We start from the raw sequence: 450,572 nt of genomic DNA on the forward strand, positions 1-450,572 counted from the left end.
GGCATGGACTTGGCCTCCCACGCTGCCAAATCCGTGCACTATGATGTGTCGGCTATGTCCCCGAACACCCGTCGGTCATGTCCCCGGGCTGAACATCGAGCCGGGCGATGACAGCGGAGGTGAGGAGGGGCCAAGCATGATCGACCACATCTCCGTCGGCGTCACCGATCTCGATCGCTCCGCAAAATTCTACGAAGCAACGCTTGCCGCGCTCGGCCTCACGCGCCTCGTCGCGCGGCCGCGGACGATCGGCTTCGGCAAGGCCTATCCCGAGTTCTGGATAAATCTGCGCGAGGGTATGCCGCACGTGGCAGCGGAGAGCGGCGTGCACATCTGCCTGCGGGCGAAGACGACGGCCGAGGTCGATGCGTTTCACGCCGCAGCACTGTCCGCCGGCGGCGCGTCCGACGGCGCGCCGGGTATCCGTCCGCATGACCGCGTGCGCTACTACGCGGCCTTCGTAACCGACCCCGACGGCAACCGGATCGAGGCGGTGACGTTTCCGGCGGAGTAAGGCGCTAGAGCTTGCGCGCCACTTCCGGGGCGAGCTGCGTTTCAGATTCGGCGATCTGTGCCGCTGCCGCCTTCAGCTTTGGCAGAATATCCTCGACGCGATCGGCCTTGAGGATGTCGACCGAAAGGCCGGCGCGGATGAACTCGGTCTGGCGCATGTGCGACAGCAGCGAAAACAGCGGCTCCCAGAAATTGTCGATGTTGGCCAGCAGCACCGGCTTGGCGTGACGGCCGAGCTGTTTCCAGGTCAACTGCTCCACCAGCTCTTCGAGCGTGCCAACGCCGCCCGGCAGCGCCACGAAGGCGTCGGAGCGCTCGAACATCAGCCGCTTGCGCTCGTGCATGTCGGGGGTGACGATCATCTCCTGCACGCGGGTCAGCGCGTTCTCGCGCTTCCGGAGGAATTCAGGAATGATGCCGGTGACGGTGCCGCCGTGATCGAGCACGGAGGTCGCGACCGAGCCCATCAGGCCGAGCGAGCCGCCGCCATAGACCAGGCGGACGTTGTTCTCGGCGAGAGCCTTGCCGAACGCCTTGGCGCCTTCGGTGAAGCTGGGATTGGTTCCTGGGCCGGAGCCGCAATAGACGCAGACAGTTTTGATCGTGCTCATTGGTGCCATGATGCATTGCAGCGCAGGGGCGTCAAGCCCAATCGGTGATTCGGATCACCCGGAAATCTACCGGTAAATGGCGACAAACAATCAAAGATTCGCCATCTGGCGGGGTGCGCTGGCATCGGGAAGGCTCTATATGACGGGCGAAACCGCAAATCGTAACGCTGCCCGCACCCGGCGGGCTTTCAGGCTTCTTGATGGACCAACCTCAATCGTTCGACGGCGCAGACGTTCCCGATCCTCCCGCAGGGGGATCGCTGGAGCGAGCCACGCTGATGGGCACGCTGGCGCATCTGTGGCCCTATATCTGGCCGGGCGACCGTTTCGACCTGAAGATGCGGGTGGTCTGGTCGATGGTGCTGCTGCTCGCCGCCAAGCTGATCACGCTGACCGTGCCGTTCAGCTTCAAATGGGCGACGGATGCGCTGACCGGCGCCAACACCGCGCCGGTGCAGCCCGACAACTGGCATCTCTGGGTGATCGCCTCGCCATTGCTGCTGACCGCAAGCTATGGCGTGACGCGCATCCTGATGGCGGTGCTGACGCAATGGCGCGACGGCATCTTTGCCCGCGTCGCCATGCATGCGGTGCGCAAGCTCGCCACCATCACCTTCATCCACATGCACGAGCTGTCGCTGCGCTTTCACCTCGAGCGCAAGACCGGCGGCCTGACGCGCGTGCTCGAGCGCGGCCGCGAGGGTATCGAGGTCATCGTGCGCATGGTGATCCTCCAGCTGATCCCGACCATCGTCGAGGTCACGCTGCTGCTGGCGGTGCTGCTGTGGCAGTTCGACTGGCGCTACGTGGTCGCGACGCTGATCACGGTCGCGGTCTACATGTACTACACCTACATCGCGACCGAGTGGCGGATCGGCATCCGCCGCAAGATGAACGATTCCGACACCGAGGCGAACACCAAGGCGATCGACTCGCTGCTCAACTACGAGACCGTGAAATATTTCAGCGCGGAGACGCGCGAGGCGCAGCGTTACGACAAGTCGGTCGCGCGCTACGAGGAGTCGAGCGTTCAGGCCTATACCTCGCTCGCGGTGCTCAACACCGGCCAGGCCGTGATCTTCACGCTCGGGCTGACCGCGACCATGCTGATGTGCGCGATCGGCGTGCGCAACGGCACCAACACGGTCGGCGATTTCGTGCTGGTCAATGCCATGATGATCCAGCTCTACCAGCCGCTGAATTTCATGGGCATGGTCTATCGCGAGATCAAGCAGGCGATCATCGACATCGAGAAGATGTTTGGCGTGATCGGCCGCGAGGCCGAGATCAAGGACATGCCCGATGCGCAGCCGCTGGTGGTCTCGGCCGGCAATCTGCGTTTCGAGGACGTGCGCTTTGCCTATGAGCCGACGCGGCCGATCCTCAAGGGCATCAGCTTCGAGGTGCCGGCCGGCAAGACGGTCGCGATCGTCGGCCCGTCGGGGGCGGGCAAGTCGACCATCTCGCGTCTGTTGTTCCGCCTCTACGACATCTCCGGCGGCAAGATCCTGATCGACGGCCAGGACATCCGCGAGGTCACGCAGGCCAGTTTGCGCGCCTCGATCGGCATGGTGCCGCAGGATACGGTGCTGTTCAACGATACCATCCGCTACAACATCCGCTACGGCCGCTGGGATGCCGATGATGCCGAGGTCGAAGAGGCGGCGCGGCTGGCGCAGATCGATCATTTCATCCGCATGGCGCCGATGGGCTACGAGACCCAGGTCGGCGAGCGCGGCCTGAAGCTCTCGGGCGGCGAGAAGCAGCGCGTCGCCATCGCGCGCACCGTGCTCAAGGCGCCGCCGATCCTGGTGCTGGACGAGGCGACCTCGGCGCTCGACACCCACACCGAACACGAGATCCAGGGCGCGCTCGACCGCGTGTCGAAGAACCGCACCTCGCTGGTGATCGCGCACCGGCTGTCCACCATCGTCGGCGCCGACGAGATCATCGTGCTGGACCAGGGCCGGATCGCCGAGCGGGGCACCCACGCCAAGCTGCTCGTGCAGGGCGGCCTTTACGCCAGCATGTGGAACAGGCAGCGCGAAGCCGAGGCGGCACGGGAGAAACTGGCCAAGATGGCCGACAGCAGCGAGGCGCCCAACCGGGAGCCGCCGCCGGTCGACGACGCCCTCGCGACATCAGCGGCCGCGGAGTGACCTTGTCTCCGGTCCCAACTCTGGCCTAAACAACTCCACCGCGCGGGGGCGACCCGGCGCCATCAACTCCCAGGCGGCAGATAGCGATGTCCATCCTCGATTCGATCCAGCGTCAGATCCCGCCGATCCACAAGGAGGGCTATCCCTTCATTGGCGGCTTTGCGCTGGCAAGCCTGATCCTGTTCTGGTTGTGGTCGCCGCTCGGGTGGATCGGCACGATCCTGACCGTGTGGTGCGCGCTGTTTTTCCGCGACCCCGTGCGCGTGACGCCGGTGCGCGAGGGGCTCGTGGTGTCGCCGGCCGACGGCCGCGTCTCGATGATCACCATGGCGCTGCCGCCAGCCGAGCTCGGGCTCGGCGACCGGCCGCTGCCGCGGATCTCGGTGTTCATGAGCGTGTTCAACTGCCACGTGAACCGCAGCCCGATCGCGGGCAGGGTGGACCGCATCGCCTACCGGCCGGGCCTGTTCATCAACGCCGAGCTCGACAAGGCGAGCGAGGACAATGAGCGCAACTCGCTCGTGATCACGACGCCGACGGCGCGGATCGGCGTGATCCAGATCGCGGGGCTCGTCGCCAAGCGCATCGTCTGCTTCGTCAGGGAAGGGCAGGCGATCGGGGCGGGCGAGCGGTTTGGCCTGATCCGCTTCGGCTCGCGCCTCGACGTCTACCTGCCCCTGGGTACCAAGGCGCTGGTGTCGGAAGGGCAGACGGCGATCGCCGGGGAGACGATTTTGGCCGATCTTGCCGGGGACGACCCAAGCCGCGCCTACCGCGCCAATTAACCAATAGTCGGTCCAAAGGGGCCTTCCGCCGCAATGGCGGAGGGGAACAGGGCTTGCTATATCTCGCATTGAGATAAGGACGAGCCATGACGCCCTACGACTTCAAGGATCCTGACGTCCGCCGCCGGCGGTTCCGCCCGATTCCGGTGCGGATGCTTGTGCCCAACGTCATCACGCTGCTGGCGATCTGCGCCGGCCTGACCTCGATCCGGCTGTCGATCGAGGGGCGGATGACGCTCGCGGTCTACGCCATCGTGTTCGCGGCCGCGCTCGACGGCATCGATGGTCGCGTCGCGCGCATGATCAAGGGCCAGTCCAAGTTCGGCGCCGAGCTCGACAGCCTCGCCGACTTCGTCAATTTCGGCGTCGCGCCCGGCCTGATGCTGTACTTCTGGCAGTTGCATGAGCTCGGCAATGCCGGCTGGATCGCCGCCATGGTGTTCGCGATCTCCGGAGGCTTGAGGCTCGCGCGCTTCAACGCCACCATGGACGATCCGAACAAGCCGGCCTTCGCCGCCAATTTCTTCACCGGCGTGCCGGCGCCGGCCGGCGCGATCACCGTGCTGCTGCCGATCTACGTCGCGTTTCTCGATCTCGGCCGGCTGCCCGCGGCGGTGACGGCGGCCTATACGCTCTTGATCGCCTTCCTGATGGTGTCGCGCCTGCCGGTATTCTCCGGCAAGACCAAGCGCATGCGCGTGCCGCCCGAGCTGGTGCTGCCGGCGTTCGTCGCGGTGATCGTCTTCATCGCTATCCTGATCGCCTATCCCTGGCACGTGCTGTCGATCGGCACGGTGCTGTATCTGCTCGGTTTGCCGCTCGGCTACAAATCCTATCGCGACCAGGCGCGCGCGATGGCGGCCACCGCGCCGTCCGGAGGCGAGGTCCCGTCGCCGCCTTCGGCGCCGACGCTGGCCAATTTGTCGGAGCCGCCGCTCGATGACGACCGGCCCGGACGGCTGCACTAAAGCGCGATGAGATTTGGCTGAATCGTCATCACGCTTTAGGTCGTTGTTTGAGCATGATCTTTTCGGAAAACCGCTGCGCACTTTTCCGGATCATGCACTGAGCGGTTTTCGCGGATATCTGCCATGAAGGCGGCCGAGTTGGGTTGAAGCCCGATCTCGGCTATATCGCCCTGTGCCGGCGGCACCGCGCCAACAGCGGCCGCCAATCTGGGAGAGAACGCCGTGACTGATACCGCGACCGGGCCGCTGCCCGCTGCCGTCCTCGAAGCGCTGGGCCGCTATGACACGCCGACGATCTGCAATGCCATGGAGATCGTGGCGCCCGAGCGCCGGTTGATCGGCTACACCACCAAGCAACTGGTCTGCCCATTTCCCGACCTGCCGCCGATCGTCGGCTATGCCCGCACGGTTGCGATCCGCTCGGTGCTGAAGTCCTCGCTGCCGGCCGAAGAGCAGTCCAAGCGCCGCATCGAATATTACGAATATGTCGGCACCGGCCACGGTCCGCGTATCTCGGTGATCCAGGACATCGACGGTCCCGACGTCGGCTACGGCGCGTTCTGGGGCGAGGTGCAGAGCAACGTGCACAAGGCGCTCGGTTGCCTCGGTGTCATCACCGACGGCTCGATCCGCGACATCCCGCAATGGGCCCCTGGCTTCCAGGCGCTGGCCGGCTCGATCGGCCCGTCGCATGCCTGGGTGCATGCGGAAAGTTTTGGTGGCGAGGTGCGCGTCGCCGGCATGACCGTGAAATCCGACGACCTGATCCACGCCGACCAGCACGGCGCGATCGTGATCCCGCTCGACATCGCCGCAAAGCTTCCCGAGGCTGCCGAACTCTGTGGCCGCCGCGAGACGCCGATCCTGGAGATCGCGCGCAGCCCCGACTTCTCGCTGGAGAAGCTGAAGGCCGCGCTGATGCGCTCGGCGGAGATTCACTAAGGGGCGACCGAACGACTTAGGGCCGCGTTGCCGGCCGTGGGCCGCCCTGTTCCGTCAGAAACAGGGCGGCCTGATCCGGCTCGCCGAAGACTGCGGCGGCGCATCCGATCAGGGTGAAGCCGCCGGCGAGATCCCAGAGGGTGATGTCGTCGGCACCATCAGGGACGTGAATCAAACGCGCTGCGATCACGGCAAAGCCCGCCTCGACAAACAGCAAGACGCTGAACGCCGGCAGGACGAGCCCTGGCTCGAGCAGGTGGAGCGCCAGCACCGCCGGCAGCGCGGTGAGAAGACCGAACAGCGTCAACATGGCAAAATGGCTCCTGCGATGGAGCATGCCGCCCGGCGACAGAATACTGCATGATCTCTCGTCGCGGATGTGGCGCAGGGCCGCAGTCGGAGGACGCACAATGAAGATGACTGGCAAAACCGTCCTGATCACCGGTTCGACGGACGGCGTCGGCCGCTACGTCGCGCGCCGGCTGTCCGAAGCAGGTGCGAGGGTCCTGATCCACGGCCGCGATGCCGTGCGCGCGAAGGCGCTGATCGACCAGATCGTGCAGGCCGGCCACGCCGCGCCGACATTCTACCAGGCCGACTTGTCGTCGATGTCAGGCACGCGAGAGCTCGCCGCGGCCGTTATCCGCGATCACCAGCGTCTCGATGTGTTCGTCAGCAACGCCGGCATCGGCTCGCAGAACGACGGACCGCAACGGCAGGAGAGTCCCGACGGCTGCGAACTGCGCTTTGCGGTGAATTACCTCTCGGGCTTCCTGCTTGCGCATCTGCTGCTGCCGCTGTTGACGTCCGCGGCACCTTCGCGCGTCGTCAATGTTGCCTCCCTCGGTCAGCATCCGATCGATTTCGGCGACGTCATGATCGGCAGGGGCTACAGCGGTTCACGCGCCTACGCCCAGAGCAAGCTCGCGCAGATCATGTTCACCATCGATTTCGCGGAGGAATTGAAGCGCACGGGCATCACCGTCAACGCGCTGCATCCGGCGACCTACATGAACACCACGATGGTGCGTGCCGGCGGCATCACGCCGATCTCGACGGTGGAGCAGGGCGGTGCGGCGATCCTGCACCTTGTCGAAGGCGACGACGTCGCCGGCAAGAGCGGACTGTTCTTCAACGGCATGAACGAGACCCGCGCCAATCCGCAGGCCTACGATGCCGGCGCGCGCAGGCGCCTGCGCGCACTCAGCCTCGAGCTGACCGGGCTTTCGTCCTGAGCTGCCGTCCTGGCGCCCCGCAATCATGGTTAGCGAAGTGTTGAGATTCCCGTCGGTCGCGGGCAAAGCCGGCGCCCTGTCAGCGCGCTGCGTCGGTCTGGCGCCCCGGCTCAACTTAACCTTTACGCGGCTTTAAGGGGGGCACTCTAGGGTTTCCGATGCGGTTCGGGGTTGGGCCGCGCCAGCGGCCAGGACGGCCGTTGTTGCGTTCGCGTTGGAGTGTCCCATGGATATCATGACGAGCGTCGGGCTCATTGCGGGCATCATCGTCATTACGGCGATGATCTTCATGGGCGGCGACCTCCACATGTTCATCTCCGAACATGCCATGATCATCATCTTCGGCGGCTCGGTCTCGGCCACCATGATCCGCTTTCCGCTCAGCGCGCTCCTGCACGGCCTTCCGCTCGGCGCCAAGTTCGCTTTCACCATGAGCCGCCTGTCGGCGCACGACCTCGTCGACGAGCTCGCCCGCATCGCCGAGATCGCCCGCAAGCAGGGCCCGGTCGGCCTCGAAAAGGTCGAGACCGACGAGCCGTTCCTGGCCAAGGGCATCCGCTACGTCGCCGACGGCTACGACCTCGACTTCATCCGCGACAATCTCGAGCGCGACCGCGACAACTTCCTCATGCACCTCGACGAAGGCAGCAAGATCTACCGCGCCATCGGCGACTGCGCTCCGGCCTTCGGCATGATCGGCACCCTGATCGGCATGGTGCAGATGTTCGCCAACATGACCGATCCCTCCAAGCTCGGCCCGTTCATGGCGACCGCGCTGCTCGCAACCCTCTATGGTGCGCTCGTCGCGAACCTGTTCTGTCTGCCGATCGCCGACAAGCTGCACGGCAAGCTGCTCGACGAGGAAACCAACCGCACGCTGATCATCGACGGCATCCTGATGATCCGTGACTCCAAGAGCCCGACGCTCGTGCGCGAAATGCTGCTGGCTTATTTGCCGGAGAAGCATCGTCACGCCGAGGGCGAGCCGGTGCCGGCGTAAAGCCGCCGCCCGGGATCTCGAGAGATGGCCAAGAAGAAGCGCGGCGATGCTCACGGTGGCGGTCACGGCTGGTTCGTGACCTTCGCCGACCTGATGGGCCTGATGATGAGCTTCTTCGTGATGCTCGTGGCGTTCTCGACCCAGGACGCCAACAAGCTGAAGATCGTCGCCGGCTCCATGCGCGACGCATTCGGCGTGCAGAGCGAAGCGCGCTACGCCGGCATCGTCGAGTCCGACGGCCTGCCGACCCGCCCGCGGCTGAAGAACGTCGACCACATCCAGCCCGAGGACGCGTCCAACACGCCGACGCCGGATCAGGAGGACCGCGACCGCACGTCGGGCGCGAAGATCAAGGTCGACCGCAACTTTGCGCTCGCCGCCGCCTCGCTGCGCCAGGCGCTGCAGGACATGCCGGAACTGACCGAGATGTCCAAGCACATCATGTTCGAGGAGACCAAGCAGGGCCTCAACCTGGAGATCGTCGACCAGGATGGCCGCTCGATGTTCGCCGACGGCTCCAAGGTGCCGTATGACCGCACCCGCCGCCTGATCGAGAAGCTCGCGATCCCGCTGAAGGCAACGCCGCTCCGTGTCTCCATCGCTGGCCACACCGCGGCCGGATTCGTGCCGACCCGCAGCGACTATGGCGCCTTCGACCTGTCGGCCGATCGCGCCAATTCCGTGCGTCAGATCCTCGAACGCGAGGGCCTGCCGCCGTCTCACATCTTCGCCGTCGCCGGCAAGGCGGACACCCAGCCGCTGTTTCCGGACGATCCCTCGCTCGCGGCCAACCGGCGGGTGACGATCACACTGATGCGCGAGGATCCGCCGCTGCCGCCGAATCTGAAGCCGTAGAGCGTTTCGCGCGAAGCGGCCGCCGGTTTCGCGTGAAGAAAACGCGTCAAACCCGGAATCTCGAGGCCCGTTCCGCCTCCCGCGGAGCGGAAGGCTGTGGGCACTTGCGCTACCATCTTACCTGAGGCATGTCGTCGCGCTAACAACGATCGTTGCTGCGCCGTCACAGCATCCGCCCCGGCGGCTGCTATGGTGGTGTGCCGATTGACAGGCGCGCCGGAACGGTCAAAAGGCGCCGGATCAATTCTCGGGAAGAAGCGTTTCTCATCTCACATGACGGCGAGCATCACATCGACCGACGCTCAGGACGGGCCGGTCACCTCGGGTTTCTGGGGCCTGACGCTCGGAAGCATCGGTGTTGTCTTCGGCGATATCGGCACCTCGCCGCTGTACGCATTCCACGAGGCGGTCAGGGGCGCGGCCCATGGCGAGCCGGTCTCGCGGGTCATGGTGCTCGGCGTGCTCTCGCTGATTCTCTGGGCGCTCTTTATCGTCGTCACCGCCAAATACGTCCTGCTCCTGCTGCGCGCCGACAATAACGGGGAGGGCGGCACGCTCTCGCTGATGGCACTCGGCCAGCGCGCGCTCGGGCGGCGAAGCTGGTTTCTGATGGCGCTCGGCGTGGTCGGCGCCTCCATGTTCATCGGCGATTCCATGATCACGCCGGCAATCTCGGTGCTGTCGGCGGTCGAGGGTCTGAAGCTCGTGACCCCCGCCTTCGACCACTATGTCGTACCGCTCACCGTCATCATCCTGGTGTTGCTGTTCGCGGTCCAGAGCAAGGGGACGGCGCTGGTGGCCTCGGCCTTCGGGCCGGTGATGGTGATCTGGTTCACCGTTCTTGCGGTGATGGGCGCCGTGCACATCGCCGATGATCCGTCGGTGCTGGCGGCAATCAATCCCTATTACGCGCTGCAATTCCTGCTGTCGCACGGCACGATCGGTCTGGTCACGCTGGGCGCCGTGTTCCTGGCGGTGACGGGCGGCGAGGCGCTCTACGCCGATCTCGGCCATTTCGGCCGCAAGCCGATCCAGTCGGCCTGGATGTTCTTCGTGCTGCCCGCGCTCCTGATCAACTATTTCGGGCAGGGCGCGCTGGTGCTGTCCGATCCCAGCGCGATCGAGCATTCGTTCTATCGCATGGTGCCCGAGAGTCTGGTGCTGCCGCTGGTTGGACTTGCGACCGCGGCGACCGTGATCGCGAGCCAGGCCGTGATCACCGGCGCCTATTCGCTGGTCTATCAGGCGGTGCAGCTTGGCCTCCTGCCGCGCTTCGAGGTGCGCTACACCTCCGAGACCCATGCCGGGCAGATCTATCTGCCGCGTGTGAACCGGCTGCTGCTGATCGGCGTGATGCTGCTGGTGCTGTTGTTCCACACCCCCAGCAATCTGGCTTCGGCCTACGGCATCGCGGTCTCCACCACCATGGTCGCCGACGGCGTCATGGGCTTCGTCGTGATCTGGAAACTGTGGAACTGGCGCGCTGCGACGGCTGCGGCGGTGATCGTGCCCTTCGTCGTCGTCGACATCAGCTTCTTCAGCGCCAATCTGCTCAAGCTGCTCGAGGGCGCCTGGGTGCCGCTGCTGTTCGGCGCGGTCATGGCCGGGACGATCTGGACCTGGCGCAAGGGGACCGGCATCCTGCTCCAGAAGACGCGCCGGATCGAGGTGCCGCTCGACGACCTGATCCGCAGCCTCGAAAAACGCCCGCCGCACATCGTCAAGGGCACCGCGGTGTTCCTCACCAGCGATCCCGCCTTCGTGCCGACCTCGCTGCTGCACAATCTCAAGCACAACAAGGTGCTGCATGAGCACAACGTGGTCCTGACCATCGAGACCGCGCACACGCCGCGGGTCGAGCTGTCCGAGCGGTTCCGCATGGAGAAGATCAGCGACAAGTTCTCCAAGGTCAGGCTGCGCTTCGGCTACATGGAGCAGCCGAACGTGCCGAAAGCGCTGGCGATCGCCCGCAAGCAGGGCTGGCAGTTCGACATCATGTCGACCTCGTTCTTCGTGTCGCGAAGGTCGCTCAAGGCCTCGGCCCAGTCGGGCATGCCGCTGTGGCAGGATCACCTCTTCATCGCGCTGAGCCGGTCCGCCAACGACGCCACTGACTATTTCCAGATTCCGACCGGGCGGGTGGTTGAAGTCGGCACCCAAGTCACCATCTGAACGCAATTGGCCTACTCATGCAAATTTCGCATGGCAAGGGCCCAAAATCGGGCTAGGCTATGCCGGCAGCGCAGGACTATAAGCCGCGCGCTCTTCCGCCGTTGTGCAGTGAAGCATTCTAGAGGCCACTGGGCTCTCCCATGACAAGTGACGTAGCGATTTCCGCCCCGGAAACGGCGGCGGCCAATGGGCATGGCGAAGCCCACACCACCGCCCGTTTCGGTGCGCTGACGCTCGGCAGCATCGGCGTCGTCTACGGTGATATCGGCACCAGCCCGCTCTACGCGTTCCGCGAGGCGGTGATGGCGGCCTCGGGCGCGGAGGGGGTGCCGACGCCGGCGGCCGTGCTCGGCGTGCTCTCGCTGATCCTGTGGGCGCTCATCGTCGTGGTGACGCTCAAATACGTCGTGATCCTGCTCCGTGCCGACAACAATGGCGAGGGCGGCACGCTGGCGCTGATGGCGCTGGCCCAGCGCGCGGTCGGCACCGGCGGGGCGACCATCGTCCTGCTCGGCATCATTTCCGGCGCCCTGTTCTACGGCGACGCCGTGATCACGCCGGCGCTTTCGGTGCTGTCGGCCATCGAAGGCATGAAGGACGTCACCCTGCACTTCGAGCCCTACATCGTTCCGTTGACCGTGATCATCCTGGTCGGCCTGTTCGCCGTGCAGTCGCGTGGCACCGCCCGCGTCGCCGCGTTCTTTGGTCCCGTGATGTGCGTCTGGTTCGCGGTGATCGCGATCGCGGCAATCCACCCGATCATCGAGCAGCCGCAGGTGCTGTTCGCGTTGAACCCGCTCTACGCCGTGTCCTTCATGTTCCATCACGGCATCATTGGTTTCGTGACGCTGGGCGCCGTGTTCCTGGCGGTCACCGGTGCCGAGGCGCTCTATGCTGACCTCGGCCATTTCGGCAAGCGGCCGATCCAGACCGCCTGGCTGTTCATCGTGCTGCCGTCGCTGGCGCTGAACTATCTGGGGCAGGGCGCTCTCGTCCTCGGCGATCCCGGCGCGATTGTGAGCCCGTTCTTTCAGCTGTTCCCGCAAGGCTTTTTCCGCGGTTGCATGGTCGTTCTCGCCACCGCCGCGACGGTGATCGCGAGCCAGGCCGTCATCACCGGTGCCTATTCGCTGACGCGCCAGGCGATTCAGCTCGGGCTGCTGCCGCGCTTCGAAATTCGCCATACCTCTGAAGCCCATTCGGGCCAGATCTTCATCCCGCGCATCAACCAGCTTCTGCTGGTCGCGGTGGTGCTGCTGGTGCTGCTGTTCCGTTCCTCCAGCGCGCTGGCATCGGCCTATGGCATCTCGGTCACCGGGACCATGGTGGTCACGGCGATGATGGGTTTCGTCGTGATCTGGAAGGTCTGGAAGTGGTCGCCGTTCGCTGCCGCCGCCCTGATCGTGCCGTTCCTGTTCCTCGACCTGACCTTCCTCGCCGCCAACCTGCTCAAGGTGTTCGAGGGCGGCTGGGTGCCGCTGGCGCTCGGCGCGCTCATGATCATCCTGATGTACACGTGGCGGCGCGGCAGCCGGCTGCTGTTCGAGAAGTCGCGCAAGCTCGAATTCCCGCTCGCCGACCTCGTGGCGATGCTGGAGAAGCGGCCGCCGCAGCGCGTGCCCGGCACCGCGGTGTTCCTGACCTCCGACCCGCTCAGCGCCCCGACCGCGCTGATGCATAGTCTGAAACACTACAAAGTACTTCACGAGAAGAATGTCATTCTCACCATCGAGACCGCGCAGACCCCGCGGATCGATCCGGCCGAGCGCGTGAGACTGGAGCAGATCTCACCGACCTTCTCCAAGGTGACGCTGAAGTTCGGCTTCATGGAATCGCCCAATGTGCCGAAGGCGCTGGCGATCGCCCGCAAGCTCGGCTGGCAGTTCGACATCATGTCGACCTCGTTCTTCCTGTCGCGCAGGGCGCTCAAGCCCGCCGCCCATTCCGGCATGCCGCGCTGGCAGGACCGGCTGTTCATCTCGCTCAGCCGCTCCGCCAACGACGCCACCGACTATTTCCAGATCCCCTCCGGCCGCGTGGTCGAGGTCGGTACCCAGGTCACGATCTAGAGCCACCGCCGTCGTCGCCCGGCTTGACCGGGCGACCCAGTATTCCAGAAACGGCACGGCTAGAACCGAGAAGCCGCGGCGTACTGGCTTCCCCGCTTGCCGCCTACGCTAAAGCTGCGGCGGCCCTGGACCTCAGCCCCGGCGAAGCCTTGGCGTAGCCCGGGTCGCGGGGAATGACACCGAGCGCGTGGTGGGATGCGAAGCAGGAGTTTCAGGCATCCTGAAAGCCGCACTTCAAGTCGCTGCGATTTAGCTTTAACTTGCGGGATGCAGCTCAAGCCTTTGTAGCGCTTGATTTTCGCCTGCCGAGAGGCGAGGTTGCCGCCCGCCGGGATCGCCCCGGCAGGCGGCTCGTGACGTTGGAGGATGATGTGGCAAACCAGGTACAGGATCTGACCCCGGACGAGGTCTCCAAGGGTGTCGCGGAAGGGCGCTATCTCCTTGTCGACGTGCGCGAGCCGAACGAGGTCGAGGCCGAGGCCTATCCCTACGGCGTCGTCGTGCCGCTCTCGACCTTCGATCCCAAGGCGATCCCCGATCCCCAGGGCAAGGAGGTCGTGTTCGCCTGCCGCTCGGGCAAGCGCTCGGTGACGGCCTCGCTCGCGGCGCAGGCGGCGGGTCTGCCTTACGACAAGCATCTGGCCGGCGGCATGCTGGGGTGGAAGGCAGCGGGTCTTCCCAGCAAGGTCGGTGGCTGACCTCGCGATGACGACCAAGAGCTCCTCGCTGAACAAGGTCTTTGCCGACCTTCCCGTCACCATCTTCGAGGCGATGTCGCAGGCCGCGCGCGACAACAACGCCATCAATCTCGGCCAGGGCTTTCCCGACGATCCCGGGCCTGAGGACATCCGCCGCGCCGCGGCCGATGCCTCGCTGAACGGCTACAACCAGTACCCCTCGATGATGGGCCTGCCGGAGCTGCGCCAGGCGATCGCGACTCATTACGGGCACTGGCACGGCCTCAAGCTCGATCCGATGAGCGAGGTGATGGTGACCTCCGGCGGCACCGAGGCGCTGACCTCGGCGATCCTCGCGGTGGTCCAGCCCGGCGACGAGGTGGTCTGCTTCCAGCCGGTCTATGATTCCTACCTGCCGATCATCCGCCAGGCCGGCGGCATTCCGCGCCTCGTCCGCCTCGAGCCGCCGCACTGGCGGCTGAATGAGGACATGCTGAAAAGCGTCTTCAATTCAAAGACCAAGGCGGTGCTCTTCAACAATCCCCTGAATCCGTCCGCAGTGGTCTATCCGCGCGAGGACCTCGAGCTGCTCGCCCGCTACTGCCAGGAGTTCGACGTCATCGCGATCTGCGACGAGGTCTGGGAGCACGTCACCTTCGACGAGCACAAGCACGTCCCGCTGATCACCATCCCCGGCATGCGCGATCGCACCATCAAGGTCGGCTCGGCCGGAAAGATATTCTCGCTGACCGGCTGGAAGATCGGCTTCGTCTGCGCCGCGCCGCCGCTGCTGCGGGTGGCCGCCAAGGTGCACCAGTTCCTGACCTTCACCACCGCACCGAACCTCCAGGCCGCCGTCGCCTATGGGCTCGGCAAGTCCGACGACTACTTCCTGTCGATGCGCAAGGACCTGACGCGAAGCAGGGACCGCCTGACCAGGGGACTGGAGAGCCTCGGCTTCCCCGTGCTGAAGTCGCAGGGCACCTACTTCCTCACCGTCGACCTGTCGCCGCTCGGGCTCAACGAGAGCGATACCGAGTTCTGCTGGCGGATCGTGAAGGATTACAAGGTCGCGGCGATCCCGGTGTCGGCCTTCTACGAGCAGGACGCGGTGACCTCCGTGGTCCGCTTCTGCTTTGCCAAGAAGGACGCGACGCTCGACACCGCGCTGGAGCGGTTGTCGGACGCGGTGCGCGGACGCAAGAGGTAGGAAAGATGACGAACGTCGGCCGCTCCTGGCGTTGCCTTGGTTTTGCAATCGCCGCAGCGCTGACGTTGCTTTCCGCCCCCGCAGGGGCCGAGGAGCGGGTCGTCAACTTCTACAACTGGTCGAACTACATGGCGCCTGACGTCCTTGATGCCTTCACCAAGGAGACCGGCATCAAGGTGGTCTACGACACGTTCGACGCCAACGAGACGCTGGAGACGCGCCTGATGGCCGGCAAGTCCGGCTACGACGTCGTGGTGCCCACGGCCTATTTCCTCCAGCGCCAGATCAAGGCCAACATCTTCCAGAAGCTCGACAAGTCGAAGCTGCCGAACCTCTCAAATGCCTGGCCGGTGGTGACCGAGCGCCTTGGCATTTACGACCCCGGCAATGTCTACGCCGCCAACTACATGTGGGGCACGACGGGCATCGGCTACAACGTCGCCAAGGTGAAGCAGATCCTGGGAGCCGACGCGAAGATCGACAGCTGGGACATCGTCTTCAAGCCGGAGAATTTGGCGAAGTTCAAAGACTGCGGCGTCCACATGCTCGACTCCGCCGACGACATTTTTCCGGCGGCGCTGAACTATCTCGGGCTCGATCCGAACTCGACCAAGCAGGCCGACCTCGAGAAGGCCGCCGACGTCGTCGCGAAGGTCCGCCCGTCCGTGCGCAAGTTTCATTCGTCCGAATATCTCAGCGCGCTCGCCACCGGCGAGATCTGCTTCGTGGTCGGCTGGTCCGGCGACATCATGCAGGCGCGCGCCCGCGCAGCGGAGGCCAAGAAAGAGAACAGCAGCGGCATAGAGATCGGCTACGCCATCCCGAAGGAGGGCGCGCAGATGTTCTTCGACAATCTCGCGATCCCCGCCGATGCCAAGAACGTCAAGGAAGCCTACGAGCTGATCAACTATCTCTACCGTCCGGACGTCGCCGCGAAGAACTCGGACTTCCTGTCCTACGCCAATGGCAACCTCGCCAGCCAGAAGCTGGTCGACCCGAAGATTCTGAACGACAAGAACATCTATCCGGACGAGGCGACGCTCGCAAAACTGTTCGTCATCACGGCGCGTGAGCCGGCGACGCAGCGGGTGATCAATCGGCTGTGGACGAAGGTGAAGACGGGGCGGTAGTCGCTCTGGGAACCGCCCGGAAGCCAAAATCTGCAAAACAACCCCATGCACAGTAGAAGCGTCACCTGCGGGTCGCCGGCGGTGGCGGTGCTTAAGTCGCGATGACGCCTGGCTTCATCGACGCGCGGACGCAATGACCTGAAGCAGCGCGCGCGGTGCCGATCTCCGGCCGGTCTTCTCAGATTGCGCATACAACCTTACGTCGTTGCGATGGTATCCGGATGTGTCCTTGGGGTGACAGCGTCCGGCGCGGTTCCGGTGTATGGAACCGGAATATATTCGTTCATAGGAATTGCCCCAATGAAGAAAATTGTTCTGGCTGCGGCCGGCTCGTTGCTGTTCGTCACCGCTGCGTCGGCGGCTGACATGGCCCCGCGTTACACCAAGGCTCCTGTCGTGGCGCCGGTCTACAATTGGGGCGGTCTCTATCTCGGTATCAACGGTGGCGGCGGTTCTGCGCACACCTGCTGGGACATCTTCAACGATTCCGGCTTCCCGATCGTGCCGTCAGTTCCCGAGGGGTGCCACAACGCGACAGGCGCCACCGTCGGTGGACAGATCGGCTATCGCTGGCAGGCGACCAACTGGGTGTTCGGCCTAGAGGCGCAGGGCAACTGGGCCGATTTTAGGGGTAGCAATGCGAGTCAGTATGCCGTCTTTGGTACCACCTCTCTCCTCAACGACGTCACCAAGGTCGACGCCTTCGGCCTGTTCACGGGGCAGGTCGGATACGCCTTCAACAATGTGCTGCTCTATGCCAAGGGCGGTGCGGCCGTCGTTCACGACAAATACTCGCTCACGGTGACGCCGGCCGGCGCGGCCGCTCTCGCGCCGTTCTTCGCCGTCGTCGCCGGCCAGACCGGTGCCGTCGGCTCCGAGACGCGTTGGGGAGGGACCGTCGGTGCGGGAATCGAGTTCGGCTTCGCGCCGGGCTGGTCCGTCGCCGTCGAATACGATCATCTGTTCATGGGCAGCCGGGACGTGACCACGAACACCATTGCGCCCTTCGCCGCGCCGCCAAGCACCCACCGCATCAGCCAGGACATCGACATCGGCACGGTGCGCGTGAACTACACCTTCGGCGGACCGGTGGTCGCGAAGTACTGAACGGTTCGAGAGCTTGAACGCGAAGGCCCCGGTCATGCGCCGGGGCCTTTTTGTTTGGGACGAAGTCTTTCGGTAGAGAGAAGGCCGGACCCTCACCCTGAGGAGCGCGCTCTTCGCGCGCGTCTCGAAGGGCGAGGCCACCGGCCGGGCCTGCATCCTTCGAGACGCGCGTTTCGCGCTCCTCAGGATGAGGAATAAGTAGCCGCGTTAGCCGTTTGACGGCTCGCTACCGCCACCTTCTATGCAGCCACAGCCACTGCTCGGGATGCTCGCGCACCCAGCTTTCCACCACGCTCGTGATCGCCTGCGTCGTGCCCTGGATGTCGATCTTGCCGTCGGCGTCGCGCACCGGCTTGATCTCCTCGGTCAGCTCGCCGCGGAAACGGTTGCCGGGCAGGCGGATGATACGGACGCCGTGGATCGGGCATTCGACCTGGCGCAGCAGGCGCGCCAGCATCGGATTGGCGCGGGTCTTGCGGCCGAAGAAGGTGACCTCGACGCCGCCGGTCAGGTACTGGTCGATCAGCATGGCGACGTGCTTGCCGTCCTTCAGCGCCTGCGCGAGCCGCAGCGGCGCATCGCGCCCCGCGGGGATCAGCGTGCCCATGTTGACCTGGCGCATCTCCTGGATGATGCGGTCGGCAGAGGCGATGTTCGGCCGGCGATAGAGGATCGCAGTGTCCAGCCCATGCGCGACGGCGGCGAGCGCCGGCAGTTCCCAGTTGGCGAGATGGGCTGCAAAGATCAGCGCCGGCTTGCCGTCGTCGCGGATCTGGTCGAACAGCTCGATGCTGCGCTGGGGCAGTTCGATCCGGCTCTTTTCCGGATGATCGCGGTCGTAATCCCAGACTTGGTCCATATGGGCGAATTCGGCACCGACGCGGCCGAGATTGTCCCACACGCCCATCAGGATGGTTTCGATTTCTTCCGGCGACTTCTCCGGAAATGCCGCGGTGAGGTTGGCGCGGCCGATGCGGTGCTCGCGCAGGCGCGGGCCGATCGTCTTCACCACGCGGGAGAAGAAGTCCGAGGTCTTGGCCGGATCGAAATAGCGCGTGGTGCGCAGCATGCCGACGGTGGTGGCCCCGATCAGGCTTCCGCCGAGCGACTTGGCAGCCTCCCGCGCGCGGGCCTTGATGCTCGCAGGTAACAGCGCCATGCGTCCGGTCAGGCCGGTTCGCGGGTCAGGATCAGCGAGGCGTTCTGGCCGCCGAAGCCGAACGAGTTCGACATGACCGCGGTGACGCGGGCATCGCGCGCCTTGTTGCCGACGACGTCGAACAGGATCGTGGGATCCGGATTGTCGTAGTTGATCGTCGGCGGAATGCGCTGATGCTCGAGGGTGAGCAGCGAGAAGATCGCTTCGACCGCGCCCGCGGCCGAGATGGTGTGGCCGACCATCGACTTGTTGGAGGTCACCGGGATCTTCTGCGCGAGATCGCCGAACACGGCCGATGTCGTGTTGAACTCCATCTTGTCGTTCTCGGGCGTCGCGGTGCCGTGCGCGTTGATGTGGTCGATCTGGTCCGGCGTCATGCCGGCATCGGCCAGCGTCTTGTTCATGCAGCCGATGATCGGCTTGCCATCAGGCGAAGAGCGGGTGCGGTGGAAGGAATCGGTGAGCTCGCCGCAGCCGGCGATCACGCCGAGGATTTTTGCGCCGCGCGCGGTCGCTGCTTCGTAGCTTTCCAGCACGAGGGCGCCGGCGCCTTCGGCCATGACAAAACCGTCGCGGTTCTTGGAGAAGGGGCGGGAGGCCGCCTGCGGCGGATCGTTCTGGGTCGACAGCGCCGAGAGCAGCGAGAACCGCACGAGAGCTTCGGGGTTCACGGTGCCGTCGGTTGCCACGCACAGCGCGGCATCGGTCTCGCCGCGGCGGATCGCCTCGACGCCGAGCTGGATCGAGGTCGCGCCCGAGGCGCAGGCCGTCGACAGCGAGATCGGCGAGCCCTTGGTGCCGAAGGTCTCGGCGAGATAAGCTGCTACCGAGCCGAACATGAAGCGGTGGTGATAGGCGCTGTACTTGCCGCCGCCGGAGATGCGCAGCAGATCGTCATAGGTGATATCCTGCGCGCCGACGGCACGGCCGAGCTCACGGCGCTGCGGCCACTCGACTTCGACCGGTGCAACCGCAAGGAAGAGCGGACCGGGGAAATCGGCCTTGGCGCCGATGCCGGCCTGCGCGAGCGCTTCCTGCGTGACGAGCTCAGCCATCCGCTCGGACAGGCCGGTGGAGGAGAACGGATCGACGCTGACGAAATCGACCGTGCCGGCCATCGTCGTCCTCAGGCCGTCGACCGGAAAGCGCGTGATGGTGCGGATGCCGGATTCGCCGGCCACGAGCTTCGCCCAATTGTCGGCCTTGCCGTTGCCGAGCGAGGTCATGATGCCCATGCCGGTGACGACGACGACGGGACGCCCGAGTTTGTCGCGTGGTGCAGTCATGTCGATCCCCCGATTGAGCTAGAGCATCCGCCAAAGCGCGACGCGCTTCAGCTTACGGCCTCGACCAGAGCCATGCCCTCGCCGCGCCAGTGTCCGGCCCCCACCACCACAATCTGGGTGGGCGCGCCCTGCATTTCAATCTCGGTCCCGGTGGAATCGTTCGGCGGGAACAGCGCACCGCGCGAGATCGACAGCGCCGCGAGCGCGATGCCAAGCGGGAATTGCGTTTCCATGGCGTGGCCGAACATCGTGCCGGTCGAACGCACCGGGAAGTCAGCATGGCCCTTCAGGAAGCCGCGCTCCTCTGACGTCGCGGGCTCCGCGCCGGTCGCGCCCGATATGATCGCGCCCTTGCCCTCGCGCCTGGGCAGCTTTTCCCAAAGCTTCTCCAGCGTCGCGGCCGTGTCGCCGGGTTGCTTGCGCCGGGCGAGGTCGGCAACGACGCTCGACAGCTTTGCGAACGGCTTTGCGCCGCGCGCTTCCGCGTGCGCCTTCGATTCCAGCACCAGGAACGCGCCGGCAGATCCCAACGCGAAACCGGGGTGATCCTTGCGCGCCCACACCGGAGCAAACTTGTCTTTCAGGTTGAAGTCGCCGAATTCGTAGAGGACCATCAGGTCTTTGCGCTCGCCATTGTGGGAGCCGCCGATCAGCGCGATGTCGCTCTCGCCCGAGGCGATGCGCGCGAGCGCAATGCGCGCCGCATCGGCACCCGCGACCTCTTCGCCCATGAAAGTGCGCGAGGTGCCGCCGAGACCGTGCACGATGGCGATGTTGCCGGCGAGCAGGTTCGAGAGCTGGGCCAGGAACAGCGTCGGCCTGAGATCGCTCATCAGCCGTTCGTTGAGGAAGCCGGGCGCATTGGCGCCCTTGACCTCGGCCGTGAGCACGCCGGAGTCGACATTGAGGTCGCGCTCGCCGCCGCCGGCGGCCACCACCATGTCGATCTTCGACAGGATGTCCTTGTTGCCCTTGATCCCGGCGGAATCGAGCGCAAGGCCCGCGGCATAGGTGCCGATGCGCTGCCAGGCTTCCATCTGGCGCTGGTCGCCCTTCTTCGGGATCTGGCTGTCGAAGGTCACAGGCATCAGGGGATGCACGATGCAGGGCGCAAAGCCCTTCTCGTCGACATTGATGCGCTTGTCCTGAAGCGCGGCCCAGTTGGCGTCCAGGCCTTCGCCGAGCGAGGTGGCGAGGCCAATGCCGGTGATCCAGACTTCCGTCTGGCCGGGCTTCAAAGCAGTGTCAGTCATGGCGATCCGGCCTGTTGCGGGAAGCCGACGCGTTTGGCGACCGCGTCCATGAAGCCGCGCATATCCGCATTGGGGAAGGGGATCTGCGTGAAGGTGAGCGTCGAATTCGCGCGCAGCTTACCGCCGACCTTGATCTTGGCCTCGGTCACCGCATAGCCCGAGCCCTGATGCGACAGGGTCGCCTCGATGGTCATGAGATCGCCGGGGAAGACCGAGCCGCGGACCTTGGCCTCCTTGACGGCGGCCAGGATCGGCATGCGCTCGAACTTGAGCACGCCGAGCTGAAGCCAGCCCGAGGCCTGGGCCATCGATTCGATCAGGAGCACGCCGGGCATCAGGGGATAGCCTGGGAAGTGCCCCTCGAAGATTGTGCTCTCCTTGGGGACCAGGGCTTCGACGACAATCGTCTTCGCGTCGACGTTGAGGTCGACGACGCGATCGATCATGTGGAAGTATTCGAGTTGCATGACCGCGCGCTTAGGCGCTCGCGCCCTTGGCCGCAACCAGTTCGTCGATGCGGGCGCACAGATTTTTCAGCACGAAATACTGCTCGGTGGTCGCCTTGCCGTCGTTGACCTCCTGGGTCCATTTTTCCAGCGGCAGCTTGATGCCGAACTGCTTGTCGATCGCGAACGCGATGTCCAGGAAATCGAGGCTGTCGATGCCGAGGTCATCGATGGCGTGGCTATCCGGCGTGATCGTGTCGCGCGGGATGTCGCAGGTTTCAGCGATGATCGTAGCGACCTGATCGAATGTGGAGGACATCACTAAGCCTTTGATATATTGCTGATATTTGTCTGAGGTTCCAGAGTGGAACGGTGGGTGGGCATCGCGCCCCGATGACGCCCTCAACCCCCCCTCTGGCCGGGTCGAAAGCCCGTATATCGGAGCGCCGCCCTGAGTTCAATGGAGCCGGGCGGCCCCGGCGACAGGGCTGGGGATGCCGTCGGCGGCCTTTTCACCCGGGGGGTGCCTAGATATGGGGCGTCGTGATCTTGGCGCAGTCGCGGCGGCCCATCAGCACGCAATCCTGGGTGCGGCGCAGGTCGGCAATGCTCACCGCGAGCCAGATCCCGATTGCGGTCAGCGCGATGGTGAAGGCGAGCGCCGCGATATTGGCGAGCATGCGGTGGCGGAAATTGTCCGGTTCCGGGCGGGGCTTCTCGTAGCGCGACAGGTCGAGCGGCTCGGGCGCGACGCGCAGCGGCTGCACGGTACCGCTGCCCCGTTGGACCGGTGGGGGAGACGCGTTGCGCGGCCTGAACTGGAGCACCCGGTGCTCGTCATCCGAGCTGATGGGCCGCTGTGTTTTCATGGTGCGGGGATCACTCCGAAGCAGCGGTTTTTAGATAGCATACGCCGTGAATGCCTTGCAGAAAATCTTCTCAACGCGCACGTGCATTGCGCTTTCGCACTATCTTGCATGGCATATTTCCGGAACGGCGCGCGAGCGAACGCGGCGCCGGCTGTCAGGTCGGTGACAGGAAGCGGAGGTTGCGTTGCAACAACACCGCCGAAGCACGCATCGCCGGCTCTCGTGAACATCTGCTTGTGATCTCCGCGGCCGGATCGAACGCATTTTGCCACCGCGGGGCCCGTGGCATAATCAAGGGAACCGGACCACCGGTTGCAACCATGTGAGGGGCCTTCATCATGACCACCACCAACGCGCGCGAACCGAGAGTGCATCCGGTGCCGATCCTGTCGCTCCGGCCGACGCAGATGACGGTCGGCATGCGCGAGGTCAAGGAGAAGCGCAAGCGCTGGCGCGAGCACGGCAAGAAGAAGCAGGCCGACCTGCTCGGCAATCACATGATCCCCGTCGTCTACGGACCGGACCAGCGCTACTACGTGATCGACCATCATCATCTCGGCCGCGCATTGCACGACGAGGGCGTCAAGGAAGTGCTGGTGACCGTGGTCGGCGACCTCAGAATGGTCGAGCGCGAGGCTTTCTGGGGCGTGATGGACAACAAGCGCTGGGTCTATCCTTACGATTCCAAGGGCGAGCGGCGGCCGTTCCGCGATCTGCCGAAATCGGTCGTCGATCTCAAGGACGATCCGTTCCGGAGCCTTGCCGGCGAGCTCCGCCGCATGGGCGGCTTCGCCAAGGACACCACGCCGTTCTCGGAATTCCTGTGGGCCGACTTTCTGCGCCGGAAACTGACGCGCAAGGCAGTCGATGCCAATTTCGACAAGGCGCTCGAGAAGGCCCTGTCCGCGGCCAAGAGCAAGGACGCTATCTATCTGCCCGGCTGGTGCGGGCCGGCGGATGACGATTAGGCGCAACCGCTCGCATCAGTCGCGCTGAAAGATCTTGGCGCCGGGGTAGACGCGCCGGGCGTAGCTCACGACCAGCGCGCGGTCCTGGGTTGCCAGGAAGGGCGTTCGGATCTGGCACGAGCCGACGACGAGGTGCCACAGACCATTGAGCTTCCGGATAACGACGTTCATTTGAGCAATCCTCGATGACTCCGCATTGCTGCGAATACTGCTTATCGCGGCAGTCTTGCGATTCATGATCGTAGCCGCCGGCGCGAAATTCCCGGCACCGCTCGCGACCGTCGCAAGACAACGACGATGATTATTAGTTGGTTACGGCGCGGCGGCCCGAGAAGCCGGATCTCATCACAGCCGCTTGAGCGAAGTCATTTTCCGCAGGGATGAAACCGTCCTGAAACAGAGCCACCCCATCTCTGTGGGGTAGTCGAGCTCACACAGGAGGCCGAGATGCGCCGTCTGGTTTTCGTAATCGCCTTGCTCGCAGTCGCCACAGCAGGAATCTCGGCATCGTTTGCCGCAGTTCGCCACGCCAAGACGCTGACATTCTCCGAGCGCTTTGCTCCGGCGCTCGAGTTGATGGCGCAGCGCTAGCGGTGTAGCGCCTCGCAGTCGCCGCTACGCAACGGTGGGACGATCACTTCTGGTCCTGCGGGCCGGGTGAGGACAGAAGGCGTTCGATCTCCGCGGCTGCCTCGCCGTCGCGCGCCTTCTGCAACAGTGTGTGGCGTTCGGTGCCGGCGGGCAGCTTCTTGGCCGCGGCGCGGGCGTCCTGCGTGAACCTGTTCAGGCGCTCCTGGAGTGACAGGGCCGGTCGCGTGCGGTTGCGTTTCTTGGTCATGGCTGGACCTTTGCGGCGCGAAGCCAACCATGGGGAGGCGAGTGGCGTCCTTAACTTTTGTTGGAACCGGGGGCGTGGATCGCGGGTTTTTCATTGCAGCGGCGCCTCTGCGCCAGGGATTGCAGTACAGGTCCCATCTCATACCAACCGGAGCTAGCTCGCGTGCCCAGCGATACGATCCGTGCTGCGCTTGTCAGGCGTTTGCGTACATCTTCCGGCATCTCGGACGACGACGTGAAGGAGATCGAGGCGCTCCCGATTGCGGTTCGTCAATATTCGGCGGAGGCGCCCGTGGTGCGCGACGGCGAGCGCGCAACCGATTGCTGCCTGATCGCAGATGGCTTCTGTGCGCGTTCCAAGACGATAGCAAGCGGCAAGCGTCAGATCCTCTCCATCCACATCCCCGGCGAGATCCCCGACCTGATGAGCCTGTTTCTGCACGTGATGGATCACGACCTGTCGACGCTGACGCCGTGCACGCTCGGCTTCATCAGTCACGAAACGCTGCGAAAATTGCACCAGCGCAGTCCAAGCGTCGCCGAGATGTTCTGGCGAGACACCCTGATCGACGCCGCCATGTTCCGCGAATGGATCGTCAATGTCGGCCAGCGTCCCGCGCCCGCAAGGCTTGCCCATGTCATGATCGAGCTGCGCGAACGCCTCCGGGTCATCGAGCGTCTTGACGGCAACAGCTTCGAGATGCCGCTGACCCAGGAGCAGATCGGCGAAGCTCTGGGAATCACCGGGGTGCACGCCAACCGCGTGATCAAGCAGTTGCGGCAGGAGGGCATCGTCGAGCTGCACCGCGGCCGCGTCACGGTGCTGGACGAGTGGAAATTTCTGGAACTTGCCGATTTCGACGGCCGTTACCTGCATCAGTCGCCAATGCTTTGAGGCGCGCAGGCGACTTGACCTACCGCAAATTCGTATCGGTGCAGGGCGCTATGGTCCGTCGGCATGATTGCCGAACCGGTGTTGCCTGAATGTCGAGGGCGCAGGTGGCTCCGAGTCATGCTGACCCGGAGGCATCACCGTGAGCGCAATTTTTCGCATTCTCTTCATCGTTGCCGGTGCCATCACTGCGCTGTTCGTCGCGCGCGATGCCCTGAATTTCACGATCATCCAGACCTTCGTTGCCGTTCTGCTCGTCACCGCCATCGTCGGTGTCGGAAGCTTCTGGAGCCAGCGACGGAAAACGTGACGGATGTGAGAGCCGCGTGCTGGCGCAGCCGGCTAGGTCCGCGGCGGCGCGTCCGGAGACGTCTCCGCGGTGTGCGTATCCTCCTTCCCGCCGAGCACGCGGTGCAACCGTCGCTCGATGTGGCGGCCCACCGTCAGCAGCACGAAGGCGAGCGCCAGCGCGACGGTGACGATCTTCCATTGTCCGGCGCCGCAGACGATGCCGATGCAGGCCGCGAGAAAGGTGCAGGCGGCGCTGGTCAGTCCGCGGACGCGAAATCCCATGCTTTGATGCACGATGACGCCGGCACCGAGAAAGCCGATGCCGGTGAGGATGCCCTGGATGACGCGGCTGGTGGCATCGGCGACCTTGGTTGGCTCGGCGAGCTGCAGGGCGAGCAGAACCACGGTCGCCGTGGAGAGCCCGACGATGCCGAGCGTCTTCAGCCCGATCGGCTTGCCGTGCAGGTCGCGGTCGAGGCCGATCGCGCCGGCGGCGACGGTCGCGGCACCGAGACGAGCAAGGATTTCGGACCAGTCGAGCTCCGTCATTTTTTCGGCAAGCGCCCCATCAGGTAAAACTCCTCGTTCGGCCTCATGCCGGTGAAGTTTGCCAGCCGATTGGACAGCGCGAAGAAGGCGGAGATTGCGGCGATGTCCCAGATGTCGTCGTCGCTGAAGCCGTGCGGTGCAAGCGCCGCGAAGTCCTCCTCGGAGACGCGCTGTGCGTCGGCCGAGACCTTCATCGCGAAATCGAGCATCGCCTTTTGCCGCGGCGTGATGTCGGCCTTGCGGTAGTTCACAGCGACCTGGTCGGCGATCAGCGGGTTCTTGGCGCGAATGCGCAGGATCGCGCCGTGCGCGATCACGCAATACTGGCACTGGTTGGCCGCCGAGGTCGCGACCACGATCATCTCGCGCTCGGCCTTGGTGAGGCCGCCGTCCTTCTCCATCAGCGCGTCGTGATAGGCGAAGAACGCGCGGAACTCGTCGGGCCGGTAGGCCAGCGTCAGGAACACGTTCGGCACGAAGCCGCTCTTCTCCTGTACGGCGAGCAGGCGCGTGCGGATGTCGTCGGGGAGCGTGTCGTGGGCGGGTGCGGGGAAGCGATTTGAGGGAGGAGGGGACATGACGATGTTCCGGAGCTCTCGGGGAAACGCGGAACATAGTCGATCGCAGTCCTTCGCGCAAAGCGCTTGCGCGGACTACTTCCTAGCTAGCGCAGACAGAGTCGAGGCTCTCAAAGAGTCTTCAAATATTCGAGGAGTGCCTTCTTTTCGTCGTCGCTCAAGCGGGTGCCATAGTCATGCCCGCATCGGCTGTTTCCTGAATTGAGGTCATTGCAATCGGTGACCGGACGATTTGGCCCCTCTTGTGTGACGTCAAGACCAACATTCTTGATGTCGTATCTCGCGCCAACTTTGAATTGTGACATACGCTTCGCAGGCGGTACGAGCAATTCCGCCAATGTCGGCACCGAGCCGTTGTGCAAGTAAGGCGCCGCGGCCCAAATTCCCTCCAGCACGCGAGCTTCATACTTGCCTCTTTTGAGGGTGCGCTTGAAAAACGTCCAAGGCTCGATCGTCAGGCTTTCCGGCGGTCCCGATGGTTGCGCGCTGGGCGGTTCGGCGGAGGCCCGTGCCGGAGCCGGTGACGCTGGCAGCGGAGACTTGGACGCGGTGCGTGCCACTTGCCCGTTGCGAGGCAAGGAGGAGCCAAAGCCGTCACCGGCACCGAGCTCGCTCCCCAGAGACAGCTTATAGTTCAGAATCGTACCGGCGACTGCGCTGAACATCATGTGGACGGCGTAATCCTCTTCCTCGAGATCCCTGGCGACCCCCGGGGTGCCTGCTCCCTTCAGCGCGCCGGTCTTCACTCTCCAACCGAGCTCATCGAATTGACGAGTGTCGGTGCCGACGTTCTTGAGCGGCGTCTCCCACGTCGTAGCAAACAAGTCACGCAGGGCGTGTATCTCCTTCTTCTCGTGACACCCGTCACTGCAGTGTCTTTGGTAGAGTTTTTGACCTTCGTCAGCCAGTTTCTTGTCGAAAGGCCATTCCCGTGGCCATTTTGGCGGACCCATCTTCAAGACCAGTTTCTCGAGTCTTTCCAGCCCATCGAAGTTGATGGAGTTGGCGTAGTCGAAGAATAAGCCGAGCGAACGCTTTTTTGGTTCGAAGTTGGCGAACGCCAGAGCCTGCCCGGTGTTCCGGGCAAGTGCAAAAACGCGGTTTCCATTCGACACAAAACCGGCCCAGTCGGTTTGGTTCTGCATCGGTGTATTCCACAGGAAAGGATACCGCACCGGAGCGTCGGCAATCCTCATGTTTTCCTTGATCAAAAAATCAGGCGGCGGCCCAACGTCGGTGCCGGATATGCGGTTGAAGATGATCCCGATCGCGTCCAGACGTCCGGGGCCCCAACCAACTGGCGGCAATGTACCGGTCACGAATGCATGAACGCGCCGGTGCCATGCATCAACCCTCTGACGTAGTGCGGCAACATCGGCAGCAGAAGGTGTCGCAGGTTGGGAGACGGCCGCAGCAAATGCAGCGAATGCCGTGTCGCTGGCGGTTACGTCTCCTACCGCCTTGTCCAGGTCGCTCAGGAACTCCTGGAAATCCATAAAGGCCGGACCGCCATCGATGCGGTACGTCTTGCCCTCCACTTCAACCTGCCGCGTGTGACACGCGGAGCATGTTATCCCGACCATCGGGGAGTCTGCGGGACCTGTGGTGTGGAGGCCGACGGGGAGGTTGGCATTATTGCCCGGATTCGGGAGAAAGCCGTATCGGGTCAGACCATCCGAGAGGAACGGTTGTCCGTCCTTCGTTTTCAATGCGCGTAGCCAGGTGAGTTTGATTAAGCGGGAGCCTTGGTCGCGCGTGTAGTAGTCAGCCCTGTCTTCCGCTGTCCATGTCGGGCCTTGGTCGACATATATTGGATCGCCGAGAGCGGTCTCAATTCCCGAATTTGCGGCGACGACCAGCGCAAAGCGAATGAGGAAAGCGACACGACCCATCGCATGACCCTCCGTGAACTACAATTGAACCACCTGTTTTCTCAAAATCAGAATCTGTGGAGATATGCGCAGCTCGGCGAGACGCAGCTCGCCCGGTAGCGACGAGAGCTGTCAGAAATAGCCGCCGGATGCTCGAGATTGTACTTCTTGGCAAAGTCCCGTCAAGGTCGTTGCTCCGGGTCGAAGCTCCGGATTGCATGCCACGCCCGTTGAGCGCGGCGAGCCCGCGAAACGGGCCCGGTGAACTGGTGTGTCTCGACACGAGCGGCCTTGCTAAACCGCGAGCCGGGATCCGTCCCAGGCAACAATGCCAAACTGATCGCAAATCGCGTGCATCTCGGCGAGATCCTCAGCGACGCGGGCGGTGCCAGGCTTCGCCTCGGCGAGCAGTCGCACCCTCAAACCAAGACATTCGACAATCAGCCATGGGTTCCTGATGGTCCTGGCGATGGAAAGAGCGTCATCCAAGGCGCTCAGGCCACGTTCGGATTTCCCGTCCCGAACGAGAGCCTCAGCGTAACCCGCATAGAGAAGGCAGAGCTCGATCTGGCCTGTCCGCAGATGCGTGCCGCTCTCCATACAAGCGTCTATCAGGTCGACGGCCTGATGTGCCTGGCCTGTTCGTGCCAGAGCGGTCGCCATTGCTCCGGTCAGGTTCGCCTTGCTGGCATCGTAGCCGTTACGTTCGACGATCTCCCTTGCAATCGACAAGCATTCCACAGCCTGGTCATTTCGATGGAGCATGAGGAGATTTCGTCCCATCGTAATGCGGGCGAGCACTTGCCCATATGAATCCTGTTCGCGAACTGCGATCTCCAATGCACGCAATGCGAATCCGAGCGCCTCCGCATATTGACCTGTTGCATTCATGAACCAGCTCCTGAATGCCAAAACCGTGCATTTTGGACCGGCCGGTGTCCCGAGACGGGCAGTCTCGAGTTCTCCTGTGAGCATTTCATTCAGTTCGTCCATCGCCGCAATCGCGCGATGGACGTGGCCCATGCTGTGCAACACATTTGCCATGATGGTCTGATTTGAAAATATGAGTGCGGTCGATTTCAGCGCTCGAGCCGTTCTCAATCCCTCGCTCGTTATTTGCAGCCCTTCTTCATACCGGCCCTCAAACCAGTAGACCATCCCGAGTTGCGACTGGACGCTGCACACGTGAGCAATCCTGCCTTGGCGCCGCGCCAGCTCCAACGTTCGTGGCAAATGCATATTTACTTTTTTGAATTCGCCGAGTTGCAGCATCGAAGCGAAGCTCATTCGACCGAAGTCGACATATTTTTCTTCGGCGGCTTCCCCAAGACGCTCGATGAGCTTGATCGCCCGGTCGTATATCAAACTGAGCGATGAGGCTGCGGCGTTCCGGCGCGCTTCGACGGCGGCGTCCCAGAGATAGCCAAGTGCAGCATCAGCATCTCCGGATTCCTCTGCATGAAAGGCCAACTGTTCGTAACGACCATCCAGATTCGGGTAGCGCCGAATGATCGCCTGGACAGCGGCCTGGTGGATTTCCAGGCGCCGGCCACGCGGTATCGTGTTTGCACAGGCCTCGGCGATGATCTGATGCCGGAAACGCACGGAGTTACCCGCAAGCGGATGAACAAAAGCAAATCGGGCAAGCTCGAACAACGCAGTCAGCAGCTCGCCTACGTCCACGCCGAGCACCGTCGTAGCCAATTGGATTTCGACCTCCTCTCCCAGCAGGCTGAGCGTCTGCACGAATGCCTTCAACTTCGGAGAAAGTCGTTGCAGCCGCGCATGAATCACGGACTCGACGCTCTGAGGCAGCGAATGTTCGCTCGTTGCGTTCGTCGCGTCCGCCGAACGCAAGAACTCTTCCAATACGAAGGGGACGCCGTCGGCGCGATCGATGGCTCTCGCAAACACGGTCGGGGATCGAGTTTTCGGCCACAATTGGCGTCCCAAAGCCTCCATGCAGGCCCGCGACAGCGGTTGTAGATGAATGAGCGAGTCCGCAATCTCCATGGACTGGTCTGATGATTCCGGACGTCCGGTCAGCAATATGCAAAGCGGCTTTGGGGTACTTGCGCGCGCGAGCAATTTCAGGAAATGGCGGCTTTCCGGATCGATCCACTGGAGGTCTTCGATCAGCAAGAGAGTTGGTCTATCAAGCGCCGATGCGAGGAAGGCATTGACAAGTGCACGTGCAATTTGCGTTTGCGTATTGTCGGTCAATCGTTGGCGAGAGGACGCTTTTCCGGCGATGAATAGGGCTTCGAGCTTTCTGCGATCGGCTGCCTCGACGTGCAGTTTCGCGAGAGCCTCACGAATATGTGCATCCGAAGATGAGCTGTTTGCAGCGAGCATGTCGCCCACCAAGGTGCGGGCGGCGGCGAATGCGGTGGCACGTTTCTGTACGCCGCCATAAAAGACGCAGCATCTCACGTCGGATGTCAGTGCCTCGGTCATTACGGCTGTCGCAAGGCGGCTCTTGCCGATACCTGGTTCGCCCAGCAGGGTGACGGAGCAGCTTTTGCCGCCCGGGCGCGGGAGGAGCTCCCGAAGCGCCGCAAGTTCGTCGACCCGATTCACGATCGGATTTTGATAGCGGCTGGCGATTTCGTTGTGATCGACATCGTCCGGCCGGGCATTCAGCGTGTAGGCCTCGATGACCCGATCGGAGATTCCCGAAGTCGTCCTGTGTGCCGTAAGGCCGAGTGGCGATCGGCACAGCTTTGCGGTTTCGGCGCTAACCCTGATCTCGCCTGCCGCTGCTTCCTGCTGCAGCTTGGCAGCAACGTGCACGGTCGCTCCGGCAACGTCGAAGCGGGCGATGGCATTTTTGCCGCCTATGCGTAAGCCGACCAGGCCGGAGTGAAGTCCGACGCGAAAATTGACCGGATCTCCCCTGGGGCCGGTCGACTGGCTATGACTCTGAATGTCCCAGGCTGCGATGCACGCACGATCCGCATGATCCTCATATGCGGTTGGCCAGCCGAATATGGCAATGCCACCGTCTCCCGCATAGTGGACAATCTGTCCCCCGAGACGCTCCACGGAGCTGCGGATGTGATCCAGCCACTGGTCCAAAAACGTTTGAGCTTCATCGGGGTCGCAAGCCGCGATGTGGCGAGTTGAACCCACCATGTCGACGGCGAGCACCGTTATGATGTTACGATCCGCAATATTGGCACCGCCCACGGACATCCTCGCGCCCCGCGTGCTCAAACCGGCTCCAAAAGGCAAGGGTAGCACGAAGGACAAGCCTTGGGCTATCCGCGAGACGCGGCCTCGAGCCGCGATATCCGGGCATTCCCCGTCTTTCACGACTGTCCGCTGTTCGGGAAATTCCAGAGGCGATCGTGATTGAATCGAGGGGCCGCGGCGTACTGGATGCCCCGGTCAAGCCGGGGCATGACAGCGGAATTTGCCGAAGCGGTGTCCGTTCCTTACCGCAGTGGCTTCTTCAGCAGCGAGAAGCGATCCGGGTCCAGCCCCATCGAGGGCTGCAGCATCGGCGCTTCGGCGGTCGCGAGCGTCTTCGCGGGCGGCTGCGAAAACACCGGGTCGTTCGGCACGTCGCGCTGCGAGGTAGCGCCGCGCCAGCGCTCGAGCACAGCGCCGACGAAATGCATGTCGTGACCCGAGGTGACGGACGGCACGCTTGAGATGGTGGCTTCGCCGCGCGGCAATTGGTGCGGCGGCACCTCCTTGAAGCGCAGGCGGGTCGGCAGCGCGACGCCTTCGCCGAACGCCAGCACCTCGCGGGTGCCGAGCGATGGCACGAAGGACAGCAGGTTCGCGGCGGCATCCGACACCGCGGCGCGCAGCAGCGCCTGGTCGCGCTCGTTGGCCAGACGCATCGTGAATAGCGTGTTGCACTGGGAGATGATGGTGGCGTCGAGCTCGGCCGGACGTTGGGTGATGAGGCCGAGATAGACGCCGTATTTGCGGCCTTCCTTGGCGATGCGCGACACCGCCTTGCGGGTCGGCCCGAATCCGACATTGCGGTCGGCGGAGGCGTAGCGGTGCGCCTCTTCGCAGACGAACAGCATCGGCGACACGCCGTCGCTCCACAGGCCGAAGTCGAAGGCCATGCGGCACAGCACCGAGACGACGGAATCGATGACCTCGGCCGGGAAGCCGGCGAGCTGCATCACCGTCATCGGCTTGCCGTTGGCGGGCAGGCGGAACAGATGGCTGATCACCTCGGCCATGGTGTCGCCGCCGACATTGGCGTTGTCGAACATGAAGGCGTAGCGCGGGTCGTTGCGGACGGCCTCGATGCGCGAGATCAGCTTGTGATAGATGATGCGCGAGGAGCGGTTTTCCAGCTTGCCCATGCGCTCGTCGATCAGCGAGATCAAATCGACCAGGCGGTATGGTACCGGCGTGTCGACGGTGAAGCCGACCTGCTTGGGATCGATGCGCTTCAGGCCGAGCCGATCGGTGTTCTGATACTGGGTGTAGATGCCCTTGGCGATCGGGATCACCTCGGCGAGGACGTCAAGCTCCTCGGGCACGCCGGCGCGGCCGCCGAACAGCACGTCGACGATTTCTTCGAAGTTGAACAGCCAGAACGGCAGCTTCAGGTTCCGCGGGTTGAGCACCAGCGCGCGGTCGCCGAAGCAGCGGCCATATTCGTTGTGCACGTCGAGCAGGAAGATGCGCAGGTTCGGGCGTGATTTCAGGATCTCGTTGAGCAGCAGCGACACGCCGGTGGATTTGCCGACGCCGGTCGATCCCAGCACCGCGAAATGCTTGGAGAGCATTTCCTCGACGTCGACATAGGCGACGACGGAGCGGTCCTGCTGGAGGAAGCCGACATTGATCTGGTCCGATCCGGTCGGCGCGTAGATCGTGCGCAGCTCCTGGCTCGTGATCAGGTCGACGGAATCGCCGATGGTCGGATAGTTGGTGACGCCGCGCTGGAACTTGGCCTTGTCGGCGGCATTGTGGATTTCGCCGAGCAGGTCGACCGACGCGATGGCGATGTAGTCGGAGCTCGAGAGGTTCTCGCAGGACACCTCGGTGATCATGGCGACGATCACCGAGCTGGCGCAGCGGATGCTGACGAAACGGCCGACGGTGGCCCGAATTTCTGAGACCGGCATCTGGCTTGCCGCCAGCAGCCCGACCCGGGCGAGCGACCCGCGTACTGAAATCACGCGTCCGAAGGATGTCACGATGAATGAACCTGGCATGAGCAAGGGGTTTAACCCTGACTATGCGTGCCGCGGCTGGACAAACGGTTAAACGGCAGGCGCGGGGGCTTTGTTAAATCTGCGACAATTCGGTTGAGAGATTTGCTCCTAATGCATACTTGCGGGCGGAATCGGTAGGGGAATGCCGCTTTTCTAGGCCGATAGGCCCGACAGCGCTTAAGGAAGATTTTACCATTCGGCCAGTCGGTCCGCCGTTCGGGGGATGGAGGTCATCCCGGCTGGCGCGTCACTCGATCCGGGCGGCCATGTTTTGATTTGTTGACGTGACCTAATCATTTGTACATTAGTACAAATGAACCTGCGGCCTGGATGCCGCCCCCCGTACGCTCGAGCGCGTTTGCAGCCTTGCGTCCGGTTGCGCGATCCGGTCCGGCGGATCGCAGCCACGCCTGGAGGAAAGTATGCAGCCCGAACCAATCCTCGATCTTGCTCATCTCGGCCACATGGAGCTGCTGACGCCGAAGCCCGACGAGAGCCTGAAATTCTTCGTCGACGTCATGGGCATGACCGTGAGCGGGCAGAAGGGCGAGTCGGTTTACCTGCGCGGCTGGGACGATTACGAGCGCTATTCGCTCAAGCTCACGGCGTCGAAGACATCAGGCATGGAGCATATGGCGCTGCGCGCGCGCAGCCAGCAGGCGCTGGAGCGCCGCGTCGCCGCGCTGAAAGGCTCCGGCTTCGACATCGGCTGGATCGACGGCGACATGGGGCAGGGGCCGACCTTCCGCTGCCGCGATCCTGATGGCCACATCGTCGAGCTCTATTACGAGACCGAATGGTACCAGGCGCCGCCCGAGCTGAAGCCGGCGCTGAAGAACCAGGCGCAGCGTTTTCCGGCGCGCGGCGTCAATGTCCGCCGGCTCGACCATCTCAATTGCCTTGCCGTCGACATCAAGGCCAACCGCGAGTTCTTCGAAAACTATCTCGGCTGTCGCCTAACCGAGCAGATCGTGCTCGACGACGGGCGGGAAGCGGCGATGTGGCTGACGATGTCGAACAAGAGCTACGACTTCGCCTATTCGCTCGACCATTCCGGCACGCCTGGTCGCTTTCACCATGTCACCTACGCGCTCGACAGCCGCGAGGAGATTTTGCGCGCCGCCGATATCTTCCTGGAGAACGGCGTGCACATCGAGACCGGCCCGCACAAGCACGCGATCCAGCAGACCTTCTTCCTCTATGTCTACGAGCCCGGCGGCAACCGCGTCGAGGTCGCCAATGCCGGCGCGCGCCTCATCCTCGCGCCCGACTGGAAGCCGATCGTGTGGACGGAAGAAGAGCGCAAGAAGGGCCAGGCGTGGGGATTAAAGACGATCGAGTCGTTCCACACCCACGGCACGCCGCCGGTGGACGCGAAGAAGCACGGCTAGAGTTGTACCTCTGACGTTTCACTCGGCGTCATTCCGGGGCGCCGCGAAGCGACGAGCTATGATGCGCAATTGCGCATCTGAGAATCCATAACCCCGGCTGGTGATTATGGATTCCGGGCTCCCTCGCTGCGCTCGGGCCCCGGAATGACGGAACGTCTAGTGCACCGACGATCGCACCCGCGCGATCGTCTCGCGGACGCCGGTCCAGGCCGGCTTGTCCGGCGCGAACTGCTTGCGCAGGAAGCTGACGAGTTCTTCGACTTGCGCGTCGCTCATGCTGTTCTTGAACGCCGGCATGTAGCCGAGATCGCTCGACACCGGCTCGGCGATGCCGTGCAGGACGACCTGCACGAGATTGTCCGATGTGGCGCTGTGCAGATTGCTGTTGAGCGCCAGCGAGGGCCGAGTTCCGAACAGCGGCAGGCCGCCGACCTCGTGGCAGACGGCGCAGGCGCCCTGATAGAGCCGCGCGCCGGTGGAAGGCGCCACCGTGACCTGCGTTGTGCTCTCAAGCTTTGCGGCAAGTGCATCCTGGCCCTGCGTATCGATCGCGGTGTCGTTGAACGAGTTGAGATAGACCGCCATCGCGCGGATGTCGGGGTCGGGCAGGGCTTTGAGGTCCTTGACGATCGGCGCCATCGGGCCAGCCGCGATGCCGTGATAGCGCGAATGGCCGGTGCGCAAATAGGCGAACAGCTCGTCCTCGCTCCATGGGATCGGTGCGCGTGAGAGCGAGGTCAGCGCCGGCGCTTCCCAGCCCTCGGCAAAGCCGCCGGCGAGATAGGCTTCGCGTTGCTCCGCGCCGAGCGCGTTGCGCGGCGAATGGCAGGCGCTGCAATGGCCAAGGCTCTCGACGAGATAGGCGCCGCGGTTCCACTGCTCGGATTTGGCGGGATCGGGCTTGAATTCTTGCGTGTGGTGAAACAGCGCATTCCAGCCCGCAAGCAGCGGGCGGAGGTTGAACGGGAAGGCGAGCGCATTCGCCGGCGCCGTGGCGCGAACCGAAGGCTGGGTCATCAGGTAGGCGTAGAGGGCCTGCATATCGGCGTCGCTGGTCTTGGCGAAATGGGTGTAGGGGAAGGCGGGGTAGAGCTGCCGTCCGTCGCGGTGCAGCCCGTCGCGCATCGCACGCTCGAAGGCGGGATAGGACCAGGCGCCGATGCCGGTCTCGGCGTCGGGCGTGATGTTGGTTGAGTAGATCGTGCCGAACGGCGTCTGAAGTGCGCGGCCGCCGGCGTTGGGCACGCCATTGAGGCTGGTGTGGCACTCCGCGCAATTGCCGAGTGCTGCAAGCTGCTCTCCGCGCGCGATCGTCGCCGCGGAATAGACCGAGGCATCAGGCCGCGCGATCGGCGCGATGGCGCGTCCGGGCAAGAGGGCCGCGCCGACGCCGATCGCCGCGGTGCAGACCGCCGCAATCGTTGCGAAAATGCCGACGCGCTTGGCGAACGGATTCTGCCAGATGCGGGACGGCTGCGGCGCAGCGGGCGCGGGCAACGCCTGCGGTATGGCTGCCGCGTCGCCGTGCAATCCCTTCAGGATGCGTTCCGGCGTGAACGGCGGCTCGCGAAAGCGCACACCGGTGGCATCAAAGATCGCGTTGGCGATCGCGGCTGCGCTCGGCACCGAGGCGGACTCGCCGACGCCGAGCGGCGGCTGGTCCTGACGCGGCAACATCAGCACGTCGATCTTGGGCACGTCGGGGAAGGGGATGATCGGATAGGCGCCCCATTCGCGCGCCGTCACCGCGCCGCGCTCGAACGAGACCTCCTCCATGAGCGCGCGGCTGGTGGACTGGATGACGTTGCCGTGGATCTGGTGGCGCACGCCGTCCGGATTGATCATCAGGCCAGAGTCCTGCCCGGCGACCACGCGCGTGACGCTGACATCGCCCGTCGCTTTGTTCACGGCAACGTCGGCAACCCAGGCCGACCACGCCGCGCCATAGCCCGGAAACTTGCTGTGGACATAGAGCGCATAGGCAAAGCCGCGCCCGTGCACGATCTCGCCGTCTTTCTCCTCGCGCACGGGGCGTGGCGTCCAGCCCGCGCGCTCGGCCACCGCGTTGACGAGATCGATGGCGCGCTGGTCCTTCAGGTAGCGCAGGCGGTATTCGATCGGATCGACACCGGCCTCGGTCGCGGCCTCGTCGATATAGGATTCATGCGCGAACGTGTTCGGCAGGGCCGAGACACCGCGAAACCAGGACGCGCGCACGATCGGCGCCATGTCGTGGGCGACGACGCGCACGTGGTCGTAGTCGTAGGGCGGAATCGCGGTGCGGTCGCCCATCTGGAGCACATCGGCCACCGGCGAGATTCGCCCCGTCAACAGCAGCGCCAATGTCGGCGCAGCGTTAGAAGGGTAGCGCGTGGCGAGGTCGTAGCCGGCGACGCCGCCGTCCGCGTCGAGCCCGCCATTGACGTCGATGAGCTGCGCGGTGCCTTTGGGCTCCCAGGCGTGCTCCTGCTCGCGCGTCAGCTGCACGCGTACGGGGCGGCCGACGGCGCGCGACAGCAGCAGCGCGTCCGCGGTGACGTCATCGGCGCAGTTGCGGCCGTAGCAGCCGGCGGCCTCCAGGCGGATCACCTCGATCTCACTCTCGGGACGCTCGAGCAGGAGCGCAAGGTCGCTGCGCAGCACATGCGGGTTCTGCGTGCCCGACCAGACGCGGATGTTGCCGTCCTGGACATCGGCGACTGCGCAGGACGGCCCGATCGAGGCGTGCATCTGGTACGGCCACACATAAGTGCGCTGCATCGGCTTGGCCGCGCCTGATATCGCCTTATCGACGTCGCCCTTGTCGATCAGCGTGCGCGGCGTCGATGGATTGGCGCGCAGCGCGGTCTCGACGTCGGCGAGATCGGTCAGATGAGGCGTCGACTTCCAGCGCACCGCCAGCTGCTCCGCCGCGCGGATCGCGTTCTCCTCGCGCTCGGCGACCACGCCGACGAAATCGCCGATACGCACGACGGCAATGATGCCGGGAATGTCGCGTACCGAGGACTCATCCACCGCGATCAGGCTGGTGCCGACGAACGGGCCGGCATCGACGCCGGCATAGGGCGGGCGCACCACGCGGCCGTGCAGCATGCCGGGCACCCTAATGTCGTGCACGAAAGTCAGCTCGCCGGTCGCCTTGGCCGGCAGGTCGACGCGCGGCGTCGACTGGCCGACGATGGCGTAGTCGCCAACGGGCTTGAGCGCGACGTCGTCGGCAAGCTCGAGGCGAATGGTCTCGCCGCCGATCAGTTCGCCATAGCTGACGCTGCGGTTGCGCCCGCGCACGAGGCCGTCTTCGATCTTGAGGTCGCTGGCCGGCAGCTCCAGCCGCTCGGCTGCGCGCGCGATCAGAAAGTGCCGCGCCTGGGCGGCGGCCTTGCGCAGGGGGACGGCGGTGATCTGGATGGTTTCGCTGGCGATCGTCGCGCCCTGGTTCGGCACCACGGCGGTGTCGCCGAGCACCACGACGACGCGCGCAAAGGACACATCCAGCTCTTCGGCGACGATCTGGCCGAGTGCGGTGCGGATCCCGGTGCCGAGATCGACATGGCCGTTATAGGCCGTGACCGATCCATCCGCGGTGATGCGGACGAAGGTCTCGGACGTGACTTCGTCCACGGTACGGACGACAACGAGCGAACCGGATTGCCGCTCAGCTCCGTTCGAAAGAGGGGAGGCCATCAATCAACGGCCTCAGTGATCTGGCCGGATGCGCGCATCACCGCGCGCAGGATCTCGACATGCGTGCCGCAGCGGCAGAGATTGTAGCGCAGCGCCGCGAGCGCCTCCTGCTCGGTCGGCTGCGGGTTGATCGCGAGCAACGCCTTGGTGGTCATGATCATGCCGTTGAGGCAATAGCCGCATTGCGCGGCCTGCTCGTCGATGAAGGCCTGCTGCACCACGTCCGGCTTGTCGCGCGTGCCGAGCCCTTCGAGCGTCAGGATGTCGCGGCCTGCGCAGCCGCTCACGGGAATCACGCAGGAGCGCGCGGCCTGCCCGTCGATCAGGACAGTGCAGGTGCCGCATTCGCCCAAGCCGCAGCCATATTTCGGACCGTTGAGCGCGAGATCGTTGCGCAGCACATAGAGCAGCGGCGTCTGCGGCGCTGCCGTGATCTCGTGGATCCTGCCATTCACGGTGAGGCGGATCGGTGTCTGCGTCATCCTCGTTCCCAAGCCCGTGGCCATGTGCTCGTCAAAACCTACGTCGCGACGATACCGTTTGTACACAAACGTGCAAGCCGCGCATGCCGCACTGCAGCGCGACTGCCTTCTTTGTGGACAGAGCGGATAGGCAAATGGGGTTTTATGCGGCAGCCGCATCTTTTGCGCCGCACCGCCGCTTGACAGCCTTCGGGAGGGCGCGCAACATCGTTCGTATACGAATGATAACCGCAGTCGGCTGGCTTTGGACATGGTGACTGAAACGACGAGCGCCGCCATCGACAAGATCCGTTGCGATGCCTGTCCGGTGATGTGCTACATCAAGCCGGGCGCGGCGGGCGCCTGCGACCGCTATGCCAATCACGACGGCAAGCTCGTCCGCGTCGACCCGCACGTGATCCTGGAACGCACCGTCTCGCATGGCGGCAAGCTCGTTCCGTTCAGCCGCACCGAAGACTGGGACGGCAAGATCGTCCACGAGCCCTCTACCTTTGTCACCGCGATCGGTGCGGGCACGACCTATCCCGACTACAAGCCTGCGCCGTTCATCGTCTCGTCCGAGATCGATGGCGTCGACATGGTGACTGTCGTCACCGAGGGCATCTTCTCCTATTGCGGCATCAAGGTGAAGATCGACACCGACCGCTATCTCGGCCCGGAAACCGCGACCGTTCGCGCGCAGGGCGAGGCGGTCGGCCACGTCACGACAAGCGAATACGGTTCGCAGATGCTGTCGCTCGGCGGCGTGCATCATCTCACCGGAGGCTCCAAGAAAGAGGGCCGCGTCACCTGTGACACGCTGATGGATCTCGCCAATTGCAAGGCGGTCGAGCTGACCATCGACGGCGGCGCCAGCGTGGTGGTGCAGGCCGGCCAGCCGCCGATCGTCAACGGCATGAAGGAAGAGCGCATGCGTGTCGGCTGCGGCTCGGCGACGATCGGCATGTTCGCCAAGCAATGGCACGGCAAGGTCGACGAGGTCGTAGTCGTCGACGACCACATCACCGGCGTGCTCTCGGAGCACCAGGCCGGCAAGCTGCTCGACATCGCCGACACCGGCATCAAGATGAAGGGCCGCCGCTCGACGCCGGGCCGCTATTTCCAGGTCGCCGATCCCGGCACGGGCTGGGGCGGCACCAACATCTCCGATCCGCTCGCGATTCTCGGACCGTTCGATGCCAAGGAAGCCAAGCCTGGTCTCTCCATGCTGATGGTCTCCACGACCGGCGAGCACTCGTCTTACTATGTGCTCGACGAAGCCCTGAAGCCGGTCGAGACCGAGATGCCTGATGACCTGAAGTTCTCGGTCGAGCGCATCCAGGAGAATTGCGAGCCGGCGCTGTGCACGGTGTTGTTCATGGCGGGTGCCGGCGGCTCCTTGCGCGCGGGCGTCACCGACAATCCGGTCCGGCTGACGCGTTCGGTGAAGGACGCGCTGACGCGTGTCACCAGCGGCGGCGCGCCGGTTTATGTCTGGCCGGGCGGCGGCATCACCTACATGGTCGATGTGACGCAGATGCCCTCAGGCGCGTTCGGTTATGTTCCGACGCCGGCGCTGGTCGCGCCGATCGAGTTCACGATGAAGCTGACCGACTACGCCGCGCTCGGCGGGCACATGGATCATGTGAAGCCGCTGTCCGAGGTGCAGAACGGTGACGACGTCCGCCAATTGCCATGGCAGAACCCGATTCCGGGGCGCTGGGCATGACCAGGCTCCCGCAAATCGCATTGCTGTCTGGTGGCCGGCGGCTGCATTTGCAGGATGGACCGATTGATCTGATCGTGGAGGCGAGGGGGCGCGCGGACGCAGTGCGTGCGGCCTATGAGGCGGCGGCGCGGCGTTTCACCGGACTGCTCGACGAACTCTGCGCCGAACTTCCGGAACTGCGGACGGCCGCTGAGAAGCAGGCTTCGCTGAAGGGCGTGGTGGCGCGTCGGATGCACGCTGCTGTCGCACCCTATGCTTCCGATTGCTTCATTACGCCGATGGCCGCGGTTGCCGGCAGCGTGGCGGAGGAGATTCTTGGCGCCGTCCTGGGCGCTGCGGCGCTCGATCAGGCCTATGTCAACAATGGCGGCGATATCGCGCTGCATCTCGGCGAGGGCGAGCATTTTTCGGTCGGCTTGATGGATCGGCCTGATCGTGACGGCGTGCTGCTCAAGATGAGGGTCTACTCAGGTGATCCCGTGCGCGGCATCGCGACCAGCGGGCGTCACGGCCGCAGCTTTTCGCTCGGCATTGCCGACGCGGTCACGGTGCTGGCTGCCACCGCATCGCAGGCCGATGCGGCCGCGACGGTCATCGCCAATGCCGTCGATCTGCCCGGGCATCCCGGCATCATCAGAAAGCCTGCGAACGAGCTTCAGCCCGACAGCGATCTCGGCGCGCGTCTCGTCACCCGCGATGTCGGTGAATTGTCGCAGAACGAGGTCGCGGCCGCACTGGAATCTGGCGCGGAATGTGCACGGCAATTGTTCGATCGCGGATTGATCGAGGGTGCCGTGTTGCAGCTTTGTGGTGATATGCTTGTCATCGGAACCAGGGATATGGAAGAGCAACGAACGCGCCCGCGCATGCTGGAGAACGCGGTCTATGCCTGAACAGGGAAGCGAAACATGAGCGCGATCATCCGCAAGATCGTCACCGTCGTCGAAGAGACGCAGATGGAAATGGGTCGCCAGGTCTCGCCGCCGACGCGGCGCGCCGCGGCGATTGCCGTGATCGAGAACCCCTTTGCCGGCAAATATGTCGAGGATCTGTCGCCGCTGATCGCCATCGGCGAGGAGCTCGGCGATCTCCTGGCGAAGCGCGCGGTGGCGGCGCTGGGCATCGATGGCGCGAAGGCGCAGAGCTACGGAAAGGCCGCGGCGGTCGGCGAGAACGGCGAGCTGGAGCATGCGGCGGCTATCCTGCATCCGAAGATGGGCGCTCCGGTGCGCAAGGTTCTGAGCAAGGGCGCGGCGCTGATCCCGTCGTCGAAGAAGCGCAGCGGCCCCGGCACGACGCTGGACATTCCGCTTGGTCACAAGGACGCCGCCTTCGTGCGCAGCCATTTCGACGGCATGGAGGTGCAGATCAACGACGCGCCGCGCGCCAACGAGATCATGGTCGCGATCGCCGTCACCGATAGCGGCCGTCCCTTGCCGCGCGTCGGCGGGCTGACGGTTGCGGAAGTGAAGGGTGAAGACGGTTTGAAATAGAGTTTGAACCGGGGAGGCGGGCATGGCTTCTCCGACAAGATCACGCTGAAGACGTAGAGAGTTCAAAACTGGAGGTTGGGATGCGAGCGAGAAACACTTTTGTGGGCGCGGCCTTCGCGCTGCTGGCGGGCGGCATGGCTCATTCGGCCGTGGCGCAGGAGATCAAGATCGGCGAGATCAACAGCTACTCGCTGTTGCCGGCGTTCACCGAGCCCTATCGTAAGGGCTGGCAGCTCGCAGTCGAACAGGTCAACGCGGCCGGCGGCATCAACGGCAAGAAGCTCGTCGTCGTCTCCAAGGACGACGGCGGCAAGCCGGGCGATGCGCAGACCGCTGCCAACGAGCTCGTCTCCAGCGAGGGTGTTGCGATGTTGACGGGTACGTTCCTGTCGAACATCGGCCTCGCCGTCAGCGACTTCGCCAACCAGAAGAAGGTGTTCTTCCTCGCGGCCGAGCCGCTGACCGATGCCATCACCTGGTCCAAGGGCAACAAGTACACCTTCCGTCTGCGTCCCTCCAACTACATGCAGGCGGCGATGCTGGTGGAAGCAGCCAGCAAGCTGCCGGCCAAGCGCTGGGCGACCATCGCGCCGAACTATGAATACGGCCAGTCCGCGGTCGCGGTGTTCAAGAAGCTGATGTCGGAGAAGCGTCCTGATATCCAGTGGGTCGACGAGCAGTGGCCGCCGCAGGGCAAGATCGACGCGGGTCCGGTGGTGCAGGCGGTTGCCGCAGCCAATCCCGAAGCGATCCTCAACGTCACCTTCGGCGCTGACCTCGTGAAGCTCGTGCGTGAAGGCAACACCCGGGGCCTGTTCAAGGGGCGCGAGGTCGTCTCGTTCCTGACCGGCGAGCCCGAATATCTCGATCCGCTCAAGGACGAGACCCCGGAGGGCTGGATCGTCACCGGCTATCCCTGGTACTCGATCAAGACGCCCGAGCATGACGCGTTCCTGAAGGCCTACCAGGCCAAGTACAACGACTATCCGCGCCTGGGCTCGATCGTCGGTTACCAGACCATCAAGGCGGCCGCTGCGATCCTGGCGAAGGCCGGCTCGACCGATCCGGAGAAACTGATCGCCGCGGCGGAAGGGCTGTCGATGCCGTCGCCGTTCGGCGAGATCACCTTCCGCAAGATCGACCACCAGTCGACGCTCGGTGCCTATGTCGGCAAGACCGCGCTGAAGGACGGCAAGGGCGTGATGGTGGATTCTTCTTACAAGAAGGGCTCGGACTATCTGCCGAGCGACGCCGAAGTCGATAAGCTGCGTCCGAAGGATTGATGTGAAGAGGAACCGGGGCCTCGTGGTTCGAGACGCGCGGCGTTGCCGCGCTCCTCACCATGAGGGTCCCGGACCTCATCCTGAGGAGGCGCGTAGCGCCGTCTCGAAGGATGAAGCCCCATACTGAGACTTATTCTTAACCCGGACCGCCGATGGCCTTTTATGTCGTACAGTTTCTGACCGGTCTCGCCAGCGCAGCGTCGCTGTTTCTGGTGGCCTCGGGCCTGTCGATCATCTTTGGCGTGACGCGGATCGTGAATTTCGCGCATGGCGCCTTCTACATGATCGGCGCCTACATCGCCTTCACGCTCACCGAGCGGCTTTCGGGTGCGTTCGGCTTCTGGGGCGCGATCGTCATCGCCGCGTTTGCCGTGGCCTTGATCGGCGTCATCGTCGAGATGGTGCTGCTGCGCCGCATCTATCACGCGCCCGAGCTGTTCCAGCTGCTTGCGACCTTCGGTCTGACCTTGATGGTCGAGGATCTCGTCGTGCTGATCTGGGGCCCCGACGATCTCGTCGGCCGCCGCGCGCCGGGCTTCAAGGGCGCCATCGATTTCTTCGGCCAGAACATCCCGAGCTACGATTTGTTCCTGATCGTGCTCAGCCCGGTCGTACTCGGCATTCTCTGGCTGCTGTTCCAGCGCACGCGCTGGGGCGTGCTGGTGCGCGCGGCGACGCAGGACCGCGACATGGTCGCAGCGCTTGGCGTCAACCAGAAATGGCTGTTCACATCCGTGTTTGCGGTCGGCGTCTTCCTCGCCGCACTCGGCGGCGCGCTCCAGATCCCGCGCGATGCCGTGCATCACGCCATGGATTTGCGGATCATCGTCGAGGTCTTCGTCGTCGTCGTGATCGGTGGCCTCGGCAGCATCGTCGGCGCCTTCGTTGCGGCGGTGCTGGTCTCCGAGCTCAACGCCTTCGGCATCCTGATCTTCCCGAAGATCTCCATCATCCTGGTCTTCCTGGTGATGGCGGTGGTGCTGATCGTCCGGCCCTGGGGTCTCTTCGGCAAGCCCGAGGCGCCCGCGCGCAAGACACCAGGCCTCACTGTTAATCCCTGGCGGCCGCTGACGTCGAACGAGCGGCTCGCGGCGCTTGCCGCGCTCGTCATCGCGGCGACGTTGCCGCTGTTCGCCGGCAATTATGTTCTCACAGTCGGTTCGGAGATTGCGATCTTCGTGATCTTCGCCGTCAGCCTGCATTTCCTGATGTCGGTCGGTGGGCTCGCGTCCTTCGGGCATGCCGCTTATTTCGGTCTCGGCGCCTACGGCGTCGCCTTCCTCGCCAAGATGGCCGGGCTGCCGATGGTCGTGTGCCTGCTGCTCGGGCCGCTGCTGGGCTGCATGGGCGCTGCCGTGTTCGGTTTCTTCGCGGTGCAGCTTTCCGGCGTCTATTTCGCGATGCTGACGCTTGCGTTTGCGCAGATCGTCTGGTCGATCGCGTTCCAGTGGGTGAGTGTCACGGGCGGCGACAACGGCATACTCGGCGTCTGGCCGTCAAGCTGGGCGGCGAGCCCGGGGCATTTCTATTGGTTGGCGCTCGGCGTTGCGGCACTCGTGACGGTCGCGCTTCGGGCCATGGTATTCTCGCCGTTCGGCTACGCACTCAGGGCCACGCGCGACTCGCCTCTGCGCAGCGAGGCGGTCGGCATCAATGCCAAGCGCATCCAGTGGACGGCGTTCGTGATCGCAGGCACGACCGCCGGCATCGGCGGCGCGCTGTTCGCCTACCTCAAGGGTAGCGTCTTCCCCGACAATCTCGGCATCTCGCTGTCGGTCGACGCTCTCGTGATGGTGCTGCTCGGCGGCGTCGAGACGGTATCGGGCGCGGTGATCGGCGCCATCGTCTACAAGGCGCTCAACATCTGGCTGGTCAGCCAGACCGACCTGTCAAAGCTCGTGCTCGGCGGCTTCATCGTGCTGATCGTCGTCGTCTTCCCGAAGGGCATCGTCGGCATGCTGGAGATGCTGGCGCAGCGGCGCAGGAAGACATCGCCGCCGGGATCTCCCTTGCTTGCCAAGCCGATCGAGTCCGTCGAATGAGCGTCGCACCCCCACTTCTCGCGGTTGAAGGCCTGTCCAAATCCTATGGCGGCATCCACGCCGTGCGTGGCGTCTCGTTCTCGCTGCGATCAGGCGAAATTCTGGCGCTGATCGGCCCGAACGGCGCGGGCAAGAGCACCTGCTTCGACATGCTCAACGGCCAGAACAAGCCTGATACCGGCCATGTCCGTCTGCTCGGCGAGGAGACCACCGGCAAGAAGCCGCGCGAGATCTGGCGGCTCGGTGTCGGGCGCACCTTCCAGATCACCGCGACCTTCGCGACAATGACCGTGCGCGAGAACGTGCAGGTCGCGCTGATCTCGCACGGCAAGCAGCTGTTCAATCTCTTCGGCTCGGCGCCGAACTTCGACCGTGGCGAGGCCGGGCGGCTGCTTGAGCTCGTGGGCATGGGCGGCTACGCCGATCGACCCTGCGGCGAGCTCGCCTATGGCGACCTCAAGCGGCTCGAGCTTGCGGTGGCGCTTGCCAACGATCCCAAGCTGCTGCTGATGGACGAGCCGACCGCCGGCATGGCGCCGCGTGAGCGCGTCGATCTGATGCGGCTGACGGCGCAGATCGCGCGGGAAAAATCGATCGGCGTGCTCTTCACCGAGCACGACATGGACGTGGTGTTCGAACATGCCGACCGCATTATCGTACTCAACCGCGGCACGCTGATCGCCGAGGGATCGCCGGCCGAGGTGCGCGGCAATCCGCAGGTGCAGGCCGTCTATCTCGGCGAGGGCCTGCTTTACGATGCCGGGCATGGAGCCTCCGCATGAAGCTCACGGTGCAAGACCTCAACAGCCATTACGGCCCGGCGCATATCCTGTTCGACATCGGCTTCGAGGTTGGCGAGGGCGAGGTGGTGGCGCTGCTCGGGCGCAACGGCGCCGGCAAGTCGACGACGTTCCGTTCCATCGTCGGCCTCGTCGCGCAGCGAACCGGCCGTATCATGTTCGAGGGCAAGGATGTCTCGGTGCGCCCGACGCATGAAATCGTGCGCGACGGGCTCGGCTATGTGCCGGAGGAGCGGCGCATCTTCACCGATCTGACGGTGGAAGAGAATCTCGAAGTCGGCCGTCAGCCGAAGCGACCGAATGCCCCGCACTGGACCCGCGAAAAACTGTTCGCGCTGTTTCCAAATCTGGGTGAGATGAAGAACCGACCGGGCGGCCGCATGAGCGGCGGCGAGCAGCAGATGCTCACCATCGCGCGCACGCTGATGGGCAATCCGTCGCTGGTGCTGCTGGACGAACCCTCGGAGGGCCTGTCGCCGAAGATCGTGGAGCAGATGGTCGACGCCATCCTGACCATGAAGAAGGAGGGCGTCAGCATCGTCGTGTCCGAGCAGAATTTGCACTTTGCGCGGCTGATCTCCGACCGCGCCTATATCATCGAGCGTGGTCGCATCTGCTTCGGCGGCACCATGGCCGAGCTCGACGCGCGTCCGGATGTCCGCGACGCGCATCTGTCGTTGTGAGGGGCGGGGCGCGGATGGCGAGAAGCGTTGCGGCGAAGAAAAGCGTCAAACCGGCAAAATTGTCTTACGTGCTCGACGAGCAGGTCGGCTTCATCCTGCGTCAGGTCTGGCAGCGCCACAGCTCGATCTTCTCGCGCGACATCGGCACCAATCTCACGCCGACGCAATGGGCGGCATTGTCGAAGCTGGCCGAGACCGGGCCATGCTCGCAGAACCAGCTCGGGCGGCTGACGGCGATGGATGTCGCGACCATCAAGGGCGTGATCGACCGCCTGACCGCACGAGGCCTGACCGAGACCAGCCAGGATCCCGAGGACGGACGGCGGCTTCTGGTCAGCCTGACGCGCGCCGGTCAGCAGCTTGCGGAGAAGGTCGCGCCGAGTGCGCTCGCGATAACCAGGGAAACGCTGGCGCCGCTCGACGCCAGGGAGCGCGAGATGCTGATGGCGCTGTTGAACAAGCTGCGGTGAGCAAGGTGCCGTAGGTTGGGCAAAGGCGCAAAGCGCCGTGCCCACCTTCTCTGCGGCTTGGCGAAGAACGGTGGGCACGCTTACGCTTTGCCACCCGACGGCAGTTGAACAAGCTGCGGGGACTGGCGACTAACCTCGATGAAGGGTTTGTCGAGGTCTTCCGATATGAGAGCGGCTACGCGGTTTGCGATTTTGGGTCTTGGTGCGGCGCTGGCGGGCGAATGCGCTCCTGCCTTTGCCGCGCAGCCCTACGAGGGCTTCTGGGCGTCGACCAAGAAGGATTGCCGCGATCAGGACAGCGCCAACCGGATGAGCATCGAAGGCGGCAACCGCCTCTATTGGTACGAGACGCGCTGCCGCGCCAGCGAGATCACCGCAGACGGCAAGCAAAGCTGGAAGATGCGGCTTGCCTGCGAAGGCGAGGGCGAAAAGTTTCGCTCCGATCCCCGGGTTTCGGTTGCGGCGGATGGCCGGCTGGTGATCGAGAATGGCCCGGTCGGCCAGGCCAAGCGCCAGACCTACGTGCGCTGTGAGATCGCAAAGAAGCGCTGATCCCTTACGTCTTCCCCGGCCATTTGGCGCGGTAGCGGATTTCGCTGCCATCGGCGAGCCGCCGCCACGTGCCGAACTCCGGCGTATGCGGCGCCCGGGCCGTCAAGTCGATCGGATAGATCCGGCTCGGCTGGCCCTGGATGTTGATGGTGAGCTGCCGGTGCGAGGTTCTAAAGGCAAGCTCGACTTCGCCTGCGATGACAGGCTGCTCACCATCACGATAGAAGGCCGCGGGGGTCACTTCGCCCGGCATGGTGTTGAGGTCGGTCTGCAATTCGATTGCGATGCCCTGCGGTGACGTCGGCACCGTTACGCCGGCTGGAAAACGCACCTCGAACACGAGCAGGGGATTGCTGGCGTTCGGATTGAGCCAGGGCGTGGCGGTCGCATACGCGTAGACGGCGTAAGTGACACCGGCGGCTAGGCAGAGCAAGACGACGACGCCGAGTGACTTCAGGCTGTTGCGTGCGAGGCCGCCGCTATTGTCGTCCTTGCGTGTCGCCAGCTTGGTGGCGAGCACCAGGCCGATGACTGCGCCGATGGGGGCGATGACGAACAGGGCGACCAGCCCCGTCGTGATGGGGTCTGCACGATTGCCGAAGCCGGTCAGCTCGAGCAGCCCGATCGTGGCGATGAAGCCTGCCGCCGCACCGGCGATGCCGGCGGCAATCCGCAGCGAACTTTTCATTTCTCCCTCGATGGTCCAGCAATGAACTGCCGCCGCCGAGGGCTGCCTGCGTTAGACGCGGCAGGCAGCAGACTTGTTCAATGCTTTCGAGGCGCGACGCGAAGCGGCTAGCTGCTCCGGCTGCGTCACTTCGCCACCACTTCCGGCACCCGGCCGGCCGGCGGCGTGTTGCGGCTGCGCTGGGTGCGCACGATGCCGTCGATGATGGTCATGCCGATGCCGGGGAGGTCGCCGAGCTGCACGCTCTCCAGGATGGTCTTGCCGGGCGAGTGCTGCGCCTTGTCCATGATGACGAAATCGGCGGAGCGGCCGACCTCGATCAGGCCGCAATCGAGCTGACGCATTCGCGCGGTGTTGCCGGTGGCAAGACAGAAGGCGAGTTCGGCCGGCAAATCGCCGAGCGAGGACAGCATCGAGACCATCCGCAAGATGCCGAGCGGCTGTACGCCGGAGCCGGCCGGCGCGTCGGTGCCGAGGATCACCCTGTGCAGATCGTTCATCTCGCGCGCGATGCGCAGCGTGAACAGGGCCGAGCGCTCATTGCCGTTGTGAACGATCTCGAGGCCGCGCTTGCAGCCCTCGCAGATGCAGCGGATCTGGTCGTCGGGAAGCGCGGTGTGGCCGCCATTGATGTGGCCGACCACGTCGGTGTCGGCCTCCAGCACCACGTCCTTGTCGATCAGGCCGGAGCCGGGGATCGAAGGGCCGCCGGTGTGGATCGTGCTCTGGATGCCGTATTTGCGGGCCCAGCCGACCATCTTGCGCGCCGTCGGGCCGTCCTTGACGCCGCCGAGGCCGACCTCGCCGAGCAGCTTGACACCGGCCGCGGCCAGCTCCTTGAAATCCTCCTCGACCATCTCGCATTCGATCACCGGTGCGCCGGCGTGAACCTTCACGCCGCCCGGGCGCAGATTCCAGAATGCGCGCTGGGCGAAGATCGCCATCGCCTTCAGCCCGACGACGTCGCGCGGGCGGCCGGGCATGTGCACCTCGCCGGCGGAGATCATGGTGGTGACGCCGCCATGCAAATTGCTGTCGATCCAGCCGATCTGGTTCTGGCGCGGCGTCCAGTCGCCCGCCACAGGGTGGACATGGCTGTCGATCAGGCCGGGCGCGACCGTGGTGCCGTTGGCCTCGACGATCGTGGTCGCACCTTCGGTGTTGAGGTCCTTGAAGCGGCCGATCGCAGTGATCTTGCCGTTCTCGGCGACGATGGTGTCGCCGTCCAGGATCGGCTTTTCCAGGGCGCCGGACAGGATCAGGCCGATATTCCGGATCACGAGCTTCGAGGGTCCGGTGGCCTGGGGGGCGTCATGCGCCATGGAAGGGGCTCCTTGTTCCTAACTGCAACGCTCGCGATCTTGGGCAGCCTTGACCCCGGGAGCAAGCAGGATTATTCATTAGTACACGAATGATCGTGTACAAACGACGCATAGCTGCCCGCCTCGGAACCGCATTGGAAGCGACAGGGAAGGTGAGATGAGCAATTTCAATCAGGAAAGCGTTTTGAGCGTCCACCACTGGACCGACACGCTGTTCTCTTTCAAGACCACCCGCAGCCCGACCTTCCGTTTCCGCAACGGCGAATTCACCATGATCGGGCTCAAGGTCGGCGAGAAGCCGCTGCTGCGGGCCTACAGCGTCGCCAGCGCCAATTACGAGGACACGCTGGAGTTCTTCTCGATCAAGGTGCCGGACGGTCCGCTGACCTCGCGCCTCCAGCATCTGAAGGAAGGCGACGAGATCATCGTCAGCCGCAAGGCCACCGGCACGCTGGTGATCGACAATCTCGAAGAGGGCCGCAACCTCTACCTGATCGGCACCGGCACGGGCCTCGCGCCGTTCCTGAGCGTGATCAAGGACCCCGAGACCTATGAGCGGTTCGAGAAGGTCGTGCTGCTGCACGGTTGCCGGCATGTGAAGGAGCTCGCCTATGGCGAGATGATCACCGAGACGCTGCCGAAGGACGAATTGATCGGCGAGTATATCCGCGATCAGCTGATCTACTATCCGACCGTGACCCGCGATCCCTTCCGCAACCGCGGCCGCATCACCGACCTCATCACGTCCGGCAAGCTGTTCGCCGATATCGGCCTGCCGCCGCTGGAAGCCGCCCATGACCGGGTCATGATCTGCGGCAGCCCGGCCTTGGTCGCTGATACCCGCGTGCTGCTGGGCGAGCGCGGCCTCATTGAGGGCAATCACGGCGAGCCGGCCCAATTCGTGGTCGAAAAGGCCTTCGCCGAGCGCTGATCGCGGATTTTTCGCGCAATAAGACCGTATTTTCGCCGTTCGGCGGGCGTTGCGGCGCCGATTCCGCGCGCGATACACTGTGGGAACGAATCAGCGGAGTTCCCACATGGTTGCGGACAGCGACAGCAACATCGCCTGGCACCGGGTTCAGTTGAAGAAGAACCGCACCGAGTTGAAGGCGCTCGAGACCGCGCGCTTCACGATGGGCGAGATCGCGTCTTCGAAGCGGGACGGGCAGACCCAGAAGGCGATCGCGGAACTCAAGCGCAAGATCGCGCAGTCCGAGCGCGTGATCGCCGATCACGACAAGCGCACGCGCCGCCCCCTCGGCACCGATCTGCAAAGCCTCGCCAACGGTAGCTGGAGCCATTGGGACGCCTACACCAATCAGCAGCGCAAGACCGGTCAGCGCTCGCCGGGGCGCGGATAGGCTCTCTTCTTTTCGCGCGGTTCCGGCCCTTGCGCGGCGCCTCGTACACACCATCTGGTTGAGGCGCCACCAACCAATACGGTGATCCCATGACACCGCGCCTCGATTTCACCAGCGAGGCCTTCTTCCGCGATCCGCCCAAGGCGATCGCGGCGCTGCGCGCGTCTGGCCCCGTGATCGCGACGCGATTTCCTCTGGTCGGCGATGTCTGGGTCACCACGACCCATGACGCCACCGCGCAGGTCCTCAAGGACGGCACCACCTTCACGCTGCGCAAGGGGGACGGCAAAGTCGCCGGCCTGCGCTGGTGGATGCCAAAACTCGTTACCACCATCGCCAACAACATGCTGACGATGGACGAGCCTGATCACACGAGGCTGCGCAGCATCGTGGACGAGGCTTTTCGCCGCCGCGCGATCGTGGCGATGGAGCCACGCATTCGCGCCATCGCCGACGGCCTGGCGAACGACCTGTTTGCTGATGGCAGCCCCGCCGACCTCGTTCAGCGTTACGCCCGCATCCTGCCGGTGTCGGTGATCTGCGAATTGCTGGGCCTGCCTGCGGCCGATCGCCCGCGATTCATCGCCTGGGCCAACAAGATGTCGTCGCTGACGAATGTCGTCAGCTTCTTCCGCCTGCTGCTCGCGTTTCGCAAGATGCGCGCCTATCTCGAACAGCAGTTGCAGGTCGCACGCGTGCGGGGCGGCGAGGGCCTGATTGCCGAGCTGGTTCAGGTCGAGCGTGAGGGCGGCCAGATCACGCCGGACGAAATGGTGTCGATGGTGTTCCTGCTGCTCGCGGCAGGATCGGAGACCACGACGCATCTGATCAGCGGCTCGGTCTACGAGCTCCTCAGAAATCCGGGCTTGCGCGATTGGCTGGAGCAAGACCGAAGCCGTGTCGGGCTCGCTGTCGAGGAGTTTTTGCGCTTCGTGTCACCGGTGCAGTTTTCCAAGCCGCGCTATGTGCGGCGGGATATCGAGCTTGCGGGCGTGCCGCTGAAAAAGGGCGATCGCGTCATGGTCATGCTCGCCGCGGCGAACATGGATCCGGCGGTGCATGACCAGCCCGAGCGGCCCGACCTCGCGCGCAAGCCGAACCGCCACATCTCGTTCGGAACGGGAATTCACTTCTGTCTCGGCCATCAGCTCGCACGGATCGAGGCGGCCTGTGCGCTGGAGGCGCTGTTTGCGCGATGGCCGAAGCTCGGTCTCGCCGTCGATCCCGCGCAAATCCACTGGCGCAAGCGGCCGGGCATGCGTGCCATCGCGGAGTTGCCGGTCGTTGCGGTGGACAGTCAGCCCGTCGATTTCCGTGATGCCACGACATCGCGCTCCCAGCCGAACACGGATCGGCCGTCGAGATCGGGCGAGGCTTCACGCTCTCCGGCGATGTAGGCCTCGACCGACGGACCGCTGGCAGTCCGCTCCAGCCGCCGCGCCTGGTCGTCGAGCCGCCTGATCGCCTGCATCTCCTCTTCGCGTCCGAGCTTGGCGTTCTGGATCGCGCCCTTCAGCACGCGGATGGTCTCGTCATAGACCTTGATCGGGACGGGGTAGGGATGCCGGTCCTTGCCGCCATGGGCGAGCGAGAAGCGCGCGGGATCGTTGAAGCGATAGGGTGCGCCATGCACGACCTCGGCGACCATCGCCAGCGAGCGCACGGTGCGCGCGCCGACGCCGGGCGTCAGCAGCAATTCCGGAAAATCGACCGGGCCGCGTTCGGCCGCGGCGGCCAGCGTGCCGTGCAGGCGGCGTGCGAACACGTCCTTGGGCCGGACATCATGATGCGCAGGCATGATCAGATGCGGCAGCATCGCCTGCGCCGGCGCGGGCGCAGTTCCAACGAGGCGTTCGAATTCAGTGAGGATGCGATCGGGGCCGAGACTGCTCAACAGTTCGAGCTGCGCGGCGCGCGAGACATCGGCGCGGTGATCGGTGAGATTGACGATCTCGCCCTGCTGCGGGCCGTCGATCGCGCTGTGCGGCGTGTCGACAAAACTCTTCAGCGCCTCGGAATGCCAGTGATAGCGGCGGGCCTGCCGCTTGTCGCCGTTCATACCCTGTTGCACCACCGTCCATTTGGCGTCGGCAGTGACGAAGAAGCCGTGCAGATAAAGGTCAAACCCGTCCTGGACCGCGGCGCTGTCGACCTTTGCGACCAGGCGACTGGCCCGCGTGAGGCTCGCGCCGTCGAAGCCGACGCGATCGCCGAGCTGCAACAGCTCGTCAGGCGTCTTGCGCGAATGCTGGCCGCGTCCGCCGCAGACATAGATGCCGAGCTCATCCTGGAGCGGGCCGAGCCCGCGCTTCAGCGCGCCGATCACGGAGGTCGTGATGCCGGAGGAGTGCCAGTCCATCCCCATCACGGCACCGAATGACTGGAACCAGAACGGATGCGACAGCCGCTGCAGGAAGGCGTCGCGGCCATAATGATGCACGATCGCCTGCGTGACGATTGCGCCCAGCGACGACATGCGGCTCGCAAGCCATGGCGGAACCCGCCCGGTGTGGAGAGGAAGATCGGCGCTGCCGGTTCGGCGAGTCATGATCGACGCAAGTTAGCGCAGTTCGGCGACGGTTGCATCGAGGGAATACTGTATTGGGCAGGGCGGGAGGACACCCCAGTCCGCGAGCTACTCGCGCGTCGCCTTGGACGCGCCGCGCAGGCCAGCCTGCTGCTGGATCGTGTCCAGCGCGCCGGACGACTGCTCGTCCGTCACGAAGCGGTTGAGCAGGGGAAGGGCATCCTCGCGCCCCTTGGGGATCGCGATGGCCATATGCTCGGCGCCCCAATTGCCGTCGAGGATTTTCGCGCCCGGCATCTGGTCGGACATCTCGAACAGCGTCGGTTTGTTGGTGGCGTAGAGGTCGATCTCGCCGCGGCCGAACATGGCGATCGCGACCTTGACGCTTTCGGCCGGGACGATGGTCGCGCTCCTGAACTTCGTCGGCAATGTCCGTTCCGAGGTCGACCCTTTGGTGACGCCGATCTTCACACCCGGTCTGTCGATGTCCTCGATCCTGCCGATCTGCGAGTTCGCCGGGACGAGATAGCCGAGCTCGATCGCCAGCACGGGCTGGCTGAAGCTGACCTCGTTGGCGCGGGCCGGCGTGGCGTTGGTCACGGTGAAATCGACCTGGCCGTCGTGGATCGCGGTGACGATGTCGGCGACGCGCTGAAACCTGACATAGTCGATGCCAACGCCGAGCCGTTTGGCCAGCTCGCCGCCGAGATCGTAGGCGAGGCCATGCGGCTTGCCGGCCGCATCCGTCACCATCGAGGTCGGGCTGCCTGGATAGATGCCGACACGCAACGTGCCGCTCGGCGCCGGCAGCCTGGCTTCGCCATCGGCGCGCGCGGGCGCGCCGAGCAGGCCGGTCATTGCAAATGCGAGCAGGGCGGTGCGCGCAAATCGCCGGGAAGAGGTCCTCATGTGGCGAGCCTCACTGCGCACGGATGTCGGCGGCCTTCAGCACCGGCTCCCATTTGGTCGCCTCGGCGTGCATGTAGGCGTCAAAGTCCTTGGCAGAGGAGCCGACCGGCGCCGCGCCGATCTTGCCCAGCGTCGACAGCACGTTCGCGTCCTGCAGCGCCGCCTTCAGATCGGTCTCGAGCTTCGCCACGATCTCCGGCGGCATCTTGGCCGGACCGAGCACGCCCCACCAGACCGAGACGTCGTAGCCGGGAACGCCTGATTCTGCGACGGTCGGCACATTCGGCAGCGCCTTGGAGCGTTCGGCCGAGGTCACCGCGAGCGCGCGCACCGGGCCGCCTTCGAGCTGGCCGATCGCTTCCGCCAGCGGATTGATGCTGAGGGGGATTTCGCCAGCGATCACGGCGGTCAGCGCCGGTGCGCCGCCTTTGTAGGGGATCGCGACGATCTTGCTGCCGGACATGTATTTGAGCAGCTCGCCGGCGAGATGCGCGGAGGTGCCGTTGCCGGACATGCCGTAGGAGAGCTTGTCGGGCTCCTTCTTTGCTGCGGCGAGGAGATCGCCGAGCGTCTTGTAAGGGCTGTCCTTCGCGACCACGATCGCGAGCGGCGAGGAGGCGACTTCGGTGATCGCGGTGAAGTCCCTGAACGTGTCGTAGGGCACGCTCGGATAGATGAACTGGTTGAGCGGATGGCCGCTCGCGACCAGGATCAGCGTGTAGCCGTCCGGCGCTGCCTGCGTCAGCGCCTGCGAGGCAACGATGCCGCCGGCGCCGGGGCGGTTGTCGATCACCGGCTGCTGGCCCCAGGTCTTCGCCAGCGCCTGGCCGAGCGTACGCGCGAGCACGTCGACGGCGCCGCCTGCCGCATAGGGCACAAGGATATGGACCGGCTTGCTCGGGTAATTGTCGGCAGCCTGCGCGGTGCCGCCCAGCAGCAAGCCGGCACCCAGCATCAAACCGCCGATTGTCTTGTTCAAACCCAGCATTTTCCAGCACTCCTTGCGGGCTTTCGCATCCTGCCTCGGTGTTCCGAGCCGTCCGGACGCCGCCCATGGTTCTTGTTGACGAGACCTGATCTTTTGTACGATAGTACAAATCACATGGTACGCAAGCCCACCAGCAAGGAAACGGCCCGCAAGCCGAACATGCGCGAGGCGATCCTCGCCGCGGCCGAGGAGCTGTTCGCCACCAACGGCTTCAATGCCGTCTCGGTGCGCGACATCGCGCAGGCCGCCGGCGCCAATCCCGGCAGCGTCACCTATCATTTCAAGACCAAGGACGGCCTGCTGCTGGAGATCTACCAGCGCCATTGCGGGCCGATGAATTTGCGCCGTTCCGAGCTGCTCGCCGCCGCCAAACGCGTGCGCGATCTCCAGGACCGGCTGGAGGCGATCGTGCGCGCCTATGTGGTGCCGGCCTTCACCTCGGGCAGCGATCTCGCCGGGGGCGGGGCGCGCTTCACGCGGCTGCGCGCCGTGATGTCCGCCGAAGGCAACGAGGTCGTGCGAAAAATCATCGCGCAGACCTTTGACGACACCAGCCATGCCTTCATCGACGCAGTCCACGAGAGCCTGCCGCATATTCCGCGCACCGACATCGTCTGGCGCAGCCACTTCCTGCTCGGCGCACTCTATTACTCGCTGGTGACGCCGGATCGCGTCTCGCGCCTGTCGCGCGGCGAGGCCGACGGCAGCGATGCCGCCAGCGCCATCGAGCAGTTGGTGCAGGCCACCGTCGCCGCCTTCCAGGCGCCGGCGCTCGATCAGGCCGCGCCGGTACGGCGGCGGCCGGTCGTCAGCAGCAAGGCTTGAAAGAAGCGATCTCGCTCGGCGGTTCACCTGATGACAACGATTTACACGCCGACCATTCCGCCGCCAGATCCGAACACGCGCACGCCGAAGTTCAAGCTGCCAAAGCTGTCCTGCGACGCGCATTGCCACATCTTCGGGCCCGGCGCGAAATACCCTTACGCGCCTGACCGTTCCTACACGCCGCCGGATGCGCCGCTGGAGGATTTTCGCGCGCTGGATGTCAAGCTCGGCGTCGAGCGGGCCGTCATCGTCAATGCCAGCGTGCACGGGACCGACAATACGGTCGCGCTCGATGCGATCGCACAGAGCAATGGCGCCTATCGCGCGGTTGCCAATATCGACGACACCATCACCGAGCGTGGGCTCCAGGTGCTGCACGAGGGCGGTTTCCGCGGCTGCCGCTTCAATTTCGTGCGCCATCTCGGCGGCGTCCCCGACAAGAGCGTGTTCAACCGCGTCATCGCGATGGTCGCGCCGCTCGGCTGGCACATCGATCTGCATTTCGACGCGATCGACCTGCCCGAATATGCCGACATGCTGGCAAAGCTGCCGCTGAGCTACACCATCGACCACATGGGGCGGGTGAAGGCGTCCGAGGGGCTCGACCAGCTGCCGTTCAAGATCCTGATCGAGCTGATGCAGCGCGACGAGAAGTGCTGGGTCAAGATCTGCGGCTCGGAGCGGGTGTCCTCGGCCGGGCCACCGTTCACGGACGCGGTGCCGTTCGCGCGAAAGATCGTCGAGACCGCGCCCGACCGTGTCATCTGGGGCACCGACTGGCCGCATCCCAACGTCAAGGTGATGCCGAATGACGGCGACCTGGTCGACCTGATCCCGCTGTTCGCGCCGGAGACGGAATTCCAGCAGAAGATCCTCGTCGATAATCCCGCGCGTCTGTTTGGGTTCGACACATGACGGTGCTCGCGATCGATACGTTGCTTATCAAGGAAAGAGGGGAGTTCGTCCCATGAAAACAGGTCTCGTGATCACCGCCCATCCCGGCGATTTCGTCTGGCGCGCCGGCGGCGCCATCGCACTGCATGCGAAGAAGGGTTATCGCATGAAGATCGTCTGCATGTCCTTTGGCGAGCGCGGCGAGAGCCAGTTCGCCTGGAAGGAAAAAGGCGCGACGCTGGAGTCGGTCAAGGCCGGCCGCAAGGACGAGGCGGAGCGGGCGGCGAAGCTACTCGGCGCCGAGATCGAGTTCTTCGACTGCGGCGACTATCCACTGAAGCTCACCGAGGCGCATTTCGACCGCATGGTCGACATCTACCGCGAGCTCAATCCGAGCTTCGTGCTGACGCACGCGCTGGAAGATCCCTATAATTTCGACCACCCGAACGCGGCGCATTTCGCGCAGGAGACCCGCGTGGTCGCGCAGGCGATGGGCCACAAGCCCGGCGCGCAGTACAAATATTCGGCGCCCCCGGTGTTCCTGTTCGAGCCGCACCAGCCCGAGCAGTGCAACTACAAGCCGGACCTGCTCCTCAAGATCGACGAGGTCTGGAAGGAGAAGTACGAGGCGTTCCAGATCCTCGCCGCGCAAAAACATCTCTGGGGTTACTACGAGCGCGTCGCGCTCAACCGTGGCATCCAGGGCAGCCGCAACACCGGCGTGCCCATGACCTATGGCGAGGCCTATCAGCGCCTGTTCCCGACGGTTGCGGAGGAGCTGGCATGAAGCCCGTCGTCGTTCGCAACATAGAGCGAGCCGATCCCGCCGGAATGGCGGAATACGGCGTATCGACCGTGCACGAGGCGTATGGCCGCATTGGGCTGATGAAGCCTTACTTGCGGCCCGTTTGGGCCGGCGCGTCGATCGCCGGCCCCGCCGTCACCGTGCTGGCACAACCCGGCGACAACTGGATGATCCATGTCGCGGTCGAGCAGTGCAAGAAGGGCGACATCCTCGTCGTCGGCTGCACCACTGATAACACCGACGGCATGTTCGGCGAGCTGCTCGCGACCTCGCTGCAGGCGCGCGGCGTGCAGGGGCTGATCATCGACGCCGGCTGCCGCGACGTCAAAGCGCTGCACGGGATGAAGTTTCCGGTGTGGTCGCGCGCCGTCTCGGCCAAGGGCACGGTCAAGGCGACGCTCGGCTCGGTCAACATTCCTGTGGTGTGCGCTGGGGTCAACGTCGATCCCGGCGACATCATCGTGGCCGATGACGACGGCGTCGTCGTGGTGCCCAAGCGCTATGCCGCTGAAGTCGCCGAAAAGGCGAAGAAGCGCAACGCGGACGAGGGCGGCAAGCGCAAGCGGCTGGCCTCGGGCGAATTGGGCCTCGACATGTACAACATGCGCGAGGCGCTGGCGAAGGTCGGACTCGTCTATGTCGACAATCCCGAGGACGTCTGAGCGGGACCAGAGAAGCGGAGCGGGCGGATGGATCGTCTCAAGTTGAAGGCCGTGCTCGGCAGTCACCCCCATGTCCAGGCGGTGAAGAGCGGCGAGCTCCGCTCCGACCTCTTCGACCTCGATTTCATCGCGTACACGCCGACCAACACGGCGTTCAAGCCGATGGTGCGCGAGCAGGCTTTCGACGTCTGCGAGATGGCCATCGTCACCTATCTGATGGCGAAGGCGCATGGCAAGCCGCTGGTGCTGCTGCCGGCGACCATGCTCGGCCGCTTCCAGCATTCCTACGCGCTCTATAACCCTGCAAGGGGAGTGCTCGGGCCATCCGATCTCGAAGGCAAGCGCGTCGGCATCCGCTCGTTCACGACCACGACCGGCGCCTGGATCAGGGGCATCCTCGCCAATGATTGCGGCGTCAATCTCGACAAGATCAACTGGGTCACCTTCGAGGATCCGCACGTTGCCGAATATGTCGACACCACCGAGCGCGCGCCGAAGGACAAGAGGGTCCTGCAGATGCTGCTCGACGGCGAGCTCGATGCCGTCCTCGGCGAGACCTCTGATCATCCCACGTTGAAGCCGCTATTCCCCGATCCGGCCGCGGAAGCGGCCAAATGGTACACTCGTCGTGGTGTCGTCCCTGTCAATCATCTCGTGGTCGTTACCGAGAAACTCGCAAAATCGCGCCCCGACGTAGTCACAGGCATTTATGATCTGCTTAAGCGGAACAAGGCGCAGGTGGGACCTGCGGCGACGCCCGACCTCGTTCCGTTCGGGATCGAGGCGAACAGAAAACCGTTGGAGCTGATCGTCGACTACGCATTCCAGCAGGCGCTGATCCCGCGCCGTTATGCGGTCGAGGAGCTGTTCGACGAGACGACACGAGGATTGAATTGATGGCAGGTGATCCCAGGCGCTGGCAGATCGGGTTCGTCGGCTACGGCGAGGTCGGCAGGATCCTGGCTGAGGATTTGCGGCAACAGGACATCAAGGTAGCCGCTTACGACATCAAGCTCGGAGGCGAGCACGGCGCGCCGCTGAAGGAGCATGCGGCGAAGTTCGGCGTGACGCTGGCGGTGTCTCACGCCGAGCTGACCGCGAAATCCGATTTCATCATCTCCGCGGTCACGGCGAGCCAGGCCGTGCCCGTTGCAAAAGCCTGCGCTGGCGCAATCAACCAGGGCACCTGGTTCCTCGATTTCAATTCGGCCTCGCCGGGTGCCAAGCAGCGCGCCGCCGCTCTGATCGACGGCGCTGACGGACGCTATGTCGAGGGGGCCGTGATGACCTCGGTGCCGCCTTATCGCATCAAGGTGCCGCTGCTGCTCGGGGGCCCCGGCGCTAGGGAGCTGGAGCCGCTGCTGAACGCGATTGGCTTTGCGGCCAAGGTTGCGAGCGACAAGCTCGGCGTGTCCTCGGCGGTGAAGATGTGCCGCAGCATCATGATCAAGGGCCTGGAGGCCATGGTCATCGAGAGCTTTACCACCGCGCGCGCCTATGGCGTCGAGGATGCGGTGCTGGCCTCGCTCGCGGAGACGTTTCCGGCGATCGACTGGGAGAAGCAGGGCGCCTATTGCTTCCAGCGCGTGATCGAGCACGGCCGTCGCCGCGCCGAGGAGGTGCGGGAGGTCGCCGAGACCGTGCGCGAGGCGGGGCTGACACCGTGGTCGGCGCAGGGCACCGCCGAGCGGCAGGCGTGGGTCGCCGATCTCGCTGATGACGGCCTGTTCGGCATCAAGGGGACGAAGGAATTTGCCCGCAGCGCCGATTGGCGCACCGAGGCGGATCGCATTCTGGCGAAGATCAAGCGCTGAGATCCAGCGCGCATTCAGCTCAAGACTCTGCTGCCGCCGCGTAGTCCGAGAGTTCGTCGCGCGCGAGCTCGATCAGGCTGATCAGGCTCGTGGCTTCGCGGACGACTTCCGTGGTGCGCTCGGTGCGGAACTCGGTGAGAATCGTGCGAATGCATTTGTCGGCGGTATCGAGCGTCAACAGCGCGCGGGCCATGTCGTCCTGCGTGTGGATTGCCGATATGTCGATGCCCGACAGGACTTCGCCGATGCCGGTCAGTCGCTTGATGGCCATCTCGGCGGGCGTGTTGGCCCGAATGGAATGGTAATCGATGCTGCTGAATGCGCTGAACATTCGATACTTCCCCGGAGAACGCAGATGTCAGTGCGGGTCTTAGTATGATCTCCTTGGCCCGTCGTGCAATGCGCGTATTTACGGTCAGGGATTCTACCGGATTGGGGAGTGAGGAAAGCTAGCGGTATAATCGAACGGAAAAGATCCGATCATTAGCCGCGCTTCCCGACAATCTTACCGTCGCATGCGACGAGCTTGCCTTCCTTGTACACGGTGCGCCCTTGCGGCACTCCGACAACGGCTTCAGGAATATGCTCGGCATTCAGTGTCACGAAATCGGCCTTGGCGCCGACGCGCAGGCCATAGCCTTCGAGCCGCAGCGCCTTTGCGCCGGATACGGTGACGACATCGAACGCGACGCGCAGTTCTTCGTCGATATTGAAGCCCGAGCGATAGCCGAGCGTCGTGGCCCGGCGCAGCATGTCGCCGTCGCCATAGGGCCACCAGGAATCGCGGATGTTGTCGTTGCCGCTGAAGACGGTGACGCCGGCATTGCGCAGGGCCAGGATCGGCGGGAAGGGCCGGGCGCCCGGCGCATTGGTCATGATCGCGACGCCCGAGCGGGCGAGGGTGTCGGCGATCTTCTTGAGCTGATCCATGGGGATGTCGCCGAGCCCGTAAGCATGGCTGACGGCAACGCGTCCCTCCATACCGAGCGCGCGGGTGCGCGCTGCGATTTGCTCGATTTCGAACGCGCCCAGCGTGCCCATGTCATGCAGATGGATGTCGACGTCGACGCCGTGCTTGCCGGCCACGCCGAACACGACGTCGAGATGCTTCTCGATGTCGCGATCGAAGCTCGCGGGATCGAGCCCGCCGACGAGATCGGCGCCGAGCCCGATGGCCTCGTCCAGCAATTGCGGCGTGCCCGGGCTCATCAGGATGCCGCTCTGGGGGAAGGCGACGAGCTGGATGTCGATCAGGCCCCTGTATTCCTCGCGCACGCGCAAAATCGTCTCGAGCGATTTCAGGCCGACCGAGCCGTCGACCATGACGTGGCTGCGCATCTGCGTGGTGCCGTGGCCGATGCAGAGGTCGAGCTGGTTGCGTGCGCGCACATCCATCGGCGCTGATACGGCCATGTTCTGGGCCTGGAAGGCGACGCGCTCATGCACGTCGAACCCGTTGGTGCATGGCTTGTGCGGACGCCAGGCGTCGCCATAGAAGCTGGTGTCGAGATGGATGTGGCCTTCGACGAAGCCGGGAACGACGAGGACGTTGCCGAGGTCGATGGTCTCGTTTGCGGCGGGACGCTCATCGACGGACGTGATCGCGGCGATGCGGCCGTCGGCGACGGCGATGTGATGGCGGGCTCCGCCGTCGAAGCGCGCGTTCAGGAAGATCGTGTCGAAGGCCATCCGGTTGCTCCGTTGGTCGATTGCGATGATCATCGCGCAAGCTGCGGGTCGGGCGCAAGGCGCGGAAGGCCGGTCAGCCAGGCCTGAACAAGGTGGGCCGCTGCCGCTCGAACGTCTGGCGGCCGCTCTTGAAGCCCATCACGATATCCGGCAGCTCGGCGATGGCGAAGCGGCTGTCCTGGGTATCGAGCACGACGAGATCGGCGGGGTTGCCGACCTTGATGCCGTAATCACTGAGGTTCATCAGCCGCGCCGGCAGTTCGGTCACGAGATCGAGGCAGGTATCGAAGTCGCTGACCGAAGCGTGCGCGACGTTGGCATAGAAGTTTGCCATCCGCAGCAGCGACGCGTCGCCGAACGGCGTGAACGGGTTGAGCACGTTGTTGGTGGCGACCGAGCACAGCACGCCGTCGCCGGCGAGCTTGTGCGCAAGCGTCAGCCCGCGCGGCACGTTGTGGGTGGCTTCGCGGCCCATCAGATAGAGATCGGTTGCGGGCAGCACGGTGACGGCAACGCCTGATGTCGCCAGTTGCGCGGTGGCCGCCTTCATCCGCTCGGGCGGCAGCGCCGAGAGTTTGGTGGCATGACCGATCGCCACGCGTCCCCCGTAGTTGCGCCGCTCGGTTTGCCGGCAGACCTCGTCGAGGTGCCACCAGGAGGGATCGAGGTCGAAATCGAGATGGAGGTCGACGTCGACGTCGAATTCCTGCGCGAGATCGAAGATGCGCTCGAGGTGCGCGTTCGGGTCGGTGTCCATGTAGGGACAACCGCCGATTGCTTCGCCGCCGTCGCGCAGCGCCTGCACCAGCAGCTCTTCGCTGCCGGGGTCGTTGGTCAGGCCTTCCTGCGGGAAGACACAGAGCGACAGGTCGATGGCCCAGGCATAGTCGCGCTTCAGCGCCTTGACCGCCTCGAAGCCGCGCAAGGCAATGCGCGGGTCGATCTCGACATGGGTCCGCATGCGTGTCGTGCCGTGCACGATGGCGCGTTCGAGCACTTTTGCGCCGCGCGCGTAGACGTCCTCGACCGTGAAGTCCTTCTTCATCCCGGCCACGGCGCGGATCGCGTCCGAGACGCTGCCGTGATTGTGCCCGCAGCGGCCGAGCAGGCAGGCCTTGTCGAGATGGATGTGGGTGTCGACGAAGCCGGGCAGGGCGAGGCGCCCGCCGACATCGACCTCGACGGCCTCGCAGGCAAGCTGCGGCTCGATCGCGGCGATGCGGCCGCCCTTCACGCCGATATCGACGGGTGCGGCGGATGATCGCAACAGCGTGTTGCGGAAGATCAGGTCGAAGGCGGGTTGGGCGGTCATGGCTTCGGATTCAGCTGTGGTAGCCTAGCGGAAGCTGGGGAAGCGGGCAGCTCCAGATTGTGTGCAGTTATGCCACCAAATTGTTCAAAAAATGTGCATGCACTTTTGGGTGTGAATTGTAGAATGCCGGCACCTCGGAGAGCCCACCATGTCTGTCCCCGCAAAAGCCGAACGCCCGATGACCGACGCCGAGATCGTGGAGGCCTATCTCACGGCCTCGATGATACCCGATCCCGATGCGGCTGCGGCCTATATGAAGCCGGGTACGGTGATCACGTTTACCGGCGGGCGCGAGTTCGATCATCCGCGCGGCCCGACCGGCTTCAACGCTAAGCGCTATCGCTGGGTCAAGAAGAAGATGGACCGGTTCGACGTCTGTCCGGGCGCGGACGAGACCGTCGTCTACAGCGTTGGCACGCTCTATGGCGAGTGGATGGACGGCACGCCGTTCGAGGGCAATCGCTATGTCGATCGCTTTGTCGTGCGGGGCGGACAGATCGTGAAGATGGACGTCTGGAACGACAGCGCCGAGCGGATTTTGGTCCAGCGCGGGATTGAGGCCTAACCCCTGCGGGCCACTTTCGGCAGCTTGACGACTCGGTCGCTCGTCACTTCATCCGCATAAGGCGCGAGAATATCGAGCAGGTCGCGGCCACGTTGCGGGGTGGGGGCCACCAATGCACGATTGGCCACGGAATCCAGATGATGGTGCATCAATTGCATCACCTTGGCTTCGTCGCCCTTGGCGAGCGATGCAATGATGGCGCGGTGCTCGTTGATCGCGCATTCGGTTGAGTGCGGTCGGCTGTAGAGCGACAGAGTCAGGCAGCAGCGATAGGCGACCTCGCTGACATAGCGCACCAGGATCGGGCTGTTCGTCATGTGCGCGAGCAGGATGTGGAATTCGGTGGCGAGCCGGATCGAAACCGCGTCTGTGCCGCCGCGCGCGCGATCCTCGGCGTCAACATGGGCATTCAGCTCGGCGATCTGGCTCTTGCTCAGCTTGCCCGCGAGCTGGCGGACGACGAGGCCCTCGAGCTGGATGCGGATGTCGAAGGCGTCGCGCGCCTCCTGCCAGCTCGGTGTTGCCACCACCGCGATCCGGTTGCGGCGGAGCTCGACGAGACCTTCGGCAGCAAGCTGTCCCAGCGCATGGCGAGCAATGGTACGGCTGACGCCGAAACGTTCGCCCAGCGCATCCTCGGGCAGCTTTGCACCGGGTTCCAGCGCCTGCTCGATGATCGCGCGCCTGAGCGCGCGGCAGATCACGCTGACCTTGTCCGATGATTCAGAGGTCTTGCTGGTGGTGCGCGCCGCCATCGGCGAATCCTTGCGGGGTGGGTCGAAGACCCTTTAGCACAACCCCGCGCCAATCCAGCGCTCCAATTGCATGCAGTTTGGCGTCCGGATTGCCTAAATCGAATCCGGTCGTTTGGTGCGTCGTTTGGCCAAATCATTGATTTTGCGGGGCCGATCGATTGGCACCCAGCTTGCATGCACTTTGGCTGTGATGCGCATGCAACCCAACGCCCAATTTGACGGCCAGCCTGTTCCCGAAGGCTCCGGCCCTGTTGCCATCGAGCTGTCCGAGGCCTCCGTGACCTTCGGGCGCGGCGACCGCGCCGTGCCCGCTCTGTCGAAGACGACGTTGCGGATCGCCGACGGCGAGTTTGTCGCACTGGTCGGCCCGTCCGGATGCGGCAAATCGACCATTTTGCGTCTCGTCAGCGGCCTGGTGCAGCCGACCAGCGGCGTCGTCATCGTCGGCGGCCGCGAGGTCGCGGCGCGGGCGCTGCGGGTCGGCATGGCCTTTCAGAACCCGACCATGCTGCCGTGGATGACGATCGAGCGGAACATCATGTTGCCGCTGAAGATCGTCGAGCCGTTCCGCTCGAACTTCCGCAAGCTGCGTAAGACCGAGTTTCGCGACAAGGCCAATGCGCTGCTGGAGCAGGTCGGCCTTAGGGGATTTGGCAGTCGCTATCCCTGGCAGCTATCCGGCGGCATGCTCCAGCGCGCCAATCTCTGCCGCGCGCTGATCCACGAGCCGCGCATGTTGCTGCTTGATGAGCCGTTCGGCGCGCTCGACCAGTTCACCCGCGAGGAGCTGTGGGCGATCCTCCAGAACCTCTGGATGACGCACAAGCCGACGGTGCTGCTGGTGACGCACGATTTGCGCGAGGCCGGTTTCCTCGCCAGCCGCATCTGCGTGATGAGCGCGCGTCCCGGCCGCATCCTCGATGACAGCCGTGTGGAGTTCGCGCGGCCGCGCACCGTCGCCATGACCTTCGAGCCGGATTTCGTCGCGCTGAACCAGAAGCTGCGCGCCTTTATCGAGGATGCGCGCAGTGCGGCCCAACAGGGGACAGGCTGATGTTCGGGATCGATATCAGGCAGAAGGCGTGGTCGGCCGGACTGATCGTGTTGTTCTTCGTCGCCTGGGAGCTGTTCTGCCTGATGACGGGCATGTCCGACCTGGTGCTGCCACGGCCGTCGCAGGTTTTTGTCACGCTGTTCCAGCGCTTTCCGGTGCTGTGGCCGCACATCGTGCAGACGCTCGCGACCACCATGTTCGGCTTCGTCCTCGGCGTTGCGCTGGGTGTCGCCCTCGGCGCCATCATCGGCGTCTCCAAGACGGCCTATGACACCTGCTATCCGCTGCTGATCGGCTTCTCCTCGATCCCCAAGGTCGCGGTGGTGCCGATCTTCGTGCTGTGGTTCGGCTCCGGCACGGTGCCGGCGGTGTTGACCGCGCTGTCGATCTGCTTCTTCCCGATTGTCGTCAATATCGCCACGGGCCTTGCGACTACCGAGCCCGAGCTCGAAGACGTATTGAAGGCGCTCGGCGCCAGCAAGTTCGACATCCTCTGGAATGTCGGTCTGCCCAGGACCATGCCGTTCTTCTTCGCCTCGCTGAAGGTCGCGATCTCCTACGCCTTCGTCGGCGCCGTGCTGTCGGAGACGGTCGCCTCCAACCGCGGCATCGGCAACGTCATGATGACCGCGTCCTCCAATTTCAACGTGCCGCTGGTGTTCGCCGGCCTGTTCGTGCTCGCCGGCCTCGGCGTCGCGCTCTACGCGGTGTTCTCGCTGATCGAAGGGCGTGTCACCGGCTGGGCCACGCGCAAGAACGACGTGATCGCCACCTGAATTTCTGAACCGTCACGCAACGAAGCTTGAGGAGGTCTCGATGTTGAGAAAAGTAACAGTCGCGCTGCTGGGATTGGCTCTGTCCACGGGCGCTGCCACGGCCGACGACACCACGATCAAGTTCACGCTGGGCTGGAAGACGCAGGGCAGCGATGCCGCATTCTTCTACGCCAAGGACAACGGCTATTTCAAAGAGGAAGGCCTCAACGTCGTCATCGACCAGGGCGAAGGCTCCGGCGCCACCGTCACGCGCGTGATGTCGGGGGCCTATGACGCCGGCTTCGGAGACGTCAATGCCATCATCCAGAACGCCTCGACCAAGCCGCAGGAGGCGCCCGTCATGGTCTACATGATGTGGAACCAGCCGCCCTTCGCGATCGTCGCTAAGAAGACCAGCGGCATCAACACCATCAAGGATTTTGAGGGCCACACGCTGGGCGGCGCGCAGGGCACGCCGACGACGCGCCTGTTGCCGGTGTTCACCCGCAAGAACGGGCTCGACGGCGAGAAGATCAAGATCTCCAACATGGCCCCGAACCTCCAGGAGCCGATGCTGATCAAGGGCGATATCGACGCGGCGCTCGTGTTCAACATCACCAGCTATTTCAACCTCATGCTCAACCGCCAGGACCCGGACAAGGATTTCAAATGGTTCTCGTTCGGTGAGTACGGCCTCGACCTCTACTCCAACGGCGTGATGGTCTCGAAGAAGCTGATCGCGTCGAACCCGAAGGCCGTGGCCGGCCTCGTCCGCGCCATCAACAAGGGCGCGATTGCAGTGGCCAAGGACCAGAACGCCGGCATGAAGGCTGCGCTGAACTACGACAATCTGATCGACGTCGCCGTCGAGAAGCGCCGGCTGCAATATTCCTTCGACAAGCTGATCGTCTCGCCCGAGATGAAGGAGATCGGCATCGGCGACATCAAGGACGACCGCATGACGCGCGCCATCGGCATCGTGGTCGAGGGTTATCAGCTCGCCCGCGCGCCGACGCCCGCAGAGGTGTTCTCGCGCGAGTTCCTGCCGCCGCGTGCGGAGCGGGAGCTGGTGTATACTGCCAACTGATCTTCTCAGATCTTTGGAGAGACCGTCATGGCTACGGAGATTGCGGCAACCAGCCTGTTCCGTGGCCCTGATCTCGGTGTGACCGACAATGTCGTGCTGCGGCACGATAACGGTATCATCACCGACATTCTTGAAGGAGCAGGGCCTGCTGGCGGGCCTCGCTCCTTGGTCATTCCTGCCTTCGTCAACGCCCATGATCATGCGCGCGCGACAGCGTCGTCCTTCGGGGCGGTCGGCATGCCCCTCGAAAGCTGGATCCTGCGCACCGCGCTCGGTTCGCCCATCGACCCCTATCTGACCGCGGCCTCCGCGCTGGCACGTTCCGCCAGGGCTGGATGCGCGGCGATGATGGTGCACTACACCCGCCCAAGCGGGACGGTGCCGTTGCTCGATGAAGCCAAGGCGATTGCGAGGGCGGCATCCGATGTTGGCATCCGCGTGGCATTTGCCCTCGCGGTGCGGGACCAGAATCCGATCGTTTATGGCAATGCCGAGCCGATTCTCTCCGGCCTCCCCAGTGACGACCGCAAGACGATCGAAGACCTCTTCGTCCGCGCGCCGATGTCGCCCAAGGCGTATATCGAGTTGACCGATGCGATTGCCGCCGCCATCTCCGGCCCGATGGTCGATGTGCAGCTTGGACCCGCCGGCGTGCAATGGTGCTCAAAGCCGCTGCTGGAGGCGGTGGCGGAGAACTCGGCGCAGACGGGCCGCCGCATTCACATGCATCTGCTGGAGACCGTCTATCAGCGCGCCTGGGCCGACAAAAACTTTCCGGACATGGTGCGTTGGCTGCGCGATATCGGCTTCCTCTCGGAGCGGCTGACGCTGGCGCACTGCATCCACGCCCGTCCCGATGAGCTGGAGATGATCGCGGCCTCCGGCGCGCGCATCGTCACCAATTTCAGCTCGAACATGCATCTGCGCTCGGGGCTCGCCCCGATCGCCGCCGCACACAAATGTGGCTGCGCCATCGCGGTCGGCGTCGACGGGTTGGCGCTGGACGAGGACGACGACATCCTGCGCGAGATGCGGCTGGTGCAGATGGCCCATGGCGGCCTCGGCTTCAAGGCGACATGGACGCCGGCCGAGATGTTCGCGCTTGCTGTCCGCAACGGGCGTCGTGCCACCGGCGCGCCCGCGAGCGGGGAGCTCGTCGCAGGCAATCCCGCCGATTTCGTCGTGATCGACCTCGACCGGCTGGATCGAGATCAGATCATGCCCATCGACCCCATGGCGCTTCTGTTCGCGCGGGGCAATGCGTCGCTGGTGCAGGAGGTCGTCGTCGCCGGCAAGACAATCGCGAAGGACGGGGCCTGTATGGGCGTTGACCTGCCGGCCATCGAGCAGGAGTTGCGGGCGATGTACCGCGTCAATGTCGGCAAGCTCGGAAGTTTTCAGCGCATGTGGCCGTCCCTATCGGAGCGCGTCTCCGGTTGGTTCGAGCAGCAGCTCACTTGCGAGTAGGAGGCGACCAGGGAAACGCCCGCCTGACGATCGGGCGAGCGCTTCCAATGGCACGAATGCCGTCGTTACTGCAATGCCTTGAGCTTGGTGTTCTTGCCGTCGACCACCTCGAAAACGACATAGCGAGGCTGCATCTGGCCGTTCGGCAGGAATTGGACGTCGCCGAACACGGTGCCCTTGACGGGCTTGCCGCGGATCGCCTCTGCCACGGTCTTGCGATCGAGCGACTTGGTCTGTTCGACCGCCTGCGCCCACACCTGCACGGCGGCGGCGCCGAGCGCGGCGCTCTTGTCCGGATCAACGCCGTAGGCCTTCTTGTAGGCCGCGACGAACGCTACGCTCTCCGGCTGCGTCGTGAACGGCGGCAGATCGGGGAAAAAGATGTCGGCCGATATCACGCCGTTGTTGGCGTCGCCGGCGACCTTGTACACGGTGCTCAGCATGATGCCGACGGCGCCGACGAAGGTGGATTTTATGCCGGCCTGGCGATACTGGTCGACCAGCGCGGGAAGGCCTGAGGAATTCGACGAACTAGTGACGATGACGGCGTCTGGATTGGCGCCCTTGATATTGGTCAGCTGGACGCGGAAGTCGGTGTCCTTGAACGCGAACTTTTCGGTCATGATGACTTCGCCCGAAAAGTTCATCTTCTTGAACTCGGCCTCGACGGCGGTCTGAAAGCCGTTGCCATAGACGTCGTTCTGGGTGAGGAACGCGATTTTCTTCGCCTTCATCGTCTGGGCGACGTATTTTGCGATGACTTCCGCGTCGAAGCCGTTCGAGCTGTTGATGCGCATCGCATAAGGGTTCGTCTCGCCGCTGAGGATCAGATCCGACTTCGAGACCGCGGTGAAGTCGAGAATGTTGCCGCGGGCAAGAATCGGCTGCATCGCCAATGTGACCGGTGAGTTCCAGCCTTCGATGACGATGTCCGCCTTCTCGGCAACCATCTCGTTGGCGCGGCTGACGCCGACCGCGGGCGTGCTCTCGTCGTCCTTGGAGATCACCGTCAGCTTGCGGCCGAGCAGGCCGCCCTTGTCGTTGATCTGTTGGACCATCAGCTTGACGGCGTTGGTCACGGTCTGGCCATCAGGGCCGGCGCCGCCGCTGAGCGGAAAGATGGTGCCGACCTTGATGTCCTGCGCCACGGCTGGCACAGATGCGAGACCCAACAATAGCGCGAGAGCCAGTTTCGTCTTGTGCATGCGCTTCCTCCCAATGCGTTCTACGTCTTCTTGGTGATACGGCGGTAGAGGCCCACGAGCCCGGCGGGCCAGAAGATCAGGACGAGCGCCAGCACCGATCCCAACACGATCTTGTTCCAGTCGCCGCCGAGCGACAGCAAGTTCTGCTGGGCAATCAGGAGGGCGGTGCCGATCAAGGGGCCGAGCAGGATACGGCGCCCGACCAGCACGATCGCGGTGAGCATCATGACGAGGAAGTAGGACTCGAACATGTCGGGGCCGACATAGGCGCGCTGATAAGCGTAAAGCCAGCCGGCAAGCCCGGTGATCGGTGCCGAGATCACGAACACGGCGAGCCTGATCCGGCGCGGATCGACGCCGAGGCTTGCGGCCAGCGCGGGGTTCATCTGCACCATCAGCGCGGTGGTGCCCAGCCGCGAGCGGCGGAAGCGCGCGATGAAGGCGAGGGTGAGCAGCAGCAGCGCGAAGGCGATCGGCCAGAGATCTTCCTGCATCGCGCCGGAGAAGTTGGTCACGAGCAATGGGAGTTTCAGCGGCGGAATGCCGACGATGCCGTCGGACCCACCGACGGCGTCCCAGTTGAACGCGATCTCGTAGGCGACCACGGCGGCCGCATAGGTCACGAGGGAGAACACGAACTCGCGGGTCCGCAAGGTGACGGCGCCGAGGAAGGCCGCGGCCGCGAGGCACAGCGCGATCGTCGCGGCCGCCGTCGCCCAGCCGTTCAGGCCGTATTTGACCGAGAGGTTCGCGGCCGCATAGCCGCCGATGGCCCAGAACACGGTGTGGCCGAGGCTGACCTCGCCGAGATAGGACAGCACGATGTCGGCGCCGTAGCACATCACCGCGAAGATCGCGATCGTGGTCAGCGTGGAATAGGCGACCGAGGTGCCGCCGAGCAGGCGCGGCAGGAAGAAGCCGATCACGACGATGGCCGCGACTGCCGTGAGGCGCAGGAACGGGATCGAGGCGGGCTGCGGGGATTCGATCGCGGTCATTTGGTTGCAAGCCCCGCGGGACGGATCACGAGCAGCGCCAGCAACAGCGCAAAGGCCGCTGCCGTCGTGTAAGCCGGCGCGACAAATGCGCCGAAGAAGGCGGTGAATAGGCCGAGCCCGAGGCCGGCGGCGAGCGCACCACCGATCGAGCCGATGCCGCCGAGGACCACGACGACGAAGGTCATGATGACCTCGTTGAAACCCATGCTGGTCAGGATCGGCGAGCGGGGCGCCACCAGCGCCGCCCCCAGCGCGACCGCGGAGCATTCGAACACGAAGACGCCGAGATAGACGAACTTTGCGTTGATCCCAAACAGCTCTGCGAGCTTCGGGTCCTCGGCGACGGCGCGGATGACCGAGCCGAAGCGGGTTCGCTGGGTGAACAGCCAGACTGCGCCATAAAGAAGAAGGGTTACGATCAGCACCAGCACGTCCTGCCAGGTGAACCAGAGCGGACCGATGTCGATCTTGGCGCGCGCCAATGTTCCGGGCAGCGTCTGCGGATTGCCGCCGAAGATCAGCGCACTGCCGCCCTGCAGGACGTAGCCGAGGCCGAGCGTCACGATCATCAGGCTGGTGAGGTTCTGCGTCATGACCAGGCGCATCATCGCGCTCTGCATCAGGAGGCCGATGACGCCGAGCACGATGACTGCCACCAGAATGGCGAGCGGGTAGGGCAGGCCCAGTTTGGTGATGGCGTACCAAGTGACGAAGGCGCCGAGCATGTAGAGCTGGCCATGGGCGAAATTCACCAGTCGTGCGACGCCGAGCAAAATGGTCCAGCCCAGCGCGATGCAGGCATAACCGGAGCCAAGCACGATGCCGTTGATGACCTGCTGCGCGATATTCATGCCGGCGTTCCATCGGCGATGGTGCCGAGATAGGCCTCGATGATGCGATGGTCCGCGGCCATGACGTCGGCAGGACCTTCGCCGACGATCTTGCCGCGTTCGAGCAGGTAGAGGTGGTCGACCACCTTCAGCGCCGCCTTGACGTTCTGCTCGACCAGCAGCACCGGCAGGCCGCGATCGACCAGCAGGCGGATGCGGGAGAGCAGGTCGGTGATCAGCCGGGGCGCGAGGCCCGCGGAAGGCTCGTCCAGCATCAGCACGCGCGGGCCGGCGAGCAAGGCGCGCCCGACCGCGAGCATCTGCCGCTCGCCGCCGGAGAGCGCTGCGCCCTTGTGCGAGCGCCGCTCGGCGAGGCGCGGGAAGAACTCGAAAACCTCGGGGATGGTGAAGAGATGCCGGCCGGTCGTGTCCGCGGGCGGCCGCACCAGTGCCAGGTTCTCGTCGACGGTCAGCTCCCCAAAGATGTTCTTGCCTTCCGGCACCAGCGTAAGGCCGCGCGCCACCCGCTCGTGCGCGGCGAGTTTCTCGATGCTGCGTCCTTCGAGCTGGACGCTGCCGGTGACCACGGCGCGGCCACGGGACCAGCCGGCGAGCGCATTGACCAGCGTGGTCTTGCCGGCGCCGTTGGCGCCGACGAGGCCGACCATTCGCCCCGCGGGCACGCCGATATTGACGCCTGACACCGCGACATTGCCTGCGTAGCGGACCGAGAGACCGTCGCTCTGGAGTACGCCGTTCATTCGTCGCGTCCCAGATAGGCTTCGCGCACGCGGGGATCGCGCTGGATGTCAACAGGCGTTCCCGTCGCCAGCATCGCACCCTGGTCGATCATGACGATGCGATCGGCAATCGACATGATGAGGTCCATGTGGTGCTCGATGACGACGAGGGCGAGGTTACGCTTGCTCAGGCCAATCAGGACGTCGGCGAGCTTCTTCATGTCGCCGCCGCTGAGGCCGGCCGCGGGTTCATCGAGCAGGAGCACCTTTGCGCCGGTGCCATAGGCGAGTGCGACCGAGAGCAGGCGCTGCACGCCGTAGGGAATGTCGCCGGGAAGCTGGTCGTGGTACTGCCGGGCGATGCCGAAGAAGTCGAGCAGTTGTGCGGCCGCCAGTTCGGCTGCGCGGCGCGTCGTGGCCTCGCGCCAGGGCGCGAACAGGGATGTGGCGAGATCGGTCGAGAAATCGCGGAAGATGGCCGAGACCGCGTTCTGCAGGACGGGCAGCTCGCCGAAGAACGAGTTCTGTTGAAAGGTGCGGCGCAGGCCGCGGCCGGCGAGGTCGAACGTCCGGAGCGCCGAGACGTCGGCCTTGTCGAGGAATGTGCGGCCGCGATGGGTGACGGCATTGGTGACGGCGGCAAAGCAGCTGCTTTTTCCCGCGCCGTTCGGGCCGATGATGCCGAGGATCTCGTCGTTATGGACTGACCAGCTCACGTCGCGCAAGGCGACGAGCGCGCCATACTGCACGGTCAGCCCTTCGACGCGCAGCACCTCGCTCGCGCCGCGACGCGTTTCCCCGGAACTTGCCACCCGGCCGTCCATCCCTTGTTGTCCCGGCCGCGCTTACGGCAACCGGCCCTTTTTGGCGAGGCCGCGCACGGCAATCGATGCGGAATCAAATCGCAGGAGAGAGGCAGCCTCGCGAGAGGCAAGGTATTGCGCGCCAACTCTGAAAACTTGTGCTGACTGGTTGTCAGACCAGAGACGCCTGCGCTGCGGCGCGCTCAACCCTGACGGCGCGGCACGGTATTTTCTCCCGCAGTGGTACATACAAAACCGCAATAGCTGATAGACGGAACCTCGTCTGGCGATCATCCGGGCTGTGGGCTATGAACCCTGGAGTTGCGCCGCGGCGCAGCCCATGACCCCCTTGAGGAGCCCTGCGATGCGTCTTCCCACAATTATCCTGGCCGTCACATGTCTTGCGGGCGCAGCTTCAGCCGAGGACCTGTCGGGCACGCTCCAGAAGGTCAAGGAGACCAAGAAGATCACGCTGGGCTATCAGGAGGCCTCGGTTCCGTTCAGCTATCTCGACGGCAACCAGAAGCCGATCGGCTTTGCGATGGATATCTGCCTCAAGATCGTGGATGCCGTGAAGAAGCAGCTCGGCATGCCCGACATCGCCGTCGACACCCTCGCCGTGACGTCGTCGAACCGGATTCCGCTGATGGTCAACGGCACCCTCGATCTGCACTGCTCGGCGACGACAAACAACGCCGACCGCCAGAAGCAGATCGCCTTCACCAACACGCATTTCCTCAGCGCGACGCGGTTTGCGGCCAAGAAGGCCGCGAAGATCAACACCATCGACGATCTCAAGGGCAAGGCCGTCACGGCGGTGGCAGGCTCGGTCAACCTGAATCAGCTCGCCAAGGTCAACACCGAGCGAAATCTCGGCATCAGAATAATGCCGGCCGTGGATCAGGCCGAAGCGTTCCTGCTGCTGGAAACCGACCGCGCTCAGGCCTACGCGCTCGACGACGTCCAGCTTGCGGTCGCGATTGCGCGCTCGAAGGAGCCGGCGCTGTTCATGATTAGCGAGGAGACGTTCTCGAAGGCCGAGCCGTTCGGGATCATGCTCCGGCGGGAGGATGCGCCGTTCAAGGCGCTGGCCGATCGTGCGACCGCGGAGCTTTACGCGAGCCCGGAGATCGAGGTGCTCTACAGGAAGTGGTTGGAATCGCCGACGCCGCCGAACGGCCTCAACTACAATGTCCCGATGTCGGCGGCCCTGCGCAACGCCTTCAAGAAGCCGAGCTCGAGCTTCGATCCCGACGTCTACGTGGTGAACTGAGGCGAGGGCGCTAGCGCGCCCGCGGCGTGTCCAGCAGCTGGCCAGCCAGCGCCGCGCCGATCGCCGCGATGGCGGCCATAGCAAGCGCCCACGGAACGAACAGCCGATGACCGATCAGCGCGCCGCTCAGGAGCGGCGCGCTGATATTCGCGCCCGACATCAGCGACTGGTTCAGGCCCATAATCATGCCCTGACGATTGATCGCGGTCGAGCGCGACAGCTCGGCCGTCAGCGTGCTGCGCGCGAACATGGTGCCGACGATGATCAGTGTCAGGTTGATCGCGAGCAGGCCGACATTGTCGCGGGCCGCAAGTCCGGCAAATCCGAGACCCATGCAAGCGAACGCGGCCATCACGATGCTGCGGTCTGACGCGATGATGCTCACACGCGTGATGAGCAGTCCCTGAACCACCATGTTGATGAAGCCGGCATAGGCGAACATCCAGCCGAGCTCGCGCGCGCCGAAGGGATGTCCGTCCCAGGAGAACCGCGCCGACAGGAACAGGCCGATCTGCGACAGGAACATCGAGTTGACGAAGAAGAACACGATGAGCAGGCCGAGCAGCCGCCAGGCATAGCGCATGCCGAGCAGGCTGCGGGACAACGTCGGCTCGGGCACGCGATGCTGGTAGAGCGGCTCGGAAGCCGGGTGATCAGGCGGGAGCAGGGCGATCGTCGCAACGATGCTGATCAGCGAGAGTGCGGCCGCGGCCCACACCGGCGCGGTCTGGCCGTAATGCACGAGGAAGCTCGAGAGAGCAGGGCCGAGCAGCAGCCCGGTTCCGATCGCACCGCTGGTCATGCCGAGGGCCTGCTTGCGCGTTGCCGGCGCGCTGTGCTCGGCGGCATAGGCGTGAGCGACCGAGATGTTGCCTGATGTCAGGCCGTCGATGATGCGTGCCAGGAACACCAACGTCAGGTTGCCCGCCAATGCGAGCAGGATGAAGCCGATGAAAGTCCCGATCTGGCTGACGACCAGAACCTTCCGCCGGCCGTACCGATCGGAGAGCATGCCGACCACAGGGCCGGCAATGAGCTGACAGACGGCATAGGCCGAGATCAGCGCGCCGAGCAGGAACGGCGTCGCGCCGAGCCGCTGCGAGTAGAACGGCAGCAACGGCAGGATGATTCCCATGCCCGTGGCGTCCACAGCGACGACCACGAAGGTCGGGACCAGCGTCAGCGTGCTCTCGCCCGCCATCGTCTCCCTTGCCCCGCTCGCGGAACCCGGTCCCATCCAGCGCTGTCCTCGTTCGCATTTGCGTGATCGATTGCGATACGCCGGATTATATAGTTGCAGGCTAATAGTTCGCGTCCTATCTAATTTGCATGGCTCCCTCGCAGGCTCATATCCACGGCGAGATCGGCCGGCTCATCGCGCGACTGGCCCGCATCTGGCGCCGCGAGTCGGATCAGGCGCTGTCCGATCATGGCCTGTCCTATGCGACCGCGATTCCGCTGCTGGTGCTGTCGCGGCAGGGCGAGAACGTGCGACAGGGCGTGCTCGCCGACGAGCTCGGCATCGAGGGGCCGTCGCTGGTCCGGTTGATCGATCTGCTCGAGGCCGAGGGGCTGGTTGAACGTCGCGAGGATCCGAGCGACCGCCGTGCCAAAACGCTCCATCTGACCAAGGCGGGCGAGGTCAAGGTCGAGGAGACCAACCGGGTGCTGCGCCGGGTGCGGGCAAGCCTGCTCAAGGATATCGGCGCGGACGAACTTGCGATAACCTTCGAAACTCTTCAGCGCATCGAACAGCGGGCCAGTCGCCTGCAGGACACCAAGACCGGTCCAGAGACGAAATAGCATGCGTGCGCAAGAGCCGTTCCTGGTCCGCCACGCGGACGTCATTTTTGCGTTGAAGACGTTTGCCGCGTCGATGCTGGCGCTCGTCATCGCCTTCGCCATGGACCTGCCGCGGCCCTATTGGGCGATGGCGACGGTCTACATCACCTCGCAGCCGCTGGCGGGCGCGACCAGCTCAAAAGCGTTCTTCCGCGTCATGGGCACGCTGGTCGGCGCCGCCATGACGGTGGCGCTGGTGCCGAACCTGATCGATGCGCCGGAATTGCTTTGCCTCGCGATCGCGCTCTGGGTCGGGCTCTGCCTCTATCTGTCGCTGCTCGATGGCACGCCGCGCAGCTACGTCTTCATGCTGGCGGGATACACGGTCGCGTTGATCGGGTTTCCCTCGGTCTCCGAGCCCGGCGCCATCTTCGATACCGCCATTGCGCGGGTGGAGGAGATTTCCCTCGGCATCATCTGCGCGAGCCTCGTCTCCACCATCGTCTTTCCCCGCAGCGTCGCGCCAGCCGTTGCCAATCGCGTCGACGCCTGGCTGTCGGATGCGCAGCGCCTGAGCCAGGCGGTGCTGCTTCGTCAGGGAACGAGTGAGACGCGCCGCGGCAGGCGACTCAAGCTTGCGACCGACATCGTCGAGATCGACACGCTTTCCACTCATCTCGCGTATGACCGGCTGACCGATCGCAATGCGGTGACTGGCCTCGGTGAGATCCGGCTGCGCATGCTGATGCTGTTGCCGGTGATCGCCTCGCTGGAGGATCGGCTGGCAGCGCTGGGGGAGGAGGCGATGCGCCGGCAGCCCGAGCTGAAGCGGCTGCTGGAGGATCTTGCGCAATGGATTGCGAGCGATGTCGGCGCGCGGCAACCGGCCGAGCCGATCCGCGCCATGATTGCAGAGCGACAGGCGGTGCTCGATGACAGCGCCTCATGGGAGCGGATCATCACCACGAGCCTGCTGTTGCGGCTGCGCGAGCTGGTCGACCTCTCGCGCGACTGCCGCGCGCTCAGCGAGGCCATCGCCGAGAGCCGCAATGTTTCGACGCTCGATCTGGCCTTCCGTTCGGAGGCCGGTGCCGCGCCGGTGCGCCATCGCGACCGCGGCCTTGCCTTGTGGTCGGCGGCCGGCGCGGCCACGGCCATCCTGATCTGCTGCGCGTTCTGGATCGGGACCGGCTGGCCGGACGGCGCCTCGGCGCCGATGATGGCGGCGGTCGCGTGCTCCTTCTTTGCCGCGCAGGACGAGCCCGCACGTTTCATCCGCAGTTTCGGCCTGTGGTCGCTGGTCGCCATCGTGGTCGTCGCGATCTATCTGTTCGCGCTGGTGCCCGCGATCTCTCATATCGAGGTCCTGATCGTCGCGCTGGCGCCGACCTTCCTGCTTTACGGCTTCCTGATCGGACGGCCGGCAACGGCGGGAACAGGCATGGCGCTCGCGGCCAACACCGCAACGCTGTTGGCGCTGCAATCGACCTACAGCGCGGATTTCGCATCCTATGCCAATTCCGCGGTCGCCTTCTTCGTCGGCGTCGTCATCGCCGAGCTCGTGACGCGGATCGCGCGCGGGGTCGGCGCCGAGTGGATCGCCAATCGCCTGGTGCTATCGAGCTGGAAGACGCTCGCGGTCGCTGCCGAGCGCCGTGGCAAGCATGATCGGGCAGAGTTTGCGGGCCTCATGCTGCACCGTCTGGGCCTTCTGGTGCAGCGGATCGCCTTCCTCTCCGAGAGCGATCGCCACGATGCCGACAGCCTCGTGCAGCTTCGAATCGGGATCAATATCATCGACCTGCGCCGCGCCCGCTATGGGCTTGCCGCAACCACCATTGCCGTCATCGACGACATGCTTGATCAGCTCGCGATCGCTTGCCGCAGCCATGCCGGTGGGAGAATGCCGACCGAGCTGTTGACCAGCGTCGATCGGGCGCTGGCCAAGGCGGTGACGGATTCCAATGACCGCGCGCGCGAAGACGCCCTGATCGGCCTCGTCGGCATCCGCCGCGGCCTGTTCCCGGACGCACCGGCCTACCGGCCGCGTACAGGCGCGAGTGTTGCAGCATGAGATACGTGATCGACATCTATGGCGTGCTCGTGCCGGCGCTGCTGCTGTGGATCATCGTCGCCTATGTCCTGAGCGCGATCCTGCGCCGGCTCATGCAGCGCTTCGACCTCTACCGACTGGTCTGGCACCGTGCGCTGTTCGATTTCGCGATTTTCGTCTGTCTTCTCGGCGGCGTCGTCTATCTCTCGGAGTTTTTGCCATGAAGGGGAATTTCGCCTGGTTTGGCCGCCTTGCGCTGACCGTTCTCGCCGTCGTCGCCGCGCTCGCGGTCGGCCGTGAGCTTTGGGTCTATTACATGGAGCAGCCCTGGACCCGCGACGGCCGCGTCCGTGCCGACGTGGTGCAGGTCGCGCCTGACGTATCCGGGTTCGTCACGGAGGTGCTGGTCAAGGACAACCAGAAAGTCCATCGCGGCGATGTGCTGTTCCGGATTGATCGCGAACGTTTCGCGCTGGCCTTGCGGCAAGCCGATGCGTCGGTGGCGGGTCATCAGGCCACGCTCGACCAGGCCAATTCCGATTTGAAGCGCTACAGCGCGCTGACCACCGATGCGGTATCGCAGCAGAAGCAGGAGCAGGTGTTGGCCACCCAGCTCCAGGCCAAGGCGGCGTTCGATCAGGCTGTGGCCGACCGCGCGGTCGCCCAGCTCAACCTCGATCGCAGCGAGGTCCACGCCTCCGTGAACGGTGTCATCACCAACATGGATCTGCGTCCCGGCGCTTACGTCACGGCCGGCAAGGGCGTGATGGCGCTGGTCGACACGGATACGTTGCACGTGGAGGGTTATTTCGAAGAGACAAAGCTCGCGCGCATCCGCACCGGCGACAAGGTGCGGGTCCGCCTGATGGGCGAAACGGTCACGCTGTCGGGCCATGTCGAGAGCATCGCCGCCGGCATCGAGGACCGCGACCGCGCTGAGGGCGCGAACCTGCTTGCCAATGTCAACCCGACCTTCAGCTGGGTGCGGCTCGCCCAGCGCGTCCCGGTGCGCATCGCGCTGGACAATGTCCCCGACACTATCTCGCTCGTCGCCGGCCGCTCCGCGACGGTAGAGGTATTGGACTAACGCAACGAGCCCATGGATCGCGCCTGGCTTGGGGAAAACCGCCAACAGGCGTTTCAATGCGAAATCGCAGGGCTAATCCTGACGCGCTTGTGTGAGTCGGGGGACCGTATGGGCGTTTGGTTTTTAGTCCTGGCAGCTTGCGTCGTCGGCGCGTTGCTCCTTTTGGCATTCTGCCGATAGAGCCGACAGCGGACGCAAATGTTGCTGCGAAGCATCAGCCAGCCGTTGAATAGCGGTTCCAGACCGATGGTTTTTGACTGTGCATCGATGACCGCGTTCACTTCCGGGATCGGAGGCGGACATGAGCTGGTTGTTTGTGTTTCTCATTGCCGCGAGCGCAGTCGTTCTGATCGCCCATGCGATTGACGCGATGCGTTCTTGATACTGCCTGCGACTCGGTTTCGTCGGTAGCTAGGTAAGCGACGAAATTGTTCCGAGGCGGGCGAGTGTCAATTTGAGGAACCTGGTCCTGCAGGCCAAGGTTGTCACAGCAGGAGGAATACGATCATGCTTGCGTTCTATCTGCCGATCATCATTTTCGGAGCGATGCTCGAAGCGATTTCGAAGCAAAATGTGTCTGCACCCATCCAGGAGCCACCAAGCAGCGATTAGACTCCGATGCTCAGGCGTTCGGCTCGTGACTGACGAACCAGCGTCTGCTCAGGCATTCGAGTATTTCTTCAGCTCGAATCGCGCGATCTGGTTCCTGTGGACTTCATCCGGCCCATCGGCAAGCCGCAGCAGGCGCGCGGTCGCGTAGGCCTGGGTCAAGCCAAAATCGTTCGAGGTGCCGCCGCCGCCGTGCGCCTGGATGGCCCAGTCGATAATCTGGCAGGCCATGTTGGGGACGGCGACCTTGATCATCGCGATCTCGGCCTTCGCGACCTTGTTGCCGACCGTGTCCATCGCATAGGCGGCGTTGAGCGTTAGCAGCCGGGCCTGCTCGATCATGATGCGGGCTTCCGCGATTCGCTCCTGTGTCACGGTCTGCTCCGAGACCGGCTTGCCGAAGGCGACGCGGCTGCGCACGCGGCGGCACATCTTTTCCAGTGTGCGCTCGGCCAGTCCAATCAGCCGCATGCAGTGATGGATGCGGCCGGGGCCGAGGCGGCCTTGTGCGATCTCGAAGCCGCGGCCTTCGCCGAGCAGCATGTTCTCCTTGGGCACACGCACATTGGTGAAGACGACCTCGGAAGCGCGGTCGGGCACGCCGTAGAAGCCGAACACGGGCAGCGGACGCTTGACCTCGATGCCCGGCGTGTCCATCGGCACCAGGATCATGGATTGCTGCTTGTGGCGGTCGGGATTGTCCGGATCGGTCTTGCCCATGAAGATGCAGATCTTGCAGCGCGGATCGGTCGCGTTGGTCGTGTACCATTTCCGCCCGTTGATGACGTAATGGTCGCCGTCGCGCACGATCGAGCTTTCGATGTTCGTCGCATCGGATGATGCGACCGCGGGCTCGGTCATGGCGAAGCAGGAGCGGATTTCGCCGGCGAGCAGCGGCTTCAACCAGCGCTCCTTGTCCTTCTCCGTGCCATAGCGCTCCAGCACCTCCATGTTGCCGGTGTCGGGCGCCGAGCAGTTGAACACTTCGGGTGCCAGATGCGTGCGCCCCATCACCTCGCAGAGCGGGGCATATTCGAGATTGGTGAGACCCGCGCCGTGGCCGGACTCCGGCAGGAACAAATTCCAGAGACCTTCGGCGCGCGCCAGCGGCTTCAGCTCCTCGACGACGGGATAGACCTTCCACGGTCCGAGCTCTTCCGCTTCGCGATAGAAGCGCTCCTCGTTCGGATAGATGTGCCGGTCCATGAAACTTTCGAGCTTGCGCTTGAGCTCGACGACTTTGGGCGACATCGGGTAGAGCATCTGGACCTCCTGTAGATCAAGCAGCGCCTGCACGCGGGGCCGGCTTGCATCAGAATCGAGTCGGCGATAGCGCCGCTTGCCTCATCGCATTTTCATCGGCGCGGCTCTGCGCAAATCGCGTCAGAGCTCAGCTGTTGCGTAGCGATATTAACGCCCATTCATGCGTTGTCTTGCGTTTGTGCACCGAATGAGAAGCGCGTGGGAAACAATCAGCAACTGTGACTTTGACGGGACTGGCAATCCGAAAGGTCGTGCCTAAGATCGGCCTCAATCAAAAGTGGGGGCAGCAGTCATGACAACACAAGGGGACTACGGAAGCACATCCTTACGGATCGCGCGCCCCTAGTTCGCCAGTCGATAGGACGCGGAGCGCATTGTCCTAGACTGCGCGCGGGTTCTTCCAACAACCGATAGTTCGTCCCGTCGATCCGCAAGCTGCGCGGTCGCCGGTTTCGTTCGTTCAAAAGCAAGCAAGGGCTTGATCCAAACGTTGCATCTCAAGACACAATCGAAAATAGATAACTATAAGAAACACACTCTTGAATTCGAAAAAGGAAATGGACATCGACATGCACACGCAATCAGAACGCTCCGTCACTCACCGCATCAGACTCGCCGCCGCCGTTGCAGCGGTGAGCGCGATTATCACTTCACCTGCTTTCGCCGGCGGTCCGCTGCCTGCACCCGTCGTCTCCTGGTCTGGATTCTACGCCGGTGTCCATGGCGGCTGGGGATGGGGGAAGTCGGAGTTTCGCGATCCCCTCAACAGCCCCGCCAACAATCCGTTCTTTGCCTACTACAACGGACCGCTCGCGGGCGGGCAGCTCGGCTACAATTGGCAGCTGGGCAACTATGTCCTTGGTGCCGAGGTCGACGGCTCCTGGTCCTTCGTGAAGGGCAACACCAGCACCTCGCCCCTTCTCACGTCGAGCACCACCAACGGGGTCGGCTACACCGCCCTCGCGACAGCGACGGGCCGTGTCGGCTGCGCATCGGGCCAATGGCTCGCCTATGCCAAGGGCGGTGCCGCCTATGCCCGCATGGAGCTTTCGTCGCGGTTCACCCCGGAGATCACCAACTACAACCGCGAGCTGTTCGGTGCCGTCGGCGGCGTCGGCCTGGAAGTGGCCTTCCTGCGCAACGTCTCCGCCAAGGTCGAATACAACGCGATCTTTCTCCCCACCGAAACGCTGCATTGGGTGAGCCAGGACACGACCTCCGAGATCAAGCATTTCGTCCAGGTGGTGAAGGCCGGCATCAACGTCCGTTTCAACGGCGACGGCGGCCTCCCGCGTTAATTCCCCGGCACATCGAAACAACATTCAACAGAAATCCTCGGAGACAACATCATGTCCACCATGTCCAAGATCGCCGCAGTCGTCACCGCCGGCCTCGGCGCCATGATCGCCGCACCAAGCCACGCCGCCGCTCCAGTCGAGTACGTCAAGGTCTGCTCCTTGTACGGCGCCGGCTTCTTCTACATTCCGGGCACCGACACCTGCACCAACGCCAACCAGATCGCGACGAACCAGTTCGATCTCGCGCGTGCGCAGACCCGCGCTTCGACCGGCACCGCGATGGCCGCGTCGCTCGTCGCGCCGTGGCTTCCGCCCGGCACCAATTACGCGGTCTCGACCCACTGGGCGACCTATGACGGCCAGCACGCCGCGGGCTTCTCGGGCCTGGTGCGGGTCTCCGGCAATTTCGTGTTCTCGGGCGGGTTCTCGCTGGGCCTCGACAAGGGAAGCCTCACGTCCAACACCAACCGGACGCAGACGGAATTCGGCACGGCGATCCCGGCGCAATCGTGGAGTGACGTCCGTGGCCTCGGCCGCGCGGGCTTCATGTACGCCTGGTGAAGCACGCGACGCTCGCTCCGAAAATTCATTCTGACATTTTGAAAGATCATCTCATGACAATCTCTCTCTCGCGATCGGCGCGCCGCTTCCTCTCCTGCGTTGCTGCCGCTACGCCGCTTCTCGCGGCCATGCCGCTCACTGCCACATCCGCGAACGCCGCCGACATGACCGTGAAGGCTCCGGTCGTGGCTCCGGTGCCGCTCTGGAACGGCTTCTACATTGGTGCTCATGGCGGTTATGGCATGGGCAGCAGCCGGCTCGTCGACCCGAGCTTCGCATTCGCGCAAGATCGCTTCACGATGGACACAAAGGGCGCGCTCGCAGGTGCGCAGGTTGGCGCCAACTGGCAGTTCGACAACATCGTGGTCGGTGCCGAGCTCGATCTTTCCTGGGCGTCGATCAAGGGCAATCGTCCGTTCGATCCCGCGAACCCCATCTTGTCCGGGCTTTCAGTGTCGTACCAGGCACTGGCGACGGGTACCGGTCGCATCGGCTACGCGTTTGATAATGTGCTGGCTTACGCCAAAGGCGGCGTTGCATGGGCCAACGTCGCCTACCAGGCCTATGTAGGCACATTTGCTCCGCTCGACGTGAACCACCAGCGGACCGGTTTGACCGGCGGCGTTGGCCTTGAATACGCGCTGACGAGCAATCTCTCGGCGCGACTGGAGTACGACTATCTGTACTTCGGTCCGGCCGCGATCGCGCTGAACACACGGATCAGTACCCAAAACGTCGACCATGACCTGCACCTCGTGAAGCTCGGCGTGAACTACCGCTTCAACGGCGATGCCATCGTTGCTCGTTACTGAGCCGCGTCAACGTCACTGATTGGAGACAAACATGTGGAAGCAAATCAACGCGGCACGAGACGTCTTCCGACGTCACCTGCGCGCTATCCTTGCGACTGCCGCTCTGGTTCTGGCGATCCCGACGCCCGGTCATGCTGCGGTCGAGTACGAAAAGATCTGCTCGGTCTACGGTGCCAACTTCTTCTACATACCGGGTACTGACACCTGCGTGAACGCGGGGCAGACGGTGCAGAGCCAGTTCGATCTTGCACGCCAGATTACCCGTGCAGCGACGGGAACGGCCATGGCGACCTCGCTCGTCAATCCGTTCCTGCCCGACGGGACCAACTATGCGATCTCGACGCACTGGGCCGTCTTCGACGGGCAGCATGCCGCCGGTGTGGTCGGAATGATCAGGATCCAGGGAAACCTGTCACTGACCATGGGCATCGCGTTCGGTCTCGATCGCGGCAGCTTGACGTCCACGTCCAACCGGACCGCGACGGAGTTTGGCGTGGCGCTTCCGGCGCAGTCGTGGAGCGACGTGCGCGCCCTTGGACGGGTGGGGCTCCAGTATTCCTGGTAGCCGGCGCCGAACACGAAGGCGCCGCCCGGACGATCTTCACGACGTCCGGGCGGCGCAAATGCTGGGAGCGCAGGGAAGGGCGGCTAGCCGATTTCGAGATAATCCGGGCCGGGCAATGTCGGGAAGGGCGGGGTCGGCAGCGTCTGGTACCAGAACGCGACCGAGGCGATGTCGTCCTGCAATGGAAGATACTTCGCCTCCTTGACGCCCGGCAGCCAGCCCAGCGCCTGGATCGTCACGCGCAGATCGGAGCGGAAGCGCACGGGATCGGGGATGTGCCAGCGGTACAGGCCGAAGCGTTGCTGCGACTTGTAGACACCATCGGGGCGGATCACCTGCGGCAGGCCGGCATAGGGCGTGGTGAATTCCTGGTAGCGGGATTGTTGCGCCGGACCCTGGCCGGAATGCGCGACATAGGGATCGAAATTATAGGCGCCGCAAAAATAGTCCTCGGTGCCGGTGCCGCAGATGGTCGGGAATGCACCGTCGCCGTCGATGAAGAACTTGATCTCGCCTTCGCCCCACCAGCCGTTGTTGTTGACGCCCCACGCCATATAGGTGCCGACATAATGGCCCGCACCGCTGACGCCATCGAGGATGGTGTAGACCTCCTTGTACGGCAGCGGGTTGGTACGCCGGAATTGCGCATGGAAATAGGCGCAGTCCTCGGGCACCTCAGTGAGCGCATAGTTGATCTGGTAGTAGACGGTGAGCTGCTCCTCGCTGCGGTTCTCCAGCGTGAAGCGCGCGCGCTTGCGGAACGGCATTTCCCAGTAACAGTTGAAGGCGCGACCGGGATTGACGCAGACCGCGAGCGAGGACACCTGCGCGAATTCCTCCCATCCGCAGGCGAAGAAATCGCCGACCGGGCATTCCACGCTTGGCTGTGCCTGGTCGTCCCAGTAAACGCGCAGGATCGAGTGACGAAGGCGCCCGCGCGCCAGCGTCATCCAGATCTGCTGGATCGCGCCCTGGCCCTGAATGTCGCCGAGCGTAAAGGTAGCGCCGGGCTCGATGACGACATAGGGCGAGATCTTCCAGCCCTGGCCGAGATCGCGAGCCTGGCGTGCGGCGGGTCCGTCGACCGACATGCCGCCCTTGCCCTTCTCGCCGGTGAAATTCTCGGGGCTGATCGAGCGCGTCTGCGCATTCGACAGGCGCGACAGATTGCCGAGATGCAGGCCCAATCCGGAAAACGCCATGCTGTCCTCGATCCCTGGAGTTAGCGACACCTCGATATATCGCCGTCGAATCTACCAAAAGATGAAGACCGCGCACGCAGGCTGCGCGTACTTCAGGCGACGCGGTACTCCTTGAACTTCTCGCGCAGCGCGGATTTGAGCACCTTGCCGGTGCCGGTCATCGGAAACTCGTCCAGGAATTCGACGGCGTCGGGCATCCACCAGCTCGCGATCTTCGGGCGCATGTGGTCGAGCAGGGCCTTGCCGTCGACGGTCGCGCCCTTCTTGCGGACGACGAGGAGCAGCGGACGCTCCTGCCATTTCTCGTGGTTGATCGCGACCACCGCGGCCTGAAGCACATCGGGGTGGGACAAGGCGACGTCCTCGAGCTGGATCGAGGAGATCCATTCGCCACCGGACTTGATCACGTCCTTGGAGCGATCGGTCAGCGTGACGTGGCCCTGTGGATCGATTACGGCCATGTCACCGGTGATCAGCCAGCCGTCGCGGTCGAGACCCTCGTCCAGCTTCATGTAGCCGGAGGCAACCCAGGGGCCACGGGCGCGCAAGTGGCCGACGGTCTTGCCGTCGCGCGGCAGCTCGTTGCCGCCGTCGTCGACGATGCGCAAGGATGTGCCGAAGCAGGCGCGGCCCGACACCTGGCGCCGGTCGAATTTCTCCTTGTCGCCGAGATGCTCGGAGCCGGGCCGCAAGCCCGGCATCGAGCAGCCCAGGGCCTCGGTCATGCCCCAGGCCTGGATGTAGTCGATGTCATAGTCGCGCTTGAGCTTCTCGACCATCGCGCGCGGCGGCGCCGAGCCGGACGACAGCGTCGCGCGCAGGGTCGAGAATTTATTGCCGGTGCGACCCAGCCAATCGAGCAGGATCAGCCAAAAGCTCGGCACGCCAGCGGAGAGCGTCACCTTCTCGCCTTCGAGCAGCTCATAGAGCTTGTTGGGCTCATAGTTGCGGCCGGGCAGCACCAGCTTTGATCCCGTGTAAGGTGCGGTGAACGGCATGTTCCAGCCGTTGCCGTGGAAGAGCGGCGCCATCGGCATCATCACCTCGCGCACGCCCTCGGCATGGCCGGGCAGGAAGTCGAAATTGCAGCAGGTCATGGTTTGCAGGATGGCGGCGCGGTGCGAGTAGATCACGCCCTTCGGATTGCCGGTCGTGCCCGACGTGTAGCAGATGGTGGAGGCGGATTTCTCGTCGAACTCCGGCCAGACGAAACCGGCGTCGTTCTCGCTGGCGAGGAGATCCTCATAGCAATGCACGTTCGCAAGCTTCGTCTCCGGCATCCGCTCGCGCGAGGACATCACGACGAAGGCCTCGATCGTCTTCAACTGCGGCGCGATCGCCTCGACCAGCGGGAGCGTGGCGCGGTCGATGAACAGCAGCCGGTCTTCGGCGTGGTTGATGATGTAGACGAGCTGCTCGGGAAACAGCCGCGGATTGATGGTGTGCAGCACATAGCCCATGCCCGGCGCGGCATAGAACATCTCGAAGTGGCGGTGCGTATTCCAGGCCAGGGTGCCGACGCGGTCGCCTTGCTTCATGCCGAGCCGCTTCAGAGCCAGCGCCATGCGCTTGATGCGCGGATGGGCGTCGGCGTAGGTGTAGCGATGGATGTCGCCCTCGATCTCGCGCGCGACGATCTCGGCTTCGCCGTGATAGTCCGCGGCATACTGGATCAGGCCGCTGATCAGGAGCGGCATATCCATCATCAATCCCTGCATGGTCTCCTCCGCAGCCACGTCGTTGCGTGGCATATGTTGTGATTTGCGCGTGAGGTTAGCGGAACGTCACGGGACGTTCACGCAAAAAGCGAGGGACGCGATTGCATGCGTCACTTTTTCGGGGCTAACTGATCCGAAGCAGCGTCCGCCGTGGAGGAAATCGATGTCAGCGGAAAGACACAAGACCGGTGCAGCCGGCGAATCTACGGTCGATATTTCCGCACTCCGTGCGCGCTATCGCGACGAGCGCGACCGCCGCCTGCGCGCGGAGGGCAAGGCGCAATATGTCGAGGTCGCGGGCGATTTCGGCCGCTATCTCGACGATCCCTGGGCCGATCCCGGATTTGCGCGCGCAGCTGTCAGCGAACAGACCGAAGTTCTCATCGTCGGCGGCGGCTTCGGCGGTCTGCTCTGCGGCGCGCGCCTGCGCGAGGCCGGCATCGAGGATTTTCGTATCGTGGAAAAGGCCGCCGATTTCGGCGGCACCTGGTACTGGAATCGTTATCCCGGTGCGGCCTGCGATACCGAGAGCTACATCTATCTGCCGCTGCTGGAAGAGACCGGCTACATGCCGGTGCGTAAATATGCGCGCGCGCCCGAGATCTACGAACACTCCCGCCGCATCGGCCGTCACTTCGGCCTCTACGAGCGCGCGTTGTTTCAGACAATCATCTCGCGGATGGAATGGCAGGAGCAGGAGGGACGCTGGCTGGTCGAGACCGATCGTGGCGATCGCATCCGCGCACGCTTCGTCATCCTGGCCGGGGGCCCGCTGAGCCGTCCGAAGCTGCCGGGTATTCCCGGCATCGAGACCTTTAGGGGACACAGCTTCCACACCAGCCGCTGGGATTATGGCTACACCGGCGGCACGGCCGAAGGCGGTCTCACCGGTCTGGCCGACAAGCGCGTCGGCATCATCGGGACCGGCGCGACCGCTGTGCAATGCGTGCCGCATCTCGGCCGCTCGGCGAAAGAGCTCTACGTCTTCCAGCGCACGCCATCGGCGATCGGCGTGCGCGACGACCGTCCGACGGACGCAAGCTGGGCGCAGAGCCTCGAGCCCGGCTGGCAGCGCGAGCGCATGGACAATTTCACCGCGGTCATCTCCGGCGAGCCGTTCGAACGGGACCTGGTGCAGGACGGCTGGACCGGCCTGCTCGGCGAGATCCTGCTTGCGCCGCGCCGCCAGCCGCAGCCGGTGACCTCGCTCGAAGAGGCGCTGAAGGTCATCGAGCAGGCCGACTACCGCAAGATGGAAGAGATCCGCGCGCGCGTCGATACCGTGGTGAAGGACGAAGCAGCTGCGGCGGCGCTCAAACCCTGGTACAAGGCGTTCTGCAAACGCCCATGCTTCCACGACGAATATCTCGACACCTTCAATCGTCCCAACGTGCATCTGGTCGACACCAAAGGGCAGGGCGTCGAGCGGATCACCGAGAACGCCGTCGTGGTTGACGGCAAGGCCTATGAGCTCGACTGCCTGATCTACGCCAGCGGCTTCGAGGTCGGCACCGATTACGCCCGCCGCATGGGCTTCGAGGTTTACGGCCGTGACGGCGTGAGCCTGTCCGAGCGATGGCGCGATGGCGTCAAGACGCTGCATGGCTTCTACAGCCGCGGCTTCCCGAATTGCTTCCTGATCGTCACGGTGCAGGCCGGTCAGAGCGCCAATTTTCCGCATATCATCGACGAACAGTCGCAGCACATCGCCTATGTCATTGCGGAGGCGCGCAAGCGCAAAGCGCGGACGCTGGAGCCGACGCTCGCTGCCGAGAACGCCTGGGTCGAGGAGGTCGTCAAAGCCGCGCTCGGCCGCCAGACCTATCTGGCCGAGTGCACGCCGGGCTATTACAACAACGAGGGCGCGTTCGATCCGATCGCGGCAAGAAACAGCCAGTACTGGCGCGGGCCGGTGGCGTTCCTGCGGCTGCTCGACAAATGGCGCAAGGAAGGCAATCTGGATGGCTTGGAATTGACTGAGGGGACCGAGGCGGGCGGCTCTCAGGTTCCGGCTTCATCGGCATGATCCCGGCTCTATCAGGCGCGACGCGGCTCTACGTCATCGTCGGCGATCCCATCGCGCAGGTGCGCTCGCCGGCAGGCGTAACGGCCGCCTTCGCCGCGCGCGGCCATGACGGCATTCTCGTGCCGGTTCAGGTCGCGCCAGCGGATTTGCCGGATTTCCTCTCGGTGGCAACGCGGCTGAAGAACCTCGACGGCATCGTCGTGACCATCCCGCACAAATTTGCCTGCTATCAGGCCTGCGCCAGTGCGACCGAGCGCGCACATTTCCTGCGCACCGCGAACCTGATGCGCCGGCGCGCCGACCGCTCATGGCATGGCGACATGGTGGACGGCCTCGGCTTCGTCGGTGCGGCGCGGGCGAAGGGGATCGATCCCCGGGGCATGCGGGCGCTGCTCGTCGGCGCCGGCGGCGCAGGATCGGCGATCGCGCTTGCGCTGGTCGAGGCCGGCGTGAGCGATCTTGCGATTCACGACAGCGCGCCCGAGCGCCGCGACGCACTGATCGGCCGGCTCAACGGGCTCGGCAGAACGCCCGTGCAGGTCGGCACCGGGGATCCCGCGGGCTTCGATTTCGTCGCCAATGCGACACCCGCCGGGATGAAGGAGGGCGATCCGCTGCCGGTCGATGTCGCGCGGCTTGCGCCGACGGCCTATTGCGGCTGCGTCATCACAAAGCCGGAAGTCTCGCCCTTCATCGCTGCGGCCCGCAGGATCGGCTGCGTGACCGGGACCGGTACGGACATGTACGAGCAGCACCAGGGCATCATGGTGGATTTCCTGCTCGGCCGCGACGGGGAAGGCTAGGCGGTCGCCCCGGTGTCAAGGCACAGGTTGCGCCGGATGGGGCTTGAGCGATCAGGGCCGACGTAGGATCATGGGCCGGCGCGAGCCGGTCGCGCACGTTTATGTGAGAGGACCAGGGAATGACCAAGGGCAGGACCGTTGCGACGGCCATGATCGGCGCTGCAGCGGTGCTTCTCTCGCTGGCGCCCATGTCCCTGATATCCATGGCCCACGCCGCCACATGCGGCAGCTCGCCGGCGGGCTTTGAGGCCTGGAAGCGCGAGTTCGGCGCGGAGGCGCAGGGCAAGGGCGTCGGCCAGACCGCGCTCGCGGCGCTGATGCAGACCAATTACGCCGGTGCCACGATTGCGGCCGACCGCGGCCAGCACAGTTTTTCGCTGACGCTCGACCAGTTCCTCGCCAAGCGCGGCGCCACCACCATCGTGGCCAAGGGGCGGCAGCTCAAGCAGTCGCAGGCCGCCTTGTTCGCCTCGATCCAGCAGCGCTACGGCGTCCCGCCCGGGCCGCTGATCGCGATCTGGGGCATGGAGACCGGGTTCGGCAGCCAGCGCGGCAACCAGAACATGCTGTCGTCGATCGCGACCCTTGCCTATGACTGCCGCCGTCCCGAATTTTTTACCGACCAGCTCTATGCCGCCCTCAAGCTGATCGACCGCGGCACGCTGTCGGGGGCGACCCGCGGCTCCATGCACGGCGAGGTCGGCCAGACGCAGTTCATGCCCAAGAACATCCTGGCCTATGGCACTGGCAATCTCGAGGTTGCCGCCAATGCGCTGAACTCGACGGCGAATTTCCTGAAAGCTCATGGCTGGCGCGCAGGAGCCGGTTACCAGCCGGGCGAACCGAATTTTGCCGCTATCGAGGCTTGGAATGCTGCCGGCGTCTATCAGAAGGCAATCGCCCTGATGGGACGGCAGATCGACGAGGGAGGAGGGGCGGCCGCGTTGCGTTGAGGCCGCATGAAGGCTCGGCCGCGCACGAGAAAGTTCTTGCGTTGAGGAACTGACGGCACGAGGTTTGCTTTGATCGGGGGCAGGGCTGGCATGAGGAGACTCAATATGGCTACCCAGATCGTGATGGACCAGACTGGCGACACGCGCCACGAGTTTGATCCTGACAATGCCGAAGCGCTGGCGCGAGCCGAACGGCGCTTTCGTGAGCTGACCGGAGCGGGCTTCACCGCCGCCTATCGTACTGGACCCGGTGAAGTCACCCGCATCAAGTCATTCGATCCGACCGCGCACGAAACGCTGTTCTATCCCCGCCTGGTCGGCGGTTGATCTGAGCTGCTCATGATCGCGGCAATTTGGCTCCGTGCGCCGGCGCGTGCGCGTCTGCATGCGCTGCGCGAGCTCTATCGGCGCTTCTTCGGCGAGAACACGCCGGATGCCCGCGGCCGCCGGCTTTTGGCCGAATGGCTGTCGCCGGCGCAGCGCGCGCAATTCGAGCAGCATCGGTATTTCGATGTCATCGGCTGCGATACCGGCAAAAGGTACCGCATCCACTACGGCACGGCCGCCAATGTCCATGAGATCGACGATGAGGGGCGTGCGGCGATGGGATGGTGCTTCGTCCCGTCAGGCTTTCTCGTGCCCGGCGACGTGATGCTGGCGCAGAAGGTCGCGCTCGAGACCGACGAGAACGCGGCAATCGCGCTCGCCAACCGGTTTCCGCCGGCTACTCACTCGGAGCACTTCTACCGGCGCCCGTTCTAGCGGCCGGAGGGCGTACAGATCAGGAGTGCGTTGTGCGGTAGGCATCCAGCGCATGCGCCGCGAACACAGCGACGCTGCAAAGGGCGAGCACGGCTGAGATCAGCTCGATCATAGCTCATCCTCCCGCAGCGGCTGGGACACGAGATTCTGGCAGCAGGCATAATCCAGGATGAGGTCGAGGAAGAATTGCATGGTGGCCGTCCCTGTATGATTTTGACAACCACTTAACCGGCCATCTGTTTCAGGCGTGTTTCGTCGTTTTGGGAAACGGGTTTCGCGGGGAACCCGGGGCTGGTTTGTGCACCGCAGACCCGCTACATCCCGCGCTGCTTAGTCCTTCAGCCGCGCCTTTCCGGCGGGCGGCAAGTCATATTGCGAGGCAAAATCATGGCGCAGGTCGAGTGGTTCGACGATCTCACCATCGGAATGCGGTTCAAATCCCCCGAGGTGCAAGTCACCGAAGCCGACATCAAGCGCTTTGCAGCCGAGTTCGATCCGCAGCCGATGCATCTCGACCACGAGGCCGCCAAGCAGACCTTGTTCAACGGCCTGGCCGCATCAGGATGGCACACCGCCGCGATCGCCATGAACCTCGCGATCCAGGCCCGCCCGTTCGGCCCGCATCCGCTGATCGGCGCGGGCGTCGACGGTCTGCGCTGGACCATCCCGGTACGGCCCAATGACCGCCTGCATCTGGTCGGCGAGGTCATGAGCCTGACGCCGTCGAAGTCGAAGCCGCAGGGCATCGCGCTGGTGAAATGGACCATGTTCAACCAGAACGGCGAGGAGGTTTACACCTTCACCCCGATCGCCATCATCCCCAGGCGGGTGTAGGGCCGGCGACGTTCAGCATCGGCCGGGATCAGCCTCCTCGAGCCCTTGCGGGCCGCAGGCTGAGGTGGTCATCTCCACGTGGGGAACGCTGGAGGCTGACATGAGACGATTCCTTCTTGCCGCTTTGCTGAGCGCGGGCGCCTTGGGCGCAGCCGTCTCGAGCGCAGGGCCGGCGTTCGCGCAGCAATCCAGGGTCGGCGACTGGACCATCGAGAAGCGCGCGCAGGATACGCATTGCAATGCGAGCCGCGGCTACAAGGACAAGGAAGACGAGAACCGCAACTACGTCATCGTGATCACCTATTCCGAGAAGGCCATCGTGATCGTGATGATCTATGACGGTTGGGAGTGGGACAAGGTCGGCGAGATCCTCCGGGCCGACGTCGGCACCGATGACGCCGACATCATGAAGAAGGCGAAGTGGGAGGTCATGGACAAGACCACCGTGCGCGGCATCTTCGAATACGACCAGTCGATCATGGACCGGCTGTCGAAGGCCAGGCGTCTCTCGCTCGATTTCGAGGACGATGACGAGGACAGCATCGAGATGCAGATCCCGCGCGCCGGCGAGGCGCTGGCCGCGCTGAAGTTCTGCGAGGAGAACCGGAAATAAAGTGCTGCGCCGCGCACAGCGCGCGCGATCGAGCAAGCAGCGCGAGGGCGCGTGACCCACAGCACACAGCCCGTGCGCTGTTCGCTTTTATCCTAGTCTTTGGCGAAAACGTCCAAGCCGCACCCTGCGGTTGACGTTACGCAAGGACGATGTTCGATATTCTAGCATCTCGCTGCACTGCCTTTTCCACGCCGAAGGCGACGATTGACCGCTCCGTCGCCTCTGCCAATGTCCAATGCGCAAGCTCCCTTCGTCACCGGGGCCGCACGCCGATCGCATCGTCGTTCCGATGACGATCCTCCAGGCAAACCGGTTCTCGTCTCTCGTCGGCGAGATCTACGATGCGGCGGTCGAGCCTGCGCTGCGCGGCGGCGCGCTGGAACAGGTTTCACATTTCGTCGGCGGGTGTGCCGCGACCATCCTGTCCCGCGATGCGGCAAGGCTCTCGATCGAGATTCACCAGCATTTTGGCACCGAATCCCGCTTCCGCCAGCTCTACCGCGACAGATATGTCGAGCAGGATCCTCTGCTCGATCGTCATCTCGCTTTTGCGGCCGGGCACGCCATCGGCGTGACCGATATCATGCCGCACGCGGACTTCGTGGCGACGAGCTTCTATCGCGAGTGGGTCGAGCCGCAGGGCGCGATCGACCTCGCGACCGTCGCGCTCGAGAGATCGGACGCGCGTACCACGGTCTTGCAGGTGTTGCGCCACCGATCCCGCGGAACCGTCGACGAGGCGATGCGCGAACGCATGCGGCTGCTCGCACCCCACATCCAGCGTTCCAGGATCATGGGCCGGCAGATCAGGGCGCGCTCGCACACCGTGGACGATCTTGCCGATGTGCTCGACGGCCTGAGCACGGCGATCTGCCTGCTCGATGCGGATGGCCGGGTCGTCCACGCCAACGCGGCGTGCCGGCAGCTGTTCGTCGATGCAAACCTGCTTGCGATGGTCGGCGACCGGATCGTGGTCCGTAACACCCAGGCCGACAAAATATTCCGCGGCCTGTTCGAAGTTGCCGCAGATGGTGAAACTCACCCGGCCGGTCGCCGCCGCATCGGGCTCGCGACGTCGGCGGACGGTCAGCACTATCTCGTCCAAGTCCTTCCATTGAAGCGGGAGCGCAGCCTGCCGAGAGACGTCGCGGCTACGGTGCTTCTCGTACAGAAGGCCGCGATGGTGCCATCGCTCGTGCCCGACGCCATTGCTGCGGCCTTCAGGCTGACGCGGTCCGAATTGCGCGTGCTGATGGCCATCGTCGAGGTCGGCGGCGTTCCCGATATCGCGGCAAAGCTCGGCATTGCCGAGACCACGGTGAAGACGCATCTCGGTCGCCTGTTCGAGAAGACCGGTGCCGGCAGGCAGGCCGACCTCGTGAAGATCGCGGCCGGCTTCACCGCGCCGTTTGTACAGCGAACGAGCCGCGACGACGACACAATGTGATTTATTTGACGGCGCGAGCCGCGCGGCGATGCAATCTCAATCCATTGTGATGAGCAGGATCGTCAGGTCCTCCGAACGTACGACGCGCGTCATTTGATACTTTCGTATATGGCGCCACTTGAATGAGAAGGGCAGCGTGCGCCACGGAACAATGCGCGCCGGCACCGGACGCGGGTGCGGGAGACGACAGCGCGTGAGCGAGCCTGCCTGTCGGTTGGAGAAATTGCAGTGAGCGGCAAGGACGAATTTTCCATTCTCAATGTTTCGACGGACCACATTCCCGAAGACGAGCGTGTACCGCTGCTGCGCGAATTCTATTGCCGCGGCGTGCTCAAGGCGGAGGTCGAGCCAACGGACGAAAAGCCGTTCGCGGCGAGCCTCACATCCCATGGCTTGCCGGACGTCCAGCTGGTGATCGGCGGGCTGGTCGGAGCGCGGGTCATCCGTACCAAGCAACTGGTCGTCGACGGCAACGACAGCCTTGGCCTGATGATCAACCGATCCGGCATCGTCGAAGTATCTGCGCGAGGACGAGATCTGAGGCTTCATCCCGGTGACGCGGTTCTGACGAGCGCGGAGGACGCGACGATCTACGAACGCCTCTCGCTTGGAAATTGTCTGTCGCTGCGCGTGCCGCGGCGGGTGCTGGCGCCCATGATCGTGGACATCGACGACACCGTGATGCGAATCATTCCGGAGCGCGCCACCGGACTTCGCCTGCTGGTCGACTACGCGACGTCTCTGGTGCGCGAGCGCGCGTTCGCGGTGCCCGCATTGCGCCAGCTCGCTGTTGCACATCTCCATGATCTGATGGCGCGTGTTCTCGGCGCGACGGATGAGGTTCACGAGCTGGCCGGGCGCCGAGGCGTCATGGCCGCGCGGCTGCGGAAGGTGAAGTCCTTCATCGTCAACAATTGCTGGCATCAGGACCTCTCGGTCGCGACCGTGGCGCAGGAATTCGGCGTGACCACACGTTATCTCCAGCGGCTGTTCGAAGCCGACGGCAAGACGTTCTCGTCCTTCCTGACCGGGCAGCGCCTCAAACGCGCGCATCGCATGCTGCGCGAGCCTGACTTCGCCGGGCGGCCGGTGAGCTCGATCGCCTACGACGTGGGCTTCGGCGATCTCTCTTATTTCAATCGTTGTTTCCGCCGGGCCTATGGCGCGACGCCCAGCGGCGTCAGGAGCGGCGAAGCGCTGTGACCGCGCGGTGCGCGGCTCGTGCGACCAGGCGAGTGCCTATCGCAGTGCGCCGCATTCGGCCGACTACGTCTTCTGAGCGCGCGGAGTAGAACGATGACGCTGTGTTTCGGACGGCGCCGGCAATTGGAGTTGTGAATGCGCCGCTTCTTCTTTGATCTCCTGGTCGACAATGTCGTGAAGATCGATCCGGGCGGCATGGTCTTCGAGCAGGCCAGGGCCACGTTCGTCGTGGCCGACGAGATGGCGAGGCATCTGTTTGTCTGGCGTGACGATCTGCGCGATCGCGACGCCTGGATTCGCGTCAGGGATGCCGGCGGACGAGAGGTCTATCGCGCCGCGGTCTGGTCAGAAAATGTCGAGAAGGTCGGCTGGGACCAGGCATGACGGTCCCGGCTTCACCTTCCAGGGCGGCAACGCCGACAACAGGTCGCGGCGCCAAATGCTCAACAATGCTGCGGTGGCCGGCTTCGGCTTCGACTACCGCGCCAGCCGCAACGTGTCCGTGTTCGGCGCGGTCGAGGGCATGATGATGTCCGACCGGAGCCGCACCGGCACAGCGAAGGGTGGCGTTCGCGTCGCGTTCTGAGCCGGCATCAGCCCTGGCGGCTTGAACGCGATGCCCGCCGGCCGGGCCCCATCCGCCCGGCCGGCGCCTCCTCCGATCGGAGGACGCCGCATGCTGTGGTTGTAGTATGCTTGGTGATATTGATCACTCAGGCCATTTCAAGCCATGCGCGGACTACGGAAGCTGCCGGAACTGGTCGAGTCCATCTATGACGCAGGGCTCGATCCCTCGCTGTGGAACAACGCCGTTGCCGGCATTCGCGATTTCGTCGGCGGGCAGGCCTGCGGGCTGTTTTCCAAGGATTCGATCAGCAAATTCGGCGTCACCCATTATTATTGCGGCGCCGACCCGCACTATATCCGGCTCTATTCAGAGACCCATTCGAAGTTCGATCCGCTGACGGTGCTGCCGCCGCATGGCGAGATCGTCAGCATCCCCGATCTCGTCAATTTCGATGAGTACCGGAAAGGGCGCTTTTACCAGGAGTGGATGCAGCCGCAGGGTTGCAGCGACGCGGCCAATGTCGTGCTCGAGACATCGCATGCGAGCTGCCCGGTGATGATGACGGTGCTGTCGGGCCGGCGCATGGTGGACCCGGCGATGAAGCATCGGCTCTCGCTGATTGTGCCGCACGCCAGCCGCGCGCTGCTGATCAACCGCGCCATCACCTCGCAACTGACACTGGCGACAGCGCTGGTGGATGTTCTGGACAATCTGGCGTCCGGTATCTTCCTGCTCGATGCCTTTTGCCGGGTGGTGCATGCGAATTCGGCCGGCCACGCCTTGTTTGCCGCCGCCGACGTGGTTCGGTCCGTTGCCGGGCAGCTCGTAACCAGCAGCGCGGAGGCCAATCAGACGCTGCGCGAGGCGCTTGCGACCCGCAGCGAAATTGCCCTGCTTGCCACACGGGGCCATGCGATCCCGCTGCTTTCGCCGAGCGGCGAGCGTTATGTCGCGCATATTCTGCCGCTGTCGTCCGTGCTGCGAAATGGCAGCGAGCGGGTGGCCGATGCCGTCGGCGCGCTGCTCCTGCGCAAGGTGTCGCTTGGCGGGCAGTCCTATGGCGAGCTGATCGCACGGACTTTCGACCTCACGCCGGCCGAGCTGCGCGTGTTCCTGTCGATCGTCGAGATCGGTGCCGTCCCGGAAACGGCGGCAGCGCTCGGTATCGCAGAGACCACGGCGAAGACTCATCTGCATCGGGTGTTCGCCAAGACCGGCGTTTCGCGTCAGGCCGATCTGGTCAAGCTCGCGGCGGGATTCTCCAATCCGCTCGTCAACTGATCGGTCAATCGCTGTCGGGGTTGAACCTTTTGCTCCCACGATAGACTCAATTGTGCCGCCGGGCATGACGAACATTTCGCGATCTCCAAGTCACCATTGGCTGTTCTGATGTCCCGACCTCCCAAACAGTCCGAGTTGATCGAGAATATATATGACGCGGGTCTCCACCCTGAGTTGTGGAGCGATGTCGTCGTCAAGCTCAATGCGTTCATCGGCAGCCAGGCTTGCGGGCTGATTTCGAAGGATCCGGTCAGCAAGTCCGGTGCGACGCATTACTACTGCGGTGTCGATCCGCACTACATCCGGCTCTATGCCGAGACCTATGCCCAGTACGATCCGCTGGCACGGCTGCCTCGCTATGGCGAGGTTCGTAACATCCCCGATCTCGTGAATTTCGACGAATATCGCCGTGGCCGGTTCTATCAGGAATGGCTGCGGCCCCAGGGCTGCGTCGATGTCGCCAGCGTGGTTCTGGAACAGTCGAAGTCGCCGTGTCCGATGCTGATCACCGTGATTCCCGGCAAGGGGATGCTCGATGCGGAGCAGCGGGCGCGGATGCAATTCCTGGTTCCGCATGCGAGCCGGGCGCTGCTGATCAACCGGGCGATCGAGCGGAAGCAGCAGCGGGCGATCGCGCTCGCCGATGTCGTGGATCGGCTGAATGCCGGCGTCATCCTGCTCGATACGGCCTGCAACATCGTCCACAGCAATCCTGCCGCGGACATTTTGCTCGCCGCCGATGATGTCCTGCGGTCTGTCGCGGGCCGGCTGGCGGCACGATCTTCCGCGGCAAATTCGGCGCTGCGCGATATCTTCCGTGACGCAGGCGAGGTTGCCGTCGCGGCGGCCGCCGGGCGAAAGATTCCGCTGATGTCGCATGACGGCTCCTACTACGTCGCGCACGTCATCGCGCTGCCGTCGTTGTTGCGTGAAGGCGCGGCGGAGCGCACGTCGGCGGTCGGCGCCTTGTTGATCTGGAAGGCGGAACTCGACGGCCGCTCATGTGCCGGCCTCATCGACCGCGCGTTCGAGTTGACCCCTGCGGAGCTGAGGGTCATGCAATCGATCGTCGAGGTCGGCGGTGTGCCGGAGACGGCCGTGGCGCTCGGCATCGCGGAGACGACGGTGAAGACGCATCTGCATCGGGTGTTCGCGAAGACCGGCGTCTCGCGTCAGGCCGATCTCGTCAAGCTCGCGGCTGGATTCTCCAATCCGGTTCTGCACTGACGCGCTTTCTGAAGGCGCAGGCGAGTCGCTCCGGCTCGCGATGGGTTCAAACAGCAGCATCATTAGAAAGTTATCGCGGGTCGTTCGATCGAATGACGCGATTCTCCGCGCTCTCTTCTACGAGAACTCACACGTTTTCTTGCTCGACGCGTTCGATCTTCGTGTGAAGCAACTCACAGCAAGCGGAAGTGAACCTCATCAATCTCTCGCACAAGTTGAGAGGAGATTGTCATGCGAAAGGCGTCACCGGCTCCGGCCGGCAAGTTCCGCGACATCGTCGCGCGCATCGGCGCGGCATTCCAGGCGCAGCGCGAGATCGACGCGAAGCGCGCGTTGCGGCGCTACAGCCATCTGCTGGAGCAGTCGCATGAAACGTCGCGTTTGAATGAAATTATTCCCGTCTGCAATGAAGAGGATACTTTTGAAAATGCCAACAGAGTTGATCCGCGCGCGCGCGCGGCCGGCCGCACCACGTTCGAACGCGCGTAACGTCAATGTTGTCGCCGCCGCGCTGACGGCGGCGCTCGTCACGCTTCAACTGGTCGGACTGGCAATGCTGGAGCGTTCGCACGCGCAGCCGGTCTCTCGGCCTCTCCTGAATTCGCACGATGCGGAGCTCTGCACCGGGACTGCCGATGTCCCGGCGACGCAGACACCCTACGACTGAGCCGGAGAACGCATCGTGCCTGATATCACGACCAGCCTTCTCGTGAGCGTCGCCGTGTTCGCCGGCGCCTTCGTCTCGGGGCTCTCGGGCTTCGCGTTCTCGGCCGTGGCCGGCGCGATTCTGCTTCGCGTGTTTCAGCCGCTGGAAGCCGTGCCGCTGATGATGGCGTGCAGCATCGGCGTGCAGGCCACCAATCTATGGGCGCTTCGGCGCAGCATCCGGTGGGAGGGCAGTCTGCTGCTGATCGTCGGCGGATTGATCGGCGTTCCCATCGCGGTGTCGCTGTTGCAGAGCACCGACACGCATCTGCTCCGGCGCGGCTTCGGCATCATCGTCGCGCTCTATGCGGCCTACATGCTGCTGCGGCCGACGCTTGTGACGGCCGGTGAGGCAGTCGGCCGGCCCTGGGTCGCACTGATCGGGTTCGGGGGAGGGCTGGTCGGCGGCCTCACCGCGATGCCCGGCGCGATCCCCACGATCTGGTGCGACATGCGCGGCATGCCCAAGAGCGAGCAGCGCGGCCTGGTGCAGCCGTTCATCGCCGCGATGCAGGTCTTCGCGATCGCGCTGCTGGTCGGGCACCAGGATCTATCGTCGAAGATGTTCGTCGACCTCGCGATCAGCCTGCCGGCGCTGTTCGCCGGCTCAGCACTCGGTGTGATCGCCTTTCACCGGGTCAACGAGACGGTCTTTCGCAAGACCGTGCTCGTTCTGTTGTTGCTCTCGGGGATCTCCCTGATCTAGTGGCCTGCGCCTTCGTGCTTGAGACCCTGGACCGGCGCCGCGCTGGTGTCGCTGCTGTGATGCACCAGCGGCTTGTTGCCGGTGACGGTCCGCAGCAGCACATAGAACACCGGCGTCAGGAACAGGCCGAACACGGTGACGCCGATCATGCCGGAGAACACCGCGACGCCCATCGCGCGCCGCATCTCCGAGCCCGCGCCGGTCGAGAGCACGAGCGGCAAGACGCCCATGATGAACGCCATCGACGTCATCAGGATCGGACGCAGCCGCAAGCGGCTCGCCTCGATCGCGGCCCGGATCGGCGTGCGTCCCGCGAATTCGAGCTCACGCGCGAATTCGACGATCAGGATGGCGTTCTTGGCGGAGAGGCCGACCAGCACGATCAAGCCGATCTGGGTGAAGACGTTGTTGTCGCCCTTCGAGATCCAGACGCCGAACATCGCTGCCAACAGCCCCATCGGCACGATCATGATGATCGAGAGCGGCAGGGTCAGGCTCTCGTAGAGCGCCGCCAGCACCAGGAACACCAGCAGGATCGCCAGCGGAAACACCCAGAGACCGGAATTGCCGGCGATGAACTCCTGATAGGTCAGGTCGGTCCATTCGAAGGCAAAGCCCGGCGGCAGCGTCTCCGCCGCGATCCGAGTCGCGACCTCCTGCGCCTGGCCCGATGAGAAGCCGGGAGCAGCCGCCGCGTTGATGTCGGACGACAGGAAGCCGTTGTAGCGGATCGCACGCTCAGGTCCGGCGCTCTGGCGGATCGTCAGCAGCGCCGACAGCGGCACCATGTCGCCGGAGGACGAGCGCACCTTCAACTGCCTGATGTCGTCGGCGCGGGCGCGGAACGGCGCGTCGGCCTGGACATAGACGGAGTAGGTGCGACCAAACTTGTTGAAGTCGTTGACGTAGTAGGAACCGAGATAGATCTGCAGCGTGTTGAACACCTCCGTCACGGGCACGCCCAACTGAAGCGCCTTGGTGCGGTCGATGTCGGCGAAGAGCTGGGGCACGTTGACCTGGAAGCTCGAGAACACGCCGGCAATCTCCGGCGCCTTCTGCATCGCCGCCATGAACGCTTTCGTCGCCTCGTTCAGCGCTTCATAGCCGAGACCGGCACGGTCCTCGATCTGCAGCTTGAAGCCGCCGATGGTGCCGAGGCCGTTGACCGGCGGCGGCGGGAACATGGCGATGAAGGCTTCCTGGATGCCGGAATATTTCTTGTTGAGGTCGGCCGCGATGGCGTTCCCACTCAGGGCCGGACCCTTGCGCTCGTCGAACGGTTTCAGCGTCGAGAACACGATGCCGGCATTGGACGAGTTGGTGAAGCCGGCGATCGACAGACCCGGAAACGCGACCGAGCTCTCGACACCGGGCTGGGTCAGCGCGATGTCGCTCATCTTGCGGATCACCTCTTCGGTCCGATCGAGCGCCGCACCATCGGGCAGTCGTGAGAAGCCGACGAGATATTGCTTGTCCTGACCCGGCACGAAGCCACTCGGCACCTGCTGGAACAGGAAAGCGGTCACGCCGACCAGGACCACGTAGAGGCCCATCACCGCGGCCTTGCCCGAGATCACCTTGGTGACGGTGCCGCTGTAATTGTCCGAAGAGCGCGTAAATGCCTTGTTGAAGCCGCGGAAGAACCAGCCGAGGCTCTTTTCCATGATGATCGTCAGCCGGTCCTTCGGCTCGTTATGGCCCTTGAGCAGCAGCGCCGACAGCGCCGGCGACAGCGTCAGCGAGTTCACGGCCGAGATCACGGTCGAGATCGCGATGGTCAGCGCGAACTGCTTGTAGAACTGCCCGGTGAGGCCGGAGATGAAGGCCAGCGGCACGAACACCGCGATCAGCACCATCGCGATCGCGATGATCGGGCCGGAGACCTCGCGCATCGCCTGGTAGGTGGCGTCGCGCGGCGAGAGGCCACCCTCGATGTTGCGCTCGACGTTCTCGACCACGACGATGGCGTCGTCGACGACGATGCCGATCGCAAGCACGAGGCCGAACAGGCTGAGCGCGTTGATGGAGAAGCCGAACAGATGCATCACCGCAAAGGTGCCGACGATGGACACCGGCACTGCCAGCAGTGGAATGATGGAAGCGCGCCAGGTCTGCAGGAAAAGGATCACGACCAGCACCACCAGCGCGATCGCCTCCAGCAGGGTGTGAATGACGGCCTCGATCGAGGAGCGCACGAACTGGGTGGGATCGTAGACGATCTGGTAGGACACGCCCTCCGGCATGTTCTTCTTGATCTCGGCCATGGTGGCGCGGACGTGGTCGGAAATCTCCAGCGCGTTGGAGCCCGGCGCCTGGAAGATCGGGATCGCCACGGCCTGCTTGTTGTCGAGCAGCGAGCGCAGGCCGTATTCGGAGGCACCGAGCTCGATGCGCGCGACGTCGCGTAGCCGCACCACTTCACCGCGCGTGCCGGTCTTGACCACGATGTCGCCGAACTGCTCCTCGTTCGCAAGCCGTCCTTCCGCATTGACGGACATTTGCAGGTCGATACCCCTGACGTTCGGCGACGAGCCGACGACGCCGGCGGCGGCTTCGACGTTCTGTGCCTGGATCGACTTGACGATGTCACTTGCGGTCAGGCCATGCTCGGCCGCCTTCTGCGGATCGACCCAGACCCGCATCGAATAATCGCCGGCGCCGTAGAGCTGGACGTCGCCGACACCGTCGATACGCGCCAGCCGGTCCTTGACGTTGAGCACGGCATAGTTGCGCAAATACGTCATGTCGTAGCGGTTGTTCGGCGACAGCAGATGCACGACCATGGTGAGGTCGGGGGACGATTTCTTGGTGATGATACCGAGCTGGCGCACCACGGCCGGCAGGCGCGGCTCGGCCTGCTGCACGCGGTTCTGCACCAGCTGTGTCGCCTTGTCGGGGTCGGTGCCGAGCCGGAACGTCACCGTCAGCGTCATGGCGCCGTCAGTGGTCGCCTGGCTCGACATGTAGAGCATGCCTTCGACGCCGTTGATCTGCTCCTCGATCGGGGTCGCCACCGTCTCGGCGATCACCTTGGGGTTGGCGCCGGGATAGGTCGCGCGCACCAGCACCGAGGGCGGCACCACGTCCGGATATTCGGAGATCGGCATCGCGAACAGCGAGATCAGGCCTGCGAGGAAGATCAGGACGGACAGCACGCCGGCGAAGATCGGACGGTCGATAAAGAACTTTGAGAGATTCATGGCCTTGCCCCTGCAAGAGAGACAGCTCTCCCGTTACCGGGACGCGGGAAATACCCGCGAACCCGGAATCGAGATGCGATGTCTTGGTAGCTCTATGACGTCGTTATTCCGGGCACGCGGTCCGGAATGATGTAACTAGCGTTGCACCACGTCCTGGTTGCTGTGGTTGGAGGCCTGCTGCGGTCCACGCGCACCCATCGCCGCGACTTCCGTCTTGAGGAGCGCACCCGGACGCACGCGTTGCAGGCCATTGACGATGATGCGATCACCGGGCTTCAGTCCCGCCGTCACGATGCGCAGGCCGTCGACCGATCCGCCGAGTGTGATCGGCCGATAGACCGCGCGGCTGTCGTCGCCGACCCCCATCACGAACTTCTTGTCCTGGTCGGTGCCGATCGCGCGCTCGTCGATCATCACCAGCGTCTGCTGCTTCGGCTGGCCCATGCGTACGCGGGCGAACTGGCCGGGGATGAGACGGCCGTCCTCGTTCCGAAACACCGCGCGGACTCGGATGGTGCCGCTCTGGCCGTTGACCTGGTTGTCGATCAGCTGGATATGACCTCTCGCCGAGAGACCGCCGGATGTCGTCATTTCCACCGGGATCTGGTCGAGATTGCCGCGCTTGCCGGAGGCATCCGCGATCGAGTTCAGCGCGCGCAGCACGACCTCTTCATCCGCATCGAACGAGGCGTAGATCGGATTGACCGACACCAGCGAGGTCAGCACCGGGGAGGCGGTGCCGGCGGCGACGAGATTGCCGACGGTGATCTCGAACTTGCCGACGCGGCCGTCCACGGGCGCGCGCACCTCGGTGTAGTCGAGATTGAGCTTTGCGGTCTGGAGCGTCGCTTCGGCCGCCTTCACGTTGGCGATGGCTTCGCGATTGGCATTGTCGCGCTGGTCGTAGTCGCGCCGTGTGACCACGGCGTTGCCGACCAGCTGCGCGCCGCGCTCGAGCTCGCTCTGGGTGAACACGACGCGCGCCTTGGCGGCCTCGAGCTGGGCATTGGCCTTGTCGACCTCTGCGGCGTAAGGCGCCGGATCGATCTTGAACAGCACATCGCCGGCCTTCACCAGCGCGCCTTCGGTGAAGTTGGTCGCAAGGATCGCACCCGCGACGCGGGGACGAAGCTCGACACGGTTGATGGCCTCGAGCCGGCCGGAGAAATCGTCCCACAGCACGGTCTGCTTCGGTTCGATCAGCGCGACCGTGACAGGGACGGCCTGCTCGGCAGCGGCGGCCGTTGCGGTCGCCTGCGCGGCACGTAAGTAATGGCCGGTCGCGATCGAGCCGGCCACGGCGAGGGCGCCCACGATGGCAACGCCGCCGAGGAGGCGGCGGAAACGGCCGGTGCGGGGGGAGTTTTGCGAGGGATGCATTTGCGCGCTCCAGATATGTAGTGTTCACTACAGATGTGGAGCTGGATGTCGCAGTGCAAGATACTTATGTACCATTCACTAAGAAAATTGTAGCGGCATACCGCAAGAATTGGAAGACGGCAGAGAAAATAAAGCTAGAACAAATAGATAGGATTCGGCGTTAAGCTTCAGGCAGAACGTGAATTCCGAGGAGACAGGCACATGGGCATGGGACGCCCCCGCGAATTCGACGCCGAAACGGCGTTGGACCAGGCGATGGAAGTGTTTTGGCGCCATGGCTATGAGGGCGCCACCATTGCCCAGCTCACCGAGGCCATGGGCATCAATCCGCCTAGCCTTTACGCCTGCTTCGGCAACAAGGAAGGCCTGCTCAAGGCCGCGCTCGACCGTTACACCAAATTGCGGGGCGTCTGGATGGACGAGGTGGTCGCCGCACCGACCGCCCGCGACGTCGCCGAGCGGATGCTGATGGGCATCGCCGACAAGCAGACCGATCCCGCCAATCCGCCCGGCTGCCTGCTCGTACAGGGCGGCATCGCCTGCGGCAGCGGCTCCGAGAACGTCCCCTTCGAGCTCGCCGCCCGCCGCGCCCAAAATGAAGACCAGCTCCGCGACCGCTTTGTTCGCGCCAAGGCCGAAGGCGATCTCAAGCCGAGCTCTGATCCCGCCGCGCTCGCGCGCTACGTCTCGGCCGTCTCGGTCGGCATGGGCGTGATGGCGTCCTCAGGATCCGACCGCGAGGCGCTGCGTCAGGTCGCGAGCGTTGCCGTGCAGGCGGTCGAGGCGCAGTCGGCCGACAGAACGTGACGGCCGCTGGCCGTTGTCAATTTGAGGATAGGAGCGACGGCGGCGGGACGAAGCCGCCGTACTCGCGTTCGATCAGCCCGGCGAGCGCAATCGTCGTGCGGTCCTCGAGGTACGGCCCGATGATCTGAACCCCGACTGGAAGGCCCGACGGCGTTCGTTCGACCGGGACGGCGGTCGCCGGCAGTCCGCAGGTCGAGGCCGGGTCCGCCCAGATGAAGCACGCATCGGCGTAAGGGTGCAGCTTTCCGTCGATGTCCAGTTGCCGCGCGTCGAACGGCTCGGACTGGTCATGCGGAAAGGCCGGTACGGCGGCGGCCGGGTAGATCACGGCGTCGAACTCGCGGAAGAACTGCTGCCACCGCTGCTGCAACTGCAGGCGCGCCGCGTCGGTCGCCAGCCATTCGCGATGGATCATGCCCCAGCCGCGGGCGCGCTCGGCCTGCAGGCTGCGGTCGTCGGCCGAGAGTGCCGCGGCAATTCCTTGCGCCTCCGCGAGAGCGGCCGGTGTCAGGCGCGGGCTTCTCGCTGCGTTCAACAGCTTCATGTAGAGCCGCGCGGAGTCGGCGAGATCGGGCAGTGACGTGCTCGCGCGCGCGACCCGCGCGCCAGATTTGTCGAGCCGCTCGGCCAGTCGCCCGATGGCTGAACGCACGGCATCGCCCGTCGGCATCAGCGGATGCGTATCGATCACGAGGATCCTGAAGTCCTTGAGATCGTTGTGCCGCGGCGCGGGTAGCGCAAGGCGATAGCCGATCCCGTCGCGTGTCTCATCGGGGCCGGCAATCACGTCGAGCGACAGCGCGAGGTCGGAGGCGGTGCGCGCCATCGGCCCGACGACAGCCAGATCGCCCTGGCCGGGGACGGGCAGTGCCGGCGGCAGGCTGTAGCCGCGCAGAGGCACCAGGCCGAGGCTCGGCTTGTGTCCGAACACACCGCAGAAATGCGCAGGCACCCGGATCGAGCCGCCGATGTCCGAGCCGATCGAGAGCGGACCGAAACCAGCCGCCAGCGCCGCGCCCGATCCGCCCGAGGAGCCGCCGGGTGACCGGCCGAGGTCCCACGGGTTGTTCGTCGTCCCGTGGATGTCGTTGTAACTTTGGAAGTCCCGCAAGCCGATCGGGATATTGGTCTTGCCGATGATGATGGCGCCTGCCGCCTTCAACCGCGAGACCACAAGGGCGTCTTCCGCCGGTTGGAAGTCCTTGAAATGCGGGAAGCCCCATGTCGTCGGCAGGCCGGCGACGTTGAACGGTTCCTTGAGGGTCACGGGAATGCCGAGCAGCGGCAGCCGCTCGCTGCGGCCAAACGCGGCATCGGCGGCGCGTGCGGCCTCTCTCGCGCGATCGAAATCGCGAACGATGATCGCGTTGATCCGCCCGTCCAGCGCCTCGATGCGCGCGATCGTATGCGCGAGCAAGTCGGACGCGGACACTTTGCGAGCGTGCAGGGCGGTCAGAAGTGTGCTGATCGAGCCGTAGTCCAGCTCAGCGGCATCTGCGGTCATCACGAGCTCCATTGTATCCCGACTGAGACCTTGTAGCCCGGATGGAGCGCAGCGCAATCCGGGAGATATCCCGACGCGGATGCATGACCCGGATTACGCTATCGCTTCATCCGGGCTACGACGCTATCGCATCTGGTCGTCATGCCCGGGCTTGTCCCGGGCATCCACGTTCTCAGTGCGGCGTCACAAGGCGTGGATGGCCGGGACAAGCCCGGCCATGACGCGGTGGAGAGCCTCAGGAAGCTTCCTTCAGCACCGGCGAAGCAGACTCTTCCGCCTTGAGCTCCTCGAGGCTACGATGCCGCGGCTCGATGCCCAGCGCCCAGACCGTGATGATCTGCACCACCAGCAGTCCGATCATCAGCGCCATCACGCCGGCCACGCCGCGCGTCTCGAACAGCGATACGACGAGGAACGGTGTGACGATCGTGGCGCCGCGCCCCAGCGTGTTGACGATGCCGGAGGCGCGCAGGCGGACCTCGGTCGGAAACAGCTCGGGGATATAGATGCCGAACAGAAGGGCGACCAGCACGTAGATCGGTACCGTCAGCGCGAAGCCCACAGCCGGCAGCAGGATCGGATCGGAGATCATGGGGTAAAGGATTCCGAGCGCCACCGTGATCAGGGATGCGCCGATGATGGTCGGCTTGCGGCCCCAGCGGTCGGCGGTCAGCGCGCCGATGGCCGAGCCGACGGGCGCGCCGAGCGCCATCAGCAGCGAATAGCCGAACGAGGTCGCGATCGAGAGGCCCTGCTTGACGAAGAACACGGGCAGCCAGGTCACGAAGCCATAGAGCAGAGTGTTGATCGTGATCAGGCAGACGGCGCCGACGATCATCCGCGACAGCAAGGGCGCGGTGAACAGCGTGCCGAGATCCGCAGATGCCGGGACCGGTGTCGTGGCCGCGGGAGGAGGCAGAGGCTGACCCTGCGCAGCTTCCTTCTCGATGGCTTGCATCAGCGCTTCCGCCTCGGCGGTGCGTCCCACGGCTTCCAGCCAGCGCGGCGATTCCGGCAGCGACTTGCGCATGTACCACACCACGAGCGCGCCGACGCCGCCGAGCACGAACATGGAGCGCCAGCCGAATTGCGGCACCACCACGGACGCGACCAACAGCGCCACGGGCAAACCGGTGACGACGCACACGGTGGTGAAGCCGAGCCATTTGCCGCGGGTGCGCGCGGGCACGAATTCCGTCATCGTCGAATAGCCGACGACGTTCTCCGCCCCGAGCCCAACGCCCATCACGAAGCGGCAGGCGATCAGGAAGGCCATGTTCGGTGAGAACGCCGCGGCCAGGGAGGCAACGCCGAAAAGGAGCAAATTGAATTGATAGGTGAAGCGGCGTCCGTAGCGGTCGCCGAGGAAGCCGGTGCCGAATGATCCCAGCATCATGCCGACGAAGGTCGCGGAGATGAAAACCGCGTTCTGGGCGAGGGTTGAAAAGCCTGTCTTCAGCGTGACGCTGAGCACGGTCCCGGCGATATAGATGTCGAAACCGTCGAAAAACATTCCGATGCCGATCAGCAGCATGATGCGGCGGTGGAATGGCCCGATCGGCAGCCGATCCAGACGGCTGCCTGCGTTCACCAATGTCGACATATACGCTCTCCCCTGACTGTTGTTCTGGTCGATGCGGCCCGCCTTCTATGGGCGGTCGGCCGCTCGTCGTTTGTTGCTAGTTCAGGCGCTGTTGGTTGGCTGTGTCCCGATACCAGTCGAACGGCTGCTCGTGGGTCGCGACCATCACGCTCTTGGTGTTGAAGTGGTCGTTGAAGCTCTCGGTGCCGCATTCGCGGCCAATGCCGGAATCATCGACGCCACCCCAGGGCGAGGCCGGGTCGAGACGGTGGTGATCATTGATCCAGACGATGCCGGCCTTGACGGAGGCGGCGACGCGGTGCGCGCGGGCGACGTCACGGGTGCGGATGGCCGCAGCAAGGCCGAACGGCGAGTTGTTGGCAAGCCGCAGCGCATCGGCCTCGTCCTTGAACGGCGTCACCGAGGTGAAGGGACCGAACACTTCCTCCTGGAAGATGCGCATGTCGGATGTGACGTCGGCGAACACGGTCGGCTCGACGAAATAGCCGTTGTCGTGACCCGGCACCTTCGCGGCAACGCCGCCGTTGACCAGACGCGCGCCGTCCTCGTGGCCGTAGCCTACGTAGGTGAGAACGCGGTCGCGCTGCCGAGCGGAGATCACGGGGCCCATTTGGGTGTTCGCATCGAAGGGATCGCCGACGCGGATCGTGCGGGTCTTGGCCTGCAGTTTCTCGACGAATTCGTCATAGATCGAGGCCTGGACGATGTGGCGCGAGGCGCAGACGCAGGTCTGTCCCGCGCCGATGAAGGCGCCGAATGCGGCGTAGTTGACGGCGCGGTCGACGTCGAAATCGTCGAACACCATCACCGGCGTCTTGCCGCCGAGCTCCATGGTCTGGTGCGCAAAGACTTTTGCGGCCGCGCTGCCGGCGATGCGGCCCGCTTCGGTGCCGCCGGTCAGGACCAGCTTGTTGATGTCGCCGTGCTCGGACAGCATCTTGCCCGCGCTCTGGCCGAGGCCGAGCACGATGTTGAAGACGCCGGGCGGAAGGCCGGCTTCGGTGAAGATCTGCGCGAGCTTCAGCGTCGTCAGCGGCGTGTATTCGGACGGCTTGACCACGGTGACACATCCGGTCGCCAGCACCACGGCCAGCGACTTGCACAGGATCATCAAGGGATGATTGAACGGCGTGCAATTGGCGACGATGCCGATCGGCGTGCGAAGCGTATAGTTCAGATAGGCGCCCTCGACGGGGATGACGGAGTCGCGACGCGCCAGCGCAACACCGGCAAAGTAGCGGAAGAAGTCGGGCAGGCGGGAGAGCTGGGCGCGGGTCTCGTTGACCGGCCGGCCGTTGTTGAGGGTTTCCAGCCGGTACAGGCTGTCGAGATTGGCCTCGAAAGCATCGGCGAGCTTGTTGACCAGTCTGGCGCGCGCGCGCGTGTCCATGCCGCCCCAGGCTTTGCCTTCGAACGCCGCGCGGGCGCTCTTCATCGCGCGGTCGATGTCCTCGGCGGTCGAATTGGGGATGCGGGCGATGACGTCGCCGGTCGCGGGATTGCGGACGTCGAGCATCGCGCCGTTGCCGGCTTCGACTTCACGTCCGTCGATGAAATTGCCATGGGTTTCGACGTCGATCGACGCGGGTTTCGATGGAATGTTCATGATGATCTCTCCTCGACGATGACGGCGTTGCGCTTGAGCGCCGGCAGAACGCGTTTTTCGGTGGCCCCGATATGGGCCTTGATGATGCGCGCCGCGGTTCGCGTTTCGCGGCTCTGCATGGCGTCGATCAGGGCGACGTGCTCGGCGACGAGCTTTGCCGGATCGTGACCCTTCAGATTGGACACGCTGACGCGGACCAGCCGGTCGGCCTGGCCGATCAGGTCGCACAGCGCCGTCGCCATGCGGCGATTGCCGGACGCATGAGCTAGCGCGGAATGGAAGCCGCGGTTGTAGGCGATGAAGTCCTCGTGGTTGCCGGAGAAGCGGCGAAATTCATCGAGCGATTTCAGGACGCTGTCGGGAGCGCTCTCGATCGCCTCGGCGACGCAGGCCGGCTCCAGCGCAAGACGGAAGCGCAGGAGGTCGCGGGCGTCCGACAGCGAGATCGGCGTGACCCGGTAGCCCTGGCGCGGCTGCACCGTGACCAGGTGCTCGCGCTGCAGCCTCAAAAGCGCATCCCGAACCGGTTGGCGGCTCACCGAATAGCGTTCGGCCAGATCCTGCTCCCGCATTTCATCGCCCGGAGCGAAGCGGCAGGCTAAAATATCAGATCGGAGAAGATCGTAGATGTTTTCGCGCAAAAGCATGATTCTAGGGACCTCGTTGGCTTCAATTTGGCAATCCTGATATTTCACGTCAAGAGCCAAATGCTTGAATTCCCTGACAGTTGATTTATCAATCGGGGGCCTCCACGGCACGCAAACGGGCGTGATCCCGCCGACGAAGTTAAGGAAAGACCGGACATGGACAGGCTTCTTGCCAACGGGACCGTCAACGCCGCGCAATCGGGCGATGGGCCGCCGCTGTTTCTCTTCCACTCGCTGTTGTCGGACCGTGCGAGCTTCGATGCGATCGTGCCCGAGCTTGAGGGATCGTTTCGCACCATCGTGCCGGAGTTGCCGGGGTTCGGCCGTTCACGCGCGGTCGAGGGCGGGCTCGTCGCTGTCGCGGACAGGATGGCGGAGGCCGTGAAGGAGGCTGCGGGCGGTGCGCCGGCGATCGTGCTCGGCAATGGCTATGGCGGCTTCGTCGCCTTGCAGATGGCGATCCGGCACCCGGAGATCGCCAGCAAGCTCGTTCTCGCCGATTGCGGCGCGGCGTTCTCGGAGCCCGGCCGCGAGGCGTTTCGCAACATGGCGAGGGTCTCGCGGGACAAGGGCCTCGAGGCGATCACTGACGTTGCGATGCGACGCTTGTTTGCGCCCGAGTTTCAGGAGCGGCATCCCGAACTGATGCGGGATCGTCGTGAAGCTTTTCTGCAGACGGATCCCGATGTGTTTCGCAGCGCATGCGACGCGTTGGCAAACCTCGATCTCCGCGCCGAACTTGCCGCGGTGAAAGTTCCTGCCCTCGTTCTGGTCGGTGAGCACGACGAAGCGACGCCTCCGCCAATGTCGCACGAGCTGGCCGCCGGTTTGCCGCACGCCGAACTCAAGGTCATTCCAGGCTGCGCGCACGTGCCGCAGCTTCAATCGCCGCGGCAGTTTCTTGGAGCTCTCAAGGGCTTTTTGCTTTGATTTGCGCCTGGCCGATGCCGACCCTGCGCTCGAAACGGCGATGCCTTCCGAACGGTTAATGGCGTCTGTGCGGCGGGAATTCACAAGCGGGGATGGTGCAATCCTGCGCCTGTGTTGCCCGACGTGTCCAACGTCCTCGGGGGCCAGGCTCGCGCGATGCCGGAGCAAAATTCTTCAATGATTTGTACTGTGCATGGGGTTGTTTTCGCATTTTTTATTGGAGCAGCCCCAGGCAGCGAGGACCAGAGCATCAGCCGCCCGCATTGAAGCGGGCCTCCTAAGAGTTTTTATACACAGTTCTGGCACGCTCCGCGCGTCAATATCCGCAACCTGCATCGTCGCCTCTTATTGCGCGCACGAAAAGACGGGACCCGCGGGCATCGAGGGGGCGTGAGCCATGACTGCAGTTGCTTCGGACGCTGGTCGCGCGAAGGGCGGGATCGTGCCGATCCTGCTATGCGTGGTGCCGTTCAGTCAGATTCCGCTCGATGCCTATACGCCGGGCCTGCCGCAGATGGTGGTGGATCTCGCAACCGATTCCGCGTCGATGCAGAACACCGTCACCGCCTACATGCTCGGCATGAGTCTGGCGCTGGTGCCCGTTGGAATCGCCTCCGACACGCTCGGCCGCCGTAACGTTCTGCTTGCGGGGCTATCGGTTCTCATCGCGATGAGCATCGCCTGTGCGCTCGCCACCAGCGCATCGCTGCTGCTCGCGCTGCGCTTCCTGCAGGGCGTCGGCGGCTGCACCTGCCTCGTCGTCGCCTATGCGGTTGCGGCCGACTGCTTTCGCGGCCGCGAGCTCACGGCGATCTCGGGATTGCTTGGTGCTGCCTGGGGGCTTGCACCCGTGCTCGCACCGGCGGCCGGCGGCTTCATCGTCGAGCTGACGTCCTGGCGCGGGGTCTTCGTCATCATCGCCATCGCCGCGGCGATCGTCGCCGCAATTGTCGTGCTGCTTCTGCCCGAGACGCTGCCGGCCGAGCGACGTGCGCCGTTCGATCCGCGCCGCACGGCGAGCATTCTCCGCGAAGCGCTCGTCCGTCCGGGTTTCCTGGCCTTCGTGCTGGTGTTCGCCGCCGCGGCCAGCGCGCAACTGGCGTTCGGCGTCGTCGCGCCGTTCTTCTACCAGACCGGCCTCGGTTACTCCGCGGCCATCTACGGCCTCGTCGCGCTCGGCCTTGGCGGCGTGAATCTCGCCGGCGAGCTCGGCTGCGCGCATTTCGCGCGCTTCATGCCGGCCCGCGTGATGGGCTTTGGCGCCTTCGCGCTGTTTGTCGCGGGTGCCGCGGTCCTCACCGCGACCGGCATGACGCTTGGTCTCGACTTTATGTCGATCACGATCGGCGGCGCGCTGGTGCTCGGCGGCTGCGGCGTGCTGTGCCCGATGATGTACGGCATGGCGCTCGGCCTGTTCGAGCGCGACCACGGCCTGATCGGCGGCCTCATCAGCGCGCTCTGCTATCTCGCGGTGAGCGGCGCCATGGCGATCGCGGCGGTGTTGCCTGAAGCGACCCAGGCGCCGATCGGCTGGCTCTATCTCGGCCTCTGCGCCGTCGCAGGGACGCTGCTTGCGATCTCGCTGCCTTCGGCGCGCCACGCCACACAGACCTAAGGAAGGAACCCATTCATGACCACCGCTGGTATTCGCGGCACGTTCTTCGACTTCGTCGACGATCCCTGGAAGCACATCGGCAACGAGCAGGCGGCCGCGCGTTTCCATCAGGACGGTCTGATGGTCGTCACGGATGGCGTCATCAAGGCGTTCGGTCCCCATGACAAGATTGCCGCCGCGCATCCGGGCGTCGAGATCACCCATATCAAGGACCGCATCATCGTCCCGGGCTTCATCGACGGCCACATCCATCTGCCGCAGACCCGCGTGCTCGGCGCCTATGGCGAACAGCTGCTGCCGTGGCTCCAGAAGTCGATCTACCCCGAGGAGATCAAGTACAAGGATCGCAACTACGCGCGCGACGGCGTGAAGCGTTTTCTCGACGCACTGCTCGCCGCCGGCACCACCACCTGCCAGGCCTTCACCAGTTCCTCGCCGGTCGCGACCGAAGAGCTGTTCGAGGAAGCGGCCCGCCGCAACATGCGCGTGATCGCGGGTCTCACCGGGATCGACCGCAACGCGCCGGCCGAGTTCATCGACACGCCCGAAAACTTCTATCGCGACAGCAAGCGTCTGATCGCGCAGTACCACAACAAGGGCCGCAACCTCTACGCCATCACGCCGCGCTTCGCCTTCGGCGCCTCGCCGGAGCTGCTCAAGGCATGTCAGCGCCTCAAGCACGAGCATCCCGACTGCTGGGTCAACACCCACATCTCCGAGAATCCGGCCGAGTGCAGTGGCGTGCTGGTCGAGCATCCGGACTGCCAGGACTATCTCGGCGTCTACGAGAAGTTCGACCTGGTCGGGCCAAAGTTCTCCGGCGGCCACGGTGTCTATCTCTCGAACAACGAGTTCCGCCGCATGTCGAAGAAGGGCGCCGCGGTGGTGTTCTGCCCGTGCTCGAACCTGTTCCTCGGCAGCGGCCTGTTCCGTCTCGGTCGCGCCACCGATCCCGAGCATCGGGTGAAGATGTCGTTCGGCACCGATGTCGGCGGTGGCAACCGCTTCTCGATGATCTCCGTGCTCGACGACGCCTACAAGGTCGGCATGTGCAACAACACGATGCTCGACGGCAGCATCGATCCGGCGCGCAAGGACCTCGCCGAGGCCGAGCGCAACAAGCTGTCGCCCTATCGCGGTTTCTGGTCGGTCACGCTCGGCGGCGCCGAAGGCCTCTATATCGACGACAAGCTCGGCAATTTCGAGCCCGGCAAGGAAGCCGATTTCGTCGCACTTGATCCGAATGGCGGCCAGCTGGCGCAACCCTGGCACCAGTCGCTGATCGCCGACGGTGCTGGTCCGCGCACGGTCGACGACGCTGCGAACATGCTGTTCGCCGTCATGATGGTCGGCGACGACCGCTGCGTCGACGAGACCTGGGTGATGGGCAAGCGTCTCTACAAGCAGAGCTGAAGCGAACGGTCGCGATGAGCGCATCTCCGGATCCAGCGGCCCAGCCGGTCGCCCTCGTCATCCAGCGTCGCATCACCGACGACGGCTTTGCCGCGTTCGCGCGGTGGAACGGCGAGATCGGCGAGGCGCTGAAGGCGTGGCCCGGCTTCCTCAGCCAGGAGGTCGTGCCGCCGCAGCCGCCGGCGCATGTGGACTGGGTGACCATCCTGCGTTTCGCGAACCCGGCCGCTGCCCGCGCCTGGCTTCAGAGCGATGTACGGGCGCGGCTGATCGCGGACGTGCAGCGCTTCTTCGTCGGGTCGGAGGACGTCCATATCCTTCCCGACACCGGCGTTCAGCGTGACAACGCGGTTTCTGCCGTCATCTCCTTCAAGGTCCCGGATGGACTCGAGGATGCGTTCCTCAAATGGCAGCAGCGCATCCAGGCCGCGGAGGCTGAGTTCAGGGGGTTCCTGCGTCACAAGATCGAGCGGCCGATCCCGGGCCTGCACGACGAGTGGATCGTCATCCTGTCGTTCGACAGCGATGCCAACCTCAACGCATGGCTGGACTCGCCCTTGCGGCAGACGCTGCTTGGGGAAGGCGCGCGCTTCAACGCCGGCATGAACGTGAAGCGGGCAAGCTACGGCTTCAATTTCTGGTTCCCGGCCGGCAAGACGCAGGCGCCGGAGCAAGGGCCTGGCTTGATCTGGAAGAGCAACCTCATCGTCCTGCTGGTGCTCTATCCCGTGGTCTATCTCTGGGGCTATTTCGTCAGCGCGCCGCTGATCGACAGCCACGGCGTGCCGGTCTGGCTGTCGCTGTTCGTCGGCAATCTCGTGAGTACCCAGTTGCTCGGCTGGTTTCTCGTGCCGGCCGCCTTCAGGGCGCTCGACTGGTGGATCAGGCCGAAGGCTGCGCTTGGTCGCCAGATCGTGGGATATGCACTGCTTGCCGCGCTCTATGCGGGCTCGATGGGCCTGTACGCGCTGCTGCTCGCATGGCATTGGGGACGGTGAGGCCATCCACCGTGCGGACCGTTGCGGTGCTGTCGGGGAGAGGCCCGTCTCTGGACGCTGACGACCATGTTCGCCCTGACATTCCTCGGCACCTCGGCAAGCGTTCCCTCCGTGGAGCGCAACCATCCGGCCCTCCTGGTGGAGGCCGCGGGCAAGCGTATCCTGGTTGATTGCGGCGAGGGCACGCAGCGCCAGTTGCTGCGCAGCGGCGCCGGCTTTCGCCGGCTCGACCGCATCCTGCTGACGCACGGGCATCTCGATCACGTGCTCGGCATCCCCGGTCTCTTCTCGACGTTGGGGTTGCGGCAGACCTCGGACGTGATGACCGTTCATGCGGGCCCGGGCACGCTCGACATCGTCGTTCGCATGCTCGCGGGCTTGTGGGGCGCGGGCAGGGCGCCGATCCCTGTGGCGTTCGCACCGCTGACCGAGGGGCAAGTCATCGATGCCGGCGACTTCACCATCGACTGCTTTCCGGTTCGCCACCGCGACACCGACAGCTTTGGCTTCTCTTTCCAAAGCCCCGCGCGCCGCCACCTTCTGCGCGAGCGGCTTGCGTCGCTCAGTGTCCCGGACGGGCCGATGCGCGGAGAGCTGGCCGCCGGACGGCCGGTCGTGATCGCCGGTCGAACCATCGATCCGGAGGACGTCCTGGGCCCGCCGGGCGGCGGCAGGAAGCTCGTCGTGGTCGGCGACACCGAAACCACGGATGGTCTATCTCGACATGTCGCCGACGCCGACATGCTGGTGATCGAGGCGACGTTCCTCGATCGTGACGCCGCGACCGCGCGGGACTACGGCCATCTCACGGCGACCGAAGCCGCTTCGTTTGCCGCTGCCAACAACGTCAAGCAGCTCGTGCTGGTCCACATGTCGGGACGGTACGACGATGAAGAGATATTGGCCGAAGCGACAAGGGTGTTTCCGAATACGCGGATCGCCGCCGACTTCGATCACATCGTGATCTAATCGCCATCACCGCACTCAGCTCGTCAATCCCGACTTGATCGCGAGATCCTGGACATGGGCCGTCGCCTGCATCAGCCGCGGCAACGCCTGGTCGCGAAAGGCCGCCATGTCCATGCGCATCGCATCGACCGTGACGCTCAAGCCGCCGATCACAAAACCCTGAGCGTCGAAGATCGGCGTTGCCAGCGTGCGCAGGCCATAGGCATTCTCGCCGTCGGAGACGGCATGGCCTTTTTTCTTCACCTGATCGAGCCGGGCGAGCAGTGCATCGAGATCGGTCAGCGTTCGCTCCGACAGTTTGACGCGAGGACGCAACTCGAGCCGCTCGATCTGCTGGTCGCGTGGCAGATGCGCCAGCATGACATGGCCGAGCGCGGCGCTGTAGGCGGGGATCCGCGTGCCCGGCCGGCGGTCCATCTTGTGACGGTCGAGGCCGGCACCGACGCGCGCGAGATAGACCACGTCGCCGCCATCGAGAATGCCGAGCGAGGCCGCATCGCCGACATCAGGGATGAGGTCGCGCAGCAGCGGCTCGACGATCGGCCGCAACGAGCCGCGCGACAACACGGTGTAGCCGAGGTCGAGACAGGCGACGCCGAGACGGAACCGGCGGCTTTGCGGAACGGCCTGCAGATAGCCGAGTTCGGTCAGGGTCTGGATCAGGCGGAACGCCGTCCCGCGATCGAGATCAGCCCGTGCGGCAATCTCACTCAGGGTCAGCTCGAAGGTTTCGCTGGTGAAACTCTTGAGCACGGCAAAGGCCTTGCCGACGGAGGCGACATAATTCTTGGGATTTTTGGCGCTAGTTTCCGATACGCGCTTCGCGGCCTTCCCTGCGACCTTGGCCATGCTCGAATGCCCCACCATGACAGCCATGCCCTTGACGTCGGGCCGGGCTGATTTTACGACTGCACCAGCAAATAACAAATGTTCGTATTCCGAACAACATCGTTCTGACGATCGGAGGAAGTTTTGTCGACATCATCGCTGCACCCTCATGGCGTGTTCTCCGCCGCGTTGACGCCGCTCGACGCCGAGCTTGCTCCCGATCATGCGCGCTTCGTGGACCATTGTCGCTATCTGCTCGACGAAGGCTGCGACGGCATCGCGATGCTGGGCACGACGGGTGAGGCAAACTCCTTTTCGGTGGCGGAACGCACGGCGCTGCTCGAGGCGGTCGTGGCCGCCGGCATCGCGCCGCGGCGGCTTTTGCCCGGCACCGGCGTTGCCGCGCTCAGCGACACCATCGCGCTGACGCGCCACGCCCTCTCGGTCGGCGTCGACACCGTGGTGATGCTGCCGCCGTTCTACTACAAGAACGTCACAGATGACGGCATCTTCGCCTCCTACAGCGAGGTGGTGCAGCGCATCGGTGATGCGCGCCTGAAAGTCGTCCTCTATCACTACCCGCAGATGTCGGCGCAGCCGATCTCGCATGCGCTGATCGGGCGGCTGCGCAAGGCCTATCCGGCCACGTTCACGGGCATCAAGGATTCGTCCGGTGACTTCGCCAACATGACCGCGATGGTCGAGCGCTTCCCGGGCTTCGCGGTCCTGGGTGGCGCCGATCCGTTGATGCTGCCGCTGCTGCGCAAGGGGGGCGCGGGCTGCATCACCGCGACCTCCAATGTCGTCGCGCGCAGTCTTGCCTATGTCTTCAAGCACTTTGGCGACAGCGACGACGATCCTGCGCTCAAGGCGGCGCAGGCGCGCATCGTGAAGGCGCGCGAGCTGGTCTCGCAATTTCCGCAGATGGCCTCGCTGAAGGCGCTTGCGGCTGATCGCACCAAGCATGCCGGTTGGCAGCGGCTGCGGCCGCCGCTGGAGTCCCTGCCGCCGGACCAGCTGAAAGAGCTGCTTGCGAATGCTGCGGCATTCGCAGCCTCCGCCTAAGCTCGGTACGGACGAAGAGGCGATCTGATGTCCGACTCATTCCAGGATGCATTGGCCGGGCTCGCCGCGATCGTCGGCGACAAGCACGTCATCGCGTCCGGAGCTGACCAGGAGCCTTATGTGGTGGACTGGCGCGGGCGCTATCGCGGCCGCGCGGTCGCGGTGGTGAAGCCCGGCTCGACTGCCGAGGTCGCCTCCGTCGTCAAATACTGCGCCGACAGGCGCCTTGCGATCGTGCCGCAAGGCGGCAACACCGGCATGTGCGGAGCCGCGACGCCGGACGATCACGCGGGCAATGTCGTGATCCGGCTCGACCGCATGCGAGCCGTGCGCGACGTCAGTCCGCTCGCCAATACGATCACAGTCGAGGCCGGCTGCATTCTCGCCGAGGTCCAGAATGCGGCGCGTAGCGTCGATCGCTACTTTCCCTTGAGCCTGGGTGCCGAGGGTTCCTGCCAGATCGGCGGCAACATCTCGACCAATGCCGGCGGCACGGCCGTGCTGCGCTACGGCCCGACGCGCGATCTCGTGCTCGGGCTCGAAGCCGTGTTGCCCGACGGGCGTATCTTCAACGGCCTGCGCGCGCTGCGCAAGGACAACACGGGTTACGCGCTCAAGCAGCTCTTCATCGGCGCGGAAGGCACGCTCGGCATCGTCACCGCGGCGGTGCTGAAACTGTTCTCGCCGCCGCGCAGCTCGGCGCTGGCGCTGGTGAAATTGCAGGGTGTCGCGCAGGCACTCGAGATCATGCAGCGCCTGCGCGGTATGGTCGGCGACCGGCTCGGCAGCCTCGAAATCATGTCGCGTTCGCAGATCGAGGCGATCGCCGAGACCGTGCCGCATGTCACCATTCCGTTCGAGCTGACGACGCCGTGGTACCTGATCGTCGAGTTGACGGACACGCTCGCGGGCGTCGATCTCGACGAGCCGCTCGCCACGGCGCTGGCGGATGCGATGGAGGCCGGCATCGCCGAAGACGTCATCCTGGCCTCCAACCTCGCGCAGGCGAAAGCGATCTGGGCCGTCAGGCACAGCGTGTCCGAAGGCAACAAGCGCAGCGGCTATGTCGTCTCGCACGACAGCGTTGTGCCGCTGGAGCGCCAGGCGGACTTCGTCACCAATGTCGAGGCGCGAATTATGGCCGCGGTACCGCATGCCCGCGTGGTGATGCATGGCCATATCGGCGACGGCAACATCCACGTGATCGCCCTGATCGACCGTGCGCATTGTCAGGAGCCGGCGACGACCGCCGCCCTGGTGGCGCAAATCAATGAGATCGTCGACGATGAGACCGCAGCGCAGGGCGGGGCGATCAGTGCCGAGCACGGCATCGGGATCACCAATCGCGTCCGGCTGGCCCGTGTCGCCGATCCGCTCGATATCGAGCTGATGCGCGGCATCAAGCGCTTGCTCGATCCGAACGGCCTGATGAACCCCGGCAAGATCTTTGGCGCGGGAGCAGCATGACGATGACGGTCGTGCGCCTGCTTGCCGACGATCTCACCGGCGCGCTCGACACCGCGGCGGAGTTCGTCGGCCTGTGCGGACCGTTCGACGTCACCTGGGCGGATTCGCCCGCGGCTCCGGGCGCGCAAAGCCTCGCGATCGACAGCGGCACCCGCGAGCGGTCGAAAGCCGACAGCGTCGAGATCGTCGGACGGCTGGCGCCGCAGCTTCAGGGTGGGACGATCGCCTACAAGAAGGTCGACAGCCTGCTCCGCGGTGCCTGGGCGGCCGAGCTCGGTGCCTACCTGCGCGGCGGCCCTTGGGCGTCATGCGTGGTCGCACCAGCCTTCGACTATCAGGGACGCCGTACCGTCGAGGGCCAGCAATTCGCGCGCACTGTACAGGGGGACTGGCATCGCGTCGGCGACAACCTGCTGGACCAATTGAAACTGGAAGGTATCGATGCACGGCAGGGCGGCCCTGACACGCTCGCGCAAGGTGGCGTTCAGGTGTTCGATGCCGAGAGCGACATCGACCTCGATCACGTCGTCGAAATGGCGGGGCAGATGCCGGGGCCCGTGCTCTGGTGCGGAAGCGGCGGGCTGGCCGGCGCGCTCGCCCGCGGCCATCGCGCCGATGCGCCGAGCCGGCTGAAGCGGCCGGTGCTTGGGCTGTTCGGTTCCGACCAGGCCGCCACCGCCTCCCAGCTCGCAGCATGTGGCGAAGCCACCATCGCGTTGGCCGAAGGTGAGGGGGGCGCAGGCGTTCAACGCAAGCTGGCTGACGATGGCGTGGCGCTGGTGAAGTTCGCGCTCGCGGATGGCCTTTCGCGCGCCGAGGCTGCCCAGCGGATCGCGCGCGAGCTGACGACGCTGATTTCGGCGCTCAATCCGCCCGGAACCCTGATCGTTGCTGGCGGCGAGACCTTGAAGGCCGTATGCGTTGCGCTCGGCGCGCATGCGCTCCAGGTGACGGGGCGTATCGTGCCGGGGCTGCCGCGCTCGATTCTGCAAGGCGGCCGCTGGGCCGGCGTGGATGTCATCTCGAAATCCGGCGCGTTCGGCACCAGCGAGCTGTGGCGCGATCTGCTCCGGGATAATCATTTGCTCAATACGGGGAGCCCGACATGACCTCTCGTCATCTTGCCATTACCATGGGCGATCCGGCCGGGATCGGCCCGGAGATCATCGTCAAGGCCTGCCTCGGGCTGAAGGACCGGATCGCGACAGGCGATCTGCGCATCCTGATCATCGGCAGCGGCGCCGCGCTCGAGGGTGCCAAGGCAGCGCTCGGCGCTGCCGTTGCGATTCCGGAGGTGAGTGCCGACGATGCTGACTGGCCGAACCTCTGTTTCCTCCAGGCGGATGTCGAGGGCACCCCGATCAAGCCCGGCGTCTTGAGCGCCGATGGCGGCCGCTTTGCCTACAAGGCGATCGAGCAGGGCGTGCGTCTGACCCAGGCCGGGCGGACCTCCGCGATTGTCACCGCGCCGCTCAACAAGGAAGCACTCAACAAGGCCGGCTATCACTTCCCTGGCCATACCGAGATGCTGGCGCACCTCACCGGCGTGCGCGGGTCGGTGATGCTGCTCGCCCACGGCAACATGCGCGTCAGCCATGTCTCGACCCACGTGGCGCTGGAAGACGTGCCGAAGCGTCTGACGCCGGAGCGTCTGCGCATGGTGATCGATCTCACCAACGAGGCCTTGCTGCGGCTCGGTATCGCCAAGCCGAAGATTGCGATCGCCGCGCTCAATCCGCATGCCGGCGAGGGCGGTCTGTTCGGCCGGCAGGATATCGACGTTTCGGCACCGACGATTGCCAAGGCCGTCGCCGATGGCCTCGACGTCGTCGGCCCGGTGCCCGGCGACACCATCTTCGTCAAGCTGCGCGCCGGCCAGTACGATGCTGCGGTCGCGATGTATCACGACCAGGGGCACATCCCGGTCAAACTGCTGGGCTTCCAGGTCGATCCCGCGACCGGCCGCTGGCAGGAGCTCTCCGGCGTCAACATCACGCTGGGCCTGCCGATCATCCGCACCTCCGTCGATCATGGCACCGCCTTCGACATTGCCGGCAAGGGCATTGCCAACGAGCACAGCCTGATCGAGGCCATCGACTATGCCGAGCGGCTCTCCGCTGGCGTCTCCGCCTCCAAGTCATGAGATCTAGCGCACGATGACCAACGCCTTCACGCCCATCGAAATCCAACGTCCCACCATCCTGGAATTCGGCAACGGCACCATCACGGCTGCTGCGCGCTTCGCCGAGCGGATCGGCGCCAGACGGCCGCTGGTGATTTCCGATCCGTTCAATGCGCGCCGCGTCGATGCGCTGGCGCTGCCGGGTGCAGTGAAAGTGTTTGGCGACGTCAAGCCTGAACCGGACCTGCCTAATCTGGAGAAGGCGGTGGCGATGGCGAAAGAGGTCGCGCCTGATCTCGTCGTCGGCTTCGGCGGCGGCAGCGCGATGGATCTCGCCAAGCTGGTCGCAGTGCTCTGCACGAGCGGCGTGGCCTTTGCCGATATCGTTGGGCCGGAAAAAGTCGCCGGCCGCAGCGTGCCGCTGATGCAGATCCCGACCACGTCGGGCACCGGCAGCGAGGCCGGCACCCGCGCGCTCGTCACCGATCCCGTCAGCCAGAACAAGCAGGCGGTGCAGAGCCGCTTCATGCTTGCTGATATCGCCATCGTCGATCCTGATCTCACAATGACCGTTCCGAAGGAGGTCACTGCGGCCACCGGCGTCGATGCGCTGGCGCATTGCGTCGAGGCCTACACCAGCCGCAAGGCGCATCCGTTGATCGACCTTTATGCGCTCGAGGGCGCGCGGCTGGTCGGGCAATATCTCAAGCGGGCGGTCGCCGACGGCGGCGATCGCGAGGCACGCGCGGGTCTCTCCCTGGCCTCGCTCTATGGCGGCTATTGCCTCGGGCCGGTGAACACCACCGCCGGGCATGCCGTCGCTTATCCGCTGGGCACGCGCCATCATGTCGCGCATGGGCTCGCCTGTGCCGTGATCTTCCCGCATACGCTGGCGTTCAACATGCCGGCAGTCGAGGCGAAGACGGTCGCGGTGCTGGCGGCGCTCGGCCTGCCGGCACGGAACGATGCGAAGCTCGCATTCGACGCCACTTACGATTTCTGCAAGAACCTCGGCATCGAGATGCGTCTGTCCGCGCTCGGCGTGCCCAAGGGCGATCTCGGCGTCATGGCCGACGAGGCGCACGCCATTCGCCGCCTGCTCGACAATAATCCGCGAGACCTCGGCCGGGATGCGATCCTGAACATGTACGAGGTCGCGTTCTAGTCACCTCCACCGCGCGCGGCACCCAATCAACAAAACTGTAACAGTAGAGGAAACTTCGATGCGATCGATGTGGCTTGGTCTTGTGTCAGCCGTGCTGCTGGCAACGTCGCCGGCAAAGGCGCAGGACGGCTATCCGTCCAAGCAGGTGACGGTGATCGTGCCCTTCGCCGCCGGCGGCACCGCCGACATCTTCGCGCGCATGGTGTCGAACCATCTGCAAATGAAGCTCGGCAAGCCGTTCGTGGTCGAGAATGTCGGCGGCGCCGGCTCGATCCTCGGTGTGACGCGGCTGGCGAAATCGGCGCCTGACGGCATCACGCTCGGCCTTGCCAGTACCTCCGCGCTCGCGATCAACCCCACGCTCTACGGGCCCAAGCTCAGCTACCAGCCGGACAGGGACCTGGTCGCGGTCGCCCAGATCAGCGTTGTGCCGAACGTGCTCGTGGTGAATCCGAACAAGATCAAGGCGCGCACCGTGCCGGAGCTGATCGCCTATCTGAAGGCGAACCCGGACAAGGTCTCGTTCGGCTCGGCCGGCGTCGGCACCTCGCAGCATCTTGCCGCCGAACTGTTTCAACAGATGACCGGCACCAAGATGGTGCATGTGCCCTACAAGGGGTCCAGCCAGATGCTGACGGATCTGTTGAGCGGCCAGATCGATCTTGCCTTCGACAACGTGCCGCTGCTGCTGCCGCAGGTGAAGACCGGCCAGCTCGCGATGCTCGCCACGGCAACGCCCAAGCGCGCCGCCTTCGATCCGGAAATCCCGGCCGTCGCCGAATTCCTGCCGGGCTTCGAGGCCGTGGCCTGGCACGGCTTCTTCGTTCCCGCGGCCACGCCGAAGCCCATCGTCGAAAAGCTGTCGGGCGAGATCCGCGCCTTCATGCAGCAGCCGGAGACGGTGCAGAAGATGGCCGAGCTCGGCGCGGCCGCGGTTGCGGTCGATTCCGAACCTTTCAAGGCCTACATCGCCTCCGAGACGGAGCGGTGGAAGAAGGTGATCGAAGCGGCGAATATCAAGCTGGAATAGGGGTGGTAGCTTATCCGGAGATGACGATCGGGTCGCTGTCGGCTCGGCTTCCTCACGAGCCCCCGCCGCTTCAAGGACGTGTTTGACGGGTCGGCGTTTCTGGTGTCGATCGTTATCGGATGCGTGGCGGGGATCTCCGCGGGGCTTATGGTCGAGCCGAAGGAAATCGGCCGGCAATTTCTCCTGAGCGTCCTGGCGGCCGGGTACGCTGGCGCCGACTTCATCGACGCGTTCGTGAAGAAGAGTGTCCCCGACATCAACAAGGTTGCGGAAGCCTCCAAAGCCGTCGGCGGGCCGGAAAACTTGCCGGCCGTGAAGGCGCTTGGCGGTAAGGCTCCGGCAGTCGCTGACGCAATCCGCGCCAAAGTGGCGGCCGGGACTTGAGAGCCTGGTCGGAGGGGGAGGCGGTGATCGGGTGATTTGTCGGGGCCTGATATCTGTCCGTCACGTTGCGCCGATTTGATAGGCGAAAGGTCGGCGCCGCACGTCGGGACGAGGTCGGACAATTCGCAGCTTGGCAAAGGAGAGACGTGTCATGACTGTCCTGCTGAGAAACACCTTCAAGGCCTGGATCGACCGGGCGCCGGGCGCGCCGCCCAAGCTGGTCATGGTCGGCGACGTGAGAGTACCGACCGATGGCTGGCAGGCCCGGCTGACCAGGCGCTCGCCGCAGGGGATCAATCCGAAGATCCTGATCCTCGACGTGAACACGCAGCAGCCGGGCGGCGAAGCGCAGGAAGCGATCACCACGATCCCGCTCCGCTACGAGGAGAGCCCGCCGCAGGACGAATACGGCCAGGTGATGATCGCGAACGGCAAGGCTGAGATCGTGGTTCGAGTCTGCGGCTCGAACTAGCCTTTCGATTGTTTGCCCGCGGAACCTTGTGATCTTCTGTGCCGCGTTGCATAACGAGGGTTGCATTCGGGGCTGTTCGCTCTCTCGTTGCTGCCGCTTTGTTCTGTCGATTTGGGGGATTTCCTGTGCGCCTCGGAAGCCGCATGCCGGACGTGATGCCTATCGTGGCCGCTTCTGTCGCTCTCTTCATCCTGCTCTGGCTCGCGTCCATCGCGCTCTATGCGATGCCTGAATCCGACGATTATTGCGTGACGAACCGCGTCAACAGCATGGGTCTCGTCGGAATGGTCAAATCCTATTATTTGCACCAGATGGGCCGACTGACCTCGCTTGTGGCGATCGCCGCCCCCGCCGTTGTCAGCAAGGTGACAGGCGTCGATTATTTGGTCGTCTATCCGGTCATACTCATTTGCGGCATGGCCATCTTCTTGGCAGTCAGCGTTTATTGGGCTGGTCGAATGTGGACCGGCCTGTCGTGGCCAGAGAGATTTTTGGCGGGTGCAATGCTCTGCGCGGCGAGCTTCGTTCTGGCGATCAGTCTGCGGGAGATGCTTTACTGGATCTCGGGCAGTGCGTCCTACATGGTTCCCGCCCTCTTCGTGATCATCATCCTCGTTGAGCTGGTGCGGTCCGCAGCGAACGAAACCGTGCTCTCGACCGGCCAAATCGTCGTTCTCTCCGCAATCGGCTTCCTGGGTGCTCTGGCCAACGAGTTCACGCCATTCTGGATCGTAGCCCTCGTCGCCGGTTCTGCCCTTTATCGAGCGTTCTACCATCCTCGCCCGCAACTGGCGGGCCATGCAGCGATGCTGACGGCGACCTTCATCGGACTTGCGATCCTGCTTTTGTCACCGGGGAATGCGGTCCGGATGGCGGCATATCCGGAGGGGGGGAAGATCGCCGCTTCTTTCTCGATGGGGTTGTACTATCTGTGGCTCGAACTGGTTCGGCATTACACCGAATCCGCGACGTGGGCCTGGCTCGGTTTCGTGGCGTTGTTTTCGGTCTTCGTGGTGCCTTCGCAACCGAGGCCGGCGGCGCGGCTGCTGGTCTTGATCGTCGGGCTCGTGGCGGCGGTGCTCGCTGGTCTCTACCCGCTTATGTCATTGCCTATTTTGCGACGGCGGAGGATCTCGCGACGCGAGGGCGGAATGAGGTGGTGGTTTTTCTTCTTGCCGGAGGGGGCTGCGTCGTCGCCCTGGCTGCCCGCTTCCTTCCCTCCCTGGGCCATCATGCCCATGTTCGCATGACGGCCCTGGTGGCATGCGGGCTCCTTTCTTTTTTGCTCCTCGATAGCGTAGCGCTGGGATACGTCCGCGCCGAGGAGTCGCAATTCGCGACTTTCTGGAGCGAGAGTGTCCAGAGACATCAATTTCTTCGGAGGACCAAAGACCTGGATGTTGTCGTCCCCAAGAGATCGGTCAAGCCGTCCATGCTGATGGACGGTGAGCTAACCAAAAATCCGGGCCAGCTGCCGAATGATTGCGTCGGTGAATTCTATGGCAAGCGATCTGTGGTCTTGGGCGACTAGGTCAGCGGATCGGCCTGTAAACCCGCCCGCGCTTCGTTGGGGCGATCGTCGGCTGCGGCGTGCCGGCGTCGAGCGCGCGCATCATGCCTGGGTAAAGCCGACAGACCATCCCCATTGATCGACGTGAAGCGGCACGCTGGCGCGCCCGTTGATCGTGGCATGTGGACGTCGTCGAGGCAGGCGTGCCAGGTCTCCTGGTGTTGATTGCCGGAGCCGGCCGCGGGTGAGGGCGGACGTGCCGCTACGGCGCGAACGCAGCGCGAACAAGCTGCGATGCTCACAGAGGGGCTAGACCGCGAACGCCGGCGCGGCTATATGAGCGCCAGCGCGCCGCTGATTTGCAAAACTTTTGCTGCGGCTTGCAAAACTTTCCGAAGAAAGTCTTGTGATATCAAGCGCTTCGGTGGGGAATGGTGTAACGGTAGCACAACAGACTCTGACTCTGTTTGTCTTGGTTCGAATCCAGGTTCCCCAGCCAGTTCCGGGCGATTTACCCAGATCATAACCTGCTCTGAATCAGGCCCGCGCCGCGAGCTTGACGTGCCGTCGGCAGGCCTCCCCGTCGTCGGTGCGGCCTCGGCGCGTTGGCCGGACTCATGGCGCCCGCGATGCGCCGCGCGGCGATGCAAGGCGAAACGATTAGCGGCGCTTCTTCCGGCCTGTCTTGGCGGCACGCTTTTTCGGCGCCCGTCGCTGGCCGCGACCTGCATCTGCCGCGCCCCATGGAATTTTCGCGCTGATGCGCGTCTTGGCGCCAACGAGATTGGGCGTCTGGTTGTATTTGAGGCGACGGAGTTTGACCGTGACGAGCTCGCTCAGCTCCTGGAACGACGGATTGGCGCTGCGGTCTCGTTGTTCGCGCAGCACCTTCGCCATGCAGAACGTGTAGGCGCCATACGACGTGACGCCGTCACGATATTCATAGGACAGCTCCTGCTCCTGGCAGGCCTCGAGGAGAATCGGCAGATAAGGACCGTGATGCCCGAGCTCGGCCCGCGTCTTGTTGTATTCCTTGTCGGGCTGGGTGCGGAGCGCCATGCTGCGCCCGAGCCGCTGCGTGGCGCCGTTGTCGCCGAGATAGTCGGCGCCGTTCTTGCTCTTGCTCAGACTCTCGTTGAGGGGAGGGAACTCGCGCGGCACCCACATGCCTTCGCTTGCCTCCCACCGCAGCGCCCGGTGGCGGATATCGTCGGGCGGCGTCAGGCCGCGGATGCGTGGACCGCCGTCACGTGTCATGCCGCCGGAATGGCAGCAGTCGAGCATGGCGACGAAATAGCAGTCGTATGGAAGCTGTGAGTAGAGCTGGCTGAACTGGCGGTCGAGAATGGCGTGCTCGGGCGTCCAGTCGAAATCATAGGGAACGAGGCACTCGTCGACGCTATCCGGTGCGCCGCTCGGGCTGTATCTGGGAATCTGGGCGCCATGGCCCGAGTAGAACAGCATACGCTGGTCACCGTCGCGGACGCCCTCGAGCAGCCAGTGAAGCCTTTCCATGATGCCCTGCGCCGTCGCCCGCTCATTGAGCACGACGCGTATTTCGTCCGGCTTGAAGCCGCTTTCCTGTAGCACCGAGCTCATGAGGAATACGTCGTTGACGCATCCTTCGAGCCTGTCCGCGGGTTTGGGATAGTCGTTGATGCCGATCAGCAGGGCGCGGCGGGTCGGCCGGGCGTCAATGCGGGCAATCCCCCGCGCGGCGCTGACGATGGAGCGGGACGTCGGCACCGGGACCACGTCGTGCCAGACGGTGGCGACGGTCTCGGGGCGCGACAGGTACCAGGTCGCGTTGTGATTCAGGAGATCGTTGGGGACATCGAACGGTGTCAGCACCTGCTGGAAATTGTCTGCGGCGATCTCGAGCGGATAGGTGAGAACGCGATCTTCCCGGTTGAACAGATGGTACCATTTCCGGCAGGGAAGGTCCTGAATGCGGCCTGCGAAGATGTCGCGCACCGCGGGATTGCCGATCTGCGAGCCGAACGTGACGAAGACCTTGTCCCTGATCGCAGCGGGGTTGCGCACGAACGTGTCGTAGCAGATCAGCGAGCCGAGGCTGTGAGCCAGGACAACGTCGTAGTTGCCGCTCTTCAGCTTGTCGAGGACTGCGCCGCGCAGCGCGGCCTGCAGCTGCTCATCCACCGACCACTGGGCGACCATGCCCGCAGTCCATCTGATCAGGGTTGGTACGTCATCGAGGCCGCGTGTGCCCGCGAGCAGATCACCGATCCCGTGGACGGTCGCGCTCGCCAGCAGTTTCGCCAGCGCGATGCTATAGGTGACGAGGTTGGGCGGGCTCTTGTCGAACAGGTCGTCATACGAGAGGAAGTCGATGGCCGGGTTGAGGCTCTGATCGACGGATTGGACGGCGCGTATGATCGCCTCGGACCATGACTTTCGAAACTCGGCGTCGATCTCCGCGTGTCCGACGCCGTGGACACAAAGCAATGACAGGCGGGTGCTCATGAAAGCTGCCTTCTCAACTGCAATCTGAAGTAGCCGATGTGCGAGCGCAAACGTCCGGGATGATGTCACGGCGCGGCGAGCTTCAAATGTGAAGTAGCGCACGAAACCCTCGCGACAGTTTGCCTCACCTTGCGGGTGCGATGACGAGTCGGATCGCCGTGCGCCGCTACGTCCTTGGGGCAGGCAACCCAAAGGAGATCCCGTGATGCCCTATGTCGATGGTTTCGTGCTGGCCGTGCCGAAGGACAAGATCGAGGCCTACAAGGCGCTGGCGCGAAAGGCCTGCGCGGTGTGGATGGAACACGGCGCGCTCGATTACGTCGAGTGCATCGGCGACGACGTGCCCTATGGCGAATTGACCTCGTTTCCGCGCGCGGTGATCGCGACGGAGGACGAGGTCGTGGTGTTCTCCTGGATCGTCTACCGTGACCGGGAGACCCGCGATGCCGTCAACAAGAAGGTGATGGCCGATGAGCGGCTCAAGGGCGCCGACATGCCCTTCGACGGCAAGCGCATGATCTATGGCGGCTTCACGACGCTGCTGCGGGCGAGCGACGTTGTCGGCTGACGGCGTTTCGCAGGGTGGGTTGGCGGCAGCGTAACCCACCGCCTCTGCGTTCGCGGAAACACACGGGAGCCGGGTTACGCCAGCGGACCGCGCTTGGCGCAGTCGCAGCGTTAACCCACCCCTGCAGATGGCAATGACGTCCGCCGTTCGGGTTACCGCGTTCGCGCCGGACGACGCCGGATTTGAACGCCGCCCGCACTGGCGCGTTCGCTGCCTCCCATGCAGCATTGCGCAAGTCCGTTTCACCTTGCCGGTGTCCGGCTGGCATGCCATCCTAGATCCACCAGGCATAAACAAACGGAAGCGGGCGCTTAGCCTGCAGCTTCCAAAATAGCTTGGTCGGGGAAACCCTTTGGGAGGTCTGATTTGATGAATTTCAAGCACGTCACCGGGCTGTTTTGCGCAGCCGCGATCTTCCTTGCGCTGGGCTCCGGCACGCAGGCCCAGGACAAGGTCATCAAGATCGGCGTCATCATGCCGATGTCCGGCGGCACCGCCTCGATCGGTGCGCACGCCAAGGCGGCGCTCGAGGTCGCCATGGACATCATCAACAATGCTCATCCTGAGCTTGGCAATCTGCCGCTGGCGAAGAACGCCGGCCTTGCCGGCCTCGGCGGCGCCAAGATCGAGGCTGTGTTCGCCGACAACCAGGGCAACCCGGCGACGGGCCAGAACCAGGCCCTGCGCCTGATCACGGAAGAGAAGGTGGCGGCCGTGTTCGGCTCCTACCAGTCTGGCGTCACGCTGACGTCGAGCGCGATCGCCGAGAAATACGGCGTTCCCTTCCTGAACTCGGAATCGGTCGCCGCCAATCTCACCGAGCGCGGCTTCAAATGGTTCTTCCGCACCACGCCGATCGCTACCGATTTCGCCAAGATCTATGTCGACTTCCTCGCCGACATCAAGGCGCAGGGTGCCAAGACCGACGCCGTCGCGGTGGTCCATGACAACACCGAATACGGCACCTCGGTCGCCAACACGATCGCCGGCGCCTTCAAGGAAAAGGGCCAGCCGATCGCGCTCGACATCGCCTATCCCGTCAATGCGACCGACTTGCAGGGCCAGGTGCTCCAGCTCAAGGACAAGAAGCCCGACGTCGTCATCATGATCAGCTACACGTCGGATGCGATCCTGTTCGCCAAGACCATGCAGTCGCTTGACTACAAGCCGGCCGTGCTGCTGGCCGACGATGCCGGCTACTCCGATCCGTCCTTCACCAAGGCCGTCGGCAAGATCTCGCAAGGCGTCTTCAACCGTTCGTCCTGGGTCGTGGGACCGCCGGGCTCGGCGTCCGCCATCATCGCCGACATGTACAAGAAGAAGAGCGGCGAGGAGATGGACGACACGGTCGCCCGGCAGATGCAGGGCTTCTTCGTGCTGGCCGATGCCATCGACCGCGCGGGCTCGACCGAGCCTGCAAAGATCCAGGCCGCGCTGAAGGCGACGGACCTGAAGCCCGAGCAGCTCATGATCGGCTACAAGGGCGTGAAGTTCGACGACAAGGGCCAGAACATCCTGGCTTCCGGCGCCATCATCCAGCTCCAGGATGGCGAGAACTACGTCGCGGTATGGCCGAAGGCCAATGCCGAGAAGGCGCCGGTGCTGCCCTACAAGGGCTGGTGAGATTGCCTGAAGGCGGGACCGCGCGTCCCGCCTTTCCCAGAATGTTTTGATCAGAGCAACGCAGCTCATGTCCTTCGTACTCGTGCAGGTGATTGTCGGCGGGCTTCTGCTTGGCGCCGTCTACGCCCTGTTTTCCTCGGGCCTCACGCTGGTGTGGGGCATGATGAACATCGTCAATTTCGCGCATGGCGACTTTGTCATGCTCGGCATGTACGTCGCCTATGTCGTCTACACCCTGATGGGGGGAGGGCCCATCCTCGGCGCGCCGCTGGCGACACTGGTGCTCGCGACCGTCGGGGTCGTGGTCTATTTCGCCCTGATCCGCGACATCATGAAGGGGCCGATGCTGGCGCAGATCCTCGGCACGTTCGGGCTCGCGCTGCTGCTGCGCTATTCCGTGTTCTGGTGGTTCGGCGCCAACTTCCTGTCGATGCCGTCGAATATCGTCGGCGGCACCTATGCGTTTGCGGGCCTGCGCATCGAAGCCTCACGGCTGCTTGCCGGTGTCGTCGCGCTGCTGGTGACATTCGGCCTCCATCTGCTTCTGACGCGCACATCGCTTGGTTCAAAAATGCTGGCGGTGGCCGAGGATCAGACCGCGGCTCAGCTCATGGGCATCAGGCCCGATACCATGCAGGCGATCGCCTGGGCCATCGCGGCCGGCGCCACCGGCCTTGCCGGCGCGCTGATCGCGAACTTCTTCTACATCGTGCCGACGGTCGGCGAGACGCTCGGCATCGTCGCCTTCGTCACGGTGTCCCTCGGCGGTTTCGGCAGCGTGCCCGGCGCGCTCGTCGCGGGCCTGTTGATCGGCGTGATCGAGTCGCTCTCCGGCTATCTGATCGGTGCGGTCTACAAGGACATCGTCGTCTATGTCCTGTTCCTGTCCTTCCTCTGGTTCCGGCCGCAAGGCCTGATGGGCAAGCTCTGATGAGAAAGCTGCAATGCGGCGCTTGATCTGGCTCTCGATCGTCGCAGCACTGGCGATTGCCTATCCGTTGCTGCTGTCCTCGCCGTTCCAGCAGCGCCTGGGCGCACTGGTGCTGCTCTATGCCATCGCCGCGTCGGCCTGGAACATCGTCGGCGGCTATGCCGGCCAGGTGTCGGTCGGCCACGTCGTGTTCTTCGGCTGCGGCGCCTATGCCGCGATGGGGTCTTACGCCAAGTTCGGGCTGTCGCCGCTGTTCGGCATCCCCAGTGGGATCGTGCTGGCGGTGGGGCTCGCTGCGATCATCGGCGTGCCGACGCTACGGCTGTCGGGTCACTATTTCAGCATGGCGACGATCGCGGTCGCCGAGACCGTGCGGCTGATCGTCACCAACACCGACTGGCTCGGCGCGGCCGTGGGTCTTTCCGGTCCAACGGTCCCCCGCAACATCTTCGATCTCTCGTTCCTGTCGTCGCTGCCGTACTACTACCTCTTCCTGGTCGTCCTCGTGATCACGCTGTTCATCACCTGGTGGATGACCAACAGCCGTATGGGATTCTATCTGCGCGCGATCAAGGATTCCGAGAGGGCCGCGCGTTCCCTGGGCGCACCCGCGAGCCGGACCAAGCTCTACGCCTACATGCTGAGCGCGGCGCTGACGAGCGTTGCCGGCGCGCTCTATGCGATGATGTTCGGCTTCGTCGATCCCGAGTCCGGGCTCGGCATCCTGATCTCGGTCAAAATCCTGATCATGGCGGCGCTGGGCGGGGCGGGGTTGCTGTTCGGTCCGCTGGTGGGAGCCGCGATCCTCGTGCCGCTGGAGGAGATCTCCAACAGTTGGCTTGGCGGCAAGGGGGCCGGCCTCACCTTCGTCCTGTATGGCGCGATCATCGTGCTGATCGCGCGCTTCCAGCCCGGCGGCCTGCTCAGCCTGTTCATGGGACGACGCAAGCCCGGCGCAGATAAGGGAGCCGGCCATGCTCCTTGAGGCGCGCGGGATCACAAAGGCGTTCGGCAGCTTCAAGGCGGTGGACGATGCGTCCGTCACGCTGGAGCAGGGCGATATTCTCGGCCTGATCGGCCCGAACGGCGCCGGCAAATCCACCTTCTTCAATTGCCTCACCGGCGACCTCAAGACCACCTCGGGCCGCGTGCTGTTCGAGGGGACCGACATCACCGACTTCGCGCCGGAGCAGCGCGCCGGGCTCGGGCTTGCGCGCACCTTCCAGGTGCCGCAGACCTTTGAAGGCATGACGGTGCTCGAGAACGTCATGATCGGCGCCTTCCTGCGCACCTCGCATCGCCACGAGGCCGAGACCAGGGCGCGCGCGGTGCTGGAGCGCGTCGGCATGAGCAGGCTCGCGGATGCGCCGGCGCGCTCGCTGGGCACACCCGGCCGCAAGCGGCTGGAGATCGCCCGCGCACTGGCGACCGAGCCGAAGGTGCTGCTGCTCGACGAGGCCATGGCCGGGCTCAACGCCCACGAGGTGAGGCTCGCCATCGATCTCGTCCGCGACATCCACCGTTCCGGCATCACGCTCGTCATCGTCGAGCACATCATGGAAGTGATCATGTCGCTCGCGAGCCGCGTGATGGTGTTTCACCAGGGCAAGGAGATCGCCCGCGGCTCGCCGCGCGAGGTCACCTCGAACCCGGCGGTGATCGAAGCCTATCTCGGCAAACGCGCGGCGAAGGCCGCGGCCGGCCATACGCCGGTCGAGCTGATGGGCGGGCGGGACCTATGAGCGGCGCGCTTCTTCGGATCGAGCACCTCGAGGTGCGCTATGGCGACCTCATCGGTGTCTCCGACGTCTCGCTGGAGGTGCCGGAGGGCAGCGTCGTCGCGCTGCTCGGCTCCAATGGCGGCGGCAAGACCACGACGCTGAACGCGATTGCGGGTCTCATTCCCGTGCATTCCGGATCAATCAGCTTTCGCGGCGAGGACATCGCCGGCCAGAAGGCCTTTGCGATTGTGCGCAAGGGGCTGGCGCTGTCGCCGGAAGGCTGGCGGCTGTTCGTGCAGCAGAGCGTCGAGAACAACCTCATGCTCGGCGCGACGCCGCTGCACGACAAGTCGCGCCAGGCCAATTTGCTTGAGCGCGTCTACGAGATCTTCCCGCGCCTGAAGGAACGCCGCAACCAGCGCGCCGGCACCATGTCCGGCGGCGAGCGGCAGATGCTCGCGGTCGGCCGCGCGTTGATGAGCGATCCGAAGCTATTGATGCTGGACGAACCGTCGCTCGGCCTCGCGCCGGCGGTGGTCGAATCCATGTACGAGACCTTCGGCCGCCTGCATCGCGAGGGCCTGACCATCCTGCTCGCCGAGCAGTCGATCGAGCTCGCGCTGGAAGTCTCGGACTTCGCGACCGTGCTCCAGGTCGGCAAGAGCGTACTGTCCGGCACGGCCGCGGCGCTCGCACAGGATCCGCAGGTGCAGAAGGCCTATCTTGGCGTCGACTGATTGATCTCCGCCTGGAGCAACAGCAACAGGCAACCGGCCAGCCGCGTCTCCATCTCTTTTGATCCAAGCGACAGCGGCCCGGGATCGTTGAGGATCGCGTTCACCAGCGTGCCCAGCACGACCTGGAAGCCGAAGGCGATCGTGCGGGTCTTGGCGGCCTTGCGCCCCTTGCCCATGGCCGGGAGCAGGAGAGGGGTCGCGCGTTCCGTCGTTGCCTTCGCGAGGGCCTTGAACGGCGTCCATTTGTCCGGACGGGTGTCATCGTGCTGAAGCGCGGCGCGCAGCACGCCCTCGTGGTTGCGCATCCAGGCGATGATCCCGCTGACGATGGTGTGGCAGAGCTTGTCGAGGTCCGTATCCGGTGACGGTCGCCGCATGTCGCCCAGCCGCTGTTCGCCGTCGCGCGCAGCCAGCGCCATCAGTGCGTTGAAATAGGCCTCCTTGCTCTCGAAGCGGCTGTAGAAGGCGCCGACGGTGGCGCCGACCTCGGTGCAGAGCGCCTCGATGGACAGCTCGGCAAGGCTGCGCGTGCGCAGCATGTCGGCGCCGGCGCGCAGCAGCGCCAGGGTCGTCTCGCGGCTGCGCTTCTGGCGCGACGGGGCAACGCCGGGCAGGTCGAAATCCGGTTCGTCCGAGCTTGGTCGCATCCGCCCTTGCATCCGTCAAAAACAATAATCATAATTCGGATTATAATTTAGGCGTGGCCGAGCCGCGGGTCAACCGCAGCCGCCGGGCAACATCGGGAGGAGCAGATGAGCGCAAACAGCGGCACGCCGTTCCGCGGCACCGTCGGCAAGACGGTCGCGGAGTCGAAACCCTGGTGGCCGGAGGCGCCAAGGCCGCCCGAGGGCGCGCCGAACATCCTGGTCGTGCTGTTCGACGACGTCGGCTTCTCCGATTTCGGCTGCTACGGCTCGGCAATCAAGACGCCGACCATCGACCGGCTCGCCGCGGAGGGGCTGCGCTACTCCGGATTCCACACCACGGCGATGTGCTCGACGACGCGCGCCGCGCTGCTGACAGGACGCAATCATCACTCGGTCGGCGTCGGCTGCCTTGCCAATTTCGATTCCGGCTATCCCGGGTACCGCGGCAAGATCGCGCGCGAGGCGGGGACGCTAGCCGAGATGCTGCGCCTCCACGGCTATCGCAACTACATGGTCGGCAAATGGCATGTCACGCCGCTGACCGAAAGCGGAGCCACCGGCCCGTTCGACGGCTGGCCGCTCGGCCGTGGCTTCGACCGCTTCTACGGCTTCCTCGATGCCGAGACCGACCAGTACGCGCCGGAGCTCGTCTCCGACAACGCGCATATCGATCCACCGGGCACGTATGCGGACGGCTATCATCTGACCGAGGATCTGATCGACCAGTCGATCCGATTCATCGGCGACCATGTCGCCGACCGTCCTGACGTTCCCTGGCTCACCTGGGTCGCACTTGGCGCCTGCCACGCGCCGCATCAGGCGCCGGCCGATATCATCATGAGCTATGACGCCGAATTCGCGCACGGCTGGGACGTCGAGCGCGAACGGCGTCTGGCACGCCAGAAGGCGATGGGGCTGGTGCCTGAGGGAACGCGGATGCCGGCGCGCAACGACGGTGTGAAGGCCTGGGAGGAGCATTCGGCCGACGAGCGCCGCGTCTTCACCCGCCTGCAGGCGGCCTTCGCCGGCATGCTCGATCATTCCGATCGGCATCTTGCTCGGCTTGTCTCGTTCCTGGAAACGGCCGGCATTCGCGACGACACCGTGATCATCGTGATGTCCGACAACGGCGCGAGCCAGGAGGGCGGGCCGCTCGGCTTCGTCAACGCGATGGGCCCGTTCAACTTCAAGCCGGAGCCGATCGCCGAGAAGCTCAGCCGTATCGACGACATCGGCGGTCCCGACACCCACAGCAATTTCCCGCATGGCTGGGCGATGGCGTCGAACACGCCGCTGCGGCGCTACAAGCAGAACACCCATGGCGGCGGCATCCGCGATCCCTTCGTCATCAACTGGCCGAAGAAGATCGCAGGCAAAGGCGAGCTGCGGCACCAGTTCGTCCACGCCTGCGACCTCACGCCGACGCTACTGGAGCTGATCGGCGTCGAGTCTCCCAGCACGATCGCGGGGTGCCCGCAGATGCCGCTGGAAGGCGAGAGCTTTGCGCGCTCGATCACGGATGCGTCCGCGCCCTCAAAGAGCTCGCCGCAATATTTCGAGATGTTCGGCCATCGCGGCCTCTGGCAGGGCGGCTGGAAGGCGGTCGCCTTCCATCCCTCGGGCACGCCGTTCGAGAACGACAAATGGGAGCTGTTTCATCTCGACCAGGATTTCTCCGAGACCGACGATCTCGCCGCAAAGGAGCCGGAGCGTCTGGCAGCAATGATCGCGACGTGGTGGGCGGAGGCCGAGAAGCACAAGGTGCTGCCGCTCGACGACCGCTTCGGTCCGCGCTTCGCCGAGAACGCCGCGCGCTTCCATGGTGCGCGCCACCATTTCGTCTTCCACGCCGGCATGGGCCACGTGCCGACCGATGTCGCGCCTGACGTGCGCAGCCGCAGCTACACGATCGAGGCGCATGTCGAGACCGACGGGCAGGGCGCCGATGGCGTGCTGATCTCGCATGGCGACGCGACGTCAGGCTACAGCCTCTACGTCAGGGACGGCCATCTCGTGCACGACCTCAACATCGGCGGCAGCCACCAGGTCGTTCGATCGGACCGGAAAGTGCCGTCAGGCGCGCGGCGGCTCGGGGTGCATGTCGAGCGGCTCGTCCGCAAGGAGCCGCCGGCGAAAGGCTCGCGCACCGGCGTCACCGAATACACGCTGCTGATCGACGGCAAGCCGGCGGGGTCGCTCCAGACCCAGCTCGGCTTCCACACGCTGATCTCGTGGTCCGGCCTCGACATCGGCCGTGACCGCGGCAGCCCCGTGTCGCATTACGAGGCGCCGTTCGAGTTCGAGGGGCGGCTGCTGCGCGTCACCGTCACCATGCACAACGACCAGAAGCTCGACGGCGATGCCGTCGGCAACGCGCAGATGGCGCGGCAATAGGGACGGGAGGTTGGGCGGCGAGAACCGGTGTCATGCCCCGCGCAGGCGGGGCATCCAGTACGTCGCGGCCTATCGATTGACCGTCTCGGAGTACTGGATCGCCCGCCCCAGTGCGCAATTGCGCACAAGACGGGCGATGACAGTGTGGGCCTTACTTGATCTTGTCGTAGGCCGCCGCGAAATCGCCCAGCGGCATCGGGATCGCGATCGCCTCCTTGGCCATGTTCTGGAAGGAGACCTTCAGCTGCTTGCCCGACCGCAAGGCCGCGAGCAGGTCCGCCGCGATCGGCGTCGAGGCGTAGCAGCCGCGGTTCTCGCAGGTCTGGATCTGAAGGTCGAATGTCTTGCCCTCGTCGACCTGGAGCTTGGCCCCGACGGGCAGGTTGAGGCCGAGCGGCAATTGCAGCAGCGCCACCGGCGTACGGGTGTCGGGCGCGATGCGGATGTTGATCAGGACGATGGTCTGGCCGGTCTTGGTCAGCACCGCGTTCTGCTCCATTGCGCATTCCAGCGGTGCGTCGCGGCTGACGCTGGTGCAGCGCACGACCCATCCGGCTTGCTGCGCACCGTCAGCCTGCGGCTGGGTCGGAGCTGGCGCGGGCTGTGCGGCCGGTGCAGGGGAAGCGGCGTTCTTTTTGGCGCTCTGCTGGGCATACGCGCCGCCTGTCGACAGCAGAAGGGCGGCGGCGAGGGCGACAAGTCTGGATTGCATGGACATGGCGAGACCGCGTTGGCGTGAACCGAGGGCCTCGCTGTAGCGTCGCGGAAGCCGCGGTGCAAGCTTACTCGGCGGCCTGCTTGACGGTGTTGTGCTCGGGCGCCTCGTGACCTTTGCCGTCACCCGAACGGCCCCAGCCCGAGAACCAGTTGTTGAGCTCGTCGAGATAGAGATAGACCACCGGGGTGGTGAACAGCGTCAGCGCCTGGCTGACGATCAGGCCGCCGACCATGGCGTAGCCGAGCGGCTGGCGGATCTCGGCGCCGGTGCCGTGGCCGAGCATCAGCGGCACGCCGCCGAGCAGGGCGGCCATCGTCGTCATCATGATCGGCCGGAAGCGCAGCAGCGCGGCCTGACGGATCGATTCCTCCGGCGTCTTGTGTTCGTCGCGCTCGGCCGCGATGGCGAAGTCGACCATCATGATGCCGTTCTTCTTCACGATGCCGATCAGGAGAATGATTCCGATCAGCGCGATCAAGCTGAAGTCGAAGCCGGCCGCCATCAGGATCAGGAGCGCGCCGACGCCGGCCGAGGGCAGGGTCGACAGAATCGTGATCGGGTGGATGTAGCTCTCGTAGAGAATGCCGAGGATCAGATAGACCACGACGAGGGCTGCGAGGATCAGCAGCGGCACGGTGCCGAGCGACTGCTGGAACGCCTGCGCGGTGCCCTGGAAGCTCGAATTCAGGGTCGGTGGTGCGCCGAGATCGGCCATCGCCTTCTGCACGGCCTCGGTGGCCTGGCCGAGCGCGACGCCCTGGGCGAGGTTGAAGCTGATCGTGATCGCCGGGAATTGGCCCTGGTGGCTGATCGAGAGCGGGCGGACCGGATCGGTGGTCCAGGTCGCAAAGGTCGACAGCGGCACCTGGTCGCCGGTCAGCGGCGATTTCAGGTAGAGCTTGTTCAGGCTGTCGAGACTGCCCTGCATCTCCGGCAGGATCTCGAGGATCACCTTGTAGGTGTTGAGCTGGGTGAAATACTGCGTGACCTGCCGCTGTCCGAAGGCGTCGTACAGCGTGTCATCGATCAGCTGCGGCTGGATGCCGTAGCGCGATGCGGTGTCGCGGTTGATCTTGAGCTGGACCGTGGTGCCCTGCGTCTGCTGGTCGGTCGCGACGTCGCGCAGTTGCGGCAGCGTCTGCATCTTGGCGAGGATTTTCGGCGCCCAGTCGTTGAGCTCGGTGAGGTCGGCATCCTGTAGCGTGAACTCGAACTGCGTGCGCGTCGGCCGGCCGCCGAGCCGGACGTCCTGGGCCGCCTGCATGTAGAGGCGGGCGCCCGACACCTTCTCGAGCTTGGGACGCAGCCGGGCAATGATCTCCTGCGCCGACGCGTTGCGCTCGTTGCGCGGCTTCAGCGTGATGAACAAATTGCCGTTGTTGCCGGCGCGGCCGCTGCCGCCGATGTTCATCGCGATCGTGGCGACGTCGGGATCGTCCATCACGATCTTGCCGAGCTCGACCTGGCGGCGCTGCATCTCGGCGAAGGAGATGTCCTGGGACGCTTCCGAGGTCGCGGTGATCAGGCCGACGTCCTGCTGCGGGAAGAAGCCCTTCGGGATCAGGATGAACAAATAGATCGACAGGCCGAGCGTGGCGAAGAAGATCAGGAGCGTGGTGCGGCGCCAGGCCAGAGCATGATCGAGAACGTACTCGTAGCCGCGCAGCATGCCATCGAAGGCGCGTTCGCTCCACTGGTAGAACTTGCCGTGGGTCACCTCGCCATGGGCGCGCAGGAAGCGCGAGGCCATCATCGGCGTCAGCGTCAGCGACACGAACATCGAGACGAAGATGGTCATCGCCAGCACGACGGCGAACTCGCGGAACAGGCGTCCGATGATGCCGCCCATCAGCAGCAGCGGAATCAGCACCGCGACCAGCGAGATGCTGATCGAGACGATGGTGAAGCCGATTTCCTTGGAGCCCTTGAAGGCGGCCGCCATCGGCGATTCGCCTTCCTCGATGTAGCGCGTGATGTTCTCGAGCATCACGATGGCGTCGTCGACGACGAAGCCGACCGCGATGGTGAGCGCCATCAGCGACAGATTGTCCAGCGAATAGCCAACCACCCACATCAGGGCGCACGCGCCCAGTAGCGCCAGCGGGACCGTGATGGTGGGGATGACCGTCGCCCAGAAGCTGCGCAGGAAGACGAAGATGACCATGACCACGAGGGCAATGGTTAGCAGCAGCGTGAACTGGACGTCCTCGACCGCGGCGCGGATGGTCGTGGTGCGGTCGCTGATCAACTCGATCTTGATCGCGGGCGGAATCGCCGCGACGAGGCGGGGCAGGGTGGCCTTGATCCGGTCGACGGTCTCGATGACGTTGGCGCCCGGCTGCTTGAACACCACCAGGAACACGCCACGCTTGCCGTTGGCCCAGGCTGCCTGCTTGGCGTCCTCGGCGCCGCTCACCGCCTGTCCGATGTCGCGGATTCGAAGCGGACCGCCATTGCGATAGGCGATGACGACGTCGTTCCAGTCCTTGGACTGGGTGAGCTGGTCGTTGGCGTAGATCGTGTAGGCGCGCTTCGGCCCGTCGATATTGCCCTTGGGGCTGTCGACCGTGGTGATCGCGATCTGGCTGCGCACGTCCTCCAGCGACAGGCCCTTGGCGACGAGTTTCGCCGGGTCGATCTGAATGCGGATGGAGGGCTTCTGCTGGCCGCCGATGAAGACCTGGGCGACGCCCGAGAGCTGGCTGATCTGCTGGGCAAGCTGGGCGTCGACGGCATCGCTGACGGTGGTCAGCGGCAGTGTATCGGATGTCGCCGAGAGCAGCAGGATCGGCGCGTCGGCCGGGTTGACCTTGCGGTAGGTCGGCGGCGAGGGCAGATTCTTCGGCAGCTGGCCGCTTGCGGCGTTGATGGCGCCCTGCACGTCGTTGGCGGCGCCGTCGATACTGCGGTTGAGGTCGAACTGGATGGTGATCGAGGCGGTGCCGAGATAACTCGTCGAGGTCATCTGGGCGATGCCGGGGATCTGGGCGAATTGCCGCTCGAGCGGCTGGGCCACCGACGAGGCCATCGTCTCGGGGCTGCCGCCCGGCAAATTGGCCGTGATCTGGATGGTCGGGAAGTCCACCTGCGGCAGCGGCGCGACCGGCAGCAGAGGATAGGCGACGAGACCGACGAAGAGGATGCCGGCCATCAGCAGCGAGGTGCCGATGGGATAACGGATGAAAGGTGCCGAAATCCCGCCCTCGGTCATTCCTGTCGTACCTTGTTCTGGCTCGGATCCGAGCTTGCTACGGCCGTCGAGACCAGGCTTCCGGGCTGGACCTTGAACTGGCCGCCGGTGATCACCTGTTGACCCGGGCTCAAGCCTTCGTCGACGACCGAACGGCCGTCGATCGCGTAGCTGACCTTGATCTTGTGCACTTCCGCCTTGTTGTCCTGATTGACGGTATAGGCGTAGAGGCCGTTGGTCGAATGCTGAACCGCGTCATCCGGAACCACGGTCGCGTCCTTCAGGGTGCGTACCAGAAGGCGCGTCGAAACCGACTGCCCCGGCCACAGCGTGTGTTCCTTGTTGTCGAACACCGCCTTGAGCCGAATAGTCCCGCTGGTCGTGTCGACCTGGTTGTTGATGACCGCGAGCTTGCCTTCGGCAAGCGTCTTTTTCCCGTCGGTGGTGAACGCGATCACCTTGAGCGCACCGGCCTTCTGGCCTTCGCTGATATAGGGCAGCTGATCTTCCGGCGCGGTGAAGATCACCGAGATCGGCTCGACCTGCGAGATCGTCACGATTCCCGTCTGCGTGGAGGCGTTGACGATGTTGCCGACGTCGACCAGGCGCAGCCCGGCCACGCCGGTGAACGGCGCCTTGATCTGGGTGTAGTCGAGCTGGGTCTGCGCGTTGGAGATGGCGGCTTCGTCGGCGGCGATCTGGGCGGTCAGCTGCGCGACGGTGGAACGCTGGGTGTCGACCCGCTGCGCGGTTGCGAACTCGCCAAGCTTCATGGCGCGCTGGAGCTCGAGGTTGGCGTTGGCGAGATTCGCCTCGTCCTGCGCCTTCTTGGCCTTGGCCTGGTCGAGCGTGGCTTGATAGGGCCGGGGATCGATCGAGACCAGAAGCTCGTCCTGCTTGACCATCTGGCCTTCGCTGAAGGCGATCTTGTCGATCTGGCCGTCAACCCGGCTCCGGACCTGTACCGTATTGAAGCCCTGAACCGTGCCGAGACCGGTCAGGTATACCGGAAAGTCGGCCTTCTGGACCGGCGAAACGCTGACGGGGATGGCGGGCGGACGCGCCGGGCCCTTCTGAGCCGTCTGGGTTTTTCCGGCCTCGGGCGAGCCGAATTTCTGCCAGCCATAGTAACCCGCGGAGGCCACGGCCGCGATGATCAGAATCCAGAGGATCGGCCGTGTTTTTTTCATGTCGGCTCGTTGGCTCTTACGCCCAAAACTACGAATTGTGGAGCAATCATAGGGTTCCAGCGCGCTTGTATAATACACGCCAAGTTCCAGTGTAAACAGCACTATCGGTTCGGAATCCTAAACAATTGGAAAGCTTTGCACTGTCTAGGCAGCTCCGTGACACTACGGTGTGCAGTGCTGCATTTTCCCGGCGCGAACGATCCGCGCGCAAATCTTGGGCAATGCCCGGAGCCGGTGTGGGCGGCCTGCAGAGCTGTCCGCAAGGGCGCCCCGGCTGCGCTGCGAAGTGAGCCGGAAACAACTCCCGTGAGAACGGTTCTAATTCGCCTGCACGGCGTTTCGGTTGTCAGGAAATCCGGCATCGGTCATATCGGCCCCGCCACAACGGGAGCGCAGGATGGACGAACTGAACGGCAAGCTGATCGCGTGCCAGATTCTGATCACGGGACTGATCGCGCGCGTCGCCAACGAGCAGCGCGATCCCTTGCGCTTCCTGACCGACTTCCGCGACGAGATCAAAGCCGTCGTTAGCGGCGTCAACATCGCCGGCATGGACAACTCCGATCGCGTGCGCGCCGTCGCGCAGAAAACCGTCGACGAATTGTTCTCGCTGATGAAGCCGCCGAGCAGCGATTGAGAGCGGCGCCGCCGCTCGCGCCTGCGCAGCTCTCGCATGCGCCCATGTTTCCAGATTGAAATCTGCACCGAGTCCGATCTGGATGAATTCAAATGTGCTGGCAGATCAATCGCATTGACCAGCTTTTCTCCGACCGATAGCACCGCCCCATCGTTCGCGTCTCTGCATCGACGAAGCGCATCAGTTCGAAGGTTGATGCGGCACGACGAGATCGTAGCGATCAATGTCCAGATTAGAATGGTTCAAGTTTAGAACTGTTTAAAACTGCGGCGTACTCAACCGAGTTTAGAATTGCTTTGAAATGGTCGGATTCAAACGGAGTGTGGCCGAGATCGCGTTGACCCCCATGAACACGCCCGATAGCACCAATGCGTCGCGTTGTCGCAACGCGACCAATGGAAGCATAAGCACTGTGGGGCGTGTGATGGGCATGATGAAGACACCGCGATCGTTGCGTTCGGTTGCGGATCGGAAATCCTTCGGCAACAATTTCGACACTGCGACCGGCAAGACTGTGTCCACGGTCGCCAGTCTGATCGCGGTCGCGACGGTCTCGACCGGCGCACAGGCGCAGCAGACCAATCTGCCCCCCGTGAACGTCGATGCGCCTCAGCAGCGTCCGCGTCCGACCGCTTCGAAGCCCACCGCCGATCAGATTCGTGCGCGCAACGCGCTGCGGCGCGCGGCGCAGCGGCAGCAGGCCGCACAAGCGCCTGTCGCCAATCCGAGCCCTGGTCCTGCCGATCGTGATCCGTACGCAAATCCCGCCGCGCCTTATATGGCCACCCGAGTGCAAGCGTCGGGTAAATTCCCTGAGCCAATCCTCAACACGCCAAAATCGATCACCGTGCTTACAAAGGATGTGCTCGCGGACAAGAACGCCACGACGCTGAAGCAGGCGATCCTGAGCACGGCCGGCGTGACGCTCGGAACGGGTGAGGGCGGCAATGCCTTCGGTGACCGCTTCTTCATTCGCGGCTTCGATGCCCGCAACGACATCTTCATCGACGGCGTGCGCGACGCGGGCGTCAGCGTCCGTGAAAACTTCTTCACCGAGCAGGTCGAAATTCTGCGTGGTCCGGGCTCAACTTTCGCGGGCCGCGGTGTCGCCGGTGGTGCGATCAACATCGTCACCAAGCAGGCGACGACGCAGAACAGTTTCTACAACATGGACACGACGTTTGGCACCGACCAGACCAAGCGTGTGGTGCTCGACGTCAACCAGGTGATCAACCCGACGCTGGCCGTTCGTGCCGGTGGTCTGTTCCAGGACGCCGATGTCGCCGGTCGCGATTTCGTCAAGGATAATCGCAACGGCGCGTTCGTCGCCACGACCTGGAAGCCGACCGACACGATCAGGGTGACCGGGGGTTACATCCACACCGAGTTGACCGGCGTGCCGGACTTCGGCGTGCCCTACTACCGGCCGAGCACGGCGACGACCGCCGGTGGGCCGTTCCCGGACTTCGGCTCCAACCGCAACAACTGGTATGGCCAGATCAACCGCGACTTCTACCGGACCGGCCAGGACATCGGCTCGTTAAACGCGGAAGTGCAGATCACGCCCGACTTGATGGTCAGCAACAAGTTCCGCGTATCTCGTTCGACCCAGAACTATGTCGGAACGCTGCCTGAGCAGCCGGTGATCGCCAACCCGCTTTCGAATTCGACGCTCACGATGAATCCGCAGAGCCGTCTCCAGATCACTGACGTGCTCGCCAACCAGACGGAAGCGACCTACAAGTTCCAGGACTGGGCCGGCTTCAAGCACACCGCGCTGGCCGGGATCGAAGTCGATCGCGAGCGGTCGTCGATCGACAAGTATCTCGGGCTCACCTCGGAAGGGAACGGAGTTCCGATCACTCCAGGCGGCTCGCCGACAGGTGTCAGCGTCTTCTTCCCTCAGGACACGTTCTTGCCCGGGAAGGCGCTCGCACTGGCCGGTCTGCCGGCCAAGATCGGCATCGACACTGTCAGCGGCTACGTCATGGACAGTGCGAACTATCGTGACCTCCTGATCCTCAATGGCGGCTTCCGCTACGACAACTACAACCTCGATACGTCGGCATACGGGGCGGGCAACGCTCTCAAGCAGCAATCGGCAAACTTCCTGATTCCCAACTTCAATCTCGGTTTGACCTTGAAGCCGGCGCCAAACGGCAGCGTGTACGTGGCCTACGCGACCTCAGCGAACCCGGTGGGAGCCGAGTTCGACGGCACCAGCACCGCGTATGGCGGCGTCAATCCCGCTCTGGCCGGCGGCAACAATCAGATCTTCGGGCCGGAGAAGAACACGGCCATCGAACTCGGCACCAAGTGGGAGCTGTTCGACCGCCACCTGCTCCTGACGGCTGCGCTGTTTCAGACCACCAAGGACAATGCGCGCGAGGCACAGAACGTCAATAGTGTGGCCACGGCGTCCGCGTTGGGATGCGTCTATCCCGCCGGCACGACCGGCAACATATCCTGTATCACCGCAGGTTCCGCTTATCGTATTCGCGGCATCGATCTCGGCGTGAGCGGCAAGATCACGGACAAATGGAGCGTGTTCGGCGGTCTCGTCCTGATGCAGTCGGAGGTTACGGCTTCAAACGTGAAGCCCGCGAACATGCCCGCGCCGCTTCTCTACACCACCAATGTCGGGCTTCCTCTGGCCAACGTTGCCCATCAGTCGTTCAGCATGCTGTCGAAGTACCAGTTCAACGATATCTGGGAACTGGGCGGGCAGGCCGTCTACCGCTCGAAGATCTACGGTGGCTCGTTGCTTGCGGCCAACGCAGGCACGTCGCTTCCGAGCTACTGGCGCTTCGATGTGTTCGCGGAAGCCAAGATCAACAAGAACTGGCAGTTGAAGCTGTTCGTGAACAACATCTTCGACAAACGCTACTATGACGCGCTGTACCAGAGCGCCGCGCCCTTCGTGCTGGAAGCACCGGGACGCGCCGCCTATCTGGTGATCTCGGCGCGCTACTGATGGAGTAACGACGAGGTGCCATGCTGACATGCATAGACGGCGTCCTGAGCAAGGATGATGTGGCGGAATTCCGCCGCATCATGGACGCCAGCGAATGGGAAGACGGCCGTTCCACCGCGGGCGCGCAGTCAGCAATGGTCAAGCGCAATGAGCAGTTGTCGCCTGACAGCGAGGTCGCGCGCAAGCTCGGCAACCGCATCATCTCGGCGTTGACGTCGAACCCGCGGTTCCTGGCAGCGGCGATCCCACTGCAGATCTTCCCGCCGCTGTTCAACCGCTATGCGGCGAACAGCGGCCATCATTTCGGGCTGCATGTCGACAATGCGATCCGCGGCGACCGCCTGACCGGCCTTCGCATCCGCACAGACCTGTCGGTCACGCTGTTCCTGGCCGAGCCGGAAGAGTATGACGGTGGCGAACTTGTGATCGAGGACACCTACGGTTCGCACGAAGTGAAGTTGCAAGCCGGGGACTGCGTGCTCTATCCCTCGACCAGCCTCCATCTCGTCACGCCGGTGACGAGGGGGACGCGGGTTGCGTCTTTCTTCTGGCTTCAGAGCATGATACGGGACGATCAAGCCCGGAGCATGATCTTTGACCTCGACACCGCGATACAGGCGCTGGTGGAACGGCTCGGGCGTGACGATCCCGAAACGGTCAAATTGACGGGTATCTATCACAACCTCATTCGCTACTGGGCCGAAGTATGAAGATCATGTCCTTCCAAGCAAGCCTTGCCGCCGCCTTGATGCTGGCGGCCGCCTGGCTCGTATCCCCTGTTTCTGCCCAGACACAGACCCCGCCGGCGGCACCGGCACAGGCTACGGCTCAGCCGGCCGCGGCCAGCCCGGCTCCGGCTGCCGCTCCGGCGGTGGTGGCGCCCGTGGCGAAGCCCGAAGCGGCCGCTATCGCGCCGGCCATGAAGGAGCTGTCCCCCTGGGTGATGTTCATGTCGGCGGACGTCATCGTGAAGGCGGTGATGATCGGGCTTGCCTTCGCATCGCTGATGACCTGGACCGTCCTGATCGCCAAGTCGATCGAGCTGTCGGTCGCGTCCGGCAAGCTTCGTTCGGCACTGAAGAAGATCTCGGAGGCGCGCTCGCTCGCGGAAGCGCAAATGGCGCTCGGCGCCAAGCAGGGCATTCTGCCGTCCTTCCTGGCGGCAGCGCTGCGTGAGGCGCGGATGTCGGCCGGCCTGTCCAGCGATGCCGGTATCAAGGAGCGCGCGGCCTCGAGCTTTTCCGAGATCGTGCGCGCGGAGGCGCGGCGCATCCGCGTCGGCATGGGTGTGCTCGCGACCATCGGCTCCACGTCGCCCTTCGTCGGCCTGTTCGGCACGGTCTGGGGCATCATGAACAGCTTCATCGGCATCTCGAAGTCGCAGACCACGAACCTCGCGGTGGTCGCGCCCGGCATCGCCGAGGCGCTGCTCGCGACCGCGATCGGCCTCGTCGCCGCCATTCCCGCCGTCATCATCTACAACCACTTCTCGCGCATGACGAAAAGCTATCTCGAGCTCGTCAGCCGTGCCTCGGGCGCGGCGGCGCGGCTGCTCTCGCGCGATCTCGACCGCAGCCACGGCAGCGCGCATTCGCGCGCGGCGGAGTGAACCATGGGCGTTTCGCTCGCAGACAATGATGACGACGACGATTTCGGCGAGACGCATGACATCAACGTCACGCCGTTCATCGACGTCATCCTGGTGCTGCTGATCATCTTCATGGTCGCAGCTCCGCTCTCCACGGTCGACCTGCCGATCGATCTGCCGACCTCGAGCGCGACCCCGCAGAAGAAGCCGGACAAGCCGACCTATCTCAGCATCAAGCCCGACTTGACGCTTGCGATCGGCGAAAACCCGGTCCACCGCGCCGAGTTGATCGGGACCCTCGACGGCCTGTCCGACATGAGCAAGGACAAGTATGTCTTCTTGCGCGCCGATCGTTCGGTGCCGTATGGCGAATTGATGAGCGTCATGGAGCTCTTGCGCTCAGGTGGCTATTCCCGGGTGAAGCTGGTCGCGCTGGAAGGCGCTCCCGGAGCGCCCGTGGCAGGCGCCGGTCAGCCTTAGAGGCGCACGATGTCGGACGAAGCCAGACCATCCCGGAAGCTCTGGATTTTGGCAGCGGTGGCGGCGCTCGCGCTCCATCTGGGCGGTGCCGCGCTTGCCCTGGCCCATCTGCGGACCGATGACGACGACGATGGTTTGGGTGCGGCCGGCGCGGAGTTCGCCGTCGAGATGGCCTCGCCCAAGGCGCCCGAGACCGACCTTCCGCCGGGACCGGACAGCGAAGCGATGCAGGAGCAGCAGGCGCTTCCCGAGCAAAAGGCCGAGACCAAGGAAACCGAGCTTCCAAAGGACCAGTCGCAACAGGTCGACGATCCCGATCGGGTCGTCACCGAAAACATCTCGAAGAAGCCGCAGGACGAGGATCCCAAGATCGCGGCGGTCGAGACACCCGCTGCCGAGGCTTCGCCGCAGTCGGTTGCAACGGCGCGGCAGACACTCGACGAGGACGCGCGCGAGGCCGAGAAGGCCCTGGCGCCGGTGCTTGGCCTCGGCAAGGACATCCTCAGGATTACGACCGACTGGAATCGCAAGATCAGTGCGCACCTCACGGCCCACAAGGTCAACCCGGAGGGCAAGCAGCCCAATAATCAGAAGGTGAAGGTCAGCTTCGCGATCAATCGCAGGGGCAATGTGCTGTCCGTCGACGTCGTGGAGTCATCGGGGGATGTGGCCTACGATGCGGCCGCGCTCTCGATTGTCCGCAAGTCCGATCCCATCCCGCAGCCCCCGGCCGGACTGACCGAAGACCGGTTCGAGCGTACCGTCGACATCATCTTCACGCCGCCCGACGAGAAGAAAAAGAAGAAATCGGCTCAGCGCCAGTAGAGCCGGATCCCGACATAGACCACGACCAGGCAGACGAAGATCAGCGCCACCGGGAGCGGCCGTTTCTGGGCTCCGCTAAACGCCGCCGTGAAGGAGGCCGTCTTCGTCGGTTTCGGGGGAGGTCGGCGGAAAGCGGTAACATTGTCCGCCGCCGGCTCGGGCGGACGGGTGCGGACGTCGGGCGGAGTTCCCGCGCCGCCCATCTCGGCATAGTAGGCCTTGTAGATCGCGCCGATCGTGGCCTCGGTGGCCTCGCCCTCGCTCATCCGCGCCAGCAGGTTCTTGTAGCTGACCAGGAACTCCTGCGCCTCGGCAGGCAGCGCGGAGGACCCGTTGAGCTTGGCCATCATCTTCCAGGTGGCAAAATCGGCGCGGGCGCGGGTGTCCGCGCGTCGCGCGATCAGCATATCGGCAGCTTTGACCAAGTCGGCCTCGAGCCCTTCGGCTTATGTTCGGGTGTTCTGTTGAACTACGCGTTGCCGGTCAGGAAGAGAACAGCCTGAATCACATAACCGGTCAACGTTCGCAGTATTCCTGAAATAACATCAAGATTTAGACCGAACTGCGAGCCCGCGAGCGGCAGCAGGATCAACAGGCCGATCAGGATCAGCATCCCGAACGGCTCGAGCCGGGCCAGCGGCATGGCGAGGGCCCGAGGCAACAGCCCGACCGCGACGCGCCCGCCGTCGAGCGGCGGGATCGGCATCATGTTGAACACCGCCAGTACCGCGTTGATGACCAGCGCGTTCTTGAGGTTGTCGAAGATCCACTGGGCCGAGCCGGCCGGCGCAAAGGGCACGGCATGGAGGGCAAGAGCCGCCGCGAGCGCCAGCAGGATGTTGGTGGCGGGTCCGGCAAGGGCCACCCAGACCATGTCGAGCCTGGGATGGTTGAGCTTGCGGAAATTGACGGGAACCGGCTTGGCATAGCCGAACAGGAACGGCGAGTGCGCGAACAGCAGCATCGCCGGCAGGATCAGGGTGCCGAACGGATCGATATGCTTGATAGGGTTGAAGCTGACGCGGCCGAGCTGCCAGGCCGTGTTGTCACCGAGACGGTACGCGACGAAAGCGTGCGCGGCCTCGTGGAAGGTGATGGCGAGCAGCAGCGGTAGCACCCATACAGAAAGCTCATAGAGGGAAATGTTCACGGCTCGTCCGTCCCGGTTTGTGCCTCGTGGCCTTGCAGCCAACCCGGCCGATCCGGTGATGGGGCAACGCGTCAGGTCAGGATATGGGACGCGGGTTCCGAAATCCCAAGCCGTAAATGATCCGCCAGCAGCGCCGCCGGCTGCGACAGGTTGCGCGCGCGGTGCAGGCGGATGTCGGCAGCCGGCAGCGGCGGCAGGCCGTTCGACAGGGCGCGAAGGCGGGAGGGCAGGGTGCCGGCCTTCACGACCGTGATCGCAAGGCCCTCCGCCGCGATCGCTTCCACCGCCGCAAGGGTCCGACTGACGAAGGCAAGGCGCCAGGGCCGGCCGGCGGCATCGAGGGCGTCCGCGGCCCATTGCCGGAACAGGCAGCCCGGCGGGTAGAGCGCGACGGGCAGCGTGTCCTGTGCTTCGGCTCGATACGTCCTGGCCGCAGCCCAGACCGCCTGCTCGCGTCGGAGCAGTTCGCCATCGCCGCGTCCTTCCGGATGCATGGCGATGACGAGGTCATAGGCCTCGCCGAGCCGGGCCGGCATCGTCGCGGTCAGGCCGGTCTCGATCTCGACCCGGATCTCCGGATGGTTTTGGGCAAAGCGCGCCAGCAAGGGCGGAATGACGATCGTGCCGTAATCGTCCATCACGCCGAGGCGGACCACGGCGTCGCGCTTGCGTGCGCGGAGCACATCGATCGCCTCTGCATTGAGGTCGAGAAGCCGCCTCGCATAAACGAGGAGCTCATCGCCCGCCGCGGTCAGCGCGACGCCGGCCCTGGTGCGCTGAAACAGCTTGGTGCCGATCCGCTCTTCCAGGCGCCTGATCTGGACGCTGACCGCCGACTGGGTCCGGTTGAGCAATTGGGCTGCGCGCGTGAACGAGCGATGCTCGGCGACGGCGAGAAATGCCTTCAGCAGATCGGGGTCGAGAACAGGCGTGGTCATGACGAAAACTTATCCCAGCATGACGGAAACTCCATTCCCTGTTTCGGCGCGCCTCGTATGCTGCGTTCAGGGCTCGTCAAGGGAGGGCGTGTGGGCGAAATCTCCGGCGTTCTGGCTGCGGTGCTGTCGAGTGGGCTCGGCGGCACCTCGATCGGTGCCACGCGCTATCTGGTGGGCAGCCTCGATCCGCTCGCGATCGGCTCGTTCCGGTTCGGCATCGGCTTCCTGCTGCTGTTACCCCTGACGCTGCTCCGCGGTGACCGCTGGCCGGGGCGAGGGGACTGGGCCGCCGCGACCGGGCTCGGCATCCTGTTCTTTGCCCTGTTTCCGATCCTGTTCAACGCGTCGCTGATCTTCACGACCGCCGCGCGCGGCGCGCTCGCCTTGTCGACACTTCCGCTGTTTTCGCTCGTGATCGGCGCCGCGCTCGGCGCCGAGGCCCTGAGCTGGCGCAAATCGATCGGTGTCGTGATCGCGACGTTTGGCGTTGCCGTCGCGCTGCTCTCCGACCTCACCTCGGCACCATCCGGCGCATGGCGCGGCGATCTCCTGATGATGGCGGCCGCGCTGTGCATGGCGCTGTACGGCATCTGGTCGAAGCCGCTGATCCGGCGCTCCAGCCCGATCGCCTTCACCACGATGAGCATGGCGGCCGGTGCGGCCTGCCTCATCCTGCTCTCTTATATCCGCGGCAGTTTTGCGCCGGTCGCCGGCTTCGGTGCGCCGCAATGGCTGGCGGCTTTCTATCTCGGCGCCTTCGGCGCAGCGCTGACCTTCTATCTCTGGGCCTTCGCGCTTGAGCGGACCACGCCGACGCGCGTCGCGATCTCGGTGACGGTCAACCCGATCACGGCCTCCCTGGTCGGCGCCTGGCTGCTGAACGAGCCGCTGCGCTGGAATCTGGCGGCCGGCATCGTCGCGGTGTTTGCCGGGATCTGGATCGCGACGACGACGGGACGGCGCGCTCAGGCGGCGAGAGTGCCCGCGTCAGGGCAAGCCTGACGTCACGCCGGGATGGTGCCTTGATATTGCGTCAGGCCGTCGTCGAGCTTCAGCCAGGCGACCTTCTCCGAGACCCAGATGTGCTCGGTCGGCGCAAAGGCGTTGCGATCGTCGAAGGTCGTGAGCGAAACGCCCGCCAGCGTGCCGTTGCGCCGCCAGGAGAACAGGCGCGTGCCGCAGCGCTTGCAGAACACGCGGTCGATGTTCTCGGACGAGGCATAGCGCTCGATGTCACCCTCGACGGTCAGCGCGCGTTGATCGAATTGCGCGCGGGCGAAGTAGGGCGAGCCCATCGCCTTCTGGCACAGGCGGCAATGGCAGATACGGACGTTGAGCGGCTCACCCTCCGCCTTGAACCGCACCGCGCCGCACAGGCATCTACCTTCCCGGATCATGGCTCAGGCCACCCGCCATTCGCCGACCTGGCGTGCCATGCTCCAGTTGAGATTGTCGAGATCGCCATCCATGTTGGAATTCCCGCGTCTGGTGTTGGTGAAGGCGGCCCAACAGAAGCCGCCATGGGTGCGCACGGCAATCGTGCTCGTGCCCGGCAGGCTGCCATTGTGCCACCAATTGTCGAATTTGTTGACACAGAAGCCCTTGGCGTAGTTCGGGCTGTAACTGGGCGCGGTGGTCATGACCTCGATGGTGCGCGGCCGCAGGATGTTCGCCGGTCTCGTGTAGCCGTCGACATGCATCAGGAACTGCACGAGATCCGCCGGCGTCGCGATCCAGCCGCCATGGGAATCCATCCGCCTCACCTTCATCTCATACGGACTTTCGCCCTGACCGTAATAGGCGACTTCGCCGGCCTGACGCTGGTCGCGGGTATTACCGGCGATGGTCATGTCGGTGACGCCGCAGCGCGCCAGCACCTCGGTGCGGACGTGCTCGGCATAGGCCTGGCCGGTGAGCTTCTCGATCACGCGGCCCAGCACGCAATAGCCGAAATTGGAGTAGGCGTAGTGCTGGCCCGACGGCCGGTCCAGCGGCCGGTTGGCGAGCGTCCAGGCGATCAGCTCGGCATGATCCATCCGCGGATGCGTGAACATGGGATCGCGGTTGTCGTTGCTCCAGCCGCCGGCGGCGTGCGTCAGCAGATGCTCGAGTGTGATCTGGTCGATGCCGGCGGAGTAGGGCGGTGACCCGTAATCGGTGCCGAGCAGTGCACCGGGGCCGAACACGCGATCCGTGAGCTTGAGGCGGTTCTCCTCGATCAGGCGGAAGATCGTGACCGAGGTGATCATCTTGCTGACGCTGGCGATCCGGAACAGATGCCGCGGCGTCACGGTCTCGTTCCGCTCGCGATCCGCAAGACCGAAGGCGTCCTCGTGGACAACAGTGCCGGCATAGCCGATCGCAAAGGACAGCGCCGGCACGTCGTATTTGTCCATGAAGCTGCGCGCGAGCCGCGCCATGGCGCCGCGTTCGGCCGGCGAGGGCGGACGGATGCTCGGCGGGCTGGGCGCCAGTTGCGCGGGTGCAACGCGCGACAGCAGCGGCAGCGCGCCTGCGCCCGCTGCGAGCTTCACGAAATCCCGACGCCCAAAATCCCGACGTCCAAGCCGCATGGTCCACCCCTTCAAGGGGCGGCCAAAGCTTCAGTAGGTCGCCCGTCCGCCGGAAATATCAAACACCGCGCCGGTGGAGAAGGCACAATCTTGGGATGCGAGCCAGCTCACCATCGCGGCGAGCTCTTCCACCAGCACGAAGCGTGCCTTGGGGATTTTCGACAGCATGAAGTCGATATGCTGCTGCGTCATCTGGTCGAAGATCGCGGTCTTCGCCGCGGCCGGCGTCACCGCATTCACGAGGATGTCATGTGCCGCCAATTCCTTGCCGAGCGATTTCGTCAGCGCGATCAGTCCGGCCTTGGAGGCCGAGTAATGCGAGGCGTTGGGATTGCCTTCCTTGCCGGCGATCGAGGCGATGTTCACGATCCGCCCGTATTTCTGCTTGAGCATCGTCGGCACGATCGCCTTGCAGACGATGAAAGGGCCGTCGAGATTGATGCGCAGGACCTTGCGCCACTCCTCGAGATCGGTCTCCCAGACCGGCTTGTTGACGCCGGCGATGCCGGCATTGTTGACGAGGATGTCGATCTTGCCGAAGGCGGCAAGCGTCGCATCGCGCGCCTGCTCGACCGCGGCGGGGTCGGTGACGTCGACCTTGAAGACTTTTGCCTCGCCGCCGACTTCATTCGCGGTCTTCTCGGCGAGAGCCGAGTCGAAATCCCAGATCGCGACCTTGGCGCCGGAGTCGATGAAACGCCGGGTGATGGCACGGCCAAAGCCCTGCGCGCCGCCGGTGACGACGGCAATGCGGCCGTTGAGATCGATCTTGTTCATCGAGAACTCCCTTGTCTATCCCTCATGGTGAGGAGCGCGCACTTGCGCGCGTCTCGAACCATAAGCCCGTGGCCTATCCTCGAGACGGCGCTGTCGCGCCTCCTCGGGATGAGGAGCGATCAGAGCATGTAGCCGCCGTCGACGACAAGGTCGACGCCGGTGGTGAATGCACTTTCGTCGCTGCCGAGATAGACCGCCATGGATGCGATTTCGTCGGCGGTGCCGAGCCGGCCCATCTTCTGGCGGGAGACGAACATCTCCTTGCCCTGCGGACCCTGCGCGGCGGCGCGGTCGAGCATCGAGGGCGTCTCGACGGTGCCGGGGCAGATGCTGTTGCAGCGGATGCCCTTGGTGATGAAGTCGAGCGCAACCGCGCGCGTCAGCAGCGACACCGCGGCCTTCGACGCGCTGTAGACGTAGCGGTTGGCCGGTGGCCGCAGCGCCGCGCAGGACGAGATGTTGACGATGCTGCCGCCGCCGCCCGCCAGCATCTCGGGCAGGAAGGCCCGGATGGTCCGGTGCATCGACTTGACGTTGAGGTCGAACGAGAAGTCAAAATCCTCTTCCGAGCACTCCAGGATGGTGCCGTGATGCACGAAACCGGCCGCGTTGAGCAGGATGTCGACCTTGCCGATGCGCTTGGCGAAGGCGTTGACGTCGGCGGTGTTGCGGACGTCGAGCTTTGCGACCTCGGCGATGCCTTCCTTGGTCAGGCCCGCGATGCCGGCCTCGTTGATGTCGGTGGCGATGACGGTTGCGCCTTCACGCGCGAATGCGATGGCGCATGCGCGCCCGATGCCTGCCGCTGCAGCCGTGACGACGGCGCGCTTTCCCTTGAGGCGGTCTGCCATGTTGTTTTTCTCCTTGGCTTGAATTTGTCTATCGGCTCGTCATTGCGAGGAACTCGTGACAAAATTGCGCAGCAATTTTGCACTGTTGCGACGAAGCAATCCAGACTGTCTCCTTGGAGATATCTCTGGATTGCTTCGCTTCGCTCGCAATGACGACGTGGCTGTTAGTGATTGTCTCTGGCGACACCAAACGTGCCGGCGACGTTCTGATACCTTGTGGCGAGCTCCATGCAGGCGCCGGTCGATTGCTGGCCGACCGTGTTGCGGTAGATCTCCTGCCACGGCGTCTGGTTCGCCGGATGCTTGAAGCCGCCATTGGCCATCAGCTCGGCGTGGCGCTTCTTCACCTCGTCGTCCGAAATGAGAATATTGGCGCTGCCCTTGTTGAGGTCGATGCGTACCTTGTCGCCGGTCTTGAGGATCGCGAGCCCGCCATTGGCGGCAGCTTCCGGCGAGGCGTTCAGGATCGACGGCGAGCCCGAGGTGCCGGACTGGCGGCCGTCGCCGATGCAGGGCAGGGCGAGAATGCCGCGTTTGATCAGCGCGGTCGGCGGCTGCATGTTCACGACCTCGGCGCCACCGGGGTAGCCGATCGGGCCGGTGCCGCGGACGAACAGCATGCAATTCTCGTCGATGTCGAGTGAAGGATCGTCGATCCGCTCGTGATAATCCTCCGGGCCCTCGAACACGATGGCGCGGCCCTCGAAGGCGTTGAGGTCCTTCGGGTTGCTGAGATAGCGGTCACGGAACTCCTTGGAGATCACGCTGGTCTTCATGATCGCGGAATCGAACAGATTGCCCTTCAGCACCAGGAAGCCGGCGTCCTTCACCAGCGGCTTGTCGTAGGCCCGGATCACGTCATTGTCGGGCGCGGGCGCATTGGCGCAGTTCTCGCCGATGCCGTGGCCGTTCACCGTGACCGCGTCCTCGTGGATGCGCTTGTGCTTCATCAGCTCGCGCACCACGGCCGGCACGCCGCCGGCGCGGTGGAATTCCTCGCCAAGATAGAAGCCGGCCGGCTGCATGTTGACCAGCAGCGGCACGTCGTGGCCGAATTTCTGCCAGTCGTCGATCGACAGCTCGACGCCGATGTGGCGGGCCAGCGCGTTGATGTGGATCGGCGCGTTGGTCGAGCCGCCGATCGCGGAGTTGATCACGATGCAGTTCTCGAACGCCTTGCGGGTCAGGATGTCCGACGGCTTGAGGTCTTCCCAGACCATCTCGACGGCGCGCTTGCCGGTCTCGTAGGCGATCTGGCCGCGCTCGCGATAGGGGGCGGGGATCGCCGCGCAGCCCGGCAGCGAGAAGCCGAGCGCTTCGGCAAGCCCGTTCATGGTCGAGGCGGTGCCCATGGTGTTGCAATGGCCGACCGACGGCGCCGAGGACGCCACGATCTCCATGAATTCCTCATAGTCGATCTCGCCGGCGGCGAGCCGTTCGCGCGACTTCCAGACGATGGTGCCGGAGCCGGTGCGCTCGCCGGCATGCCAGCCGTTCAGCATCGGGCCGCCCGACAGCACGATCGCGGGCAGGTTCACGGTCGCCGCCGCCATCATGCAGGCGGGCGTGGTCTTGTCGCAGCCGGTGGTCAGCACCACCCCGTCGAGCGGATAGCCGTAGAGGATCTCGACGAGGCCGAGATAGGCGAGGTTGCGGTCGAGCGCCGCGGTCGGGCGCTTGCCGGTCTCCTGGATCGGATGGGTCGGAAATTCCATCGCAATGCCGCCGGCTTCGCGGATGCCTTCGCGGACGCGGTGCGCCAGCTCAATATGGTGGCGGTTGCAGGGGGAAAGGTCGTTGCCGGTCTGGGCGATGCCGATGATCGGCTTGCCGGACTGAAGCTCGACCCGGGTGAGGCCGTAATTCAGGTAGCGCTCCATATAAAGCGCGGTCATGCCCGGATTATGCGGATTGTTGAACCATTCCTGCGAGCGGAGGTGGCGGCGAGCGCCGTTGCTGGCGGGCGCATGCCCATTGGTTGGTTTTTTTGTCATTGGTTTCTCCTGCAATGCAAACGCACTGGCGTCGGGAGCTCAGCTTCGGCTGGTGCGATGCCCAACGGCGCGATCCATGGTTCAAAGGCCCGTTGGCGGGTCATTCCCTCACAAGCGCGATACTAGTCTTGGCCACTTGGTAACGCTATCATTTTGTTCGCGGCGCCCGCGCCTGATGCGGCAGGCCTGTCGTCCGACCGCCGCGACGACGAGCTTTGCCGCTCGATCACCTTGAAGCCGAGATCGAGCACCGGCTGCTCGGGGCGCCGTCCATCGATCGCTTCGATCAGCATGGTGGCGGCCGTGTTGCCCATCTCGTAGCGGTTGGTGCGCACGCTGGTGAGGGTGGGCACTGCGGAGGCCATGAATTCGAGGTCGTTGAATCCGACGATCGCGATCTGCTCGGGGACCGCGATCTCCCGGCGCCGGCATTCGAACAGCACGCCGAGCGCGAGGTCGTCATTGGCGCAGAACACCGAGTCGATATCGGGCTCGCGCGCCAGCAGATCGGTGAACAAGGTGCCGCCGAGCGTCACCGAGGTCGGTGTCGCCGTCGTGACGACGAGGCGCTGCTCGAACAGCGCGGCGTCCTTCATGGCCGAGACATATCCGTCCAGCCGCCGCTGCACCCGCGGATCCATGCGCGCGCCGACGAAGCCGATCTTGCGATGGCCTTGCGCAAACAGGTGGGCGATCGCCGCGCGGGCCGCATCATAGTGCGAAAAGCCGATCATCATGTCGACCGGATTGGGTCCGATCTCCATGATCTGCACGATCGGGCAGTCGGCCGCCTCCAGCATCGCGCGCGATTCCGCGGTCTGGTCGATGCCGGTGACGATCAGTCCGGCCGGCTTCTGCGCGAGAAACAGGCGCAGCAGCTTCTCCTCCTGGAGAATACTGTAGCGTGTGTTGGACAACTGGATCGAGTACCGGCTGCCTTCGGAGGCGTCATAGATGCCGCGCAGCACGTCGGAAAACACGTTGTTGGTCAGTGACGGGATCAAGACGCCGATCACTTCGGTGCGCTGCGAGGCCAGCGCCCGCGCCGCCAGGTTCGGCACATAGCCGAGCTCATTGGCCGCGCTCTCGACCCGCGTCCGTTTGGCGACCGACAGGGCCTCCGGATTGCGGAAGAACCGGGACGCCGTGATCGGGCTGACGCCGGCAAGCTCGGCAACTTCCGCCAGCCGGATTTTACCTGACTTGGTGCGTTTTCGACCCATTTGCTGCTCTTATCACAGTCGGTCCGGCAAACAAAGGAACGTTGACAGCGCTACCAGCAACGACTAACCAAAGACAAATTGCCAAAACCGCACAAACTGCCGACAATGTCGCTCGCTAAGATCGGGCTTCGTTCGGTGAAGTCTGAAAAACAAGACGGTCGCGGCGCGTGAGGCGTCGTGGACTTTCGAGGAGGGAGCTAGATGTCGTCTGTGCAAATCCGCGACGTGCGGAAATCGTTCGGCAATTTTGAAGTCCTGCACGGCGTTTCGATTCCGATCGAGGACGGCCAGTTCGTCGTCCTGGTTGGCCCCTCCGGCTGCGGCAAGTCGACGCTTCTGCGCATGCTTGCAGGCCTCGAGAACATCACCTCCGGCACGATCTCGATCGGCGACCGCGTCGTCAACAATATCCAGCCCAAGGAGCGGGATATTGCGATGGTGTTCCAGAACTATGCGCTCTATCCGCACATGACCGTCGGCGAGAACATGGGCTTCTCGCTGAAGCTGCGGAACGCGAGTTCCGACGAGATCAACAAGCGCGTCAAGCGCGCCGCCGAAATTCTCGCGCTGTCGCCGCTGCTCGAGCGCTATCCGCGCCAGCTCTCCGGCGGTCAGCGCCAGCGCGTCGCGATGGGGCGCGCCATCGTGCGCGATCCGCAGGTGTTCCTGTTCGACGAGCCCTTGTCGAACCTCGACGCCAAGCTGCGCGTCGCCATGCGCACCGAGATCAAGGAGCTGCACCAGCGGCTGAAGACCACGACCGTCTACGTCACCCACGACCAGATCGAGGCCATGACCATGGCCGACAAGATCGTCGTCATGCATGACGGCATCGTCGAGCAGATGGGCACCCCGCTCGAGCTCTACGACAAGCCCGACAACCAGTTCGTCGCCGGCTTCATCGGCTCGCCGGCCATGAACTTCCTGAAAGGCCATGTGCGCGTCAACGGCGTTGCGACCTTCGAGGGGCCGAACGGCGTCAAGCTGCCGCTCAAGAACGCGCCGGCGGCGTCCGACGGTCGCCCTGTCGTCTATGGTGTGCGACCCGAGCATTTCACCATCGCGGACGACGGCGCCGATGCCGAGATCATCGTGGTCGAGCCGACCGGCTCGGAGACGCAGGTGTTCGCGAAGGTGGGTGGCGAGCAGGTCGTCGCCGTCTTCCGCGAGCGTCACCAGTTCAATCCGGGCGACAAGGTCAAGCTGAAGCCTGACCCGTCACTGGTTCATCTGTTCGACGAGGCGACGGGCAAACGCATGTAGCCGCGCCGAAGGATTGCCCAACGACTGTTCAAGAACGACCCAAATACAAATATAAAATTCAGGGAGAGAACGATGAGCAATTTCGACAGGCGAAGTGTGCTTAAGGCCGGCCTGGGCGGCGCAGCGTTGCTGGCCGGCCCGGGCATCGTGCCGGTGCGCGCCGCGGAGTGGACCAACACGCCCGAACCGAACGCGTCCATCCGCGTCTTGCGCTGGAAGCAGTTCATCCAGGCCGAGTTCGACAAGTTCGCCGAGCAGACCAAGAAGTTCTCCGAGAAGACCGGCGTCAAGATCAAGCTCGAGGCCGAGAGCTGGGAAGACATCCGCCCCAAGGCCGCGGTGGCCGCCAATGTCGGCGCCGGCCCCGACCTCATCATCGGCACGCTCGACGATCCCCACAAATTCCCGGAAAAGCTGATCGACATGACCGATGTCGCCGACTATCTCGGCGCGCAGTATGGTGGCTGGTATCCGGTTGCCGAACGTTACGGCAAGAAGGGCAACAGCTGGATCGCCATTCCGCAGGGTGCAACCGGCGGCTGCCTTAACTACCGCATCAGCCACGTGAAGGCTGCGGGCTTCGAGGAATTCCCCAAGGACACCGCCGGCTTCCTCAAGCTCTGCCAGGCGTTGAAGAAGAACAACACGCCGGCCGGCTTCGCGCTTGGCCATGCCACGGGCGATGCCAACGGCTGGTGCCAGTGGGCGCTCTGGGCGTTCGGCGGCAAGGTCGTCAACGACAAGAACGAGGTCGTGATCGACTCGCCGGAGACGATCGCCGCGCTCGAATACGTCAAGCAGCTCTACGAGACCTTCATCCCGGGCGTGCTGTCGTGGAATGACTCGAACAACAACAAGGCGTTCCTGAACGGCGAACTCAGCCTGACGCTGAACGGCATCTCGATCTGGACCGTCGGCAAGAACTCCACCGATGCGAAGCAGCAGGAGATCGCCAAGGACATGAACCACGCGCCGATGCCGATCGGCCCCGTGGGCGTGTCGACCGAGCAGCAGAACGTGCTGGTCTACTACGGCTACAAGCACTCGAAGTATCCCAAGGCGGTCAAGGAATTCATCAAGTTCATGATGGACAAGGAGAACTACGACGCCTGGGAGGTCGCTTCCAACGGCTACGTGTCGCCGCCGCTGCCGGCCTACAACGACAACCCGGTGTGGACGTCGGATCCGAAGATCACCCCGTACCGCGACTGCCTGAAGCGCTGCCGCGACAACGGCTTTGCCGGCGATCTCGGCTATGCCTCCGCCGCGGTGATGGGCGACTTCGTCGTCGTCGACATGTTCGCGGAAGCAGCCTCCGGCTCGGCGACGCCGAAGCAGGCGGCGGCGCGCGCCGCCGAGCGCGCCAAGCGCTACTACCAGGTCTGATCAACGCCAATCCGCGCGGCGTCCGGTTCGCCGGACGCCGTGACTTTTCTCCCGAGGGGAATCCGACATGGCAGTCATGGCCGAGTCCGCTGTCGCGCAGGTCAAGCGCGCCAGCCTCTGGACCAGAGCATTCGAGAGCCGGAATTGGCTCGGCGCGATGTTCATGGTGCCGGCGATCGCGATCCTCATCCTGTTTCTGGCTTATCCGCTGGCGCTGGGCTTCTGGCTCGGCATGACCGACACCAAGATCGGCGGGGCCGGGCGCTATATCGGCTTTGCGAACTTCGTCTCGCTCTCCAAGGATTCGGTGTTCTGGCTCTCGGTCTTCAACACCATCTTCTATACGTTCACCGCGAGCATCGTGAAATTCGCCATCGGCCTTTACCTCGCGCTGCTGCTCAACGAGCGGCTGCCGTTCAAGTCGATGATCCGTGCCATCGTGCTGCTGCCTTTCGTGGTGCCGACGGTGCTGTCCGCGATCGCGTTCTGGTGGATCTATGACAGCCAGTTCTCGATCATCTCCTGGGTGCTGATCAAGGCCGGCCTGATCACGCGCTACATCGACTTCCTCGGCGATCCCTGGAACGCGCGCTTGTCGGTCGTCGCCGCCAATATCTGGCGCGGCGTGCCCTTTGTGGCGATCACGCTGCTGGCGGGATTGCAGACGATTTCGCCCTCGCTCTACGAGGCCGCCAATCTCGATGGCGCCACCAACATGCAGCGCTTCCGCCACATCACGCTGCCGATGCTGTCGCCGATCATCGCGGTCGTGATGACATTCTCGGTGCTGATGACGTTCACCGACTTCCAGCTGATCTACACCATCACGCGGGGCGGGCCGATCAATGCCACGCATCTGATGGCGACGCTTTCGTTCCAGCGCGCCATCACCGGCGGCAATCTCGGGGAGGGCGCAGCGATCTCGAACGCGATGATCCCATTCCTGGTCGCAGCGATCCTGCTCAGCTTCTTCGGGCTTCAGCGCTCCCGCTGGCAGCAGGGCGGGAGGGACTGACCATGAGCACCGCAGACGACCAAAGCGTCGGAATGGATTATCTCGAGAGCTTCCCGCGGAAGTTCTTGCGGGTCTACTTTCCGCTCGGCCTGATCATCTTCTTCCTGCTGTTCCCGTTCTATTGGATGGCGGTCGCGACGTTCAAGCCGGACGCGGAGATGTACGATTACGAGAAGTACAATCCGTTCTGGATCGTGAATCCGACCATCGAGCACATCAAGAAGCTGTTGGTCGAAACCGACTATCCGCTCTGGATGTGGAACACCGTGATCGTCTCGGTGTCCTCCACCTTCATCTCGCTGTTCGCCAGCGTCTGCGCCGCCTATGCGATCGAACGTCTCCGCTACAAGGGCTCGCGCTATGTGGGGCTAGCGATCTTCCTCGGCTATCTCGTGCCGCCCTCGATCCTGTTCATTCCGCTGGCGGCGATCGTGTTCCAGCTCGGCCTGTTCGATGGCAATCTGGCGCTGATCCTGACCTATCCGACCTTCCTGATCCCGTTCTGCACCTGGCTCCTGATGGGCTATTTCCGCACCATTCCCTACGAGCTCGAGGAATGCGCGCTGATCGACGGTGCGACGCGGCTCCAGATCCTGGTCAAGATCACGCTGCCGCTGTCGCTCCCGGGGGTAATCTCGGCCGGCATCTTCGCCTTCACGTTGTCCTGGAATGAGTTCATCTACGCGCTGACCTTCATCTCCTCGTCGGAGAACAAGACGATTCCCGTCGGCGCCATCACCGAGCTTGTCAGCGGCGACGTCTACCATTGGGGCGCGCTGATGGCGGCGGCCCTGATCGGCTCGGTCCCCGTAGTTATCCTTTATTCCTTCTTCGTGGAGTACTATGTGTCGGCGATGACCGGCGCCGTGAAGGAATGATCGCGGGGCCTGCCTTGAGAGCGTGCCAGGAGAACGTGTCAGGAGCGGCGCGCTCCGGCCAATAAGAAGGAGTAGGCTCTTGCACATTCTGGTTCTGGGCGCCGCCGGCATGGTCGGCCGTAAATTGTGTGAACGGCTGTTGCGCGACGGCCGGCTCGGCAAGAGCGACATCACCAAGCTGACCATGCACGACGTGGTCGAGCCCAAAAAGCCGGAAAAGGCTGGTTTCCCCGTCGAGACCGTGTCAGGCGATTTCGCCGTGCCGGGCGCTGCCGAAAAGCTGATCGCCGGCCGCCCCGACGTGATCTTCCATCTCGCCGCGATCGTCTCCGGCGAAGCCGAACTTGATTTCGACAAGGGCTACCGCATCAATCTCGACGGCACGCGGATGCTGCTCGATGCCGTCAGACTCGTCGGCGGCGGCTACAAGCCGCGCGTGGTCTTCACCTCGTCGATCGCGGTGTTCGGCGCGCCGTTCCCGGATGCGATCGGCGACGAGTTCTTCCACACCCCGCTGCTCAGCTACGGCACCCAGAAGGCGATCGGTGAATTGCTGCTCGCCGACTATTCGCGCCGTGGCTTCCTCGACGGCATCGGCATTCGTCTGCCGACCATCTGCATTCGGCCCGGCCTGCCCAACAAGGCGGCATCGGGCTTCTTCTCCAACATCCTGCGCGAGCCGCTGGCCGGCAAGGAAGCGGTGCTCCCGGTCTCCGAGGACGTCCGCCACTGGCACGCCACGCCGCGCTCCGCCGTCGGCTTCCTGCTCCATGCCGGCACCATGGATCTCGCCAAGGTCGGCCCGCGCCGCAACCTGACGATGCCCGGCTTCTCGGCCACCGTCGGCGAACAGATCGCTGCGCTCAAGCGGGTGGCCGGCGATAAGGTCGCCGCGCGCATCAAGCACGAGCTGGATCCGTTCATCGTCGGCATCGTCGGCGGCTGGCCGCGCAATTTCGAGGCGAAGCGGGCGCGCGAGCTCGGCTTCACCACCGAAGAAAAGACTTTTGACGACATCATCCGCATTCACATCGAAGACGAGCTCGGCGGCAACTTCGTCGCCTGATCGAACCGATGAACAGCGTGGATATGACGATGGCGAGCGTTGCTTGCATCGGTGAATGCATGGTCGAGCTCCGGCAGGCCCAGGGTGGACAGTCCGCTGGACAGTCCAGCGGGCATGGCCAGGGCGGCGGCCTGTATTCGCGCGGCTTCGGTGGCGACACCCTCAACACGGCGGTGTATCTGGCGCGGCTCGAGGTCAAGGTCGACTATCTCACCGCGCTCGGCGATGATGCCCTGAGCGACGAGATGATCGCGGCCTGGAATGCGGAGGGCGTCGGGACCCGCCGCGTCTCCCGGCTGCCGGGCAAGCTGCCTGGCCTCTACATGATCCAGACGGATGCGAAGGGCGAGCGCCAGTTCTTCCACTGGCGCGACAGTGCGGCGGCGCGCCAATTGATGAGCCTGCCGGAGACGGACGAACTGCTCAACTCGCTGATGAGCTACGACATCGTCTATCTCTCCGCGATTACGCTCTCGATCTACGATGCGGCCGGGCGCGAGCGCCTGTTCGCGGCGATCAAGCGGGCGCGCCTGCTCGGTACCCGCTTCGTGTTCGACACCAATTTCCGCGCGCGGGGATGGCCGGACCGCGATGTCGCCCGCGAGGTCTTTGCCACGGCGTTTGCGACCGCCGACATCGTGCTGACCTCGACCGAGGATCTGCTCGCGCTCTATCCCGGCGAAAGCCACGAGCAGTTGATGGCGCGCATTCCCACGCCCGAGCTGGTGTTCCGTCTCGCCGAGCCCGTCAGCCTGTTGCGCTTTCCCGGCGGCACCAGCGAAGTCCGCGCCGAGCCCATGACAAACCCGGTCGTCGACACCACAGCGGCGGGCGACAGCTTTGCCGCGGCCTATATCGCGGCCCGGCTCGGCGGCTCCGATCCGGTCGAGGCGGCCCAGGCCGGGCACCGCCTCGCCAGCCTCGTGATCTGCTATGCCGGCGCCATCATTCCGGGCTATGCCATGCCGCCGAAGAAGCGGCACCGGCCGGCGACCACGCGTCAAGCGACCAAGTGAAACGAAAGCCAAGATGACCACGACTGCCCAACAGAACCATCTCGTCGCGCTGTTCAAGGCCGCGACCGTCATTCCTGTCCTCACCATCGAGCGCATCCAGGATGCCGTGCCGCTGGCGAAAGCGCTGGTTGCCGGCGGCGTCCGCACGCTGGAGGTGACCATGCGCACCCCCGTCGCGATCGAGGCGGCGAGGGCGATGATGGCCGAGGTGCCCGAGGCGGTCGTCGGCATCGGCACGATCCTCAAACCGGCCGATTTCGTCCGCGTCGAGAAGCTCGGCGTCGCGTTCGGCATCAGCCCGGGCCTGACCCCCGATCTCCTGAAGGTCGCCGCCGACAGCTCCTTGCCGTTTGCCCCAGGCATCGCCACCGCGTCCGAACTGATGCTGGCGCTGTCCTACGGCCTCGACGTCGCAAAATTCTTCCCGGCCGAGCAGGCCGGCGGCATCAAGGGCCTGCGCGCGCTGGGCGGCCCGTTCCCGAACGTGCGGTTTTGCCCGACCGGCGGTGTGGGCGAGGCCAATGCGGCAACCTGGCTTGCCGAGCCCAACGTGGTCGCGGTCGGCGGTTCCTGGCTATGCCCGACGGCGGAGATCAAGGCCGGGAACTGGGCCGGCATAACTGCCATCTGCCAGCGCACCCTCAAGGCCCTGAAAGCCACGTGAAGTCTTGCGGTTGGTGGGCTAAGACTTAGGTCAGTAAGAGACCCCAGGGAGATGACCATGACCGCCAGCATCGTCGGATGGGCGCATACGCCGTTCGGCAAGTTCGACACCGAGACCGTCGAAAGCCTCGTCACCCGCGTGGCCAATGAGGCGATGGCCGATGCCGGCATTTCCGCGTCCGACGTCGATGAGATCGTGCTCGGCCATTTCAACGCCGGTTTCTCGCCGCAGGATTTTACCGCCTCGCTGGTGCTCCAGGCCGACCCGAAGCTGCGCTTCAAGCCGACGACCCGCGTCGAGAACGCCTGCGCCACCGGCTCCGCCGCGGTCCATCAGGGCCTGCGTGCGATCGACGCAGGCGCGGCCAGGATCGTGCTCGTCGTCGGCGTCGAGCAGATGACCCGCACCCCGGGTCCGGAGATCGGCAAGAACCTGCTCAAGGCGTCCTATCTGCCGGAAGACGGCGACACCGTCGGCGGCTTCGCCGGCGTGTTCGGCAAGATCGCCAGCTCCTATTTCCAGAAATACGGCGACCAGTCCGATGCGCTGGCGCTGATCGCGGCCAAGAACCACAAGAACGGCGTCGCCAACCCCTTCGCCCAGATGCGCAAGGATTTTGGCTTCGAGTTCTGCCGCGCCGAGAGCGAGAAGAACCCCTACGTCGCGGGTCCCCTGAAGCGTACCGACTGCTCGCTGGTCTCCGACGGCGCCGCGGCGCTGGTGCTGGCCGATGCCGAGACCGCCAAGGGCATGAGCAAGTCGATCGGCTTCCGCGCCACCGCGCACGCCCAGGACTTCCTGCCGATGTCCAAGCGCGACATCCTCCAGTTCGAGGGCTGCACGGTCGCCTGGCAGCGCGCGCTGGAGAAGGCGGGCGTTGCGCTCACCGATCTCTCCTTCGTCGAGACCCATGACTGCTTCACCGTCGCCGAGCTGATCGAGTACGAAGCGATGGGCCTGACGCCGAAGGGGCAGGGTGCCCGCGCCATCAAGGAAGGCTGGACCCTCAAGGACGGCAAGCTGCCGGTCAATCCGTCCGGCGGCCTGAAGGCCAAGGGCCACCCGATCGGCGCCACCGGCGTCTCCATGCACGTGATGACCGCGATGCAGCTCGCTGGCCAGGCGCCCGAGGGCATGCAGCTCAAGAACGCCAAGCTTGGCGGCATCTTCAACATGGGCGGCGCAGCGGTGGCGAATTACGTTTCCGTGCTGGAGCCGCTGAAGTAAGGTCTCGTAGGGTGGGCAAAGGCGCGTTTGCGCCGTGCCCACCTTTTTGTTGCGCTAGATCATGGTGGGCACGCTACGCTTTGCCCATCCTGCGGCTCTTCATTGATTGGCAGGGAATGCATCATGGGCAATGATTACGAAGACTCGCTGTCGATAGACGCACTCAACGATCGTATCGCGATCCTCGAGGACAATATCCGGCAGCTCATCGAGCAGGCCGCGGCCGCCTCCGGCGAGCAGAACGAGTCGCGGATCGCCGACCGGATCAACCAGCAGAACGATGAGCTCGACCGTCTCATCAAGATCCGCGAATCCCGCCAGAAGAAATAGCGGCCGCATCGGCCTGCGCATGCGGCCATACCCCGGCCGCCCTTGCGCGCGCGGCGTCGCTGCCCTTAGCTGGACCGAAATCGCAGGGCCAGGTTGAGCCCACGCAATCGGGAGCGAACGGATGGGGCCGCTGAAGGGCATCAAGGTCGTGGATATGACCACCGTGCTGATGGGTCCCTATGCGACCCAGATGCTCGGCGATTACGGTGCCGACGTGATCAAGGTGGAACCGCTCGACGGCGACGTCACCCGCCTGATCGGTCCGATGCGCCATGCCGGCATGGGCCCGGTGTTCCTCAACACCAACCGCAGCAAGCGCTCGATCTGTCTCGATCTGAAGAAGCCCGCCGGCCGAGAGGCCGTGCTGCGGCTGCTGAAGGACGCTGACGTTCTCGTCTACAATGTCCGCCCGCAGGCGATGGCGCGGCTTCAGCTCGGCTACGACGTCGTCGCCGCAATCAACCCGCGCCTCGTCTATGCCGGGGTGTTCGGCTTTGGTCAGGACGGGCCCTATGCAGCAAAGCCCGCCTATGACGATTTGATCCAGGGTGCGACGGCGCTCCCCGCCTTGATGGCGCAGACCGGTGACGGCGTGCCGCGCTACGTGCCCAACGCGCTGGTCGACCGCATCGTCGGTCTCACTGCGGTCGGCGCGATCTGCGCCAGCCTCGTGCATCGGGATCGCACCGGACGCGGCCAGCGCGTCGACATCCCGATGTTCGAGACCATGGCCGGGTTCGTCATGGGCGACCACATGGGCGGGCTCACCTACGAGCCGCCGCTCGACAAGGGCGGCTATGCCCGCCACCTCTCGCGCGACCGCCGGCCCTACAAGACCTCGGACGGCTATCTCAGCGTCATCGTCTACAACGACAAGCAGTGGGAGAATTTCTTCAAGGCAACGAGCCGCGACGATCTGCGCGCCGATCCCAAATTCGCGACCTTCGCCGGCCGTGCCGCCAATATCGACGTCGTCTATGCCGAGCTCGCGCGCATTTTCGAGACCCGCACCACGGCCGAGTGGATCGATTTGCTGACCAAGGCCGACGTGCCTGTGATGCCGATGCACGACCTCGCGTCCATCCTGCACGACGAGCATCTGGAAGCCACCGGCTTCTTCCCGGTCGTGAACCATCCGACCGAAGGCCCGATCCGCAGCATGAAGGTGACGGCGACCTGGTCAGAGACCGAGGCGGAGCCGGTGCGGCTCGCGCCGCGGCTGAACGAGCACGGCGCGGAGATTCTGCGCGAGGTCGGCTACTCCCCGGACGAAATCGCCGCCATGGTGCGCGACGGTGTCACCGGGGCTATTGCCGGCCAGTAGGGATTGGCTATGTCGATTCGTGCTCTGCGGCGGCGCAGTCGTGAAAATGTATCCATTGTTGGACAAGATCTCTGGGCCTGGATCAAGCTCCCGTCGCTCCCCGAACTCGTAAACGGACCTTCTCATGATCGTCTTCACCCGTCTGCTCATGATTGCGTGCAGCATCGTGCTCGCGCCTGCCGTCGCTCGTGCTGCGATGCCGGCCGATGCGCCCGATGCCCGCGACCACGCGCTGATCAGTCGCTATGCCGGCTCCTGGCTGGTGGCGCAGGACGCCCAGGGCTTCGATCAGGTCGGGATGCCGCGCGGGAGCCAGAATGGCGAGGTCGTGAAAGTCGAGGGCCGTGTGACTCGCTTGTTCTACCTTGCACCGGCCGGCAAATCGGCGCTGGAAGTTCAGCGCAACTACGAGCAGGCGTTGGAGCGCGCTGGCGCGGCCAGGCAGGATAGCTGCGCCGAGGACTGCGGGGCGCGCGACTTCGGCCAGCTTCGCAGGCTTCTGGCTAATCCGTCGCTGCCAAAGGCCCAGCTTGAAGGGTGGACCCCCATCACCTTGCTCCAGCAATGGCAGGAGCCCGGGACCGAACGGTACTGGTACGGGACCGTGAACGCATCCGGTGCAATGCTGCATGTCGCGATTGTCACGGCCAAGCCGGGAACGGTTGCGCTGTCCGGCAAGTACGTGGCCACCATCGTGGAGATCGTCGAGGCCAAGGCGATGGAGTCCGACAAGGTGGTGGTGGACGTGAAGGCCCTGACGAAGGGCTTGCAGGCCGAGGGCAAGGTGGCGCTGTACGGCCTGTACTTCGATACGGGCAAATCCGTCATCAAGCCGGAGTCGAAAGCTCAACTCGACCAGATGGCACAGTTGCTCCAATCCGATGGATCTCTCAAGGTCCATATTGTCGGGCACACCGACAACCAGGGCGCGCTGGACGCCAATCTGGCCCTGTCGAAAGCACGGGCGCAAACGGTCGTGGATGCCCTGGCGACGACGTACAAGGTTGACCCGAAGCGGCTGTCGGCGGCCGGCGTCGCCAGCTATGCGCCGCTCGGTAACAACGTAACCGACACGGGCCGTGCGCGGAACCGCCGGGTAGAGATGGTGTTGCAGTAGCGCGCCGCTACCAGATCGCAGGAGCACGAAAGTCACCATGAGCTTCATCACCGGCGTCGGCCTCACGCCCTACGGCAAGCACGAAGGCTCATCCTCGCTCGACCTGATGAGCCGGGCCGCGCAAGCCGCGCTCGACGATGCCGGGCTGAAGCGTTCGGACATCGACGGCATCCTCTGCGGCTACTCCACCGTGTCGCCGCACATCATGCTGGCGACCGTCTTCGCCGAGCATTTTGGCATCCGCCCGTCTTACGCGCATGCCGTGCAGGTCGGCGGCGCGACGGGCCTTGCTATGACCATGCTGGCCCATCACCTCGTCGAGGCGGGCGTCGCGCGCAACGTCCTCGTCGTCGCCGGCGAGAACCGGCTCACCGGGCAGAGCCGCGACGCTTCGATCCAGGCTTTGGCGCAGGTGGGTCATCCCGACTACGAGGTGCCGCTCGGCCCGACCATTCCCGCCTATTACGGCCTGGTCGCCACGCGCTACATGCACGAATACGGCGTGACGGAAGAGGACCTCGCCGAATTCGCGGTGCTGATGCGCGCGCATGCCTGCACCCATCCCGGCGCGCAATTCCACGATCCCATCACGGTCGCCGATGTCATGGCGTCGAAGCCGGTGGCAATGCCGCTCAAGCTGCTGGACTGCTGCCCGGTGTCGGACGGCGGCGCGGCCTTCGTCATCAGCCGTGAGCGGACCGGCTAGGCCGGCGTGCGCATCCGCGGCTGCGCCCAGGCGCATACCCATCAGCACGTGACGGCCGCGCCAGCACTCAGCGAGCTCGGTGCTGAAATCTCCATCGCCCGCGCCAAGGAGGCCACCGGCCTTGCGATCTCCGACGTGCGCTACGCCGCGATCTACGACAGCTTTACGATCACGCTCGCCATGCTGCTGGAAGACCTCGGCCTCGCCGGCCGCGGCGAGGCGGCTGCGCGCGTGCGATCAGGTCATTTCAGCCGCGACGGCGCGATGCCGCTCAACACCCATGGCGGCCTGCTCAGCTATGGCCATTGCGGCGTCGGCGGCGCCATGGCGCATCTGGTCGAGGCGCATTTGCAGATGACGGGGCGGGCGGCTAGCCGCCAGGTGCGCGACGCATCGATCGCGCTGCTGCACGGCGACGGCGGCGTGCTGTCGTCCCATGTGAGCATGTTTCTGGAGCGCGTGCGATGAGCGAACGAATCGCGGACTGGACCAAGGGTGAGCAGGCCATCACCTTTCAGACCTGCGGCGCATGCGGCCATGTGCAGTATTTCCATCGCGCCTTCTGCGCGGCCTGCGGCGCGCCCGATCCGCGAGATGCGCGCGCGAGCGGCAAGGGCAGGGTCTACGCGACCTCGCTGGTCTGCCGCGCCGCCACGCCCGAGACCCGGGCGCACGTGCCCTACAACATCCTGCTGGTCGATTGCGCCGAGGGATTTCGCATGATGGCGCACGGCGAGACGAATCTAGCTATCGGCGATGAGGTCACTGCGAGCTTCCCGACGTTCGCCGGCAAGCTCGTGCCGTTTTTCAGCAAAGGGAAATAGTAGGATTCGTCATTCGGGGGCGGTCCGAGGGACCGAGCCTGGAACGGGATTCTGGGCCTGGCTTGTGCGAGAGCCACCCCGGAATGACGAAAACACTCTACGCAACTCTTTCGCTAACGCCCGTAGAACAAGATGCTGGCGATGACTAGCATCGCCGTCACCGCCAGCATATGCGCGAGCGCTCCCGAGGCCGCCCCCTTGGTGGCTTCCTTCATGCCTATTCTCCCTAGACTTGGGCGTGACTCATCGTTGCGCGCACTGCGCACCCGACGGTCAATTGTTTTTACTCGGAACACCCCTTGCGAGTATTCACCGTGATTTGTCCCCACACGGCGAATATCGACTGTGCCAAGGTCGATCAGCAATGCGGCGGCATTTTGACTCGATGATGTTGCTGTTGCGGTAGCGCAGCACAGGGTTTGCGGCAACTTTCTTCAACCGCGACAAATCATCGGATTTTCCCGCGAGAATTCGCGGGTTTCTTTGTGGCCATCGATTTGGCCTTCGAAGCCTCCATCAGCGCATCCCTGATGTTGGTGAGGTGACGCGTCATGGCGTGGCTCGCCTTGCGTGGGTTCCTCGCTTGAACCGCTTCGAAGATGGCCTCGTGATCCCTGCGCCACATGGGCCGGTAGTCCTCCATCTGCATGTGGTTGTGAATCTCCTGCCAGATGCCGGACTCGGTCTGTGCGCGCCACAGCGAGTCGCTGATCGAAACCAGCGCGCCGTTCCCGGTCGCCTCGGCCAGCACCATGTGGAAGCGGTGGTCCGACGTGTCGGCCTCGCGTCCCTGCGCATGTTCCCAGCGCATCATCGCGAGCGCTTCGGCGAGCTGCGCGAAGGCGGCCTCGGAGCCGCGCTGCGCCGCGATCGCCGCGATCTGCGGTTCGATCAGCTGGCGCGCCTCCAGGTTCTCGAATGGCCCAAAACCTTCGAGCACGTGCACGTCAGGTGCCTCCTGACGACTGATCACATAGACGCCGCTGTTACTGCGCACCTTCAGCATGCCGGCCATTGCCAGCGACAGGATGGCCTCGCGCACCGTCGGCCTCGACACGCCAAACGTCTTCGCGAGATCGCGCTCTGCCGGCAGGCGCTGGCCGATCCGGTAACTCGCCTGGATCATCGCAGCAATGCGCCGGGCAACGATCTCGAAGCTGCGTTCAGGCTTGGACGGGGGATCGTGCAACATCTTCGTGCTCATCAGTCCTTTTTTTGAGTTTGACAAGCTGCCGCTCGAAAGCCAAGCTGGTCAGACCAATTTGGACTGACCAGTTTCGCGCGACCGGGGTTGGGAATACTCTGTCGGTGGGACGATGGAGGCTGCGCGCGTGTTCGACAGCAAGCCGAATTCAGCCGAGGCGCGTGACATCGCGTTCCATCTGCACTCGCAGACCAACCCTCAGCGACATGCAGAAATCGGACCGCTGATCATGGCGCGCGGCGAGGGCGTCCATGTCTTTGACGCGAACGGCAAGCGTTATCTGGAAGCGATGGCCGGGCTCTGGTGTACCTCGCTCGGCTTTTCCGAGACGCGCCTGAAAGCGGCAGCAGCGGCCGCCTACGACAAATTCGGCTTCTATCACAGCTTCAATCACAAGACGCCGGACAACACGATCGACCTCGCCGAGAAGCTGGTCGAGATCTCGCCGATCCCGGATGCTCAAGCATATTTCGCAACGTCAGGCTCGGAAGCCACCGAGACGATGGTGAAGCTCGCCTGGGTGTATCACGCGGTTCGCGGCAAGCCCGGAAAGCGCAAGATCATCGCCCGCGATCGCGGGTTCCACGGCTCGACGATCGTTGCTGCTTCGATGTGCGGTCTGCCCCGCATGCACCGCGAATTCGGTCTTCCGCTCGATGGCTTCCTGCATACGCATTGCCCGGACGCCTATCGCGGCACCAGACCAGGCGAAAGCGAGGCGGCGTTTGTCGACCGGCTCGCAGCCGATCTCGAAGCAATGATCATGGCCGAGGGACCCGATACGATCGCAGCCTTCATCGCCGAGCCGATCAACGCCGGCGGCGGCATCGTCGTGCCGCCGAAGGGATATTTCGCTGAGATCGAGGCCGTGCTGCGCCGTCACGACATCCTGGTGCTTGGTGACGAGGTGGTCTGCGGCTTCGGCCGCACCGGCAACTGGTTCGGCTGCCAGACGGTCGGCATGAAGCCGGACATGGTGGCGCTCGCCAAGGGCATCACCTCGTCCTATTTCCCGATGTCGGCCGTGTTGCTGGGCCGTCCGATCCGGGACGCGCTCAGCGAGATGAACAAGGGCGGCGAGCTGTTCGGCCACGGTTTCACCAATTCCGGGCACCCGGTTGGCGCGGCGATCGCGCTCGAAACGCTGAAGATATATCACGAGATGGATGTGGTGCCGCACGTCCGCCGCATGGGCTCGAGGCTCCGCGCCGGACTGGAGCAGATCGCGCGGGATTCGCGCATCGTCGGCCAGGTGAGGGGCGAGGGACTGATGATCGGGGTCGAGCTGGTCGCGGACCCCGCGACGCGGCAGGCCTTCGATCCCGCGCTGAAGGTCGGCGCGATGTTCGATGCGCTCGCAATCGAGAATGGCCTGATCATCCGCGCGATGGGCGACACGATCGGGTTCTGCCCGCCGCTGATCATCGACGAAGCCGGAGTTGACGAGGCGCTCGACCTGTTCGCGCGGACCTTGCTCAGCGCCGAGGCCAAGCTTGCCGAGACACGTCCATCTGCGTAACCCCTTGAGGAGACCATAGCATGCGCCGTCGAGACCTGCTCCGATCCACACTGGGCGCCGGTCTCGGCGTCGCCCTGGGCTCGAGTCTTGCGATGCCGCGGCTGGCCCGCGCGCAAGGTTCGCGCGTGCTGCGCTTCGTGCCGCAGGCCGATGCGGCCATCCTCGATCCGATGATCACGACCGGCCTCGTCAACCGCAACCACGGCTTTCTGATCTGGGACACGCTCTACGGCGTGGATGAGAAATTCCAGGTTCAGCCGCAGATGGTCGCCGGCCATACCGTCGAGAACGACGGCAAGCTCTGGATGATGACGTTGCGCGACGGCTTGAAATTCCACGACGGAGAGCCCGTACGCGGGCGCGATGTGGTGGCGAGCCTGAAACGTTGGGCCGCGCGCGATGCCTTCGGCAATTCGCTCTTCAATTTGGTGGACGAACTCTCGGCGCCTGATGACAAGACCGTGCGCTGGCGTCTGAAGTCACCGTTTCCGCTGTTGCCGGAAGCGCTCGGCAAGGTCGGTGCCATCATCGCCTTCATCATGCCGGAACGTCTTGCGCAGACCGATAGCGTCACGCCGGTCAAGGAGCTGATCGGTTCCGGTCCGTTCAAATTCCAGGCCGATCAGCACGTGCCCGGCGCGCGCCTGGTGTATACGCGTTTCGATGGCTATGTGCCGCGCCCCGAGGGGACGCCGAGCCTGCTCGCCGGTCCGAAGATCGCGCATTTCGACCGGGTCGAGTGGCAGGTCATCCCGGACCCCGCGACGGCCGCGGCTGCGCTTCAGCAGGGCGAGATCGACTGGTGGGATCAGCCCATCGTCGACCTGTTGCCGAAGCTGAAGGGCAACAAGACGCTGACCGTCGAACTGCTCGACCCCATCGGCAATGTCGGCGTGCTGCGCTTCAACCATACGCAGCCGCCGTTCGACAACCCGGCCATCCGCCGCGCGGTGCTCTCCGCCATCAGCCAGAAGGAATTCATGTCCGCGGTTGCGGGCGACGACACCAGTCTCTGGCGCGACAGGGTCGGCTTCTTCGCGCCCGGCGGCATCATGGCGAACGATGCCGGCATGGACGCGCTGAACGGCCCCCGGGATATCGCCGCGGCGGCCAAAGCCATCAAGGACGCCGGCTACAAAGGCGAGAAAGTGCTGCTGATGGCGCCGGGCGATTTCCCTGTCATCGGGCAGATGAGCGAAGTCGCAGCCGATCTGTTCCGCAAGCTCGGTTTCAATGTCGACTACGCGGCGATGGACTGGGGCTCGATGCTGCGGCGCATGGGCAACCGCGAGACACCGGACAAGGGCGGATATAGCGCCTTCTGCACTTACTCTGCGGGCGTCACGCAGCTGAACCCCTCGGCGCATAACTTCATCCGCGGCAGCGGTGACAAGGCGACCTTCGGCTGGGCAAAGAGCGAGAAGCTGGAGCAGCTCCGGGATGCCTGGTTCGCCGCGCCCGATGCCGCCACGCAGACGAAGATTGGCGTCGAGATGCAGCAGCAGTGCTTCATCGATGTTCCCTATGTTCCGCTTGGTGTCTTCTATCAGCCGACGGCTTACAAGAAGAGCCTGACGGGCATGCTCAAGGGCCTGCCGTTGTTCTGGAACGTGCGCGGCGCCTGAAGAGGGATTTTCGATGCTTCCGATCACCGGTTATGCGGACCGCTGGAGCGTGCGCTCCGGCGACGACATCAACTTCATGATTGCGGTCAAGGGCGGCGGCCGCTATTCGGCGCGGATCGCCCGCATCATCTGTGGCGACCCGAATCCCAGGGGACCAGGCTATCGCGAGATTCCGGTCAAGTGGGACCTGGAAGGCCAGCACGATGGCATCGAGCAGACCATCGCCAAGGGCTCATGGGTCGATGTATCGGCGCTGACGCTGCCGGCGGGCCCGATCGCCTTTGCCGCGACTGTCTGGCCGACCTTGCTCGCCGCGGGCCAGCAGGCCGTGCTGAATTGGGCCGGCGCAGGCGGCTCAATGACGCTCGGCGTCGGCAAGGCGGGCGCTTTCGTCCGGCTCGTGACCGGCGAGGGCACCATCGAGGTCGAGACCGGCGTCGCGCTCACCGAGCGGGCGTGGCACGACATCGCGTGCGTGTTCGACCCGGCAACCGGATCGTTGGCGATCGCACAGGCACCGCGCAAGATCAGGCTCGATCGCGACGAGCGCGCGACGAAATCGCTGAGTGCGCCAAAGGCCGCGTTGGCCGGCACGGGGGCGGCGGCGATTGCAGCGGAGCGCGCAGGCCGGGGCGTAGTCCACCATTTCAACGGCAAGATCGAGCGGCCGCGCATCACCGATGGCAGCGCCGGCCTTGACGGCACCATCGCCGTGCAGGCTTCTGGAACGGCGGCTCCGTCGATCGCCGAATGGGACTTTTCCATCGGCATTCCGACCGACTCCGCGACCGATATCGGCGCTGCCAAGGCGCACGGCACCTGCATAAATTTGCCGACGCGCGCGATGACGGGGTCGCGCTGGACCGGCGGCGTGACGCATCGCTGGACAGAAGAACCCAAGCTCTGGGGGGCGATCCATTTCCACGACGACGATATCGGCGATTCCGGCTGGCAGCCGTCGCTGACCTTCACCGTGCCGGAGGACTGGAAGAGCGATGTCTACGCACTGCATCTCGAAAAGGATGGCACGCGCGACAACATCGTCTTCTATGTCCGCGCCCGGATACCGGGATCGCAGGCCAAGGTGGCTTTTCTCGCGCCGACCTTCAGTTACACGGTCTACAGCCAGTATCAGAAGAAGGGCAGGCAAGCCCTGATCACGGAGCGCTCGCTGGCCTGGGGCGCGCTGGCGCAGGCGCCGGACGGTCATCCCGAGTACGGCGTCTCGCCCTACAACTTCCACTCTGACGGCAGCGGCGTGGTGATGTCGACGATGCGCCGGCCGCTGATCGACAAGCGTGTGAACCAGATCCATCTGGTCGATCCCAGCGACTACGGTTCCGGCCTCTACTGGATCTCCGCCGACAGCGCCATCACCGATCTGCTGACCCGCAAGGGTATCGACTTCGAAGTCATCACCGATCACGACGTCCATGCCGAAGGCGTCGATCTGCTGTCGAAATATTCTGTGGTTCTGACCGGGCAGCATCCGGAATATCACACCCATGAGACGCTCGACGCGCTCGGCGCCTATCTCGGCAATGGCGGCCGCTTCATGTATCTCGGCGGCAACGGCTTCTACTGGAAAGTGGTGCCGCATGCGACAGGCACCTGGGCTTTCGAGCTGCGCCGCGCCGAGGGCGGCATCCGGCTCTGGGAAACGCTGCCCGGCGAGAGCTATCACGCGTTCGACGGGTCCTATGGCGGCCTCTGGCGGCGGCTCGGCCGCCCGCCGCAGGCGCTGGTCGGCGTCGGCTTCAGCACGCAAGGGGAGTATATGGGTTTCCCCTACACCTTCCTCGACGGCATTCTCGATTCCCGCGTCGCCTTCATGCGCGAGGGGATCGAGGATCTGGCGAAGCCCGGTGCCAAGCTTGGCGAGCGCGGCTTCATGGGCGGCGGCGCGGCGGGTCACGAACTGGATCGGGCGGACACGCGCCTTGGCACCCCGCATCATGCGATCATCGTCGGCCGCGCAGTCCTCACTGATCCGACCTATCAGCCCGTCAACGAAGAGCGCTACGACCATACCTGGCCGGCATCGCGCGAGGACATCATCCGCTCCGACCTGACCTTTTTCGAGACCCCGAATGGCGGTGCGGTGTTCTCCGTCGGCTCGATGAATTTCATCGGCGCGTTGCCGGTCGACGGCTACAACAACGTGGCAGCCCTGCTGGTGACCAACATCGTCAGGCGCTTCGCCGATTCGACGCCATTCCCGGTGCCGAAGGCCCCCGCACAAGGGGGATGACCTCACGCGACGATGTTGCTCTTGGGCCGGTGCGAGAATACTCTTGGGACCTCTGCTCGAAAAAACGACAACAAGACCAAGACCCAAGGTGACTGATGGCCCGTATCAACTACAGCGACCCGTTCAAGGCGTCCGACCGCACCCGCGAAATTCTCGACAAGAACCGCAACGCCAACATCTTCCGCATGATGGCGCACTCGCCGAGCTACTTTGAGCAGTATTGCCGGCTCGGCGGAGCCATCCGCCACAAGGGCGAGCTCGATCCCATCGTGCGTGAGCTAGCGATCACCCGCACCGGCATTTTGTGCGAGGCGCCGTATGAGATCGTCGCGCACAAGCGCATCGGCAAGAATGTCGGCGTCACCGACGAGCAGAACGAAACGCTGGAGAATTGGCAGGCCGCGACCTGCTTCAATGAGGTGCAGCGCGCCGCGCTCGCCTTCACCGACGAGATCGTGAAGCTGAAGAAGCCGACGGATGCGACGTTCAAGGCGATCGCATCGAAGCTGACACCGGCCGCGCTGGTCGAACTCCAGCTTTCGGTCGGCTTCTACATCATGACGTCGAAATTTCTGGAGACTTTTGAAATCGATCTCCAGCCCGTCACGGAAGTGGTGGGCTAATCCAAAAACTGTGGCGAGGTCTGCCGATGACGATCGATGAATACGCGGTCTGGGCCGCGAGCATTGCGAAAGTCGATGAGCATCCGTCCAACGAGCGGCTGTCCTATCTCGGGCTCGGCCTCGCCGGCGAATCCGGCGAGGTGGCCGACCACATCAAGAAGCTGCTGCGCGATGACTGGCTCGACAAGGCGGGCCTCGTCGATGAGCTCGGCGATGTCATCTATTACTGGGCCTGCCTGTGCGCCGCGACCGGCCAGCAGCCGTCCGAATTGCTCAAGGCGAGCGCGGCCAAGATCAAGCGGCGACTGAGCGAAGCCGCGAGCCGCTGACCCGGATCAGCGCGCTCACGTCGACGTCAGAATGTCGACCTTGGCATTGGCGACGATCAGGCGGTCGGCGAGCAGCTGCGCCAAATTGCGCATGATGCGCTCGGAAGCGCGCGGGTGCTGCTTGCGGAAGCGCTCGAAATCCTTCAGCGGCACCTCGAATGCGGTCGCTGCCATGTCCGCGAAAACATCGGCCGAACGCGTCGGCTCCAGCAGCGCCATCTCGCCGAAGGCCATGCCGGCGGTCAGCGTCGCCAGCCGCACGCCGTCGGGCAGGGTGACATGCACGGCGCCGCTACGCAGGAAGAACAGGAAATCGGCGGGGTCGCCGGTCGTGATGATCTTTGCCCCGGATGGAAAGGTCCGGATCGTGCAGATCGAGGCGAGGCCGGTCAGCTCTTCCTCGCTCATGCCTGATAGCAGCGGCTGTTCGGCAAGCTCGGTGGTCTCGTGGAAATCGATCGAGCCGCCATAGCGGTAGACGATCTGGTCTTCCGCCCATTCGATCGCGGTGTCGAGCAAATAGAAGTCGCGGACGTTCTTCAGCTCCGCCGTCCATTCCCGCAGGCTGTCCCATTCCTTCGACGCACGCCTGACCCCCGACAGTACGACGGTCACGTTCAGCGCCGCCAGCTCCTCGAACGCCTCGGCAACGAGCCGCGCCCCGGCGCGGGTGGTGGAGGTGACGCGGTGGAGATCGAAGATCACGATTTGCGGCCGCGGCTGTCCGGCCAGCCGGCGCGAGACATAGTCGACCGCCGACAGCGACAGCGTACCGACCAGCTCGATGACCCGCACCTCCTGCTCGTGCCCGGCCAGAATCTCGCGCTCCTGCGGCCGGCGCACGCGCCGCGACGGGCTCTTGCCGATGTCGTAATCGGCGATGACGGCGTTGCGCGCGTCGTCGCTGCGGTTGAGCATGTGCAGGTCGTAATGCGAGGACAGCGCCTCGCAGACCTTGATGCCGCGCACGCTGTTGCCATGCTTGTCGAGCCTCGGCGAATAGCTGCCGAGCCCGAGCCGGGCAGGAAGGGCCGCGAGGATGCCGCCGCCGACGCCGCTCTTGGCGGGGATGCCGATCCGGTAGATCCACTCGCCGGCGTAGTCGTACATCCCCGACGACGTCATCACCGACAGCGTGCGCGAGATCGCGTAGGGCGTCAGCACCTGCTCGCCCGTGACCGGATTGACGCCGCGATTGGCGAGCGTCGCCGCCATCACCGCGATGTCGCGCGCCGTGACCAGCACCGCGCATTGCCGGAAATAGACGTCGAGCACGCCCGCGACATTGTCCGAGATCACCGCATTGGTCTTGAGGAGATAGCCGATGGCGCGGTTGCGGTCGCCGGTCTGGCTCTCCGAGCTGTAAACGGCCTCGTCCACGGCGAGATCGCGCCCCGCAAAACGGCTGAGCGCAAGCCGGATCTGCTCGAAGGCGTCCGGGCCCTTGCTGTCATAGATCAGCCCGGTGCAGGCGATCGCGCCGGCATTGACCATCGGGTTGAATGGATGATTCTCGGAATTGAGCCGGATCGAGTTGAAGGGATCGCCCGAGGGCTCGACGCCGATCGCGCTCTCGACGCGGCCGGCGCCCAGGAGGTCCAGCGCCAGCGCGAACACGAACGGCTTTGACATCGACTGGATGGTGAAGGGCACCCGGCTGTCGCCGACCTCGTAGACGTGGCCGTCCAGGGTCGCGAGGCTGATGCCAAAATGGGCAGGGTCGGCCTTGCTCAGCTCGGGGATGTAATCGGCGACGGCGCCGGAGGTCTCGGCCGAGAATTCGTTGAGACAATTGCCCAGAAACCGCAGCAAGGGCGGCTTCGAGCGGGTCCAGGCGGAGGCGGCAGGCGAGTGGGTTGTCATCGCCTGTCTTTGTGCAACGCAATCAGGGCACGCGCAACCCGTCCGGCACCACGGCCTGCCGCCGGACCAGCAGCAGGGCGATCAAAACCGTGGGCACGAGGATCGCGAGGCCCAGCAGCGTGACCTGCATCTGCGACAGCGGCATGATCCCGCCGCCCGGGGTGGCCACGACAAAGCCGCCGATCACCAGCAGCACCCGCAAAGGCCACTCCATCAAGCCCGCGCCGCGAAGGTCGCCGACATAGGCTTGATAGCCCTGGATGCCGCCGCAGATGAAGACGATGCCGAAGCAGGCAAGTCCGGTCAGCCCGAATGCCTCCAGATACGGGTTGCTGCCCTGAAGCAGCAGCGCCGGATTGAGCACGAAGAAGAACGGGATGAAATAGATGATGCTGCCGACCCACATGCTCTCCCAGCCCGTCTTCATCGCGGGCGCACCGGCAATGCCGGCCGCCGCGAAGGAGGCGATCGCGACCGGGGGTGTGATCGAGGACAGCATGCCCCAGTAGAAGATGAACATGTGCACGGCCATCTTGTTCAGCCCGAGCTTCTCCAGCGCCGGCGCCACCAGAATGGCCAGGAAGATGTAGCAGGAGGTCGTGGTCAGCCCAAGACCGAGGATCAGGCTGGTGATCGCGCACATGATCAGCAGCAGGAAGGCATCGCCCCCGGCGATGCTGAGCAGGTCGTTAGCGAGGCTCGAGATCACGCCGGTGAGCGAGAAGGCGCCGATCAAGAGGCCACAACCGGCGAGGATCGCGATCAGCTCGACGAAGGTCTTGCCGTTGAGTTCGAGGAAATGCAGCCAGCGCGCGCCGCCCCAGTTCTTGCCGGGGAAGAATTCGTTCAGCGCGGCCAGCAGGCACATGCCCCACAGCGCGGCGTTGAGCACGCCGAACCAGAACATCGCAGCCGTTGCCGCGATCGAGCCGGCGAGCACCAGCGTATTGCCGTGTTTCCAGCGCGCCGGCCCGGACCATTGATGCAGGATCACGAGCAGCACGGAGGCATAGAACGGCGCGTGGCTCTCGCGCTTGAAGTACAGCAGCATCACCACGAGCACGACGATCACGAAGAGATAATACCAGCCCTCTTTGAACGCGTCCCAGAAGCGAGGCAGCTCGGCGCGCGGCAGGCCCTTCAGCTTGTGGCGCGCGGCATAAGCGTCGACCTGCGCGAATAGGCCGACATAATAGAGGATCGAGGGAATGGTCGCGGCGAGCGCGACGTCGGCATAGCCGGTGTTCATGAACTGCGCCATCACGAAGGCGGTGGCGCCCAGCACCGGCGGCGCCAGCACGGCGCCGGTCGAGGCGCAGGCCTCGATCGCGCCGGAATAGGACGGCGTGAAGCCGGTCTTTTTCATTGCGGGGATCGTCATCGTTCCGGCGGTCAGAACGTTGGAGACGATGCTGCCGCCGACGGTGCCGAGCAGGCCGGAGGCGAACACACAGACTTTTGCCGCGCCGCCGCGGAAGGTGCCGCACATCGCGAAGGCGATGTTGATGAAGAATTTGCCCGCGCCCGTCATCATCAGCGCGGTGCCGAAGACGAGGAAGCCGATCACGGTGTCGGCGAAGGCCTGGATCGGAATCCCGAGCAGGCTCTCACCGGAGAGCATGTGATAGGACGTGGTCTGCTGCAGCGTCGATTGCGTGCCGCGGAACGGGCCGAGCCAGGAAGAGTCCGCAAACAGCGGATAGAGCGTGAAGGGCAGCACGCTGAGCAGCAGGCTCCAGCCGCCGGTGCGCCGCAGCGCCTCCATCAGCACGAACCACATCACCAGCCCGGCGGCGATGACGCTGCTAGGCGCGCCATCGAACTCCCAGCCGAATTGCGCGGCCTTGCGGATGTTGAGCATCAGCCAGATCGCCGAGCCGAAGGTCGCGGCGAACAGGAGCAGGTCATACCAGGGAATGCGGTCGAGCGGCGCCTTCTCCGATCCCGGAAAGATCAGGAAGGTGAATGGGAGCATCAACGCGATCAACAGGTAGAAATATTCGGTGTTGAGCTGGGTGTAGTCGATGAAGAAGCGCAGCGAGAATTGCTGGTTCACACACAACAGAATGGTGGCCGCGGTGGCCGCCATCAGCACCCAGCGCCACGCGCCCTTCAATGTGCGGACGCGCGTGACTTCGGCTTCCTGCAGATCGGCGGCGGCGCCGAGATGCGGATCTGCGAACTCAACCTTCGTCGCCGGCGCTGCCGCAGTCTCTGACATCGGCGCTCTCCTCAAACAGTTCTGCGGCAGGCAGCTTGACGGTCAGTCAAACCCGTTCGGCATGTCGGCCTTGGCCAGCGCCGTGGCGCGCGCCTTCATCCAGCCCTCGAGGAAGGCCTTTTCGTCCGACGGTGGATTGGACTTGCCGTAGTCCGCCCAGGCGGCGCCGAGCACTTCCTGCCGCTTGAACAGCTTGTTGTTGTGCGCGTCCTGCGCATCGGACCATTGCCCGGCTTCTTTCAAGGCTTTCACTGCACCGGGATGCACGGGGACCACCCAGTTCTTGGTCTGCCGGTCGGCAGCGAGCCCGCCGGCGCCGGGTGCGGAATCCTTGTAGGCGTCGTAGCTGACGATCATCGCCTTGGTCATCGCATAGACCTGGTCGGGGGCTTGCGAGGCGTAGGTGACGAAGATCGGGTAGGGGTAGTTGCCGAGTTCGATCGGCTTGTCCGGCGTGATGCCGGCACCGCAGGTCGCGGTCTGCGGGAAGAAGAACGAGCCGACCTTCTGCATCCGCGCCCAGCCTTCCTTGTCCTTGGCGGGAAGTGGCGGCCAGACCAGGCCGCGCGGCGAGGTCTCGGCTTCCTTGGCAGGGCCGGTGATGGTGGTGCCGAAGGCGGCGTCGGTGTCGTTGTTGATCAGGCCTTTCCACATCGCGCCGTAGCTCGCGAACTCGACGACCTTGACGTCCTTCTGCGTCAGGCCTGCGAAGGCGAGCACCGCGAGCGAGTTCTGGTTCAGCGCGGGCGAGCCGACCACGAATCCGACGCGCTTGCCTTTCAGGTCTTTCAGATCTTTCACGCCGCTATCGGCTGCGACCCCAAGCGAACCGCAATTGCAATCGACGCTCGAGAGCATGATCTGGAGCGGCTGCGGGCCCCATTCCTTCGAGCCGAACTCGAACACGCCTTCCTGCGCGAAATAGGTACCGGATCCCATCGCCGATGACGCCGCACGCTTGGCGCGCAATGGTGCAAGCCGCGCGACGTCGTTGCCTGCGGGCAGCACGCGCACATCGGTGCCGTATTTGTCCTTCATCATCTTGCCGACGCCGACCGCGATGTTGAAGCCGGCGGTGCCGGTGTCATAGGCGGTGAACGTCAATGTCGCCGGCAGCTTGATGTCTTCGGCGATTGCATAGCTTGTAGACGCAAAAGAAATGCCCGCAACCAAGGCAGGCGCGAGCATGGTCAGCCCACGAAGCATGTTTCCCTCCAATGATCCTCGCGTTTGCCGCGAAGAGTTTCATTCTTTGTTTGAAACAGTTTTTTGTTTGAAACGGATCATGTCATCGCGATCAGGCGATGGCAACGCCGTACCGCGAACGCGGCGATGAGGCAGACAGATTGTCGCGGAAGCCACGGATAATGCAGTCAGTTCGCGACGATCGCGATCGCCTGTCCTTCGGCGACGACGTCGTCGAGCTTGACGAGCAGCGATTTGATCGTGCCGCTCGCGGGCGAGGGCACAGGTATCTCCATCTTCATAGCTTCGACGACTACAACGTCATCGCCATCCGCAACGGTTCCTCCAACTTGCACGGGAGTTGCGCAGATGCGACCCGCGACCTCCGTGACGATCTTAATTTCTGGCATGCCATCGCCTTTTTGTTGTCGTCGCAAAATGCCTGAGGTAGCGTCGTCTGCAAGTGGAATTTAATTCCGCAGAGCGGAACGAACGGTAGGGAACATGGGACGACGATCGGAGCGGTTAAGCAGGCAAGGTGCGCTCGCTGGCGATGCCGGCGAGGGTGATGTCATCCAGGTGGTGTCGCGCGCGTTCGACGTGTTGCGATGCTTCGAGGGCCACGAGGCCCGACTCGGCAATCTCGAGATTTCAAATCGCTGCGGCCTGCCGCGCTCGACGGTGTCGCGGCTCACGCACACGCTGACGCGGATGGGGCAACTCGTGTACCTGCCGCGCGACCAGAAATATCGCATCGGTCCGAGCGCGGTGGCGATGAGCGCCTCGATGATGAAGGGCGCGCAGCTGCGCAGCATGATCCGGCAGCGGCTCCAGGAAGTCGCCGAGCAATTGCCAGGCACTGTCGGCTTCGTCGTTCCCGATCGATTCCATCTGGTCTATCTCCAGTTCGCGCGCTCGGCGACTGCGCTCGGCCTGCATGAGGGCACCGGCAGCCGCATCTCGATGGCCTCGACGGCCGCGGGCGCGGCCTACACCGCGGCGCTAGCGCCTGAAGTCGGCGATGCCTTCATTACGGACATGGAACGGGAAGCGCCCGAAGCTGCAAAGATCCTGCGGCCCCGCATCGAGGCCAACAGGCAGTCGTTGCTCGAGCGCGGTTATGTCACGGCCTGCGGTTTGTGGAGCCCGCACATCAACGGGCTCGCGGTGCCGATCTGGTCGCCGCAGTACCAGACCTTCGTCGTCATCACGATCGGCCTTCTGTCGTCGATGTATGACGAGCAGCGCCTGCATGCCGAGGTCGCGCCGCTGATGCTCGCGCTCGGCCGCTCGCTCGGCAGCCTGATGGAGGGCGCCGAAGGTGATGTCTTCAACAACCGCCTCTCGCGCAAACCGGTCGCAATGGCCGTGCATAACAATAACAAGCCGATCAATTCGGAGGGAGTGAATGAACTGGAAGCCGGAACTCGACGAGCTCGCCCGGCGCGAAGCCTTCGCGCGGGAGATGGGCGGCGTTGACAAGGTCAAGCGTCAGCATGACCAGGGCCGACTGACTGTTCGGGAGCGTATCGACAGACTGATCGACAGCGGCAGCTTTCACGAGATCGGTGCCGTCTCCGGCATCGGTGAGTACGATTCCGGCGGCGAGCTGCAGAAATTGACGCCGGCGAACTGTGTGTTCGGCCGCGCGCGCGTCGAAGGCCGCACGGTCGTCGTGGTCGGCGACGATTTCACCGTCCGCGGCGGCTCGGCCGATGCGTCGATCTCGGCCAAGCCGTTGATGGCGGAGGAGATGGCGCATGATTTCCGGCTGCCCATCGTCCGCATCATCGAGGGCTCCGGCGGCGGCGGCTCGGTCAAGACCATCGAGACCAAGGGCGCAGCCAATCTGCCGGGCGGCATCGGCGGCACGCGCTGGTATCGCTTCACGACGGAGAATTTGTCGCGCGTGCCGGTCGTCGCGCTCGGTCTCGGCTCGGTCGCTGGCCTTGGCGCGGCGCGCCTTGCCGCCAGCCACTATTCCATCATGACCCGGAAGTCCGCGATGTTCGTCGCGGGGCCGCCGGTGGTGAAGGCGCTGGGGCAGGACCTCACCAAGGAGGAGCTCGGCGGCGCCGACATCCAGACTCGCGCCGGCGCGGTCGATCACGCCGTCGATACGGAAGAAGAGGCGTTCGCCTGCGCGCGACGTTTCCTCTCTTATCTGCCGTCATCGGTCTATGAGCTGCCGCCGACCTTGCCCTGCACCGACAATCCGGAGCGCACCGAAGAAGCGCTGATGAATGCGGTGCCGCGCAGCCGCAAGCAGGTCTACAAGATGCGGCCGATCGTCGAGCAGGTCGTCGACAAGGGCTCGTTCTTCGAGGTCGCCAAGAATTTCGGCAAGCCTGTCATCGTCGGTCTCGCCCGGCTCGAGGGCAGGGCGGTGATGGTGCTTGCGAGCGACAGCTTTCACTATGGCGGCTCGTGGACCGCGGATGCGTGCCAGAAGGTGGTGCGCTGGGTCGACTTCGCCGAAACCTTCCACCTGCCGATCGTCTATCTCATGGACTGCCCGGGCTTCATGATCGGCCTCGATGCCGAGAAGGCGGCCACCATCCGCCACGGCGTCCGCGCGATGGCCGCGGTCAACCAGACCACCGTGCCCTGGTGCACCGTGATCCTGCGCAACGCCTTCGGCGTCGCCGGCGTGGTGCATCAGCCGGCCGACCGCTTCTCGATCCGCTACGCTTGGCCCTCGGCCTATTGGGGCTCGCTCCCGCTCGAAGGCGGCATCGAAGCCGCCTACCGCGCCGACATCGATGCGGCCGAGGACAAGGCGGGCAAGCTCAACGAGATCCAGGAACGGCTGAACAAGCTGCGCTCGCCGTTCCGCTCGGCCGAAAAATTCTGGGTCGAGGAGATCATCGATCCCCGGAAGACAAGGTCGCTGCTGTGCGAGTTCGCGAGGCTGGCCGAGCCGTTGCGGAAGGCGGGGCCGCCGGAGAACTTTTCGATCAGGCCGTAGGTTGCGGTCATGGCGAGCAACCGGGGGCGCGCGAAGCGAAGTCCCGATGACGGGCTCCGCGAAGCAATCCAGACTTCACCCGCGGAGGCCGTCTGGATTGTTTCGTCGCTTCGCTCCTCGTGGAGCGGCGCGGTGCAAGTCGTGATGCGTGGAACCATTTCCGGCGCTGTGCATTCAAACGCGCATGAGGAACCTGTATTTCGGCATCGGGGCTCTCGCCGCCGCGCTGGTTCTCTTTACGATTTGGCTGGGCCAGCATGAACGGGAGGCATCAATCGATCGCCTTGAGCAATGGGTGATTCCACGCCCGCCACCTGAGCGCTAAAGGAATCGCGGCCGTCACTGACGGCCCTATCGAAATACCCGCAAACACATTAGCTGTAAGCCGCCACGGGAACGGCCACGCCTTCCGCCGGACAGATCGACATTTTAGACCTGCCGGGGATGTCACTGCCGCCGGTCTTCAGCGGCAGCGACATGAGGATTGACGATTAGCGCTTGGGCAGCGAGGCCATCACTTCGCCCGCGTCGCCATCCTCCAGACAGGGTGTGACGGTCAATGGGAGCAAGTCAGCCCACTGTGCGAGCCACCGATACATCGCCTTTGGATCGCTCGATTCAGAGATCGCAAATCCCTGTCCGTTCATGCCATGCCACCGGCCCAGCATCTTGACGCCTTCGGGTGGCGCTCCGCCGGTTTCCAGAAAACGGCTGACGGCTGCATTGAAGGTGCCTTGAGGTACACTCCAGGTTGTAATGAATTTCATGCGATTCTCCCATAATCTGAATTATTGGATGAATGCCGCGGCTGCGCCGCCCGCGCACAATAGCGCTGGCGTGTCGAATAACAACGGCGAATGAAGCCGTGGGTTAGTGCGATGGAGGCGCCGTAGCGGACTTGGTCGTGTGTCACCGGCGTCCGCCGGAGAACATGACGATACGGCCGTAGCGGCGCGAACGGGGAACTCATTGGGGCTGCCGACCTATCCCATCTCTGATAAGATCATCTCGGGAATGAGACCGGGAGGGCTCGCTCATGTCGGCTGTCGATGCGAAGATCGTCCGCACCATGTGTCCGATGAACTGCCACCCGACGTTTTGCGGAATGCAGGTTGAGGTCGAGAGCGATCGGCTCAAGACGCTGAGCGGAGACAAGGATAATCCGGACAGTGCCGGGTTTCTTTGCGTTCGCGGGCGCGCGTCCAGCGAGATCTTCGGCAATCCGAAGCGACTGCTCTACCCCCAGATTCGCGACGATCGCCGCACCGACATCTGGCGCCGCGTAAGCTGGGACGAGGCGCTGGATTTCATGGCGAAGCGGATGCGGTCGGCTGGACCCGAGGCGGTGGGTCTATGGGCGGGACATGGCGGCTTCACCGTGGGCAGTGCCGTGACGGTGCAGTTGATGCAGCGTTTCGCGCATATGTATGGATGCCAGAACTGGCATCCTGCAATGGTCTGTTGGGGGCTTGGCGGTTTTGGAGTGGGTCTGACGGGCGCGCTCAAGGTCAATACCAAGGAGGATATGGCTGAGAACTCGAACATGATCGTGCTTTGGGGCGCGAACATTTCGAGTCAGCCCAATACCGCCCGTCATATCGTCGCGGCTCGGCGTCGCGGGGCAAAAGTCATCACGATCGATGTAAGGAGAACGGAAGCGGCGGCTCAATCGGATGAAGTTTTCCTGATCCGCCCTGGATCGGACGCTGCGTTCGCTTTGGCCGTCATGCACGTCATCGTCACTGAAAAGCTCCATGACTCTGAGTTTATCGAAGCGCATACCGTCGGCTTCGCGGAATTGTCGTCTCACGTTCTGCCCTTCACGCCGGCCTGGGCAGCAGCCGAGACCGGTCTTGAGGAAGGCCAGATTGCGTCGTTCGCCAGAGCGTACGCGTCCACGCGACCAGCCATGATCCTTCTCGGCGGCAGCTCCATGCACAAGAGTGCCAACGGCTGGCACGCGGCGCGTGCGATCAGCTGTCTGCCGGCGTTGACCGGCAATTTTGGGGTTGCAGGCGGCGGTCTCGGCCCACGTCATGGCGCCCACAGTGCGGCCATGTGCAATCTGAATACGGGTGTGGCACGCGCGCCGGGCAATTATGTTGCCAATCAAATGCCCGACATCGCAAAGGCCTTGTCCGACGGGCAGCTCAAGGTTTTGCTCCTGCTGGGGACCAACATGCTGTCGTCCTTCGCGGACGCCGGTGAAATCTCCCATGGTCTCGATCTGTTCATGAATGAAACGGCGCGGCGTTTCGCCGATGTGTTGTTGCCTGGAACCGCCTGGCTCGAGGAATTGGGATTTAAGGTGACGAACACGCACCTCTATCTGATGGAGCGTGCACTGGAGCGGGAGGGAGAGACGCGCCCGATCTATGAAATCCTGAGTTCTTTGGCACACTCCCTCGGGCTTGCTGACTTCTTTCCGTGGGCGTCGATCGAAGAGGTGATCGATGTCATCTTGAATGACACAACAACCGGCCATGCGACTGTTGCGTCGCTGCGCGCTGCCGGTGGCTTTTTGCCTCTTAACGTGCCCGCGGTCGCCTATGTGGATCGGAAATTCGATTCACCGTCCGGGAAGGTCGAATTCTGCTCGCCGCAGGCGGAAAGGCTCGGGCTTCCGCCACTTCCGGTGCATGGCGGCGACCAGGCTTCGCCCTATCCGTTGTCGCTGAGCTTCGGAAGGACGCTGACACATTTTCATTCGTTCTATGACGAGGGCCAGGCTCTCCCGGCATTGGCAAAGCACAATGTCGCCCCGCAACTCTGGATATCGCCGGTGGATGCAGAGGCGCGTCAGCTCAGCAACGGGGATGCGATCAGGATTTACAATCAGCGGGGCGAGTTCGCGGCAAAGGCCTGCGTCACCGACGACGTCAAGCCCGGGGTGGTCTGGATGCGCGATGGCTGGGTTGGCCTCAATCATCTCACGTCCGGCGACGCGGTCCTGACCGGAGACGCTCTCAGTCTTTTTCACTTCTCCGTTGGCCAGTCCGACTACGGCGCCCGCGTGGAGGTCGCGCGAAGGCAGGCATCGTTGTAGACGAGGCTATCCGGCGTCGATCACAGCCGCAGCACCTTGCCCGGATTCATGATGTTTTGCGGATCGAGCGCGCGTTTGATGGTGCGCATGATGTCGAGTTCGGTCTTCGAGCGGTAGTGACTGAGCTCGTCGAGCTTGTCGATGCCGATGCCGTGCTCCGCCGAGATCGAGCCGCCCATCGAGGTGATGAGATCGTTCACGGCCCGCGTGATGGCGGACGAATATTGGGTCAGCGTCTGCTGATCCATGCCTTTGGGGCCCATGAACGAGAAATGCAGATTGCCGTCGCCGATGTGCCCCAAAGGATAGGGGCGAATGGTCGGGAGAATGTCGAGCACGGCCTTGAGCCCCTGGTCGATGAACCCGGGAATCCTGGAGATGGCCACCGACACGTCGTAGCTCAGTCCCGGCCCTTCGGCGCGGGAGGCCTCGGCGACGCTTTCCCGGATGCGCCACATGTTGCGCGATTGACCGACCGTCTGCGCCAGTGCCGCGTCGAGCACGCGGCCGGCCTCGAGCTGATCAGCGAGAAACTGCTCCAGCTTCTCGGTCATGCCCTCGGTCCCGTCCTGTCGGGCCCGCGAGGACGACCATTCGAGCAGGAGGTACCATGGCGTGTCGGCCTTGAGAGGATCCTGGGTGCCGGGAATATGGCGCAGCACCATGTCGATGGCGCTGCGGCTCATCAGCTCGCAGGAGCCGACATTGTCCCCTGATGCCGCATGGGCTTCGGACAGGATCTCCAGCGCCGCGCGCGGATCGCGGATCGCCAGCCACGCAGTGCAGATGTCCTTCGGCGCGGGCCATAGCTTGAGGACGGCCTTCGTGATGATGCCCAGCGTTCCCTCGGCGCCCATGAAGAGGTGCTTGAGGTCGTAGCCCGTATTGTCCTTCTTGAGCGCACGCAGTCCGTCCCAGACGTCCCCGTTGGCCAGCACGACTTCGAGCCCCAAGACGAGATTGCGGGCATTGCCATAGCGGAGCACCTGCACGCCGCCGGCGTTCGTTGAGAGATTGCCGCCGATCATGCATGAGCCCTGGGCGCCAAGGCTGAGTGGCAGGAACCGGTCGTGACGGCTTGCGGTCTCCTGAAGCGTCTGGAGAACGCAGCCGGCCTCGACCGTCATCGCGTAGCCGACGGCATCGACATCCAGCACGCGGTTCATGCGGCCGAGCGACAGCACGATACCGGTGTGCGCCGGCCAGGGCGTGGCCCCGCCCATCAGACCGGTGTTGCCACCCTGCGGCACGATCGCGACGCCGTGCTCGTGGCAAAGCCGGACCACTTTCGAGACTTCCTCGGTGCTGCCAGGACGAACGACGGCGCCGGCGCCGCCAACCAGCAATCCGCGCCAATCCGTCACGAACGGCTGCTTGCCGTGCTCGTCCTCGATCAGGCCCTTCTCGCCGACGATCGCGCGCAGCGCACCGCGCATCCGGGCGGTCAAAGGAGCGGTCGGGATGGTGGGTAGGGAGGACGGGAAGGCAGCCGGCATTTTGTTTCCCCTGGCGCATCTTGGTGTGCACTGCGCACGTAACGTGCGGGGGTATTCTCCACGTTTGCGGCGGGGAGTCTAATGGCAATATGTCTCGAAGCGGGGGACCGTGGACGAACGCGTCGAGCAGCTGCCGTCACCGACGGCGCTTGGTCTCGGCCGAGCGGGATCCTAGTGGATGATCTGGTTCAGGAAGCCCTTCGCCCGTTCCGTGCGCGGAGCCCGGAAGAATGTCTCCGGATCCGCCTCCTCCAGGATGCTTCCGCGATCCATGAAGACGACCCGATCGGCGACCTCGCGGGCGAATCCCATCTCGTGTGTCACGCAGACCATCGTCATTCCATCTCGCGCCAGCTCGACCATGGTGTCCAGCACTTCCTTGACCATCTCGGGGTCGAGAGCAGATGTCGGTTCGTCGAACAGCATGATCTTGGGCTGCATGCACAGCGCCCGCGCGATGGCGACGCGTTGCTGCTGGCCACCCGACAATTGCGCGGGATACTTGTCCGCCTGATCCTGGATGCGGACCTTCCGCAGCAAGCCGAGTGCGCGATCGCGCGCTTCCGCCTGCGAGATGCCGCGAACCTTCATCGGAGCCAGCATGCAGTTCTCGGCGACCGTGAGGTGCGGAAAGAGGTTGAAGCTCTGAAAGACCATCCCGACCTCGCAGCGCACGCTGTTGATGTCGGCCATGCGGTTGCTCAATTCGACACCGTCGACGACGATCCTGCCGCCGTCGTGTTTCTCGATATGGTTGATGCACCGGATGAGCGTCGACTTACCGGAGCCCGAAGGACCGCACAGGACGATCTTCTCGCCCTTGCCGACCCTGAGATTGACGTCGTTCAGCGCATTGAATGCGCCGAATCGCTTCATCACGTTCTCGACGAGGACGATTGCACCGGGCTGCGTGGCATTGCTGACAGTCGCTTGAGGCATGTTCGTCTCCCGAATACGAGGCCGTTTGGTATCCCGATGATCATCGTGCTGTGGCAAGGCCATATCGCTTGCGAAGAGTGGCGACGCACTGGGAGGCCACCGAACTGATGGCGAGGTAGGCCACCGCGACGACGAGGTACATCTCGACGAGACGTCCATTGAGCTGTGCGAGCTTGGAAGCCGCGCCCAGAAGATCCGTCAACGACAGCACGTAAACGAGAGACGTGTCCTGAAACAGGATGATCGTCTGGCTCAGGATGATCGGGCTCGCCACGCGAAGGACTTGCGGCAGGACGACATGGCGGTAGGTGTCGTAGGTCGACAGCGCGAGCGCCTGGCAGGCCTCGAACTGCCCCTTGTTCACGGCCCGCAGTCCGACGCGGATGATCTCGGAGTAGTAGGCGGCTTCAAACAAGCCAAAGGTGATGAACGCCGTGTAGGTCGCCCCGATCGGGATCGGGCGGCCGTTGCCGCTCAGGTGCCCAAGCACGATCGGCACCAGGAAGAAGAACCAGAAGAGGACGAGGATCAACGGGATCGATCGGATGATCGCGACGTAACCGCGGACGATCTGCGCGAACACCGGGACCTCGAAGTGCTGTACCAGCGCAAGACAGGTTCCGAGCACCATGCCGATGGCGAATGCGGCCGCCGTGAGCGAAAGCGAGAAGAGCAGGCCCGACCAGAGATAAGGCCACGACTGCGCGACGATCGAGAAATCGAGGGTATTCATTTCACGGTCTCCATGGCGCCAGGCAGAGCGCTGCCTTGCTGCATGTCGGCGGCGAGATCCTGTTCAGCAGTGAGCTTCACCGGGGCGCTACCCGGAATCCTGACGGCCTTGTCGATGAGCGTCATGATCTGATACGCAACCAGCGCCAGGCAAAGATAGATGATCGTCGCCGCGCCGAATGCCGAGAATGTCTGGAACGTTGCCTCGCTGATCTGGCGCGCCTGTGCGGTCAGCTCCATCAAGCCGATCGTGAGTGCGACGGAGGTGTTCTTGTATATTCCCATCACCTCGCTGGTGAGGCTCGGCACGATCAGGCGCAGAGCCTGCGGCACGACGACGTAGCGATAGGTGAGGTGGCCGCTGAGGCCGAGAGCGTTGGCGGCCTCAATCTGCCCCTTCGGAAGCGCTTCGATGCCGGCCCGGACCTGCTCGGCTATCCGAGACGCCGTGTAGAGTCCGAGGCAAAGGAGTGCCGGGAAGAACGATGCCCAAGGCGGCGGCATCTGCTTGATGGCGTTTCCGAGCGCGGTCGGCACCACCTCCGGGAAAACGAAGTACCAGAGGAACATCTGCACCAGGACAGGGATGTTTCGGAATATCTCGACGTAGAGCCGGGCCGGAATCGAGACGAAACGATTCTGGACCGTGCGGCCCACGCCGACGAACACGCCGATACCGAAGGCGATCCACCAGCCGAAGAAGGCCAGAGCCAGGGTCCAACCGAGACCCGACAGAAGCCAGTCGATATAGCGCTGGCCGTCTGCCGCCTGTTCAAAAAGCACTCCGAACATCGCGAGCCTCCGGGTTGCAGGTGCGGACGAGGATGACCTTCCGGGACGATCAGCTCCGTCAATCAGTCGACGGCATCGCTGGGATGTGCGATCCGCTCCATCAACTCATCGGTGAGCGGGAATGCGAGGTTCTCACCCTTGGGCGGGATCGGCCTGGTGAACCATTTCGCGTAGGTCTTCTCGAATTGGCCGGATGCCATCTGCTTGGAGAGAACGTCGTCGACGAGCTTCTTGAAGCCGGCGTCGCCCTTGGTGAACATCAGCCCATAGTAGATCTTCGCGTAGCCCTCGGAAAGGAACAGGAGCGCGTCCGGATTCGGCGCCGCAGCCTTGAGCCCGGCGAGAAGGATATCGTCCTCCATGAAGGCGACGGCGCGGCCGGTGTTTAGCATCAGGAAGGACTCCGCATGGTCCTTGGCCTGGACGATGTTGAGGCCGAGCTGCTCCTTGACGTTGACGCTCTGCGCGAAACCTACCGCGTTGGAGCCTTGCGTGGCGACAACCGTCTTGCCTTTCAGGTCGCCGGCGGTCTTCACGCCACTGGCGGCCTTGACGAGCCAGCGCGGCTGGCTGACGAACGTTGCGACCGAAAACGAGACCTGTTCCTGCCGCTTCTTGTCGTTGGCTGTGCCGCCGCATTCGATGTCGACAGTCCCGCTCTGGATCAGGGGAATCCGGTTCGAGGAGTTCACGGGCGTGTAGTTGACCTTCAGACTGGGCAACTTCAGCTCATCCTTGATGCGATCGACGATCGCCGCGCAGAGATCGAGCGAGAAGCCGATCGGCTTCTGATCCGGCCCGAGGTATGAGAACGGTATCGAAGCCTCACGGTAGCCGATCGTGATCGAGCCGCTGGATTTGATCTTGTCGAGCGTCGGGCTGTCGGCTGCCGCGGCCGGGCTTGCGTTGACAGCCAGGAGCGCCGGGAGAAGTCCCAATAGCTGAACGAGCGTCTTCATGGTTCTTGCCTTCCCATCGTTTGTCAGATTCAAGCTGCGACGGACGGGCGTCCGAGCCCTCGCCGGCGGATGACGTCGATCAGCCGATCGATGTCGGTGGCGGTGTTGAACATGCCGAGCGAGACGCGAATGCCATCTCGTTCGGGCGACACGCGCACGCCGTTCTCCTCGAAATGGCCGAGCCAGTCTGCCGCGGGCAGGGCGATGACGTAGATGTGCGGAGCGCGATGCTTGCGTTCGCGCGGACCGACGAGGCGGACGCCCAGCTCGTCCAGGCGCGCAATCAGGTGATCGCCGAGATCGAAGCAGTGGTTCTGGATGTTCTGCACCCCGATCTGCTCGATCATGTCGAGCGAAGCACCGAGGGCGTGGACTGCGGGCAGATTGAAGTTGCCGAGCTCGAAGCGCCTGGCGGCCGGCGAGGGCGCCATCCTGTCGGCACGCGCGATGAGATCGCTCGGGATCTCGGCGAGGCTCGCAGCCGCCAGATAGGTCGGCTCGAGCTCTTTGAGCGTCTTGTCCCAATAGAGCAGCCCGAGCCCTTGCGGAACCAGTAATCCCTTGTGGCTGCCGGAGCCGATGAAGCTTGCGCCGATCGCCTTGGCGTCAACAGGCACGACTCCGATGGCCTGCATCACGTCCACCACGAAGTGGAGCTTGTTCCTGACGCACATCGCGCCGACGCTCTCGATGTCAAAGCGGTGACCGGCGTGAAAAGTCACATGCGACATCGAGATCGCACGCGTCCTTTCGTCAATGAAGGGAGCAAAGCTGTCGGCGTCGACGACTTCCGTCATCGGGATGAAGCGGACCTCGACGCCTTTCCGTTGCAGATTGAGGAACGCGTAGGCGTTGTTCGGGTGATCGCCGTGGATCATCAGGACGTTGTCGCCGGCCTGCAGCGGCAGTGCGTTTGCCGCAATGTTCATGCTCTCCGACGTGTTTTTCGTGAAGGCAATCTGATCCGCCGTCACGCCGAGAAAGCGGGCGACCTTGGCACGGGTCTGCTCGACCCGATCGAGCCAGATGCTCTTCGGACCGGCTGTCTCGAAGCCCTCGCGCAGGAAAAGCTCGATTGCGGCCTTCACGGGACGCGCGAGCGGCGTTTGAAACCCGGAATCCAGATAGACCATCCGTTCGACGGCGGGGAATTCCTTCCTCACGGCGTCCACGTCGTAATGACGAGACATGCACATCTCCTGTTGAGCGCGCCGGCAGAACTTGGCTCCCGGCCAAGCGGCGGAGCGCGATTTTCGGAACGGCGAGACCGCACTGCACAATTTCTGGTCAATCGCCGGTGACGCCAAGAATATGAGCTTTCAGGATTTCGACAATCTATTATGTCGAATTTCAATAGGTTTTATTCCGAAAAATGATAATATTCGGCGTTGATCTTGATTTCACTTCCAGTTTTGGCCGGGTGGGAAATGACGAAGCGAATTGGGAAGGAAGGACCGTTGGATCGGGCTTTCGCGATCGTTCGGCATGTTGCCGACCAACGCAAAGCCGTCTCGGCCGCGGAGATCGCAAAGGCTCTTTCGCTGCCGCTTCCAACGGCACACAGGTTGATCGGAAACCTCGAAGACCGCGGATTGCTTCAGAAGGCGTTGGGTACCAAGCGGTACGTTGTGGGAAACCAGCTCGTCACGCTGTCCGCCACCGTCATCGGCGCTGCATTTCGCACTGCGCGGCGGCACGCGGTGCTTCGGGCGGTCGCGGGAGAAATCGGCGAACAGTGTGAGATCGGCGTCGTGCGCGACAACGTCGTTGCCTATGTCGACAGCGTTCGCGTTTCGGAGCCGCAAGGTCTCCAGTTCAATCCGGGAGAAGCGGCGCCGTTACACTGCACGTCGACCGGAAAGATCTATATGAGCAGACTGCCCCAGCGGATCCGGGCGAAGCTGTGCCGCGCGCTACCCCTGACCAAGTTCACCGAAACGACGATCGTCGATGTCCACGCTCTGATGAAGGTTCTCGAGGAGACGCGACAACGCGGCTGGGCCAAGACAAACGAAGAGTACGTCAAGGGGGTGGTGGGGTGCGCCGTCCCCATTCTGTCACCGGATCGGGAGTTGATCGCTTGCCTCGGCGTCTCTGTACCGGTGGCCCGCGTGAGCTTCGCCGAACTGGACCGGTTCATAGCGCCGCTTCAAAAGGCCGCCGCTCTGCTATCCGACACCATTCTGCAAGTTGAAGACGACGATGGCGCAGATGCCCGATGACGGCATGATGCCTTGGCCTCTGTGCCATAGCCGTCCTTAACCAGACCGACGTGCCTGCTGCGCGGTGACGCTGCGCAGCCCACCGGACGCACCCGCCAGCGCCGGCGTTGAGGCCGTATCGACCGCACCTGAGGCCGCTTACCCCTCAATCTCTGCGATCGCGTTTAACCGACGTTAATGATGTCTTCTCGATATGGAACATCCCACTCCGTTGCACTCCCTGTTTGTGGATTGCCCGTAAGTGTTGATTAAGAAGGCCATATCCATATTCCAGCCTGCGATTGGCGGGCTGACCGGCAGCGGTAATCCCACCGGTTGCCCCGATCAAAAGACTTTAGGAATTGCTCTCTGCCGCCACGACGGCAATCAGGATGAAGGTCATGCTCCGCCGGGTAGTGCTCCGTTTCGCAAGAGACCGGAAGGCCAACATCGCCGTTATCTTCGCCCTCACGATGGTGCCGATCGTCTTTCTCCTGGGCATGACGCTCGACTACACGCAGGCCGTCCGCAAGCGGGAGCAATTGAACGCAGCCGCCGACGCGGCCGCGATCGCAGCCGTGCGGCCGGCGATGCTGACCCAGACCGACAAGACGGTCGTCCAGGCGACCGCCGCAGCCGTCTTTGCAGCGAAGGCGAATCTTCCCGGTCTGACGGCGACGCCGACGCCGACCATCACCGTCACGGATTCCGGCCTCGCACGAAGCATCACGGTTTCGTACACCGCGCAGTCCGTCAATAATTTCCCCAGCGTTCTCGGCAAGCAGACCTGGGACGTCTCTGGCTCCTCAACGGCGAAGGCGTCGAGTGCGCCCAACATGAATTTCTACCTGCTGCTGGACGACTCGCCGTCGATGGCGCTTGCCGCGACGCAGGCCGACATCACCAACATGATCGCGGCCACGAAGAACCAGCCCAGCTACGCGAAGAATTGCTCGTTCGCCTGCCATGAGGCGCGTCCCAACAACGCAACTGCCAGCTCGACGAACAAGGACAATCTCACCGTCGCACGCGCAAACAACATCACGCTGCGCATCGATCTCGTGACCAACGCCGTTACGCAATTGCTGAAGGGACCCTGGACGTGCCCGCAGGCGGGTGTGACGGGCGGCGTCATGCAGTGCATGTCGGCGCTCAACAACACGACCTACAAGGCCGCCATCTACACCTTCGACTACGCCCTCAACACGATTCAGGTGCTGACCACGCCGGACACCGCCGCCACGAAGATCAACAACATTCAGCTCCTGACGGTCGACCACCAGAACTGCCCCATTGTCGATAGCAAGGGCAACTGCACCTACACCACCGACTACGGCACGGATATCTCGGGCGGGCTCACGGGCGTCAACACCGTGATGCCTGCGCCAGGCACCGGCACCAATCAGGCGGGCGATACGCCGCAGGAAGTGGTCTTCCTCGTCACCGACGGCGTCGAGGACAAGCTCATCCCGAAGACGGGGGGCTCCTGCGACCCCAATGCCACCTATGCGCTTCCGACAGCCAACTCGACGACCTTGCGGTGCCAGCAACCGCTCGACACGACGGTCTGCACGACGATCAAGAACCGCGGCATTCGCATCGCGGTCCTCTACACCGAGTATCTGCAGCTGAGCGACAGCTGGTACACGAGCCGCATCTCGCAGTTCAACAATCCATCCTCGTCAACCGGCACGATCGCGACACGGCTGCAATCGTGCGCATCGCCCGGTCTGTATGCGAGCGTGCAGACAGGTGGCGACATTTCCGCGGCGCTGACCAACCTCTTCATCAAGGTTGCGTCCAGCACGGCCAGCCTCGTGCAGTAGGGAAGGCGCCATGACCCGACAGGTCACGACAACGAAAAGACGCCGCAACCGCTGCGCCGCCTTCGCCGGCGATAGCCGCGGAGCCACGGCCGTCGAATTCGCGCTCGTTGCCGCGCCGTTTCTCGCCCTCATCATCGCGCTCATCCAGACGTTTCTGGTTTTCTTTGCCCAGCAGATGCTTGAAACCGTGGTGCGCCAGTCGGCGCGTCTCGTCATGACGGGGCAGGTTCAGTCGGCGCAGATGAACCAGGCGGTTTTCAAGCAGAAGGTCTGCGATCAGATCGTGATCCTGTTCAATTGCAGCGGTCTGATGGTCGACATGCAGGTCGCAACGTCCTGGTCTTCCGCGAGCACGGCGACGCCCACGCTGACCTTCGACGGCTCGGGCAATGTGACCAACAGCTGGCAATACAATCCGGGCGATTCCGGCGATATCGTCGTTCTCCGCGTCATGTATGTCTGGCCGGTCGTGCTCGGGCCGCTCGGCTTCAATCTCTCGAACCTTAGCAATGGCAACCGGCTGCTCATGTCGTCCGCCGCGTTCCAGAACGAGCCAGGAGCTACCTGATGATCTCCGCCCTGTCGTCTCGCGCTCGGCAGATGTTGACCGATGTACGCGCTGTTGCAGCGACGGAGTTCGCCATCGTGACGCCGTTCATGCTGGTGCTCTATGTCGGCGGCGTCGAGCTCGGGAACGGGCTCGCCATGAACGTCAAGGTCAGCGCGACTGCGCACAGCGTTGCCGACATGATCTCGCAGAACACGGCCGTCACGTCGACCCAGATGGACGGCATTCTCGCTGCGGCGAGCTCCATCATGGCTCCCTATCCCATCAAGAACGGCAGCACCTCGCTGATGACGATCACGGTCTCCGAGGTCTCGACCGACAGCAATGGCAACGCGACGGTGCAATGGAGCAAGTCGACCAGTACGTCGGGGGCGAGGGCCGCCGGTCAGCAGATGACCTTGTCGTCCTTTACCGCGCCGGGCGGCACCAGCAATGCCAACATCTCGCTCATTCTGAGCGAGGTGTCCTACGACTACGCGCCCAACCTCGGCTTCACGATCGCCGGCACGGTGAAGCTGTCCGACAGCTATTACCTGTTCCCCCGCTGCTCGACGAACACCCCCGCCACGTCGAGTTTTCCCTATTACGACGTGAAATATCCGGCGGCGAAGACCTGCACCTGCGTGCAGCACTTGCAGCAGAAGACCTGTTAGTTTCACGGAACGCGGTCCGAAAGAAGCCGGATGCCGCTGAGGCACGCTTCTGTCCCGATTTCCTCCCCTGAGCGCAATTGCGCACCGGGCCGGATGACATTGGAGTAAACGCTTACGCCGCCACAGTGGCGCGGTCGAGCGCTGCGATCAGCTTTGCCGCGATGGGATGGTCGGACCGCGGATTCTGGCCGGTGATCAGCTCGCGGTCCTCGACGACGTAAGGCTCGAAGTCGACGGCGCTTCGGCTGACCTCGGCACCCGCAGCTCCCAGCGCGTCCGGCATGGTGAAGTAGATCTTGCCGTGCAGGAACTGCTCCTCGATCGGTATCTCTTCCGAGGCCGTGAACACCGTCATCTTGTATCCCGCATATTGCCAGCCCTTGCCCAGCTCCGCGACCTTGGCCTTGTCGCCGGCGATCAGGGCGGCGCGATAGGCCTTGGCGTCGGGCAGGGCGGCCAGAGTTGCGATCGGTCCGTGGCAGAGCAGCGCCGTGATCTTCTTCCGTTCGTGGAAATATCGCAGAATCTTGCCGAGCTCGGGATCCTGCATGAGGTCGACGACCGGGCCCTGCCCGCCGGGGACAAAAACGGCGGCGTATTGATCCAGTCCTCCGTCCACGATCGCGCGCAACGTATGGACGTTGGTCATCGCCGGGTCCTTGTCGAAGAAGTCGCGTCCCCGCCGGTAGGCCTTCTCGTCGCCGTCAAAATGGGCCGCATGATCGGAGGCCGGATCGATGTACGGTTGCTTGCCGTTCGGCGTCGCCAGCACCACCTCGTAGCCGGCATCGATCACGGCCATCGCCGGCACGACGGTTTCATTGAGGTATTGGCCGGTCGGTCCGGTGCCGCCGCCCTGGATTTCGATACGGGTGGCATTGGAGCCGACAACGAGCACTTTTCCTTTGGACATGGTGTCTCCTGCGATTTGCTTGATCGTCTTGCGGTTAGAACTTCATAACAATCCGGCCGACGCGAACGGCAACCTGACGCGACGACCGTTCTGGCGTTTCAAGCAACGACTGGAGCAGATCGGGCGGAGCACGCCGCTTCGCTCCGCAAGCTCGCCCCGAAGGCTCCTGCGGAGGGAATAATCTGTCGCTGCCGAAGAAGTAAGCGGCTTCGCTGATGGCGCGCAAGCCAGCCTCCCAACGTCATTCCGCGCGCAATTTAGGGGATGCAGCGTAGTCTGACCATGTGGCGCGATCGGCCTGGAGCGGATGCATCGTGCGATTTTGCAATGATGACATCATGCTCCTGTTTTGCCCGACGAGTCAAGTTTACTTCGGTAAAACGTAAGTCATTGATCCGCCACGCGCCGGCTACTGTGCATGGGGTTGTTTTCGCAGTTTTTGTTTGGAGCAGCCCGCGCGGGGTGCTTTACGCGCTCTCCGTCTCCCGGTGCACGTCGTGCACCACGAGGCCCATGCCTTCGTCCGGCATCTTGATCCAGTCGCGGCGCTTCAGCGTGCGCTTGGTGTCCTCGTAGCCGCTTGTCCAGTGCTCGCGCATCGAGGTGCCCGAGAATTCGTGGTCCTTGGCGTCGCCCTCATAGGCCTTCTGCTGGTAGATCAGGTGCAGGATCGCGATCTCGGGCATGTTGCGCAGGCTCGTCTTGAGGCTACGATCCTCGTCGGAGAGTTGCTCGTCCGGGATTTTCGCCAGCGCCTTGTAGAGCAGAACCTTGAGGTTGTGGGTGCGGCGGTAGACGTCGGTGTTGTGGCGCGTGCGCGAGGAATACATGATGTCCTTGTGGCGGGCCATCACGTCCTGGATCGAGCGCGGCAGCACGCCCCGTGCGCTGAACAGGTCGACCTGGAACACCAGCGAGTTGAGGGCGTCCTCCTGGTCGAGCAGATGCTGGAGCGGCGTGTTGGAGACGATGCCGCCGTCCCAGAAATGATCGGTGCCGATCCGCACCATCGGCAGCGCCGGGGGCAGGGCGCCGGAGGCCATGATGTGCTCCGGCTCGATCTCGTCATGGGAATTGTCGAAATAGATGAAGTTGCCCGAGAGCACGTTGACCGCGCCGACCGCGAAACGGACCTTCTTCTCGTTGATGAGGTCGAAGTCGACGAGCTCCAGCAGGCTCTCCTTCAGCGGCATCGTGTCGTAATAGCTGGTGGCGGTGCGCGCGCCGACCGGGCTGAACCAGGGATTGACCTGGTGCGGAGTGAAGAAGCCGGGCTGGCCCATCGCCGAGGTCATCCACGCACTGGTGAGATTGCGCCACTGTCGGAAGATGTCGCCGTCGGGCGTGTAATGCCAGATCTTGCGATTGGTGATGCGCTCCCAGAAGATGCGCAGCGCTTCCAGCCGCTTCTCCGGCTTGTTGCCGGCGATGATGGCGGAATTGATTGCACCGATCGAGACACCGCAGACCCAGTCGGGCTCGATGCCGGCCTCGTGCAGCGCCTGGTAGACGCCGGCCTGGTAGGCGCCGAGCGCGCCGCCACCTTGCAGCACCAGCGCGACGCGGTCGCAGCGTTCGGGGCGCCAGCCCCGTGCGGGAGGCTGATGCGTCTGATGAGCCGGTTGCGACGTGCGGGCGTCCATGGGTGCCTCCTAGCGTGGACCAAACGATTGCGTCCGGCAGTGACGGCGTGATGACAATTTCAGCGCCGATGCATCGTCCGCATGCAGGCCGACCGCAGCGGGAATGGCGGGAGGTCGTGCGCCTGACGGAAATCCTTCACATCGTAGTCAATGACCGCGGCTAGCAATTTGCGGTCCAGGCCTGACGCCGCCGGGCGGGCATCACACACAGGAGATCAGGATGCGCAGGGAAGACGTGCTGAGACTTCCGTCCATGCCGGCGGCGGGGCCGAGCTATCCGGCCGGGCCCTATCGCTTCGTCAACCGCGAATTCCTCGTCATCACCTACGAGACCGATCCGGAGCTGATCCGCGCCGGCCTGCCTGAGCCGCTGGAGCCGATCGACCAGCCGATCGTGCATTACGAATGGATCAAGATGCCGGACTCCTCCGGCTTCGGCAGCTACACCGAATCCGGCCTCGTCATTCCGGCGCGCCTCAACGGCGAGGAGGTCAATTTCGTCTCGCAGATGTATCTGGATGATGATCCGCCGATCGCGGCGGGCCGCGAGATCTGGGGCTTTCCCAAGAAATACGCCCATCCCAAGCTCGAGATCGTCAAGGACACGCTGACGGGCACGCTGGAATATGCCGGCCAGCTCGTCGCCATGGGCACGATGGGCTACAAGCACGAGAGCATGGCCGGCAACGGCGATCGCACCCGTGCGACGCTGTCGAAGACGCAGATCAATCTGAAGATGATCCCGGGCGTCGACGGCCGTCTCGAAGTCTGTCAGCTCGTCGCGATCAACCTCATCGACATCGTGCCGAAGGGCTCCTGGATGGGGCCCGGCCGGCTGCATCTGGTGCCGCATGTCAACGCGCCGGTCGCGGATTTCCCGGTTCGCCGCTGCCTGGGCGCGCACCACTACATCGCCGATCTTACGCTGCCGTTCGGCCGCGTCGTGCACGACTACGTCAAGGAGGCCGAGGCGGTGGCCGCGACGGGGCTGGCCGCGGAGTAGGGCGGCCATCATCAAACTGTAACAAAGCCGTAATTGAGTACCCGTGAGAGGTCCGGAAGATGCCGTCAGCCATCTTCCGGAAGCGGGGCATTTGTTGACGGTTGGGGTTGGCCATGGCTGAGCCGGCGAAGCTTGTCAGCGCGATATCGGATTCCGTGCCCGCCATTCCCGGACTGGTCTGGGCGTTCCGGCTGCACGGCGACGGCAGTGCCGAGGCGCTGCCGATCGACCAGCCGATCGAGTTCAGCCATGACGGCCGGCTCTGGCTGCATTTCAACCTGACCGATGCGCGCGCACGGCCCTGGATCGCGGCGTCACAGCTGCCGCCGCTCGCGCGCGACCTCCTGCTGTCCAACGACACTTTCCAGCAGCTTCACGTCATCGACCATTGCGTCTACGGCGTCTTCTCCGATCTCGTGCGCGACATCGACAGCGCGACGGAAGAGACCGCGTTCCTGCGTTTCGCCATGACCGAGCATCTTCTCGTCAGCGGCCGGCATCAGGCGCTATGCTCGGCCGATGCGACGCGCCGCGTGCTCGAAGGCGGCTACCGCGTCGACAACGTCGCCCATCTCCTGGAAAAGATCGTTGACGAGGTCGCCGACACACTGGACCGGATGGCGGACAAGCTCGGCCAGGAGATCGACGACATCGAGGAACGGATTTTGGCCGACGACGCCAAGCCGGAGATGCGCCGCAATCTCGGCCGGCTGCGCCGGACCTGCGTCAGGTTGCATCGCCAGCTCACCGGCCTGCGCGTGCTGTTCCACCGGCTCGATCAGAAGAACACCGATCATCTCGCGCCGGCCTTGCGCATTCACGCCGGCAAGCTGGCGCAGCGGCTGGACGGGCTCGATCACGACATCGTCGAGCTCCGCGAACGCAGCCGCCTGCTCGAGGAGGAGCTGCGCTTCAAGAACGAGGAGGAGAGCAACCACCACCTCCACACGCTCTCCATCGTGACCTCGCTGCTGCTGCCGCCGACCCTGATCACCGGCATCTTCGGCATGAACACCAAGGGCCTGCCGCTCACCGATGTCGAGAGCGGATTTCTCTGGGCGGCGCTTCTGATGGCCTCGTCGGTGGGGGCGGCCTATCTGTTCATGCGGCGCACGGGTATCTTCAGGTAGCGTACGCAGCCGGTATCAGCCGTGATCGGGACGTCCTACAGATTTCCGCTGCGAAATGCGGCCGCGATAGTGCTGGCCTCAACGGTGGCGAGCACCGGCGCGCTCGCCGGCGCCAAGGACGAAAGCGCGGCAGCATGGCTGGCGCCAAAATGGTTCAACGAATGGCATGACGGGCTCGCCAACAAGGGCCTGAATTTCGGCGCCACCTACATCGCCGACAACATCGCCAACGTCTCCGGCGGCGTGAAGCGCGGGGCCATTCATTTCGGGCGCCTCGATCTCTCGGTTGATGCCGATCTCGACAAGCTCGTTGGCTGGACCGGCGGCCGCTTCTACGCCAATGCGTTCGTGATCTACGGCCAGGGGCTGAGCCGCAACTATGTGATGAACCTCGCCACCATCAGCGAGATCGAGGCACTGCCGGACCAGCGGCTCTACAACGCCTATTTCGAGCAGAGCTTCTTTGGCGACCGCCTGAACATCAGGGCGGGCCAGCAGGCCGCCGACGTCGAGTTCTTCGACAGCCAGACCGACGACCTCTTCATCAACGGCACCTTCGGTTGGCCCGCGATCAAGGCGAGCAATCTTCCGGCCGGCGGCCCGGCACCGCCGATCGCTGTGCCCGGCATCCGCATCAAGGCGGCGTTGACCGAGAACATCACTGCGTTCGGTGCGGTGTTCAACGGCGATCCGTCAGGTCCGGGCGATCAGGATCCGCAGCTGCGCGACCATCATGGCCTGGCGTTCCGCGCCAACGATCCGCCGTGGGTGATCGGGCAGGTCCGCTTCAACTACGACATCGATATCGGCGGCCGGCCGCTCGCCGGCAATTTCACGCCGGGCGCCTGGAAGCATTACGGCTCGTTCGACAGCCAGCGTTTTACGGCGGAGGGGTTGTCGATCGCCGATCCCGGCGGAAGCGGTGTGCCTGCAAGACTTCGTGGCAATTACGGTGTCTTCGCCGTCATCGAGCAGGTGCTCTATCGCCCGCCGGAGGTGAAGGACAACACCACGTCCGCCTCGATCCCGGGCGTCACCGCGTTCGGCCGCATTGCCTACAGCCCGCCGGACCGCAATCTGATCGACCTTTACGTGGACGGCGGCATCGGCTTCGTCGGCTTCACGCCAGGCCGTCCGCTCGATCGCTTTGGCGTGGCGATGGCCTATATGCGGATTTCGAACACCGCGCGCAATCTTGATCTCGATACGCAGGCCTTCACCGGCATCCAGAGTCCGGTGCGCAGCAACGAGACGCTGATCGAGATGATCTATGAGGCGCATATCAAGCCGGGCTGGCTGATCGCGCCTTACTTCCAATACGTGTTCCGCCCCTCCGGCGGCATCCCCAATCCGAATGATCCGACCGGCGTTTCGCGGATCGGTGACGCCGCAGTGTTCGGCGTCACCACCACGATCAGGTACTAGGCCATCGCCGGCTTCGGCTCGGCCTTGGGTTGCCGCGATAGCGCCAGCACGATCAGCGAGGCGAACACGCAGAGCGCGCCGGCGATGAAGAACGCGGGCAGGTAGCTCTCATAGACCGTCCGCGAGAAACCGGCGCCGAACGCCGCGGTGCCTGCGCCGAGCTGATGGCCGGCGAAGATCCAGCCGAACACCAGATTGGCGCGCTCGGGCCCGAACTTCTGCGCGGTGAGCCGCACCGTCGGCGGCACCGTGGCGATCCAGTCGAGCCCGTAGAACATCGCGAAGATCGATAGCCCGTAGAACGAGAAGTCGCTGAAGGGCAGGAAGATCAGCGAGAGTCCGCGCAGGCCGTAGTACCAGAACAGGAGGTAGCGGTTGTCGTAGCGGTCCGACAGCCAGCCCGACATGATAGTGCCGAAGAAGTCGAAGATGCCCATCGCGGCGAGCAGGCCTGCCGCCTGCACCTGTGGGATGCCGAAATCGAGGCACATCGGGATCAGGTGTACCTGGACGAGGCCGTTGGTCGACGCGCCGCAGACGAAGAAGGTCGCAAACAGGATCCAGAACGCGCGCGACTTCGAGGCGTCGCGCAGCGTGCCGAGCGCCACGCCCGTGATCGAGCCATGGCTGACCGGCGGGGCCGGCAGGGGCTCGGTGCCTTCGTCGCCGAACGGGCGCAGGCCCACATCGCTCGGCCGGTCGCGCATCGCGAGGAGAACCGCCACGGCGGAGACGCCGAGCGCGATGCAGACGAAGCCGAGCGCGAGCCGCCAGCCGTAACGTTCGGTCAGGCTTGCGAGCAGCGGCAGGAATACGAGCTGGCCGGTGGCGACGCTCGCGGTCATGATGCCGACGACGAGGCCGCGCCGCGCGGCGAACCAGCGCGTCGCTATGGTGGCGCCCAGCACCAGCGCGGTCATGCCGGTGCCGATGCCGATCACGACGCCCCACAGCAACACGAGCTGCCAGACTTCAGTCATGCCGAGCGAAAGGACCAGCGCCGAGACCACGATGAGCTGGGCGGTCAGCGTGACGTTACGCAGGCCGTAGCGGTTGAGCAGGGCGGCCGCGAACGGCGCCATCAGCCCGAACAGGATGAAGCGGATCGACAGCGCGGAGGAAATCTGCGCCGTGCTCCAGCCGAACTCGTGCTGAAGCGGGACGATGAAGACGCCGGGCGCACCGACCGTGCCGGCGCTGATCAGCGCGGTGAGGAAGGTCACGCCGACCATCACCCAGCCGTAGTGGATGTTGCGGCGGCTGAGTGTCGCCGCGAGCCAGTTCGAGATCATTGGGCCTCAATGTTTGATGGGCAGGCTTTGAGACACCTGCACGAGCTTGCAGAATGGCACGGAACGTGTCTGTCGAAAATGACAGAGTTCCCTCATTTTCGGACGTGTCTAGGTCAGTGCGTCAGACGCTCCACGGCGATGGCCGTGGCTTCACCGCCGCCAATGCAGAGTGCCGCAACGCCGCGCTTGAGGTTTTGCGCCTCGAGCGCGTGCAGCAGCGTCACGATCAGCCGCGCACCGGTGGCGCCGATGGGATGGCCGAGCGCGCAGGCGCCGCCGTTGATGTTCAGCTTCTCGCGCGGGATGCCGAGGTCGCGCTGCGCCGCCATCGCCACCACGGCGAAGGCCTCGTTGATCTCGAACAGATCGACGTCGCCGGCGCTCCAGCCGATCTTGTCGAGGAGCTTGCGGATCGCCGGGATCGGCGCCGTCGTGAACCATTGCGGCTCCTGGCTGTGGGTGGCGTGACCCTTGATCTCGGCAATTGCCGGCAGGCCGTTGCGATCAGCCAGCGAGCGCTTCGTCAGCACCAGCGCGGCGGCGCCGTCGGCATTGGCGGAGGAGGCGGCCGGCGTGATGGTGCCGTTGGCGCGGAACGCCGGCCTCAATCCGGGGATTTTCGCAGGATCGACCTTCAGCGGATGTTCGTCATTGGCGACGATGCGCGGGCCCGCTTTCTCGGTGAGCGTGATCGGCGCGATCTCGGCCTTGAACGCGCCGCCCTCGACCGCCTTGCGCGCGCGGCTCAGCGTCTCCATCGCGTAGGCATCCTGGTCCTTGCGGGTGAACTGATACGCCTCCGCGGTGGCCTCGCCGAAATCGCCCATGGAGCGGCCGGTCTCATAGGCATCCTCCAGCCCGTCCATCATCATGTGGTCGATGATGCGGTCGTGCCCGGCGCGGTAGCCGCCGCGCGCCTTGGCGAGCAGATAGGGCGCGTTGCTCATGCTCTCCATGCCGCCGGAAACGACGATCTCGGCCGAGCCGGCGCGGATGATGTCGTGCGCCAGCATGGTCGCCTTCATGCCGGAGCCGCAGACCTTGTTGACCGTGGTCGCGCCCGTGGCGTCGGGCAGGCCGGCTGCGCGCGCCGCCTGGCGAGCCGGCGCCTGGCCTTGTCCGGCCGGCAGCACACAGCCCATGAAAACTTCATCCACCTTCTCGGGCGCAAGCTTGGCGCGCTCCAGCGCGGCGTTGATCACATGCGATCCGAGCTTGTGTGCCGCCAGCGGCGACAGCTCGCCCATGAAGCGGCCGAGCGGGGTGCGGGCGGCGGAGACGATGACGACGGGATCGGTGGCTTCGGCCATGATGAAACTCCCAGCGATGACGGAAAAGATTATGGTTATCATATGATGCGGCGCAAAAAATGCAACCGCGACCGGCATGAGAAATTGTCGTGGGTCGGATGAGATTTGGTCGTTCGATTGGAGGAGGGGGGCGGCTTGGGCTGCGGCTAGGGGGGCGGTAGCCGCCACACCAAACACTGTCATCGCCCGCGAAGGCGGGCGATCCAGTACTCCGAGACAGCTGTGATGAATCGAGGGGCCGCGGCGTACTGGATGCCCCGCCTTCGCGGGGCATGACACTGTTTTTGGATTACCTCTTCCTGTTCACGAAAGCCTGCATCAGCCGCGTCGGCTCGTCCGTCAGGAATGACTCGCCGAACACCTTGACGCTGAGATTTACCGACTCCGTCAGCGGTAATTCCTCCCATTGCCGCAGCAGCGCCTTTTGCGACCGCAGCGCCTCGGGGCCGCATTCGAGCAGCGCCTTCACGACGTGTTCGACCTCGGCATCCAATCCGCCCTCCGGCGCGACCTTGTCGATCAGCCCCCAGGCCAGCGCCGTCGGCGCGTCGATGTTCTCCGCGGTCATCACCAGCCAGCGGGCGCGGGCCCAGCCGATCAGGCGCGGAAGCAGGGCGGCGTGGATCACCGAGGGGATGCCGACGCGGACCTCCGGCATGCCGAAATGCGCATCATGCGCGGCGACCCGGAAATCGCAGGCGGCGGCGACTTCGAGGCCGCCGCCGAGGCACCAGCCCGGCATCCGCGCGATGACGGGGGCCGGGAATTGGCGCACGGCTTCGCAGAGATCGCGCAGGCGGCTGATGAAGGCTTCGGCTGACTTCTGGTCGAGCTTGGCCATCTCCTTGATGTCGGCGCCGCCGATCATGCTCTTCTCGCTCTGGCCGCGCAGCACCACGACGCGGATGCTGCGGTCAGTCGCAAGGGTCTGCAGGCCTTCGCGCACGGCATCGGTGACGGGCGAGCCCAGAATGTTGAGCGGGCCGGCGTTGCAGATCGCGACATGGACGACGCCGCGCGCATCGCGCGTCACGCCGCAGTGATTGTTGAGCATTTCCATCGGAGCATCTCGGAGTTTCGTGGACATGCGCGAGGCGCGCGGGTCGGGATCACTTCGGTGCCGAAACGCTCTGCTTGTCAAGCGGGTGAGGGGCGGAGTTGCCATGGCGAAGTTCGTGACATAGTATGACATACATCATACAAAGAGGCCGCCATGACCTGTAACGATCAACTCGACCTGTTTTCGCCCGCCCAGCGGCGTGAGCGCGTGGTGGACTGGCAGGTGCCTGCGCCGGTTGCAAAAGTAGCGATGGGGCTTTCAGGCATGGACGCGATGCTGGGAATCCGCGACGGCCGGTTGCCGCCGCCGCCCTTCGCAAAATTGATCGGTTTCACTATGGCCGTGGTCGAGCCGGGCCGGATCGTGATGGAACTTGAGCCACGCGAGGATCTCGAAAATACCATCGGCCTCCTGCACGGCGCGACCGCCGCGGCGCTGATTGATACCGCCATGGGCTGCGCCATCTCGACGCGGCTGGAGCCCGGGCAATCGTCCGTGACCCTCGACCTGAAAATGACGTTCCTGCGCCCGCTGTCGGTCCGTTCCGGGCTGATCTCGGCCGAAGGCAAGATCATCAAGCTGGGACGCCAGACCAGCTACACGGAAGGTTTCGTGCGCGACGGCAAGGGTGCGCTCGCAGTCCATGCAACTGCAACCTTTTCCATGATCGGCGCGACAACTTAACATGAATTAATGCACCGCCTGGTCCATTTCTGTGTTATGAGATGATCTCCGACATTCAATGAGACCCGCATGCGCTATTCCCGGGAACACAAGCAGGAAACCCACGACCGAATCGTGAAGAAGGCCTCCGTGCGGCTGCGCGAAAAAGGCGCTCACGGCATCGGCGTCGCCGACCTCATGAAGGAGGCGGGCCTGACCCATGGTGGCTTCTACGCGCATTTCGACTCGCGCGAGGCGCTGGTGATCGAGGCCTTTGCCTACGCCATGGACCGCTCGATGGAGCACTGGCGCAAGCAGTCCCATCAGGTTGCGCCCGAAAAGCAACTGACCCAGATCGTCGAGACCTATCTTTCGGCGCTGCATCGGGACAATCCCGGCCACGGCTGCTCTATTCCCGCGCTCGGCGCCGAGATCGCCCGCGAGAGCCCGAAGACGCGAAAGGCCTTTGCCGGAAAGCTCGACGAGATGGTCGAGATGATGACCGATTTCGTCCCCAACCTGCCGCGCAAGGCCGCGCGCAAGCAGGCGATCGCGACGCTGGCCACGATGGCCGGCACCATGCTGCTGGCGCGCATTGCAGGATCCAGCGAACTGTCGGACGAGGTGCTGAAGGCGGGCAAGGACAGCGCGCTCGATGGCGCGAAGCGCGAGCCGAAGATGGCTGCGGCGAAGAAGGCGAAGCAGAACTGAGATGCGGTAGGGTGGGCAAAGGCGCTCTAGCGCCGTGCCCACCATCTCTCCACGCCTGCAAGAGACATGGTGGGCACGCTTTCGCTTTGCCCACCCTACGAGACCGTCCTTACCGCCCCGCGAACAACGCCCGCTCGCGCTCCACGATCTCGCCGATGTAATCGGCCACCGCGCGGATCCGCGCGAGGTCCTTGCTGTCTGCGTGCATCAGCATCCAGAACGTCCGCGTGATCGATATCTCCTCCGGCAGCACCGCCACCAGCTGCGGATAATCACTCGCCATGAAGTGTGGCAGCACGGCGATGCCGAAGCCCGCGAGCGTCGAATTGAGCTGTGCGATCAGATTGGCGCTGCGGAAGCGCGCCGAAATCCGCGGCGATACTTGCGGGAGGTAGTCGAGCTCGGGGGTGAACAGCAGCTCCTCGATGTAGCCGACGAAGCGATGCTGCGGCAGATCCTGCCGCGAGGTGATCTTCGGGAAGCGGTCGAGATAGGCCGGCGCCGCATAAAGCCCGAGGCGGTAGTCCAGGAGCTTGCGGCCGACGATGCGGCCTTCCTTCGGCATGGTCAGGCTGATCGCGATATCGGCCTCGCGCTTGGAGAGACTGAACAGCCGCGCGGTGGCCACAAGTTGCAGATCGAGGTCGGGATAGCGGTCGGCGAACGGCGCCAGCCGCGGCGCCAGGAAGGCGGTGCCGAACCCGTCGGGCGCGCCGATCCGCACCGTGCCGGTCAGCCGCGCCACCGAGCCGCCGACCTGCTCCTGGTTGGCGACGATGGTCGATTCCATGGTTTCCGCGCTGTCGGCGACCCGCTGGCCGGCCTCGGTGAGGAGATAGCCGGTCTTGCGCCGGTCAAATAGCTTTGCCGAGAGGTGTCTCTCCAGCCGGTCGACGCGGCGGATCACGGTGGCGTGGTCGACCCCGAGCTGTTTAGCCGCAGCCGAAACCGAGCCGCCCCGCACGATGGCCAGCACGAAGCGGAAGTCGTCCCAGTCGATGCTACCTTGATCCAGCATTTTCGCACATCTATGGTGCATTATCTCAGACTTGAATCCTATAAAATGCAGGTCGATAGGATTTGTCAAAGCGTTCACGCTCGACCTCAGGAGATCATTCCATGCGTTCAATCGGACATTTCATCGGTGGCAAGGAGGTCAAGGGCACCTCGGGCCGGACGGCAGACGTTTTCGAGCCGATGACCGGTGACGTCCAGGCCAAGGTGGCGCTGGCGTCCAAGGCCGAGGTCCGCGCTGCCGTGGAGAACGCCCGCGCCGCGCAGCCGGAATGGGCCGCGACCAACCCGCAGCGCCGGGCCCGCGTCATGATGAAGTTCGTCGAGTTGGTGCAGCGCGACTACGACAAGCTCGCCGAGCTGCTCGCGCGCGAGCACGGCAAGACCGTGCCGGACGCCAAGGGCGACATTCAGCGTGGTCTCGAAGTCGCCGAGTTCGCCTGCGGCATCCCGCATCTGATGAAGGGCGAATACACCGAAGGCGCCGGCCCCGGCATCGACATCTATTCCATGCGCCAGCCGCTCGGCGTCGTCGCCGGCATCACGCCGTTCAATTTCCCTGCGATGATCCCGATGTGGAAGTTCGCCCCGGCCATCGCCTGCGGCAACGCCTTCATCCTGAAGCCGTCCGAGCGCGACCCCGGCGTGCCGATGATGCTCGCCGAACTCATGATCGAGGCGGGCCTGCCGGCAGGCATCCTCAACGTCGTCAACGGCGACAAGGAAGCGGTCGACGCCATCCTGGACGATCCCGACGTCAAGGCCATCGGCTTCGTCGGCTCCACGCCGATCGCGCAATACATCTACGAGCGCGCAGCCCAGACCGGCAAGCGCTGCCAGTGCTTTGGCGGCGCCAAGAACCACGCCATCATCATGCCTGACGCGGACATGGACCAGGCGGTCGACGCGCTGATCGGCGCGGGCTACGGCTCGGCCGGCGAGCGCTGCATGGCCGTGTCGGTCGCCGTTCCCGTCGGCAAGTCCACCGCCGACCGGCTGATGGAAAAGCTGATCCCGCGCGTCGAGTCGCTCAAGATCGGTACCTCGATCGATCCGTCGGCGGACTACGGTCCGCTGGTCACGCGCGAGGCGGTCGAGAAGGTCAAGAGCTACATCGACATCGGCATCAAGGAAGGCGCGACGCTTGCCGTCGACGGCCGCGGCTTCAAGATGCAGGGCTACGAGAAGGGCTTCTATCTCGGCGGTTCGCTGTTCGACAACGTCACCAAGGACATGCGGATCTACAAGGAAGAGATCTTTGGGCCCGTGCTCTCGGTCGTGCGCGCGCACGACTACAAGGAAGCGCTGGCGCTGCCGTCGGATCATGACTACGGAAACGGCGTCGCCATTTTCACCCGCGACGGCGATGCCGCGCGCGACTTCGCGGCCAAGGTCAATGTCGGCATGGTCGGCGTCAACGTGCCGATCCCGGTGCCGATCGCCTATTACACTTTCGGCGGCTGGAAGAAGTCGGGCTTCGGCGATCTCAACCAGCACGGCCCGGACTCGGTGCGCTTCTACACCAAGACCAAGACGGTGACTTCGCGCTGGCCGTCCGGCGTCAAGGAAGGTGCGGAGTTCTCGATCCCGCTGATGAAGTAACCCTCTCAAGAGCGAGGCCGGGGATGCAGTTCGCTCTGAACGAGGATCAGGTCGCGGTTCGCGACATGGCGTTGGCGTTTGCGGCCGAGAAGATCGCGCCGCACGCGTTGCGCTGGGACGAGGAAAAGCATTTCCCCGTCGACGTGATGCGCGAGGCGGCGACCCTCGGCATGGGCGGCATCTACATCCGCGAGGATGTCGGTGGTTCCGCCATGACGCGGTTCGACGCGGCGCTGATCTTCGAGGCGCTGGCGACGGGCTGTCCGACCACCTCGGCCTTCATCTCCATCCACAACATGGCGTCCTGGATGATCGATGCCTTCGGCAGCGACACCCAGCGCCACAAATGGCTGCCAAAACTCTGCTCGATGGAGCTGATTGCGAGCTACTGCCTGACCGAGCCGGGCGCCGGCTCCGATGCGGCAGCGCTGCGCACCCGTGCCGTGCGCGACGGCGACCATTACGTCCTCAACGGCCAGAAGCAGTTCATCTCCGGCGCCGGCGGCACGGATCTCCTTGTCGCCATGGTCCGAACTGGCGGTGACGGCGCCGGCGGCGTCTCGACCCTCGTGGTCGACGGCAACACGCCCGGCGTCTGCTACGGCGCCAACGAGCGCAAGATGGGCTGGAATGCGCAGCCGACCCGCGCCGTGATGTTCGAGAACGCGCGCGTGCCGGTCGCGAACCGGCTGGGCGAGGAGGGCATCGGCTTCAAGATCGCGATGGCCGGCCTTGACGGTGGCCGCCTCAACATCACCGCATGCTCGCTCGGCGGCGCGCAGACCGCGCTCGACAAGGCGCGCACCTACATGAAGGAGCGCAAGGCTTTTGGAAAACGTCTCGACGAATTCCAGGCATTGCAATTCCGGCTCGCCGACATGGCGATCGAGCTCGAGGCCGCGCGCACCTTCCTGTGGCGCGCAGCGGCCGCGCTCGACCGCAAGGACCCCGATGCCACCATGCTCTGCGCGATGGCAAAGCGCTTCGGCACCGATGTCGGCTTCGAGGTCGCCAACCAGGCGCTCCAGCTCCATGGCGGCTACGGCTATCTCAGCGAATACGGCATCGAGAAGATCGTGCGCGATCTGCGCGTGCACCAGATCCTCGAAGGCACCAATGAAATCATGCGGCTCATCGTGGCGCGCAAATTGATCGAGGGCGCGCGATGAGTTCAGTGGAGGAGGGCGATCTGGTCGCCCGTGTCGAGGGCGCGGCCGGCGTGATCCGGCTCAACCGCCCCAAGGCGATCAATGCCGTGACACTGGAGATGTTTCGCGACATCGAAAAGACGCTCGACCGCTTCGAGGCCGATCCGGCCGTCGCCGTGATCCTGCTCGAGGGGGCCGGCGAGCGCGGCCTCTGCGCCGGCGGCGACATCCGCACGCTCTGGGAAAGCTCGAAGGTCAACGGTGACCTCGGCAAGATCCTGTGGCGCGAGGAATACATCCTCAACGCCCGGATCAAGAAGTTTCCGAAACCGTATGTCGCGTTCATGGACGGCATCGTGATGGGCGGCGGCGTCGGGCTCTCCGCCCATGCCAGCCACCGCGTCGTCACCGACCGCACCAGGCTCGCGATGCCCGAGGTCGGGCTCGGCTTCTTCCCGGATGTCGGCGGCACCTTTCTGTTGTCGCGCTCGCCGGGGGAGATCGGCACGTATTTCGGCCTGACCGGCCAGACCATGAACGGGCCCGATGCGATCCACGCGAGGTTCGCCGATGCCGTGGTGCCGGCGGTGAAATTGCCGGAACTGCGCGAGGCTCTGACAAGGACTCGTTCCGGGGCGACTGCGGCCGACGTGAGCAAGCTCATCAACGGTTTTGCGACCGGTGAGACCGCGGGGCCGGTCGCCGCGAAAGAGCCTGTTATCGACGCGCTGTTCGGCTTCGACCGCATGGAGGACATCGTCGCTGCGCTCAGGCGCGATGGCTCCGAGTTCGCGCTGGCGACGCTGAAGACACTCAACGAGAAATCGCCGCGCGGCATGGTGGTGACGTTGAAGCTGCTGCGGCTCGCGCGCACCGCATCGAGCCTGGAAGAGTGCCTGGTGCGCGAATATCGCGCTGCGCTGGAGGTCTTCCGCAGCGACGATTTCCGCGAAGGCGTGCGCGCGGCCGTGATCGACAAGGACCGCAATCCGACCTGGTCGCCGCCGCGCATCGAGGACGTGACGCCGGCGATGATTGCGCCGTATTTCGCCGAGATCGGCGCCGACGAACTGAAGTTCAACTAATCAACGAAACGTCTAGCGGAGGATATCGATATGGCCACGATCGCATTCATCGGTCTCGGCAACATGGGCGGCCCGATGGCGGCCAATCTGGTCAAGGCCGGCCACAAGGTGACGGCGTTCGATCTCGTCGAAGCCTCGCGCAACCAGGCCAAGGCCGACGGCGCCGCCATCGCCGAGAGTGCGTCGGGTGCGGTGAAGGGCGCCGATGTCGTCGTCACCATGCTGCCGGCCGGCAAACACGTGCTCGGCGTCTGGAGCGAGGTCGTTCCGGCCATGGCCAAGGGCGCGCTGATCATCGACAGTTCCACCATCGACGTCGAGAGCGCGCGTCAGGCGCATGCGCTGGCGGCCAAGCACGGCGTGCTCTCGGTCGACGCGCCGGTATCCGGCGGCACGGGTGGTGCCAAGGGCGCGACGCTCACCTTCATGTGCGGCGGCGAGGAGGGCGCGTTTGCGGTGGCAAAGCCGGTGCTGGAGAAGATGGGCAAGAAGATCGTGCATTGCGGCGGCGCCGGCGCCGGGCAGGCGGCCAAGATCTGCAACAACATGATCCTCGGCATTTCCATGATCGCGGTCAGCGAGGCCTTTGCGCTCGGTGAGAAGCTCGGCCTCTCGCATCAGGCGCTGTTCGACGTCGCCTCGACCTCGTCGGGCCAATGCTGGTCGCTGACGACCTATTGCCCGGTGCCGGGCCCGGTGCCGACCTCGCCCGCCAACAACGATTACAAGCCGGGCTTTGCCTCGGCGCTGATGGTGAAGGATCTGACGCTGGCGCAGGACGCCGCCAAGGCCGCGGGAGCGGCCACGCCGCTCGGCAAGCATGCGCAGGAGATCTATCAGTCCTTCGATGCCGCCGGGCAGGGCGGGGTGGATTTTTCCGGAATTATCAAGCACGTTAGGGGGCTAGCCGGGAAAGCCTAATGACGACATTTCAGGACGCGCGCGCGTTTCTGCTAAAACACCGCACGGATTACGAGACAGCGGTCAAAGACTTCCGCTGGCCCGATCCGGTTCCCTTCAATTGGGCGCTCGACTGGTTCGACGAGCTCGCGAAGGATGCGGACGCCAAGGACCGGCCCGCGCTCTGGATCGTCGATGCCGCACAGGACAAGCAAACCAAGCTGTCTTTCGCGGCGCTCTCGCAGCGCTCCAACCAGGTCGCCAACTTCCTGCGCGCGCAGGGTCTGAAGCGCGGCGATCACCTTCTACTGCTGCTCGGCAATGTCGTTCCACTGTGGGAGACGATGCTGGCGGCGATGAAGCTCGGCGTCGTCGTGATTCCCGCCACCACGCTGCTCACCGCGGACGAGCTGCGCGACCGGCTCGATCGCGGCAAGGCGAAGGCGGTGGTCGCGGCGCAAGACCAGGTCGCGAAATTCGCAAGCCTCGGTGCTGAGAATATCGTCCGCATCGTCGTCGGCGCGGCCTCCGATGGCTGGCTTGCCTATGACGAGGCAGCGAAGGCTTCGGAGAGCTTTACGGCTGACGGTCCGACCAATGCCGACGACCCGATGCTGCTCTATTTCACCTCGGGCACCACGGCGAAACCAAAGCTGGTGCTGCACAGCCAGCGCAGTTATCCCGTCGGCCATCTCTCGACCATGTATTGGATCGGGCTGAAGCCCGGCGACGTCCACCTCAATATCTCATCGCCCGGCTGGGCCAAGCACGCCTGGAGCTGCTTCTTCGCGCCGTGGAATGCCGGCGCGACCGTGTTCGTGGTCAACCAGCCGCGCTTCGATGCCAATGGTCTGCTTGCCACCATCGGCCGCTGCGGCGTCACCACGCTGTGCGCGCCGCCGACGGTGTGGCGGCTGTTCATCCAGGAGAACCTTGCGGCGTTCAAGGTGAGCTTGCGCGAGGTCTGCGGCGCCGGCGAGCCGCTCAACCCTGAAGTGATCGACCAGGTGCAGGCCGCCTGGGGCCTCACCATCCGCGACGGCTACGGCCAGACCGAGACCACCGCGCTGGCCGGCAACTCGCCGGGGCAAAAGATCAAGGTCGGCTCGATGGGCCGGCCGCTGCCGGGCTATCGCGTGCAGGTCAGCGACGCCGACGGACATCCGGCGAAGGAAGGCGAGGTGGCCCTGGTGCTGGGTGCTGACCGTCCGGCCGGCCTAATGCAGGGCTATCAGGGCGACGATGGCAAGCTCTCGGGCGCGGAAGGCGCGCTCTACCGCAGCGGTGACGTCGTGTTCGCGGACGAGGATGGCTATCTCACCTTCGTTGGCCGTTCCGACGACGTGTTCAAATCCTCCGATTATCGCATCAGCCCGTTCGAGCTCGAGAGCGTGCTGCTCGAGCATGAGCTCGTCGCAGAAGCTGCGGTGGTGCCGAGCCCGGACCCGATCCGGCTCGCGATCCCAAAGGCCTTTGTGCTGCTGACATCAGGTGCGGAGCGCTCGCCCGAGACCGCGCTCTCGATCTTCAGGCATCTGCATACGCGCCTTGCACCGTTCAAGCGCATCCGCCGCCTTGAAATCGTCACCGAGCTGCCGAAGACGATCTCGGGCAAGATCCGCCGCGTGCAGCTCAGACGGCTGGAGCGCGACGACGACCGCAACGATCCGCTGCGCGGTCGCGAATTCCGGGAAGAGGATTTTCCGGAGCTGCCGAAAACACGGAGTGAGACCTAAGTGAACGAAGTCTGGAAGAAGCCGCCGATTTCCCTCGAAGCCTATCAGGCCATGGTCGGCAAGGAGATCGGCGTGTCGTCGTGGCATCTGGTCGATCAGCCCCGCATCGACACCTATGCCGACGTGATCGAGGATCACCAGTTCATCCATGTCGATCCGGAGCGCGCGAAGAATGAGACCGCCTTCGGCACCACCATCGCTCACGGCTTCCTGACGATGTCGCTGCTGTCGATCATGTCCTATGAGGTGATGCCGGTGATCGCCGGCACCACGATGGGCGTCAATTACGGCTTCGACAAGCTGCGCTTCATCTCGCCGGTGCGCTCGGGCAAGCGCGTTCGCGGCCGTTTCGTGCTGGCGGAAGCCAAGCTGCGCAAGCCCAACGAGTTGCAGTCCCGCACCAACGTCACGGTGGAGATCGAGGGCGAGGACAAGCCGGCGCTGGTCGCCGACTGGCTCGGGTTGATCTATTTCGCCTGACCCGATGCGTCGTTGCCGGGCTTGACCCGGCAACCCATCGCTGCTCAAAAGCTGACCAAATCTCGTGCGGAGCGCTCTTACCCTCTCCCCCTGTGGGAGAGGGTGGCTTCGCGGAACGCGAAGCCGGGTGAGGGGTATCTCTCCACGAGCTCGGCTGCCGAGAGATACCCCTCATCCGGCGCCGTAGCCGACGCTACGCGCCGGCGTAATTCTAGGACGGCGGCCGTAGGCCGCCTATGCCACCTTCTCCCACAAGGGGAGAAGGAAGAAAGGAAGCACACTCATGGCAATCAGGTTCGACGGACGTGTCGCCATCGTCACCGGCGCGGGTAATGGCCTCGGACGCGCGCATGCGCTGGGGCTGGCTAGCCGCGGCGCAAAAGTCGTCGTCAACGATTTCGGCGGCGCGCGTGACGGCAGCGGCGGCTCGCTGTCGCCGGCCGAAGCCGTCGTCGAGGAGATCCGCAAAGCCGGCGGCACCGCGATGGCCGACGGCGCCGACGTCTCCAATTTCGAACAGGTCACCGCCATGGTGGAGCGCGCCACCAAGGAGTGGGGCAGCGTCGACCTGATGTGCGCCAATGCCGGCATCCTTCGCGACAAGTCGTTCGGCAAGATGGAGGCCGCCGATTTCCAGAAGGTGCTCGACGTGCATCTCGTCGGCACCTTCTATTGCTGCAAGGCGGCCTGGGCCGGCATGCGCGACCGCAATTACGGCCGCATCGTGCTGACGACGTCGTCCTCCGGCCTCTACGGCAATTTCGGCCAGGCCAATTACGGCGCGGCCAAGTCCGGCATGGTCGGCCTGATGAACGTGCTGGCCGAGGAAGGCCGCAAGACCGACATCCGCGTCAACATCATCTCGCCGACCGCGGCGACCCGCATGACGGAAGAGCTGCTGCCGCCGCAGGCGCTGCAACTGATGAAGCCGAACGCGATCACGCCCGCTGTCGAATACATGCTGAGCGAGGACGCACCGACCCGCACCATCATGGGCGCCGGTGCCGGCTCCTTCGCCGTGATCAAGATTGTGGAGAGCGAAGGCATCAACCTGCCGGAATCCGAATGGACGCCGGATGCGGTCGCCGCGCATTTCGCCGAGATCAGCGACATGTCGAAGGCCAAGGCGCTGCAGGGCGCGTTCGAGCAGACGCAGAAGTATGTGGCGCAGGCCGCGGCACGGGCGGGGATCAAGCTCTGACTGACGTCGCCGTCATCGGTGCCGGTCCCGCCGGGTTGATGGCGGCGGAGGTGCTGGCGCAGGGCGGCGCCCGCGTCACTGTCTACGATGCCATGCCGTCCGCGGGCCGCAAATTCCTGATGGCTGGCCGCGGCGGGCTCAATCTCACCCACAGCGAGCCGCTGCCGGAGTTCATGGCGCGCTACCGCGAGGCAGCGCCGATGCTGCAAGCGGCGATCGCGGCGTTTTCGCCCGATGGGCTCCGCGCCTGGAGCGCGGCGCTGGGCGAGCCGACTTTCGTCGGCAGCAGCGGGCGCGTGTTTCCAAAGGCGTTCAAGGCCTCGCCCTTGCTGCGCGCCTGGCTGCGACGCCTCGACGCCGCCGGTGTGCGTTTCGCGTTTCGTCATCGCTGGACCGGCTGGGACGACCAAGGACGGCTTCGGTTTCAAACGGCCGACGGCGTGCAGGCCATCGCGGCCAAGGCCACAGTCCTCGCGCTCGGCGGCGCAAGCTGGCCGCGGCTGGGCTCCGACGGCGGCTGGGCCGATATCCTTGCGTCCAAAGGCGTTGCGATCTCGAAGCTGCGGCCGGCTAATTCCGGCTTCACCGTCGCATGGTCCGACGTGTTCCGCGACCGCTTTGAGGGCCAGCCGCTCAAGGGCGTGGCGCTGACCATCGGGGCGCATACGGTCCGCGGCGAAGCCATGATCACGCGCAGCGGCATCGAAGGTGGCGCCATCTACGCGTTGTCGGCCGAGCTGCGCGAGGCGGTGCTGGGTCTTGGGCAGGCGACGCTGACGATCGCATTGCGGCCCGACCTCGAGGCTGATGCGCTGACCACGCGCCTGTCGGTCACGCGCGGCAAGCAATCGCTGGCGAACTTCCTGCGCAAGGCGGCGCAGCTGTCGCCGGTCGGCATCGGCCTGATGCAGGAGGCCGCCATCGCATCCGGCCGGCCGCTGGCGTCGCTCTCGCCGGTGCAGCTTGCGAAGCTGATCAACGCCATTCCGGTTCAGCTCACCGGCGTTTCCCCGATCGAGCGCGCCATCTCGACGGCGGGCGGGGTGACCTTCGACGAGCTCGACGAACGCCTGATGCTGCGCAAGCTGCCCGGCCTCTTCGCCGCCGGCGAGATGCTGGACTGGGAGGCGCCGACCGGCGGCTATCTGTTGCAGGCGTCGTTTGCGACGGGGGCGGCGGCCGGAAGGGGCGTGTTGCGATGGCTCGCGTCGTCCTGATCACGACGTGCCGGTCCTGGTCAGAAGATCGGTGAGAAGACCTAGCACACCAAAGCTCGCCGCGACCACGCAGACAGCGGTCCAGCCGCCAAAACTCCAGGCCAGCGAGGCCGCTGCGGAGCCGACGCCGCCGCCGATGAAGAACAGCGCAACGAACAGGCCGTTGATGCGGCCGCGCGCCTCGGGGTGCAGCAGATTGACGGCGCGGCGGCCGAGCGTCTGGTCGGCGGTGATGCCGACGTCGAGCAGGATCGTGCCGAGGCTCACTACCAGCAGTGCCGCCATGCGGGACTCCATCGCACCGGCCACGGCGCAGAGCGCGAGCGAGCCGATGATGAGCAGATGCGCCACAAGAAACAGCGGGCGCGCCCAGCCCTTATCGCCCCAGCGGCCAGCGAGCGGTGTCGCCGCGGCGCCTGCGACGCCGATCAGCGCGAAGGCCGCGATGCCCTTGGAGTCGAGGCCGAATGGCGCCTCCGGCAGGCGCAGCGCGACCGCCGACCAGAAGGCGGTGAAGGAGGCCATGACCAGCGATGCGGTCCAGGCCCGCACGCGCAGCACAGGTTCTTCCCGCAGCAGCTTTGGGAACGAGCGGAGCAATTCGCCGTAGCCGACGCGGGCTGCCGGTCGCAGCGTCGGCAGATAACGGCCGAGCGCACCTGCGAGGAACGTCATCAGGATGGCTGAGGCGAGATAATAGGCACGCCAGCTCCAGAGATCTGCGATCAGGCTCGCTGCTGGCCGCGACAGCAGGATGCCGATCATCAATCCGCTCATGACTTCACCAATGGCCTGGCCGCGACGCTCGGGCGCCACCATCGAAGCCACGAGCGGAACCATCATCTGGATCGCGGCGCAGGAGGCGCCGAGAATGAACGTGGCGAGCAATAGCAGCGACGGCGTCGGCGCGAGCGCCGTTGCCAGCGCCGCGAAGATCGCGCAGCCGAGCGTGCGCAGGATCAGGCGCCGGTTCTCGATGAGATCGACCAGCGGCACCAGCAACAACAGGCCGAGCGCATAGCCGAGCAGCGTTAGCGTGCTGACGAGGCCAGCCTGCCAGGCGGTCATGGCCAGCGACCGGCCGATCAGTCCAACGAGGATCTGCGGTGCGAACAAATTGGTGACGACGACGCCGGTGGTGATGGCGCCGAGCCAGATCAGGGATCGCTCGGCAAGTTGCTTCGGGGATGCGAGCTTGGTGGTTTCGGAGATGGTCATGGGACCTCGCGGGCTGGGTACGGGGTCCCCTTTAAACGGGGTGACTAATATGCTACAATTCAATTAAGCCTATAAAGAATATGCGAGTTCGTTATGAATACCCATGACCTCGTCGCCTTCGTCGCTGTGGTCGAGACCGGATCAATCGTTGCCGCCTCGACGCGCCTCAATCTCACGCAGCCTGGCGTAACCCGGCGCATCCAGAATCTCGAGGAGATGCTGGGCGCGCAGTTGTTGGACCGCCTGTCGAAACCGTTGAAGCCCACGGCCGCAGGTCGTGAGGCCTATGAGCAGGGCCGGCGCGTTCTTCGGATGCTGGACGACCTCAAGTCAGGCGTCGCCAATGACGGCGTTGTGCGCGGCGAGTTCAGGCTCGGCCTCACGCCGTTTCTCTCCGAGGCCGGACTCAGCGCGCCGCTCGACGCGGTGCGTGCCGAATTTCCGGCGCTGAGCGTGCGCGTTGTCTCGGGCTGGTCGCCCAACCAAGTCGAGCGGGTCAGCCGCAACGAGCTGGATGCCGCCGCGATCTGCCTACCTGACGGGGCAATGCCGCCTGCCGATCTCGTCGCCGACGATCTCGGGTCGCAGCCGGTGGTGTTCGTCGTCGCGCGCGACATGAAGATTCCGCGCACCGTCGACCTGGAGCGCCTGTCGCAGCTCTCGTGGGTGATCAACCAGGACGGTTGCGGATTTCGCGACACACTCAAGCGTCGCTTCGATGCAGAGCATTTACCGTTCACCGTCGCTGTGGAGGCGCTGGACAGCGAGCTTCGGCTGTCGCTGGTGTCACGCGGTCTGGGCGTCGGCTTGGTCACGCCGATCGGGCTGAAGCGCAGCGCATTTCGCGACAAGCTCAAGCCGGTCGCTGCGCGGGAGTTCAATCCCGCCGTGCGCGCATGGCTGGTGCATCGCCCGCCGGCCGGGCGACTGACACGCCCGATCAACCTGTTCCGCGACGGCCTGGATCGGGAGCTGCAAGCTCTAATTCGCGCCTAGCGCAGCTTCCCGCGCGCCGCCACCGGCAGCGTGCCGATGATCTCCTCGCCGCGCACCATCACGACCTCGTCCATCATGTTGACGACGACGCAGACGTGGTTCGGCACGATCCGCACGACGTCGCCGACATTGGGGCGCGTGTTGCTGCGTGAGAGGTCGAGGAAGCCGTGCTCCTCGGCGAAGCGCGCTATTTTTGCTTCGGGGTGCTCCAGGATCAGGCCGTGGCCGTCGAGGCCGCCGGTGTCCGTCGTCAGCGTCTTCGAGCCGGCGTCTAGAATGCCGCGCTCGGGCGCGGCGCGGCTCACCACCGTTGAATAGATGTGCAGCGCGCAGTCGTCCCAGGTGGCGGAGCCGGCGGCGACCTGCATGCGGTCATTGTAGATGTAGGTGCCGAAGCGGTGCTCGGTGCCGCCCTTGAGCTTGCCGATATTCTTGAGGTTCGGCGTGCCGCCGGTCGAGACAATCTTGGCGTCCAGTCCGTGCGCGCGCACGCCGGCCAGCGCCTCGTCGTAGAATTTCTGCGCGTCGGCCCAACCGGTCTCGGTCGGGTACAGCATGAAGCCGGCGAATTCGAGCCCCTTGGACCCGGCGATCTCGCGGGCCAGCGCAATCGCCTCAGCCGGGGTCTCGACGCCCGCGCGCTTGCGCCCCGTGTCGCATTCGACCACGACCGAGAGCGGACGCCCCGAGGCTGCGGCCGCCTTGGGCAGGCCGGCGACGACCGTCGAATTGTCGGCGGCGACCGTCATGTTCGCCTTCGCCTGCAGCGCGCCGAGGCGCGCCATCTTCTCTTCGCCGAGCAGATTGTAGCTGATCAGGATGTCGTCGATGCCGGCATTGGCCATGATCTCGGCCTCGCCGAGCTTCTGGCAGGTGATGCCCTTGGCGCCCGCTGCGACCTGCAGCTTCGCGATCGTCGGGTTCTTGTGCGTCTTGATGTGCGGCCGGTTGGCGACACCCGCATCGTCGCAGGCCTTCTGGATCCGCGCGATGTTGCGCTCGACCCGGTCCATGTCGATGACGGCGCAGGGAGTGCCATATTCACGGGCGATCTTGGCGGCGAGGGGAGTGGTCATGTCATCTCTCTATTTCTGGACCCGTAGGATGGGTAGAGCGAAGCGAAACCCATCAATACCTAATCCCGTTGTGCGATGGGTTTCGCTGCGCTCTACCCATCCTACGAATTACGCCTGCTCGATTTCTTCGCGGAGCATTTCCAGTTCGAGCCAGCGCTCTTCGGCGGCGGACAATTCGTCGTGCGCCTTGGCGATGGCGGCGGAGGTGTCGTCGAATTTCTTGCGGTCTTTGGTGTAGAGATTGGGATCATCGAGGAAGCGCTGCAGCTTGGCAATGTCGGCGTGCAGGGTCTCGATCTTCTTCGGTAGCGTTTCCAGCGCGTGCTTCTCGTTGAAGCTCAACCGACGTTTTGCCGTGGCAGGCGGAGCAGCCAGCCGCTCCTCTTTCTTCTCCGCGGGGGCTTGCGCCTTCGTCGTCTCGCGCTTGAGATCGGCACCGCGCTGCGCCAGCATGTCGCTGTAGCCGCCGGCATATTCGGTCCACTTGCCGTTGCCTTCGGGGGCGATCACGGACGTGACGACGCGGTCGAGAAAGTCGCGGTCGTGGCTGATCAGGATCACCGTGCCCTCGTAGTCGCCGAGCATGTCCTCGAGCACGTCGAGCGTCTCGAGGTCGAGATCGTTGGTCGGCTCGTCCAGCACCAGCAGGTTCGAGGGTTTTGCCAGCGCGCGGGCCAGCATCAGCCGGCCGCGCTCACCGCCCGAGAGCACCTCGACAGGCGTGCCGCGCTGCTCCTGGGCGAACAGGAAGTCCTTCATGTAGCCGACCACATGCTTCGGTTTGCCGCCGACCATGATCTGGTCGCCACGGCCGCCGGTTAGCGCCTCGGCCAGCGTCGACTTGGGATCGAGGCTTTCGCGGTGCTGGTCGAGCGTGGCCGTCTCAAGATTGGCGCCGAGCCGCACGATGCCGGAATCAGGCTCCGCGCCGCCGGTCAGCAGGTTGACCAGCGTGGTCTTGCCGGCGCCGTTCGGTCCGACGATGCCGAGCCGGTCGCCGCGCTGGATGCGGGTGGAAAAATTGTCGACAATCACGCGGTCGCCGAAGGCCTTGGTGATGCCCTTGGCCTCGATCACCAGCTTGCCGGATTGCTCCGCTTCGGACGCAGCGAGACTGGCGGTGCCGGCCGTGCCGCGATAGTTGCGGCGCTGGTCGCGCAGTGCATGCAGATTGCCGAGCCGCTTGACGTTGCGCTTGCGGCGGCCGGAGACGCCGTGGCGCAGCCAGTGCTCCTCGTCGACGATCTTGCGGTCGAGCTTGTGCTGGTCGCGCTCTTCCTCGGCGAGCACCTCGTCGCGCCAGCTCTCGAACGAGGCGAAGCCACGATCGATCTGCTTGATCTTGCCGCGGTCGAGCCATGCGGTCGAGCGCGAGAGATTGGTGAGGAAGCGGCGGTCATGGCTGATGATCACCAGCGCGCCGCGGCGGCTGTCGAGCTCCTTTTCCAGCCATTCGATGGTGGAGAGGTCCAGATGATTGGTCGGCTCGTCCAGCAGCAATATGTCGGGCGAGGGCGCCAGCACGCGTGCCAGCGCGGCACGGCGGGCCTCGCCGCCAGAGACGTTGGCCGGGTTCTCGTTGCCGGTAAGCCCGAGCTGCTCCACGAGGTAGCGCGCCTGGTACGGATCGTCGCCGGGCGCAAGGCCCGCCTCGACATAGGCGAGCGTGGTCTTGTGGTCGCCGAAATCCGGCTCCTGCGGCAAATAGCGAACGGTGGCGCCCGGCTGCACGAAGCGCGTGCCGCCGTCGGGCTCGACGAGGCCGGCCGCGATCTTCAGCAGCGTCGACTTGCCCGAGCCGTTGCGGCCGATCAGGCAGACGCGCTCGCTTGGTGCGACGTTGAGCTCGACGCCGCTCAGCAGCGGCGTGCCGCCAAAGGTGAGCTTGATGTCTTTGAGTTGGATCAGGGGCGGCGCCATGACTAGCCTTGATTCAAATTCTGACTCGTCGCGGCCTGGTCGGCACGGCGGCGCTGGATCCGGCGCAGCGTCTGGTCGAGCGCGGAGAGGAACGCGGAGCGGTCGCGCGGCGCGAACGAGCGCGGCCCGCCGGTGACCTCGCCGGCCGAGCGCAGATCCGTCATCAGATTGCGCACCGCCAGCGTCATCCCGATCGACTCTTCCGTGAACGGCTTGCCGTTCGGTGCGATCACGTCGGCGCCCGCTTTCACGCAACGGCTCGCCAGCGGAATGTCTGATGTCACGACGACGTCGCCCGGCTTGGCCCGCTCCGCGATCCAGTCGTCGGCGGCATCCATGCCGGCGCCGGCCGCGATCCGCTCGATCATCGCGTCCTGCGGAACGCGGATGAAGTTGCCGGCAACCACGCTCACGGGCACTCCGTGCCGGAGCGCGACGCGGTAGATCTCGTCCTTCACCGGGCAGGCGTCGGCGTCGACATAGATGCGGGTGGGGGTATCAGTCATTCGCCGCGTGGTACCCCATTCGGGCCGCAAAGGCGAGGGGATTGACCGGTGTTCCCGGGGGCCTACGATCAACCCTGAAACAACAAGAATTCAGGGAAAGGCCCGCCATGCCGAACCGGCTCGAAACCTACCGCGTCGAGGCCTACAACACCGCCAAACAGTCCGAAAACAAGATGCATGACGACACGGTGGCGCGCCGCTTCGGCTTTTCCGGCGGACTGGTCCCCGGCGTCGATGTCTTCGCCTACATGATGCACGTGCCGGTGGCGCGCTGGGGCCGCGATTTCCTGTCGCGCGGGCTGGTCGAGGCCCGCTTCATCAAGCCGGTCTATGACGGCGAGACCGCCGATGTCGACGCGACCGAGCACAACGGCCTGCTCACGATCGAGGTGTTCAGCCGCACCGAGCTCTGTGCCACGGGCACGGCCTCCCTGCCGGTGGCCGCGCCTGTGGTGTCGCTGAACGACTATGTGGCGGTGCCGGTCGTAGCCGAACGCAAGCCGGTCAGCCCCGCGACTTTCGAGACCGGCAAGTGGCTCGGCACGATGCCGCGCCGCTGGGCCGGGCAGGACGCGACCGACTATCTTGCCGACATCAGGGAGGCCGATCCGATCTTCGCGCGCGAGGGGCTCGGCCATCCGGGCCTGATCCAGCGCGTGATGAACCGCGTCCTCGTCGACAACACGATTTTGGGCCCGTGGATCCATGTCGGCAGCCGCATGCAGCTGCTGTCAGTCGCGCGCGCCGGCGACGAGATCACCGCGCGGGCAAAAGTCACCGCGAACTACGAGAAGAAGGGCCACCGCTTCGTCGAGCTCGACGCGCTGGTCGTCGCCAACGGCACGACGCCGCTGGCGCACTGCCAGCATACTGCGATCTACCAGCCGCGCGAGCAGGCGGCGGCCTGAAAGCCAGTTGAGGTCTCCTTGCGCGCCCTCGTTTGTTTCGGAATAGCACTCCTTTTGTCGCTCCAGGCGATTTGCGTCGTGCATGCCGCCGCACCGGTGTCCGATAGTGTGTCGCTCAGCGAGCAGACGACGACGTGGAGCACCGTCAAGTTCGCCGTCGATGCGGAGAATGGCTTTGTCAGCGGGTCGCTCGACAAAAGCATGATCGTCGAACGCAGTTTCAAATCCTACGTGCTTGAGAATCGATATCTGAGGGTGACGCTCGTGCCCGAGTTCGGAGGGCGTATTCTTTCCATGGTCTACAAGCCGACCGGCCACGAGCAGCTTTATCGAACGGAAGTCGGAGTGCCCTACGGCATGAAAGCCGGAAATTTCTACTACGACTGGCTGATGGTGTACGGTGGAATCTTCCCAACGTTCCCGGATGCCGAGCACGGCAAGACGTGGCTCAAGCCGTGGACTTTCCGGGTGGTGAAGGAGGGCGCCGACGAAGTCACGGTCGTGATGTCGTTCCGGGATGACTTCGACTATTCCGCGCGGCCCAGCAAGTTCAGGGGCGCGACCGGCATCGAGGCGAACTACTACGTCACGCTGAAGGCCGATCGTGCCGCACTCGACGCGCGCGTGGTGCTGAAGAATCCGAACGACGAGGCTGTCCGATACGAGTACTGGACGTGCACGACGCTCGCTCCGGGATCGGAGCCGAAAAATCCCAGGGCAACGGGCGGCGCCGAAATCATCGCGCCGATCCGAACCTACACGACGCCTGCCTGGTCGACCAATCTGGCAGACGGCGACGAGAGCGCGGGTATGGGCAGGCGGCGCTTCGAAAACCTGCGCTACTTCAAGAACTGGCCAACGATGGGCATCGCCTATGCTGCGCCAGATATGCAGGGCGGGAATTTCTGGGGCGTCATCAACCATGACAATGCAGAAGGAATTATTCGCATTGCGGACAATACCCTCACGCGGGGCTTGAAGATGTGGACGTGGGGGTTTCCGTCGTTCACCGGCGAAACCGACGCCCGGAAGGATCCGAACGAGTGGCGGCCGTATGTCGAATTATGGGCGGGCGTGTCAGACCAGTTTTTCCACAGCGCAGACTTTCCCGCACGCAGTGAGGTGTCGATTCCGGAAACCTACAGCCCGACCGTCGGCATGAGCAACGTGACGCATGCGAACGAGAAAATCCTCATCAATTTCTCGGCCGAGGCGTCTCGCGCCGTTCTCGAGTTCTTCAGCGTCGAACCGGCCATCCCGTTGCTTGTCACGTTGAAACAGGGTGACACGGCTCTGTTCAGCGGGGTCGTGAGCGCCGATCCGAACAACGGAAATCGCATTTCGGCAGCGATTGCCGACGGCCGCAGCGGGGAAAAGATACGGCTAACGATCACGACCACGGAGGGAAAGGAGTTGATCGCCGCCGAAACGGCGATCAAGTGATCTCTTTCGGAATGCCGGTCGATCCCCCGGCGTTGTCACGATCGCGGAACTCCCCCTACGCCGCGTTGCCCTTCGCATCCTGGATCGCACGCCACACCCGCTCCGGGGTCAGCGGCATGTCGATGTGCTTGATGCCGTAGTCGGAGAGGGCGTCGAGCACCGCGTTCACCACCGTCGACAGGCTGCCGGCGCAGCCGGCTTCGCCGCAGCCCTTGCTGCCGAGCGGATTGGTCGTGGCCGGCACCGGGTGATCGCCGACCGTCATGTTCGGGACGTCCTCGGCGCGCGGCAGCGCGTAGTCCATCAGCGAGCCCGTGATCGGCTGGCCGCTCTCGTCGTAGCGGACATGCTCCATCAGCGCCTGGCCGATGCCCTGGACCACGCCGCCATGAAGCTGGCCCGCGACCAGCAGCGGGTTGATCACCGTGCCGAAATCGTTGACCGCGCTGTAGCGCACGATCTGCACCACACCGGTATCAGGATCGATCTCGACCTCAGCGACGTGGCAGCCGTTCGGGAACGCCGAGGGCACCGGTTCGCTGGTATGGTCGACGTCGAGGCTGTCAGGCACGCCGTCCGGCACCTTGCCGTCATGCAGCTTCCTGGCGAGCTCCATGATGTCGATGCTGCGATCGGTGCCGGCAATGGTGAAGCTGCCGTCGGCGAACTCGATGTCGGCCTCGGAGGCCTCCAGCATGTGCGCGGCGGCGCGCTTGCCCTTCTCGATCACGAGCTTGGCGGCGCCCACGATGGCCATGCCGCTCGCCGTGATGGAGCGCGAACCGCCGGTGCCGTTGCCGGTGTGGACGATGTCGCTGTCGCCTTGCTCCAGCTTCACGCTGTCGAACGGCACCCCTAGCTGCGCGCACAGCACCTGCGCGAATGCGGACGCGTGGCCCTGGCCGTAATCGAGTGTGCCGGTGATGAGCTGCACCGAGCCATCGGGATCGAACACGATCTTGCCGAGTTCGGGGCTCGGCGGCGCGGTGACCTCGAGATAGGAGCCGACGGCGATGCCGCGCAGCTTGCCGATCTTCTTGCTCTCTTTCTTGCGCTTGGTGAAGTTCTCGTGGTCGGAGATTTCGAGCGCCTTGTTGAACACCGCCTGGAAGTCGCCGCTGTCATAGGTCACGCCTGAGGAGGCCGGGAACGGCATCTGGCTCGGCTTGATGAAGTTGCGCTTGCGCAAGGTCAGCCGGTTGATGTCCATCTCGTCGGCGGCGCGGTCGATCAGCCGCTCCATGTAATAGTTCGCCTCGGGCCGGCCGGCGCCGCGATAGGCGCCCATCAACGTGGTGTTGGTGAGCACCGTCTTGATGTCGACGGCCATCAGCGGCGTGCGGTAGACGCTGGAAAAGTTCTTTCCGGTGTTGAGCGAGAGCGGCCCCGGCGCGACGCCGGTGATGTAGGCACCGAGATTGCCGTAGCCTTCAAGCTTTGCCGCGAGGAAGTGCCCTTCGGCGTCGAGCGCCAGCTCGGCATGGATTTTCTGCGCACGGCCATGGCTGTCGGAGAGGAAGCTGGTCGAGCGCTCATCGAGCCATTTCACCGGGCGGCCAAGCTCCTTGGCCGCGTACAGGATGCACATGTATTCGGGGTAATTGACGTTCTTCATGCCGAAGGAGCCGCCGACATTGGCGGTGAGGACCCGCACCTTCTCGTTCGGCACCTTCAGGTTCTTGGCGAGGTTGGCGCGGTTGCCCGCAACGCCCTGTGTCGGCATCTGGATGGTGTAGCGCTCGGTCTTCTTGTCGTAGGAGGCGAGCCCCACGCGCGGCTCCATCGAGACGACGGCGACGCGGGTGTTCTCGATGTCGACCTTGGTGACGTGGGCGGCACTGGCGAAGGCCGCGTTCACCTTGTCGATGTCGCCATAGTGGTAGTCGAGCGCGACATTGTTCGGGATGTGGTCATAGAGAAGCGGCGCACCGGGCCTGGCGGCTTCCTCGGGATCGGTCACCGCCGGCAGCGGCTCGATATCGAGCTCGACGGCTTCGGCGGCGTCGCGCGCCTGCGCCAGCGTGTCGGCGACCACGAAGGCGACGGGATCGCCGACGAAACGGACCTTGTCGGTCGCCAGCGGCTGCCGGTTGGTCTGGAGCAGGGGGGAGCCGTCGCGGCTCTTCAGCGGCAGGCCGCAGGTGAAGGGGCCGTAGCCGGCGGCATCGAGGTCCTTGCCGGTCCACACCCCCAGCACGCCCGGCATCGCCCTGGCGGCGTCGGTCCCGATGCCGCGGATGAGCCCATGGGCATGGGTGGAGCGGACGACCACGGCATGGGCCTGGCCGGGCAGGTTGAAATCGTCGGTGTAGCGGCCCTTGCCGCGCACCAGCGTATCGTCTTCCTTGCGGCGGACCGGCTGCCCGACGCCGTGTTTTTGCAGTGCAATAGCGTTTTCGAGCGTGGACGATTTGGTGTGTTCTTGCATGGAATTGACCTGAAAAGCCGGCAATCGCGCGTTTTGGGGGGCGCCTGGAGGACCGGACCAACCAAAAATAACCCACGGTCCCGTTCACGACAACGCACGAATGGGCATGGTCCCATGTGATGCGTTGTTGCGCAGGCTTGCCGCGCTGCTAATGTTTCAGGCGAAAAAGCAATTCCAGATCGGCCCCATCGGGCCGCGGAAAGACAATTTGTATGAATGACCACACGCGGCTCCGCGACGGCCATGCGCCGCACGGTGGGCTGGAGGGGTCGATGGCGGCGGTGGCGTTGGCCCCCGAACCGGCCGTCGTCGCGCAAGCGCCGGGAACCGGCGTCTATGCGGCGCTGGACCTCGGCACCAACAATTGCAGGCTCCTGATCGCTTGTCCGACCAGCGACGGCTTTCGCGTGGTCGATTCCTTCTCGCGCATCATCCGGCTCGGCGAGGGCGTCTCGGCGACCGGCTGCATCAGCGAGGCCGCGATCGAGCGCGCCGTCGCCGCGCTCAGCATCTGCCGCGACAAGATCAATTTGCGCAAGGCCAAGCGGCTGCGGCTGATCGCGACCGAAGCCTGCCGGGCCGCCTCGAATGCGGAAGGCTTCCGCAGCCGCGTCGCGGCCGAGACCGGCATCGAGCTCGAGGTGATCGACCGCGAGACCGAGGCCTCGCTCGCCGTGCTCGGCTGCGCGCCGCTGGTCGACCCCCGGGGCCGGGGCGCGATCCTGTTCGACATCGGCGGCGGCTCGACCGAGCTGGTGCGGATCGAACGCGATCCGCAAAATCCCGAGCCACGCATCAAAGCCTGGATGTCGATCCCGCTCGGCGTCGTGACGCTGGCGGAGCAATTCGGCGGCCGCGACGTCACGCCGGAAATCTATGCCGCGATGGAGCAGGAGGTCGCCAACCACGTCGCGCCGTTCGCCGAAGCGCACGGCGGCGATCTCGCCGACATGCACCTGCTCGGCACCTCGGGCACGGTGACGACCCTCGCCGGCATCCATCTCAACCTCGCGCGCTACGACCGCCGCCGCATCGACAGCATCTGGATGAACGATTCCGACATCACCGCGACCATCAGCAAGCTGCTCGGCATGAGCTACGAGGAGCGCGCCAACAACAGCTGCATCAGCGTCGAGCGCGCCGATCTCGTGCTGGCCGGCTGCGCCATCCTCGATGCTATCAGGCGCGCCTTTCCGCTGCCGCGCCTGCGCGTCGCCGACCGGGGCCTGCGCGAAGGCATGCTGGTCGAGATGATGCGCGAGGACGGCGCACTCAGGAGCTGGTGAGATGGCCAAGGACACCACCGGCCGCTTGCACGTCCAGGTCAAGACCGGCGGCAAGCGCAAATTGTCGTCGAAGCTGTGGCTGGAGCGGCAGCTCAACGATCCCTATGTCGTCAAGGCGAAGGCGCTCGGCTATCGTTCGCGTGCCGCATTCAAGCTGCTCGAGATCGACGACAAATACCGCCTGCTGAAACACGGCATGGCGGTGGTCGATCTCGGCGCTGCGCCGGGCGGCTGGAGCCAGATCGCCGCCAAGCGCGTCGGCTCCGTCGACGGCAAGGGCAAGGTGGTCGCGATCGACCTGTTGGACATGCCCGAGATTGCCGGCGTCGATTTCGCGCAGCTCGACTTCATGGACAACGACGCACCCGCGAAGCTCACTGCGATGCTCGGGGGCGGCGCCGACATCGTGATGTCTGACATGGCCGCCAACACCACCGGCCACCGCAAGACCGACCAGCTCCGCATCGTCGGCCTGATCGAGACGGCGGCCGCGTTCGCCTGCGACGTGCTGAAACCGGGCGGGGCATTCCTGGCCAAGACGTTCCAGAGCGGCGCCGACGCCGATCTGCTGGCCCAGCTCAAGCGCGATTTTGCGACAGTGCGGCATGTGAAGCCCGCGGCCAGCAGGCAGGATTCCTCCGAGCGCTATGTGCTGGCGACGGGGTTTCGCGGCGGGCAGCTGGAGCCGGGCTGACGTGTCACGCTCACATGAGCATGACATTCACATCGATAACATCTTGAGCTGATAGATCCATCATCTGCAATTTCAGCGGGTGAGATCAATCCATGCCGTGCCTTCATCGACAACGCTTGCGCGTTTGCAAGCATCGCCTGTCCCTTGCCTCGGTCTCCTTTCTGGCGTTGGCGTCGCTCGGCTTTGCTTCGGCGACGACGTCGCGTGCAGGGACGTCGATCATGGTCAGCACCCAGAGGCCTTACAATATCGGCCTCAGCGGCAACGACGATCTCGGTGATCTCAAGAAGATCTACCAGAGCGCGAACAGCCCGTCCGAGCAGGCTCTCGACCAGTTCAACCAGATCATCACCGATACCGGCATGAAGCGGACGCGCCTGCTGCTCAGCGATGTCTATTGCGATGTCGATCAGACCGGCGATGTGTTCGGGTACACGCAGGACGGCGTTTTCCATCCGGGCGACTGCCAGCCTCTGGCCTGGCATCTTGAGTGGGCCCTGGGTCGCGGGCTCTCGCCTCACGTGGCGGTCGCTGCCTTCATGCCGCCGCGCCTGGTGCAATACGGACCTGGCGAGAGTTGGAATCGGAACGGGCCGGCTCCGGCACTTTTCCAGAAATACGCCAACGCTCTCGTGCGATATATCGCGAAGAAATCGTTCGACGGCGGGGCGTCATCCGTCATCTTCGAGGTCAGCAACGAGGCTGATATCGCCGATTCAGCCCCGAAGAACTGGAGTGACACCAATCCATCCGCCTACAGGCTCAAGCCATTGGGGTCATGGGGCCGTTGGCTGTGGTGGATGGATCCGGCCAAGTATGTCCTCAACCAGTGGACCCCGCTGCAGACCCACGTGATGTCCAACGCCGAAGATCCGACCTTGTCGTACCCTTACGGGCTCGATGCGCGCCGTCTGCCCAGGCAGCTCTTGCCGGTTCAGAAGGTCTTCTCGCAGGCGATCGTGAACATCAGAAACGAACTCGCCGCCAACCAGAGTTATAACGGCAAGACGCTGGAAATGGCCGGGCCGGCCCTGGTCGGACTGAGCTTCAACTATTATCCGGCGGAGAATCTTCCGACGCTGGAGGAAGTCTTCCTCGACCAGACCTTCAATCCGCTGGCAGACACCTACTTGGCAAAATTCAACGCGCGGCTCGATCGTTTTTCGTTCCACTATTACGGCTCGACAGACGGCACCGGCGGTTTCGCGTTCTTCGACAATCTGGTCGACAAGGCCAAGGCCAAGCTGGACGCCTTGAAGAAGAACAATGCCAACATGCCCGACGTTAAACTGTTCCTGTCGAAATGGGGCCCTACGGCCTATGAGGCGACTGACGTCAATTATTCGCACAAGGGGGCGGCGTGGACGGCGGCGTTCCTGTCCGAAGCCGTGAAAAAGAAGATATCAATGGGGTCGTACCTCATTATCGGCGACGGCCAGGGGGATCCGAACATCACACCTTTCCTCGGCCAGGCCAGCCTGCTCCACAAGGTGCCGCACGGCGACAAGCCGGCCGACTACTACCCGAAGCCGGTCGCGAACCTCTTCAAGATGTACAACAAGATGTCAGGCCAGCGGGTGCAGGCTGCGCTCACCGGCGGGGCGGGCTCCCACCTCAACGCGTTCGCGACCTGGGATGGCGCTAACTCGACCGCGAACATCATGGTCTACAACTATGATCCGACACGTGTCTTCGGCAATAACATTTCGACCGAGACGCCGGAGGGGATTTCGCTTGAGGTTGACAACCTGCCGTTCAGCGACGGCTCGACCGCGACGATTGAGCGCTACCTGATCGATGCGAATACCGGCAACCTGGCGAAGTTCTATTCCGATCCGACCCACCCCGATCCCAACCTGCAGAGGATATTGCTGCAGCGAACGATCAATAGCGGAAAGCTCGTCCTGACGGGCGACGCGCTCGGGCTGGGTGTCGTGCTCTACCGCATATTGCCGCCGACGGTGGTTCCCTAAGTTAGTTGAACGCAAACCAGACCTTGGCGACGAATGTCGCGCCGCACCAGTTCGAGACCAGGCCGTCCGGGTTGGTGATCGGATTGGCGCGGCCGCCCGGCCGCGCATTTGGATCGCCTGTAAAGACGAAGCAGTTTTCCTTCGACAGATTGGTGTCGTAGTAGCGCAGATCGAGGTTGAGCGCCTTGTGCGTGAACGTCACGCCGGCCTGCCAGTTGAGATAGGCAGGCAGCGGGAAGCCGCCGAGTTGCGAGGTCTGGTCGCCAAACCAGGAATAGCCGGCGGCGGTGGTGAACGACACGGTCAGGTTCTTCAGCAGAAACCGCTCCGGCACGTCGAAGCCGATGCCGGCCGCCACATATTGGCTCCAGGCGCCGGTGTTCGAGACGTTCGGAGAATAGGCGTAACCGCCGGCGACGCGGATCTGATCGCCGATGCGTCGATCGCCGCGGACAACGATCTCCCAATAATTGATGCCGTTGGTCTCGCCAGGAAGTCTTTCACCGGGATAGGCGAAATAGGTCGCCCCAAGATCAAAATCGATCGTGGCAATCTGCGGGCGCATGCCGGCGGCAAAGGTGAGTTCGGCGGCCGGTTGGGTCGGCAGCTTGACGGTGGCGACCGTTGTGCCGGCGTAGAGCGGGCCCCATCTCGTCTCGAAGGCGGCGCCGGCCGCGGGGCCATGATCGGACAGCGTGGTCCCGCGATAGATGTAGTCGGATGCAAGCCCTGCGCGAGCGCTGAATTCGAGCTCGTCGGCAGGCGTTGCGTGGGTGGTGTCGGCCGCCGACCAACCGCGGTTGCCGAGGCCGAGCGCCCCGGCCGAGGATTGGGCCAGCGCCAAACCGCCGGTCATGGGTGCAAGCCATAATCCGGCCAGCGCGGCAAATAAGGCGCCGCTTGCACCCCGAAACGATGTTTCGTGTCGCCGCAAGTCGATCATCCTCCCAGAGCGACCGCGATGCCAACCAGCGTACTACCGACAGCCACCATCGCAAGTCCCGCCAATGAAGGCCGCAGCCCGCTACGAACCCCGAAGACGTAACCGCAACAGAACAGCATCACGATGGCGATGGCGTAGGAGACGCGCAGCGCCAGTCTGGCGTCGCTCAGGAACAGGAACGGGATGACCACCGGGAAGGTCGACAGGAAGCTCAGCAGGCAAAGGCCGAGCGCTCCGATCCAGTCGCGCTTTGTCAGCCCCGGACCGGGGGCCGGCTCAGGCAATTGTTGCAACCGTTGCCGCATCGATTCCAACTGCTCTACGGGCAGCATGGCCGACAATTCCGGCGGCAGCGCGTCGGCAATGATGCGGCGCGCTGCTTCGGGATCCGGCGCCTTCCGTATCGCGCGGAGGGTCAGAACCTTGTCTCCCCGGTCATTGATGCGCGCCAGCAGATAAAGACCGCCGTCAACGATGCCCCATGCGAGATTGCAGCCGAGTGCGCCGATCAGCATTGTTTGAATATTGATATTGGTCCCGGTCGCGACACCAAGCGAGCAGATGAAGGTAAGGGCCATGATCAGTCCGAACAAAGTCTCCGAGATCCGTTCCATCGGATCAAGTACGTCCCCGAACGGAGTATCCGGTCCCAATAGAGCCATGGCTTGGTCTTCGATCACCGTTTGCAGGTGTCATCGAGGCTCATGTCCGGCTTTCGCTCCTTGAGCTAGGTCAAGGCGGCTGGGCACGAGTGCTGGGCCGACCGGCCGGCGGAGGCCGCCCGTGCCCGCCACATCGTGGACGATTTTACGACGTCGGGTTCTGACCGACGTCGCTCGGGCCTGATAGCGCTTTACCCCAACCTTTGATCCCGCACGTCCTGCGTATCCTCCGTCGCCGTCTTGACGGCGGCGGTCGCGGCGCTCTTTGCGGCCCCCTTGCGGCTGGCGATCTCCACCGCCGTGCGGCCGGAGATCTCGTGGCCGGCATCGGCGGGCATCTGCCAGAAGAACCAGCTCGACGCCGCCGAGGTCAGCGCGATCACGAGGAAGGCCGGCGCGAACACGGTGGCGTCGATCTCGCTGACATGGTTGAACCACATCGTCGTTTCCACGCAGGCCGCGCCGACCGCGACGCCGGCGGAGACCGCGAGCTGCTGGTTGACGCTGACCAGCGTGGTGGCGCGGCTCATCTGCGCGGTCTCGACGTCGGCATAGGCCACCGTGTTGATCGCGGTGAACTCCAGCGAGCGGAAGAAGCCGCCGACCACCAGGATCACCAAGATGATGAGCAGCGGCGTCGTCACCGTGAACAGCGCGCAGACGCCGAGGAAGAACGCGCTGACGACCGCGTTCACCGTCATCAAGTTGCGGAAGCCGAAGGTGCGGATGATGCGCGCGGCCAGCGTCTTCATGCCCATGGCGCCGAGCGAGGAGCCGAAGGTGACGAGGCCGGAATGGAACGGCGACAGCCCGAATCCGATCTGCATCAGCAGCGGAAGCAGGAACGGCAGCGCGCCGATGCCGAGCCGGAACATGAAGCCGCCGAAAACGGCCGCGCGCAGCGTCGGCAGCTTCAGCAGCGAAAAATCCAGCACCGGCGAACCCGTCCGCCGCGCGTGCAGGACGTACAGTGTCATCGAGATCGCTCCGCCCACGACCAGGGCCGCGACCGTGCTCCAGGGCAGAAGATTGAGCCCGGCGACGGACAGACCGAACGCGATGCCGGCGAGGCCGACGCCCGCGAGCACCATGCCGTAAAGATCGAACGGTTCCCGCGTCTCGCTCTTGATCGGATCGATGAAACGCAAGGCCATGAAGATGCCGAGCAGCCCGATCGGAATGTTGATCAGGAAGATCCAGTGCCATGACGCATAGGTCGTGATGAAGCCGCCGAGCGGCGGGCCGATCACGGGACCGATGAGGGCAGGGACCGTCACCCAGGCCATGGCGTTGACCAGCGCGTTCTTGTCGACCGAGCGCAGCAGCACCAGGCGTCCGACCGGCGTCATCATCGCCCCGCCCATGCCCTGAAGGATGCGCGCGAATACGAAATCGGTGACGGAGGTCGAGAGTGCGCAGCCGATCGAGCCGACCATGAACACGCCGACCGCGATCGCGAACACCATGCGCGCGCCGAACCGGTCCGCAGTCCAGCCGCTCGCCGGGATGAACACCGCGAGCGACAGCAGATAGGAGGTGATGGCAAGCTTGAGCGTCAGCGGGCTCGTGCCGATGTCGGCCGCGATCGCGGGCAGCGAGGTGGCGATCACCGTCGAATCCATGTTCTCCATGAAGAGAGCGGTGGCCACGATCAGCGGGATGACGCGTTGCTTGTCGACCATGACGGATTGGTAATGAAAATCAGAAGGAAAGGTGGACTTGCGGCTTATCACCGCCGCTCCGCCGGGACCATTGCGGATCAACGCATAGCACCTAAATCCTGCGTTACAACGGTGTGACCCTCGCCGGCGGGTGCACGCGCTCCCTCGTCGTTCCGGGGCGTGCCCCTTGGCGGGCCCGGAATCCATCGGGCCCCAGAGACTGTTGCGGGATGGATTCCGGGCTCGCGACTTCGTCGCGCCGGGGAATGGCGAGGGGTGGCCGCCGCCCGGCCATCCACGCCGAATTTACTTAAAAAGCCTGTGCATGGCTGGCCGGCGGTCCGATTTGCTTTGATTCGTCGCGTGGCCGTGCTATCGACCCGCGTCAACCCCACCGATGGGCTCCGATTCTCCGGCGATGCCGCAAGGCACGCTGAGGGCGGCGCTCATCCATAGCTATTTGCGGCAGGGCCGCAGGAAGGAGTTGGCAGATGGCCACGGTGCAACTTCAAGGCATTCGCGAAGCCTTTACGTTCGACGACGTGCTGTTGAAGCCGGGCCTGTCGGACGTCATGCCGGGCGAGGTCGACATCCGCTCCCGCGTCACCCGCGCCATTCCGCTCAACATCCCGATCATGGCCTCCGCTATGGACACGGTCACCGAAGCCCGCATGGCGATCGCCATGGCGCAGGCCGGCGGCCTCGGCGTCATCCACCGCAATTTCGATCCCGAGGGGCAGGCCGCCCAGGTCCGGCAGGTCAAGCGCTACGAGTCGGGCATGGTGGTGAACCCGCTCACCATCAGCCCCGAGGCCACGCTCGACGATGCGCTCAAGCTGATGAGCGACCACGGCATCTCCGGCATTCCCGTCGTCACCGGTGCGAGCAAGAACACGCCCGGCAAGCTGGTCGGCATCCTCACCAACCGCGACGTGCGGTTTGCCACCGACCGCCGGCAAAAAGTCTCCGAGCTGATGACGCATGACGGTCTCGTCACCGTGCGCGAGAATGTCAGCCAGGACGAGGCGCGGCGGATGCTGCACCAGCATCGCATCGAGAAGCTGCTCGTGGTCGACGAGCAATATCGCTGCGTCGGCCTGATCACAGTGAAGGACATGGAGAAGGCGGTCGCTCATCCGCTCGCCTGCAAGGACGCACAGGGCCGCCTGCGCGTCGCCGCCGCCACCACCGTCGGCGACACCGGCTTCGAGCGCACCGAGCGCCTGATCGATGCCGGCGTCGATCTCGTCGTCGTCGACACCGCGCACGGCCATTCCCGCCACGTGCTGCATGCGGTCAATCGCATCAAGCGCCTGTCCAACTCCGTGCAGGTCGTTGCCGGCAACGTCGCCACCACCGAGGGCGCGCAGGCGCTGATCGATGCGGGCGCGGACTGCATCAAGGTCGGCATCGGCCCGGGCTCGATCTGCACCACCCGCATCGTCGCCGGCGTCGGCGTTCCCCAGCTCACCGCGATCATGGATGCGGTGGAAGCTGCAAAGAAGTCCGACATTCCCGTCATTGCCGACGGCGGCATCAAGTTCTCCGGCGACCTTGCGAAAGCGCTCGCCGCCGGCGCCGACATCGCCATGGTCGGCTCGCTGCTCGCCGGCACCGACGAGACCCCCGGCGAAGTGTTCTTGTGGCAGGGCCGTTCCTACAAGGCCTATCGCGGCATGGGCTCGGTCGGCGCGATGGCGCGCGGTTCGGCCGACCGCTATTTCCAGCAGGACATCAAGGACACGCTCAAGCTCGTGCCTGAGGGCATCGAGGGCCAGGTGCCCTACAAGGGCCCGGTCGGCAACGTCATGCACCAGCTCGCCGGCGGCTTGCGCGCCGCGATGGGCTATGTCGGCGCAAAGGACATGAAGGACCTGCACGAGAAGGCCCAGTTCGTCCGCATCACCGGCGCGGGTCTGCGCGAAAGCCACGTCCACGACGTCACGATCACGCGCGAGAGCCCGAACTATCCTGGCGCGGGTTAGGCGCTCCGCACACCGCTGTCATGCCCCGGCTTGACCGGGGCATCCAGTACGCCGCGGCTTCTCGGCTCAATCACAGGCGTCTCGGAATACTGGATCGCCCGCCTTCGCGGGCGATGACAGCGAGAGTGTGCTTTTGTATTGACGCGCTCCTTTCCCTCCGCTTCCGTCCATGCCGAAACAAAATCCGGAGGAAGCCATGTCCCAAGCAAAACGCATCGTTCTCGCCTCGCGTCCCGTCGGCGAGCCAAAGCAGTCCGATTTCCGCATCGAGGAATTCGCGATTCCGGCGCCCGGCGCGGGTGAAGTCCTGCTGCGCACGATCTGGCTCTCGCTCGATCCCTATATGCGCGGGCGCATGAGCGACGGTCCGTCCTACGCAGCACCCGTGCCGGTCGGCGGCGTGATGGAGGGCGAGGCGGTCAGCGAGGTCGCGGCCTCCAACAATCCTGATTTCGCCAAGGGCGACATCGTGCGAGCCCGTACCGGATGGCAGTCGCACGCAATCTCCAACGGCAAGGGCCTGATCAAGGTCGATCCGAAGCTCGGTCCGATCTCGACCTCCATCGGCGTGCTCGGCATGCCCGGCATGACTGCCTATACGGGCCTGCTCGATATCGGCAAGCCGCAGGAAGGCGAGACCGTGGTCGTCGCCGGTGCCTCCGGTGCGGTCGGCTCGGCCGTCGGCCAGATCGCGAAGATCAAGGGGGCGCGCGCGGTCGGCATCGCCGGCGGCAAGGACAAGTGCGACTACGTGGTGAAAGAGCTCGGCTTTGATGCCTGCCTCGATCACCGCGAAACCGATTTCGCCGCGAAGCTGAAGTTTGCCTGCCCGAAAGGCATCGACGTCTATTTCGAGAATGTCGGCGGCGCCGTGTTCGAGGCGGTGTTCCCGCTGCTCAATCCGTTCGCGCGCGTGCCGGTCTGCGGCCTGATCGCCCATTACAACGACACCGAGGCCAAGCCGCCGAAATGGGCGGCCAACATGATGCGCGCGACGCTGACCAAGCGGCTCACCTTCCGCGGCTTCATCGTCTCCGACTTCGCCAACCGCCATGGCGACTTCCTGCGCGACATGTCCGGCTGGGTCCGTGACGGCAAGGTCAAGTACAAGGAGTTCGTCACCGAGGGCCTGGACAGCGCGCCCGGCGCCTTCATGGGGCTCCTGAAGGGCGCCAATTTCGGCAAGCAGCTGGTACGGGTCGGGCAAGATAAGGCGTAAAGCGTTTTCGAGCGAAGTGGGTACCGGTTCGCGTGAAGAAAACGCGCCAGACGAGACGCTAGAGCCTCGGAACGGGGCTCTAGCTGCAAGGCCTAGTTGCAAAGGCGTCACACCCCGGACATCGATGGTTAACAAAGAGTGACCGATCGGCCACACCTGCCCGCAAAAGCCGCAGGTGTGACCGTCGGTTCATTGACGGCTGAGCGAAGGCATTGAATCATCGCGCATATTTTAGGTGCTGCGATGTTAGAGATTGGTATTTTCAGCGTAATCCTTCTGGCTGCCGGCTATTGGGCGACCCTGTTCGTCATGGGCCGTCGCGACGACGTCATCCATGGCAAGTTCGTCCACGTCGACGAGGAGGGCGATTTCACGCCAGCCGCGATGCCGGCGCCACCACCGCCATTCCCGAAACGTCAGGGCAAAGCTGCGCAGCCTGACAAGGTCCAGCCTGCGAAGGCGGAGGCGAGGCCGGTCAACAGCGATGCGCTGCAATCGCTGCTGGCTGCGATCCAGCAGGATCTCAAGACCATCGCCTGATCTGCGACGCTCAGACGCTGCCGCGCTCGACCAGGAACAGCTCGACGGCGAGCCGCTGCTCGGCGCGCGGCGTGCCTGATAGCCGCGCCAGAAGCAGTTCGCCCGCGATCCGTCCCACGGCCGCCGCATCGAACGAGATGGTGGTGAGACCGGGCGTGATCTGATCGGCGACGTCGTTGTCGCCGAAGCCGAGCAGCGCCAGATCGCGCGGCACCGAGAGGCCGCGGGCGCGGGCCTCGATCAGCGCGCCGGTCGCGAGCAGATCGTTGGCGCAGAACACCGCATCGACGTCGCCGCCGCGTTCGAGCAGGGCGGTGAAGGCGGCGCGGCCGTCGACGAGGCCCGTGATCTCACCGACGCCGATCTCGTGGACGATCTCGAGGCCGAGCTTTGCCGCTGCGTCCCGAAAACCGTCGCGGCGCAGCGCGCCACGGCCGCTGCTGCGGCCGATGAAGGCGACGCGGCGATGTCCGCCCTCAGCCAGCCTGCGCGCCGCCATCGCGCCGGCATCGGCATTGGGCAGGCCGACCAGCATGTCGATGGGGTCGCGCGGGAACGCCCAGGTCTCGATCACGGGAATGCCGAGCTCGAGCAGCGCGGCACGATTCTCCTCGAGCTCGATCACGCCGGTGAACATCACCGCTGCGGGGCGGATGCCGCGCAGCGACTGGATCATCGCGACTTCCTTGGCATAGGAGTAGGAGGTCTGGCCGACCAGCACCTCGAAGCCTTCCGGCTCCAGCGTGGCGGCAAAGCTGCGCACCGCAAGGCCGAACTGCTGGCTGAGAATGTTGGAGACGAAGGCCATCACCACGTTCGAGCGCCCCGAGCGCAGCGCGCGCGCATGCGGGTTGGAGGCGTAACCGGTCGCCTCGATCACCTCGAGGATGCGCTCGCGGGTCTCGCGATTGACCTTCTCAGGGTGGCGCAACACCCGCGACACCGTGATCGGCGCGACGCCCGCGCGCTCCGCGACCTCCTCGATGCGCGGCGGCCGCCCGCTCGCGCTGGCGCGGCCGGGCGGCGCTGGAATGCGCACAACGTCGTCATAGGTCGGCTTTGCCGGATCGGTCATCGAATCCCGAGTGTAATCGCAGTCGGTATCGTCTCCAAAACTCAGCGCGCCGGCAGCTCGTCGCGCGACAGCGCGCGGCCGACCTGGACCAGGCAGTCGCCGCTCTGGCTGTCGGTGTGCAGGCGCTGCGAGATCACGATGCCGTCGGCGGGGAAGCGCAGCACCTCTTCCGGCAACTCCGGGCGCTCGAAATCATGGTACCAGCCGGCGACGTCACCGGCCGCAACCCGCGCGCCGACCATGACGGCGGGCTCGAACCAGCCGCGACGGGTTGCGAACACCGCCTGCGCATGGCTTTGCAGCGCCAGCAATTCGGTGGCGCGCTCGACCGGCGCATGTGGTCCGAGCACCGGGGCCTGGACGAGGCCGAGTGCGAGCAGCAGCCGATCGACGGCGCGTGCCGTGAGTGCCATCGTCTGCGGCGTAACGGTGCCGCCGCCACCGAATTCACCGGAGAGCCCGATCGCGCCGGCGCGTGCAGCCGCGGCCATCGAGGTCGGAGCGGTCGCGCCGTTTTCTGCGACGAAGGCGAAGGGCATCCCCAACCCCTCCATCAGGCGCAGCGCGTGGCCGAACATCTCGGGCGTGCCCTGCCGCTCGATCAGCGCGCAAGGCACATGCGCCATCGAGGTGCCGCCGGAATGGATGTCGAAGACGACTTCGTGCCGCGGAAACAGCTCGTGCTCGAGGAAGTGCGCAAGCCGGAACGTCGGCGTGCCCGCGGCATCGCCGGGGAAGGCGCGGTTGAGGTTGCCCTCGTCGAGCGGCGAGCGGCGGCGCGCAGCCATCACGGCTGGCCAATTGGCGAAGGGCAGGATGGTGATCTCGCCTTTGACGCCCTTTGCATCGAGCCGGCGATACAGCCGCGTCAGCGCGATCTCGCCCTCATATTCGTCGCCGTGATTGCCGGCCATCAAAAGCAGTTTTGGCCCGGCGCCGTTCTTGATCCGGAAGATCGGGATCTTGAGCTGGTAGTAGGGGGAGCGATCGATCGAGAAGGGAATGCCGAGATGGCCCGACCATTTCTGGTCTTTCTCGAAATCGATCTCGTGGAAAAGTCCGGTATGCATGGCTTGCCTCGCGGCCGCGCCGTCGCCGGCGCCGGCCAAAGGTTGAAAGGGTGGCGGCGCCCTAGAGCAAGGCGACCGCGGTCATCTCGACGCGCAGGTCGGGATCGGCGAGGCGGGCTTCGACGCAGGCGCGCGCCGGCGGGTTGGCCGGATCGATCCAGGCATCGTAGACCGAGTTCATGGTGTCGAAGTCGGTGATATGAGGCAGGAAGACGTTGACCGCGATCAGCTTGGAGCGGTCGGAGCCGGCTTCCTTCAGCAACGCGTCGATCTTGGCGAGCACCTGCTGGGTCTGCGACACGATGCCGGCCTTGCGGTCATCGGCGACCTGGCCGGCGATGTGCACCATGCCGCCGGCGGCGACGGCCTGGCTCATGCGCGAGCCGACGACGTAACGTTTGATCATCTCGAAATTCTCCTCGTGAAGGTTGGCTCCCGCATGATGCGGGAGCCGTGCGCAAGCTTACAGCGTCGGCAGCGTCTGCTCTTCCTTGAACCACTTCAGTTGCAACGCGCCGAGCTTGCCGTTGAGCTTGTTGAAGAAGATGTCGGTGTTGATCCAGTTGAGCAGGTTCTGCTCGCCCTGGCGCACGCCGACATGGGCCGGCGACTGGCGGATCAGGAACTTCAGCTCGACCTCCTTGGTCGGGTTCTGGTCTTGCACCTTCAGCGCGATGGCGCTGTTCTCGGCGAAGGTGTCGGCTTGTCCCGCGAGAAAGGCGGCGAGTGCGGCCGGCGTATCCTCGAAACGCACCAGCTTCACCTTCGGCGCGTTGTCGGTGAGCCAGACGTCGAGCGTCGAGCCCTTGGCGACCGCAATGCTGCGGCCATCGAGATTGTCAGGCCTCTTGCCGGTGGCGGCCGGAATTGCCTTGGCGCCGTAGACGCCGAGGTTCACCACGGCATAAGGCTGCGAGAACATCACCTGCTGGGCGCGCTCGGGCGTCGCGCCGAGGCCCGCGATCAGGATGTCGATCTTGTCGGAGAGCAGGCTCGGGATGCGCGCGGCGCCCGTCACCGGCACGAGCTCGAGCTTCACGCCCATATCGGCGGCGATCAGCCGGGCGAGGTCGGCATCGAGGCCCGCGATCTCGCCCTTGTCGTCCTTGAAGCCCCACGGCGCGGCATCGGTCAGCAGGCCGACGCGCAGCTTGCCCGCGCCGAGCACGTCCTGGAGCTTGTCGGCTTGCGCGAGGGTGGGGGCAGCGAGCACGGCGAGCGCCGTGGCTGCGATCGCAAAGAGGGACTTCAGTTGTCTCATGACTCTCTCCTGGTGGCGGATGGCTGGTTGATCATTTGGCGGACGCGATGAAGCTTGCGAGCTCGGGGGTTTCAGGATTGGCGAACAGCTTTGCCGGCGGTCCCTGTTCCCAGACGCGGCCCTGGTGCATGAAGACGATGCGGTTGGCGACGTTGCGGGCAAAGCCCATCTCGTGGGTGACCAGGATCATGGTCATGCCCTGCTTCGCCATCGCCTCCATCACCTTCAGGACTTCGCCGACGAGCTCGGGGTCGAGCGCGGAGGTGACCTCGTCGAACAGCATGAGGTGAGGGCCATGGCGAGGCACCGCGCGATGGCGACGCGCTGCTGCTGGCCGCCGGAGAGCTGCTCCGGCCAGGCGTCGATCTTGTCGGCGAGACCGACGCGGGTCAGCACATCTTCAGCCAGTGCACGCGCTTTCGCTTTGTCGGTGCGGCCGGTGAGGAGCGGGGCGAGCGTGATGTTGCGCTCGACCTTCAGGTGCGGAAACAAGTTGAAAGCCTGGAACACGATGCCGACGCGTTGACGGAATGCCTTCAGGTCAGGCATCCTGGCGTGGACCCTTTCGCCCTCGACGCGGATCTCGCCGGAATCGACGGTCTCCAGTGCATTGATGCAGCGGAGCAGGGTCGACTTGCCCGAGCCGGAGCGGCCGATGATCGTGACGATCTCGCCTTCCTCGACGTCGAGCGAGACGCCCTTGAGCACCTCGACCTTGCCGAATGTCTTGTGCACGTCGCGGATTTCAACGAGAGCCATCGAGGCGGGCCTCCAGAGAGCGGGACCAGAGCGTGAGCGGCAGGCACAGCGCGAAATAGATCGCGGCGACCAGCGCGTAGGTGAGTAGCGGCTGGAACGTCGCCGCGCTCACCACTTGCCCGGCGCGGGCGAGCTCCACGAAGCCGAGGATCGAGGCGAGCGAGGTGCCCTTGATCAGCTGGACCAGGAAGCCGACGGTCGGCGGCAGCGACAGCCGCAGTGCTTGCGGCGCGATGATGTGGCGGAATTGCTGCCAGGCGGAGAGGCCGAGACAGCTGCCTGCCTCCCATTGCGCCTGCTTCACGGCTTCCAGCCCGCCGCGCCAGATCTCGCCGAGGAAGGCGGCGGTGTAGAGCGTGTAGGCGACGGTGACGGCAACGAGGGCCGGCACCTGGATGCCCAGGAACATCGGCATGCCGAAATAGAAGAAGAACAGCAGCCCGAGCAGCGGCACGCTTTGGACGATCTGGATGCACGCCGCCATCGTCCAGCGCAGGCCGGCGAAGCGGCTGATGCGGCCCGTGGCGAACGCCAGCGCCAGCGGCGCACCGAAGGCGAGCGCGAGCACGACGAGCGCAACTGTCCAGCGCAGCGCCGCGAACAGCGAGACGAAATCGATGAGGGTGAAGGATCGCATCGCTGTCCCCTCAGCGCCGCCGCGGCCAGCGGAAGGCCGCCAGACCGATGATGGCGAACAGCGCCTTGAACGACATCGCCATCGCGAAATAGACCACGCAGATCACCGCATAGACCTCGAAGCTGCGATAGGTACGGCTCTCGATGAAGCCCGCGACATGAAACAGCTCGTCGGCGGCAACCTGCGAAGCGAGCGAGGTGCCGAGCAGCAGCAGGACGAACTGGCTGGTCACGGCCGGATAGGCGTTGCGCAGCGCCGGCGGCAGCAGGATGTGACGGAACACCTGCCAGCCCGACAGGCCAAGGCACTGGCCGGCCTCGATCTGGTTCTTCGGCACGGAATCGAGACCTGCGCGGATGATCTCGACCGAGTAGGCGCCGAAATAGAGCGACAGCGCGACGGCGGCGGCTTCGAACGCCGGCAGCTTCAGGCCGAAGTTCGGCAGCACGAAGAAGACGATGAAGATCTGGATCAGCGACGGCGTGTTGCGGAACAGCTCGATGTAGCCGCGCACCAGCCAGCGCAGCGGCGTGATGCGCCCCTTCAGCGCGACCGCGCCGGCAACGCCGATCAAAAGCCCGGCCAGCGCCGCGATCACCGTCAACTCGAGCGTGACGATGGCGCCGTCGATGAGCTGGTTCTGATAGCGCCACAGCGGCAGGAAATTCATTGCGCGCGCCGCCTCAGCCGAACTGGGTGGGGAGGGCGCGCGTCACCACGCCGTCGGCATCGAGGCCGAGGATGACGCGCCAGCGGTCGAGGCAGGTGCAGGGATGCGAGATGCCGAAGGCGATGACGTCGCCGACCGCAAGCGTGCCATCGGGCGCAACGGACAGGAATGCATGCTGGTCATTGAGACGGGTGACCGACAAGGTCTCGGCGAGCCCTTGCTGCGCGACGCCGTCGCGGAAGACGCGCAGCGGAACCGGCAGCCCCTGGTCGAACGAGGCATCGCGCATGCCGAAGCCCGCTATCGCAAGGCTTGCCTCCGGCCGCGACAACACCTCGGCCCAAAGTGTCAACGCAGGCCGGAAACCCTCGGCCGCCGAGTGCCGCGCGCCGTCAATGACGAGACCGCCGCGCCGGTCTACTTCCGCGAAGGCTCGCGCATAGATGCCGTGATCGGCGAAGAACACGGCGCCTGAGCGCAGGAGGACGCTGGCGTTGCCGTCCGCCTGCGCGCTTGGTGCGAGCGCGCGGGCGACGACGTCGAAATAGGCTGAGCCGCCGGCGCTGATGATCAGCGGCCGGCTCGGGGCGGCATGACGTACCAGCGCGAAGGCGGCGATGGTGCGCTCCATCAGCGCCGCCTTCGCGCGCATCGTCTCGTCGCCGTCGGGCGTTGCGACCGCGCCTTCGTAAGTGGCGACGCCGCCGAGCAGGAGGCCGTCGGCCGCGAGCACCGCGGCCATCGTCGCTTCGACCGCGGCGCGATCGCGCGCGCCGGCCCGGCCCGCACCGAGCTCGACCAGCACGGACAATTCGCTGCGGCCCGCAATCCGGGCCGCTTCAGCGAGCGCTGCGACCGCCGCCGGTGAATCCGCGAAGGCGTGAAATTCGACGTCGGGATAGGCGCCGAGCAACGCGCCGAGCCGCCGGCCGGCCGCGAGCCCGCCGATTTCGTTGGCCAGCAGCAGGCGCCGCTCGCCGCTCGCGAGCAGCACGGCGGCCTGCTGGATGTTGGCAACCGTCGTGCCCCAGGCGCCGGCCTCGCGCAGCGACCGGGCGAGCTCCGGCGACATCGGCGTCTTGGCGTGGGGCGCAACGGCAACGCCGGCGCTCCTGCACCAGCGCAGGAAGAGGTCGCGGTTGGCTGCGAAGGCGGCTTCATCGAGGGTGAGGGCGGGCAGGGCGAGGTCGCCGCGGCAAGGCCGCCAATCCTGGCCGGCGATCTCCTCGATCGGCAGGCCATCGACCGAGGGGATGCCCCGCGTGGTCGTTGAAAGACGTTGGCTCTCCCACCGGGACAAGAACTGCATCGTCGCTCCCTCAGCGGCCCCTCGACCGCTAGGGAACGATAGGTCGGAATGACAACGTTGTCATTAGCGGATTCTAGCCAATCTTGGCGCGAATTCGATGCAGGGAGGTAATTTGGTAAGGTGTTGTGCCCGTGAATTGGGCTAGTGCTCGCCGCCCATCTGGGCGAGCAGCTCCTCGATATCGACGTCGACCTGGCCCGCGGCCCTGACGTGACGAACTTCAAGACTGTTCGGCCGGAAGCGATATTCGACGAGCCCGACTTCCTTGATCGCGATCCGGTCCTGGCGCGCGTCGTTGATCCTGAAGCCGGCCGACGGCGCCCAGACGTGGCGGGTGTGGCGGTAGGTGAAGTCGCGCCGCTGGTGCACATGCCCGCTGGCGATGAGGCGCAGGTCCACCGTCGAGAACATCTCGATCAGGCGCGCGCGTGCCGGCTGCGGCACGTAGCGGATCGAGGTCTCCGGCGTCTCGGGGTCGTCGGGCAGGTTGAGAAACATCGGCTTGTGGACGAACAGCGCGATCGGCCTGCCGTTGATGCGCGCCATTTCCCGGGACAACCAGTCGAACTGCTCAGCCTCGAAGGCGAGCCCGGAATTCATCACCAGCGAGTTGAGGCCGATGAAGTGCCAGCCGGCCGCTTCGAACGACCAATGGTCTTCGCCGATGATGTCGCGGAATTGTTGGCGGTGCTTTTCCTCGACCGGCGGCTTGGGCGCAGGCCCGATCGCTGTTGGATTGTCGCCGATGTCGTGATTGCCGGGGAGGTAGCGGCAGGCGACGGGCAGGGCGTCGTGCCGGCTCTTGGCGAATTCGACATCGTCGCGACTTGTCGGCTCGTCGAAGGAGACGTCGCCGGTGTTGACGACGAGGTCGGGCCTATCAGCGTCGATGTGCTCGCTGACGCGATCGAAGTTGGCGATCAGGCCGGGGAAGCGCCGGCCGAGATGGGTGTCGGAAATCTGCGTGAGGCGAAATTCGGACATGGGGTGAGCATACGCGTTGTCGCACGTCGGAACGATGACGGCGCGCGCATGCATTGCGATGAAACAAAGTTTAAAGCACGCGATAGCGGATCGTGTAGGCGTCCTGCGGAGCGACGCTGCCGGTGGCCGGCGAGGCGATGCGGTCGGCGAGGTGCCAGGGTCCGAACTGCTCGGACCGGTGCGGCTCGGCGGGCAGGCGGAGGCGGAATTCAAAGGTGCCCTTGCCGGGCAGGTTCACGACCAGCACGCGGTCGGCGGTGCGGTGGTTGAGCGCCACGGCGCCGCGCAGCACGGAGCGGCCATCACCGAGTTCGCGCACGCCGTCGACCAGCGCCAGCGTCTGGTTGCGGTCGGTGTGCAGCTCGATCTGGCTGTCGGTCACCGCCGTCAGCGTTTCCCTGGGCATCCGGATCTCGAACTCGACCGCCGGCTTGGACGGGTTGAGGCCGAGATAAGCCAGCGCGGCGTGGCGCATGTCGTAGGCGGCGAAGGCAAACAGGGCGAGGGCGGCCAGAGTGGCGAGACCATGCCTGACGACGTCGCGCCAGCTCCGGTAGCTCAGGCGGAAGTACACTGTCATCGCCAGCGCGACCGCGAGCGCCGCCGCCATGCCTGACAGCGCCGACATCAGGACGCCGAGCCGGCCGTCCGCGGATTCGGTCAAAAGGCTGGAGAGGGTGTTCATGTCAGTCTCTTGGCGCTAGCTCGCCTTGCGGTCCCGGGGACCGAAATCGCTTTAACTATCGGCCTTTGGTCGCGGGACCGGGAACACCGGTTCAACTCGTTGATTGTCAGCGCCAGCAGTCGCGGCTAATGACGGTCCGCGGTGTTCCGCCTGACGGGAAAGTTCCGATGTCCATCCAAATGGTTTTGCTGCCTGTCTTCGTGCAGGTCGGTCTCACCTTCGCACTCCTGATCGGAATGGTACTGGCGCGCCGGCGCTCGCTGGTCTCCGGCGAGACCAAGAGCCGCGACATTGCGCTGGGCGAGCAGTTCGAATTGCCGGTGCTGTTCTACGCGCTGATCGCCCTGGCGCTGCCCTTGCGCCATGCCGATCTCTTCATCGTGTTGATGTCCTGGGTGTTCGTGGTGACGCGGTTCGCCCATGCCGGGGTGTTCGTCTCCTCCAACGACCCCGGCCGGCGCTCCACGATCTGGCTCGCGGGTGTGCTTGTGCTGCTCGCGATGTGGATCTACTTCGCGCTGAAGATGCTGTTGTTGATCTAGGCGCGCGCATGATCCGGACCCGGAGGGCCGCGTTAGCGCAAAGTGGATACCGGTTTTCCGACAAGATCAGCGCAAAACAAAAATAGCCAATCCTGACCTGAAAGATTCAAATGACTCCCGCTGCCCGGCTGTCCGCAGCCATCGAACTGATCGACACCATCGAGAAGGACCGCGTGCCCGCGGCCAAGGCGCTGAAGGAGTGGGGCACCGCGCACCGCTTCGCTGGCTCCGGCGACCGCGCCGCCATCGCCGGCCTCGTCTGGGACGTGCTGCGCCGCTATGCCTCGAGCGCCTTCCTGATGGACGCCGACACCGCGCGCGCCCGGCTGATCGGCATGCTCCGCCTCGAGCGCAACATGGATGCGGCCACCATGGGCGCGCTGTTCGACGGCAGCCGGTTTGCACCGGCGCCGTTGACCGAGGCCGAGCAGGCCGCGCTGGCCTCGCGTTCCCTCAAGGACGCGCCGGCTGCGATCGCCGGCGATTATCCTGATTGGCTCGACCCGTACTTTGCGAAAGTGTTCGGCGAGGAGCGCGCCGCGGAGGCGGCCGCGATGGCGAGCCGGGCGCCGCTCGATTTGCGCGTCAACACGCTAAAATCCAATCGCGACAAGGTGCTGCGCGGGCTTGCTCATCTTCATGCGGAACCGACGCCATGGTCCGCAAACGGCCTGCGCATCGAGCTTTCGGCCGATGCGCGCAATCCCGGCCTCCAGGCGGAGGAGGATTTCATCAAGGGCGCCGTCGAAGTGCAGGATGAGGGATCGCAGCTTGCGGCCAGCTTCACCGCGGCAAAACCCGGCGAGCAGGTGATCGATCTCTGCGCCGGCGCCGGCGGCAAGACGCTGGCGCTCGCAGCGATGATGCAGGGCAAGGGCCGGCTGATCGCGACCGACAGCGACAAGCGCCAGCTTGCGCCGATCCACGAGCGCCTGTCGCGCGCCGGCGTCCACAATGCCGATGTCCGCACGCCCAAGGGCGAGGCCGATCCGCTGGCCGACATCAGCGGCACCGCCGACCTCGTCGTGATCGACGCGCCATGCACCGGAACCGGCACCTGGCGCCGCAATCCGGACGCCAAATGGCGCATGCGCCCCGGCGCGCTGGAGATCCGCCTGCGTGACCAGGCCGAGGTGCTGGAGCGCGCCGTGCCGCTGGTCAAGGCCGGCGGGCGCATCGCCTACATCACCTGTTCGGTGCTGGCGGAAGAGAACGGCGAGCAGGTGAGGGCGTTCACCGCCCGCCATCCCGAATTCGCGATCGTGCCGCCGGAGCAGACCGCAAGCGTGCTCTGGGACAAGGCGGAGGATTTCGCAAAGGCCGCGCTGCAGTCGGATGAAGGCTGGCTGATGACGCCGCGGCGAACGGGGACGGACGGGTTCTTCGTCTCGGTGTTGAAGAAGATGTAGCTCTCGTAGTGACCCTCGTAGGGTGGGCAAAGCGAAGCGTGCCCACCATTCGTAGTGTGAACACCCAAAGATGGTGGGCACGGCGCGCGAAGAGCGCGCCTTTGCCCACCCTACGCCACCGCGTGTGCCGCGCCGCAGTTCCCCAAAACAAAAACCCCGCGAACCGAAGCTCGCGGGGCTTTCTAACTCGACGTTCTGCCGGTACGTCCGTGGTCAGAACGGTGCGTGGGCGTTAGCCGACGCGGAGATTGTCCGCCGACGACTTGCCGCTGCGGCGGTCGGCGACGATGTCGAACGAGACCTTCTGACCCTCGTTGAGGGAGGAGAGGCCAGCGCGCTCGACGGCGCTGATGTGAACGAACACGTCCTTCTGGCCGTCATCCGGCTGGATGAAACCATAACCCTTTTGGGTGTTGAACCACTTCACGGTGCCCATAGCCATGGGAATTTCCTTTAGTTAGTTAGAGAGGATACGCACGTGGACCGGTACGCGAAATTGCGCCCATGATCCTGTTCAGTCGATGTTTGGGGAAGTCATCTGAAGCGTGCGCGCCCGTCTGCAACGAAGCGAAGCGGCCCAGTCGTTCGGCCAAGTATCGATGATCACAATATAGCGAGAATTTGGGGCTACTTCAAGGCACCACCCGTGGGCCGGCATATGGCGCGGCTTTGCTATTTTGCGGTGCAAATGAGCCGCCCGACAGCCCTCAATCCACGATGAAAAGCGTCGCCCCCGTGGCCGTCGAGGACCGGTGCGCGGCGTCGCCGAAGTCCGAGACCTGGTAGCTCATCCCCGCGGTGAGCTTGAATTTCCGCCCGTCGCGCAGCTCGCTGTCGAGCTCGCCCTCGAGCACGTAGAGCACGTGGCCGCGGTCGCACCAATGGTCGGCGAGATAGCCCGGCGAATACTCGACCATCCGCACCCGGAGATCGCCGATGTTGAGCGTCCGCCACTTGGCCTGCCCGGTCTCGCCGGGATGCGTGGTGGCCTCAACCTTGCTCCAGTCTGTGACGGTGAAGGGGGAGGCGGGGAGTTTCATGGGGAATCCTATGTCAGAGCCGGCGGGCGCAGTGTTAGCGCACGCCCGTCCGGCAGTCTCCGTCATCGTGAGCGATACTCGGTGTCATCGCCCGACTTGATCGGGCGATCCAGTATTCCAGAGGCCGCGCCGTGATGCGGAAAAGCCGCGGCGTACTGGATTCCCCGCTTGCGCGGGGAATGACAGCGGTGGATGGGGCGGCACCGTCTGCACACGATAAGCGCGTGGCCGACAGCAATGCGCGCAAGCGTCACTGCGCCAAATGGTTCGCCGACCCCTGCACGATCAGCCCCGCATCATTCACCCGCAGATACTCGCAGATCCGCTTCCCCCGCTCGTTCTCGTAAAACACCACGACGCTATCCGGGCTGACGAACAGGTCGATCAGCGCAAAATGCAGCTCCGGCAGCAGGGCGAGCGCCTTGCCCCAATACCCCCGCAACGCGTCCTTGCCGCGCACGGTGCCGCTGGCGTTGAACCCCATCGCGGGGATGCGGTCGGAGGTCATCACGGTGTCCTCGGCGTAGAGTGTCAGCACGCGCTCGAGATCGCGCGCATTCCAGGCCTCGACCCAGGTCCGGCCGAGTGCGGCAAGCGTCGATGGCTGGTGGTGCTGTGACATCGCGTTCTCCCTGATTAGCCCCCTGTTTGGCGTGAGGGCATATTAGGTCAATAATACTTACCTATATCGATTTGTCCATGCCCAAAGAAGAATGTGGGCGCGCGCATCGCGCGGTTGCGGGCAGGGGCACGGTCGCGTATTTGCTGGCCATGACAGCAGCACAGAACGACCGCTCCGCGTCGACGCCCTCGGTGGCCTCGGCGCACGACAAGATTCTCATCGTCGACTTCGGCAGCCAGGTGACGCAGCTGATCGCGCGTCGCGTGCGCGAGGACGGCGTCTATTGCGAGATCGTCCCGTTCAACAAGGCCGAAGAGGCCTTCAAGGAGATGAAGCCGAAAGCGGTGATCCTCTCCGGCGGGCCTGAATCGGTGCATGAGGCCGGCTCGCCCCGCGCCCCGCAATTGATCTTCGCCTCCGGCGTGCCGGTGCTCGGCATCTGCTACGGCCAGATGACCATGGCGGAGCAACTCGGCGGCACCGTCGAGGGCGGCCATCACCGCGAGTTCGGTCGCGCCGATGTCGAGGTCAAGGCGCCGAGCAAGCTGTTCGAGGACGTCTGGTCGCCGGGCGGCAAGAACCAGGTCTGGATGAGCCATGGCGATCGCATCACAAAAATGCCGCCGGGCTTCTCGGTGGCCGGCACCTCGCCGAACGCGCCGTTCGCGATCATCCAGGACGAGACGCGCAAATACTACGGCCTGATGTTCCACCCCGAAGTGGTGCACACGCCCGACGGCGCCAAGCTGATCCGCAATTTCGTCCGCAAGATCGCCGGCCTCTCCGGCGACTGGACCATGCGCGCCTTCCGCGAGGAGGAGATCGCGAAGATCCGCGCCCAGGTCGGCAAGGGCAAGGTGCTCTGCGGCCTCTCCGGCGGCGTCGATTCAGCCGTCGCGGCCGTGCTGATCCACGAAGCCATCGGCGACCAGCTCACCTGCGTGTTCGTCGACCACGGCATGCTCCGCCTCGACGAAGCCAAGACCGTGGTCGATTTGTTCCGCCACCACTACAACATCCCGCTCGTGCACGTGGATGCCTCAAAGCAGTTTTTGGGCGAGCTCGAAGGCGTCACCGATCCCGAGACCAAGCGCAAGACCATCGGTCGCCTCTTCATCGAGGTGTTCGAGGCGGAGGCGAAGAAGATCGGCGGCGCCGACTTCCTGGCGCAAGGCACGCTCTACCCCGACGTGATCGAGAGCGTCTCCTTCACCGGCGGCCCCTCGGTGACGATCAAGTCGCACCACAATGTCGGCGGTCTGCCCGAGCGCATGAACATGAAGCTCGTCGAGCCGCTGCGCGAGCTGTTCAAGGACGAGGTGCGCAAGCTCGGCCGCGAGCTCGGCCTCCCCGAAATCTTCGTCGGCCGCCACCCGTTCCCGGGCCCCGGCCTCGCCATCCGCTGCCCCGGCGACATCACGCGCGAAAAACTCGACATCCTGCGCAAGGCCGATGCCGTCTACATCGACCAGATCCGCAAGCACGGCCTCTACGACGACATCTGGCAGGCCTTCGCCGTGCTGCTTCCCGTGAAGACGGTGGGCGTCATGGGCGACGGCCGCACCTACGACTACGTCGTGGGCCTCCGCGCCGTCACCTCCACCGACGGCATGACCGCGGACTTCTACCAGTTCGACATGAAGTTCCTGGGCGAGACCGCGACGCGCATCATCAACGAGGTGAAGGGCGTGAACCGGGTGGTGTACGACGTGACGAGCAAGCCGCCCGGGACGATTGAGTGGGAGTGAGGGGGCGCCTCTCCTAAGGTCGTATAACTGTTTTTCCTATTCAACCTAGACGAGAAAGATTGGCTTTGCTTCTATGTGGGAGCTTAGGTTGCTGATTTTGCTCGGAGGCTGGACTTGACCTCAGAAATTTGTGTGATGAACCGTCACTCGTTGGTGCTCGCCGCTGACAGTGCGGCAACGGTTTCGCGCTGGGAGGATGGCAAGAAGGAAGAGCGATACTTCAAGGGGTCGAACAAGATTTTTCAACTTTCGAACTCCGAACCTATTGGCATCATGATCTACGACTCTGCCGACCTTCAGCGGATTCCGTGGGAGCTCATTGTCAAAACGTTCAGGTCGGAGTTCGCGTCCAAATCGTTTCGTTCAGTTCGAGAGTACGGGCTGCAGTTTTTGAGCTTCATCGAGCATCATCGCGGCTTGTTCCCTGCGAAATATCTCGACGAACTCTTGGTCGAAAACGTTGATCAGATCATGATTCGCTTCCTGAACATGATCAACGATGATGATGCAGTGAAGGCTGTGGCGACTGACGTAGCCGCCGCAAATGAAGCAAAGAAAGCGGCCCTCGATAATTACATCGCTATCACCAGAACATTCCCTCTCGCGCCGCCACTAACACAAGAGGACCTTGCTGCGGCTAAGGCAAAGCACCTTGTGCGACTGGAGGCCGAAGCCGAGGCGGACTTGAGGCTGTTTTCAGATAGTGCGCCGCTGGATAAGGCCAGTCTTATCGATCTCGGACTTGAGGCGCTCTTTCGAAGGCCGGGAATCTTTCTGTCGCAGACTGGCATCGTAATCGCTGGCTACGGCACCGACGACTTCTTTCCGTCGTACGTGGAGTTCTCCTGCTTAGGATTCGTCGGGGAGCGGCTCTGTGCAATGGAGAAAGGAGATCACGCAATCACGCGGCGAGACTCCGGCTTTTTCAAAGCTTTCGCTACGACTGCCATGGCAGATACGTTCACAATGGGATTTGGCCCTGACGTGTTCAACTTGGTTCGTTCATATCTCCGGGATGTCTTGCAGGACTTTGCAGGAAAGCTGGGGGCGAATCCGCCGAACTTAGCTGATCTGGTGGAGGAGGCCGTAAGTACGCATACTGATAAGTGGACTAACGACGTTTTCGAGAGGCACAGCAGGCCGTTGCGCCGGGTAATTGGATCGCTTCCTACCGATGAACTTGCTGAATTGGCCGAAACTCTCGTGATGCTGGAATCCCTGAAGGAAAGAGAAAGCTATATTTCGACCCTAAACTGAATTCGCGGTTCTTTTTGCGGCAAGCAAGCCGACCATCAACGAAGCATGGAGACCGCCGATGGCCCAGAGCAATAGAGAAGAATACGACGACCTGCTGAAGAAGAGCGGCGCTACCAATCGGAAGATTGAGGCTGCTCAAAAAGGGCGTATAGCAATAGCGCCGAAGCGGGACACCAGTCGGCTTGAATTCGAGCGTCTGCTTAAGAGGGCGCAGCGAAGCAGTGATGATGAGGTTCCAAAGTCTCTCCGCAATCGGTCCTGATTTGATGGAGCGGGAGCAAGTAGAGTGCAGCGAAGGTCCTACTTTGTAATGTGACAGCTGCACCGCCCGTCCTTGAGCCAGTGTCCATGTCCGTTGCGCGCCCTCAAGAGTTGCCGTCAGCGCGTAGGATGGTAGAGCGTAGCGAAACCCATCGCAAGTGCAGGCGAGATTAATGGGTATCGCTTCCGACAGGCTGAACTGAAGCATGGGATTTGGCGTCTTCATCCATCGATCGGACTCGATCTACGATGACAGCCCGGCCGAACGATATCAGTTTCCCAGTCAGTATTTGCGTCGTGTTGAGGCCTGCATCGGCGATTGGATCGTCTACTACGAACCTAGCAAGGTCGCCGAGACGCGTGGCTACTTTGCGATTGCTCGGGTTCGGCAGGTTATGCCCGATCCCGCTACTTCGGGGATGTATCTCGCGTTGATTGAACCCGGAAGTTATCTCGATTTTGCCAACCCGGTTCCTTTCAAGGGGCCAGCGGGTCCTGTGGAACGCGGCGTCCTGAATGAGCAGGGGCGAATTTCGGGACGTGCTCAGTCGGCAGTCCGCCCAATCTCGCCCGACGATTTCAATAGAATATTCGAGCTTGGTTTCGCCGAGGGCGCACCGCTGCTGCCCCGAGTTGATGCCGATGTTAGGTTGTCTCAACTTGACGAAAAAGAGCAGGCGCCGTTCATATTTGAGCAGCAGCGAGATCGCGTCAGCCTTACGGTATCGAGACTTCTGCGCGATCGAGTTTTTCGTCGAATAGTACTGCGTGCCTACGATGAGCGCTGCGCCATCACCGGGCTGAAGCTCATTAATGGAATGGGACGCGCAGAGGTCGCAGCGGCGCACATACGGCCTGTGGAGGCAAATGGGCCGGACATCGTGAGCAATGGGATCGCACTGTCCGGTACCGCTCATTGGATGTTCGATCGTGGTTTGATCAGCTTGGCCGATAATTTGGAAATACTGATCTCGCGCCAGACAAACGATCTAGAAGGAGTTCGATCGGTCATCAACAAGACCGGTCGTGCGCTTGAGCCAAGGAGGCCATCGGACCGGCCTCATCCGCATTTTTTAAGGTGGCACCGCGAGCATTGCTTTAAGCAATGAGTATGTAAGCGGCAGCGCACCGCTCTGCCGCCGCGATTTCATCTTGTTCCCGCCCCGAGATTACGGTGACAGTGCATTTAACTATCGCTCGCCAAGAAAGGCTTGCGAGTTGAATGCACTGTCACCGCAATTCGGTCGCGCGCTGCTCGAAGCGCGCGCGACCAGTTCTTGGCGTCGATCACACGTCGTAGATCGACTACTGCTCCTTCCTAAACAAATCCTGGAAGATGAGTTGGCCCCAGACGCCGCCGCGTGCGTGCACCAGCGCGCCACCCTCGTTGAGCTTTCCCAGCTTGACGGGTGCGAACCCGAGTTGTTTGGCCAAGGCCGCGACGGGAGCGGTCGCGTCCTCGTCATCACCAGACAGAAAGACGACCCGGTGGCCGCCCTCGACGACCGGATCGGCAGCCAGGGTGGTCGCAACCAGGTGATTGAAAGCCTTCACGAGCTTGGCGCCGGTGAACGCCTTCGCGACGAAGGCGGAGGACGGGAGACCGTCCAACTCCTCGAGGGGAACCAACGCGTTCATCGCGTCGATGACCGTCTTGCCTTTCCAGCTCGACAGGGCCTTCGCAACCTCGCGATGCTCCCCGAACGGGACCGCCAGGATGATTGTGTCGGCCTCGACTGCTTCCCGCAGCGACTTGGCGACGACCGTGGGGCCAATCGCCAGAGCCTGCGGCGCCAACGCCTCGGGCGGCCGGCGGCTCGCGACTGCTACCTCGATGTTCTTACGGGCGAAGGCGCGGGCGAGGGCCTGGCCTATCTTACCGAATCCTATAATCGCGTAGCTCATAATGTCTCTCCGATTTTCAGATGGCCGAGAAGCCGCCATCGACAGACAACTCCACCCCATTCACGAAGCTCGAATCATCTGAGGCAAGAAACAGCGCGACCGCCGCAATTTCCTCAGGACGACCCATCTTTCCCCGCGGGATCAGGGATTCGAACATCCGCTTCGCCTCCTCGGTGAGAACCTGGTCCTGCATCGGTGTGGCGATCGGCCCCGGGCTCAGCACGTTCACCCGGATATTCCTGCCCTTCAGTTCGTTGAGCCACGTGCGTGCGAATGAGCGCAACGCCGCCTTGCTCGCCGCATATACGCCGTAACCGGGAAAACCTTTCACCGACGCAACTGACCCGGTCATGAAGATCGATCCGCCATCGCGCAACAGCGGCAAGGCCTTCTGAACCGTGAACAGCGTGCCGCGCGTATTCAGGCCGAAGGCCGCGTCGAAATGCTGCTCGGTAATCTCGCCCAGTGGGACGGCTTCGCCGATGCCGGCGCTTGCGTACAGGACGTCGATCCCGCCCTTGTCCCGCTTGACCGTGTCGAACAGACGGTCGAGGTCGTCGAGATTGGCCGCGTCGCCGCGCACGCCGGTCACGTTCCGGCCGATCAGCCTGACGGCCTCGTCGAGCGCCGCCTGCCTCCGGCCCGTGATGAAGACATAGGCGCCTTCTTCAACGAACCGCCTGGCGCTCGCCAGCGCCATCCCGCTTGATCCACCCGTGACGACTGCAACCTTACCTTCAAGCTTTCCCATGACTTTTCCTTTGAGACTCCGTCTTTGGTCGTTCGGGGAGGCCCCCGAGGACCTCGACATAGGTCTGCCGGCGTCAGGCGTTGAGTGCGGAAGCGCGCACATCGGTGGTGCGAAATCGATCCGGCTGGACGATTGACGCCAGCCGTGGCGATCGCTGTCCGCCGTCCGGAATTGGGCCGCGCTTGGCGGCATGGGCTGCGATCACCGCCTGTGCTACCCACATACGAGATGCTGTTCGATGTGTTTGACGGGCTTTGGAAGGCGCACCCCGGCGGTGCTGGAATGCACCATGATCGACTGGGATGACGTTCGCTATTTTCTTGCCGTCGCGCGTGGAGGCTCGGTGCGAGCCGCCGCTGAGCGCCTCGGGGTGAACCATTCGACCGTGCTGCGACGCGTCGCCCAACTGGAGGAGCGGCTCGGGGCGCTCATGTTCGAGAAGCTGCCGTCGGGCTACCGCCTGACGGCTGCGGGGGAGGAGGTCCTCGAGCTCGCGGACCAGATGGAAGCGTCGTCGCACCAATTGGAGACGCGCGTCTTCGGCCGCGACCAGAGCGTGCGCGGGCTTCTGCGGGTGACGCTGGCACCGCCGCTTGCGACACACCTGCTCATGCCTGATTTCGCCGATTTCGCGCGTCTGCATCCGGACATCGAGATGGACATCCTGTCGTTCGGCGAGCTGGCAAATCTGACCAACCGGGAGGCCGACGTCGCGATCCGCGTCGTCTACGACCGCAAAACCCTGCCGCTCAATCTTCACGGCCTGAAGGGACCGGAGCTGTTCGGCGGCGTTTACATGTCCCGGGATCGACTAGCCGCGTGGCGTGCGGGCGCGCCCGATCCCGTCAGGTGGATCGTCATAAGCATTCATGGAATTCCGGATTGGGCCCACGAGGGTGAGGTTCGCACCGCCGAAGTTCCGTTCAGGGTCACAGATGCCGGAGCGCAGATCGTTGCTGCACGGCAAGGGCTCGGGATCACGACACTGCCGTGCTTCGTCGGCGATGCCGACCCCCTGCTGGTGAGGGTGCCGGGCACCGACCTGCACATGTACGGAACGCTCTGGCTTCTCACGCAGGGCGAGACGCGGAAGACGAAGCGCGTGCGGCTCTTCACCGAGTTCGTATCCCGCAGGCTCGCCGCGTACGCGCCGCTTCTCGCGGGGCTGTCCATATCGGGCGACTGATGTGCGTCAGGCCGCCGGCGACGCTTGCCGTAATCCGGTCGGAAGCCGAGCTGCGATCGCTTGAAGCGGCGTCGTTCAATCCGCGAAATGTTGCGCCGTACCGCAACCGGATGCGAATGTCGCAGAACGGTCAGAAGCGGTCCTTGCAGAGACCGTCGACAGGTCAGCTGCATTTCGATGCTTCTGTGATGAACCCATCGCTGCCGACATGTTGGCAAGCCAGGCGCCTTGAAGAAACGCACCACCAACCTCCAACTTAATGCGAGAGTGTCTGGCTGCCGTTCGCACAATTGACGAGCTTTTGCGGCCAGTCGGGTGCCGACGCGGCGCATGTCCTCTGGGTCCGGTTGAGCCATTTGAGATAACTCGTCGCCGCCAGGATTGATGCTACGGCGAGCAGAATGCCGCCAACAACATCGATGATGTAATGTGCGCCGATCACGGGGGTCGCCGCGATCATCAGGATATTGATAGCTGCCGCGATGCCTCCCACGGCACGTACCGGCCACAACGCCCACATGTAGAGCACGGCTGACGCGGCATGGAAGCTCGGGAATGAAACGATACCGGCCAGCTTGAAAAGTCGGAGTTCGCGCAGGCTTCCGTCACGCAAGGCCAGGATGTCCCGCAATTGTCCGGCATAGACCGATGTGTCGATGTTCGGGTACCGAGCCGGTGGCAGCTGCAATCCGTAGTAGGTGCCGATGGCCGGCACGAATACAGAGATGGCGATTGCGACCGCGAGCGCAACACTCATTGCGAGCACAAACAATTGCAGCCGTGCGTACTGCGCCGTGAGGACGAGTACAATGGGAATGCCGAGCAGTGGCCATTTGATCAGCCCATATGCGCGCGACAAGATGATCGCAAGCCATGGGTGGTCGTTGACGTACCGAACGATAGGCTCGGGATCCAAACCAAGTGCGCGATCCACAGAGAGCAGCGCCTGATCCTGGAGAGGATACCCTATTGCTCCCGCGACATAACTAAGCGGTCCTACGATGGCGCAGGTGAGAATGACCTGTCCAATCGTTCCGAGCGAGAAAAAGAGCTTCGGATCGGTGCGATCACCCCTGGTCAGCCGATGATGATAAGAGACAGCGAGCAGTGCCGCCGCGATCGCCAGCGTTGTGCCAAACGCGATCGGTTCGAGACGAAGATTGGTGGACGTCAGCCCTAACGCGAGCAGACTCCCCATAACGGCAATGATCAACCAGTTTGCGTTGAACAGCTGCCAGGCGGCTTGAGGATCCTCGTCGATTTTATGTGAGTTTCTCGGCGGCTCGGCGCTTCCCTTGACCGCCGTCATTCTTGCGTCGGATTTCATTCCCAGCGAACCTTGCAATCAAAACGAACCGATGGGTTCGCATGAGCGTCGTTATCAACCTAAAGTCGATCATAATCAGGGGTTGCGCAAGACGTGTCGCACAATCGAAAGAAGTTCCAGGTTAACGGCGGGTGAACGAGAGCCATTATCCTCGTTTGTCGAGCGCCCATCAGGACCATTCACAAAGCGAACCGACGAGGAGGGCGGATTCTGGGCGCAAAGCGAACCGGCATTGCTGGTGCGCCGCGCTGGGATTTGCCTTCGCGCGTGCTGTGCGGGCCATCATGACGGGCGACGCCGCCGGCCTCTCGACCGAACTCGCGATTACAGTGACAGTGCACTCAATGTGCGAGGCTATCCGCTCTTTGCGCGTGGACGGGCGTCGGCCCGCTGGTCGCGGGCGCGGTCGCCGAGATGTTCGGCCTGCGCTGGCAGGCGATGATCCAGGGCCTCGCCTTCATGAGCCACCAGATCGGCAGCTTCCTCGGCGCCTACCGAGGAGGGGTGCCCTACGACGCGCTCGGCTCCTACACCATGGCCTGGCGCACCGGCGTGGCGCTGGGCTTGGCCGGCGGCCTCATCCAGGTCGCGTTCGCGCTGATCCGGCCGTGGCAGCCGCCCGCGCCGGTGCTGCGGACGGCGTAGCTGGCGAGCCGGCCATCGCACTTCCATCGGCCGAAGACGTCGAGGGCGTTCAGCTTGCACATTCGCGTAGCAAGGTTGTGATTTTCGTATCAAGATTTCGGGCGACGGAGAGTGCGTCCGAATTGCCATAAGGCAGCAGAAAACTCTCCATTTTGTCGTAAGAGACATGCACGCCATCGGAACGCTCATCAATGAGCACCGTGACTGGAGCGTAAGATCCAGCATCGGGCACGTGCTTGACCATTTCTTTCATGATGAGTGGATTGCCGATCACAAGCCGTATGATTTTAGGTGTCTTGGATCCGGCTTCGCGACGCAGAATGTCGCCCAAGTCAAATTCCGCGAAAAGCATAAGGTCCGTTCGGCCGAGGCCGCTTCGTACAACGCGCTCCAAATCCGGGAAGGAATTTGTCGCCCTCGTTTCCTTGAAAAATTCGACCATGTTGGGCTGCCCGACCGCCGACTTGAGCGCCGCCACAATAGTATCGAATGATTTTAAGCTCGTGAGGCTGAAGCGCTCCACTTCGATTTTAGCGATTGTCATTTTGTCCTCTGTAACAACTCTCATTGATAAAGTGCGCCTGATCCCGTCAGAACGCGCCTTGTGTCATGCGGCCGCGGGTTGGGCATCCAGGAAAGTCCGGACGTGGCTGACGAAGATGTCGTGGTGCTGAAACAGCGCGCCGTGCCCTGAATCGGGATAGAGGACCAACTGAGCGTTGCTCAGTTCCCTAGACATTGCGTAAGCGTTGTTCGCAGGCAGCATGGTGTCGTGGCTGCCGCTGACCACAAGAACGGGCTGGCGGATAGCGCGCAGAATGGCGTGCCCGGGATCAGGTGTGGCGCACCAGGTGATCAGCGCCTTGGCCTGTGGATCGGTTACCGCGCTGCCGTTATCGGTGTCCCGATCATCCTTGCGCACCTTGGTCCTCTTCAGGAAGGCCAAGCCGGACGACCGACTGGCGGATGAATTCGTGAAGAACAGCGGCAGGCGGGGGTCCGGCGCATCGGTTTGGGAAAACGCTTCCTGCAGAACCGCCAACAGGTGTTCCTCTCCGCCTTTCGGCGCGGTACCGACGAGTATGAGCTTGCGGACCAACTGTCCGTGTTCGGCGGCGATCTGCTGAGCGACGCAGCCGCCGAGAGAAAAGCCAAGCAGGTCCACTTCGAGGAGGCCGAGCAAGTCGATGAAATCCACGGCGTCTCGTGCCATCGTCGCGACGTTGTCGGGCGTTTGACCGGTCGACCGGCCGACCCCTGCGTTGTCAAAGGCGATCACGGGGCGATCAGCGGCCAGAGCGTTGACGACGGCGGGATCCCATCCGTCGATGTTTCCCGAGAAGTGCTGCAGAAGAACCAGCGGTGTTCCAGTCGCGGGGCCGAGACGGCGATAGGCGAAGCGGATTCCCTGGCCTTCGATGTAACGGGTTGGCGCCGTTTCGAGTGTGAGGGCGTCCTGGTTCGCGATGTCGCGTTGAGTCATATCGTACTCCGGATGCTTGGCATGAAATGATCGAGCGGGTGAGGCACGTAGCGCGGCGACCGAAACCTTCCTCCAGGATGTCGCTGGCGCTTCGCGCCATCGCGGTCCGAGGCGTTCCGCATTCCTCCGAGCGAGCGTGTGCGCTCCCGGCGCGACAGCGCCGGGAGCAGGTTCGTCACTTCGCGAGCGCGGCCTTCTCGATGACCTCAGCGACTTCCTTCGCATGGACCACGAGCGAGGCATGGCTGCCGGCGACTTCCGTCGTCTGAGCCTTCATCCTGGCTGCGAACAATTTCTGGACCTCGGGCGCGATGACTTTGTCCTTCGTGGTGATGACGTAGAACGTCGGCTTGTCGCGCCAGGCCGCAATGCTGACAGGCGCCTCGAACGCAGCGAGGCTCAGCGGAAGCTGCGAGTTGGCCAGGTGCTCGGCGATCTCAGGAGGAAGGTCAGCCGCGACGGCTGACGGAAACAGCTTGGGATCGATATACAGATTGCCCTTCGCGTCGGGATGGATTGCCTTGACGCCTTCGGTCTGCGGGCCGTCTTTGGCCAGCAACGCCAGGGATTGACCGACCTCCGGCGCGAAGGCGGAGACATAGACCAGCGCCGAGACCTTGGGATCGTTGCCGGCTTGCGTGATCACCACGCCGCCCCATGAATGGCCGACCAGAACGGTCTTGCCGTCCTGTTTCGCGAGCGCCTGCTTGGTGGCATCGACGTCGGCGGCGAGCGAAGTGAGCGGATTTTCCACGAGCGTGACGTTGTAGCCCTTCTTCGACAGAATATCGGCAACGGGCTGCCAGCTCGTCTGGTCCACGAAAGCGCCGTGCACGAGCACGATGTTGTGGGCTGCTCCCTTGGGCAGCTCAGCGGAATGGGCGGGGCCGACCCATGCTGTTCCGGCCAGGAGTACGGTGGCGGCTGAGAGAAGGACATTTAGCATTGATTGTTCCTGTTGATATGTCGGACGGAATAAGGTCCGGGGGGAATGGACAGGCGTTTCCTGCAAGGTCGCGGTTTCTTCCATCCGCCGTTGGCGAAATGGTTGCCGCACATGACGTCGGCCCGCCGCGACATGACCTAGTTCGCAGGGTTTTCGGACGGTAGGGATCAATCGTCCGGATGTTGTGTCCGACCGTCCACCGGACTAACTTCGGCGGCATGGACATCCTCGCCCAAGTGCTCGATCGCGTTCGTCTCGGTGGGACGCTGCTGTTCCACTTCGAGCTCGGCCATCCCTGGAATCTGGCGCTGCCGGCGCGTCCCTACGCGCTGTTTCACTATCTCAGTCGGGGCTCCGCGACCCTCGCGCTCGAACTCGGACAAGAAATCCAGATGACCGAGGGCGATTTTGTCGTCATCACACGCGGCGAGCCCCATGTGTTTTATTCGGATCGCCGGGCCAAGCCTTTGCAGATTGTGGACCTCGATCGATCGTCGGCACGTCTTGGCGTCGTTCGTCACGGCGGCCGTTCCAAGCCGCTCTCGACCATGATCTGCGGCAATTTCACCGTGTCGCGGCCTTCGTTCAGCAGCGTGCTGGAGATGCTTCCGCCCGTGCTTCTGTTGAAGCCGACGGCGGACGGTGGCTGGCTCGAAGCGATCCTGCGTCGCATGGTGAGCGAGTCCGCGCTCGAGCGTCCCGGCCAGCGCGTTGCGCTCTCACGACTGACGGAAGTGCTGTTTGTCGAGGTGCTCCGAAGCTGGATCGCGTCTCTCAGTCCCGGGCAAGGCGGCTGGCTTGGGGCCATATCGGACCCGCATATCGGACCGGCGCTCAAGTTGATCCACGAAAACCCGGAGCGGCCCTGGACCCTGAGCGACCTCGGCCATCGCGTGGGGCTCGGCCGCTCCGTATTCTCGGCCCGCTTCACCAAGCTCGTCGGCCAGTCGATGCACCGCTATGTGATCGAACGCCGGATGGCGGAAGCGGCGTTCCTGCTCGAAACCAGCGATGAGCCCATCGCACGGATCGCGAGCCAGGTCGGGTACGAGACAGCGGCGGCGTTTTCGAAACTCTTTCATCGACATCATGGCATGTCGCCCGGCCGCTACCGGACCTCTCAGCGCCTTGATGGACACCAAGGTCAACCGCACGGTTCGGAAGTGAACGTCTCCGATTGAACGTGCGTCAGTTGCTCCGCCGCGCTTTCATCTCGCTCTCATCGCCGGTGCTCAATTGTCGCACCTTCGGTGTGAAGCATCTCACACGCACGCTTGCGTCAATGCTGCGATAGAGTACCTGTTGTGATTGAACGTGGTGAATTTAGTCGATTTGACACACCCGCCATCACATCAGCCTCAAATGAGCTGCACACGCCAGAACGGCATGTTGAAATAGCCTCCAATCGGCCGCTCGGCCGATGAGAGCTATGGAGACACTATGGCTGACAAACACGAACAGAGCATGGTTGGTACGTGGACCAAAGCCACGTCGGCTGCGTGTGCAGACAAGTACCCCGCCACTCTCACATTCTCGACCGGCACCTACCGCGGCATGCGCGGACCAGGGCAGGGCATGGTGTGGTGGGACGCGGGAATCTACCGTCTCGAAGATTCCAACACACTCGTCGTCGGGACGGCGACTGATGAACTTGTGACCTATCGCATTTCACTCAAGGCCGACCGATTTGAGTTTACGGATTCAGAGGGCTGTGTCGTGACCTATCGGCGCGCGTAGGACTGCGCACGCCACAGCTGACCGAAATAACGCGGCTGTACCCGCGAACGAGCCCGATGCTCACGTCGATCGTCTCACCCTTTCAACGAGGAGAAGACGACATGTGCAATTGCTCAGAGCATGAATCGAGTGGCAGCCTTTCCAAGATGACCGCGGCATCGGTCGAGCCCGCGATGAAGCCGCAAGTCCCCCTGTCGCGCCAAATCAGCTTCAGCGACGAGGAGTCCGGCGATCAGCCGGCCTCGACCGATCTGCAGCCGTTTCCGCCGTTCAGGCTGTGCAGGCTCGACTTCCGCGAAGGCTGCTACCAGATCAACTTCAGGCCGACCGCGGGCTTCGTGACCTTTGAAGGCACGCTGCGCGTCGATCGCTCGGCACCCGACGGCGGCGCCGACCATCTGATCGTCAGCGGCGATCTCTACTCGCGCCGGCCGGTGATCGGTCCGATCCCGCCGGTGGGGCCCGTGGTGCCGGTGGGCGACGCGGACGAAGATGAAGCGGCGGCGGGCTCGGGATTGACGAGCCTGGCCGGTTCGCTCAGTGCGCTCGATGACCCCCTGATTCCGTTTCCGATCCGCAGGCCGCGGATCCCCATCTTCCCCCGCGCGCGCTATCATTCCTATCTCAGGGTGACCAGCGTGTCTGCGCCTGTCGCGGTCCCGCCGCCGAAGAAGTGCGAGCTGACGATCACAGCCGAGCAGTTCAATTACACGCAGCCGCCGGCCGGCCAGTTCAAAGGCACGTTCCCGGCTTCGCCGTCGCGCACCGTGACGATGAAGCTTTCAAAGGTGCCGGCGCCGTTTCCGTTCTCCCTGACCGGCGGCCCGTTCTACCAGGGCCGGCTGTTCGAGGGCGGCGTGGACAAGGGCAGCATCACGCTCGCCTGGGTGTCGAAGTTCTTCCGCCGCGCCACGCTGGAGATCGACACGCTGGTCGGAGCCGTCCGGCCCGCGCCGGTGCCTGACGGTGCCGGTGGCACCGAGTTCTTCGACACGGTCTTTGCGAAGACCGGCTGGCAGCTGTCGGTGGTGCAGGACCAGCTCAACGTTCCGGTGCCATCAGGCGTGGTGGCGACCAATTGCTGGAGCTCAGCGGATCTGCATGCGCTGATGACGACCGTACGCAATCCCGCGACCAATCTGGACACCGAATGGCGCGTGCACATGATCGTGGTGCCCGCCAAGCTCGGCTGCTCGCGCGGCATCATGTACGACCAGATCGGCGTACCTCGCGAAGGCTGCGCCAGCTTCTCCGATGACGGCTATCCCGTCTCGGACTCCTCGAACTTCGGTCTCGCCGCGAACAAGAAGCAACGCGACGTGCCGCGAGCGTTCCTGCGCAGCGCGACCCACGAGCTGACGCATACGCTGAACCAGATCCATCAGGAGCAGGAGACGGCGGCCGACAACTCGATCATGACCACGACGCCGAGTGTCGCGGACGTGCTCGGCGGTCCCGCGACCGGCGCACCCGGCGTGTTCCCGGATCAGATCGCGCTCGCGCACAACACCAACGTCCGTCATCACCTCAACCACATGCCCGATCCGGTCATTCGTCCGGGCGGATGGCCGTTCGCAAGCTGGTTCCCGACCGGTGCGCCGCAAGCCGCCGACCGGCACGACTTCGAACCTTCCGAGCTGGCGCTGACGGTCACGGCCACGACCGACCGCGTCGCGCTCGGCCAGCCGCTGGATCTGACCTGGACCATGACGAACACCAGCGGCGTGTCGCTGCGCGCGCCGAACGACGTCAGCACCGAGGCCCTGTTCGCATCGATCACCGTCACCGACGGCGAGGGGCACGAGCGTCCGGTCAGGCCGTTCGTGATCCTGTGCGAGCACGCGAAGCTGGGCGAGCTTGAGCCCGGCAAGAGCGTCACGGCGTCAGCGAAGGTGTTCTGGAGCACGGCGGGCTTCGCCTTCGAGAAACCGGGCCGCTACCGCGTCGACGTCGCGGTGTCGTGGTCGGCGCAGGGCGTGATGGTTGGCGTGCAGTCGGGCATCGACGTGTTCGTCGACTATCCGACCAGCGCGAGCGACAACCATTCGGCCAATCTCGTGCTGCATCCCGAGGTCGGCAAATGGGTGGCGCTCGGCGGCGATGCCTATCACCTCGGTGAAGCGTGCCGGCGGTTGCAGGCGCTCAGCCAGACCGCAGTGCCGTCAGGCGCGCGCGCCGCAACGGCTGCGGCCGGCGACGATACGACCGCGCCGCGCGCGATCGACGGTTTTGCCGACATGCTGCCCGATCGCGCCAAGCTCGCCAGGTTGCGTCCCGAACTGTCCACTGAGACCGGCGGCCGTACGCCACGCGGACCGGCGCGAGCAGCCGCCCCAGGCCGCAAACGCGCGGCGAAGGCAAAGGGGCGCACGGGGCGAAAGCGGTAACGGTTTCGCCAGAGCCCGGTGAAGACCATCGGTGTCATGGGCGAGCGCACCTGCGACCGTGTCGTCGCAGGTGCGCCGTCACGTCCACCGACGGCACGTGAATAGGGCGGTGTCCGACGTGGCCAGCAAGCGTGATTGCAGCGGTCATCCTGCGGATGATGCGAAAGCGCGACTCTTTGGCCACGGGAAAGGAAAACGAAAACGTGAAAAGGGTATCGCTGCAACGAAACGGTGGCGGCCGGCCGCATGATTGATCAAGTCTCGGCAGACAGAGCGCCGGATATGATCTCAGGTGATGACCCCATGGACTCGCATCCCCATATTCCAGCGCCAGTCGCAATTTGGCTTGAACGATGGCGTCTGGTTCCGGACGGGGCACTGCTGACCACCCATTCCAGCTGGGTCCTGCCGGTCCGGCATGAGGGCCGGCCTGCAATGCTCAAGGTTGCCCGTATTCCCGCTGAGGGGGCGGGCTATCGTCTTCTGACCTGGTGGGACGGTCAGGGCGCAGCCAGGGTCTTTGCCTCGAGTGCGGACGCTCTGCTGATGGAACGGGCCTCGGGAGCCGGTGATCTCGCGCAGATGGCCTGGTCGGGCCGGGACGAGGAGGCATGCCGGATCCTCTGCGACACGGCGGCGCGGCTGCACGCGAAGCGGTCCGGCCCGCTTCCCGACCTGCACCCGCTGGAAGACTGGTTTCAGCCGCTCTTCCAGCTCGCCCCGGACCACGCGGCACTCGCGCCCGCCGCCGACATCGCCCGCCAACTCCTGGCCGCGCCACGCGCCATCGGTCCGCTGCACGGCGACCTGCACCACGAGAATGTGCTCGACTTCGGTGAGCGGGGATGGCTGGCGATCGACCCGCATGGGCTCGTCGGCGAACGAACATTCGACTATGCTAACATCTTCACGAACCCCGACCTCAGCGATCCCGGCCGTCCGCTTGCGACCCTGCCGGGTCGACTGGAGGCCCGGCTGGATATCGTGGTCGCCGTGACGGGACTTCAGCCCGAGCGGCTGCTTCGCTGGATCGTTGCGTGGACGGGGTTGTCGGCAGCCTGGTTCATGGCGACGGCGACGAGCAGGGCGCCGCCATCGACCTGACCATCAATACAACAGCTCGCCGCTTGCTCGCTTAGCCTCGGCGCGCGAGTGCTCGCTCATGACGCGGACCCGCGCGAGCGGCCGCGCCAAGACGCAAACGCGTGCGCCGTCATCTACACAGACGAATGACAGCAGTGTGAAATTCTCCATCGCTGCCGCGCTGTTTCATCTGCGCTCAGTTTCAGCATGATGTGATCTCGCTTTAAGCGTGTATTGTTGTAGGCTATCGCGCAGGGGCTGGCTCGCGTCCAATATCGGTTGTTCGAAGCTCCCGACCGTCGATCTACGACCAGCAGGGAGCAAATCATGGCCTGGCCTACGCTTGCCGAACTCGTCTCGAACTTCGCGCCGATCCTTCATCTCGACAAGGACGAGGTCAATCTGCCCTCGTCGACCGACTGGTACATCGGCCAGGTCGGCTATCAGGCCGCTGGCGGCATCTATTCCGGTCCCGGTCAGTGGAATTGGGGGACGGCCGAGCAGAGCAGCCCCGACGACTATCTGGTTGCGCCGCAGGCGATATGGGCCTCGCTGATGAAGGGCTATATCCCCACCGCCACCAGCTATGTTCACGTCCTGCCTGTCGACGACCGCACCGACATGGTCGATCTCCAGTACTGGCTGTTCTATCCCTATAACGGGCAGGAGACCTTCGAGGTCACCGGCTGGACCGGCAGTACCGGTCAGGCGCTGATGCCGCTCTCGATCCATTGGGGCGACTGGGAATGCGTCACGGTGCGCGTCAATATCGACCAGCAGGTCGTCGGCGTGTTCTTCTCGCAGCATTCGGGCGGACAATGGTGCTCGCCGAACGACGGCTTCCTGTCGCTCAGCGGTACGCACCCGAACGTCTATGTCGCGAGCGGGTCGCATGCCAACTATCCGGCCGCGAGCAACAGCACCTACGAGATCGGCGGCGTCGATGTGTGGGACGTGCGCTTCGCGGTGGCCGACTACGCGCGCGGCGGCGGTCCGACCGTCAATCTGGTCACGCCCAACCCGCCGGTCGTGATCCAGAACGATGCGGAGGCGATCCTTCCCACGCCCGTCACCCCGCCACCCTGGCTCGCCTTCAGGGGACGCTGGGGACAGCCGATCGAGCCCACGCTGACCGACGCGGAGATAGGCTCATTGGTCGCCGCCGCCGCCAGCGGCATGCAACTGAACGTGCTGGTCGAGGACGCCGTGCAGTACGTGGCAGCCTCGACCACGCTGCAGGCCTGGCTCTCGGAAGTGATCCTGCCGATCGCGAAGGGCGATCTGACCGGCCCAACGGGACCATCGCAGAAGGGCTCCTGGGCCGTGACGCCGACGTTCCTGCCGTTCGGCACCGACGCGCCCTTCGCGACGAGCCTCCTTCCGGTGGCGCTGGCGGCGAGGCCGGGATCGCAGATCCTGTGCATCGGAACGGGTCCCTTGCCGCCGATGATGGTTGCGTGGAGCTTCAATCAGGGCAAATGGTCCAGTGCGTCGTCGCTGAAGGTGGGCACGCTCGCCGGACTGGCCGCCTGCGCGACGCCCTCGGGCGGACTGGCGCTGCTCGGTGTCGGCAAGAGCAGCCTTGTCGCCTTCACCTCCTCTGGTGGGTCCGAAGGGCCGTGGAGCGCAGCGGGGCTCTGGCCTGCACCGCCGGCCACGACCGGGGCCAGCATCGGCCAGTTCAACGGCGCCTGGTATATTGCCTGGGGCGGCGCCGACGGAAGCATCCAGTATCTCAGCACGACCGACTGGGTGCACTTCGGGACTCCGCAGCGCGTGATGCTCCCAAGCGTCGACGGCCCGGTGCCTGCGACGGTCGCAGGCGGTGCATTGGTGGCGCCCGCGGTGGGAAACTGCGGGGGCGCGCTGGTGATCGTGGCGCCGATCGCGGGTCTCGAAAAGGGGATGCCGACGGTGCTCGGCGCCTATGTGTCGTCCGACGGATCGAACTGGACCGGCCCCAATCTGCTGCCGAGCATGTCGCTCTGTTCGGACACCAGCGGCGCGCTCGCCGGAGGGCCGAACGGGACGCTCTATTGCTTCTATGCCGACAGCAACAAGAAGGTGCGCTACTCGGTCACCAGCGATGGCGCGGACTGGAGCGATTCAGGCACCATCGCCGGCGCGTTCACCCAGCGGACGCCCAGCGTGGTCCCCTGGCAGGGCGGCTTTCTTGTCGTGCATCCCGGCAAGTCGTCACCGACGGTGTACTGGAACAGCGCGACCTTCGAGTAAAAGCGCGGCGGGATCACTGCACAGGCCCCCGGCGCAAACGCGGGATGTAGACGGCGCTGTCCCATGATACGCCGACTACATCGTCGCCTCCGGAGTTCGTGTTCATGTCCGCCGCAACAGCCCCCAACCAACAGCCCGCGACCGCCACCGAGACCGACCCCGAAGCGCTCGGCTGGATGAAGGGCTTCCCGCCATCTCCCGACCGCACCATCACCTTCCAGAACGGCTCGTTCCGCAATTTCCCCGAGCTGCGCTGGGCCTGGAGCAATATCCGCCAGCTGGTGCCGACGGTGAATGTCTGGCGCGGGGCAGGGCCTGCGTCCGTGTTGCCGCGGGAAGACCACGACATCGGCGCGGTCGCCTCGACCACCATGGACGGCCGGCCCATGACGTTCGCGAAGATGCTGGAGGAGACTTATGCCGACGGCATCGCCGTGCTGCATCGGGGCAAGCTGATCCATGAGCGCTATTTCGGCGCGCTGAAGCCGCACAAGCCGCATATCGCGATGTCGGTGACGAAATCCTTCACCGGCGTGCTGGCCGGCATTCTGGTCACCGAGGGCAAGATCGATCCGCAGACACAGGTCACGGATTATGTGCCCGAGCTGAAGGCCAGCGCGTTCGGCGATGCGCGCGTGCACGAGGTTATGGATATGACCACGGGGCTCGAATACACTGAAGTCTATACCGACAAGAACTCCCACGTGTGGGGCTTGCGGCGTGCCAACGGCATGGCGCCGATTCCGCCTGACTATGACGGTGCGACCAATATCTTCGATTTCCTCGTCGCGCAGAAGAAGCAGGGCGAGCACGGCAAGGCCTTTGCCTACAAGACCGTCAACACCGACGTGCTCGCGTGGATCTGCCGGCGCGCCAGCGGCATGACATTGTCCGAGCTTCTCTCCGAGCGCATCTGGACGCCGATGGGAGCGGAGGAAGACGCGCATTATCACGTCGATCGCATCGGCACCGAGAGCGGCGGTGGCGGCCTCTCGACCACGTTGCGCGATCTCGCCCGCTTCGGCGAGACCATGCGCAATCATGGCCGCTTCAACGGCCGCCAGATCGTTCCGTCACAGGTAGTCGAGGACATCGCGCGCGGCGGCGATCCCGAGAAGTTCAAGCCGGCCGGCTACACCACGCTGCCCGGCGCGTCCTATCGCAACCAATGGTGGGTCACGCACAATGCCCACGGCGCCTATATGGCGCGGGGCGTTCACGGCCAGGGCATCTACGTCGATCCCAAAGCCGAGATGGTGATCGCGCGCTACGCATCGCACCCCGTCGCGGGCAACGCCGCCAACGACCCCATGACGCTGCCGGCCTATATGGCGCTGGCGAAGGAACTGATGGCCGGCGGGTAGGGCGTGGCGGGGGCTGATGGCGTAGGGTGGATTAGCCGAAGGCGTAATCCACCACCTGTCATCGAGCCGCGTTGAAGATGGCGGATTACGCTTCGCTAATCCGCCCTACGGGGCCGACGAATTCGCGACAACTTCCAAACCGCAAGATCGGTCGAGCAAATGATCGCCGTCAGCGGCTATCTGGAGGCGCCACGGAGGAGGGACGATGAAGGCGGCGCTGCAAAACTATCAGGACCGGATGCGGCGGGTGCTGGACCATATCGACCGGCATCTCGACAGCGATCTGGACCTGGAAACGCTGAGCAGTGTTGCGGCCTTCTCGAAATTTCATTTCCACCGGCAGTTTACGGCGACCTTCGGGTTGTCAGTGCATCGCTATGTCCAGCTGGCCCGTATGAAGCGCGCTTCCTACATGCTGGCCTACAGTGACGCCCTTGGTGTCACTGACATCGCGATGGACGCCGGTTACGATGCACCGGACGCCTTTGCCCGCGCCTTTCGGCAACGGTTTGGGCAATCGCCGTCGTCGTTCCGCAACTCTCCCGACTGGGAGCCGTGGCTTGTGGCCTTCGGGCCTCTCGACAACGCGAGGAGCAAGCTCATGAAGGCTTTTTCCACTGACGACGTGACGATACGCGATGTGCCCTCCACGAAGGTGGCGATCATGGAGCATCGGGGCGACCCGGCGACGCTCGGCGACACCATCCGGCGGTTCATCGCGTGGCGAAAGAAAGCCGGCCTGCACCCCAGGACAAGTCCGACCTTCAATGTCTGGCGGTCCGAACGCCGTCCTTCCTCGCCCGCCACTTACAGCACGGACCTCTGTGTCGGGACCGACCAGCCGATCGAGGCGAATGGCGAAGAGATCAAGGCCGGCGAGATCCCCGGCGGACGCTGCGCGGTGTTGCGTGTCGTCGGCTACACCGACAATCTGGAACCCGCCGCGCTCTACCTCTATCGCGACTGGCTTCCGGCCAGCGGCGAGGAAGCACGCGACTTCCCGATCTATTGCCAGCGGCTGAGCTTCTTCCCGGAGGTGCCGGAGCATGAGACGGTTGCGGACGTGTTCCTGCCTCTGAAATAGCGCCCTCCGACGGCGGACGAACTGGCATCAATCAATATCGCGCGCTCCACACAGCGGCACGGCCTCATTAATATAAGAGTTGACTTATATTAGTGAAGGCCGATACTCGCCATTGCGCGAAACGATACGGAGGGATGCAATGGAAATCGACGTCGCCAGGGTCTTGGGGCTTGTCACGCGTTCGGTGAAGAATTTCGAGAAGGATGGAAAAGCAGCCAGCACGGTGACGCTGACGCGGCTTTACGAGACCAGTGTCGACGATCTCTGGGACGCAGTGACCAGCCGGCAACGCATTCCGCGCTGGTTCCTGCCGGTCGAGGGAGACCTCCAGCTGGGCGGGAGGTACCAGCTGAAGGGGAACGCGGGCGGCACCATCACGGCATGTGCGCCGCCGACGCATTTTGCAGCGACGTGGGAATTCGGCGACGGGATGAGCTGGATCGACGTCAAGCTGGCGGCAGAACGGGATCAGGCGCGTCTGACGCTGGAGCACACCGCAATTATCGAGGACCATTGGAATCAGTTCGGTCCTGGTGCGGTGGGTATCGGTTGGGATCTCGCCATCGCGGGATTGGAGCGATATGTTGCGACCGGCGCATCGGTCGACCACGAGACGGCCGAGGCTTGGATGGGCTCTCCTGCCGGCAAGGAATTCATGACGACAAGCGGTGAATATTGGTGCGCGGCGCATGTCGCAAGCGGGGTCGATCCTGACACGGCGAAGCAGCGCTCCGACCGCACCATCGCCTTCTACCGCGGCGAGATGCCGCCTGACGTCGCACATCCGGGCACAGGAAGCTGATGCACGTCTTCGAGGTCCTCGCCGATCCCGTGCGCCGTCGTATCCTTGAGCTGCTCGCCCCGGGGGAGATGGCGTCCGGTGAGGTCGTTGAAGCGATCGGGGCCGAGTTCGGGATCACGCAGGCGGCCGTGTCGCAGCATCTCAAGGTGCTGCGCGAGAGCGGCTTTGCGACGGTTCGGGCGGAGGCGCAAAGACGGCTCTATTCGGTCGACGGTGCGGGGCTTCGGTCGGTGGATGCGTGGATCGGTCAGTTCAGGAACTTCTGGGAGCCGAAGCTGGACGCGCTGGCGACGGAGATCGCGCGCGGCAAACGGGAGCGCCGTCACGCGCCGATGACCAAACGGAGCGGGAAGAGGGCGTGAGCTCCACGATGTAGAATGGGTAGAGCGAAACGAAACCCATCAATACCGCGCGTTGAACCCGATGGGTTTCGCTGCGCTCTCCCCATTCCACGCGCTCATCTTCCCAGCGCCATCGCGATGCGCGAGGCCAGAAGCTTGACCATGAGACCGGGCGGATAGCTTCGATAGCTCGGCACATCGTCCGACAGCACGACGCCTTCCGGTTTGAACTTCGTGCAGATCCGGGCCTGCAGGGTAGGGAGCTCGCCGTGAAATCGCGCCCGGTAGGCCGAGACCCAATGCGGACCGCGATCGAAACTGACGAACATCGCCGAGTTGCAGCAGGTCGCGACAACCCTGTTGGTCGGCGAAATGTCCTTGAGCTTATGAGACTTCAGGAGCTCGGCTCCCTTGGAGCATTCGAAGCGGTCCTTGCGATAAAGCACATAGGCCGTCCCGCCGCCGGGATCGCGGACGGCAGGCGCATTCGGCAGAGCCTCGAGCTGCGCCGCACCCTTCTGGCAGTCGTCGCAATAGCAGGTGGCGCTGACAATCGGCTTGCCGAGCGCTTTGACTTCGACGCTGCCGCAGGCGCACGACGCGATCATGACGGGGGAGTGGGTCATCTGCCTGCAATCACCATGGGGTTGTTCTCGCCGTTGCGGAACTCTGGCGTTACGCGGAAGCCGGTACGCGCAGGTTCCTCGCATCATACGGCAAAGCACGCAAGCGAAAGCGGTGACACCGCTTTGCTGCGGTGTCTCCCTCACCCCCGCGACATCTTCTCGAACTGCTTGATCAACCGTTCCGCGCTTTCGATATCAGCGCGTTTTCGTCCCGCGCGTTCGCTTGTCATCAACGTGAACGCGCGTTTTGCCGGCGGCGACCGGGCGGCCCTTCACGTGATCGATGAAGGCTCTCAGTTTCGGCATCGTTTGATGGCGGCTCGGATAGTAGAGAAACACGCCCGGCGCCATTGGCGCGAAAGACTTCAGGACCTGTACGAGCTTTCCCGTCTTCACCAGGCTGGTGGCGATCGGCGCGGGCACTTGCGCAAGTCCCATGCCTTCCACGGCGGCGCCAAGCATGGTGGGAAAGTCGTGGGCAATCAACGGCCCCGAGACGATCGCTTCGACTGTCTTGTTGCCATCGACAAGAGACCAGGGCGCGATCGATCCGTTGCTGCGGCGAATGCGCAGGCATGCGTGCTGACGCAGGTCGTCGATACGCTCGGGCCGCCCGTGCCGGCGTAGATAGTCGGGGCTGCCGACGACCATGAACGGGAAAGGGGGCGTCAGCCGCACCGCGACCATGTCGGTGGCGATGAACTGGCCCATCCGGACGCCGGCATCAAACCCCTTGGCCGCGAGGTCGACCAATTCCTCGCCGGCGGCGATCTCCACCTCGACCTCGGGATAGGCCTGGCAGAAGGATGCGATCAGCGGCTCCAGCAGGATCGGTACCACCGCGCGCGGCACCGTGAGGCGCAACAGTCCAGTCGGACGCTGCCCAAGATCGCGCGCAACCTCGCTTGCGGCGACGAGCTCCTCGAAAGCGGGCTTTGCGCGCGAGAGGAATTGCGCGCCGGCCTCGGTCAGGCCGACACTGCGTGTCGTGCGTATGAACAAGGCTGCGCCGACACGCGCCTCGAGCGCACGGACCGCCTGGCTGATGGCCGATGGCGTGACCCCGAGCTCCGCGGCTGCCCGGCGGAAACTGCGGTACTGGGCGACGCGCAGGAACGCTTCCACGCCATCGAGCGCGCCTTGTCTGACTGTGAAGTTCTGCTTCATAGCCCATCAACATTATCCCGAATAGTCGCTCGCGCCAATCGATCGTATGTCTCGCTCGCAGATCGGAAGCATCGCTGATGGCGGACATCTGCGACGTCAGCGCGATCTCAGAGAACCAAGGGGACCGCCGTGCTCCGGAAAACGAGACCGATGAAAGTCATCTGTAAATTTGTCGTCATGCTCACCCTAACCCTGATGGGAGCGACTTCCATGACCGATCCATCCGTTGCCCAAACACAAGCCATCTCACAAGCCATGTCGCCCACAACCACCGGGGTGATGGTCATCCTGACCGTGAAGGCGGGCGTCACGCGCGAGCAGGTGATGGCCGTCATGCCCGCTGAAATCCAGCAGACGGTGCAGCTCTATCTCAATGGGAAAATTCGCGAGTGGTATTCGCGTGGCGATGGGCGCGGAGCGATCTTCCTCGTCGATGCCGGGGATGTCGCCGGGGCGCAGGCGATCATGGAGGATCTCCCATTGGCCAGGCAAGATCTGATGGACCACGAGTATATCGCAATCGGTCCGCTTTTGCCGCTCCGCCTGCTCATGGCCAATCCCGAGCGTCGGCAATAAGGGCGAGACCCGGATGGAGGGCGGCCGATGACCACCGATGCTGCTCCCGCTGCGATCGTCCCGCCGCTTCGAGCCTGGCATGGCCTGCTTTGGCCCGTCCCATTCACGGCAGTATGGACCTGGTTGCTCTACGCGCTAGTCGCGATCTGATTGGAGGCCAAAATGACGACAGAAACGCTCTTCCGGATACATCTTGCCCTCGGTTATGTCGCGTGGCTGCTCTGCTTCGGCACGTATGTCTGGCCCTGGCTCAGGTCGATGGACGGGCGCGACGCGCACCGTGCCATCGCCACTCTGCACAGCTTCCGCTTCTTCGGGCTCGTCTTCATCCTTCCTGGCGTCGTGAGTCCGGACTTGCCGGCTGGATTCGCGGTGTTCGCCGCCTGGGGCGACTTCGCGACTGGCGTGCTGGCCATGCTGGCGCTTCTCACGGTGAGGATACGCACGCTCTTCTGGCTGTTCGTCGTCGCCTTCAATCTCGCTGGCACGGTCGATCTCGTCGTCGACTACTATGACGCCATCCAGGTCGGCCTTCCCGCGCATGCGGAGTGGCTTGGCTCAACCTACGCGATCCCGATCATCTACGTGCCGCTGCTGATGATCACGCACGTCTCCGCATTCTATTTTCTGGCACGCCCACGGCTCGGCGCCGATGCCGCGGCACTGGCCGGCGCGGGCTGAGACGGACCGCTAAAGTAGTAGTACCCTCCGACAGAGGCCTCGCCCTCCCTACCAATCGGCGGCTGCCTCGAGCAGCCGTTGGCGCATGAAGGCAACGCGCGGCCGTTTGCGTTCCGGTCGGCTTATGAACGGTGAGGATTGAGCCGATCAGGTTACGCAACGGCCGGGCTGCAGAAGCCTTGCGACTTCCGTGAGCGCGCTGACCACGGGCTCGCAGGCAAGTGTCGGCTTACGGCTCTGATTCCGCAGCAGCGTCGGCGGCTTGGTGGTGCGGGCCTGCGCAGACGGAATACGCAGCAGGACCGAGGTATCGGCGAGATCGTTCAAGCGCAGCGAAACCGTTTTCGTCGGAACTGCGAAAGGCTTGCGGTCGGCAAGATGATCTGCCTTGCCGGCGCGATTGACGATGTGGCTTGACTGTTCGGAGACCGCCTGCCAGCGGTTTACGAGGTCGTGACCTGAAGCGCACTGCACTGCACCGAGCGTCAACGCGGTCGCGACAGCGCCTAGAAGAGCTTTGCGAATCTGTGACATGGCTTCGCTCCTCGCCCCACGGCGATTGTCGTTCCCTACGCAGCGCCCCCTCGGCCCATCGCTTCCTGTGGTCGCTTTCTAATGGCCGGCGGTTTCACCATTCCTTCGTGAACGTCGGAAAATGGTTTCATCCCGGCAGGTTTTGTTTCGTCGCATTGAAGGAGGTCTTGGTTCCCGCCTGCGCACAGCGGTTACGTCCGCGTTGGGTCACAAGCCGACATCTGAGCAAAGACCACAAAGCGTCCGCCAGGGGCCCAAAAGCGGAAATGAACGCTGCTCAAGAACAGAATTGCCGATGGGGAGGTCGAAGGCTCAAAACGTTGCAACGCATCGGCGTCGTTGGGGTGGGTGACACCGATCTCATCTCTGTCTGATTTGCCGCTCCAAGCGCAGCGTATGCTCACGCAGGGAATCGTAAATCGGCGCATTACCCAGCAGCATGGGCAGCAGCATCGCCATGAAGCAAGCTCCCAGCATCGGCAGCAGCATCGTCACGTTACCGGTCATTTCAGCGACGAGAACGATGCCGGTCACCGGCGCGCGCACAACTCCGGTGAAGAGAGCGGCCATGCCCACCAAAGCAAATGCTTCCGGCTGGATAGAGATCGCCGGGAATGCAAGACGGCAAGCCGCCCCGAACAGCAACCCAGACTGGGCTCCCAGCACGAGCAAGGGGGCGAACAGGCCGCCGGGCGTGCCGGCAGCGTATGAGAGAGCGCCGAGCCCGAATCGGATCAGGAATGCGCCCCCCAGGATCCCGACACTCTCGTGGCCGATCAGCGCCCGCTGCGTGATCTGATCTCCGCCACCGACCAGTTCGGGCGCGAACCAGGCCAACATGCCGACGCTTGCGCCGATCAATCCGGCGCGTAGCTCGATCGGTAGCCCTCCAAATCGGTCGCGAACTGCGATGGTCGCGAGCAGGGTGCGATTGTATGCGACGGCCAGCAGGCCTGCGATGCCACCCAGAGTAAGGAACAGCGGGGCGGACTCAGCGCTGGGATAGCTCAGCGGCCCGATGTGAAAGTCGGGCGCGTCACCGAGAAGCAGCCTTGCGACCGGGATCGCCGTCGCCAGTGCTGCAAGGGCGGCGATGGCAACACGGTGTTCGAACCTCTGCACCAGTTCCTCCAGCACGAACACGAGCCCGGCAATCGGCGCATTGAAGGCCGTTGCAAGGCCGGCGCCGGCGCCGGCCGCCAGAAGCACTCGCGAGTCCGCCCAACACAACCGGCAGACGCGCGCAGCGAAAACCGCGATACCGGCGCCCATCTGGACGGTCGGCCCCTCACGGCCCAGCGCCAGCCCGGAGCCGATCGCCAGTATTCCGCCGAAGAATTTCACTGGCACCAGGCGAAACGGAGCCGGCGGGATCTCTTCGCGCAGAACAGCTTCGACATGCGGAATGCCGCTGCCCGAAGCGTGTGGCGAGAATTGCCGCACCATCCACGCGGCAACCAGGGTCGCGACAGCGCACGCGCCGACGACAGTCAAGAACCCCCAGATTGCGTGGCCATGGGCCCAGGCGATCATCGCATCGCGCAGACGATCGGCATGCGCGAGCAAAAGCCGGAAGATCGCCCCAACACATCCAGTCGCCGCTCCTATGATGAGAGCCATCGCCGCGAGCCCCAACAGGCTGCGACGTTCGTCTGCGACTTGCCGGTCGTCGTCAGGGTTATGGTCCACGGCTGGATCCCGAGGCCTTCGGAAGGGATAATCTTTGCCAAAATCACTGGCGAATGTCCCGGAAAAGAATGCTTCCAACTTGACCGAACAACTGCCTCTCGGACCGATATGCTAGGGACCTCACCGCAGCCCTCTGAGCAGAGGTCAGCCACGGGCCAAAAACAGACAACTGAAACAGCCGCGACCTGATCAGCCGCAGATGCGCACGCGGCGCTCGCGCCAGCCATGCCCGTCCCAGAAGCGCTGGGTTATCCAGTGGCAGGGCGGGATCGGCTCTCCAACCGGGGCATCGACATAGCCCGACCAGTACGGATAGCCGCCGGGTCCAGGATAAGTGCGCGGATACGGATTGCCGCCGGGGCCGTAATCATAGCGCGGACCGGCATAAGCGGGCGAGGCTGCTGAAACGACCAAAGTCGCGACGGCAGCGAGAGCCAACAACGTCTTCCTCATGGTGATACCTTTCCAACGCTGCGAAGGCTGCAAGACGATCGCCGAGCAATGCAGCGTCAGCGTCGACAAGCTGAAATGTCAAGGAGAGTGATCTCAGCAAGGCTATTGTCTGGCGACCTCCTCGGATGTCGCCTTCGGGTCAAAATGCGAAGAACACAGAGTGAGCAAAGTCAGTCCGCTCTACCCCACCAAGCGGACCTCAATGAAAGGTGTCGTCACTTCGCTGATGGGCCAAAAGGCGACGTTGGCTCCCGCCGGGCAAGCACTCGATGCGCGACGGCGAGCCGCTCGTGAAAGCCGACCCGCCGTATGCCGCTTGATGCAGCCCGTCAGCCAATGGCTTCACGGGACGTCGCGATATTACCCACCGCTCCCCTTGATATTCGGCAGGTTTTTCATGTCGAGCATCGGGACCGGGTTTTCCGGGCGCTGCAGATCCGGTCTCCAATCGTTCGAGGCTCCGCCCGGCTTACGCTTGATGCTTGGATAGTCGGCAATCGATTTGTTGAATTCCATTACGATCGGGAAGATTAGTGCCAAGACCCAGCCGTTGTCCTGTCCGGTGTACTTGCCCGGCGACTGCAATGGCATACGTGCCGACATCGCGCCGTTGAAAACCATGTCGTATTTCTCGAATGGGTCCATCGTCAGATTGTAGACCGAGCCAATCGCGCCGAGATTTTGCTCCGGACCGAGCCAAGTGTCCTTGGCCGTCCAGAGATACTTCCACGCGATGCTGAGATCGGGGTTGGTTGGATCACCGCCGACATCCGCCCGCGCTCCCATGAAGCTTTCGCCGTCGATGTAAATCCACGACCTTCGTGCCGAGTGCTTCGCGCGGCCGAGGATGTACTCGCTGTTGTCGATGCTGTCGAAGTAGATTGGCCTGCCATTATCGTCGGTCCATGCGCCGTGCGGCGGCGGGCTCAGGCCGACCATCTTGGCGAGCGTTGCCCAGCAGTCGATATGGGACATCATTTCATGGTAATTTGCACCGGCGGGAATATGTTCGGGCCACCACATTAACCCGGGTACGCGCCAGCCTCCTTCAAATGCTGAACCCTTTTCGCCGCGGAAAGGCGTGGTGCCCGCATCAGGATAAGCATCCTGCCACGCCCCGTTGTCTGCCGTCACGATCACAATCGTATTCGGCGCTTCGGCACGGATCGCGTCCATGACCCGGCCGATGTCGTCATCGAGTTCTATCACCGAGTCCGAGTAATCGCCCAACCGCGACTTCCCGGCGAATTTTGATGATGCGTTGGTCGGGTTGTGCATCTTCATGAAATTGACGTCCATGAAGAATGGCTTGGCGTCCTTGGCGTGCTTCTTGATGTAATCGATTGCGTAATCAGCCTGCCGGACGTCAAAGTTGGCGAGGTAATCGTACGTAATGTACTCGCCTCTCTTCGCCGGTTGTCCAGCAACTCCCTCCCACTCGTACATGTTTACGACATCAAAATAGGCTTTCGCGATCTCTGGGTTGTACGAGGGAAACCATGGATGAAACCACTTGGACGTATCGGCATAGGTGTAGACGCCCGGATAGTATGCGGCGAACGCCTTCATCTCGTCGAACCCGTGCTCGATCGGATAGGACTCCGGCTTATCACCGAGATGCCACTTGCCAGAAAAGTAGGTGGAGTAGCCGTTCTTTTGAAAAAATTCGGCTATGGTCGGCGTCTCCTTTTTGAGCGCATTCTCATCGCCCGGAGCGACCACGATGGAGAGCGCCGAACGGATCGGAATACGTCCGGTTATAAACGAGGCGCGGCCTGCCGTGCAGCTTGCTTGCCCGTACCAGTTCGTGAACGTCGCGCCTTCCTTAGCGATCCGGTCGATGTTTGGTGTTGGATGGCCGAGCGCGGCGCCACCCCCGCTATAGGCGCCGAAATCGTTCCATCCAGTGTCATCCGTCATTAGCATGACGACATTTGGCCGCTTCTGCTGCTGTGCGGTCGCTTGAGGTACCGCAACCAACATCGCGCCGAACAGTGCGAACATGCCGTGCGCAACACTCTTTCGGATACTCATGACTGTTTCCTCCGATTTCAAAGGTCGGTCACTTGTGCCAAACGAATGGATATGTCGCGGTCGTGCTTTTAGCTCTGCGCCACAGCGTGTTCAATGTGCGATTGTTTGATTTAGATCAAGACACCGATTGTGACGGGTCTATGCCGCTTGCTAGGCGTCGCTCCACGATGTCCGCTGCGGGTCAAAAAGCGACGGTTTGGCGATGTCCGCGCTACTTCCGCTTTACCCCCGAAAACCGACATTCATCGTGAGGGGCGGCATGTCTCAAAGGGGCCAATCGCAGACATTCTGCCTGCTCATTCGAACACTTCGTCGGCGGTCAGGAGAGAGTCTCGACCAGCCGCCAAACCAAGCGCCTTGGCCGCTTTAAGGTTTACAACCAGCTCGAACTTGGTTGGCTGCTGTATCGGCAACTCGGCCGGCGTTGCGCCTTTGAGTATTCGGTCCAGATAGATAGCGGTCGCGCGTGACAGGTCAGGCAGGTTGACTCCGTAAGAGACAAGGCCACCGAGCTCCACGCCCTCTCTGGCGGCGTAGATCGTCGGGAGGCGGTTCTTCTCGGCAAAGGGTACAATCCGAGAGTACTGGCTGTACAGCATCGGACTAGGAAACACGACGAGACCATCCGCTCGCGCTTTGGCCAACTCCGCAAACGCGCTTTCGAGATCGGCGGGGCTATCCGCCGGCACAAGTTGAAGGCTTGCTCCGAGAGATCGGGCGGCGCTCTCAATCTCGTTCAGCATCCCCTTCATTGTGCGCTCACCGTATGCACGAGGGTGCCACAAAACGACAACGTGAGAGAGACCGGGAACGATCTCCTTAAGCAGTTGAAGCCGTTTGGACACCAACTCCGGGCCGAGAAATGCCGTCCCGGTGACATTGCCGCCCGGCCGCGCCAGGCTGGAAGCGAGTTCGTCGTCGACGGGATCTGCCATGCCTATGCCGACAATCGGAATGGTGGAAGTCGCTTTCTTGGCTGCGCGGACGGCCGGGGTAGCCAAAGCAACAATTGCGTCGACGCGGTGCGTCACGAATTCCTGCGCGTACTCGTTGAGCTTGTCCTCATCACCGTCTGCGAATTTACGGTAAAACGCGACATTCTTTCCTTCAGTATAGCCGAGCACACGCAATGCCGGCACAAACGCATCGAGAGTCTTTAGACTTGCGTCGGACTTGTCACCGCGGCCGAGTGAAAGCACACCGATCTGATGAAGCTTGGTCGATTGCTGAGCATGACCTGCGAACGGCCACGTTGCAGCCATACCCCCAACAACCGTGATGAACTCGCGCCGTTTCATGCGGCCCTCAGCCAAGCCGAACTATCGTACAGACAAAAGGTGGCGCCTTGGAAGTGTAATCAGGCCGGTGAAAGTCTGCTTTGGGTCAAAAGCGACGGTTTGGCGATGTCCGCGCTACTTCCGCTTTACCCCCGAAAACCGACATTCATCGTGAGGGGCGGCATGTCTCAAAGGGGCCAGAAGCTGACATCCCGACATGCGACAGATGGCCCCAAGCCACGGAACGACGTTGCCGGAGAGATTTAGGGTGACACTATGCTTGCAATTCCTCCGCCGCAGGAGGCTCGCATGGCAACCGCTATTCATCCGGGAGGTTAGCTATGAGCGACGAAGAGTTTGCAAAGTTACTCAAGGAAAATGATGCAGGCGTTTGGGAACGTTGGAACAAAGCGTCGGGCGGAAAGCAGCTTACGAGCATCGGGACGAAGCAGCTCACGGCGATTGTTCTTCCGATTTTTAAGACAGAAAAAATAACGCCACATCAGGCTAAGGCCCTCTCGCTGCTCTTCCGTACCAATTTGAGCAACGGCGCGCACGCGACACTCAGCCAGGGGATCGCAGATGCTTACGAGAACGATTTCTTTTTCAGGGGCTCGAAAAGGGCCTGACTACGGTCAAAGAGTTGGAACCATTAAACGGTGCCCTAGGAATGGGAAGCGTCGGCAAGATCAATTTCGTCAGTCCCGAAACAGGGTTGGAATACACACCTGATCTATACAGCGCAATCAGATCGCTCGTGCACCAGGAAAAAATCCGGGTCTTCGAGGTAAACGCCGCAAAGCTAAAGGGCCACGTTGGCCTCTATCGCAGTGATAGCAAGCGTTTGATCTTGTACGAAGGAGTTGAGCCTGAACGTTCCAAAATGTACATGGTGCACGAAGCTACGCACGCAATTCAGGACTGGAAAGATCTCGCCCCCAAGAAGGTCAAGTACAAGGAAACTGACGCCTTTATTGCAGGCGCTGTAGCTGCCGTGACCGTAAACAAGGATACTAATGTTTTGGAGCACCCGAAGGCGGAAGAACCTGCGGTAGAGTTGGTCCTAGCCGGACAAGCCACGCGAGGGAATGCGGCTTGGACTCAAGCTTATGCTGATGTGGTGAAGGCAGTGGAAGTCGACGAGTCGTACAGTGCGATAGCTGAGAAGGTTCATGATTGGAATGAGAAGAAGGGCGAGGAAGCAGTTCTGAGAGCGGCGTTAGTTCATTTCAAAGTGGCCGAGTTTCTCGCGACAATGGGCGTCGACATCTTCACGAAGGTCTCTCGGTTCATTCCAGGGCAGCGATAGCAAGACCACGCGATTCGCGAGCACAATCCCAGCGGGGAGTCCTGTGATCATGATGATGTTCCGAATGAAGGGCGCGGAATTGCTGTTCGGCCATCTCCAACCTTTGTCTCCAGCGCGCTTTCCAGACAGATCGGGCTCAACGTCGAGAGTCCGCAAAGGGTCGATATTGTTGCAAAAGTCGATTTTCGCCGATGACCAAAATTCTGCGGGCCGTGGGCGCGACTTTCGCGTACAAGATGCGAGGGACCTCACGGCCTCACGCAAAATTCACAGGCGACTTCGGTAGCGCGATTGAGGTCATACGAATCAGCGATCGCTCGCTGCTTAGTGTTTTCGCGAAAAATCTTGAGCCCTGCAACTTTCGACTTTTGCAACACAATCGGCCATGAACAGACATAGCCTCACCCGTCGCGTTAGCGCCGAGCTCTGACCGCCGCTGCAAAGCGTCCTAATAAACCAGGCTAGTGCCGGTCGGCTTCTCTAGCGCGGCGGCCAACGACCGGTACTCCTCGCAGCCAGTCCCGCAAATCGCCGCGATCCGACTCAAATGATATTGGGCCTGCTCGCGGTTGCCCTGCTCGAGCTGCCATAGACCGTAATATTGCCAGGTCAGCACATGGTTCGGATCGGCCTTCAGCGCGCGCTCGTACCAGAGCTGCGACTGCCTGTAGTCGCCGAGCTTGCGATATGAGTAGCCGATGAGGTTGGCCACATTCGGGTGATCGTCGTGGCCGAGCGTCTTCAACTGCTCAATCGCAGAGGCATAGTCAGTGCGGTCGTAGACCGCCGAATAAGCTGCGCGGTACCCATGAGCAAAGGCGGGGTCGTCGAACAGGGACTGCTTGGCTTTTTTGGCCTTGGGCGCGTGGTTGGCCTTGTTGCCCGACCGCTTCGGGTATGACGAAGGCGGATAAGCGGAGCGTTGCCCCATCCCGCTATAGTCTGCCTCACTGCCACCTGGCTCAGTGCCCGGGGCCGCAACAGCCGGAGTGACCGAGAACGCAGCGATCAGCGCAATCGAACACGTTGTCAGCGTCACAATCCTGATCATCAAGTTGGCCATAGGAACCTCCTGCAAGCTACGCCTTCGAGCTCCCAATCCAGCCGAACATGTTAACTCCGGCTTACCTCAAACATTCCTGGAAAGGTATTTAGAAAAACGAGATTTGGTGTGACAGCAATGTTGTCTTATGAGCCGGTCAATGCCCGCAGCGGGTCAAAATGCGAAGAACTCAGAGTGAGCAAATCCAGTCCGCTTCACCCCACTAAGCGGACCTCAACGAGGAGTGTCGTCACTTCGCTGATGGGTCATCAGCCGACGTGATTGCCTGTGAATAATCTAGGAGTCCGGGCCGCGGAGCGGCACTGGTCGAGGTATTGGGTCAATCCGGCCGCGGGAGCCGAACAACCACCCAGTCTCTGAGCGGAACGCAAACTTACCTGGCGCCGGAAACTAGATTGCCGACACAGCTTCTCGACGAAACGAATGTCGACCCAGAGGTGTGCGTGTGGGCAGTCGCAAGCTGTTCTATCTCGAGCGTTCGGCCGCCGCAGTTAGCACAGGATAGCGGGCATAGAGCGTGTCGACGCGGTCCCGCCACATCGCCACGAACGCACCCGAGGTGAGATCATCGACCGACTTCCATTCGCGTTTGACCGCAGGCAGCGTATTGCCCCAGATGGCGCGCTTGCACCATCGCTCGCCCTTTGCCGAGCCCTCCCGGGTTGCGCACATCGACTTCCAGGCAATCCGCTGCGGACGGCTGATGTGTTGGGCGGCTCCTTCCCAGCCCTGCTGGTGGATCAGGTAGAGGTCGGAAAGGGTCGGCTTTTTCTGCGTCAATATTTCGAATAGCGCAGCCTCGCTGAGAAACTTGTAGGCGGCACCTACAGCGTTGTCGCGAGGATTGAGGATGTCGCCCGATCCGTATTTGCTGAACTCAAACTTGCTCAGCTGGAACAGGCCGATATATGAGCCGGTGCGTTGCTTGGGATTGAAATCGGATTCGATTTTGGCGACCGCCTTCATGAAATTGACATCGACACCGAACGCTTCGGCAGCACGTTCGATCTCCTGGACGGGCGTTCCGAGCGGAACGTCGCTCAACGCCGACAAGGCGATCTTTGCGGGTTTTTCCGGCGGCGGAATTTCCGAGTAGACGTAGTATTTGAGATACGACGGTTTGCCTTCGCCCGGATTGGGCGAAGCAACGGGCGGACGGTCCTGCTGTAGCATCGCCGAGTTCTCGGGCGACGGTGCCTCAAGGCTGGCGACCTGCAACATTGGCTCTTGCGAAGTGGTTACATCGGACGGCGGCACCGAGTCCGGCGCCGCGGCGCTGAATCCCGCCGCAACGATCGCATTAGCCGATAATCCTGTATCGAATTTCGTCTCGATGGCCGGGGCCGGAAACGCGGCGCCAGCATTTGTCAGAACCGTCGTCACATTCAGCGGGATGCCGCTGAATGCATCAGCCACTCTTGCATTCGGCGTTGCGATGCTTGGGCGCGGTACCGCGATCTGACCAATCGCGACAAGCGAAGTCGCTGTCAGCGCGACGGCAATACAGCTTGTTTGCCAAATCTTCAATGTCGCCAGCCGCGCGGCCGCGGTCCCCCCCATTCACGTCCCCGACTTGGCACGCAGATTAAGGAGGTGAGGGGATGACAATGGGGCACACCTGTGGCGCAGGTGCGGCCAGTCTCGGCCGCGTCGCCAAGATTGCCTAAATTGAAAGTTGCGGTCGTGATGCGTCTCCCGTCGAGGAACAGGACGGGCGCCATATCGCGCAACCATCGCTAAACAAGGCATCTTCGTGCGTTAGCGCATCGAGACCGGCGACCGCGCGCACGCCGCTCCCAAGCATCTCGAGGCCGCGACGTCGCAAGACCCGAGGACGGTTCGCTGGGATGGACAATCGCGATCCGCTTTATGACCGCTAGCGTCGGTCTCAGCGGAGCCGGTCTAGCCAAGCTCGGGTCTGCCGTGACCGTTGTCTCCGCTCGGGCCGGAGCGTTGCAGCTTACCACAGCGCCTGCCGCATTCTTGCACAACAGTAAACTAGTGCGCCAATGTCTCAGTTGGGTCAAAATGCGTCGGTTGGCCCGTAGCTCGACGACTTCCGGTCTACTCCCCGCTCCGGACATGTCGCAAACTGAAGCGATGGGCCATAACCGGACTCATGCGTCGCAGCAGAGTGCCGCTATTCAATCGCCTCATGGGATGGAGAGCTAATCGGGCAACCCCGCTTTCCGAAGACCCTCAATAAACAGCTTTGCGTTTGATAGTCCGGCCCGGGCGATAAGCGCCGATATTGTAAAGGCGGGATCGATCTCAAGCACACGCGCCGCCGCGTCGTGCGCCTCAGCGTCACGTCCGAGATGGGCGAAGGCGGACGCGAGCCATTGGTAAGTTGCCAAATATAGATTCTGACGAAGGGCTTTCTTCAATACGACGATGGCTTCGTCAAAGCGGCGAAGCTCGATAAGGGCCTGCCCAATGCCAGTAAGCGTCATGTATAGTAGCGGGTCTACTGGGCTCATGCGAACGGCACGTTCAAAGCTCCAGATCGCTTCCTCCGGCAGCCCCGCAATTCTATAGACATGGCCTCTGCAGCTCCATGTGAGCCATGAATTTGGGTTGAGCCCGACCGCCCGGTCAGCCATTTCGATCTCGGCTTCACGATCGCCGACCATGAACGCCGAGATTACGGCAGCCCTTGCTAACGTGTCCGGATCGCCATCGTCGATGCTCAATGCCAAACGAGCAAGCCGAACCGCTTCCTTGCGGTCGAACTGAGGATCGTTGGCATAGCCCAAAAGGACGTTGAGCATGTGGCAGACACCTGCCAGAGCCGCGACAGCGCCGAACCGAGGGTCGAGTTCCAAGGCGCGGTGGAACAGTCGGATTGCCTCGGCCAACCCTTCGCGGGTCCTTAGGTAGAACTGCGGCATGGCACGGAGATAAAAATCATACGCGGTGAGGTTCTCTGGCCGCCGCCGCGTCGCCAATTCAATTTCTGTTTGAAGCATCTTTGGCTCAATGGCCGACACAACGGCGAGCGTTACTTCGTCCTGAAGAGCAAAAACGTCGGTCAGGTCACGCTCAAACCTGTCCACCCAGATGTGCGCGCCTGTAACCGCATCGATCAACTGCCCTGTGATGCGAACTTTCCCCGACGCCTTCCGCACAGACCCCTCGAGGACATAGCGCACGCCGAGCCTTCGCCCGACTTCCTTGATATCGACCGCTCGACCCTTGAAGGTGAAGCTCGAATTGCGCGCGATCACGAACAGCGACTTGAAGCGCGACAGCGCGGTGATGATCTCCTCGACCATTCCGTCCGCAAAGTATTCCTGTTCGGGATCGCCGCTCATGTTCTCGAACGGCAGTACGGCGATGGAAGGCTTGTCCGGGTGTGGCGGGGCCGCACTCAGCCCCTCTGTCAGCGCCCCTGGCGCTCCGGCGCGGACAGCGTAGGCGCGGACCGGCTTGGAGATGTTCTTGAGCTGCTGCTCGCCACGATCCTCGAAGCCAGCGTCTAGCTTGCCCTCGACTTCGTTGTAGACCTTGTCGGAAATCAGGATACCGCCCGGATCGGCGATCCCCTCCAGCCGAACAGCAATGTTGATCCCGTCGCCGTAGAGGTCGTCGTCCTGTCCAACGATCACGTCACCAAGGTTGAGCCCGATGCGTAGCTTGAATGGACCGCTACCCTCGGCGAGATGGTCCTGTATCTCAACCGCGCATCTCATGGCGGCGAGGGGACTGGCGAACTCGGCGAGTGCGCCATCACCCGTTGTCTTGATTAGACGGCCTTCGTGGCGGGAGAGGCTCGGCTCGATCAGTTCTCGCTTGAGCCGCTCGAACTCGGCATAGGTAGCTTCCTCAGCGCGTTGCATCAACGCAGAGTAACCGACCACGTCGGCAGCCAAAATCGCCGCTAATCGCCTTTGAACCCGCTGCTCCGTCACAGCGCTCTCCGAACGGCCAGCCAAAAATTCGTCGCTGGGGCCAGGAGGAGCCTAGCACTTTGTTGCGGATCTGTGAGCGGTAATCGCGGGAGGGCCCTGTTGCCCCGAGGCGGCATTTGCTGTTGCACGGCGGCAGTAAGCGTGCGGCAACTCGGAAGGTCCGAGTTGGGTCACGACCGGTAAGGCTTGGATCGAGCACGTGAGTTCTGCTTCGCATCCGAAAGCGGACATCTCGCCTCAATGAGTACACGCCCTCTGGAAGTACAACGCCAATCGGCTTGAATTTCGTGCAAACCTGGAGCTGCAGTGGCGGGAGTTCTCTCTGAAATCTCGCTCTGTATGCCGAGACCCAGTGCCGACCTCTACCGAAATCCATGAACATCTCAGAGCTGCAACACGCATCGACACAACCAGGTCTGTCGGCGAGCCTGCACTGGTTGTGCGACGCGCTCAATCCCGCGACATCTTCTCGAACTTCTTCACCAGCCGTTCCCGCTTCAGCCGCGACAGCCGCTGGATCCAGAACATGCCGTCGAGCTGGTCGATCTCGTGCTGGTGACAAACGGCGCGCAAGCCGTCCGAATCCTCCGTCTGCATGTTGCCGTCAAGATCCTGATAGCTGATCCGCACCCCCGCGTGGCGCTGGACCTCGTCGTTGACGCCGGGCATCGAGACGCTGCCTTCCTTGTGCAGGATCATCTCGGGCGAAGCCCACTCGATCTCCGGATTGACGTAGGTTTGCGGGCCCGCCTTGGCGTCGAGCTCGAGCACGACGACGCGCAAGGGCACGCCGATATGCGGCGCCGTGATGCCGATGCCGGGCGCGGCGCGCATGGTGTCGAGCAGATCCGCTGCAAGCTCGCGCAAGGCGTCGTCGAATGCGGTGACGGGACGGGCCGCCATCGCGAGCCGGCGGTCGGGATAGCGGAGGAGGGGACGAATGGTCATGCAGGCTCCCTACCACTCACGGATGGTTGAAGCATCCCGTTCTTGACGACCTACCAACTGGAAGGTAGCTAATCCGCCATGACCAACGTTTCCTCGACGGCCGACGACATCCTGGCCTGCGCGCGCACCCTGATCATCGCGGGCGGCTATAACGGCTTCAGCTACGCCGACGTGGCCGAAATCGTCGGCATCCGCAAGCCGAGCATCCACCATCATTTCGCCAGCAAGGTCGATCTGGTCCGCACCCTCGTGTCGCGCTATCGCGCGGAAGCCGAGGCGGGACTGTCCGCGCTCGAACGCAATGTCGCGGACCCCCGCGACCAGCTCAAAAGCTATGTCCGGTATTGGGAGGCGTGCATCAATGATGCGACGGCGCCCTTCTGTGTGTGTGCGCTGCTTGCCTGCGAGCTTCCGATCCTGCCGGAGGAGGTGGCGCTGGAAGTCCGCGCGCATTTCCGTTCGCTGGCGTCGTGGCTGACCTCGGTGATGGAGCGCGGCAAGCGGAAGGGGCAGCTGCATCTCTCCAGCGCAGCGAAGATCGAGGCTGAAGGCTTCATGGCGACCGTTCACGGCGCGATGCTGTCGGCGCGTGCCTATGGCGACCCAAAGATGTTCGGTGTGATCACCGGGCCGCTGCTGGATCGGTTGTCCGCCAGGCACTGAAACATTTCGACGAGACGACAACGACACGCCCGCAGGCACGCTGGGGGCGGAGGGCGACTTGTTGCGCGTAAGACTACCAACTAGTAGGTAAAGGAGAGAGTGCAGTGACGCATCATCAATTGGATCTCGTTCGGGCCGACCGCGAGCAATGGCTGAAGGTCTACTACTTCATTCGGGCGGCGTTCTCCGTCGCCTGGGTCGTTGCCGCCTTTGCCGTCGGGCCGTCATCTGCGGCGATCGCTGGAGCCTTGCTCGTGCTCTATCCGGCATGGGACGCCGCGGCCAACTTGGTCGACGCGTTGCGCAGTGGCGGGCTCGCTCAAAATCGCACGCAGGCGCTGAACGTTCTGGTCAGCCTGGTGACCACTGTCGCGGTCCTCGTCGCCTTGCAGATGAGCATGAACGGGGTGCTCGGCGTCTTCGGGGCCTGGGCGATCCTGTCCGGATTGCTCCAGCTAGGAACCGCAATCCGCCGCTGGAGAAGTTTTGGCGCGCAGTGGGCCATGGTGCTCAGCGGTGGCCAGTCGGCTCTGGCCGGCGGCTTCTTCATCTTTCAGGCCACGACGCCGATGTCTCCGACGATCGCGAATGTCGCGGGCTACGCTGCAGTTGGCGCGATCTACTTCCTGGTCTCCGCGGTATGGCTGGCCGTAACCGAGTGGCGGCGTAGCGCAGCGATGTGAGGCGTCGCCGTTGCCGCTATTCCTGCGGATAGGGCGTGCCGTCCTTGTGCGGGAACCGGCCGCTGGAAGCCGGGCTCATCATGTCGACGTCGGAGCAGGTGATGAGGTCATCGGGCGAGCGCGAGCCGACTTCGAGGTAGACGGCCGTCGCATCGGACCGGTTGATCATGTGATGGCCGTTGCCGCTTCCCTTCGGGAAAGCGGCGCAGTCGCCGGCGCTCAGCACGGTTTTGCCCTCGTCCTCGACAAGCGTCAGCTCGCCTTCGAGCACATAGACGAACTCGTCCTCATGCGAATGCCAGTGGCGCTGGCTCGACCAGCTGCCTGGCGGCAGACGCATCAGGTTGACGCCGAAATCCTTAAGCTTTCCGGCATTGCCCAGCCGTTGGCGGATGCGCTCGGCGCAGGGCGCGTCGAGCGGCGCGGGATAACCGGAGCCCTTTCGGGCCGGCACTGTGGCGATATCAATCTTTGGCATGCAACTATTCCCTCCGAAATCGGAGCATTGAGAGCGCACCGGATCGGCGGCGTCCGGAGTGTGATGAGATCGCGTTGGCGGGATGATGACATTGTGCCGGTGTTTTGCCCGACGTGTCAAACGCGCCCCTCGCGTTGCGGGTCGTTGGTAAGTCTTTGATCCGGCAGCGGCCGGCTACTGTGCATGGGGTTGTTTTCGGGATTTTTGTTTGGCGGCGCCAAAAAAATCTGTTGTCCTCGATGCCGTTGTCGGCAGGCACAGTTCCCATTCGTCTTCCACCCAGACAGACCTGACGGGAGACCAAAATGAACGCTTCCAACTATCGCTGGGTGATCGTTGCCGCGGGCGGCTTGCTCGGCTGCGTCGCGATCGGCGGCATGTTTTCGCTGCCGGTGTTCCTCCAGCCGATCGCCAAGGACACCGGCTGGTCGGTGACCGGAATTTCCAGCGCGATGACGATCGGGTTCCTGGCGATGGCCTTCACCAGCATGGCCTGGGGCACGGCGACCGACAGATTCGGGCCGCTGCCGGTGGTGCTGACGGGATCGATCGTGCTGTCGCTCAGCCTGTTCGCGGCAAGCCATGCGACCTCGCTGCTGGCGTTCCAGTTCATGTTCGGCCTTCTGGTCGGCGCCTCCTGCGCGGCGATCTTCGCGCCGATGATGGCGACCGTCACTGGCTGGTTCGACACCCATCGCAGCCTCGCGGTCTCGCTGGTGTCGGCCGGCATGGGCATGGCGCCGATGACGATGGCGCCGCTCGCGGCCTGGCTCGTCTCCGGCCACGACTGGCGCACCTCGATGCAGATCGTGGCGCTGGTGGTCGGCGCCATCATGATCCCAGTCTCGTTCCTGGTACGACGCCCGCCCGCGCTCGCGCATGCCGTGGCCGCGCCTGCGGGCGAGAGCGCGCCGCAAGGGGAGATGTCGCTGGGCGAGGCGCTGCGCTCGCCGCAATTCATGATCCTGCTCGCGACCAATTTCTTCTGCTGCGCCACCCATTCGGGCCCGATCATCCACATCGTCAGCTATGCCGTGAGCTGCGGCATCCCGCTGATCGCGGCGGTGACGATCTACAGCATCGAGGGTTTTGCCGGCATGGGCGGCCGTATCGCCTTCGGGCTGCTCGGCGATCGTTTCGGCGCCAAGCGCGTGCTGGTGACGGGGCTGCTGTTGCAGGCGTTCGGCGCGCTCGCCTATGTCTTCGCGCAGCAGCTCGCGACGTTCTACGCGGTCGGCGCGGTCTTCGGCTTCATCTATGCCGGCACCATGCCGCTCTATGCGGTGCTGGTGCGCGAAAACTTTCCGCTGCGCATGATGGGCACGGTGATCGGCGGCACGGCGATGGCCGGCAGCCTCGGCATGGCGACCGGCCCGCTCGCCGGCGGCCTGATCTACGACGCCTTTTCCAGCTACGCCTGGCTCTATATCGCCTCCTGGGCAATGGGCCTCGGCGCCTTCCTGATGGCGATGAATTTCAGGCCATTCGCGAAGCCGCAAGGCGAGGCCGCGGCGGCAGCGGCGTGACGAGGTCTATGACGGGATGTGTTTTTCGAAAAAGAGATCCGGGTAGGGATCATCGTTGAAGCGGGGGATCTCGCGCCAGCCCGTGGTGCGGTAGAGCCGGCCGGCCTCGGCGAGCGCGCTGTTGGTGTCGAGCCGCAGCAGCGTGATGCCGAGGTCGCGTGCGGCATTCTCGGCCGCGTCCATCAGGCGCCGGCCGAGTCGCAATCCGCGCGCTGCGGGGGCAACCCAGAGACGCTTGATCTCGGCATAGCCGTGATCCGTTCCCTTCAGTCCGACGCAGCCGATCGGCAGCGTGTCGGACATCGCGACGACGAAGGTGCCGCGCGGCCGGCGCATGTCCTTGGCGTCAGGATCGCGCGACAGCGAGACGTCAAAACCCTGCTTGAAGCGGCGGCCGAGCTCGGAATAGTACTCGCGCAGGCAATAACGTGCTGCTTCGCTCCGCGGATCCATCTCCTCCAGCGCGACGCGCTCGCGCGTCAACGCCGAGGCGATTAGGTCCATCGCCGCCAGCAGCGCCTCGCGCTGCGAATGTTGCGCCAGGAAGCCTTCGGCCTGCGTATTGGACAGCGCCTCGTAGGCCGCGAACTCGCGCCGTCCCGCGCGCGTCAACGTCGCGACACGGCGGCGCGCATCGTCCTCATGCGTCGTGGTCTCGACCAGCCCTTCGTCCTCGAGGCTGCGGAGCAGCCGGCTCATCAATCCGGAATCGAGCCCGAGATAATCGCGGATCTCCGCCACGTCCGAGCGCCCATGTCCGATCGCATTGAGCACGCGCGCCGCCCCAAGCGGCCGGCCGCGCCCGAGAAACGAGGTGTCGAGCGCGCCGACGGCGGAGGTCACGGCGCGATTGAAGCGGCGGACGCGGGAGACGGGATCAAGCATAATACCTGACTTTAGTCAGATATTGTCTGCGGGTCAATCGAGACGGCCGGTCTCACTTCACCAGCGTCAGCAGCGGCTTGTCCTTGGCGACGATATAGGTCGCAAGCTCGCTCGCGGTGTCCGTGCCGACGTTCTTCGCCGCATGAACCGCTCCGGCCGGAATGAACAGCACGTCGCCTGCCTTCAGCGTCACCGGGGGCTTGCCCTCGACGTCGTATTCGATGGCGCCTGTCAGCACATAGATAATCTCCTCGCCTGGATGCGTGTGCCGGCCGAACGCAACTCCGGGCGCGAGGTCGACGCGGACCTGGACCGCCTCGCGGCCGGGCGCGCTGAGATCATGGCGCTGGAGGTCGGTGCGCGTGACGCCGGCCGGCTGGGCTGCCGCCGGCAGGGTGAGAAGGTTGGTGGCGAGCACGGCAGCGCTCGCAAGCATGCGCAGGGTTCGTAATGGATAGGGGCTCATGGTCGGCTCCTGATGTTCGCTTGATGGCGGGTCAGACGAGATTGGTGGTCACCTCGATGTTGCCGTGGACGGCCTTGGAGTAGGGGCAGATGCCGTGCGCCGCCTCGATCAGCTCCTGGGCGACCGTGCGATCGACGCCGGGAACGCTGACATCGAGACGGGCCCGCAGGAAGAAGGCGCCGTTCGCATTGTTCAGGTCGATCGTGGTGTCGACCGACGGCTCGCTCGGCAGCTTGACCTTGCGCTGGGCGGCGGCGAGGCCGAGCGCGCCGAGGTAGCAGGCCGACCAGGCGGCAGCGAAGAGGTTCTCGGCGGCCGGGTGCGGCTGGGCCAGCTTGATATCGAGAGAGCCGTCGTTCGCGTGCGCGGCGCCGTCGGGGCCGGAGGTGACGTGGGTCTTGCCGGTGAAGAGAAGCTTTGCAGCGGTGGTCATGGCGCATCCTTTCGGGTTCGATATAGATCGTGTCCGATCTAATCGGATGCGCGATGAAATAAACCCGTCGCTCTGTCCGGTCAAGCTCTTCCGATTTAATCGGATGCGATTTATATTGACGCGGAGATCACGAATTGCGGAGGTTCACGTGTCCCGTCCCGCCAAAGCTGCCGGCAAAGGCCGAAAACTGTCGAATTTCCTGTGCTTTGCCGTCTATTCGGCCAATCTGGCCTTCGGTCGCGCCTACAAGCCTCTGCTCGACAAGGTGGGACTGACCTACACCCAGTACATCGCCATGGTGGCGCTGTTGGACGAGGATGAGCAGACCGTCAGCGCGCTCGGCGAAAAGCTGTTCCTGGAATCCAACACGCTGACGCCGATCCTGAAGAAGCTCGAGCAGATCGGTTACATCAAGCGCCACCGCGATCCCGCCGACGAGCGGCAGGTGCGGGTAAGCCTGACGCCGGGCGGCCGAAAACTGATCGAACAGGATCTCGGCGAGTCCGTGATCGAGGCGACCGGTCTCGGCGACGATTTTCCGGTGGTGCAGAAGACGGTGAGCCGGCTGCGCGACAATCTGCTGCGCGCGACCCAGGCGGCCGAAGACAAGAAACGCTGAGCGGGCAGCGCCTTCCCGCCGGGAAAGTCGGAGGCGGCGTCCGCCTCCGATACAAGTACGAGGAAAAGCGCGCGGCTCTAGTTGCAGACTGTGCGCGGAATCATCCAGGTCGCAAAAGTCTGCCAGAACCCGTCTTCGCGACGGCGCTGGTAAGCGACGAAATCGGCGTCATCATCATCATGCACGAGTTCATAGCGATAAGTGTTGGCTGCAGTGGTGTTGGGCTTACTCATGGAGCACTCCATCTCGAATGGGCTTTGCTTCGAGCTAGGTGCGGTGCAACAAAAGTCCAATGGGAGTACGATGATCAGCGCATCACGTTGTGGAGAGTGCTCAGTCCAGCCCCAGCGCCTTGCGCGATTTGCGCGTGAGCTTTGCGACGATCAGGGCATGGGCCTGCGCCAGATAGGCGGTGAGTTCCGCATCGGGAAGTGCGTTGTTGCCGGCGAGCTGCACCCATTTGGCGCGCGCCAGATACGGCGCCGGTCGTGCCACGCCGTGCTCGATCAGCATCGCATAGGCCATGTCCGAGACCTTGAACATGTAGCCGCCGGAGCCCGCGGCAAAGCCGCCGCCGAGCGCGAACATCTTGCCGCCGACTTTGAACACGGAGGTGCCTTCCCACTGCACCACCTTGGTGGCTGCGGGCAGGCGCAAACAGCGGGCTTCGAATGTCTTGGGTGTCATGCGCTCGCACTTGAGACGAAAGCCCTGCCGTTATGGCAACATGCATCTTCCAACAAGGGATGAATTTGCGATGTCGCGCGTTTCGATCAAGACCAGGGACGATCTGCCGGAGGCGCTGAGGCCGTTGTGGGACAAGATGACGACCTACGGCGCGTTCGAGAACCAGGCCGGTGTCATGGCGCACCGCCTGCCGATCTTCAAGCATATGTGGTCGTTGCTGGTCGATCTTGCTGAAGAACGCAATGTCTCGAAGCGCCATCTGGAGCTCGCGCTGGTCACGGTCTCGCTGCTCAACAAATGCGACTATTGCGTCTCGCACCACGCACCAAAGCTGGCGGTGCAGGGCGTGTCGGAGGAGGGCGCCGCTCGCCTCGTCGATTACAAGGACCATCCCGAGCTCGATGAGCTCGACAAGCTCGTCGTCGAATATTCCATCGCCGTCACCAACAACTGGAACAAGACTCGCGACGAGATCTTCGCTCGCCTGCGCGCGCATTTCTCGGAAGCCCAGATCGTCGAGCTGACCTGGCGCATCGCGCTCTGCGGTGCCTTCAACCGCTTCAACGACATCCTTCAGCTCGAGGTCGAGCAGGGCGTTCCCCGCAGCGAAGCTGCGGAGTAATCGGCCCCCGGCGGTGCTGGTCCCCCGAGCCGGGACCGGCGCCAAGGCGCCCGATCACAGATTTGTGGGTTGTGGACTGTCTATCGCAAACTATATCGTAAGATATGTTTTACAAAAAGGACGTACGATATGCACCACGGACGAGACCACAAAGACTTCCATTTTGGGCATTTCGCCCATTTCGTCATGGGCCGGCACGGCGGCGGACGGCGCTTCGGCCGCGGCGGGCATGGCTTCTTCGGGCGCGGCCCGGGGGGTGATTTCCCCGGCGCAAGGCGGCTGTCCTCGCAGGACCTCCAACTCGTGATCCTGGCGTTGCTCGCCGAAAAGCCGGCTCATGGATACGAGCTGATCAAGATTATCGAGGAGCGGTCCGACGGCTTCTACACGCCGAGCCCGGGCGTGATTTATCCGGCGCTGACCTATCTGGAAGAGGTCGGCCACAGCAGCGTCGAGCAGGATGGCGGTCGAAAGCTCTACAGCATCACGCCGCAGGGCGAGGCGCATCTCGCCGAGAACCGCGCGACTGCGGACGCGATCCTGCAAGCGCTGTCGCGGATCGGGCGCCGCATGGACGAGGTGCGCGAGGCCTTTGCCGGCGTCAGCGATCTCGATGCCGACGCCTCCGACGAATTGCACCGTGCCCGCCACAACCTCAAGCGCGCGCTGCGTTCCAGGCTTGGCAGCGACCCCGCCGAGGCGCGCCGCATCGCGGCGATCCTGGATCGTGCCGCCGCGGAAATCCTCGGTAAATAACCAAGAGGCGAAGCAACACATGAGTGATCGGCCCCACAGCCCGATTCAAGACCCACGCGTCAACGCCGTCCTCGCGCGCCTCCAAGGCGCGCGGCAGCGGCCGGCCGGCGGCGGGCCGCGCGGCTCCTTCAACAGCCGTGATCCCCACGCCTATGCCGAGCAGGGCTTTTCGATTCATTCCGAGCAGGGCGAACTGATCTATCTGCTGTGCCGTGGCTTGCGTGCTACGCGCGTGGCCGAGTTCGCCACCTCGGTCGGCATGTCTACGCTCTATTTCGCGGCTGCTATCCGCGACAATGGCGGCGGCACCGTGATCGGCTCGGAGATCGTGCCGGCCAAGGTCGAGACCGCCAAACGCAATCTCGCCGAGGCCGGCCTTGCCGACTATGCCGAGATCCGCGAGGGCGATGCGCGAAAAACCTTGCGCGATCTCGGCGGTCCCGTCGACTTCGTTCTGATCGACGGCTGGCCGGGTGAGAGCGGTCCCTCGCTGGCGCGCGAGGTGATCGGGATCGTCGCGCCGCAGCTGCGCGTCGGCGGCTACGTCATGAACGACAATGCCGAGCCCGACTATCTCGATTTCATCCGCGATCCCAAAAACGGTTTCGTCTCGATAACGTTGCCGCTCAAGGGCGGCACCGAGCTCAGCCTGAAGCTGAGGTAGCGGCGTCGCTTGCGCGATAGGCGTCGGGAACCACGAACACCTCGTCGGCGCGGCCATAACCGCCATCAGGCACTTCCTCGATCAGCACCATGGTGTGCGTCCGCGCCGCTTCGCCGAAATAGTGCGCGAACAGCGCGGTGAGGTTGTGCACGATCTCCGCCTTCTGCGCCCGCGATAAGGCGGCCTGGGGGATCTTGATATTGGCGAAGGGCATGATGGGTCTCTCCGTGTGATGGGGTGTGGTTGCTCCTGTTCGAGAATGCCCGATCGCCGCGACCGGATAATCGCGAAAAACTTGTCATCACTTGTCGGCTGTGGTGAACAATCGGCCATGGACCGATTTGACGCCATGCGCCTGTTCGTCCGCCTCGTCGAACGGCAGAGCTTTACGGCTGCGGCTGCCGACCTTGGCATTCCCCGCTCGACGGCGAGCGAGGTTTTGCGCGGGCTCGAGGCGCGGCTGGGCGCGCGCCTGCTCGAACGCACGACACGGCATGTCACGCCGACGCTCGACGGCGAGGACTATTACCGCCGCTGCGTCGCCATCCTCGCGGAGGTCGAGGAAGCCGAAACCACGATGCGCGATGCGCGACCGCGTGGCTTGCTGCGCATCGACGCACATCCTTTGCTGACCCGCACTTTCATCTTGCCGCACCTGCCGGAATTCCTGGCGCGCCATCCGCAGCTCGACTTGCAGATCGGGCAGGGCGACCGGCTGGTCGATCTCGTGCGCGAGGGCATCGATTGCGCGATCCGGTCGGGAGAGCCCGAGGACAGCGGGATGATTTTGCGGCGCCTCGGCACCGTCGAGGAAATCACGGTGGCGAGCCCGGCCTATCTCGCCAGCCACGGCATGCCCGCGACGCCGGATGCGCTCGACGGCCATCAGATGGTCGCGTTCATCTCCTCGCGCACCGGCGATGTTTTGCCGCTGGAGTTTTCCGTCGCCGGCGCGCTGCGCAATGTCGTGTTGCCGAGCCGGGTTCGCGTCAATAATTCCGACACCATGGCAGATCTCGCGCGGCTCGGCTTCGGCCTGACGCAGGCGCCCCGCTATCGCTTCGCGGCGGATCTCGCCAGCGGTGCGCTGGTCGAGGTGCTGGCTGGCTATCCACCGTCGCCGACGCCGCTCTCCGCGCTCTATCCGCAAAACCGCCAGCTCGCGCTCCGCCTGCGCGTCTTCCTCGACTGGATATCAGGCATCTTTGCTGAGGCGAAGTTGTAGAGCTTCGTAGCCCGACAGGCAAAAACACCCGAACAGTCGGTCAATCCACTCTACCGGAATTCGGAAACGGCGTCGTTGCGAGCGCGGCGGAGCAATCCAGAAATATCCGCGGAAAGATTCTGGATTGCTTCGCTGCGATCGTATTGACGATGTTGGAACAATCGCCCGCCTCTTTGTGAGTTGTGCCTGCGCCACGAGCCGCTACCATGTGACCGCTCCCGACCACGGGACGCACAGCGAGCGGAGGCGACATGAGCGGGCAGGAACGCAAGGCAAAAGGATCGGACCTGTTTGTCGCGGCGCTGGAGAACGAGGGCGTCGATCGCATCTTCGGTATCCCCGGGGAGGAAAATCTCGACCTGGTCGAATCGCTGCGCACCTCCAAAATCGAGCTGGTCCTGACCCGTCACGAGCAGGCCGCGGCCTTCATGGCCGCCACGCACGGTCGGCTGACCGGCAAGCCGGGAGTGTGTCTCTCGACGCTCGGCCCGGGCGCGCTCAATCTGTCCACGGGCGCCGCCTATGCCCATCTCGGCGCGATGCCGATGATTTTGATCACCGGCCAGAAGCCGATCATGAGCAGCCGGCAGGCGCGCTTCCAGATCGTGGACGTGGTTGCGACCATGAAGCCGCTCACGAAGCTCTCTCGGCAGATCATCAGCGCCTCCAGCATTCCGACCGTGGTGCGCGATGCCTTTCGCGTGGCGATGGAGGAACGGCCGGGGCCGGTGCATCTCGAGCTGCCCGAGGACATCGCGGGCGACGAAGTGCCGGCCGTCCCCGTGATCCCGGTCCATCCGATAGAAATTCCGGTCGCCCATCGCGCCGCGCTCGACCGCGCGGCCGAGATGATCCTCGCCGCAAGGCGTCCATTGGTGATGATGGGAGCTGCGACCAGCCGGCCGCGCTCGACCCACGGCATCGCCAGCTTCGTGCGGCGAACCGGCATTCCGTTTTTCACGACACAGATGGGGAAGGGCACGGTGCCTGGCGGCACCAATCTCTACATGGGCACGGCGGCGCTATCAGAGCGCGACTATGTCCACGACGCGATCGACGCAGCCGATCTGATCGTGGCGATCGGCCATGACCCGATCGAGAAGCCGCCCTTCATCATGGGGCCGTCGGGACCGAAGGTCATTCACGTCAGCTACACGCCGGCCAGCGTCGAGCTGGTCTATTTCCCCGACGCCGAGGTCGTCGGCGACGTCGGCCCGAGCCTGGAGCTGCTCGCCGACCGCCTCGAAGGCAAGCTGCCGCAGGCGGCGGCGCTGTTGCCGTTGCGCGAGGAGATCCTCACGCACATCGCCGACCGCGCCACCGAGGCGCGCTGGCCGCCGACACCGCAGCGCATCGTGCACGACATCCGCCAGGTGATCCCAGAGAATGGCATCGTCGCGCTCGACAACGGCATGTACAAGATCTGGTTCGCGCGCAACTACCGAACCCGCGTCGCCAACACGCTGCTGCTCGACAATGCGCTGGCGACGATGGGCGCCGGCCTGCCGTCGGCGATGATGGCCGCGATGCTTTATCCCGACCGCCGCGTGCTCGCGGTCGCCGGCGACGGCGGCTTCATGATGAACAGCCAGGAGATGGAGACCGCCGTCCGCCTCAAGCTCAATCTGGTCGTGCTGGTGCTGGAAGACAACGCCTACGGCATGATCCGCTGGAAGCAGGCCGTCGATCACTTCGCCGATTACGGCATGACCTTTGGCAATCCCGATTTTGTCCTTTACGCGAAGGCCTACGGCGCCAAGGGACATCGCATCGAGAGCATCGACAGCTTCGGCCCGACGCTCGATGCGGCCTTCAAGGAGGGCGGCGTGCATCTGGTCGTGATCCCGATCGACTATTCGGAGAATGTGCGCGTGCTGGTTGACGAGCTGCGGGCGCATGAGAAGTCAAAGGCGTGAGAACTGCGATCTCGCGCCCCGGACGCAGCGCCCCTTCGGCTCTGCGCAGCAACGCCAAGAGCGTTGCAGCGCGTCCGGGACACGAGAGAAGCAACCGTACTTCTGTCGAGCACCCCAATCCCCGACACTCACAATCACCCAACCAACCACAGGAATAAGACATGACTCGCGTTCGCTGTATCACCGAGATGGGCATGGGCGTTGACGTCCACGGCAGGGACGCCACCAAGGCGGCGAAGCGTGCGGTGTCGGATGCCATCAGGCATTCGAGCCTTGGTTTCTTCCGGATGATCGGGAAGACCGCGAACGACATGTTCGTCGATGTCACGATCGCCGTCCCCAATCCGGAAAGCGTGGACAAGGAAGCGGTTGCGAAGGAGCTGCCTTACGGCACGGTGACCGTAACTGCGGTCAAGGGCGGGCTGGAGATTCCCTCGGCCACGGAAGTGGCCAACGATCCTATCCTCATCGCCAACGCCGCCGTCATCGTCAGCTTCGACAAGGACTAGGCCGGTGTCCGACAGCGATGAGCGGCTACTGGATCGTCCGATCTGGAGCGCGCTGACGACCAGCCAGAAGCACCTGGCGGAGGGCGGCCCGCGCGCACGGCGCTATCCCGTGGACATGACACCGTTTGCCGACATGGTCGACATGTCCGAGGCAAGCTTCGCCGCGCTCGGTGATCTCCTGGCGGGCTCGCAGGTCGCCGCGCTGTTCACGCCGGAGCCGGTCGACGTTCCCGCCAATTTCAAGATCGTTCTGGCCGAGACCGGCGAGCAGATGATCGGCTCGCCGGCCGACAGCCCGCTGCGCGATGCCGAGATCGTCAAATTGGGCGCGGCCGACGTCGCCGCCATGATGGCGCTGACGGAGCTGACCAAGCCCGGTCCGTTCGCGTTGCGCACCCATGAGCTCGGCACCTTCCTCGGCATCCGCGTTGGTGGAGAATTGGTCGCGATGACGGGCGAGCGGATGAAGCCGGGCAAGTTCGTCGAGATGACGGCCGTCTGCGTGCATCCGGACTATCGTGGGCGCGGCTACGCGCAGGCGCTGCTCGCGGCGGTCGCGCGCCGGATCGAGGCGCGCGGCGAAATTCCGTTCCTGCACGTGTTTTCTCATAACGCCTCGGCGATTGCGCTGTACGAACGGCAGGGCATGAAGATCCGTCGCCGGCTGCACGTCACGGCGCTGATGAAGATTTGAGGGCCGATCGGACGGTCTTCATTTCCCGCGAAAGCGCGCTATATCCATCCCAACCATAATTTGGGGGAAACACATGGACGTCAGGACAACGGATTTTTCCGCCGCACGGACGGCGATGGAACGCTATGTCGATCAGGAGATCATTCCGGGTGTGTCCTGGGCCGTGCTCCGTGGTCATGAGGTGGTTGACCAGCAATGCGTCGGCTTTGCCGATCGCGAGGCGAAGACGGCGCTCCGGTCTGACCATATTTTCCGCGCGTTCTCCAACACCAAGATCTTTGTGACGTGCTCGATCATGCTGCTGGTCGAGGAGGGCCGCATCGGGCTTGATGATCCCGTCGAAAAATTCCTGCCGCAGCTCGGCAATCGCAAGGTGCTGAAGCAGGGTGCCTCGAGCCTTGCCGATGTCGAGCCGGCGAAGGGCCCGATCACGATCCGCCAGCTTCTGACCCACACCTCGGGCCTCAGCTACGGCATCTTCGATCCCGGCACGGTGCTGTTCAAAGGCTATAACGAGGCGCGCGTGCTCAACCCGCTCACGCCGCTGACCGACATGATCGACAAGCTTGCCGATTTGCCGCTGTCCTACCATCCCGGCACGGGTTGGGAATATTCGGTGGCGACCGACGTGCTCGGCCGTGTGGTCGAGGTTGTCTCCGGCCATGCGCTCGACACCTTCCTCAAGGCGCGCATCTTCGATCGCCTCGGTATGGTCGATACCGGCTTCTCAGTGCCCGAGGCACAGCAGGGCAGGCTGGTTGCACTCTATACCGGCGCCGACGTGCTCGATCCGATGAAGCCGGGCCTGACGCGGGCCGACAATCTGCCTTATCCGCAGGCCTATCGGCGGCCGTTTCCGCGGCTGTCGGGCGGCGGCGGTCTGGTCTCGACCTTGCCGGACATGCTGGCGCTGGTACGCGCGCTGCTACCCGGTCCGGATGCACTGCTGAAGCCCGATACGCTGCGGCAGATGATGACGAACCAGTTGCCCGCGGGCCAGACCATCCGATTTGCCAATCTCGGGCCGATTCCCGGCAAGGGCTTTGGTCTCGGCGGCGCCGTCACCTTTGCGCCGACGCCGTTCGATCCCCCGAATTCGACCGGCGAATTCCAGTGGGGCGGGCTTGCCGGCACCCATTGGTGGATTTGTCCGCAGGCCAACACCGCCGGCGTGCTGATGGCCCAGCGCCATATGGGCTTCTGGAACCCCTTCTTCTTCGAGTTCAAGCGTCTGGCCTACCAGGCGGTCGGGGGCTGATCGCGAAAAAATTGCCGGCGTCCGCGAATCCTTTCCGGCCTTCGCGTCCTCTTGATGGTCGAGGCATTTTGCTTCGGCTCATTTCGGAGGATGTGATGGCATTCTACAGGAAGAATATCGGCGGTCTGCATCAGGCGGTGCGGGTTGCGCTCGGAATTGCGGTTGCGATTGCCGCATTCGTGTATCCCGCCGGCGTCACGGCGTGGCTGGTGGCGCTCGGGGGCGCAGGCTTCGCATTGACCGGGCTCGTCGGCTATTGCCCGATGTGCGCGATGGCCGGGATCGGACGAGGAGGCGTGTCGTGAGTGCGGCGGCGATCTCGTCAAATCTGTTCGAGGCGGCCCGGCTCGGCGATCCCCAGGCGATCGCGTCTCTGCTCGAGACGGCGCAGCCGGATATCCGCCGCTACGCACGCGCCACCTGCCGCAGCTCGGCTGATGCCGAGGATGCAACCCAGGAGGCGATGTGGATCCTGTTCCGCCATGTCGGCACGATCCGCTCGCTCGTCGCCTTTTCCGCGTGGCTGTTCAGCGTGGTCCGCCGCGAATGTCTGCGGCTCGCGCGCAAGGCGGGCCTCGCGCCATCGATCGACGACGTTGAGGCGGAGGCTCTGCTGCTGTCGCGCTCCGAAGTCGATTTGCGGCTTGACGTGGCGGCTGCGTTCGAAGCGTTGCCGGCGCATTATCGCGATGTCGCGCTGATGCGGGACGTCAAGGAAATGACCATCGACGAAATCGCCGCCGCGCTCGGTGCGTCCAGGCAGACCGTGAAGGCGCGCCTGCATCGCGCCCGTGCCCTGATGCGCGAATATCTGACGAGGTGAGACATGACCGATTATCAAACGCCTGACGATCTGAAGTCTGTCCCGGCTTTCGTGGCGCTCGCGCCGGTCGAGGCCAACGCGTTCCTTGCGTTCAACCACGCGGTCGAGCGCAAGGACGGATTGATCCCGCCGAAATATCGCGAGCTGATCTCGCTCGCGGTCGCGCTCACCACGCAATGTGCCTATTGCCTCGACGTGCATACGGCGCAGGCAGCGAAGGCCGGCGCGACGCGCGAGGAAGTCGCGGAAGCGGCATTGATTGTCGCGGCCGTGCGCGCCGGCGGCACGCTCGGCCATGCGCTGCTGGCGCAGCGCTTGTTCGAGCGGCATCGAGACGAGGGAGAAGCATAGATGTCTAGTCGACGTCGGGACGCATGATTTGCCAAACTATCTCGGTCTCGATGGATTCCGCTTCGGCTGGGTCGCAGCCTGGATCGACGAGCGCGGCGATCACGGCTTTGATTATTCGCCGGGCCTGACGCGCTTGCTTGCGATGCCGCATGCGCGTGCGATGATCGACATGCCGATCGGATTGAAGCCAAGCGGCTATCGAGCCTGCGACTTGCGCGCACGCGAGCTGGTCGGCCCTGCGGTGTTTCTCGGTGCGCGCCGTGACCTCTGGACATTTCCGGACATGGCGGCAGCCAATCGCCACTATTGGGAGCGGGAAGGCAAGGGCAGGGGCGTGTCGGCGCAGCTCTGGAACATCAGGGACAAGATCAGGGACGTCGACGAGATCATGACGCCGGCGCGGCAGGCGACAATTGGCGAAGCGCATCCGGAGTTGATTTTCTGGAATCTGGCAGGGCGCGTCCGTCTCCCGAAGAAGACGTCGGCGCAAGGTCGTGAGCAGCGCATTTCGCTGCTGGCGCAACGCGGCTTCGCGCGCCTGGAGACATGGCTGACGCAGCGTCATGGCACCGGCATCGGCCGCGACGATCTCATCGATGCCTGTGCCAGCGCGGTCGCGGCCCGCGACAGCACACAACGTGTCGGCGGCGAGGAGGTCGATCCGCGCGGACTGCGGATGGAGATCAATTATTGAGGTTGCGGCGAGCTGCGCCTCGATTCGGGATAAAGTGGCAATTTGTTTGAGGCGTGCAGGAACTGTCGATAGTCGGCCCGCGTTCCCCGTGCGAACCGATGACGGAGAAGCTCGTGCGATGAAGGATGCCAGTCAGTTCGCGACCGCGATGCTCGCGCTCGTTTTCACCGGAGCGCTGCTCGTCACCGGGCAGCTCTTCATCGAGCAACGCGCTCAGCGCGATATCGCGTACGCCGCCAGGCATCTGCTGCGGCCCTTGTAGTCCGGCTTCGATGCATGATCACTGCTCGGCCTTGCGCCGTTCGACGGCTCGCCTAGATTAGGCGGCATCTCACGAACGAAGCCGGGGTCCCGATGCCTGATCTGTCCGCCTTTCCCATCACCAAGCGCTGGCCTGCCAGGCATCCGGAGCTGCTTCAGCTTTATTCGTTGCCGACGCCGAACGGCGTCAAGGTGTCGATCATGCTGGAGGAGATCGGTCTGCCTTACGAGGTCCACCTCGTCGACTTCGGCAAGGACGACCAGAAGACGGCGGAATTCCTCTCGCTCAATCCGAACGGCAAGATTCCGGCGATCCTCGATCCCAACGGTCCGGGTGGCCGGCCGCTGCCGCTGTTCGAGTCCGGGGCGATCCTGCAATACCTCGCCGAGAAGACCGGCAAGCTTCTGCCGGAGGACGCCGCGCGCCGCTACCAGGCCATCCAGTGGGTGCATTTCCAGATGGGCGGCGTCGGGCCGATGTTCGGCCAGGTCGGCTTCTTCCACAAATTCGCCGGCAAGGATTTTGAGGACAAGCGGCCACTCGAACGTTATGTCGGCGAGGCCAAGCGTCTGCTCGGCGTGATGGAGACGCATCTTTCCGGCCGGCAGTGGTTCATGGATGACGACTACACCATCGCCGATATCTCCATGCTCGGCTGGGTGCGCAATCTCATCGGCTTCTACGGCGCCGGCGATCTCGTCGAGTTCAGCCAGTTCAAGTCGGTCGGTGCCTGGCTCGAACGGGGGCTGGCGCGTCCTGCCGTGCAGCGCGGGCTGAACATTCCGGAGCGGCCGTAGAATCAGGTCAGCGCCTTATGCGTCATGTAGAGCGCCATCACCGAGATGAGGGCGATCATGACCCTGTGCAGCACCGCTTTGCTGACGCCGTTGGCCGCGCGTGCGCCGAGATCGGTGCCGATCCAGAGGCCGGCGAGAATCCCGACGATGGCCGGCCAGCCGACCATGAGCCCCTTGCTCCAATAGATCCAGGCCGCCGGAATGTTGGTCGGGATGACCGAGAAGATGAGGCTGACGAGTTGCGCCTGATGCTGCGGGACGCGTAGGCCGGCGGCGAGGCCGACGGTGATCGCGAGCCCGCCGCCGATGCCCATGAAGCCGGAGGAAAATCCGGCAAGCGCGCCGATGAGGAGCAGGGGGAGCCAAGGCAGTTCGTCTCGGTCGGCGGCCGCGTGGCTCCCGTCCTTGCGGTCGCGGCGCAGGATCAGAAGGGCGATCAGCGCGACGAGATAGACGACGTAGGTCCATTGCAGCACCGAGTCGGAGACCGCCGCCGCGGCGTAACCGCCGCCCGCACCGCCGATGAGAAATCCGAGGCCGATCCAGGCGATCCATTGCATCGGGCTGCGATTGCCGCTCTGCCAGTAGCGGCGCACGCCGGCGAGGCCAGTGGGCGGGACCTGCGTGATCAGCGACGTCCCCTGGGCGACATGCTGCTCCGCGCCGAGCAGCAGCACGGTGAAGACGACAAGCCCGCCGCCCGGGCTCGTTCCCATGAAGCCCGATGTCAGCCCGCCGACGAGACCGACGCCGATGCCTGCGAGGAGATCGTGGATCCAGGACATCGCTTACGTCCTGGTCCGTCGCTTGATGTCAGGCCTGGTCGTGCGAAATCCCTCGATCACGCCGCCGACGGCCATCATGCAGGCCTCGATGTCAAAATCCTCGCCCCAGCATTTCTGCAGCACGAAGCCCTGGAAGATCGCGATGAGCACGCGTGCGATCGCGTCGGCGTCGAGGTCGCGCTTGATCAGGCCGTCATGCTGGCCGCGCTCGACCAGCGCCACGATCAGCGCGCGCGGCATGTCGATGCCTTCGACGACGCTGGTGCGGACGCGGCGGTTACGAAGGGCCTCCGCCCAGCCGTGGATGCCGACGCGACGCCGCGCTTCGCCGGCGGGATCGGTGAGCCATTGCGCGTAGACGCGGATCAGCGCGTGGAGTCCTTCGATCGGATCACCCGATCCCTGCGCAACCGAGTTGAGCACGGCCTCGCGACGATGCCGGTCGTCGGCGAGCGCCTCGATCAAATCGTCCTTGCTCTGGAAGTAGAGATAGACCGCGCCGTGGCTCAAGCCCGACCGTTTGACGATGTCGGCCATGCCGGTCTGGTGGAAGCCTTGCTCGGCGAAGCAGGCGAGGGCCGCTTCGAGGATCTGCTGTCGCCTACCTTCGCGTTGCTTGTCGCTGATCTTGGGCATTTTGGCAGTCCATAAATAACTGACAGATCGGTCGTTTTGAGCGTTTGCCTGATACGGCCCCTATGAAGCTGGGCATTAATAAAAAACGATCAGTCAGTCATTTTTATTATCAAAGGCGATCTTGGTCAAGTCCAGACGGTCCGGAAACAGGAGGATCAAGCCGCCGCCGGGGATATGGCGGAGGTGACGGCGGCCCGGCCGGCAATCGCGCGGCTAGAACAGCCGTCCGCCGTTCGGCACAGGCTTGCTCGGCTGCACCAGCACGACCTTGCCCTCGGCATCGGGGAAGCCGAGCGTCAACACCTCCGAGACAACAGGGCCGATCTGGCGCGGCGGGAAGTTCACGACGGCCGCGACCTGCTGCCCCACCAGCGTCTCGAGCGGATGATTTTCGGTGATCTGGGCCGAGCTCTTGCGCACGCCGATCGCGGGACCGAAGTCGATCCACAGCCGCCAGGCCGGCTTGCGCGCCTCCGGGAACGGTTTTGCATCGACGATGGTGCCGACGCGGATATCGACCGCGAGGAAGGTGTTGAAGTCGATGGTTGGCGACACGGCCGCGGCGGGATCGTGAGTGACGTGCATTGATGTGTCCGTTCGGAGAGCGAGGTTCGTTCGCAATGTTGTCGCGCGAACCGGAGTTTCGTACAACGCTGCAGTCATCCAACGACGCATGCGCGAGGAAGGTCTTGCCCAACATCATCTACGGCATCAAGAACTGCGACACCATGAAGAAGGCGCGCGCCTGGCTCGACGCCCATGGCGTCGCCTATGAGTTCCACGACTACAAGGCCGTGGGCGTCGAGAAGGACAAGCTCAAGCAGTGGAGCGACAAGGCGGGCTGGGAGACGCTGCTCAATCGCGCCGGCACGACCTTCAAGAAGCTGCCGGATTCCGACAAGGAAGGCCTCACCGAGAAGAAGGCGCTGGCGCTGATGCTAGCGCAACCATCGATGATCAAGCGGCCGGTGCTCGAAGTCGGCGGCAAGCTTCTGGTCGGCTTCAAGCCGGATATCTATGCCAAGGAAGTCAAGGCCAATTAGGTCAAGGCCAAGTAGGTCAAGGCCAAGTAGGTCGGCGCCAGATCGCGCTGACCCCTAACTCAGCTCGACGATCTCGGTGGTGACGCCGGGCTGATCGGCGAACTCGACGACGTCGGCCGCAGCGATCCGGCCGGGAGCGCGATGGAAGAGATCGCGGTCGATCACCGCGCGCAGTTTCGGGCGCGGCAGCGCGTCATTTCCGCGCATCAGATTCTTGATCTCGAAACCGCCGTCCTCGCAGAACGTCTTGAGCGAGGCGATCACGTGGCAGACCTTGCCGTCGGTCTGGAACGGCAGCAGCAGCCGTTCATAGGCAACCACGCGGCCGTAGATGTCGTCGACGTCGGCCACGCTGTAGACCGGAAGTCCGCGTGCCACGCATTCATAATAGATCGGCATCACGAAGGGTGCGAGTCGCGGCCCGATATAGTCGTCGAGCAGAACGCCCTTGCCGGTCTGTCCATAGGCGCGCGAGATGCGCGTGCCTTCGCTCTGGATGATGAGGCGCGGCGTCGGCGCCGAGATGTCGACGGTATAATAGATCAGATCGGACAGCTCTTCCTCGATCCGCGCGGGCTGATACTCCCAGATCGCCGGCACCATCTGCCCGCGCGCATAAAGTCGCAGCCACGTGTTCAGGAGATCACGCTGCCTGATCGACTTGACGACAGAAGGAGCCGCGCTTGCAAAATCCAAGGCAATTTCCAAGACAATATTCCCGACGCATAAAACCCGCGCATGATCCATGCGGCGGGAAAATTTTCTATGAAGGCTGGCGCGCGGGATGAAAGACCGTTAACGACGGCTTGATGACCGGTGCCTTGCGAACCGGGAGGCCGGGCAGGCGACATCAAAACGCGTCCGACTAAGGGAGCATAAGCCTCCCGGCCGGAGACCTGATCTGCTCAGCTTTCCGCCTTGCCTAACCCCCGTCACCTCCGGCATATTCCGCGCCCGGAGGCGACGTTCCGGGACAGGCTCCAAGGCCCCCGGAAAGCCGAAGTAACTAAGGACAGCCACGCGTATTGTGCGGGCAGGGGGAAATCTGTTTGGCCGATGAGTTCATTCTCGAAACGGAAGGCTTGACCAAGGAGTTCGCGGGCTTCTTCGCCGTCCGCGACGTTGCGCTCAAGGTTCGCCGTGGGAGCATTCACGCGTTGATCGGCCCGAACGGGGCGGGTAAGACGACGTGCTTCAATCTTTTGACCAAGTTCCTCAAACCGTCCGCCGGCAAAATTCTGTACAAGGGGCAGGACATCACGGCGATGGCGCCGGCCGACGTGGCGCGCCTGGGACTGGTGCGATCATTCCAGATCTCGGCGGTATTTCCGCATCTCACCGCGCTGGAAAACGTTCGCGTCGCGCTTCAGCGCCAGCACGGCAGTTCCTTCGATTTCTGGCGCTCCAAGTCGGTGCTCAACCGCTTCAACGATCGCGCGCGTGAACTGTTGAACGATGTCGGCCTCAGCGAGTTTGCCAATACGCCCGCGGTCGAGATGGCCTACGGCCGCAAGCGCGCGCTCGAGATCGCAACGACGCTCGCGCTCGACCCCGAGATGATGTTGCTGGACGAGCCGATGGCCGGCATGGGCCACGAGGACATCGACAAGATCGCGGCGCTGATCAAGCGCATCTCCGCGAAGTACACCATCCTGATGGTCGAGCATAATCTAAGCGTCGTGGCCAATCTCTCCGACATCATCACCGTGCTGACGCGCGGGCAGGTGTTGGCGCAAGGCCATTACAGCGAACTAACCAAGGACGAGCGCGTCAAGGAAGCCTATCTGGGAGCCGGTCATGCGTGAGACTGCAACCGCGGACGCTCCCGCAAAAGCCGCAACCGGCGGCAACATCCTCCAGGTCCGCAACCTGGAAGCATGGTATGGCGAGTCCCACATCCTGCACGGGATCAATTTCGACGTGAACGCGGGCGAGGTGGTCACGCTGCTCGGCCGCAACGGCGCCGGCAAGACGACCACGCTGAAGTCGATCATGGGCATCATCGGCAAGCGGACCGGCTCGGTGAAGTTCAACAACCAGGACATCATCCGCGCGACCTCCGACAAGATCGCGCGGATGGGCATCGCGTTCTGCCCGGAGGAACGCGGCATTTTCTCCAGTCTCGATGTGCGGGAGAATTTGTTGCTACCGCCGGTGGTTCGCCCGGGCGGATTGCCACTCGAGCAGATCTTCGATCTGTTTCCGAATCTGAAGGAACGTCTCAACAGCCAGGGCACCAAGCTCTCCGGCGGTGAGCAGCAGATGCTCGCGATCGCGCGCATCCTGCGCACCGGCGCGAGCTTCCTGATGCTGGACGAGCCGACCGAAGGTCTTGCGCCTGTCATTATCCAGCAGATCGGCCACACCATTGCACGGCTCAAGAAGGAGGGTTTTACCATCCTCCTGGTCGAGCAGAACTTCCGGTTCGCATCCACCGTCGCCGACCGCTATTACGTGGTCGAGCACGGCAAGATCATTGACGGATTTTCCAATTCGGAGCTTGCCGCCAACATGGACAAGCTCCACACCTATCTCGGCGTCTGAGACGGCCAAGCGTCAAACGGCCACGAGAAAATTCACGAGGGAAGTAGCATGAAAAAGTCGATTGCGTCGTTTCTGCTCGGCACGGCGTTGGCCGTCACCACGGCTGGCGTAGCCTTTGCGCAGGACAAGACCGTCAAGATCGGCGCGCTGTCCGATCAGTCCGGCCTCTACGCCGACCTCGGCGGTCCCGGCTCGACGCTCGCCGCCCAGATGGCCGTCGAAGATTCCGGCCTTGCGGCGAAGGGCTGGAAGATCGACATCATCTCCGGCGATCACCAGAACAAGCCCGACATCGGCACCGCGATCGCGCGGCAATGGTTCGACGTCGACAAGGTCGACATCATCGTCGACGTGCCGAACTCCGGCGTGGCGCTCGCCGTCAACAACGTCATCAAGGAAAAGAATGGCGTCTACATCAACTCGGGCGCCGCGACCTCGGACCTCACCAACGCGCAGTGCTCGCCCAATACGGTGCACTGGACCTACGACACCTACATGCTGGCCCACACCACGGGTCAGGCTCTGGTGAAGGCCGGTGGCGACAGCTGGTTCTTCCTGACCGCGGACTACGCCTTCGGTGCGGCGCTCGAGCGCGATACCACGGCCGTGGTCACCGCCAACGGCGGCAAGGTCGTCGGCGGCGTCAAGCATCCGCTCAACACGCCCGACTTCTCGTCATTCCTGCTGCAGGCGCAGGCGTCCAAGGCCAAGATCATCGGCCTTGCCAATGCCGGCGGCGACACCACCAACTCGATCAAGCAGGCGGCCGAGTTCGGCATCGTCAAGGGTGGCCAGAAGCTCGCGGCGTTGCTGCTGTTCCTGACCGACGTCAAGGCAATCGGTCTCGAGACCGCGCAGGGCCTCAACTTCACCGAGACCTTCTACTGGGACATGAACGACCAGACCCGGGCGTTCTCCAAGCGCTTCTCCGACAAGATGAAGAACAATGCCCCGCCCACCATGGTGCAGGCCGGCGTCTATGCGGGCGTGCGTCATTATCTCAAGACACTGGAAGCGCTCGGCGGCAATCCCCATGACGGCGTCAAGGTCGTCGAGAAGATGAAGTCCTTGCCGACGGAGGACGACCTGTTCGGCAAGGGTGAGATCCAGCCGAACGGCCGCACCATCCACAGCGCCTACCTGTTCGAGGTGAAGAAGCCCTCGGAGTCCAAGGGGCCGTGGGACTTCTACAAGCTGGTCGGCTCCGTGCCGGGCGACCAGGCATTCACGCCGCTGTCCGAGAGCAAGTGCGCGCTCTTGAAGAAGTAAGATAACCGCCCGCAGGCCATCAGGCCTGCGGGCGACTCTCAGGCAACGCCGAAGGGACCGGGTGCGGGATCGATGCAGGCTCTTTACGCTCAGCTACTGGTGGGATTGATCAACGGCTCGTTCTACGCGCTGCTCAGTCTCGGGCTTGCCGTGATCTTCGGCATGCTCAACATCATCAATTTCGCCCACGGCGCGCTCTACATGATGGGCGCGTTCGTTGCCTATTTCCTGCTGAGCCTCGGCGGCATCAACTACTGGTGGGCGCTGCTGATCGCGCCTGTTATCGTCGGCATCTTCGGCATGATCCTGGAGCGGACCATGCTGCAATGGCTGACCGGGCTCGACCACCTCTACGGCCTGCTCCTGACCTTTGGCATCGCGCTGATCGTGCAGGGCGTGTTCCAGAACTATTTCGGCTCCTCCGGTCTGCCTTATGCCATTCCGGACCAGCTCAAGGGCGGCATGAATCTCGGCTTCATGTTCCTGCCGATCTATCGCGGCTGGGTCGTCATCTTCTCGCTGGTGGTGTGTATCGCCACCTGGTTCCTGATCGAGAAGACGCGGCTCGGTGCTAACCTGCGCGCTGCCACTGAGAATCCGACGCTGGTGCGCGCTTTCGGCATCAACGTGCCGCGCATGATTACGCTGACCTACGGTCTCGGCGTCGGCCTTGCCGCGCTCGCCGGTGTGCTCTCGGCGCCGATCAACCAGGTGCGGCCGTTGATGGGCGCCGACCTCATCATCGTCGTGTTCGCGGTGGTCGTGATCGGCGGCATGGGATCGATCATGGGCTCCATCATCACCGGCTTTGCGCTCGGTGTGATCGAGGGCCTGACCAAGTATTTCTACCCCGAGGCCTCCAACACCGTCGTGTTCGTGCTGATGGTGCTGGTGCTCTTGGTGAAGCCAACGGGACTGACGGGGAGGGCGGCCTGATATGACAGCCTTGACGGACGACACGCTGCCGGTAACCCCGCGCGCGATGCGTGACGAGATGGTCGTGTTCGTGGTGATGGCGCTGCTGCTGGCGTCGGTGCCCTTCACGGGCGTCTATCCGTTCTTCGTGATGCAGGCGCTGTGCTTTGCGCTGCTTGCCTGCGCCTTCAACCTGCTGATCGGCTATGGCGGCCTGTTGTCGTTCGGCCACGCAATGTTCATGGGCACCGCCGGCTATTGCAGCGCGCACGCGCTGAAAGTGTGGGCGTTGCCGCCGGAGCTCGGCATCCTCGTTGGAATCGTCGCGGCGTTCGGGCTGTCGCTCATCACCGGCTATATCTCGATCCGCCGCCAGGGCATCTATTTCTCGATGATCACGCTGGCGCTGTCGCAGCTCCTGTACTTCATCTACCTCCAGGCGCCGTTCACCCATGGTGAGGACGGCATTCAGGGCATTCCGCAGGGGCGGATGTTCGGCTTGCTCGATCTCTCCAAGCCGACGGTGCTTTATTACGTCGTGTTGGCCGGCTTCCTCGCCGGCTTCCTGCTGATCTACCGCATCATCAACTCGCCGTTCGGTGAAGTGCTGAAGTCGATCCGCGAGAACGAGCCGCGCGCGATCTCGCTCGGCTACCGGACCGACCAATATAAATTCCTGGCTTTCGTCCTGTCCGGCACGCTGGCCGGCTTTGCCGGATCGCTGAAGGTGTTCGTGGCGCAGAATGCCTCGCTCACCGACGTGCACTGGACGATGTCGGGCGAGGTCGTGCTGATGACGCTGGTTGGCGGTCTCGGCACCATCTTCGGCCCCGTGGTTGGTGCCTTCGCGATCATCGCCATGCAGCAATATCTGGCGGGTTTTGGCCAATGGGTGACGGTGATCCAGGGCTCGATCTTCGTGGTCTGCGTGCTCACCTTCCGCCGCGGCGTCATCGGCGAAATCGCTCATTACTTCCGGCGCTCGCTCTAAGTCGTTGATATCGCACCAATTTCATTGGTGCGCGAATCCGGTGGATGATCCTGCTTCGCGGGCGTGAGATGACACGCGCGCGGGGTGGAAATGGTCTATGACAGTTTCATGACGGTCCGTTCGGGCCGGGCCATTTCCAACCGGTAGCCTATCCCCATGATGCGATGGTTTCGCGCTTTCCTGCCCAAGGAAGAACGGTTCTTCGACCTGTTCGACCGCCATGCACAGACGGTGATCCAGGGCTCGATCGCACTCCAGGGCATGCTCAACGGGGGCGAGGAGACGCCGGTCTACTGCCAGCGTGTCAACCAGTTCGAGAACGACGCCGACAACATCACCCGTGAGGTGCTGACGGCGGTGCGCCGCACCTTCATCACCCCCTTCGACCGCGGCGACATCAAGAACCTGATCACCTCGATGGACGACGCCATCGACCAGATGCAGCAGACGGCCAAGGCCGTGATGCTGTTCGAGGTCCGCACCTTCGAGCCGCCGATGCGGGAGATTGGCGGACTGCTGATCGAATGCGCCAATCTCGTGGGGCGTGCGTTGCCGCTGATGCAGTCGATCGGCCCGAACGTCGCGATGCTGACCGCGATCACGGAAGAGCTGGGCAAGCTGGAGGGCCGGGTCGACGATCTCCATGACATCGGGCTGAAGGAGCTGTTCCTCAAGCACCGTGATGGCAGCGCGATGGATTTCATCGTCGGCGTCGAGATCTACGACCACCTCGAAAAAGTCGCCGATCGTTTCGACGACGTCGCGAACGAGATCAACAGCATCGTCATCGAGCAAGTTTAGGGCAGGGGTCGCGCCGTGGATGCTGCGCTCGGACTTCCTGTCCTCGTCGGCTTGATCGCCGTCGCGCTGCTGTTCGACTTCCTGAACGGCCTGCACGACGCCGCCAATTCGATCGCGACCATCGTGTCCACCCGCGTGCTGCGGCCGCAATTCGCGGTGCTCTGGGCCGCGTTCTTCAATTTCATCGCCTTCATGGTGTTCGGGCTGCATGTTGCCCAGACCATCGGCACCGGCATCATCGATCCCGCGGTCGTCGACGCCCAGGTGATTTTCGCGGCGCTCGTCGGCGCGATCGTCTGGAACCTGGTGACCTGGGGGCTCGGCATCCCGTCCTCCTCCTCGCATGCGCTGATCGGCGGTCTCGTCGGCGGCGGCATGGCCAAGGCGGGGATCTCGGCGGCGGTGTGGAGCGGCCTGTCCAAGGCGGTGCTGGCGATCGTGCTGTCGCCGCTGGTCGGCTTCCTGCTCGCGATGATGCTGGTCGCGATCGTGTCCTGGCTCTCGGTGCGCTCGACGCCGTTCGCGGTCGACCGCGCCTTCCGCATCCTGCAATTCGCTTCCGCCTCGCTCTATTCGCTCGGCCATGGCGGCAATGACGCCCAGAAGACCATGGGCATCATCGCCGTGCTGCTCTATTCGCAAGGGCATCTCGGCGGTGAATTCTCGGTACCGTTCTGGGTGGTGCTGTCCTGCCAGGCCGCGATGGCGCTGGGCACGCTGATGGGCGGTTGGCGCATCGTCCGCACCATGGGCCTGCGCATCACCAAGCTGACGCCGATGCAGGGCTTTTGCGCCGAAACCGGCGGCGCCGCGACCCTGTTCATGGCGACCTTCCTCGGCGTTCCCGTCTCGACCACCCACACCATTACCGGCGCGATCGTCGGCGTCGGCGCGGCCCGCCGCGTCTCGGCGGTGCGTTGGAACGTCGCGAGCTCGATCGTCTATGCCTGGGTGATCACGATCCCGGCCTCGGCCATTGTCGCGGCGCTGACCTGGTGGGCGGTCCAGATTTTCGTCAGGTGACGAATTTCAGCCCGGCGATGCCGGCGACGATCAGCCCAATGCTGGCGAGGCGGAACGCGGTGGCCGGCTCGCCGAACAGGATGATGCCAAGCGCGGCGGTACCGACCGCGCCGATGCCGGTCCAGACCGCATAGGCGGTTCCAACGGGCAGTGATTTAAGAGCAAGTCCGAGCAGGATGACGCTGCCGGCCATCGCCGCGAGCGTGATGACGGACGGAACAAGCTTGGTAAAACCCTCGGTGTATTTCAGGCCGATCGCCCAGGTAATCTCGAGAAGACCGGCGACGAACAGGATGCTCCAGGCCATGACGACCCTCCATTCAAGGCAGGGTCGTCCCCGCGGCGGATATGCTGATGAGGGGGGAGGCCGTCCTCCCCGGGAGCGGATATGGGGCTGGCCGTAGGGCTCCGCAATCACCACATGAGGCTTGATCAGGCCCATTTTCCCTGCCAAACGCTCCCGCCATGTCCGACATCGCCATATCAGCCGACTCGCCGGCCCGTTCCCCGCTTGCCACCGAGGTGGCGCGGCGGCGCACCTTCGCGATCATCTCCCACCCGGACGCGGGCAAAACCACGCTGACCGAGAAACTGCTGCTGTTCGGCGGCGCCATCAATCTCGCCGGCCAGGTCAAGGCCAAGGGCGAGCGGCGCAACACCCGTTCGGACTGGATGAAGATCGAGCGCGAGCGCGGCATCTCGGTCGTGACCTCGGTCATGACCTTCGAGTTCGAGGGGCTCGTGTTCAACCTGCTGGACACACCGGGCCATGAGGACTTTTCGGAGGACACCTACCGTACGCTCACGGCCGTCGACTCCGCTGTCATGGTGATCGACGCCGCCAAGGGCATCGAGGCGCGCACCCGAAAGCTGTTCGAGGTCTGTCGCCTTCGGGATATCCCGATCATCACCTTCATCAACAAGATGGACCGCGAGAGCCGCGACGTGTTCGAGCTGCTCGACGAGATCGAGAAGACGCTGGCGCTCGACACCACGCCGATGACCTGGCCGGTCGGCCGCGGCCGCGATTTCCTCGGCACCTATGACGTCGCCAATGGCGGCGTGCGCCTGCTCGAAGGCGGCGGCGCCAAGACCGGCGCGGCCCAGCAGATCGAGATTGCGGAACTGGCCAAGCTCAACGCCAATCTCGACGTCTCCGCGGTGAAGGACGAGCTCGAGCTCGTCACCGAGGCTTCGAAACCGTTCGAACTCGCCGCGTTTCGCGAGGGCCATCTGACGCCGGTCTATTTCGGCAGCGCGCTGCGCAATTTCGGCGTCGGCGACCTCCTGCAAGGTCTCGGCAAGTTCGCGCCGGAGCCGCGCGCGCAGGAGAGCGACCAGCGCAAGGTCGAGGCGACCGACCCGCGCATGAGCGCCTTCGTGTTCAAGATCCAGGCGAACATGGATCCGAACCACCGCGACCGCATCGCCTTCGCGCGCCTGTGCTCCGGCAAGCTCAGCCGCGGCATGAAGGCCAAGCTGGTGCGCACCGGCAAGAGCATGCCGCTGTCGAGCCCGCAATTCTTCTTCGCGCAGGACCGGTCGGTCGCGGACGAAGCCTTCGCCGGCGACGTCGTCGGCATTCCCAATCACGGCACGCTGCGCATCGGCGACACCCTGACCGAGGGCGAGGATTTCACCTTCGTCGGCGTACCGAGCTTCGCGCCGGAAATCGTCCGCCGCGTGCGTCTCACCGACGCGATGAAGGCGAAGAAGCTGAAGGAAGCGCTTCAGCAGATGTCCGAAGAGGGCGTTGTGCAAGTGTTCCGCCCGCGCGACGGCGCACCGGCGCTGGTCGGCGTGGTCGGCGCGCTCCAGCTTGACGTGCTGAAGGCACGGCTTGAGGCGGAATATTCGCTGCCCGTCGAGTTCGAGGTCAGCGAGTTCCAGCTCGCCCGCTGGGTCTCATCCGAAGATCGCAAGAAGCTCGACACTTTCATCGCCGCCAACACCTCGAGCATCGCCGACGATGTCGACGGCGATCCCGTGTATCTGGCGAGAAACGAGTTCTATCTCGGCTACGCCAGGGAGCGCGCCGAGGGCATCGAGTTCACGAACGTCAAGGACGTCAAGAAGAAGGGGTAGGGCGCTCTCTGCGCGCTGCTGCGTGGCCGCACTCCGCTGTCATTCCCCGCGAAGGCGGGGAATCCAGTACGCCGCAGCCTCTCGATTCCATCACCGCCGTCTCGGAGTACTGGGTCGCCCGGTCGAGCCGGGCGACGACACCGGAGCTAAACGCGAGCATGTGAACAGCCGCAGGCTTGACGCGTTCGTTGGCAATGCCACGTTTGTGCGTGTGACATTGTGAGCTCGCATCATGTGGCGCGGCATCCTCGTTTTCCTCCTGTTGGCGATATCGACGGTTGCCGCCGATGCGCAGCGCCGCCAGATCAATCCGATCCCGTTTTCGCATGAGCCGTGCAGCGTGCTCGCCGGCCGGCCCTGCACGCCGTACTATTGCAGCCCGCTCGAGCCCGGCCCCTGCATTCCCGAGATCGACTACCCCTACGGCCAGAATCTCCAGCTCACGATCGAAACCGTGCCGGCGGAGGCAGATCGCTCGAAATATCAGAGGCCGGATCACGATCTCGATACGATCGGCGATCTCTTCGCCGAGCTGCGCACCTGCTGGTCGCCGCCATCGGACAATGCGCGCGCGGGCATGCAGATGGCGGTGCGCTTCAGCTTCAACAAGGCAGGCGGCATGATCGGTCCGCCGCAGCTGACCTATGCGACCGCGGGCGTCCCGGCCGATACCCGAACGACCTATCTCAACGCGATCAATTCATCGCTGAAAGCCTGCCTGCCGCTCAAATTCACCAGCGGCCTCGGGGGCGCGCTGGCTGGGCGTCCGATCGCGATCCGCTATGTCGATAATCGCGAGCTTGGAAAATAGCTCTATCCCCGCATCTTGAGGACTGCGCTTGCGCGGGTCTCGCAGGATGAAGGCCGCGCTGTTGCAGACCCGAGCCTGCACGCCTGACCATGAGGCGTCAGAGTTGCGACCCGCGCCCAATCGATGATACGCCATGGGCGGGGGCGCTAGTTGAGGGGAGGATGTCGTGGGTCTGCTGGTCATGATCCTGGGGCTGATGCTGTTTTTTGCGGCCCATGTTTTCACAACGAAACGAGAGGCGCGCGCGCAGGCGATCGCGAGACTGGGCGAGGGGACCTACAAGATCCTCTATGCGGCCGTCTCGCTTGCGGGACTGGCGCTGATCATCTGGGGCTTCGCCCATTATCGCGCTGCCGGAATGATCCCGGTTTGGGAGCCGCCGGTCGCATTCAAGCACATTACAGTCGCGCTGATGCTGCCCGCGGTCATCCTGGTGGTGGCGTCCTACTTGCGCGGGCGCATCTATGCGACGCTGAAGCATCCGATGCTGGCGGGCATCAAATTGTGGGCGGCCGCGCATCTGCTCGCCAATGGCGATCTCGGCTCCATCATCCTGTTTGGCTCGTTCCTGGGCTGGGCCGTGTACGACCGCATCTCGCTGAAGCATCGCACCGATGGCGGCGGCCCGCCGATTCCGGTGGGTGGGGTCACCAATGATCTGATCGCAGTTGCAGTCGGTGTCGTCGCTTATCTCGCGCTGGCCTTCGCATTCCACCCGGTTGTGATCGGCGTTCCCGTCATGGGAGGCTGACGACAGCCGATCAGCGCAAGACGGTTCCGCGCAGCCGTGCGCGGAACGTGACAAGCAACAGCCGAGGGCATCCCGATGGACTGGTCGCAATCTCAGATCCCGCCGATGCGGTTCGAGGCGCGCTTCGGCGATCGGGTGGTGCCGGCCTTCAGCGACCGGCCGGCGAGCCTGTGGGCGATGATCGCGGACGCTTGCGCCCGCAATCCGGACGGCGAAGCGCTGATCGCAGGCGATCTCCGGTTGAGCTGGCGGCAGGCCGTGGAGCAGGCCGCGCGGATCGCGGCGGGCTTTCGCAAGCTCGGCCTGCAGCGCGGCGATCGCGTCGCGATCTTGCTCGGCAATCGTATCGAATTTCCGCTGCTGCTGTTTGCCGCCGCGCATGAGGGGCTGGTGACGGTGCTGCTCGGCACGCGCCAGCAGAAGCCCGAGATCGCCTATGTCCTCGCCGATTGCGGCGCCAAGATCCTGATCCATGAAGCGGGGCTCACCGGGCGGCTGCCCGATGCGCTTGATGTCCCCGCTGTCATCCACCGCATCGCCGTCGACAGCAATCAGGCCCTGTCGCGTTTCGCCGTGCTCGCCGACAACGTCCCGGCATCGGCGCCGGTCGAGATCGGCGAGGAGGACACCGCGATGATCCTCTACACCTCGGGCACGACGGGCAAGCCGAAGGGCGCGATGCTCGCCCATTGCAACATCGTCCATTCCTCGATGGTGTTCGTCTCCTGCCTGCAATTGACGGAAGCGGACCGCTCGATCGCGGCGGTGCCGCTCGGCCACGTCACCGGCGTCGTCGCCAACATCACGACGATGATCCGCTGCGGCGGCGCGCTGATCATCATGCCGGAGTTCAAGGCTGCCGATTATCTCAGGCTCGCCGCGCGCGAGCGCGTCACTTACACGGTGATGGTGCCGGCGATGTACAATCTCTGCCTGCTCCAGCCCGATTTCGACAGCTACGATCTCTCGAGCTGGCGCATCGGCGGCTTTGGCGGCGCGCCGATGCCGGTCGCGACGATCGAGAAGCTCAAGGCGACGATTCCCGGCCTGAAGCTCGCGAACTGCTACGGCTCGACCGAGACGACGTCGCCCTCGACGATCATGCCGGGCGAGCTGACCGCGAGCCACATCGACAGTGTCGGCCTGCCGTGTCCCGGTGCCCACATCGTCGCGATGGGAGCGGATGGACGCGAGCTGCCCGCTGGCGAGATCGGCGAGCTCTGGATCCAGAGCGCCTCCGTCATCAAGGGCTACTGGAATAACCCGAAGGCCACGGCCGAAAGCTTCACGGGTGGCTTCTGGCATTCCGGTGATCTCGGCTCGGTCGATGCGGAGGGGTTTGTCCGCGTGTTCGACCGGCAGAAGGACATGATCAATCGCGGCGGCCTGAAGATCTATTCGGCCGAGGTCGAGTCCGTGCTGGCCGGCCACCCCGCCGTGGTCGAGAGCGCGATCATTGCCAAGGCCTGCCCGGTGCTGGGCGAGCGCGTCCACGCCGTGGTGGTGACGTGCGCCCCGGTGACTGGAGAGGCCTTGCGCGCCTGGTGCGCGGAGCGGCTGTCCGACTACAAGGTCCCCGAAACCATGGCGATCACCCCCGAGCCGCTGCCGCGCAATGCCAACGGCAAGGTGCTGAAGCGGCAGCTGCGGGAGCTCCTGGGAACCTGAGCCGGGCAGGCCGGCTCCGGGCTATCCCGGGGTGGTTAACGCCTTGATTGGGCTCGCTTTGCCTTGCCACCGCCATATCGTTAGGGTACCCCGCCGCCACGTGGGGGACGGGATTCCTGACGCGAACGCATTGGCGCGCGCACCCGGACGGGCATGGGATTAGCATAAGTGTCTGAATTATTTGACGAAGTCGACGAGGAAGTACGTCGCGAACAGCTCAAGAAGCTGTGGGACAAGTATTCGATTGTCTTCATTGCCCTGATGGTGCTGATCGTGGCCGCCGTCGGCGGCTGGCGCGGCTACCAGTATCTGGAGGGCAAGAAGGCCGCCGAGGCAGGCGCCGCCTTCGAGAAGGCCGCTGAGCTGTCCGACCAGGACAAGCACGCGGAGGCCGAGGCCGCCTTCACTGAGCTCGCCGCCAAGGCTCCCTCGGGTTATCGCACCCTGGCGCGGCTACGTGCCGCGGCCGAGGCAGCGCCCCGCGATCCCAAGGCGGCCGCCAAGATGTTTGACGACATCGCCGCCGATCGCAGCATCGGCGGTGAGTGGCAGGATCTGGCGAAGCTCCGCGCCGCCGGCCTGCTGGTCGACAGCGCGTCCTATGCCGACATGCAGCAGCGGCTGGAGTCCTCCGCCGCGCCCAAATCCACGTTCCGCCACAGCGCCCGCGAGTTGCTGGCGCTATCGGCCTGGCGCAACAACGACATGACCGCGGCCCGCAAATGGCTCGACGCGATTGCCGAGGACGGCGAAACGCCGCCCGGTTTGCGCTCACGCGCCGAGGCGCTCCAGGCCCTGCTGCCGCCCGTCGCCAAAAGCTGACCAAGAGCTGACCTTCGGGCTCTCTGACGTAGACGAGACACAAGATGCGCCGCACGCCACGCTTGATCGCAGCCGCCGTCCTGATCGCCTTCACGGGCATCCTGGGCGGCTGCTCCAGCTTCGATCCAAGCGACATGCTCGACTTCCTCGACACCAAGAAGAAGCTGCCGGGCGACCGCAAGCCGGTCTTCCCGGAGGGCGTTCCGGGCCTCGAGCAGGGCGTGCCGCGGGAGATGTACAAGGGCGCAGCACAGCAGCAGCCGGATCCGAACGCACCGGCCGTCGCGGCTCTGCCCGCCGAGCCGCCGCCCGAGGCCAAGCCGGCAAAGGGTGCCAAGGCGAAGAAGACCAAACAGCCTGCCAGCACCGCGGCCGCGCCCGCTGAGGCGCCGGCGGGCGAGGTCGACGGCGAGGCCCAGCCGGAGGCAGCGCCGCCCACGGCTGCTCCGCCGCCCAAGCAGAAGATCGTGCGCAAGCGCACCACCGCCCCGCCGCCGGATCAACCCGTCCAGCAGGCGCAACCGACCCAGACCACCCAGCAGCAGTCGCAGGGAGCTTTCCCGGCACCGATGCCGAGCGGCAGCTTTTCGCGCTGATCACTTCATTACATTGACAGGCGCGGCCTTCGCAGCGCACGAATGACCGATGTCCTTCACGATTGCTATTATCGGCCGGCCAAATGTCGGCAAATCGACGCTGTTCAACCGCCTGGTTGGGCAGAAGCTCGCGCTCGTCGATGACCTGCCGGGCGTCACCCGCGACCGCCGCGAAGGCGAGGCCAGGCTCGGCGACCTCGAATTCACCATCATCGACACCGCCGGCCTCGACGAGGGCGCCAAGGGCTCGCTGACCGCGCGCATGCAGGAGCAGACCGAGGCCGCGATCGCACAGGCCGACGCGCTGTTCTTCGTCATCGATGCCCGCATCGGCCTGACGCCCACCGATCGCGCCTTCGCCGATTTCGCCCGCAAGGCCGACAAGCCGGTGCTGCTGGTCGCCAACAAGAGCGAAGGCAAGCATGGCGATGCCGGCGCGATGGAGGCCTTTGCGCTCGGCCTCGGCGATCCCATCCAGGTCTCGGCCGAGCACGGCGAGGGCATGGGCGAGCTGTATGACGCGCTCCGCGAGTTGATGCCGGAGCCTGTCGAGGAAGATGAAGCCGAGGACGACGAGCCGCTGACGGAGGAGGAGGCCGCGACGCGTCCGATCCGCGTCGCCATCGTCGGCCGGCCCAATGCCGGCAAGTCGACGCTGATCAATCATCTGCTCGGCGAGGAGCGCCTGCTGACGAGCCCGGAGGCCGGCACCACGCGCGATTCCATCGCGGTCGAGATCAACTGGAAGGGCCGCGATTTTCGCGTGTTCGATACCGCAGGCCTGCGCCGTCGCTCGCGCATCGAGGAAAAGCTGGAGAAGCTCTCGGTCGCCGACGCGTTGCGTGCGGTCCGCTTTGCCGAAGTCGTCGTGATGATGATGGATACGCAGAACCGCTTCGAGGAGCAGGATCTGCGCATCGCCGATCTGATCGAGCGCGAAGGCCGCGCGGTCGTGCTCGCCGTCAACAAATGGGATCTGATGGAGACCAAGGGCGGCGGCGCCGTCTCGGGCCTGCGCCGGGATGCCGACCATTGGCTGCCGCAGATCAAGGGCGTGCCGATCGTCGCCGTATCAGGTCTGATGGGCGAGGGCATCGATCGGCTGATGCAGGCGATCCAGGACGCCTACGCCGTCTGGAACAGGCGCGTGCCGACCTCCGCGCTCAATCGCTGGTTCGAGCAGGCCGTGCAGGCCAATCCGCCGCCGGCGGTGTCCGGCCGACGGCTCAAGCTCAATTACATCACGCAGAACAAGGCGCGTCCGCCGAGCTTCGTGCTGTTCTGCTCGCGCGCGGACGCGGTGCCGCAGTCCTATTTGCGCTACCTGACCAATTCCATGCGCGAGACCTTTGAGCTGCCGGGTACGCCGGTGCGCATCACCTTGCGCGAAAAGGCCAACCCCTTCGCCCATAAGCGCAAGCGGCCGTCGTGAACAACGATGCCGGCGACGCGACGGCGCAGGGCGCTGCGCCGGTCCGGCGCGGCGCGGTCGCCTTCATCTTCGTCACCATCCTGCTCGACATGCTCGCGCTCGGCGTGATCATGCCGATCCTGCCGAAGCTGATCGAGAGCTTCGTCGACAACGACACCGCGCATGCGGCCCGCATCTTCGGCCTGTTCGGCACCGCCTGGGCGCTGATGCAATTCGTGTTCTCGCCGGTGCTCGGCGCGCTCTCGGATCGCTTCGGACGGCGGCCGGTGGTGCTGCTGTCGAATTTCGGGCTCGCCGCCGACTATGTGCTGATGGCGCTCGCGCCGTCGCTGCTCTGGTTGTTCATCGGCCGCGTGATCTCGGGGATCACCTCGGCGAGCATTTCGACCGCCTTTGCCTATATCGCCGACATCACGCCGCCGGAGCGGCGCGCGGCCGTCTTCGGCAGGATTGGAGCTGCCTTCGGCGCCGGCTTCATCCTGGGCCCGGCGCTCGGCGGCCTGCTCGGCGATATCGATCCGCGGCTGCCGTTCTGGGCGTCGGCGGCTTTGAGCTTTGCCAATGCGCTCTATGGGCTCTTCGTCCTGCCGGAATCGCTGGCGCCGGAGCGGCGCGCGCCGTTCCGCTGGACCAGCGCCAATCCGGTCGGAGCGCTGCACTTGCTGCGTTCCAATGCGGCGCTGGCCGCGTTATCCATCGTCAACTTCATCGCACAGGTCGCGCATGTCGTGCTGCCCTCGACTTTCGTGCTCTATGCGACCTATCGCTACGGCTGGGATTCCAAGACCGTGGGTCTGACGCTCGCGATGGTCGGCATCTGCGCCATGGTGGTGCAGGGGCTCGCCATCGGCCCGATCGTGCGCGTGCTCGGCGAGCGGAATGCGCTGGTGCTCGATCTGTGCTGTGGCGCGATCGGCTTCGTGATCTTCGGCGCGGCGCCGACCGGCCCGCTGTTCTGGATCGGCATTCCCGTGATGTCGCTGTGGGGCATCTCGGGGGCCGCCATGCAATCGCTGATGACGCGACTGGTCGCGCCCGATCAGCAGGGCCAGTTGCAGGGCGCGACCGCGAGCGTGCAGAGCGTCTCGCAACTCGTCGGGCCGTTCCTGTTCACGCTGACGTTTTCCTATTTCATCGGCGCCAGCGCGCCGTGGCATCTGCCCGGCGCGCCGTTCCTGCTTGCGGCGGTGCTGATGGTGGTATGTGTCGCGATCGCGATGCGGACGCTATCTGCCACGAAGACGGTCTCGTAGGGTGGGCAAAGCGAAGCGTGCCCACCGCTACTTCGTCAACTCGCGGAGAGAAGGTGGGCACGGCGCTTACGCGCCTTTGCCCACCCTACGGCAGCGTCGACGGTCTTACTTCTTCACCAGCGGACACTCGCTGTCCTTGAGCGGCTTGGCCGCGTCTTCCGCCGCGATCGTGGCGATCTGCTTGTAGTAGTCCCACGGACCCTTCGACTCCTCGGGCTTCTTCACCTCGAACAGATAGGCCGGGATGAGACGGCGTCCGTCCTGGCGCAGCGGGCCATTGCCGAACAGCGGATCGTCGGTCGGCAGCTCCTTCATCTTGGCGACGACCTTGGCGCCGTCATGCGGGTTGCCGCCGAGCGCTTCCATCGCCTTGAGATAGTGCAGCACCATCGCGTAGTTGCCGGCCTGGGTCATCGACGGCATCGCATTCTTGCTGGCCAGGGCGGCGAAGCGCTTCGACCAGGCGCGGGTCTGCTCGTTCATGTCCCAGTAGAAGGACTCGGTGAAGGTCAGGCCGTGCGCGGTCTTTAGGCCCAGCGAATGCACGTCGTTGATGAACAGCAGCAGCGCCGCGAGCTTCTGGCCGCCCGATACGATGCCGAATTCGGCCGCCTGCTTGATCGAGTTCGTGGTGTCGCCGCCGGCATTGGCGAGGCCGACCACCTTGGCCTTGGACGATTGCGCCTGCAGCAGGAAGGACGAGAAGTCCGAGCTGTTGATCGGATGCTTGACGCTGCCCAGCACCTTGCCGCCGTTCGCCGTCACGACGGCCGTGGTGTCGCGTTCCAGCGCGTGGCCGAAGGCGTAATCCGCGGTAAGAAAGAACCAGGTGTCGCCGCCAGCCTTGGTCAGCGCCTTGCCGGTGCCGTTGGCGAGCATGTAGGTGTCGTAAGTGTAGGAGATTGTGTTCGGCGTGCAGGCCTTGCCGGTCAAGTCGGCGGAGGCGGCGCCGGAATTCAGCAGCACCGAATTCTTTTCCTTGACGAGGTTGCTGACCGCAAGCGCGACGCCGGAGTTCGGCGTATCAGCGATCGCATCGACCTTCTCGTTGTCGATCCACTGCCGAGCGATATTGACGCCGACGTCCGGCTTGTTCTGGTGATCGCCGCTCAGCACGTCGATCTTCCAGCCCTTCTTGAGCAGGCCGGAATCCTCGACGGCCATCTTGATCGCGACCACGGAGTTCGGGCCGCCGATATCGGCATAAAGGCTCGACATGTCATTCAAGACGCCGATCTTGACGGTCTTGTCCTGCGCGTAAGCGGATGTTGCAAAACCGAAGGCGGCACAGGCCAGAAGGGCCGCATAGCGGCGCGCGAGCGTCGTCGTCATAAAAGGTCTCCTCCATTTTCAATATGCGGACGGCTCTCTTGCGGAGCCTTGTTCCGGCTGATCGCTCTACCGTGTCCCACGGCTGGCGGCAATGCGCCTAAAGCCGGATGACGCTGCGGCGTAGCGTCATCCGTCGGTTAACCTTTGGGCAAAGTGTGTTGAGACGCTATTTGAGCGCGTCCGAGGTCAGCTTGAATTTCTGGATGCGCTTACCGGTGTCGACCTCGGCGGTATAGACGTTACCCTTGGCGTCTATCGCCATGGCATGCACCCAGTGGAACTGCCCGGCATTGCGGCCGTTGTGGCCGAAGCTGCCGACCACGCTGCCGTCCTCGCGCTTGATCACCCGGATCTCGTTGTTCTCGCCGTCGGCGCTGAGCAAATAGGTCTGCTTCGGATCGGGCCAGATCGCGATGTCCCACACCGCGCCGTTGCCGAGCGTGTTCTTCTCGAAGAAGAACTCCTTCACGAAGGTGCCGTCCTTCCTGAACACCTGGATGCGGTTGTTGATGCGATCGCAGACGTAGACGAGACCGTCATTGGCGAGCTTCACGCAATGGACGGGATTTCCGAATTGCTGGGAGACGGGCGCCTTGGGATCGTACGCCGCCTGCTTGTTGTCATCGGGTTTGTTGCCATAGGCGCCCCAGTGCCGCTTGTAAGCGAGCGTCGTCGCATCGAACACGATGACGCGGCGGTTGCCATAACCGTCGGCGACGTAGATTTCGTTCGCCGCCTTGTCGATCGCGGTTTCGGCGGGCTTGCCGAGCTGTGTGGTGTCGTTGCTGCCGAGGCTCGGCGCGATCTTGCCGATCTGGGCGACGAACTTGCCGTCGAGCGTGAACTTCAAAATGGCGTTGTCGTTGTCGGCGTTGCCGCCGACCCAGACGAAGCCGCGCTCGTCGACCTCGATGCCGTGCTCGCGGCCGACCCATTCATAGCCTTCGCCCGGACCGCCCCACGACCGCAGCAGATTGCCGTCAGTGTCGAATTCGAGCACGGGAGGCGCCGACACGCAGCACTTCGAGCGCGGCGGGTTGAGGCTCGCGCCTTTCTCGTCATCGGTGAGCGAGCGCGGGCGATGGATCACCCAGATATGGCCCTGCCAGTCGACGGTGATGCCGCCGACCTGACCGAGGATCCAGTTGTTCGGCAGCTGTTTTGGCCAGGAGGCATCGACCGCGAAGGTCGGGACGTCGCCCGCAGTCGCCGTGCCCGGAAGCACGAACGCGATGGCCGCAATCAGGATGAAGAAGGCGTGAGAGACTCGTACGAGCGCACGGCCGAGCCTTGTACAGACAAGCCCTGCGCGATCATGCCACGGCGCCATGGCAACCTCCCTTTTTTGGCTTGCGGCTTGCTGCCGCTTGAGCGCGGGCAGTCAATCGCGGGGAGGCACGCGAGTCAATCAGGCCGGCGAGCGGAAGCTCATCAGTGTGCGGGTCTTGTAGTCGTAGAACTTGCCGGTTTCGGTCCAGTCCGGCGCGCACATCGGCACGATGAATTCGGCGACCTGCTCGGGTGTCTCCAGCGTCGCCGGATCTTCGCCCGGCATCAACGTGGCCCGCATGCGGGTACGGATCGGGCCCGGGTTGAACAGGTTGACACGGAGCGGCGTGTTCGCGGTTTCCTGCGCCCAGGCGCGGGCCAGTGTTTCCAGCGCGGCCTTGGAGGCGGCGTAGGGGCTGACATAGGCGGTGGCCTTGTTGGCGGCGCCCGAGGTGATGAACACGGCGCGGCCGGCATCGGACTGCCTCAGCAGCGGCTCCATGCAGCGGATCAGCTGGAAGTTCGCCGAGACGTTGACCGCCATCACGTCGGTGAAAGTTTTCAGTTCGATGTGGCCGACCGGCGAGGAGGGGCCGAGCACGCCGGCATTGCCGACGAGGATGTCGAGCTTGCCATAACGTTCGTGCAGGCCGGCCCCGAGCCGCGCGATGCCGTCGGAATCGGTGAGATTGAGCGGCACCAGCGTGGCGCTGCCGCCGTCTTTCCGGATCTCGTCATCGAGCTCTTCCAGCCCGCCCTGCGTGCGCGCCGTCGCAACGATATGCGCGCCCGCCTTGGCCAGCGCCTTGGCCGTGGCGAAGCCGATGCCGCGCGAGGCGCCGGTGACGAGAGCGATACGGTTGGCGAGGGGTTTTGTCATGGCGGGGTTTTACAGGCGTGGATGGCCGGGACAAGCCCGGAATTTCTGCCCGCGAGCTCCCGCCGCAGCCCTACTGGATATTGGTACTATTGTTCGGGCCGTTCCCCGAGCTGTCAGGCGGTACCTTCATGCCCTGCCTGAAGGCGAAGACGATGAAGCCGACCAAAAGCCCTCCGCAGAGAATGGCGATGGTCAGCTGCATCGGCGCGGACTCGCGTCAGCTCGCCTCCGCCAACAGCGACAACTGCCGGGGCTGCTGCTCGGTCTGGGTCTGGTCGGTGAGGTGGGTCGGATACGCCCCGGTGAAGCAATGATCCGAGAATTTCGGATTGGCGGGGTCGCGGCCGGGCTCGCCCATGGCGCGATACATGCCGTCGATCGACAGGAAGGCGAGCGAGTCGGCGCCGATGATCTCGCGCATCTCCTCCAGCGAGTGCGTCGCGGCCAGGAGGCCGCCGCGATCCGGCAGGTCGATGCCGTAATAATCGGGATAGAGGATCGGCGGCGAGGCGAGGCGGAAATGCACTTCCTTGGCGCCGGCATCGCGCATCATGCGCACGATCTTCTTCGAGGTGGTACCGCGCACCAGCGAGTCGTCGATCAGGATGATGCGCTTGCCTTCGATCGCGGCGCGGTTGGCCGAATGCTTCATGCGCACGCCGGACTCGCGGATCGCCTGCGTCGGCTGGATGAAGGTGCGGCCGACATAGTGGTTGCGGATGATGCCGAGCTCGAACGGCACGCCCGAATGCTGGCTGTAGCCGACCGCGGCGGGCACGCCGGAATCCGGCACCGGCACGACGACGTCGATCGGCACATGGCTCTCGCGGGCGAGCTGCGCACCAAAGGCCTTGCGCACCTCGTAGACCGAGCGGCCGTGAACGATGGAGTCCGGACGGGAGAAATAGATGTATTCGAAGATGCAGGGGCGCGGCGCCATCGGCGGGAACGGCTTGTGAATGTCCTGGCCGTTCTCGTCGAACACGATGACTTCGCCGGGCTCGATGTCGCGAATGAAGCGCGCGCCGATGATGTCGAGCGCGCAGGTCTCCGAGGTCAGGATCGGGCAACCGTCGAGCTCGCCGAGCACCAGCGGACGGATGCCGCGCGGATCGCGCGCGCCGACCAGCTTCTTGTTGGTCAGCGAAACCAGCGCATAGGCGCCCTCGATCTCGCGCAGGGCGTCGATGTAGCGCTCGATGAAGCGGCTGCGCCTGGAGCGCGCGACGAGATGCAGGATCACCTCGGTGTCGGTGGTCGACTGCATCATCGCGCCGTTCTTCACGAGCTCGCGGCGCAGCGTCAGGCCGTTGGTGAGGTTGCCGTTGTGGGCGACCGCAAGGCCGCCGGCATTAAGCTCGGCGAACAGCGGCTGCACGTTGCGCAGGATGGTGGCGCCGGTGGTGGAGTAGCGGACATGACCGACGGCCATATTGCCGGGCAGGCGGTCGATCACCTCGCGGCGGGAGAAGGTGTCGCCGACGAGGCCGAGGCGGCGTTCCGAGTGAAAGCGGCTGCCGTCGTAGGAGACGATGCCGGCGGCCTCCTGGCCGCGATGTTGGAGGGCGTGGAGGCCGAGCGCCGTGATGGCGGCGGCGTCAGGGTGGCCATAGATGCCGAAGACGCCGCATTCCTCGCGGAGCGTATCGCCCTCCAGGTCGTCCTGAAGCTCTAGCGCGGCTGGGCCGAGATCAAGTTGGGCGTCCTGGTCAGGGTGTCGCATCTCGTCCGCGCCTCTCTTTTAGGGCCTAATCAACGCGCCGCAGGTTTCTCGATCAGCTTCTTGAGGCTGTCACGAGCAGGTTTACTGTATCCGTCGCCACTGCCCGAAGGCTGCTGCTCGGAATCAGCTTGATCATCATCTGGTTTGTTTTTCTTGAATCTCTTCAAGATGGTGTTCTCAGGGTCGTCAGGCAAGAGGGCCATCAGCCAATCCCCGGTTCCCTGGAGCACCACGCGGGATTTCGCCCCCGTGACCCAGTCCGGACGCTGCTTGTCCGGCACCAGCCAGGTGAAGAACAGGAACGCGACCACGACGATCAAAAGCCCGCGAGCGAGGCCAAACAGGAAGCCCAGGGTGCGGTCCAGCGCGCCGATGCGCGAATCCAGGATCATGTCGGAGATCCGGACCGTGATCACGGAGACCACGACCAGGGTGCCGACGAACACACCGGCGACCACGACGACGCTCGCCACCGTGTCGTTGTTGAAATAGGTCTTTGCGGTCGGCAGCAGCTTCGAGAACGAATACAGCGTCACGATCGCCGCTGCGCCCCAGGCCGCGATCGACAGGATTTCACGCATGAAGCCGCGGACCATGGCGAGCAGGCCCGAGATCAGCATCACACCGAGCAGGATCAGGTCGAGGAGTGTTACTGGCATCGGCTGGTCGGGTCCGCTCGTACTTCAAAGGTGCTCAGCGAATCGGTGTTTGGCCGTGGCCCTAAGTGAGGGCCAGACGGCGTTCCCGGCAAGGCCGCAACCACGCAATCCCATGCTGCTTTTGTGACGGCTGTATAGCGGTGGGGGCGGAGGACGTCACCTCCGCCTAACCCTCTCCACGGCGGAATCTTGCCGGTGTGGCATTTTTCTCCGCCGGCGGGCTCGAGTCGCCGCGGCGGGAGCCCCGGGCCGCGATCTCGGCCACCAGTGTCGTCAGGCTGTTGATCGCGTTCAGGGACAGTCCGGCGTCGCCGCCAGCATCGCCGCCCCGGGCCGATTCGGGCAGCACGGCGCGCTTGAAGCCGAGCTTGACCGCTTCCTTGAGCCGGGCCGGGGTCTGCGCCACCGGGCGGATGACGCCGGAGAGCGAAATCTCGCCGAAATAGACAGCATCGGTGGGTAACTGCGCATTAACCAGGGATGAAACCAGTGCGGCCGCGGCGGCCATATCGGCCGCCGGCTCGTGGATGCGCAGGCCGCCCGCGACGTTCAGATAGACGTCGTGGCCGGACAGCTTGACCCCGCAATGGGCCTCCAGCACTGCCAGCACCATGGAGAGCCTGCTCTGATCCCAGCCGACCACGGCCCGGCGCGGGGTGCCGAGCGAGGTGGGGGCCACCAAGGCCTGCAATTCGACCAGAACGGGCCTTGTGCCCTCGATGCCCGCGAAGACTGCGGTGCCCGGCGTGCCCAGATCGCGCTCGGACAGGAACAGCTCGGAGGGATTGGTGACCTCGCGCAAGCCGAGGCCGGTCATCTCGAACACGCCGATCTCGTCGGTCGGGCCGAAGCGGTTTTTCACGGCGCGCAGGATGCGGAATTGCTGCGAGCCTTCGCCCTCGAAGGACAGCACCGCATCGACCATGTGCTCGACCACGCGGGGGCCGGCGATCTGGCCGTCCTTGGTGACATGGCCGACCAGGATGATGGCAGCACCCGTCTTCTTGGCGAAGCGGATCAGCGCCTGCGCCGAGGCGCGCACCTGGGTGACCGTGCCGGGCGCGGATTCCACCGTGTCGGTCCACATGGTCTGGATCGAATCGATCACGATCAGCCGCGGCACCGCGCCTTCCGACAGCGTCGAGACGATGTCCTCGACAGAGGTCTCGGCCGCGAGCTGCACCGGCGCGTCCGACAGGCCGAGCCGCTCGGCGCGCAGCCGCACCTGGGCGACCGCCTCTTCGCCGGAGATGTAGACGATGCGGTGGCCGGCGCGCGCCATCATGCTGGTGGCCTGCGTCAGCAGCGTCGACTTGCCGATGCCGGGATCGCCGCCGACCAGCAGCACCGAGCCGCGGACGAAGCCGCCCCCGGTGACGCGGTCGAGCTCGGTCATGCCCGAGGACAGGCGAGGAGCGTCCTGGGTCTTCCCCGACAGGCTCTCCAGCGCAAACGTCCGTCCCTTGCGCTTGGAGCGGATCGAGACCGGCACGCTGCCGGTCGTGTCCTCCTCGGCAAGCGTGTTCCACTCGCCGCAGGATTCGCACTTGCCCTGCCAGCGGTTATAGGCCGCGCCGCAGTTCTGGCAGACGAAGGAAAGCGTGTTCTTGGCCATGGGGACAGCGAGTCGGGGTTTTCAGGTTTGCTGATAGCACGGAATGACGGGCGAGACGGCGATCGCCGACACCCCCATTAGCCCAATTCACCGCAGCCGATACACCCTTTGTTAGCTCTACGCCGCCGCGCCGTTCCGGACTTTGCCAAATGTTAGCGGACGCGGGTCCAGTTTCGAAACCGATACGGGATGGCGAAACGAATGACGGTAGTCTTGCGGATAATGCTCGCCGTGGGCATGGCCTGCGGCTTTCTTCTGCCGGCAGGCGGCGCCGTTGCGGCCGACGCCGGGCGTCTCAACATCGTTTTCGTCAACCCCGGCAAGACCGGCGAGGTCTACTGGGACATGGTCGCGCAGACCATGCAGGCCGCGGGCCGCAAGCTCGACGCGCATGTCGAGGTGCTGACCAGCGAGCGGAATTACCGCACCATGCAGGAGCTTGGCTTCGGCGTGGTGGCACGCGCCGACAAGCCGGACTTCCTCATCCTGTCGAACGAGGAATCCGCTGCCGTTCCCATCCTGGAGGCGGCCGAGGCCGCCGGGGTCAAGACGCTGCTGCTCTCGAACACGCTGATCGGCGACGACGCCGCGCGCCTCGGACCGCCCCGGCAAAAGCTCAAGACCTGGCTCGGCGACATCACGACCGATCTCCAGACCGCGGGTGCGAGGATGGCCAATGCCTTGATCAAAGTGGCGCGCGCCGAGAAATGGCAGAGCCCGGACGGCAAGATCCACATTCTCGGCATCGGCGGCGACGAGATCACGCCGGCCTCGATCGCCCGCAACGCCGGTCTCAAGCTCGCGGTGGACGCCGCGCCCGACGTGGTGGTGGACCGGATGCTGTTCGCCAACTGGACCCAGTCGGAGGCGGAGCAGGTCACCAGGAATTATCTGAGCTGGGCCGCGCGCAAGGAGATCCGGCCTGCCGGCATCTGGGCCGGAAACGATCCGATGGCGCTCGGCGCGCTTCGCGCGGTGGTCGCTGCCGGCCTCACGCCCGGCCGGAACATCCAGCTGGTCGGCCTCAACTGGTCGGAGGACGCGCTGCGCGAGATCAAGGCGGGCCGTCTGCTCATGACCGATGGCGGACATTTCCTGCTCGGCGGCTGGTCGATCGTCCTCCTGCGCGACTACGCCGACGGCTGCGACTTCGCGGCCGCATCGCCCCGCGTCGAGGCCAAGACGTCTGCGATCACGCGCGACAATCTCGCTGCGGTCGGGGACCTCATCAAGACGCGCGCCTTCGATCGGATCGATTTCGCGCGCTTCAGGGCGAGGGCGGGGCGCTGCGGCCAGTATGATTTCTCCATCGATGCGCTCATCTCTTCGCTGACGCTTCCGGAAGGCGCTGCTGACTGATGCGAAACGGTGACGACATGACCGATCCGGATCGCAAGCAGCAGGCGGCGGCGCCGTCGCGCTCGCGCTCGGTGGTCCGCGCGATGCTCTGGGCCACCGTGCCGGTGCTGCTGGTGGTGCAGCTGCTCGCCTCCGCCGGCGTCGAGGCATCGAGCTTCTGGTCGCAGATCAGGCAGCTCGACGCGCGCATTGCCCGCACGGCCGAGAGCCGCGCCGAGCTGATCGCCGAGCCGCTCTGGAAGATGCGCTACGATCAGGTCACGAGCGTCCTCAACGAGATCATGCACGACGAGACCATTGCCGCGGCGGCCGTTTATGACGACACCGGCGTCGCGATCGCCCGCGTGGTGGCGCGGCCGGCGGACCAGGCGGTATCGGAAGTCTCGCGTCCGATCCGCTACAGCAACGGCAACATCGCCGTGCAGGCCGGTCGTATCGCGATCGCCTATTCCTATGCGACGGTCTACACGGACACGGGCAGCCGGCTGCTGCTGCTGCTGGTGGTCGGCCTGCTCGCAACATTTGCCACCCTGATTGCGATGCGGATATCGGCCAACATCTTCATCGGCAAGCCGCTTACCGCGATCATGTCGGCGATCCAGCGCAGCAAGCAGGACGGGCGAGCCTATCCGGCCGACATCAAATCGACGAACGAATTCGGCCAGCTCGCGCGTGCCTTCAACGCCATGCAGTACACGACATCGGGCGCGCTCGACCGGCTCGGGCACATGGCCGCGCACGATCCGCTCACGGGCCTGCCCAATCGTCGCTCGCTGTCCGAGCATCTGGTGACCCTGAGCGGCGATGCCGGCTCGCCGGACTCGCTCATCGCCTTCTGCTTCATCGATCTCGACGACTTCAAGGGCATCAACGACACCTTCGGCCATGATGCCGGCGACAAGTTCCTGGTGCACATCTCCGAGCGCCTTCGTGATGCGGTCGAACCGCAGGATTGGGTCGCCCGGCTCGGCGGCGACGAATTCGTCGTCATCCGCCCCGAGGTCAGCAATGAAGCGACCGCCCAGGCGTTCGCGCGCCAGCTGTTAGATGCGATTTCCGAGCCGATCCGGCTGCACGACAAGCAGGTCGTGCCGCGCGCCAGCATCGGCCTTGCCGTGCGCCGCGCCGGCGATCCCGAGCTATCGCATTTGCCGGCGCTCGCCGACATCGCGCTCTACCATGCCAAGAGCAAGGCGCCCGGCACGGTCGCCGTGCTCGACGAAGCGCTTCAGCGCGACTATCGCCGCCGCCGGGATCTCGAGCTCGCCATTCCCGCAGGCTTCGCCGAGGGGCAGTTCGAGGTCTGGTATCAGAGCCAGGTCGACCTCGGGAGCCAGGCCGTTGTCGGCCTCGAGGCGCTGATCCGCTGGCGCCACCCCGAACTTGGCTTGATCGGTCCCGGCGAATTCCTGCCGCTGATTGAGCGCAGCGGCAACAATGCGCGGCTGACGCGCTACGTGCTGACCGATGCCTGTCGCGCGCTGCAGCGACTGGCATCCGCCGGCAGGCCGCAGATCCGGATCGCGATCAATCTGCCGCCGTCCGAGCTTGCCGACCATTCGCTGGCTGCCGAGCTGCGCGCGACCTGCGCGCGTTTCGATGTCGCGGCATCATTGCTGGAGCTCGAGATCACCGAGGGCTCGCTGATCAACAACATCGCCAGCGCCTCCGAGACGCTGCACCGCCTGCGGCGCCTGGGCGCAACCATCGCGCTCGACGATTTCGGCACCGGCTATAGCTCGCTCGCTCATCTCCGGCGTTTCCCGCTCGACAAGGTCAAGATCGACAAGGCCTTCATCAGCGAGATCCCTGACAGCGCGGAAGACAAGGCGATCGTCGGCGTCATCGCCTCGCTCGCCGGCACGCTGGGGCTGACGCTCGTCGCCGAAGGCATCGAGCGGCCCGAGCAGGCTGACGCCATGCGCGAGATGGGCGTGATGCTCGGGCAGGGTTATCACTACCATCGGCCGCAGCCGCTCGACGCCGTGCTGCAATGGCTCGAAAAGCAGGCGGTGCCCACTGAGACAAGCCGCGTCCTCGCCGACAGCCCGTCGATCGCGCCCGAATTCGCCGCCTGAGCGCGATTACGACTGCGTTGCGTTCCAGAGCATGGAGAGGCCCGCAGCGATCATGATCGCGTCCATCACCACGCGGAACATCTCCGGCTTGAGATGCAGCACGAAGCGTTTTGCGATGAAGGCGCCCGACATCAGCGAGGACCCCGCAATCAGGCCCTTGATGAAGACGTCCTGCGTCAGCGCGCCGAAACGTTCGAAGGTCACGGACTTCGCGAAATAGAGGCCGAGTGAGGAGGCCGCTTCGGTGGCGAGGAACGCGCCCTTGGACAGGCCGTAGAACAGGAACAGTGGCACGCTGAGCGGGCCGGTCGAGACCACGATGCCGGTGAGATAGCCGATGATCGCCCCGCCGATCGCGAGGTGCCAGAGATTGGCCTTGAGGTCGTGCCGCGCCAGCCAGTGCCGCACCGGCACCATCGCGATCAGGAAGACGCCGATGGCGAGATCGACGGCGTGGGCGGGGAGCGCGAGCAGCGTGCGCGCGCCCAGCACGGCGGCCGGAATGCCCGTCACCGAATAGGCCGCGCAGGCCCGCCAGTCGACCTCGCGCCACCAGGCCAGGATCCGCGAGAAATTCGCCATCACCGAGGCGACCGCCATGATCGGCACGGCTTCCTTCGGCCCATAGGCATAGACCAGCACCGGCATCAGCATGATCGACGACCCCGTGCCGACGATGCCTGAGACGGTGCCGGCGATCAGGCCGACGATGAGGACGAAGAGAAAGGCCAAGGTGCTCTCCACGAATCGGGAGAGTTTAGCCGTGGCCGGCGATGTGGGCGATCCATTCCAGGCGAGGGAACCGATCGCTCAGCGCATGCGGTCCGGGCCGGCCGTCAGCCTTGCTCGTCCATGATGCGCAGCTTCTCGACGCGGCGGCGAAAATCCTCGTCCGTCGAGAATTCGGCGGAGAGATAGGACGAGACCAGATCCACGGCGAGCCAGGCGCCGACGATCTGCGCGCCGATGCACATGATGTTGACGTCGTCATGCTCGACGCTCTGATGGGCGGAATGAACGTCGTGGCAGACCGCGGCGCGGACGCCCTTCATCTTGTTGGCCGCGATCGAGGCGCCGACGCCGGTGCCGCACACCATGATGCCGCGTGCGGCTTCGCCCGACGTCACCTTCTGAGCCACGGCCCGCGCGATGTCGGGGAAGTCCACCGGCTTGTCGTCATGGGAGCCGACATCGACGATGTCGTGGCCGAGGCTGCGGATGTGGTCGATAACGGTCTGCTTGAGCGGCCAGCCGGCGTGGTCGGATCCGATGACGAGACGCATGTGATGTCCTTCTTGATTTTATGTTGGTCGTGACAGCCGCTTCGCGGCTGCCACGATTTTCCCTGGTTTCAGCTGCGCATGTCGGGCGGCAGCTCGACCCCGTGGAATTTCTTGTAGATCGCGTTGAGCTTGCCGTTCTTGACGTTCTCGGTGATCCAGGCGTTGAGCTTGTCCATCAGGCGCTGCTCGCCCTTCTTCAGGCCGATCGCGAGGTCGAAGGTCGCCAGCGGGATCCGGGATTCGAACACGCGCGACGGGTTCTTCACCCCGATCTGGTTGATGATCGTCGCCGACGAGGCGACGCAGTCGACCTGGCCGGAGACGGCCGCCGTCACCATCGTGGCGTCGTCGTCGTAGCGCGAGATCTTGAGGTCCTTGTCCTTCATGTTGGACAGGGTGGTGTCCTGCGTGGTGCCGCGGGAGACGCCGATCGACTTGTCCTTCAGGTCGGGCCAGTCCTTGACGGTCGAGGATTTCAGGCAACCGACGTCGGATTGCAGCGTCGCATAGCGCTTGGTGAAGTCGATGACCTTGGCGCGCTCGGGCGTCACCGACAAGGTCGAGATGATGATGTCGGCCTTGCCGGTCAGGACGTTGGGGATGCGTGTCGCGCCGGTGGTCTGGATGAATTCGAGCTCGAGCCCCCAATCCTTGGCGAGCAGTTGCGCCACTTCGACGTCGGAGCCGGTCGGCTTCATGCTGCTGTCCATCATGCCCGAGGGCGGAATGGCGACGTCCGTCGAGATGCGGATCTTCTTGGCCTGCGTGATGTCGTCGAGCAGGTCGGCCGACGCCGGCGTGGTTGATATCATGACGAGGCCGAACAGCGCGGTGGCGGTCCCCAGCAGTGTCTTGTTTGTCATCCTTGGTTCTCCTCTCCTGTTATGATTTTAAGTTTCCAGTGCCCACGAATTGCGTGAGTTCGGGCGTCGCCGGCGACGTCAGGATCGAGGCGGGGCCGGTCTCGTGGACCTTGCCGCGATGCATGAAGACGATCCGGTCGGCGATGCCTTTGGCAAAGCCCATCTCATGGGTGACCATCACCATCGTCATGCCGTCCGCCGCCAACTGCTCGATCACCTTCAGCACCTCGCCGGTAAGCTCGGGATCGAGCGCGGAGGTGACCTCGTCGAACAGCATCACTTTCGGCTGCATCGCGAGCGAGCGGGCGATCGCCGCGCGCTGCTGCTGTCCGCCCGAGAGCTGCTCGGGATAGGCGTGCAGTTTCTCGTCGAGCCCGACCTGCGCGAGCACTTTTCGGGCGAGGTCCCTGGCTTGCGAGGTGGCCATGCCCTTCACGGCGCAGGGGGCGAGCGTGATGTTCTGTTCGATGGTGAGGTGCGGAAACAGATTGTAGCTCTGGAACACGATGCCGACGTCCTGGCGCAGCGCGCGCAGATCGACATCGGGGCGATCGACGCGATGCCCGCACACAACGATCTCGCCGCCGTCCACCTTCTCGAAGCGATCGATGCAGCGCAGCGCCGTGCTCTTGCCGGAGCCGGAGCGGCCGATTAGCGCCAGCACCTCGCCGCGCTCGACGGCAAAGGAGACGCCATCGAGCACCCGGAGCGGGCCAAAGCTCTTCTGCACGTCGCGGAGCGATACGATCGGTTCGGAGGAGGAGGGGTTTTGCTGCATATCAGGCTGGTGCGAGGTTGGACCTGCCACGCCCCATCCGCCGTTCCAGCTTCTGGCTGAACAGGGACAGGGGATAGCACATGGCGAAATAGACGACGGCGATGATGGCGTAGATGGCGAACGGCTCGAACAGCGAGTTGTTGACGATCTGGCCCGACCGCATCAGCTCGACGAAGCCGACCACGGAGGCGAGCGAGGTGTTCTTGATGATCTGCACCATGAAGCCGACGGTCGGCGGCGTCGCGATGCGGATCGCCTGCGGCAGGATCACCTTCATCATGCGCTGAGTGCGGCTCAGCGCGAGGCCTTCGGCGGCCTCCCATTGCGGCTTCGGCACTGACTGGATGCAGCCGCGCCAGATCTCGCCGAGATAGGCCGAGACATAGAGCGTGAGCGAAGCGCCGGCGGCGGCTAACGGCGAGACCTTGAGGCCGATCGCGGCGAGGCCGAAATAGCCGAGGAACAGGATGACGAGCAGCGGCGTACCCTGGATCAGCTGGACATAGACGCCGCTGGCGATCCGCACCGATTGGAGCGGCGAGATCCGCGCCAGCGCGATGACAAAGCCGACGATGCCGCCGCCGATCAGCGCGATCACGGACAGGCCAATCGTCCACAGCGCGCCCTGACCGAGGAACATCAGATGATTGATGTTGAGATGTCCGCCCATGGTCATCTCACAACGGCGTGCCGAGCCGGCGCCGGCGCGGAAACAGCACGAGGCCGAGGCCCCAGAAGCCCGCGCGCATCACCAGCGACAGGATGACGTAGAGCACGGCGACGATGATGTAGGTCTCGAACGCGCGATAGGTGTCCGACTGGATGTAGTTGGCGACGGCGGTGAGTTCTTCCGCCGAGATCTGCGAGCAGACCGAGGAGGCCAGCATCAGCAGCACGAACTGGCTGGTCAGCGCCGGATAGACCTTCTCGACCGCCGGCAGCAGGATGATGTGCCAGTAGATCTGGAGGCGCGACAGCGCCAGCCCTTCGGCGGCCTCGATCTGTCCGCGCGGGATCGCCTCGAAGCCGGCGCGCATGATCTCGGCGGTGTAGGCGCCGACGTTGATCGTCAACGCGGCCACCGCCACCGTGAACGCCGAGAATTTCAGCCCGAGGCTGGCAAGGCCGAAATAGACCAGGAAGATCTGGACCAGCAGCGGCGTGTTGCGGATCGTCTCGACATAGACTTTGCAGGCGCCTGCGATCAGCGGGCTTCGTGAGCCGCGGCCGACGGCTGCGAGCGTGCCGAACAGGGCGCCGAGCACCGTCGCGAAAGCCGCCAACTCCAGCGTCAGCGCCGCGCCGGCCAGAAAATTCGGCCAACGCTCCAGCACTGCGGGAAAGTCGAGTTGGAGGCTCATCGCCGTCAGGTTCAGCCGGTGGTCTGGTTGGTCATGCGGTCATAGACGCGGAACAGCGCCTGATTGCCGTTGCTGCCTTCGCCATGGGCGCGCGCATCGACATATTGGCTGGTGACGAGCGCGGTGCCGGGCAGCGGCACGCTCAGCGCCTGTGCGTGCTCTTGCACCAGGCGGAGATCCTTGAGCTGGAGATCGATCCGGAAGCCGGCGGAGACGTCGCCCGCAATCATTGCGGGACCGAGCTTGTCAAGCATCCAGGACGCGGCGGAGCCACCGAGCAGAACGCGACGCAGCAGATTGAGATCGAGGCCAGACGCGCGCCCGAGCGCCAGTGCCTCACAGATGGCCTGAATGTTGATGCCGCAGATCAGCTGATTGCAGAGTTTTACGGTCTGGCCCGCGCCGGACGCGCCGACATGCGTGATGGTCGTGCCCATTGCGCGGAAGAACGGCTCGGCCTGCGCGAAGGCCGCCGCATCGCCGCCGGCCATGATCGAGAGCGCAGCGTTCTTGGCGCCCACCGGCCCGCCGGAGACCGGCGCGTCGATGAAGCTGACGCCGACCTTTTGCAGGTCGGCATGGATGCGGCGGACGGCGACCGGCGAGATCGTGCTCATGTCGACGATAAGCTTGCCCGGTGGCGGCGACTTCAGGAGGCCATTCTCGCCGTAGATAGTCGCTTCGACATGGGGCGTGTCGGGCAGCATGGTGATGACGATGTCGGCGCCTTGCGCTGCGTCGGCGGGGCTGTTGGCGCCGGCCGCGCCTTCCTTGATGCTGTCGGCCAAGGCGGCTTCGTTGAGATCGAAGACGCGAACCGCATGCCCGGCCACCAGGAGGTTGCGCACCATCTCGCGGCCCATCGTGCCGATGCCGATGAAGCCGACATTGTCCTTGTCGTTCCGTCCCATATCAGTCGTCCGTTTCTTGGTTGATTGGTTTCTTGCTTGTTGGCCTGCCGCGATCAGCCTGAGGCGCTGGTCTTGTCGATGTCGCCGACGACGGCGCGCCTGCGGTATTCGTCGCCAATGGCAAAATGCTTGCGCAGCGTCGCATCCGCTCGCTCGGGGTCGCGCGCGATGATCGCGTCGAAGATGCGCCGGTGGTCGTCGATCAAATACGTCTTCATCGACGGGAAGGCCTGCACCAGTTCGCGGCGGCTGCGATGCGAATGCGTCAGCAGTCCCGCCAGCGAGCCGTGCAAGACCGTCAGCGTTTCCGAATGCGAGGCCACGACGATGGCGCGATGGAATTCGAAGTCGGCCATGCCGCCGGCATCCGCCTCGTCGATCGTCTCTCCGATCTTCGCGAGCGCACGCTGCAGGCGTTCGAAATCGGCGATGTTGGCGCGCTCGCAGGCGAGCCGGATCGCCTGACACTCGATCGCGACACGCGCCTGCATGACGTCATCGAGCATGTCCGCCTGCTGGGCGAGCGCGAAGGTGAAGAAGTCGTTCAGCACGGAGACGTCCGGCTGCGTCACTACGGTGCCGATGCGGTCGCGGATCTCGACGATGCCGAGCACTGTGAGGGCGCGCAGCGCCTCGCGGACGATCGGCCGGCTGACGCCGAGGAGGGTTGCCAGCTCGCGCTCAGAAACCAGGCGGTCGCCGGGCTTGAGCGAGCCCGCAAGCAGGCGTTCGCGCAGGAAGGCGAACACCTTCTCGAACCCTTTTTCGCCCTCGGTGGCCCGCTTCACTTCCATCCCGGTCTCTTCTTTGGTCTGATCTTGGTCAGACCAGTAGGCTAACCAGCGCGTCGGCGTCAAGAGCCTTGGTTAATTGCGGGTGTCGCAGGCGCGGCCAATCCGATCAGTTCCCCGGCCGGGTCCTTCAAATTTGAGGCGTATTGATCGGAGCGCTCACTCAAAGAATTTGAGGTCCGCGATGCCCGATCATCATTCTTTCTCCGCCCTCGACCGCCATGCGGCGCTCAGCGGATCCGATAACGGCTTTCCCTGGTATGCGGGCGCGATGCTCGCGGTCGAAGCGAGCGAGGTGGTGCGGCTGCGCTGCGAGAAGCTCAGCCGTGGCGACGAGGCCGCCGGGCAGGAGGCCGCGCTGATGGTCAGCGAGAAGATCGCCGCGGCTTTCGAGGCGGCCGCGAGCCTGCTTGCGGGAGCAACACCGGCCACGATCGTCCAGCGCTACCGCGAGCACGTGGCTGCGAACGCCAGGCGGCTGTCCGCGAACGAGGCTCCATGACGGAGTTGCGCTGCTGACAGCATGTTGGCAGCAGGGGCAGGCTACGACCATCTCCTGACAAAACGGAGAGCGGGTCCATGCCGATCGAGGCAAGCTGTCATTGCGGTGAGACGGTGTTCGAGGTGACGGAGGTGCCGGCGAGCGTGACGCGCTGCACCTGCTCACTCTGCGCCAAGCGGGGCGCGTTGTGGGCCTATTACACGCCGGCGCAATTTCGCCTGCTGTCGCCGCCGGAAAATGTCGCGACCTATCTCTGGGGCAGCCGCACGGTCAAACATCATTTCTGCGCGAGCTGCGGCTGCGGCACCTATTCGGAGTCGCCGGACTGGTCGACCGGCAAGCCCGATTTCGACAATCCCAAGGTTGCGGTGAACGCGCGCCTGTTCGACGATTTCGATCTCGATGCCGTGCCGGTGAACATGATCGACGGCAGGAATTTGTGGTGAGCATGCAGGGCGCGCGCATGTCCGCTGCGCTTCTGTGACCTTGAGGCGATTTTGAAAAGCTGATTTGGTCCGGCCCCAGAGAAAAAGGGGGGAAGCCATGATGCGTCTTTTTGCGCGAGTGATGCTCGCAATGTGTCTGGCCGTTGCAGCCGGCTTCAACGCGCAGGCGCAGACCAAACCGAAGGTCACGACATCAGGACCTGACTTCCCCAAGGCCGCGCTGTTCGTCGGCAACAGCTTCTTCTACTACAACAATGGCATGCCCGGGCATCTCTCCTTCATGGAGCGCGCGGCTGATGCTGACAACAAGGCGGCGTACCGCAACACCATGGCCACGATCGGCGGCTCCGGCCTCGACTGGCACGACATGGACAATCTGCTGCGGCCGGGCGGCATCGGCGCCTATTCCTTCGACGATCAGAACAACGTCGTCTTCAACAAGGCGGGCAGGCAGTTCGACGCCGTCGTCATGATGGATTGCAGCCAGTGCCCGATCCATCCGCAATTGAAGGACGCGTTCGCGACCTTCGCCAAGAAGGACAGCGAGATCGTCCGTGCACACGGCATGCGGCCGGTGTTCTTTATGTCCTGGGCCTATGCCGACAAGCCGGAGATGACGGAAGCCTTGGCCGAGGCCTATACGCTCGCCGGCAATGCCAATGATGCGCTGGTGATCCCCGCAGGCCTCGCCTTCGCGCGCGTGCGCAAGCTCCAGCCGGAACTCAATCTGTATGCGCCGGACAAGCGTCACCCGAGTCCGGCGGGCACGTACCTGGCAACCTGCGTGACACTCGCCGCGCTGACCGGGCGCTCGTCGGTCGGCAACTCCTATACGATGGGCTTGGATGCGGAGACCACCCAACTGCTGCAAAAGGCGGCGTGGGATACGGTGCAGGAGTATTACGGGCGTTGATCTCGGGTGATCTCGTAGGGTGGGCAAAGCGACTTGTCCGCCGTAGCTCGAAGAGCGAAGGCGGAAGCGTGCCCACCACCTTATTCGCGATAGAAGATGGTGGGCACGGCGCAAGAGCGCCTTTGCCCACCCTACGGCACCGTCAACGCTCCTTCAGCACCACCCACGCCGGCGCGTGATCGCTCGCCCCATCCTCGCCGCGCACCTTCTTGTCGACACCCGCCTTGGCCAGCCGCGAGACGAGGGCAGGGCTGAGCAGGAGATGATCGAGCCTGAGGCCCGCATCGCGCGGCCAGCGGTTTCGCTTGTAATCCCAGAACGTGTAGATGCGTTTTTCCGGATGCAGCTCACGGATCGCATCGCACCAGCCTTGTTCGACCAGCGAGGCAAACGCAGCGCGGCTCTTCGGCTGAATCAAGGCATCCTTGTCCCATGACCGCGTCGGATAGATGTCGATCTCGTCAGGCGCGACGTTGTAGTCGCCGGCGAGCACCACGGGCAGATCCTGCTTGATGAAGGTCTTGGCGTGGCGCTTGAGGCGCGCGAACCAGTCGAGCTTGTAGTCGAATTTCGGCCCCGGCTGCGGATTGCCGTTCGGCAGGTAAATGCTGGTGACGATGATTCCGCGCACGGCGGCCTCGATGTAGCGGGCCTCGTGATCACCTGGTTTTCCCGGCAAGCGGTCGCGCGTGAGAATGGGTTCGGCATTGCGGGCGAGGATGGCGACGCCGTTCCAGGTTTTCTGTCCACACCACACCGCGCCGTAGCCGGCCTTTTCGATGGCGGCTGCCGGAAATTCGCCGTCGGCTGCCTTCAGTTCCTGGAGCGCGACGACATCAGGCTTCGCCGCGCTCAGCCAACGCAACAGGTTGGGCAGGCGGCGGTTGACATTGTTGATGTTGAACGTCGCGATCCTCATGGGCCCAACGACTGGAAATCTTCAGAAATGACTCGCAACCGTTGTCATCGGCGTTCCACGATGTATGCTTACAACCCAAAATTGCCGATCGACACGATGGAGGTTTGACGATGACCAAGCTTTGCCTTGCCGTAGTCGTGGCCGCAACCGCATTTTCCGGAGTGGCTCTTGCTGCCGAGAAAATGGAAATCGCCTGTAGGGTGGAATATTTCAAATACTGCCCCAGTGTCGTGCCGGGGGGCGGGCGCATTGTTGCTTGCCTGAACAGGTACAGGAGCCATATCGGCAACGCGTGCAAAGAGAGCATGGATGCGTGGGTTATCGATAACAAGGTGCGCGGATAATAGAGCGCGATGAGATCGATGAAGCATCATCGCCCCTAGGACCACGGGCGAGGCAGCGACATCAGGCTTCGCCGCGCGGTCGTAGGACAGATTCGGTTGACGTTGAGTGCCGCAATCTTCATGTAGAGATTGCGGCCGCGGTCGTTTGCGCCGCCACCGGAGATCCAAATCCATGTTGAAGTCCAGTCTGAGCCTCGCCATCGTCGCATTCGTCGTCGCGTTCTCCGGTGTCTCGTCGGCACAATCGTCCGATCCGCGCGGCGCGTGCAAGGCGGACTATGACAAATTCTGCGCCGGCATCGCGCCCGGTGGCGGCAAGATCATCGCCTGCCTCAACGCCAAGCGCGATCAGCTCAGCGCGTCCTGCAAGACGGCGCTCGACAGCCGGAAGAAGTAAGTCTCGTGTCCCGGACGCGGCGCAGCGTGTGACGCTGCTCCGCAGAGCCGGGACCCAGAAAGCGACACAGTACGGTGCGGGGAGATGGCCCCGGCTCTGCAGCGCATTGCTGAAGGAGCGCTGCGCCGCGCCCGAAGAACGGGCGCGTCCCTAACTCGGCAGCGGCGGCGGGCTCGCGGGCTGCTCAATCGGCGGCGGGGAGGGCGGCTGCTCGGCCGTCGGCGCGGGCTCCAGCTTGACCAGCGGCTCCACCTCATTACCGCCCTTGTAGACGCGGGCGTAGCGGTGGCCGAGGCTGGTCAGCACCTCGTAGCCGATCGTGCCGAAATGATGCGCGAGCTCGTCGACGGTGATGCCCTCGCCGAGCAGCGTCACCATGTGGCCGCGCCGCGCCGCATTCGGGGCCAAGTCGGTGATGTCGATCGCGATCAGGTCCATCGAAACGCGGCCCGCGACCGGGCAGCGCTTGCCGGCGACAACGACCTCGGCGCCGCGGGTGCCGTCATTGGAGCTGGCGGCGCGGAAATAGCCGTCGGCATAGCCGACTGCGATGATTGCGAGTTTTGTCGGCCGCCGCGCGGTCCAGGTACCGCCATAACCGACGCTCTCGCCGCGCTCGACATTGCGGGTTTGCACGATGCGCGCCTTGAGGTCGACCACGGGCTGCATCGGGTTGTCGGCCTCAGGCGTCGGGTTGACGCCGTAGAGCGCTGCGCCCGGCCGCACCAGGTCGAACTGGAAGGGCGCGCCGAGGAAGATTCCGGAGGAATTGGCAAGCGCAGCCGGCACGCCGGAAAATTCGCTGGCGATACTGCGGAAGGTTGCCAGCTGTTTTGCATTCACGGGACTGTTGAGCTGCTCGGCCGAGACCAGATGGCTCATCACCAGCGTGATGCCGTGATCGCCGGCGTTGATGCGGGGGATGATGGCCTGCGCGTCCGCAAGCGTCAGCCCGAGCCGGTTCATGCCGGTGTCGATGTGAACAGCGGCGCCTCCGGTCCAGCCGGTGCGGCGGCAGAACACGTCCCATTCGGCAAGCTCGTTGAGATCGCCGATCACCGGCCGGCAATTGATCCTGGCGTAGTGCTCGCCGGTGTTCTGGAAATAGCCGCCGAGCACGTAGATCGCGGCCTCCGGCACGGCTTCGCGCACTGTGCGCGCTTCCTCGATGGTGGCGACGAAGAAGGTCTTGCAGCCGGCCTTGCTCAGGGCCCGCGAGACCTGCGCGGCGCCGCAGCCATAGGCATCGGCCTTGATCACGGCCGAGCATTCGGCCGGCACAGCCGTTTTCTCGAGCTTGCGCCAGTTGGCGATGATGGCGTCGAGATCGACGGTGAGCACGCCGCCATAGGCTGCGAGCGCGGCAGCCTGATTGGCCTCCGCGGAGAGGAGGCCGGATTGCGGGATCATTTTCGGGTCGGACGCCATTGTCATGGCGCCGTTTTACGCAAGAGGCCGGTCTGGTTCAAGGAACTCAGTAGTCGTTGCCGCTGCGAACCGGCAACTGACTGTCAGGCGCGAGGTCGCCGAACCTGGTGACCGAGGCTTCGAACGCCAAATCGACGGTGCCTGTCGGGCCGTGACGCTGCTTGCCGATGATGACCTCGGCCTTTCCGTGCGCAAGACTCATGTCAAGCTGCCACTTCTCGTGTTCGGGCGTGCCGGGGCGGGGCTCCTTCATCGCGAGGTAATATTCCTCGCGGTAAACGAACAGGACGACGTCGGCGTCCTGCTCGATTGATCCGGATTCACGCAAGTCGGAGAGCTGCGGCCGTTTGTCGTCGCGGGATTCGACTTGGCGTGAGAGCTGGGACAGCGCGATCACGGGAACGTTGAGCTCCTTGGCGAGCGCCTTCAGGCTGGTCGTGATCTCCGTGATTTCCTGTACTCGGTTGTCACTCCGCTTGCCGGATCCGGAGAGCAACTGGATGTAGTCGATCACGAGGAGATCGAGGCCCTTCTGCCGCTTCAGCCGGCGCGCGCGTGCCATCAGCTGCGCGATCGACAGGCCGCCGGTCGCGTCGACATAGAACGGCAGCGACTGCAGCTCGATCGAGACTTCCCGGATCTTGTCGAAATCGGCTTCCGAGATGCCGCCGCGGCGGATGTGGGAGGAGGGAATGCCGGTGCGCTCGGCGACGATACGCGTGGCGAGCTGGTCGGCCGACATTTCGCAGGAGAAGAAGCCGATCACGCCGCCATTGGCGGCCTTCATGGTGCCGTCAGCCTGGACCTCGCCGACATAGGCCTTGGCGACGTTGTAGGCGACGTTGGTCGCCAGCGAAGTCTTGCCCATGCCCGGGCGTCCGGCCACAATGATGAGGTCGGAGTGCTGGAGGCCGCCCATCTTGGTGTCGAGGTCGCGCATGCCGGTCGAGATGCCGGACAGCTTTCCATCGCGCTGGAACGCTTTGGCCGCGAGATCGACCGCGACCGCCAACGCCTGCGAGAATTTCTGGAAGCCGCCGTCATAACGGCCGGATTCGGCGAGTTCGTACAGGCGGCGCTCGGCGTCCTCGATCTGCGCCCGCGGCGCGAAGTCGACCGGCGCGTCATAGGCGACATTGACCATGTCCTCGCCGATGCCGATCAGGTCGCGTCGCAGCGCCAGATCATAGATGGTGCGGCCGTAGTCCTGGGCGTTGATGATGGTGGTCGCTTCCGCCGCGAGCCGCGCCAGATATTGCCCGATGGTCATGCCGCCGACATCGGTGTCGGCCGGGAGGAACGTCTTCAGCGTGACGGGCGTGGCGATCTTGCCCATCCGGATCAGGCTGCTGGCCGTCTCGTAGATGGTCTGATGCAGCGGCTCGAAATAATGCTTCGGCTCGAGGAAGTCGGAGACGCGGTAGAAGGCGTCGTTGTTGACCAGGATCGCGCCGAGAAGGCTCTGTTCCGCCTCGATATTATGCGGCGCGCTCCGATACGCCGGAGTTCCGGGCTCGGGCGCGAGTTTGAGGACGTTCGAATCAGTCAGGGCCATGGTCGAGCGTTAGCAATTTTCTGGGGCGGATACGGGGCCGGGATAAAGCGCCGCCTCAGGCCAAAGCGGAAGCAAAAGCTGACCGCTATCAACCGCTCAGTTAAAATGGTGGATGATTGGCAGCCGCGGCACGCGCCGCGCTTGACGGTTTTTGCGGAACTCGCCCGTCCCGGAAGCGGCCGTGACCGCGCCACGGAAAACTCCGGGTGACATGAACCTAATGGATTGGCGCGCAGACGCATCAAGAAGCGCGCGAAATGACGCACGCCGGGAGCTTTGGGCTCGGATTCAGACCAGCAGGAGGTAGACCAGCGCAACCAGGGCCGCTCCGACGCCGGTGGCGATCAGGGCGTAATCGGTGCGGAGGTCGTCCTGCACGTCGAATGAGGTTTGGGTCCGCTTGCTCATGGCGACGGTCTAAGCCGGGCCCGACGAGACTTATGTGAAACAGATCACATCTCCCCGGATTCTTTCGGGGTACGACCCGGAACAGGAAGGCGGGCGGGGGGTTGTCTCCCGCCACCAGGGAACGAGGCGAGCGATGCGGCCAGAACGGCAGCAGAATTGGCGAAGCGAGGCGGCCAGCCGGCTTTGGCTGTCGGGCCTCATCGCGGCCATGCAGCACGCCGAGCGGCCCGAAGTGCGGCGCGAGCCGGTCTCGCCCGAGACCCTCGCGGACCTGCGGGCGCAACTGGCGTTGACAGCCTCTTTCCGATCGTCCCAGATCTCGACCCTGCGTCATTAGGATTCATTCACCAACCAGCGTCAGGCCCGGGTTCGGCGCCGCCTTCGCGCGCACGATGACGGGTGTCTGCGGCGTCGTGACTTTGCGACGATGTGCCGCTTCCGACAAGCGACGCGTCGTCTCACGAGGCCACCGGCACTCGAACAAACTGCAGCGCTATTGCGCTGTGATCACAGCCGATATTCCAAAAGCGCTTAATCACATCCTTGCGTGTGGAGGCTGCTTCCATTCGCGGCTCAATCCGTTAAAAGGTGACCCGCCGCGGCGCCCTATGCCGGCTGCATTCGCGTAAATTCAATGGAGATGATGGGAATGTCGAGCCGAGCGCTCAGCCTCGCGACGGTATTGCTTCTGATCGGCTTCGGCGCGACCGATACCGTCCTTGCGCAGGCGACGAACCTCGAGGCCGGCAAGGCCCCATCCCAGCTTTTCGCGCAGACCTGCAGTGCCTGCCACAAGAGCCCGCGCGGTCTGTTGAAGACGGTGGCGCCGGGCTCGCTGCCGGGCTTCCTGCGTCAGCACTACACGACCAGCTCCGATATGGCCGGCGTGCTCGCGTCCTATCTCGTCTCCAACGGTGCCACCGACACCCGCTACCAGTCCAAGGACGGCAAGGACAAAAAGGACGGCGCCAAGGAGAAGGAAGCCAATACCGCGCCTGGCCAGGCGCCGGAGCATCAGGGACGCCGCCAGCGCTCCCAGGAAACCGCCAAGCCGGATGGCGAGGGTGCCGCTCCCGCGCCGGAGGGCGCGCGCCAGAAGCGCGCGGCACGGCCACCCGAGGAGGGATCGAAGGAAGGTGCGAAGCCCGAGGGCCAGGCAGCGCCCGAGGGACGCAAAGCCAAGCGTCGCGCCAAGCCCGGGACCGAGGAAGCCCCGAAGGTCGACGCCGCCGCGCCGGCCGTTGAAGACAAGAAGAGCGAGCCGAAGGCCGAGCCCAAGTCCGACACCAGGCCCGACACGGCCAAGGTCGAGCCCGGCCGTGACGAGGCGAAGCCCGAGAACAAGCCGGCGGAGAAGCCGGCTGAGGCCAGGCCGGATAGTGCCAAGGTCGAGCCGCGCGGCAGCGATACGCCGGCGCTGCGGCCCGATCCGGTACCGCAGGTCACGCCGGCTGCACCGTCTGCCGCCGCGAAGCCCGCCGAGGCCAAGCCGGCGGAGGAGGCTGCTCCCAAGCCGGCCGCGAGCTCCGAACCGGCAACCAAGCCGCTGGAGCCTGCGCCGCCCGCGACCGCTGCGGCTCCGCCCGCGGCGGGGCCAGCCGACTCGTCCGGTCCGCCCACACCGCCGATTTCGCGCTAAGCGAGCCAGATTTTCCGTCGATTTGCGAAGGCCGCACGCATCGCGGCCTTCGCATCGTCTTGACCGCAATTAGAGCGTTACTCTAGAGTGGTGCTCCAGGAGGCGTCGATGACGACGAGCGTGCGTGACGACCTGTTGGCGGCCGGGCTTTTCGTGTTCGACCGCGTCGGCTTCGAAGCCGCGACGGTGGCCGCGATCCGCGCCCGGGCACGCGCCTCCAACGGCAGCTTCTTTCATGTCTTCGGATCGAAGAAGGAACTGGCGGGCGCGCTGTTCCTGGAGGTGCTGCGGCACTATCACGCCGCGGTGCTGGCCGCGCTCGATCCGATGCCGAGGGCCGGGCAGGGCATCGATCGGTTGATCCGGGCCCATCTCGACTGGGTGGTGTCGAGCCGACGCGAGGCCCGCTATCTCTTCGAGATATCGCGCAGCGAATGGAGCGAGGACGTCCGCGACGCTCAGCGCGCGCAGAATGCGCGCCTTGCCGAAGGCATCGAGCGCTGGCGCGCGCCGCTGGTTGCCGGCGGCGAGCTTTTGCCGATGACGCCGGTGATGTTCGTCAGCCAGCTCATCGGCCCTGCCCAGATCTTCTGCCGCGCCTTTCTCTCGGGACGTGACCGCGCCGATCCGCGCAGCGAAGCCGACACGCTTGTCGCCTGTGCCATCCGTGCGCTGCGCCCGCCCGATCGCATCCACAAGCAATAGGAGAAGCCGCATGCGAGCCGAAGCAGATCCCGAATTCGCAGCCGTAGCCGAGCGCATCCACGCCAATGTCGGCCGTCAGGGTTTTATAAACCTGGTGGGCGCCGAGCTCTCGGAATTGTCGCGCGGCACCTGCACGATTGCGGTCGCGCGCCGGCCCGAGCTGCTCCAGCAGCACGGCTTCTTCCATGGCGGCGTCACCGCCTTCCTGGTCGACAACGCCACGACGATCGCAGCGGCGACCTCGCGCGGCCAGCCGGCGTTGACGGCGGAATACAAGCTCAATCTGTTGTCGCCGGCGGTCGGCGAGAAGCTGATCTGCCGGGCCAGGGTGATCAAGCCGGGCCGCCAGGTCTCGGTGGTCGCGGCCGACGTGTTTTGCGTCAACGACGGTGTCGAGAAGCACACGGCAACTGCGCTCGCTTCGATCGCGATGCTGAGCGAGGACGTCGCCGCGAAAACGAAAAGCCCGGCCGCCTGAGGCGGCCGGGCGTCGCAACCTGCGCGAACGCGGGTTTACTTCTCGGTCTCGTCCGCAGCCGGCGCCGGCTCGTCGTCCTGCTGGGCTTCCGGATCGAAGAACTCGCCGGCGGCGGCGATCGCTTCGGCGGCCGCATCGCGGTCCTCGTTGCGGGTCGAGATGTCCTCGCCGCGGTTGATGCGCTCGGCCTCGTCCTGGCTGCGCGCAACCGTGACGGAAACCTCGACCTCGACCTCGGGGTGAACGGCGACGGTGATGGTGTGCTTGCCGATGGTCTTGATCGGCGCGTCGAGCTGCACTTGCGGGCGCTCAAGCGAGACACCGTCGGCTTCGAACGCAATGACGACGTCGCGCACCGTGACCGAGCCGAACAGTTGGCCGGCTTCGGAAGCCTGACGGATCACGATGATGTTCTTGCCTTGGATCTTCTCGGCGACCTTGGACGCCTCGCCCTTGGACTGGAGGTTGCGAGCCTCGAGATCGGCCTTCATGCCGTCGTACTTGGCGCGGTTGTCGGCGGTGGCGCGCAGCGCCTTGCCGCGCTTGAGCAGGAAATTGCGGGCATAGCCGTCGCGAACCTTCACGACTTCGCCCATCTGGCCGAGCTTGCTAACGCGTTCCAGCAAAATGACTTCCATATTCGTTCTCCTTTGAAGTGTTGAGTGAGTTGGGTTTTGGGGTTGAACTTAAGAGGTCGGCAGCGGCGGTGGCTGGCGGCTGCGCAGGAAGCGCTCGCGGAAGCCGAACACGGCATCCGCAAGGCCGAGGATCACCATCGCGATGACGGGCCAGCCGAACACCACGACGACGGCATAGGTCGAGCCGAGCCAGAAGGTGCGGCTCTTCAGCGCCAGCGTCAGCGTGTGCAGCACGGCAAAACCGGTCAGCGCATAGCCCATCATCAGCGCTGCCGTCGTGATCTGCGCGACCATGGCGAGCAATCCGCCGGTGAAGCAGAACGCGAGCGCGATGCAGAGCGCCACCAGCGTCATCGGCGGCAGCTCGGCCGTCATCATGTCCGGCCACGGACGCAGCAGGCGGCCCGATGTCGCCGTTATCTTGCCGCTGAGCCAGAGATTGAGGGTGAGCGTCATCATCGCGACGATGGTGGCGGCGGCCGGGGCGATGAGCACCAGTGCGTCGACGAACTGACCGGCTTCGCCCGATGTCTGCGGGTCGGCGGTGCGGAGCAGGCGCATCAAGCCGCGCCGCAGCGTGCCGGTGATGGTCTCGGCGTCTGTGCCGAGCGTGAGCAGGGCGGCGATCGTGGTCAGCGCGGCGAAGCCCGCGATCCACAGCAGGATGCGGCCGACCGGATACCATTCGAGCTCGGGCTCGGCCGGCGGCTCGGTGGCGGCTTCCGGCGCGACGGGTCCGACCCGCCGGCTGAGCAGGACGAGATGGCCGAGCCACCACGCGGGCAGCGCGACGGTGACGGCAAAGGCGATGCAGTAGGGCAGGCCGAACAGGGCCCCGAGGCCGATCGCAGCGGCGATGCCGCCGAGGCTCGCGCAAAGCGGGCCCCAGCCGATCGAGGCGACCATCAGCGGCAGCGGCGCGAGATAGAACAGGACGAGCGAGATCAGCGCGCCCGACACGATCGAGGCGAACATCAGGGCCGACGCAGCGCCGGCGATCAGAGCTATCAGTCCAAGAGTCATCATCAGCTGTCCCGCTCCCTTCGAGCGGTTAGAGGCATCTCGCCCCAACCATCGGCGACCGGACGACCCGGAAGCCTTATGAAATCAAAAAAGCGCGGCCGGCGGCGATGTCGCCGCCGGCCGAATTCGTCTTAGCGAATGACGTAGGGCAGCAGGCCCAGGAACCGCGCGCGCTTGATGGCGCGGGCGAGCTCACGCTGCTTCTTGGCCGACACCGCGGTGATGCGGCTCGGCACGATCTTGCCGCGCTCGGAGACGTAGCGCATCAAGAGCTTGGAGTCCTTGTAGTCGATCTTCGGAGCGTTTGCGCCCGTGAACGGGCAGCTCTTGCGACGACGGAAAAACGGACGGCGTGCACCAGCTTCAGCCATTGATCTTACTCCGCATCCGGCGTTGTCGTTTCAGCTTCGTCGCGCGGACGGCGCGGACCGCGGTCACCGCGGAAGCCACCACCGTCGCGATCGCCGCCACGGAAACCACCCTCGCGGTCGCCACGGAAGCCACCGCCTTCGCGATCGCCGCGGAAGCCGCCGCCACGGTCGTCACGCTCGCGGTCGCGGTCAGCCTTGCGCATCATCGCCGACGGGCCTTCCTCGAGCTCCTCGACGCGGACGCTGAGATAGCGGATCACGTCTTCGCTGATGCGCTCCTGGCGCTCGATCTCGGCGATCGCCGCGGACGGCGCGTCGATGTTGAGCAGCACGAAGTGCGCCTTGCGGTTCTTGTTCATGCGGTAGGTGAGGGAGCGAACGCCCCAATTCTCGGTCTTGGTGACCTTGCCGCCGAGACCCTCGACGATGCCGGTCATCTGCGCAGTCAGCTCTTCGACCTGCTGCGTGCTCGCGTCCTGGCGCGCGAGAAAAACATGCTCATAGAGAGCCATAATGGTCCTTTCCTCATGTTGGCGCATCGCCCGGCGTCAAGCCCTTAAGAGGCCTTCGGAAAGGACTCTGGGATTAAGCTCAGAAGGCGGAAACACGGGACGACGGGCCGACTGGCCCTGCCACACCAAAATCACGAATGATTTGCTGAGACCGTCCGTTCAGCTCCCGGCCGGGGTCTGCGGATGGCGCGCTTATACGGATTTTGGCCGGCTTTGCAAGGTTGGAGGCCGTGCTTTCGGCCCCGGATGGTTCCGGTGCGGGCAGCGGGACCGGTCCTCCCGGACCATACCAGCTTGATTTATTTGTTTGTATAGCATACAAATAAATCAACGCAGAGGACCCCAATGGCGGAAAAGTCGGTCCATGAGCCGTTAGAGGCGGCTGGCGACCCCAAGCATGCGGCACGGGCCACACGTTCGGCCGGCCGCAAGATGCGGTCGCTGCTGCTGGATGCGGCGAGCCCGCTGTTCAGGGATCGGGGGCTGTCCGGCACGGCCATCACCGACATCGCCGCGGCCGCGGACGCGTTCCCGAGCCAGATCACCTATTACTTCCGCACCAAGGAGGCGCTGTTCGTCGAATGCGCCTGCCGCGAGCTGCTGTATCTGGCGCGGGCGACGGAGCAGGCGGCGCTGAAAGCGCGCACGCCGCGGGACTACACCCGTGCGCTGGCCGAGTCCGTGACGGCAAGCGATTCGGTCGCCTTCTTCGCCGAGGCGCTGACGCTGACCCGGCGGCGCCAGGATCTTGCGCCGCTGGTCGAGCGCACCATCGAGCGCCTGCACGGTGAAGGCGCACGCGCCTATGCGAGCCAGGTCGCGCGGCACGGCTGGCGCTCCCTGCGTGCGCCCGACGAAAGCTCGCGGCGGTTCTGGGCCGTCGCCATCGGCGTCATTCTCGAGGGGTACGCGATGGGCCGGTCGCCGGATGAATTGTGCGCCGAGATGCTGCGTGTGCTCGGCGAGCAGGCGAAATCAGCCAGCGACGCGGCGCGGCTCCGTCTGGTCGACGAGCGCGACGCATCTGGCAGTTCGAATGAGGAGGGTTAGGCCATGACCGCACTTCGCATGCGTGCCCGCGATTTCCTGACCGACGACCAGCTCGCCGACGTGCGCCAGCGCGTGACCTGGAAAGGCGCCGCGCTGATCGCCCACGCCTGGGCACTCATTGTCGCAGCGATCGCTTTGGTGGCGTGGTGGCCCAACCCGATCACCTACATTCTCGCCGTTGCCATCATCGGTTCGCGCCAGCTCGGGCTCGCGATCCTGATGCATGATGGCGCGCATGGCTGCCTGTCCGCTGACGAGAAGACCAATCTGGCCCTGAGCCAATGGTTCTGCGCCTATCCTCTCTTCGCGGAGACGCGCAGCTATCGGCGCTACCACCTTCAGCATCACGCGCGCACCCAGCAGGAGGACGACCCCGATCTCGTGCTGTCGGCGCCGTTTCCGATCACCAGGCTGAGCTATCGCCGCAAGTTCATTCGCGACATCACCGGGCAGACCGGCTACCAGCAGCGCAAGGCGCAACTGCTCAATGCGCTCGGGCCGAAGGACTGGACGTTGCGGCAGCGCGCGGCGCATTTCTGGGAGAAGCTCGGCCCGCAATGCCTCGCCAATGCCGCGATGTTCGCTGCGCTTGCGGCAGCCGGCGTGTGGTGGGCCTATCCGCTGCTATGGCTGGTGCCGCTGTTGACCTGGATGATGGTCATCACCCGCATCCGCAACATCGCCGAGCACGCCGTCGTGCCCGACAGCAGCGATCCCTTGCGCAACACCCGCACCACGCATGCGAATTTCCTCGAGCGGCTGTTCATCGCGCCGTACTACGTGAACTATCACCTCGAGCATCATCTCTTGTTCTACGTGCCCTGCTACAATCTGCCGAAGGTGCATCGCCTGCTGAGTGCGAGCCGGCACGCCGGCCGCATGGAGGTGCAGCCGGGCTACGCCGCGGTGCTGCGGCTGGCGACCGCGAAGCCGGACCGGGATGACCGGCCGGGGCAACTCGTGAACAGCGCGCGCCGCGCGCAGGCAGGGGCGGCGGTCGACGCCAATCAAACCAATGGTGGATTCTAGGGCTAGCATTCCCCGTCGAATCCCGGGCGAAGTTCCTATCTTGGCTTGACATTCCGGCCCCGGACAGTGTCTACGGCCCCCTTTGGAGCATGATCCGGAACCATGGCCTAAGGCCGTGCGTCATCGGCTGCCGGTTCTCGCAGGGATCACGCCCGACAAGCAGGGAGCGCCATGACGGCAGCATTCACATTTCCGGGGCAGGGGTCCCAGGCGGTTGGCATGGGCAAGGCCCTGGCCGACGCCTTTCCGGTGGCGCGCGCCGTGTTCGACGAGGTCGATGCCGCGCTTGGGGAGAAGCTGACGGCGATCATCTGGGATGGTCCGGCAGAAACGCTCCAGCTTACCGAGAACGCCCAGCCGGCGCTGATGGCGGTATCTGTCGCCACCCTGCGCGTGCTGGAGGCCGAAGCCGGGTTTTCCGTGGGACGGGACGCGGCCTTCGTGGCCGGCCACTCGCTCGGTGAATATTCGGCGCTGGCCGCGGCCGGCAGCCTGACGATCTCGGATACCGCGCGGTTGCTTCGCACCCGCGGTCTCGCAATGCAAAAAGCCGTGCCGGTCGGCGCCGGTGCGATGGCCGCTCTCCTTGGTCTCGACTACGAGGCCGCCATGGAGGTCGCAGGCGAGGCGGCACAGGGCCAGGTCTGCCAGGCCGCCAACGACAATGGCGGCGGGCAAGTGGTCGTCTCCGGCGACAAGGCTGCGGTCGATCGCGCCGTCGAGATCGCCAAGACCAAGGGTGCCAAGCGCGCAATGCTGCTGCCGGTGTCCGCACCGTTCCATTGCAAGTTGATGCAGCCCGCCGCCGACGCCATGGCGGAGGCGCTGGCGAAGGTCACGATCAAGGCGCCGGCGGCGCCGCTGGTGTCGAACGTGCTGGCGAGCGCCATCAGCGATCCCGACGAGATCCGTCGCCGCCTGGTCGAGCAAGTCACCGGCACGGTGCGCTGGCGCGAGTCGGTTGCCTATATGGCAGGGCAGGGCGTCAACCGCTTCTTCGAGATCGGCGCCGGCAAGGTGCTGTCTGGTCTCGTCAAGCGCATTGCGGACGGCGCCGTCGGCGTGTCGGTCGGTGGTCCCAACGACATTGCCGCTGCCAAGGATGCATTGGCCTCTGCGAAGCAGGCCTGAAGGAGTTTTTCAATGTTCGACCTGACTGGCAAAAAGGCGCTCGTCACCGGCGCGACCGGCGGCATCGGCGGCGCGATCGCGCAGGCGCTGCACGCGCAGGGTGCTACCGTTGCGATCTCCGGAACGCGCAAGGAAGTGCTGGATGAACTTGCCGGCAAGCTCGGCGAGCGTACCCATGTGCTGCCCTGCAATCTCTCCAAGGCCGACGAGGTCGAGGCGCTGGTGCCCGCTGCGGAAGCCGCGATGGGGCAGGTCGACATTCTCGTCGCCAATGCCGGCATCACCCGCGACAATCTCTTCGTCCAGCTCCGTGACGAGGACTGGGAGGAGGTCATCAACATCAATCTGACCTCGACCTTCCGCCTGGCGCGCGCCGCGACCAAGCTGATGATGCGCAAGCGCTTCGGCCGTATCATTGCCATCACGTCGATCGTCGGCGTCACCGGCAATCCCGGGCAGGGCAACTACACGGCATCGAAGGCCGGCCTGATCGGCATGATCAAGACGCTCGGTGCCGAATACGCCAAGCGCGGCGTGACCGCGAACTGCATCGCGCCGGGCTTCATCAAGACGCCGATGACCGATGCGCTCAACGACAAGCAGCGCGAGACGATTCTGGCCAAGGTTCCGGCTGCCCGCCTGGGGACGCCGGAGGACATCGCAGCCGCCGCCGTCTACCTGAGTTCGAACGAAGCGGCCTACGTCACGGGACAAACCATCCACGTCAACGGCGGCATGGCCATGATCTGACGTCTCCTTCCGCACTGCCCACAAGGGCGGTGCGGGATGCGGCAAACGGCCGTTTCCGGTGCGAAATGAGGCTTGTAGTCAAGGCAGTTGAAGTATGATAACCGGACGCTCAACGGATGGGCAAAGAACGCCATTGCAGGTTTTTGAAACCCTGTATATTGGCGATGCGGAGCCTTGGCCGTCTCGCCGGGCCTGCATCGGTTAAGATGGGGCCAATCAAAGTTCGTAAGCGAAGGCAGTCAACGACCACGACGGCTCGTATCGTCCCGGGGGGTCGGGTCTACAGGGAACAACACGAGGTTATGCAATGAGTGACATTGGCGAGCGGGTTAAGAAGATCGTGGTCGAACACCTTGGTGTTGAACCCGAGAAGGTTGTCGACGCTGCGAGCTTCATCGACGACCTCGGCGCCGACAGTCTGGACACCGTCGAGCTGGTGATGGCGTTCGAAGAAGAATTCGGTTGCGAGATTCCGGACGACGCCGCGGAGACGATTCTCACCGTCGGCGACGCCACGAAGTTTCTCGAGAAGAACGCGAAGAGCTAAGGCTCTTCATTTTCGCGGGGACAACATTGAAACCGGACGGGCCGCTGACCAGCGGTCAGCCGGTTTCTTGTTATTGGCCGTGAATCTTTCGATGCGGAGTTTTCGAATATGAGGCGGGTTGTCGTCACTGGTCTCGGCATGGTGTCGCCGCTCGGCTGCGGCGTCGAACCGACCTGGAAACGCATCCTCAACGGCGAAAGCGGCGCACGCAGGATCGAGAGCTTCGATGTCTCCGATCTTCAGACCAAATACGCCTGCACCGTCGTGCGCGGCGACGGCACGAACGATACTTTCAATCCCGATACCTGGATGGAGCCGAAGGACCAGCGCAAGGTCGACGACTTCATCATCTTCGGCATGGCCGCAGCCGGCCAGGCGCTCGATGATGCCAACTGGCATCCCGAGACCGAAGAGGACAAGTGTGCGACCGGCACCATGATCGGTTCCGGCATCGGCGGCCTCACCGGCATTGCCGAAACCGCGATCCTCCTGAAGGAGCGCGGACCGCGCCGGGTGTCGCCGTTCTTCATTCCGGGCCGCCTCATCAATCTTGCCTCCGGCTACGTCTCGATCGCGCACGGCCTGAAGGGGCCCAACCATTCGGTGGTCACGGCCTGTTCGACCGGTGCACATGCGGTCGGCGACGCCGCCCGTCTGATTGCGCTGGCCGATGCCGACGTCATGGTTGCCGGCGGCGCCGAGTCGCCGATCAGTCGTATCGGCATTGCCGGCTTCAATGCCGCGCGCGCGCTCTCGACCGGCTTCAACGAAACGCCCGAGAAGGCATCGCGCCCCTACGACAAGGACCGCGACGGCTTCGTGATGGGCGAGGGCGCCGGCGTCCTCGTCCTGGAAGAACTCGAGCACGCTCAGCGTCGCGGCGCCAAGATCTACGCCGAGGTGATCGGCTACGGTCTTTCGGGCGATGCCTATCACATCACCTCGCCGTCGCCCGATGGCGATGGCGGCTTCCGCAGCATGGCGGCAGCGCTCAAGCGCGCCGGCCTCACGGCATCCGATCTCGACTACATCAACGCCCACGGCACCTCGACGCCGCTCGGCGACGAGATCGAACTCGGTGCGGTCGAGCGGCTGCTCGGCAACGCCGCTTCCAAGGTCGCGATGTCCTCGACCAAATCCTCGACCGGCCATCTCCTTGGTGCCGCCGGCGCGATCGAGGCGATCTTCGCCATTCTCGCGATTCGCGATAATGTCGTGCCGCCGACCATCAATCTGGACAATCCGTCGGTCGAGACTGCGATCGATCTCGTGCCGCACATTGCGAAGGAGCGCGAGGTCAACGTCGCGTTGTCGAATTCTTTCGGTTTTGGCGGTACCAACGCGTCGGTGATCTTCCGCCGCCTGGTTCATTAGTTTGCGTTTGAAACGAATCCACCGTTTTGCCGTATTCGGCGATAGTCATACCCCGTGGGCGCGTGCATTGGCTCGGCAAGCGATTGCCTGGCCGCGATTGAACCGGCAGGATTCAGGTTGCTTCGATGAGTGAAAGGCCGCCCATTTCGCCCCGGAGTCCGCGGGCAGCGCTGGAGCCCGAGCAGGTTCCGCCGCCGCCGAGGCGATCGGACCGGGCGCGCAATCCCTTCGTGATCGTCGGCAACGCCATCATCACCCTTCTGCTGATCGCCATGTTGGGCGCCGGCGGCGTCTACTATTACGGCCGGCAGTTGCTCGAGGCGCCGGGGCCGCTGAAGGAAGACAAGATCGTCAACATCCCGCAGCGAGCCGGCAAGCGCGACATCGCCGAGACGCTGAACCGGGAAGGCGTGGCCGACGTCAATCCCTGGGTGTTCATCGCCAGCGTCGCCGCGCTGAAGGCGAGCTCGGACCTGAAGCCGGGTGAATATTCGTTCCAAAAGAACGCCTCCTTGCGCGACGTCATCGCCACCATCGTCGAGGGCAAGGTGGTGCAGCATTCCGTCACGATCCCGGAAGGCCTGACCTCCGAGCAGATCGTGGCGCGGCTGTCCGACAACGACATCTTCACCGGCAGCGTCCGCGAGTTGCCGCGTGAAGGCACGCTGCTGCCCGAGACCTACAAGTTCCCGCGCGGGACCCCGCGCGATCAGGTGATCCAGCGCATGCAACAGGCGCACAAGCGCGTGCTGGCCGAGATCTGGGAGCGCCGCAGCCAGGACATTCCGGTGAAATCGCCGGAACAACTGGTGACGCTGGCCTCGATCGTCGAGAAGGAAACCGGCAAGCCGGACGAGCGCAGCCGTGTCGCCGCCGTATTCGCCAACCGGCTCAAGCAGAAAATCAAGCTGCAGTCCGATCCGACCATCATCTACGGCCTTGTCGGCGGCAAGGGTACGCTCGGCCGTCCGATCAAGCGCAGCGAGATCACGCAGCCTTCGCCCTACAACACCTATGTGATCGAGGGACTGCCGCCCGGCCCGATCTCCAACCCCGGCCGCGCCTCGCTGGAAGCCACCGCCAACCCGGCCCGCACCCGCGACCTCTATTTCGTCGCCGACGGCACCGGCGGGCATGCCTTCACCGAAACCTACGACGCGCACCAGAAGAACGTCGCCAAGCTGCGCGCGATGGAGAAGCAGATCCAGAACGACACGGTCGAGCCGGTCGAGGATGCGCAGCCGCCGGCAGCCGCCGCGCCCGGCGCTGCCGCGGATCCGCCGACCGCGACCACGCCGACGCGGCCCAATCAGCAGAAAAAGCCGCCAGCCGCTCGCCCCGCTGGTCCCGCGCCCGCCCGCCAGGGCGCGGTGCAGCCGTCGCCGCCGGTGGTCCAGCGCTAGTTCGCGCAGACCTGCCTGCGGGACTTTGCGGATTCCACTTTCCTGCAAAATAGTCTTAAGATTCGCGTGGCCTGATGGGCCTCGCGAATCCTGAGTTTCCGGAGAAATTGACCTGATGGCGCTGTCGTCCATGACCGGCTTTGCCCGAAGCCACGGCGCTAGCGGGCCGTATACGTTCGAATGGGAATTGAAGTCGGTCAACGCCAAGGGCTTTGACCTCAGGGTGCGGTTGCCGCAGGGCTTTGACGAGCTCGAGGCCCACGCCAAGAAACGCGCCGGCGAGCTTCTGTCGCGCGGCACGGTCTACGCCAATCTCAACGTCAAGCGTGCCAACGCCGCAGCCTCCGTCCGCGTCAACGAGGACGTGCTCAATGCCGTCCTGAAGGCGGCCGCGATGATCGCCGGCAAGGTCGACGCGGTCGCGCCGAGCGTCGACGGCCTGCTCGCCATCAAGGGCGTCGTCGAGGTCGCCGAGCCCGAGGGTGACGAGGAGGAGGACAAGGCCGCGCGTGCCGCCGCCGCGGAGGCCTTCGACAAGGCGCTCGCCGATCTCGTCGAGATGCGCAAGCGCGAGGGCACGTCGCTCGGGCAGATCCTGACCCAGCGGGTCGACGAGGTCGAGGTGCTGGCGCGGAAGGCGGAAGCCGCGCCGGGCCGCAAGCCCGAGGCGATCAAGGCGAGGCTCGCCGAGCAGATCGCAACCCTGCTCGACACCTCCGACCGTTTCGATTCCGACCGCCTGATGCAGGAGGCGATCCTGATCGCCACCAGGGCCGACATCCGCGAGGAGCTCGACCGCATCGCCTCCCACATCGCACAGGCGCGCGAGCTGATCGGCAAGGGCGGCCCGATCGGCCGCAAGCTCGACTTCCTGGCGCAGGAGTTTCACCGCGAGGTCAACACCTGCTGCTCGAAGTCGAACGACATCGAGCTGACCAATACGGGCCTGGCCATGAAGAACGTGGTCGAGCAATTCCGCGAACAGGTCCAGAATCTGGAGTGATCGATGACGACGGGCGGTCACGGAACTGACGGTGTCGAGCGGCGTGGTTTGATGTTCGTGCTGTCCTCGCCGTCGGGCGCGGGCAAGACGACGCTGTCGCGTCTGCTGATCGACCGCATGCCCGGCCTGCGGATGTCGGTCTCCGCGACCACGCGGGCGATGCGGCCGGGCGAGGTCGACGGCCGCGACTATCTGTTCGTCGACAAGTCCAGGTTCGACGCGATGGTGAAGGGCGACGAGCTGCTGGAATGGGCGACGGTGTTCGACAACAGCTACGGCACGCCGCGTGCGCCGGTCGAGGCGGCGCTGTCGGCCGGGCAGGACGTGCTGTTCGACATCGATTGGCAGGGCACCCAGCAGCTTCGCGAGAAGGCGCGCGCGGACGTCGTCAGCGTGTTCATCTTACCGCCCTCGGCCGCCGATCTCGAGAAGCGGCTGCATTCGCGCGCGCAGGATTCCGACGAGGTGATCCGCAAGCGCATGAGCCGCGCCAGCCACGAGATGAGCCACTGGGCCGAGTACGACTACATCGTCATCAACCACGCGGTCGACGAGGCGTTTGCCGAGGTGCAGTCGATCCTGAAGGCCGAGCGCCTCAAGCGCGAGCGGCGGACTGGCCTCGTTGGTTTCGTACGAGGTTTGCAAGGCCAACTTCAAGGTTAGGCTTCGCGAGGCGCGGTCCTTCCTGCGCCAGCCGTTCCAGCATCGCCGTGATCACGTCGACGTCGACGGCGTCCTCGATCTGCACATCGTCATCGCGATTGGCCGACTCTTTGCCATTGATGTCGTTGGCCGCGAGCCGGGGGGCCGATGCCTCGATCTCGAACTCTCCGTTGAACATGTTGGCCTCGTCGAGCTCTGCGACCTCGTTGCTGGCTTGGGGCGCCCGCTGATCGGCGGCATCGATCGCGTGATCGATCGCCTTGAGCTGCGCGGCTTCGCGCTGGGTGGCTTCGCGCTGGGCAGCTCGGGGACGCCCGGCCGCCTGGGGACGGGCGGCATCGAAATCCACCGGGCGCGGCTGTTGCGCGCGCGGCGCGGCAGTCGGCATCGCCTCGAGCCAGGGTGCGCGGCCGTCGTCGTTCGGCTCCCGATTGTCCCAATTGACGCGACGATCCTGGACTCGGACGCGTCGTCCGCCTGCGAAGCGATAAATGATGCTGGCGAGGAGGCCGGCGAGCGCCAGCGCGCCACCGATCACGAGCAGCAGCGTCTGGATCGAGCCGGTCGCTTTATCGGTGGTGGCATCTGCCGCGGTAAGCGTGACCGGGGCAGGGGATTTTGACGGCTTCGCGCTCGGCGGCGCAGGCGAGGCGACAGGAGAGGGCGCAGCTTGCGGTGCGGGCGACGTGGCCGCGGCGGAGGCATCGGGCCAGCGCGTGGCGACCGGGGGCTGCTGCGCGTTGCTGTCGGCGGAGGGAGTGGCAGCTTGTTGCATCGGCGCCGTTTTCGCTGGTGCGGGCGCATTCGGCGTCGTCGGCGCGGTATTGCCCTGCGGCGTCAGATATTCGGCGCGTGCGTCTTGCACTGGGTGCTGCTGCTGCGGCGCTGCTGAATCTGCCGTCGGTGCATCGGGCGCAGCCTGCGCGGTCTGCACGGCCTTGGCGCTGTCCTTGCCGCCTTCGGCGCGCAGATACCAGCATTGCCGCTTGCTCCCGCGCTCCAGGCGATAGTACCAATGCTGCCCCTGCGGCGCGACGCCCTTTGGCGAGGCGAGGCAGTCGCTGGCGGCATTTGCCGAGCTCGTTGCCTCCGGCGCATTCTGCGACACGGCGGCCAGTGGTGCGCCGGCGATGATGCTGCCGACAAGCGCAGATATGAACTTCGCGGTGCGGTTGCCCATCCTGGTCTCCCGATTACGCATAACGCAACTCTTTACCTTCCCTTTGTCATCAAAGACTTGGGTGGCAATGAGCCGCAAATCCGGAGAGGATGTGGCTTGAATCGGGCCTGCGCGGTGTTCGTTCCACCGCGAATTCAGGCGTTTTCGAGGGCTATTGCTTCGCCGAACTCCAGGTTCCGCCGCAGCCGTCGGAGCGGCGCCACGTTCCGGAACCACTGCGGCCCGAGAGTCGGCCCGCGCTGGTAAAGGTCACGCCTTGGCCCTGGCCGAACGTGCTGACCGAGCCGCCCGTGCTGACGGTTCCGCGAACGCCTTCGCCGATGATCTTGCCCGAGCTCACGACGACAGCGCCGCTCGTGCTGCCGCCGCAACCAACGCTGACGACCGCCCAGGCACCGTCGAAACCACCGCCGCCACCTCCACCGCCACCTCCGCTTCGCCGAGGCGACGAGCGTTCCTCGGTCGCCGGCTTGCTCCGGCGTGAGGGCGCGGCCGGTTCGGCCGAGCGGCCTGAAGAAGTATCCTGGCGCGAGCCGGACAGCGACTTTTCGTCGTTGCCGATCGAGCCGCCGGCGCTGCCGGACTGCGCGAAGGCGGACGACGAGGCGAGGGCGAGGTTGAGGAGGGACGCAAGGGCGATCGTACGGACGACCGCATTGGGCATGAGGAAACAATCCGAAATGAAAAAGGTATCAGCGGCCGGATCCGTCGGCGCAGACGGATCCGATAATGCGGCAAGCTTTGCCAGCCTTGCCGCATTCGTCAAGCGCGGCATCCCTGGCGTGCTGGATGCTGTCGCGCTGGACCAGCGACCAGGACTTGTCTGATATCGCGAACGCGCCGCAGCGGTTGCCGTAGAAGGAGAGCTCGATCGGACATTTGGCACCGGCGCAATTGCCGCGCGCATCCGCCACCGCCGCGCGCCGCGAGGCGTGGTTCCACGATATGCCCCATTTGCTGCTGTCGGGCCCGTACACGATCGAGCCCCACGGCTTCAGATCCTCCATCTTGCGCATCCGCAGCAGCAGGCCTTCGGTTGCCTCGCCCGTCGGCGCCATCGAGATCCGCTGCTGGAGCTTGGTGATCGCACGGGTCAGTCCATCGGGCGAGTCAGGATCGAAATTGAGCTCGTAGAGCCGCTCGCTCAATTCGCTCAGCAGCGCGGCATCGCGCAGCGGCACGCGATCGGGATCGGCGCGCAGCCGATCCGCCGGCAGCGGATCGGGCTGCATCGCCGCGACCTGCGGCGGCGGGCTTTGCGTCGGCGGCACGAAATAGAAGGTGCCGTCGATCGGCGAGGATGACACCCAGGGCTGCTGCGCGCCTGACGTGGCGCGCTTCACGGCGAGGCCGACCTGGTTGAAGGTCTGGAACACGTCGAGGCCCGCGGTCCGGACCGTCGCCGCCAGCGCCTTGGTGTAGGGGCTGTGGCCGTCGCTGCCGTCCTGCGCGACGTTGCCGGGCTGCGTCGCGTAGGAGATCAGCGTGCCCTCCGGCGCGCGCATCTGCGCAAGGCCGCCGTCGGAGGATCGCAGGCCGCGCGAGCCAAACGGGTTGTTGCGGCAGGCGTCGAGGATCACGAGGTTGAGGCGCGTGCCCGATCCCTGCATCTGCCGCAGCACGAGGTTGACGTCGGTCATCTGGAAATCGACATCGGCCTCGCGCGTCGGATTGGCGCCGACAGGCACGAGATAGTTGGAGCCGGCGACCTGCACGCCGTGACCGGCATAATAGAACAGCGCGACGTCGGCGCCCTGGACCTGCCGGCCAAAGCTCTGCACCGCGATGTCCATCGCGCCCTTGTCGAGATCGAGCTGGGCGCGCCCGCCGACCAGTGTGAAGCCGAGCGCGGCAAGCGTCTCCGCCATCAGGCTCGCGTCCTTGGACGGGTTGTCGAGCGGCGTGATGTTCTTGTAGGCGGAGTTGCCGACGACCAGCGCAATGCGCTTCTCGGCCGAGGCCGGCGCCGCCCCGGCGATAAGCAGGGCTGCGGCCAGCGCCGCCAGCCCCACGACGCGATTGAAAATCCTCGCGCGCATGAAAACCCCCAAAGCGAAAATTCTTCAAGGCAATGACGCCAATCTACCAGCCCGGCGCGCCGGCGAAAAGCGGTGCGACATTCTGTGCAGGGCAATCGCATGGGAGCGTTACGGGCCGTCATGCCCGGGCTCGTGCCGGGCATCCACCCCGGGCCACGCACGCCGGAATGATGAGGGGATCGGTGTTTACTTCCACACCCGCGCCAGCGTCAGCGCTAGACACCCCAGCGCAGTGCCGATCAGCCCCATCATCGCGTAGGACTGCGCGAACACGCCGGTCTGGATGAAGACCTGACAGGCGATGGCGATGCAGATCGCGGCCAGCAGCAGGCAGGCGCAGCCGACGATGGTCGACAGATAGCGCATCGCGGTTGCGACGGGCCCTGCGGGTGATGCGGGATCGTTCATGCGGGGATACAACGGCGCGGCCGGCGGCGGTTACTCCGCCGGGGTGTGCACGCAAGAGCATCAGTCGCGGGCGCAGCAATCGACAAGTGCGCGCCAGATGCGCTGAACTTCGATGGTCCGCTGCAGCTCAAGGACGTGGTTCTCGCTTGCATGAGAGGACTTTTCCTCCAGTCGTGATTCACGTGGTGCGATCCAGCGCTCGGATATCGGATCGTACCATTTGCCGATATTGACCAAGTTCGTGTCTCCTCTCTTCGCCCCTGGTCCTGACTATCCCATGCGCCTGTTCGTGGTGTTCTGGGTGATGTTGCCGTGCTCGGCCTGTTCGCGAATGTTCTGCTTCTCGTCGTCGCGATGGCCCTTGGTGGTGTCGAGCGGAATTGACGGCGTGCTGCCGGGACCCTTGTGGCTCTGGTTCTCCGCGGGAACAGGCTTGACCGTTTTCGTCAGCGGCTTCGTCATGGGCTTTGACTCCGTCGTTGCCTCACGAGATGCCAACGCATGGGACATTCGCGGCGTTCCAATTGGTGGTCTGATGTGATCGGTGCGGAGGCGACGGGAAGGGCTGTCAGCGAAACCGCCGTGTCACCATTGCAAGCACGAAGACAGGCTCGCTTCCGTCAAACACGCTGAGCGTCCAGCTGTCGCCGGGGCGCAGCGCATGCTCGACGTCGCGGGAGAGGCGGACGGCTTCGCGCCAGGCGGCATCGTCGTCGAGGAGCGTTTCACCGGTCGTGTCGGTGTGAGGTTGCTGGCCCTCGAAATGAAAGAAGTACCGCGCCATGTCGGGCAATGCAGGCCACGCGAATATGTTCCGGCTGCGCGGATCGTTCTAGCCCGCCGCGCGTCCCAGCACTTCGCGAAAGTGCTTCTTCACCGCACCGTTGCAGGTGCAGGCGCTTGTCTCGAGCGCCGGCGCATCGAGGATCAGGATGGCGCCGCGGCGGGTCGCGAGGATGCGCCTGGCCTTGAACGTCTGGATGACGCGGCTGGCATAGCTGCGGGAGACGCCGAGCATGCCGGCGAGCTGCTCATGGGTGAGGCGGATTTCGTCGCTGCCGATATGCTCTCGGGCCGCGATGATCCATTTCGCCGCGCGTTGCTCGATCGAATGCGCCGCGTTGCAGGCCGCGGTCTGGAGCAGCTGCGCGAACTGGCAGGTTGCGTAGCGCGAAAAAATCTCATGCATGCTGGGCGATCGCTGCTGCGCCTGCTCGAGCGCGCGCAGCGGCAGGCGGACCAGCGTGCCGCCGACCTTCACGACGACGCGGGAAAAGGCCAGCGACGGGCTGCGGCCTGCGGAAAGACCGACCCCGCCCTCGCGGCCCACCAGGAGACTTTCGACCTCGCGGTCATCCTCAACCGGCACCGCGAACGACACGAACGCAGGGCCGCAGGGGAAGTGGACCACGGAGATGCCGTCGCCGGCGTGATGCAGAACGTGGTTCGCGGCGACCTCGACCGATTGCAGGTGCGGCGCGAGCAGCTCGAAATCCTGGGCGCTGAGCCTTCGCAGCAGATCGTTCCTGGGCCGGCCGGTCACTCTTCTTGTCTCTGGGCTCTTCGTTGGCCGGGAATCGGCATCTCCAGGAAAAACCCTACGTTTCCGCGCAGGAACCGACAGTTCCAAAGTGAACACAAGTGTTTGCGGGAAACCGAAAAGTTCGCAGCAGCGAGGCGTCGCGCCGTCCGGCGTTGCCCGCAGGACACGCTGCGAACTTTGTTCTCATCCGGAGAACTACGGAATTTCCAAATGAGCCAGCGCTTGTGGGGCGCCGCGGGCTCTTATCCGAGACGGATCTGGCGTTCGGCCAGGAGGCGGCTTTGGGCCACCTGCTTGCGGTAGGCACCGATCGCCTTGTTGGCGAGCATCAACTGCCGGCGCTCACCGGTCCTGAGCTGCGCTTCGATGGCATCCAGAATGGTGTTCGCGGTCTCGTCCGGAGGTCCGAGCTCGCCGCTCTGCTCCAGGAAGCTCCAGGCGATGAAGAATGCGTTCGACGGTGCAACGAATGGACATGCGCTGCCAACGCGGTGTGGTCGCAGCCGTTCCGTGCGGCGGCGTGCCTTCAGCGCGCGGGCTGGATTCGCGCTACTTCAGCGAGGTGCTGATCGAGCCGAACTTCAACTTCAACGACGAGCCGAGATTGTTGACCACGGCGATGATCGCGAGCGCGATGCCGGCTGCGATCAGGCCGTATTCGGTCGCAGTGGCTGCGGTTTCATCGGCCAGGAAGCGGCGGATGGTCTGCATGGCCTCACCAGAATTCCAAGGAGAAAGCTGGCGAGGAGTTTGGTTCGCGATGGACCGGTTCCCCTATTTGGAACCGGGGCTTGCGTCAATTCCGGGTTAATTCGGCGGAGGAAAACGCGGCGGCGAGATCTCATCTCGCCGCTAAGCCTGCCTGGAGTTTCCTGCGCGTCAGTTCTTCAGCACGATGCGGCCGACGACCTTGCCGGCGCGCAGCTCGTCGATCCATTTCTGGACGTCGCCCATCGGCTCCTCGCGCATCGGCGTCGGCTTGATCTTGCCGGCGCGGGCGAGCGCCATCAGCTCCTGGGCTTCGGTGAGCGTGCCGACCATGAAGCCTTCGACTGTCAGGCGCTTGTAGACCCATTGCACCATCGGCAGGGTGAACTGGCCGCCCATCAGGCCGGAGACGACGACCTTGCCGCCGCGCGCGGCGACCGCCACGGCAAAGGCCATCGACTTCTCATTGCCAGCGAAATCGACCACCTCGTCGAAGCCGCCCTCGGTTTCCTTCAGGATGCGCTTGATCACATCGGGCTCGGACGGATCGTAGGCGACGGCTGCGCCGTTCTTCAGCGCGGTCTCGCGTGCGGCCGGCGAGAGATCGGCCACCGTGATCGGCTGCTTGAACATCGCCTGCGCAAACGACAGGCCCATCATGCCGACGCCGCCAAGGCCGATCAGCAGCAGATTGCGCTGGCGCGGACGGTCGACTAGGCGCTTGAGCGCGCCGTAGGCGGTCACGCCGGAGCACATCAGCGTCGCGGCCTGGTTGACGGGCAGGGGATCGTAGTCGAGCAGGTACTTCGCGTCGGGCACCAGTACGTGGGTGGCGAAGCCGCCATCGATGGAGACGCCGAGGAAGCGCTGCTTCGCGCAAAGGTTTTCGTCGCCATTGGCGCAGTCGCGGCACTGGCCGCAGCCGATCCACGGGAACACCGCCTTCTTGGCTCCGACGAGGTTCGCCGGCACGTCCGAGCCGACTTCGTCGACCACGCCCGCGATCTCGTGGCCGAGCGTGAAGGGCAGCGTCATGCCGCGCGTGGTGTCGAGCTTCTTGCCGCCGCCGAGATCGGCATAGCCGTCCTGGATGTGCAGGTCGGAATGGCAGAGGCCGCAGCGCTCGATGCGTACCAGCACCTCGCGGCCTTTCGGCTTCGGCGTGTCGACGATGGTCTCGCACAAGGGCGCATCGAACTTGACCAGGGACTGCCGACGCATCAACGCCATATTCCTTCCTCCGAAATTCCTGTTATCCAGCTTGCTTTCGTATATCCGCCAATTCACGTGCCATGGCAACAAAGCCTGATATCGGAATGGTCTCGGCACGGTGCGTCGCATCGACACCTGCGGCGGCGGCAAGGCGAGCGGGATCCGCTTGAAGCGATTTCAGGCTTTGCCGCAGCATTTTTCGGCGCTGCCCGAAAGCGGCTGCTGCGACCTGTTCGAGCAGCTTGCGATCGCAAGGCAGAGGCTCTGCGCGCGGCACCAGCCGCACGACGGAGGAGGTGACCTTCGGCGGCGGCACGAAGGCGGAGGGCGAAATGTCGAACAGGATCTTCGTCTCGCAGCGCCAGTTGGCGAGCACGCCGAGGCGGCCATAGGCCTCCTCGTCCTCGCGCGCCACGATCCGCTCGCCGACCTCGCGCTGGAACATCAGGACCATCATGTCGTACCAGGGCGGCCACGAGTCGATCGTGAGCCAGCCGATCAGGAGCTGGGTCGCGATGTTGTAAGGCAGGTTCGCGACGATCTTTGCTCTTCCGCCATTGAGCAGCGGACGCGGGTCGAAGGTCATGGCATCGCCATGCACGATCTCGAGCCTATCAGGGTAGCGCGCGGAAATATCCCGCAAGGCAGGGATCGCGCGCTCGTCGTGCTCGATGGCGATGACGCGTTTGGCGCCGAGCGCGAGCAACGCGCGCGTCAACCCGCCCGGGCCGGGACCGATCTCGACGATGGTGGAGTCCTCGAGCGGCGCGGCGGCACGCGCGATGCGCGCAGTGAGATTGAGGTCGAGCAGGAAGTTCTGCCCCAGCGATTTGCGTGCCGACAGTGCGTGCTGGCGAATGACCTCGCGAAGCGGCGGGAGGTCGTCGATCGCGCTCATCAGCTTTGCGCAGCCGCCATGCGGCTTGCGAGCTTGAGCGCCGCGATCAGGCTTGCCGGATTGGCCTTGGCCGTGCCGGCGATGTCGAAGGCGGTGCCGTGATCGGGCGAGGTGCGGATGAAGGGCAGGCCGAGCGTGACATTGACCGCGTCGTCGAAGGCGACCGTCTTGATCGGGATCAGCGCCTGGTCGTGGTACATGCAAACGGCGCAGTCATAGGTGCTGCGTGCGGCCTCGTGGAACATGGTGTCGGCAGGGAGCGGTCCCTTCGCCTCGATGCCGTCGCTACGCAACGCCTTGAGCGCTGGTGCAATCACGGTCTGCTCCTCGTGGCCGAGCGAGCCGTCCTCTCCGGCATGCGGGTTGAGGCCGGAGATCGCGATGCGCGGCCTTTCGATGCCGAAGCGGGATTTCAGCTCGGTCGCGACGATGCGCACGGTCGAGACAATGAGCTCGCTGGTGAGCTGGGCCAGCGCATCGCGCAAGGAGACGTGGATGGTCACGGGCACCACGGCGAGCCGCGGCGACCACAGCATCATCACCGGCTGCGGCACGCGGCCGTTCTCTGCGGCGAGCTCGGCGAGGTATTCGGTGTGGCCGGGATGGCGGAAGCCTGAGCGGTAGAGCACGCTCTTGGCGATCGGGTTGGTGACGACGGCGCCGGCGCGGCCTTCACGGACGTCGGCGACCGCCTGCCGGATCGAGGCGAGCGCGGCCGGCGCGCTCGCTTCATCGGGCTTGCTGGGCTCGGCTGTCGCACTCTCACCCGTTGCGACCACGGGCAGGGCCTCGGTGAAGACGGCTGCGGCCTCGCCGGCGCTTACCGAGGCAATCCGGATATCGGCGCCGAGGGCCTTGGCGCGGCGAGCGACGAAGGCCTCGTCGCCGAGCAGATAGAAGGCGGGCAGGTTCAGTTCGCGGCGTCTGAGCCAGGCTGCGATCGTGATGTCGGGGCCGATGCCGGCGGGCTCTCCCAGGGTCAGGGCGAGGGGCTTCGAAGGCTTGATGGAAGGTTCTAAGGCGAAGTTGGCCATCAGCGGTTGCGATATTCGATCATCGCCGCTTTCCGGAGATCATCGAGATAGGCCTTCTGGGTCTTCTCGTATTTCTCCGAATACATCTTCTCGCGGACCTCGCGCTTTTTCGGCGTGTCGATCATGGTCGGCTTGCGCGAGCACAGCACGACCATCTCGATGCCCGCCTTGGTGACCTCCGGCGCGGTCAGGTGGCCGATCTGGGTGTCGTCGAGCACCTTGCGAAGCGCGTCGGGCAGTTCCGCGGTGGTCTTGGTGACGGTGTCGCGGATGGTGGCGTTCGGCGTTGAGCGGAACAGCGAATTGGCTTCCTCGCAGCTTCCGACACGCGAGCGATAGGTCTCGGCTTCCTTCTGCCGCGTCTCCAGGAACGCCGGGGACGAGCCGCGCGGCACGATCAGCACGATCGGCTGCATCTTGTACTCGGTGCCCTCGATCTGGAGCTTGTCGCCGGTCTGGGCCTGCACGGCCTGCGCGACGTCGCGCTCGCCGACCATCAGCTTCTCCTTGAAGCGGCCGCGTACGAGGCTGGTCCAGACCATCTCGGCCTTCATGCGGCCCTTCAGCGTCTCGGGGCGGACGCCCTTGACCTCGAGCGACTTGGTGAGCTGATCCGGCGTGATGCGCATGCGCTGCGCCATGCCCTCGTAGGACTGGTTGATGTCGGAGATGCCGGGGTCGACGCCGTATTTCTTGCCTTCCTTGAGCTTCACCTTGTCGTCGATCAGCTCGTTGATGACCTCCTGCCGGCTCGGGGTCTTCTGCGTGGTCAGCTGGTCGAGCTTGGAGCGCTGTTCGATGTCGAAATCGGTGATCGGGTCGCCGTTGACCATCACGACGATGTTCTGCGCGCGCGACGGCGCGGGCAGGCCGGTGAGGATCAACCCGGCACCGATGGCGAGGAGGAGGCGAAAAACAGGCAATTGGGTCGTCATGATTATCGCTCGCATGTCAGCCGGGATGAGCTCGCTCTCGGGAGAGCCCGGCCGTCATTTCAGACGGTTCATTGGTAGCCGGCGGACGAGCTGGACCCCGTCGAGGTCGCCAGCGTGCGCAGGCCGATCTGGAACATGAACGCGTGGTTCAGTACGGGCGGCGCCGTGCCCGCAGAGTAACTATACGAAGTTACATAGTTCACGCCGAGCACGAAGCAATCGTCGACATAGCCCGCTCCGAGCACATACTGGTTGATCTTGTTGGCCTCGAGGTCCCAGCGCGCCGAGCCGGTCACCACCCAATTGGCCGCGACCTTGATCGAGCCCGAGGTCAGGATGCCCTCGCGCCGCGTCAGATAGCCGAGCTCCGGCTGCTCGGCGTAATTGCCGTACATCATGCTGACCGACCAGCGATTGAAGTTGGCGCGGCCTTCCGCCTCGAAGCGCTGCACGTTCCAGGTCTGCTCGTCCATGCGGGAGCGGACGCTGAACGTGTAGGTGCTGTTGGGCGAGTAGCTGGCGCTCGCCACGTAATCCGAGCGCGGCTTGTCGAGGCCGGAATCAAGGCCGGTGTTGATGGTGTCCTGGACCGTGTAGGAGTTCAGGCCGAACAGCTGGTAGGACTGGCCGAACAGCACCTTGACGGCGCCGCCCTTGTCGAACTGCGTGGTGGACTGCACGCCGACATTGGCGCGGCCGCCGCCCTCGACGCGGTCGTAACCGGAGAACTTGTCGACGCTGAACAGGTTCGAGGTGTCGAACACCATGCTCTGGGCGTCCTCGTTCGGGAACTTGCCGGCATAGGGCTCGTTCGGCCGGATGATGACCTGCGCGATCGGCTCGATGGTGGTCGAGCCCCAGGGCTGAACGTTGATGAAGGGATAGCGGTATTCGAGGCCGACGGTCGGCATCAGGCGGAACGCCTGGGTGTCGCCGACCGGCAGGTAGTTCGACACGCCCGGCTGGTTGGAGATCGAGGCGTTGATCGCGTCGGCGCGGAGGCTGGCGAACGGTGTCCAGATCTCGCCGAACGGGTCGGTGTAGGACTTGCGCCACTGCGCTTCCGCCGTGAGGCGGGTGTAGGTGCCGGGGACGCCGCGCAGCAGGCACTGCGACGGCGTGCGCGCGAGCGGATCGGCCGACGTCGTCGTGCACAGGCTGGCGGTATTGGCGAGCGTGGTGATCGGATCGAACACCGCGGTGTCACGCGACAGGTTCGTGAAGTTGGTCTTGTAGCTGAACTCGCCGCCGAACACCGGATAGTTGAGCACGTTCGAATAGTCGATCACGGGATAGACGATCGGCACCTGGCTCTGGTTGCCCGAGTAGCTCAGCCAGTACATCGTGCGCGCATCGAAGAAGCTGCGATTGCCGACGCCGGTCAGATAGAGCTGCGACAATGCGTCGGTCGGCAGATACAGGAACGAGCCCAGCGGATCGCGGTATTGCGACAAGCGGTAGTCCGAGAAGAAGTAGTAGTCGGACATGACGACGCCGTCCCAGCCCCAGACCCACTTGTCGTTCAGCGCGAACTGACCCTTGGTGTCGACGGCGCCGCGGAACTGGCGGTCGCCGGGCTGGCCGGCGAGTGCGCCGGGGTCGAGTTGGTCGATGCCGTAGACTCGGATCTGGTAGGCGCCGTCCATCAGGCGCTGGCGGTACTCGGCCTGGAACAGCACGCCCTGCTTGGAGGTGATGCGCGGGCTGAAGGTCATGTCCATATCGGGCGCGATCGCCCAGTAGAACGGAACTTCGACGCCGTAGCCGAACGGCGTGTTCGACGTGAAGCCCGGCATCAGGAAGCCGGTCTTGCGCTTCACGGTCGGGTCGGGCGTCGAGAAATAGGGCATGTAGGCGATCGGCACGCCGAAGAATTCGAGCTGTGCCGTCTCGAAATACAGCATCTTCTCCTGCTGGTCGTGGATGATGCGCGCACCCTTGACCTGCCACAGCGGCGGCTTCTTCGGATCGTCCTTACACGGCGCGCAGGCCGTGTAGACGCCGTTCTCGAACACCGTGTAGTTGCCGCTGGAGCGGTCGGCGCGGCTCGCGGCCATGCGGGTCTGGTCGGCGGTGTCGACGCGCAGCGAATCGACGAAACCGTCGCGGTAGTCGTCGGAGAGATCCAGGATCTCGGCATAGGTGATCTTGCCGTCGGCATCCGTCATGCGGACGTTGCCTTCGGCATGCAGCCGCTTGGTCTTCTGGTCGTAGATGACCTTGTCGGCCTCGACGCTCGTGCCGTTGTAGAACAGCTGGACGTTACCGACCGCGGAGACGCGCGAATTGTTGTAGTCGTAGTCGACCTCGGTCGCCTGAACCAGCATCTGGTTGTCGTTGGCGACCTTCGGCGGCTTCGCACGCGGCGGCAGCGGATTGTAGGTGAAGCTCTGAGCGGAGGCCGGCGTCACGGCCGCAACGTCCATCAGCCCGCCGAGCGACGCCACGGCGGCGACAGCCAGCAGGAGCCTGCGAATGGACAAGCCGTATCCGTTCGCGCGCACCACAGTACGCTGCGTCAAACGAGACACGAGCCCTCGATGGACGGCAGTCACTAACCGTCCTCCTGATACAACAAGGCCAAAAAGCCGGTGAGGCCGCCCACCACCGCGGGCAACCACGCCGCAGCGATCGGATGCATCAACTCAGCCTTGCTCAAGTCTTCAGTCACTTTCGACAAAACGTAGAGCAGAAAGCCTGCGCCCACGCCACTCAAAACCATCTTCTGCACGCCGCCCATCCGGAAGAAACGCAACGACACCGAAGCCGCCAGCATCACCATGGCGGCCAGCAAAAACGGCTGTGCCAGGAGCTTGTGATACTGGAGTCGATAGCCGGCTGTCGCGAAGCCCGAGCTCTCGGACGAGCGGATGTAGCTCGGTAGTTGCCAAAAGGACACAGTCTCGGGTGTGGAAAAGCTGTTGCGGATCTGGGCTTCGGTCAGCGTCGTCGGAATCTCCAACGTCGCCTGGTCGATCGGCGGCGAATCCAGCGAGAAGCGGCGCACCGATTTGAACAGCCAGTGACCGGACTCCAGCGCCGCCTCGCGCGCCTCGATCCGCTCCTTGAAATGCCAGTCCGTATCGAATCGGAACAGGGTCAGGCCGGTCAGCCGGACGCCCTGCTGCTCGCTGCGCGCCGCATTGATGATGACCTGGCCGTCATTGGTGACCTGATTGAGCCAGAAGCCGGAGGCGTCCTGGATGCCGCCGCCGGGGGCCGAGCCGAACAGCTCGGCTTCCATGCGCTTGGACAGCTCGCGCAGGTTCGCCGACATCGGATTGTAGGCGACGGTGGCGATCACCCCGATCAGGAGCGCGCTGCCGAGAGCCGGCGAGATGAATTGCCACGCGGAGATTCCGGCGGCGCGCGCGACCACGAGCTCGAGCCGGCGGGAGAGGGCGAGATAGCAGGTCATGGCGCCGATCAGCATGCAGAACGGCGTCAGCTTCTCGAGCAATTGCGGGACCCGGAACAGCGAGGTCTCGGCCACCATGATCGCGGAGGCGGATGCGAGCCCTGAGGTCTTGCGCACCATCTCGATGTAGTCGACCAGCACCAGCAGCAGGAAGATGCCCGCGAACACGCCGAGCGCTGCGACGACGAAGCGTCCGGCGAAATAGCGCCCGAGTGTGTTGGTGAGCATGCTCATGCGGCGGCCGGCCGTCCGAACAGCCGCGCGATGCGCGCGTTCGACCTGTTGATGGCCTCCATGAGGCGGGGCGGCGGCTCGACCACGATGCCGCCGATGATCAACCACAGCCCCACGCCGATGGCGCCAAGGACCATCGCGTACTGGAACAGCACCGGGCCAGGCGATTTCACCGCCATCACCGAGCAGGCGAATCCTGCCATGCGCAGGCCGAACACGGCGATCACCGAGCCGCCGATCGAGAAGTTGCGGCTTTGGCGCGTGGTGCGCGGCGCGCCGAGGAAGGCGAAGGTCAGCACGGCAAAGGCGAAGGGATAGATCGGCGCCAGCAGGCTGTCGTGCAGAGCCGAGCGGAACTGTCCGGGAATCTGCTTGTAGACCGGATCGTCCTCGGACGGCGAGAACAGCTCCCAGAGATAGCGCTCGCGGATGCCGAGGGTGACGTCGTGACCCTGGCCCGAGAATTTCGACATGTCGAAGCCGTAGCGGCCGAACGCCACCAGCGCGGGATCGCGCTTGCCGGCCTCGAAGCGCTGGAGATTGCCGTCCTTGAGCACCAGGAACGAGCCGTTATCGTTCTTCACGACCTCGCCATGCTCGGCGACGATCGAGACGCGCTCGTTGGGATCGCGGCGATCGTCGATGAAGATCCCGGCGAGGATGCCGCCGGGCTGGCGTTCGCGGATCCGGATCGTCAGGTTCTTGTCGAGCTGGGCGAAGCGGCCGGGCTGGAGGATGTTGGTGAGCACGTCGGCGGTGATCTCGGCGTCCCACTGCTTGATCCGCCGCATGCCGTCGGGGGCGAGATAGGCCGCGATGAAGGCGACCAGCAGCGCCACGACACAGGTGGCGTAGAAGAACGGATAGAACAGCCGGAACGGCGAGAAGCCGGCGGCATTCATCACGATGATCTCGGAATCGGTCGCGAGCTTGTTCAGCGTGTGCGAGATCGCGATCATCAGCGCGATCGGCGAGATGATCAGGACCAGTGCCGGCACGACGAGGCTGGTGATGCCGAGGAAGGTCAGGATGGTCTGACCCTGGCTCGTCATCAGGTCGATGCCGCGCAACGCCTGCGTAATCCAGATCACGCCGGTGAGGCTGACCAGGACCAGCGCAAACGACGCCAGCGTCGTGCGGAAGATATACCTATCGATTGACCCCATGCGCTACCGCACGAATCCCCACCAGCGCCCCAATGCAGGCCGGAAGTCCGGCTGCCCAACCAATCCCCGATCAGGGGATCCCCAAGGTCGGCCAACCACCTCTACCACCGGCTTACTCTCTCACTACCATCCCTTTGATCCATCAACAAAATGGCTGCCCCGTGGCGCCGTCAATATATGGTTAATATTTCCCTCGTTGTGGCCCGGCGGCCACGGGGGTGCTTGGCAGCCACCGCGCCGGTGGCCCATAGTGGGGAAAGTCCAGTGAATCGTCGTTCAGCTCCGGCCCGTGGCCGGGTCCGCCCAGCGACGAAAAGCCCGATGTTTTGAAGGAGTTACCCATGTCCGATGCCATCAAGGTCGGCTTCGTCCCGTTGTCTGCTGCCGCCCGTGGCATCCTGGTCGTGTTCTGCGACGACACTCTGAAGCTCGGTCCGGCGACGGCCAAGGCACTCGGCGGCGCCACTGAGCTGGTCAAGCGGGCGGCCTCCGCCGCCGGCTTCAAGGGCAAAAGCGGCGCCGCGCTGGACATCCTGGCGCCGGAGGGGGTGAAGGCTACCCGCCTGGTCGTGATCGGCGCCGGCAAGGCGGCGAGCCTGAAGGCGAACGACTTCCTCAAATTCGGCGGCGTGGCGGCGAGCAAGCTTTCGGCCGCTGCCGCTGCCATGACCATCATCGCGGAACTTCCTGATGGCGCCATGACCAGCGAGCAGGCGGTTGCGATCGCCTCGGGCCTGCGGCTGCGCGCCTACAAGTTCGATCGCTACAAGACGAAAAAGAAAGACGGCGAGGAGGGCGGCTTGCGCGCCGACGTCTCGCTTGCGGTCGGCGATGCCACCGCGGCGAAGAAGGCGTTTGGCTCGGCCGGCCATGTCGTCGACGGCGTGATCATCGCGCGCGACCTCGTCAACGAGCCGCCGAACGTGCTTTTCCCCGAGGAGTTCGCGCGCCGCGCGGGCCTGCTCCGCAAGCTCGGCGTCAAGGTCGAGGTGCTCGACGTCAAGGCGATGGACAAGCTCGGCATGGGCGCGCTGCTCGGTGTCGGCCAGGGCTCGTCGCGGCCAAGCCGCACCGTGATCATGCGCTGGGACGGCGGCAAGAAGGGCGAGGCACCGGTCGCCTTTGTCGGCAAGGGCGTTTGCTTCGACACCGGCGGCATTTCGATCAAGCCGGCCGGCAGCATGGAGGACATGAAGGGCGACATGGGCGGTGCCGCCTGCGTCGTTGGCCTGATGCATGCGCTGGCGGCGCGCAAGGCCAAGGCCAATGTGGTCGGCGCCATCGGCCTCGTCGAGAACATGCCCGACGGCAATGCGCAGCGGCCGGGCGACATCGTCACCTCGATGTCGGGCCAGACCATCGAGATCATCAACACCGACGCCGAAGGCCGCCTCGTGCTGGCCGACGTGCTCTGGTACGTGGCGAAAAAGACCAAGCCGAAATTCATGGTGGATCTGGCGACGCTGACCGGCGCGATCATGGTCGCGCTCGGCACCGAGCATGCCGGCATGTTCTCCAACAATGACGAACTCGCCGACCGTCTGCTCGCGGCCGGCATCGAGAGCGGGGAGAAGGTCTGGCGCATGCCGCTCGGCCCCGAATACGACAAGCTGATCGATTCCCAGTTCGCCGACATGAAGAACACCGGTGGCCGCCATGGCGGCTCGATCACCGCGGCGCAGTTCCTGCAGCGCTTCGTCGACGGTACGCCCTGGGCGCATCTCGACATCGCCGGCACGGCGATGGGGGCGCCGAAGACCGACATCAACCAGAGCTGGGGAAGCGGCTATGGTGTCCGTTTGCTCGACCGTCTGGTCGCCGACCACTACGAGCGCAAATGATCTGAGATGACCGAAGTCCTTTTCTACCATCTGCAAAACATGACGGTGGAGAACGTGTTGCCGCCGCTTCTCGAGAAGTCGCTCGAGCGCGGCTGGCGCGTCGTGGTGCAGTCGACCTCGCCGGAGCGCGCCGATGCGCTCGACGCGCACCTATGGACCTACCGCGACGATTCCTTCCTGCCGCACGCGACATGGCGCGTGAACGATGCCGCCGATCAGCCGATCGTGCTGGCGATCGAGGAGGACAATCCCAACGGCGCCAATGTCCGCTTCCTGGTCGACAACGCCGCGCTGCCGCAGGACGCGCAGGGCTATGAGCGCATGGTGCTGCTGTTCAACGGCGACGATCCGGACGCGCTGGCGTTTGCCCGGAGCGCCTGGACGGATTGCAAGGCGCGGGGATTTGATGTCACCTATTGGCAGGCCGACGAACGGGGCCGTTGGCAGCGCCGGAATTAGCGGTCGTTTGCAATTAATGATAATTTGCACTTTTCGGGCGATGCTGGCTTTTGTCACCTTCGTGCCGCAAAGTGATGTTGGGACAATCGCTTAGGGCCGGTCCTTCATGCGGGGAATTTAGTTTATCGTGCGACATCAAAAGCTTCCCAGCTCGCTCATAGTTGCGTTGGCTGCCGTAGCACCGCTGCTCGCGGGCTGCTCGGGGACCGACCTGTTGTCCAAGGATGCCCAGTGGTTCAACACGCCGAGCCGCCTGTTCATCAAGAGCATCTCAATCGAATCGCCACCGTTGACCCCCGACAAGCCCGTGACGGCCGAGGATCTGGTCAGCGCCGACGGCGCCTGTCCCGGCATGACGCCGCCCCCTGGGCCGGCTGACGCCAATGCTTCGACGACGGCGCCGGCGCCCATGGGCGGCACGGTCGCGCTCGGTCACACCGAATGCGATGTGGTGCGCGGCATCGGGGCGCCCTCGACCGTCAATCTCTCCAGTGACGCCGCCGGTCGGCGCGTTGCCGTGGTCACCTGGAGCACCGGTCCGCGCGCAGGCATCTACACCTTCACGTCCGGCCGTCTGTCCTCGATCGAGGGCACGCCGGAAGCGCCTGTCATGCCGAAGGCGACCAAGCCGAAGCCGAAGAAGAAGTCGGCGTAAGCCGAACTCTCGCGTCCCGGACGCGCTGCAGCGCCATCAGCGCGTCCACGCGCGTCTTCGACGCGCTATGGGCTGCTGCGCAGAGCCGGGACCAGGTCTCTCTCGATCAAGTCTCTCTCGATCCAGTCTCTCTCGATCATGAGCCCCGGCTCAGCAGCGCACCACTATCGTGCTGCGCCGTGTCCGGCGCACGAGAGCACCGATCGAATTCGCCATCTCATCAAAACGAATGCGTCGTCGCTTCGAGCTGTGGCTTCTGCGCGCGCATCAATGCGTTGGTGGGATTCGCGCGCCTTCGAAAGTCACGCTGCCGTTATACGTGATCGGCAATTCGTGATGTGAGAGCGTTTGCATCCGCTTTCGAAACCAGCCCGGAGGAAAACTGGAGGAAATCTCCAGAATAATCACGCGCGTCTAAAGCAGTGCTTCAAGTAAGACATCCGCACCACTGCTACGCATCGAGGGGAGGGGCTAGATCGATCGAAGGAATATTTGAATGTCTACTACCTCTGTTTTCTCCCCGGTTACGGGCCAGCTCACCATTTTCGGCGACAGCGCCAATAACGGCGTCGTGATCAGCCGCGACAAGTCGGGCCGCATTCTCATCAATAACGGGCAGGTGAAGACGATCGGTGGCGATCCCACTGTGGCCAACACCAATGAGATCGACATCTTCGGTCAGGGCGGCGACGACACGATCACCGTTAACGAATCCAACGGCCCGATGCCCGCGGTGCACATTTTCGGCGGCGACGGCAATGACAGGATCACGGGCGGCTCGGGTGCCGATTTGCTGTTTGGGCAGGCCGGCGACGACACGATCAAGGGCGGCGGCGGCAACGATCTGCTGTTCGGCGGCGCGGGGAACGACACGCTGGACGGCGGCAGCGGCGACAACCAGTTGTTCGGCGAAGCCGGCAACGACCTCATGATCTGGAATCCGGGGGGCGGCACCAACCTGTTCGAGGGCGGTGACGGCAACGACACCGCGCAGATCAACGGAAGCAATGACCCGGAGACGTTCACGATCACGGCGAACGGCACGCGCGTGCGATTCGACGGGACGGGCGCGGCGCCATTTTCGCTCGACATCGGCACGACGGAGAATCTTGTGCTGCACGCCGGCGGCGGCGACGACGTCATCACCGCAAGCAATGGACTCGCCAGCCTGATCTCGCTGACGCTCGACGGCGGCGCCGGCAACGACAGGATCACCGGCGGCGACGGCAACGACCTCCTGATCGGCGGCAGCGGCGACGACATCGTCAATGGCGGACGCGGCAACGACGTCGCGCAATTAGGGACGGGCGACGACACCTTCATCTGGAATCCCGGCGACGGCAGCGACACGGTCGAAGGCGGATCGGGCAACGACAAACTGCTGTTCAACGGAGCCAACATCAACGAGACCATCGACATCTCGGCCAATGGTGGCCGGGTGCGCTTCACCCGCGACGTCGCCAACATCACGATGGACCTCAACAGCATCGAGCAGATCGAATTCGATGCACGCGGCGGCGCCGACAACATCACCGTCGGCGATCTCTCCGGGACCGGCGTCAAGCAGGTGCTGGTCGATCTCGGAGCCGTTCCCGGCGGCACGCAAGGCGACGGCGCGGCCGACACGGTGACCGTCAACGGCACTAACGGCGGCCAGCACATCGAGGTCACGTCCAACGGGACGACCGTGACGGTGACGGGCCTGCCCGAAGTCGTGACGATCGCGAATGCGGAAGCTGCCAACGACCGGCTGGTGATCCAGGCGCTCGGCGGCAACGACGTCATCGATGCATCGCTACTTGCTGCGGCGATTGGGCTGACCATCGACGGCGGCGCGGGCAACGATACCATCACCGGCAGTCAGGGCGCCGACACCCTGATCGGCGGCGACGGAAACGATAAGGTCACCGGTGGCCGCGGCAACGACGTCGCTCTTCTCGGCGCAGGCGACGACCTCTTCACGTGGAATCCCGGTGATGGTAGCGACACCGTCGAAGGTGGCGCGGGAACGGATACGCTGGTGTTCAACGGCTCCAACGTCGCCGAGAACATGTCGATCTCGGCGAATGGCGGCCGCGCGCTTCTCACCCGCGACGTCGGCGCCATCACCATGGATCTCAACGGCGTCGAGCATGTGCAGATCGCTGCCGCCGGCGGCGCCGACAACATCACCGTCAACGATCTCTCCGGCACCGGCGTCACGCAGGTGGCGATCGACCTCAGTGCCGGCCCCGGCAGCCAGAGTGGTGACGGTGCGGCAGATCGTGTGACCGTGAACGGCACCGCAGGCGATGACAACATCTCGATCACGACCTCTGGCGGATCGATCGTTGTCAACGGCCTTGCGGCGCAGGTGACCATCGCTCACGCCGATGCCGGTGACGTCCTGACCGTCAACGGCGGAGGCGGTAACGACGTCATCAATGCCTCGTCCATCAAGGCCGGGCAGCCGTTCAGCCTCAACATCAACGGCGGTGACGGCAACGACACCATCACCGGCAGTGCCGGCAATGACATTGTGAACGGCGGCCGTGGCAACGACGTTGCCAATCTCGGCGCCGGCGATGATACCTTCGTCTGGAATCCCGGCGACGGCAGCGACATTGTCGAAGGCGGCAAGGGCACCGATACGCTGCTGTTCAACGGCGCCAACATCAACGAGAACATCAACATCTCGGCCAATGGCGGCCGGGTGCTGTTCACCCGCGATGTTGCTGCCATCGCGATGGACCTGAACGGCGTCGAGCATATCAACTTCAACGCCCTCGGTGGTGCCGACAACATCACGGTTGGCGACCTCTCCGGGACCGGCGTGAATCAGGTCAACCTCGACCTCGGCGCCAATGACGGCGCCGCGGATACGGTGACGATCAACGGAACCAGCGGCAGCGACGTCATCACGGTGACCGAGCACGACGGCATCATCACGGTGTCGGGGCTTGGTCAGGACATCAACATCACCGATGCCGGCACAGGCGATAGGATCGTGATCAACGGCCTCGATGGCGACGACGTCATCACGGCCTCCGGTCTGCACGGCGGCATCCAGCTCGTCGCCAATGGCGGCAATGGCGATGACGTCCTCATCGGCAGCCCCGGCAACGACACGCTCGCGGGCGGGGCGGGTGACGACGTGCTGATCGGTGGCGGCGGACAGGACGTCCTCGACGGTGGCCCCGGCAACAACGTCGTCATCAACGGGGGCGGGGCGATGGCGGCCGCGATGCTGCTCAACCAGGCCATGGCGGCAAACCTCGTTCCGGCAGGTGACGGTCATGGCGAGATGCCATTGCCCGATCCGCACGCGGCACAGAGCCAGACCCTCGCACCGCCGCAGCACGCCTGACACTAGGCTCCGGCCCGGAGAACGCCCATGACCACGAACGCGGTCTCGACCGATACGGGGTTGGACGCGCTGCTCACCCTGCTGCATTTGCAGGGTGTTGCGGCCGACCGCGACCAGCTCAAGCACCGGACCGGAACGGCTATCTTTGGCGCAGCGGAGATCATCCGCTGCGCCAAATCTCTCGGCCTCAAGGCACGAACCTATCGAACGCAGTGGAGTCGTCTGTCGGGCAGCCCGCTGCCGGCGATCGCGATGCTGCGCGACGGCAGCTTCATGGTCATCGCAAAGGCCTCCGCTGACAAGGTGCTGGTGCAATCGCCGCAGGCCCAGCGCCCGGTGCTGATGGAGCGCGACGAGCTGTGCGCGATCTGGGACGGCGGACTGATCCTGATGGCCCGGCGCGCCGGGCTCTCCGACCTCGGGCGCCATTTCGACATCACCTGGTTCATCGGCGCGATCGGCAAGTACCGGCGGCTGTTCGGCGAGGTGCTGGCCGCCTCGTTCTTTCTCCAGCTCTTCGCGCTGATCTCGCCGCTGTTCTTCCAGGTCGTGATCGACAAGGTGCTGGTGCATCGCTCGCTGTCCACGCTCGACGTGCTTGTCATCGGTCTCGTCGTCGTCTCGCTGTTCGACACGGTGCTGGGTATCCTGCGTAATTATCTGTTTGCGCATACGACCAATCGCATCGACGTGGAGCTGGGGGCGCGGCTGTTCCACCACCTTCTGGCATTGCCGATGGCATGGTTTCAGGCGCGGCGCGTCGGTGATTCCGTGGCGCGGGTTCGCGAGCTCGAGAACATTCGCAATTTCATCACCAGCTCGTCGCTGACGCTGCTCATCGACCTGTTCTTCACCTCGGTATTCCTGGCGGTGATGTTCGCCTATTCGCCGCTGATGAGCTGCATCGTGCTGGCGTCGTTCCCGTTCTACATCGCGATCTCGGCGGTGGCGACGCCACTGTTTCGCCGCAGGCTGGACGAGAAATTCCGCCGCGGCGCCGAGAACCAGGCGTTCCTCGTCGAAAGCGTCAGCGGCATCGAGACGCTCAAGGCGATGGCGGTCGAGCCGCAGATGCAGCGCCGTTGGGAAGAGCAGCTCGCCGGCTACGTCTCGGCGAGTTTTGGTGTCACCAGCCTCGGCAACACCGCAAGCCAGCTCGTCCAGTTCGTCAGCAAGGTCGTGACCGCCGCCATTCTCTATGTCGGCGCGCGCCTCGTGATCGGCGACGCATTGACCGTCGGCGAGCTCGTAGCCTTCAACATTTTTGCGGGGCGCGTTTCGGCGCCCGTGCTGCGGCTGGCCCAGGTCTGGCAGGATTTTCACCAGGCGCGGCTCTCGATCGCGCGGCTTGGCGACATCCTCAACAGCGCGGCAGAGCCGGCTTATTCGGCGGCGCGTGCGGGGCTGCCGCCGATCCGGGGCAATATCCGGTTCGAGCACGTGTCGTTCCGCTACCGGCTCGATGGGCCGGAAATCCTGCATGACGTCTCGTTCGATGTTCCGGCCGGGCAAACCGTCGGCATCGTCGGATCGTCGGGCTCGGGCAAGAGCACGTTCGCCAAGCTGGTGCAGCGGCTCTACGTTCCGCAAGGCGGCCGCGTGCTAATCGACGGAATGGATCTGGTGATGACCGATCCGGCCTGGCTCCGCCGCCAGATCGGCGTGGTGCTCCAGGACAACATGCTGTTCAACCGCTCGGTGCGCGACAACATCGCGCTGGCCGATCCGACCCTGCCGATGGATCGCATCATGGACGCAGCAAAACTTGCGGGCGCGCATGATTTCATTCTGGAGCTTCCCGAAGGCTACGACACTGTCGTCGGCGAGCGCGGCTCGACGCTCTCGGGCGGGCAGCGCCAGCGCATCGCGATCGCCCGCGCATTGGTGACCAATCCCCGCATCCTGATCTTCGATGAAGCGACCAGCGCGCTCGACTATGAAAGCGAGCGGATCATCCATGAGAACATGAAGGAGATCGCGAGGGGCCGCACCGTTCTGATCATCGCGCATCGGCTGTCCACCGTTCGCGGCGCCGATCGCATCTTCACGCTGGAGCGCGGCCGTCTGGTCGAGGACGGCACGCATGACGCGTTGATCAAGACCGGTGGCCGATACGCGGCCCTGCATCGTCTCCAGGGAGGGATCTATGAGGTCGGCTAGCGCGGTGCCGGCCCCGCGGCCGGAGCAGACCGTCGTTCCCTTCCGGAAAGCGAAGAGGCGGCGCACGGAAGAGATCGCCTTCCTGCCCGCGGCGCTGGAGATTGCCGAGGCGCCACCGTCACCGATCGGCCGGGCCATCGCGATCGCCCTGATGCTCCTTGTCTGCGCGGCACTCGCGTGGTCGGCATGGGGCACGATCGACATCGTGGCGTCCGCAACCGGGAAGGTGGTGTCGAGCGGGCGAAGCAAGGTGGTCCAGCCGTTCGAGACCGGGGTGGTGCGCGCCATCCACGTGCAGGACGGGCAGGCGGTCAAATCGGGCGACGTGCTGATCGAGCTCGATCCGACCGTGAATGCCGCGGAGCGCGATCACCTGCATGACGATCTCATGGCCGAACGGCTGAATGTCGCGCGTCTCCGTGCCGCGCTTGCAAGCGGCGAAGACGCCTTCGCCGATCTCGTCGTGCCTGGAGACGCCGACCTCGCACTGGTCGCGACGCAGCGGCAGCTTCTCGTAAGTCAAGTCGGCGAGCATCGCGCCAAATTAGCTGCGCTGTCGCGCCAGCAGGCGCAGAAGGAGGCCGAGCACCAGACCATCGCGGCGACGATCCACAAGCTGGATGCGTTGCTCCCCGTCACCCAGCAGCGCGTCGATATCCGCAAGATTCTGATGGAGAAGGAAATCGGCTCGAAACTGACATACTACGAGACCCTTCAGCTTCTGATCGAGCAGCAGGAGGAGCTTCGTGTCCAGAGCAGCCATCTGAAGGAAGCCGAGGCGGCCGTCGCCGCGATCCGGGAGACCCGCACCCAGGCCGTGGCGGAGTATCGCAAGAGCCTGTCCGACGAACTCGCCAAGAGCGAGCAGAAAGCCAATGGCGTCGCGCGGGATCTGATCAAGGCGCAGCAGCGGACCCGGCTCCAGCAGCTGACCTCGCCAGTCGACGGCGTGGTGCAGCAGCTTGCGGTCCACACCGTGGGCGGTGTGGTCACGCCCGCGCAATCGCTGCTCGTGATCGTGCCGTCAGATACGCGGCTCGAGGTCGAGGCGATGATCTCCAACCGCGACATCGGCTTCGTCGAGGCCGGGCAGGACGCCGCCGTCAAGATCGACACCTTCAACTTCACCCGCTACGGCCTGCTGGAGGGACGGGTGCTGAGCGTCTCGCAGGACGCCATTATCCGCGATCGTCCGCCGGGGAGCGACCGCGCGCTCGGGACGCCGCGCGACAGCAGCGAGCCCAACGGCCAGGAGCTGAGCTACAGCGCACGCATCTCGCTCGATCGCACGCAAATGCAGGTGGACGATCGCCTCGTCAGCCTGTCACCGGGAATGGCCGTGACAGTGGAGATCAGGACCGGCTCGCGCACCATTTTGAGCTACCTGTTATCGCCATTGCAGCGCTACCGGCATGAGATCATGCGGGAACGCTGATGTCTGCTGATTAAGCCAGGCGTTTCAACGGCTTGAGTGGTCTCACCGACGCTCCGGCCGCACCAGCCCCGCTACTGTGCATGGGGTTGTTTTTCAGATTTTGAGTCTAGCCCGCCGCTTCGTCGAACTGCGTGCTCGCCTCCAGCCACTGTTCCTCCGCACGCGCCAGCGCGTCGGCGGCGTTGGCGCGCGCCTTCGACAGTTGCGCGGCCTGCTTGGGATCCCGGGTGAAGATGTCGGGCAGGGCGAGCGCGGTGTCGATCTTGGTGATGATCTCGCTGACGCGGGCGATCTCGCTCTCGGCTTCCGCGATGCGCTTCTTCAGCGAACCCCGATTGTCCGATCTCGGGCGCTGCGGCTTCTCGCTCGCGGCGCTACGCTCGCGCGGGGCGGGCTCGCCGTTGCGCGCCGACAGCACCAGGCGGCGGTACTCGTCGAGGTCGCCGTCGTAATTGGTCACGGTCCGGTCGGCGACGATCCAGAGTTGGTCGGCGCAGGACTCAATCAGATAGCGGTCGTGCGAAACCATGATGACGGCGCCGGGGAATTCGTTGATCGCCTCCGCAAGCGCAGCGCGGCTGTCGATGTCGAGATGGTTGGTCGGCTCGTCCAGAATGATCATGTTGGGGCCGAAGAAGGTCGCCAGCCCCAGCAGCAAGCGCGCCTTCTCGCCGCCAGATAATTTCCCGACCTTGGTATCGGCTGCCTTGCCGGAGAATCCGATGGCGCCGGCGCGTGCGCGCACCTTGGCCTCGGGCGCTTCACCCATAAGCTTGCGGACGTGGTCGTAGGTCGAGGCATCCTCGTTCAATTCGTCGAGCTGGTGCTGGGCGAAATAGGCAATCGAGAGCTTGTCGGCACGCGTCACCTTGCCCGAGAACGGTGCGAGGCGGCCCGCGAGCAGTTTCACCAGCGTCGACTTGCCGTTGCCGTTGGAACCAAGGAGCGCGATGCGGTCGTCATTGTCGACGCGCAAGGTGACGCGGTTAAGCACGGGCGTGTTCGGATCGTAGCCGACCACGACGTTGTCGGCGGCGATGATCGGCGGCGACAGGATTTTCTCCGGCGCGGGAAAGCTGATTTCGCGCACGTCCTGGGTGACCAGCGCCGTGATCGGCTTCAGCCGCTCCAGCATTTTTACACGAGATTGCGCCTGGCGGGCTTTCGAGGCTTTCGCCTTGAAGCGGTCGACGAAGGACTGCAGACGGGCGCGTTCGGCTTCCTGGCGCTTGACCGCCTTGGCATCGAGCAGCTCGCGCATGGCCCGTTGCTCCTCGAAGGAGGAATAGGTGCCCTTGTAGAGCGTGAGCTTGCCGCGCTCCAGATGCAGGATCTGGTCGACCGAGCTTTCCAGCAGGTCGCGGTCATGGCTGATCACGATCACCGTGCGCGGATAATGCGCAAGGTGATCCTCGAGCCACAGCGTGCCTTCGAGGTCGAGATAGTTGGTGGGCTCGTCGAGGAGCAGGAGGTCAGGGGCGGCGAACAGCGTGGCGGCGAGCGCAACGCGCATGCGCCAGCCGCCGGAGAATTCGGCGCAGGGGCGGAGCTGGTCGGTGGCGGAGAAGCCGAGGCCGGAGAGGATCGCGGCCGCACGGCTCGGCGCCGAATGGGCGTCGATGTCGACGAGGCGGGTCTGGATCTCGGCGATCCGGTGCGGGTCGGTCGCGCTCTCCGCTTCGTGAAGCAGCGCGTCGCGCTCGAGGTCGGCCTTGAGTACGACGGAGATCAGGCTCTCGGGGCCGTTCGGGGCCTCCTGCGCGAGGCTGCCGACGCGCCAGCGTGGCGGCAGGGTGACCGTGCCGTGCTCGGCCGCCAGCTCGCCGCGGATCACCTTGAACAGGGTCGACTTGCCGGTGCCGTTGCGCCCGACCATGCCGACGCGCGCGCCGGGCGTGATCTGCACGGAACTCTGGTCAATCAGAAGGCGTCCGGCAAGGCGGAGGGAGAGGTCGGTGATAGCAAGCATGCGGCCTTGTCACCGCAAGGCGCGTCGAACGCAACCCGTTTTTGCGTGAGCCTCACGTCAGTGCGAATCGCGGTCGCGCTGCTTCAACTCGTCGAGGAGCTGTTCGAGATGCGTCGGGAGCCGTGGTTCGGGGCGCAGGCTCTGCTGAAGCCGTTCGCCCACCGCATCGCAGATCGAGCGGCTGGTGCGCCGGTCGATCTGTTCGCTGTCATTGGCAAAAAGGCCAGCCATTGTGGGGTTCCGTGTTCTCAAAGTGATGACACGGTACCAAGCCCTTGGCCCCCCAAATGGTTTCGCCGCTCGCGGAGATTGCCCGGCACTCTAGTAAAAATTGCATGAAGCCGGGCAAAGGCCGCCCAAATACAAAGCCCCGGCGCAGGGGAACGCCGGGGCTTCGCTTGGAAGGTACCTGGGGGGCCTAGGTACCTCAGGAAGGTGCTGTCGGGCTCAGTTGCAGCGGTTGATCAGCCGCCAGCGGGGTCCCCAGGGGGTCGGGACCAGCCGGCGCCCGTAGCAGCCGCCATAACCGTAGGAGACGGGGCCGCCGGCATAGAAGCGCGGTCCACCCCAGCCGTGATGCCAGCCACCGCCGCCGCCGTGCCAGCCCCAGCCGCCATGCCAGTGAGCGGAGGCGGAGGTCGGCGCCAGCGCGGCACCCAGCGCAACCGCGGCGACAGCGGCAAGCGAAAGTTTCCTCAACATGGTGATCTCCTAAAGACTGCCGGCGCGGGGCTATCGCGTCGATGGAAAGGCCGCCGAAACGGTCTGCCTGATGATCGGGCTTTCGGTTTCGATAGGCCCGACCTTACGCCGGCGAAGCTGAACCGAACCCTGACGGGGGTTTCAGATTGGGTTCATCTGGATGAAATCGTTGTAATCCATGCTGGAATCCGGGGCGGGCCCTGCGGCGAAGCGCCTGTGAGGCCGTTTTTGCGGTCGCTTGCCGTCGGGCGATGGCGCCGATATAAGCCCGGCAACTCCGAACCACCGCTTTCTTCTCAAGGACAAGATTATGGCCATCGAACGCACTTTCTCGATCATCAAGCCCGATGCGACCGCGCGTAACCTGACCGGTGCGGTCAACGCCGTGATCGAGAAGGCGGGCCTGCGCATCGTCGCGCAGAAGCGCATCCGCATGACCAAGGAACAGGCCGAGACCTTCTATGCCGTGCACAAGGCGCGCCCGTTCTTCGGCGAGCTCGTCGAGTTCATGACCTCGGGCCCCGTGGTGGTCCAGGTGCTGGAAGCCGAGGGCGCCATTGCCAAGTACCGCGACGCGATGGGCGCGACCGATCCGTCCAAGGCCGCCGACGGCACCATCCGCAAGCTCTACGCAAAGTCGATCGGCGAGAATTCCGCTCACGGCTCGGATGCGCCGGAGACCGCCGCGATCGAAATCGCGCAGTTCTTCTCGGGCAACGAGATCGTCGGCTGATCAGCCGATAGGTTAATATCGACGGGGCGAAAGGACGTATTGTGAACTGGCTCTGGCAGGTCTTCGATCCCGCTACGATCGGGGCATTCTTCACCCAGTTTCGCAACGAGATGGCCGAACCGACCTTCTGGATTGCGGTCGGCAAGATCATCTGGATCAACATCCTGCTCTCCGGCGACAACGCGCTGGTGATTGCGCTCGCCTGCCGCGGCCTCAAACCGCGGCACCGGCTGTGGGGCATGATCTTCGGCGCCGGCGCAGCCGTGCTGCTGCGGATCATCTTCACCGGCATCGTCGCGAGCCTGATGGAGCTGCCGTACCTCAAGCTCGTCGGCGGTCTCGCGCTGATCGTGATCGCGGCGAAGCTCCTGGTGCCGGAGAACGAGGACGAGGAGGGCGTCGAGTCCGCCTCGCATCTGTGGCAGGCGGTGCAGATCGTCGTCGTCGCCGACATCGTCATGAGTCTCGACAACGTCATTGCGGTCGCCGCCGCCGCCAATGGCAGCGTGCCGCTGCTGATCCTCGGTCTCGCCATCAGCGTGCCGCTGATCGTCGCCGGTGCGGCCCTGATCATGGCACTGCTGGCAAAGCTGCCGGTTCTGGTCTGGGCGGGCGCAGCACTGCTCGGCTGGATCTCGGGCGAGGTGATCGCGACCGATCCCGGCATCGCGCCGAAGCTGCACACGCTGTTCGACGGCCCGCTCGGTGCCTCGCTGGACAGCATGCTCGGCGCGTTGCGCATCCCGCCCCAATTCGCCCATGGCGGCGGAGGCGGCGAATATCTGTGCGCAGCTCTCGGTGTCGTCGTCGTGCTGGTCGTCGGCTCCATCTGGCGCCGGCGTAGCCTGAGCCAGGCCGCGCTCGAATCCTCCGAGCGCCACGCCAAGGCCTCGGCGGAGTAATCTCTACGGCATGATCTGGTTTTGCTTGCCTCTTCCCGGCGGGGAGAGGTGTCGCGCGCGATCATTCCGACAGACGTTGCGACAGCAGCCGTCCCCACTGAACCGGTCATCATAGCTCCGCACGCCGGTGAGCATTGCCGCCCCATGGCGGACTCGCGCGTCAGGCGGTCACGCACAGTGCGGTCCGGCACTTCGTGAGTGACCCACAGCGCTCTCAACCTCTGCGCGATTTAGACTTTGACTTATTATAAACTACTGAAAACAAAGGCGTTTTTATTGACTTGGCGGCTCATGCCGCGGCACGTCGCTCCGGTATTTATTCCTGTCAAACCGGAAGCTGTTGAGAAATGTCTTCGAGAGCCACCTGCCGCCCTGTTGCTATTCTTGCCGCTACCGTCAAATCACATCCGAAGTTCTCCAGACCGATGGCTTTCGCGGCCTCTCTGGTCTCCATCGCCTTGTTCGGCGACGGCTTCCTTCACCGCATCAGCGCGCAAAGCGCTGCGCCGGAGACGGCGACAGCCTTGCCGGCGGTGACCGTCACTGCCGACGTGCCGAAGCAGCGTGCACGCCCGCGTTTGAACCCAAGTCGAAGGGCGGGCCGTCAAAGCGCGCCCGCGAATGAGCGGGCCAGGATGCAGGCGGAAGCGAAGCCCGCTGCCGCAAGGCCCGGCGCACTCCCGCCCTCCTACCCAGGTGGGCAGGTCGCCCGCGGAGGCCAGATCGGCTTGCTGGGCAACAGGGATTTCATGGACACGCCGTTCAACATCACCAGTTACACGGCGAAGAAGATCGAAGATCAGCAGGCCAGCACGATAGCCGACGTTGTCAGCAACGACCCTTCGGTCCGTTTCACCGGCCAGACCGGCGGCATTCTCGACTCCTTCTTCATCCGCGGCTTTCCGATCGGCGAGGGGAATGTCGGAGAAATTGCCTTCAACGGTGTCTACGGTGTTGCACCGAACTACCGTGTCTTCACCGACTACGTCGAACGGATCGAGATCATCAAGGGCCCGACCGCGCTGCTTTACGGGATGGCCCCGAACAGCAGCGTCGGGGGCACCATCAATATCGTCCCGAAGCGTGCCTCTGATGTCGATCTCACACGGGTTACGACCGACTACGCGACGAACAGCCAGTTCGGCACGCATCTCGACGTCAGCCGACGGTTCGGCGAGAACCGCGAATTCGGAATTCGCGTCAATGGCAGCTATCACAATGGTGATACGCCGCTGGACAACCAGAACCGGGAGGCGCATGTCGGCGCCGCCGCATTCGATTATCGCGGTGAGAAATTCAGAGCATCGCTCGACTTCATCGATCAGGAAGAAAAGTTCGACGCGCCCACGAGACCGTTTCTGGTCGCAACAGGCGTAGCTGTCCCGACCGCGCCGGTCGGGAGGCGCAATGTCACGCAGGCCTGGGAATGGGCCAAGGTTCATGACAACTCGCTGCTGGCGCGCGCCGAATACGATGTGACGGATTCCGTGACGGTGTTCGCCGACGGCGGTGGTGGCAGGACCCAGGTCGATCGCTTGTTCGGCACGCCGACGATCCTGAACGCGGCCGGCAACACCACGTCGACACCGGGACGCTTCAAATTCGATATCGACAGGAATGTCGCCGACGCCGGTGTGCGCGCCCGGTTTGAAACCGGCGCGATCAGTCACGCCGTGAGTTTCCAGGGCAGCTACTACACGGATCAGATCTCACGCGGCTCTGTGTCCGGGACGCCGGTTCTGTCCAACATCTATGCGCCGATCACCCGTCCTGAGCAGCTCGTTGCTGCTCCCGCGACTGTTCCGAAGCTTTCGGATACCGAACTGACCGGCCTGGCGCTGGCTGACACTTTGTCGGTTTTTCAGGAGCGCCTTCAGCTGACCGTCGGCGTGCGCCAGCAGGGGGTGAAGTCCAACAACTTCAATACCACCACGGGAGCGGTCACGTCCTCCTATGACCAGACGGCGCTCACGCCGATGATCGGCCTCGTCGTCAAGCCCTGGAGCAACGTTTCGCTCTACACCAACTACATCGAAGGGCTCAGCAAGGGCGACGTCGCACCGACGACCGCGAGCAATCAGGGGGAAGTTCTTGCGCCTTACTTCAGCAAGCAGCACGAGGCAGGCGTCAAGGTCGACTTCGGAATGCTGGCCACCACGATCAGCGTGTTCCAGATCACCAAGCCGTCGGGACAATTGGGGGTCGACAAGATCTTCCGGGCCGACGCCGAACAGCGCAATCGCGGCCTGGAGTTCACCGTATTCGGAGAGGTACAGCCGGGCATACGGGTCCTTGGCGGCGTGACGTTGATCGATGCGGAGCTGACAAAGACAAGCGCCCCAACCAATCTCGGCAAGACGCCGATCGGTGTGCCTCAGGTGCAGGCAAACCTGTCCGCCGAATGGGACACCCCGTTCGCACCCGGACTGACGCTGGTCGCAAACACCATCTATACGGGACACCAATATCTGGATGCGGCGAACACGCAGGTCGTTCCGGCCTGGACGAGGCTCGACCTCGGTGCCCGTTACAACACGCGGATCAACAACCGGCCGGTGACGATCCGGGCCCTGGTTCAGAACGTGTTCGATACCAATTACTGGGCTGGCGTGGCGAGCTTCTCCGCATTGTCGCATGGTGTACCGCGAACCCTGCTGCTGTCGATGTCGACGGATTTCTGAGGCGGGTCGGCTTTGACGCGCGCAATGGCGATGTTGCCGGCCTCGAACCTCACCGGACGCGCACGGCGCGGGCTTCTGTGGGCTCATCGCTGGCTCGGATTGCTCGGCGGCATCGTCGTGGTGCTGATCGGCCTCACGGGTAGCTTCATCGTCTTCTATCGGGAAATCGACGCCGCCCTGAACCCGGCGCTTTACACTCCTGCCGGTCGGGAACGAGAGGCTACGCTGAGCGAGGTGATGCGCGCCGCCGCGGCAGCGGATCCCGCGCCGATAGCCACGATCCTCGCGCCGGATCGGACTTGGCCGGTCTGGGTCGTGATACATGCGCATGAAACTGCGAAAGGCCGCTACCCGAATCGCTGGACGACCATGGTCGATCCTTCGAACGGGAAGGTGCTCGGGCGGCGTGACTACGTCAACGCGTTCTCCCTCAAGGTTTATCGTCTGCACTACACGCTGCTGCTCTATGAGTGGTGGGGCAGAGAGCTGGTCGGCGTTGTCGGGTTCATGCTGCTCGGCCTGGCCATGTCAGGCCTCATCTTGTGGTGGCCGAGGCCGGGTCGATTCTGGCGATCGGTGTCGGTCCGGAAGGACGTTTCGCTGCTTCGATTTGTCTTCGACGTCCACGGTACGGCCGGCTTTTGGGCTCTGCTCGCGCTCACGGGGATCTCGATGACCGGCGTCGGGATCATTTTTCCCGACGTCGTGCGTCCCATCGTTGGCCTTGTGTCGCAACCGACAGCCGATCCGTCGCCGCGGATCGAAGCGCCGCCCCCCACGGGGACACCGCCGCTATCACCCGATGCGATCATGCGGAGCGCGCAAGCGGCCAAGCCGGGCATGGCGGTTGCCATGCTGAGCCCGCCCACCGAAACGCGCAACACGTGGCGGGTGCAGTTCCGGGCCGCGGGTGCTGATCCCGCGGTACGTGCCCGGGGGGCGATCTGGCTCGATCCATGGAGTGGCGCAGTGGTACACGATCGCACTTCGGCCGCGATGTCGATGGGGGATCGCTATCTGGCCGAACAGCTCTGGATCCATAACGGCGCGACGTTCGGGCTGATCGGGCGCCTGTTCGTGTTCGCAACCGGCTTCGCACCTCTCGCCCTGTTCATCAGCGGCGCGATCATGTGGCTCAAGAAGCGTCCAGGGAGGATCAGGACCGGCCAGCGGGTCTAAAGCGCGATGAGATTGGAATGAATCGTTATCGCGCTTTAGGTTGTTGTTTGAGCATGATCTTTTCGGAAAACCGCTGCGCACTTTTCCGGATCATGCTCTAGCGCCGCACGATCGAGCCGGAGCGGCCGATCAGGCGGGCGAGGGCGCGGAAGCGGCTGCCGACGCGGTCGGCGACGAGGTCGACGAGCCGGTGCTCGAACACCAGCATCAGATTGCGGCCCTGGCTGCGGAAATGCGTGGCCGGCAGCACACCCGGGCGTGCCGCCGAGATCAGATGGGCGACGCGGAACGCCGCGCCCAGCAGACGGGCGCGTTCGAGCTGGGCCGGTGTCAGCAGCTCCTGCATGGTCACCGGCGGCTGGTTTTCCTCGCTCAGGCCGGCATAGCGGTAGAACACGGACAGGCCGACGAAGGCGCGCTCGGTGTGGGTGATTGCGCCGAAATTGCCGTTGACGACCAGGCTCAGCGTCTGCTCGCCGCGATGGTCGGGATGCACGCGCCAGCCGATGTCGGAGAGCAGGCACGCGGTGTGGCGCAAGCGGCGGTCCTCCTCGGTCTCGCGCAGCTTCACCACGCGCGCGAGGCGGTCGGTCCAGGCGATCAGCTCGCGGGCGTGCTTTGCGGAACGCGACAGCAGCTGATTGAGCTCTTCCGCGGCGCAGATCAGCCCGTCCTTGTTGCGCTCGGATTCCGACAGCTTCTCGTGCAAGAGGCCCTCGCGCACGCCGAAGGTCGAGAACACGATGGACTTGGGTTTCGCCACGCGGATGATGTGCTCGAGCACCAGCGCCGCATAGGTGAGGAGCGGGCGCCTGGCATCCGCGACGATCTCGATGTCGGCCAGCATGTCGGCGGCCGCAAGCCGGCGGAGACGACGCGAAAAGTCGAGCGCTTCAGCTGCGGAAATGGAGTAGCCGTGCATCACCTGGAGCGGATAGCCGCTCTGGATGATGTGGATGCGCGCCAGCGCGCGCCAGGTGCCGCCGACGGCGTAGAAGGTGCGGCCGCGGCCGGCGGTGAGCTGCGGCACCTCGTCGAGCTCCTCGCGCACGATACGGTCGGCGCGCTTGAGCGATTTGTGCGCGAGGTCCTGGAGAGCGAGGCCGCCGAGCGGCAGCGTCACGCCGCTGCGCACGCTGTTTTTGCGCACGTCGATCAGCTCGAGCGAGCCGCCGCCGAGATCGCCGACGATGCCGTCGGGATGATGGATACCGGAGATCACGCCGAGTGCCGACAGCCGCGCCTCGCGCGGGCCCGACAGGATCTCGATCTTCACGGCGCAGATGCGCTCAGCTTTCGCGATGAAGTCGGGGCCGTTGGAGGCATCGCGGCAGGCTGCGGTCGCAATCGCAAACACGCGACCGACCTGCATGACGCGGCACAGGGCCCGGAACCGCTTCAGCGAGGTCAGCGCCTTGTCGACGGCATCGGGCGCAAGCAGGCCCGTGCTCTGCACCTCGCGCCCGAGGCCGCACAGCGTCTTCTCGTTGAAGATCGGAATGAGGCTCCGCGTCAGTCCCTCGTAGACGACGAGACGGACCGAGTTGGAACCGATATCGATGACCGCGACGCTCGAGCCGCGCTTACGCGGCCGCTTCACGTCCTCGATCCCGGATCAAGATTGATGACGTTCATTACGGCGCGTGAGACGGCGCGGCGAGGATTCCTTGAGCGACTTTCCACGGCCAGATAGACTCGGATTTGTCATGAAGTAGTTGTGGACGTTGAAAGGCTCCTCGCCCTTCGCGGTCTTCATACGCGTCGAGGACCCGTCGGGCAACAATTGCCAGCTCTGCTCATTGTCCTTCAGATTCGCGACCATGATCTGTTCGAGAACCTGCTGATGCACCGTGGGATTTTGCAGCGGACACAGCACCTCGACGCGGCGGTCGAGGTTGCGCGGCATCATGTCGGCCGAGGAGATATACACAGCCGCTTTCGCGCTCGGCAGGCCCTGGCCCATGCCGAAGCAGTAGATTCGTCCGTGTTCCAGGAAGCGCCCGATGATCGACTTGACGCGGATGTTCTCCGACAGGCCTGGAATGCCGGGCCTGAGGCAGCAGATTCCGCGCACGACGAGCTCGACCTGGACGCCGGCTTGCGAGGCCTCGTAGAGCGCGTCGATGATGTCGGGGTCGACCAGCGCATTCATCTTCATCCAGACCGCGCCGGGGCGGCCATGCCGCGCATGTGCGGTCTCGCCCTGGATGTGCTCGATGATGCGCTTGCGCAACGTCAGCGGCGACACCGCCATCTTTTCCAGATCGCTCGGCGCGGCATAACCGGTGATGAAGTTGAACACGCGCGCCGCGTCGCGGCCGATGGTCGGATCGGAGGTGAAGTAGGAGAGGTCGGTGTAGATACGTGCGGTGACGGGGTGATAATTGCCGGTGCCGGTGTGGACATAAGTGGTGAGGCCGCCGCCCTCGCGGCGCACCACCATCGAGAGCTTCGCGTGCGTCTTCAGTTCGAGGAAGCCGTAGACGACCTGCACGCCGGCACGTTCGAGGTCGCGCGCCCAGCGGATGTTGGCTTCCTCGTCGAAGCGCGCCTTCAATTCGATCAGCGCGGTGACGGACTTGCCGGCTTCGGCGGCTTCCGCCAGCGTGCGCACGATCGGGGAGTTGTTGGAGGTGCGGTAGAGCGTCTGCTTGATCGCGACGACATCGGGATCGCGGGCGGCCTGCTGCAGGAACTGCACGACCACGTCGAAGGATTCGTAGGGATGATGGACGACGAGGTCCTTCTGCCGGATCGCGGCAAAGATGTCGCCGCCATGCTCGCGCACGCGCTCGGGATGGCGCGGCACGTAAGGGGTGAATTCGAGATCGGGCCGGTCGAGGCGGGTGAGCTGCGAGAGCTCGTTCATGGCGAGCACGCCGTCGACCAGGAAGACCTCGTCGTCGGCGGCCGACAGCGCATGCTGCACGAAGCTGCGCAGTTCCTCCGGCATCTTGCCGTCGATCTCGAGCCGGATCACCGACCCGCGGCGGCGGCGCTTCAGAGCGGTCTCGAACAGGCGGACGAGGTCTTCGGCCTCTTCCTCGATTTCGAGCTCGGAGTCGCGGATGATGCGGAAGGCGCCCTGGCCGTGGAGATTGTAGCCGGGGAACAGGCGGTTGATGAACAGCCCGGTCGCCTGCTCGAGCGAGATCAGCCGAACGACCTTGCCCTCGGCCGGCAACCGGATGAAGCGGTCGATCTTGCCGGGCATGCGGATCAGAGCGTTCATCTGCTTGCCATCGGCGGCGCGCGTGAGCTGGAGCGCGATGGTGAAGCCGAGGCTCGGAATGAACGGGAAGGGGTGGGCCGGGTCGATCGCGAGCGGGGTCAGCAGCGGGAACACGTTGTTGAGGAAGTAGTCCTCGATCCAGGTCCGTTCCGCCTTGGTGACGTCCTTGCCGTCGACCAGTGCGATGCCCACGTCGGCCAGCGTGCTGCGCAGGTCGCGCCAGATCGCCTGCTGGTCGGAGGCGAGCTGTGAAACGGTGCGGTTGATCAGCGCGAGCTGCTCGGACGGCGTCAGGCCATCGGGAGCGCGCTCGGCAATGCCTTCGCGCACCTGGGCCTTGATGCCGGCGACGCGAACCATGAAGAATTCGTCGAGGTTATTCGCTGAAATCGACAGGAATCGCACCCGCTCCAGCATGGGGTGGCTGGGATTGACCGCTTCCTCGAGGACTCGGCGGTTGAAATGCAGCCAGGAGAGCTCGCGATTGATGAAGCGCTCGGGACTTGAGGCAATCGCCGGCAGGCCCTCGGTCTCCTGGGATTTTTCTTTAATTTCAACAGCTTGCGCAGAGTCCATCAGAAGTCGATCCATCCAGTTCGCCCCAATTTGCGACTTATGCGCAAAACCGGCGGGAGCATGTGTTAGTCCGATGACGTTTCGATGACATTGATGTTCCGCCGCTGCGCCGCGTCAAGCGGCCTTGGAGCCAGGGCGGAAGGGTCAGGCGTCCCGAAGCAGCTCGGCGGCCAGCGCCCGCGTGACGGGGCGACCGAGGCGCAGGGCCTCGCTGTCGAGCAGCTGCACGGCCTCCCGCGCGGCCGCCGAGGACCGCTCCAGACGGGTGGCGAGGTAGCTGACCACGCTCTCATCCACGGTGAGCTGGCGGTCGGCGCAGAACTTGACGATCAGGCCGCGGAAGAGCTGGTCGTCGGGCGGCAGCAGCGAGATCACAGGCACCGCGCGCAGCCGCGAGCGCAGGTCGCGCAGCTCGATCTCGAGCGACGCCGGTACCTCGCGGCCGGTGAAGAGCAGGTAGGCCCCATCCTCGCGGGCGAGGTTCATCAGATGAAACAGGGCCCGCTCGTCGAACTGTTTTGCCTTGAGATCCTCGACCACCAGCGCGCCGGTGGCGAGCGCGCCCGGGACGTTTTCGGCGGTCAGCCCATTGGCTGTGGTCGAGCGGGCGCCCGAAGCCTCGGCCCAGATCGCGGCGAGATGGCTCTTGCCGCTTCCTTCCGGGCCGGCCAGCCACATGATCCGGTTCGGCCATTCAGGCCAGGCATCGATGAGGGCAAGACCGGCTTCGTTGGCGGGGCCTTCGAGAAAATTGTCCCGGCTGAGGCTTTCCGCGTGCGGAAGCGAGAATGCCAATTGTCGGGGATGAACGCGGCCTGCCACGCTTGCTGTGCTCCGTGCCGGCGCGCCGGCTTCGTTTGAAGAGATACGACGTCATCGAGCGGGAGTTGGCCTTTTGCGGGGCCGCATCCCGGCTCATTTGGCCTCGATCGTGCTACTTGGCCTCGATCGTGCTCATGTGCCGCAGCCACTCGACGAGATAGAGCGACACTGAGGAGAGCGTGAAGACCGTGACGAGGCCCATCAGGATCATATCATAGGGCGCCGGCTTGAAGCCGAAGGCGAGGGAGGCCAGCACCAGCGCCGCATAGGCCACCTGGGCGGCGGTGTTGAGCTTCGACACCTTCGACGGCTTCATCTCGACCGGCTTGTCGAACAGCCAGGACACCATCACGGCGGCGACGATCATGATGTCGCGCGACACCACCAGGATCACGATCCAGCGCGGGATGTCGCCCCAGATCCCCAGTGCCAGATAGATCGAGACCAGCAGCGCCTTGTCCGCGAGCGGATCGAGCAGGGCGCCGAGCTCGCTGGTCATGTTGAAGCGCTTGGCGAGGAAGCCGTCGACCGCATCGCTCACGCCGGCAATGAGGAAGACGGCGAACGCAACCTCCATTTGGCTCGACACGATGGCCCAGACGATGATTGGGACCAGCATGATGCGGCCCAGGGTAATGATATTCGGAATACTCACGCGGCGCTTCCTGGCACCCGGCCTGACCTCGAATCCGGCCCGTTTGAAGGCTGAACCGGTTGATATCTACATAGTATAGGGCGGGGCGCCACGCTTGCCATTGCGCGTCCCCGGAATTCGACGTAACCAGCCGCAAACCCACTGGAAATCGGGCATGACCGACCGCAAAAACGGCCTCACTTACGCCGATTCAGGCGTCGATATCGACGCGGGCAACCGCCTGGTCGATCTGATCAAGCCGATGGTGCGCGCCACCGCGCGGCCCGGCGCCGACGCCGAGATAGGCGGATTCGGCGGCCTGTTCGACCTCAAGGCGGCCGGTTTCAAGGACCCCGTCCTGGTTGCCGCGACCGACGGCGTCGGCACCAAGGTCAAGATCGCGATCGAGACCGGCCTGCATGGCGGGATCGGCATCGACCTCGTTGCCATGAGCGTCAACGACCTCGTGGTGCAGGGCGCCGAGCCGTTGTTCTTCCTCGACTATTTCGCCTGCGGCAAGCTCGACCCGGAGGCGACCGCCTCGATCGTCGCCGGTGTCGCCGAAGGCTGCCGCGAATCCGGCTGCGCCCTGATCGGGGGCGAGACCGCCGAGATGCCCGGCCTCTACAAGGACGGCGACTACGACCTCGGCGGCTTTGCCGTCGGCGCCGCCGAGCGCGGTACCTTGTTGCCGCGCAAGGACATCGCCGCGGGGGATGCCGTGATCGGCCTTGCCTCGTCCGGCGTGCACTCCAACGGCTTCTCGCTGGTGCGCAAGATCGTCGAGCAGTCCGGCCTCAGCTTCGAGGCGCCGGCCCCGTTCGCGCCGGTCATGACGCTCGGCGGCGCGCTGCTGACGCCGACACGGCTCTACGTCAAATCCTGCCTGCGCGCGATCCGCGAGACCGGCGCGGTGAAGGGGCTCGCCCACATCACCGGCGGCGGTTTCACCGACAACATTCCGCGCGTCCTGCCGAAAGATCTCGGCGTCGGTATCGATCTGGCACGCCTGCCGGTGCTGCCGGTGTTCAAATGGCTGGCCGCCCAAGCCGGTATCGCCGAGCTCGAGATGCTGCGCACCTTCAACTGCGGCATCGGCATGATCGCGATCGTCGAGCCCGACAAGGTCGATCAGGTCGTCCAGGTCTTCAGCGATGCCGGTGAGACGGTGGCGCAGCTCGGTACCGTGATTCCGGCCGAGGGCGAGCATCGCATCGTCTATAACGGCCACCTCGATCTGGCACAGTGATGACTGGCACAGTGATGACTGGCGCTGTGATGAAGCGGCGCGTCGCCATCCTGATCTCCGGCCGCGGCTCCAACATGTCCGCGCTGATCAGGGCCGTTGCTGCACCGGATTTTCCGGCGGAAATCTCGCTCGTCATCTCAAACAAGGCCGACGCTCTGGGGCTCGAACGCGCCAAGGCGAGCGGCGTGAACACGCTGGTGATCGAGAGCAAGCCGTTCGGCAAGGACCGGGCCGGCTTCGAAAAGCTGCTGCAGGCCGCGCTCGATGAGCACGGAATCGAGCTGATCTGTCTCGGTGGCTTCATGCGCCTGTTCACGGCCGAGTTCACCAGGGCCTGGTACGGGCGGATGCTCAACATCCATCCCTCGCTGCTGCCGTCGTTCCCAGGTTTGGACCCGCATGGTCAAGCTTTGCGCGCCGGCGTCAAACTGTCAGGCGCGACAGTGCACTTCGTGATCCCCGAGACCGATGCCGGCCCGATCGTGATGCAGGGTGCGGTCCCCGTCAGCGACCACGACACGGGCGCTACGCTGTCGGAGCGCATTCTCGAGGTGGAGCATCGCATCTATCCCGAAGCGCTGCGGCTGCTTGCAACCGGCAAGGTCCGGATCGAGGGCGATGTGTGCAAGACGGCGGGTAGCGGGCCCTCGGAGAATTTCCTGGTGTCGCCGGTGGTGCGCTGAAGCACCGTCGCGCCGTGTTTCGTCTTCGCAAACAAAATCCCCCGGCAGAGCCGGGGGCATCGTCATGATCTCTCGCGCTAAGCTTTGAGAGAAATCAGGAGACCTTGAGGTTCTCCGCGGATGCTTTGCCGCGATTCTCCACGAGGTCGTATTCAACCACCTGGTTCTCATTAAGGGTCGAGAGTCCGGCACGCTCGACGGCCGAGATATGGACGAACACGTCCTTATCGCTGCCGTTCGGCTTGATGAACCCATAGCCCTTGGTCGGGTTGAACCATTTGACGGTGCCCTTTTGCGGCATCGCTCATCTCCTCCACTAGATACAAAAAAGACGCGGCCGCAGTTTCGCGTGCCACGCCACAAACGGGCTTCCGGAAGTCTGTTCGAGTCTCAATGTCGCGAAACGCACAGCCGAGCGGCCAATTCCGATTGTGTCCAATATTGCAACATGAAATTCGCGCGTTAGCAAGCGGCGCACGGCTTTCAAGATCGCGGCGGCTGTCGCCCTCTGCAATTTGCGACCTGTGGCAAGGGAACCACAATCGAGGCAATAGCCCCGCTCCAGCGCGCCAACCGGTTGACCCTGCGTGGCAGTTCGGCACAAATCGCCGCAAGCGCGCGCCGTTCGTGTTGCATTTTTGCGCTCCGCCACTTTGCTTCGGGATTAGTCGTCATGCGCTGCGCCTTGCAGCTCTCCGGGACACGGCAGACGGTTGGGCTGGGCCGTGTCCGCCGGATCGCGGCTGCGCTCGTCATGGCGCTTGGACTCGTCGTGATGATGTCTGCGACATCAGCCTTCGCGCAGAGTCCGACGCCCACGCCGACCCCGACCCCGACACCCACGGCGTCACCGACCCCCATGCCGACCGCGACCAATTACGACCAGTCGGCCGGCAACAGTGCGCTCAATCTTGGCTCCAATTTCCTGGAGCGGCTCGGCAACCAGGCCTCTAGCGGCGTCAACCGTGCATTGCGCACCAATCCCGGTGGGGGCGGCGCCTCGGCGAGCACGGAGGATCCGCTCTACCGCACCTGGTTCGAAGGCTATGGCATCTCGGTCCGGACCGACGCGCAGGGCGACTTCGTCGGCGACAAGCGCAAGACCTTTGGCGGCGTCGCCGGCTTCGGCGCGCGGGTCGCGCCGGGCGTCAATCTCGGCTTCTCCGTCGACCAGAGCCATACCGACATCGACGTGCCGCTGGCGCTCCAGTCGGCCACGCTCGACCTGACGCAAATCGGTTTCAACGGCTCGGTCGACAAGGGACCGTGGACCTGGGCGTTCGCGGTGGTGCACGGTTTCGGCAAGGTCCGTTCCAGCAGGGACACCGGTGTTGGTGTTGCGACTGCGGGTTATCGTGCCGCGATCGACGGTGGCCTGACCGAGATCAGCTACTACTGGACCAAGGACCAGATGCGCGTCGTGCCCAAGGGCGCGCTCGAATATGTGCGCGCTACCAGCGCTGCGTTCCAGGAGGCCGGAGGGCTCGATCCATTGAACGTCGGCTCCACGGCACTCTCACGCGCGCGCGTGATGATCGGCGCGGAGATCGGACGCTACTTCATCTACGACCAGAAGATCCTGGACCTGTCGGCCTACGGCAAGTTCGTCGACAATTTCTACCAGAACCTGGGATCGGTGCAGGTCAGCCTGGGAACCCAGAGCATCGTCGTTCCCGGCATCGGGGAGAGCCGTTACGGCATGGATGCCGGCGCCTCGGCCTCGCTCAGCCTCACCAGCGTCGCGCGGCTCTACATCAACTATGACGGCAAGTTCCGCAACGAGCTGACGTCGCATCAGGGCACGGTCGGCTTCGAATACAGATGGTGAGGGCGAAGCGCGCCCTGCGTCTACGTCGGCGTTGCCGCGACATAACCCGTTAGCCCAAAGCCCTCGCGCGCGGCCGTCATCATTGGCACCAGCGCATTCGGATGGATGAACTCGTCGCGGAAGCAGGGATAGGTCTTGGCATCGAAGATCTTCTTCAGCCAGTCGACCACGATCTTGTGGCGCTCGGAGTTGCGGAATTCCTTGTGATAGGTGAGCCAGAGATCGGCGTGGTGGCTGACGCCCAGATCGACGGCAACGAGCGGTGCGCCGAGCGCGATCGACACGGTCGGCAGGAAGCCGATGCCGGCGCCGCGCTCCACCGCATAGAGCACGCCGACCGAAGAGTTGGTCTTGATCCCGACGATGCCTTCGAGCGACTTCAGTCCAAGCACGCGCGCGTAGGCGCCGTCGTCGACCTGTGGCGCGCTCTGCTTGATGATGCGATGGTCCTTCAACTCGGCGAGGGACGCCGGCACGCCGTAGAGGCTCTCGTATTCCCTGGAGACGAAGGGATAGATGTGCAGGCGGCCGAGCTTGGCGACGATCAGGTCGGGATTGGTCGGTGGCTCGAGCTGGATCGCGATGTCGGATTCAAGCCGGGCGACGTCGGCCTGCTCCATCGCGCAGCGCAGATCGACGGTGATCTTGCGATAGGTCTTCTGGAAATCGATCAGCCGCGGCAGGATCCAGAAATTGCCGGGGCCTTCCGTCACCGCGACGCGCACGGTGCCTGACGTGTCGTTCGACGATCGCGAGGCACGCCGGAAGACGTTGAAGGCATGACGCTCCATATGCGCGACGTCGGCGATCATCGCGGCGCCTTCATCGCTGAGCGTCAGCCCGCTCTGGTCGCGCAGGAACAGCTTGCAGTCGATGCTCTCTTCGAGCCGGTCGATCCTGCGCATCAGCGTGGTGGAGGTGAGGCCGAGTTCTTCGGCCGCGTTGCGGAAACTTTTATATTTTGCGCACGCTAAAAAGAGTTTCAAATCGTCCCAGGACGCGTCCAGGGCTTCTTCACGGTGCTGCATCAAAGCAGCACCCCGGTGCAATAACTGCTGCATACGCCAGATCCCCAACCGCTAAGGTCATCGTCATAGCGGGGCACTAAATCCTCGGACGATAGAGGGGTGACATGAGTATGGAAAGGGGCTCCTTTGCCGCAAGGCATGATTTCGATGCATTGCCGCTCAGTCCGGACGTCGATGTCCGATGTGCGCAATCTTCCGAAATTGCTGCGCTTTCCGACATGGCGCACCGGCTGGTGCCGGGTGTGCAGATCGGAACGGCAGAGCTTGCACGATATTTCACGTTCGATCCTCAGAGCATCCTGACGTTCAGTCGCAAGGGCAATCTGGTCGGCGGCATGGCCTTCTTGTTCCTCAACGACCGCGGACATGATGCGCTGCTGCTCGACGAGATCTGCCTGACCGCACCCGAGACGCGCTATCTCGCTTCCGCGAAGGAAGACGTTGCAGCGATCTACATCTGGGCGATCGCGGCGACGGGCCGAGGTATCGCCGGTCTCGGCAAGGCCGCGGCTCATCTACGTCAGGTAAGGTTTCGCGGCGCGGATTGCTATGCGCAGCCGTCAACCGTGGCCGGACGCGACATCATGAAGGCGACGGGATTCGACCCTGTCCCGAGCTTCCAGCCCGATCTCTGGTGTTACGAGCGGCCCTGGCATCGGCAGCCGATGCGGATGCCGGGCGCGATCATCCAAACAAGGAGTTTTGCAGATGCACGGCACTAGGATTCCCCTCGCCAAGCCCGACTCCCGCGCCATCACCATTCGCCTCGCGCGCGATCCCAACGACCTCATGCTGGTCACCGCCATTCGCGCGGCGGTCTATCTCGCCGAGCAGGATTGTCCGTTCGACGAGGAGTTCGACGGCAACGACATGGTCGCAGCGCACTTCATCGGCTACGTCGGCAACGAGCCTGCGGGTTGCCTGCGGGTACGCTTCTTCGGGGATTTCGCCAAGGTGGAGCGGCTCGCGGTGCGTCATCAGTATCGGCGCTCGCGCGTCTCGTTCAAGCTGGTGCAGGCGAGCGTCGACTATGTGAAGCGCAAGGGCTTTCGCAAGATCTACGGCCAGGCGCAGGACCGGCTGGTCGATTTCTGGGCTCATTTCGGCGCCAAGCCGCTCGGTCACAACCGCAAGATCACCTTCTCGGATTTCTCCTACACGGAGATGCTGCTGGAGATCGAGCCGGGGCCGGACGCCATCACGCTGGACAGCGATCCCTATGTGATCATCCGTCCCGAGGGCGATTGGGACCGGCCCGGCGTGCTCGACGCATCCGCGGGGCGGGCGGTGACCTCGCCGCTACGGGACCTCGCACTCGCCGATCACTGAAATTGGTGCAGCTCTGCGCAAGACAATGCTGGCTTCCATTACCGATGATCCGTCGATCCTGGTCTGTGCGGATCTCCAGGTCGAATATCTGACCCCCGGGCGTCGCCATGTCATCCTCGACGGCGAAGCCGCCACCGTGCGCTGCCTGGAGCTCCTGACACTGTGGCGCACCAATCTCTGGCCGGTGATGCATCTGAAGCGCATCGCCCAGGCGGCGTGGTTCAATCCGGCATCCAGGCTGACCGATTGGATCGCGGAGGCGAAGCCGCGACCCGGCGAAATGACGTTCGAGCACCCGCTGCCGTCGGCCTACAGCTCCGCGCGGTTCGTGGACTACATGTCCAATATCCGCAATGTACGCTGCATTCTGGTCGGCTTTTCCCTGGACGAAACCATCCTGGCTACCGCCGTCGACGGGTTTCACCGCAGCCATCGCTACCAGATCGTCACTGACGCCGTCGCCTGCCGGCAGCCGGGCACGGGCGATGCCGCCGTCTACAAACAGTCGGTGGTGAATGTGATCGGGAATTTTGCTACAGTCCATGCCAGCGCCGAACTGATCAGAACCAGCGGCGCCATCGCGGTCTAGGCGGCCGTGGTCGGCGGATGGATGGGGTGGGACATTGTCACGGGGGGACGAGCTCAAGGAGCTGGCGAGCGATTTGTCGCGTGCCGTGGAGACGGCGCGCCGCGTCGGCTTGCCCACGACCGTCTATCTGCTCTCGATGGCGCTGGTGGAGGTGAGGGAAGCCGCTCGCGCTGCCGACGAAGCGGATGACGACGGCGCGGCGTAGGGTTTTGGGCCTGCGGCGAAAGCGTTTCTCTCAGGATCGGCCGATGGCGCGCATCAGGATATCGGACGCGTCATCAGCGCTGTCGCCCGCGTAGGCGACGAATTGATCGGGCCGCACCAGGATCAGCCGCGCCTCGTATTTCTCGCGTCCGCCTGATGCGGTGTCCCTGATCACCCTCAGCGGGATGCCAAGCCGCGCGGCGGCTTGCTCGAGAGCTGTTGCCGCGGCGCCGTCCGTCAGATCGATCAAGGTGAAGCCGTCGCCCAATTCCTCGAACACGTTGTTGCCTGACGACAGAGGTTGCGGGGTGAGATGATGACCTGCGCGCGCCGGATAGGCGTGCGAGCCGATCGCGCTGCAGACAGCGCCGGCCGGACCAAAGACGATTGGTGACCCCTCGTAATTCGGCTCGAAGGCGTTGACCTCGGCGCGCGCGCCGGAGTGCCGCTCGTGCCAGGCGGCCTCGAAATCCGCCCGATCGCGCGCCGGATCGTGCCGGCGAAGAAAATCGCGGTCGCGGAAGATCGGAGTCTCGATGAAATCGCGCGCAGTGGACGCAAACACCGGACGCCGCTCGGCATCGTAGCTGTCGAGCAGACCGGCTGGCGCCCAGCCTTGCAGCGTCGCGGCGAGCTTCCACGCCAGATTTGCGGCGTCCTCGAAGCCGGTGTTGATGCCATAGCCGCCGTAGGGCGGATGGCTGTGCGCGGCATCTCCGGCGACGAAGACGCGGCCGGCGCGGTAGCTGTCCGCGACCGTGAAGCGAAGATCCCAGAATCCGATGTGCTCGAATTCGATGTCGAATTGTGCGCCGGCGGCATCGTGCAGCAAGCGTCGGAAATCGAAATTGTCGGCGGTGGTGTCCGCCGGAACGGGGGCATGGAAGAACCAGGTGCTGCCGAGATCGACCCGGCCGAAGAACTTCCAATAGCCCTCGAGGTCCGGATGCAACACGCTGTAGAACGACTTGCCTGGAAAGGCCTCGAGCAGTCGATGCAATTCAACGGAGCGAAACACCAGCAGCACCATCAGCCGATCGTGGTCGGAGCGGGTCTGGGTGATGCCGGCGCGTTCGCGCACGATCGATCGGCTGCCATCGCAGCCGATCACGTAGTCGGCGCGAAGGCTCTGTGTCATCCCGTCGCGATTTTCGATGTCGAGGCTCACGCCCTCGGCGTCAGGCCGGATATCCCGGCAGGTCCAACCGTATCGCAGGTCAATGGAGGGAAGCTGTGCCGCCCGTTGCCGCAACACGGCTTCGGTCGCGTATTGCGGCAGGCGTTCGTTGTCGGTGAAATAGAAGGGGCGGACGAGTTCGCGCTGCAGCCAGTTGTAATTGTAGCCGCTGAGCAGCGTCCCGTAGCTGGTCATTCCGCCGATGCCGTAGTCGGGAGTAATGGTGCGGGCCGCGCGCAGCGCTGCCTCCGCGCCCCAGAAATGGAAATGCTCCATCGTCCGCTGCGTGAGGTTCTGTCCCTTGGGGATCGGCTGCGGCTGTTCGTGGCGTTCCACGACGATGGTCTTGATGCCGCGCTGGCCAAGGCCGATCGCCAGACCCATCCCGACCGGTCCGCCGCCGACGATCACGACGGGCGCGTCGCTATCCGCTGAAGCCTGCCTCACATCGCTTCCCCACGATTGTCATCGCGCGAGGCGCGATCGCTCGTCCTCATGAGATGTCGCACAGATCTCGTCAAGTAAAATCTCAAATAATGAGATTATTCTGTAGCAGTCTCGGAGATCTGCCGGGCCGCTTCGCGGACCTCCGCGCTGATGCGATCGATCAACTCGCCCTTGGCATGTGGTCCGGCGATCGTGATGCAGAGGCTTGCGATCGGGTAGCCCGCATCGAGGATCGGCGCGGCGATCCCGACCGCGCCCGGTGTCACTTCGCCAAAGGCAACGGCGACGCCGGCGCGCCGCACGCGTTTCAGCGCTGCCAGGATTTCGTCGGAGGTGTCGCCGACGCCGACGCTGCGCAGATCGGCTGCATAGCGCGTCACCAGTGGCATCACGCGCTGCTTGGGCAGAAAGGCCATGATCGAGCGCGCGATTGCGCCGCGGCCCATCGCCATCGGTCGGCCGCGCGGATAGCTGCTCACGGGATTCACGACCGAGGCGATTGAAGCCACGCACAGCATCTTTTCGCCATACCAGCGCACGACCAGGGCCGTACAGGGGTGCGCGGCCGACAGCCGCTCCAGATACGGGGTGGCTGCTGCGATCAGCGGATCGGAACGGCGGCTGAGATAGTCCATCTCCACCACGCGCGGGCCAAGCGCGAACCGGCCGCCGCGCGTCGGCATCACGAAGCCGCTGTCCTTCAAGCTCTTCAGATAGCGATACAGCGTCGGCCTCGTGTAGCCGAGCTCCTTCATGAGCTCTTCGGGCGACCATTGCGGCCGTGCCTCGGTGAAGAGATCGAGCACGGCAAGGACCCGATCCTGACTGTTTGCTTTGACCAAGTGAGATTCGATCCAGCTTCGCGTATTCGCCGTGATACCCGCATTCGCGCCGGCCGCAAAACGGCGGCACGGTAGCGGCTTGCCTTCGTTATAATCTCACTATAAGAGATTTTAAGAAGAATAATAGTGCATGAGCTGCCGGGGAGGGGTTGGGCATGGCTGTCACAGCTACGGATGAGATCGTGTCGGGCACGGTCGACGTTCCCGCCTATGTCGATCGTCAGCCGGTCGGCGCCTTTCAGATCCGGGTTCTGCTCGTCTGCGCCGCGGTGCTGTTCATCGACGGCTTCGACACCCAGGCCATCGGTTATGTCGCGCCTGCAGTCGCGCAGGAATGGAAGCTGGCACGCGGCAGCCTCGGTCCGGTGTTCAGCGCGGGGCTTCTGGGCCTCATGATCGGCGCCCTGATCTTCGGTCCGATGGCCGACAGGATCGGTCGCCGCCGCATCATCCTCGCAAGCACGCTGGTGTTCGGCATCGGGACGCTGCTCACCGTGTTCGCGGTGGATACGACCTGGCTGATCGCGTTGCGCGTTCTGACCGGTCTCGGTCTCGGCGGTGCAATGCCCAATGCGATTGCGCTGATCTCCGAGTTCAGCCCGCATCGCCGCCGCGCCACCATGGTCATGATCATGTTCGCAGGCTTTTCGATCGGTGCGGCCCTGGGCGGGCTGCTGGCGGCCGCCATGATCCCGGCTTTCGGCTGGCGCTCGGTGTTCCTCGTCGGCGGCCTCGTGCCGCTGCTGCTTCTGCCTTTCCTCTTCAAGGCGTTGCCGGAGTCGATCCGGTTCCTGGCGATGATGGGCGGCCGCGACCGCGAGGTGGCGAACCTCCTGCAAAAGATAGCCCCGGGGGTATCCTTCGCCGGCAATGCCAAATTCGTGGTCCAGGAGCCCAAATTGTCGGGATTGCGCGTCGCGCATTTGTTTGCAGAGGGCCGCGCATCGGTGACGGTTCTGCTCTGGGTCGTGTTCTTCATGAGCCTGCTCGACCTGTATTTGCTGTCGAACTGGCTGCCCACCGTGCTGAACGATCTCGGCGTGTCGGTTTCGGGGGCGGCCGCGATTGGTGCGATGCTCCAGGTCGGCGGCGTGGTCGGCACGTTCACGCTCGGCCAGTTCATCGACCGCTTCTCGTTTCGCGCGTTGTCGCTGACCTATCTCGGGGCGGCGGTCGCGGTTGCGGCCGTCGGCATGGCCAGCCATTCGATCGTGCTGGTCACGATCGCGATCTTCGCGTCGGGATTTTGCATCGTCGGGGGACAGATCGCCTCGAACGCGCTGACGGCGACCTTCTATCCGACGGCGATCAGATCGACCGGCGTGGGCTGGGCGCTGGGCATCGGCCGCATCGGCTCGATCGTGGGGCCTCTGATCGGCGGCGTCATGCTGGCCCGCGACATGGGACCGCAGCCGCTGTTTGGCGCTGCGGCCGTCCCGGCATTGATCGCCGCGGCGGCGGCCTTCGTGCTGGCACGGCGAGGCTAGCCGAGGCGATATATCCTGCCGAAGTGCCAGCGCTGCTTTCCTGCAACGCTCGTGTGCGCTTGTTGCCAACGAAATGACGTTGCAAGTTGCGGCCTGCCGCAATAGCCAAGATGTCGACGTTTTCTTTGGACAAGCTCGTCGTTTGGACAGGTCTGCGTCATGACCTGCAATGACGCACCGTTGAGGAATCCCGCAATGTCCATGCTGCCCAATTCGCAAGAGGCCCGGGATGTGGCCTACCAGCTCCATTCCTATACCAATGCGCGCGCGCATCAGCAGGCCGGTCCGCTGGTGATCGAGCGCGGCGAGGGCCCTTACGTGTTCGACGCGTCGGGCAAGCGCTATTTCGAGGCCATGGCCGGCTTGTGGAGCGTCGGGCTCGGCTTCAACGAGAAGCGGCTGGTCGAGGCGGCGCACAAGCAGATGCTGGCGCTGCCATTCTACCATACGTTCTCCGCCAAATCGCACGGGCCCTCGATTGACCTCGCCGAGAAGCTGGTGGCGCTCGCGCCGGTGCCGATGAGCAAGGTGTTCTTCACCAATTCCGGCTCGGAGGCCAACGACACCGTCCTCAAGCTGATCGCCTATCGCTCCAACGCGCTTGGCCAGCCGCAGCGCAAGAAGATCATCAGCCGGATGCGCGCCTATCACGGCGTCACCATTGCCTCGGCAAGCCTCACAGGCCTGCCGAACAATCACCGCTCGTTCGACCTGCCGCTGCCCAACATCCTGCACACGGGCTCGCCGCATTTCTACAAGGATGGCGCGCCCGGTGAGAGCGAGGAGGCGTTCGCGACGCGCCGGGCCGAGGAGCTCGACGCGCTGATCCAGAAGGAGGGCCCGGATACGATCGCGGCCTTCTTCGGCGAGCCGGTGATGGGCGCGGGCGGCGTCGTCGTGCCGCCGGCGACCTATTGGGACAAGATCCAGGCCGTCCTGAAGAAGTACGACATCCTGCTGGTCGCAGATGAGGTCATCTGCGGCTTCGGCCGCACCGGCAAGATGTTCGGCTGCGAGACCTACGGCATCAAGCCGGACGTGATGGTGGTCTCCAAGCAGATCACCTCGAGCTATTTCCCGCTTTCGGCGATCATCCTGAACGACCGGATGTTCGAGCCGATCGCGGACGAGAGCAACAAGATCGGCGTGCTCGGTCACGGTTTCACCGCGGGCGGCCATCCCGTCGGCTCGGCCATTGCGCTGGAGAACCTCAAGATCATCGAGGAGCGCGGCCTGGTCGCGCACGCCGCCGAGCTCGGCGGCTACATGCAGGGCAAGCTGCGCGAGCTCACCAGCGATCCGCTGGTCGGCGAGGTCCGCGGCGTCGGCATGATCGCGGCGATCGAGCTCGTGCTCGACAAGGGACGCAAGACCGCCGCCAGCACGCCCGGCGCCGTCGGCGGCATCGCCAGCCGCATGCTCCAGGAGCGCGGCGTGATCTCCCGCAACATGCTGGATGCCATCGCCATCTGCCCGCCGCTGATCGTCACCAAGGCCCAGATCGACGAGCTGATCGCGGCCATTACGGGCGTGCTGAACGACATGAAGCCGGAAGTGGCGAAGCTGACGCCGGCGTAGGCTCTCTCCTCGTCATTGCGAGGAGCCCGCAACAAAATTGCGAAGCAATTTTGCGCTGGCGACGAAGCAATCCAGACCGTCTCCGCGGAAAGATTCTGGATTGCTTCGCTTCGCTCGCAATGACGGCGTTGATGCAGTGAGCCTCGATTTATCATCGTCACCCTGAGGTGCTCGCCTCTTCGGCGAGCCTCGAAGGGCGACGGCCGACTGGCCGCAGCGGGGGCCGCTCATCCTTCGAGGCTCACGCCTCGCGCCTCAGGATGACGGTTTAACCGGCTCCACCCGTTGGACCCCGATCACGCGACCCTTCTCGATCGCCAGCGCCAGCTCGCCGCGCTTCAGTTTCAGCGCGGCATCGCCGAACAGCTCGCGGCGCCAGCCGCGCAGGGCGGGGACGTCGGCCTCGTCGTCGGCTGCGATCTCTTCGAGATCGTCGACGGTGGCGATCACCTTGCTGGCGACCGCGTGGCGTTCCGCGGTCATGCGCAGCAGCACCTTCAACAGCTCGACGATGGCGGCGCCATTGTTGTTGTTGCGCGGCTTCTCCAGCTTCGGCAGCGTCGCGAAATCCCGCGCCAGCCCGCGCTCGACCGCGGCGACGATGTCCGCGCCCCATTTGGATTTCTCGAACCCCTTCGGCACCGAGCGCAGATGGGCGAGCTTCTCCAGCGTGTTCGGCGCGTGGGTCGCGATGTCGCTGATGGCTTCATCGCGCAGCACGCGGCCGCGCGGCACGTCGCGGCTCTGCGCTTCCTGCTCGCGCCAGGCCGCGACCTCCATCAGGACCGCGAGGTCCTTGGGCTTGCGGACCCGCGTCTTCAGCCGTTCCCAGGCGCGCTCGGGATGGAAGTCGTAGGTCCTGGGCGAGGTGAGGACCTCCATCTCGATGGAGACCCATTCGCTGCGGCGCCGCTTCTTGAGGTCGGCATCGAGCGCGGCGAACACGTCGCGCAGGTGCGTGACGTCGGACACCGCGTAGTGCATCTGCTCTTTCGTCAGCGGCCGGCGCGACCAGTCGGTGAAGCGGTGGGTCTTGTCCGGGCGGTGGCCCGTGACCTTCTCGACCAGCGCGTCATAGGCGATGCTGTCGCCATAGCCGAGCACCATGGCCGCGACCTGGGTGTCGAACACCGGGTGCGGGATGATGTTGGCCTGGTGCCAGATGATCTCGATGTCCTGGCGGGCGGCATGGAATACCTTCAGCACGCCCTCGTTGCCCATCAGGTCGAAGAACGGCTTGAGGTCGATGCCCTCGGCCAGGGTGTCGATGACGATCGCTTCCTCGGGGCTGGCCATCTGCACCACGCACAGCAGCGGGTAGTAGGTGGTTTCGCGCAGGAACTCGGTATCGACTGTAATAACGGGGTGCTTGGCCAGCCGGCTGCAGGCAGCCGCGAGGTCAGCGGTGGTGGTAATCAAATCCATGAACGGCCCATGACACTTGGTATCAGCCGTTCTGCCGAAAGCGCTGTGATGTCAAGGGGCTCTAAGCGAATTCGAGCCTTGCATCGGGCCGGAATCGTCGCTTTCCGACGAAATTCCTATTCGTAACGGATCCGGTGCGAGGATTTGCGCGCGCAGGGCAGCGCCACCACGACCACGCACATGGCGACCAGCGCCAGCCCCAGGAACTCGAAAACCAACAGATCCACGGCGAAATCTCCAGAAACATTGATAGATTTGTCGGGGGTACGTTGAGGGTCTGTTAATGCTCGTGGTTACCGGCCGCCCGGCAAGCCGGATGGTGGACGGGGAGTTAACGGGGCGGGCTCGACCATCACCCCATGAGCTTCGGCAAGGCGGCGAGCGCGTCCACGGCGGCACGGACTTTTGGCGGAATCCGGGGCGAACGGGGCCACAGCGCGTGGCAGTTGTAGAGGAATTCGGGCTGGCCTTCGAGGAGGCCGACCAGCGCGCCGCTGTTGAGACGCTCGCGGACCAGCCAATAAGGCAGCCAGGCGAGCCCCATGCCCTGTGCGGCGGCGTCCGCGATCGCCTCCATATCGTCGAGCCTCAGCCTGCCCGAGGGCATGATCTCGCGTGGCGGCTGGTCGGCTTGGGGAAACAGCCACGGCCGGACGCGTCCAGAGCGGCGATAGATGATCGCCTGATGCAGGGCGAGATCGTCGAGCGATTTCGGTTTGCCGTTGGCGCGCAAATAGGACCGCGCGCCGCACACCACCATGCGCTGGCTTGCGATGCGCCGCGTGATCAGACCGGACTGGTCGTCGAGATCGCCGGTCCGGATCGCAAGATCGTAACCGGCCTCGATGATGTCAGCGATGGGATCGCCGAAGGAGAGGTCGAGCTCGAGATGCGGATATTTTCGCGCGAGCTTCATCAACAGAGGGGCGATGCAGTGCCGTCCGAGCAGGGCAGGCATGGTCACGCGCAGCCTGCCGCGCGGCGCGGAGAGTTCATCGGCCACGACGGCGTCGGCGGCTTCGGCCTCGCTGAGTACCGTGCGGCAGCGCTCGTAATAGGCCTGGCCAGCTTCGGTCAGGCTCTGGCGCCGCGTGGTGCGGTTGAGGAGGCGGACGCCGAGACGTTCTTCGAGGAAGCGCACATGCTTGCCGACCATCGGCCCCGACATCTCCAGGGCGTCGGCCGCGGCTGCGAACGAGCCGAGATCGACGGCGCGGACGAACACGGCCATGCTGGTCAGGCGGTCCATGATTGAGAACTCCTGGTTTCGACTGTTCGCGTATTTGGGCCATTTATCCACTTCGGTGGGATCGGCATAGCTCCATTCAGTTCAACTGTTTTGGAGTGTATCCATGGCGCTCGTCGTTCGCTTTCACCGGCATGGCGGTCCCGAAGTGCTGCGCATCGAGACGGTCGACGTTCCACCGCCAGCGAAGGGCGAGGTGCAGATCCGGGTCAGGGCGCTCGGTCTCAACCGTGCGGAGGCCCTGTTGCGGACGGGCACCTATATCGAGACCGCGACATTTCCGTCCGGCCTTGGCCTGGAGGCGGCGGGCATCATCGAGGCCGTCGGCGAAGGCGTGGCCGACTTTGCGCCGGGCGACGCGGTCAGCATCGTGCCGCCGCTGTCGATGGTGCGATGGCCGGCCTATGCCGAACTGGCGACGTTTCCAGCCGAGCTCGTCGTGAAGCATCCGCCCGAGCTTGGCTTCGAGGCGGCGGCTGCGGTGTGGATGCAGTATCTGACGGCCTACGGCGCGCTGGTCGACATCGCCGGACTTGGGCGAGGGGATGTCGTCGCCATCACGGCGGCATCGAGCAGCGTCGGGCTTGCGGCCATCCAGATCGCGAACCGGATCGGCGCGGTCCCGGTCGGCCTGACGCGGACCTCGACCAAGCGGCGCGCCTTGCGCGATGCCGGCGCCGCGCACGTGATCGCCTCGGACGAGGAGGACATCGGAGCGCGGCTCGCGGAGATCGCCGGTTCAAACGGCGTCCGCGTGGTGTTTGACGCCGTCGGCGGTCCCGCATTCGAGCCGCTGACCGCGGCGATGTCACCGGGCGGTATACTGATCGAGTATGGCGGGCTAAGCCCCGCGCCGACGCCGTTCCCACTCTTCAACGTGTTGACCAAGTGCCTGGTCCTGCGCGGCTACCTCGTGCACGAGATCATCCGCGATCCCGTGCGCCTTGCGCGGGCAAAGGCGTTCATCCTCGATGGGTTGGCGGACGGCACGTTGAAGCCAATCATCGCCCGGACGTTCCGGTTCGACGAAATCGTCGAGGCGCATCGCTTCCTGGAGTCGAACAATCAGTTCAGCAAGATCGTGGTGACGATCTAACCGCGCGCGGCGCGTGGCTCACGTCGCCGCGATCAGCCCCCCTCGAATATTCTCTTGCGGGCATTTTCGACATGCGTGCGCATGGCGCGGCGGGCGCCGTCCTCGTCTTGCGCCTCGATGGCCTCGAACACGCGGCGATGCTCCTGCTGCCCCCTGAGAATGCGACCGCGCGGCTGAATGAGCGACAGGTTGCGGTTGAGATTGACGCCAATGGCGATCTGCTCCCTCAACGACGTCAGCGTCTCGACAAAGAACCGGTTGCCACTCGCCTCCGCAATCGTGCGGTGGAAGAGGAGATCTTCCTCGACACCAAGGCCGCCCTCGCGCCCTTGGGCCACCATCGTATCCAGCCTGGTCAGGACCTGCTGAATGCGGCGCAGGCTTTGCCTGTCCCGGTTGCGGGCGGCGAGGGCCGCGGCATCGCCCTCGACGGCCATCCGGAACACGAAGCAGCGCTGGATGTCGGGGATGCTGCTGACAGGCGCGAAGTCGAAGGCATTGGCGGCCGGGCGCCGCGTCACGAACCAGCCCGCGCCCTGGCGTGATGCGATCAGCCCGTCGTCGCGCAATCGCGTCAGCGCCTCGCGAACGACGGGCCGCGAAACGCCGAGGAGTTCGGCAAGGCCATTCTCGGGCGGTAGCCGGCAGTTCACGGGAAGGATGCCGATCGCGATCTGACCGAGCACATGGTCGTAGATCCGGTCGCTCAGTCGACCCGTCGAGGAGGAGAGCGGCAACTCCACGGATTTCATCGCAGGCTTTTTCAAGTCCGGCTCCGCCCGGTTTTGCGTTCGGCTTCCAAACAAGTTTTTGACATTTCAGTCCGTGCACAAGGCGCTCGGCCGCCAGTTCAAAACAGCTACAGAACAGACCGCTTGACAACCAGCGAAGATTTCGTCGATGCTTGCCTTACAAATAAATAACAAGTTGCGCAAAAAATAAAGCGCGTGGGAGGCGAGAATGAAACCGAGGTCAGCAACCCCAATGGTCGCCGCCCTGTTGGGGGCGTGTCTTTGCAGCGGAGCCCTGGCCGCTCCGATCAGTCTTTCGATCATCGATACCGGCGGTGACCTGGCCTCGGTGCAGACCATCATCGAGAACTACAAGAAGGCGAATCCGGACAAGGTCAGCGAGATCAGAATCCAGCGCGCGCCCGCGCCGGAGCTTCCGGCCAAGATCAAGGCGCAGCAGGACGCCGGACGCCTCGATATCAATCTGGTGCTGACCGGGCAGGATGGCGGCGCACTGCTGGCCCAGAACGGCCAGCTCATCGCCATCCCCGATTATCAGAAGAGCTTTCCGCGCGACGGCCTCACCGATGCGGGCAAGGCGCTTTACGACGAGGGCAAGGGCGTCCTCATTCCGTCAGTCGGCAATGCCGGTGGACCGGTGCTGATCTACAATCCGGCGAAGGTGCCGAGCCCGCCGAAGACCGCGCAGGAATTGCTGACCTGGGTGAAGGCGAACCCGGGCAAATTCATGTATGCGCGTCCGGCGAACAGCGGGCCGGGCCGCGCGATCCTCCAGGGCTTTGCCTTCATTCTTGGGGACTCCAAGCCGCTCGACCCCGAAAAGGGCTGGGACAAGAGCTGGGATTTCCTGAAAGAGCTTGGCAAGTCGGTTGAATATTATCCGACCGGTACCGCGATCACGTTGAAGGAATTCGCGCAGGGGCAGCGCTGGATGATCGCCGGGATCATGGAATGGGACATGAAGCCGCGCGCGCAGAGCGTGATCCCGCCGGACTCGAAGATCGCAATTCTGGAGAACACCACGTTCGTGGTGGACGGTCACTATTGGTGCATCCCGAAGGGCGTGCCGCAAGAACAGGTCGATGTCATCGTCGATCTCATGAAGTTCATGTGGAAGCCGGAGCAGCAGGCGCTCACCTGGAAGGCCTTCATCGGGCCGGTCGTGAAGGCCGCAGCCCTGGCATCGGCGCCCAAGGATATCCAGGACGAGGTGAAGGAGTTCTGGCGTCCCGAATATGATCAGATCGGGACCAAATGGAAGGTATCGCCTCCGCTGGGCGTGACCGAGCTGAGCTACGCGATGGAACGGTGGGACCGTGAGGTCGGCGCCGATCAGGTCAAGAAATAACAAGAACCGGGACCAAGATGCGAGGGCGCGCAGGTGCGGCCCTCGCGCGCGTATGCGGGGCGGGGAATGGCCGACTCTATCGATAAGCTGCAGATGTCGATCACCAAGCGCTATGGCGGCAAGGTGGTGCTCGACCACTTTCCGCTGGAGGTCGGCGGCCGCGAGTTCGTCACCTTCCTGGGGCCGAGCGGGTGCGGAAAGTCCACGGCACTCGGCATCATCGCAGGCCTGGTGCCGCCGAGCGACGGCGAGATCCATCTCAACGGACGACGGATTGACGATGTCTCGCCCGAAAAGCGCGGGTTCGGCATGGTGTTCCAGAACTACGCGCTGTTTCCCCATCTGACGGTGTTCGGCAACGTCGCGTTCGGCCTCTCGCTGCAGAAGCGGCCGTCTGCGGAAATCGAGCAGCGCGTGCGGGACATGCTCGGTCTGGTGCGTCTTGCCGGTTATGAAGACCGCTATCCCGGTCAGCTCTCGGGCGGACAGCAGCAGCGTGTCGCCATCGCGCGCGCTCTTGTGCTGCATCCTCGGTTGATGCTGTTCGACGAGCCGTTGTCCAACCTCGACGCAAAGCTCCGCGTCGAGATGCGAGCCGAGATCAAGCAGCTGCACGCACAGCTCGGCCTGACCTCCATCTACGTCACCCACGACCAGGCCGAAGCTCTCTCGCTCTCCGACCGCATCGTCGTGCTGCGCGAAGGTGTGCTCATGCAGGTCGGGACGCCGCAGGAAATCCACGACCGTCCCAAGAACGTCTTCGTGGCGGATTTCATGGGCTTCCGAAATTTCCTCGATGTGACACTCGGCAAGGAAGCGGGCGGTATGATCGAAGCCGGTTTCAAGGGGCAAATCCTGCAGGCCAGGGCCGGGGATAGCTTCCGCCCGGGCGAGCACGCCGTTCTGGCGATCCGGCCGGAAGATGTGCGTCTCGGCAAGTCTGGTGACGGCGTCAATGTGCTGCGCGGCAAGGTCGAGCTGGTCGAATATCTCGGACGCGAGCAGGAGGCCGAGATCGCGCTCGATGGCGGCGCACGGCTCTGGGTCCGCTCGCACGAGAAGCTCGTATTGGGCGAGACGCTGGATCTGACCTTGCCGGCGGACAAATTCGTCCTGCTGCGTCGCGAGTGAGGGGACAGATCGTGGCTCGCATCCGCTCCGATTCTCGCAGCGAACTGGACCTCGTCGCGATCCTCTGTCTTGCGCCGTCGCTGCTCTACGTGCTCGCGATGTTCGTCTACCCGTTCCTCTACGGGATCTACATCAGCTTGCAGCCGAAGAAGCGCGACGCCGGAATATTCTCGAACTATGTCGCGTTCTTCAACGACGCCTACCAGTACAACACAATCAAGACGACCTTCATGTTGGCGTTGCCGACGACGGTCGCGGTCGTGTTGGTTGCGCTGTTCCTCGCATACGGCATGCGGCGTGGCATCTGGTTCGAGCGCACCATCACGACCATTCTCGTGCTTCCGATCTCGCTCGGTGTCGTCTTCCTGTCGGAAGGGATCCTCGGCTTCTACGGCCACAATGGCTGGCTCAACCAGTTGCTGCTTGCGGTCGGATTGATCGAGAACCCGCTCGAGCTGACGCATAATTCTATCGGCGTCACCTTCTCGCTGTTCATGCAGAACTTTCCGTTCTGCTTCCTGATGTTGCTCGGTTACATCTCCGGCATCGACCCGAGCCTGGAAAGCTCCGCACGCATGCTGGGCGCCGGGCCCTGGACCATCTTCCGGCGTGTCATGTTCCCGTTGATCGCACCGGGCCTGATCATAGCGTTTGCCCTCGTCTTCGTGATGAGCTTTGCCGTGTTTCCATCCGCGGTGATGGTTGGCCAGCCGGCCGGTTCGACGCGGACGATCTCGATCGCGGCCTACCAGCAGGCCTTCGAGCAATATGACATGTCCTACGCATCTGCGATCGCGGTCATCATGGGGCTCTGCCAGCTCGCGGCGCTGGTGGTCATCGTGCTGGTGCGCCGCCGGATGACGATTGCAACAACCATGGGCGTCGGCAAACGCTGAGGGGGTGCCAATGCGCGGACGGATGTGGAAATTGGCGATCTACCTGTTCCTGCTGGGGTTCATCCTGAACCTGCTCGGCATCGTGACGCATGTCGTGGTGAGCTCGTTCGCCAAACGCTGGTTCGGCAAGCCGTTGCCGCCGGCGTTCACGACGGATTGGTTTACCTACGCCTGGCGGGAGTTCGAGCTCTCCCATGTTCTCTTCATCACGCTGTTCATCGCGCTGGCCGTGGTCTTCATCGCGCTCGCGATCGGATTTCCGGCGGCCTACGTGCTGGCGCGGCGGAATTTCAACGCCAAGCCGGTCCTGCTGCTGCTCTACTTCCTGCCGCTGCTGATCCCGCAGATGACCTACGGCATTCCGCTTGCCACGACGCTTTATGGGTTTGGTGTCGGCGGGACGGTCATTGGCGTCATTCTCGCCGTGCTCGTCCCGATGGTTCCTCTTGCCGTCTTCATCCTGTTGCCGTTCTTCGAGCAGATCAGCTTGAACCTTGAATGGTCGGCCCAGATGCTCGGCGCGAGTCGGCTGCAGATATTCCGCCGCATCCTGTTGCCGCTGATGCTGCCCGGCATTTTGACGGCGGGCCTGCTGGTTCTCGTGAATACGATCTCGAACTTCGAGCTGGCGTTTCTGCTCGCGGGCGGGGGATCGCAGACCCTGGTCGTCGCGCTGTATTACAACGTCTTCGCTGGCGGTGTGCGGCCGGTCTATTCGATTGATGCGATGGCTGTCATCTACATGTGCACCGTCATGGCCGTGCTGCTGGTCGCATTGCGGTTCGTGCGTCCGACGCAGATGGTGTTCAGGCTCGACGGCAGGCGCAACTGACGCGATCACGGCCCCTGAAATGATTTCGGCGCCCCACACCGTGGAGCGCCGAGCTTGTTTGGCTGATCGCTAGCCTTACGGCAGCTTCAGCGAGGTCTCCGCGTTGTACGGCTTCAGCGTCTCGTCGGCGGCCTTCTGGGCGGCGACCAGCGCCTCCTTCGGCTGCTTCTTGCCGTTGAGGACCAGCATCACCTCGTCCTCCAGCGTCTTGCGGACCGGGACGGTCTTGTAGGTCGCGAACCAGGGCTTTGCGACGTCGAGCTGCTCGACGGCGGTCTTGGCGTCCGGGTTCTTGTTGAGGAAGTCGACCATGTCAGGCGTCTTGTAGGCGGCCATGTTGGGCGCGAAATAGCCGGTGGCGCGGCTCCACCAGGCGCTCTTCTCGGGCGAGGTCATCCACTTGATCAGGGTCCAGGCGGCCTTCTGCTTCTCGGATTCGAGACCGGCCGGAACGATCAGCGAGGCGCCGCCGATTGGCACCGCGTTGCGGACGTTGCGCGGGATGAAGGCGACCTTGTAGTTGAACTTGGCGTTGTCGCGCACATAGGTCAGCGAGCCCGTCGAAAGCATCATCATCGCGGCATTGCCGGAGATGAAGGAGGTGCTGACGGCAGGACCAGGCGTCGCGCCGGGGGCGTGGACCTTGTGCTTGTAGACGAGGTCGTTCCACCAGGTCAGCGCGCCGAGCATCGAGGGCGTGTCGTAATAGACCTCGCCGCCGAATTCCTCGTTGTAGTAGCGCCCGCCATTGGTCATGGTGAGCGTTTCCATCATCCAGCCGCAATAGTCATAGGCGCAGGGGATCGCGATGCCCCATTGGGTCACCTTGTCGCCTTCGCGCTTGGTGAGCTTCTTGGCCCAGTCGGTGAGCTCGGCCCAGGTCTGCGGCGGCTTGCTCGGATCGAGGCCGGCTTCCTTGGCCTTGTCGGCGTTGATGTAGAGCAGCGGCGTCGAATTGTGGAAGGGCACGCCGTAGACCGAGCGATTGATCACCGCATTGCCCTGGAGCGCCGGGAAGAACTGGCCGAGAAACTGGTCCTTGGTGGTGCCGTCGGCGGCGATCAGGCCATCGAGATTGGTGAGCTCGTTCTCGATCTGCATGTCGAGCAGGAAGTTCGCGGACATGATCACGGCGGACGGCGGCTTGCCCGCCTTGATGGCGGCGCGAGTCTTGATCAGCGTGTCGTCATAGGAGCCGGTGTAGACCGCGGTCGCCTTGATCGCCGGATGGGCTTCGTTGAACTCCTTGATCAAGGTGCCCATGTCGCGGGCGAGCTTGCCGTCGACGGGAACGGGGAAGAACAGGTCGATCTCGGTCGGACCTTCGGCCATCGCCGGGACGGCGAGGGTGCCGGCCATAGAGCCTGCCATGGCAAGGCCAAGCATGAGCCTGCGGGTAAACAGCATCGAGAAATCTCCTATTTGATGCCTGAGGTGACGAAAGAACTGATGAAGCGCTTCTGGAAGATCAGGAAGGTGATGAGCAGCGGCGCGATCACCATGAGCGTGCCGGCTGCGATGGTGCCCCAGGCCTGCGTGCCTTCGGCGGTCGCCGTGAAGACGGACAGACCGACCGTGAGCGGCCGCTTGTCCGGCGAGTTGATCACCATCAGCGGCCACAGGAAGTCGTTCCAATGGCTGGTAACGGAGATGATGGCGAAGGCGGAAAAGCTCGGCATCGACAGCGGCACGTAGATGTGGCGGATGCGCTGGAGAAGGCTGGCGCCGTCGATCAGGGCGGCGTCTTCCAGCTCGGTCGGAATGGCTTCAAAAGCCTGTCGCATCAGGAAGGTGCCGAAGGCCGAGGCGAAGAACGGCATCATCACGCCGGCGAGCGTGTCGTAGAGCCCGAGCTGCGCCACCAGGCTCAAATTCGGCACGATCAGCAGCACCGGCACCAGCATCAGCTGCATCAGGAACAAATAGAAGATCAGCGTCTTGCCGGCGAATTCGAGCCGCGCAAAGGCAAAGCCGGCCAGCGTGATCGTGACGAACTGCACCAGCAGGATGCCGGTGCAGATGATCGTGGTGTTGAGGGTGTAGCGCGGGAAATCGCCGATCTCCCAGGCATCCCTGACATTGTCGAGCGTGGGCTTGAGGCTCGGGATCAGCTCGGCCATCACGTTGATGCCGTCGGACGCCGGGCGCAGCGTCGCCACGCCCATCCACAGGAACGGGATCAGCCAAACGATCGCGAGCAGCACGGTCAGCAGAAAGCCGAGCTTTGGCGTGATCTCTCGGCGCGTGGCGAGCGGGGCGTCCCTAAGCAGCCAGTCGATCAGCGTCATGCTCCGCCCTCGCGGTTTGCCATCGTCCGGAAGGAGAGCGCGGTGAGGCCCATCAGCGCCGCAAGCGTCAGCAGCGTTGCCGCCGAGGCCTTGCCGATGTCGTAATGCTCGACCGCCTGCTGGTAGATGTAGAACAGCACAAGATTGGTCGAGTTGGACGGCCCGCCCTTGGTCATGACGAAGACGTGGTCGACCTGCGTGACCGCGTTGAGCGTGGCGATGACGATGACGAACAGGAAGGTGGGCTTGAGCTCGGGGAGGATGATGTAGCGCAGCCGCATGAACGGGCCGGCGCCGTCGAGATGCGCGGCTTCCATGACATCCTCGGGCACGGCCTGGAGGCCAGCGAGGAAGAACAGCATGTAGTAGCCGGCGTTCTTCCAGATGGTGATCACCATGATCGCATAGAGCGCGATGTCGGGATCTCCCAGCCAGTTCGGCACCACCGGAAGCAGGCGGCCGATGTAGTAGTCGAGCAGGCCGACATTGGGCAGGAAGATGAACAGGAACAGCGCGGAGGCCGCGACCATTGGGATCAGCACCGGAAGGAACAGCGCGGCGCGCAGCGCGCTGCTCACCGCATTGGTGCGCGACAGCGCCAGCGCGAACAGCAGTGCAAGTCCGATGCTCGGGATCGCCGTGCCGATGGCGTAGACGAGATTGTTGACGACCGCGCCGGTGAAGGCGGGGTCGGCTAGCACCGCACTGACATTGTCGAGGCCGACGAAGCGGACCGGTGCCATCGGCGTCGCGCGCTGGTAGAGCGCGTCGATCAGCACGCGGCCCATCGCGCCATAGGTGAACAGTGCGAGGAAGACCAGCGAGGGCAACAGCAGCAGATAGGCGGGCAGCGAGGCTTTGAATCGGCCAAGAAACCGCTTCAGGACGCGCAGACGCGGTGCCGCCGATGCCGCGACCGGAAGAGCCGCGGGTTCAGCGAGGCTCATTTCACCGCGCCGCGAACTTGAGCGCATAGTCGCGGCCGTCCATTCCCGCCGGTGGCTCGAAGGGGAAGCGCAGACTGGTGTCGAGGAAGTCGTGGCTGTGCACGACCAGGTTCTCGCCGTCGATCAGCACCACGCCATAGGCCGGCGGCTCATGGCTGGCGAGATGGTCGGTCGCGGAAGCGTCAAGCTCGAACCAGACCTGGTGGTTGGTGCCGCGGAGCGTCGAGAACGGGATCTTGCCGTAGCTGCCGAAGATCGGCCGGTGCACGTGGCCGAAGAAGAGATGGCGGATGCGTGCGCGATAGGGCGCGATCACCTCGGCGAATTCGGCGCTCTGCGCCAGTGCGATCTCGTCCATCGCGTGGACGCCGACCGGGAAAGGCGGATGATGCATGAAGACGACGAACGGCATGTCGGCGGGCGCGGCCGCCAGCGTGCTCGCGAGCCAGCCGAGGCGCTTGGCGCACATCTCGCCGGCGTGGCTAGTCTCGTCCAGTGTGTCCAGGAACACGAACAACCCGTGCTCGGTGGTGCGCGTGCCCTGCACAAAGCCGTTCGGGTCGCGCGGCGCGGCCTTCAGGCCGTCGAGGCAGGCCACGCGCTTGTCGTGATTGCCGACCATGGCGATGTACGGAATTTTCAGCGCGGCCATCGCGTCGGCAAAATTGGCGTAGGATTCAGCCTCGCCCCAATGGGTGAGGTCGCCCGTCACGACCGCGAAGGCAGCATCGGACTGGTGCTTGTTGATGTCGGCAACCGCCGCGTCCAGCCGGGCGCGCGGATCGAGGCCATAGAGCTTCAGTCCAGGGTTCGCGAGATGCGTGTCGGTGATATGGATGAATTTGAAGGGCATGGCGCGTCAGGACTGTTGGAGGATGGGCGCCTCCGGCAGGACGTCCCTGACAGGCCGTTAGAGCGCCAGTGTTTCAGTTTGATGACAGCGGTTCCTACGGCGCGTGGAAGGTGTGGACATGCTTGGGACGACCGGGCGAGCGTACTCTGGGGCCGAATGACCTCTCACGATTGAGGCGCAAGATGCGGTCTACCTTGCCGCGAAGATGCGGTCGTGGTTTGCTCATACTGCTCACCGAATTTGCATCACGAGACCTCCGAATGTTGCCGCCGCGTGGCCTCCCCAAGCTGGGTTTGCTTGCCGTCTCCCTGCTGCTTGTCGTCCTCTCCGCCGTCCCCGATGCGGCACGCGCCGAATTCAATTTCGCCCGTTACAAGGAGACCGATCTCGACGAGTTCCTGGCACGGCGGCGACCGGCCACCGGCCTCGACGTCTACCCGATGTCGCCGCTGAAGCTCGACGTCACGCTGGCCTCCCACGGGGAGCCGTGCGCAAGTGGCGCGCTCAAGCGATCGCTGATCATGAGCGGCATGCCCAAGACCGACGCCGACGCCTTGCAGGCGACCAACTGCATCACGGTCCGCTCCGCCAAGGGGCGCGAGCTCAAGGTCTTCATCCAGGATGTGGTCTACGGCTTCTTGCCGGCGGAGGTGCCGGTTGGGGACAAGCTGTCGCTCTATGCGATCCATGCCTTCACGTCCCCCGAAGGGCCTGGACTGCTGGTCAATGAATTCCTCACCCCGCGCAGCTTTCCGCGCGCCGAGAAGCCGGCAGACAAGACGATGACCTCCTGTGGATGCTGGACCCAGGACGAGCATCCCGGCGTCGATTTCACCTCCGACAAGGCAGGCGGCCCGGTGGCGGCGATGGCGGACGGCGTCGTCGTCAAGATCGAGACCAGCGAGCAGGCGCCGGCCGACCTGCCCGTGATCGGCGGTTGCGGCCGCTACGTCGTGCTCAAGCACGCCTATCCCAACGGCGGCGTCGTCTACACACGCTACGTCCAGCTCGGCCGCATCGTCGGTCCGAAGGGCGAGCCGCTTGCGGTCGGCGCGAGCATCAAGGCCAAGGACACGATCGGCGAGATCGGCCCGAACAAGGTGCTGCATTTCGAGATCCGCCCCGTCGCGCCCGGAACGACGACGACGAACAAGGCCTGGGCCGAGCGGTACGCCAATGTGCCCGACATGGAGTGGTCCCGCTACGATCCCGTCGATCCGCAGAAGTTCGACGCGGCGTCGTTCGGCGGGATCAGGAAGGCGACGAAGTAGGACGTGTGTAGGATGGGTAGAGCGAAGCGAACCCCATCGCTACCACGCGCGGACAGACGATGGGTTTCGCTTCGCTCTACCCATCCTACGAGTTCTCACGTCCCGCAGAACGTCTGCAGCACCCGCTGGTCCGGCAGCGGCGGATCGGCGTAGGCGGCATAGTCCGGCTGCTCCTCGAACGGCTTCGCCAGCACCTTCACCAGCTCCTCGAACGGCGCGTAGTCGTCGTTGTTTACCGCGGCCTGGATCACGGCCTCGACGCGGTGGTTGCGGGGGATGAAGATCGGATTGGCGGCGTGCATGGCGGCTTGCCGCTCGGCTGCGGCCTGCGGCTCCAGCGCGGTGCGCTCGCGCCAGCGTCTGGCCCAGTCGTCGAGGGCCGAGGGGTCCATGAACTGCGCGCGGACGTCGGCAGCGGCGGCCTCGTCGCCTGCGGCGTCACCGAGCTTGCGGAAGGTGAGGGTGAAGTCGGCGCGGTTCTTGGCCATGGCATCCAGCAGGTCCTGGATCAGCGCCTCGTCGCCGTCGCGTTCCGTGAACAGGCCGACCTTCTTGCGCAGGCCTGCTTGATAGGCGGTGCTGAACGTCTCGGAGAAAGCGCCGAGAATGTCCTGGGCTTCGGCGACCGCCTTCTCCTGATCGTCGGAGAACAGCGGCAGCAGGCATTCGGCGAGCCGGGTCAGATTCCACAGCGCGATGCGTGGCTGGTTGGCATAGGCGTAGCGGCCCATCTCGTCGATCGACGAAAACACCTGCGCGGGGTTGTAGGCGTCCATGAAGGCGCAGGGGCCGTAATCGATGGTCTCGCCGGAGATGGAGCTGTTGTCGGTGTTCATCACGCCGTGGATGAAGCCGACCAGCAACCAGCGCGCGACGAGATCGGCCTGACGCGCGACGACGCCGGCGAGCAGGGCGTGATAGGGGCGCTCTGCATGGAGCAGGTCCGGATAGTGACGAGCGATGACGTGGTCGGCGAGCCGGCGGATCGCGCCGGTGTCGCGGCGGACGGCGAAGAACTGGAAGGTGCCGACGCGGATGTGGCTCGCGGCGACGCGCGTCAGCACGGCGCCGGGCAGCGCGGTCTCGCGGATGACGTGCTCGCCGGTGACGACCGCGGCGAGCGAGCGCGTGGTCGGGATGCCGAGCGCAAACATGGCTTCGCTGACGATGTATTCACGCAGCACCGGCCCGAGCGCGGCGCGGCCATCGCCGCGGCGGGAGAATGGGGTGGGACCCGAGCCCTTGAGCTGGATGTCGCGGCGGGTGCCGTCTCTGTCGATGACCTCGCCGAGCAGGATCGCCCGGCCGTCGCCGAGCTGGGGCACGAATTGCCCGAACTGGTGGCCGGCATAGGCCATGGCAATGGGATCGGCGCCGACGGGAACCGTCTTGCCGGCCAGGATTTCGGCACCCTCAGGGGTCTCCAGCAGGTCAGGGTCGAGCCCGAGCTGGACCGCCAGCGGGCGGTTCAGCTTGATCAGCCGGGGGGCGGCCACAGGGGTCGGCGCGACCCGGGCAAAGAAGCTGTCCGGCAGTGCCGAATACGAGTTCTGGAAGGGGAAATGGACGGTCATGGAGGTAAAGATAGGCGGGGAACGCCTGATGGCAAAGGCTTGAGGCCCAATCGGCCAAGAATGGGCGCTTCGGCCCCAAAACAGCCCGTTCCCTTGGTTGCCGCCCCCGGTCTCGTCGGGTAAACCCTGCCGCAACTTCGGACCGGTCGTTTCAGGCCGTCCGATTCGACCCCTCCGACATTGATTTTGGGACGACCATGCATCGCTACCGGTCACATACATGCGGCGCGCTCCGCGAGAGCAACATCGGCGAAACAGTTCGCCTCTCGGGCTGGGTCCATCGCGTTCGCGACCATGGCGGCGTGCTGTTCATCGACCTGCGCGACCATTACGGCCTGACCCAGTGCGTGGTCGATCCGGACTCGCCGGCGTTCGCGCTGGCCGAAAAGCTCCGCTCGGAATTCGTGGTCAAGATGGACGGCAAGGTCCGCCGCCGCCCCGAGGGGACCGACAATGACGATCTGCCGACCGGCAAGATCGAGATCTATGTCAGCGAGATCGAGGTGCTCGGTCCGGCCGGCGACCTGCCGCTGCCGGTGTTCGGCGATCAGGAATATCCCGAAGACATCCGCCTGAAGTATCGCTTCCTCGATTTGCGCCGCGAGAAGCTGCACCAGAACATCATGACGCGCGTCGAAATTATCAAGTCGATGCGTCGGCGCATGGAGGGGCAGGGGTTCTTCGAGTTCAACACCCCGATCCTGACTGCGTCCTCGCCGGAAGGCGCGCGCGACTTCCTGGTGCCGTCGCGCATCCATCCCGGCAAGTTCTATGCGCTGCCGCAAGCGCCGCAGCAGTACAAGCAGCTGCTGATGATGTCGGGCTTCGACCGCTACTTCCAGATCGCGCCCTGCTTCCGCGACGAGGACCCGCGTGCCGACCGTCTGCCGGGCGAGTTCTACCAGCTCGACGTCGAGATGAGCTTTGTCACGCAGGAAGACGTCTTCGCGGAGATGGAGCCCGTGATCACCGGCGTGTTCGAGGAGTTCGCCAAGGGCAAGCCGGTGAGCAAGAACTGGCGCCGCATCCCGTTCGCCGAAGCGCTGCGCAAATACGGCAGCGACAAGCCGGACCTGCGCAACCCGATCGAGATGCAGGACGTCTCCGAGCATTTCCGCGGCTCCGGCTTCAAGGTCTTTGCGCGCATGCTCGAAGACCCCAAGAACCAGGTTTGGGCGATCCCGGCGCCAGGCGGCGGCTCACGCGCTTTCTGCGACCGCATGAACTCGTGGGCGCAGGGTGAAGGCCAACCCGGTCTCGGCTACATCATGTGGCGCGAGGGCGGCGAGGGCGCTGGCCCGCTTGCCAACAACATCGGGCCTGAGCGCACCGCGGCGATCCGCGCGCAGATCGGTGTCAAGGAAGGCGATGCCGCCTTCTTCGTCGCGGGCGACCCCGACAAGTTCTGGAAATTCTCCGGCCTTGCCCGCAACAAGGTCGGCGAGGAATTGAACCTCACCGACAAGGAGCGGTTCGAGCTCGCCTGGATCGTCGATTTCCCAATGTACGAGTACAACGAGGACGACAAGAAGGTCGACTTCTCGCACAACCCGTTCTCGATGCCGCAGGGCGGTCTCGACGCGCTGAAGGGCCAGGACCCGCTGACCATCAAGGCGTTCCAGTACGACATCACCTGCAACGGCTACGAGATCGCCTCGGGCGGCATCCGCAACCACGTACCGGAAGCGATGGTGAAGGCGTTCGAGATCGCGGGTTACGGCGAGCAGGAAGTGGTCGACCGCTTCGGCGGCATGTACCGCGCCTTCCAGTACGGCGCGCCGCCGCATGGCGGCATGGCCGCGGGCGTCGACCGCATCGTGATGCTTCTGTGCGGCACCAACAATCTGCGCGAGATCTCGCTGTTCCCGATGAACCAGCAGGCCATGGATCTGCTGATGGGGGCACCGTCGGAACCCAGCACCAAGCAGCTCCGCGAGCTGCATGTGCGGGTGAACCTGCCGCAGAAGTGATCCCTCTTCGCCTGTCCCCGCGTGCGGGGAGAGGCCGCATCGCATCGAAGATGCGAGGCGGGTGAGGGGGACTCTCCACGAGTCACTTTGTTACCTTCTTCGCGGAAGCAGCCCCTCACCCCAACCCTCTCCCCGTAAGAACGGGGCGAGGGAGCGCACCACCGCTCGCCCCTACAGCCCCGTCGACGCCTCGATCCTGAACTGCGCCAGCGCGACGATCGGCTCGCTGTTCAGTGCGTCCATGAGCTGAAGCACCGGCACCTTGCCGAGCGGGGTCAGCTTGATCGTCAGCGTCTGACCTGAGGTCTCGACGAAGCCGGCGAGTGCGTCGACCGCCGCTTTGGCATCGAGATTGGCGGCCGTGACCTTCTCGCCCTGCGCCCGGATCATCTCGGCGATGGCGCTGCGGGCGGCGTCGCGGCTGACATTCTGCATGCGCGAGAACTGCGCCACGACGAGATCGACGACGCCGCTGTCACGCAGGGAGAGCTCGATCGCACCGGTCTCGACCTGCGCCGCCTGCTCCACGGCCTGCACCGGATCGGCCGTGAACACGCCGCGCGGCACGTTGGCGAGTGCGAAGCGGGCCTGAGCTTTCGCAAGGTTGCCGAGATCGATCGTGGCAGGCGCGAGCGCAAACGCGCCCGAGGACTCCGTCCAGGCGGCACCGAGATCGAGGTCGATCGCGAGCTTGTCCACGCCCGCCATGATCAGCGGCCGCTGCGCCGGATTGGAGGGATCGGTCGGCGTGACCATCTTCACGACCAGATTGGCCTTGCTCGGGATCGATCCGATTAGCTGGCCCCAATTCAGGCTGATCGTGTCGATGGTGATGAGCTGCCGCGTGTTCTTGTAGGGCGAGACCACGCCCTTGATCTCGGCACCTTCGAGCACCCGGAACAGGCCCAGCATCTGATCGAGCGAGGGCGCCCGCCCGGGAGTGACGAGGCCTGCTGTCCAGCGCATCAGGCTCGTTACGCTGAACGATTTGAGCGCGAAGCGCTCCATCTTGAACTGCCCTTGCGGCGACGGCGTATCGACGCCCTCGACGGCGAACTCGCCCTCGCGGTACCTGACCGCATTGATCTTGGCTGTTCCCTGCGGCGTCCCGATCGACGTCTTGCCCATCTCGGCCTTGCCGATGCGAACACCCTCGTAGACCCCGGCGAGCTTCTCCAGCAGCTCGCGCGCCTGCGCTGGCGTCTGGGGCGCCGATTGATCCTGCGGCAGCGCGGCGAGCACGTCGGCCAGCCGGAATTTCGACGGCTGCACGGCGATGTCCTCGATGGCGAAGCCGTCGATATCGACGCGAATCGCCTGTGCCGATTTGAGCGTGTACGGGCCTGCCGAGACTTGCCGGTAGACCCGGCGATAGTTGTCGTCGCCGCTCGTCTGCGGATCGAGCGCCGCGAGGATCGCGGTGGCATCGAAATCGTTGACGATGATGTTCGACAGCTCGCCTGTCAGCTTGTCCGGCTTGCCTGGCTGCTTCACCTCGACCGAAATGACGGCGCGGTCGGCCTTCATCGCATCGATCTTGCCGTGCTTGAGGTTCTGGATCGCCAGCCCGGTATAGTTGAACTCGCCGCTGCCGGCGGCAGCGTTGCCGGAATCGAAGCTCATCGTCAGTGTCGGGGCCGTAAGCGACGAGGCCGTGACGCCCGTGTACTGGCTGAGCGCATAGCGGTACATCTCGATCAGGGAGTTGTCCGCTGGCGCAGCCGCGGCGTGAACGGGACCGGCGTAGTCGCGCATCGTCAATTGCGGGATCTTGTAGGAGACTTTCAGTTTTGCCGGGGGAGCCTGGTCCAGTGCGACCTCAACACCGGCGATGTCGATGCTGTCGGCCGAAAACCTGATATCGTCGACCAGGCGAACGCCCGTCCCTTTGATGCCGGCGATCTTGATCTGCGCCTGCGGCAGGTTGCCGGGAGTGACCGCGATATCCTCGATCGTCAGCGTCCGGGTCGCGAGCTCGAACGTGATCTTGCCGTGGCTCGCCTTGCCGCCCTGTTGGCGCATCTGCTCGAACGCCGCCTCGACCTCGGCGGTGGCCCGATGCTGGACATAGAAGTTGAAGCCGAACCATCCGCCCGCGGCAAGCACGGCTGCCACGATCAGGCCGATCAGGATCCGCTTCATTCCCAGCTCCAGTTGCCCGTTTTGCACTGCGCAACCTGCCATATTCGGGAAATGCCGCGCGGTCTAGGGAAAGCTAGCGCTATCAGGTATTTGACCATGCGCCCTGTTGATGGGGCCGTAATCGGATGTTGCCACCGGGGCGCCCGCCGTGCTTCATCCCGTTTCCATGACCCGGAAATACCGTCCGCTTGGGCGGCGGCTCCGGATGAGGCATTTTGAAGCCGGTAACGCGAGGCGAGACACCGCATGTCGTCTTATTCTGATGATCTCCACCAGGCGGCGCTGGCCTATCACCGTCTGCCGCGCCCCGGAAAGCTCGAGATCCAGGCGAGCAAGCCGCTCGCCAACCAGCGCGACCTCGCGCTTGCCTATTCTCCGGGCGTTGCCGCCGCCTGCACCGAGATCGCCAAGAACCCGGCGGAGGCCGCCACGCTCACCACCCGCGCCAATCTGGTCGCGGTGGTCTCCAACGGCACCGCGGTGCTCGGCCTCGGCAATATCGGCCCGCTGGCCTCCAAGCCGGTGATGGAGGGCAAGGCCGTCCTGTTCAAGAAATTCGCCGGCATCGACGTGTTCGACATCGAGATCGCCGCCGACACCATCGAGCGCGTGGTCGAGACCGTGGCGGCGCTCGAGCCGACCTTCGGCGGCATCAATCTCGAGGACATCCGCGGACCGGAATGCTTCGAGATCGAGGCGCAGCTGAAGGAGCGCATGAAGATCCCGGTCTTTCATGACGACCAGCACGGCACCGCCATCATCGTCGCCGCCGCCATCACCAATGGTCTCAGGCTGAACGGCAAGAAGCTGTCCGACGTCAAGATCGTGGCGTCGGGGGCAGGGGCCGCCGCGATCGCGACGCTCAACCTTCTGGTGTCGATGGGCGCGCAGCGCAAGAACATCTGGGTCTGCGACATTGACGGTCTCGTGCATGAAGGCCGCAACACCACGATGGACCGCTGGAAGGCGGTCTATGCGCAGAAGACCGACAAGCGCACGCTGGGCGACGTCATCGGCGGCGCCGACATCTTCATCGGGCTGTCGGCACCAGGGGTGCTCAAGCCGGAGATGGCCAAGGCGATGGGCGACAAGCCCCTGATCATGGCGCTCGCCAATCCGACCCCGGAGATCATGCCGGAGGAGGCGCGCAAGGTGCGCCCCGACGCCATGATCTGCACCGGCCGCTCCGACTATCCGAACCAGGTCAACAACGTCCTCTGCTTCCCCTTCATCTTCCGCGGCGCGCTCGACGTCGGCGCCAGCGCCATCAACGAGGAGATGAAGCACGCCGCCGTCGAGGCCATCGCGCAGCTCGCGCGCGAGGCGCCGTCGGATGCGGTCGCGCAGGGCTTTGACACCGGCGAAACGCAGGGCTTTGGCCCCGGCTCGCTGATCCCGAGCCCCTTTGATCCCAGGTTGATTCTGCGCATCGCGCCCGCCGTCGCCAAGGCGGCGATGGAGTCGGGCGTCGCGACGCGCCCCATCACCAACTTTGACGAATACACCGCGCTGCTCGAGCGCTTCGCCTTCCGCTCCGGCCTCGTCATGAAGCCGATGTTCGCCAAGGCCAAGACCCAGCCGGTGCGCGTGATCTACGCCGAAGGCGAGGACGAGCGCGTGCTGCGCGCCACGCAAGTGGTGCTGGAGGAGAAGCTGGCCACGCCGATCCTGGTCGGGCGTCCGTCGGTCGTCGAGGCGCGCATCAAGCGCTTCGGCCTGTCGATCAAGGCAGGTAAGGATTTCGACCTCGTCAATCCCGAGGACGATCCGCGCTATCGCTCCTATGTGCAGTCCTATGTCGAGGTCGCCGGCCGCCGCGGCGTGACGCCGGATGCGGCGCGCACGGTGGTGCGCACCAACAACACGGTGATCGCCGCGCTCGCGGTCATGCGCGGGGAGGCGGATGCCATGCTTTGCGGCGTCGAAGGCCGCTACATGCACCACCTCCGCCATGTCCGCGAGATCATCGGCTTCTCCGCGGGGATCATCGACTATGCGGCACTGGCGCTGCTGATCACCAGCAAGGGCGCCTTCTTCATCGCCGACACGCAGGTTCGGCCCAATCCGAGCGCCGAGGAGCTCGCCGAGATCGCCTCGCTGGCGGCGGTCCACGTCCAGCGCTTCAACATCAAGCCGAAGATCGCCTTCGTCTCGCACTCGGATTTCGGCAGCTACGACACCGAGTCCTCGCGCAAGATGCGCCGGGCGACCCAGCTGTTGAAGGAGAAGCATCCGGAGATCGAGGCCGATGGCGAGATGCAGGGCGACACGGCACTTTCAGCTGCTGCGCGGAAAATGGTGCTGCCGCACTCCAAGCTCGAGGGCGAGGCCAACATCATGATCATGCCGAGCCTCGACACCGCCAACGTCGCCTATCAGATGATCAAGTCGCTGGCGGATGCGCTCCCTGTCGGCCCGATCCTGATCGGCCCGGCGCGCCCCGCCCATATCCTCACGCCCTCGGTGACCGCGCGCGGCATCCTCAACATGACGGCCGTTGCGGTCGTGGAAGCGCAGGAGCGCGCTGCACGGCAGCAGCCGACGTTGTTTACGTAAGATGCCGTCTTACCCTCTCCCCCTGTGGGAGAGGGTGGATCGCGGCGTTAGCGGCGAGACGGGTGAGGGGTCTCTATCCACTAGTCCCACCGCTATTGAGTTCGCGGAGAGATACTCCTCATCCGGTGCAATAGCCGAAGCTTCGCTTCTGCGTTCTTAAGAACGGCGGCCGCAGGCCGCCTATGCCACCTTCTCCCACAAGGGGAGAAGGTGCACCGCCCGTGCCGCCAACTTTGAATTGCTCGCAGTTCGCCATTTCCCCGTTTGTAAACCGGCGCACGACTCTTCATAATCGCCCGGTGCTCTCGTCAAGACGCCTTTTTCAAAAAGCCTGAGCCAAGAGGCCGATCATGCCAGCGTTCGTGACTTTCGGGCGAATCCTGTTCGCCGTGCTGTTCATCTACACGGGCGCGACCAAGTTCTTTCCCCTCCAGGCGACGGCCGATTTCATCGCCACCAAGGTGGTGGTGCCTGAGGTCATCGAGTCCTACACCAAGCAGATCGAGACGGCGACCGCCATGACCACGCCGCAACTGCTGGCGATCGCGGGCGGCGGGCTCGAGATCATTGCAGGCCTGATGATTGCGCTGAACTTCGGCGCGCGCTTTTTCGCATTGCTCATGATCATCTACATCGCGGTCTCGACCGTCCTGTTCTCCGATTTCTGGAATCAGGCCGCGCCCGACAACGCCAGGATGGTGGTCGATGCGCTGAAGAATCTCTCGATCATCGGCGCGCTGTTCATGATCATGGGCTACGGCCGCGCTACGCGCTCGGCCGAGACGGCCTACGGGGACGTGTAAAGCGAGTTGATGGCTCGTCCGTTTGCGACGAGTGCATGAACCATCATTCACAGATTATGGTTTTGAGATCACAGCGGTTCCACAAAATCGTGGCCGTTCCGGATCGACCGGTCTCTCCACTTGTCGGAATCCGTCTGAGCCCAATAGTACAGACGGTTCCGGTTGCACAGGCGCAATCGGCGCTGGGTGATTGGGGGCGGACTTGGTTCAATCGAAGCGCAAGGCGGCGGCGTGCGCTGCTGTCGTTCTGGGAGCTGCGCATGCCGCGGCCGTTTCTGTAACCGCGGCCTGTGCGGCAGACTTGCCCGTGAAGGCGCGGCCGCTAGCGGCGCCCGTGGCGAACTGGACCCAGTTTTACGTCGGCGGCGGACTGGGCTTCGACTTCGCGACGGGGCGGTCGAACCTGACGCCGGTCGGTGGTGGCCCGGATTTGTTCAGCCTCGACGGCTTGCAGGGCGCCGATCTCGGACTATCGGTTTTCGCCGGATTTGACGTCCAGGTTGCGCCGCGTTTCGTGGTCGGCGGTTTCGTCGATTATGACTGGTCGCGCCAGCGCACGACGGCCAGTGCGTCGAGCCCGTTCTTCGGCCAGAGCCTGAGTGCTGCGCTGCCATCGCTCGATCAGGGCTGGACGATCGGCGGCCGTGCTGGATTTCTGGTGACGCCCGATATCCTGCTCTACGGCCTCGCCGGCTACAGCGAGATGCGCATCAACAATTGGAACTTGAACTACGTGATCCTCGGGGGAGGGCCTTCGTTCACGGTGCAGGAATCGGGGCTGACGTCGCACGGTTACACGGTCGGCGCCGGCGCGGAATATCGCCTCGCGAGCAACGTGTCACTGCGCGGCGAATACCGCTACGTCGCGCTTGGCCGCAACACGACGGTCGATCCGCTCGGCGCGGTCTGGACCACGGACCTGTCCGAGCATGTGGTCAGGATCGGCGCGGCCTATCGCTTCGGCCAGTTCGGCGGACCTGCGACCGCTTCAGTGGCGCCCGCGCCGAATCCGACATGGACGGGCGTTTACGTCGGCGCGGGTATCGGGGGCGACGTCATCACGCCCCATGTCGCAGGCTCGTTCGCCGGTGTGCTGGATTTCAATGCGTCCGGTTTGGGCGGCGCCGACGTCGGCGGCACTTTCACGATCGGCTACGATCGCCAGGTCGCGCCGAAATGGGTCCTTGGCGCATTCGGCTTGATCGATGCCGGAACCAATGGCGGCGCCAAGGTCAACGCATCGGGCGGAGGTGTTGCGATCTCGTCGGATCTGGCGGCGGTGAAGTGGGGTTGGAGCGTCGGCGGACGCGTCGGCTACCTCGTGGCGCCGGAGACGCTCGTCTACTTGCTCGGCGGCTACAGCGGAACGACGGCGCAGTCGATCTCGTACAATTTCCTCGGATTTCCCGGCAGCGCTCCGACGCGGGAATATCACGGCGCGACCTTCGGCGGCGGCTTCGAGCGCTTCTTCACCGACAGCATCTCCGCCCGCGCCGAATATCGCGTCACGCATCTCGGGGCGCGAGACGATCTGGCGTCCGATTTCATGACCAGCCTGAGCGCGGGCGGCACGGTGCACACGCTGCGCGGTGTGCTGGCCTATCACCTTCCGACGCCGTAGCGCAGATCGCCTGTGCTAGACTCGACGCCACGGCGTAACCGTGACGTCATGCGCCGCGTCGAGCAGATACGGCGCCCCAGGCTTCATCCCGTGCGACGCCAGTACCTCATGCGGCGTCCGCTCCGGCACGCCGACAAAGCAGCCTTCGCCGCCGGGCAGCCGCACATGCGGGGCTTCCGACAGCCAGAACGTGTCGTAGCGGTCCATGAACATGTCGAACACGACGGGGCCGCCGATGATTGCGACCGTGCCGGAGGCGACACCGGCGAAAGCGCAGGCCTCCTCGAAGCTCGCATGCTCGGGATTCCACAGCGTCGCGTTCGGCATCTCCGGGTCGACGGTGAGCGCCTTGATCTTGCGGGTGAGGATCAGCCGCTTGCGCTTCGGCGAATTCGGCTGCTGCTCGTGCGAGTGTCCGCCGTGCACGACGACCGCGGCTCGATCGAGCGCTTGCTCGAAAAAGCGCTTGTCGCCTTCGAACACCAACGTTGAGGGCATGATGTGCGACGGATCGGCAAGCATGCCGTCCGCCGATATGATGACGTAACCTTCAAACCGGAAAGACAATTGCGGTCTATTCCGAGACCGTCGTCACGACGGAATTGACCGGGCGCGTGCTCACCGTCGGCAGCTTGACGTCCTTGAGCAGCTCCTGGTCGTATTCGGGCAGCGTCGAGGCCGGGAACTTGGCGCGCATCGCCACCACCTTGTAGCCGCCGGCCTTCAGGCGCTTGAGCAGCTCGGGCAGGGCCTCCGCCGTGTGCTTCTGGAAGTCGTGCATCAGGATGATGCCCTTGCCCTTGGTGTCGAGCTTCTTCATCACGGTCTCGATCACCTTCTCGGGCTTCGAGGCCTTGAAGTCGAAGGAGTCGATGTCGCAGGAGAAGATCGCGACGTTGCGGTTGCCGAGATAGGTAACCATCTCCGGCGGGTGCTGGAGCGCCGGGAAGCGGAAGAACGGTGAGGGCGAGATGCCGCCGAGCGCCCACTTCACCGCCGAGAATCCCTTCTCGATCTCTTCCTTGCGCTGCGCTTCCGTGAGCTTCTTGTTGTTGAGGTTGGCGTGCGACCAGGTGTGGGCGCCGACGGTGTGGCCGGCCGCATAGACCTGCTTCAGGATCTCCGGCTCATAGGTCGCGTGCTTGCCGATCGAGAAGAAGATGCCGGTGGTGCATTCGTCGGCGAGAGCCTTCAACACGGCGGGCGTGTTCTTCGGCCAGGGGCCGTCGTCGAAGGTCAGCACGACCTCCTTGTCGCGCAGGAAGTCGAGCTCCTTGAAATGCTCGAAGCCGAAGCCCGGACCACCCGTGGTGTCGATCTCGACGGTGCGGGCGACGCCGAGCGCGCCGGGCGTGTTGCAGGCCGCGCGGGCGGGCTGGGGCGCCTGTTTCGGCGGGGGCGGGAAGGCCGCTTGCGTCGGTGCAGCAACTGCCGCCGCGGGAGCGGGCGCCGGTGCCGCGGCGGGGGCTGCAGCCGGTGCCGCCTGGGTGGCGGCTGCGGGCTTTGCGGCCGGGGTCTGCGACCACGCTGCGCCTGCCATCGCAACCGACATCGCGCTTGCCAAAATCAGTCCTGCCGCCACACGCATGGTGTTGTCCTCGAGATTGATCCCGTTGTTCCGCCGCAGCTTTTCGCCTCTGGCAAAACCATCCTGCCCCTTGATAGTCTTAGCCTAGATGGTGGGCCCTCGTCATTGCAACGGCTGTTTGGCACCCCGCCACAATTGTGCCCAACCGGATGCGGGCTGCGGGTGTCAGCTGTCGGCCAGCGCCTTCGCAATCGCCGTCTTGACCCGTGTGTCCGTCGGATCGACCGCAGACGGATACACCTCGGCAATGTAGCCGTCGCGCCCGATCAGGTATTTGTGGAAGTTCCAGCGCGGAACGTCGCGGGGGCGCGCCTCGGCCGCCCATTTGTAGAACGGATGCGCCTTGGCGCCGACCACCACGGCCTTGGCCGCGATCGGGAAGGTAACGCCGTATTGGTGGTGTGCGGTCTCCGTGATCTCGCTGGTGCCGCCGGGCTCCTGGCCACCGAAATCGTTGGAGGGCACGCCGATCACCGTGAGCCCGCGCTCGCGAAACTCGCTCCAGAGCTCTTGCAGGCCGGCATATTGCGGAGTGTAGCCGCAGAGCGAAGCAGTGTTGACCACCAGCAGCGGCTTGCCCGTGAACGCGGCAAGGCGGATGTCGTCGCCGGACAAAGCAGGGAAAGAGAAGGCATAGGCCGAGATCCGGCTCATGCCGCCATCGGCACGGCTGCGTCCAGCAGACGCGGTCGTCGCGACGAGCGCGGCGAGCATGGTCCTGCGGTTCAGCATGGCAACGTCCCCCGACGTGATCCGGGACGCACCTTACTGCGTCGGCGCGACGCGCCTGGTCAACACCGCGTTATCGGACGCGGCAAGGCGACACTTCACTAGAAAGCGCTCTAGTACAGACGGACGATGAAGTCGGTGCCTTCGCCGGTCTCGCCCTGGTTGATGCCCTGGTCGGAGACGATGATCGAGCCGCCCGATGTCAGCATCTCGTTGATCTTCGCCATGGTGTCCGCAGGGATCGAGATACGGTCGAGTGCCTCGGCCGGGCTGTCCGGCATGACCACGGGCTTGGCTGTAACGGGCTTGGCGGCGACGGGGATCACGGCGGCGCCGCGCTGGCGGAGTGTCACGCGGCTGTCATCTTCGCGCGCGGCGGCGCGGGCGGAGACCGGCAGCGATACCACCGACCAACGCAGCGCGTTGGTGTCGTTCTTGTCGACCTCGGCGGTGAACACGTGCGTGCCGAGCGGCCGCTCGCTCGCAGCGATCGTGACGGGAACCTCGAACAGCGGCGCAAAGTTCTGCCGCACGTAGAGCTTGGAGTCCTTGCGGCTGATGAACACCGCGATCTGGCCGGCCCGTTTGGGCGTCTCCGGCTTCGCGGCAGGCGCAGGATCAGCGACGCGGGTCTCGTCCTTCTTGGCGTCGGGCGAGGCGGCGAGCGCCGGTGCGGCAGCGGGCGCATCGGGCTTCTTCGCGGGCTCGGCGGCTTCAGCCTTGGGCGCTTCTGCAGTCTTGGGCGCTTCCGCGGCCTCAACGGGCTTTGCGTCGGTGCTTGCGGGTTTGGCTGCTTCTTCCGACTGCGGCTTGACCGGGGCAGATGCCTCGGCGCTCTTTTCAGACTTGGCCTCAACCTTGTCGGCTGGTGCGGCTGCTTCCGCGCGCGCCGGTGCATTGCCGGTGGTGGCATCCGACATCACGGTATGGCCGAGCGACGAACGCAGCTCGAGCGCGCTCTCCGCGCTGGCGGTCTTCGTCTCGACGGGTTTTGCTTCGCTGACTTTGGTTGGTGCGGCGCCCTTGTCGGCCTTGTCGCCGACATTGGTCTGCGGCTCCAGGCTGGCGGCGGGCTGCGGCGGCACGCGCACCGAGGCGAGCAGGGGATGCGAGAAATTTTGCGGCGACATCTGGCCGGGCGAGACGATCACACGCGCGCCCATCCTGGTCCAGTTCCACATCTTCACCGCGAACGCCATCGGCATGCGGATGCAACCGTGCGAGGCCGGATAGCCCGGCAGCACGCCGGCATGCATGGCGATGCCGGACCAGGTGATCCGCTGCATGTACGGCATCGGCGCGCCGCTATAGATGTTGGACTGGTGGAATTTGTGCTTCTGGATCACGCTGAACACGCCCATCGGCGTCGAGTGGCCCTTCATGCCTGTCGACACCGCGGATTCCGCGAACACGCCGTTGGTGTCGTAGACCGTCACCTTCTGCCGATCGATCGACACGACGATCACGAGCGGACCTTGCGGCTTCGTGCCGGCTTCCTTCTCGGCGACGACCGCTTTCTTGCCAGCCGTACTGCGCTTCTGAGGCTTCTGCCGGGGAATGTCGGGATAGCGCTCCTGCCGGGCGGCGTAGGACCCGTCGGAGTAGTCGCTCCAGTAGTAGAACGCCGCGTCCGCCTGGCTGGTCAAGCCAATCGCACCCGCCGCCGTCAAAATGGCGACCTGCCACAGCCGGGCCGGCCTGGCAGAAAAACTGGCCCCGTTCACGCTATTCATTCCTCGAATCCACAATCCAACTCAGAAATTAGTCTCGCAGAGGGGATACGCGTTCACTAGCACGGCAGTTCTGCCGTCAGCGAATTTTGTCCATGACGTAGCAAAAAAGCCTCACGGAGCGGTAAACGGCGGCCGCGACGGCTCCCGGTCGTCTTCCTGACCGGCTGTCGCATGCCTACATTGCCGGGACTTGTTACCGGAGAACTTCATGTCATCTCGTTTCCCCGGTCTTTCCGGCATCCGCTTGAAAGGCCTTGCTTTATTCCTCCTGTTGCTCGCTGTCCAAGCGAGTTCTGCAATCGCCGCCGACGAGCCGGATCTGATCTTCCGCCGCTCGACGGTATTCAAATGGATGAGCCCGAATGACAAGCTCGCGACCTACGGCCTCGACGACCCCGAAGTCGAGGGCGTGGCCTGTCATTTCACGGTGCCGGAGA

The 450,572-nt window shown here is 64.3% G+C and carries 430 protein-coding genes, 1 tRNA gene and 5 pseudogenes (1 of these 436 running past the window's edge); 247 read left to right on the forward strand and 189 right to left on the reverse strand.

Going from position 1 to position 450,572, the window contains the following annotated elements; translation table 11 throughout:
• Positions 1-136 precede the first annotated feature (136 nt).
• Positions 137-514, forward strand: coding sequence for a VOC family protein (locus ABIB95_RS02890; protein ID WP_354117392.1), 378 nt, complete (start codon positions 137-139; stop codon positions 512-514).
• Between the two features lie 4 nt (positions 515-518).
• Here ABIB95_RS02890 and ABIB95_RS02895 read toward each other — a convergent pair whose 3' ends face one another.
• Positions 519-1,124, reverse strand: a complete 606-nt coding sequence (locus tag ABIB95_RS02895) for an LOG family protein (protein WP_071915130.1) — start codon at positions 1,122-1,124, stop codon at positions 519-521.
• 200 nt (positions 1,125-1,324) lie between these two features.
• On the opposite strand from ABIB95_RS02895, the gene ABIB95_RS02900 reads away from it, so the two are divergent.
• From ABIB95_RS02900 to ABIB95_RS02915, 4 genes and pseudogenes are all read left to right on the forward strand, one after another.
• Positions 1,325-3,283 carry an ABCB family ABC transporter ATP-binding protein/permease gene (locus ABIB95_RS02900; protein ID WP_354237853.1) on the forward strand — a complete coding sequence of 653 codons (1,959 nt, stop codon included), beginning with the start codon at positions 1,325-1,327 and terminating at the stop codon, positions 3,281-3,283.
• A 74-nt stretch (positions 3,284-3,357) separates the two neighbouring features.
• A pseudogene (locus tag ABIB95_RS02905) lies at positions 3,358-4,068 on the forward strand (phosphatidylserine decarboxylase); the annotation flags it as partial.
• Positions 4,069-4,154: 86 nt separating this feature from the next.
• Entirely contained in the window at positions 4,155-5,036 is an 882-nt protein-coding gene (locus tag ABIB95_RS02910) for a CDP-alcohol phosphatidyltransferase family protein (protein ID WP_028146689.1), read from the forward strand.
• A gap of 222 nt (positions 5,037-5,258) precedes the next feature.
• Positions 5,259-5,978, forward strand: coding sequence for an RraA family protein (locus tag ABIB95_RS02915; RefSeq protein ID WP_354237854.1), 720 nt, complete (start codon positions 5,259-5,261; stop codon positions 5,976-5,978).
• A 16-nt stretch (positions 5,979-5,994) separates the two neighbouring features.
• On the opposite strand, the gene ABIB95_RS02920 is transcribed toward ABIB95_RS02915, so the two are convergent.
• On the reverse strand, positions 5,995-6,288 hold the full coding sequence (locus tag ABIB95_RS02920; protein ID WP_354237855.1) for a hypothetical protein: 294 nt from the start codon (positions 6,286-6,288) through the stop codon (positions 5,995-5,997).
• Between the two features lie 100 nt (positions 6,289-6,388).
• Here ABIB95_RS02920 and ABIB95_RS02925 point away from each other — a divergent pair, with 100 nt between their 5' ends.
• The 9 genes from ABIB95_RS02925 (at position 6,389) to ABIB95_RS02965 (ending at position 17,433) form a co-directional block, all read left to right on the forward strand.
• Entirely contained in the window at positions 6,389-7,213 is an 825-nt protein-coding gene (locus ABIB95_RS02925; protein ID WP_354237856.1) for an SDR family NAD(P)-dependent oxidoreductase, read from the forward strand.
• A gap of 226 nt (positions 7,214-7,439) precedes the next feature.
• Positions 7,440-8,213 (forward strand): motility protein A, encoded by a 774-nt coding sequence (locus ABIB95_RS02930; protein ID WP_028146686.1) that lies wholly within the window; start codon positions 7,440-7,442, stop codon positions 8,211-8,213.
• A 24-nt stretch (positions 8,214-8,237) separates the two neighbouring features.
• On the forward strand, positions 8,238-9,068 hold the full coding sequence (locus ABIB95_RS02935) for a flagellar motor protein MotB (RefSeq protein ID WP_354237857.1): 831 nt from the start codon (positions 8,238-8,240) through the stop codon (positions 9,066-9,068).
• A gap of 273 nt (positions 9,069-9,341) precedes the next feature.
• Positions 9,342-11,240 carry a potassium transporter Kup gene (locus ABIB95_RS02940; protein WP_208071040.1) on the forward strand — a complete coding sequence of 633 codons (1,899 nt, stop codon included), beginning with the start codon at positions 9,342-9,344 and terminating at the stop codon, positions 11,238-11,240.
• Between the two features lie 140 nt (positions 11,241-11,380).
• Positions 11,381-13,309 carry a potassium transporter Kup gene (locus ABIB95_RS02945; RefSeq protein ID WP_028146684.1) on the forward strand — a complete coding sequence of 643 codons (1,929 nt, stop codon included), beginning with the start codon at positions 11,381-11,383 and terminating at the stop codon, positions 13,307-13,309.
• A 371-nt stretch (positions 13,310-13,680) separates the two neighbouring features.
• Positions 13,681-14,007 (forward strand): rhodanese-like domain-containing protein, encoded by a 327-nt coding sequence (locus tag ABIB95_RS02950; protein WP_008139644.1) that lies wholly within the window; start codon positions 13,681-13,683, stop codon positions 14,005-14,007.
• Positions 14,008-14,014: 7 nt separating this feature from the next.
• Positions 14,015-15,196, forward strand: a complete 1,182-nt coding sequence (locus tag ABIB95_RS02955) for an aminotransferase (RefSeq protein ID WP_354237858.1) — start codon at positions 14,015-14,017, stop codon at positions 15,194-15,196.
• Positions 15,197-15,201: 5 nt separating this feature from the next.
• A complete protein-coding gene (locus ABIB95_RS02960; RefSeq protein ID WP_354237859.1) occupies positions 15,202-16,326 on the forward strand; it encodes a polyamine ABC transporter substrate-binding protein in 1,125 nt (374 codons plus the stop codon).
• Between the two features lie 300 nt (positions 16,327-16,626).
• The gene (locus ABIB95_RS02965) at positions 16,627-17,433 is read left to right on the forward strand and encodes an outer membrane protein (protein ID WP_071915118.1); all 807 of its coding nucleotides are present in this window, start codon (positions 16,627-16,629) and stop codon (positions 17,431-17,433) included.
• 226 nt (positions 17,434-17,659) lie between these two features.
• Here ABIB95_RS02965 and ABIB95_RS02970 read toward each other — a convergent pair whose 3' ends face one another.
• From ABIB95_RS02970 to ABIB95_RS02995, 6 genes are all read right to left on the reverse strand, one after another.
• The gene (locus ABIB95_RS02970; protein ID WP_085404821.1) at positions 17,660-18,592 is read right to left on the reverse strand and encodes a lipid A biosynthesis lauroyl acyltransferase; all 933 of its coding nucleotides are present in this window, start codon (positions 18,590-18,592) and stop codon (positions 17,660-17,662) included.
• Between the two features lie 8 nt (positions 18,593-18,600).
• Positions 18,601-19,878: a beta-ketoacyl-ACP synthase gene (locus tag ABIB95_RS02975; RefSeq protein ID WP_063983968.1), complete on the reverse strand. Its 1,278-nt coding sequence runs from the start codon at positions 19,876-19,878 to the stop codon at positions 18,601-18,603.
• A 47-nt stretch (positions 19,879-19,925) separates the two neighbouring features.
• Positions 19,926-21,131 carry a beta-ketoacyl-ACP synthase gene (locus ABIB95_RS02980; protein ID WP_071915112.1) on the reverse strand — a complete coding sequence of 402 codons (1,206 nt, stop codon included), beginning with the start codon at positions 21,129-21,131 and terminating at the stop codon, positions 19,926-19,928.
• Positions 21,128-21,598 (reverse strand): 3-hydroxyacyl-ACP dehydratase FabZ family protein, encoded by a 471-nt coding sequence (locus ABIB95_RS02985; protein WP_063983966.1) that lies wholly within the window; start codon positions 21,596-21,598, stop codon positions 21,128-21,130. The genes ABIB95_RS02980 and ABIB95_RS02985 overlap by 4 nt, the downstream gene beginning before the upstream one ends.
• Positions 21,599-21,608: 10 nt before the next feature.
• A complete protein-coding gene (locus ABIB95_RS02990) occupies positions 21,609-21,896 on the reverse strand; it encodes an acyl carrier protein (protein WP_007592476.1) in 288 nt (95 codons plus the stop codon).
• 208 nt (positions 21,897-22,104) lie between these two features.
• Positions 22,105-22,446 carry a hypothetical protein gene (locus ABIB95_RS02995; RefSeq protein WP_063983965.1) on the reverse strand — a complete coding sequence of 114 codons (342 nt, stop codon included), beginning with the start codon at positions 22,444-22,446 and terminating at the stop codon, positions 22,105-22,107.
• A gap of 338 nt (positions 22,447-22,784) precedes the next feature.
• On the opposite strand from ABIB95_RS02995, the gene ABIB95_RS03000 reads away from it, so the two are divergent.
• Complete coding sequence (locus tag ABIB95_RS03000) at positions 22,785-23,414, forward strand: ParB-like protein (RefSeq protein WP_063983964.1); 630 nt, start codon at positions 22,785-22,787, stop codon at positions 23,412-23,414.
• 15 nt (positions 23,415-23,429) lie between these two features.
• Here the strand turns inward: ABIB95_RS03000 and ABIB95_RS03005 are convergent, their stop codons facing one another.
• On the reverse strand, positions 23,430-23,585 hold the full coding sequence (locus tag ABIB95_RS03005; protein ID WP_166352319.1) for a hypothetical protein: 156 nt from the start codon (positions 23,583-23,585) through the stop codon (positions 23,430-23,432).
• A 276-nt stretch (positions 23,586-23,861) separates the two neighbouring features.
• On the opposite strand from ABIB95_RS03005, the gene ABIB95_RS03010 reads away from it, so the two are divergent.
• Positions 23,862-24,005, forward strand: a complete 144-nt coding sequence (locus ABIB95_RS03010) for a hypothetical protein (protein ID WP_166094525.1) — start codon at positions 23,862-23,864, stop codon at positions 24,003-24,005.
• 43 nt (positions 24,006-24,048) lie between these two features.
• On the opposite strand, the gene ABIB95_RS03015 is transcribed toward ABIB95_RS03010, so the two are convergent.
• Complete coding sequence (locus tag ABIB95_RS03015; protein ID WP_354237860.1) at positions 24,049-24,252, reverse strand: hypothetical protein; 204 nt, start codon at positions 24,250-24,252, stop codon at positions 24,049-24,051.
• A gap of 162 nt (positions 24,253-24,414) precedes the next feature.
• Between ABIB95_RS03015 and ABIB95_RS03020 the strand changes: the two genes are divergently transcribed.
• Together ABIB95_RS03020 and ABIB95_RS03025 are read left to right on the forward strand one after the other, a co-directional pair.
• Positions 24,415-25,146 (forward strand): Crp/Fnr family transcriptional regulator, encoded by a 732-nt coding sequence (locus ABIB95_RS03020; RefSeq protein ID WP_354237861.1) that lies wholly within the window; start codon positions 24,415-24,417, stop codon positions 25,144-25,146.
• A gap of 139 nt (positions 25,147-25,285) precedes the next feature.
• Positions 25,286-25,453, forward strand: a complete 168-nt coding sequence (locus ABIB95_RS03025) for a hypothetical protein (protein WP_166094532.1) — start codon at positions 25,286-25,288, stop codon at positions 25,451-25,453.
• Between the two features lie 32 nt (positions 25,454-25,485).
• On the opposite strand, the gene ABIB95_RS03030 is transcribed toward ABIB95_RS03025, so the two are convergent.
• From ABIB95_RS03030 to ABIB95_RS03050, 5 genes are all read right to left on the reverse strand, one after another.
• Positions 25,486-25,983 (reverse strand): MgtC/SapB family protein, encoded by a 498-nt coding sequence (locus tag ABIB95_RS03030; protein WP_354237862.1) that lies wholly within the window; start codon positions 25,981-25,983, stop codon positions 25,486-25,488.
• Entirely contained in the window at positions 25,980-26,561 is a 582-nt protein-coding gene (locus ABIB95_RS03035) for a peroxidase-related enzyme (RefSeq protein WP_354237863.1), read from the reverse strand. The genes ABIB95_RS03030 and ABIB95_RS03035 overlap by 4 nt, the downstream gene beginning before the upstream one ends.
• Before the next feature lie 110 nt (positions 26,562-26,671).
• Positions 26,672-28,453, reverse strand: a complete 1,782-nt coding sequence (locus tag ABIB95_RS03040) for a di-heme-cytochrome C peroxidase (protein WP_354237864.1) — start codon at positions 28,451-28,453, stop codon at positions 26,672-26,674.
• A 273-nt stretch (positions 28,454-28,726) separates the two neighbouring features.
• Positions 28,727-31,621 (reverse strand): ATP-binding protein, encoded by a 2,895-nt coding sequence (locus ABIB95_RS03045; protein WP_354237865.1) that lies wholly within the window; start codon positions 31,619-31,621, stop codon positions 28,727-28,729.
• Between the two features lie 248 nt (positions 31,622-31,869).
• Positions 31,870-33,459 carry an ATP-binding protein gene (locus ABIB95_RS03050; protein ID WP_224580704.1) on the reverse strand — a complete coding sequence of 530 codons (1,590 nt, stop codon included), beginning with the start codon at positions 33,457-33,459 and terminating at the stop codon, positions 31,870-31,872.
• Between ABIB95_RS03050 and ABIB95_RS03055 the strand changes: the two genes are divergently transcribed.
• Together ABIB95_RS03055 and ABIB95_RS03060 are read left to right on the forward strand one after the other, a co-directional pair.
• On the forward strand, positions 33,458-33,676 hold the full coding sequence (locus ABIB95_RS03055) for a hypothetical protein (RefSeq protein WP_231144588.1): 219 nt from the start codon (positions 33,458-33,460) through the stop codon (positions 33,674-33,676). The two genes, ABIB95_RS03050 and ABIB95_RS03055, sit on opposite strands and share 2 nt — an antisense overlap.
• Positions 33,677-34,046: 370 nt before the next feature.
• A complete protein-coding gene (locus tag ABIB95_RS03060; protein WP_354237866.1) occupies positions 34,047-35,015 on the forward strand; it encodes a catechol 2,3-dioxygenase in 969 nt (322 codons plus the stop codon).
• 156 nt (positions 35,016-35,171) lie between these two features.
• Here the strand turns inward: ABIB95_RS03060 and ABIB95_RS03065 are convergent, their stop codons facing one another.
• Positions 35,172-38,699, reverse strand: coding sequence for a molybdopterin cofactor-binding domain-containing protein (locus ABIB95_RS03065; RefSeq protein ID WP_354237867.1), 3,528 nt, complete (start codon positions 38,697-38,699; stop codon positions 35,172-35,174).
• Positions 38,699-39,181, reverse strand: coding sequence for a (2Fe-2S)-binding protein (locus ABIB95_RS03070; RefSeq protein WP_028159320.1), 483 nt, complete (start codon positions 39,179-39,181; stop codon positions 38,699-38,701). Before ABIB95_RS03070 ends, ABIB95_RS03065 begins: the two co-directional genes overlap by 1 nt.
• Before the next feature lie 250 nt (positions 39,182-39,431).
• On the opposite strand from ABIB95_RS03070, the gene ABIB95_RS03075 reads away from it, so the two are divergent.
• The 9 genes from ABIB95_RS03075 to ABIB95_RS03115 all read left to right on the forward strand — a co-directional run bounded on the left by ABIB95_RS03075 (position 39,432) and on the right by ABIB95_RS03115 (position 48,212).
• Entirely contained in the window at positions 39,432-40,889 is a 1,458-nt protein-coding gene (locus ABIB95_RS03075) for a 6-hydroxynicotinate reductase (RefSeq protein ID WP_354237868.1), read from the forward strand.
• A complete protein-coding gene (locus ABIB95_RS03080; protein WP_354237869.1) occupies positions 40,886-41,782 on the forward strand; it encodes a UPF0280 family protein in 897 nt (298 codons plus the stop codon). The genes ABIB95_RS03075 and ABIB95_RS03080 overlap by 4 nt, the downstream gene beginning before the upstream one ends.
• A 15-nt stretch (positions 41,783-41,797) precedes the next feature.
• Entirely contained in the window at positions 41,798-42,382 is a 585-nt protein-coding gene (locus ABIB95_RS03085) for an amino acid synthesis family protein (protein WP_354237870.1), read from the forward strand.
• Positions 42,383-42,462: 80 nt separating this feature from the next.
• Positions 42,463-43,665, forward strand: a complete 1,203-nt coding sequence (locus ABIB95_RS03090; RefSeq protein WP_354237871.1) for an ABC transporter substrate-binding protein — start codon at positions 42,463-42,465, stop codon at positions 43,663-43,665.
• Positions 43,666-43,817: 152 nt separating this feature from the next.
• Positions 43,818-45,707: an ABC transporter permease gene (locus ABIB95_RS03095; RefSeq protein WP_354237872.1), complete on the forward strand. Its 1,890-nt coding sequence runs from the start codon at positions 43,818-43,820 to the stop codon at positions 45,705-45,707.
• Positions 45,704-46,489 (forward strand): ABC transporter ATP-binding protein, encoded by a 786-nt coding sequence (locus ABIB95_RS03100; protein WP_166352338.1) that lies wholly within the window; start codon positions 45,704-45,706, stop codon positions 46,487-46,489. Before ABIB95_RS03095 ends, ABIB95_RS03100 begins: the two co-directional genes overlap by 4 nt.
• Positions 46,486-47,190 (forward strand): ABC transporter ATP-binding protein, encoded by a 705-nt coding sequence (locus ABIB95_RS03105; protein WP_354237873.1) that lies wholly within the window; start codon positions 46,486-46,488, stop codon positions 47,188-47,190. The genes ABIB95_RS03100 and ABIB95_RS03105 overlap by 4 nt, the downstream gene beginning before the upstream one ends.
• Before the next feature lie 14 nt (positions 47,191-47,204).
• Positions 47,205-47,660 (forward strand): MarR family winged helix-turn-helix transcriptional regulator, encoded by a 456-nt coding sequence (locus ABIB95_RS03110; protein WP_208086152.1) that lies wholly within the window; start codon positions 47,205-47,207, stop codon positions 47,658-47,660.
• A gap of 165 nt (positions 47,661-47,825) precedes the next feature.
• Complete coding sequence (locus tag ABIB95_RS03115; RefSeq protein WP_354237874.1) at positions 47,826-48,212, forward strand: hypothetical protein; 387 nt, start codon at positions 47,826-47,828, stop codon at positions 48,210-48,212.
• Positions 48,213-48,216: 4 nt separating this feature from the next.
• On the opposite strand, the gene ABIB95_RS03120 is transcribed toward ABIB95_RS03115, so the two are convergent.
• Together ABIB95_RS03120 and ABIB95_RS03125 are read right to left on the reverse strand one after the other, a co-directional pair.
• Positions 48,217-48,900 (reverse strand): hypothetical protein, encoded by a 684-nt coding sequence (locus ABIB95_RS03120; protein WP_354237875.1) that lies wholly within the window; start codon positions 48,898-48,900, stop codon positions 48,217-48,219.
• 125 nt (positions 48,901-49,025) lie between these two features.
• The gene (locus ABIB95_RS03125; RefSeq protein WP_085404802.1) at positions 49,026-50,222 is read right to left on the reverse strand and encodes an amidohydrolase family protein; all 1,197 of its coding nucleotides are present in this window, start codon (positions 50,220-50,222) and stop codon (positions 49,026-49,028) included.
• A gap of 157 nt (positions 50,223-50,379) precedes the next feature.
• On the opposite strand from ABIB95_RS03125, the gene ABIB95_RS03130 reads away from it, so the two are divergent.
• The 3 genes from ABIB95_RS03130 (at position 50,380) to ABIB95_RS03140 (ending at position 52,980) form a co-directional block, all read left to right on the forward strand.
• Positions 50,380-51,153: a ferredoxin--NADP reductase gene (locus ABIB95_RS03130; RefSeq protein ID WP_063983946.1), complete on the forward strand. Its 774-nt coding sequence runs from the start codon at positions 50,380-50,382 to the stop codon at positions 51,151-51,153.
• Positions 51,154-51,259: 106 nt separating this feature from the next.
• Positions 51,260-51,583 (forward strand): hypothetical protein, encoded by a 324-nt coding sequence (locus ABIB95_RS03135; protein WP_354237876.1) that lies wholly within the window; start codon positions 51,260-51,262, stop codon positions 51,581-51,583.
• Between the two features lie 89 nt (positions 51,584-51,672).
• Positions 51,673-52,980: a cytochrome P450 family protein gene (locus ABIB95_RS03140; RefSeq protein WP_354237877.1), complete on the forward strand. Its 1,308-nt coding sequence runs from the start codon at positions 51,673-51,675 to the stop codon at positions 52,978-52,980.
• Here the strand turns inward: ABIB95_RS03140 and ABIB95_RS03145 are convergent.
• The 3 genes from ABIB95_RS03145 to ABIB95_RS03155 form a co-directional block, all read right to left on the reverse strand.
• Positions 52,881-54,131, reverse strand: coding sequence for a DUF763 domain-containing protein (locus ABIB95_RS03145; RefSeq protein WP_354237878.1), 1,251 nt, complete (start codon positions 54,129-54,131; stop codon positions 52,881-52,883). The genes ABIB95_RS03140 and ABIB95_RS03145 overlap by 100 nt on opposite strands.
• An 87-nt stretch (positions 54,132-54,218) precedes the next feature.
• Positions 54,219-55,019: an ABC transporter substrate-binding protein gene (locus ABIB95_RS03150; RefSeq protein WP_354237879.1), complete on the reverse strand. Its 801-nt coding sequence runs from the start codon at positions 55,017-55,019 to the stop codon at positions 54,219-54,221.
• Between the two features lie 10 nt (positions 55,020-55,029).
• The gene (locus tag ABIB95_RS03155) at positions 55,030-56,007 is read right to left on the reverse strand and encodes a tripartite tricarboxylate transporter substrate binding protein (RefSeq protein ID WP_354237880.1); all 978 of its coding nucleotides are present in this window, start codon (positions 56,005-56,007) and stop codon (positions 55,030-55,032) included.
• A 114-nt stretch (positions 56,008-56,121) separates the two neighbouring features.
• On the opposite strand from ABIB95_RS03155, the gene ABIB95_RS03160 reads away from it, so the two are divergent.
• Genes ABIB95_RS03160 through ABIB95_RS03185 form a run of 6 tightly spaced genes read left to right on the forward strand, consistent with a single transcriptional unit; the run spans position 56,122 to position 61,007 of the window.
• On the forward strand, positions 56,122-56,832 hold the full coding sequence (locus ABIB95_RS03160; RefSeq protein ID WP_063983940.1) for a TetR/AcrR family transcriptional regulator: 711 nt from the start codon (positions 56,122-56,124) through the stop codon (positions 56,830-56,832).
• Positions 56,833-56,862: 30 nt separating this feature from the next.
• Entirely contained in the window at positions 56,863-57,747 is an 885-nt protein-coding gene (locus ABIB95_RS03165; RefSeq protein WP_354237881.1) for an amidohydrolase family protein, read from the forward strand.
• 52 nt (positions 57,748-57,799) lie between these two features.
• The gene (locus ABIB95_RS03170; protein WP_027517331.1) at positions 57,800-58,513 is read left to right on the forward strand and encodes a PIG-L deacetylase family protein; all 714 of its coding nucleotides are present in this window, start codon (positions 57,800-57,802) and stop codon (positions 58,511-58,513) included.
• Positions 58,510-59,193, forward strand: coding sequence for a 4-carboxy-4-hydroxy-2-oxoadipate aldolase/oxaloacetate decarboxylase (locus ABIB95_RS03175; RefSeq protein WP_354237882.1), 684 nt, complete (start codon positions 58,510-58,512; stop codon positions 59,191-59,193). Before ABIB95_RS03170 ends, ABIB95_RS03175 begins: the two co-directional genes overlap by 4 nt.
• A 27-nt stretch (positions 59,194-59,220) precedes the next feature.
• Positions 59,221-60,090, forward strand: coding sequence for a substrate-binding domain-containing protein (locus ABIB95_RS03180; RefSeq protein WP_354237883.1), 870 nt, complete (start codon positions 59,221-59,223; stop codon positions 60,088-60,090).
• Positions 60,090-61,007: a DUF1932 domain-containing protein gene (locus ABIB95_RS03185; RefSeq protein ID WP_354237884.1), complete on the forward strand. Its 918-nt coding sequence runs from the start codon at positions 60,090-60,092 to the stop codon at positions 61,005-61,007. Before ABIB95_RS03180 ends, ABIB95_RS03185 begins: the two co-directional genes overlap by 1 nt.
• 19 nt (positions 61,008-61,026) lie before the next feature.
• Here ABIB95_RS03185 and ABIB95_RS03190 read toward each other — a convergent pair whose 3' ends face one another.
• From ABIB95_RS03190 to ABIB95_RS03200, 3 genes are all read right to left on the reverse strand, one after another.
• Positions 61,027-61,338, reverse strand: a complete 312-nt coding sequence (locus ABIB95_RS03190; protein ID WP_071915057.1) for a hypothetical protein — start codon at positions 61,336-61,338, stop codon at positions 61,027-61,029.
• A gap of 152 nt (positions 61,339-61,490) precedes the next feature.
• Positions 61,491-62,696 carry an amidohydrolase family protein gene (locus ABIB95_RS03195; RefSeq protein ID WP_354237885.1) on the reverse strand — a complete coding sequence of 402 codons (1,206 nt, stop codon included), beginning with the start codon at positions 62,694-62,696 and terminating at the stop codon, positions 61,491-61,493.
• Between the two features lie 73 nt (positions 62,697-62,769).
• Positions 62,770-64,008, reverse strand: a complete 1,239-nt coding sequence (locus tag ABIB95_RS03200; RefSeq protein ID WP_354237886.1) for an amidohydrolase family protein — start codon at positions 64,006-64,008, stop codon at positions 62,770-62,772.
• Positions 64,009-64,156: 148 nt separating this feature from the next.
• Between ABIB95_RS03200 and ABIB95_RS03205 the strand changes: the two genes are divergently transcribed.
• On the forward strand, positions 64,157-64,573 hold the full coding sequence (locus ABIB95_RS03205) for a nuclear transport factor 2-like protein (RefSeq protein WP_166352371.1): 417 nt from the start codon (positions 64,157-64,159) through the stop codon (positions 64,571-64,573).
• On the opposite strand, the gene ABIB95_RS03210 is transcribed toward ABIB95_RS03205, so the two are convergent.
• Positions 64,570-65,328, reverse strand: coding sequence for a GntR family transcriptional regulator (locus tag ABIB95_RS03210; protein WP_354237887.1), 759 nt, complete (start codon positions 65,326-65,328; stop codon positions 64,570-64,572). The two genes, ABIB95_RS03205 and ABIB95_RS03210, sit on opposite strands and share 4 nt — an antisense overlap.
• 196 nt (positions 65,329-65,524) lie before the next feature.
• Between ABIB95_RS03210 and ABIB95_RS03215 the strand changes: the two genes are divergently transcribed.
• The 4 genes from ABIB95_RS03215 to ABIB95_RS03230 are packed head-to-tail and all read left to right on the forward strand — an operon-like array spanning position 65,525 to position 69,691.
• Positions 65,525-66,382 (forward strand): ABC transporter ATP-binding protein, encoded by an 858-nt coding sequence (locus ABIB95_RS03215; RefSeq protein ID WP_039157079.1) that lies wholly within the window; start codon positions 65,525-65,527, stop codon positions 66,380-66,382.
• Positions 66,382-67,158, forward strand: coding sequence for an ABC transporter permease (locus ABIB95_RS03220; protein ID WP_028146641.1), 777 nt, complete (start codon positions 66,382-66,384; stop codon positions 67,156-67,158). The genes ABIB95_RS03215 and ABIB95_RS03220 overlap by 1 nt, the downstream gene beginning before the upstream one ends.
• Positions 67,159-67,198: 40 nt before the next feature.
• Positions 67,199-68,224: an ABC transporter substrate-binding protein gene (locus ABIB95_RS03225; protein WP_354237888.1), complete on the forward strand. Its 1,026-nt coding sequence runs from the start codon at positions 67,199-67,201 to the stop codon at positions 68,222-68,224.
• 27 nt (positions 68,225-68,251) lie between these two features.
• Positions 68,252-69,691 (forward strand): amidohydrolase family protein, encoded by a 1,440-nt coding sequence (locus tag ABIB95_RS03230; RefSeq protein ID WP_354237889.1) that lies wholly within the window; start codon positions 68,252-68,254, stop codon positions 69,689-69,691.
• A 65-nt stretch (positions 69,692-69,756) separates the two neighbouring features.
• Here the strand turns inward: ABIB95_RS03230 and ABIB95_RS03235 are convergent, their stop codons facing one another.
• The 5 genes from ABIB95_RS03235 to ABIB95_RS03255 are packed head-to-tail and all read right to left on the reverse strand — an operon-like array spanning position 69,757 to position 74,276.
• Positions 69,757-70,896: an ABC transporter substrate-binding protein gene (locus tag ABIB95_RS03235; protein ID WP_166352383.1), complete on the reverse strand. Its 1,140-nt coding sequence runs from the start codon at positions 70,894-70,896 to the stop codon at positions 69,757-69,759.
• Between the two features lie 20 nt (positions 70,897-70,916).
• Positions 70,917-71,894 (reverse strand): branched-chain amino acid ABC transporter permease, encoded by a 978-nt coding sequence (locus tag ABIB95_RS03240; protein ID WP_354237890.1) that lies wholly within the window; start codon positions 71,892-71,894, stop codon positions 70,917-70,919.
• A complete protein-coding gene (locus ABIB95_RS03245; protein WP_166094756.1) occupies positions 71,891-72,745 on the reverse strand; it encodes a branched-chain amino acid ABC transporter permease in 855 nt (284 codons plus the stop codon). The genes ABIB95_RS03240 and ABIB95_RS03245 overlap by 4 nt, the downstream gene beginning before the upstream one ends.
• On the reverse strand, positions 72,742-73,485 hold the full coding sequence (locus tag ABIB95_RS03250; protein ID WP_354237891.1) for an ABC transporter ATP-binding protein: 744 nt from the start codon (positions 73,483-73,485) through the stop codon (positions 72,742-72,744). The genes ABIB95_RS03245 and ABIB95_RS03250 overlap by 4 nt, the downstream gene beginning before the upstream one ends.
• Positions 73,482-74,276, reverse strand: a complete 795-nt coding sequence (locus ABIB95_RS03255) for an ABC transporter ATP-binding protein (RefSeq protein ID WP_354237892.1) — start codon at positions 74,274-74,276, stop codon at positions 73,482-73,484. The genes ABIB95_RS03250 and ABIB95_RS03255 overlap by 4 nt, the downstream gene beginning before the upstream one ends.
• A 355-nt stretch (positions 74,277-74,631) precedes the next feature.
• Here ABIB95_RS03255 and ABIB95_RS03260 point away from each other — a divergent pair, with 355 nt between their 5' ends.
• Complete coding sequence (locus ABIB95_RS03260) at positions 74,632-75,540, forward strand: amino acid ABC transporter substrate-binding protein (RefSeq protein WP_354237893.1); 909 nt, start codon at positions 74,632-74,634, stop codon at positions 75,538-75,540.
• Positions 75,541-75,550: 10 nt separating this feature from the next.
• Here ABIB95_RS03260 and ABIB95_RS03265 read toward each other — a convergent pair whose 3' ends face one another.
• On the reverse strand, positions 75,551-76,777 hold the full coding sequence (locus tag ABIB95_RS03265; protein WP_354237894.1) for an MFS transporter: 1,227 nt from the start codon (positions 76,775-76,777) through the stop codon (positions 75,551-75,553).
• Positions 76,778-76,869: 92 nt separating this feature from the next.
• On the opposite strand from ABIB95_RS03265, the gene ABIB95_RS03270 reads away from it, so the two are divergent.
• The 4 genes from ABIB95_RS03270 to ABIB95_RS03285 are packed head-to-tail and all read left to right on the forward strand — an operon-like array spanning position 76,870 to position 80,462.
• A complete protein-coding gene (locus tag ABIB95_RS03270) occupies positions 76,870-77,343 on the forward strand; it encodes a MarR family winged helix-turn-helix transcriptional regulator (RefSeq protein ID WP_063983920.1) in 474 nt (157 codons plus the stop codon).
• A gap of 1 nt (position 77,344) precedes the next feature.
• On the forward strand, positions 77,345-79,396 hold the full coding sequence (locus ABIB95_RS03275) for an FUSC family protein (protein WP_354237895.1): 2,052 nt from the start codon (positions 77,345-77,347) through the stop codon (positions 79,394-79,396).
• Positions 79,393-79,599: a DUF1656 domain-containing protein gene (locus ABIB95_RS03280; protein WP_028146630.1), complete on the forward strand. Its 207-nt coding sequence runs from the start codon at positions 79,393-79,395 to the stop codon at positions 79,597-79,599. The genes ABIB95_RS03275 and ABIB95_RS03280 overlap by 4 nt, the downstream gene beginning before the upstream one ends.
• On the forward strand, positions 79,596-80,462 hold the full coding sequence (locus tag ABIB95_RS03285) for an efflux RND transporter periplasmic adaptor subunit (RefSeq protein WP_063983918.1): 867 nt from the start codon (positions 79,596-79,598) through the stop codon (positions 80,460-80,462). The genes ABIB95_RS03280 and ABIB95_RS03285 overlap by 4 nt, the downstream gene beginning before the upstream one ends.
• Before the next feature lie 660 nt (positions 80,463-81,122).
• On the opposite strand, the gene ABIB95_RS03290 is transcribed toward ABIB95_RS03285, so the two are convergent.
• On the reverse strand, positions 81,123-82,334 hold the full coding sequence (locus ABIB95_RS03290; RefSeq protein WP_028159281.1) for an acyl-CoA dehydrogenase family protein: 1,212 nt from the start codon (positions 82,332-82,334) through the stop codon (positions 81,123-81,125).
• 569 nt (positions 82,335-82,903) lie between these two features.
• Between ABIB95_RS03290 and ABIB95_RS03295 the strand changes: the two genes are divergently transcribed.
• Genes ABIB95_RS03295 through ABIB95_RS03310 form a run of 4 tightly spaced genes read left to right on the forward strand, consistent with a single transcriptional unit; the run spans position 82,904 to position 85,570 of the window.
• A complete protein-coding gene (locus tag ABIB95_RS03295; protein WP_354237896.1) occupies positions 82,904-83,632 on the forward strand; it encodes an outer membrane protein in 729 nt (242 codons plus the stop codon).
• A gap of 51 nt (positions 83,633-83,683) precedes the next feature.
• Positions 83,684-84,193, forward strand: a complete 510-nt coding sequence (locus tag ABIB95_RS03300) for a porin (protein ID WP_502917790.1) — start codon at positions 83,684-83,686, stop codon at positions 84,191-84,193.
• On the forward strand, positions 84,190-85,005 hold the full coding sequence (locus ABIB95_RS03305; protein WP_354237897.1) for an outer membrane protein: 816 nt from the start codon (positions 84,190-84,192) through the stop codon (positions 85,003-85,005). Before ABIB95_RS03300 ends, ABIB95_RS03305 begins: the two co-directional genes overlap by 4 nt.
• 31 nt (positions 85,006-85,036) lie before the next feature.
• The gene (locus ABIB95_RS03310; protein ID WP_063983914.1) at positions 85,037-85,570 is read left to right on the forward strand and encodes a porin; all 534 of its coding nucleotides are present in this window, start codon (positions 85,037-85,039) and stop codon (positions 85,568-85,570) included.
• 83 nt (positions 85,571-85,653) lie between these two features.
• On the opposite strand, the gene ABIB95_RS03315 is transcribed toward ABIB95_RS03310, so the two are convergent.
• Entirely contained in the window at positions 85,654-86,772 is a 1,119-nt protein-coding gene (locus ABIB95_RS03315) for a glycoside hydrolase family 172 protein (protein ID WP_354237898.1), read from the reverse strand.
• 92 nt (positions 86,773-86,864) lie between these two features.
• The gene (locus ABIB95_RS03320) at positions 86,865-88,490 is read right to left on the reverse strand and encodes a long-chain fatty acid--CoA ligase (RefSeq protein ID WP_354237899.1); all 1,626 of its coding nucleotides are present in this window, start codon (positions 88,488-88,490) and stop codon (positions 86,865-86,867) included.
• 163 nt (positions 88,491-88,653) lie between these two features.
• Here ABIB95_RS03320 and ABIB95_RS03325 point away from each other — a divergent pair, with 163 nt between their 5' ends.
• From ABIB95_RS03325 to ABIB95_RS03395, 15 genes are all read left to right on the forward strand, one after another.
• Positions 88,654-90,516 carry a flavin-containing monooxygenase gene (locus tag ABIB95_RS03325; protein WP_354237900.1) on the forward strand — a complete coding sequence of 621 codons (1,863 nt, stop codon included), beginning with the start codon at positions 88,654-88,656 and terminating at the stop codon, positions 90,514-90,516.
• Positions 90,513-91,319: a shikimate dehydrogenase family protein gene (locus tag ABIB95_RS03330; protein ID WP_354237901.1), complete on the forward strand. Its 807-nt coding sequence runs from the start codon at positions 90,513-90,515 to the stop codon at positions 91,317-91,319. The genes ABIB95_RS03325 and ABIB95_RS03330 overlap by 4 nt, the downstream gene beginning before the upstream one ends.
• Positions 91,320-91,438: 119 nt before the next feature.
• Positions 91,439-92,272 (forward strand): lytic murein transglycosylase, encoded by an 834-nt coding sequence (locus ABIB95_RS03335; protein WP_354237902.1) that lies wholly within the window; start codon positions 91,439-91,441, stop codon positions 92,270-92,272.
• 105 nt (positions 92,273-92,377) lie between these two features.
• Complete coding sequence (locus ABIB95_RS03340) at positions 92,378-92,599, forward strand: hypothetical protein (protein WP_028146622.1); 222 nt, start codon at positions 92,378-92,380, stop codon at positions 92,597-92,599.
• 12 nt (positions 92,600-92,611) lie between these two features.
• Complete coding sequence (locus tag ABIB95_RS03345) at positions 92,612-93,034, forward strand: hypothetical protein (protein WP_063983909.1); 423 nt, start codon at positions 92,612-92,614, stop codon at positions 93,032-93,034.
• Between the two features lie 387 nt (positions 93,035-93,421).
• Complete coding sequence (locus tag ABIB95_RS03350) at positions 93,422-93,868, forward strand: MaoC family dehydratase (RefSeq protein WP_014496047.1); 447 nt, start codon at positions 93,422-93,424, stop codon at positions 93,866-93,868.
• Positions 93,869-93,968: 100 nt separating this feature from the next.
• On the forward strand, positions 93,969-94,481 hold the full coding sequence (locus tag ABIB95_RS03355) for a hypothetical protein (protein WP_354237903.1): 513 nt from the start codon (positions 93,969-93,971) through the stop codon (positions 94,479-94,481).
• Positions 94,482-94,770: 289 nt separating this feature from the next.
• Positions 94,771-95,928, forward strand: coding sequence for a helix-turn-helix transcriptional regulator (locus ABIB95_RS03360; protein WP_354238147.1), 1,158 nt, complete (start codon positions 94,771-94,773; stop codon positions 95,926-95,928).
• Positions 95,929-96,156: 228 nt separating this feature from the next.
• On the forward strand, positions 96,157-97,131 hold the full coding sequence (locus ABIB95_RS03365; RefSeq protein WP_354237904.1) for a helix-turn-helix transcriptional regulator: 975 nt from the start codon (positions 96,157-96,159) through the stop codon (positions 97,129-97,131).
• A gap of 135 nt (positions 97,132-97,266) precedes the next feature.
• Complete coding sequence (locus ABIB95_RS03370) at positions 97,267-97,515, forward strand: DUF6894 family protein (RefSeq protein ID WP_085404769.1); 249 nt, start codon at positions 97,267-97,269, stop codon at positions 97,513-97,515.
• 55 nt (positions 97,516-97,570) lie between these two features.
• Positions 97,571-97,717: a hypothetical protein gene (locus tag ABIB95_RS03375; protein ID WP_231144601.1), complete on the forward strand. Its 147-nt coding sequence runs from the start codon at positions 97,571-97,573 to the stop codon at positions 97,715-97,717.
• Between the two features lie 144 nt (positions 97,718-97,861).
• A complete protein-coding gene (locus tag ABIB95_RS03380) occupies positions 97,862-98,980 on the forward strand; it encodes a helix-turn-helix transcriptional regulator (protein ID WP_354237905.1) in 1,119 nt (372 codons plus the stop codon).
• 108 nt (positions 98,981-99,088) lie between these two features.
• On the forward strand, positions 99,089-100,207 hold the full coding sequence (locus ABIB95_RS03385; RefSeq protein ID WP_354237906.1) for a helix-turn-helix transcriptional regulator: 1,119 nt from the start codon (positions 99,089-99,091) through the stop codon (positions 100,205-100,207).
• Between the two features lie 231 nt (positions 100,208-100,438).
• Complete coding sequence (locus ABIB95_RS03390) at positions 100,439-100,696, forward strand: hypothetical protein (RefSeq protein WP_354237907.1); 258 nt, start codon at positions 100,439-100,441, stop codon at positions 100,694-100,696.
• A 193-nt stretch (positions 100,697-100,889) separates the two neighbouring features.
• Complete coding sequence (locus ABIB95_RS03395) at positions 100,890-101,618, forward strand: sulfite exporter TauE/SafE family protein (RefSeq protein ID WP_354237908.1); 729 nt, start codon at positions 100,890-100,892, stop codon at positions 101,616-101,618.
• Here ABIB95_RS03395 and ABIB95_RS03400 read toward each other — a convergent pair.
• Entirely contained in the window at positions 101,615-104,818 is a 3,204-nt protein-coding gene (locus ABIB95_RS03400) for an efflux RND transporter permease subunit (RefSeq protein ID WP_354237909.1), read from the reverse strand. The genes ABIB95_RS03395 and ABIB95_RS03400 overlap by 4 nt on opposite strands.
• A gap of 135 nt (positions 104,819-104,953) precedes the next feature.
• Positions 104,954-106,198, reverse strand: a complete 1,245-nt coding sequence (locus ABIB95_RS03405; protein ID WP_071915009.1) for an efflux RND transporter periplasmic adaptor subunit — start codon at positions 106,196-106,198, stop codon at positions 104,954-104,956.
• 201 nt (positions 106,199-106,399) lie between these two features.
• Here ABIB95_RS03405 and ABIB95_RS03410 point away from each other — a divergent pair, with 201 nt between their 5' ends.
• On the forward strand, positions 106,400-107,005 hold the full coding sequence (locus ABIB95_RS03410) for a TetR/AcrR family transcriptional regulator (RefSeq protein WP_247307282.1): 606 nt from the start codon (positions 106,400-106,402) through the stop codon (positions 107,003-107,005).
• 16 nt (positions 107,006-107,021) lie between these two features.
• Here the strand turns inward: ABIB95_RS03410 and ABIB95_RS03415 are convergent, their stop codons facing one another.
• From ABIB95_RS03415 to ABIB95_RS03430, 4 genes are all read right to left on the reverse strand, one after another.
• Positions 107,022-108,509, reverse strand: coding sequence for an amidase (locus ABIB95_RS03415; protein ID WP_354237910.1), 1,488 nt, complete (start codon positions 108,507-108,509; stop codon positions 107,022-107,024).
• Positions 108,510-108,744: 235 nt separating this feature from the next.
• Positions 108,745-110,112: an MFS transporter gene (locus ABIB95_RS03420; protein WP_354237911.1), complete on the reverse strand. Its 1,368-nt coding sequence runs from the start codon at positions 110,110-110,112 to the stop codon at positions 108,745-108,747.
• A gap of 76 nt (positions 110,113-110,188) precedes the next feature.
• On the reverse strand, positions 110,189-111,718 hold the full coding sequence (locus tag ABIB95_RS03425; RefSeq protein WP_166352433.1) for an aldehyde dehydrogenase: 1,530 nt from the start codon (positions 111,716-111,718) through the stop codon (positions 110,189-110,191).
• Positions 111,715-112,365, reverse strand: a complete 651-nt coding sequence (locus tag ABIB95_RS03430) for a GntR family transcriptional regulator (RefSeq protein WP_028146609.1) — start codon at positions 112,363-112,365, stop codon at positions 111,715-111,717. The genes ABIB95_RS03425 and ABIB95_RS03430 overlap by 4 nt, the downstream gene beginning before the upstream one ends.
• Positions 112,366-112,521: 156 nt before the next feature.
• Between ABIB95_RS03430 and ABIB95_RS03435 the strand changes: the two genes are divergently transcribed.
• The 5 genes from ABIB95_RS03435 (at position 112,522) to rnz (ending at position 118,290) form a co-directional block, all read left to right on the forward strand.
• Positions 112,522-113,295, forward strand: coding sequence for an alpha/beta fold hydrolase (locus ABIB95_RS03435; RefSeq protein ID WP_354237912.1), 774 nt, complete (start codon positions 112,522-112,524; stop codon positions 113,293-113,295).
• 397 nt (positions 113,296-113,692) lie between these two features.
• Positions 113,693-114,910, forward strand: a complete 1,218-nt coding sequence (locus ABIB95_RS03440; RefSeq protein WP_354237913.1) for a multidrug effflux MFS transporter — start codon at positions 113,693-113,695, stop codon at positions 114,908-114,910.
• A gap of 15 nt (positions 114,911-114,925) precedes the next feature.
• Entirely contained in the window at positions 114,926-116,323 is a 1,398-nt protein-coding gene (guaD, locus tag ABIB95_RS03445) for a guanine deaminase (RefSeq protein WP_354237914.1), read from the forward strand.
• A gap of 14 nt (positions 116,324-116,337) precedes the next feature.
• Entirely contained in the window at positions 116,338-117,321 is a 984-nt protein-coding gene (locus ABIB95_RS03450) for an antibiotic biosynthesis monooxygenase (protein WP_354237915.1), read from the forward strand.
• A 66-nt stretch (positions 117,322-117,387) separates the two neighbouring features.
• Positions 117,388-118,290: a ribonuclease Z gene (rnz, locus tag ABIB95_RS03455; protein ID WP_354237916.1), complete on the forward strand. Its 903-nt coding sequence runs from the start codon at positions 117,388-117,390 to the stop codon at positions 118,288-118,290.
• Between the two features lie 15 nt (positions 118,291-118,305).
• On the opposite strand, the gene ABIB95_RS03460 is transcribed toward rnz, so the two are convergent.
• Positions 118,306-119,139 carry an IclR family transcriptional regulator gene (locus tag ABIB95_RS03460; protein ID WP_354237917.1) on the reverse strand — a complete coding sequence of 278 codons (834 nt, stop codon included), beginning with the start codon at positions 119,137-119,139 and terminating at the stop codon, positions 118,306-118,308.
• Between the two features lie 123 nt (positions 119,140-119,262).
• Between ABIB95_RS03460 and ABIB95_RS03465 the strand changes: the two genes are divergently transcribed.
• The 10 genes from ABIB95_RS03465 to ABIB95_RS03510 all read left to right on the forward strand — a co-directional run bounded on the left by ABIB95_RS03465 (position 119,263) and on the right by ABIB95_RS03510 (position 128,832).
• On the forward strand, positions 119,263-120,183 hold the full coding sequence (locus ABIB95_RS03465) for a dihydrodipicolinate synthase family protein (RefSeq protein ID WP_354237918.1): 921 nt from the start codon (positions 119,263-119,265) through the stop codon (positions 120,181-120,183).
• 27 nt (positions 120,184-120,210) lie between these two features.
• Positions 120,211-121,650 (forward strand): FAD-binding oxidoreductase, encoded by a 1,440-nt coding sequence (locus ABIB95_RS03470; RefSeq protein ID WP_354237919.1) that lies wholly within the window; start codon positions 120,211-120,213, stop codon positions 121,648-121,650.
• Between the two features lie 2 nt (positions 121,651-121,652).
• Entirely contained in the window at positions 121,653-122,759 is a 1,107-nt protein-coding gene (locus ABIB95_RS03475; protein ID WP_354238148.1) for a four-carbon acid sugar kinase family protein, read from the forward strand.
• Entirely contained in the window at positions 122,756-123,793 is a 1,038-nt protein-coding gene (gene pdxA / locus ABIB95_RS03480) for a 4-hydroxythreonine-4-phosphate dehydrogenase PdxA (protein ID WP_354237920.1), read from the forward strand. The genes ABIB95_RS03475 and pdxA (ABIB95_RS03480) overlap by 4 nt, the downstream gene beginning before the upstream one ends.
• 13 nt (positions 123,794-123,806) lie before the next feature.
• Positions 123,807-124,937, forward strand: coding sequence for an iron-containing alcohol dehydrogenase (locus ABIB95_RS03485; protein WP_354237921.1), 1,131 nt, complete (start codon positions 123,807-123,809; stop codon positions 124,935-124,937).
• 58 nt (positions 124,938-124,995) lie between these two features.
• Complete coding sequence (locus ABIB95_RS03490) at positions 124,996-125,967, forward strand: Bug family tripartite tricarboxylate transporter substrate binding protein (RefSeq protein WP_354237922.1); 972 nt, start codon at positions 124,996-124,998, stop codon at positions 125,965-125,967.
• A 102-nt stretch (positions 125,968-126,069) separates the two neighbouring features.
• Entirely contained in the window at positions 126,070-126,351 is a 282-nt protein-coding gene (locus tag ABIB95_RS03495; RefSeq protein WP_166094982.1) for a hypothetical protein, read from the forward strand.
• A gap of 151 nt (positions 126,352-126,502) precedes the next feature.
• Complete coding sequence (locus tag ABIB95_RS03500) at positions 126,503-126,823, forward strand: hypothetical protein (protein WP_063983883.1); 321 nt, start codon at positions 126,503-126,505, stop codon at positions 126,821-126,823.
• A gap of 143 nt (positions 126,824-126,966) precedes the next feature.
• Positions 126,967-128,073, forward strand: coding sequence for a DUF6056 family protein (locus ABIB95_RS03505; protein ID WP_354237923.1), 1,107 nt, complete (start codon positions 126,967-126,969; stop codon positions 128,071-128,073).
• Between the two features lie 685 nt (positions 128,074-128,758).
• Positions 128,759-128,832: transfer RNA gene (locus ABIB95_RS03510), tRNA-Gln, on the forward strand.
• Between the two features lie 161 nt (positions 128,833-128,993).
• On the opposite strand, the gene ABIB95_RS03515 is transcribed toward ABIB95_RS03510, so the two are convergent.
• Positions 128,994-130,817 (reverse strand): caspase family protein, encoded by a 1,824-nt coding sequence (locus ABIB95_RS03515; RefSeq protein WP_354237924.1) that lies wholly within the window; start codon positions 130,815-130,817, stop codon positions 128,994-128,996.
• Between the two features lie 205 nt (positions 130,818-131,022).
• Between ABIB95_RS03515 and ABIB95_RS03520 the strand changes: the two genes are divergently transcribed.
• The 6 genes from ABIB95_RS03520 (at position 131,023) to ABIB95_RS03545 (ending at position 136,397) form a co-directional block, all read left to right on the forward strand.
• Positions 131,023-131,385 (forward strand): DUF1428 domain-containing protein, encoded by a 363-nt coding sequence (locus tag ABIB95_RS03520; protein WP_247311907.1) that lies wholly within the window; start codon positions 131,023-131,025, stop codon positions 131,383-131,385.
• A 369-nt stretch (positions 131,386-131,754) separates the two neighbouring features.
• On the forward strand, positions 131,755-133,008 hold the full coding sequence (locus tag ABIB95_RS03525) for an ABC transporter substrate-binding protein (protein ID WP_354237925.1): 1,254 nt from the start codon (positions 131,755-131,757) through the stop codon (positions 133,006-133,008).
• A 67-nt stretch (positions 133,009-133,075) separates the two neighbouring features.
• A complete protein-coding gene (locus ABIB95_RS03530) occupies positions 133,076-133,939 on the forward strand; it encodes a branched-chain amino acid ABC transporter permease (protein ID WP_354237926.1) in 864 nt (287 codons plus the stop codon).
• Positions 133,940-133,952: 13 nt separating this feature from the next.
• A complete protein-coding gene (locus tag ABIB95_RS03535; RefSeq protein ID WP_354237927.1) occupies positions 133,953-134,924 on the forward strand; it encodes a branched-chain amino acid ABC transporter permease in 972 nt (323 codons plus the stop codon).
• Positions 134,914-135,681 carry an ABC transporter ATP-binding protein gene (locus ABIB95_RS03540; RefSeq protein ID WP_071914964.1) on the forward strand — a complete coding sequence of 256 codons (768 nt, stop codon included), beginning with the start codon at positions 134,914-134,916 and terminating at the stop codon, positions 135,679-135,681. Before ABIB95_RS03535 ends, ABIB95_RS03540 begins: the two co-directional genes overlap by 11 nt.
• On the forward strand, positions 135,678-136,397 hold the full coding sequence (locus tag ABIB95_RS03545) for an ABC transporter ATP-binding protein (RefSeq protein WP_014496007.1): 720 nt from the start codon (positions 135,678-135,680) through the stop codon (positions 136,395-136,397). Before ABIB95_RS03540 ends, ABIB95_RS03545 begins: the two co-directional genes overlap by 4 nt.
• Here the strand turns inward: ABIB95_RS03545 and ABIB95_RS03550 are convergent.
• Entirely contained in the window at positions 136,379-137,044 is a 666-nt protein-coding gene (locus tag ABIB95_RS03550; RefSeq protein WP_354237928.1) for a TetR/AcrR family transcriptional regulator, read from the reverse strand. The two genes, ABIB95_RS03545 and ABIB95_RS03550, sit on opposite strands and share 19 nt — an antisense overlap.
• A 105-nt stretch (positions 137,045-137,149) precedes the next feature.
• On the opposite strand from ABIB95_RS03550, the gene ABIB95_RS03555 reads away from it, so the two are divergent.
• Positions 137,150-139,438: an arylsulfatase gene (locus ABIB95_RS03555; RefSeq protein ID WP_354237929.1), complete on the forward strand. Its 2,289-nt coding sequence runs from the start codon at positions 137,150-137,152 to the stop codon at positions 139,436-139,438.
• 151 nt (positions 139,439-139,589) lie between these two features.
• Here ABIB95_RS03555 and ABIB95_RS03560 read toward each other — a convergent pair whose 3' ends face one another.
• The 3 genes from ABIB95_RS03560 to ABIB95_RS03570 form a co-directional block, all read right to left on the reverse strand.
• Complete coding sequence (locus tag ABIB95_RS03560) at positions 139,590-140,156, reverse strand: invasion associated locus B family protein (protein WP_063983864.1); 567 nt, start codon at positions 140,154-140,156, stop codon at positions 139,590-139,592.
• Positions 140,157-140,220: 64 nt separating this feature from the next.
• Entirely contained in the window at positions 140,221-143,367 is a 3,147-nt protein-coding gene (locus ABIB95_RS03565) for a multidrug efflux RND transporter permease subunit (RefSeq protein ID WP_354237930.1), read from the reverse strand.
• A complete protein-coding gene (locus ABIB95_RS03570; RefSeq protein WP_071914957.1) occupies positions 143,364-144,536 on the reverse strand; it encodes an efflux RND transporter periplasmic adaptor subunit in 1,173 nt (390 codons plus the stop codon). The genes ABIB95_RS03565 and ABIB95_RS03570 overlap by 4 nt, the downstream gene beginning before the upstream one ends.
• A 397-nt stretch (positions 144,537-144,933) precedes the next feature.
• Here ABIB95_RS03570 and ABIB95_RS03575 point away from each other — a divergent pair, with 397 nt between their 5' ends.
• From ABIB95_RS03575 to ABIB95_RS03600, 6 genes are all read left to right on the forward strand, one after another.
• On the forward strand, positions 144,934-145,173 hold the full coding sequence (locus ABIB95_RS03575) for a hypothetical protein (RefSeq protein WP_071914955.1): 240 nt from the start codon (positions 144,934-144,936) through the stop codon (positions 145,171-145,173).
• A 424-nt stretch (positions 145,174-145,597) separates the two neighbouring features.
• A complete protein-coding gene (locus ABIB95_RS03580) occupies positions 145,598-148,147 on the forward strand; it encodes a TonB-dependent receptor (RefSeq protein WP_354117475.1) in 2,550 nt (849 codons plus the stop codon).
• A gap of 20 nt (positions 148,148-148,167) precedes the next feature.
• Complete coding sequence (locus ABIB95_RS03585; RefSeq protein ID WP_354237931.1) at positions 148,168-148,857, forward strand: Fe2+-dependent dioxygenase; 690 nt, start codon at positions 148,168-148,170, stop codon at positions 148,855-148,857.
• Positions 148,854-149,756, forward strand: coding sequence for a tonB-system energizer ExbB (exbB, locus tag ABIB95_RS03590; RefSeq protein ID WP_354237932.1), 903 nt, complete (start codon positions 148,854-148,856; stop codon positions 149,754-149,756). Before ABIB95_RS03585 ends, exbB begins: the two co-directional genes overlap by 4 nt.
• A gap of 3 nt (positions 149,757-149,759) precedes the next feature.
• On the forward strand, positions 149,760-150,215 hold the full coding sequence (gene exbD, locus ABIB95_RS03595; protein WP_071914949.1) for a TonB system transport protein ExbD: 456 nt from the start codon (positions 149,760-149,762) through the stop codon (positions 150,213-150,215).
• Positions 150,216-150,224: 9 nt separating this feature from the next.
• The gene (locus ABIB95_RS03600; RefSeq protein ID WP_063983858.1) at positions 150,225-151,040 is read left to right on the forward strand and encodes an energy transducer TonB family protein; all 816 of its coding nucleotides are present in this window, start codon (positions 150,225-150,227) and stop codon (positions 151,038-151,040) included.
• Here ABIB95_RS03600 and ABIB95_RS03605 read toward each other — a convergent pair.
• The 3 genes from ABIB95_RS03605 to ABIB95_RS03615 all read right to left on the reverse strand — a co-directional run bounded on the left by ABIB95_RS03605 (position 151,028) and on the right by ABIB95_RS03615 (position 153,128).
• On the reverse strand, positions 151,028-151,447 hold the full coding sequence (locus ABIB95_RS03605) for a hypothetical protein (protein ID WP_028157721.1): 420 nt from the start codon (positions 151,445-151,447) through the stop codon (positions 151,028-151,030). The genes ABIB95_RS03600 and ABIB95_RS03605 overlap by 13 nt on opposite strands.
• Positions 151,448-151,509: 62 nt before the next feature.
• On the reverse strand, positions 151,510-152,190 hold the full coding sequence (locus ABIB95_RS03610) for a site-2 protease family protein (protein ID WP_354117476.1): 681 nt from the start codon (positions 152,188-152,190) through the stop codon (positions 151,510-151,512).
• A 71-nt stretch (positions 152,191-152,261) separates the two neighbouring features.
• Positions 152,262-153,128: a LysR family transcriptional regulator gene (locus ABIB95_RS03615; protein ID WP_354237933.1), complete on the reverse strand. Its 867-nt coding sequence runs from the start codon at positions 153,126-153,128 to the stop codon at positions 152,262-152,264.
• Between the two features lie 90 nt (positions 153,129-153,218).
• Between ABIB95_RS03615 and ABIB95_RS03620 the strand changes: the two genes are divergently transcribed.
• Positions 153,219-154,130 carry a DMT family transporter gene (locus ABIB95_RS03620; RefSeq protein ID WP_354237934.1) on the forward strand — a complete coding sequence of 304 codons (912 nt, stop codon included), beginning with the start codon at positions 153,219-153,221 and terminating at the stop codon, positions 154,128-154,130.
• Between the two features lie 2 nt (positions 154,131-154,132).
• Here the strand turns inward: ABIB95_RS03620 and ABIB95_RS03625 are convergent, their stop codons facing one another.
• The 6 genes from ABIB95_RS03625 to gntR form a co-directional block, all read right to left on the reverse strand.
• Positions 154,133-154,525, reverse strand: a complete 393-nt coding sequence (locus tag ABIB95_RS03625; RefSeq protein ID WP_354237935.1) for a GFA family protein — start codon at positions 154,523-154,525, stop codon at positions 154,133-154,135.
• A 3-nt stretch (positions 154,526-154,528) separates the two neighbouring features.
• A complete protein-coding gene (locus ABIB95_RS03630; protein ID WP_354237936.1) occupies positions 154,529-155,662 on the reverse strand; it encodes a serine hydrolase domain-containing protein in 1,134 nt (377 codons plus the stop codon).
• A gap of 69 nt (positions 155,663-155,731) precedes the next feature.
• On the reverse strand, positions 155,732-156,478 hold the full coding sequence (locus tag ABIB95_RS03635) for an SDR family NAD(P)-dependent oxidoreductase (RefSeq protein ID WP_354237937.1): 747 nt from the start codon (positions 156,476-156,478) through the stop codon (positions 155,732-155,734).
• Between the two features lie 119 nt (positions 156,479-156,597).
• A complete protein-coding gene (locus tag ABIB95_RS03640) occupies positions 156,598-157,329 on the reverse strand; it encodes an SDR family oxidoreductase (protein WP_135214354.1) in 732 nt (243 codons plus the stop codon).
• Between the two features lie 164 nt (positions 157,330-157,493).
• Positions 157,494-159,323, reverse strand: coding sequence for an IlvD/Edd family dehydratase (locus ABIB95_RS03645; RefSeq protein ID WP_354237938.1), 1,830 nt, complete (start codon positions 159,321-159,323; stop codon positions 157,494-157,496).
• 122 nt (positions 159,324-159,445) lie between these two features.
• The gene (gene gntR / locus ABIB95_RS03650) at positions 159,446-160,546 is read right to left on the reverse strand and encodes an HTH-type transcriptional regulator GntR (protein ID WP_166095128.1); all 1,101 of its coding nucleotides are present in this window, start codon (positions 160,544-160,546) and stop codon (positions 159,446-159,448) included.
• 201 nt (positions 160,547-160,747) lie between these two features.
• Here gntR and ABIB95_RS03655 point away from each other — a divergent pair, with 201 nt between their 5' ends.
• The 13 genes and pseudogenes from ABIB95_RS03655 (at position 160,748) to ABIB95_RS03715 (ending at position 173,362) form a co-directional block, all read left to right on the forward strand.
• Complete coding sequence (locus ABIB95_RS03655; protein WP_063983849.1) at positions 160,748-161,809, forward strand: ABC transporter ATP-binding protein; 1,062 nt, start codon at positions 160,748-160,750, stop codon at positions 161,807-161,809.
• A gap of 72 nt (positions 161,810-161,881) precedes the next feature.
• On the forward strand, positions 161,882-163,195 hold the full coding sequence (locus ABIB95_RS03660) for an ABC transporter substrate-binding protein (protein WP_071914934.1): 1,314 nt from the start codon (positions 161,882-161,884) through the stop codon (positions 163,193-163,195).
• 67 nt (positions 163,196-163,262) lie between these two features.
• Positions 163,263-164,210, forward strand: coding sequence for a carbohydrate ABC transporter permease (locus ABIB95_RS03665; protein ID WP_063983847.1), 948 nt, complete (start codon positions 163,263-163,265; stop codon positions 164,208-164,210).
• Positions 164,211-164,212: 2 nt separating this feature from the next.
• Positions 164,213-165,088: a carbohydrate ABC transporter permease gene (locus ABIB95_RS03670; protein ID WP_014495982.1), complete on the forward strand. Its 876-nt coding sequence runs from the start codon at positions 164,213-164,215 to the stop codon at positions 165,086-165,088.
• Positions 165,089-165,167: 79 nt separating this feature from the next.
• A complete protein-coding gene (gene denD / locus ABIB95_RS03675) occupies positions 165,168-166,154 on the forward strand; it encodes a D-erythronate dehydrogenase (RefSeq protein WP_014495981.1) in 987 nt (328 codons plus the stop codon).
• 29 nt (positions 166,155-166,183) lie between these two features.
• Entirely contained in the window at positions 166,184-167,170 is a 987-nt protein-coding gene (locus tag ABIB95_RS03680; protein ID WP_085402020.1) for a sugar kinase, read from the forward strand.
• A gap of 13 nt (positions 167,171-167,183) precedes the next feature.
• The gene (eda, locus tag ABIB95_RS03685; RefSeq protein ID WP_028146563.1) at positions 167,184-167,834 is read left to right on the forward strand and encodes a bifunctional 4-hydroxy-2-oxoglutarate aldolase/2-dehydro-3-deoxy-phosphogluconate aldolase; all 651 of its coding nucleotides are present in this window, start codon (positions 167,184-167,186) and stop codon (positions 167,832-167,834) included.
• Positions 167,835-167,891: 57 nt separating this feature from the next.
• Complete coding sequence (locus tag ABIB95_RS03690; RefSeq protein WP_063983845.1) at positions 167,892-169,061, forward strand: acetyl-CoA acetyltransferase; 1,170 nt, start codon at positions 167,892-167,894, stop codon at positions 169,059-169,061.
• Between the two features lie 123 nt (positions 169,062-169,184).
• Positions 169,185-169,391, forward strand: a complete 207-nt coding sequence (locus ABIB95_RS03695; RefSeq protein WP_014495977.1) for a hypothetical protein — start codon at positions 169,185-169,187, stop codon at positions 169,389-169,391.
• A 121-nt stretch (positions 169,392-169,512) separates the two neighbouring features.
• Complete coding sequence (locus tag ABIB95_RS03700) at positions 169,513-170,715, forward strand: CaiB/BaiF CoA transferase family protein (RefSeq protein ID WP_354237939.1); 1,203 nt, start codon at positions 169,513-169,515, stop codon at positions 170,713-170,715.
• Between the two features lie 124 nt (positions 170,716-170,839).
• Entirely contained in the window at positions 170,840-171,832 is a 993-nt protein-coding gene (locus tag ABIB95_RS03705; protein WP_354237940.1) for an OmpA family protein, read from the forward strand.
• A 37-nt stretch (positions 171,833-171,869) separates the two neighbouring features.
• Positions 171,870-173,006, forward strand: a pseudogene (locus ABIB95_RS03710) (thiolase family protein).
• Positions 173,003-173,362 carry a Zn-ribbon domain-containing OB-fold protein gene (locus ABIB95_RS03715; RefSeq protein WP_354237941.1) on the forward strand — a complete coding sequence of 120 codons (360 nt, stop codon included), beginning with the start codon at positions 173,003-173,005 and terminating at the stop codon, positions 173,360-173,362. Before ABIB95_RS03710 ends, ABIB95_RS03715 begins: the two are co-directional and overlap by 4 nt.
• Before the next feature lie 448 nt (positions 173,363-173,810).
• On the opposite strand, the gene ABIB95_RS03720 is transcribed toward ABIB95_RS03715, so the two are convergent.
• Positions 173,811-174,566: a FadR/GntR family transcriptional regulator gene (locus tag ABIB95_RS03720; protein WP_208086263.1), complete on the reverse strand. Its 756-nt coding sequence runs from the start codon at positions 174,564-174,566 to the stop codon at positions 173,811-173,813.
• Between the two features lie 112 nt (positions 174,567-174,678).
• Here ABIB95_RS03720 and ABIB95_RS03725 point away from each other — a divergent pair, with 112 nt between their 5' ends.
• From ABIB95_RS03725 to ABIB95_RS03745, 5 genes are all read left to right on the forward strand, one after another.
• A complete protein-coding gene (locus ABIB95_RS03725; RefSeq protein WP_354237942.1) occupies positions 174,679-176,085 on the forward strand; it encodes an aspartate aminotransferase family protein in 1,407 nt (468 codons plus the stop codon).
• Positions 176,086-176,105: 20 nt separating this feature from the next.
• Positions 176,106-177,710, forward strand: coding sequence for an ABC transporter substrate-binding protein (locus tag ABIB95_RS03730; RefSeq protein WP_354237943.1), 1,605 nt, complete (start codon positions 176,106-176,108; stop codon positions 177,708-177,710).
• A gap of 13 nt (positions 177,711-177,723) precedes the next feature.
• Positions 177,724-179,961, forward strand: a complete 2,238-nt coding sequence (locus ABIB95_RS03735; RefSeq protein WP_354237944.1) for a N,N-dimethylformamidase beta subunit family domain-containing protein — start codon at positions 177,724-177,726, stop codon at positions 179,959-179,961.
• A 95-nt stretch (positions 179,962-180,056) separates the two neighbouring features.
• Positions 180,057-180,584: a carboxymuconolactone decarboxylase family protein gene (locus ABIB95_RS03740; protein WP_354237945.1), complete on the forward strand. Its 528-nt coding sequence runs from the start codon at positions 180,057-180,059 to the stop codon at positions 180,582-180,584.
• 26 nt (positions 180,585-180,610) lie between these two features.
• The gene (locus ABIB95_RS03745) at positions 180,611-180,913 is read left to right on the forward strand and encodes a nucleoside triphosphate pyrophosphohydrolase family protein (RefSeq protein ID WP_014495972.1); all 303 of its coding nucleotides are present in this window, start codon (positions 180,611-180,613) and stop codon (positions 180,911-180,913) included.
• Positions 180,914-180,928: 15 nt separating this feature from the next.
• Here the strand turns inward: ABIB95_RS03745 and glsA are convergent, their stop codons facing one another.
• From glsA to ABIB95_RS03765, 4 genes are all read right to left on the reverse strand, one after another.
• The gene (gene glsA, locus ABIB95_RS03750; protein WP_354237946.1) at positions 180,929-182,776 is read right to left on the reverse strand and encodes a glutaminase A; all 1,848 of its coding nucleotides are present in this window, start codon (positions 182,774-182,776) and stop codon (positions 180,929-180,931) included.
• A gap of 22 nt (positions 182,777-182,798) precedes the next feature.
• Positions 182,799-184,997, reverse strand: coding sequence for a TRAP transporter permease (locus ABIB95_RS03755; protein WP_354237947.1), 2,199 nt, complete (start codon positions 184,995-184,997; stop codon positions 182,799-182,801).
• A gap of 42 nt (positions 184,998-185,039) precedes the next feature.
• The gene (locus ABIB95_RS03760; RefSeq protein ID WP_354237948.1) at positions 185,040-186,203 is read right to left on the reverse strand and encodes a TAXI family TRAP transporter solute-binding subunit; all 1,164 of its coding nucleotides are present in this window, start codon (positions 186,201-186,203) and stop codon (positions 185,040-185,042) included.
• Positions 186,204-186,370: 167 nt separating this feature from the next.
• Positions 186,371-186,592: an acyl-CoA carboxylase biotin carboxyl carrier protein subunit gene (locus ABIB95_RS03765; RefSeq protein ID WP_135214343.1), complete on the reverse strand. Its 222-nt coding sequence runs from the start codon at positions 186,590-186,592 to the stop codon at positions 186,371-186,373.
• Positions 186,593-186,686: 94 nt separating this feature from the next.
• Between ABIB95_RS03765 and ABIB95_RS03770 the strand changes: the two genes are divergently transcribed.
• Together ABIB95_RS03770 and ABIB95_RS03775 are read left to right on the forward strand one after the other, a co-directional pair.
• Positions 186,687-187,661, forward strand: coding sequence for an IclR family transcriptional regulator (locus ABIB95_RS03770; RefSeq protein ID WP_354237949.1), 975 nt, complete (start codon positions 186,687-186,689; stop codon positions 187,659-187,661).
• Positions 187,591-189,150: an acyl-CoA carboxylase subunit beta gene (locus ABIB95_RS03775; RefSeq protein ID WP_354237950.1), complete on the forward strand. Its 1,560-nt coding sequence runs from the start codon at positions 187,591-187,593 to the stop codon at positions 189,148-189,150. Before ABIB95_RS03770 ends, ABIB95_RS03775 begins: the two co-directional genes overlap by 71 nt.
• 491 nt (positions 189,151-189,641) lie before the next feature.
• On the opposite strand, the gene ABIB95_RS03780 is transcribed toward ABIB95_RS03775, so the two are convergent.
• Entirely contained in the window at positions 189,642-189,917 is a 276-nt protein-coding gene (locus ABIB95_RS03780) for a DUF3303 domain-containing protein (protein WP_038941960.1), read from the reverse strand.
• Between the two features lie 269 nt (positions 189,918-190,186).
• Between ABIB95_RS03780 and ABIB95_RS03785 the strand changes: the two genes are divergently transcribed.
• Positions 190,187-192,196 carry a molybdopterin-containing oxidoreductase family protein gene (locus tag ABIB95_RS03785; RefSeq protein WP_354237951.1) on the forward strand — a complete coding sequence of 670 codons (2,010 nt, stop codon included), beginning with the start codon at positions 190,187-190,189 and terminating at the stop codon, positions 192,194-192,196.
• A gap of 20 nt (positions 192,197-192,216) precedes the next feature.
• On the opposite strand, the gene ABIB95_RS03790 is transcribed toward ABIB95_RS03785, so the two are convergent.
• The 6 genes from ABIB95_RS03790 to ABIB95_RS03815 form a co-directional block, all read right to left on the reverse strand.
• Entirely contained in the window at positions 192,217-193,692 is a 1,476-nt protein-coding gene (locus ABIB95_RS03790; protein ID WP_354237952.1) for an FAD-binding oxidoreductase, read from the reverse strand.
• 171 nt (positions 193,693-193,863) lie between these two features.
• A complete protein-coding gene (locus ABIB95_RS03795; RefSeq protein WP_354237953.1) occupies positions 193,864-194,631 on the reverse strand; it encodes an amino acid ABC transporter ATP-binding protein in 768 nt (255 codons plus the stop codon).
• 40 nt (positions 194,632-194,671) lie between these two features.
• A complete protein-coding gene (locus tag ABIB95_RS03800; protein WP_354176758.1) occupies positions 194,672-195,364 on the reverse strand; it encodes an amino acid ABC transporter permease in 693 nt (230 codons plus the stop codon).
• Positions 195,361-196,155 (reverse strand): amino acid ABC transporter permease, encoded by a 795-nt coding sequence (locus ABIB95_RS03805; protein WP_354237954.1) that lies wholly within the window; start codon positions 196,153-196,155, stop codon positions 195,361-195,363. Before ABIB95_RS03805 ends, ABIB95_RS03800 begins: the two co-directional genes overlap by 4 nt.
• Before the next feature lie 62 nt (positions 196,156-196,217).
• Positions 196,218-197,114 carry an amino acid ABC transporter substrate-binding protein gene (locus tag ABIB95_RS03810; RefSeq protein WP_354237955.1) on the reverse strand — a complete coding sequence of 299 codons (897 nt, stop codon included), beginning with the start codon at positions 197,112-197,114 and terminating at the stop codon, positions 196,218-196,220.
• A 29-nt stretch (positions 197,115-197,143) separates the two neighbouring features.
• Complete coding sequence (locus ABIB95_RS03815; protein WP_354237956.1) at positions 197,144-198,304, reverse strand: aminotransferase class V-fold PLP-dependent enzyme; 1,161 nt, start codon at positions 198,302-198,304, stop codon at positions 197,144-197,146.
• A 237-nt stretch (positions 198,305-198,541) separates the two neighbouring features.
• On the opposite strand from ABIB95_RS03815, the gene ABIB95_RS03820 reads away from it, so the two are divergent.
• From ABIB95_RS03820 to ABIB95_RS03835, 4 genes are all read left to right on the forward strand, one after another.
• On the forward strand, positions 198,542-199,336 hold the full coding sequence (locus ABIB95_RS03820) for an IclR family transcriptional regulator (RefSeq protein ID WP_354237957.1): 795 nt from the start codon (positions 198,542-198,544) through the stop codon (positions 199,334-199,336).
• 380 nt (positions 199,337-199,716) lie between these two features.
• Positions 199,717-201,141, forward strand: coding sequence for a TadE/TadG family type IV pilus assembly protein (locus ABIB95_RS03825; RefSeq protein ID WP_071917521.1), 1,425 nt, complete (start codon positions 199,717-199,719; stop codon positions 201,139-201,141).
• Between the two features lie 10 nt (positions 201,142-201,151).
• Positions 201,152-201,709: a TadE/TadG family type IV pilus assembly protein gene (locus ABIB95_RS03830; RefSeq protein ID WP_354237958.1), complete on the forward strand. Its 558-nt coding sequence runs from the start codon at positions 201,152-201,154 to the stop codon at positions 201,707-201,709.
• Positions 201,709-202,362: a TadE/TadG family type IV pilus assembly protein gene (locus ABIB95_RS03835; RefSeq protein ID WP_028157690.1), complete on the forward strand. Its 654-nt coding sequence runs from the start codon at positions 201,709-201,711 to the stop codon at positions 202,360-202,362. Before ABIB95_RS03830 ends, ABIB95_RS03835 begins: the two co-directional genes overlap by 1 nt.
• A 112-nt stretch (positions 202,363-202,474) precedes the next feature.
• Here the strand turns inward: ABIB95_RS03835 and ABIB95_RS03840 are convergent, their stop codons facing one another.
• Together ABIB95_RS03840 and ABIB95_RS03845 are read right to left on the reverse strand one after the other, a co-directional pair.
• On the reverse strand, positions 202,475-203,275 hold the full coding sequence (locus ABIB95_RS03840) for a type 1 glutamine amidotransferase domain-containing protein (protein ID WP_208086279.1): 801 nt from the start codon (positions 203,273-203,275) through the stop codon (positions 202,475-202,477).
• 467 nt (positions 203,276-203,742) lie between these two features.
• Positions 203,743-204,918, reverse strand: coding sequence for a patatin-like phospholipase family protein (locus ABIB95_RS03845; protein ID WP_071914898.1), 1,176 nt, complete (start codon positions 204,916-204,918; stop codon positions 203,743-203,745).
• Positions 204,919-205,138: 220 nt separating this feature from the next.
• On the opposite strand from ABIB95_RS03845, the gene ABIB95_RS03850 reads away from it, so the two are divergent.
• From ABIB95_RS03850 to ABIB95_RS03860, 3 genes are all read left to right on the forward strand, one after another.
• Positions 205,139-205,921: an acetoacetate decarboxylase gene (locus ABIB95_RS03850; RefSeq protein WP_028153388.1), complete on the forward strand. Its 783-nt coding sequence runs from the start codon at positions 205,139-205,141 to the stop codon at positions 205,919-205,921.
• Between the two features lie 113 nt (positions 205,922-206,034).
• The gene (locus ABIB95_RS03855; protein WP_028157684.1) at positions 206,035-207,051 is read left to right on the forward strand and encodes a transporter; all 1,017 of its coding nucleotides are present in this window, start codon (positions 206,035-206,037) and stop codon (positions 207,049-207,051) included.
• A 21-nt stretch (positions 207,052-207,072) separates the two neighbouring features.
• Positions 207,073-208,476 carry a carbohydrate porin gene (locus ABIB95_RS03860; protein ID WP_354237959.1) on the forward strand — a complete coding sequence of 468 codons (1,404 nt, stop codon included), beginning with the start codon at positions 207,073-207,075 and terminating at the stop codon, positions 208,474-208,476.
• On the opposite strand, the gene ABIB95_RS03865 is transcribed toward ABIB95_RS03860, so the two are convergent.
• The 3 genes from ABIB95_RS03865 to ABIB95_RS03875 form a co-directional block, all read right to left on the reverse strand.
• Entirely contained in the window at positions 208,473-209,768 is a 1,296-nt protein-coding gene (locus tag ABIB95_RS03865) for an MFS transporter (protein ID WP_354117505.1), read from the reverse strand. The two genes, ABIB95_RS03860 and ABIB95_RS03865, sit on opposite strands and share 4 nt — an antisense overlap.
• A gap of 113 nt (positions 209,769-209,881) precedes the next feature.
• Entirely contained in the window at positions 209,882-211,078 is a 1,197-nt protein-coding gene (locus ABIB95_RS03870) for an acetyl-CoA C-acyltransferase (RefSeq protein WP_354237960.1), read from the reverse strand.
• 289 nt (positions 211,079-211,367) lie between these two features.
• Positions 211,368-212,138, reverse strand: a complete 771-nt coding sequence (locus ABIB95_RS03875) for an enoyl-CoA hydratase (RefSeq protein WP_354237961.1) — start codon at positions 212,136-212,138, stop codon at positions 211,368-211,370.
• Between the two features lie 153 nt (positions 212,139-212,291).
• Between ABIB95_RS03875 and ABIB95_RS03880 the strand changes: the two genes are divergently transcribed.
• Positions 212,292-212,822, forward strand: coding sequence for a PaaI family thioesterase (locus ABIB95_RS03880; protein WP_354117508.1), 531 nt, complete (start codon positions 212,292-212,294; stop codon positions 212,820-212,822).
• Positions 212,823-212,891: 69 nt separating this feature from the next.
• Positions 212,892-213,512: a TetR/AcrR family transcriptional regulator gene (locus ABIB95_RS03885; RefSeq protein ID WP_354237962.1), complete on the forward strand. Its 621-nt coding sequence runs from the start codon at positions 212,892-212,894 to the stop codon at positions 213,510-213,512.
• A 109-nt stretch (positions 213,513-213,621) separates the two neighbouring features.
• Here ABIB95_RS03885 and ABIB95_RS03890 read toward each other — a convergent pair whose 3' ends face one another.
• Positions 213,622-214,530: a LysR family transcriptional regulator gene (locus ABIB95_RS03890; RefSeq protein WP_354237963.1), complete on the reverse strand. Its 909-nt coding sequence runs from the start codon at positions 214,528-214,530 to the stop codon at positions 213,622-213,624.
• Between the two features lie 101 nt (positions 214,531-214,631).
• On the opposite strand from ABIB95_RS03890, the gene ABIB95_RS03895 reads away from it, so the two are divergent.
• The 8 genes from ABIB95_RS03895 (at position 214,632) to ABIB95_RS03930 (ending at position 223,895) form a co-directional block, all read left to right on the forward strand.
• Positions 214,632-216,128, forward strand: coding sequence for a CoA-acylating methylmalonate-semialdehyde dehydrogenase (locus ABIB95_RS03895; protein ID WP_166352551.1), 1,497 nt, complete (start codon positions 214,632-214,634; stop codon positions 216,126-216,128).
• A gap of 23 nt (positions 216,129-216,151) precedes the next feature.
• Positions 216,152-217,297, forward strand: a complete 1,146-nt coding sequence (locus ABIB95_RS03900; RefSeq protein ID WP_354237964.1) for an isobutyryl-CoA dehydrogenase — start codon at positions 216,152-216,154, stop codon at positions 217,295-217,297.
• Positions 217,294-218,361, forward strand: coding sequence for an enoyl-CoA hydratase/isomerase family protein (locus ABIB95_RS03905; RefSeq protein ID WP_354237965.1), 1,068 nt, complete (start codon positions 217,294-217,296; stop codon positions 218,359-218,361). Before ABIB95_RS03900 ends, ABIB95_RS03905 begins: the two co-directional genes overlap by 4 nt.
• A gap of 24 nt (positions 218,362-218,385) precedes the next feature.
• Entirely contained in the window at positions 218,386-219,282 is an 897-nt protein-coding gene (gene mmsB / locus ABIB95_RS03910; RefSeq protein ID WP_354238149.1) for a 3-hydroxyisobutyrate dehydrogenase, read from the forward strand.
• A complete protein-coding gene (locus ABIB95_RS03915) occupies positions 219,282-220,997 on the forward strand; it encodes an AMP-binding protein (protein WP_354237966.1) in 1,716 nt (571 codons plus the stop codon). The genes mmsB and ABIB95_RS03915 overlap by 1 nt, the downstream gene beginning before the upstream one ends.
• Positions 220,998-221,477 (forward strand): MaoC family dehydratase, encoded by a 480-nt coding sequence (locus ABIB95_RS03920; protein ID WP_354237967.1) that lies wholly within the window; start codon positions 220,998-221,000, stop codon positions 221,475-221,477.
• 283 nt (positions 221,478-221,760) lie between these two features.
• Positions 221,761-222,678, forward strand: a complete 918-nt coding sequence (locus tag ABIB95_RS03925; RefSeq protein WP_071914878.1) for an SDR family NAD(P)-dependent oxidoreductase — start codon at positions 221,761-221,763, stop codon at positions 222,676-222,678.
• On the forward strand, positions 222,675-223,895 hold the full coding sequence (locus ABIB95_RS03930; RefSeq protein WP_354238150.1) for a BaiN/RdsA family NAD(P)/FAD-dependent oxidoreductase: 1,221 nt from the start codon (positions 222,675-222,677) through the stop codon (positions 223,893-223,895). Before ABIB95_RS03925 ends, ABIB95_RS03930 begins: the two co-directional genes overlap by 4 nt.
• On the opposite strand, the gene ABIB95_RS03935 is transcribed toward ABIB95_RS03930, so the two are convergent.
• Positions 223,896-225,113 (reverse strand): MFS transporter, encoded by a 1,218-nt coding sequence (locus tag ABIB95_RS03935; RefSeq protein WP_354237968.1) that lies wholly within the window; start codon positions 225,111-225,113, stop codon positions 223,896-223,898.
• A 93-nt stretch (positions 225,114-225,206) separates the two neighbouring features.
• Between ABIB95_RS03935 and ABIB95_RS03940 the strand changes: the two genes are divergently transcribed.
• Positions 225,207-226,109, forward strand: coding sequence for a LysR family transcriptional regulator (locus tag ABIB95_RS03940; protein ID WP_354237969.1), 903 nt, complete (start codon positions 225,207-225,209; stop codon positions 226,107-226,109).
• On the opposite strand, the gene ABIB95_RS03945 is transcribed toward ABIB95_RS03940, so the two are convergent.
• The 3 genes from ABIB95_RS03945 to ABIB95_RS03955 form a co-directional block, all read right to left on the reverse strand.
• On the reverse strand, positions 226,106-227,185 hold the full coding sequence (locus tag ABIB95_RS03945; protein ID WP_354237970.1) for a D-TA family PLP-dependent enzyme: 1,080 nt from the start codon (positions 227,183-227,185) through the stop codon (positions 226,106-226,108). The genes ABIB95_RS03940 and ABIB95_RS03945 overlap by 4 nt on opposite strands.
• Before the next feature lie 108 nt (positions 227,186-227,293).
• Positions 227,294-229,105, reverse strand: coding sequence for an ABC-F family ATP-binding cassette domain-containing protein (locus ABIB95_RS03950; protein ID WP_166352565.1), 1,812 nt, complete (start codon positions 229,103-229,105; stop codon positions 227,294-227,296).
• Positions 229,106-229,107: 2 nt separating this feature from the next.
• Entirely contained in the window at positions 229,108-229,611 is a 504-nt protein-coding gene (locus ABIB95_RS03955) for a YaiI/YqxD family protein (RefSeq protein ID WP_354237971.1), read from the reverse strand.
• A gap of 107 nt (positions 229,612-229,718) precedes the next feature.
• On the opposite strand from ABIB95_RS03955, the gene ABIB95_RS03960 reads away from it, so the two are divergent.
• The gene (locus tag ABIB95_RS03960) at positions 229,719-230,519 is read left to right on the forward strand and encodes a hypothetical protein (protein WP_354237972.1); all 801 of its coding nucleotides are present in this window, start codon (positions 229,719-229,721) and stop codon (positions 230,517-230,519) included.
• 18 nt (positions 230,520-230,537) lie between these two features.
• A complete protein-coding gene (locus ABIB95_RS03965; RefSeq protein WP_354237973.1) occupies positions 230,538-231,962 on the forward strand; it encodes a DUF5107 domain-containing protein in 1,425 nt (474 codons plus the stop codon).
• A 55-nt stretch (positions 231,963-232,017) separates the two neighbouring features.
• Here ABIB95_RS03965 and ABIB95_RS03970 read toward each other — a convergent pair whose 3' ends face one another.
• The gene (locus tag ABIB95_RS03970; RefSeq protein ID WP_354237974.1) at positions 232,018-234,390 is read right to left on the reverse strand and encodes a xanthine dehydrogenase family protein molybdopterin-binding subunit; all 2,373 of its coding nucleotides are present in this window, start codon (positions 234,388-234,390) and stop codon (positions 232,018-232,020) included.
• Positions 234,391-234,602: 212 nt separating this feature from the next.
• On the opposite strand from ABIB95_RS03970, the gene ABIB95_RS03975 reads away from it, so the two are divergent.
• From ABIB95_RS03975 to ABIB95_RS03985, 3 genes are all read left to right on the forward strand, one after another.
• Positions 234,603-235,676 (forward strand): Ppx/GppA phosphatase family protein, encoded by a 1,074-nt coding sequence (locus ABIB95_RS03975; RefSeq protein ID WP_208086298.1) that lies wholly within the window; start codon positions 234,603-234,605, stop codon positions 235,674-235,676.
• A 1-nt stretch (position 235,677) separates the two neighbouring features.
• Positions 235,678-236,370, forward strand: coding sequence for an RlmE family RNA methyltransferase (locus ABIB95_RS03980; protein ID WP_354237975.1), 693 nt, complete (start codon positions 235,678-235,680; stop codon positions 236,368-236,370).
• Between the two features lie 221 nt (positions 236,371-236,591).
• Entirely contained in the window at positions 236,592-238,343 is a 1,752-nt protein-coding gene (locus ABIB95_RS03985; protein ID WP_354237976.1) for a hypothetical protein, read from the forward strand.
• A 1-nt stretch (position 238,344) separates the two neighbouring features.
• Here the strand turns inward: ABIB95_RS03985 and ABIB95_RS03990 are convergent, their stop codons facing one another.
• The 3 genes from ABIB95_RS03990 to ABIB95_RS04000 form a co-directional block, all read right to left on the reverse strand.
• Positions 238,345-239,199, reverse strand: coding sequence for a TorF family putative porin (locus tag ABIB95_RS03990; protein WP_354237977.1), 855 nt, complete (start codon positions 239,197-239,199; stop codon positions 238,345-238,347).
• An 83-nt stretch (positions 239,200-239,282) separates the two neighbouring features.
• Complete coding sequence (locus tag ABIB95_RS03995; RefSeq protein ID WP_354237978.1) at positions 239,283-239,966, reverse strand: VIT1/CCC1 transporter family protein; 684 nt, start codon at positions 239,964-239,966, stop codon at positions 239,283-239,285.
• A gap of 173 nt (positions 239,967-240,139) precedes the next feature.
• Positions 240,140-241,630, reverse strand: a complete 1,491-nt coding sequence (locus ABIB95_RS04000) for an MFS transporter (protein WP_354237979.1) — start codon at positions 241,628-241,630, stop codon at positions 240,140-240,142.
• Between the two features lie 470 nt (positions 241,631-242,100).
• Between ABIB95_RS04000 and guaB the strand changes: the two genes are divergently transcribed.
• From guaB to ABIB95_RS04015, 3 genes are all read left to right on the forward strand, one after another.
• A complete protein-coding gene (guaB, locus tag ABIB95_RS04005) occupies positions 242,101-243,594 on the forward strand; it encodes an IMP dehydrogenase (RefSeq protein WP_063983796.1) in 1,494 nt (497 codons plus the stop codon).
• Between the two features lie 196 nt (positions 243,595-243,790).
• Positions 243,791-244,813, forward strand: a complete 1,023-nt coding sequence (gene curA, locus ABIB95_RS04010; protein WP_354237980.1) for an NADPH-dependent curcumin/dihydrocurcumin reductase — start codon at positions 243,791-243,793, stop codon at positions 244,811-244,813.
• A gap of 243 nt (positions 244,814-245,056) precedes the next feature.
• Entirely contained in the window at positions 245,057-245,353 is a 297-nt protein-coding gene (locus ABIB95_RS04015; RefSeq protein WP_071914848.1) for a hypothetical protein, read from the forward strand.
• Between the two features lie 10 nt (positions 245,354-245,363).
• Here ABIB95_RS04015 and ABIB95_RS04020 read toward each other — a convergent pair whose 3' ends face one another.
• The 10 genes and pseudogenes from ABIB95_RS04020 to ABIB95_RS04065 all read right to left on the reverse strand — a co-directional run bounded on the left by ABIB95_RS04020 (position 245,364) and on the right by ABIB95_RS04065 (position 253,803).
• On the reverse strand, positions 245,364-246,428 hold the full coding sequence (locus ABIB95_RS04020) for a LacI family DNA-binding transcriptional regulator (protein ID WP_354237981.1): 1,065 nt from the start codon (positions 246,426-246,428) through the stop codon (positions 245,364-245,366).
• Between the two features lie 41 nt (positions 246,429-246,469).
• The gene (locus tag ABIB95_RS04025; RefSeq protein ID WP_071917517.1) at positions 246,470-247,498 is read right to left on the reverse strand and encodes a succinylglutamate desuccinylase/aspartoacylase family protein; all 1,029 of its coding nucleotides are present in this window, start codon (positions 247,496-247,498) and stop codon (positions 246,470-246,472) included.
• Positions 247,499-247,559: 61 nt separating this feature from the next.
• Positions 247,560-247,904, reverse strand: coding sequence for a RidA family protein (locus ABIB95_RS04030; protein ID WP_018645782.1), 345 nt, complete (start codon positions 247,902-247,904; stop codon positions 247,560-247,562).
• Between the two features lie 57 nt (positions 247,905-247,961).
• Entirely contained in the window at positions 247,962-248,759 is a 798-nt protein-coding gene (locus ABIB95_RS04035; RefSeq protein WP_354237982.1) for a transporter substrate-binding domain-containing protein, read from the reverse strand.
• Positions 248,760-248,790: 31 nt separating this feature from the next.
• Positions 248,791-249,518, reverse strand: a pseudogene (locus ABIB95_RS04040) (amino acid ABC transporter ATP-binding protein).
• Entirely contained in the window at positions 249,505-250,155 is a 651-nt protein-coding gene (locus tag ABIB95_RS04045) for an amino acid ABC transporter permease (protein WP_014495918.1), read from the reverse strand. The pseudogene ABIB95_RS04040 and the gene ABIB95_RS04045 overlap by 14 nt, the downstream one beginning before the upstream one ends.
• A gap of 10 nt (positions 250,156-250,165) precedes the next feature.
• Positions 250,166-250,825 carry an amino acid ABC transporter permease gene (locus ABIB95_RS04050; protein ID WP_041957765.1) on the reverse strand — a complete coding sequence of 220 codons (660 nt, stop codon included), beginning with the start codon at positions 250,823-250,825 and terminating at the stop codon, positions 250,166-250,168.
• Positions 250,826-250,838: 13 nt separating this feature from the next.
• Positions 250,839-252,134 (reverse strand): amino acid deaminase, encoded by a 1,296-nt coding sequence (locus ABIB95_RS04055; protein WP_354237983.1) that lies wholly within the window; start codon positions 252,132-252,134, stop codon positions 250,839-250,841.
• A gap of 141 nt (positions 252,135-252,275) precedes the next feature.
• A complete protein-coding gene (locus ABIB95_RS04060; RefSeq protein WP_354237984.1) occupies positions 252,276-253,118 on the reverse strand; it encodes a metallophosphoesterase family protein in 843 nt (280 codons plus the stop codon).
• A gap of 70 nt (positions 253,119-253,188) precedes the next feature.
• On the reverse strand, positions 253,189-253,803 hold the full coding sequence (locus ABIB95_RS04065) for an acriflavin resistance protein (RefSeq protein WP_354176719.1): 615 nt from the start codon (positions 253,801-253,803) through the stop codon (positions 253,189-253,191).
• A 167-nt stretch (positions 253,804-253,970) separates the two neighbouring features.
• Between ABIB95_RS04065 and ABIB95_RS04070 the strand changes: the two genes are divergently transcribed.
• Both ABIB95_RS04070 and ABIB95_RS04075 read left to right on the forward strand, forming a co-directional pair.
• Positions 253,971-254,345, forward strand: a complete 375-nt coding sequence (locus tag ABIB95_RS04070) for an MAPEG family protein (protein WP_063986431.1) — start codon at positions 253,971-253,973, stop codon at positions 254,343-254,345.
• A 110-nt stretch (positions 254,346-254,455) separates the two neighbouring features.
• Positions 254,456-255,754 (forward strand): RsmB/NOP family class I SAM-dependent RNA methyltransferase, encoded by a 1,299-nt coding sequence (locus ABIB95_RS04075; protein WP_354237985.1) that lies wholly within the window; start codon positions 254,456-254,458, stop codon positions 255,752-255,754.
• A gap of 232 nt (positions 255,755-255,986) precedes the next feature.
• On the opposite strand, the gene ABIB95_RS04080 is transcribed toward ABIB95_RS04075, so the two are convergent.
• The 3 genes from ABIB95_RS04080 to ABIB95_RS04090 form a co-directional block, all read right to left on the reverse strand.
• On the reverse strand, positions 255,987-256,196 hold the full coding sequence (locus tag ABIB95_RS04080) for a cold-shock protein (RefSeq protein ID WP_008141931.1): 210 nt from the start codon (positions 256,194-256,196) through the stop codon (positions 255,987-255,989).
• A 265-nt stretch (positions 256,197-256,461) separates the two neighbouring features.
• A complete protein-coding gene (locus ABIB95_RS04085; protein ID WP_063983785.1) occupies positions 256,462-256,794 on the reverse strand; it encodes a DHCW motif cupin fold protein in 333 nt (110 codons plus the stop codon).
• A 250-nt stretch (positions 256,795-257,044) separates the two neighbouring features.
• Entirely contained in the window at positions 257,045-257,416 is a 372-nt protein-coding gene (locus ABIB95_RS04090) for a nuclear transport factor 2 family protein (RefSeq protein WP_354237986.1), read from the reverse strand.
• Between the two features lie 149 nt (positions 257,417-257,565).
• On the opposite strand from ABIB95_RS04090, the gene guaA reads away from it, so the two are divergent.
• The 3 genes from guaA (at position 257,566) to ABIB95_RS04105 (ending at position 261,791) form a co-directional block, all read left to right on the forward strand.
• A complete protein-coding gene (gene guaA / locus ABIB95_RS04095; RefSeq protein ID WP_354238151.1) occupies positions 257,566-259,164 on the forward strand; it encodes a glutamine-hydrolyzing GMP synthase in 1,599 nt (532 codons plus the stop codon).
• 114 nt (positions 259,165-259,278) lie between these two features.
• Positions 259,279-260,421 carry a hypothetical protein gene (locus ABIB95_RS04100; RefSeq protein WP_354237987.1) on the forward strand — a complete coding sequence of 381 codons (1,143 nt, stop codon included), beginning with the start codon at positions 259,279-259,281 and terminating at the stop codon, positions 260,419-260,421.
• Positions 260,422-260,888: 467 nt separating this feature from the next.
• Positions 260,889-261,791 carry an HNH endonuclease gene (locus ABIB95_RS04105; protein WP_354237988.1) on the forward strand — a complete coding sequence of 301 codons (903 nt, stop codon included), beginning with the start codon at positions 260,889-260,891 and terminating at the stop codon, positions 261,789-261,791.
• A 196-nt stretch (positions 261,792-261,987) separates the two neighbouring features.
• Here ABIB95_RS04105 and ABIB95_RS04110 read toward each other — a convergent pair whose 3' ends face one another.
• Positions 261,988-262,587 (reverse strand): NADPH-dependent F420 reductase, encoded by a 600-nt coding sequence (locus ABIB95_RS04110; protein ID WP_354237989.1) that lies wholly within the window; start codon positions 262,585-262,587, stop codon positions 261,988-261,990.
• 16 nt (positions 262,588-262,603) lie between these two features.
• The gene (locus ABIB95_RS04115) at positions 262,604-263,338 is read right to left on the reverse strand and encodes an SDR family NAD(P)-dependent oxidoreductase (RefSeq protein ID WP_354238152.1); all 735 of its coding nucleotides are present in this window, start codon (positions 263,336-263,338) and stop codon (positions 262,604-262,606) included.
• A 289-nt stretch (positions 263,339-263,627) separates the two neighbouring features.
• Between ABIB95_RS04115 and ABIB95_RS04120 the strand changes: the two genes are divergently transcribed.
• Positions 263,628-264,524: a LysR family transcriptional regulator gene (locus ABIB95_RS04120; RefSeq protein WP_354237990.1), complete on the forward strand. Its 897-nt coding sequence runs from the start codon at positions 263,628-263,630 to the stop codon at positions 264,522-264,524.
• A 256-nt stretch (positions 264,525-264,780) separates the two neighbouring features.
• On the opposite strand, the gene ABIB95_RS04125 is transcribed toward ABIB95_RS04120, so the two are convergent.
• Positions 264,781-265,851 carry a phosphatase PAP2 family protein gene (locus ABIB95_RS04125; protein ID WP_354237991.1) on the reverse strand — a complete coding sequence of 357 codons (1,071 nt, stop codon included), beginning with the start codon at positions 265,849-265,851 and terminating at the stop codon, positions 264,781-264,783.
• Between the two features lie 372 nt (positions 265,852-266,223).
• On the opposite strand from ABIB95_RS04125, the pseudogene ABIB95_RS04130 reads away from it, so the two are divergent.
• Positions 266,224-266,496, forward strand: a pseudogene (locus ABIB95_RS04130) (MFS transporter); the annotation flags it as partial.
• A 49-nt stretch (positions 266,497-266,545) separates the two neighbouring features.
• Here ABIB95_RS04130 and ABIB95_RS04135 read toward each other — a convergent pair.
• The 4 genes from ABIB95_RS04135 to ABIB95_RS04150 all read right to left on the reverse strand — a co-directional run bounded on the left by ABIB95_RS04135 (position 266,546) and on the right by ABIB95_RS04150 (position 269,218).
• The gene (locus tag ABIB95_RS04135) at positions 266,546-267,040 is read right to left on the reverse strand and encodes a DUF302 domain-containing protein (protein WP_354237992.1); all 495 of its coding nucleotides are present in this window, start codon (positions 267,038-267,040) and stop codon (positions 266,546-266,548) included.
• A 63-nt stretch (positions 267,041-267,103) separates the two neighbouring features.
• Positions 267,104-267,979 carry an alpha/beta fold hydrolase gene (locus tag ABIB95_RS04140; protein ID WP_354237993.1) on the reverse strand — a complete coding sequence of 292 codons (876 nt, stop codon included), beginning with the start codon at positions 267,977-267,979 and terminating at the stop codon, positions 267,104-267,106.
• A 175-nt stretch (positions 267,980-268,154) separates the two neighbouring features.
• Complete coding sequence (locus ABIB95_RS04145) at positions 268,155-268,925, reverse strand: alpha/beta hydrolase (protein WP_354237994.1); 771 nt, start codon at positions 268,923-268,925, stop codon at positions 268,155-268,157.
• Between the two features lie 167 nt (positions 268,926-269,092).
• On the reverse strand, positions 269,093-269,218 hold the full coding sequence (locus ABIB95_RS04150; protein WP_354238164.1) for a hypothetical protein: 126 nt from the start codon (positions 269,216-269,218) through the stop codon (positions 269,093-269,095).
• On the opposite strand from ABIB95_RS04150, the gene ABIB95_RS04155 reads away from it, so the two are divergent.
• The 9 genes from ABIB95_RS04155 to ABIB95_RS04195 all read left to right on the forward strand — a co-directional run bounded on the left by ABIB95_RS04155 (position 269,162) and on the right by ABIB95_RS04195 (position 279,979).
• Positions 269,162-270,106, forward strand: a complete 945-nt coding sequence (locus tag ABIB95_RS04155) for an AraC family transcriptional regulator (protein WP_354238153.1) — start codon at positions 269,162-269,164, stop codon at positions 270,104-270,106. The genes ABIB95_RS04150 and ABIB95_RS04155 overlap by 57 nt on opposite strands.
• Positions 270,107-270,365: 259 nt before the next feature.
• Positions 270,366-270,662, forward strand: coding sequence for a hypothetical protein (locus tag ABIB95_RS04160; protein ID WP_354237995.1), 297 nt, complete (start codon positions 270,366-270,368; stop codon positions 270,660-270,662).
• Positions 270,663-270,763: 101 nt separating this feature from the next.
• Positions 270,764-273,049, forward strand: coding sequence for a COG1361 family protein (locus ABIB95_RS04165; RefSeq protein ID WP_354237996.1), 2,286 nt, complete (start codon positions 270,764-270,766; stop codon positions 273,047-273,049).
• Between the two features lie 303 nt (positions 273,050-273,352).
• Positions 273,353-274,153: an APH(6)-I family aminoglycoside O-phosphotransferase gene (locus tag ABIB95_RS04170; protein ID WP_354237997.1), complete on the forward strand. Its 801-nt coding sequence runs from the start codon at positions 273,353-273,355 to the stop codon at positions 274,151-274,153.
• 306 nt (positions 274,154-274,459) lie between these two features.
• Positions 274,460-276,367, forward strand: a complete 1,908-nt coding sequence (locus ABIB95_RS04175) for a Vps62-related protein (protein WP_354237998.1) — start codon at positions 274,460-274,462, stop codon at positions 276,365-276,367.
• 104 nt (positions 276,368-276,471) lie between these two features.
• Positions 276,472-277,731, forward strand: a complete 1,260-nt coding sequence (locus ABIB95_RS04180) for a serine hydrolase domain-containing protein (RefSeq protein WP_354237999.1) — start codon at positions 276,472-276,474, stop codon at positions 277,729-277,731.
• 205 nt (positions 277,732-277,936) lie between these two features.
• Positions 277,937-278,815 (forward strand): AraC family transcriptional regulator, encoded by an 879-nt coding sequence (locus tag ABIB95_RS04185; protein ID WP_354238000.1) that lies wholly within the window; start codon positions 277,937-277,939, stop codon positions 278,813-278,815.
• Positions 278,816-278,954: 139 nt separating this feature from the next.
• Positions 278,955-279,617, forward strand: a complete 663-nt coding sequence (locus ABIB95_RS04190) for an SRPBCC family protein (RefSeq protein WP_354238001.1) — start codon at positions 278,955-278,957, stop codon at positions 279,615-279,617.
• Complete coding sequence (locus tag ABIB95_RS04195) at positions 279,617-279,979, forward strand: ArsR/SmtB family transcription factor (RefSeq protein WP_135214285.1); 363 nt, start codon at positions 279,617-279,619, stop codon at positions 279,977-279,979. The genes ABIB95_RS04190 and ABIB95_RS04195 overlap by 1 nt, the downstream gene beginning before the upstream one ends.
• A gap of 95 nt (positions 279,980-280,074) precedes the next feature.
• Here the strand turns inward: ABIB95_RS04195 and ABIB95_RS04200 are convergent, their stop codons facing one another.
• Together ABIB95_RS04200 and ABIB95_RS04205 are read right to left on the reverse strand one after the other, a co-directional pair.
• Positions 280,075-280,584 carry a GFA family protein gene (locus ABIB95_RS04200; protein ID WP_354238002.1) on the reverse strand — a complete coding sequence of 170 codons (510 nt, stop codon included), beginning with the start codon at positions 280,582-280,584 and terminating at the stop codon, positions 280,075-280,077.
• Between the two features lie 195 nt (positions 280,585-280,779).
• Positions 280,780-281,751 carry a LysR family transcriptional regulator gene (locus tag ABIB95_RS04205; RefSeq protein WP_354238003.1) on the reverse strand — a complete coding sequence of 324 codons (972 nt, stop codon included), beginning with the start codon at positions 281,749-281,751 and terminating at the stop codon, positions 280,780-280,782.
• Positions 281,752-281,961: 210 nt separating this feature from the next.
• Between ABIB95_RS04205 and ABIB95_RS04210 the strand changes: the two genes are divergently transcribed.
• The gene (locus ABIB95_RS04210) at positions 281,962-282,327 is read left to right on the forward strand and encodes a P-loop NTPase family protein (protein ID WP_354238004.1); all 366 of its coding nucleotides are present in this window, start codon (positions 281,962-281,964) and stop codon (positions 282,325-282,327) included.
• A gap of 162 nt (positions 282,328-282,489) precedes the next feature.
• Positions 282,490-283,008 (forward strand): DUF8737 domain-containing protein, encoded by a 519-nt coding sequence (locus ABIB95_RS04215; protein ID WP_354238005.1) that lies wholly within the window; start codon positions 282,490-282,492, stop codon positions 283,006-283,008.
• Positions 283,009-283,155: 147 nt separating this feature from the next.
• Here ABIB95_RS04215 and ABIB95_RS04220 read toward each other — a convergent pair whose 3' ends face one another.
• The 5 genes from ABIB95_RS04220 to ABIB95_RS04240 all read right to left on the reverse strand — a co-directional run bounded on the left by ABIB95_RS04220 (position 283,156) and on the right by ABIB95_RS04240 (position 289,016).
• Complete coding sequence (locus ABIB95_RS04220) at positions 283,156-283,542, reverse strand: hypothetical protein (RefSeq protein WP_354238006.1); 387 nt, start codon at positions 283,540-283,542, stop codon at positions 283,156-283,158.
• A 360-nt stretch (positions 283,543-283,902) separates the two neighbouring features.
• On the reverse strand, positions 283,903-285,231 hold the full coding sequence (clcA, locus tag ABIB95_RS04225; RefSeq protein WP_354238007.1) for a H(+)/Cl(-) exchange transporter ClcA: 1,329 nt from the start codon (positions 285,229-285,231) through the stop codon (positions 283,903-283,905).
• A gap of 189 nt (positions 285,232-285,420) precedes the next feature.
• Positions 285,421-285,684, reverse strand: a complete 264-nt coding sequence (locus tag ABIB95_RS04230) for a hypothetical protein (protein WP_028157629.1) — start codon at positions 285,682-285,684, stop codon at positions 285,421-285,423.
• A 360-nt stretch (positions 285,685-286,044) separates the two neighbouring features.
• Positions 286,045-287,718 carry an arylsulfatase gene (locus ABIB95_RS04235; protein ID WP_354238008.1) on the reverse strand — a complete coding sequence of 558 codons (1,674 nt, stop codon included), beginning with the start codon at positions 287,716-287,718 and terminating at the stop codon, positions 286,045-286,047.
• 296 nt (positions 287,719-288,014) lie between these two features.
• A complete protein-coding gene (locus ABIB95_RS04240; RefSeq protein ID WP_354238009.1) occupies positions 288,015-289,016 on the reverse strand; it encodes an ABC transporter substrate-binding protein in 1,002 nt (333 codons plus the stop codon).
• Positions 289,017-289,336: 320 nt separating this feature from the next.
• On the opposite strand from ABIB95_RS04240, the gene ABIB95_RS04245 reads away from it, so the two are divergent.
• A complete protein-coding gene (locus ABIB95_RS04245; RefSeq protein ID WP_354238010.1) occupies positions 289,337-289,624 on the forward strand; it encodes a hypothetical protein in 288 nt (95 codons plus the stop codon).
• Between the two features lie 41 nt (positions 289,625-289,665).
• Positions 289,666-290,304 (forward strand): hypothetical protein, encoded by a 639-nt coding sequence (locus tag ABIB95_RS04250; protein ID WP_354238011.1) that lies wholly within the window; start codon positions 289,666-289,668, stop codon positions 290,302-290,304.
• A gap of 448 nt (positions 290,305-290,752) precedes the next feature.
• Here the strand turns inward: ABIB95_RS04250 and ABIB95_RS04255 are convergent, their stop codons facing one another.
• The 4 genes from ABIB95_RS04255 to ABIB95_RS04270 all read right to left on the reverse strand — a co-directional run bounded on the left by ABIB95_RS04255 (position 290,753) and on the right by ABIB95_RS04270 (position 296,226).
• A complete protein-coding gene (locus ABIB95_RS04255; protein ID WP_085402793.1) occupies positions 290,753-291,367 on the reverse strand; it encodes a tetratricopeptide repeat protein in 615 nt (204 codons plus the stop codon).
• Positions 291,368-291,832: 465 nt separating this feature from the next.
• Entirely contained in the window at positions 291,833-292,927 is a 1,095-nt protein-coding gene (locus tag ABIB95_RS04260) for a transglycosylase SLT domain-containing protein (RefSeq protein ID WP_354238012.1), read from the reverse strand.
• Between the two features lie 608 nt (positions 292,928-293,535).
• The gene (locus tag ABIB95_RS04265; protein ID WP_231144868.1) at positions 293,536-295,278 is read right to left on the reverse strand and encodes an adenylate/guanylate cyclase domain-containing protein; all 1,743 of its coding nucleotides are present in this window, start codon (positions 295,276-295,278) and stop codon (positions 293,536-293,538) included.
• A 450-nt stretch (positions 295,279-295,728) separates the two neighbouring features.
• Entirely contained in the window at positions 295,729-296,226 is a 498-nt protein-coding gene (locus ABIB95_RS04270) for a peptide deformylase (RefSeq protein WP_354238013.1), read from the reverse strand.
• A 78-nt stretch (positions 296,227-296,304) separates the two neighbouring features.
• Between ABIB95_RS04270 and ABIB95_RS04275 the strand changes: the two genes are divergently transcribed.
• Together ABIB95_RS04275 and ABIB95_RS04280 are read left to right on the forward strand one after the other, a co-directional pair.
• Positions 296,305-296,889: a TetR/AcrR family transcriptional regulator gene (locus tag ABIB95_RS04275; protein ID WP_085402797.1), complete on the forward strand. Its 585-nt coding sequence runs from the start codon at positions 296,305-296,307 to the stop codon at positions 296,887-296,889.
• A 104-nt stretch (positions 296,890-296,993) separates the two neighbouring features.
• Positions 296,994-297,572, forward strand: a complete 579-nt coding sequence (locus ABIB95_RS04280; protein ID WP_354238014.1) for a DUF308 domain-containing protein — start codon at positions 296,994-296,996, stop codon at positions 297,570-297,572.
• A gap of 16 nt (positions 297,573-297,588) precedes the next feature.
• On the opposite strand, the gene ABIB95_RS04285 is transcribed toward ABIB95_RS04280, so the two are convergent.
• Entirely contained in the window at positions 297,589-298,050 is a 462-nt protein-coding gene (locus tag ABIB95_RS04285) for a cupin domain-containing protein (RefSeq protein WP_354238015.1), read from the reverse strand.
• 305 nt (positions 298,051-298,355) lie between these two features.
• Here ABIB95_RS04285 and ABIB95_RS04290 point away from each other — a divergent pair, with 305 nt between their 5' ends.
• Positions 298,356-299,576: an MFS transporter gene (locus tag ABIB95_RS04290; protein ID WP_354238016.1), complete on the forward strand. Its 1,221-nt coding sequence runs from the start codon at positions 298,356-298,358 to the stop codon at positions 299,574-299,576.
• A 6-nt stretch (positions 299,577-299,582) separates the two neighbouring features.
• Here the strand turns inward: ABIB95_RS04290 and ABIB95_RS04295 are convergent, their stop codons facing one another.
• Genes ABIB95_RS04295 through ABIB95_RS04305 form a run of 3 tightly spaced genes read right to left on the reverse strand, consistent with a single transcriptional unit; the run spans position 299,583 to position 301,360 of the window.
• On the reverse strand, positions 299,583-300,461 hold the full coding sequence (locus tag ABIB95_RS04295; protein WP_354238017.1) for a bifunctional helix-turn-helix transcriptional regulator/GNAT family N-acetyltransferase: 879 nt from the start codon (positions 300,459-300,461) through the stop codon (positions 299,583-299,585).
• Between the two features lie 52 nt (positions 300,462-300,513).
• Positions 300,514-300,927: a cupin domain-containing protein gene (locus ABIB95_RS04300; RefSeq protein ID WP_354238018.1), complete on the reverse strand. Its 414-nt coding sequence runs from the start codon at positions 300,925-300,927 to the stop codon at positions 300,514-300,516.
• 31 nt (positions 300,928-300,958) lie between these two features.
• Positions 300,959-301,360 carry an Ohr family peroxiredoxin gene (locus ABIB95_RS04305; RefSeq protein WP_354238019.1) on the reverse strand — a complete coding sequence of 134 codons (402 nt, stop codon included), beginning with the start codon at positions 301,358-301,360 and terminating at the stop codon, positions 300,959-300,961.
• A 148-nt stretch (positions 301,361-301,508) separates the two neighbouring features.
• On the opposite strand from ABIB95_RS04305, the gene ABIB95_RS04310 reads away from it, so the two are divergent.
• A complete protein-coding gene (locus ABIB95_RS04310; protein ID WP_354238020.1) occupies positions 301,509-301,979 on the forward strand; it encodes a MarR family winged helix-turn-helix transcriptional regulator in 471 nt (156 codons plus the stop codon).
• Positions 301,980-302,056: 77 nt separating this feature from the next.
• Here ABIB95_RS04310 and ABIB95_RS04315 read toward each other — a convergent pair whose 3' ends face one another.
• On the reverse strand, positions 302,057-302,212 hold the full coding sequence (locus tag ABIB95_RS04315; RefSeq protein WP_094184234.1) for a hypothetical protein: 156 nt from the start codon (positions 302,210-302,212) through the stop codon (positions 302,057-302,059).
• A 100-nt stretch (positions 302,213-302,312) separates the two neighbouring features.
• Positions 302,313-302,666, reverse strand: coding sequence for an MmcQ/YjbR family DNA-binding protein (locus tag ABIB95_RS04320; protein ID WP_135215234.1), 354 nt, complete (start codon positions 302,664-302,666; stop codon positions 302,313-302,315).
• 70 nt (positions 302,667-302,736) lie between these two features.
• Between ABIB95_RS04320 and ABIB95_RS04325 the strand changes: the two genes are divergently transcribed.
• The 3 genes from ABIB95_RS04325 (at position 302,737) to ABIB95_RS04335 (ending at position 304,708) form a co-directional block, all read left to right on the forward strand.
• On the forward strand, positions 302,737-303,288 hold the full coding sequence (locus tag ABIB95_RS04325) for a carboxymuconolactone decarboxylase family protein (protein WP_354238021.1): 552 nt from the start codon (positions 302,737-302,739) through the stop codon (positions 303,286-303,288).
• Positions 303,289-303,417: 129 nt separating this feature from the next.
• Positions 303,418-304,044, forward strand: a complete 627-nt coding sequence (locus ABIB95_RS04330; protein ID WP_063983749.1) for a PadR family transcriptional regulator — start codon at positions 303,418-303,420, stop codon at positions 304,042-304,044.
• Between the two features lie 19 nt (positions 304,045-304,063).
• On the forward strand, positions 304,064-304,708 hold the full coding sequence (locus ABIB95_RS04335; protein WP_354238022.1) for an O-methyltransferase: 645 nt from the start codon (positions 304,064-304,066) through the stop codon (positions 304,706-304,708).
• Here ABIB95_RS04335 and ABIB95_RS04340 read toward each other — a convergent pair.
• Positions 304,689-304,922 carry a tautomerase family protein gene (locus ABIB95_RS04340; protein ID WP_085402808.1) on the reverse strand — a complete coding sequence of 78 codons (234 nt, stop codon included), beginning with the start codon at positions 304,920-304,922 and terminating at the stop codon, positions 304,689-304,691. The two genes, ABIB95_RS04335 and ABIB95_RS04340, sit on opposite strands and share 20 nt — an antisense overlap.
• Before the next feature lie 117 nt (positions 304,923-305,039).
• Here ABIB95_RS04340 and ABIB95_RS04345 point away from each other — a divergent pair, with 117 nt between their 5' ends.
• From ABIB95_RS04345 to ABIB95_RS04395, 11 genes are all read left to right on the forward strand, one after another.
• On the forward strand, positions 305,040-305,933 hold the full coding sequence (locus ABIB95_RS04345; RefSeq protein ID WP_259257858.1) for a LysR family transcriptional regulator: 894 nt from the start codon (positions 305,040-305,042) through the stop codon (positions 305,931-305,933).
• A gap of 251 nt (positions 305,934-306,184) precedes the next feature.
• A complete protein-coding gene (locus ABIB95_RS04350) occupies positions 306,185-307,849 on the forward strand; it encodes an acetolactate synthase large subunit (protein WP_354179885.1) in 1,665 nt (554 codons plus the stop codon).
• Positions 307,850-308,010: 161 nt separating this feature from the next.
• A complete protein-coding gene (locus tag ABIB95_RS04355) occupies positions 308,011-308,358 on the forward strand; it encodes a Lin0512 family protein (protein WP_354238023.1) in 348 nt (115 codons plus the stop codon).
• Between the two features lie 4 nt (positions 308,359-308,362).
• On the forward strand, positions 308,363-309,052 hold the full coding sequence (locus ABIB95_RS04360) for a GNAT family N-acetyltransferase (protein WP_354238024.1): 690 nt from the start codon (positions 308,363-308,365) through the stop codon (positions 309,050-309,052).
• A gap of 73 nt (positions 309,053-309,125) precedes the next feature.
• Complete coding sequence (locus ABIB95_RS04365; RefSeq protein ID WP_354238025.1) at positions 309,126-310,310, forward strand: serine hydrolase domain-containing protein; 1,185 nt, start codon at positions 309,126-309,128, stop codon at positions 310,308-310,310.
• A gap of 95 nt (positions 310,311-310,405) precedes the next feature.
• Positions 310,406-310,615, forward strand: coding sequence for a YgaP family membrane protein (locus ABIB95_RS04370; protein WP_354238026.1), 210 nt, complete (start codon positions 310,406-310,408; stop codon positions 310,613-310,615).
• Positions 310,612-311,133 carry an RNA polymerase sigma factor gene (locus tag ABIB95_RS04375; protein WP_354238027.1) on the forward strand — a complete coding sequence of 174 codons (522 nt, stop codon included), beginning with the start codon at positions 310,612-310,614 and terminating at the stop codon, positions 311,131-311,133. The genes ABIB95_RS04370 and ABIB95_RS04375 overlap by 4 nt, the downstream gene beginning before the upstream one ends.
• A gap of 3 nt (positions 311,134-311,136) precedes the next feature.
• The gene (locus ABIB95_RS04380) at positions 311,137-311,484 is read left to right on the forward strand and encodes a carboxymuconolactone decarboxylase family protein (protein WP_354238028.1); all 348 of its coding nucleotides are present in this window, start codon (positions 311,137-311,139) and stop codon (positions 311,482-311,484) included.
• A gap of 28 nt (positions 311,485-311,512) precedes the next feature.
• Positions 311,513-312,178 (forward strand): DUF429 domain-containing protein, encoded by a 666-nt coding sequence (locus ABIB95_RS04385; RefSeq protein WP_354238029.1) that lies wholly within the window; start codon positions 311,513-311,515, stop codon positions 312,176-312,178.
• 118 nt (positions 312,179-312,296) lie between these two features.
• On the forward strand, positions 312,297-312,440 hold the full coding sequence (locus tag ABIB95_RS04390; protein ID WP_166095729.1) for a hypothetical protein: 144 nt from the start codon (positions 312,297-312,299) through the stop codon (positions 312,438-312,440).
• Positions 312,441-312,532: 92 nt separating this feature from the next.
• The gene (locus ABIB95_RS04395; protein WP_354238030.1) at positions 312,533-313,237 is read left to right on the forward strand and encodes a glutathione S-transferase family protein; all 705 of its coding nucleotides are present in this window, start codon (positions 312,533-312,535) and stop codon (positions 313,235-313,237) included.
• Between the two features lie 2 nt (positions 313,238-313,239).
• Here ABIB95_RS04395 and ABIB95_RS04400 read toward each other — a convergent pair whose 3' ends face one another.
• From ABIB95_RS04400 to ABIB95_RS04410, 3 genes are all read right to left on the reverse strand, one after another.
• Positions 313,240-314,022 (reverse strand): sulfite exporter TauE/SafE family protein, encoded by a 783-nt coding sequence (locus ABIB95_RS04400; RefSeq protein ID WP_354238031.1) that lies wholly within the window; start codon positions 314,020-314,022, stop codon positions 313,240-313,242.
• A 3-nt stretch (positions 314,023-314,025) separates the two neighbouring features.
• Complete coding sequence (locus ABIB95_RS04405) at positions 314,026-314,658, reverse strand: TetR/AcrR family transcriptional regulator (protein WP_354117573.1); 633 nt, start codon at positions 314,656-314,658, stop codon at positions 314,026-314,028.
• A 213-nt stretch (positions 314,659-314,871) separates the two neighbouring features.
• Positions 314,872-315,243 (reverse strand): tRNA-binding protein, encoded by a 372-nt coding sequence (locus ABIB95_RS04410; protein ID WP_282522214.1) that lies wholly within the window; start codon positions 315,241-315,243, stop codon positions 314,872-314,874.
• A 104-nt stretch (positions 315,244-315,347) separates the two neighbouring features.
• Here ABIB95_RS04410 and ABIB95_RS04415 point away from each other — a divergent pair, with 104 nt between their 5' ends.
• Positions 315,348-315,701: an ArsC family reductase gene (locus ABIB95_RS04415; protein WP_354238032.1), complete on the forward strand. Its 354-nt coding sequence runs from the start codon at positions 315,348-315,350 to the stop codon at positions 315,699-315,701.
• Positions 315,702-315,755: 54 nt separating this feature from the next.
• On the opposite strand, the gene ABIB95_RS04420 is transcribed toward ABIB95_RS04415, so the two are convergent.
• Positions 315,756-316,448, reverse strand: a complete 693-nt coding sequence (locus ABIB95_RS04420) for a hypothetical protein (RefSeq protein ID WP_354238033.1) — start codon at positions 316,446-316,448, stop codon at positions 315,756-315,758.
• Between the two features lie 302 nt (positions 316,449-316,750).
• Here ABIB95_RS04420 and ABIB95_RS04425 point away from each other — a divergent pair, with 302 nt between their 5' ends.
• The 7 genes from ABIB95_RS04425 (at position 316,751) to ABIB95_RS04455 (ending at position 323,244) form a co-directional block, all read left to right on the forward strand.
• On the forward strand, positions 316,751-317,506 hold the full coding sequence (locus tag ABIB95_RS04425; protein ID WP_063983735.1) for an ABC transporter ATP-binding protein: 756 nt from the start codon (positions 316,751-316,753) through the stop codon (positions 317,504-317,506).
• A complete protein-coding gene (locus ABIB95_RS04430) occupies positions 317,499-318,245 on the forward strand; it encodes an ABC transporter ATP-binding protein (RefSeq protein ID WP_063983734.1) in 747 nt (248 codons plus the stop codon). Before ABIB95_RS04425 ends, ABIB95_RS04430 begins: the two co-directional genes overlap by 8 nt.
• Positions 318,246-318,293: 48 nt before the next feature.
• A complete protein-coding gene (locus tag ABIB95_RS04435; protein ID WP_354238034.1) occupies positions 318,294-319,514 on the forward strand; it encodes an ABC transporter substrate-binding protein in 1,221 nt (406 codons plus the stop codon).
• A 72-nt stretch (positions 319,515-319,586) separates the two neighbouring features.
• On the forward strand, positions 319,587-320,450 hold the full coding sequence (locus ABIB95_RS04440) for a branched-chain amino acid ABC transporter permease (RefSeq protein ID WP_063983732.1): 864 nt from the start codon (positions 319,587-319,589) through the stop codon (positions 320,448-320,450).
• A 1-nt stretch (position 320,451) separates the two neighbouring features.
• A complete protein-coding gene (locus ABIB95_RS04445) occupies positions 320,452-321,420 on the forward strand; it encodes a branched-chain amino acid ABC transporter permease (RefSeq protein ID WP_071914733.1) in 969 nt (322 codons plus the stop codon).
• 156 nt (positions 321,421-321,576) lie between these two features.
• On the forward strand, positions 321,577-322,221 hold the full coding sequence (locus tag ABIB95_RS04450; protein WP_014495845.1) for a DUF47 domain-containing protein: 645 nt from the start codon (positions 321,577-321,579) through the stop codon (positions 322,219-322,221).
• 15 nt (positions 322,222-322,236) lie between these two features.
• Entirely contained in the window at positions 322,237-323,244 is a 1,008-nt protein-coding gene (locus ABIB95_RS04455) for an inorganic phosphate transporter (protein ID WP_008143644.1), read from the forward strand.
• On the opposite strand, the gene sugE is transcribed toward ABIB95_RS04455, so the two are convergent.
• Entirely contained in the window at positions 323,237-323,551 is a 315-nt protein-coding gene (gene sugE / locus ABIB95_RS04460) for a quaternary ammonium compound efflux SMR transporter SugE (protein WP_014495844.1), read from the reverse strand. The two genes, ABIB95_RS04455 and sugE, sit on opposite strands and share 8 nt — an antisense overlap.
• 158 nt (positions 323,552-323,709) lie before the next feature.
• On the opposite strand from sugE, the gene ABIB95_RS04465 reads away from it, so the two are divergent.
• The 8 genes from ABIB95_RS04465 to ABIB95_RS04500 all read left to right on the forward strand — a co-directional run bounded on the left by ABIB95_RS04465 (position 323,710) and on the right by ABIB95_RS04500 (position 332,662).
• Positions 323,710-325,329, forward strand: coding sequence for a peptide chain release factor 3 (locus ABIB95_RS04465; RefSeq protein WP_085402821.1), 1,620 nt, complete (start codon positions 323,710-323,712; stop codon positions 325,327-325,329).
• 232 nt (positions 325,330-325,561) lie between these two features.
• The gene (locus ABIB95_RS04470) at positions 325,562-326,140 is read left to right on the forward strand and encodes a UCP034077 family protein (protein ID WP_166095795.1); all 579 of its coding nucleotides are present in this window, start codon (positions 325,562-325,564) and stop codon (positions 326,138-326,140) included.
• A gap of 166 nt (positions 326,141-326,306) precedes the next feature.
• Entirely contained in the window at positions 326,307-326,891 is a 585-nt protein-coding gene (locus tag ABIB95_RS04475; protein WP_063983728.1) for an NnrU family protein, read from the forward strand.
• 75 nt (positions 326,892-326,966) lie between these two features.
• On the forward strand, positions 326,967-328,559 hold the full coding sequence (locus ABIB95_RS04480; protein WP_354238035.1) for a class I adenylate-forming enzyme family protein: 1,593 nt from the start codon (positions 326,967-326,969) through the stop codon (positions 328,557-328,559).
• Positions 328,560-328,727: 168 nt separating this feature from the next.
• The gene (locus tag ABIB95_RS04485; protein ID WP_354238036.1) at positions 328,728-329,381 is read left to right on the forward strand and encodes a tetratricopeptide repeat protein; all 654 of its coding nucleotides are present in this window, start codon (positions 328,728-328,730) and stop codon (positions 329,379-329,381) included.
• A gap of 44 nt (positions 329,382-329,425) precedes the next feature.
• The gene (locus tag ABIB95_RS04490) at positions 329,426-329,977 is read left to right on the forward strand and encodes a hypothetical protein (protein WP_135215260.1); all 552 of its coding nucleotides are present in this window, start codon (positions 329,426-329,428) and stop codon (positions 329,975-329,977) included.
• Positions 329,978-330,026: 49 nt separating this feature from the next.
• Positions 330,027-331,409: a ribosome biogenesis GTPase Der gene (gene der, locus ABIB95_RS04495; protein WP_071914715.1), complete on the forward strand. Its 1,383-nt coding sequence runs from the start codon at positions 330,027-330,029 to the stop codon at positions 331,407-331,409.
• On the forward strand, positions 331,406-332,662 hold the full coding sequence (locus ABIB95_RS04500) for a TCR/Tet family MFS transporter (protein ID WP_354238037.1): 1,257 nt from the start codon (positions 331,406-331,408) through the stop codon (positions 332,660-332,662). The genes der and ABIB95_RS04500 overlap by 4 nt, the downstream gene beginning before the upstream one ends.
• 105 nt (positions 332,663-332,767) lie before the next feature.
• On the opposite strand, the gene ABIB95_RS04505 is transcribed toward ABIB95_RS04500, so the two are convergent.
• The 7 genes from ABIB95_RS04505 to radA all read right to left on the reverse strand — a co-directional run bounded on the left by ABIB95_RS04505 (position 332,768) and on the right by radA (position 340,140).
• Positions 332,768-333,994: an ABC transporter substrate-binding protein gene (locus ABIB95_RS04505; RefSeq protein WP_063983724.1), complete on the reverse strand. Its 1,227-nt coding sequence runs from the start codon at positions 333,992-333,994 to the stop codon at positions 332,768-332,770.
• A 166-nt stretch (positions 333,995-334,160) separates the two neighbouring features.
• Positions 334,161-335,324, reverse strand: coding sequence for an NHL repeat-containing protein (locus tag ABIB95_RS04510; protein ID WP_354238038.1), 1,164 nt, complete (start codon positions 335,322-335,324; stop codon positions 334,161-334,163).
• 78 nt (positions 335,325-335,402) lie between these two features.
• Positions 335,403-336,143: an SDR family NAD(P)-dependent oxidoreductase gene (locus ABIB95_RS04515; RefSeq protein ID WP_247311460.1), complete on the reverse strand. Its 741-nt coding sequence runs from the start codon at positions 336,141-336,143 to the stop codon at positions 335,403-335,405.
• A gap of 70 nt (positions 336,144-336,213) precedes the next feature.
• Complete coding sequence (locus ABIB95_RS04520) at positions 336,214-336,345, reverse strand: hypothetical protein (RefSeq protein WP_257787532.1); 132 nt, start codon at positions 336,343-336,345, stop codon at positions 336,214-336,216.
• Between the two features lie 15 nt (positions 336,346-336,360).
• Complete coding sequence (gene purF / locus ABIB95_RS04525; RefSeq protein WP_063983721.1) at positions 336,361-337,866, reverse strand: amidophosphoribosyltransferase; 1,506 nt, start codon at positions 337,864-337,866, stop codon at positions 336,361-336,363.
• Positions 337,867-337,895: 29 nt separating this feature from the next.
• A complete protein-coding gene (locus ABIB95_RS04530; protein WP_011086837.1) occupies positions 337,896-338,525 on the reverse strand; it encodes a CvpA family protein in 630 nt (209 codons plus the stop codon).
• Positions 338,526-338,691: 166 nt separating this feature from the next.
• A complete protein-coding gene (gene radA / locus ABIB95_RS04535) occupies positions 338,692-340,140 on the reverse strand; it encodes a DNA repair protein RadA (RefSeq protein WP_063983719.1) in 1,449 nt (482 codons plus the stop codon).
• A 201-nt stretch (positions 340,141-340,341) separates the two neighbouring features.
• On the opposite strand from radA, the gene ABIB95_RS04540 reads away from it, so the two are divergent.
• Together ABIB95_RS04540 and ABIB95_RS04545 are read left to right on the forward strand one after the other, a co-directional pair.
• Positions 340,342-341,499, forward strand: a complete 1,158-nt coding sequence (locus ABIB95_RS04540; RefSeq protein WP_354238039.1) for an ABC transporter substrate-binding protein — start codon at positions 340,342-340,344, stop codon at positions 341,497-341,499.
• Complete coding sequence (locus tag ABIB95_RS04545; protein WP_354238040.1) at positions 341,499-343,577, forward strand: putative bifunctional diguanylate cyclase/phosphodiesterase; 2,079 nt, start codon at positions 341,499-341,501, stop codon at positions 343,575-343,577. Before ABIB95_RS04540 ends, ABIB95_RS04545 begins: the two co-directional genes overlap by 1 nt.
• Before the next feature lie 6 nt (positions 343,578-343,583).
• Here the strand turns inward: ABIB95_RS04545 and ABIB95_RS04550 are convergent, their stop codons facing one another.
• The 8 genes from ABIB95_RS04550 to ABIB95_RS04585 form a co-directional block, all read right to left on the reverse strand.
• Positions 343,584-344,309 (reverse strand): sulfite exporter TauE/SafE family protein, encoded by a 726-nt coding sequence (locus ABIB95_RS04550; protein ID WP_354238041.1) that lies wholly within the window; start codon positions 344,307-344,309, stop codon positions 343,584-343,586.
• Positions 344,310-344,413: 104 nt separating this feature from the next.
• Positions 344,414-344,860, reverse strand: a complete 447-nt coding sequence (gene rpiB / locus ABIB95_RS04555) for a ribose 5-phosphate isomerase B (protein WP_354238042.1) — start codon at positions 344,858-344,860, stop codon at positions 344,414-344,416.
• A 68-nt stretch (positions 344,861-344,928) separates the two neighbouring features.
• Positions 344,929-345,723, reverse strand: a complete 795-nt coding sequence (locus ABIB95_RS04560) for a transporter substrate-binding domain-containing protein (RefSeq protein ID WP_354238043.1) — start codon at positions 345,721-345,723, stop codon at positions 344,929-344,931.
• Positions 345,724-345,742: 19 nt separating this feature from the next.
• Positions 345,743-346,501, reverse strand: coding sequence for an amino acid ABC transporter ATP-binding protein (locus ABIB95_RS04565; RefSeq protein WP_085402835.1), 759 nt, complete (start codon positions 346,499-346,501; stop codon positions 345,743-345,745).
• Between the two features lies 1 nt (position 346,502).
• Positions 346,503-347,171 carry an amino acid ABC transporter permease gene (locus ABIB95_RS04570; protein ID WP_354238044.1) on the reverse strand — a complete coding sequence of 223 codons (669 nt, stop codon included), beginning with the start codon at positions 347,169-347,171 and terminating at the stop codon, positions 346,503-346,505.
• A gap of 7 nt (positions 347,172-347,178) precedes the next feature.
• Positions 347,179-347,862 (reverse strand): amino acid ABC transporter permease, encoded by a 684-nt coding sequence (locus ABIB95_RS04575; RefSeq protein WP_354238045.1) that lies wholly within the window; start codon positions 347,860-347,862, stop codon positions 347,179-347,181.
• Between the two features lie 11 nt (positions 347,863-347,873).
• A complete protein-coding gene (locus tag ABIB95_RS04580) occupies positions 347,874-348,827 on the reverse strand; it encodes an NAD(P)-dependent oxidoreductase (protein ID WP_354238154.1) in 954 nt (317 codons plus the stop codon).
• Complete coding sequence (locus tag ABIB95_RS04585) at positions 348,827-349,567, reverse strand: FadR/GntR family transcriptional regulator (RefSeq protein ID WP_071914689.1); 741 nt, start codon at positions 349,565-349,567, stop codon at positions 348,827-348,829. The genes ABIB95_RS04580 and ABIB95_RS04585 overlap by 1 nt, the downstream gene beginning before the upstream one ends.
• A gap of 181 nt (positions 349,568-349,748) precedes the next feature.
• On the opposite strand from ABIB95_RS04585, the gene ABIB95_RS04590 reads away from it, so the two are divergent.
• From ABIB95_RS04590 to ABIB95_RS04600, 3 genes are all read left to right on the forward strand, one after another.
• Positions 349,749-350,066: a hypothetical protein gene (locus tag ABIB95_RS04590; protein ID WP_354238046.1), complete on the forward strand. Its 318-nt coding sequence runs from the start codon at positions 349,749-349,751 to the stop codon at positions 350,064-350,066.
• Between the two features lie 77 nt (positions 350,067-350,143).
• Positions 350,144-350,512 carry a GFA family protein gene (locus tag ABIB95_RS04595; protein WP_354238047.1) on the forward strand — a complete coding sequence of 123 codons (369 nt, stop codon included), beginning with the start codon at positions 350,144-350,146 and terminating at the stop codon, positions 350,510-350,512.
• 97 nt (positions 350,513-350,609) lie between these two features.
• Positions 350,610-351,425, forward strand: coding sequence for a DUF4886 domain-containing protein (locus ABIB95_RS04600; RefSeq protein WP_354238048.1), 816 nt, complete (start codon positions 350,610-350,612; stop codon positions 351,423-351,425).
• Positions 351,426-351,567: 142 nt separating this feature from the next.
• Here ABIB95_RS04600 and ABIB95_RS04605 read toward each other — a convergent pair whose 3' ends face one another.
• Together ABIB95_RS04605 and ABIB95_RS04610 are read right to left on the reverse strand one after the other, a co-directional pair.
• A complete protein-coding gene (locus ABIB95_RS04605) occupies positions 351,568-352,344 on the reverse strand; it encodes an exodeoxyribonuclease III (RefSeq protein WP_354238049.1) in 777 nt (258 codons plus the stop codon).
• Positions 352,345-352,412: 68 nt separating this feature from the next.
• Positions 352,413-352,862 carry a hypothetical protein gene (locus ABIB95_RS04610; RefSeq protein WP_354179820.1) on the reverse strand — a complete coding sequence of 150 codons (450 nt, stop codon included), beginning with the start codon at positions 352,860-352,862 and terminating at the stop codon, positions 352,413-352,415.
• Here ABIB95_RS04610 and ABIB95_RS04615 point away from each other — a divergent pair.
• Positions 352,861-353,085, forward strand: a complete 225-nt coding sequence (locus ABIB95_RS04615) for a cysteine rich repeat-containing protein (protein ID WP_071914679.1) — start codon at positions 352,861-352,863, stop codon at positions 353,083-353,085. The genes ABIB95_RS04610 and ABIB95_RS04615 overlap by 2 nt on opposite strands.
• Before the next feature lie 150 nt (positions 353,086-353,235).
• Here ABIB95_RS04615 and alr read toward each other — a convergent pair whose 3' ends face one another.
• Together alr and ABIB95_RS04625 are read right to left on the reverse strand one after the other, a co-directional pair.
• Positions 353,236-354,513 carry an alanine racemase gene (gene alr, locus ABIB95_RS04620; protein ID WP_354238155.1) on the reverse strand — a complete coding sequence of 426 codons (1,278 nt, stop codon included), beginning with the start codon at positions 354,511-354,513 and terminating at the stop codon, positions 353,236-353,238.
• Between the two features lie 46 nt (positions 354,514-354,559).
• On the reverse strand, positions 354,560-356,068 hold the full coding sequence (locus ABIB95_RS04625) for a replicative DNA helicase (RefSeq protein WP_063983703.1): 1,509 nt from the start codon (positions 356,066-356,068) through the stop codon (positions 354,560-354,562).
• A 442-nt stretch (positions 356,069-356,510) separates the two neighbouring features.
• On the opposite strand from ABIB95_RS04625, the gene ABIB95_RS04630 reads away from it, so the two are divergent.
• The 4 genes from ABIB95_RS04630 to ABIB95_RS04645 all read left to right on the forward strand — a co-directional run bounded on the left by ABIB95_RS04630 (position 356,511) and on the right by ABIB95_RS04645 (position 359,298).
• Positions 356,511-356,813, forward strand: a complete 303-nt coding sequence (locus ABIB95_RS04630) for a hypothetical protein (protein WP_223153592.1) — start codon at positions 356,511-356,513, stop codon at positions 356,811-356,813.
• A 312-nt stretch (positions 356,814-357,125) separates the two neighbouring features.
• Positions 357,126-358,115, forward strand: coding sequence for a hypothetical protein (locus ABIB95_RS04635; protein WP_354238050.1), 990 nt, complete (start codon positions 357,126-357,128; stop codon positions 358,113-358,115).
• A 108-nt stretch (positions 358,116-358,223) separates the two neighbouring features.
• Complete coding sequence (locus ABIB95_RS04640) at positions 358,224-358,820, forward strand: TetR/AcrR family transcriptional regulator (protein ID WP_231144888.1); 597 nt, start codon at positions 358,224-358,226, stop codon at positions 358,818-358,820.
• Between the two features lie 10 nt (positions 358,821-358,830).
• Positions 358,831-359,298, forward strand: a complete 468-nt coding sequence (locus ABIB95_RS04645) for a PaaI family thioesterase (RefSeq protein WP_354238051.1) — start codon at positions 358,831-358,833, stop codon at positions 359,296-359,298.
• 35 nt (positions 359,299-359,333) lie between these two features.
• Here ABIB95_RS04645 and rplI read toward each other — a convergent pair whose 3' ends face one another.
• From rplI to rpsF, 4 genes are all read right to left on the reverse strand, one after another.
• A complete protein-coding gene (rplI, locus tag ABIB95_RS04650) occupies positions 359,334-359,936 on the reverse strand; it encodes a 50S ribosomal protein L9 (RefSeq protein WP_063983702.1) in 603 nt (200 codons plus the stop codon).
• A gap of 48 nt (positions 359,937-359,984) precedes the next feature.
• Complete coding sequence (locus ABIB95_RS04655) at positions 359,985-360,962, reverse strand: YybS family protein (protein ID WP_071914673.1); 978 nt, start codon at positions 360,960-360,962, stop codon at positions 359,985-359,987.
• A 128-nt stretch (positions 360,963-361,090) separates the two neighbouring features.
• Positions 361,091-361,330 (reverse strand): 30S ribosomal protein S18, encoded by a 240-nt coding sequence (gene rpsR / locus ABIB95_RS04660; protein WP_007592020.1) that lies wholly within the window; start codon positions 361,328-361,330, stop codon positions 361,091-361,093.
• A 5-nt stretch (positions 361,331-361,335) separates the two neighbouring features.
• Positions 361,336-361,842, reverse strand: a complete 507-nt coding sequence (rpsF, locus tag ABIB95_RS04665) for a 30S ribosomal protein S6 (protein WP_014495806.1) — start codon at positions 361,840-361,842, stop codon at positions 361,336-361,338.
• Positions 361,843-362,187: 345 nt separating this feature from the next.
• Here rpsF and ABIB95_RS04670 point away from each other — a divergent pair, with 345 nt between their 5' ends.
• The 9 genes from ABIB95_RS04670 to gmk all read left to right on the forward strand — a co-directional run bounded on the left by ABIB95_RS04670 (position 362,188) and on the right by gmk (position 370,792).
• Positions 362,188-362,892, forward strand: a complete 705-nt coding sequence (locus ABIB95_RS04670) for a TetR/AcrR family transcriptional regulator C-terminal domain-containing protein (protein ID WP_354238052.1) — start codon at positions 362,188-362,190, stop codon at positions 362,890-362,892.
• Positions 362,893-362,895: 3 nt separating this feature from the next.
• Positions 362,896-363,921, forward strand: coding sequence for a fatty acid desaturase family protein (locus tag ABIB95_RS04675; protein ID WP_354238053.1), 1,026 nt, complete (start codon positions 362,896-362,898; stop codon positions 363,919-363,921).
• A gap of 171 nt (positions 363,922-364,092) precedes the next feature.
• Complete coding sequence (gene fabD / locus ABIB95_RS04680; protein ID WP_085402904.1) at positions 364,093-365,052, forward strand: ACP S-malonyltransferase; 960 nt, start codon at positions 364,093-364,095, stop codon at positions 365,050-365,052.
• A 12-nt stretch (positions 365,053-365,064) separates the two neighbouring features.
• Entirely contained in the window at positions 365,065-365,802 is a 738-nt protein-coding gene (gene fabG, locus ABIB95_RS04685) for a 3-oxoacyl-[acyl-carrier-protein] reductase (RefSeq protein WP_028147729.1), read from the forward strand.
• Positions 365,803-366,109: 307 nt separating this feature from the next.
• Positions 366,110-366,349, forward strand: coding sequence for an acyl carrier protein (locus tag ABIB95_RS04690; RefSeq protein WP_008130699.1), 240 nt, complete (start codon positions 366,110-366,112; stop codon positions 366,347-366,349).
• A gap of 108 nt (positions 366,350-366,457) precedes the next feature.
• Positions 366,458-367,723, forward strand: a complete 1,266-nt coding sequence (gene fabF, locus ABIB95_RS04695; protein ID WP_354238054.1) for a beta-ketoacyl-ACP synthase II — start codon at positions 366,458-366,460, stop codon at positions 367,721-367,723.
• Positions 367,724-367,848: 125 nt separating this feature from the next.
• The gene (gene mltG, locus ABIB95_RS04700) at positions 367,849-369,126 is read left to right on the forward strand and encodes an endolytic transglycosylase MltG (protein WP_354238055.1); all 1,278 of its coding nucleotides are present in this window, start codon (positions 367,849-367,851) and stop codon (positions 369,124-369,126) included.
• A gap of 115 nt (positions 369,127-369,241) precedes the next feature.
• A complete protein-coding gene (locus ABIB95_RS04705) occupies positions 369,242-370,129 on the forward strand; it encodes a YicC/YloC family endoribonuclease (RefSeq protein WP_063983695.1) in 888 nt (295 codons plus the stop codon).
• Between the two features lie 3 nt (positions 370,130-370,132).
• The gene (gene gmk / locus ABIB95_RS04710) at positions 370,133-370,792 is read left to right on the forward strand and encodes a guanylate kinase (protein ID WP_085402853.1); all 660 of its coding nucleotides are present in this window, start codon (positions 370,133-370,135) and stop codon (positions 370,790-370,792) included.
• On the opposite strand, the gene ABIB95_RS04715 is transcribed toward gmk, so the two are convergent.
• The 17 genes and pseudogenes from ABIB95_RS04715 to lptF form a co-directional block, all read right to left on the reverse strand.
• The gene (locus ABIB95_RS04715) at positions 370,725-371,972 is read right to left on the reverse strand and encodes a hypothetical protein (RefSeq protein ID WP_354238056.1); all 1,248 of its coding nucleotides are present in this window, start codon (positions 371,970-371,972) and stop codon (positions 370,725-370,727) included. The genes gmk and ABIB95_RS04715 overlap by 68 nt on opposite strands.
• Before the next feature lie 151 nt (positions 371,973-372,123).
• Complete coding sequence (locus ABIB95_RS04720; protein WP_354238057.1) at positions 372,124-372,636, reverse strand: hypothetical protein; 513 nt, start codon at positions 372,634-372,636, stop codon at positions 372,124-372,126.
• A 28-nt stretch (positions 372,637-372,664) separates the two neighbouring features.
• Positions 372,665-374,011 (reverse strand): caspase family protein, encoded by a 1,347-nt coding sequence (locus ABIB95_RS04725; RefSeq protein WP_354238058.1) that lies wholly within the window; start codon positions 374,009-374,011, stop codon positions 372,665-372,667.
• Between the two features lie 186 nt (positions 374,012-374,197).
• Positions 374,198-374,419, reverse strand: a complete 222-nt coding sequence (locus tag ABIB95_RS04730) for a hypothetical protein (protein ID WP_247311386.1) — start codon at positions 374,417-374,419, stop codon at positions 374,198-374,200.
• A gap of 60 nt (positions 374,420-374,479) precedes the next feature.
• Positions 374,480-374,656 (reverse strand): hypothetical protein, encoded by a 177-nt coding sequence (locus ABIB95_RS04735; RefSeq protein ID WP_166352756.1) that lies wholly within the window; start codon positions 374,654-374,656, stop codon positions 374,480-374,482.
• A gap of 33 nt (positions 374,657-374,689) precedes the next feature.
• Positions 374,690-374,881: a hypothetical protein gene (locus ABIB95_RS04740; protein ID WP_063983688.1), complete on the reverse strand. Its 192-nt coding sequence runs from the start codon at positions 374,879-374,881 to the stop codon at positions 374,690-374,692.
• A gap of 106 nt (positions 374,882-374,987) precedes the next feature.
• Positions 374,988-375,203: a DUF6894 family protein gene (locus ABIB95_RS04745; RefSeq protein WP_063983687.1), complete on the reverse strand. Its 216-nt coding sequence runs from the start codon at positions 375,201-375,203 to the stop codon at positions 374,988-374,990.
• Positions 375,204-375,251: 48 nt separating this feature from the next.
• A complete protein-coding gene (locus ABIB95_RS04750; RefSeq protein ID WP_354238059.1) occupies positions 375,252-375,962 on the reverse strand; it encodes a Crp/Fnr family transcriptional regulator in 711 nt (236 codons plus the stop codon).
• A gap of 242 nt (positions 375,963-376,204) precedes the next feature.
• Positions 376,205-376,439 (reverse strand): annotated as a pseudogene (locus ABIB95_RS04755) (hypothetical protein).
• 72 nt (positions 376,440-376,511) lie between these two features.
• Positions 376,512-376,673 carry a Flp family type IVb pilin gene (locus tag ABIB95_RS04760; RefSeq protein ID WP_354238060.1) on the reverse strand — a complete coding sequence of 54 codons (162 nt, stop codon included), beginning with the start codon at positions 376,671-376,673 and terminating at the stop codon, positions 376,512-376,514.
• A 168-nt stretch (positions 376,674-376,841) separates the two neighbouring features.
• On the reverse strand, positions 376,842-377,900 hold the full coding sequence (locus ABIB95_RS04765; protein ID WP_071914648.1) for an alcohol dehydrogenase: 1,059 nt from the start codon (positions 377,898-377,900) through the stop codon (positions 376,842-376,844).
• A gap of 22 nt (positions 377,901-377,922) precedes the next feature.
• Positions 377,923-378,780 carry a 16S rRNA (adenine(1518)-N(6)/adenine(1519)-N(6))-dimethyltransferase RsmA gene (rsmA, locus tag ABIB95_RS04770; protein WP_354238061.1) on the reverse strand — a complete coding sequence of 286 codons (858 nt, stop codon included), beginning with the start codon at positions 378,778-378,780 and terminating at the stop codon, positions 377,923-377,925.
• Positions 378,780-379,814, reverse strand: a complete 1,035-nt coding sequence (pdxA, locus tag ABIB95_RS04775) for a 4-hydroxythreonine-4-phosphate dehydrogenase PdxA (protein WP_354238062.1) — start codon at positions 379,812-379,814, stop codon at positions 378,780-378,782. Before pdxA (ABIB95_RS04775) ends, rsmA begins: the two co-directional genes overlap by 1 nt.
• Positions 379,814-380,749: a peptidylprolyl isomerase family protein gene (locus tag ABIB95_RS04780; protein ID WP_071914642.1), complete on the reverse strand. Its 936-nt coding sequence runs from the start codon at positions 380,747-380,749 to the stop codon at positions 379,814-379,816. Before ABIB95_RS04780 ends, pdxA (ABIB95_RS04775) begins: the two co-directional genes overlap by 1 nt.
• 68 nt (positions 380,750-380,817) lie before the next feature.
• Positions 380,818-383,304 (reverse strand): LPS-assembly protein LptD, encoded by a 2,487-nt coding sequence (locus ABIB95_RS04785; protein ID WP_166096043.1) that lies wholly within the window; start codon positions 383,302-383,304, stop codon positions 380,818-380,820.
• Positions 383,304-384,401, reverse strand: a complete 1,098-nt coding sequence (gene lptG, locus ABIB95_RS04790) for an LPS export ABC transporter permease LptG (protein ID WP_063983680.1) — start codon at positions 384,399-384,401, stop codon at positions 383,304-383,306. Before lptG ends, ABIB95_RS04785 begins: the two co-directional genes overlap by 1 nt.
• Positions 384,398-385,567: an LPS export ABC transporter permease LptF gene (lptF, locus tag ABIB95_RS04795; RefSeq protein ID WP_063983679.1), complete on the reverse strand. Its 1,170-nt coding sequence runs from the start codon at positions 385,565-385,567 to the stop codon at positions 384,398-384,400. Before lptF ends, lptG begins: the two co-directional genes overlap by 4 nt.
• Positions 385,568-385,908: 341 nt before the next feature.
• On the opposite strand from lptF, the gene ABIB95_RS04800 reads away from it, so the two are divergent.
• From ABIB95_RS04800 to ABIB95_RS04825, 6 genes are all read left to right on the forward strand, one after another.
• Positions 385,909-387,408 carry a leucyl aminopeptidase gene (locus ABIB95_RS04800; protein WP_354238063.1) on the forward strand — a complete coding sequence of 500 codons (1,500 nt, stop codon included), beginning with the start codon at positions 385,909-385,911 and terminating at the stop codon, positions 387,406-387,408.
• 6 nt (positions 387,409-387,414) lie between these two features.
• Complete coding sequence (locus ABIB95_RS04805) at positions 387,415-387,867, forward strand: DNA polymerase III subunit chi (protein WP_014495779.1); 453 nt, start codon at positions 387,415-387,417, stop codon at positions 387,865-387,867.
• Between the two features lie 166 nt (positions 387,868-388,033).
• Positions 388,034-388,522, forward strand: coding sequence for a hypothetical protein (locus ABIB95_RS04810; protein WP_028147753.1), 489 nt, complete (start codon positions 388,034-388,036; stop codon positions 388,520-388,522).
• 496 nt (positions 388,523-389,018) lie between these two features.
• Positions 389,019-391,868: a beta strand repeat-containing protein gene (locus ABIB95_RS04815; RefSeq protein WP_354238064.1), complete on the forward strand. Its 2,850-nt coding sequence runs from the start codon at positions 389,019-389,021 to the stop codon at positions 391,866-391,868.
• Positions 391,869-391,895: 27 nt separating this feature from the next.
• Complete coding sequence (locus tag ABIB95_RS04820) at positions 391,896-394,028, forward strand: type I secretion system permease/ATPase (protein ID WP_354238065.1); 2,133 nt, start codon at positions 391,896-391,898, stop codon at positions 394,026-394,028.
• Positions 394,015-395,463 (forward strand): HlyD family type I secretion periplasmic adaptor subunit, encoded by a 1,449-nt coding sequence (locus ABIB95_RS04825; protein ID WP_354238066.1) that lies wholly within the window; start codon positions 394,015-394,017, stop codon positions 395,461-395,463. The genes ABIB95_RS04820 and ABIB95_RS04825 overlap by 14 nt, the downstream gene beginning before the upstream one ends.
• A 106-nt stretch (positions 395,464-395,569) precedes the next feature.
• Here the strand turns inward: ABIB95_RS04825 and ABIB95_RS04830 are convergent, their stop codons facing one another.
• From ABIB95_RS04830 to ABIB95_RS04840, 3 genes are all read right to left on the reverse strand, one after another.
• On the reverse strand, positions 395,570-397,432 hold the full coding sequence (locus ABIB95_RS04830) for an ABC-F family ATP-binding cassette domain-containing protein (protein ID WP_354238067.1): 1,863 nt from the start codon (positions 397,430-397,432) through the stop codon (positions 395,570-395,572).
• A 57-nt stretch (positions 397,433-397,489) separates the two neighbouring features.
• The gene (locus ABIB95_RS04835) at positions 397,490-397,663 is read right to left on the reverse strand and encodes a hypothetical protein (protein WP_166096073.1); all 174 of its coding nucleotides are present in this window, start codon (positions 397,661-397,663) and stop codon (positions 397,490-397,492) included.
• Positions 397,664-397,879: 216 nt separating this feature from the next.
• Entirely contained in the window at positions 397,880-398,134 is a 255-nt protein-coding gene (locus tag ABIB95_RS04840; protein WP_354238068.1) for a sulfur globule protein precursor, read from the reverse strand.
• A 310-nt stretch (positions 398,135-398,444) separates the two neighbouring features.
• Here ABIB95_RS04840 and ndk point away from each other — a divergent pair, with 310 nt between their 5' ends.
• From ndk to ABIB95_RS04860, 4 genes are all read left to right on the forward strand, one after another.
• Positions 398,445-398,867: a nucleoside-diphosphate kinase gene (ndk, locus tag ABIB95_RS04845; protein WP_027535388.1), complete on the forward strand. Its 423-nt coding sequence runs from the start codon at positions 398,445-398,447 to the stop codon at positions 398,865-398,867.
• Positions 398,868-398,908: 41 nt separating this feature from the next.
• Entirely contained in the window at positions 398,909-399,769 is an 861-nt protein-coding gene (locus tag ABIB95_RS04850) for a TerC family protein (RefSeq protein ID WP_354238069.1), read from the forward strand.
• A 635-nt stretch (positions 399,770-400,404) separates the two neighbouring features.
• Positions 400,405-402,450, forward strand: coding sequence for a TonB-dependent receptor (locus ABIB95_RS04855; RefSeq protein ID WP_354238070.1), 2,046 nt, complete (start codon positions 400,405-400,407; stop codon positions 402,448-402,450).
• A 24-nt stretch (positions 402,451-402,474) separates the two neighbouring features.
• Positions 402,475-403,629 (forward strand): PepSY-associated TM helix domain-containing protein, encoded by a 1,155-nt coding sequence (locus ABIB95_RS04860; RefSeq protein ID WP_354238071.1) that lies wholly within the window; start codon positions 402,475-402,477, stop codon positions 403,627-403,629.
• Between the two features lie 97 nt (positions 403,630-403,726).
• Here the strand turns inward: ABIB95_RS04860 and ppx are convergent, their stop codons facing one another.
• From ppx to ABIB95_RS04880, 4 genes are all read right to left on the reverse strand, one after another.
• Positions 403,727-405,229, reverse strand: coding sequence for an exopolyphosphatase (ppx, locus tag ABIB95_RS04865; RefSeq protein ID WP_041957841.1), 1,503 nt, complete (start codon positions 405,227-405,229; stop codon positions 403,727-403,729).
• A 15-nt stretch (positions 405,230-405,244) separates the two neighbouring features.
• On the reverse strand, positions 405,245-407,437 hold the full coding sequence (locus ABIB95_RS04870; RefSeq protein WP_354238156.1) for an RNA degradosome polyphosphate kinase: 2,193 nt from the start codon (positions 407,435-407,437) through the stop codon (positions 405,245-405,247).
• 144 nt (positions 407,438-407,581) lie between these two features.
• On the reverse strand, positions 407,582-408,259 hold the full coding sequence (locus ABIB95_RS04875) for a P-loop NTPase family protein (RefSeq protein WP_135215301.1): 678 nt from the start codon (positions 408,257-408,259) through the stop codon (positions 407,582-407,584).
• A 112-nt stretch (positions 408,260-408,371) separates the two neighbouring features.
• Entirely contained in the window at positions 408,372-408,914 is a 543-nt protein-coding gene (locus tag ABIB95_RS04880; protein WP_071914606.1) for a CDP-alcohol phosphatidyltransferase family protein, read from the reverse strand.
• A 154-nt stretch (positions 408,915-409,068) separates the two neighbouring features.
• Here ABIB95_RS04880 and purM point away from each other — a divergent pair, with 154 nt between their 5' ends.
• Together purM and purN are read left to right on the forward strand one after the other, a co-directional pair.
• Positions 409,069-410,142: a phosphoribosylformylglycinamidine cyclo-ligase gene (gene purM, locus ABIB95_RS04885; protein ID WP_354238072.1), complete on the forward strand. Its 1,074-nt coding sequence runs from the start codon at positions 409,069-409,071 to the stop codon at positions 410,140-410,142.
• A 29-nt stretch (positions 410,143-410,171) separates the two neighbouring features.
• Positions 410,172-410,825: a phosphoribosylglycinamide formyltransferase gene (gene purN / locus ABIB95_RS04890; protein ID WP_354238157.1), complete on the forward strand. Its 654-nt coding sequence runs from the start codon at positions 410,172-410,174 to the stop codon at positions 410,823-410,825.
• 94 nt (positions 410,826-410,919) lie between these two features.
• On the opposite strand, the gene ABIB95_RS04895 is transcribed toward purN, so the two are convergent.
• Positions 410,920-411,126, reverse strand: coding sequence for a cold-shock protein (locus ABIB95_RS04895; protein ID WP_007591938.1), 207 nt, complete (start codon positions 411,124-411,126; stop codon positions 410,920-410,922).
• Positions 411,127-411,498: 372 nt separating this feature from the next.
• Here ABIB95_RS04895 and ABIB95_RS04900 point away from each other — a divergent pair, with 372 nt between their 5' ends.
• Positions 411,499-412,653, forward strand: a complete 1,155-nt coding sequence (locus tag ABIB95_RS04900) for an autotransporter outer membrane beta-barrel domain-containing protein (protein ID WP_354238073.1) — start codon at positions 411,499-411,501, stop codon at positions 412,651-412,653.
• Positions 412,654-412,673: 20 nt separating this feature from the next.
• Here the strand turns inward: ABIB95_RS04900 and ABIB95_RS04905 are convergent, their stop codons facing one another.
• Positions 412,674-413,714 carry a LysR family transcriptional regulator gene (locus ABIB95_RS04905; protein ID WP_354238074.1) on the reverse strand — a complete coding sequence of 347 codons (1,041 nt, stop codon included), beginning with the start codon at positions 413,712-413,714 and terminating at the stop codon, positions 412,674-412,676.
• 71 nt (positions 413,715-413,785) lie between these two features.
• Here ABIB95_RS04905 and ABIB95_RS04910 point away from each other — a divergent pair, with 71 nt between their 5' ends.
• Genes ABIB95_RS04910 through ABIB95_RS04925 form a run of 4 tightly spaced genes read left to right on the forward strand, consistent with a single transcriptional unit; the run spans position 413,786 to position 415,804 of the window.
• Positions 413,786-414,403, forward strand: a complete 618-nt coding sequence (locus tag ABIB95_RS04910) for a hypothetical protein (protein ID WP_063983665.1) — start codon at positions 413,786-413,788, stop codon at positions 414,401-414,403.
• A complete protein-coding gene (locus ABIB95_RS04915; protein WP_063983664.1) occupies positions 414,390-415,010 on the forward strand; it encodes a GNAT family N-acetyltransferase in 621 nt (206 codons plus the stop codon). Before ABIB95_RS04910 ends, ABIB95_RS04915 begins: the two co-directional genes overlap by 14 nt.
• A gap of 25 nt (positions 415,011-415,035) precedes the next feature.
• A complete protein-coding gene (locus tag ABIB95_RS04920; protein ID WP_354238075.1) occupies positions 415,036-415,599 on the forward strand; it encodes an isochorismatase family protein in 564 nt (187 codons plus the stop codon).
• A 34-nt stretch (positions 415,600-415,633) separates the two neighbouring features.
• The gene (locus tag ABIB95_RS04925) at positions 415,634-415,804 is read left to right on the forward strand and encodes a hypothetical protein (protein WP_354238076.1); all 171 of its coding nucleotides are present in this window, start codon (positions 415,634-415,636) and stop codon (positions 415,802-415,804) included.
• Between the two features lie 30 nt (positions 415,805-415,834).
• Here ABIB95_RS04925 and ABIB95_RS04930 read toward each other — a convergent pair whose 3' ends face one another.
• Together ABIB95_RS04930 and ABIB95_RS04935 are read right to left on the reverse strand one after the other, a co-directional pair.
• Positions 415,835-417,427: an FAD-dependent monooxygenase gene (locus tag ABIB95_RS04930; RefSeq protein ID WP_354238077.1), complete on the reverse strand. Its 1,593-nt coding sequence runs from the start codon at positions 417,425-417,427 to the stop codon at positions 415,835-415,837.
• Positions 417,428-417,522: 95 nt separating this feature from the next.
• A complete protein-coding gene (locus tag ABIB95_RS04935; protein ID WP_354238078.1) occupies positions 417,523-418,269 on the reverse strand; it encodes an IclR family transcriptional regulator in 747 nt (248 codons plus the stop codon).
• Between the two features lie 155 nt (positions 418,270-418,424).
• Here ABIB95_RS04935 and ABIB95_RS04940 point away from each other — a divergent pair, with 155 nt between their 5' ends.
• On the forward strand, positions 418,425-419,756 hold the full coding sequence (locus ABIB95_RS04940; protein ID WP_354238079.1) for an MFS transporter: 1,332 nt from the start codon (positions 418,425-418,427) through the stop codon (positions 419,754-419,756).
• Between the two features lie 195 nt (positions 419,757-419,951).
• Positions 419,952-421,334: an aspartate aminotransferase family protein gene (locus ABIB95_RS04945; protein ID WP_071914591.1), complete on the forward strand. Its 1,383-nt coding sequence runs from the start codon at positions 419,952-419,954 to the stop codon at positions 421,332-421,334.
• A gap of 255 nt (positions 421,335-421,589) precedes the next feature.
• On the opposite strand, the gene rnd is transcribed toward ABIB95_RS04945, so the two are convergent.
• The gene (gene rnd / locus ABIB95_RS04950; protein ID WP_063983660.1) at positions 421,590-422,759 is read right to left on the reverse strand and encodes a ribonuclease D; all 1,170 of its coding nucleotides are present in this window, start codon (positions 422,757-422,759) and stop codon (positions 421,590-421,592) included.
• A 352-nt stretch (positions 422,760-423,111) separates the two neighbouring features.
• A complete protein-coding gene (locus ABIB95_RS04955) occupies positions 423,112-424,008 on the reverse strand; it encodes a LysR family transcriptional regulator (protein WP_354238080.1) in 897 nt (298 codons plus the stop codon).
• A gap of 103 nt (positions 424,009-424,111) precedes the next feature.
• Between ABIB95_RS04955 and ABIB95_RS04960 the strand changes: the two genes are divergently transcribed.
• On the forward strand, positions 424,112-425,101 hold the full coding sequence (locus ABIB95_RS04960) for a zinc-dependent alcohol dehydrogenase family protein (RefSeq protein WP_354238081.1): 990 nt from the start codon (positions 424,112-424,114) through the stop codon (positions 425,099-425,101).
• A 32-nt stretch (positions 425,102-425,133) separates the two neighbouring features.
• Here the strand turns inward: ABIB95_RS04960 and ABIB95_RS04965 are convergent, their stop codons facing one another.
• Entirely contained in the window at positions 425,134-425,868 is a 735-nt protein-coding gene (locus ABIB95_RS04965) for a FadR/GntR family transcriptional regulator (RefSeq protein WP_207794725.1), read from the reverse strand.
• A 193-nt stretch (positions 425,869-426,061) separates the two neighbouring features.
• Between ABIB95_RS04965 and ABIB95_RS04970 the strand changes: the two genes are divergently transcribed.
• The 4 genes from ABIB95_RS04970 to ABIB95_RS04985 all read left to right on the forward strand — a co-directional run bounded on the left by ABIB95_RS04970 (position 426,062) and on the right by ABIB95_RS04985 (position 430,060).
• Entirely contained in the window at positions 426,062-427,201 is a 1,140-nt protein-coding gene (locus ABIB95_RS04970) for an ABC transporter substrate-binding protein (protein ID WP_354238082.1), read from the forward strand.
• A gap of 66 nt (positions 427,202-427,267) precedes the next feature.
• A complete protein-coding gene (locus tag ABIB95_RS04975; protein WP_354238083.1) occupies positions 427,268-428,332 on the forward strand; it encodes an ABC transporter ATP-binding protein in 1,065 nt (354 codons plus the stop codon).
• A gap of 11 nt (positions 428,333-428,343) precedes the next feature.
• Positions 428,344-429,228, forward strand: coding sequence for an ABC transporter permease (locus ABIB95_RS04980; protein WP_354238084.1), 885 nt, complete (start codon positions 428,344-428,346; stop codon positions 429,226-429,228).
• A 10-nt stretch (positions 429,229-429,238) separates the two neighbouring features.
• Positions 429,239-430,060, forward strand: a complete 822-nt coding sequence (locus ABIB95_RS04985) for an ABC transporter permease (protein WP_014495741.1) — start codon at positions 429,239-429,241, stop codon at positions 430,058-430,060.
• Positions 430,061-430,135: 75 nt separating this feature from the next.
• Here ABIB95_RS04985 and ABIB95_RS04990 read toward each other — a convergent pair whose 3' ends face one another.
• Genes ABIB95_RS04990 through ABIB95_RS05005 form a run of 4 tightly spaced genes read right to left on the reverse strand, consistent with a single transcriptional unit; the run spans position 430,136 to position 434,148 of the window.
• Entirely contained in the window at positions 430,136-431,467 is a 1,332-nt protein-coding gene (locus ABIB95_RS04990) for an ABC transporter substrate-binding protein (protein ID WP_354238085.1), read from the reverse strand.
• 11 nt (positions 431,468-431,478) lie between these two features.
• Positions 431,479-432,348: a carbohydrate ABC transporter permease gene (locus tag ABIB95_RS04995; RefSeq protein WP_085402888.1), complete on the reverse strand. Its 870-nt coding sequence runs from the start codon at positions 432,346-432,348 to the stop codon at positions 431,479-431,481.
• Positions 432,345-433,295, reverse strand: a complete 951-nt coding sequence (locus ABIB95_RS05000; protein ID WP_354238086.1) for a carbohydrate ABC transporter permease — start codon at positions 433,293-433,295, stop codon at positions 432,345-432,347. The genes ABIB95_RS04995 and ABIB95_RS05000 overlap by 4 nt, the downstream gene beginning before the upstream one ends.
• 1 nt (position 433,296) lies before the next feature.
• A complete protein-coding gene (locus ABIB95_RS05005; protein ID WP_354238087.1) occupies positions 433,297-434,148 on the reverse strand; it encodes a phosphodiesterase in 852 nt (283 codons plus the stop codon).
• Positions 434,149-434,408: 260 nt separating this feature from the next.
• Here ABIB95_RS05005 and ABIB95_RS05010 point away from each other — a divergent pair, with 260 nt between their 5' ends.
• A complete protein-coding gene (locus ABIB95_RS05010) occupies positions 434,409-435,419 on the forward strand; it encodes a M23 family metallopeptidase (protein WP_354238088.1) in 1,011 nt (336 codons plus the stop codon).
• 95 nt (positions 435,420-435,514) lie between these two features.
• On the opposite strand, the gene ABIB95_RS05015 is transcribed toward ABIB95_RS05010, so the two are convergent.
• Positions 435,515-436,993 carry a protein adenylyltransferase SelO gene (locus tag ABIB95_RS05015; protein WP_354238089.1) on the reverse strand — a complete coding sequence of 493 codons (1,479 nt, stop codon included), beginning with the start codon at positions 436,991-436,993 and terminating at the stop codon, positions 435,515-435,517.
• A 197-nt stretch (positions 436,994-437,190) separates the two neighbouring features.
• Between ABIB95_RS05015 and aspS the strand changes: the two genes are divergently transcribed.
• Entirely contained in the window at positions 437,191-438,963 is a 1,773-nt protein-coding gene (aspS, locus tag ABIB95_RS05020) for an aspartate--tRNA ligase (RefSeq protein ID WP_354238090.1), read from the forward strand.
• Between the two features lie 171 nt (positions 438,964-439,134).
• On the opposite strand, the gene ABIB95_RS05025 is transcribed toward aspS, so the two are convergent.
• Positions 439,135-441,105 carry an aq_1923 C-terminal domain gene (locus ABIB95_RS05025; RefSeq protein WP_354238091.1) on the reverse strand — a complete coding sequence of 657 codons (1,971 nt, stop codon included), beginning with the start codon at positions 441,103-441,105 and terminating at the stop codon, positions 439,135-439,137.
• Positions 441,106-441,351: 246 nt separating this feature from the next.
• Here ABIB95_RS05025 and ABIB95_RS05030 point away from each other — a divergent pair, with 246 nt between their 5' ends.
• The 3 genes from ABIB95_RS05030 (at position 441,352) to ABIB95_RS05040 (ending at position 446,085) form a co-directional block, all read left to right on the forward strand.
• The gene (locus tag ABIB95_RS05030; RefSeq protein ID WP_063983646.1) at positions 441,352-443,661 is read left to right on the forward strand and encodes an NADP-dependent malic enzyme; all 2,310 of its coding nucleotides are present in this window, start codon (positions 441,352-441,354) and stop codon (positions 443,659-443,661) included.
• Between the two features lie 350 nt (positions 443,662-444,011).
• Positions 444,012-444,464, forward strand: coding sequence for a DoxX family protein (locus ABIB95_RS05035; RefSeq protein ID WP_063983645.1), 453 nt, complete (start codon positions 444,012-444,014; stop codon positions 444,462-444,464).
• 202 nt (positions 444,465-444,666) lie between these two features.
• Positions 444,667-446,085 (forward strand): outer membrane protein, encoded by a 1,419-nt coding sequence (locus ABIB95_RS05040; protein WP_502917795.1) that lies wholly within the window; start codon positions 444,667-444,669, stop codon positions 446,083-446,085.
• A gap of 15 nt (positions 446,086-446,100) precedes the next feature.
• On the opposite strand, the gene ABIB95_RS05045 is transcribed toward ABIB95_RS05040, so the two are convergent.
• The 4 genes from ABIB95_RS05045 to ABIB95_RS05060 form a co-directional block, all read right to left on the reverse strand.
• Entirely contained in the window at positions 446,101-446,652 is a 552-nt protein-coding gene (locus ABIB95_RS05045) for a dihydrofolate reductase family protein (RefSeq protein ID WP_166352832.1), read from the reverse strand.
• Between the two features lie 7 nt (positions 446,653-446,659).
• Complete coding sequence (locus ABIB95_RS05050) at positions 446,660-447,673, reverse strand: polysaccharide deacetylase family protein (protein WP_135216862.1); 1,014 nt, start codon at positions 447,671-447,673, stop codon at positions 446,660-446,662.
• A gap of 165 nt (positions 447,674-447,838) precedes the next feature.
• Positions 447,839-448,405 (reverse strand): glutathione peroxidase, encoded by a 567-nt coding sequence (locus tag ABIB95_RS05055; RefSeq protein ID WP_063983643.1) that lies wholly within the window; start codon positions 448,403-448,405, stop codon positions 447,839-447,841.
• Between the two features lie 110 nt (positions 448,406-448,515).
• A complete protein-coding gene (locus ABIB95_RS05060; RefSeq protein WP_354238093.1) occupies positions 448,516-450,135 on the reverse strand; it encodes a L,D-transpeptidase in 1,620 nt (539 codons plus the stop codon).
• 208 nt (positions 450,136-450,343) lie between these two features.
• Here ABIB95_RS05060 and ABIB95_RS05065 point away from each other — a divergent pair, with 208 nt between their 5' ends.
• Positions 450,344-450,572, forward strand: the beginning of a protein-coding gene (locus ABIB95_RS05065) for a CreA family protein (protein ID WP_354238094.1). Its footprint extends 320 nt past the window's final position; 229 of the gene's 549 nt are visible here — the first part of the coding sequence; it begins with the start codon at positions 450,344-450,346; its stop codon lies off the right edge, out of view.

It is taken from the genome of Bradyrhizobium sp. LA2.1 (genome assembly GCF_040547725.1).
GTDB classification, from domain to species: Bacteria; Pseudomonadota; Alphaproteobacteria; order Rhizobiales; family Xanthobacteraceae; genus Bradyrhizobium; species Bradyrhizobium barranii.

Coding starts and splice junctions, on each gene's coding strand:
- ABIB95_RS02890 (WP_354117392.1), top strand. CDS start 137: ATGATCGACCACATCTCCGTCGGCGTCACCGATCTCGATCGCTCCGCA.
- ABIB95_RS02895 (WP_071915130.1), bottom strand. CDS start 1,124: ATGAGCACGATCAAAACTGTCTGCGTCTATTGCGGCTCCGGCCCAGGA.
- ABIB95_RS02900 (WP_354237853.1), top strand. CDS start 1,325: ATGGACCAACCTCAATCGTTCGACGGCGCAGACGTTCCCGATCCTCCC.
- ABIB95_RS02910 (WP_028146689.1), top strand. CDS start 4,155: ATGACGCCCTACGACTTCAAGGATCCTGACGTCCGCCGCCGGCGGTTC.
- ABIB95_RS02920 (WP_354237855.1), bottom strand. CDS start 6,288: ATGTTGACGCTGTTCGGTCTTCTCACCGCGCTGCCGGCGGTGCTGGCG.
- ABIB95_RS02925 (WP_354237856.1), top strand. CDS start 6,389: ATGAAGATGACTGGCAAAACCGTCCTGATCACCGGTTCGACGGACGGC.
- ABIB95_RS02930 (WP_028146686.1), top strand. CDS start 7,440: ATGGATATCATGACGAGCGTCGGGCTCATTGCGGGCATCATCGTCATT.
- ABIB95_RS02935 (WP_354237857.1), top strand. CDS start 8,238: ATGGCCAAGAAGAAGCGCGGCGATGCTCACGGTGGCGGTCACGGCTGG.
- ABIB95_RS02940 (WP_208071040.1), top strand. CDS start 9,342: ATGACGGCGAGCATCACATCGACCGACGCTCAGGACGGGCCGGTCACC.
- ABIB95_RS02945 (WP_028146684.1), top strand. CDS start 11,381: ATGACAAGTGACGTAGCGATTTCCGCCCCGGAAACGGCGGCGGCCAAT.
- ABIB95_RS02955 (WP_354237858.1), top strand. CDS start 14,015: ATGACGACCAAGAGCTCCTCGCTGAACAAGGTCTTTGCCGACCTTCCC.
- ABIB95_RS02960 (WP_354237859.1), top strand. CDS start 15,202: ATGACGAACGTCGGCCGCTCCTGGCGTTGCCTTGGTTTTGCAATCGCC.
- ABIB95_RS02965 (WP_071915118.1), top strand. CDS start 16,627: ATGAAGAAAATTGTTCTGGCTGCGGCCGGCTCGTTGCTGTTCGTCACC.
- ABIB95_RS02970 (WP_085404821.1), bottom strand. CDS start 18,592: ATGGCGCTGTTACCTGCGAGCATCAAGGCCCGCGCGCGGGAGGCTGCC.
- ABIB95_RS02975 (WP_063983968.1), bottom strand. CDS start 19,878: ATGACTGCACCACGCGACAAACTCGGGCGTCCCGTCGTCGTCGTCACC.
- ABIB95_RS02980 (WP_071915112.1), bottom strand. CDS start 21,131: ATGACTGACACTGCTTTGAAGCCCGGCCAGACGGAAGTCTGGATCACC.
- ABIB95_RS02985 (WP_063983966.1), bottom strand. CDS start 21,598: ATGCAACTCGAATACTTCCACATGATCGATCGCGTCGTCGACCTCAAC.
- ABIB95_RS02990 (WP_007592476.1), bottom strand. CDS start 21,896: ATGTCCTCCACATTCGATCAGGTCGCTACGATCATCGCTGAAACCTGC.
- ABIB95_RS02995 (WP_063983965.1), bottom strand. CDS start 22,446: ATGAAAACACAGCGGCCCATCAGCTCGGATGACGAGCACCGGGTGCTC.
- ABIB95_RS03000 (WP_063983964.1), top strand. CDS start 22,785: ATGACCACCACCAACGCGCGCGAACCGAGAGTGCATCCGGTGCCGATC.
- ABIB95_RS03005 (WP_166352319.1), bottom strand. CDS start 23,585: ATGAACGTCGTTATCCGGAAGCTCAATGGTCTGTGGCACCTCGTCGTC.
- ABIB95_RS03010 (WP_166094525.1), top strand. CDS start 23,862: ATGCGCCGTCTGGTTTTCGTAATCGCCTTGCTCGCAGTCGCCACAGCA.
- ABIB95_RS03015 (WP_354237860.1), bottom strand. CDS start 24,252: ATGACCAAGAAACGCAACCGCACGCGACCGGCCCTGTCACTCCAGGAG.
- ABIB95_RS03030 (WP_354237862.1), bottom strand. CDS start 25,983: ATGACGGAGCTCGACTGGTCCGAAATCCTTGCTCGTCTCGGTGCCGCG.
- ABIB95_RS03035 (WP_354237863.1), bottom strand. CDS start 26,561: ATGTCCCCTCCTCCCTCAAATCGCTTCCCCGCACCCGCCCACGACACG.
- ABIB95_RS03040 (WP_354237864.1), bottom strand. CDS start 28,453: ATGGGTCGTGTCGCTTTCCTCATTCGCTTTGCGCTGGTCGTCGCCGCA.
- ABIB95_RS03055 (WP_231144588.1), top strand. CDS start 33,458: ATGGCGACGATCACCGAGCTGGCGCAGCGGATGCTGACGAAACGGCCG.
- ABIB95_RS03050 (WP_224580704.1), bottom strand. CDS start 33,459: ATGATCACCGAGGTGTCCTGCGAGAACCTCTCGAGCTCCGACTACATC.
- ABIB95_RS03060 (WP_354237866.1), top strand. CDS start 34,047: ATGCAGCCCGAACCAATCCTCGATCTTGCTCATCTCGGCCACATGGAG.
- ABIB95_RS03065 (WP_354237867.1), bottom strand. CDS start 38,699: ATGGCCTCCCCTCTTTCGAACGGAGCTGAGCGGCAATCCGGTTCGCTC.
- ABIB95_RS03070 (WP_028159320.1), bottom strand. CDS start 39,181: ATGACGCAGACACCGATCCGCCTCACCGTGAATGGCAGGATCCACGAG.
- ABIB95_RS03075 (WP_354237868.1), top strand. CDS start 39,432: ATGGTGACTGAAACGACGAGCGCCGCCATCGACAAGATCCGTTGCGAT.
- ABIB95_RS03080 (WP_354237869.1), top strand. CDS start 40,886: ATGACCAGGCTCCCGCAAATCGCATTGCTGTCTGGTGGCCGGCGGCTG.
- ABIB95_RS03085 (WP_354237870.1), top strand. CDS start 41,798: ATGAGCGCGATCATCCGCAAGATCGTCACCGTCGTCGAAGAGACGCAG.
- ABIB95_RS03090 (WP_354237871.1), top strand. CDS start 42,463: ATGCGAGCGAGAAACACTTTTGTGGGCGCGGCCTTCGCGCTGCTGGCG.
- ABIB95_RS03095 (WP_354237872.1), top strand. CDS start 43,818: ATGGCCTTTTATGTCGTACAGTTTCTGACCGGTCTCGCCAGCGCAGCG.
- ABIB95_RS03100 (WP_166352338.1), top strand. CDS start 45,704: ATGAGCGTCGCACCCCCACTTCTCGCGGTTGAAGGCCTGTCCAAATCC.
- ABIB95_RS03105 (WP_354237873.1), top strand. CDS start 46,486: ATGAAGCTCACGGTGCAAGACCTCAACAGCCATTACGGCCCGGCGCAT.
- ABIB95_RS03110 (WP_208086152.1), top strand. CDS start 47,205: ATGGCGAGAAGCGTTGCGGCGAAGAAAAGCGTCAAACCGGCAAAATTG.
- ABIB95_RS03115 (WP_354237874.1), top strand. CDS start 47,826: ATGAGAGCGGCTACGCGGTTTGCGATTTTGGGTCTTGGTGCGGCGCTG.
- ABIB95_RS03120 (WP_354237875.1), bottom strand. CDS start 48,900: ATGAAAAGTTCGCTGCGGATTGCCGCCGGCATCGCCGGTGCGGCGGCA.
- ABIB95_RS03125 (WP_085404802.1), bottom strand. CDS start 50,222: ATGGCGCATGACGCCCCCCAGGCCACCGGACCCTCGAAGCTCGTGATC.
- ABIB95_RS03130 (WP_063983946.1), top strand. CDS start 50,380: ATGAGCAATTTCAATCAGGAAAGCGTTTTGAGCGTCCACCACTGGACC.
- ABIB95_RS03135 (WP_354237876.1), top strand. CDS start 51,260: ATGGTTGCGGACAGCGACAGCAACATCGCCTGGCACCGGGTTCAGTTG.
- ABIB95_RS03140 (WP_354237877.1), top strand. CDS start 51,673: ATGACACCGCGCCTCGATTTCACCAGCGAGGCCTTCTTCCGCGATCCG.
- ABIB95_RS03145 (WP_354237878.1), bottom strand. CDS start 54,131: ATGACTCGCCGAACCGGCAGCGCCGATCTTCCTCTCCACACCGGGCGG.
- ABIB95_RS03150 (WP_354237879.1), bottom strand. CDS start 55,019: ATGAGGACCTCTTCCCGGCGATTTGCGCGCACCGCCCTGCTCGCATTT.
- ABIB95_RS03155 (WP_354237880.1), bottom strand. CDS start 56,007: ATGCTGGGTTTGAACAAGACAATCGGCGGTTTGATGCTGGGTGCCGGC.
- ABIB95_RS03160 (WP_063983940.1), top strand. CDS start 56,122: ATGGTACGCAAGCCCACCAGCAAGGAAACGGCCCGCAAGCCGAACATG.
- ABIB95_RS03165 (WP_354237881.1), top strand. CDS start 56,863: ATGACAACGATTTACACGCCGACCATTCCGCCGCCAGATCCGAACACG.
- ABIB95_RS03170 (WP_027517331.1), top strand. CDS start 57,800: ATGAAAACAGGTCTCGTGATCACCGCCCATCCCGGCGATTTCGTCTGG.
- ABIB95_RS03175 (WP_354237882.1), top strand. CDS start 58,510: ATGAAGCCCGTCGTCGTTCGCAACATAGAGCGAGCCGATCCCGCCGGA.
- ABIB95_RS03180 (WP_354237883.1), top strand. CDS start 59,221: ATGGATCGTCTCAAGTTGAAGGCCGTGCTCGGCAGTCACCCCCATGTC.
- ABIB95_RS03185 (WP_354237884.1), top strand. CDS start 60,090: ATGGCAGGTGATCCCAGGCGCTGGCAGATCGGGTTCGTCGGCTACGGC.
- ABIB95_RS03190 (WP_071915057.1), bottom strand. CDS start 61,338: ATGTTCAGCGCATTCAGCAGCATCGATTACCATTCCATTCGGGCCAAC.
- ABIB95_RS03195 (WP_354237885.1), bottom strand. CDS start 62,696: ATGGCCTTCGACACGATCTTCCTGAACGCGCGCTTCGACGGCGGAGCC.
- ABIB95_RS03200 (WP_354237886.1), bottom strand. CDS start 64,008: ATGACCGCCCAACCCGCCTTCGACCTGATCTTCCGCAACACGCTGTTG.
- ABIB95_RS03205 (WP_166352371.1), top strand. CDS start 64,157: ATGTCTGTCCCCGCAAAAGCCGAACGCCCGATGACCGACGCCGAGATC.
- ABIB95_RS03210 (WP_354237887.1), bottom strand. CDS start 65,328: ATGGCGGCGCGCACCACCAGCAAGACCTCTGAATCATCGGACAAGGTC.
- ABIB95_RS03215 (WP_039157079.1), top strand. CDS start 65,525: ATGCAACCCAACGCCCAATTTGACGGCCAGCCTGTTCCCGAAGGCTCC.
- ABIB95_RS03220 (WP_028146641.1), top strand. CDS start 66,382: ATGTTCGGGATCGATATCAGGCAGAAGGCGTGGTCGGCCGGACTGATC.
- ABIB95_RS03225 (WP_354237888.1), top strand. CDS start 67,199: ATGTTGAGAAAAGTAACAGTCGCGCTGCTGGGATTGGCTCTGTCCACG.
- ABIB95_RS03230 (WP_354237889.1), top strand. CDS start 68,252: ATGGCTACGGAGATTGCGGCAACCAGCCTGTTCCGTGGCCCTGATCTC.
- ABIB95_RS03235 (WP_166352383.1), bottom strand. CDS start 70,896: ATGCACAAGACGAAACTGGCTCTCGCGCTATTGTTGGGTCTCGCATCT.
- ABIB95_RS03240 (WP_354237890.1), bottom strand. CDS start 71,894: ATGACCGCGATCGAATCCCCGCAGCCCGCCTCGATCCCGTTCCTGCGC.
- ABIB95_RS03245 (WP_166094756.1), bottom strand. CDS start 72,745: ATGAATATCGCGCAGCAGGTCATCAACGGCATCGTGCTTGGCTCCGGT.
- ABIB95_RS03250 (WP_354237891.1), bottom strand. CDS start 73,485: ATGAACGGCGTACTCCAGAGCGACGGTCTCTCGGTCCGCTACGCAGGC.
- ABIB95_RS03260 (WP_354237893.1), top strand. CDS start 74,632: ATGCGTCTTCCCACAATTATCCTGGCCGTCACATGTCTTGCGGGCGCA.
- ABIB95_RS03265 (WP_354237894.1), bottom strand. CDS start 76,777: ATGGGACCGGGTTCCGCGAGCGGGGCAAGGGAGACGATGGCGGGCGAG.
- ABIB95_RS03270 (WP_063983920.1), top strand. CDS start 76,870: ATGGCTCCCTCGCAGGCTCATATCCACGGCGAGATCGGCCGGCTCATC.
- ABIB95_RS03275 (WP_354237895.1), top strand. CDS start 77,345: ATGCGTGCGCAAGAGCCGTTCCTGGTCCGCCACGCGGACGTCATTTTT.
- ABIB95_RS03280 (WP_028146630.1), top strand. CDS start 79,393: ATGAGATACGTGATCGACATCTATGGCGTGCTCGTGCCGGCGCTGCTG.
- ABIB95_RS03285 (WP_063983918.1), top strand. CDS start 79,596: ATGAAGGGGAATTTCGCCTGGTTTGGCCGCCTTGCGCTGACCGTTCTC.
- ABIB95_RS03290 (WP_028159281.1), bottom strand. CDS start 82,334: ATGCTCTACCCGATGTCGCCCAAAGTCGTCGAGCTCAAGCGCAAGCTC.
- ABIB95_RS03295 (WP_354237896.1), top strand. CDS start 82,904: ATGCACACGCAATCAGAACGCTCCGTCACTCACCGCATCAGACTCGCC.
- ABIB95_RS03300 (WP_502917790.1), top strand. CDS start 83,684: ATGTCCACCATGTCCAAGATCGCCGCAGTCGTCACCGCCGGCCTCGGC.
- ABIB95_RS03310 (WP_063983914.1), top strand. CDS start 85,037: ATGTGGAAGCAAATCAACGCGGCACGAGACGTCTTCCGACGTCACCTG.
- ABIB95_RS03315 (WP_354237898.1), bottom strand. CDS start 86,772: ATGGCGTTTTCCGGATTGGGCCTGCATCTCGGCAATCTGTCGCGCCTG.
- ABIB95_RS03320 (WP_354237899.1), bottom strand. CDS start 88,490: ATGCAGGGATTGATGATGGATATGCCGCTCCTGATCAGCGGCCTGATC.
- ABIB95_RS03325 (WP_354237900.1), top strand. CDS start 88,654: ATGTCAGCGGAAAGACACAAGACCGGTGCAGCCGGCGAATCTACGGTC.
- ABIB95_RS03330 (WP_354237901.1), top strand. CDS start 90,513: ATGATCCCGGCTCTATCAGGCGCGACGCGGCTCTACGTCATCGTCGGC.
- ABIB95_RS03335 (WP_354237902.1), top strand. CDS start 91,439: ATGACCAAGGGCAGGACCGTTGCGACGGCCATGATCGGCGCTGCAGCG.
- ABIB95_RS03340 (WP_028146622.1), top strand. CDS start 92,378: ATGGCTACCCAGATCGTGATGGACCAGACTGGCGACACGCGCCACGAG.
- ABIB95_RS03345 (WP_063983909.1), top strand. CDS start 92,612: ATGATCGCGGCAATTTGGCTCCGTGCGCCGGCGCGTGCGCGTCTGCAT.
- ABIB95_RS03350 (WP_014496047.1), top strand. CDS start 93,422: ATGGCGCAGGTCGAGTGGTTCGACGATCTCACCATCGGAATGCGGTTC.
- ABIB95_RS03355 (WP_354237903.1), top strand. CDS start 93,969: ATGAGACGATTCCTTCTTGCCGCTTTGCTGAGCGCGGGCGCCTTGGGC.
- ABIB95_RS03360 (WP_354238147.1), top strand. CDS start 94,771: ATGACGATCCTCCAGGCAAACCGGTTCTCGTCTCTCGTCGGCGAGATC.
- ABIB95_RS03370 (WP_085404769.1), top strand. CDS start 97,267: ATGCGCCGCTTCTTCTTTGATCTCCTGGTCGACAATGTCGTGAAGATC.
- ABIB95_RS03375 (WP_231144601.1), top strand. CDS start 97,571: ATGCTCAACAATGCTGCGGTGGCCGGCTTCGGCTTCGACTACCGCGCC.
- ABIB95_RS03380 (WP_354237905.1), top strand. CDS start 97,862: ATGCGCGGACTACGGAAGCTGCCGGAACTGGTCGAGTCCATCTATGAC.
- ABIB95_RS03385 (WP_354237906.1), top strand. CDS start 99,089: ATGTCCCGACCTCCCAAACAGTCCGAGTTGATCGAGAATATATATGAC.
- ABIB95_RS03390 (WP_354237907.1), top strand. CDS start 100,439: ATGCGAAAGGCGTCACCGGCTCCGGCCGGCAAGTTCCGCGACATCGTC.
- ABIB95_RS03400 (WP_354237909.1), bottom strand. CDS start 104,818: ATGAATCTCTCAAAGTTCTTTATCGACCGTCCGATCTTCGCCGGCGTG.
- ABIB95_RS03405 (WP_071915009.1), bottom strand. CDS start 106,198: ATGCATCCCTCGCAAAACTCCCCCCGCACCGGCCGTTTCCGCCGCCTC.
- ABIB95_RS03410 (WP_247307282.1), top strand. CDS start 106,400: ATGGGCATGGGACGCCCCCGCGAATTCGACGCCGAAACGGCGTTGGAC.
- ABIB95_RS03415 (WP_354237910.1), bottom strand. CDS start 108,509: ATGACCGCAGATGCCGCTGAGCTGGACTACGGCTCGATCAGCACACTT.
- ABIB95_RS03420 (WP_354237911.1), bottom strand. CDS start 110,112: ATGTCGACATTGGTGAACGCAGGCAGCCGTCTGGATCGGCTGCCGATC.
- ABIB95_RS03425 (WP_166352433.1), bottom strand. CDS start 111,718: ATGAACATTCCATCGAAACCCGCGTCGATCGACGTCGAAACCCATGGC.
- ABIB95_RS03430 (WP_028146609.1), bottom strand. CDS start 112,365: ATGCTTTTGCGCGAAAACATCTACGATCTTCTCCGATCTGATATTTTA.
- ABIB95_RS03435 (WP_354237912.1), top strand. CDS start 112,522: ATGGACAGGCTTCTTGCCAACGGGACCGTCAACGCCGCGCAATCGGGC.
- ABIB95_RS03440 (WP_354237913.1), top strand. CDS start 113,693: ATGACTGCAGTTGCTTCGGACGCTGGTCGCGCGAAGGGCGGGATCGTG.
- guaD (WP_354237914.1), top strand. CDS start 114,926: ATGACCACCGCTGGTATTCGCGGCACGTTCTTCGACTTCGTCGACGAT.
- ABIB95_RS03450 (WP_354237915.1), top strand. CDS start 116,338: ATGAGCGCATCTCCGGATCCAGCGGCCCAGCCGGTCGCCCTCGTCATC.
- rnz (WP_354237916.1), top strand. CDS start 117,388: ATGTTCGCCCTGACATTCCTCGGCACCTCGGCAAGCGTTCCCTCCGTG.
- ABIB95_RS03460 (WP_354237917.1), bottom strand. CDS start 119,139: ATGGCCAAGGTCGCAGGGAAGGCCGCGAAGCGCGTATCGGAAACTAGC.
- ABIB95_RS03470 (WP_354237919.1), top strand. CDS start 120,211: ATGTCCGACTCATTCCAGGATGCATTGGCCGGGCTCGCCGCGATCGTC.
- ABIB95_RS03475 (WP_354238148.1), top strand. CDS start 121,653: ATGACGGTCGTGCGCCTGCTTGCCGACGATCTCACCGGCGCGCTCGAC.
- pdxA (WP_354237920.1), top strand. CDS start 122,756: ATGACCTCTCGTCATCTTGCCATTACCATGGGCGATCCGGCCGGGATC.
- ABIB95_RS03485 (WP_354237921.1), top strand. CDS start 123,807: ATGACCAACGCCTTCACGCCCATCGAAATCCAACGTCCCACCATCCTG.
- ABIB95_RS03490 (WP_354237922.1), top strand. CDS start 124,996: ATGCGATCGATGTGGCTTGGTCTTGTGTCAGCCGTGCTGCTGGCAACG.
- ABIB95_RS03500 (WP_063983883.1), top strand. CDS start 126,503: ATGACTGTCCTGCTGAGAAACACCTTCAAGGCCTGGATCGACCGGGCG.
- ABIB95_RS03505 (WP_354237923.1), top strand. CDS start 126,967: ATGCCGGACGTGATGCCTATCGTGGCCGCTTCTGTCGCTCTCTTCATC.
- ABIB95_RS03515 (WP_354237924.1), bottom strand. CDS start 130,817: ATGAGCACCCGCCTGTCATTGCTTTGTGTCCACGGCGTCGGACACGCG.
- ABIB95_RS03520 (WP_247311907.1), top strand. CDS start 131,023: ATGCCCTATGTCGATGGTTTCGTGCTGGCCGTGCCGAAGGACAAGATC.
- ABIB95_RS03525 (WP_354237925.1), top strand. CDS start 131,755: ATGAATTTCAAGCACGTCACCGGGCTGTTTTGCGCAGCCGCGATCTTC.
- ABIB95_RS03530 (WP_354237926.1), top strand. CDS start 133,076: ATGTCCTTCGTACTCGTGCAGGTGATTGTCGGCGGGCTTCTGCTTGGC.
- ABIB95_RS03535 (WP_354237927.1), top strand. CDS start 133,953: ATGCGGCGCTTGATCTGGCTCTCGATCGTCGCAGCACTGGCGATTGCC.
- ABIB95_RS03540 (WP_071914964.1), top strand. CDS start 134,914: ATGCTCCTTGAGGCGCGCGGGATCACAAAGGCGTTCGGCAGCTTCAAG.
- ABIB95_RS03545 (WP_014496007.1), top strand. CDS start 135,678: ATGAGCGGCGCGCTTCTTCGGATCGAGCACCTCGAGGTGCGCTATGGC.
- ABIB95_RS03550 (WP_354237928.1), bottom strand. CDS start 137,044: ATGCGACCAAGCTCGGACGAACCGGATTTCGACCTGCCCGGCGTTGCC.
- ABIB95_RS03555 (WP_354237929.1), top strand. CDS start 137,150: ATGAGCGCAAACAGCGGCACGCCGTTCCGCGGCACCGTCGGCAAGACG.
- ABIB95_RS03560 (WP_063983864.1), bottom strand. CDS start 140,156: ATGTCCATGCAATCCAGACTTGTCGCCCTCGCCGCCGCCCTTCTGCTG.
- ABIB95_RS03565 (WP_354237930.1), bottom strand. CDS start 143,367: ATGACCGAGGGCGGGATTTCGGCACCTTTCATCCGTTATCCCATCGGC.
- ABIB95_RS03570 (WP_071914957.1), bottom strand. CDS start 144,536: ATGAAAAAAACACGGCCGATCCTCTGGATTCTGATCATCGCGGCCGTG.
- ABIB95_RS03575 (WP_071914955.1), top strand. CDS start 144,934: ATGGACGAACTGAACGGCAAGCTGATCGCGTGCCAGATTCTGATCACG.
- ABIB95_RS03580 (WP_354117475.1), top strand. CDS start 145,598: ATGGGCATGATGAAGACACCGCGATCGTTGCGTTCGGTTGCGGATCGG.
- ABIB95_RS03585 (WP_354237931.1), top strand. CDS start 148,168: ATGCTGACATGCATAGACGGCGTCCTGAGCAAGGATGATGTGGCGGAA.
- exbB (WP_354237932.1), top strand. CDS start 148,854: ATGAAGATCATGTCCTTCCAAGCAAGCCTTGCCGCCGCCTTGATGCTG.
- exbD (WP_071914949.1), top strand. CDS start 149,760: ATGGGCGTTTCGCTCGCAGACAATGATGACGACGACGATTTCGGCGAG.
- ABIB95_RS03600 (WP_063983858.1), top strand. CDS start 150,225: ATGTCGGACGAAGCCAGACCATCCCGGAAGCTCTGGATTTTGGCAGCG.
- ABIB95_RS03605 (WP_028157721.1), bottom strand. CDS start 151,447: ATGCTGATCGCGCGACGCGCGGACACCCGCGCCCGCGCCGATTTTGCC.
- ABIB95_RS03615 (WP_354237933.1), bottom strand. CDS start 153,128: ATGACCACGCCTGTTCTCGACCCCGATCTGCTGAAGGCATTTCTCGCC.
- ABIB95_RS03625 (WP_354237935.1), bottom strand. CDS start 154,525: ATGATCCGGGAAGGTAGATGCCTGTGCGGCGCGGTGCGGTTCAAGGCG.
- ABIB95_RS03635 (WP_354237937.1), bottom strand. CDS start 156,478: ATGAACAAGATCGATCTCAACGGCCGCATTGCCGTCGTCACCGGCGGC.
- ABIB95_RS03640 (WP_135214354.1), bottom strand. CDS start 157,329: ATGGCAGACCGCCTCAAGGGAAAGCGCGCCGTCGTCACGGCTGCAGCG.
- ABIB95_RS03645 (WP_354237938.1), bottom strand. CDS start 159,323: ATGACAAAAAAACCAACCAATGGGCATGCGCCCGCCAGCAACGGCGCT.
- gntR (WP_166095128.1), bottom strand. CDS start 160,546: ATGGGTCGAAAACGCACCAAGTCAGGTAAAATCCGGCTGGCGGAAGTT.
- ABIB95_RS03655 (WP_063983849.1), top strand. CDS start 160,748: ATGTCGTCTGTGCAAATCCGCGACGTGCGGAAATCGTTCGGCAATTTT.
- ABIB95_RS03660 (WP_071914934.1), top strand. CDS start 161,882: ATGAGCAATTTCGACAGGCGAAGTGTGCTTAAGGCCGGCCTGGGCGGC.
- ABIB95_RS03665 (WP_063983847.1), top strand. CDS start 163,263: ATGGCAGTCATGGCCGAGTCCGCTGTCGCGCAGGTCAAGCGCGCCAGC.
- ABIB95_RS03670 (WP_014495982.1), top strand. CDS start 164,213: ATGAGCACCGCAGACGACCAAAGCGTCGGAATGGATTATCTCGAGAGC.
- ABIB95_RS03680 (WP_085402020.1), top strand. CDS start 166,184: ATGGCGAGCGTTGCTTGCATCGGTGAATGCATGGTCGAGCTCCGGCAG.
- eda (WP_028146563.1), top strand. CDS start 167,184: ATGACCACGACTGCCCAACAGAACCATCTCGTCGCGCTGTTCAAGGCC.
- ABIB95_RS03690 (WP_063983845.1), top strand. CDS start 167,892: ATGACCGCCAGCATCGTCGGATGGGCGCATACGCCGTTCGGCAAGTTC.
- ABIB95_RS03695 (WP_014495977.1), top strand. CDS start 169,185: ATGGGCAATGATTACGAAGACTCGCTGTCGATAGACGCACTCAACGAT.
- ABIB95_RS03700 (WP_354237939.1), top strand. CDS start 169,513: ATGGGGCCGCTGAAGGGCATCAAGGTCGTGGATATGACCACCGTGCTG.
- ABIB95_RS03705 (WP_354237940.1), top strand. CDS start 170,840: ATGATCGTCTTCACCCGTCTGCTCATGATTGCGTGCAGCATCGTGCTC.
- ABIB95_RS03715 (WP_354237941.1), top strand. CDS start 173,003: ATGAGCGAACGAATCGCGGACTGGACCAAGGGTGAGCAGGCCATCACC.
- ABIB95_RS03720 (WP_208086263.1), bottom strand. CDS start 174,566: ATGAGCACGAAGATGTTGCACGATCCCCCGTCCAAGCCTGAACGCAGC.
- ABIB95_RS03725 (WP_354237942.1), top strand. CDS start 174,679: ATGGAGGCTGCGCGCGTGTTCGACAGCAAGCCGAATTCAGCCGAGGCG.
- ABIB95_RS03730 (WP_354237943.1), top strand. CDS start 176,106: ATGCGCCGTCGAGACCTGCTCCGATCCACACTGGGCGCCGGTCTCGGC.
- ABIB95_RS03735 (WP_354237944.1), top strand. CDS start 177,724: ATGCTTCCGATCACCGGTTATGCGGACCGCTGGAGCGTGCGCTCCGGC.
- ABIB95_RS03740 (WP_354237945.1), top strand. CDS start 180,057: ATGGCCCGTATCAACTACAGCGACCCGTTCAAGGCGTCCGACCGCACC.
- ABIB95_RS03745 (WP_014495972.1), top strand. CDS start 180,611: ATGACGATCGATGAATACGCGGTCTGGGCCGCGAGCATTGCGAAAGTC.
- glsA (WP_354237946.1), bottom strand. CDS start 182,776: ATGACAACCCACTCGCCTGCCGCCTCCGCCTGGACCCGCTCGAAGCCG.
- ABIB95_RS03755 (WP_354237947.1), bottom strand. CDS start 184,997: ATGTCAGAGACTGCGGCAGCGCCGGCGACGAAGGTTGAGTTCGCAGAT.
- ABIB95_RS03760 (WP_354237948.1), bottom strand. CDS start 186,203: ATGCTTCGTGGGCTGACCATGCTCGCGCCTGCCTTGGTTGCGGGCATT.
- ABIB95_RS03765 (WP_135214343.1), bottom strand. CDS start 186,592: ATGCCAGAAATTAAGATCGTCACGGAGGTCGCGGGTCGCATCTGCGCA.
- ABIB95_RS03770 (WP_354237949.1), top strand. CDS start 186,687: ATGGGACGACGATCGGAGCGGTTAAGCAGGCAAGGTGCGCTCGCTGGC.
- ABIB95_RS03775 (WP_354237950.1), top strand. CDS start 187,591: ATGAACTGGAAGCCGGAACTCGACGAGCTCGCCCGGCGCGAAGCCTTC.
- ABIB95_RS03780 (WP_038941960.1), bottom strand. CDS start 189,917: ATGAAATTCATTACAACCTGGAGTGTACCTCAAGGCACCTTCAATGCA.
- ABIB95_RS03785 (WP_354237951.1), top strand. CDS start 190,187: ATGTCGGCTGTCGATGCGAAGATCGTCCGCACCATGTGTCCGATGAAC.
- ABIB95_RS03790 (WP_354237952.1), bottom strand. CDS start 193,692: ATGCCGGCTGCCTTCCCGTCCTCCCTACCCACCATCCCGACCGCTCCT.
- ABIB95_RS03795 (WP_354237953.1), bottom strand. CDS start 194,631: ATGCCTCAAGCGACTGTCAGCAATGCCACGCAGCCCGGTGCAATCGTC.
- ABIB95_RS03800 (WP_354176758.1), bottom strand. CDS start 195,364: ATGAATACCCTCGATTTCTCGATCGTCGCGCAGTCGTGGCCTTATCTC.
- ABIB95_RS03805 (WP_354237954.1), bottom strand. CDS start 196,155: ATGTTCGGAGTGCTTTTTGAACAGGCGGCAGACGGCCAGCGCTATATC.
- ABIB95_RS03810 (WP_354237955.1), bottom strand. CDS start 197,114: ATGAAGACGCTCGTTCAGCTATTGGGACTTCTCCCGGCGCTCCTGGCT.
- ABIB95_RS03815 (WP_354237956.1), bottom strand. CDS start 198,304: ATGTCTCGTCATTACGACGTGGACGCCGTGAGGAAGGAATTCCCCGCC.
- ABIB95_RS03820 (WP_354237957.1), top strand. CDS start 198,542: ATGACGAAGCGAATTGGGAAGGAAGGACCGTTGGATCGGGCTTTCGCG.
- ABIB95_RS03825 (WP_071917521.1), top strand. CDS start 199,717: ATGCTCCGCCGGGTAGTGCTCCGTTTCGCAAGAGACCGGAAGGCCAAC.
- ABIB95_RS03830 (WP_354237958.1), top strand. CDS start 201,152: ATGACCCGACAGGTCACGACAACGAAAAGACGCCGCAACCGCTGCGCC.
- ABIB95_RS03835 (WP_028157690.1), top strand. CDS start 201,709: ATGATCTCCGCCCTGTCGTCTCGCGCTCGGCAGATGTTGACCGATGTA.
- ABIB95_RS03840 (WP_208086279.1), bottom strand. CDS start 203,275: ATGTCCAAAGGAAAAGTGCTCGTTGTCGGCTCCAATGCCACCCGTATC.
- ABIB95_RS03845 (WP_071914898.1), bottom strand. CDS start 204,918: ATGGACGCCCGCACGTCGCAACCGGCTCATCAGACGCATCAGCCTCCC.
- ABIB95_RS03850 (WP_028153388.1), top strand. CDS start 205,139: ATGCGCAGGGAAGACGTGCTGAGACTTCCGTCCATGCCGGCGGCGGGG.
- ABIB95_RS03855 (WP_028157684.1), top strand. CDS start 206,035: ATGGCTGAGCCGGCGAAGCTTGTCAGCGCGATATCGGATTCCGTGCCC.
- ABIB95_RS03865 (WP_354117505.1), bottom strand. CDS start 209,768: ATGATCTCGAACTGGCTCGCGGCGACACTCAGCCGCCGCAACATCCAC.
- ABIB95_RS03870 (WP_354237960.1), bottom strand. CDS start 211,078: ATGGCCGAAGCCACCGATCCCGTCGTCATCGTCTCCGCCGCCCGCACC.
- ABIB95_RS03875 (WP_354237961.1), bottom strand. CDS start 212,138: ATGGAAATGCTCAACAATCACTGCGGCGTGACGCGCGATGCGCGCGGC.
- ABIB95_RS03880 (WP_354117508.1), top strand. CDS start 212,292: ATGACCTGTAACGATCAACTCGACCTGTTTTCGCCCGCCCAGCGGCGT.
- ABIB95_RS03885 (WP_354237962.1), top strand. CDS start 212,892: ATGCGCTATTCCCGGGAACACAAGCAGGAAACCCACGACCGAATCGTG.
- ABIB95_RS03890 (WP_354237963.1), bottom strand. CDS start 214,530: ATGCTGGATCAAGGTAGCATCGACTGGGACGACTTCCGCTTCGTGCTG.
- ABIB95_RS03895 (WP_166352551.1), top strand. CDS start 214,632: ATGCGTTCAATCGGACATTTCATCGGTGGCAAGGAGGTCAAGGGCACC.
- ABIB95_RS03900 (WP_354237964.1), top strand. CDS start 216,152: ATGCAGTTCGCTCTGAACGAGGATCAGGTCGCGGTTCGCGACATGGCG.
- ABIB95_RS03905 (WP_354237965.1), top strand. CDS start 217,294: ATGAGTTCAGTGGAGGAGGGCGATCTGGTCGCCCGTGTCGAGGGCGCG.
- ABIB95_RS03915 (WP_354237966.1), top strand. CDS start 219,282: ATGACGACATTTCAGGACGCGCGCGCGTTTCTGCTAAAACACCGCACG.
- ABIB95_RS03925 (WP_071914878.1), top strand. CDS start 221,761: ATGGCAATCAGGTTCGACGGACGTGTCGCCATCGTCACCGGCGCGGGT.
- ABIB95_RS03935 (WP_354237968.1), bottom strand. CDS start 225,113: ATGACCATCTCCGAAACCACCAAGCTCGCATCCCCGAAGCAACTTGCC.
- ABIB95_RS03940 (WP_354237969.1), top strand. CDS start 225,207: ATGAATACCCATGACCTCGTCGCCTTCGTCGCTGTGGTCGAGACCGGA.
- ABIB95_RS03945 (WP_354237970.1), bottom strand. CDS start 227,185: ATGACCACTCCCCTCGCCGCCAAGATCGCCCGTGAATATGGCACTCCC.
- ABIB95_RS03950 (WP_166352565.1), bottom strand. CDS start 229,105: ATGGCGCCGCCCCTGATCCAACTCAAAGACATCAAGCTCACCTTTGGC.
- ABIB95_RS03955 (WP_354237971.1), bottom strand. CDS start 229,611: ATGACTGATACCCCCACCCGCATCTATGTCGACGCCGACGCCTGCCCG.
- ABIB95_RS03960 (WP_354237972.1), top strand. CDS start 229,719: ATGCCGAACCGGCTCGAAACCTACCGCGTCGAGGCCTACAACACCGCC.
- ABIB95_RS03970 (WP_354237974.1), bottom strand. CDS start 234,390: ATGCAAGAACACACCAAATCGTCCACGCTCGAAAACGCTATTGCACTG.
- ABIB95_RS03975 (WP_208086298.1), top strand. CDS start 234,603: ATGAATGACCACACGCGGCTCCGCGACGGCCATGCGCCGCACGGTGGG.
- ABIB95_RS03980 (WP_354237975.1), top strand. CDS start 235,678: ATGGCCAAGGACACCACCGGCCGCTTGCACGTCCAGGTCAAGACCGGC.
- ABIB95_RS03985 (WP_354237976.1), top strand. CDS start 236,592: ATGGTCAGCACCCAGAGGCCTTACAATATCGGCCTCAGCGGCAACGAC.
- ABIB95_RS03990 (WP_354237977.1), bottom strand. CDS start 239,199: ATGACCGGCGGTTTGGCGCTGGCCCAATCCTCGGCCGGGGCGCTCGGC.
- ABIB95_RS04000 (WP_354237979.1), bottom strand. CDS start 241,630: ATGGTCGACAAGCAACGCGTCATCCCGCTGATCGTGGCCACCGCTCTC.
- guaB (WP_063983796.1), top strand. CDS start 242,101: ATGGCCACGGTGCAACTTCAAGGCATTCGCGAAGCCTTTACGTTCGAC.
- curA (WP_354237980.1), top strand. CDS start 243,791: ATGTCCCAAGCAAAACGCATCGTTCTCGCCTCGCGTCCCGTCGGCGAG.
- ABIB95_RS04015 (WP_071914848.1), top strand. CDS start 245,057: ATGTTAGAGATTGGTATTTTCAGCGTAATCCTTCTGGCTGCCGGCTAT.
- ABIB95_RS04020 (WP_354237981.1), bottom strand. CDS start 246,428: ATGACCGATCCGGCAAAGCCGACCTATGACGACGTTGTGCGCATTCCA.
- ABIB95_RS04025 (WP_071917517.1), bottom strand. CDS start 247,498: ATGCATACCGGACTTTTCCACGAGATCGATTTCGAGAAAGACCAGAAA.
- ABIB95_RS04030 (WP_018645782.1), bottom strand. CDS start 247,904: ATGATCAAACGTTACGTCGTCGGCTCGCGCATGAGCCAGGCCGTCGCC.
- ABIB95_RS04035 (WP_354237982.1), bottom strand. CDS start 248,759: ATGAGACAACTGAAGTCCCTCTTTGCGATCGCAGCCACGGCGCTCGCC.
- ABIB95_RS04045 (WP_014495918.1), bottom strand. CDS start 250,155: ATGCGATCCTTCACCCTCATCGATTTCGTCTCGCTGTTCGCGGCGCTG.
- ABIB95_RS04050 (WP_041957765.1), bottom strand. CDS start 250,825: ATGAATTTCCTGCCGCTGTGGCGCTATCAGAACCAGCTCATCGACGGC.
- ABIB95_RS04055 (WP_354237983.1), bottom strand. CDS start 252,134: ATGCAGTTCTTGTCCCGGTGGGAGAGCCAACGTCTTTCAACGACCACG.
- ABIB95_RS04060 (WP_354237984.1), bottom strand. CDS start 253,118: ATGTCCGAATTTCGCCTCACGCAGATTTCCGACACCCATCTCGGCCGG.
- ABIB95_RS04065 (WP_354176719.1), bottom strand. CDS start 253,803: ATGAACACCCTCTCCAGCCTTTTGACCGAATCCGCGGACGGCCGGCTC.
- ABIB95_RS04070 (WP_063986431.1), top strand. CDS start 253,971: ATGTCCATCCAAATGGTTTTGCTGCCTGTCTTCGTGCAGGTCGGTCTC.
- ABIB95_RS04075 (WP_354237985.1), top strand. CDS start 254,456: ATGACTCCCGCTGCCCGGCTGTCCGCAGCCATCGAACTGATCGACACC.
- ABIB95_RS04080 (WP_008141931.1), bottom strand. CDS start 256,196: ATGGCTATGGGCACCGTGAAGTGGTTCAACACCCAAAAGGGTTATGGT.
- ABIB95_RS04085 (WP_063983785.1), bottom strand. CDS start 256,794: ATGAAACTCCCCGCCTCCCCCTTCACCGTCACAGACTGGAGCAAGGTT.
- ABIB95_RS04090 (WP_354237986.1), bottom strand. CDS start 257,416: ATGTCACAGCACCACCAGCCATCGACGCTTGCCGCACTCGGCCGGACC.
- guaA (WP_354238151.1), top strand. CDS start 257,566: ATGACAGCAGCACAGAACGACCGCTCCGCGTCGACGCCCTCGGTGGCC.
- ABIB95_RS04105 (WP_354237988.1), top strand. CDS start 260,889: ATGGGATTTGGCGTCTTCATCCATCGATCGGACTCGATCTACGATGAC.
- ABIB95_RS04110 (WP_354237989.1), bottom strand. CDS start 262,587: ATGAGCTACGCGATTATAGGATTCGGTAAGATAGGCCAGGCCCTCGCC.
- ABIB95_RS04115 (WP_354238152.1), bottom strand. CDS start 263,338: ATGGGAAAGCTTGAAGGTAAGGTTGCAGTCGTCACGGGTGGATCAAGC.
- ABIB95_RS04120 (WP_354237990.1), top strand. CDS start 263,628: ATGATCGACTGGGATGACGTTCGCTATTTTCTTGCCGTCGCGCGTGGA.
- ABIB95_RS04125 (WP_354237991.1), bottom strand. CDS start 265,851: ATGAAATCCGACGCAAGAATGACGGCGGTCAAGGGAAGCGCCGAGCCG.
- ABIB95_RS04135 (WP_354237992.1), bottom strand. CDS start 267,040: ATGACAATCGCTAAAATCGAAGTGGAGCGCTTCAGCCTCACGAGCTTA.
- ABIB95_RS04140 (WP_354237993.1), bottom strand. CDS start 267,979: ATGACTCAACGCGACATCGCGAACCAGGACGCCCTCACACTCGAAACG.
- ABIB95_RS04145 (WP_354237994.1), bottom strand. CDS start 268,925: ATGCTAAATGTCCTTCTCTCAGCCGCCACCGTACTCCTGGCCGGAACA.
- ABIB95_RS04150 (WP_354238164.1), bottom strand. CDS start 269,218: ATGGCCGAGCTCGAAGTGGAACAGCAGCGTCCCACCGAGACGAACGCG.
- ABIB95_RS04160 (WP_354237995.1), top strand. CDS start 270,366: ATGGCTGACAAACACGAACAGAGCATGGTTGGTACGTGGACCAAAGCC.
- ABIB95_RS04165 (WP_354237996.1), top strand. CDS start 270,764: ATGTGCAATTGCTCAGAGCATGAATCGAGTGGCAGCCTTTCCAAGATG.
- ABIB95_RS04170 (WP_354237997.1), top strand. CDS start 273,353: ATGGACTCGCATCCCCATATTCCAGCGCCAGTCGCAATTTGGCTTGAA.
- ABIB95_RS04175 (WP_354237998.1), top strand. CDS start 274,460: ATGGCCTGGCCTACGCTTGCCGAACTCGTCTCGAACTTCGCGCCGATC.
- ABIB95_RS04180 (WP_354237999.1), top strand. CDS start 276,472: ATGTCCGCCGCAACAGCCCCCAACCAACAGCCCGCGACCGCCACCGAG.
- ABIB95_RS04185 (WP_354238000.1), top strand. CDS start 277,937: ATGAAGGCGGCGCTGCAAAACTATCAGGACCGGATGCGGCGGGTGCTG.
- ABIB95_RS04190 (WP_354238001.1), top strand. CDS start 278,955: ATGGAAATCGACGTCGCCAGGGTCTTGGGGCTTGTCACGCGTTCGGTG.
- ABIB95_RS04195 (WP_135214285.1), top strand. CDS start 279,617: ATGCACGTCTTCGAGGTCCTCGCCGATCCCGTGCGCCGTCGTATCCTT.
- ABIB95_RS04200 (WP_354238002.1), bottom strand. CDS start 280,584: ATGACCCACTCCCCCGTCATGATCGCGTCGTGCGCCTGCGGCAGCGTC.
- ABIB95_RS04205 (WP_354238003.1), bottom strand. CDS start 281,751: ATGAAGCAGAACTTCACAGTCAGACAAGGCGCGCTCGATGGCGTGGAA.
- ABIB95_RS04210 (WP_354238004.1), top strand. CDS start 281,962: ATGACCGATCCATCCGTTGCCCAAACACAAGCCATCTCACAAGCCATG.
- ABIB95_RS04215 (WP_354238005.1), top strand. CDS start 282,490: ATGACGACAGAAACGCTCTTCCGGATACATCTTGCCCTCGGTTATGTC.
- ABIB95_RS04220 (WP_354238006.1), bottom strand. CDS start 283,542: ATGTCACAGATTCGCAAAGCTCTTCTAGGCGCTGTCGCGACCGCGTTG.
- ABIB95_RS04230 (WP_028157629.1), bottom strand. CDS start 285,684: ATGAGGAAGACGTTGTTGGCTCTCGCTGCCGTCGCGACTTTGGTCGTT.
- ABIB95_RS04235 (WP_354238008.1), bottom strand. CDS start 287,718: ATGAGTATCCGAAAGAGTGTTGCGCACGGCATGTTCGCACTGTTCGGC.
- ABIB95_RS04240 (WP_354238009.1), bottom strand. CDS start 289,016: ATGAAACGGCGCGAGTTCATCACGGTTGTTGGGGGTATGGCTGCAACG.
- ABIB95_RS04245 (WP_354238010.1), top strand. CDS start 289,337: ATGAGCGACGAAGAGTTTGCAAAGTTACTCAAGGAAAATGATGCAGGC.
- ABIB95_RS04250 (WP_354238011.1), top strand. CDS start 289,666: ATGGGAAGCGTCGGCAAGATCAATTTCGTCAGTCCCGAAACAGGGTTG.
- ABIB95_RS04255 (WP_085402793.1), bottom strand. CDS start 291,367: ATGGCCAACTTGATGATCAGGATTGTGACGCTGACAACGTGTTCGATT.
- ABIB95_RS04260 (WP_354238012.1), bottom strand. CDS start 292,927: ATGGGGGGGACCGCGGCCGCGCGGCTGGCGACATTGAAGATTTGGCAA.
- ABIB95_RS04270 (WP_354238013.1), bottom strand. CDS start 296,226: ATGACCATTCGTCCCCTCCTCCGCTATCCCGACCGCCGGCTCGCGATG.
- ABIB95_RS04275 (WP_085402797.1), top strand. CDS start 296,305: ATGACCAACGTTTCCTCGACGGCCGACGACATCCTGGCCTGCGCGCGC.
- ABIB95_RS04285 (WP_354238015.1), bottom strand. CDS start 298,050: ATGCCAAAGATTGATATCGCCACAGTGCCGGCCCGAAAGGGCTCCGGT.
- ABIB95_RS04290 (WP_354238016.1), top strand. CDS start 298,356: ATGAACGCTTCCAACTATCGCTGGGTGATCGTTGCCGCGGGCGGCTTG.
- ABIB95_RS04295 (WP_354238017.1), bottom strand. CDS start 300,461: ATGCTTGATCCCGTCTCCCGCGTCCGCCGCTTCAATCGCGCCGTGACC.
- ABIB95_RS04300 (WP_354238018.1), bottom strand. CDS start 300,927: ATGAGCCCCTATCCATTACGAACCCTGCGCATGCTTGCGAGCGCTGCC.
- ABIB95_RS04305 (WP_354238019.1), bottom strand. CDS start 301,360: ATGACCACCGCTGCAAAGCTTCTCTTCACCGGCAAGACCCACGTCACC.
- ABIB95_RS04315 (WP_094184234.1), bottom strand. CDS start 302,212: ATGAGTAAGCCCAACACCACTGCAGCCAACACTTATCGCTATGAACTC.
- ABIB95_RS04320 (WP_135215234.1), bottom strand. CDS start 302,666: ATGACACCCAAGACATTCGAAGCCCGCTGTTTGCGCCTGCCCGCAGCC.
- ABIB95_RS04325 (WP_354238021.1), top strand. CDS start 302,737: ATGTCGCGCGTTTCGATCAAGACCAGGGACGATCTGCCGGAGGCGCTG.
- ABIB95_RS04330 (WP_063983749.1), top strand. CDS start 303,418: ATGCACCACGGACGAGACCACAAAGACTTCCATTTTGGGCATTTCGCC.
- ABIB95_RS04335 (WP_354238022.1), top strand. CDS start 304,064: ATGAGTGATCGGCCCCACAGCCCGATTCAAGACCCACGCGTCAACGCC.
- ABIB95_RS04340 (WP_085402808.1), bottom strand. CDS start 304,922: ATGCCCTTCGCCAATATCAAGATCCCCCAGGCCGCCTTATCGCGGGCG.
- ABIB95_RS04345 (WP_259257858.1), top strand. CDS start 305,040: ATGGACCGATTTGACGCCATGCGCCTGTTCGTCCGCCTCGTCGAACGG.
- ABIB95_RS04350 (WP_354179885.1), top strand. CDS start 306,185: ATGAGCGGGCAGGAACGCAAGGCAAAAGGATCGGACCTGTTTGTCGCG.
- ABIB95_RS04355 (WP_354238023.1), top strand. CDS start 308,011: ATGACTCGCGTTCGCTGTATCACCGAGATGGGCATGGGCGTTGACGTC.
- ABIB95_RS04365 (WP_354238025.1), top strand. CDS start 309,126: ATGGACGTCAGGACAACGGATTTTTCCGCCGCACGGACGGCGATGGAA.
- ABIB95_RS04370 (WP_354238026.1), top strand. CDS start 310,406: ATGGCATTCTACAGGAAGAATATCGGCGGTCTGCATCAGGCGGTGCGG.
- ABIB95_RS04380 (WP_354238028.1), top strand. CDS start 311,137: ATGACCGATTATCAAACGCCTGACGATCTGAAGTCTGTCCCGGCTTTC.
- ABIB95_RS04390 (WP_166095729.1), top strand. CDS start 312,297: ATGAAGGATGCCAGTCAGTTCGCGACCGCGATGCTCGCGCTCGTTTTC.
- ABIB95_RS04395 (WP_354238030.1), top strand. CDS start 312,533: ATGCCTGATCTGTCCGCCTTTCCCATCACCAAGCGCTGGCCTGCCAGG.
- ABIB95_RS04400 (WP_354238031.1), bottom strand. CDS start 314,022: ATGTCCTGGATCCACGATCTCCTCGCAGGCATCGGCGTCGGTCTCGTC.
- ABIB95_RS04405 (WP_354117573.1), bottom strand. CDS start 314,658: ATGCCCAAGATCAGCGACAAGCAACGCGAAGGTAGGCGACAGCAGATC.
- ABIB95_RS04410 (WP_282522214.1), bottom strand. CDS start 315,243: ATGCACGTCACTCACGATCCCGCCGCGGCCGTGTCGCCAACCATCGAC.
- ABIB95_RS04420 (WP_354238033.1), bottom strand. CDS start 316,448: ATGGATCATGCGCGGGTTTTATGCGTCGGGAATATTGTCTTGGAAATT.
- ABIB95_RS04430 (WP_063983734.1), top strand. CDS start 317,499: ATGCGTGAGACTGCAACCGCGGACGCTCCCGCAAAAGCCGCAACCGGC.
- ABIB95_RS04435 (WP_354238034.1), top strand. CDS start 318,294: ATGAAAAAGTCGATTGCGTCGTTTCTGCTCGGCACGGCGTTGGCCGTC.
- ABIB95_RS04440 (WP_063983732.1), top strand. CDS start 319,587: ATGCAGGCTCTTTACGCTCAGCTACTGGTGGGATTGATCAACGGCTCG.
- ABIB95_RS04445 (WP_071914733.1), top strand. CDS start 320,452: ATGACAGCCTTGACGGACGACACGCTGCCGGTAACCCCGCGCGCGATG.
- ABIB95_RS04450 (WP_014495845.1), top strand. CDS start 321,577: ATGATGCGATGGTTTCGCGCTTTCCTGCCCAAGGAAGAACGGTTCTTC.
- sugE (WP_014495844.1), bottom strand. CDS start 323,551: ATGGCCTGGAGCATCCTGTTCGTCGCCGGTCTTCTCGAGATTACCTGG.
- ABIB95_RS04465 (WP_085402821.1), top strand. CDS start 323,710: ATGTCCGACATCGCCATATCAGCCGACTCGCCGGCCCGTTCCCCGCTT.
- ABIB95_RS04470 (WP_166095795.1), top strand. CDS start 325,562: ATGTGGCGCGGCATCCTCGTTTTCCTCCTGTTGGCGATATCGACGGTT.
- ABIB95_RS04480 (WP_354238035.1), top strand. CDS start 326,967: ATGGACTGGTCGCAATCTCAGATCCCGCCGATGCGGTTCGAGGCGCGC.
- ABIB95_RS04490 (WP_135215260.1), top strand. CDS start 329,426: ATGCGCCGCACGCCACGCTTGATCGCAGCCGCCGTCCTGATCGCCTTC.
- der (WP_071914715.1), top strand. CDS start 330,027: ATGTCCTTCACGATTGCTATTATCGGCCGGCCAAATGTCGGCAAATCG.
- ABIB95_RS04505 (WP_063983724.1), bottom strand. CDS start 333,994: ATGACGACGACGCTCGCGCGCCGCTATGCGGCCCTTCTGGCCTGTGCC.
- ABIB95_RS04510 (WP_354238038.1), bottom strand. CDS start 335,324: ATGGCGCCGTGGCATGATCGCGCAGGGCTTGTCTGTACAAGGCTCGGC.
- ABIB95_RS04515 (WP_247311460.1), bottom strand. CDS start 336,143: ATGACAAAACCCCTCGCCAACCGTATCGCTCTCGTCACCGGCGCCTCG.
- ABIB95_RS04520 (WP_257787532.1), bottom strand. CDS start 336,345: ATGCAGCTGACCATCGCCATTCTCTGCGGAGGGCTTTTGGTCGGCTTC.
- purF (WP_063983721.1), bottom strand. CDS start 337,866: ATGCGACACCCTGACCAGGACGCCCAACTTGATCTCGGCCCAGCCGCG.
- ABIB95_RS04530 (WP_011086837.1), bottom strand. CDS start 338,525: ATGCCAGTAACACTCCTCGACCTGATCCTGCTCGGTGTGATGCTGATC.
- radA (WP_063983719.1), bottom strand. CDS start 340,140: ATGGCCAAGAACACGCTTTCCTTCGTCTGCCAGAACTGCGGCGCGGCC.
- ABIB95_RS04540 (WP_354238039.1), top strand. CDS start 340,342: ATGACGGTAGTCTTGCGGATAATGCTCGCCGTGGGCATGGCCTGCGGC.
- ABIB95_RS04545 (WP_354238040.1), top strand. CDS start 341,499: ATGCGAAACGGTGACGACATGACCGATCCGGATCGCAAGCAGCAGGCG.
- rpiB (WP_354238042.1), bottom strand. CDS start 344,860: ATGCGTCTCGTCATCGGATCCGACCACGCCGGCTGGCCGCTCAAGCAG.
- ABIB95_RS04560 (WP_354238043.1), bottom strand. CDS start 345,723: ATGACAAACAAGACACTGCTGGGGACCGCCACCGCGCTGTTCGGCCTC.
- ABIB95_RS04565 (WP_085402835.1), bottom strand. CDS start 346,501: ATGCAGCAAAACCCCTCCTCCTCCGAACCGATCGTATCGCTCCGCGAC.
- ABIB95_RS04570 (WP_354238044.1), bottom strand. CDS start 347,171: ATGGGCGGACATCTCAACATCAATCATCTGATGTTCCTCGGTCAGGGC.
- ABIB95_RS04575 (WP_354238045.1), bottom strand. CDS start 347,862: ATGAGCCTCCAACTCGACTTTCCCGCAGTGCTGGAGCGTTGGCCGAAT.
- ABIB95_RS04585 (WP_071914689.1), bottom strand. CDS start 349,567: ATGGAAGTGAAGCGGGCCACCGAGGGCGAAAAAGGGTTCGAGAAGGTG.
- ABIB95_RS04590 (WP_354238046.1), top strand. CDS start 349,749: ATGCCCGATCATCATTCTTTCTCCGCCCTCGACCGCCATGCGGCGCTC.
- ABIB95_RS04595 (WP_354238047.1), top strand. CDS start 350,144: ATGCCGATCGAGGCAAGCTGTCATTGCGGTGAGACGGTGTTCGAGGTG.
- ABIB95_RS04600 (WP_354238048.1), top strand. CDS start 350,610: ATGATGCGTCTTTTTGCGCGAGTGATGCTCGCAATGTGTCTGGCCGTT.
- ABIB95_RS04605 (WP_354238049.1), bottom strand. CDS start 352,344: ATGAGGATCGCGACGTTCAACATCAACAATGTCAACCGCCGCCTGCCC.
- ABIB95_RS04615 (WP_071914679.1), top strand. CDS start 352,861: ATGTTGAAGTCCAGTCTGAGCCTCGCCATCGTCGCATTCGTCGTCGCG.
- ABIB95_RS04610 (WP_354179820.1), bottom strand. CDS start 352,862: ATGGATTTGGATCTCCGGTGGCGGCGCAAACGACCGCGGCCGCAATCT.
- alr (WP_354238155.1), bottom strand. CDS start 354,513: ATGGCGTCCGACCCGAAAATGATCCCGCAATCCGGCCTCCTCTCCGCG.
- ABIB95_RS04625 (WP_063983703.1), bottom strand. CDS start 356,068: ATGGCCCTGACTGATTCGAACGTCCTCAAACTCGCGCCCGAGCCCGGA.
- ABIB95_RS04635 (WP_354238050.1), top strand. CDS start 357,126: ATGTCGAGCCGAGCGCTCAGCCTCGCGACGGTATTGCTTCTGATCGGC.
- ABIB95_RS04640 (WP_231144888.1), top strand. CDS start 358,224: ATGACGACGAGCGTGCGTGACGACCTGTTGGCGGCCGGGCTTTTCGTG.
- ABIB95_RS04645 (WP_354238051.1), top strand. CDS start 358,831: ATGCGAGCCGAAGCAGATCCCGAATTCGCAGCCGTAGCCGAGCGCATC.
- rplI (WP_063983702.1), bottom strand. CDS start 359,936: ATGGAAGTCATTTTGCTGGAACGCGTTAGCAAGCTCGGCCAGATGGGC.
- ABIB95_RS04655 (WP_071914673.1), bottom strand. CDS start 360,962: ATGATGACTCTTGGACTGATAGCTCTGATCGCCGGCGCTGCGTCGGCC.
- rpsR (WP_007592020.1), bottom strand. CDS start 361,330: ATGGCTGAAGCTGGTGCACGCCGTCCGTTTTTCCGTCGTCGCAAGAGC.
- rpsF (WP_014495806.1), bottom strand. CDS start 361,842: ATGGCTCTCTATGAGCATGTTTTTCTCGCGCGCCAGGACGCGAGCACG.
- ABIB95_RS04670 (WP_354238052.1), top strand. CDS start 362,188: ATGGCGGAAAAGTCGGTCCATGAGCCGTTAGAGGCGGCTGGCGACCCC.
- ABIB95_RS04675 (WP_354238053.1), top strand. CDS start 362,896: ATGACCGCACTTCGCATGCGTGCCCGCGATTTCCTGACCGACGACCAG.
- fabD (WP_085402904.1), top strand. CDS start 364,093: ATGACGGCAGCATTCACATTTCCGGGGCAGGGGTCCCAGGCGGTTGGC.
- fabG (WP_028147729.1), top strand. CDS start 365,065: ATGTTCGACCTGACTGGCAAAAAGGCGCTCGTCACCGGCGCGACCGGC.
- ABIB95_RS04690 (WP_008130699.1), top strand. CDS start 366,110: ATGAGTGACATTGGCGAGCGGGTTAAGAAGATCGTGGTCGAACACCTT.
- fabF (WP_354238054.1), top strand. CDS start 366,458: ATGAGGCGGGTTGTCGTCACTGGTCTCGGCATGGTGTCGCCGCTCGGC.
- mltG (WP_354238055.1), top strand. CDS start 367,849: ATGAGTGAAAGGCCGCCCATTTCGCCCCGGAGTCCGCGGGCAGCGCTG.
- ABIB95_RS04705 (WP_063983695.1), top strand. CDS start 369,242: ATGGCGCTGTCGTCCATGACCGGCTTTGCCCGAAGCCACGGCGCTAGC.
- gmk (WP_085402853.1), top strand. CDS start 370,133: ATGACGACGGGCGGTCACGGAACTGACGGTGTCGAGCGGCGTGGTTTG.
- ABIB95_RS04715 (WP_354238056.1), bottom strand. CDS start 371,972: ATGGGCAACCGCACCGCGAAGTTCATATCTGCGCTTGTCGGCAGCATC.
- ABIB95_RS04720 (WP_354238057.1), bottom strand. CDS start 372,636: ATGCCCAATGCGGTCGTCCGTACGATCGCCCTTGCGTCCCTCCTCAAC.
- ABIB95_RS04725 (WP_354238058.1), bottom strand. CDS start 374,011: ATGCGCGCGAGGATTTTCAATCGCGTCGTGGGGCTGGCGGCGCTGGCC.
- ABIB95_RS04730 (WP_247311386.1), bottom strand. CDS start 374,419: ATGAACGATCCCGCATCACCCGCAGGGCCCGTCGCAACCGCGATGCGC.
- ABIB95_RS04740 (WP_063983688.1), bottom strand. CDS start 374,881: ATGACGAAGCCGCTGACGAAAACGGTCAAGCCTGTTCCCGCGGAGAAC.
- ABIB95_RS04745 (WP_063983687.1), bottom strand. CDS start 375,203: ATGGCGCGGTACTTCTTTCATTTCGAGGGCCAGCAACCTCACACCGAC.
- ABIB95_RS04760 (WP_354238060.1), bottom strand. CDS start 376,673: ATGCAGACCATCCGCCGCTTCCTGGCCGATGAAACCGCAGCCACTGCG.
- ABIB95_RS04765 (WP_071914648.1), bottom strand. CDS start 377,900: ATGGCGTTGATGCGTCGGCAGTCCCTGGTCAAGTTCGATGCGCCCTTG.
- rsmA (WP_354238061.1), bottom strand. CDS start 378,780: ATGAGCGCGATCGACGACCTCCCGCCGCTTCGCGAGGTCATTCGCCAG.
- pdxA (WP_354238062.1), bottom strand. CDS start 379,814: ATGGCCAACTTCGCCTTAGAACCTTCCATCAAGCCTTCGAAGCCCCTC.
- ABIB95_RS04780 (WP_071914642.1), bottom strand. CDS start 380,749: ATGACGACCCAATTGCCTGTTTTTCGCCTCCTCCTCGCCATCGGTGCC.
- lptG (WP_063983680.1), bottom strand. CDS start 384,401: ATGAGCATGCTCACCAACACACTCGGGCGCTATTTCGCCGGACGCTTC.
- lptF (WP_063983679.1), bottom strand. CDS start 385,567: ATGGGGTCAATCGATAGGTATATCTTCCGCACGACGCTGGCGTCGTTT.
- ABIB95_RS04800 (WP_354238063.1), top strand. CDS start 385,909: ATGTCCGATGCCATCAAGGTCGGCTTCGTCCCGTTGTCTGCTGCCGCC.
- ABIB95_RS04805 (WP_014495779.1), top strand. CDS start 387,415: ATGACCGAAGTCCTTTTCTACCATCTGCAAAACATGACGGTGGAGAAC.
- ABIB95_RS04815 (WP_354238064.1), top strand. CDS start 389,019: ATGTCTACTACCTCTGTTTTCTCCCCGGTTACGGGCCAGCTCACCATT.
- ABIB95_RS04820 (WP_354238065.1), top strand. CDS start 391,896: ATGACCACGAACGCGGTCTCGACCGATACGGGGTTGGACGCGCTGCTC.
- ABIB95_RS04825 (WP_354238066.1), top strand. CDS start 394,015: ATGAGGTCGGCTAGCGCGGTGCCGGCCCCGCGGCCGGAGCAGACCGTC.
- ABIB95_RS04830 (WP_354238067.1), bottom strand. CDS start 397,432: ATGCTTGCTATCACCGACCTCTCCCTCCGCCTTGCCGGACGCCTTCTG.
- ABIB95_RS04835 (WP_166096073.1), bottom strand. CDS start 397,663: ATGGCTGGCCTTTTTGCCAATGACAGCGAACAGATCGACCGGCGCACC.
- ABIB95_RS04840 (WP_354238068.1), bottom strand. CDS start 398,134: ATGTTGAGGAAACTTTCGCTTGCCGCTGTCGCCGCGGTTGCGCTGGGT.
- ndk (WP_027535388.1), top strand. CDS start 398,445: ATGGCCATCGAACGCACTTTCTCGATCATCAAGCCCGATGCGACCGCG.
- ABIB95_RS04855 (WP_354238070.1), top strand. CDS start 400,405: ATGCAGGCGGAAGCGAAGCCCGCTGCCGCAAGGCCCGGCGCACTCCCG.
- ABIB95_RS04860 (WP_354238071.1), top strand. CDS start 402,475: ATGGCGATGTTGCCGGCCTCGAACCTCACCGGACGCGCACGGCGCGGG.
- ABIB95_RS04870 (WP_354238156.1), bottom strand. CDS start 407,437: ATGGACTCTGCGCAAGCTGTTGAAATTAAAGAAAAATCCCAGGAGACC.
- purM (WP_354238072.1), top strand. CDS start 409,069: ATGACCGACCGCAAAAACGGCCTCACTTACGCCGATTCAGGCGTCGAT.
- purN (WP_354238157.1), top strand. CDS start 410,172: ATGAAGCGGCGCGTCGCCATCCTGATCTCCGGCCGCGGCTCCAACATG.
- ABIB95_RS04895 (WP_007591938.1), bottom strand. CDS start 411,126: ATGCCGCAAAAGGGCACCGTCAAATGGTTCAACCCGACCAAGGGCTAT.
- ABIB95_RS04900 (WP_354238073.1), top strand. CDS start 411,499: ATGCGCTGCGCCTTGCAGCTCTCCGGGACACGGCAGACGGTTGGGCTG.
- ABIB95_RS04905 (WP_354238074.1), bottom strand. CDS start 413,714: ATGCAGCAGTTATTGCACCGGGGTGCTGCTTTGATGCAGCACCGTGAA.
- ABIB95_RS04910 (WP_063983665.1), top strand. CDS start 413,786: ATGAGTATGGAAAGGGGCTCCTTTGCCGCAAGGCATGATTTCGATGCA.
- ABIB95_RS04915 (WP_063983664.1), top strand. CDS start 414,390: ATGCACGGCACTAGGATTCCCCTCGCCAAGCCCGACTCCCGCGCCATC.
- ABIB95_RS04920 (WP_354238075.1), top strand. CDS start 415,036: ATGCTGGCTTCCATTACCGATGATCCGTCGATCCTGGTCTGTGCGGAT.
- ABIB95_RS04940 (WP_354238079.1), top strand. CDS start 418,425: ATGGCTGTCACAGCTACGGATGAGATCGTGTCGGGCACGGTCGACGTT.
- ABIB95_RS04945 (WP_071914591.1), top strand. CDS start 419,952: ATGTCCATGCTGCCCAATTCGCAAGAGGCCCGGGATGTGGCCTACCAG.
- rnd (WP_063983660.1), bottom strand. CDS start 422,759: ATGGATTTGATTACCACCACCGCTGACCTCGCGGCTGCCTGCAGCCGG.
- ABIB95_RS04955 (WP_354238080.1), bottom strand. CDS start 424,008: ATGGACCGCCTGACCAGCATGGCCGTGTTCGTCCGCGCCGTCGATCTC.
- ABIB95_RS04960 (WP_354238081.1), top strand. CDS start 424,112: ATGGCGCTCGTCGTTCGCTTTCACCGGCATGGCGGTCCCGAAGTGCTG.
- ABIB95_RS04970 (WP_354238082.1), top strand. CDS start 426,062: ATGAAACCGAGGTCAGCAACCCCAATGGTCGCCGCCCTGTTGGGGGCG.
- ABIB95_RS04975 (WP_354238083.1), top strand. CDS start 427,268: ATGGCCGACTCTATCGATAAGCTGCAGATGTCGATCACCAAGCGCTAT.
- ABIB95_RS04985 (WP_014495741.1), top strand. CDS start 429,239: ATGCGCGGACGGATGTGGAAATTGGCGATCTACCTGTTCCTGCTGGGG.
- ABIB95_RS04990 (WP_354238085.1), bottom strand. CDS start 431,467: ATGCTGTTTACCCGCAGGCTCATGCTTGGCCTTGCCATGGCAGGCTCT.
- ABIB95_RS04995 (WP_085402888.1), bottom strand. CDS start 432,348: ATGACGCTGATCGACTGGCTGCTTAGGGACGCCCCGCTCGCCACGCGC.
- ABIB95_RS05000 (WP_354238086.1), bottom strand. CDS start 433,295: ATGAGCCTCGCTGAACCCGCGGCTCTTCCGGTCGCGGCATCGGCGGCA.
- ABIB95_RS05005 (WP_354238087.1), bottom strand. CDS start 434,148: ATGCCCTTCAAATTCATCCATATCACCGACACGCATCTCGCGAACCCT.
- ABIB95_RS05010 (WP_354238088.1), top strand. CDS start 434,409: ATGTTGCCGCCGCGTGGCCTCCCCAAGCTGGGTTTGCTTGCCGTCTCC.
- ABIB95_RS05015 (WP_354238089.1), bottom strand. CDS start 436,993: ATGACCGTCCATTTCCCCTTCCAGAACTCGTATTCGGCACTGCCGGAC.
- aspS (WP_354238090.1), top strand. CDS start 437,191: ATGCATCGCTACCGGTCACATACATGCGGCGCGCTCCGCGAGAGCAAC.
- ABIB95_RS05025 (WP_354238091.1), bottom strand. CDS start 441,105: ATGAAGCGGATCCTGATCGGCCTGATCGTGGCAGCCGTGCTTGCCGCG.
- ABIB95_RS05030 (WP_063983646.1), top strand. CDS start 441,352: ATGTCGTCTTATTCTGATGATCTCCACCAGGCGGCGCTGGCCTATCAC.
- ABIB95_RS05035 (WP_063983645.1), top strand. CDS start 444,012: ATGCCAGCGTTCGTGACTTTCGGGCGAATCCTGTTCGCCGTGCTGTTC.
- ABIB95_RS05050 (WP_135216862.1), bottom strand. CDS start 447,673: ATGCGTGTGGCGGCAGGACTGATTTTGGCAAGCGCGATGTCGGTTGCG.
- ABIB95_RS05055 (WP_063983643.1), bottom strand. CDS start 448,405: ATGCTGAACCGCAGGACCATGCTCGCCGCGCTCGTCGCGACGACCGCG.
- ABIB95_RS05060 (WP_354238093.1), bottom strand. CDS start 450,135: ATGAATAGCGTGAACGGGGCCAGTTTTTCTGCCAGGCCGGCCCGGCTG.